Below are 461373 nucleotides of genomic sequence, written 5' to 3' on the forward strand. Positions count from 1 at the left end.
GATGATATCAAAGCTATCATGAGCGGCATGCTATCGCCTGTAATTCGTGAAATTTATATTGGTTCTGTTGAGATACGTGAAGTGTTTAATGTCTCTAAAGTAGGTAAAGTTGCTGGCAGTTATGTAACTAAAGGTATTATAAAAAGAGGTGCAGGTGTTAGGTTGCTTCGTAATGATATAGTTATCCACGAAGGCAAACTTAAAACCTTGAAGCGTTTTAAAGAAGATGTAAAAGAGGTGCAGGAAGGTTTTGAATGCGGTATCGCCTTTGAAAAATATGATGACATTAAGGTTGGTGATTTGGTAGAGGTATTTGAAATTGTTGAAGAGCAAAAGCAACTTTAAGCTTAAAGATCGGGAAAAATACCAGTCACAACGGCAGCTAAAAGTCTCTCAGTTAATTGGGGCTGCTGTGATTGACTGTCTTATGAAAGGGAAGAGGGTAGATATAAGGCTTATTCCTATGCCTTTGACTATTACCAAGGTTAATATCTCTGCCGATTTAAAAGTTGCTAATTGTTATTTTTTACCCTTTAATACAAACTTATCAAGAGATGAGATTCTAGAAGCGTTAGAGGAATCAAAATATATTATTAGGCAATACGTAACAAAAGGAATAAATTTAAAATATTCTCCTGAAATTAGATTCCACTATGATCAGGCTTTTGAAAATGCTGCTAAAATTGATCTGTTACTTAATAAGTTATAAATATTACATTCTAAAGAGCTTTAGGTAATGCCTCTGTTTTGCAGCTAAGCATATTAAAAGGCAAGTAGGTTTTTTGTGATCGGTTCATGTTAAATAGGAAATACTCTTTACACGTTAAATAATAGTCTTCCTTCATCCAATTTCAATTAAAAACTATTGCCAAGAAGATGAAGCTCTAAGCGCCTTATCTGATTTTGATCTGAAGTGGGAAAAAAAGTACCCCCACATAGCAAAATCCTAGCGGAATAATTGGGAAAATCTGGTAGTTTTTTTACAGTACCCTGAGGTTATTAGGCGGATAATTTATACAACTAATGCGATAGGTACGCCAGGAGAGGCCTGGTTTAACAAGAAGGTGGAATTCCTTTCCAGAGAAGGCCTAACTAACCGACCGGAACTGAGTTTTGCGCCGAAGGTAGCAATGCTTAGGTGAAGCGTAAACAAGGTGAATATAGGCCGAAACGAAAGTGAACTACAAGAGAGTCTCGAGAACTTCGATGATCCCAGAAGCTGACACTGTCTATGATGTGGAAAGCAACAGGATGCTATGCTATATAGTGAGTATAGTATCTTCTGGCGGGGTATGCGTAGTCGGCATGTATGAAATTGTTAAGCCGAGGAATCTAGGAAATCCCAGCCGCTCCTATAATTTATAATTTAGGTAGTTATATGCAAAGTACAGCAAGCAGTAACAAAGGTAGCTGGGAAGTCAGATGCGCTCATAGTACTGAGGAAGTGAGGTAATGCTCATGGAGGGAAGGGACGCGACAAGAGAAAGATGCTAATGGGCAGAAAGAGGGATCACCGAATCCCAAGGCTTTCCAAATGAAACTATCATCTTTAGAAAGCAGAGGGAAACAAATCAGCGATGCACCGCTCAAGACTTTGTACTTGACAATAGATACATTACGCTTTGCGTAAATATATTCCAATTTTTGCACTATACCAATGCTGCCAGCCGGTTTAGTATAATTAAAATCAGGAAAATTATTTTTTAATATGAGCTCTGGATCTAAAACCAGGAACTCCATTAAATTCCTCGATTCTACGTGGCCAGTATTTAATAGTTGTAGTCTTTCTGGAGGAATTTTTTTCATTGCGCTGCTTTACTTTCCCAGTCGAGCAATTTTTTCTTTATTTCCTGCCCCCAGCGATATTTATTAATTTCTCCTGATTTCCTAATTACTCTATGGCAAGGAATTAAATAGGAAATATTATTTCTAGCTACTGCTGAGGCAACAGCCCTGGTAGAATTCTTATTACCGATGCGCTTTGCGAGTTCCTCATAGCAAATGGCCGTGCCAAAATCTATTTCAGTTAGGGCGTGCCAGATTTTTTCTTGGAATTCTGTCCCCTTTATTAGTAAATGAATTTGAGTTTTATCTTTCTTATCAAAAATTTTGGAAATTAGCTTTACTGCTTCTTTATTACTTTCTTTAAAGCAAGTATCAGGTAGAAGTTTCTTTAAAGCAGAATTAGCCGTAATTAAATTGGTGGTATCTTCCGTAAATGCTAAAAAGCAGATTAATACCCTAGAATTATCGGAAATAGTCCAAGCAATAAAACATTTACCTACAGGGCTGTTGCAATTAGTGCCCACAAAAACTTCAGAAAAATTTTCACTCTTCCCTGAGATAAGCACTAAATTTGGTTCTCGCTCCTTCAATGATAAGTTTGCTAACATCACTAATATCTTTTTCAGTTAGTGTTTTATTATCGTCCTGTATTGTTACCGAAATTGCAATGGATTTTTTACCTTTCTCTATTTTTTCCCCGCTATAGATATCGAACAAATTAACGTTCCTGATTAAATTTTTATCCGTATTTTTAATAAAGCTCATGATTTCTCCGATCTTTTGCGATTCATCAATAATAAAAGCATAATCCCTAGTTACTGGTTGATAATCGGAAATCTTTAATTCGGGTCTTTTACCAAATTTTTCCTTAGTAATTGGCAATTGTGCCAATTCAAGTTCAAAGGCCATTACATCATATTCAATATCAAATATCTTTAATATGGATGGGTGAAGCTGCCCAAAATAAGCCAGAATGTTTTTACCAAGAGCGACAGTACCTGAACGCGTTGGATGGTAATAATCTGGTGCTTCGCTTTTAATCTGGCACTTATCTAGGTCAAGCCCAAAGTAAGCAAAAATAGCTTCCAGATCTGACTTTAGATCAAAAATATTGACGTTTTGAAGGGGGGTATGGCAGTTTTTTGGTAAATTAGAGCCGATCCTGATAGCAGCTACAGATTGAATAGGGTTAATATTCTCTGCCTCACGAAAAATTGGTCCTAATTCAAATAAACTTAAATCTTTATAAGATCGATTAATATTATTGCAGGCAATTTTTAGCAAATTAGGCAATATTGACGGTCTCATGTAATCAAGCTCTGCACTAATAGGGTTTTGTATTATTAATTCTTCTTTTATTCCAGAGAATAATTTAGCCTTTTTACTGTCCATGAAAGACCAACTTACTACTTCAGTATAACCACTACTTGCAAGCAACCTTTTTATATCCATTAACCTTTTTTGCTGGCGGTTAATGATTTTTTGCACATTACTACCTGGAAGGGGGGTAACAGGGATTTTATCATAACCGTATATCCTAGCAATTTCTTCTACTATATCTTCTTTAATCGAGACGTCATAACGCCAAGAGGGAATAGTAATTTGGATTGTTTCTTCTTCATTTTTACAGTTAAATCCAAGTTTTTCCAAAATAGATATAATTTCTTCTCTGCTTAAATGGAAGCCAGTTCTGGAAACAAAAAAATCAATAGGAAAATCAATGGTTCTAACTGGTACTTTATCACTACCTGCCATTTTAAGAGCAGAAATTTCGCCTCTGCAAATTGCTAATATTAAATGTGCAGCGTAATTTAAAGCTTTTAAAGTAAACTCTTTGTCTACATGTCTCTCGAAACGATAGCGCGAATCTGTATCAATCATCAATTTTCTACCGGTGCGAGCAATATATTTGCTATTAAAACAAGCAGCTTCAAGCAAAATTCTAGTAGTATTTTGATTACAAGCACTATTCTTACTGCCAATTATTCCAGCAAGGCAGTGTATTTCATGCTCATCTTTTATTACTATATCGTCATTACTTAGTTCGTATTCTTTATCATTCAAAGCAACAATTTTTTCGTGGGATTTCAAACTCTCGATTGTCAAATTTCCTTTTATTTTATCCGCATCATAAGCATGCATCGGTTGGCCGAAAGAATATGCTATATAATTTGTAACATCAACTATAGCGGAAATAGACCCCACCCCAATATTTTCAAGATGTTCTCTTAACCATTTTGGGCTTTCTATATTTTGAAGATTTTTAAGTTCGTAAATTGCAAATAGTGGGCAGGCTTCCTGATTTAAAATATGAACTCCAGCATTTGAGGAAAAACTTCCTTTGTTTTCTGGAATTTCCAACTTCTTTAAAACGCCTACCCCAGCAGCAGCCAAGTCTCGTGCGATACCGTAAACTCCAAGGCTATCAGCTCTATTTGGCGTTACATTAATATGGATTACTGGATCATCAAGGCCAAAATACTTTGCAATTTTGTCTCCTACCTGTGCATCTTCTGGGAGTTCTATTATCCCAGAGGAATCACCTTTTATGTTTAGTTCTTCTCTTGAACATAACATGCCAGAACTATCTACACCACGGATCTTTGATTGCTTTATCTTAAAATTACCGTTTGGAATAGTTGTGCCGATTTTTGCAAGGACTACTTTAATTTCGCTTCTAGCATTAGAAGCCCCGCATACTATGCTAAGAATATCTGAGGCAGTTTTAACTTTACACACCTTTAACTTATCTGCATCTGGATGGGGAGTAGTTTCTAAAATTTGTGCTACTTCAAACTTTTCAAGTTCTGACTTCCTATCAATAATTTCTTCTACTTCTAAACCAAGCATGGTTAAGCTCTTGGTTAGTTCTTCGATAGTTGCCTTAGTGTCAAGAAAGGTTTTAAGCCACGATAAGGTAAATTTCATTTGGTTAAACCTCCTGCAAGTGTTGGAATATCAAGTGCTGCAAAATTATAATGGTTTAACCACCTAATATCTCCTTCAAAAAACTGCCTTAAATCTTTTATACCGTATTTTAGCATTGCAAAACGGTCGAGTCCCAGACCAAAAGCAAAACCTTGATATTCTTTTGGGTTAATGCCAACATTTTCTAAAACTTTTGGATGTACCATTCCGCAACCGAGTACTTCAAGCCATTTATTATTCTTATCCATTCTGATATCAACCTCAGCGGAGGGTTCGGTAAAAGGAAAAAAACTTGGCCTAAATTGAACTTCAATATCGGCATTTTCAAAAAAACTTCTAATAAAATCGATAATTACATATTTTAAGTGACCCATGTGAATGTTTTTATCTATCACTAATCCTTCGATTTGATGAAACATTGGTGTGTGGGTCATATCCCAATCTGCCCGATAAACTCTGCCAGGAGCTATAAAACGAAAGGGAGGTTTGCCACTGTGCATCGTTCTTATCTGAATAGGAGAGGTTTGGGTTCTAAGAAGTTTTGTTTTATCAGATGTTTTTTTTAAATAAAAAGTATCGTGCATTTGCCTGGCGGGATGATCTTCATCGATGTTTAGAGCAGTAAAATTATACCAATCATCTTCTATGTCTGGACCGTCTTTGACCTCGAATCCATATTGAGAAAATACTTGAATCAATTCTTCAAGGCACTGGGTAATAGGGTGAATGCTTCCTTTTTTAATAGGTTTTGCTGGAATTGTAAGGTCTATTCTTTCTTTTTCGAACCTTATATTTAATTCTTTTTCCTCTAGAATCCTGCTTCTTTTATCTAGCAATTCTTGAATCTGCTCTTTGGTTTTATTAATTTTTTGTCCCAGCGCTTTTCTATCATCCGCAGCTAATTGTCCTAATTTTTTCATTTCTTCGGTTATAAAACCGGATTTACCAAGATATAGAACTTTGATTTGCTGTAAATTATCTGAATTTTCAGCACGTTCTATGGCTTTTTTTGCAGAAATTACTATTTCTTCCAGCATCTTAAAATACTCAAAATATTGAATTGCTAACAAGAATAAAGCATTTTAGCTAAAATTACAAGATACGGCTCTTTGATATTTAATAGCAGTTATCTGAACTTAAAGGTACGAATAAAATCTTCTTGAACAGAGTTATAAGGTAATGTATATTACAGCGGTGTTGGTAGAAATACTGGCCTCGGATAGCTGCCCATTAGTGGAATTATGCTATCTTAAACTTTTAAGAATTCACACGTATCATGAATGCTTTGTTAGTCCAAAATTATTTGGGGTCTATAGCTGATACGGAGGTTTAAACTAACAATATTGGAGATAAAATATAATGTCTAACTTACCTAAAGTAAGCGTTAGCGATTTGCTAGATGCTGGTATACATTTTGGTCATAAAGCTTCCCGCTGGAATCCTAAAATGGAGCCGTATATTTACGGAATAAAAGATAACGTGCATATAATTGATTTACAACAAACTGTACCTTTACTACAAATCGCTTTAAAGAAAATTTATGAAACAGTAAAAAATAATGGTAAGGTACTATTTGTAAGTAGTAAAGTGCAAGCTACGGAACTAATAGCTGAGTATGCCCAGAAATGTGATCAATATTATATTAATCACAGATGGCTTGGTGGAATTTTAACTAATTGGAGTACCATTTCAAGGTCAATAAAAAAACTAGATAGCATTGAAAAAACTCTTGGTAATACGGAAGAGCTGGTCAACTATCCAAAAAAGGAGCTTTTAGACTTAACACGTAAAAAAGAAAAGTTGGTTAGGTCATTTTTTGGTATCAGAAATATTGGCGGCCGTCCTGATCTGGTTGTAATTATTGATACAAATAAAGAGCATTTAGCTATAAAAGAAGCTGTAAAATTAAATATTCCGATAGTTGCAGTAGTAGATAGCAATTCCGACCCTGATAATATCGATTTCCCAATACCCGGTAATGATGATGCCATAAGGTCAATCAGGCTATATTGCAGTTTATTTGCTGATGCTGCATTAGCTGGAATACAGGATTCTCTCAAGAATTCTGGAGTAGATGTGGGAGCTTCTCTTGCAGCAAAATCAGAGAAAGGTTTGGAAGGAGTTAAAAAAATTGAAAAAACTGCCAAGGTTTCTAAAGCAAAAGCTGCATCTAAAGATATTGTTGTAGAGGTAAAGGCTACAGAAGAAAGCAACTCAAATGAGTTGGAAAAACCTACCACCTCTGCAAAAAAAAGCAGTAATAACTAAAACAGCAGTTGCAAAAACCACAAAAAGCAAAGCTACAGCGAGTGATTCGGTAGCACAATAATTTTAAATATTTTTCGAGAGGAATATAATGAGTGTATCAGCATCATTAGTAAAAGATTTGAGGGAAAAAACAGGTGCAGGAATGATGGACTGCAAAAAAGCCCTAGTCGAAACGTCAGGTGATTTCGAAGCAGCTGTTGATTGGCTTAGAACTAAGGGCTTAGCGGCTGCCGCAAAAAAAGCAGGCAGAGTAGCATCGGAAGGTTTAACCGCCCTAGAAGTAAATGGCAACATGGCCGCAGTCATAGAGGTTAATTCTGAAACAGACTTTGTTTCAAGAAATGAAACTTTTCAGAATTTAGTTAGAAAAATTGCTCAAAAAGCGATTAATTGTTCCACCATTGAACAATTAAAATCGACAATTATTGAAAACGGTAAAACTGTAGAAGACTTAATAATAGAGAATATCGCAACTATTGGTGAAAACCTTAGTTTGCGCCGCATGCAAACACTTAAAATAAAAGATGGTGTTATTGCTTCTTACGTACATAATGCTACAGCAGACGGTATGGGCAAAATTTCAGTGTTGGTAGCCTTAGAATCAACAGGCGATAAAGATAAGTTGATGGCTCTTGGCAAGCAAATAGCCATGCACGTAGCAGCGGCAAAGCCGGTATGTTTAAATAAAGAGTCTGTTGATCCAGCTTTAATTCAAAGAGAAAAGGATATATTTACCGAGCAATCCAGAGCCTCAGGAAAGCCGGATAACATAATTGAAAAAATGATCGAGGGGAGAATCCGTAAATTTTTAGAAGAAATAGTTTTGCTTGATCAGATTTTTGTTATTGATGGTAAGTCAAAAATTACTGAAGTAGTTGCAAACGCTTCGAAAGAACTTGGCGCACCTGTCGTGCTTGCAAGTTATGCAAGATTTGAACTGGGTGAAGGTATTGAAAAAGAAGTGATAAACTTTGCCGATGAAGTAGCAGCGGTAGCAAAAAGCTAAGCAATAACGCAATTTCAATATAAGCTGAACTAGACTTATATAAATCTAGTTCAGCATCTCGTCTTATAAGGCCATATAGCTTATAATGGATAATAAACAAAATAATATCTATCCTGTGGGCAATAAATTTAGATATAAAATTACTCTTGAATATTTAGGTGCCGGTTTTTGTGGCTGGCAAAGGCAAGCAGAGGCTTTATCCCTCCAACAGTTAATTGAAGAGGCAATTTTTAAATTTAGCAAGGAAAGTGTTTTAGTTACTGCTGCAGGAAGGACAGATGCCGGTGTAAATGCGTACGGACAGGTGGCCAGTTTCGATTTAACTGCTTTTTACGAGCCTCGCAGAGTAATGCATTCTATTAATCATTTTTGTAGGCCTCATAAAGTAGGGGTTACAGATTGTAGATTAGTAGAACTAGATTTTAATGCTCGTTTCTCTGCTAAACAAAGGTATTATGTCTATAAAATTATTAATCGCCCGTCGATTAATATTATTAACGCCGGTTTGCAATATTGGGTAAAAGACCCGCTGGACGTGGAATTGATGAGAGAGGCTGCATCATATTTGCTAGGTAAACATGATTTTAGTTCTTTTCGAGCAGCCCAGTGCCAGTCTAGCTCCCCTGTAAAAACCATTTCAAATATAGAAATTATTCGAGAGGGAGAGAATATAGAAATTTATGTTTCTGCTATTTCATTTCTTCACCATATGGTACGGAATATAGTCGGTAATCTGCTGCAGGTAGGAAAGGGTATTTGGCCACCGGAAAAAATAAAAGAAATACTGGAGCAGAAAGATAGATCAAAGGGAGCTCCTACTGCTCCTGCCGAAGGATTGTATTTTTTAAAAGTCGATTATTAAAACCATTTACTTGATGGTGTTACGATTGTTATTAAACTGATAAAAACTGTTTTTATTATGCAAACTATGCTTTTAGAGATCAACTTTAAAATTATAGAATATGGCAGTTCTGAATATAAAAAGGCAGTTGCTTTAAGGGAACGCATTTTGCGTAAACCTTTAGGTTTGAGTTTTTCTGAATCTGAATTATTCGCAGAAAAAGAGCATATTCAAATTATTGGCCTTAATGGTTTAGAATTAATTGCTACTGCTGTATTAGTACCGAAAGGTCAAAATTGTAAAATGCAGCGTGTTGTAGTCAAAGAAGATTTGACCAATAATGGAATTGGTTCAAGAATGATGATATTTTGTGAAGATGTGGCAAAGAAAAATGGTTTTAAAAAACTTTACTGCCATGCACGTGCTACAGCAATAGAGTTTTATTTAAAAAATGGCTATGAAGCTCAAGGAGATTATTTTGAGGAAGATTCTATACCCCATTTAAAGATGAATAAAATATTATAAATACAAAAATGATGGTTATAAAGTAATTATGTTAGTAAGAGAAGCTTTAGCCTGGGGAATCCTGGAACTTGAAGATTTCACGTCAAAACAATTAGAAGCAAGAATTTTACTAGCTAGTGTATTAAAAACAACTCAAGAAGACTTGTTGATCAGGTATAACGAACCAATCTCTCAAGAAGAAGAGTCAGCCTTTTATCAATATCTAAAACGCCGGAAAGCGCTAGAACCTATAGCTTATATAGTAGGAAAGAAAGAGTTTTATGGTAGAGATTTTATAGTAAATAAACAGGTTCTGATTCCAAGGCCGGAAACTGAACTGATTATTGATAGGGTGGTTTTAGAGTATCAAGAAAACTTTGCTGGTAAAGAAGTTACAATATTAGATCTGGGGACAGGTAGCGGAGCAATAGCTGTTACGCTTGCAACTCTTATTCCCCAAGCTAAAATCGTTGCTACTGATATATCGGATGAAGCACTTGCCCTAGCTGCTGAAAACGCTAAATTGCATGGTTCTATTGCCCAAATCCAGTTTATCAAAAGTGATTGGTATTCAAATTTACCTGGTAAGAAGTTTGATTTTATTATTAGCAATCCACCCTACATTTCTCCAGATAATAAAATATATATGGCACAGGAAACTATCTTATATGAACCGGAACATGCGCTTTTTGCTGTGGAGAATGGTTTAATTAATTATAGAAAAATAATTTTCGGGTTAAATAATTTTTTAAAAAATGAAAATAAAGTTTTTTTAGAAATAGGTTTTAACCAAGCTGAAGACGTAATTAATATCCTAAAAGAGTATCCATTTACTGAAATCGTAATTTCCAAAGATTTGTCAGGGCATGACCGAGTAATTGAGTTCAAGTTTATCTAAATTTATATCAAAAATGTGTATATAGAAAGCAAATAATACTTAAATGCCAAAGAGTTCTTGATATTTAAGATGTGGTATGTAAAACTTGGTTTAGTGAATTAACATCACAATTTAACGATATATAACAAAGGGTTTATATGAAAAAGAATATTCTTACAGTCAGTGCGATTTCTGTTATTATTTCTTCTGTTTTTAATGCTGAGGCAAGTGGGCAAAGTACTGCCAATGCTAATGTAGAGAATCCAGGCGTAACTGCGCCCTCATCTCCTTCTACACCAAACGAGGTTAAAGAAATTGCAATTACTGATGCGTGGGCAAGAAAATCCATGTCGCCAAATAACAATTCAGCAGCCTATATGAAAATTAGTAATCCTACTGATAAAGATATTGTGATAATTGGTGCTTCAGCTTCAACGATTGCCAATAATGTGGAACTGCACAAGAGTTTTGTAGATGAAAAAGGGGTTAGTAGGATGACATCTATCGACAAAATAGTAGTACCAGCTAAAACTTCTATAGAACTTATGCCGGGAGCTACTCATATCATGCTTTTTGATTTAAAGAAGTCTTTAAACGTAGGAGATAAGTTCGAGATTGAAGTGAAAATTGAAGGTCAAGCTCCTTTATTTGTTACAACGGAAGCAAGATAAGCCACCTATCGGTGGCAGCTTAAAAGAAGATACCCTTGACCGATAAATATTTATGGAGGATTATAATACTGGTATTTGATTTGTTTTAACTTGAGTTATAAAGACTGAATGTTAGACATACATAAGATAATATATAATTGAGTTATGAGTAACTTGCACTCTGAGCAGCATTTGGTCAATGAATTAGCGGTAAAAACTCTTAAGGCCATTTCTAAAGAGCAAGCAATTCCTTACAGCAGGATCAAAAAGATTTTTTCCGAAGGAGATAAGGAAATAGCCAAGGCTTTCTGGATAATGTTGCGAAAAATATCTCCCAATCATAAGTATAATTCTGTTTACTATTGCCCTGATTGTAAAGAATTTGATTTAGAACGCAAAGGAAGAAAGATTCCTTGGTAAGAAAACATTAACTATAAGTAATTTATGGAAATAGTCGGTAAAGGAATATCTATAAAACATATTTTCTAGACCGTGGTAATTGGTCTCGATTTCGCTAAAAAATACGGCAAGCTAAGATACGGCATTATTTTCAACGTCACTAAAGTTATATCGTGTGGAACGAAATATTTAGGATTTAAACGTTATAGCTGCCGTGATTGTAACCGCAATAAATCGGTAGCATTCAGCTGTAAAGGTAGGTTTTGTTCTCGTTGTGGTAAGAAACAAACGGATCAATGGGTGAGTAAGGCTAGCAATGTTCTACCAAAAACACGATGGCAGCACATTACATTTACAATGCCGGACTCTTTATGGCCGATATTTTGGCTCAATCGTGATCTGTTTGGATTGATTTCCGGTATTGCAGCAGGAATTATTAAGGAGATAGCTACAAAGAAAAATCTTGTGGTTGGTATATTTACTGCCTTACACACTTTCGGTAGAGATTTAAAACGCAATGTTCATATCCATTTATCGGTTACTTGCGGCGGTATAAATAGCAAAGGCAAGTGGCAAAAATTATTTTTTCCTGCCGAACCTATTAAAAAAATGTGGAGACATAGAGTCCTTGAGTTATTTCGCTTTCAATATATCTCAAGTAATTTGAAGTTGCCGTCCGCATATCAAAATGCTGAGAATTTTAATAACTGGATGAGTAGTTTATACGAAATCAGTTGGTATGTTTATTTACAAAAACCATCGGATGATCATAAACGCAACATAGAATATTTAGGGCGGTATATAAAACGCCCCCTATTTCCGAGACAAGAATAGAAAATTACGACGGAAAGCAGGTAACGTTTAAATTTCTTGATCACTATAATAATACAATTGATCGCATAACTATGCCCGTGATGCAGTTCATAGCTAGTCTGATTATGCATATACCAGATCGTTATTTTCGAATGATTAGGTATTACGGTTTTTTATCTATTAACCCACCAATTAAATACCCGACATAACTATTGCCAAGAAGGAAGGAATTTGTATAATGCAATAATGTCAAAAAGTGAAGATTTTAGGAAATTATCAATAAGCGCACAAGCGTCGATGAGAAAGATTGCTCTAAAACTAGTAAAAAGAGGAGAGAGTCAATCGTCGGTAGGTGAATTAATAGGAGTGAGTCGCCAGACAGTAAATGAATGGGTAAGGAGGGAAAAGAGAGGCGACAAGTACGCAATTAGTGGGAAGTTAAGAGGTAGAAAGATAGGAGAGAAAAGGCTTATAACCGAAGATCAAAGTAAAATAATACAAGGGTACGTAAATATCTCTAGACCAGAAGATCACAATATCAAATCAGCATTATGGTCAAGAAAATCAGTTAATGCACTCATCAAAAAACATTGTGGATTTTTTCTTCCCCTAAGTACAATAGGCGAATATTTAAGAAGATGGGGGTATACTGCACAAAAGCCAAAGAAGTTAGCATATGAGCAGCAACCCAAAAGGGTTCAATTTTGGTTAGATGAAGAATATCCGTCAATAGCCAAGCAAGCAGAATATGAAAAGGCAGAAATACATTGGTGCGACGAAGTAGGGATAAAACAAGAGTGTCAGGTATTACAAAGCTATTCTTTAAAAGGAAAAACCCCTGTTGTGATTCATAAATCGAAGAGATTTAGTATAAACATGATATCCACTGTTACAAATAACGGTAAGCTAAGGTTTATGCTGTACGAAGAGACACTAAAAACAAATGTATTTATAGAATTTTTACGGAGGTTGGTAAAATACTCCAAGAAAAAAATCTTCTTAATCCTAGATAATCTCAAGGTTCATCATAGCAAAAAAGTACAAATATGGACTCGGAAACATAAAAAGAAAATTTCTTTATTTTTTCTGCCTCCGTATACTCCGCAACATAATCCGGATGAATATTTAAACAACGATTTAAAAAGAAATGTAAATAGGAAACATATACCTCTTACAAAATCTGAACTCCAAGGGAATTTAAAATCTTACCTAAGGACTCTGCAAAATAACCCAGAACATATCAAAAGATTATTTCAGGCGAAAGAAGTAAAATATGCCGCCTAAGTCGGGTATTTAGTTGGTGGGTTAATACTAACAATTTTTAATCCCAATGTCCCAAATGCCCTCATTCTTAACACCGGTCCATATTAGCGGTAGAAATTATTACTTGCCTGCGCTAGTAGTATTTGTTCGTAATAACAACGGGGATATTACCGGTTACCAGCAAATATTATTAGATAAAAACACCGGAGCAAAAGCGGATATTCCTGCTCCTAAGCGATCATTCGGCAAAATATCGGGATCTTTTGTTTGCCTATCTAAAGAGGGTAGTTCAAATATTACGATCATAGCCGAAGGACTGGAGACGGCCTTGTCAATCAAAGAGGCGGGGATAGAGGCAAAACTACTCTGTTCGCTTGGGATTAATAATATTAACCCACCAATTAAATACCCGACATAACTATTGCCAAGAAGGAAGGAATTTGTATAATGCAATAATGTCAAAAAGTGAAGATTTTAGGAAATTATCAATAAGCGCACAAGCGTCGATGAGAAAGATTGCTCTAAAACTAGTAAAAAGAGGAGAGAGTCAATCGTCGGTAGGTGAATTAATAGGAGTGAGTCGCCAGACAGTAAATGAATGGGTAAGGAGGGAAAAGAGAGGCGACAAGTACGCAATTAGTGGGAAGTTAAGAGGTAGAAAGATAGGAGAGAAAAGGCTTATAACCGAAGATCAAAGAAATAATACAAGGGTACGTAAATATCTCTAGACCAGAAGATCACAATATCAAATCAGCATTATGGTCAAGAAAATCAGTTAATGCACTCATCAAAAAACATTGTGGATTTTTTTTCCCCTAAGTACAATAGGCGAATATTTAAGAAGATGGGGGTATACTGCACAAAAGCCAAAGAAGTTAGCATATGAGCAGCAACCCAAAAGGGTTCAATTTTGGTTAGATGAAGAATATCCGTCAATAGCCAAGCAAGCAGAATATGAAAAGGCAGAAATACATTGGTGCGACGAAGTAGGGATAAAACAAGAGTGTCAGGTATTACAAAGCTATTCTTTAAAAGGAAAAACCCCTGTTGTGATTCATAAATCGAAGAGATTTAGTATAAACATGATATCCACTGTTACAAATAACGGTAAGCTAAGGTTTATGCTGTACGAAGAGACACTAAAAACAAATGTATTTATAGAATTTTTACGGAGGTTGGTAAAATACTCCAAGAAAAAAATCTTCTTAATCCTAGATAATCTCAAGGTTCATCATAGCAAAAAAGTACAAATATGGACTCGGAAACATAAAAAGAAAATTTCTTTATTTTTTCTGCCTCCGTATACTCCGCAACATAATCCGGATGAATATTTAAACAACGATTTAAAAAGAAATGTAAATAGGAAACATATACCTCTTACAAAATCTGAACTCCAAGGGAATTTAAAATCTTACCTAAGGACTCTGCAAAATAACCCAGAACATATCAAAAGATTATTTCAGGCGAAAGAAGTAAAATATGCCGCCTAAGTCGGGTATTTAGTTGGTGGGTTAATAATAGAACTAGGGGCGTACAATTACCTATCGTATATAAGGCAATTAATCAAATCGTTCATAAGAAAACTAAGCTCATTAGTTGGAGATTAATGATTTGGTTGAATTTTAAAATAGATCCTCTGTTTTGCTATAATTGCAATAAATGTATGAATCTGCGGCAAGTTTATTACGGTTTATCTCCGCCATTGTTATTAATAAGAACCAATGAATTATTATCAACGCCTAGATAACATCATTATGGCGAACACTTCTTTCACGTCTTGGCCACATAATTTGTAAAACTGAACCTATTTTTAGATAGATTCTGGCAGAGATTTTTGTAAAAGTGTTGATAATTTCTAATATTGTGGCTGGTAACTACATATTTATTAAACGAATTTTTAAAAAGCTGATTGATGATTTTTCTGGTTGCAAATTTTGAATTTCCTATACTATAAAATAGTTTTTGGGCTCTGTCCCACTAAGTGTGTAAATTTCTAGATGATCCTGTAGTAGAAAAATGGACAGTTTAGGATTAGGCAGCACGGGCAACACTTTCATGTAACAAAGGTATGTTATAGTTAATAGCAGAATGAACTTTTTCTGTTATAGTATGCTTCTATATAATAAGCAATAGAAGAACTTGCTTCATTTTAGAAGGCTCTGTCTTTTTAAGTGTGTAAATTTCTAGAATAGGCACTTAAATTCTACCCTCAAATTTTATCAAAAAATGGGCCATAGCTTCTTCCCAATTTTGGATGGGCATCCATTTTGCCCTAATGTAATTTATTGTCCAGTAAAGGGTCTTAAAAACAGACTCATCACTTGGAAAAACCCGCTTATTCTTTGTTACTTTTCTCAGCTGATTATTCAGGGATTCTATGGCATTGGTAGTATAAATAATTCTACGAATTGCCTTAGGATATTGTGAAAATATCATTAAATTATCCCAATTATTGTACCAGGATTTGGCTATTTGGGGATAATTTTCACCCCATTTAGCTTCAAAACTTTCAAGTGCTTCTTCCTCAGTAGTAGCTTGGTATATGGGCTTTGAATCAGCTGCTAATTTTTTACGATCTTTATATGAGACAAATTTTAAGCTGTTTCTGATTTGGTGTACAATACAAAGTTAATGTTCACACTTTGGATATACCGCCGATATAGCTTCGCTCATACCTGTTAAATTATCCGTACAAGCAATGAGAATATCCATTAACCCTCTGTTTTTCATCTCAGTTAAATTATTTAACCAAAACTTAGCTCCTTCATTATCGCTGATCCATAACCCAAGAATATCCTTATGACCCGATAAATCTATATACACAGACTTATTGATAATACGCTTATCCTGCCTTACTTTAACCACTAAACAATCAAAAAATACTATAGGATATACAGTTTCTAAAGCTCTACTTTGCCAAGCTTTAACTTCATCTATTACATCGTCGGTTACTCTACTGATCAAGGATTCGCTAACTCCAGCTCCGTACAATTCCTCTAGTTGAATTTTGATATCCGATATACTCATGCCCTTGGTATACAAGGATATTATTTTTTCACCTAAGCTGTCTATTCTACTTTGTTTCTTTTTAACAATTACAGGCTCAAATTGTCCCTTGGAATATTCAGTTCTATTTGACCGTTATTCGTTATTAAATTCTTTTGATATTAACCCACCAATTAAATACCCGACTTAGGCGGCATATTTTACTTCTTTCGCCTGAAATAATCTTTTGATATGTTCTGGGTTATTTTGCAGAGTCCTTAGGTAAGATTTTAAATTCCCTTGGAGTTCAGATTTTGTAAGAGGTATATGTTTCCTATTTACATTTCTTTTTAAATCGTTGTTTAAATATTCATCCGGATTATGTTGCGGAGTATACGGAGGCAGAAAAAATAAAGAAATTTTCTTTTTATGTTTCCGAGTCCATATTTGTACTTTTTTGCTATGATGAACCTTGAGATTATCTAGGATTAAGAAGATTTTTTTCTTGGAGTATTTTACCAACCTCCGTAAAAATTCTATAAATACATTTGTTTTTAGTGTCTCTTCGTACAGCATAAACCTTAGCTTACCGTTATTTGTAACAGTGGATATCATGTTTATACTAAATCTCTTCGATTTATGAATCACAACAGGGGTTTTTCCTTTTAAAGAATAGCTTTGTAATACCTGACACTCTTGTTTTATCCCTACTTCGTCGCACCAATGTATTTCTGCCTTTTCATATTCTGCTTGCTTGGCTATTGACGGATATTCTTCATCTAACCAAAATTGAACCCTTTTGGGTTGCTGCTCATATGCTAACTTCTTTGGCTTTTGTGCAGTATACCCCCATCTTCTTAAATATTCGCCTATTGTACTTAGGGGAAGAAAAAATCCACAATGTTTTTTGATGAGTGCATTAACTGATTTTCTTGACCATAATGCTGATTTGATATTGTGATCTTCTGGTCTAGAGATATTTACGTACCCTTGTATTATTTTACTTTGATCTTCGGTTATAAGCCTTTTCTCTCCTATCTTTCTACCTCTTAACTTCCCACTAATTGCGTACTTGTCGCCTCTCTTTTCCCTCCTTACCCATTCATTTACTGTCTGGCGACTCACTCCTATTAATTCACCTACCGACGATTGACTCTCTCCTCTTTTTACTAGTTTTAGAGCAATCTTTCTCATCGACGCTTGTGCGCTTATTGATAATTTCCTAAAATCTTCACTTTTTGACATTATTGCATTATACAAATTCCTTCCTTCTTGGCAATAGTTATGTCGGGTATTTAATTGGTGGGTTAATAACTACCATTGCGAGCGTTTTCTATATCAGACCTGTTATAGCGTTCATAAAATGACCTTGCATTTCCGCTTCTAGAACACGTTCTAATATGCGTTTACTTAGTTGTTTGATTAAACCTTCTTTTCCTAGCACAGTTGATAAATCAGCATCACTTTCTATAAGCATATCTATCGCTGCATTCAGTTTTTCGGTTTTTATATTTTTAGTTATTTTATTCTCCTTAAATTTTAATTATAACTTATGAGAATTTACACAATCAATTGGACAGAGCCAAAAATCGTCCAATTCCATAACCTAAACTTACTATTTAACTATCCCAAAAAATAATTTATTCTTTAATTAATTGTCTAGAGCAAAATTAGTGTTGGTCGGAAAATTTTTTATATAATTCTTCTGATAATTCATAGTTACCGAATACTTTTTGGATGTCATCACTCTCTTCTAGCGCATCTATTAATTTAAATAGCTTCGTCGCTTTTTCTTCATCCTCTATTAGTATGGTATTTTGAGCTACCCATTCAAGGCCAGACTCAATGGGGGTATCAAATATTTTTGTTAAATGTTCGAGGCATTCGGAAAATGCCTCGATATCAGTGTAAATAATATACTCTGACTCATCAGATACTAAATCTTTTGCTCCTGCTTCAATTACTGCTTCCATCATTTGATCCATATTAGCAACTGAAACTGGATAAACAATTTTGCCAACATGATCAAACATGAAACTTACACTACCAGATTCACCTAAATTGCCGCCATATTTAGTAAAACAGCTTCTTATATCTGATACTGTGCGGTTTCTATTATCCGTTAAGGTTTCAACAATAATTGCAATTCCTCCTGGTAAGAAACCTTCATATCTTATTTCTGTATAACCATCACCCAAGGTTGGATCAGATGCTTGAGCAAGAGCTCTATCAATTCTCTCTTTAGGTAAGTTCTGACTTCTAGCTGCAGAGATGCTATTTCTAAGGCGTGGGTTAATTGCCGGATCTATGCCCCCAATTTTAGCAGCCGTAATAATTTCTCTAACAAGTTTAGTAAAAACCTTTGCTCTTTTTTTGTCCTGAGCACCTTTTCTATGTTGAATATTTTTAAATTTGGAATGTCCTGCCATAATTAACAAATATTATTTTATAAATTTTTAATCAGGTTATTCTAAATAGAGAAAAGCAATAAGGCAATTAATATTATTTTCTCTCTTCGCATTTAGATTTTTGATCCATTTCTCTTTTAATGACTGCAGTTAATGGGAACAAAATGGGGTATGAATATGAGGAGGATGATTTTTTATATATTTTTTCATCTTGTTTATCAACATATCACGTTTTATTTTAGATAAATAATCCAAAAATATTTTTCCATCCAGATAATCTATTTCGTGTTGGATAACTGTTGATAAAAAATTATCAGCTTCTAACATTTGTTCATTACCATTATAATCCAGATATTTTACTTTAATCTGTTTCGGCCTAGTAATTTTAGCTGATATTCCAGGAAAACTTAAGGATGCTTCTTCAAAAACCTGAGTTTCTTTTGAGAATTCTATAATTTCAGGATTAACCATGGAATAAGTAAGAAGCTTATCCCTCTCCCACATATGGATCACTACTATGCGTTCTAGAAGTCCTACCATATTAGCGCCAAGGCCTCTTCCATTTTCAATGTGCAGCACTTCGAACATCTGGTCAATGAGTGCCCGTACACGATCATTAACTACTTCAACAGGTAATGCCTTTTTTCTGAAAATAGCATTGGGAGCGTAAACTAATTGCAGTTTTTGCATATATTAATAATCCTAACTTTCAGCCCCGTGGCAATGTTTGTATTTTTTTCCAGAACCGCACGGGCATAGCTCATTTCTTGAAATTTTACCCCAAGTTTCTGGATTAGATGGATCTCTATCTTCTGGATTTACATAGGATTTAAAAGGCATAACTTTTGTTTCGGCGTTAATTCCTGGATTATATTTTTCCAAAGCTGGATCAACTCTACTTTTATTCATTTCCTGTAATTCTTTATTAGCAAGTAACATAGACTGGCGGTTCAAATGTTCGGTATCAATATGTAAGAAACATAGCCTTTGAATATACAGCTCTCTTAGATGATCAAGCATTTGCTCAAATAAATTAAAAGCTTCCCTCTTATATTCATTCAAAGGGTCTTTCTGCCCATATGCCCTTAGAGAAATACCTTGCCTTAAATAATCGAGATTATGTAAATGTTCTTTCCATACTTGATCAAGGGTAGTAAGCAAAATGTATCGTGAAGCATCTCTCATTATTTCAGTTGTATATTCTTGCTCCTTCTGTTTAAATAAATTAATAACAAGTTCTGTTATAACCTTCGTAATTTCTGCTTCACTGCCTTCAACTTCATTAATTTTTTCGGGAAGAAGTTCTATTGCAAATGTTCTGTGAATCTCAGCACTTAAATCATTTATTGGCCAATCTTCCCTGTAAGATCCAGGGGTTATATATCTTTGAACAACATCTGCAACTAATTGCTCTGTCATATTAAGTCTAAACTCAGTTATATCATCGGAGGAAATAATTTCATTTCTTTGCTCATAAATAATTTTGCGCTGATCGTTCATTACGTCGTCAAAGCGTAGTAAATTTTTTCTTATTTCATAATTGTGTGATTCAACTTTTTGCTGAGCCTTTTCCAGCGAACGGCTGATCATGGGATGTCCAATGGCTTCACCGTCTTTTAACCCTAAGGTCCTAAGAACGCTAGAAATACGATCAGAAGCAAAAATTCTCATTAAATCATCTTCTAGTGATAAAAAGAATCTAGTAGTTCCTGGGTCTCCCTGCCTTCCAGCTCTACCTCTAAGCTGATTATCAATTCTTCTGCTTTCATGTCTTTCTGTCCCTATTACATAAAGTCCTCCAGCCGCAATCACCAGTTCTTTTTCTCGTGCTACCTCTTCTTTTACCTTGGTTGCCTCTAGTTCTTGCTGTTCCGGATTTAGGCTTTTCTCGGCTAACTCCTTAATTATCATCTCCGGATTACCGCCAAGCATAATATCAGTACCACGACCTGCCATATTAGTTGCAATAGTTACAGCTCCAAATCGCCCCGCTTGGGCGATTATGTAGGCTTCTTGTTCATGCATTTTTGCATTTAATACTTTATGTTTTATATTATTCTTAGTTAATTCTTTGGAAATTTCTTCTGATTTCTCGATGCTTATAGTACCAACTAGAACAGGTTGTTGCCTTTTGTAGCAATCTTTTATAAGATTCATTATGGCATTATATTTTTCCTTTTTAGTGCCATAAATTTCATCCTCCAGATCCTTCCTTGTAACTTTATTATGAGTCGGTACGGATATTACTTCCAAGTTATATATATCCTTAAGCTCTCCGGCCTCTGTCATGGCTGTTCCGGTCATTCCAGATAATTTGGGATACATTCTAAAATAATTCTGAAATGTAACAGAAGCTAAAGTCTGGTTTTCATTTTGAATCGGTACTTGTTCTTTGGCCTCTATTGCTTGATGTAGACCGTCTGAGTATCTTCTACCGTCCATTGCTCGGCCGGTAAATTCATCTATTATCATGATTTTTCTGTCTTTGATAATATAGTCTACGTCACGAGAAAAAATGTAATGAGCACGTAAAGATTGATTAATGTAATGTACTAAACTTAAGTTATCAAAATCGTATAAGCTAGAGTGCTGATTAATAAGTTCTTTTTCTGCTAACATTAATTCAATTTTGTTGATACCTTCTTCTGTTAAATTAACAGTTTTCACTTTTTCATCTTTTTCATAATCAGAAGGAGTTAACAGTTTGATAAGCTTATCAATTTTACCATATAATTCAGAACGGTCATCAACTGGTCCCGAAATGATCAAGGGAGTTCTTGCTTCATCTATTAATATGGAGTCAACTTCATCTATGATCGCATAATTAAAGGGGCGTTGAACTTTTGATTTTTGAGTAAATTTCATATTATCGCGAAGATAATCAAAGCCAAGTTCGTTATTAGTAGCGTAGATGATATCACAATCATAAGCTGCTTTTCTTTCAGAATCGCTCATATCGCCTACAACTGCGCTAACAGTAAGGCCTAAAAATCTGAATATTTCTCCCATCCATTCGGCATCACGTTTTGCAAGGTAATCGTTTACCGTTACTATATGTACGCCCTTACCAGGGAGAGCATTTAAATAAGCCGGCAAAGTTGCAGCTAAAGTCTTACCTTCACCAGTGCGCATTTCAGCAATAGCTCCTTTATGAATTATTAGACCGCCCATTAGCTGAACGTCATAATGCCTTTGCCCGCTAACTCTTCGAGATGCTTCTCTAACTACCGCAAACGCTTCATAACATATGTCATCAAGTGTTTTTCCATCAGCAAGTTTTTGTTTAAATTCACTGGTTTTCGCTTTTAACTCCTCATCTGTTAAGTTTTTGATAGAATTTTCAAAAGCATTAATTTTGTGAATTTCTTTTTGAAGTCTTTTTATTATACGATCATTAGCCGTGCCAAAAATTTTGGTAAGTATGGAAAACATTTGCTTCTTAATCTATTTGGTTTGCGGATTGTTACTTTTATCTAAAATATTCAGTTTTATTAATTTATCAAACAAATTGTAAATAGCAATTGACTTTAATGCGTCAAGCTTTTAGAAACAAATATTAAGTTATTTAATTAAATTAAGCAGTATTTATTATGAAAAGATTAGCAATAATATTTCTATCAGCAACTTTGCTAAGTTCGCCGGCATTAGCAGAAGACAATAAAGTAATTGCCACTTACATCGACGGGGATGTAACAGAAGCTCAGGTAATGCAGCAGTTTAAGCCAGTACTTGAAATGCAACCGGAAAATAAAGGCAAGAGTTTTTCCCAGCTCGATAAAAATATTCAAGAACTTTTAGTTAAAGGCTATATTAATTCCAAATTACTTGAAAAAGAAGCTGATAAGCTAAAAATCCGTGATTCTCAGGAATTTAAGAATAAAATTAAAGGAATTGAAACGCAAATGATTCAACAAGAGGTACTAGAACGCTTAATTAAAGACAAAATTACCGATAAAATGGTTGATGACGAATATAAAGCTTTAGTAGCTAGTCTCAAAGGCCAAGAAGAGGTGAAAACAAGCCATATTTTAGTAGATACTGAGGAACAGGCGAAAGAAATAAAGAAAAAACTTAATAAGGGATCTAATTTTGCTGATCTAGTAAAAGAATTTTCCAAAGATGAAGGTTCAAAAGCTAATGGCGGGGAAATTGGTTATGTGCTTAAAGGTCAATTAGTACCTGAATATGAAGGAAAAGCTTTTACTCTGAAAAAAAATGAAGTTTCTGATCCTGTAAAAACTCAGTTCGGTTGGCATCTTATTAAGATGTTAGACAAAAGAGCTGTTCAAATACCTACTAAAGAACAGGCAGAACAATCGATTAGGAATAAATTGTCTAAGGAGATCGTTGAAAAATACTTCACTGACCTGGCAGAAAAGGCAAAAATTGAATTAAAACTCTAATTGTATTAATAAACTTTTGCTAAAATTAAGCCCATGTTTTAGGGCTTAATTTATCTGAGTCGGGCTTGTTGTTGGCTAAGAATGCAACTGAATCGGCTCTTTAAGACCAAGACTTTGATGTAATAATGCAACAGTATCTTAACAAGATTCAAAATATCTGTTTATTATTTTTAAATATACTTGATAGGTTTTATAAATTTAGTAAACTGCGAGAGGGAATTTACACTAAAGGTCTTGATAAAGCGTGTTTTTAACCAAGCATTTAGTGTTTTTGACAATTTAGTAACTATTAGGAGATTATTATGAAAAAAATTCTTTTAGCAGCAGCTACTGTTGCGACTCTTGCTTCTTCTTGTGCTTACGCAGCAGAAGATACATTCTACGTAAAAGGCCAAGTGGGTTGGGATAAATTAAATAAAGTTAAAGGTCTAAAATCAAAAAACAATGTATTTTTAGGTTTAGGTGTTGGTTATTACGTAATGGATAATGTACGTGCTGACCTAACATGGGATCACTACTTTGACCCAAAACATAAAGGTACTATAGACGGAGAGAAAGTAAAGCTTAAGTCAAAAGCTGATACTCTTATGGTAAATGGTTTTGTAGATTTATTTGATGTAAGCGTAGCCAAAGTATTCGCTGGTGCCGGTGTCGGTATGTCAATGATTAGTGGTAAGATTAGTGATGAGGATGACTCTTACAAAATAAAAAAGAAAAATAACTTTGCTTACGCTGTGCATTTAGGTGCTGCTACAGAATTTGCACCTGGCGTAAATGGCGAATTAACCTATAGCTTCAGAGATATGGGTAAATTCAAGAAAAACAAAGATAGTACCATTTCAGCTCCTTCACTTAAAGGTCACCACGTTGCAGCTGGTGTAAGATTTGATCTCTAATACTCTTTTTAGAGAAAAAACTTTATTTCTTATAAAGCTTAAGGCCTAGGGTAAAAAGCCCTAGGTCTTTTTTTATTTGAAAAAATAGAATTCAGGAAATATTCTTTGTACAAAGATCAACTTAACAATTGGGTTAACTTAATGATAAATTAGTTTTTATTGTTAATAAGTAGTCACTTGGCGGCTTTTCTTTTCTCTATAGTCCTTTTCTGTTCAGTTGAGTTTATTATAGTGGCTTTAATAATCAGTTTTTTTCCTTTTATTAAAAACTCATTAGGGTTTTTATAGAGAAATTTACTTCATGTAATTAAAATATCGTATATAGTTTAGCAAAAATTTTACAACAATTTATAAAGCCATGGCGAGTGATAAGCTTTTAAATATCCTCTTTTTGTGTATATTGCTAATATATATATGTTATATGTTTTTTACCAGACCACAGGTAGGTTATATAAAAAATATAATATTGTGGCTTGGCATTTTCTGTTTATTAATACTGGTTTATGCTTTTAGATTCGAACTTAGTTCAATAAAAGAAAGGGTAATTGCGGTACTCGTACCTTCTTATAGCTGGACAAATAATAGCGGTCAATTCGTGATTGCTAGATCAAGTAACGGGCATTTCTATTTAGATGCAGTAGGAAGCAAAAATCAAGTAATTCATTTTTTAGTAGATACCGGAGCAAGCGACGTAGCACTAACTAGACAAGATGCCATTAAGCTTGGATTCAAACTTGATGCGTTAAATTATACAAGAAAGTATAATACAGCAAATGGCGTTAGTTATGCTGCACCTGTGGTAATAAAAGAACTTATCATTCATAAAAAAACTTTCTATAACGTTGAAGCCCATGTGGCCTCAGAAGGTCTAGACATCTCACTACTTGGTATGTCATTAATTGAAGATTTTGCTAATTTTAAAATTACTAAAGATATGTTAATTTTAGAATATTGACCTTTTAAAGTTCTGCTACTTCTGTCCCAAAATTTCTTATGGAACGAATTACCACCTTATTTTAGGCATAATTATCGTTCTAAATATACAAATTAGCTTACAGGCAGACACCTTCATTCCTTACTAAGTCCTGCTATATACCTTTCGTAATTTATGGCATGTACTAATTACTTAAAAATGAAGGATGGTGCGCCCTAGTGGACCGTTTTCGACAAATTTATAATTTTCGTAATTTAATTATTGGACTACAATATAGATGAGTAACGAAAAACAAATGGTTTAGTAACTTCTGGATTAAGAAAGTTAGTGTTGTAAGAATAAATTGTACAGGAAATAAAATTTGATTTGTATGAACTTAAATTATTAGGTAATGCCTCCATTTTGCAGGATTGGTAGAAATATGCTAGAATGCTTAAAGACTAATAGCAAAAGAGGTTTTAAGTGTTATGGCAAAAATAGATGTTAAGTGCAGATATTGTGACAAAACAGAAGAAGTAGTAAAGGTAGGGTGTTTCATTTCAAAACCACAACGATACCAGTGTAATCAATGCAATCGATATTTTCAGCTGGACTATATCAATAATGCATCTAAGCCTGGAGTAAAGGAGCAGATAGTAGAAATGGCAATTAACGGTTCTGGCGTTAAGGATACAGTCAGAGTATTAAAAGCAGGTATCAATACGGTTATCCGTATTTTAAAAAAGTCTAGTATTAGAAACGGTAAATCATTCTATCAACACAACTGAAGTAATTATTGCTCCTGAAATAGATGAACTATGGTCTTATGTACAGAACAAAGCTAAACAATGGTGGCTCTGGTATGCTCTGGATAAGATTTCGTTAAAAGTAGTTACTTATACTTTTGGCACAAGGTGTGACAGCACATTAGAATCATTACTCAAGAAACTAGAAAATTTCAAGGTTACTTTTTACTTTACTGATGGATGTGGGAGCTATGCAAGGTTATTAGACTCCAAAAAGCACATTGTTAGTAAAAGATATACTCAGCGGATAGAACGGAGCAATTTAAACCTTAGGACGAGATGCAAAAGGCTTGCCGGTTCTTTACAAGTAAGTGTGTAAATTTCTAGGATAGGTTATATTAAGGGTAATATAACTTAATAGGAATCAACCACTTTCATCTGAGAGATGAAAGTTTGATCTTTGCGACTAGAAGTCGCTTATCAAGCTAAAGCTCATTCTAGCCTAATATTTGAAGTAAAGTCGGTCTCATGAGCGTCAGTGTGTTTGTTGATATATTCGTTAATCATATCATCTGTAACATTACCGCTAGTTGAACTGAAGTATCCTCTGCCCCATAAATGTCTACCCCAGTATTTCTTTTTTAGTATCGGAAATTCTTCCTGTATTCTTTTAGATGATCTTCCCTTAGCTTTCTGAACAAATTCACTAATTTTAATATGCGGAGGAATATTTGCAAATATATGGACATGGTCGCTTGATACAACGCCATTTTCTATCTTTATACTCATTTCCTCAGCTACCTGTAACACTAGTTCCCGAACACGTTTTTTTATGTCGTAAGTAAGTACCTTATAGCGATATTTCGTTATCCATACTATATGATAACGATGATAAAAAACTGAATGTGATCTTTTGTTATAGTAAGTCATAGACTTATGATGCTACCGCATCATGGCGCATTAGACAAGCTAAAGCTTTTCCATCTGGAAGATGGAGGTTTTCACCACCAAAGGGACTATAAAATAAGAGTAAGAGCGATCAAGAAAAAATAAAGCAAGCGGTAGACTTGTTAATAGATAAAGACACAGATTTAACAAGTTTTTTTGCTAAAGACGGGATGTTAAAAGAGTTGACAAAAAATCTATTTGAAAGGGCTTTAAAGGGAGAAATGGACGAGCATCTTGGCTATAGCAAGGATGGTAGAGGAGAAACTGAGAACAGCAGAAATGGAGTTGGCAAAAAGAGCATAATTACTGAAGGCGGAGTATTAGACCTAGAAGTACCCCGTGATAGAAATGCTGAATTTTCTCCGCTGCTAGTACCGAAGCGCCAGACTAGGATCGATGGGTTAGATCAGAAGATATTATCACTGTATGCAAAAGGAATGAGTGTCTCTGACATTAAGCTGCAAATACAGGAATTGTATGGAGCTGAAATAAGTGAGAGCTTAATTAGCCGAGTTACGGATAATATAATGGATGAGGTCAGAAGCTGGCAACATAGGCCTTTAGAAGCGATTTATGCTATTGTATATTTTGACGCCTTAGTAGTTAAAGTAAGACAAGATAAGAGGATTATTAACAAGGCGGTATATGTAGCTTTGGGCATAGATTTAACTGGTAGGAAAGATATTTTAGGGTTATGGATCAGTGAGAACGAAGGAGCTAAATTTTGGCTAAATAATTTTACTGAAATGAAAAACAGAGGATTGAAAGATATTCTGATAGCCTGTAGTGATAATTTGACCGGTATGAGCGAAGCTATAGCTGCCGTATATCCGGAAACTGAACATCAGTTGTGTATCGTCCATCAAATTAGGAGCAGCTTAGCATACGTAAGCTACAAAGATAGGAAGAAAGTTGATGCTGATTTAAAGTTAGTATATGGCTCGGTTACTGAAGATGAAGCCCTGGGCGCCTTATCTGATTTTGATCTGAAATGGGGAAAACAGTATCCCCACATAGCGAACTCATTGCTGGTTTCATAGTTTAAAAACGGGTGGGTTTTTATTCTCGTCGATAAGATTTTGGAACTGCAGCTTTTGTATTGGAATTTTTGATGATTTTATAATCAAATTGCTTAATTTTTGGCAATTTGGGCAGTATTCTCCCTTTAGCTTCATCCGCACCTTGTTTAATCCATGCTTAGCCGTTATCCACAAAAATGCCGCAGGTTAACCATGCTGTAGGCTATAGTTTTCAGAGCATAATGGTTTATGCTGTGGAATTCAAATCTCAGTAACAACCGTTTGAATTTATCTTCCCAGGCAAATATTCTCTCTATCGTTCTAAACCTTTCTTTAAAGATTTTCCGGCAAAAAGTTTGCTTTCTTCCTCGCTTAGATTTCTTGCGACTCCTTTTATTCTCTGGCATATTAGGAGTCATGCCAAGATTAAAAATTGCTTTACGATTTTTACGTGAATTATATACACCATCTAAGCTCATGGTACTTTCCTTGAGATCTATACCTATTAGTTTTACAATCTTTTTTAAGTTTGATATTGCAGGAGTAAGCAGGATTCCTTCATTCCTATTACCCGGAGCAGTAACAAAAGGCGCAATAACATTGCAGTTTCTATCACAAAACGGTACAACCTTGTCTCCTTTAGTGTGTTTATGACCATTATACCCTAAGTTGTCACCCCTTTTTTAGCAGAAGTACAAGTACCATCACCATGTAATATATCAGTATCAAGCATTCCAGCTTTAAATAACCTTGCCACCGAAGCTTCGAAAATCTTATCAAAGCATCCGTGCTTAACCCAGAACTTAAAAGCATTATAGATATTAGTATAGTGAATTTCTGGCATGCCGTCTTTATTTTTGTCTATTGGTATCTGTTCCCATTGGCAACCAGTATGCATGAGTTTAAGAATGTAATTAAATAATTTGAAAAATGATATCTTTTTACTTGGACCACGTGTGCCTTTTTTAAGATGCGGTAAGACAAATTCGTTAAATTCATCTTCTCTCAAAACAGTAGGAAGCTTGTTGTATCGTCTAATTCTGCTCATTCTATTTGGTTACTTAAATAAAATTAATGAATACTCAATATATCTACAAACCTTTTAAATACAAGGCTATAATGGTTTTATTTCGTAAAAATTCAAACCCGCAATGAGTTCTTAGTTAAATATTTTTCTATTTTTCCTTTTAACGACAGCATCTGGCTTTTTACAATTTTTTTCTTTTTGCGTTTCATAAAAAACTTACCTCTGATTAAATTAATTTAACTTAAGGTTGATTTAAATATACGAATTATAACCAAAAGTCAATAAATATTAATATAAATTTATAGGTGATAATTGCAGAAGTTTTTCTAGCCTTGAAAATAAATGGAGATTTTGCTAATATGGGGATGTCATAAAGCTTAGTAAATAAATCGATTAATATGTCTAGAAAAGAAATAAATATTACCGCATAGCGTGGGCGCATAAAGTCTTGATTTGTGCGCCGCATGGATAAAACTTTAAATTCATTCGGCACTTTTTAATGGTTTACTAAACCTTGATCTTTAATTTATGGTGACCGAATATGTTAATACTTACTAATCTATCTAAAAATTTTCACGGAAGGTTCGTACTAAAAAATATCAATTATAATTTCCCACAAAATGGTCTTATAGCTCTTGTTGGGGTTAATGGAGCAGGTAAAACTACTCTTTTGAATATATTATGTAACCTGGATGAACCTGATAGTGGTGTTGTGACGCAACCCAAGAACACGCTTATAGGTTATCTTCCCCAAGAACCTAACCCCGACCCCAAGGAGTCAATCCTTATTGAATGTATGTCAGGTAATGAAGAGTTATTCCAAATTATGCTTGATATGAATAAAGCTAATATGGAAATGGCTGAAAATTTTACTAATGAAAAATATGAAAAATTTGAATTTCTGGAAAATCTTTTTCGTAGAACTCATTGCTGGTTTCATAGTTTAAAAACGGGTGGGTTTTTATTCTCGTCGATAAGATTTTGGAACTGCAGCTTTTGTATTGGAATTTTTGATGATTTTATAATCAAATTGCTTAATTTTTGGCAATTTGGGCAGTATTCTCCCTTTAGCTTCATCCGCACCTTGTTTAATCCATGCTTAGCCGTTATCCACAAAAATGCCGCAGGTTAACCATGCTGTAGGCTATAGTTTTCAGAGCATAATGGTTTATGCTGTGGAATTCAAATCTCAGTAACAACCGTTTGAATTTATCTTCCCAGGCAAATATTCTCTCTATCGTTCTAAACCTTTCTTTAAAGATTTTCCGGCAAAAAGTTTGCTTTCTTCCTCGCTTAGATTTCTTGCGACTCCTTTTATTCTCTGGCATATTAGGAGTCATGCCAAGATTAAAAATTGCTTTACGATTTTTACGTGAATTATATACACCATCTAAGCTCATGGTACTTTCCTTGAGATCTATACCTATTAGTTTTACAATCTTTTTTAAGTTTGATATTGCAGGAGTAAGCAGGATTCCTTCATTCCTATTACCCGGAGCAGTAACAAAAGGCGCAATAACATTGCAGTTTCTATCACAAAACGGTACAACCTTGTCTCCTTTAGTGTGTTTATGACCATTATACCCTAAGTTGTCACCCCTTTTTTAGCAGAAGTACAAGTACCATCACCATGTAATATATCAGTATCAAGCATTCCAGCTTTAAATAACCTTGCCACCGAAGCTTCGAAAATCTTATCAAAGCATCCGTGCTTAACCCAGAACTTAAAAGCATTATAGATATTAGTATAGTGAATTTCTGGCATGCCGTCTTTATTTTTGTCTATTGGTATCTGTTCCCATTGGCAACCAGTATGCATGAGTTTAAGAATGTAATTAAATAATTTGAAAAATGATATCTTTTTACTTGGACCACGTGTGCCTTTTTTAAGATGCGGTAAGACAAATTCGTTAAATTCATCTTCTCTCAAAACAGTAGGAAGCTTGTTGTATCGTCTAATTCTGCTCATTCTATTTGGTTACTTAAATAAAATTAATGAATACTCAATATATCTACAAACCTTTTAAATACAAGGCTATAATGGTTTTATTTCGTAAAAATTCAAACCCGCAATGAGTTCGCAATCTATCTGTTAAATCTCTAAAACTATTGCAGTAATTTGCAGAAAGGGTAGAATATTAATCTTTCGTTAAACCCCTGAAGTAGAGATTTAAAACAGTTATGGGTCTATACCAAACTCAGCATATTTATATTGCTTCCTCTTATTTTTTCGTGTTAATTATTCTTGGCTTTATCTTGATAGAGGCCTTATACGAGTTAAGATCACTAAAAAATGAAAAAAAGGACTCACACTAGATTAGCTTCGATCGTTGGGCTTTTTATTATAGCTTCTATAGGTCTATATTTTATACTTTCAAATTTGGAAGATAATATAGTGTTTTTTTACCCCCCCTCTGATATTGAAAAGATAACAAATGCAAAAACAAAGATTCGAGTCGGGGGATTGGTAAAAGAAAATTCAGTTGTAATATTGTCCGCCAATAAAATCAGATTTACCATCACCGACTATAAAAACACTTTAATAATAGAGTATACCGGCATATTACCGGCATTATTTAGAGAAAAGCAAGGAATCGTAGCAGAAGGTACTTTTGTTAACGGTGTATTTGAAGCTAAAAATTTATTAGCAAAACACGATGAGAATTATATGCCGCCGGAAGTAGTAAAAACTTTAGTTAAATGATATAATCAAAAAAAGTATTCTTACAGGCTAAAAACACCCCTCCGAGCAACTTAACTATTCGAAGGGGTAGAGAAAATGATTTGACTATGAGCAATTAAAAGCTATATTTTGACTTTGACCAAAAAGCAATTTAAAAAACAGAACCCTTAAGGTTTTAAAGTAAAAACAATAATCCTAAGTAAATAATTATGAGTCTAAAATGCGGAATCGTTGGGTTACCAAATGTCGGTAAATCTACATTATTTAATGCTCTTACAGCCAGTATTGCAGCAGAAGCTGCCAATTACCCATTCTGCACAATTGAACCTAATACTGGCATTGTTTCGGTCCCAGATGAGCGTCTGCTCAAACTAGCCCAAAATGCCGGTTCTGCTAAAATTATTCCTGCCTTTATTGAATTTGTAGATATTGCCGGACTTGTCAAAGGAGCAAGTAAAGGAGAAGGACTTGGGAATAAATTCCTGTCCCATATCAGGGAAGTAGATGCGATTATCCATGTCCTAAGATGTTTTGAAGATCAGGATATTACTCACGTGCATGGTAAAATAGACCCGATTCATGATGCCGAAATAGTAGAAACAGAATTGATCATTGGTGACCTTGAATCAGTTGACAAAAGAATAGCCTCTAATGAGAAAAAACTAAAATCGGGGGATAAAAAAATTGCTGAAACAATTGAATTACTAAAAGCTTGCAAAGCTGTTTTGGAACAAGGTAAACCTGTTAGAACCCTTACAGATAAATATGCCAAAAAAGATCTCTTATCATTACAGTTAATTACTTCAAAACCTGTTTTATATGTGTGCAATGTACTTGAGTCTGAAGCTGTTAGCGGTAATAATTTTTCAGCACAGATAGAGCAAAAAGCCAGAAATGAAAAAGCTAATCTGGTAATTATTTCCTCTAAAATAGAAGCAGAAATTTCTACCTTGAATACAGAAGCCGAAAAACAGGAATTTCTTGAAAGTTTGGGACTCACAGAGACCGGCCTTAGTAAAATTATTCAATCAGCCTATTCTCTACTCGGCCTGAAGTCTTTCTTTACTATCGGCCCTAAAGAAGCACATGCATGGACTTTCGAAAGCGGAACATTTGCTCCACAAGCAGCTGGGATTATTCATACTGATTTCGAAAGAGGTTTTATAAGAGCCGAAGTAATTAATTATGCCGATTTACTTAGTATAGGTAGTGAGGTCAAGGCAAAAGAACTTGGAAAGCTACGCATAGAGGGAAAAGAATACGTTATGCAAGACGGCGATGTGGTTCATTTTAGATTTAATGTGTAAGCGGGTAAAACTATGAAAATAGTAGGACGCATACCGCCAATATTAATCTATTTTTTAGTTTCTCTTTCTACACTAACTGAAACTATATACTCGGCGGCATTACCGGACATTGCTAAAAGTTTACATACGAGCGGTGGGATAGCTCAGCTTTCTACAACTGCTTATTATTGCGGATTTGCAATCGGAATATTTACTTTAGGTAGAGTATCAGACGTTTTTGGAAGAAAACCAGTAGTACTTTTTGGTATATCTTTTTATTCTCTTGCAGCTTTGCTAATTAGCTATTCTCCCAATATTGAAACTTTCATTAGCTTGAGATTTTTGCAAGCTTACGGAGCTAGTGTAGGCTCTGTTGTAGGCCAAGCAATGACTAGAGATTCATATAGAGGGTGGGAATTATCTTACATGTATGCAAGCGTTGCTATGGTTATGACAGTAGTGCCTTCGGTGGGCTCAGCTATTGGCGGTTACATAATAGAATATTCAAACTGGCAAGCCGTTTTTAGGTTTCTAACTGTTTTAAGTACTGGATTGCTTTTAATTTATATCAAATTTTTACCAGAAACTAATGCTTATATTGGGGTTGCACGCAATAACAGATTTTTTAGCGTTTTAAAAGTAGCCGTAAAAGACAAAGTACTTCTTAGTTATTCATTTATGGTCGGCTCGTTCAACGGCATTTGTTTTGGCTTTTATATTCAAGCACCTTTTATCTTTATTGAAAATTTAAAAATGTCTCCTTCTGATTACGGCCGATTATTCCTTTTTCTTAGCGGTGCAAACTTATTAGGTAGCATAATTAGTAGAAGATTAATTAGAAGGCTAATAAACACTTTCAAGGTAAAAACTATTGGTCTTGTCTTAAGCGTAATCGGTTGCATATTACTTTTAGTTAGTGCCTTTGTAATCGATAATAGTTCTACAGTAAATACGGTATCCGTACTCATTTTTACTCCTATGGCTATTCACCTAATGGGGCATAGCCTATTAGTTCCGATGCTTCTTCGTCATGCGCTTGAAGATTATTATAAAGTAACAGGTAGTGCCGGCGCAATTTTTGGCTTTTTGTACTACATGATTACTGCGTTAGTTAGTTTCATGATTTCTTCGCTGCACAGCAATACTATTAATAATTTTGCCATATTATTTGCAAGTTTGCTTTTTATTTGCCTTATCTTATTTTATATGACGCTACAATGGCGCAAAACCATGAACAAACCAGAGTTTCACTAGTATTCTCACAGAAACATATTTTATACTAAATACTGGTTTCTTTTACAAAAAGATTCAACTCATCAATATTACCCTTTGAGAGATATGCCTCTCCTTTACTTGAAAAAACAAGAGTATGAGTTGCTACTGCATTAATAAAGCTTCTATTATGGCTGACAAACATAACAGTTCCTTCATATGCCGCTAGTGCTTCGCTTAAGATTTCGGTACTTAGTATATCCAAATGGTTAGTTGGCTCATCGAGAAGTAAAAAGTTAGCCTCTTGTACTAATAAACAAGCAAGACTTAGGCGGCTCTTTTCACCACCTGATAAAATATTTACCTGCTTATAAACATCATTACCTCTAAATAAAAAAGAACCAAGCAGTCCCCTCGCATTACCTTCTGAAAGTTCTGGGTTAGAAGCTTTTAAGTTTTCCAGAACCGTCTGCTTCATATCAAGATACTCAGCCTGATCTTGAGCATAATATGCCGTCTTTACATTATGCCCGAGTTTCATATTCCCTCCCAAAAAGGGAATTTGATTTACAATAGTTTTAATCAAGGTAGATTTACCTAGCCCATTTGCGCCAACAATAGCAATTTTTTGTCCCCGTGTGACTGTAAAAGATAGCTTTTTAACAAGAGGATTAGTATACCCTACGGCACACTCTTCAAATGTTATTACTTCCTTACCGCTCTTCTGTTTAAGGGGGATTTTTATATTAACTTCTGCATCATCCTTGTTGACTGTAATATTAGAAGCATCGCTTTCAAGCCGCGCTACCATTTTCATTTTACTGCGGGCTTGCGTAGCTTTTGAAGCTTTTGCACCAAATCGATCAATAAACCTTGATAGCGTTTCTATTTTACCTTCAATATTCTTTAATTCAGCAACCTTATTTGCTTCCCTTAACTCATATTGTAATAAAAAGGAGTCATAATTACCTTGATATTCAGTTAAATCGCCATCCTTCAAATGAAGAATAATATTAGGCAATCTACTTAATAACGATTCATCATGCGAAACAAAAAGTACCGTCCGTTTGAATTTTTTTAGATAGTCCTCAAGCCATACTATGGTTGGCAAATCAAGATGGTTAGTTGGCTCATCCAAAATTAAGAAATCTGGATTTTTTATCAAAATTTTAGCCAGTTCCAACCTCATTTTCCAGCCACCCGATAAAGCTTTAGGGTGTTTTTCTAAGTCTTCCTCTTTAAAACCTAGACCTTGAAGTATCTTTGCAGCATTATATTCAAATGAATAGCCATCTTTACTACGAAAAAGATTTTCCAGAAATTCAAATTTTTCATATTTTTCATTAGTAAAATTTTCAGCCATTTCCATATTAGCTTTATTCATATCAAGCATAATTTGGAATAACTCTTCATTACCTGACATACATTCAATAAGGATTGACTCCTTGGGGTCGGGGTTAGGTTCTTGGGGAAGATAACCTATAAGCGTGTTCTTGGGTTGCGTCACAACACCACTATCAGGTTCATCCAGGTTACATAATATATTCAAAAGAGTAGTTTTACCTGCTCCATTAACCCCAACAAGAGCTATAAGACCATTTTGTGGGAAATTATAATTGATATTTTTTAGTACGAACCTTCCGTGAAAATTTTTAGATAGATTAGTAAGTATTAACATATTCGGTCACCATAAATTAAAGATCAAGGTTTAGTAAACCATTAAAAAGTGCCGAATGAATTTAAAGTTTTATCCATGCGGCGCACAAATCAAGACTTTATGCGCCCACGCTATGCGGTAATATTTATTTCTTTTCTAGACATATTAATCGATTTATTTACTAAGCTTTATGACATCCCCATATTAGCAAAATCTCCATTTATTTTCAAGGCTAGAAAAACTTCTGCAATTATCACCTATAAATTTATATTAATATTTATTGACTTTTGGTTATAATTCGTATATTTAAATCAACCTTAAGTTAAATTAATTTAATCAGAGGTAAGTTTTTTATGAAACGCAAAAAGAAAAAAATTGTAAAAAGCCAGATGCTGTCGTTAAAAGGAAAAATAGAAAAATATTTAACTAAGAACTCATTGCGGGTTTGAATTTTTACGAAATAAAACCATTATAGCCTTGTATTTAAAAGGTTTGTAGATATATTGAGTATTCATTAATTTTATTTAAGTAACCAAATAGAATGAGCAGAATTAGACGATACAACAAGCTTCCTACTGTTTTGAGAGAAGATGAATTTAACGAATTTGTCTTACCGCATCTTAAAAAAGGCACACGTGGTCCAAGTAAAAAGATATCATTTTTCAAATTATTTAATTACATTCTTAAACTCATGCATACTGGTTGCCAATGGGAACAGATACCAATAGACAAAAATAAAGACGGCATGCCAGAAATTCACTATACTAATATCTATAATGCTTTTAAGTTCTGGGTTAAGCACGGATGCTTTGATAAGATTTTCGAAGCTTCGGTGGCAAGGTTATTTAAAGCTGGAATGCTTGATACTGATATATTACATGGTGATGGTACTTGTACTTCTGCTAAAAAAGGGGTGACAACTTAGGGTATAATGGTCATAAACACACTAAAGGAGACAAGGTTGTACCGTTTTGTGATAGAAACTGCAATGTTATTGCGCCTTTTGTTACTGCTCCGGGTAATAGGAATGAAGGAATCCTGCTTACTCCTGCAATATCAAACTTAAAAAAGATTGTAAAACTAATAGGTATAGATCTCAAGGAAAGTACCATGAGCTTAGATGGTGTATATAATTCACGTAAAAATCGTAAAGCAATTTTTAATCTTGGCATGACTCCTAATATGCCAGAGAATAAAAGGAGTCGCAAGAAATCTAAGCGAGGAAGAAAGCAAACTTTTTGCCGGAAAATCTTTAAAGAAAGGTTTAGAACGATAGAGAGAATATTTGCCTGGGAAGATAAATTCAAACGGTTGTTACTGAGATTTGAATTCCACAGCATAAACCATTATGCTCTGAAAACTATAGCCTACAGCATGGTTAACCTGCGGCATTTTTGTGGATAACGGCTAAGCATGGATTAAACAAGGTGCGGATGAAGCTAAAGGGAGAATACTGCCCAAATTGCCAAAAATTAAGCAATTTGATTATAAAATCATCAAAAATTCCAATACAAAAGCTGCAGTTCCAAAATCTTATCGACGAGAATAAAAACCCACCCGTTTTTAAACTATGAAACCAGCAATGAGTTCTTTGTATAGGGATATTGGTAACAATTTAGTGTGGGGTAATTCCCAAGGAAACACCTTGACAGGGATTGCTACTGGGGAGAGGCAAACTTTTACTCTTTATGCAAAGATTCCTGCGGGGCAAATATCAGCACCTGGAAAATATTTGGATAGTATAAATGTGGTAGTAAATTTGGGTAGCGGTACTAATAAACTATCATACCAATTATCAGTTACAATGAATGTTATCCTTAAAAATACAGAAACACCGGGCTATAACAATAGATAGTGTAGTTAACCCTGTTAATGCATTTCTACCACACAATTTCCGCATTAAAAGAATTTTTTAATTATTAATGTACAAATTTACTATTCCTATTAACAGTAGTAAATTACCATTAGGTAATCAATTTCGGTGCGATAGTTATTTGTACTAAATTGTTATTAAAACCTAGGAGGTAATCTATGATCTTTATGAAACGAGTGAGATATCTATCTAACTGCTTTATTAGCCTTGTTGTTACTATGGCTAGTGCCTTAATTCCGAACTCATTGCTGGTTTCATAGTTTAAAAACGGGTGGGTTTTTATTCTCGTCGATAAGATTTTGGAACTGCAGCTTTTGTATTGGAATTTTTGATGATTTTATAATCAAATTGCTTAATTTTTGGCAATTTGGGCAGTATTCTCCCTTTAGCTTCATCCGCACCTTGTTTAATCCATGCTTAGCCGTTATCCACAAAAATGCCGCAGGTTAACCATGCTGTAGGCTATAGTTTTCAGAGCATAATGGTTTATGCTGTGGAATTCAAATCTCAGTAACAACCGTTTGAATTTATCTTCCCAGGCAAATATTCTCTCTATCGTTCTAAACCTTTCTTTAAAGATTTTCCGGCAAAAAGTTTGCTTTCTTCCTCGCTTAGATTTCTTGCGACTCCTTTTATTCTCTGGCATATTAGGAGTCATGCCAAGATTAAAAATTGCTTTACGATTTTTACGTGAATTATATACACCATCTAAGCTCATGGTACTTTCCTTGAGATCTATACCTATTAGTTTTACAATCTTTTTTAAGTTTGATATTGCAGGAGTAAGCAGGATTCCTTCATTCCTATTACCCGGAGCAGTAACAAAAGGCGCAATAACATTGCAGTTTCTATCACAAAACGGTACAACCTTGTCTCCTTTAGTGTGTTTATGACCATTATACCCTAAGTTGTCACCCCTTTTTTAGCAGAAGTACAAGTACCATCACCATGTAATATATCAGTATCAAGCATTCCAGCTTTAAATAACCTTGCCACCGAAGCTTCGAAAATCTTATCAAAGCATCCGTGCTTAACCCAGAACTTAAAAGCATTATAGATATTAGTATAGTGAATTTCTGGCATGCCGTCTTTATTTTTGTCTATTGGTATCTGTTCCCATTGGCAACCAGTATGCATGAGTTTAAGAATGTAATTAAATAATTTGAAAAATGATATCTTTTTACTTGGACCACGTGTGCCTTTTTTAAGATGCGGTAAGACAAATTCGTTAAATTCATCTTCTCTCAAAACAGTAGGAAGCTTGTTGTATCGTCTAATTCTGCTCATTCTATTTGGTTACTTAAATAAAATTAATGAATACTCAATATATCTACAAACCTTTTAAATACAAGGCTATAATGGTTTTATTTCGTAAAAATTCAAACCCGCAATGAGTTCAAAGAGTAGTTTAAATAACTTGCTCTATTTTTCATTTTGCGGTTTATAATTGTTGTCCCAGGAGCACTCCCCTTATCTAATCCAATAGCAAAACTAGTACCTTTTGTACATAATAAGGAAAGTGTAGTTTTACCGATATAGGAATTTTTTTTGTTAAAATTAGTTATTTCAAAGAGAAGATCATTTGCAAAAATTGTACAAGAAGGCTGAACAGTAGCAGTAACATCAATAGTGGACTGATTGTTAACCGCTCTAACTGCCGCTTGGGCTATTCCTTGCACAACAACTAATATTATGCCATAAATACACAAACTGCCTAAAAAATTTTTCATTAGTGCTTAGTATCTGTGATAAAGCTGTTAAAACAATTTACCTGACATAACGATACCATATATAACTTTAACACATTAATTATTATGCAAGTTATCCTGAATATCTTAAAAAAAACTGCGCTATAAGAGCAACTAATTAAAAATAGCGAATCGTATGCTTGAAATTAGAATTCTAGGTTCATAGGGATTTAGAGATTTGAGTTATTGACTATAAGGTAATTTGTTGATATAAGTTTTGCATACTAAGGCATCATAAATTGGGACGTAGCTCAGTTGGTAGAGCAACGGTTTTTGGTATCGTAGGTCAGAGGTTCGAGCCCTCTCGTCCCAGCCATGGTGTGATAAGTACAAACTGATATTACAACAATCATTACTATGAATTTCAAGTCATGGATAGCTTTAATAGTATTGATATCTTATGACTTAGCAATAACTACAGCATCATCCATCATATACAATACCGCAAATAACTACGGCTCAAAGTGGGTATATGAAACGAATAACGAGCGATGCTTATCGTTTCTAAAACCCCCAACCAATATCCATCAAAGTTGTATAAAACTAGATAATCCAGATTTATTAGTTTTTGATTACTCTAAAATGATGCTCGCTACCTTATATTTTAAACCAAATCCACGAAAAATTCTCATTATAGGCCTTGGGGGCGGAAGTTTACCAAATGCGTTGATTAAATTGTTGCCTAGCACGCAAATCGATATTGTAGAAATTGATCCAGAGGTAGCCGCTATCGCCAAAAACTATTTCTTGTTCAAACCAACCGGTAATGTTAAGATCTTCATTGAAGATGGCTTTGAATTTGTTCAAAAAGCAACAGCTGAGAGCTATGATTTAATATTTATTGATGCTTTTACAGAGGATTATGTTCCCTCATCTTTCCTCACTTTAGATTTTGTCTCTAATGTCAAGAGGATTTTGACCAAAACAGGTACAGTAAGTGTTAATGGTTTTGGTAAAAAAAATAAACGTTATCGATTAGAGTCAACTCTATAAGAACACTTTTAACAGTATTACCAATTTAACTTCCAACAATAGAGTGATAATTGCTACTAATGATCAATTCCCACCTCATACTCAAATTATCCAGCAAGCAGAAAAGTGGGAAACTGCTTTTAAAGAAATTGGAATTAATGTAAATTGGCTACTAAAAAAACTTAAATTAGGTAGATAATAATTCTTGCTGTACTTTTTAATATAACATCACCCACAAAATAGCACAAAATATGTACGAAATAAAATATTATAACTCGGATTCCCGGAAACAAGACAATAATTTATTATCTTCGACGGCAAAGACAATAGTAAATAATATAGAATCTGGTAACTCCTACTATCAGATTTTCAAAAAGCATGAACCACAGGATTTACTTAAAAACCTTATTGCAGTAGCAAGTGAGATTAGAAATAGGTTTTCTGATCTAATTGTTATTAGTATGGGAGGGGCAACTCTTAATCCTCAGATGTTGGTAAGTTTTCTAGGACAAGATCAGAATTCCCCCAAAATACATTTTTTAAATAACACTGATCCGTTTTTCTTTGCCGATCTCATGGACATTATAGAGATAAAAAATACTGCCTTTATCGCAATTAGCAACTCCGGAGAAACTTTAGAAACTAATGCGTTGGTGGGGTGTTTACTGAGAGAATATCAGAAACATAACATTACAGATATTGGCTTGCGATCATTTTTTATTACTAACCTTAAAGCCGGCCTATTAAAAGATATAGCTATGGAAATAGGAGCTACTCTCATTCCTCATCAAGAAGGAATTAGTGGAAGGTATTCTGGGCTTTCTTCTGTTTCTCTATTAATTGGGCTGATCGCAGGCATTGATATGCTATCTTATATTTCCGGCGCAAACAAGGTTATCGATGCTTTCTGCTCTAATCTGGCAGAAAGCACACCCATATTAAGTGCAAGTTCTATATATTATTCCAATAAAAACACATTAGTAAATATTGGTTATCTCCAAAGGTTTTTGCCATTTTTAGAATGGTATTCCCAAATTATTGGGGAATCTTTAGGTAAGGATGGTAAAGGTTATACACCTCTAAAAGGTTTAGGACCAAACGATCAACATAGTATGCTGCAACTATATTTAGAAGGGCCACAAGATAAATTTTTTAGTTTCTTTTATCTAGAGAAGATTAACTCAGAGGTAGGAAAGTATAAGACAATCAATTTAAATAAATTCGGATATTTAGCTCATAAAGAACTCTCTGATATTAATAAAGCAAATTTTACTGCAACCATCAATGCTCTTAGCTTGAAAAAGCTACCTATAAGAAGCATTATTTTAAAAGAATTATCATCAGAAGCTTTTGGAGCAATGGTATGTCACTTAATGCTTGAAACAATTACAATTGGTCATTTAACAAGAGTTAACCCTTTTAACCAACCAGGAGTAGAGATGATCAAAATACGCTCAAAGGAATTAATAAGTAATTTATAATAATACTGCTATTTTTTTTCTTCCCATTTTTAGTTGTATTATTTATAAAAAACATTATATTCCTAATATTAATGCAAACAAAAAATATACTAAATTATAATTTATTTATCACTATGAAACTTAAGTCTTTCTCATTCTTATTTGTATTATTAGCATATATAACTTCTAGTTTAGCCGGAGATTATCCAAAATCAAGGGTTGAGACAGAGATGGACGAGATGGGTTCTCTACTTCAAGGAGAAGGACTTGTTTTTAGGCCAGGTAAAACCAAAAGTACTGCCACAAAATCAAAGGTTGGTAATGTAAACAAGTACCTTTACCAGGCAGCCCTAGACGTACTTGATTTTGCACCTTTAACTTCAGCAGATAGTATTGGTGGAGTAATAATTACTGAATGGTATAGCCCTAAAGGACAACCTAATACTCAATTTAAAATTAATGTTTTCATTAAGGATGAAGTGATAAGTTCTGAAGCAGTAGACGTGAAAGCCTATGAGCGTACCAAAATCGGGAATAAATGGTCAACAGAATATAAAGAGTCTGCTATTGGCAGTATTCTAGAAGATAAAATAATTAGAAAAGCAAGAGCTTTATACCAGGCAGATAAATAATCATATATTCCTATGAATATCAAAGAAATAGAGGAGAAATGGCAAAGAGCCTGGGATGAAGGCAACGCTTTTGTTTCAGACAATAACTCCCAAAAACCTAAATATTATGTTCTTGAAATGTGGCCTTATCCTTCAGGAAAATGCCACGTAGGGCATTTGCGTAACTATTCTATTGGAGACGTAATTGCACGTTTTTTTAGGGCTAAGGATTATAATGTTCTTCATCCTATGGGCTGGGACGCTTTTGGTCTGCCGGCTGAAAATGCAGCAATTACTAACAAATTACATCCTGAAACCTGGACTTACTCTAATATTGACGTAATGAGAAAGCAATTAAAAGCTATTGGGCTTTCATATGATTGGAAAAGAGAACTTACTACCTGTGATCCAAGTTATTACAAGCATGAACAAAAGTTTTTTATTGATTTATTAAACAAAGGATTAGCTTACCAGAAGGAATCTATTGTTAACTGGGATCCTGTTGATCAAACGGTACTAGCTAATGAACAGGTAGAGAATGGACGTGGCTGGAGATCGGGAGCATTAGTTGAAAAAAAATATCTGAAACAATGGTTTCTAAAAATTACAAACTACAATGAAGAATTATTAAAAGATATTGATAGTCTAGATGGTTGGCCTGATAAGGTCAAGACAATGCAGAAAAACTGGATTGATAAATCCCAAGGTGCTAATTTCTACTTTAATGTAGCAGATAGTGACCAAAAAATTGAAGTATACACAACCACACCGGAAGCAATTTTTGGGGCAACATTTGTAGCACTAGCTTATAACCATCCATTTATTGAGAACATTAAACAGACTGATGAAATAAAACAATTTATTGATAAATGTATCCATAATTCTACAGCTGAGTCTGATATAGAAAAAGCTAAAAAAGAAGCTGTATTTACCGGTTTATTTGCTGCTCATCCTTTTGATAAAAATATTAAATTACCGATTATAATTGCAAACTTTGTTTTAATGGATTACGGCAGTGGTGCAATTTATGGATGTCCTGCCCATGATCAAAGAGACTTTGAGCTAAGCCAGAACACAAAAAACTTACCTGTAAGACAAATTGCTACGTCTAAAGACGGCTATATTGATTTAACTTCTAAAGCATACCTTTACAAAGAAGACGATATAATAATTAATTCTTCATTTTTGACTGGTATGACAGTAAAAGACGCAAGAGAAAAAGTTATAAACAAATTTGAAGAACTTGGAATTGGCACTCGCAAAATTAACTACCGCCTAAGAGACTGGGGGATATCTAGACAAAGATATTGGGGTTGCCCTATTCCTATAATTTACTGCGAAAAATGTGGTACTCTGCCGATTCCAATTAACGAATTACCGGTAGAGCTACCTAAAGATGTTAACTTCGAAAAACCAGGAAATCCTCTTGAACATCATCCATCCTGGAAACATACAGATTGCCCTAAATGTAAAGGGAAAGCAACGCGGGAAACCGATACTTTTGACACCTTTTTTGAATCCTCTTGGTATTTTGCTCGTTTTTGTAATATTCACAGCAGTGAAATGGTTGACACAAAAAGCTGCGATTATTGGCTGCCTGTTGATCAGTATATAGGAGGGGTAGAACATGCCATACTACACTTACTTTATGCTAGGTTTTTTACTAAAGCCATGGCTGATATCAGATATTTAAAGACTCGTGAGCCATTTAAAAATCTTTTAACACAAGGTATGGTTTTACATATCACTTATAAGGATAAATCCAGAAAATGGTTATACCCAAGCGAAGTTGAAACAAAAAATGGTAAATTTTTTCATAAAATAACAGGAGAAGAAGTTTATGAGGGTAAGCTCGAGAAAATGAGCAAATCTAAAAATAATGTTATTGACCTTGATCTCATGCTTGAAACTCATGGAGCAGATGCTATTAGAATGTTTGTTCTTTCTGATAGCCCAGCTGAAAGAGATTTAGAATGGTCTAATGCTGGAATTGACGGATGTAAAAAATTTATTGCTAAACTAACTGCCCAAACTGACAGAATATTTAATTTATTAAAAAAAGGTGAGTCAAATAGTAAAAATAACAACGAGCTTAACAGCCAGGTTCATGCTACTATAAAAAACGTTACCGAAGATATTCTAGCCTATCGTTTAAATAAAGCAATTGCCAGAATCCGTGAATTATTTAATTATGTTTCAGATGAAGTTTCTAGGGAATCAGGCGACCTAGCTAATAGTTATTTCGGTATTAAAACTGTTATTCAATTACTGAACCCTTTTATTCCTCACATTACTGAGGAACTTTGGCAAAAAATCGGTAACGATGTTCCTTTATATAAAACTAGCTGGCCTAGCTTTGACGAATCAAAGTTGCAAGTTAGCACTTACACAATAGCTATACAGATTAACGGCAAACTTAGAGCAACTTATGATTTTTCTGTTAACGCAAGCCAAGAAGAAATTAAAAAGATTGTTATCAATCTACCAGCTATTCAAAAATATATCAATGATGCAGAAATCAAAAAATTTATTATTGTTCCACAAAAAATAGTTAACATTGTAGTGTAATTTATGAGCAAATTTATCTCCGGCCGAATAGCAAAATTTATTGCGGCGGCAGGAATTTGTTCAAGACGGCAGGCTGAAAAAATGGTTCTCCAAGGACGAATCAGAATAGATGGACAAACCATAAACACTCCAGTAATCACCGTTACTCCAGAAAATGTCGTAGAGATAGATGGAAAAATAATAAGCCTAATAGAGCAAACAAGGCTTTGGTTGTATTATAAACCAGTAGGCTTGATTACCACTCACCACGATCCCCAAAACAGACCCACAGTTTTCGAAGCTTTAAAGCCTTACTTACCTCGAGTAATTTCCGTAGGTAGATTGGATTTAAACAGCGAGGGCCTGTTATTGCTTACAAATAGTGGCACTTTAGCCCAAGAACTTGAATCACCGAAAAACAATTTTGCAAGGGTTTACAAAGTACGCGCACATGGTAAAGTTTCAAGTTTAATTACCTATATTATACATAATAAGTCTCGCCCACTGACAATTGATAATATAACTTATACACCCAAATCGATCAGATTAATTTCAGAAGGTGGAACAAATTCATGGTTTGAGGTAATATTAACTGAAGGAAAAAATCGGGAAATTAGAAAGATTTTTGAATATTTTTCTCTGAAAGTAAACCGCTTGATTAGGGTTAAATACGGTAAATACGACCTCGGAAACTTAAAATCTGGAGAGTTTAAAGAAGTTAGGGTATAAAATTTTGTTTATGTAGTTAACCTTATCCCACTTAACTACATAAAAATCTCACTAATTGACTCGATATTTAATGTACTAAAAACCATATAAGCTTAGAACATTCAAAGCATAGGTTGCTTATTAATTTTCTGAGGCATGCCCGCTTGTATTACTGGTTATGCTGTTAAAAAATCTACCTTAACACCTCGTAATTTGAGCAATTCTCATCCTTTTTTATCCTAAACTGGCGTTAAGTAAATTAAATACTTCCTACTTCCCATGCGGTTATATAATTTTTGTAACAAAATCCAATAAGCCAGGAAGGTTATGTTATTTCTTTTTGAGTCTCTTGTTTCCTGGGTTTACTTTTTGATTTTCTTCTTAATAAGTTATTTTTTAGAGCTGAAGAGAGTCTTAAAATTTTATCTTCTTTTTTACTTTTGTTTAAAGCAGCACCGTCTCTTGCTTTTTCCATTTTTATATAAAATTTTTGTTGAAACAAAATAAAGACTTCAAGTGTTTTTACGTCTCTTTACTACTCGCTAATTTTATTTTGCTTTTTGCTGCTTTCTTAGTTTTTAAAGTGTCGTTTTTTATGCCAAAATGCTTATCAAGTAAGCTCGCCATTTTTCTGTCCCGATGAATAGCCTTGCTACTCCCGGTGACAACTCCTACAAGGGTTTTACCATTTCTTGTAGCCACCGTAATTAAATTACACCCAGCAGGATTAGTAAAGCCGGTTTTAAGTCCCTCCGCACCAGGATAGTTAGCTGTAAGCCTATTATGTCCATTTATTTGTTTACCCTTAAACTTAAAACTTGTTCTTGCAAAAAAACCGTAATATTTAGGAAAATCCCTTTTTATAGCGATAGATAGCTTGGCTAAATCAATCGGAGTAGTTTTTTGATCTGGGTGATGCCATCCCGAAGCATTAGTAAAAAAGCTGTTTTTCATTCCTAATTGTTTAGCACGTATATTCATTAATTTAGCAAACTTTTGTTCTGAACCGGCAACATTTTCAGCCACAACTATAGCTGCATCATTTGCAGATTTAACAATTAATGCGAGAATCGCTTCTCTAACGCTGATTTGCTCCCCAGCTTTCAAATGTAACTTTGATGGATGAGCTTTCGTAGCGTTCTGGGATACATATAATTTATCATTCAAGGAAAATTTACCGGCTTCTAATGCTTCAAATAACATATATAAAGTCATAACTTTAGTAAGAGAAGCAGGATAAACCTTTACATTTTGATTATGGGAATGCAATATCATTCCCGTTTTACCATCGACTATTAGGCTTGTTTGAACTGGGCCACTAGCCCTTGTTTGTGATTTTTTCCTCGCTGCTTCTGATAGATTCAATTGCAGGCTAAAAATAACTAGAAAAACAGGTATAGCTATAAAATATTTAAATTTTAACAGCATAAAGATTGCAACTCTCCAAAATTTTTTCAGTTTAAGATCAACCTTTGCGAAGATTATCCTAACACATTGTTATTTACAGCAAAATAAATTATTTATTCTCATATTTATTTTTTAAGTATGTGAGAATTAAAATGCCAGGGATAGCCAAGATAATTGTCCCGAAGAAATATAAATCCCATCCTACTTGCTCAACTATGCTCCCCCCATAAATAACTATGGTATGGCTGAATAAGCCAGAAGCACTGCTAAATAAAGCATATTGCGTGGCAGAGAATTTTTTATTACATAGCACACTTAAGTATCCGACTAAAGCTCCCATTCCCATACCTCCGGCAACATTTTCAATAGCAATTGCAACCATAAAAGCATTAATATCATGACCCATATGGTTTAACCAAATGAAAGAAGCATTAGTAATACTTTGAGCAACGGCGGTTATTATCATTCCCTTAAAACTGCCTACACAGTACATTATGTAACCGCCAAGGTAAGTTCCGACAATAGTTGCAAACACCCCAAATGTCCCTGATACAAAACCAATTTCACTTTTTGTAAAACCTAATTCAAGGTAAAAGGGCATAGCTACTACCCCTAGCATTGCATCGCCCAGCTTAAAGAAAATGATAGCCAGTAATATTGCAATTGCCCCCTCCCTTTTAAAAAAATCAATAAATGGGTCAAGCGTCATCACTTTCCAAGAATGTAGGGAAAAAGCATTAAATTTATCACGGATTATGACAGGTTCATTCAGCGATAAAATGTAAAAGATTACAGCAAAATATGACAGGGCTATAATAGAAAATACTTTTGCCCATCCATATAACTCAGAGAAATAAAATGCACCGGAGGATATTATTATTAATCCTATTCTATAGCCAAATATAGTATTTGCAGCACCTATAGCTTGCATTTCCTTTTCTAAAATATCTATCCTAAAAGCGTCGAAAATAATATCAAAAGTAGCTGAGAGCACCCCCAGAGCGATAACTAAAACGTATAATTCGGCAAGGGAATTCTGTGGATCTACTTTACTCATAGAAAATAAAATAAAAGCTAGAGCACCTGCGCATAAAATCATCCAGCTTTTTCGATGACCAATTTTCCCTAATACTGGTATCTTTATCTGGTCAATAATAGGAGCCCACAAGAATTTTAATGAATAAAATATTTTAGATATTGAAAAGGTAGTTATTACTGCAAGAGCAATTTGCTCTTCCGTTAACCACGCTGAAATAACCCTATATAATATACCAAGAGGCATTGCGCTAAAAATTGCTAAAATAAAAATTTGCAAATGCCGATAATCTGTAAAAATTTTTAATACGCTCATACTTAACTAAATAGTCTTTTAAAAATTCTCAACAACACCTAATAAGCCATAACTGACTACTAAAGTACTATAAAGTACTAACCTGGTATATGCTAATACAGCATAACAGTCAATTTAAAAAATTATTTTTTTGGCTAAACAACTAGTTTGCAACTGTTTGTGCATTTCTAGAGAAATTTTTTTGGTATTGTTTTTTAAGTCTAGAGCTATTAGTAGGACTCTGTTATTCTTAAGATGCTAGGAATAACCTCAACCAACAATATACTATAGTTTGAACGTTAAATGATTCAGAATAAACATATAATTAGATTATCATTTATTGGGTTATTTTTAAACATAATAGCAAACATAGTGCTATATAGATACTTCATGATAGAAGAGGTTGTAATTAAGCAAATTTCCGACCAAAATGCTAGGATTGCTGAAATATATAAACACAAGATAAGCCACCTATCGGTGGCAGCTTAAAAGAAGATACTCTTGACCGATAAATATTTATGGAGGATTATAATACTGGTATTTGATTTGTTTTAACTTGAGTTATAAAGACTGAATGTTAGACATACATAAGATAATATATAATTGAGTTATGAGTAACTTGCACTCTGAGCAGCATTTGGTCAATGAATTAGCGGTAAAAACTCTTAAGGCCATTTCTAAAGAGCAAGCAATTCCTTACAGCAGGATCAAAAAGATTTTTTCCGAAGGAGATAAGGAAATAGCCAAGGCTTTCTGGATAATGTTGCGAAAAATATCTCCCAATCATAAGTATAATTCTGTTTACTATTGCCCTGATTGTAAAGAATTTGATTTAGAACGCAAAGGAAGAAAGATTCCTTGGTAAGAAAACATTAACTATAAGTAATTTATGGAAATAGTCGGTAAAGGAATATCTATAAAACATATTTTTCTAGACCGTGGTAATTGGTCTCGATTTCGCTAAAAAATACGGCAAGCTAAGATACGGCATTATTTTCAACGTCACTAAAGTTATATCGTGTGGAACGAAATATTTAGGATTTAAACGTTATAGCTGCCGTGATTGTAACCGCAATAAATCGGTAGCATTCAGCTGTAAAGGTAGGTTTTGTTCTCGTTGTGGTAAGAAACAAACGGATCAATGGGTGAGTAAGGCTAGCAATGTTCTACCAAAAACACGATGGCAGCACATTACATTTACAATGCCGGACTCTTTATGGCCGATATTTTGGCTCAATCGTGATCTGTTTGGATTGATTTCCGGTATTGCAGCAGGAATTATTAAGGAGATAGCTACAAAGAAAAATCTTGTGGTTGGTATATTTACTGCCTTACACACTTTCGGTAGAGATTTAAAACGCAATGTTCATATCCATTTATCGGTTACTTGCGGCGGTATAAATAGCAAAGGCAAGTGGCAAAAATTATTTTTTCCTGCCGAACCTATTAAAAAAATGTGGAGACATAGAGTCCTTGAGTTATTTCGCTTTCAATATATCTCAAGTAATTTGAAGTTGCCGTCCGCATATCAAAATGCTGAGAATTTTAATAACTGGATGAGTAGTTTATACGAAATCAGTTGGTATGTTTATTTACAAAAACCATCGGATGATCATAAACGCAACATAGAATATTTAGGGCGGTATATAAAACGCCCCCTATTTCCGAGACAAGAATAGAAAATTACGACGGAAAGCAGGTAACGTTTAAATTTCTTGATCACTATAATAATACAATTGATCGCATAACTATGCCCGTGATGCAGTTCATAGCTATTAACCCACCAATTAAATACCCGACATAACTATTGCCAAGAAGGAAGGAATTTGTATAATGCAATAATGTCAAAAAGTGAAGATTTTAGGAAATTATCAATAAGCGCACAAGCGTCGATGAGAAAGATTGCTCTAAAACTAGTAAAAAGAGGAGAGAGTCAATCGTCGGTAGGTGAATTAATAGGAGTGAGTCGCCAGACAGTAAATGAATGGGTAAGGAGGGAAAAGAGAGGCGACAAGTACGCAATTAGTGGGAAGTTAAGAGGTAGAAAGATAGGAGAGAAAAGGCTTATAACCGAAGATCAAAGTAAAATAATACAAGGGTACGTAAATATCTCTAGACCAGAAGATCACAATATCAAATCAGCATTATGGTCAAGAAAATCAGTTAATGCACTCATCAAAAAACATTGTGGATTTTTTCTTCCCCTAAGTACAATAGGCGAATATTTAAGAAGATGGGGGTATACTGCACAAAAGCCAAAGAAGTTAGCATATGAGCAGCAACCCAAAAGGGTTCAATTTTGGTTAGATGAAGAATATCCGTCAATAGCCAAGCAAGCAGAATATGAAAAGGCAGAAATACATTGGTGCGACGAAGTAGGGATAAAACAAGAGTGTCAGGTATTACAAAGCTATTCTTTAAAAGGAAAAACCCCTGTTGTGATTCATAAATCGAAGAGATTTAGTATAAACATGATATCCACTGTTACAAATAACGGTAAGCTAAGGTTTATGCTGTACGAAGAGACACTAAAAACAAATGTATTTATAGAATTTTTACGGAGGTTGGTAAAATACTCCAAGAAAAAAATCTTCTTAATCCTAGATAATCTCAAGGTTCATCATAGCAAAAAAGTACAAATATGGACTCGGAAACATAAAAAGAAAATTTCTTTATTTTTTCTGCCTCCGTATACTCCGCAACATAATCCGGATGAATATTTAAACAACGATTTAAAAAGAAATGTAAATAGGAAACATATACCTCTTACAAAATCTGAACTCCAAGGGAATTTAAAATCTTACCTAAGGACTCTGCAAAATAACCCAGAACATATCAAAAGATTATTTCAGGCGAAAGAAGTAAAATATGCCGCCTAAGTCGGGTATTTAATTGGTGGGTTAATAGTCTGATTATGCATATACCAGATCGTTATTTTCGAATGATTAGGTATTACGGTTTTTTATCTAATAGAACTAGGGGCGTACAATTACCTATCGTATATAAGGCAATTAATCAAATCGTTCATAAGAAAACTAAGCTCATTAGTTGGAGATTAATGATTTGGTTGAATTTTAAAATAGATCCTCTGTTTTGCTATAATTGCAATAAATGTATGAATCTGCGGCAAGTTTATTACGGTTTATCTCCGCCATTGTTATTAATAAGAATCAATGAATTATTATCAACGCCTAGATAACATCATTATGGCGAACACTTCTTTCACGTCTTAGCCACATAATTTGTAAAACTGAACCTATTTTTAGATAGATTCTGGCAGAGATTTTTATAAAAGTGTTGATAATTTCTAATATTGTGGCTTGTAACTACATTTTATTAAACGAATTTTCAAAGTTTTGATTAACAATTTTTCTGGTTACAAATTTTGAAATTCCTATACTATAAAATATGGGCTAATAATAAAAGCGCCGTACTTAAACTAAAAAACCGAAATTTTGAATCGTTAATGACCGATCAAGATTTTATCCAATTTGCTAAAAAATCTTCCCAATTTTTCAATGAATTAAAGACTAATATATCTTTATACGATAAGAATGGTAGAAAATTTATTGAAAGCCAGTCTAACGACTTTTTAAATGTTAAATTAAATGATAGCACTTATTTATATAGTAAATTTATTCTAATTTTAGACAAATACTTTTTAAATTCATATTTTGCTAAAAATCCATTAATGGAAGCTATGAGAGGTAAAACTAGAAATATACTAGTTTCGAGAGCTATGGTTACTGATCAAGATGGTTTAGAAAATGAAATATCTTATATAATTACTTATATTCCTATTATTGATTCTGAAAATGGAGAATTTAACGTAGATGGTATTGTTGAAATTACAACTGATATAACAGATCAGTGGAACAATATTGCTTATCTTGAGAAAAGAATATTTATAAGTTTTATTGTTATATTTTAGTATAGGAAATTCAAAATTTGCAACCAGAAAAATCATCAATCAGCTTTTTAAAAATTCGTTTAATAAATATGTAGTTACCAGCCACAATATTAGAAATTATCAACACTTTTACAAAAATCTCTGCCAGAATCTATCTAAAAATAGGTTCAGTTTTACAAATTATGTGGCCAAGACGTGAAAGAAGTGTTCGCCATAATGATGTTATCTAGGCGTTGATAATAATTCATTGGTTCTTATTAATAACAATGGCGGAGATAAACCGTAATAAACTTGCCGCAGATTCATACATTTATTGCAATTATAGCAAAACAGAGGATCTATTTTAAAATTCAACCAAATCATTAATCTCCAACTAATGAGCTTAGTTTTCTTATGAACGATTTGATTAATTGCCTTATATACGATAGGTAATTGTACGCCCCTAGTTCTATTAGATAAAAAACCGTAATACCTAATCATTCGAAAATAACGATCTGGTATATGCATAATCAGACTAGCTATGAACTGCATCACGGGCATAGTTATGCGATCAATTGTATTATTATAGTGATCAAGAAATTTAAACGTTACCTGCTTTCCGTCGTAATTTTCTATTCTTGTCTCGGAAATAGGGGGCGTTTTATATACCGCCCTAAATATTCTATGTTGCGTTTATGATCATCCGATGGTTTTTGTAAATAAACATACCAACTGATTTCGTATAAACTACTCATCCAGTTATTAAAATTCTCAGCATTTTGATATGCGGACGGCAACTTCAAATTACTTGAGATATATTGAAAGCGAAATAACTCAAGGACTCTATGTCTCCACATTTTTTTAATAGGTTCGGCAGGAAAAAATAATTTTTGCCACTTGCCTTTGCTATTTATACCGCCGCAAGTAACCGATAAATGGATATGAACATTGCGTTTTAAATCTCTACCGAAAGTGTGTAAGGCAGTAAATATACCAACCACAAGATTTTTCTTTGTAGCTATCTCCTTAATAATTCCTGCTGCAATACCGGAAATCAATCCAAACAGATCACGATTGAGCCAAAATATCGGCCATAAAGAGTCCGGCATTGTAAATGTAATGTGCTGCCATCGTGTTTTTGGTAGAACATTGCTAGCCTTACTCACCCATTGATCCGTTTGTTTCTTACCACAACGAGAACAAAACCTACCTTTACAGCTGAATGCTACCGATTTATTGCGGTTACAATCACGGCAGCTATAACGTTTAAATCCTAAATATTTCGTTCCACACGATATAACTTTAGTGACGTTGAAAATAATGCCGTATCTTAGCTTGCCGTATTTTTTAGCGAAATCGAGACCAATTACCACGGTCTAGAAAAATATGTTTTATAGATATTCCTTTACCGACTATTTCCATAAATTACTTATAGTTAATGTTTTCTTACCAAGGAATCTTTCTTCCTTTGCGTTCTAAATCAAATTCTTTACAATCAGGGCAATAGTAAACAGAATTATACTTATGATTGGGAGATATTTTTCGCAACATTATCCAGAAAGCCTTGGCTATTTCCTTATCTCCTTCGGAAAAAATCTTTTTGATCCTGCTGTAAGGAATTGCTTGCTCTTTAGAAATGGCCTTAAGAGTTTTTACCGCTAATTCATTGACCAAATGCTGCTCAGAGTGCAAGTTACTCATAACTCAATTATATATTATCTTATGTATGTCTAACATTCAGTCTTTATAACTCAAGTTAAAACAAATCAAATACCAGTATTATAATCCTCCATAAATATTTATCGGTCAAGGGTATCTTCTTTTAAGCTGCCACCGATAGGTGGCTTATCTTGTTAGTATTTTTTATTATTGTTATGTATAACACAAACTATGCTCAAAAAATTATTAATAAACAATTTGAAACTAACAGAGAATTAGAGGAAGCAAAAGTTAAAGCAGAGACTGAAAGCTCTGCTAAAACTCAATTCCTAGCAAATGTAAGCCATGAATTACGTACTCCACTCAACGCAATTATCGGGTTTTCAGAAATGATTTTATCTGAGACTTACGGAAAATTAGAAAACACCCAATATAAAGATTATATAAATGATATAAATAATTCTGGAAAGCATCTATTAAGTGTAATAAATGATATTTTAGATTTTTCAAAAGCTTCAGTAGATAAACTAAAAGTAGAGTTAATTGATCTTGATCTAAACAAATTGGCTTTATCAAGCCTGAGGTTTGTAAAACCAAGAGCTGATGAAGCCAATGTCAAATTAATTGAAGATTTACCTCAAGAACACATAGTAATGAAGGCCGATCCAAAAAGGCTAAAACAAGCTTTATTGAATCTTTTATCAAACTCAGTTAAATTTACCCCTTCAGAAGGTTCAGTAACTTTATCGGTAAAAAAAGATGTTTTAAAAAAATTAGTTTACATCTCTGTAACAGATACCGGTATCGGTATGAGCGATCAGGATATCCCAAAAGCTCTTTCCTCTTTTGGCCAACTAGATAATAAACTTAGCAGAAAATATGAAGGTACGGGCCTTGGCCTACCTTTAACTAAGAAACTAGTTGAATTAATGAACGGCACATTTGATATAAAAAGTATTGTCGGTAAAGGGACTACCATAACTCTTATATTTCAATATAGTGATATAATAACTTAATTGAACCGCTCATTTTTGCTCTGAATTTTGTATGTTTTAAATGCCTTCAAGATTTTTAGAAGTTTTATAAATATAAAATGAGATGCTATTTTGAAAACGTATTACCTAAATAGCCGGGCTTTTAGCATTCCTTTATCAGGCTGTAAATCATTATTTTGCAATCCTAACTCTTTACTCTTTGTACTGCCTCTACTACAGAATTGATTATAGGCAAATCTGATAATTTGATATTATATTTTAAAAGAAATGGTTTTATTAATTTTGTAGCCTCAAGCCCTTCAACCAAAGTTGAATAAGAAGAAATAAAATCTTTAGAATAATTATTTTGATGAAGTTCAAATCCAAATTTCGTATTTCGAGAAGTCTTAGAATAACTTGTTAAAATCAAATCACCTACTACCGCTGGCTCGAGGAGAGTTTCCTGTTTTCCCCCAATTATAGAAGAAATATGCAATACCTCCTGTAAAGCTCTAGTAATAAGCCAAGCCCTAGCATTTTCTCCAGCTCCACTTGCTTCCAGAATGCCGCTTTTTATTGCTACCATATTTTTAACTAGGGAAGATATCTGGACAGTTATAATATCTTCTGTAGTAGAAATTTCAAAACTCGGTGTAGATAATTTTTTAGCTAAGTTATTTGCAAGGCCTAGATCAGGAGAAGAAACTGTCGCACTGCTAAATTTTCCCAATGCTACTTCTTTAGCAAAGTTGGGACCGGAAAAAAAAGCAAAAGAATTATCAAAATGTCCTTTAAACCGGTCGGAAAGCAATTCTAGCGGATTTGAAGAAACCCCCTTGGTTGCTATCACAAAAACAGTAGTTAATGGAACATAATGCTTTTTCATTTCTTCTAACACATTTCCGAATGCGTGCGATGGCACTACAATAAATATTACCTCAGAATTCGTAATTTCTGCTATTTTATCCGTTGCTACTAAATTAGCTGGTAAAGTAACAGCTTCAAGATATCTGGTATTAGTTTTTTTGTTATTTATCTCATCTGCTATTTCTTTTGAATCTGAATATATAACTACTGACTCATGTATTCTTGCTAAATGGGCAGCAATTGCACTACCCCAACTACCACTACCGACAACGGCAAATTTCTTAAAATTGTACATTATGCTACCTTTGCTATCATATATTCTGCTTCAAAAGAGTATAATTTGGCTTTTATTATTTGACCCATATCATACTCACCCTCAAGCTTTACCGGGATAAAATTCTCAGTATGAGCCATGTTATTCTTTTCAACTAACACGTTTACGTCTTTACCAACATTTTGAGCAAAAAATTTATGTAATTCTTGAATGCCCTCAGCTCGCAGAATCGCAGCTCTTTCTTTCCTGATTTGTTTAGGTACTTGAGGCATCCTAGCAGCCGGAGTTCCTTCCCTCTCGGAGTAAGGAAAGACATGCAAATATTGAAGCCCTGCTTCCGAGATGAGTCTTCTTGTATTTTCAAACATTTCTTCAGTTTCCGTTGGAAACCCGGCAATAATATCAGCTCCGAAAGATACTTCTGGCCTAAGTGCTCTAAGCTTATTACAAAATTCTACAATTTGTTCTCTATTATGGCGACGTTTCATTCTTTTTAAAATCATATTATCTCCAGCTTGAAGGCTGATATGAAAATGAGGCATTATCTTCGGATTATGAGCAAAAAGGCTAAAAAGCTCGTCATCAATTTCTGCAACATCAATTGACGACAGGCGAAGCCTTTGTAAATTAGGTATTAGAGAAAATATCCTTCTTATCATTTGAGCAAAACTAGGTTTCCCAGGTAAATCAGCTCCATAAGCTGTAACATCTACTCCTGTAAAAACTATTTCCTGATAATTTTCAGCAAGGAGCAACCGTATCTGCTGAGCAATTACTCCTATTGGTACAGATCTACTGTTCCCTCGACCATACGGTATCATGCAAAAAGTACATCTGTGATCACACCCGTTTTGCACCTGGATAAAGGCCCTTACCTTTCCTTCAAAACTTGTTACCAAATGATTGGCTGTTTCTTTAACTGACATAATGTCATTAACAGCAATACGCTTTTCATCAATAAAGTAATTACTGCTAGAGAGCTTTTCCTCGTTCCCAAGTACTTTACTTACTTCACTCATTGATGCAAACATTTCCGGACTGTTCTGGGCGGCGCACCCAGTAACTATAATAGTTTTGGAAGGATCTTGTCTTTTAATTTTTCGAATAGCCTGTCTTGCTTGTTTTTCAGCTTCTTTCGTTACCGCACAAGTATTAATAACTACAGCATTTGTAAGGTGCGATTTTGTCAAATTATTCCTAATAATCTCACTTTCATAACTGTTTAATCTACAGCCAAAAGTTATTACCTCGTGGTTTTTACTCATGTATGGACCTCCCCGATAATGCAAGAAATAAATAATATTAATAGCAAAAAAATCAAAATGCAGTCATGTATCCGACTTATAGTTAAGTAAATAGTTCTATTAAATCATTTACTCTACAGCCCTGATGGAAATTCGCCACTTACAAACTTAACATAATCATAATATCGGCTTCGTGTTTGAGCCCATGAGTAAAACAGTTTTTTTGTAAGTATAAGATTTGTCTTATTTTGCCATCAATGTTTATCACCTCTCGCATATTCCTGAAATTATAGTAGCTACTTGAGTAAATAACACCATGTCACTTACCCCTAACTACACACTTTATTCTCTACATAATCGTTACCTGAGCTTAGCACTGCAAATACAATTCTGGCTAATTTATTAGCTACAGCCACAACTGTTTTGTTATGCCCACTCCTGTCATATAAATTAAACATCCATTGTGCAAATTTGCTATAATCTTTTTTAGCTTTCTGTGATTCAGTAGTAAATCTTAGTTTTGTATTAAGTACAGCTCTTGCTCCTTGAATTAATAATGTACGTAAGTATATATCACCTCTTTTACTGATTCCAAGCAGCTTCTCTTTACCACCACTAGAAGCTTGTCTTGGCACTAATCCAAGCCATGCGGATAATTGCCTACCATTCTCAAAACAACTACCATTCCCTATAGATGCTATCAAGGCAGTAGCTGTAATTAAACCTATACCAGGTATAGCAATTATTTGTTGATACTTATCTAATTCACTAGCCATTATTTTTAGTCTACTTTCTAAGCATTTTATTTTCTTATCATTCTCGATAAATTCCTCTTTTAAATCACTGAAAGTTTGCTGACTTATTGGACTTAATTTCCCGCTGTCTAGAACCTCTGTTAACTTTGATGTAATTTTATTTATACCCTGAGGAATAATGATTCCAAACTCATGTAATAGCCCTCGGATCTCGTTAGCAAGAGCAGTACGATTTTTTACTAATCTAGCCCTTACTCTATGAATTGATAAGATATCCTGTTGTTCTATACTTTTAATCGGAACAAATCTCATATTTGGTCTTGATACGGCTTCACATATTGCTTCTGCATCAGCTTGGTCGTTTTTATTAGTTTTTACATATGGCTTTACAAATTGTGGCGCCATTAATTTTACCTCGTGCCCTAGTTTGCTAATTTCTCTAGCCCAATAATTAGCACCTCCACAAGCTTCCATACCTACTAAACATTTAGGTAAATTAGCTATAAAAGTTAATACCTGATCCCTCATTAGTTTTTTCTTCAACACAGTCTTGCCATTTTTATCTACACCATGAAACTGAAAAATTCTTTTTGCTATATCAATACCTATTGTAGTAATATTTGTCATGTGGACCTCTCTATTGTTGTTTAGGATTCATTTCCTATTCTAGAACAATAACATTTGTTATAGATTCTGTATACTAGGGTAGGTCCATACCATTATAATAATACTCTCCTGCAAAAACGTATGAGGCAGAACCAGTCATCAAAACCTGATTATTCTTTTTATTCATTTTTAAAGTACCAAGCTCAAAAGCGACTTTTGCTTCATCATCCACAAACCCCAATTTATTAGCCGCTGCAAAACTAGCAGACGCACCACTTCCGCAAGCCATAGTAAAACCAGTGCCTCTTTCCCAGACTTTTAAAATTATAGTATCATCATCGATTTGAGCAAAATTTACATTTACTCCATTAATAAATAATTCATTTTTCTGCAAATTTTTACCAAAGATTTTTTTATCTTTATCACCTAACTTGCTAAAAATAACAAGATGGGGATTTCCTATATCAACGCACACCATTTCCTTTGGCTCTATTCTGTATTTTTCAGCTAATTCCCATAATTTTTCCTGCGAGGGCATCCAATCTGTAGCAAAATTTGCCGTCCCCATATTGACAGTTATGTTATCTGGATCGGAATACTCGGCTGTAATCTCTTTACCCTCTACTTTTATTGTTGTATTTTTAATACCATACCGGTCAAACATTAGACGAGATAAGCACCTCGAAGCATTACCGCAAGCTTTAGCTTTTGAACCATCCTGGTTAAAGATATTCATAAAAATAGAATCATTATCTTTTTTATAAGTTATAAATTGATCACAGCCAATACCAATATGCCTGCATGCAATTTTAATTACAAAACTTTTTATATCTTTAATATCAGCTAATAAGGAATCCTCAATAATGACAAAATCATTACCCAGGCCGTGCATTTTAATAAAAAATATTGTTTTCATAATTATTTTAAGTAACAATTTAATAACCCGCTGTGAGCCGTTATTGTAGCAAATTTTTAAAAAAATTATAGTTTTTTAAATAGGATATTTATAGATCAATACCGGTTAGAGATGAGCAATTGACTTTATTCCATAAAAAGAGTATTTTCTTAAATCAAATCAGCAGCAATATTTAACCGGAAAAGCACGGAATGAACCTATGACACAAAATAAAAAGCTTCCCTTAATGCCAAAAGCTACTGCCATATGGCTTATTGATAATACTACTTTAACTTTTAAACAAATAGCTGATTTTTGCGGTATGCACGAACTTGAAGTCAAAGGCATTGCTGATGGAGAAGTTGCAGTGGGAGTCATAGCGGATAATCCAATAACTTCTGGTCAATTGAATAAAGAAGAGATAGAAAGGTGTTGTAAAGATTCCAATGCAAAACTTCAGTTAAAACTGAGTAATGCTTACGAAACAGTTTCCAGGGCGAAGAAGAAAGGCGCTAAATATACCCCTATCGCAAGACGCCAGGATAAACCTGATGCTATCTATTGGATAATAAAAAACTTTCCTGAAATTAGAGATTCTACCATAATAAAACTAATCGGTACAACAAAATCTACAGTAGATGCGGTACGTAATCGCACTCATTGGAATATGGCTAATATACGTCAGCGTGATCCTGTATTTCTTGGAATATGCAGCCAGACAGATCTTGATAAAGTAGTTGAAATTGCACGTTTGGATGCAAGCAATAACGAAAGTAAAAAAACGTCTGGGAATACTTGAGATAAGTAAATAGAGGCGAATTACTAGGAAGGTGTCATTGAATACCGCTTCTACTTTTGTTATGAGTTTGATTTCTAGTAGGGGTAGAAGGCGGTGATATTTTTGGTTCATATAATTTTTTATGGGTAACCGGTTGAGACGGGTTGCTGGAATAACCAGAAGGGTTAATAGTGGCCGCAGCTTTTTTATTAACATAAGCATCATAACCGCTTTTTGCTACCACCCCAACAGCAACAGCTCCAGCAATAGCCGTACCTACTGGAAACGCCGTAGCAAGCAGTGCTGTTCCTACCGTTTTCCATGGATTCTTTTTAATTTTGTGCAGCAATTCAGCACCCATCCCTCTTGGGGTAGGTGAATCAGCTTTCCCTTGGCTTGCCTTCTTGTTAACATGAGCATCATAAACACTTTTTGCTACCACCCCCACAGCAACAGCACCGGCGATAGCCGTACCTACCGGAAATGCTGTAGCAAGCAACGCTGTCCCCAAAGTTTTCCATGGATTCTTTTTAATTTTATGTAACAGTTCAGCACCCATCCCTCTTGGGGTAGGTGAATCAGCTTTCCCTTGGCTTGCCTTCTTATTAGAATAGGAATCGTAACCGCTTTTTGCTACCACTCCAACAGCAATAGCCCCAGCAATGACAGTACCAGCTGGAAATGCCGTAGCAAGCAACGCTGTTCCCAAAGTTTTCCATGGATTCTTTTTAATTTTGTGCAACAATTCAGCTCCCATACCCCTTGGAGGAGGCATTTCTTCAAATTCTTTAGGCCGCGGTGACTGAACAACTTGGCTTCCTTTTACAGCTATTGGTACGGACATTTGGGTCTGTTTAGCGCCAGCAGGATTTGATTTACCGGCGTATTGCCCTTGTTCTATAGCAGTTGTTTGTTCACGAGTTTGTGATCTGGATAACGCTTTGGCCTGCTCTAATTTCCTTCTCTCTTCTTCATCCATTTGGGAAACAGGTTGTGTTTGTTGTGGTTTATTACCATAAGGAGAGCTGACTCTACTAGCACCGTCGGCTGTAAGAGAAGCTCCAGCTGCAAAAAGATCACCAACCCCTGGTCCCACTAAAGCAGTACCAAAACTAACTACGACAAGAGCTACGGTACCAGCCATTATCCCTACCCCCAATAGCGCCTCCCCCACACCTAATAGACCATTACCTACAGCTTTAGCATGATCTTTAGCTGTTCTTTCCTTCGCAGGAATAGTAGTTCTTTCAGAATTCCCCGTCTTAGTCATTAATTTATCTTATTTATTAATTGTACACTTAAAATTAGTGTAACAAAAAACTTATACTGCAATACAAGAAAATATGTTTATGTTAGTAATTATTAAGATTGGTGTTGCAAAGAAAAATTTACAATACTATTGAGGCTACAATTTCTTCCTGGAAACAATAATTATGTCTTTGGAATTATTAGAATCAAATGGTTCTCTAGAAAAACTTCCGTATACCTCTAATATTTCAAACCCTGCCTGATTTAAAAGATGTAATAAGGTGGGAAAATTTGTAAATTTAAGAGTAATTTTACTTAGAGTATGATGAGTTTGCCATACTCTTTTGGTGGTATATAAGACAGTATTATTGAAAGAATCATAATGTTGCGTTCCATAAACCTTTACTCTATTACCATTAGCATCTAGAAAATCATGCCAGTATTCAAATTCCCTTGAAGTTTTCATTTCATCAGCCACAGTATTACGTGTATTAAAAATAAAAAATCCGCATCTTTTCAGATGCCAGCTTACACAAGCCAAACAACTCCTTTGGTCGGATTCGTTCAATAACGCCTGAAAACTATTACCTGCCATGGCTATAAGGTTGAATTTTTGCTCTAGCTGAAACTTTCTTATATCTTCTTGCAAGTAGAAAATATCAAATCCTAAGGCTTTAGATTTTGCCTGCGCCATAGACAACATGGATACACTTTTATCTATTCCTACACATTCTAATCCTCTTTTGGCAAGCTCAATAGTAAGTCTTCCAGTACCACAAGCTAAATCTAATACTTGTCCAGAATTAATATAGCTACTAAAAATATCAAAATCCTCAGTGAAATTTCCATACTCACAATCGTAAAGCCCAGGATGTTGGTATTCCTGAGTAATGTTTATAGAAGTTTTCTTTTTCACCGGTCTACACCGTTTAAATTAACGCACATAAACACTAAGAAAAGCATGATTAGCTTTAATAAAAAAATAAAATTTTTATTGGCTAATGGTATAGCTATTTTTATGGAGAGAATCGCTAATTTTTATAATATTTTGATAAATACCATTATAACTCCTTCCTCAAGTATAGCTTGGCCATATATCCTTCGTTTTTATAGCCAAGGTTCTTATAAAATTCGTGGCTACCAGCTTTTGCACGTCTTAATCCCGACGTTAGATCAATAATAGCAGGGCTGCTTTCCTTTGCAATATCTTCGACAAATTTCATAAGCATCTTTCCAATACCTTGTCCTCTATAGCGACTAGCAACTACCAATCCCTCAATATGAAATCTAGTGCTATCTGAAACAAAAAGACTGCTCCTAGACCAAGCCACTAATCCTGCAATCTGTTTGTCCATTTCACATAACGCCACTCCATATCCTGGGTTTTGCAAAAACCTTTTAAACCTTATATTAAAATCTTCAAATGATACAGGATATCCAAGTTCATCAAGTAATGGTAATAAAGCGGGGGTATCTTTATCTGTGGCCTCTCTTATTTTCAATGCTTTTCCTAACGTTTTATTTTAACGTGCTTATTTCAGCTACGGAACTTGCTAAGCTTTTTATGGATACTGGAGAAGGTTTAACTAACAAAAAAATAGCCAGTGTAATGGCTAAACCTAAGAAAACAAAAACAAATTTGTGTGCATTAGTTTTTACCATTAAGACCTCTCATAATGCAAACGGAAAATATTTGGTGGGCGATGACAGACTCGAACTGCCGACCGTCTCGGTGTAAACGAGATGCTCTACCAACTGAGCTAATCGCCCCTAGGAAAGCAATATGAACTAATTTTGCCGATTAATCAACTATTTTTTATGGTTTAATCAATTAATATGCAGAGCTAGTCTTTAGTTTTTTCCAATACTTTGAGGATAGGCTGCCTACTATCATACCAATCGTAGCCATTAGAAGGCCAATTAATTGAGGCGGTATATAATCTTCCTCAAGAAAAGTCAGTATTGCCCACGTACCTACACCTAGAATAATAGATAATATTGCCCCGTGGTTATTTGCTTTACTCCAGTAAACGCCAAATGTTAAAGGTACAAATGCTCCACATAAAGTTACAAGATATGCTCCTTTAATTATCTCTAATATGGTAACTCCTGCGCTTACATTTAAGTAGGAATAGAAATATACTAAAAATCCAAAAACAAACACTCCAATTCTTGATGTTAAAACGATCCCTCTATCCGTAAGCTTCAGAGAATCTTTTAGTATGTTCTCCGCAAGCAAGGCTGAAGGAGCAAGCAGAGTACCGGAAGCAGTTGACATTATAGCCGAAAGTAAAGCTCCAAAAAACAGAACTTGTAAGAACACCGGAGTTTCTTTAAATATATAGTCTACTAAAATCCTTTGCTGATCACCTCCAGCTTCTAACGTCTGCTCAAAAATCCCTGGGGATAATAATGAAATACCGTATGTGATAAAAATCGGCACAAAACAAAATATTATATATATGACACCACCAATCGTGGAGCCAAGAACTGCTGTACGTTCATCTTTAGAAGCCATTACCCTCTGGAAAACATCTTGCTGAGGAACAGACCCTAGAGCTAGAGTCAAAAAAGTTGCAACAAATTCAAGTGTATCATGAAAATTTGTTTCTGGCCAAAAATCAAATTTATTATTTGCCGCAGCATGCGAAATAATTTCAGTTGCCCCTCCGTCAAAACGACCGGCAACTAACACTGCCACAGCAAGTAACCCCACTATAATCAATATCATTTGGATGAAATCCATCACTACCAACGATTTCATTCCACCCACTATCGTATAGAGCATGATTATGGCTAGTCCTATCAGCATTGCAAGCTCAAAGCAAATCGCATCGTTAAAAATAAGTTTTATTACTAAACCAAGTGCTACTATCTGTGCTGACATCCATCCAAGATAACTGGCGCATATAGTTAAAGACACTAGCATTTCTACTACTCGTCCAAATCGTTGCCTATAAAAATCACCGATGGTTACAAGTTTCATCCGATAAAGTCTGGCAGCATAAAAAACACCAACTATTATAAGGCAAAAACCAGTGCCGATAGGTTCAGCTATTATTCCCCTTAAACCGTCATTAATAAAAACAGGAGGAATTCCAACAACGGATTCTGAGCCAAACCACGTCGCAAATACCGTTGCAACCGTCATATAGAGTGGTATTGCTCTACCTGCTAAGATATAATCAGTGGAATTTCTTACTCCTAGACTAGAATATAATCCGATTATAATTGAGAAGACCATGTATAAAGCTATAAAAAGTATTAGCATATGAGGTGTGGTGCTGGTTATAAAAATGTTAAGGGATGACTATATATATTTTTCTATTTCTTTCAAGTATAAATATAAATAATCGGTTAATTTTTCTAGAATTTCAAGAGAGTTTTTATCTAAATAATCATTAGAACAGAAAAGTTTTATATTAGTATCAGTATTATACAACTTTAAGTTTGTATTAAATTATATAATATATACATAAAAATTCCTTTTACAAAAAGCAAACAATGTTTTATGTTAACTATTATTTAACTATAAGTTGCATGAGCAAAAAGAAGTATATAATAAACCCAGAAGCAGAAGTTAGCGATTCTTTCTATATAACCTCAGTTCGGGATAAGCGCGTAGTTTAGAGATAAATCAAAACTATAATTTATTGAAGGTTTATTTTTTTTAAAGCAATATGATATAAACGTGGATAGTATATGCACAAAGGCATTGATTGGTGATCTATGTCTCGTGTGTTCAAGGTTCATTTTATTTTTTAAATAATCAAATACAGTTTCAATTATATTTCGTTTGCGTAGTAAGATTTTTTCGTTTAAATCCATTAATTTATTTGGCATATTCTTTTTAATTCCATGCACCATTTTCAATCCTCTTTCATATAAATTAATGAATAGATTTTGCTTAATATAACCTTTGTCGGCGTATATAAAACCAGTTAAATCCGTTGTTAGATCAAGCACAGGAACTCTATCATCTACGTTTCCCTTAGTCATTTTTAGCGCGATAAATTCACCTTTTTCGTTGATCACTAAATGTAATTTAAACCCATAAAAAAAGCCCATAGATGATTTGCCTTGCTTGGCAAGCCCAGCAAATGTTTTATTCCTATAGCGTCTTTTATTGTGGCAGATTTTGATTGCGGTAGTATCCATAAAATATGTGCCAGTTTCTTCGCCAAATAACATATGCAAAAGTATATTAAACGGTAAAAATAATCTAGACATTAGTTCTACAAAACGGTTATAACTTAAGGCATTCGGAAAATCGTTTTTGTGGATATACTCTATACAAGTTTTGTAAAAATATTTAAAGTTCTTTGCATGAGACGTATGATACATTACCATGATCGTCATAATCTCGCTCAAGCTCATACTACATAAGCGATTTCGCTGTTTATTGCCAGGTAATAATTGCTTTTTTTCGTAACCAGAGTAAATTTGGCAAAAATCATCTATAAAGCTGTACAATTCCGTGATATCTTTTTTCATGCCTGTGGTTGCCATTTTTTGTTAAAAAAGAGCTTTATCACAGGCATCACCATCTTGCAACCCTTGTATCTACTATATATTTATGCAATCCTTATCCCGAACTGGGGTATATAAAGCCAGACCTCTTAAAAAAGGAGTACTTATTTTGCTGGGATTTTGATAACACTATAATAAAGGGTAATTCCCACGATTTTTTTGATACCCTGAATATTACGGGATCAGTACCTAAAGAATTAATAGACAAGTTTTTAGCAGATGAGGATAACTGTTTAAGAGATCCTGTTAATCTGTTACCTATCATACGCAAGACACTCAAACATGGCCACAAAATAGCTATTACCACCTTATCAGAATATCCAGAGGTAATAGAACCGGCTTTACAAAAGCTAGGCTTGACGGAAGATGAAATTAATAAAGTTAAAATCATCAACGGGCCTTCATCTACTCTTTATCCTGGTAAATTAAAGCATATAAAAAAAGCTATGGATCATTTTGAAATAACAACAGAGCAATCGGTATATTTAATTGATGATGATGAGAAAAATTGTTTTCTTGCTAAAAAAAACGGATATAGCGTGATTAAAGTGGATAACAAAGACTCAGTAGGGTGTTTAACAAAAATCAATAAACTTATTACAATTAAATCCACTACTGATGAATTTACCCCTGATAAAATAATTGATAAAGAACTAGGAGCTTTAGAAGACCCTAAAATATATACTCGTACACAAGAAGTTGGTAGTTCTAGTTTTTTTCCTACACCTGAACCTTCTTCTTTCAAGGCAAAACCATTAAAGAATAGTTCATTGCGTAAAAAATTATGTTTTGGACAAGATAAAGGTTTTATATCTTCCAAACCATTTTCAGAGGATATTTTTGCTAAATCCTTAACTGATTCATTACTTTCTCCGTTTTTACAGTTAGAAAAAAATCCAGTAGAAATATTAGGAGAAAAATTTAGTCCCTCTCTATCTGAATCTAGTGACTAGTTTTAAATAAAAATTTTTTAAAGTGCGTGATAAGTAAAAGTAGAAAATATATAAACCCTCCAGATAATATAATGGATGGAGCAAAAGGGATATCTAAATAGAAAGACAAGATCCCTCCTATAAAATTCATCATTAAGGAAGAAAGGATAGCAAAGCCGATCATTGACACCGGTGACTTAGCAACCATTCTGGCAACCATTGCCGGAATGACTATTATACTAGTAACAAGCAACGCTCCAACAATCTTAATAGTTGATAGCACTGCAAAAGAGAGGACGGCTAGAAAAGCTAGTTCAAGAAATTTAACTTTTACTCCTCTTGATTCCGCAATATCCTTACTTAAAATCATCAAAACAAGGTCTTTATACGAAGAGAGAAAAAATATCAAAACTACTATAAGAATAAAGAATAATAATTTGATATCTTGGGCACTCGCTGAAATAATATCCCCTACTAAATATTTAGTAATATTAATCTGACCAGGGTAAGAATAAGCTAGCACCAAGCTTAAGGATATCATTATGCTTGTGGTTAAACCGATTGCTGCGCTATTACCGGAATTACTGCGCAATTTAAAAATGATAAAGGCAAACAGACCGCTACTAAGCAGTCCAGCATAGAAAATAGGTAATCCTGACATTACGCTTACGATGCCTGCAAACATACTTGCATGAGCCAGACCATCGCCAAAATATACATATCTTTTCCATAAAACAAGGCAGCCAAGAGGCGCAAAAATAAGACCGATTAAAACTGAAACAGTAATTATTACAAACATCGATAACCAAATATGTATTCCATTAATGATTGTGCCTATGATCATGTGAATGAACATAGAACCCTATTTCGGATAGTGCATTTTTAAAGTCTAAATTCTGGCCGGCATCATTTGGCTTACCTATGCAACAGACGTGACCATTAATACAAATTACTTGATCAGAATTTTTCATGACCGTAAACAAGTCATGCGAGATCAAAAAAACGGTTAAACCTGTTGTTTCTTTTATTTGCTTAAGCAGCTTGTAGAATTCTTGTTGACTTGTAACGTCAAGGTACTGGGTGGGTTCGTCTAGAATAACTAAATCTGGTTTATCCATAAGTGTTCCGGCAAGTACAAGTTTTTGTAATTGACCACCAGATAATTCAGAAATATCAATCTTCCTTACATTATCGAAATCAGCAAAATTTATCAGTTCGGAAACTTCTTTATCAATTCCACCTGGAACTAGAATATTCATTAAAGCTTCGGCATTCAAAGGCATATTGAAGTTAAAATCCAGCTTCTGGGGAGCATAACCGATTTTTAAATTATCCTTTATCCTTATTTGTCCCTGAGTTGGCTTTTCAAGGCCTAATATCATCTTGGCTATAGTAGTCTTTCCTGCTCCGTTTTGCCCAATTAATGTGGTTATTTCCCTTTGTTGTAGTTTAAAACTTACATTATCTACCAAAAGTTTTGAGTCAAAATATTTGCTAACTGAAGAAAACTCTACAACTGGAGACATAATTTTCCTAAAATTAAGATATACAAGAATTTGAGTTTACTAGTACGACAAATAAATATAGCTAAAAGAGCAAAGTAAAAAGACTTGGACAGATACATGTTATATTTCAATCCAAGTCTATTTGTTAAATTTGGGTTTAAACTGATATATTATTGACTTTCTTAAAACCAATAAATCGCTATTTAACGATTTCCCAGTTACCGTCCGGTTTACGACAAGCCTTACCATAAGCTTTCTTCCTTTCCCCGCCTATTACTATTTCTTGGGTATATTCACGGCAATAACCTTGTTCTGTCTTTAATGTATTAGTAGGAGTAATATATCCATAATTTCCACTATCAGGATTACGCCATTCAACGCTACTACCAGACGGAGAATATTCAAGAGCCTGACGTGAACTTTTTTCAAGTAATGCACGATCGTATTCGTCCATGGATTTACCAATCTGCCCGCCTATGAGTGCACCAGCTAAAGCGCCAACTCCTGTAGCAATAAGTTTTCCCTCCCCTCCGCCAAATTGAGAACCAAGTAACCCTCCGGCAAGACCACCTATTAATGTGCCGCCACTTTGTTTATTCATCTGCCCGCTACAAGCGTTTAACATAAAAACGGAAGTAACAAGAATAAGAACGTTTGATATTATTTTTACATAACTTTTCATATATTAATAACTCACTTTTTTGGTTTTAAGATTAATTTTGACTTTAAATAATTAGGTATTAAGATAAGTTACAGATAACCAATATGATATATGCTACTAATTTTTATTGCAATTAAAAAATATAGATATGGCTATAGAGAGGAATAATAGGCTAGTTAAGATTGCATCTTACGCATCAGTAACAACAGCGGTAATTATTATGCTGGCTAAAAGCTATGCGTGGCTTGCTACCGAATCGCAGTCGATTTTAGCGTCGCTTATAGATTCGTTACTTGATATATCTTCTTCAGTAATAAATCTAATAGCTATTAGAGTTTCTTTACTACCAGCAGATGATAATCATAGATTTGGCCATGAAAAGTTTCAGGATCTAGCCATTTTTTCACAATCAATGTTTTTTTTTGCTTCATGCTTGTTTACTCTTTTTTCCTCTTCAAAATCGTTATTTTCAGGTTCTGAACTCGTAAATTTAGAACTTGGGGCTAATGTCATGTATTTTTGCGTGTTTTTAACATTTATCCTTGTATGTTTTCAATCTTATGTCATCAGTAAAACAAAATCAAAAATTATAAGTGCTGATAAACTCCATTATTTCTCAGATTTTATCACTAATATTGCCGTTATTATTTCTATTTATTTAAGTGCGACCTTTTGGTATATCGATGCTTTAGCAGGAATCGGTATTTCTTTATACGTCATGTACGCGTCCTACAGACTATTTCGTGAAGCAATCCGTAACTTAGCAGATGAAGAATTTCCTCAAAAAGAAAAAGATAAAATCCTGAGCATCGTCTCTAATTACAATCAGGTAAAAGGTATCCATGAATTGAAAACACGATATGCAGCAAGTAAACCTTTTATTCAATTTCATTTAGAACTTGACGGCAATATTACTTTGTATAGATCTCATGAAATGGCTGATAAACTAATGAAAGATTTATTGCAGGAATTTCCAGAAGCAGAAGTTACTATACATCAGGATCCAGCAGGACTTGAACAAGACGTAAACTATCGTGAAAAAATATAATTTTGAGAATAGGTTCATGCAACTGGCATTTCAGGAAGCCCGACAAGCTTTCGAGGAGAATGAAGTACCGGTCGGCTGTGTTATAATACACAATACGGGCAATAGTATTGTTGCCAGTACTAGAAACCTTGTTCAACAAACTAAAAACCCCAATTCTCACGCTGAAATTTTAGCCATCAACCGTGCGTGCTTAGAATTAGATAATAAGAATTTATCTGAATGCGATATATACATTACTTTAGAACCATGTACTATGTGTGCTGCGGCCATTGCTAACGCAAGACTCAGAAGAATATATTACGCTGCCGCTGACACAAAACAAGGAGCAGTAGAAAATGGAGTGAGATTTTTTAACTCCTCGTCCTGTTTCCATCGGCCAGAAATATATACTGGTATACTTGAAGAGGAATCAGTCAATCTAATGCAAAAATTTTTTAACAACATCAGAAACCGCAGCTAAAGCATAATTTATTATGCAAACTCAATATAGCTTCCGGGAATATAAAATTGCAATATTTCTCCGTAAGTGCCAACAAATAAATTAATTAAAATTGCTAGCGTAAGTTTTCTTGATTAATTTTGGTTTTTTCGGTTCTATTACTTCAAAATCGTAATTCTTCTTTTTAGCAAATTCTATTGCTTTTTCCAAAGTGGGAAATTTTATTTTAACTTCATTAGACATATCATTAGAAGAAGTGCGTCCCATTAGGGTTTCCTTGAATTTATTACCAGGTTTTTCTACAAATTCCAGCAACCAATTTCCAGAGCCGTGTCCAGATTGGGTAGATGATTTAGTAGGGATATAAATTCTAACTTGCATATAAGAAATAAATAATGTTTAATTGGCACAAAATAAATATTAATTGAGATTTATGACTAAATCTATCGAAAAAATGAGTTTTGAAGAAGCTTTGGCTGAACTTGAAGAGATAGTAAATAAAATCGATACCGGTCAAGAAAGTTTAGCTGATGCAGTTTCTAGCTTTGAAAGAGGAGTTGCCCTCAAAAATCATTGTGAAAAAATGCTAAAAGAAGCAAAGTTAAAAATAGAAAAAATCACTATCACCGCTGAAAATAAAATCGAATTTACTGAAGTCGAAGTTTAGTTGGGTAAATGAATAATTTAAGGCAACCAGTAATAGGGATTATTCTTGATCTAAACACCGATTCTAGTAAATATTCTTATGCGTCATTCCCGTGGTACGCTCTTAGGGCTTGTTATTCGCAAAATGTTGAGAAAGCAGGAGGAATACCAGTTATGCTTCCTTATAACCAGAATATTGACGCAACACTAGCATTGATTGATGGGTTGATTATACCTGGGTGTGATGAAGATATCCATCCTAGGTTTTATGGTTGCGAAATTTTATCGGATAAAGTTAAAACCAAAGATGTTAGGGCTGAATATGAATTAGAAATTACTCAAAAAGCTCTTAGTGAAAATATACCTGTATTTGGCATCTGCAATGGCTTACAATTAATTAATATCCTTTTTGGAGGAACTCTTATCCAACATATTCCGGATCATTTTAGCAGCGAGTTAAATCATGAACAACCTCCACCTAAAAATATTCCAACTCACCCTATTAGCATCAAAGAAGGAACAATTTTAAGATCTCTTAGCCCTAACTCCAGAGTTATGGTAAACTCCACTCACCATCAGGCAATTGAAAATCTAGGAAAAGGCCTGGTAGCTTCTGCGTATGCCCCTGACGGAATTATTGAAGCGGTTGAGTCAAAAGATTATAAGTTTCTAGTGGGGGTTCAGTGGCACTCTGAATATTTAAATTCCGAGTTAGATAAAAACTTGTTTAAAAGATTGATTGAAGCAAGTTCATAGATTGTATATAGTAAGTTTATTGCTAGTTTTAAGTTGTGGAAGCTATTACCATTTTCAATTAATTATTTGCAAAATTATGTTTCCTATTGTTAGATTAAGAAGAAATAGAAGAACTAGTTGGCTGCGTGACCTGATGGCAGAGTCAACACTTCGCCCTGAAGATCTTATACTGCCGATGTTTGTCGTTGAAGGAGAGAATGAACGCCACGAGATTAAGACGATGCCTGGAGTTTATAGGCAATCAATAGATCAAGTTGTAATTACAGCCAAAGAGGCGCAGGAAAGAGGCATAAAAGCAATTGCTTTATTTCCTTCAGTTGACGATAAGTTAAAATCTGAGGATGCTGACGAGGCATATAATCTTGATAATCTAGTATGCCGCACTATTAGAACTCTTAAAAATAAAGGTCTTGAAATAGGAATTTCCTGCGATGTAGCTCTTGATCCTTATACTATCCACGGCCACGATGGTATCCTAATTGACGGTGATGTTGACAATGATCAGACTATTAAAGCTTTATCAAATCAGGCTCTAGTCTTAGCAAAAGCAGGAGCTGATATTATTGCACCGTCTGATATGATGGACGGTAGGATAATGGCTATCAGAGAAGAACTTGATTCTAATGATTTTACTCACGTTAATATTCTTGCTTATGCAGCAAAATATGATTCGAGTTTTTATGGGCCTTTTAGACAAGCAGTTAGGAGTAACAAGAAAGAATACCTAAGTAAAGCCACATACCAAATGGATATTCGTAACATTAAGGAAGCCATGCGCGAGATTGAGCAGGACATTTCAGAAGGTGCTGATATGATTATGGTAAAACCAGGAATGCCATATTTAGATGTAATACGTGAAGCTTCTGAAAGGTTCGATGTTCATATTTTTGCCTATCAGGTCAGCGGTGAGTATTCGATGCTGAAAATTGCTTCCGAAGCAGGAGTCCTCCAGTGGGAAAAAGCAATAGTAGAATCATTAATAGGTTTTAAGAGAGCAGGGGCCGCAGGTATTTTTACTTATGCAGCTTTAGAAGTTGCCGATATGCTAAAATAAAATATATTGGGTATATATTATATGGAAGAAAATAAAAAGATTAAACTAACCACTAAAATTATCATTTTACTTAGCATAATTATAGCTCTTGTATCTTCATATATCTTGATTTTTGTAGAACTGCCCAGTAAACCATTATCAGGTCATGGCGGAGCTATACCTGAAGATGTACCGATTGGCGGCGAATTTGTCCTAACTGATCAGAACGGTAATAAATTTAGCAGCGAGCAAATAAAAGGTCATTTGAGCCTAATTTATTTTGGCTTTACATATTGCCCTGATATCTGTCCTACTACATTAAATAAATTATCCAATGTTATCACTACTTTAGAAAAGTATAATATTGATATCTTACCAATATTTATTACAATTGACCCTGACAGAGATACTCCCGCATTACTAAAAGAATATTTAAGCCATTTCCATCCAAAATTTATAGGTCTTACAGGCTCAGCTGCAGATTTGAAATATGTAGCAGACCTGTATAAGGTATTCTATACTAGATCCCAAACTTCTGAAAATCTCAATAATTACATGATAGACCACTCATCTTTCGTGTATCTCATGGATAAACAGGGTAAATATATGAAGCATTTTTATATGAATAGCTCAGAACAGGAAATAGTCGAATATATAAGGATAAATAAGAACTCATTGCGGGTTTGAATTTTTACGAAATAAAACCATTATAGCCTTGTATTTAAAAGGTTTGTAGATATATTGAGTATTCATTAATTTTATAGTCCCTTTGGTGGTGAAAACCTCCATCTTCCAGATGGAAAAGCTTTAGCTTGTCTAATGCGCCATGATGCGGTAGCATCATAAGTCTATGACTTACTATAACAAAAGATCACATTCAGTTTTTTATCATCGTTATCATATAGTATGGATAACGAAATATCGCTATAAGGTACTTACTTACGACATAAAAAAACGTGTTCGGGAACTAGTGTTACAGGTAGCTGAGGAAATGAGTATAAAGATAGAAAATGGCGTTGTATCAAGCGACCATGTCCATATATTTGCAAATATTCCTCCGCATATTAAAATTAGTGAATTTGTTCAGAAAGCTAAGGGAAGATCATCTAAAAGAATACAGGAAGAATTTCCGATACTAAAAAAGAAATACTGGGGTAGACATTTATGGGGCAGAGGATACTTCAGTTCAACTAGCGGTAATGTTACAGATGATATGATTAACGAATATATCAACAAACACACTGACGCTCATGAGACCGACTTTACTTCAAATATTAGGCTAGAATGAGCTTTAGCTTGATAAGCGACTTCTAGTCGCAAAGATCAAACTTTCATCTCTCAGATGAAAGTGGTTGATTTAAGTAACCAAATAGAATGAGCAGAATTAGACGATACAACAAGCTTCCTACTGTTTTGAGAGAAGATGAATTTAACGAATTTGTCTTACCGCATCTTAAAAAAGGCACACGTGGTCCAAGTAAAAAGATATCATTTTTCAAATTATTTAATTACATTCTTAAACTCATGCATACTGGTTGCCAATGGGAACAGATACCAATAGACAAAAATAAAGACGGCATGCCAGAAATTCACTATACTAATATCTATAATGCTTTTAAGTTCTGGGTTAAGCACGGATGCTTTGATAAGATTTTCGAAGCTTCGGTGGCAAGGTTATTTAAAGCTGGAATGCTTGATACTGATATATTACATGGTGATGGTACTTGTACTTCTGCTAAAAAAGGGGTGACAACTTAGGGTATAATGGTCATAAACACACTAAAGGAGACAAGGTTGTACCGTTTTGTGATAGAAACTGCAATGTTATTGCGCCTTTTGTTACTGCTCCGGGTAATAGGAATGAAGGAATCCTGCTTACTCCTGCAATATCAAACTTAAAAAAGATTGTAAAACTAATAGGTATAGATCTCAAGGAAAGTACCATGAGCTTAGATGGTGTATATAATTCACGTAAAAATCGTAAAGCAATTTTTAATCTTGGCATGACTCCTAATATGCCAGAGAATAAAAGGAGTCGCAAGAAATCTAAGCGAGGAAGAAAGCAAACTTTTTGCCGGAAAATCTTTAAAGAAAGGTTTAGAACGATAGAGAGAATATTTGCCTGGGAAGATAAATTCAAACGGTTGTTACTGAGATTTGAATTCCACAGCATAAACCATTATGCTCTGAAAACTATAGCCTACAGCATGGTTAACCTGCGGCATTTTTGTGGATAACGGCTAAGCATGGATTAAACAAGGTGCGGATGAAGCTAAAGGGAGAATACTGCCCAAATTGCCAAAAATTAAGCAATTTGATTATAAAATCATCAAAAATTCCAATACAAAAGCTGCAGTTCCAAAATCTTATCGACGAGAATAAAAACCCACCCGTTTTTAAACTATGAAACCAGCAATGAGTTCATAGCCTCAACAGAATTTGGTTTATCTTTTAACCAATAGATTGGGCTTCTGTATTTATGCTGCGGAAAAGTATTGAATAGAGCTTAATAGGTTTTGGATGTTAAAATAATGTGAGTGTAGAAGGATAAAATTTTACTATTGAAGTATTATTCTATACCACAAATAATTTTACTATTTAAGGAAGCGACCTTTAACCTGTAAAAATATATTTTTGGTTCTTAAAACCTTGCAAATTAGATAATTTTCTACTAATCTCATCGCCATAAAATATATAAATTTGTAGGGAAGGAATATAGTGAGTGCTTCAGAAGATCAGACAGTTATCTCAATAGGTATTGAAGACGAAATGAAACGTTCATACATGGACTATGCTATGAGCGTTATCGTAAGCCGTGCTATTCCAGACGTTAGAGACGGTCTAAAACCGGTTCATCGCCGGATTTTGTATTCAATGTACGAGTCCGGTTTTTATGCAAATAAACCTTATAAGAAATCGGCAAGAATAGTCGGTGATGTAATCGGTAAGTACCATCCTCATGGAGATACTGCAGTTTATGACTCATTGGTGCGTATGGCTCAGGATTTTTCTCTGCGAGTGCCATTGATTGATGGTCAAGGTAACTTTGGTTCGATGGACGGCGACTCAGCTGCTGCTATGCGATATACCGAATCCAGACTTGCTAAAATTTCTCATACATTGCTTGAAGATATTGATAAAGAAACAGTCGATTTTCAAGCTAACTACGATGGTTCGGAAAGTGAACCTAAAGTGATACCCGCAATGTTCCCGAATCTTCTCGTAAATGGTACTGGAGGTATTGCTGTTGGTATGGCAACTAATATTCCACCTCATAACCTTGGTGAAATAATTGATGCATGTGTTCTTTATATTGATAATAACAACATAGATATATCCGAGTTAATATCAGTAGTTAAAGGGCCAGATTTCCCAACAGGTGGTATTATTTTAGGATCAAGTGGTATTCAGTCTGCTTATCTAACTGGACGAGGTAGTGTTGTTTTTCGTGGTAAATGCGAAATTGAAGATAATAATAACAGACAGGCTATTATTATTTCCGAAATGCCATATATGGTAAATAAAGCGAAATTGGTTGAAAAAATTGCCGATCTTGTTCATGAAAAAAAGATCGAAGGAATTAGCGACCTGAGAGATGAATCTAATAAAGACGGGGTACGAGTAGTAATAGAAATAAAACGTGATGCAGTGGCAGAAGTTGTATTGAATCAGCTCTATTCATTTACCCAGCTCCAGACTAGTTTTGGTGTAATTATGCTCGCTCTTGATGAGGGAATGCCAAAAGTTATGAACTTAAAAGAGGTAATAAGTGCTTTTGTTAAGTTCCGTGAAGTTGTGATTACCAGAAGAACGATTTTCCTGCTAAATAAAGCCAGAGATAAGGCCCATATACTACTGGGCATTAGAATTGCTGTAAGTAATATAGATGAGATAATAAGAATTATCAAAAGTGCATCAAATCCAAATGATGCAAAAGATCAGCTTATGGAAAAATCTTGGAGTTGTTCTGATATAGCAAATTTAATCAAACTAGTAGATGATAAAGCAATCATCGGTGCAGATGGCAAAATTCACCTTACAGAAGCACAAGCTAAGGCAATTCTCGAGATGAGATTGCAACGCTTGACCGCAATGGAAAAAGATAAATTAGAAGCAGATTTGACAGAACTTTCTAAGGAAATAACTGAATATATCGATATATTAAGTTCTCGGGAAAAATTATTATCAATATTAAAATCTGAGCTTTTAAAGGTTAGGGAAGATTATGCAACTCCGAGGTTAACAGAGATTATTCAAAGTGATTTTGAATATGACATGGAAGACCTGATACAAAAAGAAGATATGGTAGTAACTGTAACTCTTAGCGGCTATATCAAGAGGGTTCCTCTTGCTACCTATCGAGCGCAAAAACGTGGAGGAAAAGGGAGATCTGGTCTTTCGATGCGAGATGAGGATATACTTACTCAGCTTTTTGTGGGTAATACCCATACTCCCATGTTATTTTTTTCAAATATAGGCCAAGTTTATAGTTTAAAATTATACAAATTACCGCTCGGTAATCCACAAAGCAAAGGGCGTCCTATTGTTAATCTTCTTCCTTTAAAAGAAGGAGAAGTTATTAATAATATAATGCCAATGCCTGAAAACCAGGAAGAGTGGGATAACATGCACATCATGTTTGCAACCAGCAAAGGTAATATTAGAAGAAATGACCTATCTGATTTCAAAAAAATTCAAGCAAATGGTAAGATTGCAATCAGACTAGATGAGGATGATAGCTTAGTTAATGTAATGGCATGTTCAGAAGATGACCATATATTACTTGCAAGTAGACAGGGTAAAGCTGTACGTTTTCCGGTAAATGCAGTTAGGGTATTTAGAAGTAGGACTTCGGACGGTGTTAGAGGAATGAAGCTAGCAGACGGTGATAAGGTAATCTCTATGACTATACTTCACGGAATAAAAGCCTCTATGGAAGAACGGGAAGCTTATTTAACTATTCCTGTTGAAAAAAGACTTGAAATAGCAAAAGGCGATCAAGAATTTACGGCAGAAGAATTAGGGGTTTCGTTATCCAAGGAACAAATTATAGAACTTGCAAAGGCTGAAGAGTTTATTTTAACAATATCTGAGAACGGATTTGGAAAAAGAACTTCTGCTTACCATTATCGGATTACAAATCGTGGTGGCTCAGGAATTGTTAATATGGTTTTATCGGCAAAAACCGGTGATGTGGTAGCCTCGATGCCGGCAAATATGAACGATGAAATAATGCTTATTACTAATAATGGTAAATTAATTAGATGTAAGCTGGATTCGGTCCGTATAACAGGGAGAAGTACTTCTGGTGTTATCCTGTTTAAAACTGACAAAGGTGAAAGAGTAGTTTCTGCTTCCCTAATTGCTGAAACTTCAGAAGAAGAGGCGCAAGTTGAGGAAGATATAGAAAGTGAATCTGGTAGTGAAGAATAACTAAAGGGCTGTAATTATTTTTTAGCAGATTATTGATACCGGAAAATAAAATTGACCAGATTAGTTACCAATTTAGCTATGAAAAACTTTAATATCCAATATCTTTTAGCTAAAGAAGAATATGGAGGGGGAATAGTAGAACATTCAAGGGGTAGATATTTGTTTTTGCCCAAGAACTCATTGCGGGTTTGAATTTTTACGAAATAAAACCATTATAGCCTTGTATTTAAAAGGTTTGTAGATATATTGAGTATTCATTAATTTTATTTAAGTAACCAAATAGAATGAGCAGAATTAGACGATACAACAAGCTTCCTACTGTTTTGAGAGAAGATGAATTTAACGAATTTGTCTTACCGCATCTTAAAAAAGGCACACGTGGTCCAAGTAAAAAGATATCATTTTTCAAATTATTTAATTACATTCTTAAACTCATGCATACTGGTTGCCAATGGGAACAGATACCAATAGACAAAAATAAAGACGGCATGCCAGAAATTCACTATACTAATATCTATAATGCTTTTAAGTTCTGGGTTAAGCACGGATGCTTTGATAAGATTTTCGAAGCTTCGGTGGCAAGGTTATTTAAAGCTGGAATGCTTGATACTGATATATTACATGGTGATGGTACTTGTACTTCTGCTAAAAAAGGGGTGACAACTTAGGGTATAATGGTCATAAACACACTAAAGGAGACAAGGTTGTACCGTTTTGTGATAGAAACTGCAATGTTATTGCGCCTTTTGTTACTGCTCCGGGTAATAGGAATGAAGGAATCCTGCTTACTCCTGCAATATCAAACTTAAAAAAGATTGTAAAACTAATAGGTATAGATCTCAAGGAAAGTACCATGAGCTTAGATGGTGTATATAATTCACGTAAAAATCGTAAAGCAATTTTTAATCTTGGCATGACTCCTAATATGCCAGAGAATAAAAGGAGTCGCAAGAAATCTAAGCGAGGAAGAAAGCAAACTTTTTGCCGGAAAATCTTTAAAGAAAGGTTTAGAACGATAGAGAGAATATTTGCCTGGGAAGATAAATTCAAACGGTTGTTACTGAGATTTGAATTCCACAGCATAAACCATTATGCTCTGAAAACTATAGCCTACAGCATGGTTAACCTGCGGCATTTTTGTGGATAACGGCTAAGCATGGATTAAACAAGGTGCGGATGAAGCTAAAGGGAGAATACTGCCCAAATTGCCAAAAATTAAGCAATTTGATTATAAAATCATCAAAAATTCCAATACAAAAGCTGCAGTTCCAAAATCTTATCGACGAGAATAAAAACCCACCCGTTTTTAAACTATGAAACCAGCAATGAGTTCGGTGCTTCTTCTAATGTTTTAGAGTCTATTATGTGTACCTTATAACCTTTAGAGTATAATCTGATTCCCAGATCTGCATCCTCAGTAACGTTATAAGCGTCCCAATAACCTATTTTCTTTAGAACTGATACTTTAAAATGATTACTTGTCCCGCCAAGAGTAATTGGTAAACCATATAAATCAAGCCCTTTTAGCAAATATTCAAACCAAAGTGTATATTCCATACTAAAAAATCTTGTTAATAGATTTTCTCCCGAATTATAAAAATTTAACCTGGCTTGCACACAGGCATATTCTTCAGGTAATTGTTTGAAAGCATGAAGAGCTTTCAGAAGCTGATCTGAATCCGGCTTGTCTTCTGCATCATAGATACAAAGGTAATCTCCTTTTATATAGGCTGTTGCATAATTCATTGCTTTAGGTTTTGTTCTAGGCAACGAAAATGGTACTTTAATTACATGTATATATCTCGGTAAATCTATAATCGACAATGCTTTAATTGTTTCCTTATCGTCGGCTTCAATAATGAATTTTACGTCTAGTTTTGATTTAGGGTAATCTAAATTATCAATAGCTCTTATTATAGATCTTAATTTCCTGACTTCCTTGTACAAAGGGACAAAAATAGTATAAATCGGGATTTTCCCTTCGTGTTTCTTGAAAGTAGGGAGCGGAGGGTTTAAATTTTTTGCAATAGAACGTTTGAATAACAGCATCTTAAAAAAATTTTGTGCCAAATAAATAGCGTTATTAGCAAAATGGAATAGATTGGAGAAAAATAGTAAGCTTATGGTAAATAACAATAAAAAACCGGTGATCATTTTTTTGTAATCAACAGTTTTTGTACTAACATCTTTAGAAACCAGCGATAAATAATGCTGGGATTTGTGCGTAATTAATTGGCTAAAACTTTGTTCTAAGATTGAGAATAAATCTTTTTCTGTAACAGAATAAAATTTTATTATATTGTTATACCTTCTTTTGATATATGAAATAGTTGAAGGCTTAACAAGGACACAACTTAATTCATTACTATCATTATAAAAAACAAAGTATCCCTTGCGGTAGTAATCGTTTATATTTTCAAAATTTATTGCAATAATTTTATCCTTCGATTGAGGTATTACTTCTATATTCTGATTATTGTAATCTAAAGAGTTATACATAGGGAAAGCAACGGTCCAGATACTTGAAATGTTTTGTTATGAAGGTTTTGTTTCCAGTAATATCCTATTTGGGTAGTAAACATATGGCGACCGGATTTGCTTACAAATTCCTTTGCAAGAGATATTTGTTCGTATATCAAATTTCTATATCCTCTGTTACCTCTATCAGAAAAACTGTATTCAACATAATTACTCAAAATTAGGTTTTTAATTAGTTCTCCTCCTTGAAGACAACTGATTTTTTTTATAATTGTATCTTTATAACTGCAATTAAAAGTTTTTCCAATAATGAACCCTATTTCCGAAAAATGTCTTTTACCGGTTTTTGATGTGGTAGCATAACCTACGTAAGAGCCAAGGCTAGAATGCAATTTTTTACCATGTATTTTATTCGTGCTATAAAGGCATTCAGGAGTTAGTAAAATTCTCCAGTTTTCGTTTTTATATAATAAATATTTGTAATAAAAACCTACCTCTTTAGTAATATTTCTTCTCGAATGGTATTCTTGCTTTTCTTCCTTTGCTCCATACTTATAGTACTTATCGTTTTCCGAGTGAAATTTTATTTTTAACCCGATACTTTGGTTGGAACTACAACCGTATTCAATTTCATTACTTAAAAAAGAATCATCATTAAATATATCGTAATTATTGTAAAAATCTTCAAGTGCAACTAGCCGTTCCTTCTCATAGTCCGTTAGTTGATCCTGTTCTAGTAGATAATTAATCTCATTAGTAATTTCGCTAAGCTCTTCATTCCTTTTATCTTGAGTATCTTCTGTTTCTTCATCAATAAACAAAAAACTAGAGATAAACTTGTATTCTCCTTCGTTTGGAAGCCAGGATATTGCTTGAGATATATGAGAAAGAAGAATCACAATAAAAAGGGTTAGTATTTTTAACGGATATAGCTTTATACATTTTCCTTGAACCATAAAAATATTTTTTTAGCCCATCCCAGCTCTTCTTGCTCGCCAGATTTAAAGGAATTTTTTTTATATTTCAAGGCTTTTGATTTAATCATGCCTATTGCAGTGGAATATATTGCGACATTATTAACATTTTCAGCAAAAGTAGGTACGTTCTCGAGTTTAACTATCCTTACCTGCTTGTGAAATATTTCGGCTACTAAATTTTTCATTCCTTGTAGCCCAGAACCGCCGCCGGTAAGAATAATACGCTTTGCGATTAGATGGTCCATCCCTATATTGTCATATTCTTTTTTTAGTAGGACTAGTATTTCTTCTACTCTAGGTCTAATAATCTCAGCCAATTTAGATACCGGAATTGTCAAATTGACGTTATAGCTATTCTCTGGTTCAAAATCACCTATTCTAATAGATTCGTCTTTATTAAAAAGCTCCGGCCTTACATCTCCGTACAAAATTTTTAGCTTTTCTGCAGTATGCATCGATATAGATAAACATTTAGCGATATCAGAGGTTATATGATGGCTACCAATTGGTACACTCCCTACATATAATACCTTTCCTTCAAAAAACACCCCAAAACTACTGATATGACTTCCCATATTAATTATAATGGACCCTGTTTCTTTTTCCTCATCAGAAAGGCTGGCGAGACCATCAGCGTAAATCGAAAGTACTATATCTCCAACTTCTATATGGCATCTAGCAAAGCAATTGGTTAAATTCTTGAGCATTAAAGAATTTGCTGTAATAACATGTATTTGGCAACTCAATTCCCTGGCATACATGCCGTTTGGATTATCTACAACTTTATCTTTATCTAGAGTAAATTCTATTGGAAAATAATGGATTACTTCTTGATCTTTTAGAGAGAAATCCGCTAACGCTTTCTGAATTAATTTTTTTATATCCTGCTTATTAATTGGCTGACTCCCAAGTTTGAGCGTGTGGTTAATGTAATAAGACTTAAAACCGCTAGATAACGAAATAGTAACTTCGTTTATACTTTTGTTGCATTCTTTCTCAAGCGAATAAATAGCGGCAATAATACTATTTTCTGCAGCTTCTAAATTTACGACCGTACTTGCCTTGAACCCCCCAGAATATTGCAAGACTTGGGCGATGATAGTACTTTCCCCTGTTTTATTTATGTTTGTAGCGATAGCTGCCACTTTATTGCTGCCTATATCAAAAACAACATAATTTGCTGATTTTCCTTTCATGCTTACTTTTTAACCAGTTTTGCCCATTGTATTACTTGCCATTCTGCTAATTAATATAAATTTATATTAATTAATCCAATTTACAGAATTGGCTGAAAGCCACACTATAGCAGATATATATATTTCAATCATACTATTTTTATTTAAGGGTATTAATAATTTTTATCTTGAAATAGTAGTAGTTTTCTGTTATCAACTTTAACTACTTTCAAGTATAAGGACAGGTGTCCGAGTGGTTTAAGGATCCGGTCTTGAAAACCGGCGTGCGGTTCTCCGTACCGTGAGTTCGAATCTCACCCTGTCCGCCACACTATTATCCGATTAAATCTACCTCAATCAAAAAGATTCTTGAAGAGGCTAGTTATTAGAGCTATATGTAATCATATAGTATCCAAGAAGATATTATTAAATTCATAAAAGTTAGAGACGTTGTTAGGAGTCCTATTGTTTTTATCAATTTTTCTCTATCTCGATTTACAAATACGACAGAACCGTTGATCCAATTTACTAGCTATTTTTGTAACAAGGCCAATATTTATTAAATCAATATGATGAGTAGTTGAAGAACTCATTGCGGGTTTGAATTTTTACGAAATAAAACCATTATAGCCTTGTATTTAAAAGGTTTGTAGATATATTGAGTATTCATTAATTTTATTTAAGTAACCAAATAGAATGAGCAGAATTAGACGATACAACAAGCTTCCTACTGTTTTGAGAGAAGATGAATTTAACGAATTTGTCTTACCGCATCTTAAAAAAGGCACACGTGGTCCAAGTAAAAAGATATCATTTTTCAAATTATTTAATTACATTCTTAAACTCATGCATACTGGTTGCCAATGGGAACAGATACCAATAGACAAAAATAAAGACGGCATGCCAGAAATTCACTATACTAATATCTATAATGCTTTTAAGTTCTGGGTTAAGCACGGATGCTTTGATAAGATTTTCGAAGCTTCGGTGGCAAGGTTATTTAAAGCTGGAATGCTTGATACTGATATATTACATGGTGATGGTACTTGTACTTCTGCTAAAAAAGGGGTGACAACTTAGGGTATAATGGTCATAAACACACTAAAGGAGACAAGGTTGTACCGTTTTGTGATAGAAACTGCAATGTTATTGCGCCTTTTGTTACTGCTCCGGGTAATAGGAATGAAGGAATCCTGCTTACTCCTGCAATATCAAACTTAAAAAAGATTGTAAAACTAATAGGTATAGATCTCAAGGAAAGTACCATGAGCTTAGATGGTGTATATAATTCACGTAAAAATCGTAAAGCAATTTTTAATCTTGGCATGACTCCTAATATGCCAGAGAATAAAAGGAGTCGCAAGAAATCTAAGCGAGGAAGAAAGCAAACTTTTTGCCGGAAAATCTTTAAAGAAAGGTTTAGAACGATAGAGAGAATATTTGCCTGGGAAGATAAATTCAAACGGTTGTTACTGAGATTTGAATTCCACAGCATAAACCATTATGCTCTGAAAACTATAGCCTACAGCATGGTTAACCTGCGGCATTTTTGTGGATAACGGCTAAGCATGGATTAAACAAGGTGCGGATGAAGCTAAAGGGAGAATACTGCCCAAATTGCCAAAAATTAAGCAATTTGATTATAAAATCATCAAAAATTCCAATACAAAAGCTGCAGTTCCAAAATCTTATCGACGAGAATAAAAACCCACCCGTTTTTAAACTATGAAACCAGCAATGAGTTCATAGATATATCAAGAGATTTAAGATCGATAATTGGTATTTTATTATTCCCGATGATTGAATCTATTACTTTTCTTGTTTCGCCAAATGTTCTGGAACTGCCGAGTATAATTATAGGGTTTGTCATGATTTTCGAGGATGAATATTCTGCTATTATGATAATTATTTAAATGAAATAGTATTTACTTAACAAGTGAAGGGAAAATTTTCCTATAAATCCTCGGCAATCCTATTTATGAATTTTTTAGCTATCCTAAGTAATTTTGCTTCCGGAGTCAAATTTTTTGCCGCCCATTTTTTTATCCACGGTTCGGCTAGTTGCCACATATTAATCTCCGGATCTAGGCTTTGTCCTATACCCTCTACGACCACAACCGTTTTCTGGAGGAGTAAAAGTTGAGGTTGTGTTTCCATGCCAAATTCTTCGGTGATTTTGAATAATTGAGCTAAAAGGTTTCCTATCGAAATATTTTTAATCTGTTTACCGATAATCGGTTCGGCTATTGCCCGACACCTTTGAGCAAAAAGCTCTAAATTCGTATTTTTAGGTATATAGCTTATCCTATGATGAACACTTGCGACAAGTTTATAATCTCGTTTCAAAAAAGCGTATAATATTTCGGCAATAGCTAGCCTATCATCTTCTGACAAGATACCTATAATACCGAAATCTATAAGTGCTATCGCACCGTTTTTCTTTACAAGAATATTTCCAGGGTGTAAATCAGCGTGGAAAAACCCATCTCTATAGGCCTGGTTGAAAAAGATAACTGCAATTTTAGCGGCAATATCATCAGGATTTAATTTGTTTTTAATTAGCTTTTCCCTGTTATAAATTGATATACCGTTGATCCATTCTAAAGTTATTATTTCCTCTGAAGTTAATTCCCAGTAAATTTTTGGTATACAAATGCTCTTGTCTAAAGCGAAATTATCAGCAAGCCTAGAAGCAGCTGCGGCTTCCATAAGGAGGTTTAACTCGCAATTCATTGATTCTCGGAAAACTGCTATTACCTCCCGTGGTTTGAGTCGTTGTGAGTTTCTAACAAATCTTGCGGTAAAATCGGCAATAAATTCTAAAAATATAATATCGTTATTATATGTTTTAGTAATATCCGGTCTTAAGATTTTAACTGCCACTTTTTCGCCTGTTACTAGTACTGCTTTGTGAACTTGAGCGATAGAAGCTGCAGCAACTGGAATATCATTAAAGCTAGAAAATATTTCAGATATTTTAGTGCCGAAAGTTTCTTCTATCTTGTTTTTTGCAATTTTGGAATCAAAGGGACGGAGCTTATCCTGAAGAGATTTTAAGTGATGGGCTACATCCCGCCCAATTAAGTCCGGCCTGGTTGAAAGAGTTTGGCCGAATTTAATATAAATTGGACCTAGATCCTTGAAGAAATTTGCTAACCTTATTCCAAAGGCTTGTTTTGGTCTTATGAAAAATCTTTTAGGATATATTATCAGGCATACTACTCCTGCTAGGAATCTTATTCTTCGAGGTATTTTTATTTTTTCCGGACAAGTAAGGATTTGATATTTGCTTATCTTATGTAAAAATAAAACGAGGTTAGCGATATTCTTAATGCAATTGATCATATCTTATAGCCATAATGGATAGCAGCAATTCCGAGCGTTAAATTTTTATAATTTACATCCATAAACCCGGCGTTTTGAATTTTTGTTTTGAAATCTTCCTGGTTAGGAAACATACTTATACTTTCGCTTAAATATTGATACGCTTCCTTGTTATTAACCACGTATTTTCCTATATGGGGAATAACATTAAAGGAATAAAAATCATATAGTGGTTTCATTAATTCATTCTGCACTTGTGAAAATTCCAAGCATAAGAATTTACCGGTGGGTTTTAATACTCTATATGCTTCTTTTAAAGTATCTTCAATTGATAACATGTTTCTGATGCCAAAAGCTATAGTATAATAATCGAAGCTATTATCGGCAAATGGTAATTTTTCTGCATTGCCTACTACTAAATCGATACCATGCAAAATATTTTTATTTATGGCCTTATCCTTGCAAACTTTTAGCATTTCTTGGTTAATATCACAAATAACAATATAAGGATTTTGATTCAGTTCTTTCCCTCTTGCTTTAATTCTAAATGCTATATCACCAGTACCACCTGCAACATCTATTATATTGCTATCTAGATTTGGGATCATTTTGCAAAAAACATCTTTCCAAAGACGATGGATACCAAAACTCATTAGATCATTCATTAAATCGTATTTACCGGCTACGTCAGAAAATACCTCATCTACTAGCAGGCGTTTCTGCTTGGCAGTAACTTTCTGGAAGCCAAAATTTACTGCGTCCTTATTATTAGGAGTTTTTTTGTTCTTGTTCATGATTATTGACCGAATATAAATTAATAGTATAAGTTATAGCTTATCAACTAATATCAGCATATTAAATAAATGCCGGAATTGCCAGAAGTAGAAACATTAAAGCGATCCTTAAAAAATCATATTATGGGTAATAAAATCACCTCTTTTATGCAATTTCGAAAATCATTGAGATATGAATTAGATCCTAATTTAGCAGCTAAAACTATAAATTCTTTTATTACGAATGTATATAGAATTGCTAAATATTTGGCCCTAGAACTTAACAATAATAATTCTATAATATTTCACCTCGGGATGACGGGCAGGTTAACATTAAGAAAAGGCGATTATAGTTTTCAGAAACATGATCATGTAGCTTTTTTTCTTGATGACGGTAACCTTCTTGTGTTTAATGATGCAAGGCGTTTTGGTATGGTATATGTTGCTGCTACCGATGAGTTAAACTCTGAGAAATATTTTAAAAATATCGGGTTAGAGCCGTTATCTGCAGAATTTAATGCAGAATATTTGGCAAGCTATTTTAAAAATAGAAAAGCGCCAATAAAATCAGTGATTATGGATAATAAAATTCTGGTAGGAGTAGGAAACATTTATGCCTCAGAGAGTTTATTTTTGAGTAGAATAAACCCGTTAAAACCGGCTCAAAATCTAACAAAAAGCGAAATTTTGGAATTAACCCAGTCAATTATTTTGGTTTTAAATCAGGCAATACAAGAAGGTGGCACAACACTGCGGGATTTTGTAAATGGTGATAATAAACCGGGATATTTTAAGCAAAAACTAAATGTTTATGATCGCAAAAATTTAGATTGCTATTCTTGCACGACGAAAATAGTTCGAATAGTACAAAGTGGAAGAGCAACCTATTTTTGCCCTACTTGCCAGAAGATATAAAACCTCTTTAATACGAAAAAGCATTATGAAACTTAAAATAGCAACCTGGAATATAAACTCAATTAATATACGAATAAATGATCTAATTGATTTTATAGGCCAGCATAATCCTGACGTTATATGCCTGCAGGAACTAAAATGTGAAACTAGTAAATTTCCTTATGAGTTACTATCTCACTTGCCTTATAATTTATATATTAATGGTCAGAAATCCTATAACGGGGTAGCTATTCTCTCAAAAATTCCGGCTGATGAAGTTAAAACCGATTTTTCGGGTAATTTACTCTCCGATCAGGCAAGATTTATTGAAATCTGCTTTAACAGTTTTATGGGTTTTACTAGGGTAATATCTTTATATGCCCCAAATGGCGGAGGAGAGGTCGGCAGCGATAAATTTCAAATGAAGTTAAAATTTTATGACCAATTCATTAATTATATAAATAGCTTAGTATCTTATGATGAAAAATTATTTATTGGAGCAGACTATAACATTGCGCCTTTTGATATTGATGTTTACGACCCAGATAATTTACAGGATACCACCTGCTTTACAATTGTAGAAAAAGCTAGGATGCGGAAGATGCTGAATTCTGGTTTTGTGGATAATTTTAGAATTATCCACCCGGAAAAAAAGGAATTTTCCTGGTGGGATTATAGGGCAGGAGCTTTTGAGCAAAATAAAGGGATGCGAATAGATTCAATTCTCTCCAGTTCCAATGCTTTACCTTTTCTAAAAGATTGTTTTATAGATTACCAGACAAGAACGCAAAGCAAACCATCGGATCATGCCCCTGTTATAGCTATTTATGAATAAAGAAATAGTGGCGTAAAGATAAAAGGTAGATTTTTGTTTAAAATTGGTATGTATAATATACAAACTATACCATCTTCGGAGTCATGAAAAATAATATTTTAACTCAAATTTATTCCTTGACTCCTAAGATTAGTATTAAAACCTCACTTTATGCTTTTCAGCTTATGGGAGGAAATGCAGGGAAGAAGCATCGGGGCAAATTTCAATCACCTCATCATAAGCACCAATTAAGTTTACTACATCGGTAGGTACTGTGTCTGATACTATTTCCTTTAATGCTTCATCGACTGTAAACGATTTCTCGTGTTCTAATTCAGCTATTTTCTGCGTGAATGCAGGTGTCTCGGAATGATCGATAGCAAGTTTATCTATACCTACTTCTCTTACCATAGCATCTACGAATTCTATACTTTCACCTTCTGAGATGCTAGTTGCAGTCATGTTTAGCTCTTTCACACCTGTATCTTTTAAAGCTTCTGCAAGTTCTGATACATAGCCTCTGATTAAATTACCACCTAAATCTAACTTTGTTATACCTTCATCTTTCAAATTAGCTGCTCTCACGAATTCAGCTGCATGCTCAGGAACTGCAAACATAATTTTTTTCATAATTTAACCTCTGTTAATTTTTAAAGTTAATAATAATTAATATACAGTTAATATATATTAATATATTTAAAAAGTCAAGAGATAAATTTGAGGTAAATAGGATATTATTTTTCATAGCCCTGAAGATGCTATAGCTCCTTATTGTGGGTACTAATTTAAAAGCCAGGCTGAGTTAAAACTATTTTACAAGTAACCACTTATCTTCCTCATAATCAAACTTTAATAAATAAATATTACCATCCCTGCATTTAGTTACGTAACTTTCGGTTTCGCTGGTGTATTTAGGCCCTTCCGTTATTCTATCACAAACTGCTCCTTTATTTTGGAGGAATTGTGCAAAACCTAGTTTTTCAAGCTGGTAAACGTAATCATTAGTGTAAAAATGGTGTTTTATCAGCTGTGGTTTTATATTTTTATTGTTGAGCTTAAGAGGCATTTGCTTTTTTCCTGGGAAGATAAAGCATAGCATTGCAGGTAATCAAGGCGGGTTTGTGTATCTGTAAATTCAGCATCAATAAGTGCTTGTTCTTTTTCTTCCTCCCATTTTTCGATTTCGCCTTTTCCGCAGGAAGATAGAATGCCAGAAGAAAGGATTACTGATAGGGCTGTGATCTGGATTTTTTTCATAATGATAACTCCTTTAAACTTAAAAAATGAAATTAAGTTCGACCACCAAAAGAAACTTGGTTATTGGTGATCGGGGGAGTTAAGAAAACTGCGCATATACAGCCATAATAACCTTTAGGCCTTGAGATTAAACTCAAGACCTTGGACATAGTTATTATCTCCCCGATCAAATCGAGGATTATATCATTTAGGTTGATAAAACCATATGCGGTGAGGTTTCTTAAGCCCCGGAAAGGTTTTACCCGTTCCGGCAGTGATTCTAACCGAATTTATAATAAGGGTCAATCCAAATACCTAAGGTTAATATTATAATTCCTGCTTACCTATTGTTTGGAATTATTTGAACACCAAAATTTAAAACCTTTTAGGTAAATCCCGTCTCTATTTTTTTCTTAAGAACGCTGGAATATCCTGAATATCAGAACTGTTCCTGGATATGCTGGGTAATGAGTGCTCTTTTTTATCGTCAGGACTTGTATGTGCCCTTGTTGATTTTGATTCATCATTTGATTCAGCACTTTTTAAGGAGTTCCACATACGTTTTAGCAGGGATGGCTTATGGGTGACAACAGTTTGCTCTTTATAAGGAGGTGAAACAGCAACTGTTTGTTGTTCTTTCGGAGCTTCCTGCTCGGATTCAAGGTCTATTTGAGCTGATAGTTTTGCTATTTTTTCCTGTAAATCGGCTTCTTGGCTATTAAACTCAATATGACTTTCGTTCTCATTTTTGCTTTCATATTCCGGTATTTCTTCTACCTCGGTAGAGAATTCTTGGTGATATAAACTGTTTTCTATTTCTTCAATATGTTTGGTTTCTGGAGTTAATTCTTGCCTTGCGTTGCGCATGGTATTAATTGATTCTGAATCTATACCTGTAGCAACTACTGATACCCTTATGATACCTTGTAAATCAGGGTTAAAAGTAGAACCGAAAATGATATTTGCATCGCTATCTCCGACCTCTTCTCTTATTCTGTTTGCAGCACTATCAACTTCATATAAGGTCATGTCTTTACCACCGGTAATATTTATCAGGACACCTTTAGCCCCGGACATTGAAGTGTGATCAAGTAACGGGTTGGCAATAGCAGCTTCGGCAGCCTTTATAGCTCTTTCTTCTCCGGAAGCTTCCCCAGTTCCCATCATCGCTTTGCCCATTTCGCTCATCACGGTTTTGATATCGGCAAAATCCAGATTAATAAGTCCTGGCATGATTATCAGATCTGTCACACTTCTAACCCCTGAATGCAGTACTTCATCAGCCATTTTGAAAGCATCGGCAAAAGTAGTGTCCTCATTAGCAATGCGGAATAAATTCTGATTTGGTATGACAATTAAAGTATCAACATACTGTTGTAGTTCTTTTAAGCCGTTTTCGGCAGCTTTCATTCTCCTTCCACCTTCAAATAGGAACGGTTTGGTCACCACGCCGACCGTTAGGATTCCAAGTTCTTTTGCCATCCTTGCTATTTCCGGTGAGGCTCCAGTACCTGTGCCGCCTCCCATACCTGCGGTAATAAAGACCATATTACTACCTTCTAAATAGGCTCTTATTTCATTTTCAGATTCAATAGCAGATTGTTTTCCTATATCAGGAGATGCTCCGGCTCCAAGGCCTTTGGTAGCAGAAGCTCCTAGCTGGATTTTATTAACACATTCGGAATGGCTTAATGCTTGTGCATCTGTGTTGGCGACTACAAAATTAGCTCCCTGCAGATTAGCTCTAATCATGTTATTAACGGCATTCCCGCCTGCGCCCCCTACGCCAAGGACTGTAATAATCGGTTTTAAAATAACATTTTCAGGTGCTTTGAATTCTAAAGCCATATATTGAACCTAACTTCTTAATTTATTAATATAAAAAACAATAACTCATCTATCTGCTGACCACCCCTCTTCCAAAGCAAATACCTATATAAGAGCCAGTTTAAGCCTTTGTAAACAGTTATTCCAGCAAAGTTTAAAATTGGGATTTGGCATTAACTAATTTAGTCTAACGTATAATATATGAGATTTCTGGGGGCATCAATGCTAAATAGCATTTTTATAAATAATTTTTATAGATAATTTTAAATTATTAATTATTTTAAACTAGCAATATTGTAAAGTTATTTTTTTTAAAAACTAGACAAATAAAGGCTTTCCCGATACCATCTAATCCATCTGTCTATATATTAAATCTGTATGAAAAGTTTTTTTATCTTTAATCAAAAATTCGAAACAGTACCTTTTTTGGTTGTGTTCTTATCTATATTAGCGTTAATCGGCCTTGGGAATTGGCAGTTAAAACGGCTTAAAGAAAAAGAAAATTTTATCGCAAAAATTGAGCTTAATATAAAAAATTCTCCCGTTGGAATGGTTGATCTTAAGACTGCGCCAGAACTTTATGCTAAAATAAAAGTACAAGGCCATTTCTTAGATGGTGAAAATATATTTTTATATGGTAGAAGGTCAGCCTATCCAGAAAAAGATGGTTATTATCTTTTATCGCCGTTTAAGGATAAGCTAGGGAATGTTTATTTAGTATCGAGAGCTTGGATACCCCAAAGTGTTAAAGGGAGTATTAGCTCTTTTAAATCAAAGAGTGAAGAAACCATTACTGCTTTCGTGATGCCTGGAGAAGAAAAGAGAATTTTTATACCGGATAATGATGAAAAAAATAATATATGGTTTACCCTAGATTTACAGGAGGCTAGCCAAAAATTGGGTATTACTAAAAAAGATTTCTATTTAATGCAGGTAAACAGCACGAACCTACCAGATGGAGCTTTTCCTTTAACTTCTACTTATTTAAATGTAATTAGAAATGATCACTTGGAGTATGCAATCACCTGGTATAGCTTAGCGGGATTCTTAAGTATAATTTACTTTCTGTATAATAAAAAGCAGAGTTAATCAATTTCGCCGATATTGACTATAATTATCGGCGATTTATTAATCTCATGCTTTAATATCCGCCTAATTGCTGACTTGGCGCATTCCTGTATTTCGTCGATTAATAATCTTCCCTTAGATTGCTTCCTTTGTTTATGCAATGTTTCTGCCACTTCCCGGGTAATAGAATTTAAAAAGTCCTCATCATCTTTTGGGTCAAGGAGGCCAGGCATTACTATTAAAGGTTTTGTTACAAGTTCTGCTTTCCCATTAACTATTATCGATGCGACCACAATACCGGAATCGCGAATTCTGCGTCGCATTTTAAAAATTGGGGAAGAATCAGGGAGTAAATAATCTCCATCAACTGCCAAATACCCATTTTCTACAATATCTATTATTTTAGGATCTTTCTCGTCGAGTAAGACAACGCTCCCATTCTCCACTTCAACTGTTTTCTTTATTCCGCTAGCTTTAGCTAATTTTACATGTTCGTGGATGTGAACAGGTTCACCGTGTACTGGAATGCAAATTTTAGGCCTAATCAGCTCGTACATTTTCTTTAATTCTTCAATAGCTGGATGCCCTGATACGTGAACAAAGTGGTCTCTTTCGGTAATTACTTCAACCCCCATCCTGACAAAAGTGTTAAACATTCTGAAAATCTTTTTGTCGTTGCCGGGAATAATTTTCGAAGAAAATATAACCGTATCCTTTGGAGCTAATTTTACCGAGGGATGGACTCTATTAGCCATTTTAGCGGTTGCTGCCATTGGCTCACCTTGACAACCGGTTGCTATAATTAACAGTTCTTCTCTTTTATAATTTCCTATAGACCTTTCATCTATCAAGGGAGCGATATCATTTAAATATCCGCTTTCTTGAGCCGCAGCAAGCATCCTGTGCAAGCTTCTTCCGGTAAGAGCAATTTTTCTTCCGGCTTTTTGACCTGCATGAATTAAAGTATCTAACCTTGCAAGGTTAGAAGCAAAAGTTGTAACGACCACCATCTTTGGGCAGCCAGCAATAATATCTATAAGGCTTTTTCTAACATCTCCTTCTGAGCCTGAGATACCTGAATTGAAAACGTTAGTTGAATCGCAGACTAAGGCTAAAACCCCTTCATCTCCACATTTTTTTAATATATCAAAATCTGACAGTTTACCTACTACAGGGTCGGGATCAAATTTCCAATCGCCAGTGTGCATAATGTTGCCGGCAGCAGTTCTGATCATTAAGGCTTGCATCTCAGGAGCTGAATGGGTTAAAGGCACCATTTCGACTGAAAAAGGGCCTAGGTCAAATTTATCTCCGGCTTTTACCTCATTTATTTTAATATCATTAGCAAAAGCATATTCTGATATTTTCGTTTTTAAAAAGTTTTTGGTAAACTTAGTCGTATATATAGGGCATTCTAGGCTATTCCATAAATACTGTATAGCTCCGAGGTGATCTTCGTGTGCGTGAGTAAGAACCAAACCAAGTAGGTCTTTTTTATGCTTTTCAATAAATTTTAAATCTGCTACTACCATATCTACACCCGGTAGATATTCGTCTGCAAAACCACTACCACAATCTACCATTATCCATTTTCCCTGGAAATGATATAAATTAACATTAATACCTATTTCATTTGCTCCGCCGAGTGGAACAAATAATAATTTATCTTTATAAGTTTTTGGGTTGAATGACATTTATTTTTCTATATTATTGTGTTTTCCTGTGTTAATTATATAAACTATTAATGATGTTTAGTCTATGGATAAATAATTACCTTGTTAATATAAGCCTAATAATTACTGCTTTTCTTACGCTTTTACTTATTGCATTTCCTGAATTAGATATTTCTTTTTCTCAGCTCTTTTTTTTTGAGGAAAATGGGTTTATATATAAGGAAAACTTTTTAGTTTATCAGATCCACGCACTATTGCCTTCGTTGACTAAATTATTTAGCTTAATTTGTCTGATATACCTTGTATACATTGCTATTAAACACAGGTCTTATAAAAGAGTTCTTAGATCTGGGGTGTTTTTTTTGGTTATTGCTGCTGCGATTTCTCCTGGTTTTGTGGTAAATGAAGTGTTTAAAGAAAATTTTGGTAGAGCAAGGCCACGTCATATAGAGGAATTTAATGGAAAAAGAGAATTTACTAAGGCATTTACAATAAGCGACCAATGTGAACGTAATTGCTCTTTTTCTTCAGGTCATGCTGCTATGGGATATTTTTTAACTGCAATTGCTTATACTACAAATTTACTGTACTTTAATAGAATTTATCTTACCGGAATTGTTTTTGGTAGTTTAGTGGGGCTCTCAAGGATCGTAATGGGAGGACATTTTTTAAGCGATGTATTGGCCTCGGCTTTTGTAGTACTGTTTCTTGATCATGTAATATTTATTTTATGGCAAATGCTCATCAGAAATTTAAAAAAATAGCAATTATTCATCAGCCTATACCAGAGTCAGTACAAATAGCTGAGCAATTGCGTAAATATTTTTCACCTGTAAACCCCGAAAATGCTGATTTGATAATAGTAATTGGTGGGGATGGAAGCCTTTTACATGCTCTGCATAATTATATGGGCTTAAATATACCATTTTACGGCATTAACTCCGGTAGCGTCGGGTTTTTAATGAATAATTTTCATATCGAGAATTTCCCAAGTAATATTCAGCAAGCAAAATCTACAAATTTATATCCTTTAAAAATGAAGGCAATTAATACCAAAGGCCAAGAATTTGAAGCTTTAGCGCTTAATGAAGTCTCAATTTTTAGGCAGACTAATCAGGCAGCAAAATTTCGGATCAAAGTTGATGATATTGAAAGAATTGAAGAATTAATAGCAGATGGAGCTTTGGTTTCTACGCCGGCGGGCAGTAGTGCCTATAACCTTTCTGCTGGAGGTACTATAGTTCCTTTAGGATCGAATGTTTTATGTCTAACGCCAATTTCTCCTTTTAGACCTCGGCGCTGGCACGGAGCGATATTACCAGCAGAGGTTGTTATAGAATTCGAGATTTTTGAGAGCGATAAGAGGCCGGTGAGTGCGGTGGCAGATTTTAATGAATTTACTCATGTTGAAAGGGTAATAATTAGATCATCCAAAGCTAAAGCCATCAAGCTTTTATTCGATCAGAATCATACTTTTGAAGATAGAGTAATAAAAGAACAATTCAGTTATTGATCTATCATGCAGCAACAAAATATAAAACTAGCTTTATCTATAGTGCTATTGCTAATGAGCATGCTGATCCTCTCTTTTGCTTCTGTTCCTATATATAGTTTATTTTGTAAAGCCACAGGATTTGGCGGTACTACTACCCGCCAGGAGTCATTTCTAAAGCCGCAAAAAGGTATAAGAAAAATTATAGTAGAATTTGATGCTAATGTTGATAAGGACCTTCCTTGGAGATTTGTTCCCAAACATCGACGGGCACAAGTAACTACGGGAGAAACTGCTTTGATTTTTTATGAATCGGAAAATTTGAGTAATAATGATATCATAGGTACTTCTGTATATAACGTAACGCCTGACAAAGCCGGTAAATATTTTGTTAAAGTCCATTGTTTCTGTTTTGAGGAACAGCTATTAAAAGCTGGACAGAAAATGCTTATGCCGGTTTCGTTTTATATTAGTGCGGACTTGGATAAAGATCCAGATATGGACGATGTTGACAGGATTACCTTATCTTATAGTTTCTTTAAGGTTAGGGATTTATAAAAGAAAAATTTTCTAGACATAATAAGATAGCGGGATAATATAATAGACAGGGTTATAGAATTTTGTAATTCGTCGACCCCTTTGATAATTTAGAAGTTTCGGGTAAAAAATGTCGGCAAAACAACAACATCCTTTTCATCTAGTAGAACTAAGCCCTTGGCCTATTTTGACTGCTTTTTCTCTTTTATTTGTTACGCTTGGAGTTGTATTTTTAATGCATGGCCACTCTATGGCTGAGTATTTTAGTATTTTTGGCGGTGGGGCAGTCATTTTTTGCTCTTATCATTGGTGGAAGGATGTTATAAAAGAAGGCAGGGTAGGGCATCACCATACAGAGAAAGTAAGAATGGGATTAAGAATAGGCATGGCCCTTTTCATACTTTCAGAAGCCATGTTTTTTTTCGGGTTTTTCTTTTCTTTTTTTCTAGCACGTTTTTTTCCAGCTGGAATATTAGAAGGCTTATGGGTAACCGGGGAAGGGCTATGGCCTCCAAAAGGAATACAAACTTTTGACCCTTGGGATATCCCGTTTATGAATACCCTTATTTTATTGCTTTCTGGTACTACCGTTACTTGGGCTCACTATGCTATTACTCAAAATGATCAGCGTAACTCAGTAATGGCCTTAGGTATTACTGTATTGCTTGGAATTGCTTTTACTGCTTTTCAAGCTTATGAATATCATCATGCTGCATTTAAGTTAACTGACGGTATATATGCTGCCAACTTTTATTTAGCTACTGGGTTTCATGGTTTGCATGTAATAATCGGCACGATATTCTTAACAGTATGTTATTTTAGGGCAAAAAACGGGCATTTTATAGGAGGAAACGGGCATTTAGGGTTTGAATTTGCTGCCTGGTACTGGCATTTTGTCGATGTAGTATGGTTATTTCTATTTGTATTTGTCTATGTACTTGGCAGATAATAAATTGTTTTCTGGCTTCTAACTTTACAAAACTACTGAGGTTTTCGAGATACCGCAGCTTTTTTATAAGTTTTCTGTTTATATTGTCCTTAATGCATAAAAAATAATTGATGCAGCATTAGATGCGTTGAGGCTTTCTACTTTACTTGAAATAGGTATTCTAATTAAAAAATCGCACGATTCGTTTGTTAAGCGTCTCATTCCTTTTGCTTCTGAGCCAATTATGATAGCTATCTTGTTAAATTCACTTAAAGAGTCTAAGTTGTTATCTTTACCTTCCAAATCAAGGCCTACTATCCAAAACCCTTGTTTTTTTAATGTTTCAATAGCGGTTTTGATATTTGCAACTTTTGCTACCTGTACTAATTCAAGGCAGCCGGAAGCTGCTTTTGCAATAGTGGCACTTTCTGCAGGGGAATTGTGGGAAGGAAGAATTAATTTGGTTATGCCAAATGCAGCAGCACTTCTAATTATTGCTCCGATATTCTGAGGATCTGTTATTTGATCAAGAATAACTATTCTATCAATATCTTTAGAAAAATTCATTTGACTTAGGTTACTAAGAAATATCGGATGAATATAAGCAATTATTCCCTGATGCGGCTGTCCATGGCCAATTTTTTTATTGATAAAATCTGCTGAAACTATTTCAACGCTAAAATGATGAATTTGGTTTTTAAGTTCAAGAAATGTTTTCTCTAGGCAATAAATTTTTTCAATATGTCTATTTTTGTTGCTGATGGCAGCAAGTACTGCATGTTTTCCATACATATAGTATAAACCACCGTTATTGTAGGTTGATTTCCTGCTGCTTCTCATGGTTAAAAGATGCTTTTATTTAAAAATGTTCTTGACACAAAATACTATTTATTATAGAAACTATCAACCAAAAGATTTAGATTTAGTGTGCCTAAAGAATGGCATCCAAATCATAAGTTATTAAGTAAAAGATAAATTAATTGCTTGCGTTTAGCTTAGAGATGATCTATTTTGCTGTAAGCGTTAGAACGGAGGGGTGGCCGAGCGGTCAAAGGCAGCAGACTGTAAATCTGCCCGCGTATGCGTTCGAAGGTTCGAATCCTTCTCCCTCCACCATATAATCTACATTTTTTTTGTGGGTTGGTTGGGGAAAGTGTGTATGCGGGTGTAGCTCAATGGTAGAGCTCCAGCCTTCCAAGCTGGCCACGTGGGTTCGATTCCCATCACCCGCTCCATTTACTCGGATGATGTAGTTAAAAAAGTGTAATTAATTATTTGATGTTGATTTGTAATAAACTTTCAGGAGATTAAGGTTATGGCTAAACAAAAATTTGAAAGGAATAAACCGCACTGTAATATTGGTACCATCGGACACGTTGACCATGGAAAAACCTCTTTAACAGCTGCAATTACCAAAGTTCTTGCCAAAAAAGGACAGGCACAAGAAAAAAAATATGATGATATTGACGGAGCTCCGGAAGAAAGAGAAAGGGGCATTACCATTTCTACTGCGCACGTTGAATATGAGACAGATAAAAGACACTATGCGCACGTGGATTGTCCTGGTCACGCTGACTATGTTAAGAACATGATTACAGGTGCTGCGCAAATGGACGGTGCGATTCTTGTTGTCTCCGCAGCTGATGGTCCTATGCCGCAAACTAGAGAGCATATCCTACTTGCTTATCAAGTTGGTGTTCCTTCTCTTGTTGTTTTCTTAAATAAGGTTGACATGGTTGACGATCCAGAATTGATTGAACTTGTCGAGATGGAAATAAGAGAGCTTCTTACAGCTTATAAGTATCCAGGAGATGAAATACCGATAATAAAAGGTTCTGCGCTTCAAGTTCTAGAAGGTGGGGATTCTAAGTGTATAGATGAGTTAATGGAGGCGGTTGATTCTTATATTCCGCAGCCTGCTCGTGATATTGATAGGCCTTTCTTAATGCCGATTGAAGATGTATTTTCAATTTCTGGTCGTGGTACTGTTGTAACTGGAAGAATTGAGAAAGGAGTTGTTAAAGTTGGTGATGAGATAGAGATAGTTGGAATTAAAGCTACTGAAAAAACCACTTGTACTGGTGTTGAAATGTTTAGAAAGCTTCTTGATTCTGGTCAAGCTGGAGATAACGTTGGAGTTCTTCTTCGTGGCACAAAAAGAGAGGATGTAGTAAGAGGGCAGGTGCTTGCTAAACCTGGTTCAATTACTCCGCATACTGAATTTGAAGCGGAAATATATGTTCTAGCAAAAGATGAAGGTGGTCGTCATACTCCATTCTTTAAAAATTATCGTCCTCAGTTCTATTTTAGAACTACTGACGTTACTGGTGAAATCGAGTTACCTGCTGGTAAGGAAATGGTTATGCCTGGTGATAACACAAAAATTATTGTTAAGTTGATAGCTCCAGTTGCCATGGATGAAGGTTTGCGGTTTGCTATCCGTGAAGGTGGAAGAACGGTTGGTGCAGGTGTTGTATCAAAAATAATTAAATAAATTTGTTTTGAACTCAGTTTAAACTTCGTTTAAGCTGAGTTTTTAAATTATTAGTTTAACTCTGTGAGTTTTTGCTGGCTGTTTAAAATATAGGTTAATAATGAATAATCAAAAGATAAAAATTAGGCTTAAATCATTTGATCATCGATCCCTGGAGCATGCAACTAGAGAAATCGTTAGTGCTGTAAAAAGAACAGGAGCAGATGTTAGTGGTCCGATTCCTCTCCCGCGATCGATTGCGAGGTTTACTGTTAATAGATCTCCGCATATAGATAAAAAATCTCGGGAACAATTTGAAATTAGGACTCAAAAAAGGCTTGTGATTATTAATTATCCTACGCCTCAAACTGTTGAAGCTTTAAGAAAAGTGGACCTGCCAGCTGGTATTGATGTTGAAATTAAATTGGTGGGTGTGTAAAAATGAGAACAGGTTTAATCGCAAAAAAACTCGGCATGAGTTCAAAATTTACCGTAGAGGGTAAAAGGCTAACACTGACTTTCTTGCATATTGATAATTGTCAAGTAGTGGGTCAGAAAACTATTGATAGAGACGGTTATAATGCAGTTGTAATTGGGGCCGTATTAAAGAAGCCTTACAAGGTTTCTAAATCAATGAAGAAAGTATTTGCTAATGCTAAGGTAGAACCAAAAACTAAGTTAAAAGAGTTTAGGGTTTCTGAGAACCACATGCTTGATGTTGGTCTGGAATTAAAACCTACCCATTTTGAAATAGGGCAGTTTGTAGATGTCTCTGGTACTTCAATCGGAAAAGGTTTTGCTGGAGTTATGAAAAGACATAATTTTCGTGGATTGGAAGCGTCTCACGGCGTTTCAATTTCCCATCGTTCTCATGGTTCTACAGGACAATGTCAAGATCCGGGGAAGGTTTTTAAGGGTAAAAAAATGGCGGGTCACTTAGGTGATGTTAGAGTTACTGTGCAGAATCTAAAGGTGGTAGATTTAGATATTGAAAAAGGTTTAATGATTGTAAGTGGTAATGTACCTGGTTCTAAGGGCAGTTATATATATGTGAAAGATGCGGTTAAAAAGTCAGCGTCGAATTAGAGGGTTAATTAGGTAAGATTTATATGAAAGCCAAGCTATTAAGTCTAGACAATAAGGAGTTGGGAGACATCGTGGTAGATGATGCCATATTTGGTCTAGAAGCAAGAATAGATATAATAAAAAGAGTTGTTGATTGGCAGAGAGCTAAAGTCATGAGCGGTACTCATAAAACAAAAACTGTTGGGGAAGTTTCTGGTTCTGGAAAAAAGCCTTTTAAACAAAAAGGTACTGGTAATGCAAGGCAAGGTAATGCAAGGGGTGTTCAGCGTCGCGGTGGCGGTATTGCTTTCGGTCCTGTGCCAAGATCTCATGAAATTAAACTGCAGAAAAAAGTTAGAAAGCTTGGAATGAGGCATGCTTTGTCTGTTAAGTTTTCTGAGGGTGCTGTTCATATTATAGATTCAACAAAAATGAAAGAACCGAAGACAGCGGACTTAGTGAAATCATTATCTAATTTTGGTCTCGGTAAATTTTTTATTATAGATGGAAAAGAAGTTGATCAAAATATAAAATTATCAGCAAAATCAGCAGCGAATACTTGTGTAGTGCCTGTTATTGGTGCAAATGTATATGATATAGTAAATAGCGATTATATCTTAATATCTAAGGATGCGTTGCCGCTTTTAGAAGAGAGGTTAAGATGATATCTGCTAATAAATATGATATAATAAGAAAACCGTTGATTACTGAGAAATCAACCGTTTTAGGCGAGCTTGGGAAGTACGTTTTCGAGGTGGAGAAAAGTGCTGAAAAAGGTTTGATAAAAAAAGCAATTGAAGAAATTTTTACAGTTAAAGTTAAATCTGTAAACATTTTAAATCAGAAAGGCAAAAAGAAAAGGTTTAAAGGCGTAATGGGACGTAGGTCTGATGTGAAAAAGGCTATGGTCACTTTGGAGAAAGATTACACTATTGATTTTACAGGGGGAGGTAAGTAATGGCTCTAAAGCAATATAATCCGACTACTCCTTCCCAGAGAGAGTTGGTTCAGGTTGATAAAAGCGATTTATGGAAAGGGAAGCCATATAAATCCTTGACTAAAGGTAAGATAAACACCGGAGGAAGAAATAATACTGGTAGGATCACCTCTTGGCACAGGGGCGGAGGGCATAAAAAGCTCTATAGATTTATTGATTTTAAAAGGTCAGTAGAAGGTGAAGCTGTGGTTGAGCGTTTAGAGTACGACCCAAATAGAACTGCTTTTATAGCCTTACTTGGTCATACTGATGGTTCTAAATCTTATATTTTAGCACCTAATAACTTAAAAGTTGGGGATAAAATAGCCTCAGGACCTGATGCCGATATTAAGGTTGGTAATTGCCTACCTCTTAAGAATATTCCTGTGGGAACTATTATTCACAACGTTGAGATGAAACCTGGTAAAGGAGGTCAACTTGCTAGATCTGCTGGTACATCTGTTAGTTTGGCTGGTAAAGATTCTGGTTATGCGCAAGTGAAATTAGCTTCCGGAGAATTAAGGTTAGTACCTCTTGAATGTAAAGCTACTATTGGTATAGTATCCAATCCAGATCAGAAAAATATTAATATTGGTAAGGCTGGTAGAAGTAGGTGGCTTGGCAAGAGGCCACACGTAAGAGGGGTAGCGATGAATCCAATTGATCACCCACACGGTGGTGGTGAAGGTAAAACTTCTGGCGGGCGTCATCCTGTTACTCCTTGGGGTAAACCGACTAAAGGTAAGAAGACTCGTAAGAATAAACTTACCTCTAAATTCATTTTGAAAAGAAAAACTAAGTAAGGTAATATAAAAGTAAGGTAATATAATATGGCGCGCTCAACATGGAAAGGTCCTTTTGTAGATGGCTATTTATTAAAAAAGATACAAAAAGCAATAGATTCAGGTAAGAAAGATGTTATAAAAACATGGTCTAGAAGATCAACTATCTTACCGTTATTTGTTGGTTTTACTTTTGCTGTACATAATGGCAACAAGTTTATTCCTGTTTCCGTGAGTGAGGAGATGGTAGGTCATAAATTTGGTGAGTTTGCTCCTACTCGTACCTACTATGGTCATGGTGCCGATAAAAAAGTTAAAAGAAAATAGTATAAGGTAAAAATGGGTGTATTAGTAAAAGCGTCATCAAGAAATCTGAGAACGAGTGCTCAAAAATTGAATTTAGTAGCTGCGATGATTAGAAAAATGAAAGTGTCCGATGCTTTAGTGCAGCTGGCTTTTTGTCCCAAAAGAATAGCTATTGATGTTAGAAAATGTTTACAATCAGCCGTTGCTAACGCTGAAAATAATATGGGTCTAGATATTGACAGTTTAGTTGTTAATTCGGCTACCGTTGGAAAGTCATTTGTGATGAAAAGGGTTAGAACAAGGGCTAGAGGTAGAAGTGCTAGGATTAATAAACCTTTTAGCAATTTGTATATAACAGTTTCTGAGAAAGAGGAGAATTAATATGGGACAGAAGGTAAATCCTCATGGTTTTAGAGTAGGGCCTACGCTTAATAAAGAATGGGAATCAGTTTTGTATGCAGAAAAAGACTATGCGGTCAAGCTGCTTGAAGATATAAAAATCAGAGCTTTGATTGTAAAACGCTATAAAATAGCTCAAGTAAGTAGGGTGATTATTCACAGATCAAGCAGTAACGTAGTTGTAAACATCTATGCTAAAAAACCTGGTATTATAATTGGTAAGAGCGGTTCTGATATTGAAAAACTAAAAAAAGACTTGCATATAATAGCAAATTGTGAAGTTTTTATAAATATTCATGAAGTGAAAAAGCCTGCTCTTGATTCTGCTATTACTGCTCAGACTATTACTCAGCAATTAGAGAATCGTGTTTCTTTTAGGAAAGCTATGAAGACCGCAATGCAAAATACTATGAAGCAAGGGGCAAAAGGAATTAAAGTTGCGTGTTCTGGTCGTCTAGGCGGTGCTGAAATAGCTAGAACTGAATGGTATAGAGAAGGTAGAGTTCCTCTGCATACACTTCGTGCTGATATAGATTATTCTACATCTGAAGCTCATACTACTTATGGAGTAATTGGTGTGAAGGTGTGGATTTATAGGGGCGATTACGCTCAGAATAAGAAATAATTTTGTTTAATTTAATTTAACGGAAGAGATATAATGCTAGCTCCAAAGAAGCAAAAATTTAGAAAAGCTCATAAAGGGAGGGTGGCTCCGAAAGCAAAAGCTGGAACAATGCTGAATTTTGGCATGTTTGGTCTAAAATCTGTTGAGCAATTAAGAGTTACAGCGCGTCAAATTGAAGCTGCAAGAAGGGCCGCTGTTAGAGAGATGAAAAGGCAAGGTAGATTCTTTATTAGAATTTTTCCTGATCTTCCTGTTTCTAAAAAACCAAATGAAGTACGTATGGGTAAAGGTAAAGGTTCACCAGAGTATTTTGCGGTTAGAGTCTCACCCGGTAGAATAATGTTCGAAATTAATGGGGTGGATGAAGCTGTTGCGCGAAAAGCCTTAGAGCTTGCTGCTTCTAAGTTGCCAGTAAAAACAAAAGTGGTAAAGAGATATGAGTAATTCAGATTATAAAGCAAAAGCTTTACTTGATCTTGATAATAAAAAATTAGAAGAATCTCTTTCTTTTTTTAAGAAAGAGCTTTTTAACCTTAGGTTTCAAAAGACTCTTGGCGAATTAACTAACACCAGTAGATTTGCAAAAGTTAGGAAGAATATAGCAAGAGTTGAAACGGAATTAACAAGAAGAAGAAAGGTTGGAGCGAAATAATGCCAAGAAGGATTTTACAAGGTACGGTTGAAAGTGCAAAATGTGATAAGACAATATCCGTTAGAGTAGAAAGAAGATTTAGAGATCCTCTTTATCAGAAGACTGTAAAAAGATCTACTAAATATGCAGCTCATGACCCTGAAGGTAAGTATAAAGAAGGCGATAAAGTAAGAATTATAGAGTGCAAACCAATATCCAAGACTAAAAGATGGATGGTGGTAAGCGAATAAATCTTTGACTTATTGTATTAATTTTTGTATCTTGTGCTGTGTTTAATATTATTTATGTTTTGGAAGTTTAAGTTATGATTCAGATGCAAAGCGTCCTTAAGGTCGCGGATAATTCTGGTGCAAAAAAAGTGATGTGTATAAAAGTACTTGGCGGTTCTGATCACATGACCACGGAGTGTTGTAATGTTATAGTTGTGTCTATAAAAACTGCTATTCCAGGGGGAAAGGTTAAGAAAGGAGATGTACACAGGGCTCTTATTGTTAGAACTAAAAAAGGTATTAGAAGATCTGATGGTAGTACTATTCAGTTTGATTCAAACTCTGTGGTATTGGTAAATAAACAGAATGAACCTATTGGAACAAGGGTTTTTGGACCAGTGCCAAGAGAACTCAGAGGTAAAGGATTTGGAAAAATTGTTTCTCTTGCGGAAGAGGTAATATAAATGATTAAACTTAAAATAAAAAAGGGTGATAAAGTTAAAGTCATCACGGGAAAAAGTAAAGGTAAAATAGGCGATGTTCTTAAGGTTTTTCCAAAAGAAAATCGAGCTTTAGTTTCTGGAGTTAATTTAGCAAAGGTTCATTTGAAGCCTAGTCGTAATAATGAAGGTGGTATTTCTCAGAAAGAATTACTAATTCATATTTCGAATTTAAGCCATATAGATCCAAAGACAGATGAAATCACTAAGGTTGGAATAAAGGTTTTGGAAAATGGTAAGAAAGTAAGATTTGCAAAAAAATCTGGTGAGATAATTTCTAAGGAAGGTAAGTGATGTTACTTAGGTTTAAAGAATTGTATGTAAAAGAAATAGTTAAATCTTTACAAGAAAAATTTAACTATAAAAATATACATCAGATGCCCAAGCTATCAAAGGTAGTAGTTAATATGGGAGTCAGTGATGCCGTATCTGATTCGAAGGTCATAAATAGCGCTATAGCTGATCTTACTGCAATTACCGGACAGAAACCTTATGTAACTTATGCCAAGAAATCAATAGCCAGTTTTAAGCTCCGCGAGGGAATGAAAATAGGCTGCAAAGTCACCTTGAGAAGTGATAGAATGTTTGAGTTCTTAGAAAGGCTGGTTATTGTTGCTTTACCAAGGGTAAAAGAGTTTAAAGGGTTTTCAGTAAAAAGTTTTGATGGTAAAGGTAATATAACTTTTGGAATAAAAGAACAGATAGTGTTTCCTGAAATCAATTATGATAAAATTGATAAAATCAGAGGCATGGATATAACCATTGTTACTACAGCGCAAACAGATGAAGAAGCGAAGGTTTTGTTGTCTGGATTTAGTTTACCATTTTACAATTAATTTAGAGATATAAGTTGCTATGGCAAAAATTGGTTCTATAGAGAGAAACAACAAAAGGAAGAGGCTTGCAAAGTCTTTAGCCTCTAAAAGGGAAAAGTTAAAATTAGAAATTTATTCTAAGGATCTTCCTATCGATGAAAGATTTAACCTAGTATTGAAATTAGCTAAACTTCCAAGAAATTCAGCTAAAAACAGGGTTAGAAATAGATGTGCATTAACCGGAAGGCCGAGAGGGTATTATCACAAGGTAGGCTTGTCTAGAAATATGATAAGAGAACTAGCAGGGAAAGGAATGTTGCCTGGTGTTGTTAAGGCAAGTTGGTAAAAATATAAATTTAGGAATATTGTTATGTCAATGACCGATAATATAGCGGATATGTTAACAAGAATTAGAAACGGACAGAAGAGTAAATTACTTAATGTGGTTCTGCCGGTTTCAAATCTTAAGTGCGCAGTTCTTGAAGTGCTGAAAGGTGAGGGATATATTGCTGGTTATACTGTTAATTCCGAAGCTAAAGAAATTAATGTCGAGCTTAAATATTCTCGTGCAGGCCGTCCTGCGATATGTGAAATTCATAAAGTGTCCAAGCCAGGGAAAAGGATATATTCACCGATTTCTAGTCTTAAAGGTTATTTTAATAATATGGGCATACATATTCTCTCTACGTCAAAAGGAGTGATGTCTGATAGAGAGGCTAAAAAGCAGAATGTTGGTGGTGAAGTAATTTGTAAAGTATTTTAGAGTATTAAAGATGTCAAGAGTAGGTAAAGTACCAGTATCACTAACTCATGGTGCTAAAGTAGAAATTTCTGGTTTGAATGTAAAAGTTCATGGCGCTAAGGGTTCTCTAGAAAAAGGTCTTGCAGGCGATATTACGATCGAGCAAAAGGGAGAAACTGTTGTGGTAAAACCTTTAAATGATACTAATGCAGCAAAAGCTATGTGGGGTACTGCAAGAAGTATTATTAATTCGATGGTGAAAGGTGTAACTGTTGGATTTTCTGAAGAGTTAGAAGTTAATGGCGTTGGGTATAGAGCGGCAATTAAAGGTAAATACTTGAATTTAACCCTAGGGAAAAGCCATAATACCAAAATTGAAATTCCAGAGGGAATTAAGGTAGAGACTCCAAAACAAAATATTATAACTCTGGAATCCATAAATAAGGAAAAACTTGGTGAGTTTATTGCAGTGGTAAAAAGACAAAGGCCACCAGAGCCTTATAAAGGTAAAGGAATTAAGCGTAAGGGCGAATACGTACAAAGGAAAGAAGGTAAAAAAGGTTAATTTTAGGTTTTATATGAGTGCAAAGAGTCATAGTTTTCAAAAAAGAAAAGAGCGGGTAAGGATTAAGCTAAAAAAAGTTAGTAATAGAAATAGGCTTTCTGTTTTTAAATCAGGTCAACATATATATGCGCAAATAATCGATGATTTAACAGCAAAAACTCTAGTTTCTGCTTCAACAGTTGATAAGGAAATAAGGAAAGCTGGCAAATCAAATTGTAATATTGAGAATGCAATTAAAGTTGGGAAGTTGATAGGAGAAAGAGCAGCTGAAAAAGCTATTAAGTTGGTAGCTTTTGATAAAGGTGGTCATAAATATCATGGTATTATTAAGGCTCTTGCAGAAGAAGCAAAAAAAAATTTAAACTTTTAATTAGAGAATATTGATGTCTAAAGATTCTACAAAAAATATGGAAGGTTTAAGCGAGGAACTAGTTCATATCAATAGGGTAACAAAAGTTGTAAAAGGCGGAAGGAATTTTTCTTTTGCAGCAATTGTAGTGGTTGGAGATGGAAATGGTAGAGTTGGATTTGGCAACGGTAAAGCAAAAGAAGTTACAGAAGCAAGGGCAAAAGCAACAAAAGACGCAAGAAATAATTTAGTTTCAGTACCTTTATATAAAGGTAGGACAATTCATCATGACGTGGTAGGGAAGAGTGGGGCTGCCAAAGTGTTACTTAGAAGGGCTACTCCCGGTACGGGAGTTATTGCCGGTGGCCCAATGAGGTCTATTTTTGGCTGCCTTGGGATTGCTGATATTGTAGCTAAATCGCTTGGGTCTTCTAATCCTAACGCTATGATTACAGCTACCTTTGATGCGCTGCGTAACCTTAATGCGCCAAAAGTTATTGCTTCACGGAGGGACAAAAATATTCATGAACTTTCCGTAAACTTGCTAAAAGAAGAAAAATAAGAAATAAACAGGTATTGTGTTATGGCTGAAAAAAAATCAAATGCAAAATTTTCCCAGATAAAAGTGGTGCAAGTTGTAAGCCCGATAGGGCGTAGGCCGGATCAAAAACAAACGCTTATAGGCCTTGGTTTGAATAAAATGCACAAGGAAAGAGTTCTTGAGGATACTAATTCCATAAGGGGAATGATCAATAAAGTAAGGCATCTTGTAAAATTTGAAAATGTGTAATTTAGAGTATAAAGGTTAAAATGAGAGTAAATTCATTATTTAACGTTCCTGGATCGAGAAAACCAAGAAAGAGAATTGGTAGGGGAAATGGTAGTGGAACTGGTAGAACTGGTGGGCGTGGAGAGAAAGGTCAAAAGTCTCGCTCTGGTGTTTCTATTAAAACTGAAGGTGGGCAAATGCCGCTTATAAAAAGGTTACCAAAAAGAGGCTTTAATAGTTCTAAGTCGATAAGATATACCCCAATTAGTATGGCTGATATCGAATTCTTAATTATCGAAAAAAGGATAGATACTTCAGTTGTCTTCAATAAAACATCACTTGTTAATATTGGTTACATTAAAAGTGAAAAAACCCCTGTTAAATTGCTTGCTGGAATTGATAAAATGAACTTTAAAATATCTGTGCAGTTAGATGCTTATTCGAAAACTGCTAAAGAGTTAATTGAAAAAGCTGGTGGTCAGGTACTATAACGAGATTGTGGGATAATGCAAAAATCAAAGGGCGAACTTAGCAGTAGGATATTGTTTACACTATCTATATTGCTTGTGTGTAGAGTAGGTTCTTTCATTCCTATTCCTGGTATTGATTCTGTTGCTCTGGCAAGTTTAGCAGAGCAAAGTCAGGCTGGTATTCTTGGTATGTTTAATATGCTCTCAGGAGGATCTCTTGGGAGAATGTCTATTTTTGCTTTAGCGATAATGCCTTACATTACTGCTTCTATAATTATTCAGTTAATGACAATTGCTTATAAACCTCTAGAGAATCTTAAAAAAGAGGGAGAAACTGGGAGAAGGAAGATAAACCAACTCTCACGGTATTTGACGGTTTTATTTGCAGCTTTCCAGGCTTATGGTGTAGCAATTGGTCTTGAGTCTACTGCGACTCCTTATGGTCCAGTTGTAATCATTCCTTCTTTTATTTTTAAAGTTTCAACTATTACAACTTTAGTTGTCGGAACTATGTTTCTTATGTGGCTTGGTGAGCAGATTTCATCTCGCGGCATAGGAAATGGTACATCTTTAATAATTTTTGTTGGAATTATTTCAGGGCTTCCGAGCGCCGTAATAGGAATGTTTGAATTGTCCAGAAAGGGAGTTATGTCACCATTGGCAGTTATTTCTATATGTGCAGGAGTTGTTGCCATGATAGCAATTATTGTTTATTTTGAAAGAGCTCAGCGTAAAGTATTAGTACAATATCCAAAAAGACAGGTTGGAAATAAGATTTATGGTGGTGAGGCGACGCATTTACCTTTAAAATTAAATACTGCGGGTGTAATACCGCCGATTTTTGCAAGTTCTATACTTTTATTTCCTGCTACTGTAGCTGGATTTTCTGGAGAAAAATCTGAATTTATGGCTAGTTTATCGCACTATCTGGGACATGGAAAAGCTTTATTTATACTGCTTTACGTGTTTTTAATAATGTTCTTTAGTTTTTTTTATACTGCCGTTGTGTTTAATTCTGAAGAAACAGCTAATAACTTAAGGAAGCATGGCGCTTATGTAGCAGGCAAAAGACCTGGCAAAAACACTTCGGAATACTTTGATTATTTGCTTACTCGATTGACAGTAATTGGTGGTTTATACTTATCTGTAGTTTGTGTTGTGCCTGAATTATTGATGAATAAATATTCTGTAGCCTTTGCTTTAGGCGGAACAAGTTTCTTAATAGTTGTAAATGTGGTTATTGATACTTTTACTCAAATTCAGACGCACTTGTTTAGTTCCAGATATGAAGGTTTAGTAAAGAAAATGAAATTGAAAGAGAGATGATAAAAAAGGTTATATTGTTGATTGGCCCTCCAGGTTCTGGAAAAGGTACACAAGGTAAAATCTTGGCAGAAAAATTAATGCTCCCTCATATTTCTACTGGTGATATTTTTAGAAAGATTGCAACAAATAACACTGATGAATCAAGGCTTTTATACGAGTATATGGATTCTGGTAAATTAGTGCCTTCTGAATTGGTCAACAAAATTGTAAAAACAGCTATACTTTCTGATGATTACAAAAATGGGTGTATTTTGGATGGTTACCCAAGAAATTTAGAGCAAGCTGAATATCTTAATAAAAACGTACATGCAGAAATAAGCTGTATATTTTTTAATGTGCCTGATGAAGTAGCTATAAAGAGGATTGCAGGTAGATATAACTGTGAGTCTTGTGGAAGCATATATAACAAGTATTACGATAATCCTAAAATTGAAGGCATATGCGATAATTGTGGATCTATTAAGCTACTATTTAGATCTGATGATGACGAAAAAACGGTTTTAGCTAGGATGGAAGAGTATAAAAAAGAAACTTTACCTTTAGTTGAATATTATAAGAAAAAATGGAGATTCTTTAATATAAATGCTACTGCTAATAAAGAAAAAATAATTGAAGAAATTGATTTGATTGCAAAAAGAATTTGACTTTATCGGATATTTTTATATTATTCTGATTCTAATTATTTATAAAAATTTGGAGAAATTTTGTGGCAAGGATTGCAGGTGTAAATATTCCAGTAAATAAAAGGTTAGTAATTAGCCTAACATATATTTATGGTATTGGGCTACCTTCTGCTCAAAAAATTTGTAAGGATGCTGGTATCTCAGAAAGTAAAAGGGTTAAGGACTTAGTAGATCAGGAATTAATTACTCTTCGTTCTCTTATAGAAAAAAGTTATCAGGTAGAAGGAGATTTAAGAAGAGAAGTTAGTCTTAATATTAAAAAGAAAAAAGATATGCGTTCCTACGAAGGTTTAAGGCATATTAGAAGGTTGCCAGTTCGTGGTCAGAATACTCATTCTAATGCTAGAACTAGAAAAGGAAAGCGTGTAGCCATTGCTGGGAAAAAACAATAATTTAGGATATAGATAAATGAGTCCGATTAGCAAAATTAAGAAAAAAAAGAAAAACATTTCGCTTGGAGTAGTTCATATTAAAGCTACTTTTAATAACACTATTGTAACTTTTACTGATATTCAGGGCAATGTAATAGCTATATCTACTGCTGGATCACAAGGTTTTAAAGGAGCAAAAAAAGCAACTCCTCATGCTGCGCAGCTAACTGTTGATAGAGCTTCCGAAAATGCTAAAGATAATGGTATGAAAACTGTTTCTATAAGGGTTAAAGGAGCGGGGTCACAACGTGAAGCGGCTATGAGGGCAGTATTTAGCCAGAATTTTGTTGTGACTTCAATAACTGATGTTTCTGGAGTTGCCCATAACGGTGTTAGACCGCCGAAGAGGAGAAGGGTATAAGTAAGCAACATTAGAGAAAAGGATAAGAATATGCTATCAATAAACAAAAACTGGAATTCGCTCATTAAACCATTGAAAATTATTTGTGCCGATTCCGGTATGGACGATAAAATTAATGTTGCTAATATAGTTGTCGAACCATTAGAACGGGGGTTTGGTTTAACTTTAGGAAATGCTTTGAGGAGGATTCTGCTTTCTTCTTTACAAGGCGCTGCTATTACTGCAATGAAAATTCCAGGAGTGGTACATGAGTTTTCCTCCAAGTCAGGTGTGAAAGAAGATGTTATTGACTTAATCTTGAATGTAAAAAATATAGCAATCAGGATGCATAGTTTAGAGAAAAGAATTATTAGACTTAATGCTAAAGGACCATGTGTTGTGACTGCTGGCATGATAGAGACTTCAAGTGATGTTGAGATATTAAACCCTGATCAAAAAATTTGTACCTTGTCTAAGGATGCTGAACTGGAGATAGAATTTTATTGCGAAACTGGTAGAGGCTACGTTCCTGCTAGTAGTGCCAAAGAAAAAGATTTGCCGATAGGTGTGGTAACTATTGATGCTTTATTTAGCCCGGTGAAAAAAGTATCCTATAAAGTAGAAGATACTCGTGTAGGACAGGTAACTGATTATGATAAATTAATAATGACTGTTGAGACTAATGGCTCTATTACACCAGAGATGGCGATAGCGTTGTCTGCAAGAATTCTCCAAGATCAATTAGATTTGTTTGTCACTTTTGAAGAAGAAGAAGAAGAAAAAGCAGAGGTTTCAAGGGAGCTGGAATTTAATCCTGTTTTACTTAAGAAAGTAAGTCACCTTGAACTTTCTGTTAGATCACAGAATTGTTTGCAAAATGATAATATAGTTTATATCGGAGATCTTGTAATAAAAACAGAAGCAGAGATGTTGAAAACCCAGAATTTTGGGAGAAAGTCTCTTAATGAAATAAAAGAAATTTTATCCAAGTTTAATTTAAAGTTTGGAATGGAAATTCCTGGTTGGCCACCTGAAAATGTTGAAGAGCTAGCCAAAAAATATGAGGACCCATATTAAATGGGGCTTTGTAGGGCAAGTATGGGTGTAATTTAAAGTAGTAATTGTTTAAAATTTTAGCCTTAATTGATAAAAGCTAAATTAAATATAATCTGAGACATTTAGGTATAAAAAATGCGTCATAAGTTAAAAGGAAGAAAACTAAATAGAACAAGTAGTCACCGAATGGCAATGTTTGCAAATATGGCAACATCTTTGATTATGAATGAGCAAATCAAGACTACTGTACCAAAAGCCAAGGAATTAAGGCCTTTTGTCGAAATTTTGGTTACCAAAGCAAAAAAAAGCAGTCTTGCTGTTAGAAGAGAGATTATCTCAAAAATTAAAGATAAGGCAGCCGCCGAGAAATTAATTTCGGTACTAGCTAATAGGTATAAAGAAAGAGCTGGTGGTTATACCAGAATAGTTAAAGCAGGTTTTAGGTATGGTGATGCGGCACCAGTTGCTTATATTGAGTTTGTTGATAGAGATATAAATGCAAAAGGTTGTATGACCCCTAAAATAGAAGAAACAGCAGTACAAGAAACCCAAGAGTAAAAAGAAGCATAAAATTATGGCAAATCACTCATCTACAGAAAAAGCTATAAGAAAAATAGCAAAAAAATCAGCTATTAATAGAAATAGAAGAACAAGAATCAGGACTTATATTAAGAAATCTCTTTTAGCTGTTGAATCTGGTTCAAAAGAAGAAGCTGGTAAAATTTTTATTTCCACCCAATCAGAAATAATGCGTGGAGTATCAAGAGGGTTAATCAAGAAAAATACAGCTTCAAGAAAAGTTAGTCGACTTGCAAAGAAACTAAAATCAATATCTGTTACGACTAAGTCAGAATAGTATAATCAGAGTTTATGGCTTTGTTGCATGAATCTGAATTTAGCTATACCACCCCTTTCCCCAAAATTCAGGTTTAGGCAATGCGCATAGGAATTGGTTTACCAATCTCAAACATTTTGTTTAAAAGTTGGCATTTAATTATCATTTCATTTTTCATATTATCGTCTTCTCTTGATAGAAAATTACTACCAAAAGCAGTTTTAAATCTGAAGAAGGTATTTTCTACCAACTCCCTACGTCCATATTTATTCTTGTTCCTCCATGCATGATATCCTTTATTTTGTTGATACGCAGCACTTTGCTGACGCTCAGTTTTTGCCTTCTCGGCAATAAGGTGATTCGGCGGTCTAATAGTAGGCTTTATGCCTTTTGTACGTATGATTTGATATATGTTTTTACCATCGTACCCCGAGAGTCGGCTAAAACATCTTTTGTCTTGATATTTTTTAGTAATTCTTCTACTTGAGATCTATCGTCTTTGTTGTGATGAGTTATCGTAGCGCCTGTAATAATCCCATTATTCCCAGCAGCTATATGGAGCTTCTTCCAAGTTCTTCGTATATATTGCTTATCGTGTTTGTTTTCTAGCCATTCATTACCGGTATAAGTCTGAATCCCAGTGCTGTCTAAGCATAGGTAATCAAAATCCGTGTCTAGACTACCTAATAAAAACTCAAGATTTAATTTCCTTCCTCGTTTACTCAATGTTGTATAATCGGGACAAGTAAGCGATAGTCCCGTAAGCATAAATATCCAGTTGATAAAACCTTGGCTCTGTCTTAGTTTTAAACTAAATAGATACCTAATTTGTAAACACATCAAAATAGCCTTATCGCTATACCTTCTCTGCCCACCGCGCTTTTTATTACTTCTGCTCTCCTCGTACCAACCGTTGCTTAAATCCGAGGCGATCATAAAATCTATGCGACCTCTATTACGCAAAATATTATTATATTCTGACCAATTAGTAATTTTAAATTTTGAGCCTTTGCGAGATAGGCTAAATGATTTTTTCTTCGGTGACCGCATTCGAATCTATTAACCCACCAATTAAATACCCGACTTAGGCGGCATATTTTACTTCTTTCGCCTGAAATAATCTTTTGATATGTTCTGGGTTATTTTGCAGAGTCCTTAGGTAAGATTTTAAATTCCCTTGGAGTTCAGATTTTGTAAGAGGTATATGTTTCCTATTTACATTTCTTTTTAAATCGTTGTTTAAATATTCATCCGGATTATGTTGCGGAGTATACGGAGGCAGAAAAAATAAAGAAATTTTCTTTTTATGTTTCCGAGTCCATATTTGTACTTTTTTGCTATGATGAACCTTGAGATTATCTAGGATTAAGAAGATTTTTTTCTTGGAGTATTTTACCAACCTCCGTAAAAATTCTATAAATACATTTGTTTTTAGTGTCTCTTCGTACAGCATAAACCTTAGCTTACCGTTATTTGTAACAGTGGATATCATGTTTATACTAAATCTCTTCGATTTATGAATCACAACAGGGGTTTTTCCTTTTAAAGAATAGCTTTGTAATACCTGACACTCTTGTTTTATCCCTACTTCGTCGCACCAATGTATTTCTGCCTTTTCATATTCTGCTTGCTTGGCTATTGACGGATATTCTTCATCTAACCAAAATTGAACCCTTTTGGGTTGCTGCTCATATGCTAACTTCTTTGGCTTTTGTGCAGTATACCCCCATCTTCTTAAATATTCGCCTATTGTACTTAGGGGAAGAAAAAATCCACAATGTTTTTTGATGAGTGCATTAACTGATTTTCTTGACCATAATGCTGATTTGATATTGTGATCTTCTGGTCTAGAGATATTTACGTACCCTTGTATTATTTTACTTTGATCTTCGGTTATAAGCCTTTTCTCTCCTATCTTTCTACCTCTTAACTTCCCACTAATTGCGTACTTGTCGCCTCTCTTTTCCCTCCTTACCCATTCATTTACTGTCTGGCGACTCACTCCTATTAATTCACCTACCGACGATTGACTCTCTCCTCTTTTTACTAGTTTTAGAGCAATCTTTCTCATCGACGCTTGTGCGCTTATTGATAATTTCCTAAAATCTTCACTTTTTGACATTATTGCATTATACAAATTCCTTCCTTCTTGGCAATAGTTATGTCGGGTATTTAATTGGTGGGTTAATATAAGCAATTTTATACGATCATAAGCATACCGGCTTATTAGATATTTCGATAGCTCAATGATTCATGCAACAAAGCCGATCTTGATAGTGAAAAAGCAAGAACCCGCTATGAGCTAGAGGAAAAAGAAGCTGATTTAATGCAGCTTGGCTTGGTAAAAATCAGTAGCAAACGAATAAACAACAGTTTTGCTAGCGATTACATAGGTATAAGAGAATCGGAAGAAGGGAAGTACCTAAAAGGGTATATCGAGGCAAACAAGCGAGTAGTAGAAATAATTCAAACGATTAGTATGTGGCAGCAAAAGGAATTACGGCAAAGCGGGGTGAAACCGGAATTTTGGGAACATGAATCGTGGGATGAATTCAACAACGAGCGAAAAGTGCGCAATCAGTATGCACGGGGCATTATCGGAGGTTACGAAAGATTTGCCGATTTGATAACGCAAACGGGAATGAATTATGCAACGATACTCAAACAAGCGAAAACCTGCGAGGATAATAAATATCAGATAAATAACATAAGTACACAGCTACATATCGAATCGACGAATTATGCGGATCTAGTTAACGGGATTCTAGAGGGCGGATTAGAATTAACTAAAAAATCCTACAACAACCTGAAGCTTGAGATTGCGGAGAATTACGGGAAGATTCAGGAAGCATATCAAAAAATAGAAGAATTAAAAGAAGACGATTTGGATTTAAGGTCTGCAATTGATATTGAAGCAAATTATCGCAAGGTTTTAATGCCTGCATATTTAGGTCGTATTTATAGGGAAGAGCCGTCCGAAGTGCTTTTAAAATATGCAGCGGCGGTAGAAAGGCACGGATTAGAGGAAGCCGTTAGGATGATAGAGGCTAAACCGACAATAATCGGCAAGCTTAAGGGATTCGGGATCGGTAGGTTTAGTTTTAGTAGCACCCGAGACGATGCGGAGGCGAATATAGAGAATATAGGTAAGCGATTAGTCGCATATAGTCGGAGTAGTGATATGGAGGAGAAATTAAGCTTGGAGCTAGCAGATAAGAAGTTTAGCGAGCAGATAGGGTTGCTGGAGGAGGAAATTGAACGATTAAAGAGTTTATTACCGTCGACTCTGGATGAAAAATTCCTCGATAAGGTGGGGAATTTCTTAGTAGATAATAAAAATAACGAAAAAAATGCGCCATTAAGCTTAAATGAAATAAGAGAATCTGAAGAGTTTGAGGCAGTATACATTAAAAATGTTCAAGCTGAGGTGGGAAATGAAACAATAGAAATAACAGATTTACCTGAAAACAAAGGGGAAATTGAACCGGCAGCACAATTTAAGGAAGAGAATCAAAAACCTGAGCAAGTACAAGTAGGGATAGAAGCAAATCAGGTAGTAAAGGGGAGGAAAGTACAAGCAGCAATTGATATTGAAGCAAATAATGATAAAGGGGCTAACGAAGAAAGTTGGGGCTACCTATGAATACAGAAACACGGGTGGAAAACTACTTGGTTATGTTGTTCGGGTTTTAGATAAAGAGGGTAAGAAACAGACATTGCCTGTCAGTTATTGCCATAATACCAAGGCGAACATTAACAGATGGTGGCTAAAAGGTTTTAGCGATAAGGGGTATAAACCGATATACGGAGCAGAAAAACTTGGTCAATCACCGCTGCAAAGGGTTTTAATTGTTGAGGGTGAGAAGGCCGCTATTGCTGCTACAAAAATCTTTCCGGAACATACTGTAATATCGTGGATGGGTGGCTCTGCGTCGGCAAGCAAGGCGAATTGGAAAGAGCTTGCAGGGAGAGAAGTAACAATTTGGCCGGATAATGACGCAGCAGGAGAAAAGGCAGCAAAAGCAATAATTACTGAAATCAACAAAGTAAACGGCTTCAGAGGAGCGGTAAATATTGTAGATACCCATGCCTTGAATTTGCCTGAGAAGTGGGATCTAGCCGATGAATTACCTGTGCATTTAACACGAAAAGATTTAGCTGTAGCCATCAGTAATGCCAAAGTTCCAGAGAATGAAAACAGGCTTGATAAGGAACTTTCAGATCAGGTAAGAGCGGTGCTTTGCGATAAAGAATTTGGCGATTATGTTAATTACGGCGTAAAAAGAGGAAAGCTTGACTCTGGGCATGATTATCTAGATTTAAAGGATACTCTCTATAGGGAAATGCTCACTGCTTCTACAGTTTCCTTTCTGCAGGAGAATCGTAATACCAAAGAAGCTTTAGAGATGAATGAGCTGCTTAAAGAACCGGTTAAAAACATTCCTGCACTTGCCGGTAATATTCTAGAGATTTACGAGAATAGTAGAAAGAGCCAATATATCAGTAATTTTGATGCTGGTAGACAGACTAACTCCAACAGCAAGGAGCTTGCCGAGCTAAATCCTGCTAAGGGCAAGCTTCATGATGAATTAATGCAGGATTTTGTATGGTTACATCAAAAACAGTCAGGAATGGAGTCGTTAAATAAAGTACATCAGGATAAGCTCGGTCAGGATTTAGCGGGAATCATCAAGAGTCATAGCTTGAGCTATAAAGGCTCTGAGAAAGCCATGAGTGATAGTGATCGCAAAATAGTAGCAGATAACGCTTACAAACTTATTAATAGCAAGGAATGGGGAGAAGAGCTTAAGAAAGCAGAGCTCGCCCATAAGGAAGAAGTTACTAGAAAAACCAGTGAAAAACTTATCGGTAATGTGATTAGCAAAAATCTTATCCAACTCGATAAGGCTAAAGAAGAAAATACGGAAGTATCTGACTTTAAGGGCAATATATACACTAACAGAGATACAACTGATTTAAAAGCTAGCCATGAAAAAATGGGCAAAGAACTTGAAACTCACCTTGCCAAAGAGCCGGTACGTGATCTGGTTACAAAAGAAAAAGACAAGTATTTGGAAGCTATCAGTATTGAATTAAAAGAGTTAGAGAAATTAGGCATCAAATATGAGAAAGCTAAATTAGAGGAAATACTCAAATCAATGTCATATAAGGAGCGAGAAGAATACGGTAATAAAATACTCGGGGAAGCAGCTAAGAAACATATTGAACCTATATTTAACAAGTATGCTAATGAGCGTGCAAATACCAATAATTTCTAGGAATTCTTAAATGTAGTTGCAAAAGAACAGGAAACCCATATTGATTTAAGGACTAATCATCGTTTTGCCGTTCGTGCATTGGATAAACTTAACGGTGATTTAAAGTTCTCTACCATCACCAGTGATGCCTGTAAAATTAACTCTAACTTTTTAACTAGTAAAGCAATTAGTCTTTTAGGCTATGCTGCAAAAAATCACATTGTAAGCCAAGAAAAAATAATGAAAGAAATAAATGAGCAAGGCGGTGGAATAAAGAGTATATATCATGAAGTTAAATTTAGGTGTGATGCTCACAAAGCTAGGGAGTTAAAAGCTACTCAGGAACAACAGAAAGAAACAGAGAAACAGAACGAAATCAAGATTGATAGAGACCGTGGGATTAGCTTATAGGGGCTAAGCTGGGAAACTCCGAATGCTATTGTGGCCTCCTTTAGGAATTAGGTAGTTCACGATTAAATAATAAGAGAAACACCTGCTAATTTAGCTGCTTGTTTAAGCTTTTCATCAAAAGTAGCTAATGATAGGCCAAGCCTCAAAGATAATTCTAAGTAGCAGGCATCATATAAACTTAAATTATATCTTTCTGCTAGCTCTATTGTCTCGTTCCAGACATGTTTAGAAATGGATTGATCAATAGTAATAGGTAATTCGTTTAAAGCGTATAAAGCACTTTGTCTTTGTTCTTTAGTAATACGTTTGCGCCGTTCACTTGTTAATAATACATTGGCTACTTCTAATTGCCATATTATCGGAACTATTACGCCTATTTCACTAATTTTATTTAAAATATCTAAAGATATTGAAGGCTTTTCATCATCCATAAACCATGAAATAGTAACAGAACAATCAAGTACAATGGAGGACATGGTTAACGCCTCCCCTCATCTTTGTAACTTTTCCATTCATTCCAATTAAACTTACCTAATTGCATTGATTTGGCTAAATTTCGTATACGCAATATTGTTGATTGTATTACTTCTTTATCAGATGTCTTTTCTATAGGAACAATTTTGGCTACATTTTTACCTCTTCTGGAAATAATAACCTCTTCTCCCGCCATAACTTTGCTTATAATTTTTGTAAAATGTGTTTTAGCTTCAAAAGTACCTACGGATTTCTTCATTTTTCTAACTAGCTAGTTAATATACTAGTTATATAATAAAAAATATTTTATATCAATAAGAAACATGGGATTCCAGCCCCATTCGTTTGACATACTCCCCATGTCTAAAGAGATGCTGATGATACCCCTACTAAAACTTTCTGGGATTCTTCTTGTCGTTTTTCCTCAATCCCTGTAATACCTTAACGTTATCGGTACCCCATAGCGATACATCACGGCTTATTAGATATTTCGATAGCTCAATGATTCATGCAACAAAGCCTATCTTTACAGAGCTTTGGAATCGCTGCCTTTTTATAGATTAGCTGTGGCGTATTTTTATGGTATAGATTATGTAATTAAAGTTTTCATTGTTTTTCCAATTTCCGCTGGAGATTTTGAAATTTTTATACCAGCCATTTTAAGGGCTTCAAATTTATCTTCTGCAGAACCCCTGCCTCCAGAGATTATGGCTCCAGCATGACCCATTCTTTTTCCAGGAGGAGCAGTTACCCCTGCAATAAAACCGACTATTGGTTTTTTTATTTTAGATGTTTTGACAAATTCAGCTGCTTCTTCTTCAGCCGAGCCACCAATTTCGCCTATCATAATAATTCCTTGGGTTTGCTCATCCTTAAGAAACATATCTAAGCAATCAATAAAACTAGTACCGTTTATTGGATCTCCGCCGATCCCAACACATGTGGATTGTCCTAGGCCTTCAGCTGTTGTTTGTGCTACTGCTTCATAAGTTAAAGTACCTGATCGTGAAACTATGCCGATTCTACCCTTTCTGTGTATATGACCGGGCATGATACCTATTTTGCATTCGCCTGGTGTTATTACTCCTGGACAATTAGGGCCTATTAACCTTGTTTTTGAACCCACTAATGCTCTTTTAACCTTAAGCATGTCAATAGTAGGTATACCTTCGGTGATACAGATTACTAACTCAATTTCTGACGCTATTGCCTCTAAAATCGAATCAGCTGCAAACGGTGGGGGAACATAAATAACACTTGCATTAGCTCCAGTTCTATCGATTGCTTCCTGTACGGTGTTGTATACAGGTAGATCAAGATGAGTTTGACCGCCTTTGCCAGGGGTAACTCCGCCTACCATCTTCGTGCCGTACTCAAGGGCTTGAGCTGAATGAAATGTACCTTGAGAGCCGGTGAAGCCCTGGCATATTACTTTTGTTTCTTTATTAATTAATATCGACATTGTATTTATCCTTATATAGCTTTTACTATTTTTTCAGCAGCATCAGCTAAATCATCCGCTGCAATTATTTTTAAACCCGAATTTGCTAATATCTTCTTTCCAAGTTCAAAATTTGTTCCCGCTAACCTAACTACAAGGGGTACATCTAACTGGACATCTTTTGCTGCGGCAATTATTCCTTCTGCAATAATATCGCAGCGCATAATGCCTCCGAATATATTAACTAATATTCCCTTTACCGCTTTATCTGAGATGATAATTTTAAAAGCTTCGGTAACTCTTTCTTTGTCAGCTCCACCTCCTACATCCAAGAAATTAGCAGGTGATGCTCCATATAATTTTATGATATCCATGGTAGCCATTGCAAGGCCTGCCCCATTTACCATACAGCCGATGTTGCCGTCCATTCTCACATAATTTAAATCAGCTCGGCTGGCTCTAGTTTCCAAAGGGTCTTCCTCGTCCTCATCTCTGAGCATAGCAATGTCCGGATGTCTAAACAAACCATTATCATCAAAATTGATTTTTGCATCAAGAGCAAGTAAATTTCCTTCTGTAGTAGCTACTAGAGGGTTTATTTCTATTTGCGAAGCATCAGTTCCTATAAATGCATTGTAAGTTGCTTCGGCAGTTTTCATCATTTGTTTTGCCTGATCCCCTGAAAAGCCCAGCCTAAAAGCTATGCTGCGGCAATGAAAAGGTTGAATTCCCATGACCGGATCTACTGATATTTTTATTAATTTTTCTGGATGATGTAATGCTACTTCCTCGATATCTACACCTCCTTCTGTAGAAGCCATAAAAGTGATTTTGCTGGTTGCTCTATCCAGAACTACGCTAAAATAATATTCTTTAGAAATGTTGCAACCTGATTCTACGTAAACCCTTTTTACTATCTGACCGGATGGCCCTGTTTGATGAGTGACTAATTTTATTCCCATCATATTATGAGCGATTTTTCTTGCCTCATCTTTATTTGTGACTACCTTAACACCTCCTGCTTTGCCACGTCCTCCTGCATGAATTTGGGCCTTAACAACATAAATATCAGCGTTAAAATTATCTAATAAATTGTCAATATCACCAGCTTTTAAGGCAACAATTCCATGAGAAGTTGGTACACCATATTTGTTCAACACTTGTTTTGCTTGGTATTCGTGAATATTCATTTTTAATAACTTTATTTATATTATCTACTCTAAAAACCAATTTTATATATAGGAACAATAAATTGCAAAATAAAAGAGGAAAGCTTTTTGCTTACCTAACTTTTTATCACGACGGTATGTGCTATTTTATCGTGCGTAGCTTGGCCGGTTTTGCTTATAAGCATATTAAAAATGCCGATAATTATAGTAATATAACCGCAGAACCTTTTACAAAGTCGATAAATAGAAGGCCTAGAATAATCGCTAGCATCAACAATTTTCATACGCATAATCATTTTCCCTGGTGTTGCTCCAAACTTGTGCCAAAAGAAAACGAAATATATACCCATAAATAAAGTATTTAATATGAATAATACTGCCATATAACCAAAAAACCGCATGGCAGAAATATAAGAAGCAAATTCCGGCATCTTTACTGCTTCTAGCATTGTCTGGGTATTATGAATATCAATGGAAAAATCTACAAAAAATTGGTAAAAGGCATAGATAAAAACGTAGCGGGAAATAATATTCATTACCGGAGTTAAAACAATTGACAAGATTACTAAATCTATAGTCATCGAAAAAAGCCGTGGTATAAATTTAGGATATGCTATTTGTTTTTTCATCGAATATATATTTATAACAGTCTAGTTCTTTTTTGTAGCAAAACCAATTAACTTAAGCAATCTAAAAGTAAAAAATACCGTAAGTAGGCTGCTAAGTAATAAACCAAGTGAGATATTTAGCAATCTCCCGTTATAAATATAACTCGTAAATGCTATAAATAATGCGCAAAGTAAGGATCGAGATGCCATTATGGTTGAAGATGCCGTGCCTCTGATCTCAGGAAAAATATCTAAGGATTTAGTAAAAATGATGGGATAAGTTATTGCCGCTCCAATTGAATATATAGTCATGAAGCTTGTTGTCAAAAAAGGTGATTTGGGAAATAACAATCCTACCAATAAGCCAAATACTCCCGCAAAGAAAAGTAAAATAGTTCCATAGACTACACAAGTCTTTTCTCCGAGGTAAGAAGTGATACGCCCGGAATACATGCTAAACATAGAAAATATAGCAATTATGATCCCTTGGTTAATAGCATAATACATGATTGGTAGGTTATAAGTTTCAATATATAAAAAGGGTGCGCAGGCAATAAAACTCATATATCCGCTATAAGTTAAGCTGGGAGTTAAGGAAGCATATAAGAACCTTTTGTCAGTAGCTAAAATATAAAAATTTTTAGCTATAGTTCTTATTTCTAAAGGTTTTTTGTCTTTCTTTGTTTCTGGTAACTGGAAATAAAGCATAACCCAAGAGATAAGAGAAACTAAGGCTATTACGAAGTAATTACCTCTAAAGCCTACTAAATTATTGATAAATCCTCCGGCTATAGGAGCAATAGACATAAAAACAGTAATCAAGGAATTCATAACTCCAATTAATTTAGCAGCCTTTTCTGTTTCATAAACATCCGCAATCATTGCAAACACAACCACGGCAGATGTGCTTGCCCCAAACCCTTGAATAAATCTTGCGATAAGTAATGATTCAATACTATCTGCAACTACACAAAATATTGCTCCTATTAACATGATTGCATTACCAATCAGCATTACATTTCTTCTTCCGTAAGAATCAGATAAAGGGCCGTAGACAACACTTGAGAGACAAAATCCAAAAAAATTGACAGCGATAGTCATTTGAGTTAGACCGTCTGAAATGTCAAAATAATCGGAAATATCAGGAAAACTTGGGACTGAGATATCAATTTCAATGCAACATGTAAGTAAGGAGATAACAAACAAAAACGGTAAATTTGGAGTCATGCTTTTAATATTAATACTGTGTTTATATAGTGGTTTATAATTAGTTAAAACTAATTTTAACTAGACGAAAGCAAAAAATAAGGAGTTTTAATTATTTGTTCTAGGGAACTTAAAAATCAGATAAGACTAGAAAACTGGACATAACGTTAATGCCTAAATTATTTTATTGAGCTCTATGAGTTATTGAATCACCTAATCACGGATGGGTTATTCTAAATTAAATTATAAAAATAGTCAAACTAGTTTCTAGTTTACTGTTTAAAATATACTTCGGGTAAGTGTCCGGTCGTTATGGATACCCCTTAAGTATTGTGCTATAAAAATTGTAATTGCCAACAATCAAAAAAACTCTAACTTCGACGAATTACAGTTCTTCCATTCATATAAGGTACTAAAACTTCAGGAATAGTTATAGACCCATCTTCATTTTGGTAATTTTCAAGTACGGCAACTAATGTTCTGCCTACAGCAAGACCTGATCCATTTAAAGTGTGAACGAATTGAGTTTCTTTAGCATTGATTTCTTTGTAGCGAGCTCTCATTCTTCGTGCCTGGAAATCACCGCAATTGGATATACTAGATATCTCCCTATATTTATTTTGGCCTGGAAGCCATACTTCTATATCATAAGTTTTCTTTGCATGAAATCCCATATCACCAGTGCAAAGCAGCATTACTCTATAAGGAATATCGAGCCTTTTTAAAATCTCTTCGGCAGCATTAAGCATATACTCATGTTCAAATTCTGATTCCTCAGGAGTAGTAATTGTTACAAGCTCTACTTTACCGAATTGATGGTTTCTAATCATTCCTCTAGTATCTTTTCCGGCACTTCCGGCTTCTGATCTATAACAGTTCGTATAAGCTACATATCTAATTGGCAATTCTTCCCGTTGTAAAATGCTATCTGCTACCATATTTGTTAGTGGCACCTCTCCGGTAGGGATAAGCCTGAATTTATTATCGCTAGTTATATATGATTCGTCAGCTAGCTTTGGTAATTGAGCCGTATTATACATAGCCTCAGGTCTAACTAATGTCGGCGGAGAAATTTCTTCAAATCCGAAATCTGTAGTATGAGTATCTAGCATAAAATTGAATAAAGCACGTTCTAAAGTTGCTAATTGTCCCTTGAGAGTAACGAACCTACTGCCTGAAATTTTAGCTGTCTGTTCGAAATCCATCATGCCTAGATCCAGTCCCAGATCAAAATGTTCCTTAGCCCACTTGTTTTCAATAGGTTTTTTAAAATCACGAATGAATTTGTTCATACTCTCATCTACCCCATAAGGAACATCAGGAGCTGGTAAGTTAGGAACTGTATCTAGTATCTCTTTTAATTTATCACCATTTGTTATTGATTTACCTAGCTCAGCTAGTTTATCATTAATATGCTCTACATCCCTTTTTATGTCTTCGAATTCTCTGGATGCTTTGCCCTTTAAACTAGCGAGTTTTTTTGATTTCTTATTTTTTGCTTGCTGGAATTCCTGGACAAGAGTAATTAGTTGTCTTTTTTCCTCATCTAATTTAATAATTTCTTCAGTATTAACTTCTACTCCTCTTTTTAAGAGTAAATCATTAAATTCTTCTTTATTTTCTCTAATCCACTTAATATCCAGCATTTTTTTTACTCCTATTTTCGATGAGGTTACATATTACAATTGAAATTTCATATAATAGAATCAATGGTATTGCAAGGGATATCTGACTTAGAACATCCGGTGGGGTCAGAATAGCTGCGATAATAAAAATTATTACAATAGCTAACCTTCTTTTATTTCGTAAGCCTTGAGCTGAAACCAATTCTAATACGCTTAATATCAACATTATTACAGGAAGCTCAAAGGCCAAACCAAAGGCTGTAATAAGCTGCATTACTACAGTTAAATATTCGCTAATGCGAGCTTCTAGAATAATCGGCATGCTTGAGTCTAGATTTTCAAAACTTAAAAAGAATTGCCAGGCATTGGGCATTACTAAATAGAAAACAAAAACCCCACCAAGGTAAAATAATAAGGGTGATATTACTAACGTAGGTAAGATAATAGTTTTTTCATTTTTTAATAACCCGGGAGATATAAACCTATATAGCTGATACGATATAACCGGAATTATTATCAAAAATGCAGCCCACAAACTAAGTTTTAAATATGTAAAAAAAGCTTCAGTCATTCCGGTGTAAATTACTTTTCTTTTATGATTACTTGTTACTTCTGCTAAAGGACTCAAAATAAAGTTATATATGTAATTACTGAAATAATAGCAAAATATAAAGGCGCAAATAAAGAAAGCGATAATTATAAAAAAACGCTTTTTGAGTTCTAAAAAATGCTCCTTAAGGGTGTATTTTTCCATTATTTAAGTAGTGATGTAAAACATTGTTTAAGTATCCATTTTTTGAGTGTCTTGCAGCTTTATCTAAATTTTTATTTACGGGAGTTAAACTTACTTATCTAGTAGTTAATGTCCTCTCCCTTTTTTCTTTTTATGTTGTCTATAATTTCCTGGCCTGTTTCCAGGTTTGCTTCTGGTTTTGGCAATTTAATCGATTGAAGGGTATTTTTAGGTAATAGAGCAAGTGATTCTTTTAATAATATTTCCAGATATTCGGTAGTTTTGGAATTATTAAGCCAATCCGGATATTTTTCAGCATTAAGATTAGATATTATCTCTTCACCATTTTCTGCTTTCAAATATGCTCCTGAAGAAAAAATAGCCGTTAATGCAAATATTACGGTAGAAATTATTAATCCTCTAAAAAAACCGGCAATAGTGCCTAAAGTGCGATCAAAAAATCCGCTACTGATTGTACTAAGTACATCACTAACTTTTGATGTGATAGAAGTTAAAATAAATAAAGAGCAAACATAAGATATAGAGCCGCTAAGAATTGATAACAGTAGTTCATTCTCAACGTGTTTTGCAAGGGCAATTTGTACATATGGAAACAGAAAAATTGCAGCAGCAATAGAGACTACAAAACCTGCGAGATTTATAGCCATACCAAGTAAGCCTTTATATAAACCCATAATTGTTGAAATAGCAATTACAGTGAAAACGGCAATATCAAAAATAGTAAACATCATATAAGTATTATAGCTTTAGAACGGTGTTCTCTGTAATGACATAGTCAAACTTTGTGTCATGTTTTTCAATTGGTAAAGATTCTAACAGATATTTATCAAAACATACACCTATTTTGGTTGTTGGAGTATTAATTATCAGTCTAGAGAAATACTTGTCGTAACATCCGGAGCCAAAACCAAGCCTATAACCTTTTTGGCAGTAAGCTAAACCCGGTACGATAACTATACTTGGAACTAAAATAGTATCCGAAGGGGGATGTTTAATGCCCTTTGACTCTTTTTCTAGGACCATACTTTTGTGATAATGGACAAATTCTATTTTGTCACCATTTATTTTAGGCAAGCAAAATACCCAATTATTATCTAAAAGGCTAGTTAAATCTGGTTCACCTTTAAGGGGTAAATATAAGCCTATAGGATTTGCAGCACTAAATATTTCGAAATTGTTAGTTTCAACCTCAGTAGAGTCCCTGTCCTTATTTGATAAATTTTTATATAAGGCACTGATCGCTAATTTAGTATTTTCTACAATTAATTTGTTTTCTGCCAAGAATTTATCTCGGTCAAATAAAGTTCTCTCTGCTAAAATTTTTTTTCTAAGAGAATGCTTTAAATACATAGGTTACCTTTATGTGTTTTGAGCTGTAAAAAAATATATAAATTTTTAAATGCCATATAAGGTTTTCTTTACAAGTTTAAGTATTATCAACAACTAATGGTTTTATAAATTCTGTAGAATTTTTATTAGCTACCAGAAGTTGGCCATTTTTAAAAATAATCAGTATATTTTTTAAATCAATAGCTATGGTTTTTTCAGCATCAGAATTAATATAAGAATCCTTAACGTTATGAGTAACTACTACACCTTGCCCTTTGACGGGAGTTGGTTGGTTAGTAGTTTTATCAAGATTCCACATGCTCTCCCAAGTACCAAGGTCATTCCATCTGAAATTAGCTTTAACAAGTGCAATTTTCTGTAATCTTTCGGAAATTGCGTTATCAAAAGAAACTGAAGGGAGGTTATTATATGCTTTTTTATCTAATTTAAGTATATTCTTTGTAGACAAATTTGAATTAAATATTATCGATAAGTTTCTATTTATTATGGGGATAAATTGCTTTGTTAACTTAACAAGATAAGCCACCTATCGGTGGCAGCTTAAAAGAAGATACTCTTGACCGATAAATATTTATGGAGGATTATAATACTGGTATTTGATTTGTTTTAACTTGAGTTATAAAGACTGAATGTTAGACATACATAAGATAATATATAATTGAGTTATGAGTAACTTGCACTCTGAGCAGCATTTGGTCAATGAATTAGCGGTAAAAACTCTTAAGGCCATTTCTAAAGAGCAAGCAATTCCTTACAGCAGGATCAAAAAGATTTTTTCCGAAGGAGATAAGGAAATAGCCAAGGCTTTCTGGATAATGTTGCGAAAAATATCTCCCAATCATAAGTATAATTCTGTTTACTATTGCCCTGATTGTAAAGAATTTGATTTAGAACGCAAAGGAAGAAAGATTCCTTGGTAAGAAAACATTAACTATAAGTAATTTATGGAAATAGTCGGTAAAGGAATATCTATAAAACATATTTTTCTAGACCGTGGTAATTGGTCTCGATTTCGCTAAAAAATACGGCAAGCTAAGATACGGCATTATTTTCAACGTCACTAAAGTTATATCGTGTGGAACGAAATATTTAGGATTTAAACGTTATAGCTGCCGTGATTGTAACCGCAATAAATCGGTAGCATTCAGCTGTAAAGGTAGGTTTTGTTCTCGTTGTGGTAAGAAACAAACGGATCAATGGGTGAGTAAGGCTAGCAATGTTCTACCAAAAACACGATGGCAGCACATTACATTTACAATGCCGGACTCTTTATGGCCGATATTTTGGCTCAATCGTGATCTGTTTGGATTGATTTCCGGTATTGCAGCAGGAATTATTAAGGAGATAGCTACAAAGAAAAATCTTGTGGTTGGTATATTTACTGCCTTACACACTTTCGGTAGAGATTTAAAACGCAATGTTCATATCCATTTATCGGTTACTTGCGGCGGTATAAATAGCAAAGGCAAGTGGCAAAAATTATTTTTTCCTGCCGAACCTATTAAAAAAATGTGGAGACATAGAGTCCTTGAGTTATTTCGCTTTCAATATATCTCAAGTAATTTGAAGTTGCCGTCCGCATATCAAAATGCTGAGAATTTTAATAACTGGATGAGTAGTTTATACGAAATCAGTTGGTATGTTTATTTACAAAAACCATCGGATGATCATAAACGCAACATAGAATATTTAGGGCGGTATATAAAACGCCCCCTATTTCCGAGACAAGAATAGAAAATTACGACGGAAAGCAGGTAACGTTTAAATTTCTTGATCACTATAATAATACAATTGATCGCATAACTATGCCCGTGATGCAGTTCATAGCTAGTCTGATTATGCATATACCAGATCGTTATTTTCGAATGATTAGGTATTACGGTTTTTTATCTAATAGAACTAGGGGCGTACAATTACCTATCGTATATAAGGCAATTAATCAAATCGTTCATAAGAAAACTAAGCTCATTAGTTGGAGATTAATGATTTGGTTGAATTTTAAAATAGATCCTCTGTTTTGCTATAATTGCAATAAATGTATGAATCTGCGGCAAGTTTATTACGGTTTATCTCCGCCATTGTTATTAATAAGAATCAATGAATTATTATCAACGCCTAGATAACATCATTATGGCGAACACTTCTTTCACGTCTTAGCCACATAATTTGTAAAACTGAACCTATTTTTAGATAGATTCTGGCAGAGATTTTTATAAAAGTGTTGATAATTTCTAATATTGTGGCTTGTAACTACATTTTATTAAACGAATTTTCAAAGTTTTGATTAACAATTTTTCTGGTTACAAATTTTGAAATTCCTATACTACAAGATAAGCCACCTATCGGTGGCAGCTTAAAAGAAGATACCCTTGACCGATAAATATTTATGGAGGATTATAATACTGGTATTTGATTTGTTTTAACTTGAGTTATAAAGACTGAATGTTAGACATACATAAGATAATATATAATTGAGTTATGAGTAACTTGCACTCTGAGCAGCATTTGGTCAATGAATTAGCGGTAAAAACTCTTAAGGCCATTTCTAAAGAGCAAGCAATTCCTTACAGCAGGATCAAAAGATTTTTTCCGAAGGAGATAAGGAAATAGCCAAGGCTTTCTGGATAATGTTGCGAAAAATATCTCCCAATCATAAGTATAATTCTGTTTACTATTGCCCTGATTGTAAAGAATTTGATTTAGAACGCAAAGGAAGAAAGATTCCTTGGTAAGAAAACATTAACTATAAGTAATTTATGGAAATAGTCGGTAAAGGAATATCTATAAAACATATTTTTCTAGACCGTGGTAATTGGTCTCGATTTCGCTAAAAAATACGGCAAGCTAAGATACGGCATTATTTTCAACGTCACTAAAGTTATATCGTGTGGAACGAAATATTTAGGATTTAAACGTTATAGCTGCCGTGATTGTAACCGCAATAAATCGGTAGCATTCAGCTGTAAAGGTAGGTTTTGTTCTCGTTGTGGTAAGAAACAAACGGATCAATGGGTGAGTAAGGCTAGCAATGTTCTACCAAAAACACGATGGCAGCACATTACATTTACAATGCCGGACTCTTTATGGCCGATATTTTGGCTCAATCGTGATCTGTTTGGATTGATTTCCGGTATTGCAGCAGGAATTATTAAGGAGATAGCTACAAAGAAAAATCTTGTGGTTGGTATATTTACTGCCTTACACACTTTCGGTAGAGATTTAAAACGCAATGTTCATATCCATTTATCGGTTACTTGCGGCGGTATAAATAGCAAAGGCAAGTGGCAAAAATTATTTTTTCCTGCCGAACCTATTAAAAAAATGTGGAGACATAGAGTCCTTGAGTTATTTCGCTTTCAATATATCTCAAGTAATTTGAAGTTGCCGTCCGCATATCAAAATGCTGAGAATTTTAATAACTGGATGAGTAGTTTATACGAAATCAGTTGGTATGTTTATTTACAAAAACCATCGGATGATCATAAACGCAACATAGAATATTTAGGGCGGTATATAAAACGCCCCCTATTTCCGAGACAAGAATAGAAAATTACGACGGAAAGCAGGTAACGTTTAAATTTCTTGATCACTATAATAATACAATTGATCGCATAACTATGCCCGTGATGCAGTTCATAGCTAGTCTGATTATGCATATACCAGATCGTTATTTTCGAATGATTAGGTATTACGGTTTTTTATCTAATAGAACTAGGGGCGTACAATTACCTATCGTATATAAGGCAATTAATCAAATCGTTCATAAGAAAACTAAGCTCATTAGTTGGAGATTAATGATTTGGTTGAATTTTAAAATAGATCCTCTGTTTTGCTATAATTGCAATAAATGTATGAATCTGCGGCAAGTTTATTACGGTTTATCTCCGCCATTGTTATTAATAAGAACCAATGAATTATTATCAACGCCTAGATAACATCATTATGGCGAACACTTCTTTCACGTCTTGGCCACATAATTTGTAAAACTGAACCTATTTTTAGATAGATTCTGGCAGAGATTTTTGTAAAAGTGTTGATAATTTCTAATATTGTGGCTGGTAACTACATATTTATTAAACGAATTTTTAAAAAGCTGATTGATGATTTTTCTGGTTGCAAATTTTGAATTTCCTATACTATAAAATAGATCCTCTGTTTTGCTATAATTGCAATAAATGTATGAATCTGCGGCAAGTTTATTACGGTTTATCTCCGCCATTGTTATTAATAAGAACCAATGAATTATTATCAACGCCTAGATAACATCATTATGGCGAACACTTCTTTCACGTCTTGGCCACATAATTTGTAAAACTGAACCTATTTTTAGATAGATTCTGGCAGAGATTTTTGTAAAAGTGTTGATAATTTCTAATATTGTGGCTGGTAACTACATATTTATTAAACGAATTTTTAAAAAGCTGATTGATGATTTTTCTGGTTGCAAATTTTGAATTTCCTATACTAAAATATAATCAATATTGAAAACATAAATCCCTGAATTCCAAAAATATTCTGGTAGGGCAGTTAATTTTTTAGCTAATTCTTTATCGGGTTTTTCTATAAATTTAGTTCCTAAATACACATCCTTATTTATTTGTTGTTTTGCTTTTATATAACCGAAATTTATGTTAGGGGAGGTTGGAGGCACACCTATTACACTAAATTTATACTTTTTAGTGGCTTTTAAGGCTATATTTAAACTGTCTCTATAATTTAACCAGTCCTCGATGCGATGATCTGATGGAATAAGAATTATAGTATCATAGCCTTGTTGTTTTGCGTAGTATGATGCCGCTAACGCACATATAGCTGTATTTTTTGAATCAGGTTCAAAAATTATTTTAGCCGGTACATTTATTTCTTTTAACTGCTTAACTACAATTTCTTGATTATTAATATTGGCAACTATTAAAGGCTTCCCCAAATAGCTATTACGGATTATCGTGTTTTGGAATAAACTTAAATTGGCAAAATTTTTTATAAATTGTTTCGGTCTTGTTTTTTGAGATAATGGCCATAGGCGAGATCCATTTCCTCCTGCTAATATAACTGATTGTACTTTCATTTATTTTTATTATAACTTTTAGTGTGTGGTATTTATAGTAACTAATAGTTGTTAATGTCAACTTATAGTTATAATAAAATATCAATATAAATGGGACTAAAAATTTACATGTGGCATATTTGCTAATTTTATATTTAAAAGTTAACTACTTCTCAATAGTTATAGAGATTAATAAAAATTATAAGGATCTATGTCTATTTTGACCTGGAAGGATGACGGGATTTTACAATTGGAAAACCATAGAGAGATATATTTCTGGATATTAAAATTCCTTTCAGAAATTATTAATATTCTATATCTATAACGGCCGGACAGCTTAAATATTAGGGCTTCAGCTGGTCCTAGTATTCTTGCTGAGCTAATAGGGGCTTTTTGAACTATATAATTTGCTATAGATAATGTTTTTTCCAGATATTTGCCTGCCACATTAATAACTGCCATTTTTGTAAACGGGGGCATTTTTGCCTCTTTTCGAGATAGCATCTCCATTTCAATAAATTCTTCTTCTTTACCTTGGGCGAGGGCGGTTAGGGCTTTGTTTTCAGGAAAATAGCTCTGTAATAGCATTTTCCCTTTAATCGTTTTAGTTCTGCCAGCCCGTCCTCCTACCTGATGAAGTAATTGAAATGTTTTTTCTACGGATTTTAGGTCTCCTCCCAGGAATCCAAGATCTGCATCAATTACACCTACTAAAGAAAGTTTTGGAAAGTGATAACCTTTTGTAACGATCTGCGTGCCGATTAATATATCAATATTACCGGTTTCCATTTCATTTAATAGAGTTTGGATTTGATTTATTTTTGTAGTTTGGTCTTTGCTTATTACTTTTATCCGTGAATCTGGAAATAACTTTTTTACCTCTTCCTCAATTCTTTCAACTCCTGGTCCACATAAGATTAACGAATTATCTTCGTGACATTCAGGACAAATGTCATAAATTTTACCCACACTACCGCAATGGTGGCATTCTATTAATTTTCTACTTTTATGGACCACCATTGATGCCGAGCATTTACTGCACTGAAATCTATAACCACAAGTTTTACATAAGATTAATGGCGCATATCCACGTCTGTTTAAAAAAAGTAAACACTGATTCCCTTGCCCTAGCGTTGTGTTAATGGCGGTAACTAATGGCTTTGAAAGCCAGCTATTTTGCTCTAACTCAATTCTCCGCATATCTATAATTTCTACTTGTGGTAAGCTGGCATCGCTGAAACGGCTTTTAAGCTCCACCATTGAATATTTTTCCTGCTGGACGTTATAAATAGTTTCAATCGAAGGGGTTGCTGAAACTAAAATTACTGAAGCACCTAATAAATTAGCTTTTAATACCGCCATGTCACGGGCATTATATAAAACTCCCTCGCCTTGTTTGTAAGAAGCGTCATGTTCTTCATCTACTACAATTAGTGTCAGGTTCTTATAGGGTAAAAACAAGCTACTTCTAGCTCCTATTACAACTTGGGTTGAACCGCTTAATATACCCTGCATAATCTTTTTTTTGCGAGCTTTACTAATGGTCGAATTCCACACAACTGGTTTAAAACCAAAACGTTCTGTAAAACGTTTTATTATTTGTGAGCTTAGCGAAATTTCTGGGAGCATTATTAACGATTGTTTTCCCTTTTTGATTGTTTCAGCTACTAAATGGAAATATACTTCCGTTTTCCCTGAACCGGTTACTCCTTTTAATAACACAGGTTTTGTGGTTACTTTTATAAAATCTAAGGTACTAGCTTGTTCTTCCGATAAATTGGGTAAGGAATGTTCCCCGGAAAATCCTTCACTTTTGGTTTGGAAAACTTCTAGATTTATATCAAAAGGGATAACAAGTTTAGCAATAGAACCAAGTGAAGCTAGGTAATAGCTACTTGCTTTTTTGATTAGTTCAATGTTAGCCAGACCAATATTTTTATAATTGTTATCAGCGGGATTTAAAGTTAGATCGATTATTTTAAGCTTCTTATCACTAGAGGAGCAATTTGTTTCCCAAACTACTCCGGTTATGTTTCTACTGCGAAAAGGAACGATAATTAAATCTCCTACTTCTATGTTAATATCTTTGGAGATCTTATAATCTAAAGGAAATAAGCCGGCTTTAGGGATCAGAACTTTTATTATCTGCACGATAAATTATTTCTATATAAAATTATTAATCTAACCTATCTTTAAAAGAGGAAATTGAAAAGTAAAATAAATAGTTTTAAGAGAAAGTCTAGAAAGTTTTATAAGCTGATTTTTCTGCATGCTCAACATATAAAATAGATATTTAAATAAAAAAACTCTAGACCCGGTAAAAAACTTTTGTTATAAGGAGTGGAGTTCAATTATTCTGTATTCCTAAAGTGGTCTTTGCGGAGTAATTTTTTCTTATTCCTCGGTAGCTCAGTGGTAGAGCAAACGGCTGTTAACCGTTCGGTCGCTGGTTCGAATCCGGCCCGAGGAGCCATTTTTTGTTCGATAAAACCTGACTAAATCCAAGAACCATTTTAGAACACTACGAGTTAGAGCAATATATTTTCTTATAATATAAATATTGCTAAAACTCCTTTAGAGTTAGCTTTATGTTAGAAAATAAGGGAAGATACCCATTTATATATACTACTTATGCACAGGACAGGTGTATATTATGGAGTATAGGGAATTACAAAAGTAAAACTAGAACCGTTTTTACCGTCACTTTCACACCAGATTTGGCCTTTATGAGCTTCAATAACTTTTTTGCATAAAGCAAGTCCTAGTCCTCGGCCACCGGAAGGTGTCTTTGTTCTGGAGCTAACCATAAAAGTGCCAAAGATATGATGGAGTTCTTGTGGGGGGATTCCTAATCCTTCATCAGTAATATTGAACTTAACCAAATTTTCTTCCTTTCTGAAGGAAACGGTAATAGTTCCCTCAGGGCTGTACGAAATAGCATTAGTAATTAAATTATCGAGCGTTGAAGTTATATAATGCTTATCACAATTAACCATTAGATTATCTTGTATGTCATAGATAAATTCGAGCTCTTTATCATTTAAATAGATTTTCCTACAAATCTCCGATCGTTGATAGATAAGCTCACTTAAATTTACTTTTGTACAGCTAAGCTCATAAGTGAGACTTTTAAGTTTTGATAAATCAACCATATTATTTACAAGGCTTACAAGGCGTTCAGAGCTTTCTGCTATTTCCTTGATTGCACTTCGCCTTTGTTGTTCAGTGAATTTATCATAATTATCCCATAGAACTTGACCTATACTAGTAATACCGGTGACAGGGGTACGAATTTCATGTTGAAGGTTTCGTAAGAATTCGTCCTTGAGTTCCTGCGACTTAATTAGCTCCAATTTTTGGTCATCTAATTTATTATCTAATTTGCTAACTTTAAGTTCAGTTATTTTATTCTCTTCTTGTTTTTGTTTAAAGAAGGAGAGTAATAAGACACTTATCAGCAGTAAAGAATAAGTGATTTGTAATTGCAAATTATCTGTATGATCATTTAAAGAGCTTATATTCATATACATTTCGCAATATTGTACAGCAATTGCTACTCCTATTATGGTAAATAATATAGCTGTTTGCCATCTTATCAAAATTGCTATAGCAGTTAAACTTGCCATTAATATAATAGCATGTAGTTGATTAAATTGACCTGCTATAGCTAATACGCTATTACAGAAAGCTAAATTACAAGATAAGCCACCTATCGGTGGCAGCTTAAAAGAAGATACCCTTGACCGATAAATATTTATGGAGGATTATAATACTGGTATTTGATTTGTTTTAACTTGAGTTATAAAGACTGAATGTTAGACATACATAAGATAATATATAATTGAGTTATGAGTAACTTGCACTCTGAGCAGCATTTGGTCAATGAATTAGCGGTAAAAACTCTTAAGGCCATTTCTAAAGAGCAAGCAATTCCTTACAGCAGGATCAAAAAGATTTTTTCCGAAGGAGATAAGGAAATAGCCAAGGCTTTCTGGATAATGTTGCGAAAAATATCTCCCAATCATAAGTATAATTCTGTTTACTATTGCCCTGATTGTAAAGAATTTGATTTAGAACGCAAAGGAAGAAAGATTCCTTGGTAAGAAAACATTAACTATAAGTAATTTATGGAAATAGTCGGTAAAGGAATATCTATAAAACATATTTTTCTAGACCGTGGTAATTGGTCTCGATTTCGCTAAAAAATACGGCAAGCTAAGATACGGCATTATTTTCAACGTCACTAAAGTTATATCGTGTGGAACGAAATATTTAGGATTTAAACGTTATAGCTGCCGTGATTGTAACCGCAATAAATCGGTAGCATTCAGCTGTAAAGGTAGGTTTTGTTCTCGTTGTGGTAAGAAACAAACGGATCAATGGGTGAGTAAGGCTAGCAATGTTCTACCAAAAACACGATGGCAGCACATTACATTTACAATGCCGGACTCTTTATGGCCGATATTTTGGCTCAATCGTGATCTGTTTGGATTGATTTCCGGTATTGCAGCAGGAATTATTAAGGAGATAGCTACAAAGAAAAATCTTGTGGTTGGTATATTTACTGCCTTACACACTTTCGGTAGAGATTTAAAACGCAATGTTCATATCCATTTATCGGTTACTTGCGGCGGTATAAATAGCAAAGGCAAGTGGCAAAAATTATTTTTTCCTGCCGAACCTATTAAAAAAATGTGGAGACATAGAGTCCTTGAGTTATTTCGCTTTCAATATATCTCAAGTAATTTGAAGTTGCCGTCCGCATATCAAAATGCTGAGAATTTTAATAACTGGATGAGTAGTTTATACGAAATCAGTTGGTATGTTTATTTACAAAAACCATCGGATGATCATAAACGCAACATAGAATATTTAGGGCGGTATATAAAACGCCCCCTATTTCCGAGACAAGAATAGAAAATTACGACGGAAAGCAGGTAACGTTTAAATTTCTTGATCACTATAATAATACAATTGATCGCATAACTATGCCCGTGATGCAGTTCATAGCTAGTCTGATTATGCATATACCAGATCGTTATTTTCGAATGATTAGGTATTACGGTTTTTTATCTAATAGAACTAGGGGCGTACAATTACCTATCGTATATAAGGCAATTAATCAAATCGTTCATAAGAAAACTAAGCTCATTAGTTGGAGATTAATGATTTGGTTGAATTTTAAAATAGATCCTCTGTTTTGCTATAATTGCAATAAATGTATGAATCTGCGGCAAGTTTATTACGGTTTATCTCCGCCATTGTTATTAATAAGAACCAATGAATTATTATCAACGCCTAGATAACATCATTATGGCGAACACTTCTTTCACGTCTTGGCCACATAATTTGTAAAACTGAACCTATTTTTAGATAGATTCTGGCAGAGATTTTTGTAAAAGTGTTGATAATTTCTAATATTGTGGCTGGTAACTACATATTTATTAAACGAATTTTTAAAAAGCTGATTGATGATTTTTCTGGTTGCAAATTTTGAATTTCCTATACTATAAAATACCGCTATATTCCATAAAAGAGAGGTAAAGGCTTTATTTGCAAACTTTTCTGACCATAATGGATAAGTAATAAACATAGTCGATAAAATAAGTGCTAAATAATATATTGGATTTAGTATCAAGCTATATTCATTCTGAACAGTTTTAGGTAATGAGTAAACGCTAGATGATATTATTAATACACAAAATAACCCAAAATAGACAAAAATTCTTTTTTCTCTCGGGGTGTTGTTCTGACAAAATGTAATTAAATTGAAGTTCTTTATTGATTGGATAAATTGGTATCTTTTTCTTGCTCTTTCTGCTCTCAAAGAATCTAATGAAGGGGTATCTTTTACCCCTCTCCATCCCCCTTGTTCGCGAAGTATATAGTGACTACCTATAAAAAATATTGCATTAGCAACCATTCCAGGCACTATGCTATCGATTTCAGAGAAAAACTTAAAATACATTACAGTAATAAAGCCTGCTGTCATACCTATTAAAACTGCTCTGCTTGAGCTCCGGAAACCAAAAATAGCTAATATTAAAGGTACCGATACTATTGGCATATAAAAGCTATATGTAGCTAGGACGAGCTCAAGTAAGTTATTTAAAAATAAGCTTAGTAGTAAAGCGAAAATGCCTATTAAGAAAGCAGCAATACGTACAAATAATAGGTGTTTTCTTTCTGTTAATTTTAAGTTCATGGTTTCTGAAATGTCATAAGCAAATAATACAGCAGAGGAATTAATATAACTATCTGCTGTAGACATTATCATTGCCATGATTCCCATGATAAAAAGTCCTTTAAAACCATTAGTAAGGTAATGGTTTACAATGTAAGGTATAACGTTACCTGAATCTAAAGGTGGAGCATTATCTGCTATTAACATAACACCGATAAAGGTATTGACAATAAGATCACAAATAATAACAAAAAAACCAGCAATAATGAAAGATTTAGAAACTTGGATAGTGTTCCTTGCCATTGAGATTCTTTGAAAAACCGCTGAATCAATGCCGGGTATCATAAAAAAGAGAAATAAAAACAAGATAAGCCACCTATCGGTGGCAGCTTAAAAGAAGATACTCTTGACCGATAAATATTTATGGAGGATTATAATACTGGTATTTGATTTGTTTTAACTTGAGTTATAAAGACTGAATGTTAGACATACATAAGATAATATATAATTGAGTTATGAGTAACTTGCACTCTGAGCAGCATTTGGTCAATGAATTAGCGGTAAAAACTCTTAAGGCCATTTCTAAAGAGCAAGCAATTCCTTACAGCAGGATCAAAAAGATTTTTTCCGAAGGAGATAAGGAAATAGCCAAGGCTTTCTGGATAATGTTGCGAAAAATATCTCCCAATCATAAGTATAATTCTGTTTACTATTGCCCTGATTGTAAAGAATTTGATTTAGAACGCAAAGGAAGAAAGATTCCTTGGTAAGAAAACATTAACTATAAGTAATTTATGGAAATAGTCGGTAAAGGAATATCTATAAAACATATTTTTCTAGACCGTGGTAATTGGTCTCGATTTCGCTAAAAAATACGGCAAGCTAAGATACGGCATTATTTTCAACGTCACTAAAGTTATATCGTGTGGAACGAAATATTTAGGATTTAAACGTTATAGCTGCCGTGATTGTAACCGCAATAAATCGGTAGCATTCAGCTGTAAAGGTAGGTTTTGTTCTCGTTGTGGTAAGAAACAAACGGATCAATGGGTGAGTAAGGCTAGCAATGTTCTACCAAAAACACGATGGCAGCACATTACATTTACAATGCCGGACTCTTTATGGCCGATATTTTGGCTCAATCGTGATCTGTTTGGATTGATTTCCGGTATTGCAGCAGGAATTATTAAGGAGATAGCTACAAAGAAAAATCTTGTGGTTGGTATATTTACTGCCTTACACACTTTCGGTAGAGATTTAAAACGCAATGTTCATATCCATTTATCGGTTACTTGCGGCGGTATAAATAGCAAAGGCAAGTGGCAAAAATTATTTTTTCCTGCCGAACCTATTAAAAAAATGTGGAGACATAGAGTCCTTGAGTTATTTCGCTTTCAATATATCTCAAGTAATTTGAAGTTGCCGTCCGCATATCAAAATGCTGAGAATTTTAATAACTGGATGAGTAGTTTATACGAAATCAGTTGGTATGTTTATTTACAAAAACCATCGGATGATCATAAACGCAACATAGAATATTTAGGGCGGTATATAAAACGCCCCCTATTTCCGAGACAAGAATAGAAAATTACGACGGAAAGCAGGTAACGTTTAAATTTCTTGATCACTATAATAATACAATTGATCGCATAACTATGCCCGTGATGCAGTTCATAGCTAGTCTGATTATGCATATACCAGATCGTTATTTTCGAATGATTAGGTATTACGGTTTTTTATCTAATAGAACTAGGGGCGTACAATTACCTATCGTATATAAGGCAATTAATCAAATCGTTCATAAGAAAACCAAGCTCATTAGTTGGAGATTAATGATTTGGTTGAATTTTAAAATAGATCCTCTGTTTTGCTATAATTGCAATAAATGTATGAATCTGCGGCAAGTTTATTACGGTTTATCTCCGCCATTGTTATTAATAAGAATCAATGAATTATTATCAACGCCTAGATAACATCATTATGGCGAACACTTCTTTCACGTCTTAGCCACATAATTTGTAAAACTGAACCTATTTTTAGATAGATTCTGGCAGAGATTTTTATAAAAGTGTTGATAATTTCTAATATTGTGGCTTGTAACTACATTTTATTAAACGAATTTTCAAAGTTTTGATTAACAATTTTTCTGGTTACAAATTTTGAAATTCCTATACTATAAAATATTCAAAAAATTAGGGTCGTGATAGTCAAATACTGCATGATAATTAAATGAAGGGTGTTGATTTATAGAATTAAATACTGTTTCGGCCTCAGGTAATGCAGACCAAATGACAAAAGCTATTATCGGCATTACTACACCGAAAGCAAAAAACTGAATCATATCTGTAAAAGTAACTGACTTAATTCCTCCAAAGGTAGAATAAGTAATAATTATCAAGCTACTTGCCGCTATTGCATATATTCCAGGAATACCAAGCCAACTATTTAATAATGCTGCTAAAATTGAAAATTGCATTGCGACATTTCCTACGGCGGGGAATATTCCTGATACTGCTGTTATACTTCTTATGTGTTTACCATAAATACTACCCATTGCGTCTGCTACTGATAACTTTCCTAAAAATTCGGCCATCCGTGGGGCATAAAGGTAGGAAATTATAAAAAAAGACATTGCATCACCTAGTCCTGGGATGATAAAATATAGTCCGTTGTTATAAGTTTCAGTTGTAGTAACAGTAAAACTTGCTCCACTGAGCCAAGTAGCAACTATAGTAGCAGCAATAGTTGCAGTGCTAAAATTTCTATTACCTATAGCATATTCTTTTATTGTCTTTATACTTTTTCCAGAGTACAAACCAACTATTAGGTTAATTACTAAAAAGGATATAACTATTATTATATCTATATTACCCACTAGGTTATTCATTGGTTTGTCACTGCTTAGGTTGATTATTTGTATGTTATATTGAGTATTATGTAGAATAAATAAAAATTTTCTAATTTTTTAGATAAAAGTATTCAGGGGATAAAATTAGTGAATTTACAAATATGCAAGCAAATACACTAAAAAACCGTTCTGTTATCGTAAATAAATCATAAAAAATCAACCACTTTCATCTGAGAGATGAAAGTTTGATCTTTGCGACTAGAAGTCGCTTATCAAGCTAAAGCTCATTCTAGCCTAATATTTGAAGTAAAGTCGGTCTCATGAGCGTCAGTGTGTTTGTTGATATATTCGTTAATCATATCATCTGTAACATTACCGCTAGTTGAACTGAAGTATCCTCTGCCCCATAAATGTCTACCCCAGTATTTCTTTTTTAGTATCGGAAATTCTTCCTGTATTCTTTTAGATGATCTTCCCTTAGCTTTCTGAACAAATTCACTAATTTTAATATGCGGAGGAATATTTGCAAATATATGGACATGGTCGCTTGATACAACGCCATTTTCTATCTTTATACTCATTTCCTCAGCTACCTGTAACACTAGTTCCCGAACACGTTTTTTTATGTCGTAAGTAAGTACCTTATAGCGATATTTCGTTATCCATACTATATGATAACGATGATAAAAAACTGAATGTGATCTTTTGTTATAGTAAGTCATAGACTTATGATGCTACCGCATCATGGCGCATTAGACAAGCTAAAGCTTTTCCATCTGGAAGATGGAGGTTTTCACCACCAAAGGGACTATAAAGTCCCTAGTTGTCCTTTGCCTGAAACTCAGTGTTAAACTTTTATCAGAATTTCTGGTATGAGTAGTAAGTGTTGCGCTTTGCAACGATGATGTCGGATAAAGTATTAGTACTTAATTAACAAATTAATATATTATTAATTTACGTTGTTTATAATTATAATTACGGCGTATTATATGTTTAATCTTAAGGTTTTAATTCAATAAACGTAAACCTAATTTAGGGGGATAATTAATATGTTTCAAATATTTATGATGCTAACCAACGGAGCTATGTGTGTTATGAGTACTTGGTCATTTGCCCAATCTTTTTATGATAATTACAATAAGAAAGCAGCAGAAATAAGTAAGAACCCAGCAGTTGCTGTTCCGGCAAAGCTTGTACATTTAGGTTCCGGGTTTATGTACCATGAACACCATAGTTATAGCGATAATTTATCTACAGTTAAGTTATCTGGTGTTATTAAAAGTGATGAACATGAGGAAGTTGAAATAGCATAATTACTCAGTATATCATTAGCTAATTTCCTGTGTGAATAGTTATAAAATATTATTACTTAGGCAAAATTTACTTTGCATCTTCTCACAAGAGATTAGCTAGATAACGACCCCAAGGGTTAGTGTTTATCCCCTCAATGATAAAAACAGAAGTATACTAAAACTTTTTATGAATCGAGAAGATCCTCATCAATATGAGTCTTTTCGTAATTCTCGTGACGTTCTTGCGCTTCTATACACAAAGTAGCTACAGGCCTTGCTTCGAGTCTTTTAATACCTATTGCTTCTCCTGTTTCTTCGCAGTAACCGTAGTTACCTGTATTGATCCGCTCAAGGGCAGATTCTATCTTATCAATTAATTTGCGATAGCGATCCCGGGTTCTAAGCTCAATAGTTGTTTCTGTTTCAACACTTGCACGATCATTTAAATCCGGTTCATTCCAGGTTTCTTCTTTTAAATGATTTAATGTTTCCCTAGATTCCGCAAGTAAACCATTGCGCCAATTTAAAAGTTTTTGTTTAAAATATTCCAACTGCATTGGATTCATATATTCTTCATTTTCTGAAGGTTTATAACCTTGTGGCAGAATAATTTTATCCATTTTAACCTCCTTTTTCAAAACAGGTTTAATATAGTATAAAAGACAATAAAAAGGCAAGGTAAAATAATTAAACAACTTATTTTGGATTAAGCGGTTTTTTATCTAAAGATAATTTTGCTTCAGGATGGGATTTGTTATAAACACTTTCTAAATGACTTAAATTAACTTTTGTATATTTTTGAGTGGTCGACAGGCTTTTATGGCCAAGCAACTCTTGAATGGATCTTAGGTCAGCACCATTTTCTAGCAAATGGGTCGCGAAGCTATGGCGAAATGAATGTGAACTTAAATGTTCTGGTAAACCGTAAATACGTCTTAATTTAACTAATTCAGAATTAAAGTTACATCTGTGTAATACTTTCCCTGTTTTGCTTCTAAATATAGGTTCATTTTCGCATATATTGTAAGGCAACTCTTTTAAGTACTCCAAAATAAGCTTTTTTACATTATCAATCCACGGTACTAACCTTTCTTTATTGCCTTTTCCAATAACTTTTATGTATTCGGTTTCCTTAATATGTTGTTTTGTTATTGATAATGTTTCCGAAATTCTCAGGCCACTAGCGTAAATTAAGGTAAGCAAGCTTCTATTGCGCAAATCAATCCACCGAGTTTCGCTTAAAGAGGCTACTTTATCTAGAGAAAATAATGTATCTTCTTTAGATAATGCTTTTGGTAAAGTTTTGGCTTTTTTAGGGCTAGATACTGTATATATTGAGTGGCATACAATATTCCGTGTTTTTTCCAAGTACTTATAAAAGCTTTTTACTGAAGATAAAGCTCTTGCACTTGAGCTAGCCTTGTAATCGGAAAATCTGCGATCAGATATCCAGCTCCTGATAAGCCTTATATCTACTAAGGAAATAGATTTCAAACTGACGGATTCTTCAGAATAATTACTGATAAAAGCAAAATAAGCTTTTACATCATTTAAATATGCTTCTCTAGTATTTTTAGAATAGTTTTTTTGCAGTTCGAGATAAGATTGCCACTCTTTAACTATACTTGTGATTTCTGAACTAACCATTAGTTTGGATCTAAAATTGGTTTCCTCTTTGAGCAAATTCGTTATTATATTTTATATTATCGTAACCTAATTCTTTTGCTGTTACTACTGCAGAATAGTCGTCATAAGCGTCAACAACTATACCTTTTATTTTTTCAGGAAACTCCCTTTGAAGTGTCTTAAAAATATAATCAATAACCCTCATGCCGTAATATCTGGTGCTTCCTTGAGGGTTACTCAGTATTACAGGCTCAGCAGTCCGAGATAAATATTTTCTTGCACTCTGTATATTCTGGATTTCGTAAATTTCTAATACCATATATTGTAACCCTCCTTATAAACTTCTAAGTATTTTTATTACTACTCCCCAAATATGAACTTCTGAATTTTCTAAAATCGGAATAGGATCAAAATCTGGATTTGCTGGAAGTAAGTAAGGTTTCATTTTAAGAAAACCAAGTCTTTTAACTGTTAACATCCCATCTATGGCAGCAATAATTATTTTACCTTCCCCAGGTTTAATACTACTGTCAACAAGCAAAATATCACCTTCATAAATTCCTGCATCTATCATTGACAGGCCAGAAACTTTCACGCAAAAAGTCGTACTAGGATTCCTAATTAAAAGAGAATTCATATCCACCATCTCCTCTATATGATCATCAGCTAAAGAGGGGTAACCAGCTTCTACTTTTGAGCTAAAAAGCGGGATTTTATAACCGCCATTAATGGAGTAATTTTTTACGTCCTCCAGCAAATATTCTGGCACCCTAATAGCTTTTGTGCTGGTGCCGTATTTACCCTGTCCTTTTGGTCTTCCAGCGCCGTTTCTTTTACCACCATGTTTCATTTGTACTACTTAACCAGTTGGATGAGAATTTATTAAAATACACAGAAACTCATCTTGAAATATGTACATTTATTTTATAACACATCTCTGTGGTAATAGAAAGAAGTTTTTTTAATTTTTTAAATAAGAAAGAAGAAGGCAAGTCCAAGAAAGCTAAAAAAGCCAAGTGCATCTGTAAGTGCCGTCAGAACCACACCAGAAGAAGTTGCTGGGTCAATATCAAAATGATCCAGAATGATTGGGATACTAGAGCCAAGTAATCCTGCAGCGGTAAAATTAATTATTATCGCAGCAGTGAAAACTAGGCTTAAATTTAAATCAGAAAAAGGTATATATATAATTAACGATCCTATAATTGCCAGAGCGAAGCCATTTAATAAACAGACAAATATTTCCTTTAAAATAACTTTCGTTATGTATATCTGTTTTATTTCCCTATTGGCTAACGCCCTTACAGTAACAGTCATTGCCTGGGTGCCAGCATTACCACCCATACTAGCAACAATAGGCATTATGGTAGCAAGGGCGATTAATTTCTCTATGGCATCGCTAAATTGGTTAATAACGAGGGAAGTAGCACAAGCTGTAATTAAATTAATAAACAACCAAGGAAATCTATGCTTTACAGTTGCATACAGATTATCAAATATATCGCTAGTATTGATACCGCCTAGATGTAAAAATTCGCTTTCGGTCTGTTCTTCAATAATGTAAATCATATTATCTATTGATACGCTTCCCACTAGCTTTCCTTTTTTATTTACAACCGGTACAATAGTTAAAGCGTATTGTTTGAATATAAAAGCTATTTCATCAAGTTTCGTACTAGTTTCGGCAATTTTAAACTCTGAATTCATTAAATTGATTAACGGTTCGCTAGGTAAGCTTTTAACCAAAGTGCATAATAATATATTACCCACCGGCTGGTATTTACTATTTACTACAATTCCAGCATGGAAATCATGAGTAATCTTGCTTTTGCGTATATGCTCTATTGCTTGTTCTACTGACCAATCTTCTTGAAAAGCAATAAAATGTTTTTCAACTATTCGACCTACTGTATTTTCCGGATATTTAAAACCTTCAATTATTTGTTTTCTTTTATCAGGGTTTAAGTTTTTTATTATCTGATCTTTTAAATCTTCGTCTAAGGTGTCTATTACCTCAATGCAGTCCTCGATATCTAACTGATTTATTAGCTTAACGGTTTTGTTAATACCAAAGGCTTCTATTGCAGCCTGTTTATTACTATCGCTCAACCAGACAAGAGTCTCTGGCTCTATATCGTCTGCAATTATCGGTAAAACTAGGTCGTATAATTTATGATTGGTATTGTCTAGAAAATCTGCTAAATCTGCATAATGTAAAGCAAGAAGGGCTATTTTTACATTATCTATTTTATCATTATCAATTAGATAATTTATATGCTCAAAAGTTTCAGCTAGTTTTTCCTGGTAATCAGATAAAATAGTGTTTTGAGAATTTTGCATACATATATACCTCTTAAAGAGAAGTTTTACAGATCTTTTTAATATGTAGTTCTTAAGCAGCCACTATTTATAAAAGAACCGTGAAATAGTAGCATAAAACTTTTATTGCTACAACTAGCAAATGGAATGGTTAATAATTAAATTATTAGATCAAATCAGGTAATTCTGTCTCATATAAACCGGATAATCCAAGATGAAATTCGTTCTCTGAACTCATTGCTGGTTTCATAGTTTAAAAACGGGTGGGTTTTTATTCTCGTCGATAAGATTTTGGAACTGCAGCTTTTGTATTGGAATTTTTGATGATTTTATAATCAAATTGCTTAATTTTTGGCAATTTGGGCAGTATTCTCCCTTTAGCTTCATCCGCACCTTGTTTAATCCATGCTTAGCCGTTATCCACAAAAATGCCGCAGGTTAACCATGCTGTAGGCTATAGTTTTCAGAGCATAATGGTTTATGCTGTGGAATTCAAATCTCAGTAACAACCGTTTGAATTTATCTTCCCAGGCAAATATTCTCTCTATCGTTCTAAACCTTTCTTTAAAGATTTTCCGGCAAAAAGTTTGCTTTCTTCCTCGCTTAGATTTCTTGCGACTCCTTTTATTCTCTGGCATATTAGGAGTCATGCCAAGATTAAAAATTGCTTTACGATTTTTACGTGAATTATATACACCATCTAAGCTCATGGTACTTTCCTTGAGATCTATACCTATTAGTTTTACAATCTTTTTTAAGTTTGATATTGCAGGAGTAAGCAGGATTCCTTCATTCCTATTACCCGGAGCAGTAACAAAAGGCGCAATAACATTGCAGTTTCTATCACAAAACGGTACAACCTTGTCTCCTTTAGTGTGTTTATGACCATTATACCCTAAGTTGTCACCCCTTTTTTAGCAGAAGTACAAGTACCATCACCATGTAATATATCAGTATCAAGCATTCCAGCTTTAAATAACCTTGCCACCGAAGCTTCGAAAATCTTATCAAAGCATCCGTGCTTAACCCAGAACTTAAAAGCATTATAGATATTAGTATAGTGAATTTCTGGCATGCCGTCTTTATTTTTGTCTATTGGTATCTGTTCCCATTGGCAACCAGTATGCATGAGTTTAAGAATGTAATTAAATAATTTGAAAAATGATATCTTTTTACTTGGACCACGTGTGCCTTTTTTAAGATGCGGTAAGACAAATTCGTTAAATTCATCTTCTCTCAAAACAGTAGGAAGCTTGTTGTATCGTCTAATTCTGCTCATTCTATTTGGTTACTTAAATAAAATTAATGAATACTCAATATATCTACAAACCTTTTAAATACAAGGCTATAATGGTTTTATTTCGTAAAAATTCAAACCCGCAATGAGTTCTATTATAGTTTTTGCCTAACAAATTCTATTTCCTCATTTAACTAAGATTTATTTAGAGTTCTCTAATAAAGATTGAATTTCATTTTCTATTTTATTCTGCATCTCCGTTAGTAAATTTTGAGCCAAATCGGCATCTTGGCTTTCAACCATTAACCTTATTATTGGTTCTGTCCCAGATTGGCGTATTACAACTCTTACGCTTTTGGCGTAACGCTCTTGGTAGAACTTGCTAATTTCCTCGATTTTTTCGCCTCGTAAGGTTGTAAATTTGTGGTAATATTTATGGTCGTAGCGAATATTACGAGTAAATTGTGGTACTGGTACAAATTTATTGAGTACCTTACTTATAGGATTTTGTGCTTGCCTATACATAGCAAGAACTCCAAGAGCAGCCTTAATTCCATCTCCTGTTGCTTGGTTTGATCCGATGATAATATGCCCGGATTGCTCTCCACCTAGATTGCAGCCTAATTCACCCATTTTTTCTACTACATATTTATCCCCCACACTTGTCCGTATAAGGTCTATTCCAATTGTTTTCAAATATAGCTCTAATCCCATATTAGACATGATGGTAGTAGTTACTAAGTTATTTCGTAATAAGTTGTTTTCTAGTAAATATTGTGCTAAAGAAGCAATTATTTGATCTCCATCTATTACTTGTCCATTTTCATCTACTACTACAACTCTATCGGCATCCCCATCTAATGCGATTCCGAGATCCGCTTTATGTTCTAATACTTTCTGGGTTAGCAATTGCGAATCCATAACCCCGCACTTATCATTAATGTTAAAACCTGTAGGGCTTATCTCGCATGCAATAACCTCTGCTCCCAACTCATGAAACACTTTAGGTGCAATATCGTAAGCTGCTCCATTAGCACAATCGACCACTAATTTTATTCCATCTAATTTTAGATTAGGCGGGAATGAGTATTTTACATGTTCAATATAACGTCCACGTGCATCTCCTAGTTTTAGAGCTTTTCCTAAGTCATGATATTCTGCTACATATCCTGATAAGTCAGTATGCATTAATTGTTCAATTTTTCTTTCTAACTCGGAAGAAATTTTATGGCCTGAAGATTGAAAAAATTTAACACCATTATCGTAATAAGGATTATGCGAAGCTGAAATCATCATACCAAGGTCTGCTCGCAAGCTTCTTACCAACATTGATATTGCAGGTGTGGGCATTGGCCCTATTAATACTACATTCACACCCATTGAAATAAACCCCGAAGTTAATGCGGATTCTAGCATATAACCGGATAATCTTGTATCTTTCCCTATCACTATAGTTGCTTTCTTTCCAAGAAAATCACAAGCTATAGAGGTTGCTCTTGCCAATTTTATCATAATTTCTGGAGTGATAACGCCGGTATTACTTCTCCCTCTTATTCCATCTGTACCAAAATACTTTTTTAGCATGATTATTTCCTTTGCTTTTCGTATAAATTTTGTGTAAACTGCAGCATTTTACACCATTTATAATAAAGAGTATATCTGTTTTCATGGATCATAAGGTTTTTTTCATAGATTCGGAATATAGTACCCATGTGGTAGCAGCTAAAATGATAAAGCAATTTGCTCGAGATACCATTAGCTGTGGTAAACTAAAAACGTCTTTACCTCATGATAGTGTGCTGCTTGTTAAAACTAATCTTATAGGCCTTACTGACCAAACTATTGAATCATTGGTTGAAAAGAAGAAAAACCATAAGGTGCTAATTGGCTTATTGGATTCTGAACCTTGCATAGCTCTGGTTAATGTTAATTTATTAAACGATTTTTCGCCCGATATTAACTTATTTTATGATAATATTAATCCAGAATGGTTGTGTTGTAATCTAGATTCATTTGAGCTTAAGCTATTAAATAGTAATTCCAAAGTGGTTGCTTTTGCTCAAGAAATACAAAATAGGTTGCGAAAAGATGCAATTGACAGGGGAGTATATTTACAAGATCCAGATACCACATATTTATCATATGATACTACTTTTGGAAAGGATGTATTAGTCGAACCTAACGTCTATTTTGGCCATAAGGTTAGAATAGATAGTAATGTTCATATTAGAGCTTTTTCTTATTTAGAAGGCGTGGAAATAGAGAAAGAATCTAAAATAGGGCCATTTGTGAGGATAAGAGGTGAGACCAGGATAGGAAGTAATGTAAAAATAGGAAATTTTGTTGAAATAAAAAATTCTACCTTCGGTATCGGTACAAAAGCATCTCATTTATCCTATATAGGAGATGCCACAATTGGCAGTAATGTAAACATAGGTGCTGGGGTGGTTACTTGTAATTATGACGGCTTAAAAAAGTACAAGACAGTAATTAAAGATAATAGTTTTATTGGCTCTAACAGTTCTTTAATCTCACCTCTTACAATTGGATGTAATTCACTTATAGGGGCTAGTTCCTTTATCAATAAAGATGTTCCGGACTACACTTTTGCTATTGGTCGGAGTCACCAACTTATGAAACCTAATAGGAGAAAATAAATATGTGTGGTATCATAGCTGGCGTTACTAATAATAATATATTACCTGCGTTAGTAAATGGCCTTGAGAAATTGGAATATAGGGGCTACGATAGTGCCGGGCTTGCTGTAATCCAAAATAATCAAATACATTTAGTTAAGACCGTAGGCAAAGTCGTAGAGCTAAAAAAACTTTTACCTCAGAAAAAATTAGACAGTAATATAGGAATTGGTCATACAAGGTGGGCAACACATGGTGTGCCAAGTGTAGTCAACGCTCATCCACATACAACTGATCGGATAGCATTAGTCCATAATGGAATTATTGAGAATTATAAAGAGCTAAAGCACGAGTTACAAGGTTTAGGATATGGATTTAAATCTGAAACTGATACGGAGGTTGTGGCTAATCTACTTGATTACTATTTTTCATTGAATAATAACCATATAGAAGCCTCTAAGCAGACTATTGCAAGATTGGAAGGGTCATTTTCTTTAGTATTTATGTTTCATGATGCTGAGCTGTTATTTGCAACTTGTAAAAAAACTCCTTTAATTCTAGGCTTAGCAAAAGATGCTACTTACATTGCTTCAGATATAGTAGCTTTTGGCAGTAATGTAGGTGAGGTAGTGTATTTTGAGGATGAGGATGCAGTTTTAATTAGTCTAAATTCATATCAGATTTTTGATAAAAATGGTAATCCAGTTAAGCGTACTGTTAAAAAATCTTCATTAGTAGAAGAAGTATCTAAAAAGGATTTTCCGCATTTCATGCTTAAAGAAATATACGAACAGCCAATAGCACTTGAGAGGGCTATCGATAAATATTTAAGAACAGATGAATTAAGTAAAATAAAGATAGATTGGCAAAATATTCAGCATATAAAAATTTTAGCTTGCGGTACTGCTTATTATTCAGGGTTAGTTGCTAAATACTGGTTAGAAGAATTAACTAACATTGCAGTGGATTTGGAAATTGCATCTGAGTTTAGATATCGTACTGTTGCTAGGAAAAAAAACGAAGTTACAATTGTAATTTCTCAATCAGGGGAAACTTTAGATACACTAGAGGCTTTAAAGCAAGCAAAAGCTAACGGTCAACCTATTATTTCAATTGTAAATACAGAAAATAGTTCAATTGGCCGAGCATCTGATTATGTATTACCAATAATGGTTGGTCCTGAAATAGGTGTTGCTTCTACTAAAGCATTTTTGGGACAATTAATGGTTATTGCTGCCTTAGGATTAAATATAGGTCTGAAGAACCAAAATATTTCTAATAATAAGGTTGAAGAGCTAAAAATTTTATTGTCAACAGTACCTAGTATGATTACAAAAATTTTGTTACAAAGTGACAAAATAAGAACTGCTGCTATGCAAATTAAAGATTTTCCGAGTGTGTTATTCATTGGAAGGGGCAATTTATATCCTATCGCCCTTGAAGGATCGCTGAAATTAAAAGAATTATCATATATACATGCTGAAGGTTATGCTGGGGGTGAACTAAAACATGGTCCTATTTCTTTAATTGACAGTAACATGCCAATAGTTGCGCTAATGCCAAATGGCAGTTTATTTGAAAAAATGTTTTCAAATTTACAGGAGTTAGGTGCTAGAGGAGGTAAATTGTTAACTATTGTCGGTTCAAGTAATGTAGGAAAGGTAATAGATTCATCATATTGGACTCTAGAAATACCTGATTGTGAAGAATTTATTGCTCCAATGATTTATTCTATACCTATGCAGCTACTTGCATATTATACTGCTGATTTAAAAGGAAATGACATAGATCAACCACGTAATTTGGCTAAAAGCGTTACTGTAGAATAGGTGGATTTTTAGTGATGGCAGCTTTAAGATTATAGGAAACAACTGTTGGTAAAAGTTCAAAAAACCTTTTTGACAAACCTCAACTTGGGTTCAGAGGAGTTATATCTTCTGGAATATAATCTAGAAATCCCTATTAATTGCTTTCTCTATGATTTGAGATTTATTATTACATCCTAATAGAAAGGCCAATTATATAGAGAATTTAGTAAGCCAAGTAAATTAATATGAAAAAAATGACATAAAAGAGATAGAAATTGGAGAAGTAAACAATAAAATAGATACAGTTTAAGGCATGACCAATAAATTCGAATTCTGTAAAAAATATAAGACATAACCCTCTCTTTGCAATCTGATAAAATAATAAATAATGTAAAATATTTTGGTATTGCGGGACTAAAATTGCCTCCAGGGGGCATAATCAATCGGAATCTCTTTCGGTGTTTTTAGATCATAAAGTAAAAATGCAACTGGAAGTATAACCAATAAATATTAATGTAAAATAAAATCCAATTTATTACCTATCATTATATCAATATTTGCATGAGGGGGAACATCTCCCAATTCCGTGTTAATAATAACATTTTGTGACGGAGAAAGTTTGATATTATTATGGTTCTCAATTCTAGAATTGATTAACCTGTTATTTTTATCAAATACTCTAATTCTAATTAAAGGGATTTTTATGCTTTTATTAGATAAATTGGTTACTTTATAATTAATTGTTGTTTTACCAAGCTCTTGTTGATTATAGATATCGCTAATAGTTAAATCTTTATTATTTAAAATAGACGGAATGACAAAACTACCCTGAAATAGAATTGCAACCATAAAAATAATCATACTTACTAATAATATTGGCAAACCGTATAATAAATGTGCTGGAACTTTTATCGGTAATAGCACTGGTAAATTTATTCCATTACCAAGAGGAGGAGTTTTTGTAGACAATGATTCTACCTTTGGTTCAATCCTTACTTGCCTAAAAGGTTTTTGATGCCAAATGTTGAAACATTTTGAACATTTTACTTTTCTACCATTTTTCCCTATTTCGTCAGCAGTTACGGCAAATCTGGTATAACATTCCGGACATGTAATATACATAGCTTTATTATTTTTCAAAAATTTATTTCCTTATTTCTAAAAACAATTTACCTAAACAAAAAATAAAGTTATTTGTTACTTGGTTTCACTTTTATTTAGGGTCAATGATGCAAGATTATATTAGAGCAACAGAAGAACTTTGGCAAATAAGAGATTCGTTAAATGCTAGAAATGATGAATACCTAAATGCAAAAAAAATTATTGACGAAATAATTTTTCTGCTGGGCGAGGGAAAGATCGTTGTCTGTGAAAAAAATAAAGATCAATGGTACGTTAACGAATGGGTAAAAAAAGCCATTTTACTAAATTTCAAAGTTTCTGAAATGAAACTTTATGATGGTAATTGTATGAAATGGTACGATAAAGTTGACCCGCAGTTTTTAAATTTTTCTCAAGATTCCTTTGAGAAAAAGGGATGCCGAATCGTCCCCGGCGCATTCATCCGCCAAGGGGCTTATATAGGTAAAAATGCTGTGGTGATGCCTTCTTTTATAAATATTGGTGCTCATGTTGGGAGTAGTACAATGGTAGATAGCTGGGCTACTATTGGTTCGTGTGCCTATATCGGCAATAATTGCCATATTTCTAGCGGATCTGGAATTGGGGGAGTATTAGAACCCCTACAAGCAAAACCGGTAATCATTGAAGATAATTGCTTTGTTGGAGCTGGTTCACAGATTGTAGAAGGAATAATTGTAGAAGAAGGGGCAGTGATTAGCACTGGGGTTTTTATTGGCGCGTCAACAAAAATTGTTGATCGTAATAACGGTGATATTATTTATGGTAGAATTCCTGCCTATTCAGTAGTAGTACCTGGGGTACTTCCATCTTCCAAAAAGGACTTGCCAGGAGTTTACTGCGCAGTTATTGTAAAACAGGTTGATAAAAAGACTAGGGAAAAAACAAGTCTTAACGAGTTACTTAGAGATTAATTATATGGCTATAGAACAGGTTTTAGAAACTCTTGCTAAATTAGTTAGCTTTAGATCGGTTACCCCTTATAGTAGTGGGTCACTAGAATATATTGCTAAATTATTAACTAATGCTGGCTTTTCTTGTGATATCGAAGTTTTTGGAGAAAAAGAAGAAGAAAAAACTACAAATCTATATGCAAGATATGGAAATGGTAGCCCTAATATATGTTTTGCCGGTCATATAGATGTTGTACCACCGCTAAATGAAGACCTATGGGATTATAACCCTTTCGAGTTAAAAGTTATAGGAGAAAAAGTATATGGCCGCGGCACGGTTGATATGAAAGGTGCAATTGCTTGTGGTATAGTGTCAGCTTTAAATTATTTAAAAATTTATCCAAGTCCAAGTGGTTCTATTAGTTTTTTGTTAACTAGCGATGAAGAAGGTTGTGCAAAATTCGGTACAAAACCGATGCTTGAATATCTTGCTAAAAAAGGAGAAAAAATTGATTTTTCGATCTTAGGAGAACCAACAGCTAGAGCACATTTCGGAGATACTATAGCTATAGGCCGTCGTGGCAGTGTTAATTTTGTACTAAAGATTATAGGCAAACAGGGGCATGTAGCATATCCGCATACTGCAATTAATCCAATTACTAGCGCAGTAAAAATTGCTACAAATTTAATGAATATAGATTTTGATAATGGGTCGGAGTTTTTTGAGAAAACAAATCTGGAAGTTACTTCATTTGATGTAGGGAATAATGTAGTTAATATTATTCCAGAGCAAGCTACCCTTAAATTCAATGTTCGGTTTAATGATTTCCACAGTGCTAAGTCCATATTTGGAATCGTATTGGAGGTAATATCAAAACACGAAGTAATATTTGATTTGCAATATGAATCATCAGCTGAGTCTTTTGTACAGAAATACTCCGAAAAAATGAAAAAATTTACTGCTATAGTGCAAAACCAATCTCAGATTCCACCAAAAATAGATACTAATGGAGGCACTTCTGATGCTCGTTTTATTCATAAATATTCAGAAATTGTGGAGTTTGGACTAAGCTTTGATCAAGCTCATAAAATTAACGAACACACCCAAATTAGTGATTTACAAAGTTTGTATAACGTGTATTATAATTCCTTAGTTGAATTCTTACAAAAATAGCTAGATTTTTACAGCTAACCCGAATTCATAATGCGGATGTGGCGGAACTGGTAGACGCGCTAGATTTAGGTTCTAGTACCGCAAGGTGTGGGGGTTCAAGTCCCTCCATCCGTACCAAGTTTATAATTTTTATATCAATTTTTCACTAAATCTTTAGGCTTAAGTATGAATATTACCGAAATAAAAAATGATAAAACTGATTTTCACGTTAAAGTAACTATTCCATCCAAAGAGATCAGTTCTGAAATTGAAAAAGAGCTAGCTAAATTGGCTAAAGATGCAAAAATTGATGGTTTCCGTGTAGGTAAAGTACCTACTTCTTTTCTTGAGAAAAAATATGGTGCTTCTCTTAGAGCAGAAGCTGTAAAAAACAAGATAGTTAAGGCAATAGGTGATATCACAAAAGATAAGAATTTACGTGTACTTATGGATCCAGAAGTTGAGGATATAATAGATGAGGAAAATAAAGATCTGGAATTTACTTTGAAATATCAGTTGTTTCCAGAAATTACTATGCCTGATTTTAAAAGTATTTCTATTGAAAAACCAATTTTAGAATTGAAAGATAAAGACATAGATGAACAAATTGAGAAACTAGTTAGTACTTCGAAAGAATATAACAAAGTAAGTACATCCAAAGCCAAAAAGGGAGATCAGGTAACTATCGATGCAGTTGGATATGTAGATGGTAAAGCCTTTGCTGGCGGGAAATTAGACTCGCATAAACTTGTCCTTGGTAGTGGAGTTTTTATTCCGGGTTTTGAAGACCAGTTAATTGGAGCTAAAACCGGTGATGATGTGTCTGTCAAAGTCGATTTTCCTAAGGATTACCATGAAAAAACCCTTGCTGGTAAACCTTCTGAATTTAAAGTTAAAATTTTAGAAATCCATAGTGAAAGCGAGGTCAAGCTTGACGATGAATTTGCTAAAAAGTTTAATTTCGAAAAACTCGAAAAATTAAAAGAACAAATTGCAAAAAATATGCAGGAAGTTTATGAAGAACCAATAAAAACCATGATGAAAATGGCTCTTTTCGATAAACTGGAAAATATGCTGGAATTTGACGTACCAAAAACTTTACTTGATAGAGAAATTAGTATTTTAGAAAAACAAGCTGCCGAAGCAGAAGATAAAGAATTAGAAGAAAAGTCCTCTAAAAATAAGGAAGCTTATTTTATAAAATTGGCTTTGCGGAGGGTTAAACTTGGGTTAATGCTTGCGGAATATGTCAAGATTCATAAGTTAGAAATTGATAAAAGGGACATTCAAAAAGCAATTATGGAGCAAGCAAAAAACTTTCCGGGTAGAGAAAATGAAATTATTGATTTTTACTTGAAGCATCCTAAGGCTTTAGAATCCTTAAAAGGGCCGGTTTTGGAGGATAAAGCGGTAAAAACTATTTTTGAAAAAGAAGTAAAATTACTTGAAAAATCTTATAGCAAGGACAAGCTGGAAAAACTCCTCGCAAAAAATGCTAATGATCATTTACCTGAATCTAGTCATGATGATCATCTACATAGGCCCTCACATGAACATATCCATGATGAAAATTGTAATCATGATTATGATCACGATGGTTATGTTAAAGCTCATAAACATGAGCATATTAACAACCCTGAAAATTTCCACGATCACAGTCGTGAGCGTAATGATAAAAGAGATCAGAAAAAAGCTAAGGCAAAAAAATAGCACTTTAACAAAGTTTATTGTAATTTAAATCTTAGAGTTCTTAAGCCTGTTTTTCCTTTTCCTGGAAATGAATTTTTGGGCTCTATCGTGTATTTAAGAATATCTTCCTTCCCTTGTGGAAAAACTATGAGTTGTAAAGGCTCTAAAAATCAAGTAATTATGTTGATAGTACGAGTTATTATTTTCTCTATATCAATATAAATATATGTCATTGTTTGAATTATTAGTTGTATTCGTAGTTGCTTTTCTTGTGCTTAAACCTGAAGACGTGCCTCATATAGCGAAAAAAATCAAAGAATTTTATAATTTTTTTACTACAACTAAAGCTGAAATAACTTCATATTTGGACTTAAGTCAGAAATCAAGCATTAAGGTTGATGAGGATATAGACCAAATAAACTTTTATTTAGAAAAAATAGCGAATCTTGGTGGAAAATATGAAGGAGAATATTCATTAACTAAAATCAGGGATTATTACCAAAAATGGCAGCGTCAAGTTAATGCAAACAAAGAAGACAAAGGTTAAATTCAAGAATTTAACAGCATACAATATTTCAATGTATTTCTCTAACTACATATTTAACCGCTGGAAAGCTTAATTAATCTATAAATAATCAGGGAATAAAAAGGCGCAGCATTAAAAACCACTATTTTGGTAATTTGTTTCCAAGAAATAGCCTTAAAGTAGAGCTATATTACCCAAGAAAACCATCATAAAAATCCTTGAAACCTATATCAAAACTCATTTTTCAATAGTTTTGATATTTAATAGCTAGATTCATCAACGGTTTTTAATTGCTTTCGGCAGGGTAAAGCTGATTGTAGTACCCGTTCTTTTACTCTCGGCCTTGATCTTCCCGCCATGTATTTCAATAACCTTTTTACACACCGCAAGGCCTACTCCTCTTCCGCCGGCAAAACTTTCTGTCCTTGAACTAACCGTAAACTCCTCAAATACCTCATCTAATTCATCAGGGGGGATGCCTATCCCCTCGTCACTAATGCTAAAGATTATCTTTTCATTATCATTATCCCGTTTGACGCTAATTGCAATAGTTCCGCTTTTGGCGTAATTGATACTATTGATAATTAAATTATCTATTGCCTGGCTTAGGTAGTATTTATCAATATTTAAGATGATCCCTTCTTCAATATCCAGCTGCCAGTTCCTCGTTCTGGTCTCTGGCCCTTCTTGCCAGTAAATAGTACTTTCTTCCTCATTCTCGTATAGCTTTGCGGCAAAGAGTAACCCTATCCTCTACTAGCTGGCTAAAGTCCGTCTCTGCTAGTTTTAAGTCATAACTTGGTTTATTCAGTTTTGAGAGGCTTGATATATTCGAATCAAATACCTCAAGACGAAGCGAGCTATCTAGTATCGTTTTAGCTGCTACTTTTCGCTGCTCATCATTTAATCCTGCACCAGTACCTGAGCCATGCTCGATATCCCCGTCATCGGAGCGTGATATTCATGCGTTATATTGCGAATAAAACGTCCTTTTAATGCTTCTGCTTCCCTGATCTGCTCCTTGTACATGTTTATCCGGCCACTTAGATGCTCGTTCTTTTCTTCAGTTAGCTCCTGATGCTCTTGTTTGGGTTTGAAAAACATTAATAATACCGCTCCGGCAAGTATTACCACATATATGGATACAAACTCAGGTGAACCGACTGTAAAATCAATCTCATTTATTCCAGCATAATATTTATATAGCTCTAAACCAAAGTAAAACCCTACTATGCTCATCCCTATCCCAAGCCGCCAACCGGTTAGAATCGTCGCTATTAATATATTCAGTACAAACAGGGCAAATTGTAACTGGCCAAATTTATTGACCATCACAAAGAAAACGGCAAATACAATCAACATATAGAAAATTACTATGTGCCACGCTACCTGCACTATAATCTCATGCTTTATCCTCGGCGGCCAAATCGGATACATCGCTATTACCACCCCTGTAACCATCATGATCTGATAAACAACTACAATCACCTTGCTTTGATCGCCTACAAGCTCTAACCTGGTCGAATACATGGTGCTAAAACCATATATTATAAAATATATCCCAAGCCACATGTAATTAAGCTCATCCTTCGGCGCTTTCTCCTTGCAAAACTCAATAAAGCTAAAATCCTGAATATTTCTTACCAAAGCACAAACCATCCGGCTTTTTTCCTTCTTGCTCTTTTCCAAATAGCTATAGTCCTTAATCCCTACCCAGCCACCAGCCTGCTTAAATATATAATGAAAGCCAAAAAGAACTAGCATATTGACGAGCATGGCAAATATTATACAGTTTAATTTAATACCTAAAACTTCCCATGAAACTACTGTTATAAAACCTGCAGCCATGGCAATTAAAACTGATTTTTCGGTGGTCCGAAAACCAAAAACAGCTAATAATAACGGAATACCAACAATTGGTAGGTAAAAACTTGCAGCGCTCATTACCATGGCTAGTAAGTCATTCGTTGATAGGGCGAGGTAAATTGCAAAAAGCCCTAGCACAAAACTAAATAACCTCGATAAAACTAAATGACCTACCTTTATATTCAATACCTCTTTGATGTCATACCCAAATAAGACAGCTGAGCCATTAATAAAAGAATCCGCACTAGACATCGCCATTGCTGATACCCCTATTATTAACAAGCCTTTTATTAAGGGTAAATTAGTATAATTATCAATTAGATAACTGGTAACTTGGTTAGGTTCTAAATCCGGTTTAATGGTTAACACTAAAAAAGGAATCCAAGCTATAATTAAATTAATGGTTATTAATAAAACAGACGCAATCAGCCAGGCTTTTCTAGCTTGGCTTATACTACTAGCCATAGAAATCCTTTGGAAGTTGATAGGACCTACTTTAGGAAATACAAAATAAAGTGCCAAAAGTATAAAATCTATTAGCTTATATCCTTGTAAGCTAGATAACCCTTCAAAATTGAAAAGGGGATTTTCTATTGCTTCCTCAACTGTAAAACCAAGCGATTTAAAATGATTCCAAATAATAACTGCTATTGTAGGAAGGACAAAACCGAAAGTAAAAAACTGTATTACATCAGTATAAGTTACAGCTCTGATACCACCGAAAGTGGAATATAATATTACTATCGTAGAAGCAAGAATAATTGCATAGGTACTAGGTATTCCTACAAAATAATTAAACAAAGTTCCAAATACTTTAAACTGAACCGCTATTCCTCCTACGTTCCAGATAATAGCAGAAATTGCCGTAATTAACCTTACATGCTTTCCATATAGAGTACCCATTACCTCTCCTACTGACAAAGCCCCCATGAATTCTCCCATTCTTGGGATTATAAAAATTCCGGTAATGAAAAACCCTAGTGATATACAAGAACTAGCTATCACATAAGGAAGACCGTCAGAATAAGTTTTGGAAAGAGTAACAAAAAACGCGCTACCGGTTACAAAGGTCGCAACTATGGTAGAAACTAGCGCTGCGGTGGAAAAATTTCTTCCGCCTAAGGAATAGTCACTAATCGTTTTTACTTCTCGGCCGTAAGCAAGCCCCACAACAAGGTTGGTAACCAAAAACGCTATAAAAATAATTATATCAATATCGAGACTCATATTTTAACTAAAAATCTAATATTCTAAATATACTAAAAGTTACACTACACTCTCACAATAGTCAACTTAGTATATACTCAGTTATTATAAAATATATCAATTTTTATTGATTGCTATTACGGATACTGTGATTAACCAATCGTTAAAATTTATATAATTGCTTGTTTAAGTTTATATTAATTAAGTTTTTTGAAAAGTGGAATTTAGGCTACTTTCATTATTAACTTAATAATGGTAGAAAGTAGCAGCACGCTACCAAAGCCGCCTAGCCACAAAGCAATAAACCAAAGCCATTGGCGTTTTTTATTAGTACATTCTTTCATGGCTAGTTTTGCCTCTAAATACATAGTAGCTATAAGCTGTGTAAATTAAAATAATCGGAAGAAATATAATTACTCCAACTAGTAACAAGGATTGAGAGGTAGACACCGCTGCAGCTTCCCAGATAGTAAATTTAAATGGAACAATCCAAGGATATAGGCTTATACCTATACCTAAATAACTCAGAAAGAATAGAACAATTGTTAGAAAAAACGGCCTTACTTCATTAGAGGATTTCAAGTCTTTCCAGAGCAATACAAACCCTAAGGCTGTAAATAGAGGAATAGGTAATAGATAGAAAAAATTAGGCAAACTAAACCATAGTTCTATAATACGTTTATCAATAAATGGCATAGAGATGCTAACTATAGCCATAGCTAGCCCCACATAGACAAGAACATAAGAAGCAATTCCTCTAGCCCAGCTTTGAGTAATATCTTCGGTTTTCATAATTAACCAGGTAGCGCCTAGTAGCGCGTAGCCGAATATCAGTGATAAGCCAGTTACAATGCTAAAACCATTAGCCCAATCCAGTGGACCTCCTGCAAAGCTTCTGCCATTTACTTCTACGCCTTGGACAAAATTCCCTAGTATTACTCCTTGCATAAAAGCTGCTAATAGCGAGCCTGCATGAAATGCTATATCCCAAATTTTACGATGTTCCTCTGAAGACTTGAAACGAAACTCAAATGCTACACCTCGAAAGATTAGGCCTAATAGCATAAATATCACCGGTAAATAAAGGGCGGGCATTAGTATAGCATAGGCTACCGGAAAGGCTGCAAACATTCCTCCTCCGCCTAGAATTAACCAAGTCTCATTCCCATCCCAAAACGGAGCAATAGAGTTCATAATTCTGTCTCGGCATTTATCAGAAGGGGCAAAAAGGAACAATATACCGCACCCCAAATCAAAACCATCTAGCAAGGCGTAAAGAAAAACTGCCGTTGCAATTAGAAATCCCCATATTAAGGGTAAATCAAGCCAAGAAGAAAAATCTAGCATTTACATTATCCTCTTTCTGTTTTTGGGGTTAATTCTTTGATAACTTGAACTGGAAGCATACTATGATCGTAAAATTCTTCCTTCTCGTCTCCTATTTTAGGACCTTTTTTAATAAGTTTTATAATATAATAGCAAGCTGTACCAAAAATAGAACTATATACTATAACAAAAGCTAGTAGGGTTATTGCTATTTGCGGGCCAATAACTGGAGATATACTCTCTGAGGTACGAAGCACTTCATAGACCGTATAGGGCTGCCTGCCAATTTCAGTCACGAACCAACCTGCAAGGAGGGCAATGAACCCAGAAGGGCTCATAACTATACACCAAAATTGAAACCAACGAGTATCAAACAACCTTTTCCGATAGTATAGGAAAAGCGCAAAAATACCGGTTATGATCATGGCAAAGCCTAAAGCTACCATCACCCTAAACGACCAAAAGACCGCTATTACAGGAGGCTGATCTTCAGGTTTCCATTCTTTGAGCCCTTTTATTTCACCGTCAAAACTATGTGTCAAAATAAGGCTTGCAAGTTTAGGTATTATAATTTCGTAATTATTGGTTTGGTTTTGTTGATCTGGAATAGCAAATAAACGCAGGCCAGCTCCTTTTTCGGTATTCCATGTTCCCTCTATAGCTGCAATTTTACGTGGTTGATACTCAAGAGTGTTAAGTCCGTGGGCATCTCCTATAAATAATTGTAAGGGAGAAACAAAGATGGCCATAAGCATAGCCATTCCAAACATAATACGGGCATGCTGTATATGCACATTTTTATAGAGATAGTATGCCGCAACCCCAGCTACTGCAAAAGCAGTTGTAAGATAAGCTGCGGTTATCATATGGGCAAATCTATAAGGAAATGAAGGGTTAAATATGATCTCAAGCCAGCTTGTTGGATAGAGAAGACCATCAGCCCTTATTTCGAAGCCCTGCGGGGTCTGCATCCAGCTATTTGCAGACAAAATCCAGAAAGCTGAGATTAATGTTCCAACAGCTACAATACAGGTAGAGAAGAAGTGCATATTACGGCTAACACGTCCCCACCCAAATAGCATTATTCCAAGGAAAGATGCTTCCAGGAAAAAAGCGGTAAGTACTTCATAACCAAGCAATGGTCCAATAACATTACCAACCTTGTCAGAAAACATGGACCAGTTGGTGCCGAATTGATAAGCCATTACTATTCCTGATACCACTCCCATGCCAAAACAAACTGCAAAAATTTTGATCCACATCCGGTAAATTTCTTGGTAAATAGGATTCTCTGTTCGCAGCCAGAGCCATTCTACAACTGCCAACCAGCTAGCAAGGCCTATGGTAAAGGCAGGAAAAATAATGTGGAAACTTATTGTAAAAGCATATTGGATACGTGCAATTAATATAGGATCAAGCTCTATCATGTAGTACACCTAAGCTGCATATTTCTGGGTATTTTATATTATAAAAATCTAAAAGTGTATGAAAAAATAGCTTTACCTTATCTTAAAACACCATAATTATATAACTTGTAACCATTTATTTATATTGGTTTCATTCTGTAGGTAGGCTCATGCTGCCACTTTTTTTCCTAGTAATGCAACTAATTTTAAAAGATAAAAATTTACATTACCGCTCCTGTAGGTTTTCTTTTAGATGAAGCTCTAACATACCATTGATTCATTACACCCTTTCGACTACCTAAATTTCCCTAGCTCTACTTACGTTTTGAGATTGTTGCTCTTTTATTTTTTCGCTCATTGATTTTGGATTTTCACGAGCAGTAGTAGCTTGTTTATTTTTTATAAATTCTTTGAAATCAGAATCTTTAAAATAAAAGAAATCCCCGCCGCAAGCAGCGGGGTATTTTAGAATTTTAGAAAAAAGCTAACTGATGGTCGTCATGCAGTTTCTTATATTCCTTGCCTTGATTTTTTACGTATTTTCCTATCATATTCTCATTTCCATGCTTACCTACCGTACTTGTGAAATATCCATCAGTCCAAAATTCTCCGCCCCATAATTGTTTCTTAACCTGTGGACATAATCTGAATATTTGACGAGCCGTAACACTTTTAATTATCGTTACTATTTTTGTTACGCTATAAGTCGGTACAGATTGTACTAAAAAATGTACATGGTCTTCATCAGTTCCTATTTCTAAAAATTTTATTTGATATCTCTTTTCTATCCCTAAACATACTTCCCTTAGCACTTGATCAACCGATACATCAAACACCGCTCGGCGATATTTTGCTGGAAATACCAGGTGATACAGTAAAACAGTAACATTGTGACTCTTGTGTATATATTTGCTCATCCCCACATCTTACGCCGCAAGCGGCGGGGAATATACCCAAAAGAGATTTAAACTCTGCCATGTTTTGGCTAAAAGTTTTACTTGGGTCAAATCTTTTGTCTTTCTGCATATCTATACCTAGAGTTCTAGCAAAATCCAATCTTACTGTTTCCGGTGTGAATGCATCGTTTAAAGCCCCAACTAAAGCTTTCACGGTTTTCGTATCAGCTGTAACCATTCCTGATGTTCGGGAAGTACCAGCCACGGTTATCGCATCTGTTAATACTTCTTCTTTAGTCTTGTTCTGCCAAGGACCATCTTTACAGAAATCCAATAGCACATTTAATTTTTCACTTTTGCCGCCGATAACCTTGTCTTTCCAGCTCTGGACAGTACCTTTGCTTTGCGAATCTTCGTATACCTTAAGCAGAAAATCCTTAAGCTCAAAATTAGGGTCTTTTATCGGCACAACATCATGATTATCTAGATACCTGGATGTTTGCATAAACCCTTTGATAATTAGGTAGACGCCGTGATAATTTCTCTTCCTCTAATTTCCTCTTAATTTGTTAATTAAACGATCATTACCACGACATCCCCCGCAGAACCGTGCTTGCAGTTTTCCCGCACACGGCTCTTCAATGGAACATTTGCTATAAAAGCTAGAATTAATACATTGGATAGCATATCCTCGGTGTCGGTAATGGATTCCATTGTAGATATTTTAGATATTGGTCTAAATTCATACTTTTCTTCTGACTTCTACGATTTATCCATTTAAATACAATCAAAAAGATCTTATTATAAAACTGCTGAAGACAGCGATAATTACCGCTAATTCCAAAGTAATTATAATGTCCCGTTAATTTAGATTTGAGTACTGGCCACCATTCTTTAAGACGCAATTTATTTCGTATTTGCTTTAACCACTCCTTAGTTTCTTTAAGTTTCCGACAGAGATTTTCTTTACTGGTCTTATGACCCATAATGAAATATCCTTGCCTACTCTTACCGCAATAATGCGTAAAACCAAGAAAGTTAAAAGTTTCTACTTTTTCTTTGCCTCTTCGAGCTTGTTTCCATACTTGTCGTCCAAATTTAAGCACTTTTGTCTTTTCTTCTGATACCTCTAGACCAAACTTTTCTAACCTTACGTGAAGTAATTTCAGAAAATTCTTTGCATCTTTTTCACTTTCACAACATACTACAAAGTCATCACAGTAGCGTATTAGCTCCATGTGTCCTTTTGCTTGTGATTTAATTTCTTTCTTAAACCATAAGTCTAGTACATAATGAAGATAGATATTTGCAAGCAATGGACTAATTACTCCTCCTTGAGGAGTTCCTACCTCAGTTGCTAACTGCTTTCCATCCTCAACTACTCCAGCTTTTAAGAATCTCCTTACTAACCATAATAAATTACGATCAATTATTTTCTCCTCTAAACATCGTTGTAGCCAATAATGATTAACATTATCAAAGAACCCTTTGATATCTACTTCTACAATATAGTTAATTGGTTTAGTCATAACCGCTTTGTCTAATGCTTTTACCGCATCATGACAGCTTAATTTATGTCTGAATCCATAAGATACATCCAAAAACTCTGCTTCATAAATCTGTTCTAAGATCTTCTTTAGCATAATTTGAACTAACTTATCTTCAACTGATGGTATACCAAGTCCACGCTTCTCATTCTTACCAGCTTTTGGGATATAAACCCTCTTCACTGGTTTAGGACAATACTGCTTTGACTTCATGGATGCCACTAATTGACCAAGCCTTTCTCTTAAATTCTTGCCATAAGCTTCCACTGTCTCACCATCAATTCCACAAGCTTTATTAGCCTTTAGTTCTTGATAGCATTCTGCAAGATTAGCCTCATTTACATGATGTATTAACGATGTAAATTTTAGTTGTTTATCTTGCCTCGCTCTCCTAGCTATCTGATTAAGTTTAACCTGCATCATTTATTATAACCTCAGTGTATTATTATGACTGGTACTTAACCAGGCTTCCCATTGCTGACCGCTTCCCCATGTACATAGCTTTCCTATGCTCCAAGTACTATCAGTCAGTCTGACTTCTTCTGTATCATTTGCCAGTTCTCGCCTGTTTTGACTTGTCCCGACATACTCTTCCGAGAACACAGAAGATCTCCCAAGTTTACGTAAACTCCATCTCATACCATGCCACGGACTTTGACCCCGATAGAGTGAATGATAACTTACCTTAACGCCACCATTCATACTGCCTTCCGCATAATGCAAAAACGTCGGCCTCTATGATCTTGAATATTTCGGAGCTCAATACCTTCACTTTCGTTGCGGCCTGATATGTCCTTACCATTGGCTTCATTGTGTTTGTCACCTCCCACAATGCAATGGTTAGTTCTATGCTGGTGGTTAGCCTTTGCATAGGTCGGATTCTCACCAACTGATTCTTACGCACTTCCCTTGGCGCACTGCAGATATTCTGCCTTTTCCTGGGCTTTATCAAAAGAGAGAGTCCCGACATCATCAGTATTTAGTACTACGGTATTTAAAGCATTTTCTCTCAATTTCTCATGGGTTTTATTTTCCTCTTCTGAATATTTAAAAATCCCCCCTACTCTTGCTAATACTTTAAAAACTACATCCATTAAAAACTTCACTAATTTACTAGGATCAACAATTTTTTCCTTTGCGCTGTAAATAGCTATATTAGCCGAATCATCCATACTAGAACCAAAAGCTAAGGCAAGAGTACGGCCAGTTTTTTTAGCAGCTTGAATTTCTGCAGGATTATCTGAAATATCCTGAGGGCCTGTTTCTTTATCCTGGTCGAAGTAGCTTAAAGGAATATTATCTCTGTACCCACCGTCAACATATTCCTTACCATTAATCTTAACTGGTTCAAATACTATCGGAATAGATGCAGAAGCTCTACATGCCATGGCAATTTCGACGTCAGGAGTATTTCTGCTATCAAAAATCTCAAGATCTCCCGTATCTCTTCGTGTTGCTGTAACTAGTAAGTCTTTGAATGTTTCCGGTGCGATAACCCGCAGTACAGCTAAATCTCCAAACAGAACTTTTCCTTCTGGATCTAGACTTTTTTGTCTTATTTCTTCAACCTCCTTCCCGCCGGAATCAATTATATTTTGTAAAACACTTTCTTGTCTTGTAAGTTCTTTTAAGGATTCTTCTTGTTCTGAAGGAGACAACGATCCTAGTGCAGATTTTTGTTGGTCTATTTCCTGTAAACGCTTGTTACATAGGCCAATTACATCATTTTGCTCCAAAAAGTCTGCAATATTACTACGAATAGTAGTTCTAAGTAATTCCAGTAGAGGCTTACCGTCCTTATTAATGAGAAATCCTTCCCCGAGTAACCCTTTGAGGTTCGTATCTTTAGTAATTTGTTTGTATTTCTCGCTACTAATACCTGTAGCTATCATAGCAGCAGTTAGAGAACCGGCTGATGAACCGGCAACAGCCTCAAGGCCTTTAAGTATACCTCCTTTAGATAAAGCTTCATGCGCTCCCGAGTAAATAGCTCCTTTAGCCCCTCCTCCGCTAAAACTGGCACATTTAAAAGGTTGGTTTTGGGCTGCCATTATTTCTTCAATTGAACTCTTTTTCATAACAAGATCACCACTCCAAATTACTTATACATTTTATGCGATTCTAGCATAAGTAGATTGCAATACTGAACTTTCAAATATTAATTGATGTGAGAATATTTAAATAAAGTGTTTTTAATGACAACAAGGCAAAAATTTGTTACAATCCCCAGTGTATTTTAACCAGAAAAGCCGCCAGAAAATAATATGCAATTTATAGACGAAGCCAAAATATATATCAAAGCGGGTGATGGTGGTAATGGATCAGTAAGTTTCAGGAGAGAAAAATTTATTGATCGAGGAGGGCCTGATGGTGGAGACGGCGGTAACGGCGGAAGTATTATTTTCCAAAGCAATTCCCATCTTAATACGCTGTTAGAATTTCGTTATAAAAGGCACTTTAAAGCTGAAAATGGTGTATCAGGCAAAGGGCGTAACATGACAGGTAAATCCGGTGCTCCGTTAATTCTAAAAGTACCAGTTGGGACGCAAATTTTTTCAGAAGATGGAAATTTGTTAATCCACGATTTTACACAAGATAACCAGCAATTTGAAATTATTCCAGGTGGAAAGGGTGGACTTGGAAATAGCCATTTTAAATCAAGTACAAATAAATCTCCTCGAAAACGAACAGAAGGAGAAATTGCCGGAGAAATGGACATTTATTTAAAGTTGAAACTTCTATCTGATGCCGGATTAATTGGCTTGCCGAATGTGGGGAAATCTACATTTCTGTCAAGAACTACGGCCGCAAAACCCAAAATTGCTAATTATCAATTTACCACCCTAAAACCTTCTCTCGGAGTTGTTTATGTCAGTGGAGAAGAATTCGTTTTGGCTGATATCCCAGGGCTTATTGAAGGAGCTCATACTGGAAAAGGTCTTGGGGATAAATTTCTTAAACATATAGAAAGATGCGGTGTACTTATTCATGTAATAGATGCAAACTCTCCTCATGTGGACAAAGATTATCTGACAATTAGAAATGAACTTGAATCATACTCTCCTCTGCTTAAGGACAAAACGGAAGTCGTGTGTATTAATAAAATTGATAGTCTAGGGGAGCGGGAACTGACAAAAAAAGTAAAATTGCTCGAAAAGGTAGCTAATAAAAAAATACATCTTATTTCCGGGTATTTAAATATCGGTCTTGAAGCAGTCCTTAAGCAAGCATTAATGGAAATTAAAGCTTGGCGGGATAAAACATAGTAAGTATAATCTAAAAAATCTAAAGTAAGCTCTGGATCGTTATATTTATTATTATAAATACACATCGATTCTGCGATATGATTTATGAAGCTAAAATTTATTAAATTCAGGTGCAGGTAGCAGAGGGATAATCAAATTCCTTGCAAAAAGCGGATTTTATAGAAATCTAAGGCGTACTCAAGTCGTTGGATTGTTGAGTGATGAGAAAATAAGAGATTAATTATGATGATAATACCACATTTAATTTTAAAGAAAGATGGTAAGATTTTATTAACAAGAAGAAGTCCAACTAATAAGATATGGCCTGGTCACTGGCATTGTATCACAGGCAGTATAGAGACTGGTGAATCCCCAAGAGAAGCTATTATTCGCGAAGCTGAAGAAGAGGTCGGAATCAAGATCAAGGGCATAAATTTAGAAACAATAATCTTTCTTGTAGAAAAAGATTATTTTGACCCTCTGAAAAAATTTTATGCCTTAGAATTATTTTTTGTAAGTCATTTGAGCGATGATCAAAAACCAACAAATTTAGAACCTTTAAAGCAGGATTCTCTGGACTGGTTCGATCCATATGAATTACCGAAGCCCATTATTCCAGGGGTTTCTTTTGGTATTAAAAGCTATTTTAGCAATCAACGTTATGCAGAATTTAGAAATGCCTAAAATTAATAAAAGCTCAATTCATCAACTAACTTATAATATTTTTACGTTCACGAAAAATGAAAAAAAGAATTTTAACAGGTGATAGACCAAGTGGTAGATTACATTTAGGGCATTATGTAGGTTCATTGCAAAGTAGGATCAAGCTACAATATGAATATGATCAGTACATTATGATTGCTGATGTCCAAGCTCTGACGGATAATTTTGAAAATCCGAAGAAGATTACAGAAAATGTTTTTGAAGTTGCCAAAGATTATTTAAGTGTTGGAATTGACCCTAGCCAAACCACAATTTTTGTTCAATCTCAGATTCCAGAAATTGGCGAATTAACAGTTTATTACCTAAATTTAGTAACTGTCGGAAGGCTAGAAAGAAACCCTACGGTTAAATCTGAAATTCAACAGAAAGGTTTTAATGATTCCATACCAGCCGGTTTTTTGTGCTACCCTGTTAGTCAAGCAGCCGACATAACTATTTTTCAGGCAGAATTAGTACCTGTCGGAGATGATCAAGTACCGATGATTGAGCAAACAAATGAAATCGTCAGGCGTTTTAACAGAATTTATGGCTCCGAGTGCCTAAAAGAGTGCAATGCTATTTTAAGCAATACTCCACGTTTAGTGGGAATTGACGGCAAGGCTAAAGCTAGTAAATCGCTAGGTAATGCTATTTCTCTTTCAGATACGCAGGAAGAAATAAAACAGAAAATATTCCAGATGTTTACTGATCCGGCTCATCTAAAAATTAGTGATCCAGGACAGGTAGAAGGAAATGTAGTGTTTACTTATTTAGATATTTTCCACCCTGATAAAGAAGAGGTTGAGTCTCTAAAAGCGCATTATAAGCGAGGCGGTCTTGGAGATATGACTATAAAAAATATTTTAAATAATAGCATTCAGGATTTACTCAAAGACATACGTGAAAAAAGGGAAGCTATAAAACAAAAAGATGTTCAGGAAATACTTTATCATGGCAGTGCTAAAGCATCTCAGCGAGCGAAACTCACCATGGAAGAGGTTAGAGAAGCCATAGGAGTTAAATATTTCTAAGATAGTTTTTATGAGCAGTATTGATAGCAAATTTAAAGAGGAATTAAAAATTGAGCATAGCCTAAGGCCAAGTATTAATGATATTGAGTTTTTAACCAGAAAGCTAAATGATGAAACTGCTGAATTAGGCTCAACTCACCCTTTTGCTTTCTTCATTCGCAATAATACTGACGAGATTATAGCTGGGTGTAATGGCTTTGTGGTATTTGGTGCGATATATACTGATCAGCTCTGGGTACATCAGGATTGGCGCAAAAAAAACTTCGGTCGGGAGTTAATGAAACATGTACACGATTACGGTCGCAAAGTAGGTTGCAGAATAGCTACGGTTGCTACAATGAGCTTCCAGAGTCAAGGATTCTATGAAAAATTAGGTTATAAAGTGGATTTTGAACGTAGCGGCTACGTTAATGGTTCTTCTTGTTTATTTTTACAATTAGCTTTAAGTGAAGATAGAACCAAAGCAATCAAACTTGTACCTTAGATAAGGATTGGCCTAAAATGTTTGAGACAGAAGCTATCAAAATCAGGGAGGCTCTTGGCCAAAATTGTGTGGCAGTACACCATATTGGTTCAACTTCCGTCCCTGCTCTTGCTGCAAAGCCTAAAATAGACATTACCACGGTCGTAAAACCATTTGCTCCTTTGGAGTGGTCGGTTAATGCTATGACAGATATTTTTGGAAGCTTAGGCTACACATATAAGGGAGAATGGAACATTCCATTTAAATATGGATTTACAAAAAGGGGAGATATTAATGTAAATCTTCATGTTTACGAAGAAGGGCATCCTGAAATAGAGGTATCGCTGCTATTTAGGGATTATTTAAGAAAAAATGACAAAGGGCGTGATGAATATGCTGCTTTAAAAGATGAGATTCTAAAAGACCCTTCATCTTCTACGAAAACTTATTCTATATTTCCCGCTTACACTTTAAGGAAAAATGATTTCATACTAAATATTTTAAAGCAAAATGGCTTCAAGCATACCAGGTTTGTAAAATGTGCTCATTATAATGAAGTTCAAGCTGCTAAATATTTTCGTCAAAAGTATTTTTTCGATAATGTGCCTATAAAAGATCCATATACTTGGACATTTAATCACCCTGATCACGTTCATTTTATTTTATATCAGGGAGCTTTAATTATAGGTTACGGGCATATTCGGCTCTGCTCAAATGCAAGTTCGGTTCTGCGAATTATTGTAATTGATCAAGAAAAGAGAAATCAGGGATTTGGAGGGTACTTTTTACAGTTAATCGAAAAATGGTTGAAAAATCAAAATTATCGAATAATTCACGCCCATTCTTCTCCAAAGGCTATAGAATTTTACAAGAAATATAACTACTATAAAATGCCGTTTAACGATCCTGACGGCTATGAAAGCGACCCTGTTGATATACCAGTTGGCAAAAATTTATGAGTATTAATTAGGACTCAAAATATAAATAAGTTAGTAATCTAAAAAATGAATAAGGTAATAGTAGTTTGCGGCCCAACAGCCAGCGGTAAAACCCAATTTGCGCATTTACTTGCTAAAAAAAATAACGGCGAAATAGTTAATGCCGATTCGATGCAATTATATAAATCATTACCTATTATTACTTCTTCTCCTTCTCTGGAATTGAAAAATGAACTGCTATATCATTTATATAATTTCCTTGATATTAACTCGGAATATTCCGTAGCAAAATATGCTCAGATAGCGGCAGAAAAAATCAAGGAAATATCTACCCGTAAGAAACTGCCTATATTAGTTGGTGGGTCCGGAATGTATATTAATTCTTTAATAAAAGGATTTAGCTATATACCGGATATAGAGCCAGAGGTCCGCGCGCAGGTGAGAAGTTTGCAGCAATCATTAGATTCCAATGAATTTTTTGAGTTATTAAAAAAAACCGATCCTGTAATCGTTAATGTTTTAAATGCTCAGGACTCACAAAGAGTAGCTAGAGCCTATGAGGTTTTCCTGCAAACTGGGAAGTCCATATTATATTACCAAAAAAGTAATACCAAATTATTGGAGGGTTTTAGCTTTAGGGCTATCCTACTTTTACCAGATAGGCAGTTTTTATATTCAATGTGTAATAACAGACTAGAACAAATGTTTAAAAAGGGCGTAGTTGAAGAGGTAAAAAGCTTACTTAATGAAAAATGCAACATAAACGCTTTAGCCATGAAGTCCCTTGGCGTAAAAGAAATAATATCTTATTTAGAAAATAGGATATCTAAAGATGAAGCCATGGAGATAGCTAAAACCAGAACCAGGCAGTATGCCAAACGTCAGGTTACTTGGTTTAAAAATCAACTTCAAGAAAAGGATATAATAGAATTTTCGAACTACGAGGAATATGAGAAAATTTTAACAATGGTGAGCCCGCCGGGATTCGAACCCGGGACAACCTGATTAAAAGTCAAGTGCTCTACCAGCTGAGCTACGGGCTCACAAAATACAATATTTATAAGTACCAAGCAGATTTTTTATCTGTTTATATGAAAATACTGTTACCGCTCACCAATGTTTAAATTGTAAATACATCTTCTAAGAAAAAATGCGAAAATTCAACGCTTTTCAATACATTAAACTCATAAAATGTGTTTTACTTTATCGTGGAAAAACCATAATATGTCAACAACTATTTTTGTAGAAAAGGTTTAGAACCAAAATGTATTCGGATGCTGTAGTTATAATCCCTGCCAGAATTGCTTCCACAAGACTTGAAAATAAGCCATTGCAAATGATTGGGAACAAAACCATGATCGAGCATGTCGTCTCTAAGGTAAGCAGAATAGCGGTTGCTAAAGTTTTTGTTGCAACCGATTCAGAAGAAATATTCTCTCTTGTAACAAGCAAAGGTTTTTCTGCAATAATGACAGACAAGAATTGCTTAACCGGGACTGATAGAGTATACGAGGCTTTTAAGAAGCTCCCTCATTCCACTGCCATAAAATACGTTATAAACGTGCAAGGGGATATGCCTTTTATTGATGAGGCAATAATTCCTAAAATCATCGAAGGCCTAAAAACTGGACGATTTGATATAATGACCTCTGTTGTAAAAGTTGGTAAGGATATTGCTGGTTCTCCCTCAAATGTAAAAGTAGTAATAGATAAAAACAATAAGGCTCTTTATTTTTCTAGGTCTCTTGTACCAAGTGGAGCTTCAGAATTTCTTTATCATGTAGGAATTTACGGTTTTAAAGCTCCTCTCCTTGAAAAATTTGTTTTGCTAGAGCAAAGTGAAAATGAAAAAAGTGAAAACCTAGAGCAATTAAGAGCTTTAGACAATGGAATGACAATAGGAGTTTGTTATTCTAACGAGATTCCAATTTCGGTAGATACTAAAGAGGATCTAGCAAAAGCAAGAGATTTTGTAGTTAAAAACCCTGGGTACTTAACTTAAAAAAGTAATATACGACTATAATTTATACATATTGCTTGGAGATATTCTTGCAAGCAGGTCATATGTGTGGGTTTTAAGCCACAAATTGCGTTTCTTTTTAACTTCTTCTATCTTGAGTTATCGTGCGCTAATTTCTTTATAAGCTCCGCTAATCTCAATTTCTGCCTCTAAATTATATCTTTCGGTTATATAACTTGTAACTTGTTATTTAAATTATATTAATGCTAATCTTTAAATAACGAATTAACTTTATATAAATCGCTATGAAAACAGCAGAAGCAGATATTTTAGAAGTTGAAGATCCAGCAAAAAAAGCACGATCTCAAAAAGCATTTGAGGCTTTAAATCATATCTTTTCTGGAAAAGAAAATGGTTTAATAGATAGTGTTTTAAAAGATTATACCCCAGTAACAAAAATAGTTAATGGGCAAGAAGTTACCCAAGCTCCAGGTTTAAGCTTAGGAACAATTTTTAAAGCAATAGGTTTTGCCATAAGAAACCCCGGATATATTGGAAGCTTATATAACCTGTATAAATCTCCAGAAATAATTCAAGCTCCAACTTTCCAAGAAAAATTGTTAAACAATGACAATACTTGGAAATTTATAGGATATGTGGGAGAAAAATTGCCCCAAATTGGTAAAGTTCTTGATTATTTTAAATTTCCAGAATTTGCCGAGGGTAATATATTAGATAGTAAAGGGTTAAAAGCTTTAAGTAACGTACTTACTAGCAAAGAAGAGCAAGGAAAATTAAAGGAAATAGCGCTCGAATCAAGAAAGACTACCCCTGATATGAATAAAACAATCAATAATATCCTGGATTTAATGCAGAGCCAGGGGTTCTCTGATTACATAAATACCAAGGGAGTTGCGCTACAGAATTATATTGTTAAATCGCTACAAGCACAGAAAGGTATAGAAGGCCAGTTAAGTGCATATGGTTTAAAACCTGAGAATTTACAACAAATTACCAGTATAGTGCCAATACTCCTTAATAATCCAAAGACTTTAAAGAGCGTTTATGGCCAATTCAGTGAGGGGCGTTATACCGATATGGTTAAGGAGCTATTAGTACTGTCAAAAGATAAACCTGAAATTATTCAGTATTTTAAAGATAATCAGGATTTATTTGTTGGAGTTATTGATAAAATTGTTAAAACCACGCCGGGGCTAGAAGGATATGAACTTAAAGGCGATTTATATAAAATTGTTCCTAACTTGCTTAAACATCCTGATAAATTAATAAGCCTTATCGATCTTTATGAAAAGGGCAAATATCCTGATATAGGAAAAGAGTTTTTAGGAATGATTCAAGAAGATAAGGATTTAAAACAATATTTTACTGAGAATAGCGAATTATTTAAACGTATTCTAGTAGATAAAGCTATGGGTATGAAAAGCTATGGGGTAAAAGACGAAGTAGCTGAGATATTTACCCATATTATGAGCGAAAAGAATATTCCCAGAGTCCAAGGCCTTTTAGATAAACACAAAAAAGGGGATTGGTTAGGATTAGCTACGGATACATGCCGGATGATTGAAGAAGATCCAAATTTTGCTCAGTATATGAGGGATAATCAGGAGAGCTTCAGCAAAATAGTAACCGCGATAGTAGATTCTTATCCGGCTATTAAGACCTACACCGGTAATCTTCCTATAGGGGAACTGGCTGCTAATTTATTGAAAGACCCGAAATCAATTAGAGAAGTTATAGAAGGTTATCAGAAAGGTGGAGTTGCTATGGTAGCCCAAGGAGCTAAATTCCTTGCTAACAAAGCTCTCGATAGCCAAGCAAAAGGAGCAGTTCTAGGGATAGTAGGCAGTTGGGTATTTGGAGATGGAATCGGTAAACAGGAAGTTATTAATCGTATCCCTGAAGCCATAATAGAAGTGAGCCCTCCTCCAGAAGGTGTCCGTGTTTCCTTGAGCGATGCTGCAAAAGCAGTTATTGTTGCTGGGGATGACATAAGCAAAAAACAAGAATTAACTGCCTTAATAGAGCGAAATATATTATTTGACGGGGTAACTATTGGTAGCCCTGAAAAACAAGTTAAACTAGAGAATATAGATATAAATAATAGTTTTGTTAATAGCAAATTCACTAATGTTTCATTTGAAGGTTCTAAATTCACTAATGCTAGTTTTACCGGAGCGACTTTTGAAAATGTAAATTTTAGCAATACGGAACTAGATGGAATAACGTTTCAAAGCCTCATACCGGCCCTCAAGAGCGGTACAATTTCATTAAAAGGTGCAAAAGTAGTAGGGCCGATGCCATATGCTCTTGACTTATCTGATATTTCACTTCAGGGAATAGATTTATCCGGTGTGACCTCAATGGCTGGCGTAAATTTGAAAAATACCGATTTTAGGGGAACTGTCTTACCACGTGACGAAATGGCTTTAAGAGAATCGTATAACTTAACTTCTGCCACTTTTGACTCTGATATGTCTGATTTGCAAAAGAAAAATCAAAAATATATGATGGATTTAATTACGGATTCTATTATTTCTAGAGCAGAATATTTAGGGGATCTAACGTCAGACCCTAAATTATTACGTAAAAATATAGAAGAGTTATACATAAGCGACTCTCCTATGGGCGCAGAATTAAGAAATCTTACTAGTCAAAATCCGGATATCGTAAAGTACAAGTCTTTCCCGGTAGCATCAAGTACTTATAATAATACCTCTGATCTATCGACAACGGGGGCTATCATGACTTTATTATATGAGAATAGGAATGATAGTAATAATATACAGGCCAAACTCGCTGCTAATGTTATTGCTGATCAAGTTACAGAAAAATTATTCGGCCAGGGTGCTAATCGGGGTAAAGACGGATATATGATAAGAGAAGCATGCCAAATGGCTATACAAGCTTTTTTAAAAGAAAATCCAGAAATTACTGCTCATGGTTTGGTAAATAGAGAAAACCTACCGGAACTGGTAAGTGAGCTTGCTGCAGATATTCATAAAAAAACGAAATATACTACTGCAGGACTAGTTTCGGGAGGTATATACTTACCTGACGGAGCAATTACAGAGGAACTAATCGGCAGAATAGCAAAACAAATGAATGACTCTTACCACTTCAGCAAAGCTGAGTTAGAAGAGATTCATGAAGTAGCACAAGGTATTGGATATAATTTATTTTCTGGAGGAGAGAAAGGAAAAAGAAAAGAAGATACTGCTTTGATATTTGAAAGTTTGAAAGAAGTCATATTAGAAATAAAAAAAGAGCATGGTGGAATTGAAGTGGCTGATATCTTAAAAGAAAAAAGGGCGGAATTAGTCGGAGGAGTGGATTCAGGTTATTTTTCTGTTACCAGAACCGGTCTTACTAAAGAATATTATCAAAATACAAGCTATACCACTGTCGGACTTGCTTCAGGGGGGATATATTTAGACCCATCTCGATCAAAAGATCCTAATTTCTTATCAGTAGTAAAAGAGTTTATTGCAGGATTGGTAGGTAGCGACATCGCTAAAAAAGAAAAGACCGTGCAGGGTGAAATAACAACTGAAAAGAGTCTAAAGGAACTAGTAGGAGCAGTCGTAACATCTTCTGTTGAAGGACATATCAGTAGTAAAGGATCATCACAGACTTTTTCTCCAAAATCTCGTTCTTCGAGTCAAAGTCAGGTTGCTAAATAATATAAATCACGCATAGCAAAACCCTAAAAAAAGAGGAAAAATAACATCGTAGGCCATATCTAATGAGGTGGTTTGAAAATATCAATGAATTTAAGGATTACGATTTAGCTCAATAGAATTTGTTGAATCTGTACTGGAGAGAAGACATGATAAAAATAATCACTATTAATAACTTTTATTATTTAAAGAAGCTAAGTAAATGAATTATGCAGAAATTTCAAAATTGGCAATGACAAATAAATATATATAAGACTTATGAAAACCTTAAAGAGTCAGGAATAGAAAAATCTTTAAGAGCTTGAGTAGAGTTTAGTGTATCGCAAATAAAATGGGTGTATTTTTATTGTTGTAATATTCACATTGCTGAGACTCATAAAAACTCTAAACTAATAAAAGCAAAACATGGCAGCAAAAATAAGGTGCTGTCCTTTTATATATTGGTAAAACGGTAGGTAAAAGCATACCGTAAATATTTTCTACTTTACAGAATTTTAAGAGGTATCACCTATTTATGTTTTTATGCCCTTTAGGTTCTTATTAGTTAAAGCTTTTACATCATAAAAAAGGTCATCGTATATTTTTATTGCATTTTTGTAATTTATCTCAAAATTTTTGCGTTGAGATTCGATAAAATCTGCTGCTGTCTTACACTTTAAAACTTCCTGCCCCAGTTCCATATTCTGTTCAAAACCTCGTCTTATATTATTAGATAATTTTGTTATCATATTATCTATTATACTTCTTCCATCATTGTTTCCAGCCTGTGGGCTACACATAGACCCGATGCTGGCTTTCATAAAACTTTCCATTTTTTCTTTAACATCATCAGTTACAAAGCTAAAGGGAGGATTTAAATTTTTATTTGTTAAGTTATCGTTCCCTTCTTCTGAACCTTGAGAACCTAATTTTGCTGAGTTTATAGATCTTGCTGAAGTTTCTTTTACATCAGATATTTTTGTTGGTTTTTTGCTTTTGGACATTTTGTAAAACTCTGTTGATATATCATAATTAACTTAAGTAAATTATATATTAACTTACACTGTACATTCTATATCATTACTGCCTTACATCACGAATTTTGATAACTTCTGTGTTTTTTAGGCTCACGTTAGTTCTGAAGGGGCTAATATCAACCCCTCCTCTTCTGGTATATTTTGCAAAAACAGTCAATTCTTCCGGTTTACAATTTTCTAATATATCAACAAATATATGTTCTATACATTCTTCGTGAAAGCCATTGTGATCTCTGTAAGAAATTAAATATTCTAACAGAGATCGATGATCTATTTTTTTACCCTTATAACTGATCTGGATAGAGGCCCAATCAGGTTGACCGGTAACTAAACAATTAGATTTTAATAAATTTGAATATAAAATCTCTTCTACAATCTGCTCTTGATTGCTTAAATCTATTTTTAGCAATTCAGAAGTAACGTGGTACTTAGAAATTTCTACAGGAAGCTCATCAAGTAAAATCCCTTCAAAAATATTAAGTGGTTGATTTTTATAATGACTTAGTTTGTTTATATACACTTTTACCGGCGAACCAGCTATCTGGCTTAGATCGGATTTTATCAGATTGTATACTTCTTCTTGAGTGGCAAATTTAGTATTATTAAAAGAGTTTAAGTATAATTTAACAGATTTTGATTCTATTAAAAATTCTGAATCTGCCGATACCACAAAATACATAATTCTTACTTCAGGTTTGCCTTTTGAATCGAGCCAGGAGAGCTCATAACAGCTCCATAAATCATAACCATTAAAAGGCAGATATGATTCCTTAATTATCTTGGCTCTACCTAGACTCCTTTTTATAGGAAATAATAATGAATTATCGTAATCGCTTTTATATGATACTTGTCTACCAAGTAATATTTCTGACATATATTTTTTAATTATCCAATTAAATGGTGCATCTGATTGGATTTGAACCAACGACCTCTGCCTTCGGAGGGCAACGCTCTATCCAGCTGAGCTACAGATGCTTAAATAATTAAGCCTAAATTAATGTATAAAATCTTAAATGTAAACATTTAATCAGTCTCTGCTATTGTTTGGACTATCTAAACTAATTTGCTACTTTTCTGATCCGAACAAAACAAAAGCAAATATTGATTTCTTTTTATTACATAAATAATTTATAGTGAGTTAAAAATTGCGATTTTAAAATGAATTATTTCGAATTATTTGATATAGAGCAAAATTACATTATTGACCAAACGCGCTTAAGAAAACAATATTTAGCTTTGCAGGAGAAATACCACCCCGACAAGGCAAAAGATGAACTACAGCGTCATAAAAATGCTGAATACTCGATGTTTTCTAACGCAGCTTTTAAAGTTTTAAAAGATGACTATTTAAGGGCTGAATATATTCTAAAAACCAAAGGTGAAATCCTTGATGATGACAAATTAAAGTCAGTTTTATCTACTGCCCAACTGGAAGAAATACTAGAAGAATATGAATCAATAGAAAGCCTCAGCTGTAATTTATCAAGTTTATATGTCATTAAAAAGGATAAAATCGCAATTTGTGAAAAACTGGTGCATGATATAGGTATTGCTTTTTCAGAAAATAATATTAAACAAGCTCTTGATCTTAGTGTGCGGCTAAAGTATCTTACTAATTTAGTCAACAATATAAAGTTAAAGATTAAGAATGCAGATAATTGAAATTGAAGAACCTGGAAAAAGAGATTTACAAGAAGAAATAGTAGTAGGAATCGATTTTGGCACTACTAACTCTTTAATTGCTTATTCCAAGCACAACAATCCGCAAATAATTAACTCCGTAGGAAAAAATGGCCTTTTACCATCAGTTATATTTTATGACGACCAACTAGAAAAATTTTTAATAGGCAAAAATAGAGGGGAGAAAAAGTCTATTTCTTCCATCAAAAGGCTTCTTTCTAAATCATACGAAGAAATTAAATCGACGGAAGTTTTGGATAAAATATTATCAGATTTTGTGTTAGTAGATCATACTTCATCTATGCCGAAAGTTACATTTGGCACTACGAAGTATAGTTTTCCTGAATTAGCAGCAAAGATATTTTTATTCTTAAAGGAACATGCAGAGCAGGAGCTTGGAACAGCTATAAGTAAAGCTGTTGTATCAGTTCCAGCTTATTTTGATGATGCATCTAGGGGGGCGGTTATGCTAGCTGCTAAAATTGCTGGCTTTGACGTATTACGACTTATTGCTGAGCCGACGGCAGCGGCTTATGCTTACGGATTTCATAAAAAATCCCAAGGTGCTTATATGATCTACGATCTTGGAGGGGGTACTTTTGATGTTTCCATATTAAACATGGAAGCAGGAGTTTTGCAGGTTATTGCCACAGGAGGGGATAATTTGCTCGGCGGTGACGATTTAGATCATATTTTAGCTGAGCATATTGCCAAAGAACTAAATATTAGTTTAGAACCGGCTTTATATCTGAAGGCAAAGGAGCTTAAAGAGCTCCTATCATTCCAAAATAGCGCTTTCCTAAATTTTGGTAGTAAAAAGTTTAAAATTACAAGGGAAGTTTTTGAAAATCTTATTTCGCTACTAATTAATAGAACAATTAAAATAGCTAAAGATACTTTATTTGACGCTGATGTTAAACTTGACGGTATAATACTAGTTGGGGGGTCAACAAGGATACCGTTTATTGCTCAAAATTTAATTAGATCATTTGGCGTTGAGGTGTTCTCTGATATTGATCCTGATAGAGCCGTTGTTATTGGAGCTGCTCTCCAAGCAGAAAATTTGTCTTTAGCTTCTATCCGGAACTCGCTACTGATAGATGTCTTACCTCTATCAGTAGGTATGGAGTTATATGGCGGTATTGCTGAAAAGATTATCATGCGTAATACTCCGATTCCTTTTTCTATTACTAAAACTTTTACCACTTATGCGGATCACCAAACCGGTATGCAATTTCATATAGTGCAAGGAGAAAGGGAAATGGTACAAGATTGTAGGTCTCTTGCTAGGTTTGAACTAAAAAATATTCCAACTATGAAAGCAGGTATGGCAAAAATAGAAGTAACTTTTGCTGTTGATGCCGATGGTATTTTATCTGTTACAGCCAAGGAAAATACTAGCGGAATAGCTCAAAATATTGAATTAAAACCTAGCTATGGATTAAGCCAGACAGAAATAAATAATATGCTGGAGAATGCTTTTAAAAATGCTGAAGAAGATTATAAAATTAGGCTTTTGACTGAAACTCGAATTGATGCGCAGAATGTAATTGCAGGAATCACAAAAGCTATGAATGAAACCCCTGATATTTTAAATATTAACGAAAAAGAATCCATTATGGCTTTAATAAATTCTTTGCAGAATATTATATATACTAATAATCGGGATGAGATTTTAACCAAAATCGGGGAATTAAATAAGTCGGCAGCAGATTTTATCGAAAAACACTTAAATAGTGGAGCTAAATCTTTACTTGAAGGCAAACATATAAGTGATATTTAAGCTTTTTAAAAAAAGTAGCCAATAGGTGGCATCCAAGATAAGGAATAACGAATATTAAATAAAACTATATTTCTTGCCAATTATCGCCATGAGATATATCTACTTTAATCGGTACATCCAAGGCAATTATATTTTCCATGGTAGATTTTATTAATTTAGTTACTGATTCAACTTCAGATAGAGGTGCTTCAAATACCAATTCATCATGAATCTGTAAAGTCATTGTTGTTTTTAGTAAGTTTGCTTGTAATTTCCTATCTATGGCAATCATTGCCATCTTTGCAATATCAGCAGTAAGGCTTTGCATCGGAGCATTTATAGCTGCTCTTTCTGCAAAAGAACGCAAACTATGATTTTTGTTATTAATCATCGGAATATAACATCTTCTGCCAAGCAGATTTTCTACATAAAGGTTTTGGCGGGCAAAATTAATAGTATCTGCCATATATTTTTCAATACCTGGATATTCCTGAAAATATTTTGCTATATAGTCTGCTGCAGCTTTTTTAGTAATATTGAGATTTTTCGCAAGGCCAAATGAACTAATACCGTAAATAATCCCAAAGTTAATTGCTTTCGCGCTTCTTCTTAACTCTGGTGTTACTTTAGCCATTTCTACGCCAAAAATCTGACTGGCAGTTTGTTTATGGATATCCTCTCCTTTTGTAAATGCTTCTTTAAGAGCCTGTATATTTGCTACATGACTTAAAATTCTGAGTTCTATTTGAGAATAATCTGCCGAAATTAATTTATACCCTGCAGGAGCAATAAAGGCAGCTCTGATGTTATTACCTTCTGGCGTGCGGATTGGGATATTCTGAACATTTGGGTTATTTGAGCTTAAACGTCCAGTTGTAGTAGATGTTTGTAGAAAAGTGGTATGTAACCTACTAGTTATGGGATCAACTTGTTTAGGCAAAGCATCAGTATAAGTATTTTTTAGTTTTGTTAAATGTCGGTATTTTAAAATTAAGTCAGCAATTTCGTATCCTTCATCACTTAACTTCTCGAGAATTTCTACACCGGTGCCATAGGTTTTCGATTTACCGGATATTTTTGAAAACGGCAACTGCAACTTATCAAATAAAATCCCACCAAGTTGCTTTGGCGATGCAATATTAAATTCTTGCCCGCAGTATGAGAAAATCTCTTTTTCAAGCATCTCTATTTCTTTTTGAAACTCAGTTGATAATTTTTGTAAACACGTGATATCGATTTTAATACCGTAAGCTTCCATGTTATGCAAAATTCTACATAAAGGTAAGTCAATCGTTTTATATAAATGCAGCGTTTTCTGCCTAAAAAGCTGTTTCTGCATTTCGCTATAACATTCAAGAAAATATTGGGATAAGCTTATATCAGGCAAAGATTTATCGATATTTTTCTCGGCATAATAATTTATTATTTCATGAATGGATTTTTCTTTGCTACCTGCAGAAAGGCAATAATCCATAAGGTTTAAATCTTCGAAGCTATTTAACGGGCCAGAAAAATTTTTATATAAATTTTTTAAATTAGCAGTGATTTTTTTTATAGAGTAATTTGCAAATAATTCGTCAATAAAATTGTTGTGGTCTAATACTGTAGAATCATTTTTTGCATAAGAAAACAAATCTACTGCATAAGTTGATTTGTGCGGATTATAATTAAGCAAGTAAATTTGATTTTCTAAAGAAATAGAAACAGTTATATGCGAATCATTTTCTTCTAAAGTTACTGCTACTAAACCAAACCTTTCTATTTTGTTTTTTAACTCAGATAAGGATTGAGCTGAATTAATGGCTATTTTCTTGGGTTGGAACTCTTGTAGTGTCAATTCCTTTGGTATTTCAATATTAACCTTATTCTCAATTTTAATATTAAACAAAGTTTCAATTCTTTTATTTAGAGATTTAAATCCATATTTTGCAATAAATTCAATAATTTTTGATTCTTGCTTACCAGTTAACGCAAATAAATTCAGATTATAAGGAACTTCAACATTTTGATCTAGCCCTACTAGTTGCCAGGATAGAAAAGCTTGAGCTTTGTAGTTGAGCAATAAATCCCTTTGCCTATTATTTTTAACCTGATCTATACAGTTATATATACCTGCTAAATCCCCGAAATTATTTATTAATTCAGAGGCGGTTTTAGGGCCTATGCCTTTTACTCCTGGAATATTATCGGACGCATCCCCGACAAGAGCTTGCACTTCTCTGACCTTATTTGGTAACACCCCAAATTTTGCTAAAACATCCTCTTGGTGGACAAATTTTGACTTTACCGGATCATAAATTTTAACCCCATCATCCATTAGCTGTAGCAGATCCTTATCAGATGAAACGATAACAGCTTTAACATTATCATCGGTACAATTTTTTGCCAGAGTTGCAATAATGTCGTCTGCTTCAAACCCTTCCTTAGAGAGGACACAAAAATTAAGGGCTTCGGCTGCGCTTTGAACTATCGGTAGCTGAGAAAGAAGTTCTTCTGGAGCAGGGGGACGATGTGCTTTATATTCTTTAAACAAATCATGGCGGAAATTTTTGCCTTTACTATCTAAAACCACTACGGCATATTCTGCTCTAAAATCATTAATTATTTTTAAAAGCATCGAAGTAAAACCATAAATAGCTCCTACTGGCTGCCCGTCCGGCGACATAAGAGGGGGCTGTACATGATACGCTCTAAAAACAAAACCATATCCGTCAATTATTAGCAATTGCTTGTTTTGAGATTCACTATTCATAATATTTTCATTCTCATAACTCAAATTTGTACTACGTTTACCAACCCACAAAGCTTGCCTAGTATAGCTAAGTGGCTAAACAGAATTCAAGCTAAATATAGCGCGTTGGTAAAGATTGATAATATTGTTATAATTTGGCCGCAAGGCAAGCTTTGCATATCAAGAAACTTGCCAATAAACTGATATAGTTTGCTTGACAAACACCTCAGATTCGTTATCATGATATATGAGTTTAAGTTTAGGTGTACGAGTTTCACCTTTCTTAGAGTAACATCCTAGCTTTTAAAAGTGTTGTATTAGTTAGCTATTTAGCCATTTAAAGTTAGTCTGCTGCCGGCCTAATAAAATTTCCAAATAAATATTACTTTTAAGCTGTATAAATGACTTATTTGTTAATCTAACCAATTTCCAAAATTAATTATTAATTCAATCAAATGACAATAGAAGAAAACGAATATCCAAAAGTTTCCGATAATAATTCCTTAAGTAGAACTTTAAAAATTAGAAAAACTATTAAATCACCGCTTAATCCTTCGGAAGAATCTTTAGGTGTAAACTATCCAAAGTCCTCTTCTTTAGAAGACAAAGCTTTAGTAAACAACCATGTAGCAGAAAATGTTCCTGAAAGAGAAAATGAGCCATCCGAGCTCGAAATGGTCACTGGAATAAAAGAAAGAAAGGCACGCAGAATTAATGAATTCCCTTCTTCTAAAAAATCCCAAGATGCTGAACAGACAAAACGACAGAATACGGAAGAGTCGAAAGAAAGCAACGGTGTGAGAGTAACGTTAAGGCAATTAAAGCAAAAGTCGCCAGAAGAACTCCAATCCCAAGCTGAGGCGCTGGGAATAGAAAATGCCAGTTCTTTATTAAAGCAAGAACTAGTTTTTGCAATTCTGAAAAAAATTGTTGATCAAGGTGGCCATATTTCCGGTGAAGGGGTTCTAGAAGTACTGCCTGATGGATTTGGTTTTTTAAGATCACCAGATGCTAATTACTTAGCGGGGCCTGATGATATTTATGTTTCGCCTAATCAAATACGGCGGTTTGGTTTAAAAAAGGGTGATACTGTAGAAGGTCAGATTAGAGCGCCTAAAGCTGGAGAAAGATACTTTGCCTTGCTTAAACTAAGTAAAGTTAATTTTGAAGATAATGAAAACGCTTACCATCGAGTTCATTTTGATAATCTAACACCTTTATATCCTGATGAAAAATTACTCCTTGAGATGGATAATGAAAATAAGGATTTTAGTACAAGAACAATAGAGCTTGTGGCCCCTATGGGTAAGGGACAAAGAGCCTTAATAGTCGCACCGCCGAGAACCGGAAAAACTGTTCTGCTACAAAACATTGCCCATGCAATTACTACTAATCACCCAGAAGTATATTTGATGGTTCTTCTTATAGATGAGCGACCAGAGGAAGTAACAGATATGCAACGCTCTGTTAAAGGTGAAGTAGTTAGTTCTACCTTCGATGAACCGGCAGCAAGACACGTGCAATTGGCTGAAATGGTCATTGAGAAAGCAAAACGATTAGTTGAACATAAGAAAGATGTTGTGATATTATTAGATTCAATAACTAGATTAGCAAGAGCCTATAATACTGTGGTGCCATCGTCAGGAAAGGTTCTAACTGGAGGGGTAGATGCAAACGCCCTACAAAGACCTAAAAGGTTTTTCGGTGCTGCACGTAATATAGAGAATGGCGGTTCGTTAACTATTATTGCCACCGCATTAATTGAAACTGGTTCGAGAATGGATGAGGTAATATTTGAAGAATTTAAAGGTACTGGTAATTCTGAAATCGTTCTTGACCGTAAAGTTGCAGATAAGAGAATCTATCCAGCCATTGATATCACCAAATCTGGTACTAGAAAGGAAGAATTACTTGTTAATAGAGCAATACTTTCGAAAATGTGGGTTTTACGCCGTATTATTAACCCCATGGGCACTGTTGATGCGATGGAGTTTTTGCTTAGTAAGTTTAAAGAAACGAAAACTAATAATGAGTTCTTTAATTCGATGAACTCTTAACAAAAATTATTCACATAGGAGGGTTTTATGCATAAACGACCAAAAATATCTTTAATAGGCGGTGGTAATATCGGTGGTACTTTAGCCCATATTTCTGCTTATAACGCACTAGGAGATGTAGTTCTATTTGATGTGGCAGATGGTAGAGCTAAAGGCAAAGCTCTTGATATTGCTCAAAGTAAGACTTTAGACGGCTCAGATATCAGTTTAAAAGGAACTGGGAGTTATGCAGATATACAAGGCTCAGATGTGGTAATTATTACAGCTGGTATACCTAGGAAGCCAGGCATGAGTCGGGATGATTTAGTTGCTACCAATGCAAATGTTATGAAAGAAGTAGCACAAGGTATAAAGCAGTATGCCCGTGATGCATTTGTAATTGTCATTACTAATCCACTTGATGCTATGGTATATGTTTTGCAGAAAGAAAGTGGATTGCCTGCAAATAAAGTTGTGGGGATGGCTGGTGTGCTTGATTCAGCTAGGTTTAATTATTTTCTGGCAGAAGAGTTCAAAGTATCTGTTGAGAACGTAACTAGTTTTGTGCTTGGCGGTCACGGAGATTCTATGGTTCCCCTAGTTAGATACTCAACCGTAGCTGGTATTCCAGTCCCTGATCTAATTAGAATGGGTTGGAGTACGAAAGAAAAAATTGATGCAATAGTAGAGCGGACTAAAAATGGTGGCGGTGAAATAGTAGCGTTACTTGAAACTGGTTCTGCTTATTATGCTCCTGCGGTATCAGCAATTGAAATGGCTAAGAGCTACTTGCATGACAAACGCAAAATTATGCCTTGTGCAGCATATTTAAACGGTGAGTATGGGGAAAAGGGTATTTACGTAGGAGTACCGGTAGTTATTGGGAAGAACGGGGTAGAAAAAGTTGTTGAAATTGAGTTAACTAAAGAAGAGAAAACAAATTTTACATCTTCAGTTAATGCTGTTAAAGAGCTGATAAAAAATATTAAGTAGGCATAGCTCTATATTTATTGGATTTAGTATATTCATAAAAAAGCTTTATTAAATCCAATTTTCGCCACTTATTATGTGGATATAACCCGCCCTCGTTCTACAAGCGGTATCTAAAACTCCACGTAACAGTGTTTCCTGTATGTGCGTTAGCTAAGCTTAATGTCCCACGAATTTATTTCTAATTGCTTATAGAGAGAGGCGATTCGAGTCAAGATTTTTCTTTTTTACATGAAGAGAAGTAGCCTTAAGCTACTTATTCGGCCAGGAATTTCTGGGCTAGAGTAAAATAAAATGGTATTCCTAAAGTAATATTAAATGGAAAAGTAACAGCTAGAGTCATTGGTATATAAATGGCGGCTCTAGCTTCTGGTAAAGAGGTACGCATTGCAGCAGTTACCACAATATAAGAAGCACTAGAAATTAACACTGTAAATAAAAATCCTGTTCCTAGGTCCAGTCCTATAAGAATACTTAAAGATATTCCTATTACTGAACCTATTAAAGGCATATATATGCCAAAAAGAGCTAGTTTTAAGGTAAACTCTTTTAGTTCGGCTAAGTGCTTTGTAATTAGCAATCCCATATCTAATAGGAAAAGTGACAAGATACCTTGAAAAGGGCTGATTACAAAGCCATCCATTTTCTGCATTCCTTGAGTTCCTGATACCCATCCTATAAAAAATGAACCTAATAACAATAATATTGATCCATTGGTAAATACTTCCTTTAGAAGGAAAGGCTTCAATTGATTCTGGTTACCTAGATTTTTTTGCTTTGATGTATAAGCTATTAGTATACCACTTAAAATTGCGGGAGCTTCCATTAAAGAGAGTACGGAAATGATATATCCGGAATAAATTATAGAATTTAATTCTAAAAAATTAATTGCTGTTACAAATGTTACTAGACTAACAGAGCCATAATGAGCAGCAAGCGCCGCTGCAGTTAATTTATCTATTCTAGTGGTATGTTTTAAGAAAAAATAACCAATAAATGGTTGTATAAAACCTGCTATTATGCCAGCAAGAATAGTTAAAATGGCCTTACTATCAACGTTAGTAGTTTCTGAAATAACAACGCCTCCTTTAAAACCTATTGCAATCATTAGGTATATAGCTAGATATTTACTAATTTGTTCTGGAATTTCCAGATTTGATTTCAAAACTCCCGAGATAATACCTAGTAAAAAAAATAATATAGGAGGGGATAATAAATTTTCTACGAAAAAAGAGAATAATTCTACCATGTTAGATATTTTTTATCTTAATTAATTTTATTATTTTAGATAATGTCCAAATATCCTTATATCTGATAAATTAAACCTTTTTATATACTAAAAAAATCAATTAGCCAGCATAAATTTATAAAAATAGATTTAATTTTGGGAAACTTGTGCTTTGTCTTAATGAACACTAACTGCGAATTTTATACCTTCAGTATTATTTGACACTGCTAAATTATTAGTTTAACTTACGAAAATTTAATCAACCACTTTCATCTGAGAGATGAAAGTTTGATCTTTGCGACTAGAAGTCGCTTATCAAGCTAAAGCTCATTCTAGCCTAATATTTGAAGTAAAGTCGGTCTCATGAGCGTCAGTGTGTTTGTTGATATATTCGTTAATCATATCATCTGTAACATTACCGCTAGTTGAACTGAAGTATCCTCTGCCCCATAAATGTCTACCCCAGTATTTCTTTTTTAGTATCGGAAATTCTTCCTGTATTCTTTTAGATGATCTTCCCTTAGCTTTCTGAACAAATTCACTAATTTTAATATGCGGAGGAATATTTGCAAATATATGGACATGGTCGCTTGATACAACGCCATTTTCTATCTTTATACTCATTTCCTCAGCTACCTGTAACACTAGTTCCCGAACACGTTTTTTTATGTCGTAAGTAAGTACCTTATAGCGATATTTCGTTATCCATACTATATGATAACGATGATAAAAAACTGAATGTGATCTTTTGTTATAGTAAGTCATAGACTTATGATGCTACCGCATCATGGCGCATTAGACAAGCTAAAGCTTTTCCATCTGGAAGATGGAGGTTTTCACCACCAAAGGGACTATAAATAGAGTTACTAATATTAATAAATCTTATAAATTATGTCCTTTCGAAGGTTTTACTAAAGAACTAGAGAATTTTGTATTTAGAGTTGATAAATGAAGCTTTCTGATTTTGATTTTAATCTTCCTTCTGAATTAATAGCTTACGAACCAGTAGAGCAGCGTGATCAATCCAATTTAATTTTGCCCTTTGATAACAATAAAATAGTGAAGTTTGCTAATATAATTGATTATTTAAATCCGGGTGATGTTATGGTTTTCAACGATAGTAGAGTAATTAACTCTAAGATAACTTTAGAAAAATCTGGTACGAAAATTAATATTAACTTAAATAAGCCATCATTAACCCAAAATTCGTGGCGAGCTTTTGCTAAACCTGCTCGAAAGCTCATTATAGGGGATGAGTTCTTTTTCGGTAATCATAAATTAGTTATTACTGATAAGTTTGAATTTGGTGAGATAGAAGTAAATTTTGTGCTAAGGGATATTGAGGTTTTTACTTTTCTGGATCAATACGGCCAAGTACCTCTGCCATTATATATAAAAAGGCCGCCAAAAAATGAACTAGATGTACAGAGATATCAAACTGTTTATAGCCGTGAAAAAGGTTCTGTAGCAGCCCCTACAGCCGGTTTGCATTTTACTCTGGAATTACTTGAGCAAATCAAGGCAAAAAACGTCACGATTCAATTTATAACTTTACATGTTGGTGCAGGCACATTTTTACCAGTAAAAACTGAAAACATTTACACTCATAAAATGCATTCTGAATATTCGTATATTAGCCCGCTAGTAGCAGAAACTATTAACAAAGCTAAATCCGAAAACAGAAGGATCATATCAGTTGGTACAACTGCGCTTAGGAGTCTGGAATCTTTCAGTCGAAATGGGAAATTATATCACGGAGCTAAAGAAACTGATATATTCATAACTCCGGGTTACAAATTTCAGATAGTAGACAGCTTAATTACCAATTTCCATTTACCAAAATCAACTTTATTGATGCTAGTTTGTGCGTTTTCTGGGATGGGGGAGGTGAAAAACCTTTATAAATATGCTATAGATAATAAAATGCGCTTTTTTAGTTATGGTGATGCGATGATGCTTCATAGAAAGTCTCACTAGCAGTATTATTAAATTACTTAATATTTATAAATTGTTACTTGCATCTTGCTTAGAAATAATATATCATTCGCAGATGCTTAGGACGATTATAATTGCTCAAACCTGAATTATTCTGGTGAAGCTTACAAAAAATATAATTTTTTTAGTCAGAATTAAGTTTTTCAAAATATTTGCCGCGGGGTGGAGCAGTCTGGTAGCTCGTCAGGCTCATAACCTGAAGGTCGTTGGTTCAAATCCAGCCCCCGCAACCAATTCTTCCAAAATCCTTAATTAATCAGCGTTCTTAATTGTAATAATAACGTAAGATGAAAATAATTTCTGGGAAACACAAGAACAGAATAATCCCAACGTCCAAGGCCTCAGAATATAGACCTACTACTGCCAAACTTCGAGAAGCGCTATTTAGCATAATAGTCTCTGGCGAATTTTTTAATTCTAAACCGCTAGATAATGCTCAAACATTGGATTTATTTGCTGGTACAGGAATATTATCCTTTGAAGCGTTGTCTCGAGGGGCCAAAAATGCGACCTTAATTGATAATAATCTTGAACATCTCAAGCTGATTAAAAAGTTTGCTGATAAAATAGGGGAGAAAAATAATATCTATTGTCAATTAGCTGATGCTTCTTCTCTGCCGAAATCTAATAGGCAATATAATATTGTTTTCATTGATCCTCCTTACTATAATAACTTATGCGTAAAAACCCTAACCTGCCTAATTAAGAATAATTGGTTAGAGAATAATGCAATTATTGCCATGGAAATGGAAAAAGCTGCTAAACTGGTTTTAGAAAAATTTCCAAACTTGCATCTGCTTAAGGAAAAAGTTTACGGTAACAGCAGGTTAATAATAGTAAGATATGAGCAAAATTAAAAAAGTTTTTTCCTGTAATAACTGCGGTAGCGTTTCTAATAAATGGCTAGGTCAATGTCCTGATTGTGGTCAGTGGGGATCAATTACCGAGGAGCTTGCTTCCAGTAGTAAAATTATTGTTCCCAAAACTGGCACGGCGCAGGAATTAGATTTTTTAAGCGATGCAGTAGTTGAAACCATGAGGGTTAAAACACCTATTGAAGAATTAAATAGAGTTCTTGGTGGTGGATTAGTTAGTGGATCTGCTATTCTGATTGGGGGTGATCCGGGAATTGGTAAATCAACTCTTTTATTGCAACTCTGTTCAAAGCTCGCTCAGAATGATGTTGGCTGCCTTTATATAACAGGTGAGGAATCAACTAATCAGATTAAACTGAGAGCTAAAAGAGTTGGAATTACTAACAACAAAACAGGTTTACTTGCTGCAACTAATGTAGAAGACATAATTTCCACTATCGATAAATACAAAGATAAACTGGATTTAGTAGTGATTGATTCTATACAAACTGTATCTACCACTGAATTATCGTCAGCTCCTGGAACAGTTTCTCAGATAAGAGCCTCAGCGCATGTGCTCATTAATTACGCTAAGCAAAATAATATTACAGTACTTCTTGCCTGTCATGTAAACAAAGATGGCCAACTTGCCGGACCAAAGGTCCTTGAACATATGGTAGATACTGTCCTGTATTTTGAAGGTGACCATAATAATCATTTCAGAATCCTTCGTTCAATAAAGAATCGCTTTGGCGGTGTTAATGAAATAGGGGTTTTTGAAATGACATCAGCTGGATTGCTTGAAATTACCAATCCTTCTGAATTATTTTTAATGGAGCGGGAAAATAATGTTAGTGGTACTGCTGTATTTGCTGGCACACAAGGCTCAAGGCCGTTGCTTATTGAAATTCAAGCGCTAACTTGTCCTACTACTATGCCAACACCTAGAAGATCTGTAGTAGGATGGGATGTAAATAGATTATCCATGATAATAGCCGTACTTGGAGTAAGATTCGGTTTGAATTTATCTTCTCATGAAGTATATTTAAGTGTTGCCGGTGGCTTAAAAATAACTGATCCGGCAGCGGATTTAGCAGTAGTTGCTGCTCTTATTTCTGCTGCTGCTAATAAATCCCTACCAGCAAAAAGTATTTTTTTTGGAGAAGTAGGGCTTTCCGGGGAGGTCAGGAAAGTTGCCCAAACTGAGGCTCGAATTAAGGAGGCCTCAAAACTTGGCTTTAAAAGAGTTTTTTGTGCGGCTAGCCATGACTTGAAAGATTCCGTTGAACCAATAATACATCTCAAACAACTAAAAGACTTAATTCTTTAGTTTATTTTTTCTAATTTTTTTGTAAAATTTTCTGCGTGTTACTGGGAGGCGTTCTTATAGTAATTATATCTAATAAGATTCTGCAGTTATAACATAATATAAATCATGTTAGCTTAGTAAGTTGATGGAACATATTAGGGATATCGAACTCATTGCTGGTTTCATAGTTTAAAAACGGGTGGGTTTTTATTCTCGTCGATAAGATTTTGGAACTGCAGCTTTTGTATTGGAATTTTTGATGATTTTATAATCAAATTGCTTAATTTTTGGCAATTTGGGCAGTATTCTCCCTTTAGCTTCATCCGCACCTTGTTTAATCCATGCTTAGCCGTTATCCACAAAAATGCCGCAGGTTAACCATGCTGTAGGCTATAGTTTTCAGAGCATAATGGTTTATGCTGTGGAATTCAAATCTCAGTAACAACCGTTTGAATTTATCTTCCCAGGCAAATATTCTCTCTATCGTTCTAAACCTTTCTTTAAAGATTTTCCGGCAAAAAGTTTGCTTTCTTCCTCGCTTAGATTTCTTGCGACTCCTTTTATTCTCTGGCATATTAGGAGTCATGCCAAGATTAAAAATTGCTTTACGATTTTTACGTGAATTATATACACCATCTAAGCTCATGGTACTTTCCTTGAGATCTATACCTATTAGTTTTACAATCTTTTTTAAGTTTGATATTGCAGGAGTAAGCAGGATTCCTTCATTCCTATTACCCGGAGCAGTAACAAAAGGCGCAATAACATTGCAGTTTCTATCACAAAACGGTACAACCTTGTCTCCTTTAGTGTGTTTATGACCATTATACCCTAAGTTGTCACCCCTTTTTTAGCAGAAGTACAAGTACCATCACCATGTAATATATCAGTATCAAGCATTCCAGCTTTAAATAACCTTGCCACCGAAGCTTCGAAAATCTTATCAAAGCATCCGTGCTTAACCCAGAACTTAAAAGCATTATAGATATTAGTATAGTGAATTTCTGGCATGCCGTCTTTATTTTTGTCTATTGGTATCTGTTCCCATTGGCAACCAGTATGCATGAGTTTAAGAATGTAATTAAATAATTTGAAAAATGATATCTTTTTACTTGGACCACGTGTGCCTTTTTTAAGATGCGGTAAGACAAATTCGTTAAATTCATCTTCTCTCAAAACAGTAGGAAGCTTGTTGTATCGTCTAATTCTGCTCATTCTATTTGGTTACTTAAATAAAATTAATGAATACTCAATATATCTACAAACCTTTTAAATACAAGGCTATAATGGTTTTATTTCGTAAAAATTCAAACCCGCAATGAGTTCGATAATAAAACAGTGTGGGAAGAAATATCGGAAGGGTTAGAAGTTTTAGAACTAGGAGGTATGTCAGTCAAAAGCAGAGCTTATTGTTCAGCTTTTAATTTTAAAGGCGGTGCTCAGCAGAAAAAGGTAGGCCAGTTATCCGGTGGAGAAAGAAATAGGGTTCACCTAGCTAAATTGTTAAAATCCGGTGCTAATGTTATTCTACTGGATGAACCATCCAATGACCTGGATGTGGATACGTTAAGAGCTCTAGAAGATGCTATCCTTGATTTTGCTGGTTGTGTTTTTGTAATAAGCCACGATCGGTGGTTTCTGGATCGAATAGCTACCCATATTATTGCTTATGATAAAGACGGAAGTGCCTCATGGTTTGAAGGAAACTATGAGGATTATCATAATTATGTTACTAACTATATAGGAGAAGACTCCAGAAATCCTAAATATAGGCACAAAAAATTGGTGTAATCTGTAAAAATAGATTTACTGAAATGTAAAAGAAGGAGTATAAAAGAAACGTATAAAAACCAAAAATAAGGTTTTTAGTATAATTATAGTCATGCAAGTTAAAGTAGGTGGCTTTGTTGCATGAATAGCCGGACTATCAAAATATTAGATCAGTAGATATAATGCTGACCATAGGAATTTAATAAAAAAATCACATGCGGTCTCCAAAGAAGAAAGCATTTAGTAAATCCCGCAAATGCCCAAAGTTTAAAGTTACTAATTGGTCGGAATATAATAATATTTTGCGTAATCGAGGTCGAATAGGTTTCATGATTGCCGAAAATCTCAGTGATGGGTGGTATGAAGATTATGCCGATAATAGGAAGTCTGGGGGCAGAAAAGATATAGCGATAAAGCTATATTTATGTGTTTACAAATCAGATATTTATTTGGATTGAAGTTAAGGCAGAATCAAGGTTTCATCAATTGGATATTCATGTAACAAAGCCCCAAATCGTCTTGTTGCCAGGAAGGCACAAACTGAACGTCAGTAAAGTGCTGCGTATCAACAAACCAAAGGAGATCATGCCAGGAGGAATAAGAACAAATATAGACTCCGGGGGGGGGGTAGAAAACGCCTTCTTCAGATTCAAGAATGCTTTTGGTAGTAAATTTTTATCGAGAGATGAAGATAATATGGAAAATGAAATGACAATCAATTGTCAACTTTTAAATAAAATGTTTGAGATTAGTAAACCAATTTCTGTGCGTCTGTATAAGACCAGATTATGGGAAAAGAGGTAATACATCAAAAATTCGATTCATGCAACAAAGCCAAAAAATGTTAGTGCGTGTCCCAACCCAATATAAATTTGACTTCTTGGTTTATACGACGTTTACTAATTTACGATCTTTTTTTGATATGAATTCAACTTTTCCTGAAGTCAAAGCAAAAAGAGTATGATCTTTGCCTATACCAACGTTTTTACCTGGAAAAATTTTTGTTCCTCGTTGTCTGTATATGATATTTCCAGGGACTACAGCCTGGCCGTCAGATTTTTTTGCTCCTAACCTTCGTCCAGCTGAGTCACGACCGTTTCTTGAACTACCACCAGCTTTTTTAGTTGCCATATATTTCCATCCTTATTTTTTTACAATATCAAGAATTTTTAATTCCGTCAGATCTTGCCTGTGACCGTTTTTGCGGCGGTAATGCTGACGTCTCTTCTTTTTAAAAACAATAATTTTATCATCCCTAAATTGATTAGTGATTTCTGCAGTTACTGTTGCCCCTTTTACAACTGGAGTACCGATAAAAGACGGCTTAGAGTATTCGCCCACTAATAAAACCTCGTTTAGCTCAATTTTACTACCGAGCTGGCCCTCTATCTTCTCAACTTTGATTATGCTATTTTTTGCAACTTTATATTGCTTTCCACCTGTTTTAACAACTGCGAACATACTAGCAAATTCTCTCTAATAATTACTTAAAATACAACTCCAAGAGTATAAACTGAAATCATCTGAAGTCAATAATAATTTTATTAACTTTAAAGAGCGTTAGGAAATAGTTGTTAGCCTGATGATGAAGTAGTATTATGATTTGAAAAACATTGAGGTAATGTGTTAATAGTATACTGATATAAATTAACTAATTCCAAACATTATAAAATTTTTTAAATTTAGGTAAATTATGAAAAAAGTCGGTTTATTTTTATGTTTTCTCATTTTGTGTATAAGTAATGTTTTTGCTGAACAATGTTTTATTGTAAAGGAAAAAGATAAAATTATTCATCAAGAAGGAGATTGTGATCAAAGATATGCGCCTTGTAGCACCTTTAAAATTGCTCTTAGCCTAATAGGTTATGACCTTGGAATTTTAGTTGATGAAATGAATCCGTCCTGGCCTTTTAAAAAAGGTTATCCGGCCTTTTTGGACGTGTGGAAACAAGATCAAATGCCAACAAGTTGGATGAAAAATAGTTGCGTTTGGTATTCCCAAGTTTTGACAGAGAAGATTGGAATGCAAAAGTTTCAATCATATACCACGAAACTCAATTACGGAAATATGGACCTTTCTGGTGATAAAGGTAAAAATAATGGCCTTACAAATGCGTGGTTATCTAGTTCTCTTGAAATCTCTAGTAAAGAGCAAATCGCGTTCTTAGGAAAATTGGTAAACAATACCCTGCCTGTAAGTAGACATGCCCATGAAATGACAAAAAATATTTTATTTGTAGAAGAATTGCCTGGTGGATGGAAACTTTATGGCAAAACGGGCAGTGGTGTCCTCTTAAGCCCAGATAGAACAAGAAAGCTTAAAATCCAACATGGCTGGTTTATTGGGTGGATTGAAAAAGATGGGAGAGTAATATCTTTTTCAAATCATATTTCTGATGATAAAAAACAAAACACTTTTGCAGGCCAGCGAGCAAAAGCCGACGCTAAAGAAAGATTGGTAAAAATTATTAATGATAGCGGCAGCTAATAAGACTAATAGCATTATTTCTAAGTTATTTTACATAGCTTCCAGGGGCAGGCTCAATCATAGGAAGAGAATTGTAGTTAATAGATTTAATTAATTTCCCGCTATTAGCTGATAACCATTTATTCCAACTATTCCACCATGATCCATTATGAATTTTTGCGCTTTCTAACCATTTATCCGGATCATCTAAAATATTACTACTCATCATGTGGGAGTATTTATTACTGGTAGCTGGGTTGATAACACCGGCTACATGCCCCGCTTCAGTAAGGCAGAAAGTCCGTTCTCCCCCAAATAGTTTTACCCCTTCATAAACTGATTTCCAGAGAGCGATGTGATCACTTTTTGCGGCAAGAGAAAAACTTGGCACATCAATGTGGGAAAGATTTATTTTTACTCCTAACATTTCAATGCATTCGGGGTTTTTAAGCAAGTTATCAATATACATATTTTTTAGGTAATATATATACATTTTCGCTGGCAGATTGGTTGAATCCGAATTCCAATACAATATATCAAACGCAACCGGAGATTTGCCCAGTAGATAATTATTTACGAAATATGACCATACTAAGTCGTTAGCTCGGATTAAGCTAAAACTATTTGATAAGTATTGCCCATCCAGATACCCTACTTCAGATACTTTATTTTCTATATAACCAATTGTGGATTTATTGATAAGAGCACCTATCTCACCAGGAGTAGAAAAATCCACTAAAGTAGTAAGGAAAGTAGCGCTATTTATGATATTACTATTGTGTGCCTTATAATAGGATAAAGCTATAGCAAGCAAAGTACCGCCTATACAATAACCGGCTGCATTAACTTTTTCAAAGCCTAATTTTTGTATATGTTCAAGAGGTTCTATTACTCCTTGGTGTAAATAATCCTCAAAATCTTTATCGGCTAGTTCTTTTGTTGGATTAACCCAAGAGACAAGAAAAACCTGAAAATTGTTTTCTACTATTAACCCACCAATTAAATACCCGACTTAGGCGGCATATTTTACTTCTTTCGCCTGAAATAATCTTTTGATATGTTCTGGGTTATTTTGCAGAGTCCTTAGGTAAGATTTTAAATTCCCTTGGAGTTCAGATTTTGTAAGAGGTATATGTTTCCTATTTACATTTCTTTTTAAATCGTTGTTTAAATATTCATCCGGATTATGTTGCGGAGTATACGGAGGCAGAAAAAATAAAGAAATTTTCTTTTTATGTTTCCGAGTCCATATTTGTACTTTTTTGCTATGATGAACCTTGAGATTATCTAGGATTAAGAAGATTTTTTTCTTGGAGTATTTTACCAACCTCCGTAAAAATTCTATAAATACATTTGTTTTTAGTGTCTCTTCGTACAGCATAAACCTTAGCTTACCGTTATTTGTAACAGTGGATATCATGTTTATACTAAATCTCTTCGATTTATGAATCACAACAGGGGTTTTTCCTTTTAAAGAATAGCTTTGTAATACCTGACACTCTTGTTTTATCCCTACTTCGTCGCACCAATGTATTTCTGCCTTTTCATATTCTGCTTGCTTGGCTATTGACGGATATTCTTCATCTAACCAAAATTGAACCCTTTTGGGTTGCTGCTCATATGCTAACTTCTTTGGCTTTTGTGCAGTATACCCCCATCTTCTTAAATATTCGCCTATTGTACTTAGGGGAAGAAAAAATCCACAATGTTTTTTGATGAGTGCATTAACTGATTTTCTTGACCATAATGCTGATTTGATATTGTGATCTTCTGGTCTAGAGATATTTACGTACCCTTGTATTATTTTACTTTGATCTTCGGTTATAAGCCTTTTCTCTCCTATCTTTCTACCTCTTAACTTCCCACTAATTGCGTACTTGTCGCCTCTCTTTTCCCTCCTTACCCATTCATTTACTGTCTGGCGACTCACTCCTATTAATTCACCTACCGACGATTGACTCTCTCCTCTTTTTACTAGTTTTAGAGCAATCTTTCTCATCGACGCTTGTGCGCTTATTGATAATTTCCTAAAATCTTCACTTTTTGACATTATTGCATTATACAAATTCCTTCCTTCTTGGCAATAGTTATGTCGGGTATTTAATTGGTGGGTTAATAACCATTTAATTAACGAATTTTCCTCAGATAAATCCAGTATGTAATATTTATTAATCCAGGGTGGCAATATAAATATAGGAATTGAATGCACATTTTTTTTGGAAGCATAACAAATCAATTGTATCAAATCATTCTGGAAAATTACCTTTCCTTTTGTAGTTGCCAGATTTTTACCAATTTTAAAGTAAGATTTATCTGTAGTAGAAATAGTTAGTAAAGAGCCTGATTTCTTAATATCTAAAAGGAAATTTTCCATTCCTTTAACAATGTTGCTCATCCCACTTTCTAGAGATTCTCTTATTACTTCTGGATTGCTAAAAGCAAAATTTGAAGGGGAAAGAGCATCGATAAACTGGCTGGTTATAAACTCTAGAAACCTTTTTCCGTCATTATCCAATTCATATTGTCCGACGGTTTTCTTTATCCAGTCCGCAGAAATCATGTAATATTTCTTAATGAATGCAAAATAAAGACTTTGTTGCCATGCAGGATCTCTGAACCTTTTATCAGTAAAAGAGAGATCTTGCTGATCATCTGATTTTTTTCCCGTAAATTTTGCTACTGAATCAGCGATTAGTTTTTGCAAATTATGGATATATTCCAGATTTATATCGGTAAACTTTTCAGGATGCTCAAAAATTTGCTCAAATAATTTACTAGCTATTTCCGTAGATTTATCGGCGTCGTACAAATCAGATGGCATTGGAGGCAAGGACTTATTTTGTGCAAGCTGCATAATTATTTCCTGATAATATATACCAGCCTTTTTAATATTTTCTATAACATCATCTCCAGATATTTTAGACATTTTTATATACTTACCATTTTTCTAACTGATTTCTCTGATAACGATACAGGTAATAAAGAAGTGTAGTACCTAGAATAAGACAAATAGGAATTAAAAAATTATATCTATCGTCATTAACGTCAGCATTTTCTGCGGCTATATAACTGCAGAAATATCCTACAGCTCCAGCTAGCGTGTATAATATTATTGCTAACTGTAAATAAAAATCGGTAAATTTTGCAGCTATTATTAAGAGATTAGAGCAAAAATATAAATATAAAAATATAGTTATCAGAAACCAGGAAATTGAGCTTAACAATATATCATTAGACCAAAAAGATATCGAGCTAAACATAAGTAATAAAGCAGTAATACATGCTATATTGATTTTATGTGGGTTGTAATTAAAAATAAATTTTGATAAAAAAACTGCAAGCAACAATATACCAGCAAAAATATAATACCTTATGTTCGATACCGATATCATCAATAGGTTATCAGTGAATTTATACGTTTCATACCCATAAAACACTGTCATTGTAATGTAAAAGATAGAAAAAGATGCTAATAATTCTAGATCTATATTTTTTAGCACTATCAAGCTATTTACTGGCTTGGTTTTTAACTGATGAAAACAAGAGCTTAGCAAAAAACTACACAAGAAAATTGTTATTGGTATGATATTTACTATGACCAGTATACGTATCAAAACTAAGTCAGGAGAGTCTGTTCCTAGAAATATATAATATAAGACTATTTGTGCTAAAAAATATGCTATAAAAATACTAAAAAGAAAAAAGGCTATAGAATATTTATGAGTTATTCTCTTATCGCTGAATATATAATAAAGCAAAGAAGTTATAATAACCGAATTGGTGAGAGAATAAATCATAGGATAAATTTTCTGGAATAACTCAGAAAATGTGGAGAAACCTACATTATATACGCTTAAAGCATAAATTAACAAATTAAAAATGATAATTTTCTGGAGGTGAAAATAATTACTAAAAAAAAGTAGCATTAAACTGCCTATGAGGTAGCCCAGTATATCATAATGGTATACTTGGTCTAAAAGACCGGCAGGAATTTCCTTAAAAACCAAAACTTGTTCTACTACCTGAATATTTACTATTGCAGCAAACATATATGTCGTTATGCAGATAAAATAAGGAATAGATGCCTTATAATTAATCTTTGTATTCATAAATATTTATTTGCTAAAATATCGATGGTGGTATATAAATTTCGTTTAGACTGTGGTCATTTAGCGAATTAGTTTAACTAAAAAGACGCATATCTAATAAACCTAAAGAGTATACTAATTATTGAAAAAGCTAAAGCCTTTAGCAATTAATTAAATGTATATTGAGGGCAATTGATGCAAGTTTGCTATCAATTCGAATCATTTTAGTATCCACAGGTAAAGAATTTAGAAAAAATTATTTTGATATGAAAAAAAGAATTTTAATAGATGCCAATTTCCCTACAGAAACAAGGATCGTTTTACTTGATAAAAATAATAATGTAGAGGACGTTGAATATAGTTCGGTCAACAAAAAACAGATCAAAGGAAATATATATTTAGCCAAAGTAACTAGAGTAGAACCTGCCTTGCAAGCTGCTTTTGTTGATTATGGCGACGAAAAAAGCGGGTTTCTTCCTTTTAATGAAATCCATCCTGATTATTATAATATTCTAGCCAGAGATAAAAAAGGTGATACCCCTTCATGGAATGAGCTCTTTCCACCAGAAATTACTTCTGAGGATTTGATGCAGACAAAGCAGCAAAATATCGGGAATGACGTTATAGATAATGACGAAATTGATATTAGTAAAATAGAGAAATTAGTTGATGAAAAAATCCAGTCAGATTTTGATATAGAAGTCGAAGATAACGAAGTAGAAAGTTTTTCTAAAGAAGATGTACATAGTGATACAAGAAAAGCTTATAAAATACAGGAGGTTATAAAAAAAGGACAGATTCTTTTGGTACAAGTTACAAAAGAAGAGCGGGGCAACAAAGGCGTTTCACTAACAACTTACATATCGCTAGCTGGAAAGTATTGTGTATTAATGCCTAATAAGCCACTGCAAAATGGTATTTCACGCAAGATTTCCAATCATGATGAGAGAAAAAGATTAAAGGATATTATTAATAGCTTACTTTCCGGAAAAAACAAGGAAACCTCTAGTGTTATAGCCAGAACCGCCGGGGCTGGTCACACTTCATTAGATATCAAAAAAGATTATGAATATCTAGTTAAACTGTGGAATCGGATTAGGGAAGCTACCCTTAAGGCAAATGCTCCTTCCTTTATTCATCAAGAAGACGGTCTCATATTGAAAACAATTAGGGACATGTTTGACCGCAACGTAAAAGAGGTAATAGTCCAAGGTACTACAGCTTTTAATATCTGTGTAAAATTTGTAAAAGATATTATGCCATATGCTTTAAATTCGATAAAAGAATATAAAAGTAATACGCCAATTTTTACTAAATTTAATGTTGAAGATCAACTGGCAAAATTATACCAACCGATTGTTCAGCTGCCATCTGGGGGGTATATAGTCATTAACCCTACTGAAGCATTAATTTCAATAGATGTAAATTCTGGTAGAGCTACCAGTGAGCGCAATATTGAAGAAATGGCTTTAAAAAATAATCTTGAAGCAGCAAGGGAAATAGCAAGGCAAGTAAAACTGAGAGATTTATCAGGGTTGCTTGTCTTAGACTTTATAGATATGGCCGAGGTTAGAAACCGTAAAATAGTGGAAAGAACTTTAAGAGAGTTTTTAAGCAAAGACAAGGCAAGGATACAGACCTCTCATATTAGTAGTTTCGGTTTGCTTGAGATGTCAAGACAGAGACTACGACCGTCTTTTTTAGAAGTAAATTCCAATATATGTCTGCACTGTAGCGGTAAAGGAATCGTACGAGCCGATGAGTCTAATTCAATGTTAATACTAAGAACTATAGAAAATGAGATTTACAATAATAATTACAATGTTGTAAATGTTTATGGGATTGCTTCATCAATGCTATATCTGCTCAATAACAAAAGAGAAGAAATAGCTTTTATTGAGAAAAAATATTCTATAAAACTTAACTTTCACATTGATAAAGAAGCAACAGCTGATAGCTATTCAATAGAAAAAATTAAATTATCAGAAAAAAACAAATCAGAAAGTACAGTTAAACAACCATTATTACAAGATATTAACGAAATATATACCGAAAATTCAGAAAGTAAAAAAACAAACCCTAAAAATAAAAAGGTTCAGAAACATAATCTAGTTCAGCAAAATCATTATAATGAAGAGGATTTAAAATCTGAGGTTGTTGAAAAAACTGAGGCTAGCGAAGGTGCTAAAGATATCGATACTAACAAAACTAATGATCAAGAAGAAGTAATTGCAGCAGAACCATTATCTACTGACCGTAATAAGCATGTTAGTAAATCTAGGAAAAGAATTAACAGAAGAAGAAGTAATTCACAGAGAAATAAAAATTTGAATAATGAAAATCAGGATAAAACTGTTGTTAATAATAGAGAGTAGTACCTTATTTTAATAACAACATGAAAATAAATCATCTCTTTTTCGCATCAAAAAATATCAAGATATTATTTTTTATGCTTGCCTTTTTTATGCAGGTTTCATGCGGTTTTAGACCTGCTTATAAAGCTGATGCGTATAACGAGAATTTTCTTACATTTGTTGAAATAACCCCTATGAGAACTATTGAAGGAACAAATTTTTATAATCATCTAAAAAGCATTTTTCCGTCAGCGAAGAAGAGCCTTTATGTGTTGAATACGAAATTGTCGTTTAGTAACTCTTATAATGTTATACAGAGTAATTCTGATATTCTTCGGGAAACACAAAATATCAACGTTACCTATCAATTGATTGACAAAAAAGACCTAAAAGTCTTAACTTACGGTACTTTCTCTAAAATGAGCTCCTACAGTACTAATTTTTCGTTATATTCCAATTCGGTTATAAGACAGGATTCTATGTCTGACTTAGCCGAGAATGCAGCTGAGGAAGTTCGCAATAGATTATTAATGTTTTTTAGTAAAAACCATTGATAGAAAAACAACTTTATTTTCTAATAATGTTTGGTTTTAATAGTGATAGCATGAAGCTTACTATGTAGTACTTCTGCTAAAGCTGTGTTAACTAATTTATGCTGTTTAACTAATGGAATATTTTTAAATGAAGGATCGTTTATTTCTAAAGAATAATGATCTTGGTCTCCGGCTAAATCCTTTAATTTTATTTTTGCATTAGGAAATTTTTGTTGTAGTATTAACAATAATTCTTCTTCGGAAATGGCCATATGTAAAAGTCTTGTTATTTAAGAAATTATATAATGGAAGCTACAAAAAAAATTTATAATTTGCAATCTTTAAATGTTCTAAAAAATACCGGTACTCTAAAAATTCTTTTAATTTGTTTTATTTGATAGGCAGCTAAGAAAATATTCTATATGTATTAGAAAATTCAAACCATTCCTTGCGAAATCCCAAACTAATAATATAATAATTCACAAAGGAGTGGTGGATATTAATTTCATCCTCTTAGATTAAATAATTATTAACAAATAAAGGCTAATGATTGATACTCCAAATGAGCTAAAGGACTTTATTGTCAAAATATTAGAAGATAAAAACGCTCAAAATATTACAGTACTTAAACTTGGCAATGAAATACCACTGGCAACATATATGATTTTTGCTAGTGGTAGATCTACAAAAAATATAACGGCAATCGCAGAACATATAGTGTATGAATTAAAACATACTGCGCAGTGGCCGGCTTCTGCTGAAGGTCTTAACAATTCAGATTGGATTTTACTGGATGCGGGAGACGTTATCCTTCATATTTTCCATCCTGAGGCAAGAGAAAAATTTAAACTCGAAGAATTATGGAGCAAGAAAAAATAAGGATATAATATATCCTAAAGATGTAAGATATAAATGTAAATAAACTTAAAATTAGAGAACTTAATGCAGAGTCAGGTTTTAGTCGTAATTATTATGCTAATCGCAGCTGCAGTATTTGTGGTTGCTATTTTCAAAAGATTGAATCTGAGCCCAGTACTTGGTTACCTAGTTGCTGGAGCCATGATAGGAGATCATGGTATGAAAATTATTGCTTACGAACAAACTACTTTGCTTGCTGAATTAGGAGTCGTATTTTTATTATTCGCTATTGGGCTTGAACTTTCTATAGAAAGGCTCAAAGTTATGAGACGATATGTTTTTGGTCTTGGATCTTTACAAGTATTTATTACCGTACTTCTTATTGCTGGTTCTATAGTTCTTGTAACAGGGGATAATGATTCTGCAATAATTATCGCAGGTGGTCTTGCATTGTCTTCAACTGCAATAGTAATGCAAGTAGTTAATGAAACAAAAAGCCAGTCTATGCAAATAGGAAGGGTTTCTCTTGCTATTTTACTGTTACAAGATTTTGTTGTTGTACCATTACTTGTTATTGTGCCTATACTTGGAGGTAATGGAGAAGAACCACTATTAATTGTGCTTGTTTATTCACTTTTAAAGGCCGTGGTTGCCCTGGGAGTTATTTTTATTGCCGGTAGATTATTACTCCGGCCTTTGTTTTCTTTCATATCTTCGGATTCAGGTAGCGAGAGTAGTGAATTACCGATTGCCGTAACTTTATTAGTAGTTCTTTCAGCTTCTTGGGGAACGGAGCATTTTGGACTATCTCTTGCTCTTGGAGCTTTCGTGGCCGGAGTTCTTGTGGCTGAAACCGAATTTAGAGTTAAAGCCCACGAAAGTATTTATCCCTTTAAAAGTTTGTTGCTAGGCCTTTTCTTCATGAGCGTAGGAATGAAGATTGATGTAATGGAAATATACTCACAAATATCAACAATAATTACTTTTTGCTTAGCTTTGATCCTTTTAAAAGCAATTATTATTTCTGGGTTATGTATATTATTTGGCTTTAATAAGGGCGTAGCCGTTCATGCCGGGTTATTACTTTCTCAAGGGGGAGAATTTTCGTTTATTTTATTTAATCTTGGTAAAGAATATGGAGTTCTTGAAGAAAACGTTGCAAATATTTTATTGCTTGTTGTCACTTGTTCAATGGCTTTAACTCCCTTACTTGCTATGATGGGACAGAAATTTGCCGAAAAAATAGAAAAGGGACTAGGAAGAACTCCAGAACAAGTTATTGAATATGGGGCACGAGACCTAGCTAATCATGTTATTATTGCAGGATTTGGTAAAGTAGGCAAAATGGTAGCAAAAGTCCTTGAAGCAGAAGGAGTAAATTATATAGCACTGGATGTTAACGGCGAGGTTGTTGCAGAAGAGATAGCTAACGGCTTACCGGTTTTTGTAGGTGATGCGTCGCAAATAAGCAATTTAAAGGCCGTTGGAGCTGATAGAGCCTTAACTATTGTATTAACAATGAACAATGCAATTACCATCAAAAAAACAGCTAAGGCTATTAAAAATAACTTTTCTTCTCTTGAAGTTATTGTTAGATTAAAAGACTTAAAGAATTGTACGGAATTTTATGATATTGGAGTAACGACGATTATCCCTCAAGATTATGAAACTGGTTTACAGCTTGGCGGTGCTGTTCTGAAATCTGTAGGTATCAGTGAACATGAGATTAATCGGATAAAAACTCAATTTAGAGCAGGAAGTTATGTTGTAGTTAAACAGGACAATACTTTACTTGAATCCGAAGAAGATGAATAGGATATTTGCTTGTTTAATTTTGTGGATAAATATTAGTTCTCTAGCTTTTGCTGATATTTCCAAAGAAAAGTTACCAATTCCAAGGTTTGTAACAATTAAATTTGACGAAGTAAATGTAAGAACCGGGCCCGTGATAGATTGCCCTATTGAGTGGGTATTTATTCGCAAAGGGGAACCGGTAGAGATAATAGCTGAATATGAGCAGTGGAGAAAAGTACGGGACATACATGGAGAAGGTGGCTGGGTACATGCAAGTGCTTTATCGGCTAAAAGATCGGTCATCGTAGTGTCAAAAAATATTACTCCTCTAATTGCTTTACCTGGTCGTTATGATGATGTAGTAGTTCAGCTAAAACCTAAGATTCGGTGTAATTTGATAAAGTGCAAAGAGGATTGGTGTCAAGTGGTGTGTAAAACCTACAAAGGATGGATTGTAAAAAAACTTCTCTGGGGTATCTACCCAGATGAGTGAATCAATGACATTGAAATGAAGTAAGGTTCATTTTTTTCTGACGGTAGGATTTAAGTGCCTATTTTGAATCTACACACTTAAAAAGACAGAGCCAAATCCAATCCAAAGAAATTTAACTTATTTGCAGTTCTCGTTAATTAGTCTTTCCGTCAAAATTCTAAATTTTTGATGTAGTTTTAATAATTTTAAAAGTCAATCATCGCATTTTTATTTTTTTGGGGTATTTTTTTACCAAAAATATAAAATTTAGGTGCTATGATGGCAAAAATTCACAATTTACTCATGATTCTCTCTTGAGCAATGCTAATTGCTTAAATTATTAAGATTTTCGGAAAATTATTATGCGGTGGATTCTTTGAGAATATTAGTGATTCTACGCAAATTCAAGCCAACGGCAGAGATAAGCGGATTAACGATATCTCCAATTATTCCCTTAAGGTAGTTTCTACCCATACGACCAAAATTCTTTAGATGACCTATTATCGGTTCAATTGCACTTCTCCGCTTTTGCATCTTTTTGTCATCGGTTGATAAAGCTTTCTTGGTCTTGGCGGTAAAAACCTTGCCTTTTTCTTTGAAGTTATGGCCGGTGTAACCAAGATCTACAAAAATTTTGCTAGTCTCCGGACTTAGCTTGCGCAGCTCCGATACCGTTTGATCTAAAGTATGTCCGTCGTAGGGGTTACCGTGAAAAGATTTAACCCCAAGAATAAAGTTGCCTCGGCCGCTTACTGCAATCCCGACTTTGTTACCAAATTCGTAAGGTTTATTCATTTTACCCTTGCCGATACACTCTACCTCCGGAGCATGAAAGCTATAGACTATCTTATGCTCTTTTTTATAAATATCCTTGTCCTTTTTCTTAAGCACAGACTGGGCATGAATATTTTTAACTCTCGTAAAAATGGCGCTATCCTCAGCAGATAGTTCTAATTTTGATTTTTCTATACCTCTCCAGCATATACGGATCAACCTACCTAAGCGGACTTTTAAGCTTATCATTATTTTTCTACGTTGCCTTGCTTTACTATCTTCCTTGTACTTCCAAAGCTTGATCGTCTTATATTTAAAACTCTTGGCGTATGTCTCGTTAAGCGAAATACCAAGTCGTTTACAGAGATCTACTACTTTTGCTCTTGCGGTCTCCATTAAATGTACGTCATGTGGATGTTTGATATTCTTAATCTGTACAGTCGTATCTATAATCGCCGATTCCAAGTCTTTTTTTTTGAGTGCTCCGACCTTCAGTCCTATACGCAAAAGCTCTTTTAGAATCTCTTTATATCCTTCCTCTCCCAGAGCATTGCGGAATCTACGTATAGTCGCCTCCGATACGTCAATATCTTGTTGCATATACTCATAGCCGCAAAAATATTGCCAATATATATTTTCCTTTAATTCTTCCTCCGTAAACGAATCAGAACCGTTATACATAGCTTGCAGCATTGATAGTCCTAGCATTACTCTATGATCCTTCTTATTTCTACCGAATTGCTTGATTTCAACCTTAGCTAATGCCAGCGCTTCAAGTTCAGACCAATTTACCAAATCTCTCAGTTTATATAATTTGTTTTTGCGATTTAGTTGTATAGATAATTTTTCACCAAATAATCTTTCTTGTTTTTGAGAAAAACTAATATTTTCTATAGGCATATACTTTAAAATCCATAAGCTTTATGCGCTAATTATAACATTTTCTTATGGATTTCGTAAGCCATTTATAACATGAAACCCCTTCTAATTCAGGGGTAGAGAGTTTTGACGGAGAGACTAATTACTCCATTTACGCTAATAAACTAGTACTACCTTACTATTACTGAACCAGTAGTAACCCAATCAAGTTTAAACCCTTATCAATAAAAAACCAAAATTGTTCTTCTAGTATACAACATTAATTTGTAAGTTCTTACCTTGTAAGTTCTGGTTCTGTGAGGTTAGTTGCTCTACATATAAAATCTCTTTCGCAGATGTTACGTTTTTTAAATCCGATATCAAATTATCTGGTAACATGATTCCTTCAATTTCTATATAACTTATTGGTGATTTAATTGACAAATTATCTTGAGCTTTAATCTTTCTAACTAATTCAAGAATCTCAAGTAAATCTTCTGATTTAGTTTCATCTATATCGGTAAATTTAGCTTCTCTAACATTAGGCCATGAACCTCTCATATGAATACTTTCTGAATTATCTTTAGCATAAAGTATATGAAATAATTCTTCAGTAATATGTGGAACAATAGGAGCAAATAATTGTAGTAAGGTTTTTAGAGTATGGTATAAGGTTAAATGTGTGCTTAACGCTCCTTCATCATCTTCCCCGTTTTCGTTATAAGCTCTAGTTTTTGTAATTTCTAAATAATTATCGCAAAACAGCGCCCAGAAAAATTTTTCAGTTTTATCTATTGCAGTTGCATATTCATAATTTGTTAATTCCTGGTCAGCATAATCTACTAAATCTACTACTTGATTCACTAAATATTTATCAAAATCTCTAGTAATTTTATGCTTTACCTCACAAAGAGAAAGCGCTTTATCACTATCAGATATTTTGTCAAAATGAGTGCTCGCAAATTTAGCTGCATTCCAAAGCTTGTTTACCAATCTCTTGCCGTTATTAATAACATCCTCAGAATAAGCAGTATCTGTTCCTAATTTTGAACTAGCACACCAATATCTTATAATATCAGAACCATGTGCTTCCAGCAATATTTCCGGAATTAAAACATTGCCTTTGGATTTTGACATTTTACTTTTGTCTTGCGCCAGACACCAACCACTAACCATTATATCCTTCCAAGGTAGAGTATTTTCATGTAAGTAAGCTTTAAGCATAGTATAAAATGCCCAAGTCCTTAATATTTCATGTGCTTGAGGACGTAAATCTGCAGGAAATAATTTTTTATGCCGATGCTCATCTACCATATGATTATTTGAGACACCATGGGAGTTTAATTGAGGTGAAACAGAACTTGTAGCCCAAGTATCCATAACATCATAGTCTGGTATTACTTCCTCTTTTTTATATCCTTCTGGTAAGTCAACAAGTGGATCAACAGGCAATTGATGAATTTTTGCAAATATTGGTTTTCCTTCTTCTCCGGCACGCTTGGAATACCAAACTGGAAAAGGTACGCCGAAATACCGCTGGCGTGAGATACACCAATCCATTCCTATTCCCTCTATCCATCTATCAAGCTTAATTTTCATAAATTTCGGATACCAATTTAACTCGTCAGACTTTTTTAACAGAGCTTCCTTGTGAATAATAGTTTTTATAAACCATTGAGGGGTAGTAAGAATTTCAAGAGGAGCACCAGACCTTTCAGCACATTTTACTGTTTGGAATTTTTGCACCTGGTTTACAAGTAGGCCTTCTTTCTTTAACAGTTCAATGATTTTACTGCGTGCTGCGGTAACTGTAAGACCAGTAAGTTGAGCAGCGAATTGCTCAGCCTTTATCTTGTTAGCACAGCTATTGTCAAATTGTATGTTTTCTATTCTTCCTTGTTTACTTATAATAATATTAGTTGGTAGTTTATGCTTTCTCCACCACGCAATATCTGTTTGATCACCAAATGTACAGCACATCACTAGACCAGTACCTTTTTCAGGGTCAACCATATCGTCAGCAAGTAAGGGAACTTTAACGTTAAATAAGGGGGTGAAAGCAAATTGACCTTCTAAGTAATTGTACCTTTTGTCTTCAGGGTGAAAAAAAACAGAGACACAAGCCGGTAGTAATTCCGGCCTGGTAGTAGCAATTGTTATTTTATCACCATTTTCCAAAGAAAATAAAATATCGTTCATGAAAGTGTCTTTCTCACGATCTTCGATTTCAGCCTGGGCAAGGGCTGTCTGATCAACAGAATCCCATAACATTGGCTGAGAATCACGATAAATCTGTCCTTTTTCTATTAGATCTAAAAAAGACATTTGGGAGATTTTACATGAAAGTGGGTTAATAGTTTGATATTCTAGATTCCAATCTACTGATAAAGCTATCCTATTAAACAAGGCTCTAAATTTTGTTTCTTCTTTGGCTATAACCTCATTACAAATATTAATAAACTCTTTTCTGCTTACAGAATTTGCCCGAATGTTTTTTTCTTTTTCAACCAACCTCTCTGTTGGCAAACCATTATCATCAAAACCCATTGGATAAAATACATTCTTCCCTTTCATTCTTCTGTGTCTTACAATAAAATCTGTATGTGTGTAGCTATATACGTGGCCAATATGAAGCTGGCCGGAAACTCCTGGAGGTGGAGTATCAACTATAAAACTGTTTTCTCTTGCTTCTGACTTGGACCAGTGGTATATAGCGTTTTCTTGCCAAAAAATTTGCCATTTCTTTTCACTTTCGTCGAACTTGTATTTTTTGGGGAATGACATAATAATCAATTTGTAAGTTAGTTTAATTTTAGAATAGAAATATATTATAAATAACCAAAAATGCCAAAGATTTTTTCTACGATAGTAGAGCTACTCCGCCTTAATAAGCCCGTAGGTTATTTACTGGTTTTTTTCCCTGCGTTATTTGGATTGTTCTTAGCTTATGAAGAACCTATTGATTTATACTATATGCCAGTACTTTTTATTGGAAGTGTTCTTGCAAGAAGCTCCGGTTGTGTGATAAATGATTTTTTTGATAGAGATTTTGACAGACAAGTATTACGCACAAAAAATAGACCATTAGCAAATAATACAATATCTACAGAACTAGCCCTAATCATTTTAGGTTTATTGCTTCTTTTAACTATGTGGACACTTTTATACTTTACGATTATCCCTATAATTATCGGGATAATTGCATTTTGTATGATTGTGATATACCCGCTAATGAAGCGTTTTACTTATTTTCCCCAGGTTTTTTTAGGGCTGACGTTTAATCTTGGTTGCTTAATCAGCTATGCAGAAATTAAAGACGATATTTCTTTAGGAGCGTTGTTAATGTATACTGCTTGTGGGTTCTGGACATTTGGTTACGATAGTATTTATGCGTTCATGGATATCAAAGATGATAAGGCTGTAGGAATCAAATCTTCAGCTATTTTTTTAGAGGGCAAATATTATAAGTTATTCATCTTTTGCGCTTATATTATATTTATTTTTCTTTATATAGTAGCAAATTTATCATCTAATAATTACTTAGGGGTAATAGGAGTAGTAGCTTTTCCTATACTGTTGTGGCAAGTAAAAAGCCTAGATATTACCGATCCCAATAATTGTTTAATAAGGTTTAAATCTAATATATATGTGGGATTTGTTATGGCTTTTTGGATGTTGCTCGGATGCTTACTCAATTAGAGCTATAGAGATTAAAATGGATATGAGCTTGAAAAAAGTATATATTAAACCTATATTATAACATTAGGTACTTAAAATTAGTAATTTAGAGGTAGACTATGATTGATTACACAAAATCCTTTGTTAAAGATAAAGGCAGCTTTGATGAAGGGCTAAGAAATTACATGCTCAAGATATATAACTTTATGGCAATAGGCCTTCTTGTTACTGGAGTGTTCGCTTTTTCAACCCTAAATTTCCCTCCGCTTGCCAGTTTGATGTTTAATATTGGCCCAAATGGTGAATTTATGGGAACGTCTGGTTTGGGAATGCTTATATCTTTTGCTCCTTTGGGAATTGCTATATATTTCTTTATGGGCCTTGGTAGAATGTCAGTAAATACTGCACAGACTTTGTTCTGGGTTTATGCAGCGGTTATGGGGATGTCATTATCCTATTTAGGCCTTGTATATACTGGACAGTCGCTGGCTCGGACATTTTTTATATGTGCATCTGTATTTGGTGCTATGAGCCTTTATGGTTACAGTACAAAAAGTGATTTAACGTCAATGGGTTCTTTTCTTATAATGGGATTGATCGGTTTAATAGTTGTTTCTCTTGTAAATATTTTCTTGCGGAGTCCTGCTATTGATTTTGCGACTTCTTTTATTGGTATAGCTATATTTATGGGACTGACGGCTTGGGATACTCAGAAATTGAAAACCATTTATTATAGCTCAGGTGGTGGAGAAATGGGGCAAAAAATGGCAGTCATGGGTGCTTTCACATTATATTTAGATTTTATTAACTTGTTTCTGTATATGTTAAGGTTTTTTGGTGATAGAAAATAGATATAAAAATATAACTTAATTTACCTTATATGAAAAACCCAAGTGCGGCCGTATTAATAATAGGTAATGAGATACTATCAGGCCGCACTTTAGACATCAATACTCAAACTATAGCAAGAACCCTTGAAAAAATTGGGGTAACTATAAAAGAAGCTAGAACTGTTCCAGACGAAAAACAAGCTATTATAGAATCTGTGTTGGCGTTGAGTCAAAAATATAATTATGTTTTTACTACTGGCGGGATCGGCCCAACTCATGACGATATTACCAGTCTTGCCATATCTGAAGCTTTTAGTGTACCTTACGTTCTTAGCGAAACTATTTATAACCTTTTAGAACAATTTTACCAAAGCCGGGGAGAGAAAATGAATAAGGTCAGAGAAAAAATGGCTTTTATTCCAGAAGGAAGTACTTTCATAAAAAATGAGGTAAGTAAAGTACCTGGTTTTGCTATTAACAATGTTTATTGTTTAGCAGGCGTACCCGATATTATGGAATCTATGCTAAATTCTATCATCCCCTTTCTGGAACATGGCAAGGTTGTACGTAGTACATCGCATACTGTGATGATTGGAGAAAGCAAAATAGCAGAACGCTTTGAGGCTTTGCAAAATAAATATCCTTCTGTTGATATGGGAAGCTACCCATTTACAAGGGAAGGTATACATGGAACTTCTTTAGTGCTTAGATCAAGCGATTACGTTAATCTAGAAGCGGCCTTTCTGGATTTAAAAAACCTGATTAAGGAATAATCCGATAGGATTAGCGACATCTTCCAAAAAAAGTAATTATAGTGGATATATCCCGTAATGTTACGGTGAATCGAGAGGATTTGTATTTACTTTTGGCTATGAGAACAGATATTAACACAAAATTTCTATTAAAATAGTGTGTAATTTGAAATTCGTGAAAGGCCACATTACCTCTACACCTATTAAATTTAGAAAGTTAGTTTCTACCACAGAATATACATCTACTGCAGAAAGAGCAAAGCAAAAAAGAATCTACCTCGAAGATCTGGAGATAACAACTAACCACATCTGAATTAAAATTACGTATCGAAAAAACAGAAAACCTAGCGGCTCTAAAGTCCCTTTGTAATTGGTATTGATTCAAGATAAAACAATACTAAATAAATCTAGGTTTCTCTGGCAAGAATAGCTTGAAGAAACTGGGCCTCTCTATTTTCTCTTATCGATTTTTGGTGATATTTTGTTATTATATAGCCTGCATGCGGGAGCAAAAAATCAGTGTTTTGGATAATTAATTCTTTATCTTCCAAGAATATTTTTTTTACATTTTCAAAATAATCTTCTATATCAGAAGCAAAGGCTATAAAACCGCCAGTTTTCAATTTCGACTTTAAAAATTCTACGCGCTCTTTATTCATTAGGCGTTTTTTCATATACCTTCTTTTATGCCAGGGATCTGGGAACAAAACATAAACTCCTTCTAAGGAACGGTTCGGAATATCTTTTAATATCATATCTACATCATTAGGCCAGATCAAGAAATTGTCGTTTTGACTTTTAGCAACCAGTTTCAAAAAACTAGCTATACCATTTAAGTAAACCTCAACTCCAATATATAAATTTTCAGGGTTTATAACAATTTGATTAAATAAGTGTTCTCCCATACCAAAACCAATTTCTAAATATTTTTTTTGGTGACTTTTAAAAGTCACCAATTCGTTGGAAAACAGGTATGTGGGTAAAACATTTGCAAGAAGTTCTTTATTTTGATTAGAAAGTCTTTTACCTATTCTTCTTGCGAAAGTCCTGTTTAGCTTATTAAATTCCGGCATTACTTTATTTTTTATCGCTTCTTAAGGTTTTTAATGTTCACTATATATTTACTATTTTGACAACTTCAATAACTCTATTGCAAATAAAGCATATTTATTTATAATGGGTTACTAAATGATGGGGTCATAGCTCAGTTGGTAGAGCGTTTGAATGGCATTCAAAAGGTGAGGGGTTCGATTCCCCTTGACTCCACCATGTTTGTTTAGGTTTGACAAAAATTATTATCTAGGTTAATTCTTTTGCTTTATGAACCTGTTAATAATTTCTTCGTCAGATACAGCGTTGTTTTTTGATTCCGCTAAATAGCTGCGAACTAAATTAATTACAGTTTCGGTGAATTCATCCCTTAATTGCTGGGTTATTTTTGATTTTTCATTTTCAATAAGTTTAACGGCCTCTTCGCTTTTTCGAGTCAAAGCTATTTCCATTTCTTTTGTTCTTTTTTCAATCAATTTCTCAGTACTAGCTTTTGCTTTATTAATTATTTGCTGTTTATATTCCTCAAAGTTTTCCATCTCTTTTTGCGTTTCTTCAAGGAGTAGCTTAGCTTCAGCTTTAATTTTTTCAGTTTGAGCTAGTTTATCTTTTATCTCATTAATTTTAGCATCTAAAGAATTGATAATTGCTTTTTTGATAGGTTTATAAGCAAAATATAAAAAAACAATAAAACTAACTGCTATCCAGAAATTCTCATCAAAAAAATGCATTATTTTTCCCTATAAATTTTTTCTAGCAACTTTAAGTCAGCAGGTTTGTCAGTAATTTTCTCAATTATAAATGCCGCTAAATCAATGCAACATTTATTCTCGTGTTGATGAAAAGAAGTAAGGTATTTTTGAGCATCTAAAAAAGATTCTTTAGTTTTTTTAGATAAAACTCTACTCAGCTCTACATTTCTATCTGCAAAATGGTCATCTAACGAATCGAGAGCCTCTTTTCGAAATTTTTCAATTTCAACGTTGAATTCCCGGAGTTTCATTTCCTTTTCTTTCCGCAAAGATTCAGCCTTACCGTAATCATTTTCAGAAGCAATTATGTTTTCTTCTAAATAACGATTACGATTTATCATTATACTTTCGGCTTTTGGAGCAATTATTCTGCTTATTGCAATGTAAAGAACTCCAAAAACCAATGTTAGCCAGAATAACTGCGTACCAAAACTCGATACATCAAATTGAGGCATATAAATTTCCTTCGTGTTATGTAAAAATTAACAACATTGCGATAACAAAGGAAAATAGCCCCATCGCTTCAGCAAGGCCAGCACCGATAAAAGCCATACGCTGTAATTGGTCAGATGCTGAAGGGTTACGAGCTATTGAGTTTAATAATGAGCCGAAAATGTTCCCTACTCCAATAGCAGCACCCAGCATTCCAAATGCCATAAGGCCAGCGCCGATAAATTTAAGAGCCATCATAGATTCCATATTTTTCCTCCTTGAAATTCTAAATTAACTAAAATCAAAGCTAAGTCCTATCATCCTTTTCCCCGATATAGACCAGCAAGACTGCTATACTTATATATCAGTGTAAATTAATTGCATCATTTAAATAAACACATGATAATATAGTAAATATGTAAGCCTGTAAAATTGCAACGAAAATTTCAAACCCTATCAATACAGAAATAAAAGGTATTGGGAAGATTTTCAAGTAAAATGCCATAGACACAATAAAACCAGCTATGACTTTAAGTAATACATGACCAGCAACCATATTTGCAGCTAAACGCAGTGACAAACTTACAGGTCTTGCAAGATAAGCAAATAATTCAATTAATACCATTAAAGGAGCTAACCACCATGGAGTTCCGGCCGGTAAAAATAGAGAGAAGAAATGAAATCCATGGAGTATAAATCCGAGTAAAGTAACTAGTAAAAACACCATCATGGCAAGTGCAAATGTAATGGAAATATGGCTGGTAACAGTAAATCCATAGGGTATCATACCAAACAGATTACATACCATAATAAACATAAATAATGTAAAAATTAAAGGAACAAACTTTTTGCCTTTAACCCCTACGTTTTGATTTACAGTATCAGTAATTAAATTGTAGAATAACTCCCCGCTAAGCTGCAACCTTGTTGGCACTAATTTCTTGTTCTTAAAAGCTAAAGTAAAGTAAAGAATGATAAAAAAGCTAGCTATAATCATAAATAAGGCTGAGTTCGTCACAATAACGTCGTGCCCAAATAATTGAATATTTGCTATTTCTTTTATTTTAAATTGGTCTAAAGGGCTGTGTTTCATATTAATTCAATGAATTTTTATGTATTTTCTCCAAATGGATCTGAAAGCCGCTATAGAAGCAAGTATAATGCAAAGTATAAGAAATAAAGGTTTAGAACTAAATAATTTATCGAGCAAAATCCCCACTACTACCCCAACTATAACACCAGCAACAAGTTCTGATGCGATATCAATAATTGGAGAACTGGCATGTTTTTTGGAGGATATACTGAGTTGTTCTTCTTTTATTTTTTCTATCCTTTTTTTTACTCCTTCTATATTATTATCTGTCATAACTCAAAAGCAATTAATTATCAATAGTTAATTCTTTATCAATAGCTTTTGATAATTCCTCAAAAGTGTATTTTTCATTAAATTGTTTTCCATTTATAAAAAAACTAGGAGTGCCGATAAAGGTAGGCAAATTAGTTACTAGTTTGGTATTCTCCATTAGTATTTTAATCTTATTTTGATCGTTTAAGCAGGTTGAAAAATTTTCTGGCGAAACCCCACCCAAACTACCTATATTAGTTAAAATCTCACGATAATTTTTGCTGAAGGCCCAGTTATTTTGCTGATTTAAAATGACTTCTAAAAATTTCAGATAAGTATCGGTATGGCCGCTGCACCTTGCAAGAATAGTGGCATCCAAATCTTGTTTATTGCCGATAAATTCTCTGATTACATAAGCAATTTTATTAGTATCAATATATTTTGCTTTTATTTCTGGAAATATTTTTTGATGGTAATGCACACAATGAGGACAAGTTGGAGCGAAATATTCTACTAATACAATTTTACTTTTTGGATCACCAATAACTATGTCGTCAGTAGATACTACCGATAGACTACGTACATAATCCTTATTTCCATCTTCTTCCTCGCAGATTTTTAATTTCTTGGTATACTCTTCTATTTGGGTTTTTGCCGGATCATCCACTACTTGCTCCTGGTCACAAGCAATTAAGGTAAAAGCAATTGCTAAAAATAATATTTTTTGTGTCATGAGAACTCCCCTCTAGAAACCAATAGGTATTTTTCTGTATATTCTACTTTTTTATTATAAGCAGTTTATCATAGTGTCCAAAGATTTATAACTTTAAAAATAACGATTAGCTATAATGATTAACTAGGTTGGTTTTTTACCCACAACAAACAAGCCTTCTTCTGGTAAATATTCTGAATTTTATATAGCTTTCATTAAACTTGGTGCTTCTATTATTAATTAAAGTCATATGTGCTACACAAATTTACTGATTCTTTCTAGGCTAATTGGAGTAGATGCTAGTTGTAAGAATTTTTCTTTTTCCAAGTCTAATAATTCGCCTTCAGTTACGGATTTTTTATCGATTATTTTTTGGAAAAAATTCATTATATCGATTTGTAATTTATCGAAACCGCTATGATCCATTTCATTAATTAAACTTATTTGAGGTAGGTCAACTTGGCTGCTATTAGAATAAGCATTTTGGAACTTTTCTTGAAAAGCTTGTTCTAGAATTAAATTTTTATTCATGTTGATTGCCGTTTTTACTGAATAATCTATAGCAAAATAGTCTACAGAACTGGATTTATTCTGAAAAAGTATATTTTTTAAGTTCGCCAGTAATTTGGTTTTATTGCCCTGGCTTCTAAGGAACATTTCTTTAGTCCCCCCCCAGCCTGGTATTAAACCCACACCAAGTTCTACGAGCCCACTATTTAAATTCTGATGAGCAACTACAAAATTTGAATGAAGGAGAATCTCACACCCCCCCCCGAGAGCTGATCCTCTAGCGCAAGATATAACAGGAATCTTGGAATACTTTAAGCGTAGCATTGCTTTCTGACCAAGCTGCAGGAGTCCTTCTATTAGTTTGAAATTTTTGCCCTCTATAGCTTCTTTAAAATATTTTAAGTTGGCACCAGCAGAAAAATTATCTCCTAAAGGAAATATATATAAAGCTTCGTTTTTATTTTCACAGTAATCTATTGCCTCTATCATTAAATTAAATACCTTACTGTCTAACGAATTCATTTTTGATTTAATAACAAAAACATGATGGTTGTCTATAAGTTCCAAGCGAGCTGAATCATTATTCAAGATTATTTTATAGTATAGGAATTTCAAAATTTGTAACCAGAAAAATTGTTAATCAAAACTTTGAAAATTCGTTTAATAAAATGTAGTTACAAGCCACAATATTAGAAATTATCAACACTTTTATAAAAATCTCTGCCAGAATCTATCTAAAAATAGGTTCAGTTTTACAAATTATGTGGCTAAGACGTGAAAGAAGTGTTCGCCATAATGATGTTATCTAGGCGTTGATAATAATTCATTGATTCTTATTAATAACAATGGCGGAGATAAACCGTAATAAACTTGCCGCAGATTCATACATTTATTGCAATTATAGCAAAACAGAGGATCTATTTTAAAATTCAACCAAATCATTAATCTCCAACTAATGAGCTTAGTTTTCTTATGAACGATTTGATTAATTGCCTTATATACGATAGGTAATTGTACGCCCCTAGTTCTATTAGATAAAAAACCGTAATACCTAATCATTCGAAAATAACGATCTGGTATATGCATAATCAGACTAGCTATGAACTGCATCACGGGCATAGTTATGCGATCAATTGTATTATTATAGTGATCAAGAAATTTAAACGTTACCTGCTTTCCGTCGTAATTTTCTATTCTTGTCTCGGAAATAGGGGGGCGTTTTATATACCGCCCTAAATATTCTATGTTGCGTTTATGATCATCCGATGGTTTTTGTAAATAAACATACCAACTGATTTCGTATAAACTACTCATCCAGTTATTAAAATTCTCAGCATTTTGATATGCGGACGGCAACTTCAAATTACTTGAGATATATTGAAAGCGAAATAACTCAAGGACTCTATGTCTCCACATTTTTTTAATAGGTTCGGCAGGAAAAAATAATTTTTGCCACTTGCCTTTGCTATTTATACCGCCGCAAGTAACCGATAAATGGATATGAACATTACGTTTTAAATCTCTACCGAAAGTGTGTAAGGCAGTAAATATACCAACCACAAGATTTTTCTTTGTAGCTATCTCCTTAATAATTCCTGCTGCAATACTGGAAATCAATCCAAACGATCACGATTGAGCCAAAATATCGGCCATAAAGAGTCCGGCATTGTAAATGTAATGTGCTGCCATCGTGTTTTTGGTAGAACATTGCTAGCCTTACTCACCCATTGATCCGTTTGTTTCTTACCACAACGAGAACAAAACCTACCTTTACAGCTGAATGCTACCGATTTATTGCGGTTACAATCACGGCAGCTATAACGTTTAAATCCTAAATATTTCGTTCCACACGATATAACTTTAGTGACGTTGAAAATAATGCCGTATCTTAGCTTGCCGTATTTTTTAGCGAAATCGAGACCAATTACCACGGTCTAGAAAAATATGTTTTATAGATATTCCTTTACCGACTATTTCCATAAATTACTTATAGTTAATGTTTTCTTACCAAGGAATCTTTCTTCCTTTGCGTTCTAAATCAAATTCTTTACAATCAGGGCAATAGTAAACAGAATTATGCTTATGATTGGGAGATATTTTTCGCAACATTATCCAGAAAGCCTTGGCTATTTCCTTATCTCCTTCGGAAAAAATCTTTTTGATACTGCTGTAAGGAATTGCTTGCTCTTTAGAAATGGCCTTAAGAGTTTTTACCGCTAATTCATTGACCAAATGCTGCTCAGAGTGCAAGTTACTCATAACTCAATTATATATTATCTTATGTATGTCTAACATTCAGTCTTTATAACTCAAGTTAAAACAAATCAAATACCAGTATTATAATCCTCCATAAATATTTATCGGTCAAGAGTATCTTCTTTTAAGCTGCCACCGATAGGTGGCTTATCTTGTAGCCTTGCTGTTCCTTGCCATAAGAGTGATTTTTAATATTGTCAGGAATTTTCTGGTTAAGCTCTTTTAATTTCAACCACCTCTCTCCTTTATCTGGCATTTTACTTAGTAACTCAAATGGCCCGTATTTTAAACTGTATCCTAGCTTCATTGCTTTATCTATATCAGTTTTGCTCTCGGTTACTGTTGGAATAAGAGAAATAACATATGAAAAGAAATCGGCAAGGATATCAGATACGAATTTACTGTATTTATCACCGCAATTTAAAACCTCTTGGATATCCTTATATTCAACGATAGAGGGAAGAGGATCATAATCTAAATTATCAAAATTAATTACCTGTTTCGCTCTTTTCCCTTCTAGATTTTTTATTAATCTATAAAAACCACTGCTTGATTTTCTTCCTAGAAAATTTCTGGTTTTCATCTCTTCAAGAAATGTAATAGGAAAACAAGCTTGATGATATTTGTCACTACTTGGTAAGGACTCTAATAATGACGCAGATATTAAGTTCATTACATCATGACCGATCAGGTCATATAATCCGAAAATGCCAGTACTTGGAAAACCTAGGAATTTTGAGAAAATATAATCTATTTGTGCAGGATTCAAATTTTCTTTGATCCCTTTGCGTACTGTTAATTCAAGTAAAAAACAGCCTATTCTATTAGCAATAAAACCAGGTGTATCGTTGCAATATACAATTGTTTTTCCCAGTGATTTTTGAAGGAAATTGGATAATTCGGATACCATTTCCCGAGAGGTTTGAGAGTCAGTAATAAGCTCGACTAACTCCATATATCTTGGCGGATTGAAAAAATGGGTAATCACAAAATTTTTACGGACATTATCAGGAAGTTTTTCCTTTAATTGCGCTAAAGGTAGGGTCGAGGTATTGGATGCTAATATTGCTGTTGGTTTTAGGTATTTACTAACAGATTCATACAATTGATGCTTTATTTCCAGTTTCTCAACGATTACTTCAATAATTAAATCTGCTTCCCTTATTAGAGAAATGTCATCTTCTAAGTTCCCGATTTTTATATATTTTGCATAATTAGGATGGGACAATGGGGCAGGTTTTTGTGTAAATAACCTATCGTAAGCATCATTTACAATTTTATAGTCCCTTTGGTGGTGAAAACCTCCATCTTCCAGATGGAAAAGCTTTAGCTTGTCTAATGCGCCATGATGCGGTAGCATCATAAGTCTATGACTTACTATAACAAAAGATCACATTCAGTTTTTTATCATCGTTATCATATAGTATGGATAACGAAATATCGCTATAAGGTACTTACTTACGACATAAAAAAACGTGTTCGGGAACTAGTGTTACAGGTAGCTGAGGAAATGAGTATAAAGATAGAAAATGGCGTTGTATCAAGCGACCATGTCCATATATTTGCAAATATTCCTCCGCATATTAAAATTAGTGAATTTGTTCAGAAAGCTAAGGGAAGATCATCTAAAAGAATACAGGAAGAATTTCCGATACTAAAAAAGAAATACTGGGGTAGACATTTATGGGGCAGAGGATACTTCAGTTCAACTAGCGGTAATGTTACAGATGATATGATTAACGAATATATCAACAAACACACTGACGCTCATGAGACCGACTTTACTTCAAATATTAGGCTAGAATGAGCTTTAGCTTGATAAGCGACTTCTAGTCGCAAAGATCAAACTTTCATCTCTCAGATGAAAGTGGTTGATTTTTATTACCTGAATCATTATCGGCAATATCGAGTAAAATAACATTAGTTTTAGAATTAGCAACTTGGGCAGCAATACCGCTCCCCATTACTCCTGCTCCAATAACGCAAACCGTTTCTATTTTCTGCATAACTCTTCCCCTATATGTACACTTTTTAAAGATTAATTTATACCCAAATCTTTACCGGCAGTCGCAAAAAATATTCGAAAAAAATGTTATGATCCTGCTGCAACTACCTCTTTTTTCTCAAGGTTTTTTACTCCCAAAGCTTCAAGAAAGGATCTCAATTCCTGCCTTGCTGCTACGTGAGAAATACTAAAAGTTTTATTGAAATTTGCTACTTTTAAATCAAGAAGAGTCAAACCTTGGGGAAACAATTCCCTAAAAATAACTCTTTCGCTAAAACCAGGAGCAATACGAAAAGAAATTCTTTTTGATAATTTCTCAAGTGTGTCATTGACGTTTCTTTTATTATGAGCATCGAGGTTTGCAAGTCGATTCCTAAGCACTACCCAATCAATTGAGCCTTTATCCCTTGCTGCCCTTTCCATTTTTTGTTCCCACATCATTTGGCTGTAAATGGATGGTTTTAATATATCAAAGGTTTCACCGTCTATTTTGGCCATTACATCTAAATCTAGAAAACTATCGTTTACGGGAGTAATTACCGTATCCGCATAAGAATGGGCAAATCTTGACAAATGGGTATAACTTCCAGGCGTATCAATTACTACGTAATCTGTAGAATCTTTAATCTGATCTAGGATCTGATTAAAACGATTTTTTTCTTCCTCTTCTTTTTCAGTAACGTTCTGCTTTGTGCTTTCCTGGATATGAAAATGCACTGGCATCAGCACTTTGTTATCAGGATTTTTATCGTTATACAATTTTCGATTATTTATATAACTGCTTAATGACCCCTGACGAGAGTCTACATCAATACTTGCGATGTTATACCCCCGCTCAAGCAAACCTATAATCAAATGCATTGAACATGTAGTTTTTCCAGCACCGCCTTTTTCGTTGCCAACAACAAAAATATGAGGTTTCTTATTTGGACTCATAATTGTCTTTTACAAATTGATTTAATAACCTTACGCCAAAACCTACAGCTCCTTTAGGGCAAATTGGATTTGTTCCTTTTTTATCATAGGCAACCCCTGCTATATCTAGATGTGCCCATTTTACTCCGGTGTTGATAAAGCGACCTATAAAATGTGCAGCAGTAGAACTACCTGCTAAACCTTTTTCAGAACCAATATTTGCCATATCAGCAACAGTTGATTTGAGCATATCGTTATAGTCCGGGTGCAAAGGCATACGCCATAATTTTTCATTAGTTTTAAGAGAGGCGGCAATCAGCTTGTGTGCTAGTTCATCATCATTTGCGTAACAGCCAGCATATGTATTACCTAAAGAAATTGAAATTGCTCCCGTTAAGGTTGCTATATCCACTATACAAGCTGGTTTAAAGTTTTGTTGGAGATAGGTTACGCAATCACACAGAACTAAACGTCCTTCAGCATCGGTGTTTAGAACTTCTACAGTTTGGCCAGACATAGTCCTAACGACATCACCAGGTCTTTGGGCATTTCCTCCAGGCATGTTTTCAACCAAACCTACTATACCAACTACATTAATTTTAGCATTTCTAAGTGCTAGAGCTTTGATGACCCCGACTACGGAAGCAGATCCGCCCATATCATATTTCATGTCTCCCATACCAGCAGCCGGTTTTAATGAAATACCACCAGTATCAAAGGTTACCCCTTTACCAACAAAACATATTGGATCACTATCATCGTCTAATCCGTTATACTTCATAACCACTAATTTGGATTCGTTAGAAGAACCTTGGCCCACTCCAAGTAGCGCTCCCATACCAAGGCTACGCATTTGGCTTTCTCCCAGAACATCTACATCAATACCAAGTGGTTCTAATTTTTCTAATATTCTTTCGGCATAACTTTCTGGATACAAGATATTTGGTACTTCATTGATGCAATCCCGAGCGAAGAATACTCCTAAAGCCAAAGATTTTTGCTCTTCAAAAAGTTTAAGAGCGTGTTCGTGATCATCAACTATGATGTCAAAATCTTCGGTGATGAATTTTTCCTCGTTACTTTTCATTGTTTGGTATTTATCAAATCTGTAAGAAGCAAGTAATGCTCCGCCGCCGAGCAAAGCTGCAATTTTTTCCTGTTTAAGATGCCCTACTTTATTTGGTATCCGGATTCCAACTGAAGATGCTTTACAAGAAGTAGCAAGCAAGTGGATTTTTCCCCCTATTTCCTCAATTCTTACTTCTGAGACATGATCTTCTGAACCTAATGCAATTAAAATGAGGTAACGTACCTCGCCGTCTTTATTTGTTGTGGTTAGAATTTTTGAATAACCGTATTCTGGTTTAAAAATTCTTTTATCCTTAATAGTTTTAGATATAAGTCCATGATGTTTTTGATCAATTAACAGAGTCTCAGAATCTATTTTTAGCTGGTCATTGATAATAATTGCTATAGCCTCATTATTATCCAGGTCTTTATTTTCGAAAGAAACTTTTAACATTGTGCTTATCCTTTATATAATCAAAAATATAAGTATATAACTACACTCTGGGGTTGACAATATAAATTCAAACCCCTGCAAGTTATTTATAAGGCCTCGGGTACAAAAGGATAAAAATTTTATTTTTGTCCTTCAATAAAACGTGTTTTTATCTCAATAATACAAGATTTTATTATTATATCTAAAATTGGAGGAAATGCAGGAAATTATTGACGTAAAAGCTATTTAGTAATATCATTCTTGGTTCGCTGATTGGTAGCTTGTTTCTCGTTAACTTATAGTTTACTTAGTTTATTTTATTCATGTATAGCGATTTAGTGGCATTTTGGCCTCATCTTTATTATATAATTGAAGGTACTGGGGTTACTTTACAATACAGCATTGCTTCGGTATGTTTCGGCCTGATAATCGGAACATCGCTTGCCATTTGCAAGACTGCCGACAGTAAATTACTCCGACTATTTGCCATTAGTTATACCTCAGTTTTTAGGGGTACGCCAATGCTTGTCCAGTTAACCATAATCCATTACGGCTTACCTAGTTTACTTGGAATTAAGATCAGTATATTTGTTTCCGGCGTGGTGGCATTTTCTTTAAATTCCGGAGCATATGTTTCGGAAATCATTAAGGCCGGAATTAAAGGAATTGACAAAGGGCAAATAGAAGCAGCGAAAGCTCTTGGCATCCCACCGGTGCTTAGAATGAAAGACATAATTTTACCTCAGGCTTTGCGTAATATTCTACCGGCATTAGTAAATGAGCTAATCACTTTAATCAAAGAATCAGCACTAATATCGGTTATAGGGGGTATGGATATAATGAAAAGAGCTCAAACTGTTTCTACAGAGACTTACAGTTACTTTACTCCGATGTTAACAGCAGCCGTTACTTATTACATAATGGTTATGATAGTCAGCTCCTTTGCTAAAATTTTAGAAAGAAGATTAGCTTTATGATAGCGCTCCAGAATGTGTCAAAAAGCTTTGCAGGTCAGCAAGTTATTTCTGATATTAATTTGGTTTTTGACAAGAGAGAAACGGTCGTTATAATCGGCCCTTCTGGAAGTGGGAAATCGACTTTAATACGTTGTATAAATAATTTAGAAAACCCCACAACCGGAGCTGTATTAATAGACGGGAAAAAACTAACAAGACGTAATAGAGGAAAGTTATGCTTTAAGATTGGTATGGTTTTTCAGCAGTTCCACCTTTTTCCGCACATGACTGTTTTAGAAAATTTAACCTATGGGCCAATTAACGTTATTAAAGCCCGCCTAAAAGAGTCAGAGGAAAAAGCTAAGGGCCTGTTAAAACAATTTGGTGTCTTAGAAAAAGCTTACTTTTATCCGATGGATTTGTCCGGCGGCCAAAAGCAAAGGGTTGCAATAGCACGTGCATTGATGATGAACCCTGAAATTATGCTATTTGATGAACCTACTTCTGCGTTAGATCCTGAAGTGGTGAAAGATATAATAGAGATCATTTTTCAGCTAAAAAATCAAATAACGATGATAGTTATTACCCACCATGTAAAATTTGCAAAAATTATTGCAGATAGAGTAATTTTTATGGATCAAGGAAAGGTTCTAGCAGACCAGCCGGCAAATGAGTTTTTTAAAAAGCCAAATTCACATCGAGCACGGTTATTTCTACAAAATGTGGTTGACTTGATATAGATTCAAGATTGTGATGGGAATTAACCAGCTAACTTTAACAAATAAAACCACAAAGTGTTTTAATAACAACAATAATAGCCATGATTTATAGCAAATCTTTGGTAAGATTTGCTATTATATATACTTAAGACCGATTTGATAGTGTATACCTACTAATCTTAATAGAAAAATTAAGATAAAACTTATAAATTTAAAACAAATTTTTATGCACCAGGCAAAATGAAATTAGGTATATTGTCAAGAAGTAAAAAGATTTATTCGACAGAAAGGTTAGTTGAAGCAGCGGAAAAAAGAGGACATGAAGTTAAGGTAATCGATGTTCTAAAATGCTATGTGAATATTACCGCAAATAAGCCTGATATTTATTATAAACACGACTTCGAAAAATCTAAATTGGAATTTGACGCAGTAATACCAAGGATTGGCTCCAAAGTTACTTCTTATGGCTCAGCTGTTCTAAGGCAGTTCGAAGTTTCCGGTGTTTATTCTTTAAATGGATCGGTTGCAATTACTCGGTCTAGAGATAAACTTAGAGCGCACCAGTTACTGGCAAGAAAAAATATCGCTATGCCTATAACTAGTTATGCCCACTCGGCAAATGCAACTGAAGATCTTATAGAGTTTGTCGGCGGTGCTCCTCTAATTGTTAAAGTTCTAAGTGGAACTCAAGGAAGGGGAGTATTGCTTGCAGAAACTAACAAAGCAGCTGAAAGTTTAATTAATGCTTTTTTAAATTTAGAAGCAGATTTTTTGGTCCAGGAATTCATTAAAGAAGCTGGAGGTTCCGACATTAGGTGTTTTGTAATTGGAGATAAAGTTTTTGCCGCTATGAAACGCCAAAGTGCCGATGGTGATTTCCGTTCCAATTTACATATTGGTGGCAGTGCCGAACCTGTGAAACTTAGGCCTGAAGAAAGAGCTGTAGCCGTAAAAGCAGTAAAATCTCTAGGTCTTGATGTAGCAGGAGTAGATATTGTAAGATCATCCCATGGGCCGTTAGTACTGGAAGTAAATTCATCTCCTGGTTTAGAAGGCATAGAAAAAGTAACTGGCAAAGACATTGCAACTGCAATTATAGAGCATATAGAAAAATTTGCTGTTAACCGATTAAAAAAAAGAAGTAACCAGAAAGTGTAAAATTTTAAACTATGGATACAGAAAAAGGTTTTGTTATTAACGGGGTAAAAATAGAAAAAGGGCAAAGGAAACAATTGGAGATTGTAATTGCCAAGTTATATGACCATACAGATATAACAATACCGGTAGAAGTGATTTGTGGAAAGGAAAGCGGCCCTGTAATGTTTGTTAGCGGAGCTATCCATGGTGACGAAATTAATGGAGTGGAATCAATAAAAAGACTGCTTTCTCGCAAAAAAATTCTTTCCTATATAAAAGGTACTCTGATTGCTGTGCCGATTGTAAATGTTTTTGGTTTCAATCGCAATGTTAGATATCTACCGGATAGAAGAGATTTGAATAGAACATTTCCTGGTTTCAAAAACGGTTCCCTTGCTGCGCGAATAGCCCATATTTTTATGAAAGAAATAGTCATGAAATGTCAATATGGTATTGACCTTCATACCGGTAGCGCTCATAGGTTTAACCTTCCACAAGTCCGAGGGTGCTTAGAGAATCCTGAGGTAGAGAAGCTAGCAAAAGCATTCGGAGTTCCAGTAATTTTGAATTCTAATATGAGGGATGGATCCCTGCGCCAGGCAGCGTTTGAAAAAGGGATAAATATTTTGCTATTTGAGGGTGGAGAAGCCTTAAGATATGACGAGAAAATAATTTCTTCAGCGGAAAACGGAATTATTGCCGTTATGTGTGAAATTGGTATGATTGAAAAAAAATCAGTTAGGTCAAGACTACCAAAATCCAGGGAAGTGTTTAGGGCTGAATCTAGCCATTGGATTCGAGCTCCAATTAGTGGAAGTCTGCAAGTGAAGAAAAAAATTGGTAATAAAGTAAATAAAGATCAAATACTCGGGATAATTTCAAATCCGTTTGGCACGGAAAAAACCTATGTTAAAGCAAAAAAAACCGGAATTATTATTGGTATTACGATGATGCCTCTTGTTAGCAACGGGGATGCGTTATTCCACGTAGCAACATTTGATAATATAAGAGCTGTTGCTGAAGAGGTGCTATATTTCGAGGAGGAATTAGAATAATGCTAACTAAAGAATCGTTGCTGGTAGGTTGGAGGGAATGGGCCTCTCTGCCAATGTTAAATACTCCTTTGATAAAAGTAAAAATTGATACAGGAGCAAAAACTTCGGCTCTTCACGCTTATGATTTAGAAATTTTAGAAATGAGCAACAAAAAATACGCTAAATTTGTAATTCATCCTTTGCAAAAGAACGAAAGTATTACAAGGTGTGCCATAGCTGAAGTTATCGATAGCCGGGTAGTTAGAAGCTCAAATGGCCATAAAGAAGAACGTGTAGTTATTAGATCACCGATAAAAATAGGTAATCATTATTGGGATATCGACATAACACTTACAAAACGCGATATAATGCGTTATAGAATGCTTCTGGGACGAGAAGCTATGAAATCTCTTCTTGTTAATCCAGGTAGATCTTATTGCCAAGGAAAAGTACCTTCTAAAAAAGCTAGGCTTGAATATGGAAATAATTATGCTTAGAAGGCCTATAACCAGTAACTTACCCGATAATAGCTATTTCTCAGTATCTTACATGCCCCGAAATTCATTTAAAAATGATTATCAATTTGGTATAGGATTGCTATTAACGTCTAATTTTAAATTAGAAATAATAACTTGTAAGAATTAGTGTTATAATATACATATATCTTGTTTATCATGTTTCTTAAAAAAATTAAATCTGACTAAAATGGTAAATCAGATTTACAATGTAATTTTATAAAAAATATGTATGGGAAGTGCTATTAGAGTTGCCGTTATTGGATGCGGTTATTGGGGAAAAAATTTAGTACGGAATTTCTTCGAACTGGGGGGGTTATATGCTGTTTGCGATGAAAAAAAAGTGGTCGCTAAAGAAATGGCTGAAACTTATAATGTTAAAGCGTTGACATTTAATGAAGTTATCGAAAGTAATGTAGATGCTGTAGTAATAGCTTCACCTGCGTCTAAGCATGCTGAGCATGTAAAACAATCACTACTCGCAGGTAAACATGTATTTGTGGAAAAACCGATTGCAATAAGTGTAAAAGATGCAGAAGAGCTTTGTTTAATAGCAAATAAAGTCAATAAAAAGCTAATGGTAGGTCATCTTTTGCAATACCACCCTGCTTATCAAAAATTAAAACAACTGGTTTCAGAAAATAAATTAGGGAAATTACAATACATATATTCTAATAGGCTTAGTCTAGGAAAAATAAGAACAGAAGAAAATGTTCTCTGGAGCTTCGCTCCACACGATATATCAATGGTGCTAGGTATTGTTGATAGTGAACCTGCCCAGGTTTGGTCTTCCGGTTCTTCTTTTTTTGATAAAGAAATAGAAGATATAGCAACGTTGCACTTATTATTCAAGAACGGTCTTAAGGCTCATATATTTGTTTCATGGTTTCATCCTTATAAAGAACAAAGATTTGTAGTTATCGGAGACAAGTCCATTGCAGTTTTTGATGATTGCCTGCCATGGGAAAAGAAACTGCAACTATATAATCATAAAGTTAAGTGGGAAAATAGCTTTCCCGTTATAGAAAAATCTAACCCTATTCCTGTTGAGTTAAATGAAGTCGAGCCTTTAAAAAATGAATGCCAACATTTTTTAAATTCCATTATAGAAAATAAAAATCCTCTAACTTCTGGTGAAGAAGGATTAAAAGTTTTAAGAGTTTTAGACGCAGCTGAAATTTCTTTAAAAAAAAAGGGTTCGGTTAATTTAGAATTAAAGGACAATAGTTATTTTGTCCACGAAACTGCAATTGTCGATAGTGGCTGCGTGGTAGGTGCAGGTACAAAAATATGGCATTTTTCCCATATACTTAAAGGTACGAAAATTGGAGAAAATTGCGTTATTGGGCAAAATGTCATGATAGGACCAGATGTTGTAGTGGGCGCCCGCTGTAAGATCCAAAATAATGTCAGTTTATATAACGGCGTGGTTTTAGAAGAGGGTGTATTTTGCGGGCCATCTTGCGTTTTTACCAATGTAAACAACCCTAGATCTGAAATAGAACGTAAGGATGAATTTAGAAAAACTTACGTTAGAAAAGGAGTTACCATAGGAGCAAATGCTACAATAGTTTGTGGTGTAGAATTGGGAAAATATAGTTTTGTTGGAGCGGGTGCTGTTGTGACAAAGAATGTTAAACCCCATGCTTTAGTTGTAGGTAATCCTGCGCGCCAAATCGGATGGATGAGCCACTCAGGAAATAGATTAGGAGAAGATCTCTTATGCCCTCTTGAGAACAGAAAATACAGGTTAAATTCCGACAATGAACTTGAAGAAGTAATATCTTAAATAAATACAATTCATTTTTATAAGCTAATAAAAAAACAATATGGAATCTAAAGAAACAAAAGTGGTTGAAAGTGCTAATCAGAAACATGAGTTAGCCCAAGCTATACTCAGTAAAGAATGTACCATAGGTATAATGGGCCTAGGCTATGTAGGCCTGCCATTAGCCCGTGCAGTAGTTAACCAAGGTTATAATTGTATTGGTTTTGACAAGAACATAAAGAGAATAGAAAAATTAAACGCCGGTCTGACATACATAAAAACGTTAAGTAATGAAGACATAGTATCGTTAAATAAGAGCTCAAAGTTCTTTCCGACTACTAATGAGCATGATATTGCTAAAATGGATATAATACTTATATGTGTTCCAACACCGCTTACGAAAAATAGAGAACCTGATATGAACTATGTTTCTTCGGCAACTAAAACAATAGCGTCACAACTCAGGAAAGGACAACTGATTATACTGGAATCAACTACTTATCCGGGTACTACACAAGAGTTATTATCTCCTATGCTTGAACAAAGTGGTCTAAAAATAGGAAAAGATATATATTTGGCTTATTCTCCTGAACGCGAAGATCCCGGTAATGTTGCATATAATACTTCAACAATACCTAAGGTGGTAGGAGCGGATGATGACGATTCTAGAGAACTATCTACTATTTTTTACAAGCAAATAATCACTGCAGTTGCTGAAGTTAGTACCTCTGCTACTGCGGAGGCTGTCAAACTAACAGAAAATATTTTTCGTTTTGTAAATATTGCGCTTGTAAATGAATTAAAGTGTATATTTTCTAAAATGGATATAGATATATGGGAAGTTATTGATGCAGCTAAGACTAAACCTTTTGGTTATATGCCTTTTTATCCTGGTCCTGGCCTTGGAGGGCATTGTATACCTATTGATCCTTTTTATCTAACATGGAGAGCCAGAGAATTTGGCATGCCTACACAACTTGTAGAGTTAAGTGGGAACATTAACAAACAAATGGGTGATTATGTCATAGAGAAACTTCGTAAAGAAATGGATCTTCGTTTCGGTAAAGGACTAAGGAATAGTAAAATTCTAGTTATAGGAGTTGCGTATAAAAAGAATGTAGATGATTTGAGAGAGAGTCCTTCGTTAAAAATTATACAAGATCTTTTAGATAACAAAGCAGAAGTAGATTATTACGATCCATTAATTAGTACTATAGATCATGATAGTGAATATCCTCGGTTAGTAGGAATGAAATCAATATCACTAACTATTGAAGCTCTAAAGTCTCATGATGCAATAGTTGTATGTACGGATCATGATTCGGTAGATTATAAAACGGTTATAGAGAATTCTAACCTTATAATTGATACAAGAAACATATTCAAAAATGAAAATCTTGAGGGAAGTAATGTGGTCAAAGCATAATTTATCTGAAAACGGCGTTGAAATACCTATAATCAATTTTATTGATCTACAAGAGCAACAGAAAAAAATTAGGCTTCAAATAGATGAAGCTATAAAAAAGGTTTTAGATCACGGCACATATATAATGGGTCCTGAAGTAGCAGAACTTGAGAAAGACCTTTCCTCTTTTTGTGGAGTTAAACATTCAATTACTTGTTCTGATGGAACTGATGCTTTAGCTCTCGGTTTAATGGCTTTTGGAGTAGGTCCAGGTGATGCAGTCTTTGTTCCTAGCTTTACTTTTGCTTCTACCGCTGAAGTAGTAGCTTTAGTCGGAGCTACTCCAATTTTTATTGATGTCCTCCCAGAAACTTATAATATAAATGTTGAAAGTTTGAATAAAGGGATAGAACTTTCGAAAAGTCTTGGGTTAAGACCGGTGTGTATTATTCCAGTAGACTTGTTCGGCCAGCCTGCTGATTATGATAGCATTGCAGTTATAGCTAAAGAGCATAACCTTTGGGTTATGGCAGATGGAGCCCAAGCTTTTGGGGCTTATTATAAAAACCGTAGAGTAGGAAATATCGGAGATATAACTACCACCAGTTTTTTTCCTGCTAAACCACTTGGGTGTTACGGCGATGGGGGAGCGGTATTTACTAACAACGATGAATTAGCAACCAAACTAAGAAGCTTAAAGATACATGGGAAAGGATCAGACAAATATGATAACGTGATGATAGGTATAAATGGTCGCTTGGATACTATCCAAGCTGCTATACTTATTGAAAAGCTTAAAATATTTGAAAACGAAATTGCTGCCCGACAAAAAATAGCTAAATATTACAATGATAATATTACTGATATACTAAAAAAACCTCAAGTTATTGAAGGTGCAACTTCTGTTTGGGCTCAATACACGATGGTCCTTCCCGAAAATATTGATAGGTCTGAGTTAATGCTAAAGTGTAAAGAAGTTGGTATACCAACTTCTGTTTATTACATCAAGCCTTTGCATTTACAAAAAGCGTACAATCGCTACCCTATAGCTGAAAAAGGTGGTCTAAAAGTATGCGAGCATTTAGCTGAAAATGTTTTAAGTATTCCTATGCATCCTTATCTTAGTGAAGCACATCAACAGTATATTGTAGATAGGTTAAATGAGATTATTTTAACTTTAAACAAATAACACTATGAAAATAAGTCCCTTTTGCAAATAAAGAGGTAAAGGGATAAAATAATTGCTCTTAATAAAAATGAGGTACTAGTTCTATAAAATAGTATTGGAAACCTAAATTAGGACTTAGTTGGAGAATTGATGAAACTTATATTAAGGTAGGGTAAATGGGCATATCTTTACCGAGTTTTGGATAAAGATGGTAACACCATTGATTTCTATTTATCAAGTACCCGCAGTATCAATACAGCTAGGAGTTTTTTAAGTAAAGCATTGGAATTCATGGAGAAATATGTTCATCCCAAAACCATCAATACGGACAGAAATCCAACTTATAGCAAAGCAATTATTAAGTTAAAGAGAAGGTTTACATCTTTTAGAGTTAGAACATAGACAGGTTCAGAATGTAAATTGTAACTAGCTTGTGCCCCCCTATTGTAATGAACTATTGCCCCCGTAAATACCCAAAAAAACAGACAAAACCTCAAACTATTTTAGTATAAATATTAACCATATTAATATTAAGAATTAGATAATATTTATATACGTCGTGCCTTACAATACTGATTTACTACTTTACATTATTAGCTCCTCTAAAACTTTTATTGCCAGTTTCAATTATTTTGCAATGATGAGTAAATCTATCGATGAACTCATTGCGGGTTTGAATTTTTACGAAATAAAACCATTATAGCCTTGTATTTAAAAGGTTTGTAGATATATTGAGTATTCATTAATTTTATTTAAGTAACCAAATAGAATGAGCAGAATTAGACGATACAACAAGCTTCCTACTGTTTTGAGAGAAGATGAATTTAACGAATTTGTCTTACCGCATCTTAAAAAAGGCACACGTGGTCCAAGTAAAAAGATATCATTTTTCAAATTATTTAATTACATTCTTAAACTCATGCATACTGGTTGCCAATGGGAACAGATACCAATAGACAAAAATAAAGACGGCATGCCAGAAATTCACTATACTAATATCTATAATGCTTTTAAGTTCTGGGTTAAGCACGGATGCTTTGATAAGATTTTCGAAGCTTCGGTGGCAAGGTTATTTAAAGCTGGAATGCTTGATACTGATATATTACATGGTGATGGTACTTGTACTTCTGCTAAAAAAGGGGTGACAACTTAGGGTATAATGGTCATAAACACACTAAAGGAGACAAGGTTGTACCGTTTTGTGATAGAAACTGCAATGTTATTGCGCCTTTTGTTACTGCTCCGGGTAATAGGAATGAAGGAATCCTGCTTACTCCTGCAATATCAAACTTAAAAAAGATTGTAAAACTAATAGGTATAGATCTCAAGGAAAGTACCATGAGCTTAGATGGTGTATATAATTCACGTAAAAATCGTAAAGCAATTTTTAATCTTGGCATGACTCCTAATATGCCAGAGAATAAAAGGAGTCGCAAGAAATCTAAGCGAGGAAGAAAGCAAACTTTTTGCCGGAAAATCTTTAAAGAAAGGTTTAGAACGATAGAGAGAATATTTGCCTGGGAAGATAAATTCAAACGGTTGTTACTGAGATTTGAATTCCACAGCATAAACCATTATGCTCTGAAAACTATAGCCTACAGCATGGTTAACCTGCGGCATTTTTGTGGATAACGGCTAAGCATGGATTAAACAAGGTGCGGATGAAGCTAAAGGGAGAATACTGCCCAAATTGCCAAAAATTAAGCAATTTGATTATAAAATCATCAAAAATTCCAATACAAAAGCTGCAGTTCCAAAATCTTATCGACGAGAATAAAAACCCACCCGTTTTTAAACTATGAAACCAGCAATGAGTTCATCGTCTAAGTGATCTCTTGACTGATCTACATAACCAAGTTTTACAGTATCCCCTATATTAGCTTTTCCACTATCAGCCTGTATTTTACCAGTTAAAATATTAAACAGCGTGGATTTACCAGCCCCGTTAGGCCCAATTATACCAACAATCGCTCCAGGGGGAACTCTAAAACTAAAATCGGAAAGTAGCACTTTATCGCCAAATTTTTTCGATAAATTGTCAACCTCAATAACTAAATCTCCCAGCCTTGGGCCATTTGGTATAATAATTTGAGCAGTTCCATTAACTTCATCTCTCTTTTTATTAAGCAACTCTTGATAAGCATTTATCCGTGCTTTACTTTTTGCTTGGCGTCCTTTTGGAGAAGCTTGAACCCATTCCAGTTCTTTTTTTAGTTGTTTGGATCTATCTCCTTCTTCCTTTTCCTCTTTGCTGATTTTTTCATGTTTTTGCTTTAACCAAGCTGAGTAATTGGAATGCCAAGGCACACAATTACCTCTATCAATCTCTAATATCCATTCTGCAACATTATCTAAAAAATAACGATCATGGGTAATTGCAACAACAGTTCCTTTATATTCTTTCAAATAAGTTTCAAGCCAAGATACTGATTCCGCGTCTAAATGGTTAGTCGGTTCATCAAGTAAAATCATATCAGGTTTTTCAAGAAGCAACTTACATAAAGCAACCCGACGTTTTTCGCCTCCTGATATCTGATTTATATTGGCATTTTTAGCAGGGCAGCGTAAAGCGTTCATAGCAATCTCTATTTCTCTTTCAATTCCCCAACCGTCGCATATATCTATTTTTTCTTGCAAATCTGCCTGACGCGCAAGTAAATCATTCATTTCATCATCAGACATTTCTTCAGCAAACTTATTACTAACCTCGTTAAATTCATTAAGCAAAGCAGTTTTCTCTTTTAACCCCTCCATAATATTTTCAAAAACATTTTTTTCAGGATCTAAATGAGGCTCTTGAGGTAAATAACCAATTTTTATACCTTCAGCAACAAAAGCTTCTCCTTCATACTCTTTATCAAGGCCGGCCATAATCCTAAGAAGAGTTGACTTACCAGCCCCGTTATGACCTATTATGCCAATCTTAGCTCCTGGTAAAAATGATAACCAGGTTTCTTTTAAAATTTCTTTACCATTGACGGCCTTGCTCAAGCCCTTCATAACATAAACGTATTGATAAGACATTATTTATTCTCTTGATAGTTAATTTAAATTTGTTTTCCAGACTTTGCCCAATCTTCGTTAAATTTTTTCAGGCCAACATCAGTTAAGTGATGACTAACCATTTCTGATAAGACCTTAGCCGGTACAGTAATCACATCAGTCCCACAAAGCGCTACTTGTTCGATATGCTTAAGAGTGCGAATTGATGCAGCAAGTATTTCTGTTTTAATTCCATAATTATTGTATGCGGACCTTATATCAGCAATCAACCCTACTCCATCTTTACCAATATCTTCCAGCCTACCAACAAATGGAGAAACATAAGCCGCCCCAGCTTTAGCTGCTAATAATGCCTGATTCAGAGAAAAACATAAAGTCATATTTACTTTAATATTTTGTTTTGCAAAATATTTACAAGCCTTTATCCCATCCCACGTCAAAGGCAGTTTAATTACTAGATTATCATTTATTTCTAGAATTTTATTTCCTTCTACAATCATACTAGCATAATCATTAGATACCACTTCTATGCTAATATCTCCTTTCACAACGGTAGTAAGTTTAGAGATAATTTCTGTAAAACCCGTTGATACAGAAGACATCAAAGTGGGATTAGTGGTAATACCATCAATGATTCCATACTCATTAAATCTTTTTATTTCAGTGAGATCTACACTATCTAAAAATATTTTCATATTCAGTTGATTTTTGCTAGAATTGAATCAAGTTCTTCAAGGTTCGAGTAATAAAAAGATATTTTACCGCCGTTCCATGAATTTTCAACCACAACCTTTACTCCATATTTTTCACTAAGCGATTGGCCTAGGATTACAAGGTCATTATCTACATCAAGGACTTGGATATTGTGAGGTTTTTGCTTTCTTATTCTGTGTGATACCTCATTTTTTCTAGTTAGCTCCTCGGTTTGGCGAACATTTAAATCATTTGCTATTATTTTACCGGCCAATTCTTCTGCATTCTCAAGACCAATCAAGCATCTTGCATGACCCATACTGAGTTGGCCGTTATCAACCATAAGCTTAATAGATACCGGTAAACTATTTAACCTTAATAAATTTGCTACATGGCTGCGACTTTTACCAACTGCATCTGCTAGCTCTGCTTGAGTATAGCCAAATTCTTTAATTAATCTCTCATATCCTTCGGCTTCTTCTATGGCTGTTAATTCTTCGCGTTGGATATTTTCAATTAGGGCAATTTCGAGAATCTCCTTATTGGATAAATTCTTAATTATTACAGGAATTTCTGCCAAACCAGCCATTTTACAAGCTCTATACCTTCTTTCTCCTGCTATAATTTGATATTTACCATTAACAGTTGGCCCAACTATTATCGGTTGTACTAATCCATTACTTATTATTGAATTAGCCAATTCTCGTAGTTTTTCTTCATTAAAATTTTTACGTGGCTGGTATTTCCCTACTTCAATTTGTTCAATATTTAAAAGGTTATTTTGAGTAGTCCCTGTATCTACTGGTAACACTTCTTCTTTCAGTAATGATGATAACCCTCTCCCTAAAACCCTATTATTCATGTTCTATTACCTCTTTTAAGCCGTCTTAAGCTCTTTATTTACTTCGTTATCGATAATTTCCTTAGCAAGATCTATATAAGCTCTTGAACCAGAGCATCTATAATCATATATAATTGCAGCTTTACCATGAGAAGGGGCTTCGGAAACCTTAACATTTCTTGGTATTGTAGTTTTATAAACTAGTTTACCAAGGCATGCTCTTACATCATTCTCTACCTGCTCGGTTAACTTGTTCCTTTTATCATACATTGTAAACAGAATACCACCTATTTTTATTCCCGGATTCATTTTTTTTTCTATAATTTCTACAGTTTTTAATAAATGGCTTAAGCCTTCAAGCGAATAAAAATCACAAAGCATTGGTATTAAAACCTCATCGCAGGCTACCAAAGCATTTAATGTAATCAAACCAAGAGAAGGAGGGCAATCAATAATTATATAATCGAAGTCATTTTTTATTTCCTCAAGTTTTTCTAGCAAAATATTTTCATAGTTTTTAAGATGTATTAAGTCAAGCTCAATAGCAGCCAGATTTGTATTTGCACTCACAATTGATAGATTAGGTACTTCTGTAGCAAGAATAGCATCACGGATAGAATTTAATCCGATAAACACGTTATAAGAGGTAATTTTTCTTTCAGTCTGTTTTATTCCAAGGCCGCTACTAGTATTACCTTGCGAATCGATATCAATAATTAAAACCTTTTTATCCATAACAGCAAAAATGGTAGCTAAATTCACAGCTGTCGTAGTTTTACCCACTCCTCCTTTTTGATTCACAACTGAGATAACCCTTGCCTTCATACTAATTTTTTTATGTTAGATATTTCAACGATTTTACCTTCCCGTGAGGTGATGCTGTCATGGAGGTTAATGTCGAATAGCCAATTTTTTTGAGCCTCTGTTATTTCTTTCTCATAATTCTTACCTTTTAGCAATAACATTTTTTTTTGTATTTTTATCCCTGTAGTTACTTCCAGTATATTATTTATACTACTAAACCCCCTTGAGGTTAGAATATCGCAATTCATGGTAAATTTTTCATCTACTCTTTTGTCAATTATAATAATTTTATTTAAGGATAATTTAGCAGCTCGGGCTAAAAAAACTGACTTTTTTTTGTCAGATTCCACAAGTGCTATATTTTTTACTCCCCCAATAGATAAAACAATACCAGGAAAGCCTCCTCCAGAACCAATATCTATAATATTGTCTAAAAAATCAATATATTTCAGCAATTGCAAAGAATCTAAAATATGTCTTGCCCAAATATCTTTCTCAGAATTCCTTGATATTAAATTGATTGCCTTATTCCATTTAAGTAATAAATTTTGATAATTTAACAGAGCTTCCTTTACTTCACGTGAAACATTTAAGTTATCAATTATCATTTGTTATATTTACTTTTTAAGTAAATTATTACGGTAGTAAGGGCAGAAGGAGTAACGCCAGATATTCTCCGTGCTGCACCTATAGATCTTGGTTTATGAAAATTGAGTTTTTCTCTAGTTTCTACAGATAAACTCTTAATAGAGTTATAGTCAATATCTTGAGGAATTTCTAAATTTTCTTCTTGTGTAAACAACTTTATATCAGCTAATTGCCTTTTTAAATAAGAAGAGTATTTTGATTCAGTTTCGTGGTACTTCAAATGATTAATATTTTCTTCTTTTAATTCCGGAAAGAATTGCAAAGTTTTTTCTAGTCCAAATTCTGGTAAACCGAGTAGAATAAAGGCTGTTTTATGAGAACCATCTTGTGCTATTATATGCCCCTTTTTTTGAAGTTCACTAGTAGTTAAACTAAGCTTATCAAGCCGGTGTTTTAATTTTTCTATTTTGGCTACCTTTTCTTCAAATTTATTCTTCCTAAAATCAGAAACAATACCAGCAGTTATAGCTAAAGGGGTAAGCCTAATATCTGCATTATCACTCCTTAAAGTGAGCCTATACTCGGAACGAGAGGTAAATATTCTATATGGTTCAACCGTACCGAAATTTATAAGGTCATCAATCATAACTCCTATATACGCATCCGCTCGTGTTAAAGTAAATTTTTCCCGATTTTGGGCAGAAAAAGCAGCATTAATACCAGCTATTATCCCTTGGGCAGCAGCCTCTTCATAACCGGTAGTACCATTTATTTGGCCTGCAAGGAATAACCCTTTTATTTTTTTCGTTTCTAATGTATCTAAAAGTTCCCGAGGATCTACAAAATCATATTCAATAGCATAGCCCGGTCTAATCATTTTTGCATTTTCTAAACCTGGTATCGATTTCAAAATTTCAATTTGAACATTTTCAGGTAAGGACGTAGAAATACCGTTAGGATAAACAATGTGGTCATTTAATCCTTCCGGTTCTAGAAAAATCTGATGACTGTCTTTAGAAGCAAATTTAACTATTTTATCTTCTATGGAAGGACAGTACCTAGGTCCTATGCCTTCAATTTGGCCAGAATACATTGCAGATAAATGTAAGCTATCTTTAATAATTTGATGAGTAGTATTAGTGGTTCTTGTAATGTAGCAATTGATTTGAGAAACTTCCACTTTATCAATAAGCTCCGAAAACGGTCGAGGTAATAAGTCTCCAGGTTGGACTTCAACCTTACTGTAGTCAATGGTTCTACCATCAATTCTTGGCGGAGTACCTGTTTTTAGCCTTCCTACTGTAAAATTATTATTACGAAGAGTTTTTGACAAACCGTAAGAAGGTTCTTCTCCTACTCTACCCGCAGGTATCTTTGTTTGACCAATATGAATTAAACCAGATAAAAAAGTTCCTGTTGTTAGGACAATTGAAGAACACTCAATATTGCCAGACTTTCTAGTTACTACACTTGTTACCTTACCTTCCTTAATTATTATGTCTTCAACAGAATCATATAGAATAGTTAAATTAATATAATCATTCAAGGTAGCAACCATTGCTTTTTTATACAATAACCTATCAGCTTGAGCTCTTGGTCCCCATACAGCCGGGCCTTTGCTTTCATTAAGCATTTTGTAATGAATACCGGCTTTGTCTATGACCCTTGCCATTATGCCATCAAGGGCGTCTATTTCCTTAACTAAGGTTCCCTTACCAACTCCACCTATAGCAGGATTACAAGACATCTCACCTAAATTTTCCGGTTTAAAAGTAATCAGTAAAGTAGCGCTTCCGGCTCGTGCAGCTGCTGCAGCAGCCTCACAACCGGCATGTCCACCACCTACAATAATTACATCAAATCTTTTCATTTCACGTGAAACATTATTTCAAAATTTCTTCTTTTTTAAAGAAAAAGGCTATTTCTCTCTTAGCACTATCAACACTATCAGAACCATGGATACTGTTAGCTTCTATATCTATAGCAAAATCTTTTCTTATAGTTCCTGCTGCTGCATCTGCAGGATTAGTAGCGCCCATTATTTCTCTATTTTTAGCTACCGCATTCTCTGCTTTTAGAACTTGTAAGACAACGGGAGCAGAAATCATATATTCTATTAAACCTGAAAAAAATGACCTCGCTTTATGCTCGACATAAAATTCTTCTGCCTGTTCTTTTGTTAATTTAACCATTTTTTGAGCTACAATTTCTAAACCCGCACTCTCAAGATAAGAATTTATTTTTCCTATTAGATTTCTTTTAGTTGCATCTGGTTTTATAATTGAAAAAGTATATTCTACTGCCATAATTTAACCTGTATTTATTGTTAGAATTAGAGCATTATTTATAGAATTTTTAAGAGGTTTTTCAAGTATTATTTTGACTTGCGCTGTAGATTTAACCTTTATTAACCTTTTTCCAAATAGTCGTACCATCGTGTTTGTCTTCTATAGCGATACCCAGTTCAAGTAAATTACTTCTTATTTGGTCAGCTAATTGCCAGTTCTTTAGTTTTTTAGCATTTGTCCTCTGCTGGATTAATTGAGCAATAGAATTATGGTCAAGATCACCCTTAAACCAATTGTTGCAGTCTAAACGAATCAAACCGAAAAATTGGGCACAATACATCATTTTCTTAGCTGCGGCTATTTTAACTTTATAATCATCGGTTTTATGGAATTCTTTGGCAAAATCATTAATTAATTTAATAGCTAGTGGAGTATTTAAATCATCTAACAAGCTATCAAAAAATATTTTAGGAATATCTATATCCGTGAAATCTAATTTAGTTGAACCCTCAGTATTAAGAGGTAGCTCCCCAATTATACGATACCAATAATTAAGCATTTTTTCTGCATCATTAAGTGCTTTTTTATTGTAATCTAAAGGTTTGCGGTAATGCGCAGTCATCAAGCAAAGCCGTACTATATCACCTTTTATTTGCTTATCCCGAAGATCTTTAACTGTTATAAAGTTACCAATAGACTTACTCATTTTCTCATTATCGACAGTTAAAAAACCATTATGCACCCAATATCTTGCATACTCAGAACCAGGAAAAGCAGAGCAACTCTGAGCAATTTCATTGGTATGGTGTGGAAAAATTAAATCTATTCCCCCTCCATGGATATCAAAGGTAGAACCAAGAAATGTATGGCTCATTGCAGAGCATTCTATATGCCATCCCGGCCTTCCCATTCCAAATGGACTCATAAATTTAACTGATTCGTCATCCTTCTCATTAGCTGGCTTCCACAGAACAAAATCTTCTGGGTTATTTTTGTTTATATCATTTTCAATCCTTCCGCTTTCTCTCATTTCCTCAGTAGTTCTACCGGAAAATGCTGTATAATTTTTTGCTCTAGAAACATTAAAATAAACATGCTTGTTAGATTCATATGCAAATCCCATATCCAATAATTTTTGAATTATATCAATCATTTGCGAAATACACTCTGTGGCTTTCGGCTCTTTAGTGGGTTTTAAACAGCCCAGATACTCCATATCATCATTATAATCAATAATAGTTTGCCTTGTTAATTCCGATATCGGAACATTAAGTTTAGAAGCCCTATCTATGATTTTATCATCAATATCGGTAATATTTCTTACATATAAAACATTACTTGAGCCATACAGTTTCATCAGAATTCTGTATAAAACATCATATACCACTGCCGATCGCGCATTACCGATATGGGGGTGATCATAAACTGTCGGACCACAAACATACATTTTTACCAAATTGGCATCTAATGGATTAAAAACTTCCCTTTTTCTTGTAAGTGTATTAAATAATGATAATTTCATATTCCAAGCAAACCAAATTAAATTTGGGTCATTTTACAGTATAAAGCCAGCAATTAAAAACAATTTATGAGTTTTAACCAGGATAACACTGAAAACCAGCATAATGATTATAATGTAAATATCCAAATAATTACGTTTATTGTTATCACTATGGTAATAATCTTAACTTTGGTAAATTTCATTCGAATATATTCAAATGAAAAGTCTCTATTATTAAAGGAAATGTCGAAAGAAGCTAATTCGTTAAAAACAATTTTTTCAAACCAATTAAGTTATTCTAAATATTTTATAAAACTAATAGGCAGAAATATAAAAACCAATCCTACAGATTTGTTATATATTAGAAAAACTCTCAAAACGTATTTTCTATCTAGACACTTCAATTCGCTATTTGGATGGCGTAAATACAGCTAGGTTAACAACGAATATCTAGAATTAGTAACAAGCATTGGCGGTATTGCAGCAAATCCAAAAAAACTATATTTTGTAGAAGATATAGTCCACAAAATTGGTGATAACAAAGAGATCAAAAGTTATGTAGATTTTCGTATTAATAAAACTTTCGACAATCATAGTTTAAAATTAGTTAATGCAATATTTGATAAGTTAGCAAAAAATTTTATTGGAGCAGTTGTTTTAAGCTATGATATTGATACTTTGGTTCAAAACCTAAATAACCGTAAAAAAGATTCAAGTGTCAATTTTATAATAGTCGACAAAAACTTTGATATTGTTGCTAAATCAAAACCGATAATAGATAAAATCGCAGATATTAATGATAAACTATCTCCTCAGTTGTTACAGCTTTTGAAGAAACAAGATCAGAATCGAGGAGCTCTTAATCAAGATTGTTCATACCTTGATATGGCAAATGGGTTGAATTATTTTATAAAACCACTAGAGGATTTTCCTTTTACGGTTATTATCAATATTGACAATGACTTTATAAAGAACAATATAGTTCAGAATATTATAAAAAAGTTTCTTGAAGTCGTGTTTCTAGCCGGCGTTTGTTTAATAATTATTATTGCAATTTATAAAAGAGAAACTTTACTTAGAACAAAAGCTGAGCAAGCAACAATTTTAGCAAATAATGCAACCAAAACCAAAACTGATTTCCTTGCTTTTACAGCCCACGAAATAAGATCCCCTTTAGGTTTTATTGTTACTGGCTCAGAAATCATGTCAAAAGGATTATTCGGAAAGATCCCAACAGAATATACCAAATATGTTGAAGGAATATACAGCAACGCCCAAATCATCCTTGATTTTATTACTGATATTTTAGATGAGAATCAAATAATTGAAGGTCAATTTAAAATAGTTAACTCTTTAAATAAGGTACGAGATATAATAACTCGAGTCGTAGAATTTTATGTAGGAAAAAATAATATCTCTATAATAACTAATTTTGAACCAAATTTACCTTTACTAATTTGTGATAAGAAAAGAATTGCCCAAGTAATAGATAATTTAATTAGTAACAGTATAAAATACTCTAGTAAAAATACTGCTATTAACATCGTAGTAAAAATGGACCAAAGTCAAATGGTAATAACAATTAGTGATCAAGGAATAGGAATGAAACAAGAAGAAATACCTATAGCCCTAAGCAAGTACGGCACAATTCATAGAGAAGATTACCAGAAAGGGGGATCTTATGGATTAGGATTACCTATAGTTAAAATGCTATTAGATGCTCATGAAGCAATTCTAACTATAGATAGTACATACGGAAAGGGAACAACTGTAAAAATTATTTTCCCAAAATCCAAAATTGTTTATACTCAAGAGAAAAAACAGTAAATGGGTTATTCTATAAAAGAAAAATTTGTAACTAAGCTACAAAAGATACCTTTTTCTATACCATTTTTAATAACAGTTATTTGTATTTACGGTTTTGTAATTCTTTACTCTGCTGCAGGTGGGCAAATAGAGCCATGGGCGTATAGGCAAATAATAATTTTTTCGATTTTTATGCCTTTAGCTTTCATAATTTCTATGGTAGATACTAGATTTATCTATAAATTCTCGTATTTTTTATATTTTTTCGTTTTGCTACTTTTAATTGCAGTAGCAATTATTGGGAAAACAGTAATGGGAGCAACACGATGGATAGACCTTGGGGTTTTTTACATCCAACCATCAGAACCAACTAAAATAGCTATAGTGCTAATGCTTGCCAGATATTTCCATAGCAGTAAGGAACAAAATATTTCCTCTATTTACAATTTAATTCTTCCTATAATTGGAGTGCTAATTCCAGCATTCCTAATTATTAAACAGCCAGATCTTGGAACTGGAATAATTACCATAATAGTTGCAACTATTATTTTTTTTGCGGCAGGGGTTAAGAAGTTATATTTTGTTATCGTAGGTATTGGCAGTTTAATTTTACTACCAATCGTTTGGACTTTATTACATAACTATCAAAAAAATCGTGTGTTAATTTTTTTGAACCCAGATAGAGAACCACTCGGAGCAGGATATAACATTATTCAATCAAAAATAGCTATAGGATCAGGAGGATTTTGGGGGAAAGGTTTATTAAATGGGACACAAAGCCATTTAAGTTTTTTACCGGAATATACCACCGATTTTATCTTTTCTTTCCTAACAGAAGAACTTGGGTTTGTTGGTGGTTTAGTTTTAGTGATACTATATTTTATGCTGATTCTCAGTTCACTAGCTATTGCAATTAACACTAAATCAATATTTACAAAGTTAATGGTGATAGGTCTAACATCAATATTTTTTAGCCACGTGTTTATTAATATAGGCATGGTAATGGGTATGATGCCAGTAGTCGGAGTGCCGTTACCATTTATTTCATATGGTGGTACAATGATGGTATCAATGCTTATTAGTTTTGGTTTAATTATGAATGCTAGCCTGCACCAACACAGTAACTTGCACACTAATTAATTATGTATAAATTATCGATCAAAGCGGTATTAACTCTTATTTTAGGATTTTATATCCTTTTGATTTGTTTAATACCATTAAAGCTATATAAACTAGGTTTAGTTAACATGTTTGGTGAAATTTTTCCTGCGGTGGATTTAATAGTTATTTATTATTTCTCAACTTATACTACTATTAGACCCTGGATATTATTTATTATTGGTATCATAATAGATCAGATATATCAAGTGCCAGTTGGCCTTAATTCTTTTGCTTTTATTACTATAAATCTCATACTAAATTATGCAAGCAGATGGTTTATTCTAAAGGATGAAATTACGAATATCTTAATTTTTTGTGCATATAGTTTGCTCCTTATTGGCTTTAGGTATATAATTTTCCTGGCAAAAAATAATTATGGCTTTGAAGGATTCTCAATTTATTTTTATTACCTAACGACAATCTTTTCATATCCAATATTACGATTTCTAATCCACAAACCTTTTACTGCATTAACCAGATATGCTGGATAAAAATACTATTAAAGGGCAGCTTATTTCTAGGCGTGCTTTTATAATCGGAGCTGGCAAATTTGCTTTTTTACTTTTGCTTGTAGGCAGAATGTTTTACATGCAATTCATCAAAAAAAACGAGTACAAAACACTTTCAGATCAAAACCGAATAAGAATGATAATCATGTTGCCAAATAGAGGACAAATTTATGACAGGCACATGAAATTAATGGCTAAAAACAATACTTGTTTTAGGTTATTATTAGATAAAAATATTAGCTCGTTTTTTGAAGAGGAATTAAAAGATGTTACAGAAATGCTTGAATTGGACGAGGAACAAATAAAAGAGGTTAGTAATAGGATAAAAAGAGCAGGTAGAAGAATCCCCGTATTAATAATGGATTATCTAGACTGGCATCAAGTTTCAATAATAGAAGAGCGCAAGGAAGTTTTAAAATCGCTATTTGTTGATACAGGAAACATCAGATTTTATAAGTATGGAGAAAATACAGCCCACTTACTTGGTTACATGGGGAGAATTGAAAAAACCGAAAAAAATGATTTTGCCTTTGTAGACGAAAATTTCAGGACTGGAAAAAACGGAATAGAGAAATTTTATGAAGAAACATTGCGGGGAAATTTCGGTCATAAACAGATTGAGGTTAACGCTCATGGCAAATATGTAAGGGAGCTATCCGAAAGTAAACCTTTACCAGGCATTGATCTATATTTGAATATAGATGCAGAGCTACAAAAAAATATTACTCCATATTTAAATTCAAAAGGTTGTAGTGCTGTTGTGATGGATTGCCAGGATGGTAGTATTTTGGTTTCTAGCTCGACACCCTCCTATAATCCTAATAATTTTAATTTTCTATCAAATAAATATTGGTCTGAGTTAATCCAAAACCCGCATAAACCACTGATAAATAAAACAATTCATAGTCTTTATCCTCCCGGCTCAATATTTAAAATAATTACAATTCTAGCTGCACTGGAGACAGGAATAAACCCTTCTCATACCATAAATTGTAATGGAGGGCCAGCTCTAGGAGGGAACGGTTTTAGATGTGGAAAAAAAACTGGTCATGGCTTCTTAAATATGCATGATGCAATAAAACACTCCTGTAATATTTATATGTTTGAAATTGCAAAAATCATAGGACCTCAAAAGATTATCAATTTAGCACAAAAATTTGGTTTTGGATCAAATACCGGCATTGATTTACCATCCGAGCTTACAGGATTTGTTCCAACGTTGGAATGGAAAAAGAAGCAATTTAATAGCAAATGGTCTCTAGGAGATACATTTAATTTGTCAATTGGACAAGGATTTTTATTATGTACTCCTATACAACTGGCAAGATTCATAACTGCTATAGCAACAGACGGAAAATTATACACCCCTAAGATAGCTAAATCTGCGGCAGAATATGTCCAGCTTAGGTTAGAAAAAGATCATATAGCTTTTATAAAAGAAGCATTGTATAGCACCGTTAATTCGGCAGGTGGAACTGGCTATGCAGGAAGACTAACTCATAGCACATTAAGTATGGCTGGTAAGACGGGCACTGCTCAGGTGGTAGCTAAAAAAAATACTGACGATGACCTTAGTAGATCTGACATAGCATGGAATCGAAGAAATCACGCTATTTTTGCTGGTTATGCGCCTTCCAATAACCCTAGATATACTGTAACAGTATATTATGATCACGGAGGAGGTGGAGGAAAAGCTGCCGTTCCTATAGCCAAGGCAATAATCGAACAAATTTTAGAAAAATACCCTCAAATATATTAGTTAGCTAAAACCTAAATAAGCAAGAAAGCGGTTGAATATGAAATTTTATCCTAATATATTCTAGCTGTGTCCTTAGTAAAATAACGAGAAACAACAATGCTCGAGAAATATGCGTGTATACCAGAAAAAACAAGAGGAAGAATATATCCCGAAAAACCTACTCCTTATAGAAATGAATTTGAAAGAGATCGAGATCGTATAATTCACTCCAACTCTTTTAAAAGGCTTCAATATAAAACGCAGGTATTTGTTAACCACGAAGGCGATCATTATAGAAATCGCCTTACACATTCTATAGAAGCATCATCGATTGCACGATCGTTATGTAAAGCTCTTAATTTATCCGATGATTTAGCAGAAGGAGTAGCTCTTGCTCATGATCTTGGCCATTCACCTTTCGGTCATGCTGGCGAAGAAGCTTTAAATGAATGTATGAAAGATTACGGAGGCTTCTCTCACAATGCCCACTCATTTAAGATTTTAACATATTTAGAGAATAAATACGCCGCATATAATGGTTTGAATTTAACCTGGGAAGTATTAGAAGGAATTATAAAACATAACGGCCCACTTGCTCCAAAAGATTTTTCCAGATATATTGTTGACTACGACGCTATACACAATCTTGATTTAACAAAATATTCTTCGGCAGAAGCTCAAATAGCCTCTCTTTCAGATGATATAGCTTACATTACTCACGATCTAGAGGATAGTATAGGAGCTGAAATCATAACTTATAAAGACCTTGAAGAAATAGAATTACTAGCTGAATATATTCATAGAATTAGAAACGATTATAAAGATATAGATAAAGCAAGATTAATTTATGAAGTAGCACGTAAGTTAACTCATCACTTGATAGACAGCCTCTTATCACAAACAAGAGATAATATTAAAAAATACCAAATTGGAACAGAATCAGATATACGTGATTTAGGACGTCCATTAGTAGAATTTACTGAAAATACTGTTAATGAAGTTAAACTGATAAAAGAGCTCTTATTTAAAAAAGTTTATAAGCATCATCGGGTGGTAGCCGTTACGTTGCAATGTCAGAATATTGTTAAAAGTCTTTTTAAATTATACGCCGAAAATATAAACTTATTACCTTTTAGCTGGCGTCAAATGATAAAAGATGATGTAAATAATTCAGAAATGTCTATAATAGCCGATTATATAGCTGGTATGACTGATAGATATGCAATAAAACAATATCAGTCATTTTACAATTTAAAATTTGCAAATGCTGATCTATGAATATATTTAAGGAATTAGGAAGTGATCTTAAAAATAGATGTTTACAAATATGCGCTGATACAGAAATTTGGAATCAAGCCACTCTAGAAACCCCCAAGGATCCGTTAAACGGTGATATCTCAACTAATATAGCAATGTTACTCGCTGCAAAAACTGGCGAAAACCCTAGAGAAATAGCTATTAAATTTAAGGAATTAATAACTGATATACCTTATGTTGCCCATATAGAAGTTGCAGGCCCTGGCTTCATTAACTTTACCATAAAAGCAGAAAAATGGCACGATTGTATTAAAAGTATACTCAATGGTGACAAAGATTTCTGGGAAGTTAATGTTGGGAAAGGAACAAAAGTAAACGTTGAATATGTTTCTGCTAACCCAACTGGCCCAATGCATATCGGGCATGCTAGGGGAGCAGTATATGGAGATGCATTGGCAAATATTCTAAAAAAATGCGGGTACGCAGTTACTAAGGAGTATTATGTAAATGATGCTGGCTCGCAAATTGATGTATTAATTGACAGTTTGTTAATTCGTTACAAGGAAGCCTTAAACGGCGAAAAAGCTATAATCCCTGAAGGTTTTTATCCTGGGGAGTATTTAGCTGTAGTAGGTAAAAAACTAGCAACAGATTATGGCCATAAACTGCTTGACATGGATGAGAATTCAATGCGTCAGAAGCTCAAAAAAATTGCAGTTTCTGAAATGTTAGAATTAATTAAACTCGATCTTGGAAAACTAGGTGTTAAACACGATGTCTTTACTTCAGAACAAAGCTTACATGATAATGGTAAAATAGAGGAAGCTGTTGCGATTCTGACTAAAATGGGGTTAATATATCACGGTATTTTACCGCCTCCAAAAGGAAAAATAGATGAAAATTGGCAAGAAAAAGAACAATTATTGCTCAGGTCCTCTAATTATGGCGACGACCAAGATCGACCTATCCAAAAAAGCGACGGCTCATGGTCTTATCTGGCTGCAGATTTTGCTTACGCCAAGGATAAGATAGATCGAGGTTTTGAGTGTTTAATTTATATACTAGGTGCAGATCATAGCGGTTACGTTAAACGAATAAAAGCTGTCATTGAAGCTCTCAGTCAAGGTAAAGTAAAAAGTGACATTCGCACTAGTCAGCTTGTTAATTTTGTAAAGGGAACTGAACCAATTAAAATGTCAAAAAGAAGTGGGAATTTCATGACTGTTAGCGATGTAATAAATGATGTGGGTAAAGATATCATCCGCTTTATTATGCTTACCCGTAGAAATGATGTCACATTAGATTTTGATTTTACAAAAGTTAAGGAACAATCAAAAGATAACCCGGTATTTTATGTACAATACGCCCATGTCCGAGCTAAATCCATTTTAGCAAAAGCAAAAGAAAATATTCCTTCAGCTTATGAAGTTTTTACAAATAGAGAGTTCAATCTTTCGCTTCTTAATTCAGAAGAAGAAATCCAGTTAATTAAACTTCTTGCTTCTTGGCCAAAAATCTTATCGTCATCCGCCATAACACGGGAACCACAAAGAATTGCCTATTATTTAATTGATATTGCTTCCAGATTTCATTCTATATGGAATCTTGGCAAAGAAAATAATGATTATCGATTTAATATAGAGGATAATCTAGAATTAACAGCTGCAAGATTAGCCTTGGTAGAAAGTATAAGAAAGGTAATAGCTAGTGGATTTGAGCTGATAGGAGTAACTCCTATGGATAAAATGTAAGGAATAATAAATTTTGGATAGTTGAGGTTTAACTCTTCATGAAATAAAGAGTTAAACCTCAACTATCCTCAATTATCTCATTGGGGAAATTTCTAAATTGACAAGCTTTATTAAACAGTGTGAAAAAGTTATCTGTAGTCTGTTTTGCACATTTTTCAAACGTTATCCCTTTTAAATCAGCAATCGCTTCTGTAACATATTTTACATAAGAAGGCTCATTTATTTTACCTCTTTTAGGAACTGGTGCAAGATATGGGGAATCAGTTTCGACTAGAAGCCTATCCAAAGGCGTAAATTTAATAATAGCTCTTAATTCATCAGCATTTTTAAAAGTGACAATTCCAGCAACTGAAATATAAAAACCAATATCTAGTATTTTTCGAGCAAATCTCTCTGAAGCTGTAAAACAATGGATAAGGCCAGGAAAATTGTAAGTTTTTTTGTATGAAGCTATTATATCATAAGTATCGTCTTCAGCTTCTCTGGTATGAACTATAATTGGTAATTTGTTTTCACAAGAGGCTTTAATATGTTCTTCAAAAGATTGTTTCTGAAGTTTGTGCTGCGTAATATCTTTATTATAATAGTAATCTAACCCTGTTTCCCCTAACCCTATCACTCGATTATTTTTAGCAAGGCTAATTAGTTCCGAAGCACTTATTACTTCCCTTACTTCACTTGGATGGATTCCAACTGAAGCAAAGACATTTTTATAATTTTCTGCAATAGCCAAAATTTTAGGAAAATCTTCAAGTTTTGTACAGATTGTCTGCATGTAATGTACATTCGATTCAAACGCACGTTTAATTATATTATCGTGTGAATCATGCCCTACGAGCATATCTAAATGGCAATGTGAATCTACCAGGACCATATTTTTGCTGCTAATTCCTTATTTCTAACCTTGGAAAAATCGGCAGCGGCTCGCTTATCCTAGTAGAAGGTTTAATGGCAAACTCTTGGGTTAAATGTCTAAAATCACGATTATCCTCTGGAACACTAAGTTGGTCTAAAATTTTTGCTGCTGAATCAGGTATAAACGGTTGTATTAAAATGCCAATATATCTAATCGTCTCAACAATTCTATACAAAACTTCATTCATTTTAGGAAGATCAGAATTCTTTAGAGCCCATGGTGCTTCCCGATCTATATAAATATTTGATTGTTCAGTTATGTATATAATATGGTCAAGAACAGCATTAATGTTATAACTTTCCATTTGGATGATAGTATCCTTAACAATATCCTCTAATTGAACAAAAAACGAATCCTGATACATGTTATCTATAAATCTTTTGGTAACATCTGGCATTTTTTGCCCGCAATTTTTAAAGATAAAAGAACAAGTACGCTGGATCAGATTACCAATTTTATTAGAAAGTTCAGTATTGTTTCTTTGAACTAAATTATCGTGTGCATAATTCCCGTCATTACCAAATATAACTTCCCTCATCAGGAAATATCTTACCTGATCTTGACCAAAATTCTCAATAAGCTTAAACGGGTCAATAACGTTACCAAGAGATTTTGATATTTTTTGCCCCTCATTAGTCCACCAACCATGGGCAATAATTGATTTTGGTAAAGGAAGACCGGCGGCCATCAAAAAAGCCGGCCAATAAACGGCATGAAATCTTAAAATATCCTTACCTACAACATGGGCATCAGCTGGCCAGAATTTGCTGTAATTGCCTGTCTTATCGGGATAACCAAGAGCTGAGATATAATTCGTTAAAGCATCAAGCCATACATAAATAATATGCTTTTCATTCCCCGGAACAGGAATACCCCATTTAAAACTAGTTCTTGAAATTGATAAATCCATGAGACCGTTTTTTACAAAGCTTATCACTTCATTTCTTCTGGTTTTAGGTATAATAAATTCAGGATTTGCGTCGTAAAATTCCAATAACTTATTCTGCCATTTCGATAAAGCAAAAAAATAACTAGGTTCTTCTAACCATTCAACTGGAGCTCCAGTTGGGGCGAAACCTTCAGGGGTTAATTCAGACTCATCATAAAATGCTTCATCCCGAACGGAATACCAACCAGAGTACTTGCCAAGATACACATCCCCGTTTTCGTATAATCTATTCCAAAAAGCCTTTACTCCTAACTTGTGCCTCTCTTCGGTAGTTCTAATAAAATCAGAATTTGCAATATTTAATGACTGGAGCAAATTTCTAAAATTTATAGACATTTTATCAGTAAATTCCTGAGGAGAAAGGTCATTATTTAGAGCTGATTTTTCAACTTTTTGCCCATGCTCATCAGTACCACTTAAATACCAAACTTCTTTACCTGCCAATTTCATGAATCTAGCAATTACATCACACGCAAGGCTCGTATAAGCATGACCTATATGAGGAACATCGTTAACATAATATATAGGAGTTGTAATATAAAATCTGTTATTTGACACTTCTTTATCGTTTATTTGGGTTAGAAACGCGTTAATGATAACTAAATTATGTTCTTTTTCAACAATTTTACCTATTAACCTAGTACTTTAGATATCATTTCAACTAAATCAGATTGTGTATAAGGTTTATAAATTATTTGAACTGATTCGTCTGCCAAGTGCTTTTTCAATTCTTTTTCTTGGCACGGAATACCACTTTGAAAAACAAAAGGAATATTAGCTAGTTTTTTATCTTTCCTAAAAATTTTATATATTCCATAACCGCTTATATCTGGTAACATAATATCAGATAAAACTAAGCAAATACTATTTGCGTATTTCTTGCCAAGGGAAACAGCTTCTTCAGCATTATGGGCATTTATAACCTTGTATTTTGTAAAATTGGGGATTACAAGGTTAACTAAAGTATGGCAAATTTTCTCATCATCTACAAATAATATAGCATTTTTTTCTAAAGCAATTTCCTTGTTCACAACTTTCTCTCTGTAGAAATTATAATATGTCCATGCCCTCTCTGACTTTCAGTCGGGCTTTATATTTAGCCTAGCTTGTGCTTCATCGTCGCTCAACCATATATACTCTTGGGATAAAACCTGAAACTGTTTATCTGCTATATCCTGATTTAATACCTCATTTTTATCTTGGAGTTCAGTATAATGAATACCGAGGTAATTAATTTCATGATCTTTAAGTATATTTTGTACTGAAGTTAGATTTTTCAATCGATCATCGACAAAAATGATATTTTTGTAATTTTTGTTTAATTGTTTTAAGAACCCTAAAAGCACCTTTCCTTTATCGGCTTTGTTCGTGAATATAACACGAGAGATGCATTCCGGAAACTCCCCTTTTAATAAATCACCATTATCTTTAAAATGATACCCAAGAGAGCTCAGGCGGGATAAATGAAGTTCTGCTTCATTCTGAACAATGCCATATTTTCCACTGCTGTTGGCCGTGAATCCGACAACAGCCATTTTTTTAGAATCAAGTTCATTAACAAAATTTGGCATGTCCAGAGATACCAACTCAACTTTACTAGAAGATAAAATCTGGCTAATTAAATACTCAGCCATTGGCACTTTATCCTTACCAAGAGGGATCTCTTTTCCTTGAAAATCTTTAAATATAGCTTTGAAGTGTTTTGAACGATAATTATTTTCTTCACCCGCATATCTCAATACTCTATCTCGCGGTACAAACAGCACATAATCCAAGTCAAATAAAACAAGAGTGTCTTTGCTCTCAAACTGAGAAGTGTATGTTTTAATATCATTAACTGAAGATGCTTGTACAATTTCAGCGCTTGCCTCAAAAGCAGAAAGGCCTATTAATACCATTAATCCAATCTTGATGCTCAATTTAATTTCGTTCAAATAATTTTTCATCCTTATACAATTTTCTTGAATATTGTAAGATTCACTTGTGTTAATTTATAAGGCTCAAGCTTTCTATTTTGATAAAGAAAAACTTACACTTGTACCACCTGTCTCATTATTCTTTGCCCAAATTTCCCCGCCATGTGCAACAACAATTTCCTTGCATATAGCAAGACCCAATCCAGAACCTTTAAGTGATTCATTAATGTTTGATCCTTGCTTAAATGCCTCAAATATACTTCCTAATTCTTTCGATGGTATTCCTACGCCATCATCAATGACTGAAATAACCATGTTTTTACTATCCACAGTTTTTTCTGAATTAATCTTAACTTTAATATTTTTTGCACGAGAATGCTTTATTGCATTACTTATTAAATTAGACACTAATTGCTTTATCCAAAATTGATCAATACTAATTTTTATTTCTTTATCTACGCACTCCAAAAATAGGTTTACTGCATTCTTATCAGTAATAAAAAGATTATTTCTTTCCACTGCATCTTGAATAACCTTTATTATATCGGCTTTTTCAAAATGAAAATTTATATTATTATCGCTAAAATTAGCTAGTTGAAATAATTTCTCTACAATATCTTCAAGAGAACAAGCAGATTCAAATATATCATCCATGCATGATTTTTTGGTTTTTTCATCCAGTTTTTCCCAGTTGTTACGAAGATACTCAGCAAGTCCTTTGATCCCATGGACCGGTGTTCTTAATTCATGGCTAACTTTAGAAAAGAGCGAGGTGCTATTAAAAATTTTCTTAAAATCTTGCATAAATTAAGATTAAATTTATTTTGGAAAATAACTAAAGGTAGTGAATCGTAACATACTTAATTTTTACTGTCTATTTTTTATTTTGCCTTAAATTGAATACAAATCAGTAATTTTGTTATTATATTTAACATAAAATTGAAAGCTTAACCATAACTGGTACTAGACTTAATTTTAATAAGCAATTATACTTGCTATCTGCATAATAAAATAAATGTTTTACTAAGTAAAATGTCCGTGAAAATTCATAAAGAAAACGATTTTATTAAAATGCGAGCAGCTGGAAAATTAGCTGCGCAAACTCTTGATTTTATTACAGATTATGTAAAACCTGGAGTGACCACAAATTATCTTGACAATTTATGCCATGAATTTATCACTTCGAATGGCGGCATACCAGCACCTCTTAACTACAAAGGCTTTCCTAAATCAATATGCACTTCAGTAAATCACGTAGTGTGCCACGGCATACCTTCGGATAAAAAATTGAAAATAGGTGATATACTTAATATCGATGTAACAGTAATATTAGACGACTGGCATGGAGATACCAGCAGAATGTTTTATGTGGGGGAGATAGCTATTAAACCAAAAAGACTTATTCAAATTACTTACGAAGCTATGATGATTGGTATAGAAATGATAAAACCGGGAGTAAAACTTGGAGATATCGGTCATGCCATTCAAAAACATGTTGAAAAACATAATTATTCAGTAGTAAGGGATTATACTGGCCACGGTATTGGTAAGATATTTCACGATGAACCAACAGTCCTTCATTACGGCAAACCTGATACAGGACTTACGTTGAAAGAAGGGATGTTTTTTACTGTTGAACCTATGGTAAATGCTGGCAGCTATGAAACTATTTTAAGCAAAATAGATGGCTGGACCGTAACTACACGGGATAAATCTTTATCTGCACAATTTGAGCATACCGTTGGAGTAACTGATAGCGGAGTGGAAATTTTCACACTTTCAGAGAAAAATTTACTATACCCCCCATATGCAAACACCAAATGAGAATTTGCCGCATTATGTTGGGCATAGGAAGCGTCAGAAGGATAAGTTTCTTAAAAATCCTCCGAATAGCTTTAGCGATTATGAACTGATCGAGTTAATGCTTTTTCAATCAATTCCTAGAAAAGATGTAAAGCCCCTGGCGAAAGAGCTATTAAATAAATTTGGTAATTTAAATAATTTAATTAACACAAGCAGACAAAAACTATCTGAAGTTAAAGGGGTAAACCAAAACTTTTTCATAAGCCTACAGATAATTAAAGAACTAATGAATAGAGTTCTTATAAACCAAGTTATGAATCGGAATATTATTGGCTCATGGGGTGCTTTACTTGAATATTTAAAATTTAATATGGGTAACTTACAGATCGAACAATTCCGTATTTTATTCCTAAATAAGAAAAATAGCTTGATAGCTGATGAAATAATGGCAACCGGTACTATTGATCAAACACCTGTTTACCCAAGAGAAATAATAAAAAGAATTTTGGTTCACGAGGCCGGAGCAATTATTCTGGTTCATAATCATCCAAGCGGCAGCGCAAAACCTTCTACCTCAGATATTGAATTGACAGTACAAATAGTTAATGCTTGTAAGACCGTAAATGTAAGTGTACATGATCATGTAATTATCGGCAGGGGTGAGTATTACAGTTTCAAAACAAATATGTTATTATGAATTACCTCTTTTGGCTTCCAATACTTATTTTATCATCCTTTTTATCATCAATAATTCTGGTAAAATGTTTGATAGCCATTATGTCCAAATTTAATATTGTTGATAAACCAAGCGATAGAAGGGTTCATTCCAAGACTACTCCAAGAGGAGGTGGGCTAGCATTAGTAATAATATTTTGTTTATTATTACCGACGTTTGAATATGTTTGTTTAGGAGAATTATATAATTCTGGCAAGATTATCTTAATATTTGCTCCGATTGCCCTGATTTCATTCTTAGATGATATAGTGGAAGTACCGGTATTATTCCGATTATTGATCCATACAATATGTTCTGTTTTAGCCGTTATGTGGCTTATTCACCCACATAAAATATTACACAGTGAGTTATCACTGCATGTAGATTTGATCATCGGATCTTTTGCGTTGTTAACTTTTCTCAATGTCTATAATTTCCTTGATGGAATTGATGGAATAACAGTTTCCGAGTCTATCCATCTTTCTCTAGTAATACTAATTCTTTGCTTTATCAAATATGACATTATTCCAAACGTATGGACAATTATTACTGTAGCTTCTATAATTCTCGGGTGGTCATGCGGTTTTATTTTATTTAACTGGCAACCGGCCAGTATTTTTATTGGCGATGTAGGAAGCATCAGTCTTGGTTTTATACTCGGTATTTGTTTATTAACTGTTGCTTCTGGGAGCGACAGGCTATTTGCTGCTTGCGTTATATCATCTTTGTATTATATCGCCGATGGAGGGTTAACCTTATTAATTAGATTAGTAAAAAGAGAAAAAATCTGGCAACCACACTTACAGCACTTTTTCCAAAAAGCTGTAAAAAAAGGTCTCAGCCATAAAGTAGTTGTCCTAAGAATAATAAAATGTAATTTTATTCTTATGCTACTTTCAATAGGATCCTTATTTTATCCTGTTATTTGCATTATCCTCGGTATATTAACCGTAGGGGTTACTCTAATTAGGTCCGTATAATATGAAACCCATAATTGAGAATGTTAATAAAATTATTTATAAAATTTACAAAAACAAAAACCCAGTACTAGCTGAGATAATTATTAATTGGCAAAAAATAGTTGGAGCAAAATATAGTCACAATACCTTACCACTAAAGATTAGCACTACAAAAGACAAAAAACAGAAAATTAATATCTTAATGGTAGAAGTTAATAATGCTGCTACCTCAGTAGAAATAGCTTTTCAACAAGAAATTATTATTGAAAGACTAGCTGTTTATATGGGGTATAAAGCAATAAACAAGATCAGAACTATTGTAAAAATATAATTACCATGATAAACGATAAAGACTTCGCAAAAGAAGTAACTAGAATAATTAACCTTATTGCAAAAACAATTGAGGATAATGATATAACAGGAAATATAGATGTTGATGTTAATGGAGATATATTGAATATTACTACGCAATCTGGTATATTTGTTCTCAATAAGCAAGCATCGGTAAAAGAAATCTGGCTTTCTTCACCGGTTAGCGGTCCTTACCACTTCTTACATGATGGTAAATCATGGAAATCCAAATCAGGAAAAGAGTTGTTTAGTGTTTTATCTAAAGATTTAGATATTCAGATTAAGGATTTATTATGAATAATAACGTCAAAATATTATTAGGATACTTAAAAAATCATAAATTCAATTTAATAATAGTATTTTGTTCATTATTTACAGTTGCCCTTTCATTACTCGGTGTAGGAACAGTTTTTAGGCATTTAGTAGATAATGGGTTAAGTAGCAACCAACTTAATTCAATTAACAATTCAATTTTTTTAACATCAGGGCTAATTGCTATATTCGCAATTGGTAGCTTTTTCCGTTCGTATTTCATTAATATTGTAGCAGAGAAAATTACTTCTCAAATCAGAGCAGATAGTTATGCAGATCTACTTCAGCTTGAAATAGCCGCATTTGAAGAATTAAAAATCGGGGACATTATTTCAAGGCTTGGTTCAGATCTTGAGTCAGTAGGAACTCTAATTACTAATTTCTTATCCTTTTTTATTCGCAATTCTATAATGCTATCTGGGGCAATTATTTTGATGTTTTTACAAAGTGCTAAATTATCAATGTTAGTTATTTTTACTGTGCCACTTCTGCTTATGCCTCTTTTACATTTAAGTAAACATATAAGAAGTATTTCTAGAAAGGTAATGGCAGAAAAAGCTGATTTATCATCTTTTATAGAAGAAAGTTTTTCAGCTATTAGAACTTTATACGCCTTTAATCAACAACCTCATAATTTAAAGAGATTTAATGAAAAAATTGCTACCTACGTTAAACATTCCAGTAAAAGGCTTAAGTTAAGGTCCTTATTTTTTGCCCTAGCTATAGCTGCTATAGCTGGATCTATAACTATGGTAATATGGATAGGCAGTCTTGACATAATCAATGGCAAAATGACTTCAGGCCAGATGATATCATTTATTTATTACGCCATGATGGTTGGGATGAGTGCTGGAGGTATAGCAGAATTATTTAGTGAGATACAAGGTCCTCTTGCCGCTCTTGATAGGGTTTTTAATCTAAGGTCAAATACTAAAGCTTTCTCTAATCAGCATGTAGTTACTAGACATCATGAAAAATTTGAAAATGTTTTCCAGAATTATGATATTTCTTTTGAAAATGTAAATTTTTCTTACCCCTCAAGGAAAGATATACTCACCCTTAATAATATTAGCTTTAGCGTAAAACAGAATCAATTTACTGCTATAGTCGGCAAATCAGGGTCAGGTAAAAGTACCATAATGCAATTATTGCTCAACTTTTACAAACATCAGTCTGGAAAAATCAAAATAGCCGGCCGTGATATAAATTCTTATGACCGAGATTATTTAAGAGAAATAATAGCCTATACCCCTCAAGAGCCTGATATTTTTTCTGGAACAATCAGATATAATATTATGTTTTCTAATCCTGATGCCAAAGAAGAGGATTTCCAGCAAGTAGTACATTTATGCGGTATCGATAAGTTTGCTAATAATTTACCAGCTGGCCTTGACACTGAAATCGGTGAAAAAGGAGTTAGAATATCGGGTGGACAAAAACAAAGAATCGCAATTGCAAGAGCACTTCTTTATCAACCTGAGATATTACTTCTTGATGAGGCAACAAGTGCTCTTGACAACGAAAGTGAGCAAGAAATATTAGATAACATCAAGAAGATTATGTATGGTAAAACTGTTATATCAATAGCTCACCGAATTACTTCTATTCAGGATTTCGATAATATTTTAGTTATAGATCAAGGAAAATTAGCGAGTAGTGGTACACATAAAGAACTGATAGAAAGTTGTGAAATTTATAATATTTTATACAAAAAATCTCTAGCAAATTAGTTTAGGGTGCTACCTTTGTTCTTAGGAATTTTAAAATTTTGCATTTGCCCTTAAACTTTTAGAGAAGGCTTTGTACTTGCGCCTAATGCCCTAGCACTTAAAAAGTATAATTATCTGATTTCAACGCTACCATTACTTTCTCCTTCTCCAATCAGATAGCTGTTATATTCGCTATTTTCATCTAATGGAACTTCTGCAAAAATTGACCCCGGTTCATTTTCAATCTCTTCCTCTAAACTCTTCATAACTTTTGAAGGTTTAGCTACTTCATTTTTGCTTTCATCTCTTTCTTTTCTAGCATAATTCTTACCCCTATCACTGCAGCATGAGCTCCCGAAAATCCAGTCCCAAAATGATCTTTCCTTTGCCATAGGTTATTCCTCGCTAAAAATTTGAACATAAAATAGGTAACCATAAACATACAAATAATTAATATGTAAAAGCGCATAATTAAAATGGTAAGCTTATTTAGTTAAATAATAATTAATATATTAATAAATAATTTACTTATATATAAATAGACGAATTATTGGATTTAATTTATTATCATCAAGATGATTAGTAAAATTCTTAAAGATATGAAAAAAAAGATTATAACGATTGAAGATTTTATCGATAAAGAGAAATCAGTATTAAAATCCAAAACCCAAAGGCTTACGTTTCCTTTATCAGAGGAGGATAAAAATATAATAATTCTGATGAAAGAAATATTATTTGCTCTTGATGGTGTAGGGCTTGCTGCTCCGCAGATAGATATAAATAAAAATATTGCCGTAATATATATACCAGAAACTGCTTCTCTGCTTCGCAACAATGCTAAAATTTATCCCATGCACACATTAATTAATGCAGAATATGAACCGGTTGAAGCTCAAGGAAAATATAGCGATTTTGAGGCGTGTTACTCAGTAAAAACCGTTTGTGGGCAAGTACCAAGATATAATGCCATTAAAGTTAAATACCAGAATGAAGAAGGAGCAGAAATTTCAACAATCGAAACTGGATTTTATGCGAGGGTACTCCAGCATGAGATAGATCATTTAAATGGGACACTAATTACAGATGTACTTACCCCGGACTGCCTTCAAGGTACATTTGAAGAAATGGCAAAACTCCGGAGGGAATCCTTATCTGAAGAAAAAAAGATATTATTTGATAAATTGATAAAACAAAAAAATCTTACGCAAAAAGAATAACCTTCAAGGCCACTTTACTTCAGGTGGTAACGACATTAAAATTGCTTCAACATTACCGCCGGTTGCAAGCCCAAATGACGTACCTCTATCATATAAAAGGTTAAATTCTACGTACCTTCCTCTTTTTATCAGCTGGTGTTTTCGTTGTTCCTGCGTCCATGATAGATCCATTTTATTCCGAGCAATAACAGGGTATATATCCCTCATTGCGATACCGACATCCTTTGTAAAAGCAAAATCATTATTAAAGCTACCGGTATTTAAATAATCATAAAATATCCCACCAATACCTCTTGGCTCATTTCTATGTTTTAAGAAAAAATATTCATCACATGCTTTTTTGAATTTAGGATAATAGTCTAGATCATGTTTATCACAAGCCTCTTTAAACGATTGATGAAATATCTTTGTTTCTTTATCATCCGCATACATAGGTGTAAGGTCAGCTCCCCCGCCGAACCAGCTTTTTGTCGTTTCTATGTACCGCGTATTAAAATGCACCGCAGGAACAAGGGGTGAGCACATATGGGCAACCAGAGAAATACCAGTGGCAAAAAATTCAGGATTCTCCGCAGCTCCTGGTATCTGTTTTCTAAATTCCTCGGAGAATATCCCGTGTACAGTAGAAATATTAACTCCAACTTTTTCAAAAACATTACCATGCATGATAGACATAGCGCCACCACCGCCTCCCTCTCTTTCCCAAGGTTTTTTTATAAATTTACCGGCTACTAAATTATGCTCCTTAGCATGATCAATTTCTATTTGCTCATAAGAGCCGCAAATTTGATCGCGCAGTTCCTCGAACCATTTTGCCGTGCTTTCTCGTTGAATCATAACTTTTTACCAAGCATTTTCTATTATTACAGGCAGTTTATACGGCCGAATAAAAACCAAATCAAATCTTACCTCACAACCATTATATTTGTCATTATGACTTAAGAATAATTCAGCTGAACGCCTTATTCTATTTTGTTGGTTCTTTGGTACTATATTTTCCATAATATTATTGTTTCTGGCTTTAACCTCAATAAATACCAATTGCTTCCCTCTACACGCAATAATATCAATTTCGCCAACAAAATTTTTCTTGCGATGACAAATTATACTATAGAACTTTAGCTTGTAGATCAATATGGCCAAATATTCAGCAAGAATACCTAATCTATAAGGTTTCATTTTGGTTTTAAATTAGTATCGATTAACCTAATTATAGTTTTTTTCATACTATAAGCCATAGCTAGAAATAATAACGAGGTGATCATAACATAAAATGCTGGAGCATGGTAGAGATGGGTTACTTCCACAAGCCACCTAGAAATTACTGCTGAAGTCCCCCCAAACAGGGCAACACCTAAATTATAGCTAAAGGCTACTCCAGTAAATCGCTCTTCTGCTGAAAATAATGAGATAATAAATATATAAGCTGTACCAGCAATAAATCCCCCTAACATAGCAATGGTTGTAAGCGCAACTATTTGTTTCCAAATTTCGAGAGATGCAAGCAGCATAAAGGCAGGGGTAGCAGCAATAACTATTGTTATTGAGGCAATGATAATCATTTTAAACCTACCAATATGATCTGAAATGTAACCAGACAATGGCATGGTAAGCATCATAATTACAGAAGAGTACGAAAGGTAAATTAAAGCTGTAGTTTTATCAAATCCCAATACTTCATAATAAAAAATATTTATATATGTTTTTATAATATACACCAAACTACTTGCAGATCCCCCAAGGCAACAGGTTATTAGCATTGCCGGCCATGAACTGCGAATAACATGCATAAAAGGCATCTTTAAAGTACGTTTTTTTTCAGCAAGCATTTCAAATATTGGCGTTTCCGATACTCTAAGCCTGAAATAAAAACCAATTATTCCCATAATCCCTCCTAAGATAAAGGCAAATCTCCAAGCAAATTCCAATTCAGGAAATAATTGTTCCAAAATAATACCCACAAAACTAGCAAGTAAAGTGCCGGCAATATTTGACGCATGAACTATCCCAGCAGTAAAACCGGGTCTTAGATTTTGATAATGTTCCAGAATGAATATAGCAGCCCCTGCACCTTCTCCGCTAATACATAACCCTTGAATTAACCGCATCATAACTAATAAAATAGGCGCACCATAACCTATGTCACTGTAACCGGGGATAAGACCGATAGTAAAAGTAGTCATAGTCATACCAAGCATTGAAATAATGAGAGAAACTCTTCTTCCATACTTATCAGCAATATAACCAAAAATAATACCACCTATTGGCCTCATTATAAAACCTACGGCAAATACTGAAAGACTAGATAATGTCTGAATTACTTGTGAACCGGAAGGAAAAAATGCTTGTCCTATTGCTAAAGAAAATACTGCATAAACCGTAAAATCATAATATTCTAGCACATTTCCAGAAATAGCCGATAAAAAAATAGACCTTCGTTTATTCATTGAGCTATAATAATATAAAATTACTTATACAAATTTTACTTGTATAATTAGCATTATTCGGCAGATTATAAACAAGTAAAACCATTTGTGAAATAAAAATTTATGAAATAGATAAACTAACTATACATCAAAGGACTTTACTATACTTTCTATTACTTTTTTTGCATCGCCAAATAGCATTAATGTATTATTTTGAAAAAATAGTTCATTTTGAATCCCTGCATAACCCGAAGCCATAGATCTTTTTATAAAAAATATAGTTTTAGCAGATGCCACATCCAAAATCGGCATACCGAAAATAGGGCTATTGGGGTCAGATTTGGCAGCTGGATTCGTAACATCATTTGCACCCACTACTAAAACTACATCAGTTGATGCAAAATCATTATTTATTTCATCAAGTTCAAAAACATCATCGTAATCTATATTTGCTTCTGCAAGCAGGACATTCATGTGGCCCGGCATTCTTCCTGCTACCGGATGAATAGCAAATCTTACCTTGATTCCTTTTTTCTTTAAATGATCAACCATTTCTTTTATAGCATGTTGAGACTGAGCAACCGCCATACCATAACCCGGTACAATTATTACAGAATCAGTATGCTCTAGTTGATAAGCCGCATCTTCTGGGCTACTAATATTAACTTGCCTTTCCTCCTGTTCTGCTTGGATTTGTGCTTTCCCAGACGGTTTAAAAGCTCCAAAAATCACATTCAGCAGGGAGCGATTCATTGCTTTGCACATTATATAACTCAAGATAGCTCCACTTGCTCCCACAAGTGCCCCTGTAATAATAAGCAAACTATTTCCAAGCGTAAATCCAATACCAGCTGCTGCCCATCCGGAATAGGAATTTAACATCGAAACCACTACCGGCATATCAGCCCCGCCTATAGGAACAATAAGTAAGACCCCTACTATTAATGCAATTATAACGATCAAGCTAAACAAAAAAATACTTTGGTTTTGAGCAAAATAAATCATTATTGTGATAAGGAAAATACTCGCCATTAAACAGACATACTGCTGCCCTGCAAATTTTAGAGGCTTTGAATCAATAAAACCTTGTAATTTGCCAAATGCTATAATTGAACCACTAAAGGTAAGCGCTCCAATAGCAGCTCCGAGCGACATCTCAACCCGAGCTAAAATTGTTATCCCCCCCTGATAATCTGCAATCCCAAAATTTGCTGGCAGTAATAAAGCAGCAAATGCTACAAATACTGCAGCTAACCCCACAAAAGAATGAAAACCAGCAACTAATTCGGGCATTGAGGTCATTGGGATTTTTCTAGCCACATACCCACCAGCAATCCCTCCTAAACCAACAGTAATTAATAATGGTATTTTGTGATAAAAATCAGGTAAGGAAAATGTTGCAAACAAAGCTATCAACATTCCCAATATTCCTATCAAGCTCCCTTTTCTTGCTGTTTTAGGTGAAGATAATCCTTTTAGGGAGAAAATAAAACAAACAGCAGATACCAAATATAGTATTTCGATTAAACGCACTGACATAACAAAAAATTATTTGTAGATTACTTCTTTTTAAACATCTCCAACATTCTTTCGGTTACTATGAAACCTCCAAAAATATTGATAGATGCCAAAAACGCAGCCAAAAAGCCTAAAACCATAGATAAACTGAAACCTTGCGAGCTTGAAGCAATTAGAGCTCCTATTATGATAATCCCAGATATAGCATTAGTAATAGACATAAGAGGAGTATGTAGCGCAGGAGTTACCTTCCAGACCACATAATAACCGACAAAACATGCTAAAGAGAATATGGTAATGGCGAATATAAAAGGATCCACTGTAGAGGTATGCTGAAATTGTACCTCTGTAACAAGAGAAGTGAGTTTCTTAGACAATACCGCAGCTTTCTCAGATAATTCTGCCGCCTGTTTATTAGCAATTGCTAGCTCTTGATTCATGAACTTCTCCTCTATACTTTAAATTTCTTATTCATCATTTTCCCATCCTTACCTATAAGCATTTCTTCAACAATGTCATCAGAAAAGTCTATTTTTCCATTTTTTATGGCATGTTCTAAAAAATTATATAAATTTTTTGCATATAATTTTGAGGCATCAGAGGCTACTCTTGTTGCTATAGCAGACCAACCAATAATCTTTACTCCTTTTTTACTTATGATTTTATCAATAACAGAATCCTCCACGTTACCCCCGGTAGCAGTTGCTATATCAACTATAACTGAACCCAATTTTATTTTAGAAACCATATTTTTTGTAAGAAGAATTGGTGCTTTTTTACCGGGAATTTGGGCAGTAGTAATAACTACGTCAAAATTAGCTATTATGCCAAGTAAAAACTCTTCTTGAATAGAAGCAAAATCCTTAGTCACTTCTCTTGCATATCCCGATTTATCTTCTCTATCAACTAGCCCAGCTGGTGGATAAACAAATTTTGCATTCAAACTTTCCACTTGTTCTTTTGTTGCTGCCCTTACATCATAAGCAGATACAACTGCGCCTAATCTTTTTGCAGTCGCGATAGCCTGCAACCCTGCTACTCCAACACCGATAATCAATACTTTTGCCGGATTTACAGTTCCAGCCGCCGTCATCATCATAGGAAAAGCTCTGTCATAATAATAACATGCCTCTATTACCGCTCTATAACCGGCCAAATTACTTTGTGAAGATAAAACATCCATACTTTGGGCTTTAGTAACCCTTGGAACTAACTCCATGGCTATAGTTGATAAATTTTTAGATATAGCTTTATCTATATATTCACTATGAGAATGGGGCGAAAGCAAGCCCACTATAGTAGCACCAGGTTTGGCTATATTTACTTCATTTAGAGTTTCCTCCATTGGAGAAGGCTGAACTTTTAAGATAATATCAGCATCAGAAATGATTTCGAGTGGTACTCCGGAGACCTTAGCTCCGGCTGCTGTATATTCCTCATCGGTAAAATTTGCCGCTCCCCCTATAGATTTCTCAACAAAAACACTATAACCCTTTTTTGCGTATAACCTAGCTACTTCTGGGGTAATTGCAGTCCTAGTTTCTCCTTTAGCCCTTTCTTTTAACGCAGCAATTTTAATGCTCATCTTTATTTATTAATAAAAAATATTATTACTGTTTGAACTTGTATTATGCATTCATTACTATATAAAAACTTAAATCAAATGTACAGGACACTTTTTATGAATTACCTACCCGCTAAGTCACATAAGTTTAGCAATCAGAGTATAATTAATTTTATAATAATACTATTAATGGTATGCAAGCTCAACTTTGCATTTGCTGCTTCAGAAAAAGAGATTGTAGACAATATAAAATCTTATATTCAAAATATTCAGTCGGTAGCTATTAATTTTGACCAATCAGACACTCAAGGAACAAAAGCTAGCGGTATTCTAGTTATAAATAAACCGTATAAATTTAGGGTCAATTACTTCAAACCCTTTCCGCTACTGATTGTGGGTAATAAAAACTACGTTTCTGTTTACGACTATGAAATGGAAAATTTAAGCAGAATCTCAGCAGAAGAAAATATTTTTAATTTTTTATTAATTGATCAAATAAATTTTGATAATCAATTCGAGGTTCTTTCTGCCAAGGAAGAGAACGGATATTATAAATTGGAGTTAAGTCATTTAGATTCCGGTAAAATTAGTGAAATTTTATTTAATAAACATACCAGAAATATCGAAATAATGACAATAGTTGAAGAAAATAACATAATTACATTGAATTTCAAAACAACAAAAAAAATTACTAATATAAACAATAAATTATTCATTATGCAGGATCCGGATATTTTTGGTAAACCCGAATATTTGGATAAACAGCATTTAGAAAAAAATTACCAGTAGGCATAATACCTACCTCATATTACTTACCTTCAATTTACAGATAGGGAGAATATTTGACGTTTATTGCCTTCATATGTTAGACTTCCATTTCGTGCAGTATATTTCCTAGATATCTAAAACAAGATAAGCCACCTATCGGTGGCAGCTTAAAAGAAGATACCCTTGACCGATAAATATTTATGGAGGATTATAATACTGGTATTTGATTTGTTTTAACTTGAGTTATAAAGACTGAATGTTAGACATACATAAGATAATATATAATTGAGTTATGAGTAACTTGCACTCTGAGCAGCATTTGGTCAATGAATTAGCGGTAAAAACTCTTAAGGCCATTTCTAAAGAGCAAGCAATTCCTTACAGCAGGATCAAAAAGATTTTTTCCGAAGGAGATAAGGAAATAGCCAAGGCTTTCTGGATAATGTTGCGAAAAATATCTCCCAATCATAAGTATAATTCTGTTTACTATTGCCCTGATTGTAAAGAATTTGATTTAGAACGCAAAGGAAGAAAGATTCCTTGGTAAGAAAACATTAACTATAAGTAATTTATGGAAATAGTCGGTAAAGGAATATCTATAAAACATATTTTTCTAGACCGTGGTAATTGGTCTCGATTTCGCTAAAAAATACGGCAAGCTAAGATACGGCATTATTTTCAACGTCACTAAAGTTATATCGTGTGGAACGAAATATTTAGGATTTAAACGTTATAGCTGCCGTGATTGTAACCGCAATAAATCGGTAGCATTCAGCTGTAAAGGTAGGTTTTGTTCTCGTTGTGGTAAGAAACAAACGGATCAATGGGTGAGTAAGGCTAGCAATGTTCTACCAAAAACACGATGGCAGCACATTACATTTACAATGCCGGACTCTTTATGGCCGATATTTTGGCTCAATCGTGATCTGTTTGGATTGATTTCCGGTATTGCAGCAGGAATTATTAAGGAGATAGCTACAAAGAAAAATCTTGTGGTTGGTATATTTACTGCCTTACACACTTTCGGTAGAGATTTAAAACGCAATGTTCATATCCATTTATCGGTTACTTGCGGCGGTATAAATAGCAAAGGCAAGTGGCAAAAATTATTTTTTCCTGCCGAACCTATTAAAAAAATGTGGAGACATAGAGTCCTTGAGTTATTTCGCTTTCAATATATCTCAAGTAATTTGAAGTTGCCGTCCGCATATCAAAATGCTGAGAATTTTAATAACTGGATGAGTAGTTTATACGAAATCAGTTGGTATGTTTATTTACAAAAACCATCGGATGATCATAAACGCAACATAGAATATTTAGGGCGGTATATAAAACGCCCCCTATTTCCGAGACAAGAATAGAAAATTACGACGGAAAGCAGGTAACGTTTAAATTTCTTGATCACTATAATAATACAATTGATCGCATAACTATGCCCGTGATGCAGTTCATAGCTAGTCTGATTATGCATATACCAGATCGTTATTTTCGAATGATTAGGTATTACGGTTTTTTATCTAATAGAACTAGGGGCGTACAATTACCTATCGTATATAAGGCAATTAATCAAATCGTTCATAAGAAAACTAAGCTCATTAGTTGGAGATTAATGATTTGGTTGAATTTTAAAATAGATCCTCTGTTTTGCTATAATTGCAATAAATGTATGAATCTGCGGCAAGTTTATTACGGTTTATCTCCGCCATTGTTATTAATAAGAACCAATGAATTATTATCAACGCCTAGATAACATCATTATGGCGAACACTTCTTTCACGTCTTGGCCACATAATTTGTAAAACTGAACCTATTTTTAGATAGATTCTGGCAGAGATTTTTGTAAAAGTGTTGATAATTTCTAATATTGTGGCTGGTAACTACATATTTATTAAACGAATTTTTAAAAAGCTGATTGATGATTTTTCTGGTTGCAAATTTTGAATTTCCTATACTAAAATATAAATAGTAAAAAGAATAATGAATTCCAAAACAAATACATACAAGCAAAATATTAAAGGCTGGATGGTTGTAGCTTGTGGCGGTATCTTTTACATGTATCAATTCATGATCCGTGTTTCACCAAATATCATGAATAATGAACTTCTTAGCAATTTTGCACTTGATGCAGCAGGACTTGGGGTATTACTTGGAGCTTATAACTGGTCGTACTCAGCCATGCAGCTCCCTCTTGGTATTACTATAGACCGCTTCGGGCCAAGGTTATTTCTATGTATAGCAGCAACCCTTTGCGGACTATCATGCTTTATTTTTGGAAATACAACTAGCCCATTAATCGGAGGATGTGCAAGATTCTTAATGGGAATGGGATCAGCATGCGGTTTAATCGGAACTATAAAACTCGGAACATTATGGCTTGAACCAAAACACGTAGCAAAAGTTACAGGGTTAGTAATCCTTATGGGAACTGCTGGTGCTGGTCTTGGCGGTGCTCCTCTTGAGATGATCCTAAATGAGGTAGGATTTAAAAATACCATGGAATTCTTGGGGTTTATTGGCCTTATAGTTTCCATAATTATTTATTTTTTTGTTAGTAATTATCCCCCTGTTGATCATCATGAAGAACTACCTGATATTTATGCTAATAATCATCCATTTACCGATATTTTACTTTTACTTAAGACACCTCAGGCTTGGATTTTAGCTATCTACGGGATGTTGATGTACCTTCCAATTACCGTAATCGGGGTAGCATGGGGGGTATCATTCATAAGAACTACCTATCAAGTATCTGATATTAGCGCTGCTACTATAGTATCAACAATGTTTTTTGGTGCTGCTATCGGAAGCCCTTTTTTCGCTTATTTTTCGGATATTGCTAAAAACAGACGTTTACCAATGTTTTGCGGCTCTTTTGTTACCGCCATTGTCTGGTTTATCGTTATTATTTTTCAAGTCCCTTATTACCTACTATACGTACTATTTTTTGTGGGAGGCTTTGCCTATACCGCAAAATGCTTAAGCTTTGCAAGTATTTGCGAAACCATGCCTTTAAAAATGAGCGGGGTGTCGATAGCTTTTGTCAATGCCATAGTAATGTCTACCGGTACTATATTTTTACCTATTATTGGAGCTCTGATTGATTATCATAGTAATGGGCAAACAGCCCGTGATATACCGTGTTATAACGGTGAAGATTACCGATTTGCTCTTGTTATTGTTCCAATCTCTCTCCTAATTTCTTTTATTATAGTTTTCTTTATGAAAGAAACTCATCCTGATCATAAAATACCGAAAGAATATGGATCTTTTGCCACTAATGATATTGTTTAATAGTATTTAGAGAAAAGAGCAATCTAGGTTGTTATACTTCAGGGTTTAATAAGCATTAATAAGTTATATATCGTTTATGGAAAATTTATTTACTATAAAAAGTCTTCACACATTTTATGCAGAATACCAACTATTAATAATGCTTTCTATAATGGTTACTTTTTTATACCCATTTTTAATTAGCATCAAAAAGGTAGTATTACCTGGTATTAGCAAACTAATAGGCTATAAAAACAAAAAATACGCTGAAATTCTTTACAAAAAAAACCTGCCTGGACATATTACAAAAGTATTTTTAGCATTATATCTGGAATTCTGGAGCGATATCCTTGATCAGTCTAACTTGATAAATAACGTAATAATTAAAATAAAAGACGTTGTTATAACTACATATGTAATATTTGCTATTACCTCTCTTATATTAGCTATTATAAATGCCACAACAGATTTATATAACGTTCGAGAATTAAACAAAAAAATAGCTATTGAGCTACACACACAAATTTTAAGAATTTTTGTAGTTGTAAGCGCAATATTAGCCATTTTTTCTTTAGTTATAGGCATTTCTATTTCCTCATTATTTACTAGTTTAGGGGCAGCTGCCGCATTATTAACTTTTGTTTTTAAAGATACGCTACTGGGGCTAATTGCAAGTTTACAGGTTACTTTTCAAAATATTATTCAAGTCGGTGATTGGGTAACTTTACCTCAATATAATGCAGATGGTGATATCCAAAAAATTACAATTACCGTAGTAATAATACGTAATTTCGATAATACCTACACAACTGTTCCAACTTCCGCCTTTTTAACAACCGGTGTTAAAAATTGGCGTCCAATGTTCGAAATGGGAGGAAGACGCATCAAAAGGGCAATCAGCCTAGATATGAGTACAGTAAAAATATGTACTCAAAAAGAATTAAATGCAATCAAGAAGCTACCTTACATGCTTGAATTTACAGCGGAAAATAAAACGTTATTTAACCAGGAAAATCAAACTACTAATCTTACTATGTTTAGGCATTACATAGGCCAATATCTAAAAAATAATAAAAATATTCACCAAGAGGGGTTTACTTTCCTAATACGTACGCTTGATCCAACACCTAACGGTATACCAATAGAAATTTATGTGTTTACTAAAGATACTAAATGGCTTAATTACGAAGAAGTTCAGGCAAGTATTTTTGAGCATTTGCTGGGCATCTTGCCTATTTTTAAACTAAAAGCCTTTCAAGCCATATCTTCGTCTCAATAACTTTTATACACCCAGCCATTTGCTAATAACATAGGTAGAGGATATTTCCTCTCAAAAGGAAATATAAAACCTAAAAAGGTATAGCAATTTTAATATTATTGCTCTCCTATATTTACCTAACAAGGCTTTCTTCCAAGCATCCGGGTTTCAATGATTTCGAACGACTCTCGATCTATTTCCAAAAAGCCATATCTAAACACATAACCCCATGAGGTTTTGTTTTTAATAAATGATAAGATAGGAATAAGTGGCTTAATATCAACATCACAAGCATTGAGGTACTTGATATTCCTTCTATATGGTTTAAAGTCGCTTCCCATATCTACCTGATAAGGAACATCATCTATTACCTCACCTATAGCAGTAAATTTTTGGTATAACTCATTACTTTCCATCGATACCTTGGAAGAGTAATAAATTACAAAATCCCCTTTCTGGAGGCGTTTAGCTGGGCCGATCTTGCCATGGCAAAATTGGCAAATTCCCAATTTAACACCATTTTCTACATGTTCTTTCGAAGCAACGCCAATCCAGAATTTAGTACTCATGAGATTCCAATTGTTATATTAGTACTCTTTGCAAAGCTTAATTATTTAACTTCAACATTTCCCAGTATTTTTCATATATCACTATTGCTTCACCGACATCCTCTTGGAATTCTCCTTGATCCTGTATATCTTTAGGTGGATATATTGTCGGGTTATTCAATATTTCCTTAGGAAGTAAAGCCTTTGCAGCTTTATTGGCTGTAGCAAACCCAACAGCCTGACTAATTTCTTTAGCAATTTCTGGACGTAAAAGGAAATTAACAAACTTATAAGCACCTTCAGCATTTTTTGCATTAGAAGGAATAGCAAAACTATCTACCCAAAGGATAACTCCTTCTTTAGGATAAGCGTATTTAATATCAGGATTTTCCACAGATGCTACATAAGCCTCACCATTATGATTCAGTCCTATTATAACTTCCTCGTTTATGTAGTTCAATTTAGGAGAAGCAGAGTTAAAAATTTTTACGTTAGGAACTAATGTTTTTAGTTTTTCATAAGCTTGTTTTATATGCTCTTCATTAGTATCATTACCGCTATATCCAAGCAACTTTAGAGCCACATGAAAAACCTCTCTTACATCATCAGTAAGAAGAATCTTATGAGCATATTTTGGTTCAAATAATATATTAAAGCTATCGACTTCCTCTTTTACATATTTAGCGTTATAACAAAGAGCCGTACTTCCCCAAAAGTATGGTATACTGTACTTATTCTCTGGATCAAAAGGTTTATTTATCAGGTTTTCATCAATATTCTTAAAGTTATCCATTTTGGATTTATCTAATTCCATTAACAAGCCTTCATCCCTCATTTTGCTAACAAAATAGGTAGAAGGCATGACTAAATCATACCCGGATTTAGAGTTATGTAATAATTTTACTTTCGCATATAGGCTCTCATTATTATCGTAAGTGGAAAGATTCACTTTTATGCCCGTCTCTTCGGTAAATTTTTCAATTATGCTATCTGGTATATATTCTGACCAAACATATACATTAATTTCACTAACTGAGGCTGGGGCGGTAAAGTGAATTCCAAAAACTAAAAAAAACAACGTAATGTATTTTTTCATATTTTCCTCCTAAATATAAAATGAGATGTAAAAATTAAAACCAAAGTCACTGCAAAAATTACAGTACAAAGAGCATTAATCTCCGATTTAATACCCAAATGTGCCATGGAAAATAACGTTAACGGTAGAACCTCAAAATTTGGTCCGGTAACAAAAAAACTAATTACCACATCATCCAAAGATAAAGTAAATGCAAGTAACCACCCAGATATGACCGAAGGTAAAATAAGAGGTAATATAATTCTAGTAAATATAGCCCACTCACCGGCTCCGAGATCCCTTGCTGCATTTATTAGATTCTTGTTAAAAGTTTTCAAACGAGCAATAACAATAATTATTACAAATGGTAAATTAAGAGTAATATGAGCGAGTAATAAACTATAAAACCCTAAATTTAGGTTTATAAGGTTAAATAGAATAAGCAAGCTTATCCCCATAATAATATCTGGAGAAATAGCTAGCACATACACTATAGAGGAAAAAACTTTTCTACCTTTAAATCTATAACTGTGTAAGCCTAAAGCGGATATAGTTCCTATCAAAGTAGAAATAGAAGCTGAAAGCGTAGCTACTAGGAAAGAATTTTTCGTTGAACCAATAAGCAGGCTATTCGAATATAATTTTCTATACCACTCTAGAGTGAAACCCTGCCAACTTGTGCCATATTTTGAAGAATTAAATGAGTATATTATCAATACAATTATGGGTAAGTACAAAAATATATAAATAAATACTGGGTATAGCCTTATTAATCGGTTCATGATTATACCACTAATTGATCAGTATTTTTAGTATTCCTGGCATAAACTACCATTAATATTACTACGATAACAGTTAATACTGTACCTATTGCTGTACCGAAAGGCCAGTCTCTGGCAATTAAGAATTGATTTTTTATTAAGTTTCCTATCAGGATTTCTTTACTGCCACCAAGCAATTCAGGGATAAAAAACATTCCAAGCGTTGATAGAAAAACTAGAATACAACCTGCAGCTATTCCGGATTTAGTTAAGGGTATAATAATTTTCAATAAGATATCCATCTTGCCAGCTCCCAAATCTTGTGCTGCATTAATATAATTGCGGTCCAGTTTTTCAAACGCTGTATAAAGCGGCAATATCATAAAGGGTAGTAAGGAATATACAAGGCCAATAGTAACAGCTACCCAGTTATATAACAGCTCTATCGGCTCATCTATTAATCCGATATACATTAACAAACTATTCAATAGCCCATTAGATCTTAGAACAATCATCATAGCATAAGTTCTGATTAAGGAGCTTGTCCAAAAAGGTATTACAACCAGAATCAGCAAGAAATCTTTAATAATTATGCTTTTAATAGTTTGAGAGATTGTATACACAAATGGATAACTAAGTAGCAAGCATAAAATGGTAACATAAAGAGCTATAGCTAAACTCTTCAAAAAAACCTTAATATACATTACAGATAACAGTTTCTTGTAATTATCCAAGGTAAAAGCAAAGTTTACAAAATGCACTTCTTCTCTTTCCAGAAAACTTGTTACTACTACTCCAATATTTGGTATCAAAACAAAAACAGTTAACCAAAACACAATTATTAAAATTGTAAAATGTTTAAATAGGTCTCTGTTAATCATGTAGTTAGCACCTCACAACCAATAGTCCACTCCACAAAAACTTCCATTCCTATTTTGTATTCACAAATCTCGCCTTCTTTGTTTTGCAAAAGCGTTGCTGTTATTTTTTTCTCATTATCAAGAGTTATGGCATAATCAAGCAGAGCTCCTCTGTACTTTGTTTGCGTAACTTTACCTTTTAACCTGGTTAGGGTTACAGAATCTTTTTCTAATGATAGTCTTAAGTTTTCCGGCCTGATTAATATTTTAATTTGCTCTCCAGCAGAAAAGTTATTTTTATTCTCTAACTGATATTTACATTTTTCTTCAACAATTACTGTTAATAAATTCTCTTTCACAGCTTCAACTTTAGCATCTAGTATATTCAATTCTCCTACAAAGCTTGCTACAAAGCTATTTACAGGGGTTTGATATATTTCCTGCGGAGAGCCAATTTGCTCTATTTTACCATTATTGAGTACAATTACGGTATCAGATATAGATAAAGCTTCTTCCTGATCATGAGTTACTAATATGAAAGTAATTCCTAAATCCCTTTGCATCGACTTAAGTTCTACTTGCATTTCCTTTCTAAGCTTTTCATCAAGTGCACTAAGGGGCTCATCAAGTAATAAAATTAGTGGCTTATTAACAATAGCCCTTGCAATAGCTACTCTTTGTTGCTGGCCACCTGATAACTCTCCAGGTTTTCTGTCGGCAAATTTTTCCATTTTGATCAGTTTTAAAGAGTTGCTGACAGCATTATCAATATAATCTTGGCTTTTCTTTTTCATCCGAAGACCAAAAGCTATATTATCGTAAACATTCATATGAGGAAACAGGCTATAATTCTGAAACACGGTATTAACTTCCCGCCTATTGGCCGGCAAATTATTTACCTTTATACCGTTAAGAAATATATCTCCATTATCTGATGACTCGAAACCGGCTATTAATTTTATAATAGTGGTTTTACCTGATCCAGAAGGGCCAAGTATTGTAACAAATTTATTATCGTAAAGAGTAAAATTGAAATTGCTTAAGATAGGTTCTGTATTAAAGCTTTTGCTTATATTTTTTAATTCAATAATGGGTTTGTTAAACTTATTCAATTCTTTAATTTCCTCGTTAAATTGTATAGATTTAGAAGATTTACTAAATATTTCATTTATGCTTTATCTAACTCCTAGAACTTAATCCCAAATACGATTCTGATAAATCAGAAGTAAGATTATAATTGATTAACTCTTCCTAGTCAATTAATAGAAATGTATAGAATTATAAATATCAGAAAAAAATTGCTTTAAAATGGTAAGGGATAAAGCAAAAAATGTTTTTATGATTTTTAGGTATTTAAAGGTAATTTCAAGCAGAAAATTTCTTTAATTTTGTTAACTTACGGATCGCTACGTTCTTTTTCAAGGGAGATAAATAGTCTAACAACAGCTTCCCTTCTAGGTGATCTGTTTCATGTTGAATAGCTCTTGCAAGCCAACCATCACTCTCTAATTCCTTAGATTCATTATTGTAATCTAGATATTTAATTTTAACAGAAACATGACGAGATACAACTATCTTTTGATCAGGAACAGAAAGACAAGCTTCTGTAGCTTCTATCATTTCTTTGGAACAATCAGTTATAGTAGGGTTCGCCATAAATAAAGGATAAAATCCTTCTGGCCTTTCAACCTCGTCTTCATCCTGCAAATCCATAACGATAATCCTTTTTGAAATACCAACCTGATTAGCAGCAAGACCTACACCTTTGTCATGGTACATGGTTTCAAGCATATTATCCATAATTTCCCTAATATTATCATCAACTAACTCAACAGATTGAGCTTTCTTTTTTAAAATAGGGTCAGGAGCAGTAATTATTTCCAAAACAGCCATAGAATAAGTAATTAAATTTCTAACTAAAAATTAACCTTATTATAATACAAATATATCCTTAGGTAAATATAGAAAATATTTTTCTAAGTTATTCAAATGGCTTTACTATCACCATAACAACAGCAATTAACATAAAAAATACGGGAACTTCATTAATAATCCTATAAAATTTTTCCGTGTGTTTATTTTCACCTTTTGCAAAATCTTTTACCCATTTTGCTTGCATTCCATGTAAAATAGTTAAAGCCAGGACTGCACCCATCTTTATATGAAACCAAATCCCAAGTGCTACAAAACCATATATATAAGCTACCAAAAAGCCAAATATGTAAGTAACTATCATTGCCGGAGTCATTATTATCCTAAGTAATCTTCTCTCCATCAACTTGAAAGTTTCATCCATCTCCGGTGTAATATTAGGTTTGCTGTGGTAAACAAATAACCTTGGCAAATAAAACATTGCTGCCATCCAAGAAATAACAGCTATAACATGAATAGCTTTATACCATAAAAAATATCTTTCCATTAGAAAACCTAAATTTTTTTGTTAGCTTGCTTTACAAGGACATTTGCTATAAATATCCGGACATATTCTGTTAAAATTACTAGATGATAAACAACCAGAATCATTACTAGAGAAATTCAGAATCATATTGGCTAATGATTTTATAAATAGCTCATTAGCACTTAAAGTTGGCACTCTAACATAATCAATCTTATGATCAACTGCTATCTGTTTATATTCTATATCTAATTCGACCAAAGTCTCAACATGTTCAGAAACAAATGCCACAGGAATTATTATTAACGATTTATTTTCCTTACCCGCTATTTTTACCTCATCTTCTGTATTAGGCTCAAGCCACTTTAATGGACCTACTCTACTTTGATATGTAACTTTATAATCTATATTCTTAAATTTTGGAATCAGTTGCAGTTTGCTGATGATTTTAAAAACAGTCTGTTCTATCTGCCACTGATATGGATCTCCTGATTTTACTATTTTTTCTGGTAAACCATGAGCTGAAAACAGCATTCTATAATTATTTAAATCGGTTTTATCATGAAGTTTATCCTCAATCAATTTTACATGAGAATCAATAAAGCCTTCATCTAATGGATAACAGCAAATTGTTTTTAACTTTATTTTATCTATAAATTCTTTACTTAAATTTTTAGTAAATTCATTTAAGGAAGAAGCGGTTGTAGTAGTAGAAAATTGTGGATAAAGAGGAAGCAAGATAATTTCGTTTGGTTCGTAATTTTTGATATTTTTTACAACTTCTACAGTCATCGGATGCCAATGGCGCATACAAATAAATAATTCAAAAGTTATATCAGATTTCTTGATAAGCTCTTCCTTTAACGCTTTTTTTTGAGATAAAGTTTCTTCTAAAATCGGTGATTTACCACCAGTATTAGCATAAATAGTTTTAGCAAATTTCTCCCTTCTAATAGAAATCAACTTTGCTACTACAAATCTTAGCACAGAAGGCAAGGTAATAATATATTTGTCGTTAAATAAATTAAAAAGAAAAGGTTTTATAGCATTTAAACTATCTGGTCCTCCTAGATTAAAAAGAACTACGGCGACCTTTTTTTTATTTCTGGTAATTTCTGACATAATTTACTAAAAATTGGACATTCTCTACTGGGGTATTTGGTAAAATGCCATGTCCTAAGTTAAAAATAAAATTTTTATTGCTAAGAGTTGTTAAAATATCGTGGGCTTTTTTCTCAATAACTTCTTTTCCCCCTAGTAACAGAACAGGATCAAAATTTCCTTGAACAATAATATTCTCTTGCCACTTTTTAATTATATCTACTGGCACAAATTGGTCTACTCCTATAGCATCAATATTAATTTGATCTATATATTCTTGATACAAATAACCTGACCCTCGTGGAAACCCTATAATAGGTAAACCCGGGTATTTATTTTTTATTGAGTTTACAATTTTTTTTGTAGGTTTTATAACAAAATCTTCATATTCTTCTCCAGATAAAACACCAGCCCAGGAATCAAATAATTGTATTATATCTGCCCCAGCATCTATTTGGCCTACGAGATATTCAATAGTTTTCTCTGTAATTATATCGATTAATTGTATCGCTAATTTTTTCTTGTTATAAAGAAAATTTTTACTAACAGAAAAATCTTGTTTGCCTTTTCCCTCGAGCATGTAGCTAGCTACAGTCCACGGACTACCTGCAAATCCAATTAATGATTTGCTTTTGTCTAGAGACATCCGCACTTTACTTACCGTATCATATATACAATTTACTTTTTTATCAAAATTATTATTTATATTAATCAGGTCTTTATCTGATTCGAATTTTTGTAGTATAGGTCCTTCTCCTTTTTTAAAAGCAACTTTCCATCCAAAAGCATGAGGCACTACCAAAATATCTGAAAAAATTATAGCTGCGTCAAAATCAAATCTATCTATAGGTTGAAGAGTAATTGCTTTTGCTTTTTCAGAATCATAACATAGTTCTAGAAAGTCTGTGACATTCTTTCTTATTTCCATGTATTCAGGTAAATATCTACCTGCTTGCCTCATAAACCAAATAGGAATATTATTATTTTTTCGTTGAAATGTATCTTGTAAAAGAGTCATAAATTTTTCTGCTGAATAAATTAGTAAAGATATATATTTATTATAAGTTGTTGTTGTCTAATTAATAATGTAAATTATTATTTATCCACATAATTATCAACTATTTATTCCAGAGCATAATCTTAATAGATTTATCATATTTATAAGGATATACAATTTATTCACATATGATATTATAAGATATTTTTTTGTGGATAAATTGTCTTTATGATGTTTATATACCAATAGATTTAAGGGGTATATAATTAATCCACGATTTTATACACTAATTTAGATTTATTGATATTTATGTGGGTATTCTTTAGCTTTTAATTAGGTATTTTTGTAAACCTAAGACCTATTAGCTATATAACTTATCCACAATTCAAATGTGTATTATATGAAAAAGCTTGTAGTCCACTTAGTTTCCGAGTCATCTGGTCAAACAGTAAAATATGCTGCAAAGACTGCCCTAGCTAAATTTAGTGATATAGAGGTAAAAAAATACCATTGGCCTATGACTAGAAATGAAGATTTGCTTAATGAAGCCTTAAAAAAAATATCACAAAAACCTGGTATCGTACTATATACTATTTCAAATGATACATTAAAAGACAAGTTAAAGAGATTTTGCTTAGATTCAAAAATGCCTTGTATTTCTGTGGTTAGCAAAATCGTTAATGAAATATCAGATTATTTAGGGGTTAGTACTGATGATAATATTGGTTTTAAAAATAAATTTGACGAAACTTATTTTGATAAAATAGAAGCTATAGAATACTCATTAAAGCACGACGATGGCCAAATTCTAGAGGACTTAGATGAAGCTGATATAATATTAATAGGGCCCTCTCGAACTTCTAAAACTCCAACTTCAGTTTATTTAGCATATAATGGTTTTAAAACTGCAAATATTCCTTTTGTTGGCGGTTCGGAATTTCCATCGGTTTTAAAAATGCTGAGAAAACCAATTATTTTTGGTTTTGTTATAAACCCTAGTATTCTTGTAGAGATAAGGGAAAACAGAATGCATTTATTGCAAATTAAGGAAAGTTCCGATTATACTGATATTAAAGTAATTCAAGAGGAATGCCGGGAAGTACGAAGGTTATGTTCAGTTAATAATTGGCAAGTTATAGAAGTTTCAAGACGTTCCATAGAAGAAACAGCTGCTATAATAATGAAATATTATTATGAGCATAAAAAAATGCGAGATTTAAATAAATGAAATCTATTGCTATTACAGGAAGTTTCGCTTCAGGAAAAACTTTTGTGCTAAAATATCTAGAGAAAGCAGGATATAAAACTTTTTCATGTGATGATTATGTGAGAGAACTTTATTTAGAGCCAAATATTCGAAAAGATATACTTTGTCTTTTTGATAAGAAATTATTTGAAAATGGTTTTGATAAGAAAAAGTTAAGCCAGATCATCTATAGTGACGACAATCAACGAAGAAAACTCGAACAATATATACATCCTAAAGTGAGAAAAGGAATTAATGATTTCCAAAATAAGCATCTTAATGAACTACTTATTTTTGTAGAAGTACCTCTATTATTTGAGACTGGATTTAACAGTTATTTTGATTATTCTATATGTGTTTACTGTAGTGAAGAAAGTAGAAAAGACAGAGCCACGGAAAGAGGTGATTTTTATTTGAAAATTTATAGCAAAATAAAAAATATACAATTACCTCAAGAGAAAAAGAAAAATTTGGCAAATTTCCAAATAAATACAGACTTAGATATTGAGATTCAAATTAAGGAAATTATCGCTAAGGTACAATTAGTATGAGAGAGATTATACTAGATACAGAGACTACTGGACTTGATCCCAAAGATGGTCATAAAGTTATCGAAATTGGTGGAGTGGAAATGATTAATAAGGTCATCACCGGTAACAAATTCCACTATTACATTAATCCGGAAAGAGATGTACCTCAAGACGCTTATCGAATTCATGGGATATCGAGTGAATTCCTTAAGGATAAACCTTTATTTAAGGATATTGCTAATGAATTTATTAATTTTATTCAAAATGCTAAACTGGTTATCCACAATGCTCCGTTTGATATAAAATTTCTTAATTATGAATTAACATTGTTGAACTTACCTTCTATTGAGCTTGCTGGAGTTATAGACACTTTAGCAATTGCCAGAAGAACTTTTCCGGGAGCAAGAGCCAATCTAGATGCTTTATGCAAAAGATTTAAAGTTGATAATACAAATAGGCAGTTTCACGGAGCTCTTAAAGATGCTTATTTGCTATCTGAAATATACGTTGAATTATCAGGTGGAAGACAAGTTAGGTTCTCCTTAAAAGAAACGAATGATAATATATTAAAACCCGAACAAAACATTCAATATACCGGAAAAGGTAATAAAATAGTAGTTATTCCAACTAACAGCGAGCTGAAAGAGCATAATGCTTTTCTTTCTAAGTTTATAGTCCCTTTGGTGGTGAAAACCTCCATCTTCCAGATGGAAAAGCTTTAGCTTGTCTAATGCGCCATGATGCGGTAGCATCATAAGTCTATGACTTACTATAACAAAAGATCACATTCAGTTTTTTATCATCGTTATCATATAGTATGGATAACGAAATATCGCTATAAGGTACTTACTTACGACATAAAAAAACGTGTTCGGGAACTAGTGTTACAGGTAGCTGAGGAAATGAGTATAAAGATAGAAAATGGCGTTGTATCAAGCGACCATGTCCATATATTTGCAAATATTCCTCCGCATATTAAAATTAGTGAATTTGTTCAGAAAGCTAAGGGAAGATCATCTAAAAGAATACAGGAAGAATTTCCGATACTAAAAAAGAAATACTGGGGTAGACATTTATGGGGCAGAGGATACTTCAGTTCAACTAGCGGTAATGTTACAGATGATATGATTAACGAATATATCAACAAACACACTGACGCTCATGAGACCGACTTTACTTCAAATATTAGGCTAGAATGAGCTTTAGCTTGATAAGCGACTTCTAGTCGCAAAGATCAAACTTTCATCTCTCAGATGAAAGTGGTTGATTAATTTAAAAACGATATAATATATTTAAATAGCTGAGTTTTATAGTCCCTTTGGTGGTGAAAACCTCCATCTTCCAGATGGAAAAGCTTTAGCTTGTCTAATGCGCCATGATGCGGTAGCATCATAAGTCTATGACTTACTATAACAAAAGATCACATTCAGTTTTTTATCATCGTTATCATATAGTATGGATAACGAAATATCGCTATAAGGTACTTACTTACGACATAAAAAAACGTGTTCGGGAACTAGTGTTACAGGTAGCTGAGGAAATGAGTATAAAGATAGAAAATGGCGTTGTATCAAGCGACCATGTCCATATATTTGCAAATATTCCTCCGCATATTAAAATTAGTGAATTTGTTCAGAAAGCTAAGGGAAGATCATCTAAAAGAATACAGGAAGAATTTCCGATACTAAAAAAGAAATACTGGGGTAGACATTTATGGGGCAGAGGATACTTCAGTTCAACTAGCGGTAATGTTACAGATGATATGATTAACGAATATATCAACAAACACACTGACGCTCATGAGACCGACTTTACTTCAAATATTAGGCTAGAATGAGCTTTAGCTTGATAAGCGACTTCTAGTCGCAAAGATCAAACTTTCATCTCTCAGATGAAAGTGGTTGATTCATGTAGCTTAACTATAGTAAAGAAATATATTAACGGCATATAAAATGTTAATTTTTAGGTGTAAATTCCTATTAGTACTTTTGTTTCAGCTGCTTATAAATTGCAGTTTGGCAGATGATAAGGTCACCCAAAAAGACAATGAGGTAAGTAACAAAAAACCTAATCACAATTGTAGTGACAATTTAGATAAGAAAGTTTTGCATGGGGGATGGTATTTATGGGAGCCTTATCAATTTAACAAACTAACAGCTGGGGGATATAACCTTGTTGGCATGGATATCGAACTCCTAAAGAATATTACTCACCTTGTCGGGGTTTCTATCGAGACTGAACCGGTTAATTGGCAACAACATCAACAAGACTTAAAAGATGGTATCCGTGATATTGCCTCGGGTGCTACGTATACCGATGCAAGAGCTGAATATGTTTATTTTTCAGTTCCATATCGCTATGAAGAAAACTCTCTCTTCATGATGAATAATAGTATTAAGGATCTAAGTTTTGAATCTATTTCCGAGTTTTTGGCTCAAGTTAGATTACAAAATTTCGTTTTAGGCATAACAAAAGGTTTTATTTATGCTGATCCTCAAATTAACCTGTTTATTAAAGATGAGGCTAATAATGATATAATAGTCACTTATGACAATGACGTTGCTGCGCTGCACGGTCTTATTCACGGAGAGATAGACGGTTTTATCTCAGATAGAATTGTAGGGGCAGCGGCAATATTGACTCAGAAAGTTGATGCACATATTAAAGAGGTTCAGTTAAATATAAAAACCCCAATACATTTTATGTTTAGCAAGAAATCTGTTCCTCTTGAACTCGTAGACAGATTCAATACTGAAATAAAAAAATTTTCGAGTAGCGATGAATACAAGAAAATAGTTAAAACCTATTTATATCCGGTAATGTTAATGCAAACAATCGATTCCGAGTGGTTCTATTTCATCGGTGTAATGGGGACTATCGCATTTGCTGTTTCTGGTATAGCAATTGCTGCAAAGGAAAATGGAACTTTATTTGCTACCTTTTTATTTGCTATGCTACCTTCTGTTGGTGGTGGGGTAATGAGAGACATTATTATTAATAGGGAAGAAGTGGGAATATTTCTGACACCTTCTTACATCTATTACATACTGATAATGGTATTGATAGGTTTCTCAACAATAAGACTTCTTGAATATTATAATAAAAGGGCGAGTGAAGATGAGCTGGTAGATAAATTCTGGGATAACATATTAGTCGTTGGTGACGCTCTGGGTCAAGCATCTTTTATTGTTACGGGAGTGTCTATAGCTATTATGGCAAAAATAGAACCAATAGAACTTTGGGGGCCATTTTTTGCATTTCTTACCGCTAATGGTGGAGGCATTTTGCGTGATCTGATTCGGAAGAAGCATGAAATAGTATGTTTAACAGGAACTCTTAACGCTGAGATAGGGGTGTTATGGGGACTGGCATTTAGTATTTATTTAAATGTTAATTCTTATGATCCTAATCCAACGGGTATTAGAAATGCAGTGATAATTGTGGTAACAGGATGTTTCCTTACAAGGCTTGTCGCTCACTACTTTAAAATAATAAATGTTAAATTTAGATCTGATAATGAATCAATTCCAGTTGAAACAAAGCAAGATATGGAGCAACCTAAAAATAGTAATTTAACGTAATTAATGTGCCGTTTAGTAAAAGAACTAACCTTTGATTCTCCAGCCTTTATCTATTAGCTTTTCTAGCACCAAATACATTACTATATTTGATGTGATTAAAAAAACTATTCCTAAAATTATATTTCCATCAGCTTTGTTAGTAAGGCAGTATCTAAACCCATCAATCATATAAAAAAATGGATTTAACAAATTTATTTGTTGTAAAATTTGAGGTAAATCCTTTACCGAATAAAATGTACCGGATAAAAAAGATAAAGGTGTAATTAAATAGCTTGTAATAGCTGAATGTTGATCAAAAGAATTTGCAATCATTCCAGATAATATACCAAGTTTACCCAGTAGCATACAAGATGCTAGTGTATAAAAAGCTAACAGTAATGGGTAATACAAAGTAAATTCTACAAAAGGTATTAAAGATATTGTTACTATTATTCCTACCATTAAACCTCTTAACACCGCACCGAGGGTAAAAGCAATTATTATTTCTTTACTGCCTAGTGGAGGTGTTAATATATCAGAAATATAACCTATTATTTTGCTCATTATTAAAGAGGAAGAGCTATTCCCGAAAGCGTTTTGTACTATACTCATTATGATTAAACCGTAGCCCATAAAATTGATAAATTTTATCCCGTTTATTTCATGTTTCCTAGCGCCTACTGCTAGTGCAAAGACAGCAAGGAATATAAGAGCTGAAACAGCGGGGGTTATAAGAGTTTGGTGGTATACCCTTAAAAAACGTTTTACCTCACGCAAAGTTAGGCTATAAGTGCCATACCAATTAATATCTTCCATTTTGTTGTAATAAAATTATTTTATATAAAATTTTTTAGAATTATGATATATTCCGCTTTAAAATTTATCAACTATATTCGAATCATCTTAAAGCAAACAACAATGGCTAAAAAGCTCTTTATAAAGACCTATGGGTGTCAAATGAATGTCTATGACTCTATAAAAATGAAGGAATTACTTGATCCATTTGGTTTTGAATCAACAGACGATATGAATGAAGCTGATATGGTGATTTTAAACACTTGTCATATTAGAGAAAAAGCTTCCGAAAAAATGTATTCGGAACTCGGGAGAGTAAAAAAGATAAAGGATAAAAGGTTATTGTCTAATGGAACAGATATGATAATAGCAGTAGCTGGTTGTGTTGCTCAGGCTGAGGGAGAAGAAATATTTGTTCGAGCCCCTTACGTTGATATAGTTGTTGGCCCTCAGTCTTACCATACGTTACCAGAGTTGGTAGCTAAGCTAGCAAGATCGGAAAAACATTTAATAGACCTTGATTTTATTGAAGAAGAAAAATTTGATAATTTACCTACACAGTACTCAGATCAGGGAGCAAGTGCTTTTGTCTCAATTCAAGAAGGTTGTGACAAATTCTGTACCTTTTGTGTTGTACCGTATACTAGAGGTGCAGAGTTTTCTAGAATGCCCGAAGAAGTATACCGAGAGTCAATGGTTTTAGTTGCAAAAGGCGCAAAAGAGATCCATTTACTTGGGCAAAATGTTAATGCTTACCATGGTAAGAGCTCAAATGGCGATAAAGTATTTTCTTTAGCAGATTTAATTCGCCATCTTTCAACCATTAAGAGACTGGAAAGAATTAGGTACACCACTTCGCATCCGAGGGATATGACCGACGATTTAATCAATATCCATGGTCAAGTCGATCAATTAATGCCGTTTTTGCATCTTCCTGTTCAATCTGGTTCGAATAAGATATTAAAAATGATGAATAGAAAACATAGTAGGGAAGAATATTTTGCAATTATCGATAAACTCCGAACCGCAAGGTCTGATATTGTTCTTTCATCTGATTTTATAGTCGGTTTTCCGGGGGAAACTGACGAAGATTTTGCTGATACTATGGATTTAGTAAAAAGGGTTAGATATGGTCAATGCTATTCCTTTAAATACAGCCCAAGGCCTGGAACACCGGCCGCAATCAAAGAACAGATACCAGAAGCGGTTAAAACCGAGCGCTTAATGATTTTGCAAAGTGAATTGGCAAAACAGCAATTAGAGTTTAATGAAAGTTGTGTCGGTAAAACTTTACCTGTATTGTTCCAGAAAGAAGGAAAGTATAATGACCAGATAGTGGGTAAAACTCCTTATATGCAATCTGCATATGTTGAGAATGCCGATAAATCCTTGCTTGGTAAAATTGTTAATGTAAAAATCATCAAAGCTCTTGCAACAAGTGTAGCCGGAGAATTGGTGTGAGGGTTATTGGAAGAGTAGTTTGAGTTTATAGATTAAAATTACCCCAATTAAGAAATTGATAAAAATAAAATCAATAAATTAGTGATGTTATGAAACCGGAAAAAATAAAGATAATTTTTATTGAGAATAATAAAGAAATAGAAGTTGAAGCCTCAGTTGGTTTGTCAGTTCTAGAAGTTGCCCATGAGAACAATATTGATTTGGAAGGAGCTTGTGAGGGGTCTCTTGCTTGTGCTACTTGCCACGTAATATTAGAAGAGAAAATTTACAACATTCTAGAACAACCGGCTGAAGCAGAGGAAGATATGCTTGACTTGGCTTTTGGTCTTACCCATACTTCAAGGCTAGGATGTCAGATAATTTTGACGAAAGAGCTAAATGGAATGAGAGTCAGAGTTCCTTCAGCTACTAGAAATATATCAATTTAGAAATTTTGTTGTGATACGTAAAATAGTCCTAGCTTTTGTGGCCTTATTTATAGTTACCTGGCTTGCTCTAGCGCATTTTGCAAAATCTAAGGTGATGTCATTTATTAGTAATTTCCAAACGGATAATGCCAGGATATCTTACAGTGATGCTAGTATAGCAGGTTTCCCTTTTAGTTGGAAAGTAAGATTTGCATCACCTAAAATTACTATAATAGATCAGGATATTTCACGGGAAATATCTAGCGATTATATGGATTGTACTTTCGACTATAAGCTTGGAAAGGCCGAATTGAATTTTGGTAAAGATCTATATTATAGTAGCTCTAGTGATGACTCATTAGCAGAATATAAAATTAGCAGTGAGCAAGATATAATTGGTTTCGTTGACTTTATCGATCTACTTTATAAAATTGATTTATCAAATTCTATAAGGAAAATCGTTAAGAATATTGAGTTTTCTAACCCATATATAGCTGTTTTTACTGTTAATGGCGAAGAATTATTTAACCTTTCCGGGGTTACTTTCAAACTCAGTAATAACCTTATAAATAATATAGAAAATTTTTTACTAAATTTAACAGGTAATTACAAATCATCATTTAGCGGTCGTAACGTAAGTAGCGCAGGCCTGGTTTTAGATGCTAATTATGGTGTAAATACAGCTAATCGTGGAGGTACAAGAGAGAATAATTTTGATCACAAAATTGAGATAACACATGCAAAAATCAACCTTGATAATGCTTCTTGTGATTTAACAGGTTCAGTGGCACTAGCTCGGAATGACGCTCCAAAAGGAAAAATATCGGTTAAACTGGTAGAGTATGAAAATTTGGTCAACATTTTAGTACCAGATGATTTTATCTTTTCAAAATCCTATGTAAAACGCTTTATTGCTAAAGCTGCAGCTATAGAATTCAGTAACGCAATAACAAATAAAGTAAATTTTGATATTGAATTTTCAGATAAAGGAATTGTTCTAGGAAATGCTAATTTACTGGAACAGAAAGGTAACTAAAATAGGGGAGGTGTTTCATGAGAACTATAGAGAGTGTATTTAGCGATAGAACATGTAGTAAATTTTTGGACAAAAAGGTTTCTAAGGAACTGCTAATACAAATTTATGATTTGGTGAAACTTGGTCCTACTTCTGCAAATGCTTGTCCTTTACGCATAGTTTTTGTGCAAAGTAATCTTGAAAAAGAGAAACTATGTAAAACAGCTATGGAAGCGAATATTGCTAAAATAAAATCAGCACCGGTTACTGCGTTATTTGCTTATGATATGAAGTTTTATGAAAAAATGGATAAATTGTATCCAACAGGCAAGTTTTTACAGGATTTATTTGCTAAATCTAGTGAAGATGTAATTGATAGGGAAAGTTTACGGAATTCTACTTTGCAAGCTGCATATTTTATAATGGTAGCAAGGAGTATGGGATTAGATTGTGGACCTATGTCTGGATTTGATCCGGTAGCCCTGAATGAAACTTTTTTCAAAAACACTAATTATAGGATAAATTTTATTTGCAATTTTGGTTATAAAGACGGTGATAATCCTTATCCTAAATTACCGAGACTAGATTTTGATGAGGTTTGTAAGTTTTTGTAAACCTTTTTCCCAAGGATATACTAAATGTTTGAAATACGCCAGCATCTTAAGACCATATTAATAAGCTTTTATAGTATTTTGAAAGTTATCTTTCGCAATTGGCATATTAGAAAGGTTTTAAACTTCTCAAATTTTCTAAAACTATGCTTTTTATATAGTGCGTTTTTGATTTGGATAATTCTTTTTGAGATTGATTACTCAAAACACTTCTGGACTAATTTGGTAAAAGGTGATTTTTCAGAAAGAAAGTTTTCCTTGTATAGTGTTCACGACCGAATTGGTGAAGGTATCCTATATGATCGTATAGTTATCATTGCCGATAAGCTTGGATATGATTATACCGGGATTAAGTTTTCTGAAAGTCTAAGTCATTTTTGGCTTACCTCTCATTTTTATAAGGTAAGTACTAGCATTATAAATTATATCTTTAGGCCACAATTTAACCTAGCGGTAACCCACCATGTTAATATTTTGCCTTTTGGCTATAACATCACTTATCTAAACATGCCTTTGGATTCACTATTTTCAAGTAGTGGAAAGTTTTTAAAAGTATGGGAGCATTTAAATGATTACGATGCTTATGTTGATCTCCATAGCCTTGTTCATGGGAATAATGAGTTATTAGAAAAAATAATCCAAAAAACGGACCAAAACAAACCAATAATACCTTTGTACTTTGCAGAAGGCAAAGAAGAATATGTCGATGTTTCCATAGATAAAGCCCTAATTACAGGAACATTATGGGGATGTAATAGAGAAAGTTTAAGGTTAGCCCAAAGTTTAAAAAAGCTAGCCAATGATGGATTATTAGTTGGTATCGGTATAGAGAGATACCTTGGGTTTTTAGGTAAAGCTTATTTAGGTAAGATGGAAGATTTTGGCAATCCTCTTGAAAACTTGCGCCTTCAGCAACAAAAATACGGTATTGCTTTAATAATCCACAATCAGGAACATATGCTAGAAGGGATACCGACCTCTAGAATTGCTGAAGCTGTAACTAGTGGAGCTTTGGTAATATCTGATCAGAATGGCTTTTTAAAGAAATTTTTTAGTGATAGTATCCTCTATTATGATGCTTTTGCCAGTACCCAGCAAATTTACGATACTATTAAATCGCATATTAACTGGGCAAAAGCTAATCCAGATGAGGCGCATTTAAAGGCTAAGCAAGCCTATCAAATTTTCATGGATAATTTTACTATCGAAAATCAGCTCGAGAAATTATTTGCTCTTACCAAAAGGTGAGATGTCAAGTACTTTAAACTTTATAGTTTAAAGTAAGTATTTAAAAATACGGAAGTTAATTACTTCGTAATATTTTTAGTAAGTTATATTGTGGGTCGTAAGCGTTTCCGTAAATCTTATCTATCTTAGTTATTTGCTGTGGGTGTTTAAGGCCCGAATAAATTGAGCTTAAAATAGCATATATTACCTCATAGGGATTTGCATCTGCTGAAGCTAATCGATGTTCAATTCGTTTGGGTAGGCTGTCCGGTATCCGGATCAAAGTAGTACGGTTATTACCTCCGTAGCAAATGTGGGTTGGAGCCATAAACCTGCTATCGAGTCTTTGATAATCCTCTTCTTTAGGTAGAAAAGCTGTAATTGTTAATGGTAAATAATGACACAAAATCCTAGCATATTTTTCTGCCTCATTATCTTCAAGAAAATTAAAGTGAATGTGCATACTATTGCCATAATCATTTGTAAATGGTTTGGACTTAAAATTAGCTTCAAGGTTTAATTTTCTAGCTTTCTCCTTAATTACCTTCTTCATGTTGCTTATGCTACCTGGATAAGAGGCAACGTTAGTTGAAGGTGGAATCTCAATTTCATATTGGTTATGGCCCTTTTCTTTTTTTATTTTTTGCTCTATATTCTCTTCTAATTTGGTCAATTGCCAAGCGCCTGTAAGGTTTGTAAGATAAAATTCTAGTTCTGCTCCAAGACATGGGGTCAAATTGAATTCTCTTTTAAAATTATTTTCAATTTTTTTTAAGATATTGTATTCTTCCTCTCTATCTGTTAATTTATTTTTAAACATATTTTAAGTGCTTATTAAAGATCATGACGGTAACAGAACTAATCAAAAATAAAGTATACTACAAAATTTTTGATAGAAGTTACCAAGGTTCAACTCATAGTTATAATATACATGCTTTTGATGATCAGATAAAAAAAGATCAAGTCCGAAGTAATATAGATAAAGTATTAAGTGATTTTGATGCCCAAAATATATTGTTATTAAACCAGGTTCATGGCAATAATATTGTTTGTACCGAGGAATTAGACCTCAAGTTAAGTAATTGGCCTCAAGGTGATGCTTCGGTTACTACTCAAGAAAACATTATTTTGGCAATTCGTACCGCTGATTGTGTTCCGCTATTACTTGTTAGTGAGGATGGCCATGTTATTGGGGCAGCCCACTGTGGGTGGCGCAGTGCTAAATTAGATATTATAAATAAATTAGCTTATAGAATGCGGCAAAAAGGCGCTGGTAATATAATAGCTGTAATAGGTCCTGCTATTGCTCAAGAATCTTATGAAGTATCGAAAGAGTTTTATGAGGATTTCGTTGCTGATTCAAGTAGTTATAAGGAGCTATTTTTACCTTCAACAAAACCCGGACATTATTTATTTGACCTACCATCATTTGTCAAAATTAAGCTTGCAGAGGAAAATATTAGCGTTATAAAACATATTAACGAGGATACATATGTAATGTCTGACAAATATCCTAGCTATCGTAGGTCTACTCATACAGGGGAAATATACAATCAAAACATATTATCTGCTATAATGATAAATAAATAAATCTTTATGTATCAATTATTTTCACCTAACTTATTTTTAAAAATTAGCAAATACCTAATACCTATTTCTGGATGCTTATTTTTAATCTCAATTCCAGTTGGATTATATTTTTCTTTATATGCCTCTCCTGAAGATTACCAGCAAAAAGAAATGGTAAGAATAATGTATGTGCATGTGCCTGCCGCATGGATGAGCCTCGGAATATATACTTTTATAGCTATTTGTAGTTTTTCTTGTTTAGTATGGAGAACAAGAATCTCATATGTTTTGGCAGTAGCTGCAGCACCAATTGGAGCAGGATTTGCTCTAATTACCCTAGTTACAGGTTCTATTTGGGGTAAACCTATTTGGGGTACGTGGTGGGTATGGGATGCCCGCCTTACATCAATGCTTGTTTTATTCTTCATTTATATTAGTTATATAGCAATCGTTAATAGCGGTAATAGTTTACTTAGAGCCGAAAAACCGGCTTCAGTTATGGCTATAATAGGGTTGATTAATATACCGATAGTCAAGTTTTCGGTGGATATTTGGTACAGTTTACATCAACCTGCAAGTATCCTTAAAATAGGTGGACCTTCCATTCACCCATCTATGCTTTTACCGCTTTTTATTATGTTTGGTTCTTTTATAATGTATTTTGTTTTTGTCCTTTTAATAAGGGCAAGAATTGTTATGTATAAAATTAAAAATAATAAATAGCTATGACTTATGTGGTAACAGATGAGTGCGTGAAATGTAAATATACGGATTGTGTAGAAGTATGCCCTGTTGATTGTTTTTATGAAGGAGAATTAATGCTAGTAATTAATCCGGATGAATGTATAGATTGTGGTGTTTGTGTTCCAGAATGTCCGATAGATGCAATTAAAGAAGAATCTCCTGATTTAATAAAATGGGTAGAAATTAATAAAGAATTGTCTGCAAAATGGCCGAATATTACAGTTAAAAAGCTTCCGTTACCTGATGCTGAAAATTATAAATATGAAAAAAATAAGTTTGAAAAATATATCCTCTAATTAGGATTCTTAAATAAAACCTAGATAACCTAGAATTTTGTAAAAAACATAAATAGGCATAACTCAATGTTAATTTCAGAAAAGCAGGCAAATTTAGGGCAGCAAACTACAATTTAACCCGTAGTGATTGTAAAATACCAGTAACTTACTGTTTATAATGGCTCTCTTAATAACTCCACATTTCCTCCAATTGCTGTAAGGTTAAAGCACGTTGTTCTCTCTAGCATAAATTTAAGCAAATAGTGAGGGCCGCCAGCTTTAAATCCAGTACCGGATTTATTCTCACCACCAAAAGGTTGAGATTCTACTTTTGCTCCAACAATTGACCTATTAGTATAAATATTACCGGCTCTAATCTTAGACCTTAAATATTCTATTTTTTCTTCAATTCTACTATGAATACCAAAGGTTAAGCCGAAACCATAATTGTTAATTTCATCTATTATTTTGTCGATTTCTTTACTTTTATATTTTATTATATGTAATATTGGCCCAAAATTCTCCCCGGGAATATCATTAATTGAGTTGATTTCTATAATATGAGGGTAAAAATAGTTTCCGCCTTTTAAATTACTGTTTTGTGGGTGAGAATATATTTTAGTATAGGAAATTCAAAATTTGCAACCAGAAAAATCATCAATCAGCTTTTTAAAAATTCGTTTAATAAATATGTAGTTACCAGCCACAATATTAGAAATTATCAACACTTTTACAAAAATCTCTGCCAGAATCTATCTAAAAATAGGTTCAGTTTTACAAATTATGTGGCCAAGACGTGAAAGAAGTGTTCGCCATAATGATGTTATCTAGGCGTTGATAATAATTCATTGGTTCTTATTAATAACAATGGCGGAGATAAACCGTAATAAACTTGCCGCAGATTCATACATTTATTGCAATTATAGCAAAACAGAGGATCTATTTTAAAATTCAACCAAATCATTAATCTCCAACTAATGAGCTTAGTTTTCTTATGAACGATTTGATTAATTGCCTTATATACGATAGGTAATTGTACGCCCCTAGTTCTATTAGATAAAAAACCGTAATACCTAATCATTCGAAAATAACGATCTGGTATATGCATAATCAGACTAGCTATGAACTGCATCACGGGCATAGTTATGCGATCAATTGTATTATTATAGTGATCAAGAAATTTAAACGTTACCTGCTTTCCGTCGTAATTTTCTATTCTTGTCTCGGAAATAGGGGGCGTTTTATATACCGCCCTAAATATTCTATGTTGCGTTTATGATCATCCGATGGTTTTTGTAAATAAACATACCAACTGATTTCGTATAAACTACTCATCCAGTTATTAAAATTCTCAGCATTTTGATATGCGGACGGCAACTTCAAATTACTTGAGATATATTGAAAGCGAAATAACTCAAGGACTCTATGTCTCCACATTTTTTTAATAGGTTCGGCAGGAAAAAATAATTTTTGCCACTTGCCTTTGCTATTTATACCGCCGCAAGTAACCGATAAATGGATATGAACATTGCGTTTTAAATCTCTACCGAAAGTGTGTAAGGCAGTAAATATACCAACCACAAGATTTTTCTTTGTAGCTATCTCCTTAATAATTCCTGCTGCAATACCGGAAATCAATCCAAACAGATCACGATTGAGCCAAAATATCGGCCATAAAGAGTCCGGCATTGTAAATGTAATGTGCTGCCATCGTGTTTTTGGTAGAACATTGCTAGCCTTACTCACCCATTGATCCGTTTGTTTCTTACCACAACGAGAACAAAACCTACCTTTACAGCTGAATGCTACCGATTTATTGCGGTTACAATCACGGCAGCTATAACGTTTAAATCCTAAATATTTCGTTCCACACGATATAACTTTAGTGACGTTGAAAATAATGCCGTATCTTAGCTTGCCGTATTTTTTAGCGAAATCGAGACCAATTACCACGGTCTAGAAAAATATGTTTTATAGATATTCCTTTACCGACTATTTCCATAAATTACTTATAGTTAATGTTTTCTTACCAAGGAATCTTTCTTCCTTTGCGTTCTAAATCAAATTCTTTACAATCAGGGCAATAGTAAACAGAATTATACTTATGATTGGGAGATATTTTTCGCAACATTATCCAGAAAGCCTTGGCTATTTCCTTATCTCCTTCGGAAAAAATCTTTTTGATCCTGCTGTAAGGAATTGCTTGCTCTTTAGAAATGGCCTTAAGAGTTTTTACCGCTAATTCATTGACCAAATGCTGCTCAGAGTGCAAGTTACTCATAACTCAATTATATATTATCTTATGTATGTCTAACATTCAGTCTTTATAACTCAAGTTAAAACAAATCAAATACCAGTATTATAATCCTCCATAAATATTTATCGGTCAAGAGTATCTTCTTTTAAGCTGCCACCGATAGGTGGCTTATCTTGTAAAACCTGCTTTTTCCATGTAAGAAATGTGACGAGCTAAATTGTCAAAAGACTTACGATCGATAACTGCCCCTATATCGTTACTGAAATCAGCAGTGTCACCGATTTTTAATATTTCAGTAGCTTCTCTAATTAGATTGCATAAATTATCATATATTTCTTCTTGAATATATAGTACTCGTAGAGCGGAGCATCTTTGGCCGGCAGAATAAAATGCAGTGCGCCAAGGGAAGTGCGTAAGAATCAGTTGGTGAGAATCCGACCTATGCAAAGGCTAACCACCAGCATAGAACTAACCATTGCATTGTGGGAGGTGACAAACACAATGAAGCCAATGGTAAGGACATATCAGGCCGCAACGAAAGTGAAGGTATTGAGCTCCGAAATATTCAAGATCATAGAGGCCGACGTTTTTGCATTATGCGGAAGGCAGTATGAATGGTGGCGTTAAGGTAAGTTATCATTCACTCTATCGGGGTCAAAGTCCGTGGCATGGTATGAGATGGAGTTTACGTAAACTTGGGAGATCTTCTGTGTTCTCGGAAGAGTATGTCGGGACAAGTCAAAGCAGGCGAGAACTGGCAAATGATACAGAAGAAGTCAGACTGACTGATAGTACTTGGAGCATAGGAAAGCTATGTACATGGGGAAGCGGTCAGCAATGGGAAGCCTGGTTAAGTACCAGTCATAATAATACACTGAGGTTATAATAAATGATGCAGGTTAAACTTAATCAGATAGCTAGGAGAGCGAGGCAAGATAAACAACTAAAATTTACATCGTTAATACATCATGTAAATGAGGCTAATCTTGCAGAATGCTATCAAGAACTAAAGGCTAATAAAGCTTGTGGAATTGATGGTGAGACAGTGGAAGCTTATGGCAAGAATTTAAGAGAAAGGCTTGGTCAATTAGTGGCATCCATGAAGTCAAAGCAGTATTGTCCTAAACCAGTGAAGAGGGTTTATATCCCAAAAGCTGGTAAGAATGAGAAGCGTGGACTTGGTATACCATCAGTTGAAGATAAGTTAGTTCAAATTATGCTAAAGAAGATCTTAGAACAGATTTATGAAGCAGAGTTTTTGGATGTATCTTATGGATTCAGACATAAATTAAGCTGTCATGATGCGGTAAAAGCATTAAAGACAAAGCGGTTATGACTAAACCAATTAACTATATTGTAGAAGTAGATATCAAAGGGTTCTTTGATAATGTTAATCATTATTGGCTACAACGATGTTTAGAGGAGAAAATAATTGATCGTAATTTATTATGGTTAGTAAGGAGATTCTTAAAAGCTGGAGTAGTTGAGGATGGAAAGCAGTTAGCAACTGAGGTAGGAACTCCTCAAGGAGGAGTAATTAGTCCATTGCTTGCAAATATCTATCTTCATTATGTACTAGACTTATGGTTTAAGAAAGAAATTAAATCACAAGCAAAAGGACACATGGAGCTAATACGCTACTGTGATGACTTTGTAGTATGTTGTGAAAGTGAAAAAGATGCAAAGAATTTTCTGAAATTACTTCACGTAAGGTTAGAAAAGTTTGGTCTAGAGGTATCAGAAGAAAAGACAAAAGTGCTTAAATTTGGACGACAAGTATGGAAACAAGCTCGAAGAGGCAAAGAAAAAGTAGAAACTTTTATCTTGGTTTTACGCATTATTGCGGTAAGAGTAGGCAAGGATATTTCATTATGGGTCATAAGACCAGTAAAGAAAATCTCTGTCGGAAACTTAAAGAAACTAAGGAGTGGTTAAAGCAAATACGAAATAAATTGCGTCTTAAAGAATGGTGGCCAGTACTCAAATCTAAATTAACGGGACATTATAATTACTTTGGAATTAGCGGTAATTATCGCTGTCTTCAGCAGTTTTATAATAAGATCTTTTTGATTGTATTTAAATGGATAAATCGTAGAAGTCAGAAGAAAAGTATGAATTTAGACCAATATCTAAAATATCTACAATGGAATCCATTACCGACACCGAGGATATGCTATCCAATGTATTAATTCTAGCTTTTATAGCAAATGTTCCATTGAAGAGCCGTGTGCGGGAAAACTGCAAGCACGGTTCTGCGGGGGATGTCGTGGTAATGATCGTTTAATTAACAAATTAAGAGGAAATTAGAGGAAGAGAAATTATCACGGCGTCTACCTAATTCTTTTTCTGGAAAATTAAGTTTTATATTTTATCAAATAAGAATAGGAATTAACCATGTCTCGTAAATGCGAATTAACAGGTGTTGGGGTACAGTTCGGTAATAACGTATCTCACTCTCAAAGAAAAACCAGAAGGCGTTTTGAGCCTAACATTAAAATTGTTAAGTGCCACAGTGAATTAACGGGTCAGGAATATAAGCTGAAAGTAGTTGCACGATGCTTACGTAGCATTGAAAAAGCAGGAGGCTTTGATTCCTATATGCTAAACGCAAAAGTCTTTAAGATGTCTGATAATGCCAAATCTATTAGAAAAGAAATTAAAAAAATAAAATATAAGGTAGCAGCATGAGAAAAGACATTCATCCAAAATATCAGTCCCTAAAAATCAAAATCGGTAAAGATGAGTTTTTGACTTCTTCTACTCTACCAAGCGGTGAAATCCTAATGGACGTAGATTTCGTAAACATCCGGCTTGGAATAAGTCAACTCTTAATGTGGTAAATCAGTCCAATAAAAATGTCAGCGACTTTAACAAAAAATTCGCAGGCCTATCTTTCGGCATAAAAAAGAACTAATTGGTATTATATCCTTTAATTTTGGCTTTGTAGGTCAAAGCTTGGGGTTTTTAAGCAAAATTTAAAGTTCCTAGGCATTTGGCTAGATAGAAGACAATAAAGGTTTTTTTTATGCCCTATATAATCTTTTAATGATTATCATAATAAACCTAGATGCAACAAATAATAGGTTTTATTTTTTAATGCTTTTGCTTCAAATTTAAGTTTAGTGCCAAAAATTAATTTACAATACTCCAAATCTCCTTTATCGCCTGATAAAAAAAGGTCTTTAGTGCTCATTGAGTTTAGAAAAATTTCGATATCATAAGCAGAGTTACTTTCTAGTTGCTTCGCAATGGTAATACCATTCCCTTTTTTAGATTTGGTCTCAGCAGAATGAATACAATTCCATAATAGTAATCTAAAAGTATAAGGTAATACCTCTTCTAGGCTGCCTTCATACTTTTTTACTAATATTTTGTTTTCTGGTGTAATCCAAGTTATTGAATTAACTGAGACTATAATAATTTCAAATGATTTATCAAAATTCTTAATTAAATTTATTGCTCGTTCTTGCGCCTTCTCTAAAGGCAACTCACATTTGAACAATTCATCATTTTTTACTATTTCTTCTATTAAACCATTACTTCTAGGAAAAAGGATATTTAGAGTATGATTATACTTGCGCAAAACATTGTTTATAGTTTGTTTAAATTGCTCTATTTTGTTTTCAAGATTTTTGGTTATTTGTGCTATTCCTGAATTTCCCTTACATAAACCTCTTTGGTCTTGGTACCCTTCAATTAATTCTTTCAAATTACAATTTTGGAGTTGCTTTATTACAGAACTGCAATGAATTGGAGTTGTTTTTAAACCAAAGCACTCTTCTTTTACTAAATCGTGCAGTTTAGGAATAATATAAAATCCTTTTTTTTCTAGAAATGATAATTTGTAATTTATCTCTTCATTACCGAAATTCATATATACACTAGTTGAATTAAGCTTATTTTCACTGGTCAAACCTAAAAATTCAAAAAGCGTTGTTTGTGTTATAGCAAGTTGATAATTATTCAAACCTGATGTTTGGCTTTCTATATCACTCTTATAGAAATCAATTAGTGTTGAACTATCTAAAATTAGATATTCAAATTCAGTTATGAACTCATACTTATCTTGGAAATTAAATAATTCCTTACAAAGGTCTAATATATTGTTACTCATTAAAATTTATAATTATTCATATAAATTGTTTTCCTTTAGCTTGCTTTTTAGTTCAGAAGTCTCCTCCTTAAGGATTATGTTTTCCTGCTGAACTTTTTCTAAGTATGCTATAGCTCTATATTTTTGTTTCTTGATTTTCCATAATTTTTCTGGATGTTTTTGTACTGATTTTTCTATATCAGTATTATCATAACTACGATTAGCGCCGGTTAACTCTTGGCGTTTGTTTTCATAAGGAATAATATCATCCTCCAAGAATACTAAAACCTTTGTATTAATTATTGCTATTACTAAGATTAGCCTTAGTTTTTATCTTGTTATTTCAATAGTTGGGTATTCCTCAAGGTAACTTTCACCATTTACTCCGTAATAAGTAACTTTTCTAGTAATAAAATCTACTTCATACTCGATAACACCTGCTTTCCAAGAAGCATGCAGAAATTCAGAAAAAGTACAAAGACCTTCTTGGTCAGATCGGATCGCGCTGATCAAAGCTTTACGATCAAACTTTGGGATTTCATGAGTACCCTCTATAATAGGAATTCCTTGTTGAACTACTGCTCCGTCTCTTGTTAAATAAATAGACTGGCACGATGGCAAAAACCATCTGTTCATCTTAACACCTGCTTGGCGTAACACTTCTGCAAGAATAGGAAAACCACCAGCTTTTGGACGAATTGAGATTGCGTACTGCTGTGCTTCAATAATTTTATCAACAATTTTGTTCATGTATCTTTTTTCTGTTTTACTTGATGAAAATAATATTAAAATTATAAAACAAAGTTTATTAATGCAACAAATATTAACAACGATAAATATTTAATATAATTCACTGTATTGCAGAATTATTCTGCACCGTCACAAAAAAACGACAGTTTGTTTATGTTATTACATAGTGCGCAGCATTATTTTTTATGCTATGAACAAGACCTACATATTCTAATTTAACTATTTTTTGCCTGATAGCTTTTTGCTACACCCGTGTATCTCAGAAATTCGTCTGTAATTTAAAAATATTCCCTGTGTTTTTAGCTTGCTAATATAATTGCCACCTTTTTTATAACCTATCTTCACAAGACCTAAAAGTATCATTAGCTGCTCTTTATTAATAAGAGTAGCTAATACGAGATTGTTAGTAGATGAATATTTTTGTTTGGTTGAAGCTTCTGGTTCTTGTTTTTATAAATTTAACATTATTTTTAAAAAATTTTAATTAATTTTATTTTTTAGAAAAAGTGCCATTGATCAAGGGAAAATACAGACTTATACTCCAAGTTACCATGTTGTGGAGGTAGGATGCTTTTCTTTGCGGTTGAGCACTCTTTCCTTTTGTGTTATTGTTTTTTAAAATCCTCTACATAACCTCCTAGCTTTTACTTACATAACAAATGAGGATATTAACTATTTTACTAAAATCAAGGTTTTCAATTGATTTTTTGATAAAAAATATTTTATATATTAATAATATAAATCTTTTTGTAAAGTATGACTAAAAGAACAATGCTTAGTGATGCTATTTTAAGCTCAGACATTTTGTCTACTGGGCAAAAAAAAGTATTAAACATAATATGCTCTTCAGATTATCCTATATCAGTAAAGGGTATTTTAGATATAATGGGCTCTTCTAAACAAGCTGTTCATATTAGTATAAAAAGTTTGTTAGAAAGAGGGTTTATTACAAAACATAAAGATAGAGTTTTTGTATACAAACCTAATAAGACAAGAATTGCAGAATTGGAAACAAGATACATTCAAAAACTTTCTTTAAAATGATTTTTGACTTTTTAATAAAAAAATATTGACTTTTATATTCTTTTCCTATATGCTTAATTTATAAGGCATAAAAAAAACGCCTTAAGTTTGCGGCTTAAGACGTTTTATAGTCCCTTTGGTGGTGAAAACCTCCATCTTCCAGATGGAAAAGCTTTAGCTTGTCTAATGCGCCATGATGCGGTAGCATCATAAGTCTATGACTTACTATAACAAAAGATCACATTCAGTTTTTTATCATCGTTATCATATAGTATGGATAACGAAATATCGCTATAAGGTACTTACTTACGACATAAAAAAACGTGTTCGGGAACTAGTGTTACAGGTAGCTGAGGAAATGAGTATAAAGATAGAAAATGGCGTTGTATCAAGCGACCATGTCCATATATTTGCAAATATTCCTCCGCATATTAAAATTAGTGAATTTGTTCAGAAAGCTAAGGGAAGATCATCTAAAAGAATACAGGAAGAATTTCCGATACTAAAAAAGAAATACTGGGGTAGACATTTATGGGGCAGAGGATACTTCAGTTCAACTAGCGGTAATGTTACAGATGATATGATTAACGAATATATCAACAAACACACTGACGCTCATGAGACCGACTTTACTTCAAATATTAGGCTAGAATGAGCTTTAGCTTGATAAGCGACTTCTAGTCGCAAAGATCAAACTTTCATCTCTCAGATGAAAGTGGTTGATTTTTCTTATTTAGTAGTGAAGATATTTTAACTTTGACTGGTTTCATATTTTCACTTTTTCATTCAACCTTAAAACAGGAGAATTTATGTATAATAGCAGCAATTTTACCTTAAGTAAAGATATAATCTTTGGGGCAAAAAAACACACCAATATCAATTTCATATTAAATAATATCAAATTATTCGAGAAAATAAGGATTATCAATCTTTTATATTTTTATTCCTCTGTAAGAGAAATGGAGGTATGAAAATGACTGTAATAAAAGACCGTTTTATTCGACGAGAAGAAGTATCAAAACTTCTTTGGGGTATGATTAATGATATTTCTACCCATAGTTTATCAATGTGGTTAAAATCAAAAACCGATAATGAATTTGTGGTAGTGCCGAGAGAATTCTGTGTTTTAGTAGTGTCATTTTTGGAACGACAAGTTCCACAGAAGGAACATTTACTGTTTAATTCTCAAAATGTACTGGATCAACTTGAAGAAATAAAACGCTATTTATAACTGTAAAATAGGAAATTGTTAGTTGTAATATCCTAAGAAAAATGATGAGATCAATAACAGTCAAAATATTATTAAGTTTTAAATACAAGCATAAAAACAACAAAGTCTTATTAAGAGAATAGAAAGAAGCAGTGGAGTTGTAATAAAGTATTGAATTATTTTTTTAATCTATACAATTTAGGCGTCTTGTCGATTAGGAAAATGAGTAATTGATTTACAAAGTCAATATTTATTACAACTCCACTGCTTTTTTCATTCGGTAATATAATAAGTTCCTTTACATTAAGTTAAAACCATTTTTCATGAAATAAATAAAGCTCATCCCCAAAATCTACATATTTCAGATCTTGGAATCAGGTTTTTTGATGCTCATAATATTTTACCCAAGTATTTTGTAATATCCGTACTGCAACAAAAAAAACGACTGTTTTTGAATACTTTAAATTTTTACCATTTAAAAATATCAAAACGTGTGAATTTGCCAATTAAAATATCGTAAAAAATTTTACTAATTAAATGTTGCAAATGATCATAGGTAAGAATAAATATAGGTGTATTGTGCCTTTAGTAAAAATGCATAAACTATTAACTTATAAGTAGTAAATTACTTTAAATATTAATTAATAGTTGCAAAATGATAAAAATTATTTAAGATAGAGGTGTTGGAAATAGAGAGATTAAGTATTTGAATAATAATATTGAATTCGATCATGATAAGCTTAAGTTCTTAATCAAGCCAAAATCAGGTTTTATGAAAACAGCTTATACAACCATCAAAGGTTCTGAAGTTATGAGAGTGTTTAAAAAAGGATGATTCGACTTCTGGAAATATGGTCAAGGTGTGTTTTTGTTGGTGTCATATCTTGGTACTAATCCATTTCTCCTCTTTATTTGCAACACTTCCAAACCTGAAGGCATGATAGATAGTATTAATGCTCAAAAAAACTAAAAACATCGTCTTGAGCATTTTTTTATTGACTTAGAACTATGCTCAAGATATTGTATACCTTATCTTAAGCATAATATAGGTTACCATGTCCAATTCCATATTTATTGGCCGCAAGCGAGAATTAGAGCAGTTAGAGGCTTTATATAAAAAGAAAACCCCAAACCTTATTGTTGTTAAGGGGCGAAGAAGAATTGGAAAAAGCAGACTTATAGAGGAATTTGCTAAAACATCCAGTACTAAAACATTTTGGAGTTTCGCAGGGCTTGCTCCAGAGGATGGCATCTCTGCTCAAGAGCAAAGAGATAATTTTGCACGTGGTTTAGCATTAATGCTAAGAATCCCACCTATAACTTTCCACGATTGGAGCGATGCTTTTGAACATTTGAGCCTTCATATTAAGCCTGGTGATATCGTTCTGCTTGATGAGATTTCATGGATGGGATCAAAAGACCTTAGTTTTATTCCTAAGCTCAAAGCTTGGTGGGATAAGCAAACTGTACATTTGTTGCTTGTATTTTGCGGGTCTGTATCTACCTGGATTGAGGAAAATATTTTAAAAAGCACAGCATTCTTTGGGCGCATCAATTTGACGATTAGTTTAGAGCCGTTATCCATTCCAGAAAGTGCTAAGTTTTTACGAGCACTCGGTATGCAACTCTCTGCTTATGATATGTACAAACTGCTTAGTATTGTTGGTGGTGTGCCATGGTATTTGGAGCAATTTAACCCTAACGTAACAGCTGATGATAACATCAAGCAACTTGCTTTTGAAAAAACCGGATTACTTGTAACTGAATTCGATCGTATTTTCCACGATCTCTTTAATGGTAAAGGCTCTACCTACAAGAGAATTTTGGATAGCCTAAAAGATGGTGCTAGAACTTTATCCGAAATCAGGCAAAGCATAGAATTTGCTCATAGCGGTACTTTAAGCCAAATGATGGATCATCTGGTTGTAGCTGGTTTTGTTATTAAGCAATCCTTATGGTCATTTAAAACTACCAAACCTTTAAAGCAAAGCCTGTATAGGATCTCAGATCCCTATATGAGGTTTTATCTCAAAGTAATTGAGCCAAACAGCGGTGCTATTGCAGAGGGAGGATTTGATCAAGTGTCACTCTCCACCATACCGGGATTTGAGACGCATATGGGATTGCAGCTTGAGGCACTACTACTACAAAACCGCCATCTATTGCTTCAAAAATTAGGCATTTCACCTGTCGATATTGTGCGTAGTGGCCCCTATAGGCAGACGAAAACGACGACTCAGCAAGGCTGTCAAATCGATTATCTTATACAGACCAAAACGAACACCTTGTTTATTTGTGAATTTAAATTTAAAAGGCGTGAAATTGGTGGCGATATCATTGCTGAAATACAGGAAAAGATATCAAGATTAAAGACACCAAAGGGATTTGCAAAAGTAGCAGTGTTGTTTCATTTAAGCGGTGTTGCACCTGCTGTTGCAACAAGCTCTTACTTTTATCGCATCGTCGATATTATAGATTTTTTGGAAGGCAATTAGGTACCTGTTTATGAAATTAATGTGACTTACCGATATTCATCTTAACTTGTTGGACAAAGACAGGAGGATGGATTTTTACTGCACAAGATACCGTCTTACCTGTCAATAATTTTTTTACTATTTTATAAAATTATATTGTTTTTATATCTCTATTAAAAGGAGTTTTGTTTTTAAGTACTCCATAAATAATATGAAGCAATTTACGCATAGCAGCTATAACTATAACCATTTTAGATTTTCCTGTGTTGCTTAAGCGTTCTGAGAAGTTTTTAATAATTGGATTAAATCTCATAGCAGTTAATGCCGGCATATAAAAAGCCTTACGTAAATTTGCATCTCCTGTTTTTGATATTCTATCAACTCCCCGTAGAGAAGAACCAGATTGCCTTGGCTTCGGATTAAGACCAACAAAGGCAGCTAATTGTTTTGCTGAATTAAAATTTTCTACATTTAAAAAAGCAAGTATTACTCCAATTGTTTTTTCTCCTATACCGGGAATTGAAGCCAGAAGTGTATTTCTATCATTTAAATCCTGATGTTTCTTAATATGACTAAATATAAGCTCCTCTATTTCCTCGATCTGCTTATCCAAGAAGTCAATATGAATACGGATATTAGCACTGATTATGTTGCATGCTCCTTCTAGCCTTCTAGTTTCCTGATGTTTATTAGTAATTAAACTATCTAAACGTCTTACCCATTGTTGTAACTCTTGTACATGCGAAGGTACTGGTTGCCAAAGGTCAGGTTGTATTGCTTGGCAAAAATAGGCAATTAGTTCACAATCAGCTTTATCAGTCTTAACTCTGGAAAGTCTACTCATAGAAAAACCCTTTACACAAGCAGGGTTTACTACACTAACTTTAAAATGATTGCCATAAAGGTACTCAGCAAGTGAAACTTCATAACCACCAGTTGCTTCCATACAAGCATGAGCATCATGTATTGATTTACTTACCAACCATTGTTTTAGAGTAGAAAATCCTTTGGAATCATTACTAAACTTTTTGGTGTTGACCTTATGATTATTTAATAAGGCTACATCAAAAGTTTTTTTAGAAATATCTATACCTAAAATTATGTTGTTCATAAGATACCATTTATGTTAATAATTAATAGAATACCCAAAGATCAACCTTGTGAATACAGGCTCATTGATAAAATTCAAGGCCTCAGATACCGTCCGATCTTTTTTGAGTATTTGAAGGCTAATTGCTTATCTCACCTGCAGGATTATGTATCCTAAGAAGTCCAGCGGCATATTTAGCCTTCTACCTAAGCGCCCTTAAGTATCCTTTATTTTTTTACTAAAGGCAATTTCCAAGATACAAGAAGAATCAGATCATTGCAGGTTGTAATGAAAGTGTGATTTTTGGCAGCATTTATACCGATCAATTATGGGTACATTAATAAGCGGGTTTTTCCTGACGATGATTCTATTTTTAAGACTTTGTACCTGACAATAGACTATATTATGCGAAAACGGAGGATGCTTATTTAAAATTGGGGAAAAACTATGGCTCATTTTTTAATTTAAGGGGAGAATTTAAGTGCCTGTTTTTGAATTTACACATAAAAAGACAGAGCCTTACCACGGCCAGCAAAAATAGATCTTTTACCTTTATAACCACCACTTTCTGTAGCATAAGGAGCAATACCAACTAAAACAGTTAATTAACCAAATTCAATATTACCAAGTTGAGGTATTTCGCAGATGGCAGTTGCAGAAGCAACTATCTACCACAATATAACCTGTCATATGGGACCTCATTTTATATAGTTAAGGTGGATATGCTACATGTTCATACACAAGGTAAAATCTTTTAACATCTGTTCTTATTCATTATCCAAAAGGATGGGTCTTTGCTGGGAGTACTAAGTCTAACGCTCCAACTGTGTTTGCAGTTTATCCATCTTTGCCAAAAATATAATTGATCAAATTATGATTATCCAGGTAATTTTTATTGTATGAACTGGCTAATATAAGTAATATACAAGGATTATATTAACCCACCAATTAAATACCCGACATAACTATTGCCAAGAAGGAAGGAATTTGTATAATGCAATAATGTCAAAAAGTGAAGATTTTAGGAAATTATCAATAAGCGCACAAGCGTCGATGAGAAAGATTGCTCTAAAACTAGTAAAAAGAGGAGAGAGTCAATCGTCGGTAGGTGAATTAATAGGAGTGAGTCGCCAGACAGTAAATGAATGGGTAAGGAGGGAAAAGAGAGGCGACAAGTACGCAATTAGTGGGAAGTTAAGAGGTAGAAAGATAGGAGAGAAAAGGCTTATAACCGAAGATCAAAGTAAAATAATACAAGGGTACGTAAATATCTCTAGACCAGAAGATCACAATATCAAATCAGCATTATGGTCAAGAAAATCAGTTAATGCACTCATCAAAAAACATTGTGGATTTTTTCTTCCCCTAAGTACAATAGGCGAATATTTAAGAAGATGGGGGTATACTGCACAAAAGCCAAAGAAGTTAGCATATGAGCAGCAACCCAAAAGGGTTCAATTTTGGTTAGATGAAGAATATCCGTCAATAGCCAAGCAAGCAGAATATGAAAAGGCAGAAATACATTGGTGCGACGAAGTAGGGATAAAACAAGAGTGTCAGGTATTACAAAGCTATTCTTTAAAAGGAAAAACCCCTGTTGTGATTCATAAATCGAAGAGATTTAGTATAAACATGATATCCACTGTTACAAATAACGGTAAGCTAAGGTTTATGCTGTACGAAGAGACACTAAAAACAAATGTATTTATAGAATTTTTACGGAGGTTGGTAAAATACTCCAAGAAAAAAATCTTCTTAATCCTAGATAATCTCAAGGTTCATCATAGCAAAAAAGTACAAATATGGACTCGGAAACATAAAAAGAAAATTTCTTTATTTTTTCTGCCTCCGTATACTCCGCAACATAATCCGGATGAATATTTAAACAACGATTTAAAAAGAAATGTAAATAGGAAACATATACCTCTTACAAAATCTGAACTCCAAGGGAATTTAAAATCTTACCTAAGGACTCTGCAAAATAACCCAGAACATATCAAAAGATTATTTCAGGCGAAAGAAGTAAAATATGCCGCCTAAGTCGGGTATTTAATTGGTGGGTTAATATATTGAATCATGATATAAATTTTTTAGATATGTAGACTTACCGGTTTTTCTGGCTCCCCATAAAAAAATTGACTGATGCGGTTCAATATTCAAGGTTAGGTATCTTTTATATTTATACATGCCGTAAAATCCCACAATAAAGTTAATATTCCGTAATTATATTATAATTTCGGAGTATAATCCAAGTTATTATTATATTTTTGCTATTTGACATTTAAATTCTCATACCCCTATCCATGCTAAAGTTATTTTCCTTGAATATTTCCTATAATACTCTGCAGTGCTTGAATGATAGAATCTTACCGCCTTATGCCAATCACCGTATTTTTTATAGAGTTTTAAAAGAAAACCGGCCGCATATTCTATATTCTTTTTCGGCTCCAGCATTTCTTCTATCGACCCAAAATTCTCCCGGTGCCATTTGACATTTAACTGCATTACTCCTACATCAATATTAGTAATTCCTTCGGCTAAGGCTTCATGGATTAGAGCTACTGCTTCCCTCTTATTACTTCCGATCAGCGACTTGCCTTGAATGTTTAAGGCATACGGCTTGCTACCCGATTCTACCGTAGCAATTGCAAGCAATAATCCTGAAGGTATCTTGTGTAGTTCTTCCTGCTCGGTAATTAACGCTTTAAGCTCATTTTTTAAGGGTATAAGCTCAGTCTCATCCGCATTAGCGTAATGAGCACACAACAGAACTAGAAAACCCATGCAGGTAAACTTAATCCCTTTGCAAAACATTAGAAATTTTGAGATAATACAATGATGCAATTCAAACCTAAAGTAACGGAAGGTACTTATGAGTGATTCTCCAAAAAGATCAATAATATCAATCGATAATTTCTGGAATATCCTGACTTGGGTTGCTATTCCTTTATCTGTGGAAATATCTTCTGAATACGGTAGTATTTTAGGCCTTATCGGCTCTTTTACTTTAGTTCCGTACATACTAGCTAAATTTAATAACATATATTTTGACCCTTCTAGCAAAGAAGATACTCCTTTAGCGGAAGTAAAAGTTTTTAATAAACGAGGAGAATCACTTTCCATGCACTTACCTTTCGAATTTGATTATGTTAAAAGTTGTTTTATTGTATCTATTATCATGATGGTAATTATAGGTAACGTATTTACTCCTAGTGAAATTGATACTTCCTTAATAATATTTGCTCTCCTTGGTTTACCAATGTCATACTTTATAAAAAATAACATTCCCGTCTCCGCTTTTTTTAATTCCAAAGCCTGGGATTATTATGAGGTTCTGTTTACTCCAAACGATAAAAAAATTTCTCATACAACAGCTTCCGGCCCATCTAAGAGTCCAAGTTCTTCTTTGGATAATTACTACTCCCCTAAAAAACATTACCTCTCTTCTAATATCTACAATCACAAACGCTGGTAATTCCCTTACTCTTTTGGCAATTTTCTACCCACATAATCTTTGAATCGCCTTGATTTGTCAGCTTCCTGCACTGCTTTAGCTTGTTGAGTTTGCTTGTCTTTGAGCTGAGTCAATTTCTTACCTGCCTGACTTTGTACCTCTTGTGTCATTTCTTTGTGCTTCATGTTTAATGCTCTTTCATTCGTATCAAGTTGATTTTGTACTCTGTTTCTATCAAGTCCTTCTGCTTGGGCCCTATTATTTAATGCGGTATGCTCTGCGGTTTTTCTTGCGGCAATTTCCCGTTCTCCTTTTTTCTTTAAAGCAGCAGATTCGTTGTCATATTTCGCTTCAAGAGTTTGTTCCTTTGCACTAATTGCCTCAGGTACTCTATTCGGTACTCCGTATAAGCTACCGAATAACTGATCCGCTACCTCTCTCTTGGCTTCATTTAATTGCCTACGTTGGTGCGGAGTTGCCGAGATCGGATTCTCTATTAAATCATGTGCCTCTCTACTCTTTAAGCCCATTGCTTTTAAGCGCTCTTCTACCTTGTGAGTACCGTCTATATTAAAGGTCTCACCAAATGACTCTACTTGCTGGATCTGATTTGATATGTTCTCTGCTCTTTCATGATGTACCCCGATCTCCGATGTTAGGTTTTTGACCTTCTCGGAAGCAGAAGTAATAGTGTCGGTTAACTCATGATTTATACCGATACTTTTATTAAAGTCGGTATTTTTGGCAACTTCCGTTATGGCCTCCTTATTGCTGCGCCAGTGATCGCCTTCGCTGGAAATATAATTTCTATTTATAGACTGAGTATTCTTACTATCAAATTCCACACTTCCAGTTACGGACGCACTAAGATCAAAAGGCAAGGTTTTAGACAGAAGTTTACCGGCATATTCACCCACTTTATCGGGAATCGGTAATTTCTTAACCATATTACCGATAGCCGTACCTGCATCTAATTTACCGGTAATATCCCCTCTTAACGCATTAGATTGAGCCTTATCATAGCTATATCCCTCACCATGAGTTAGTTCATAATTGACTGCTTTTTCAAGAACAAGACCGTCTTTACCGAGAGTACCGAAATTTATCTTCTCGCCGCTATCAACACGTTTTGCCAGCTGGGTAATATAACTCTCCATCGAGGTCTCCTGGATAGCCTGTATGTCATTTAACTGCATACCTTTACTGCTGATATACCGCTGCTCTTCATTTAATGCTCGTTGATCGGAACTTAGTTTCTCGCCGCGGAAGTCTATCTTGTTTGTATAACTACCGAGGTTAAGACCGGCTCCCGTTAAATGATGGATATGACCGTCCGGCGTAATACGTTCCTGCGAGCCGTCTAACTGACTGATTGCCGAACTACCCGCCGATAATTGCCTGTTAAAATCAGTTTTAAAGGCAGTTTGGGTAGCCCGTTGCATTGTATCAATAGCTACGGTATTAATACTTATACGACCTTTGACATGTTCCTCTGCCGCAGTTGAAGCAGCGCTTTGCCCCATTACCTGACCGCTTAAATGCATAAGACCGCCTGCAGACCCGGCAACTGCCTGATATGCAATATAGGGTATCATTATCTGCATGCTACCTGCTATTGCCGCTATCCTATCGGCACTATGACCTACCTGACTGTAAGTCGTATAATTTATTATCCCGTTATCAAGACCGAAAATACTGATACTGGTATACATCTCTACAAACATATTCAGTATTGCATAGAAAAACGGCCATAACTGCACCGAACATACCCCGAGCAAAAATGTCCGGTAATAACGAAGGCCCCCGGGTAGTAACATCATCGGTGCCAAAAGTACTACCGATGCATAAAGCATGCATTTTACCAGGGTAAACAGTATCGGTAGCGTATCCTGCGCCAGCTCCGCCGTAATTGCCCAGATCGTATCCTGACTTGCTCTTGCCGTTGCTACTCCGTATTTACTGACGCTGTTTTTGTTAGCCATGGCAGTGAGCATCATTTGCTGGATAATAATATCCCTGGCATTTCCGGTTTCGGCAAATCCTGAAAATACCGCTTCCAGATTCGAGGCAAAGGTCTTTTTGGCAAGTTCCTTATCATACGGTCTTTTGCTTGGCTCGCTACCGCTAGCCCTTGCAAATAATGAATTTGCATACCTACCGATTATTGATTCGCATTCCTCAGGAAAATATCTTTCTTCTATTAATTTTGCCGCTTCATGACACTTCATGCTCTGATATTTACCGCCGACAACAAAACCTACCCTTGACATACCGCCGGCATTTTCACTAACCAGTTTCCATACATCAGGAGCGTTATGTAAATCGTTTATCGTATATTTGTGACCAATCCCGGCAGTGTATTTCACGCATTTATCCAGGAAATTATGCATGTTTCGATTGAACTCCGGCGATCTGATGCGCCAGTTTTTTGACTCCCTCTGCATCTGAGCCCCAAATGCCAGTCCATAATTGCGATACTCAAAACTATCTGACTTCATTACCGGCCTTATTGCCTGCTCTAAAGCGCCCGCTAGCATATCCCCAACACCTTCAAGCCAACCGACCGGAATAAACAGAAACGGTAAATTATCTACTACCTCAATATTCTTTGAAACCCTGTCCTCCATCTTTATACTCATCTTTGGTGTAAGTAAACCGTTAATGACAAAATATAACGCCATGATTCTGATAATCACCGGTCGCTCACTGATTCCCATACTACGATTAGTCGACCATACGACTGCCGATATCATGATACTTACAACGGCAACACTCCTGATCATCACCATAAAGCCTTTTTTGTTCATGATCATTGCAATACCGTTTAGAATATAGTACATGGCATCTCCGTAGCCGTATGTAAAAATCGATAGATCAAGCGTCATATTTAAGCCCCCAGTTTTTCAAAAATCAGATCAAATTCAGCTTCCTGCTGGCGTAGTCTCTCTTTGGCCTGCATGATCACTACCAACCTGCTGTAAGCATGTTCTTTAGTATGACGCAGCATCGATAGTACTTCCTGTGCCGTATCGAGATACCTCTCTATTTTTCCGCTATCAACCTGGGCAAATTCCAGAGCTCTTACTTCCTTCAGTGTTTTATGCAGGATTCCTTCAAAAAATCCGCTCATCACCTCATAACAGATTACATCTATGAATTCCGCGTTTCTCAGGAAAATGTTTGTCTTATCACCGGCCCTAGCTAGTTCCTGCTGGATAAGAGGAATGATCGGAATTGAGGAATATTCAATTAAAGCCATTTCCTCGTCACTTAAAATGGGATCCTTGGCATCTTCCTCTACCTTGTCAACAAGGCTATCCAGTATAGTACCGATTTTACCGTATAACGTATCCTTCACCGTTAATGTTGTTACCACTACCTTAGGATCAAGGCATTTCTTCTTCTCATCACAAACATACATCTCTACCCTGCTTGATTCTCCTTTAGTACCGATATATTTTTCAAGAAAAGATGAATCAACAATCAGGGAAGGTAGAGGCTTAAGACTAAGTCCACCCTCTATTTTTGTTGCAATCAGACTTCCTGCAACACTCATCATCAACTCCTTGAATTCTACCGAATCGGAACTACCCTTGCTGAGCGCTTTCCAGACCAGATTGAAATTATCCCCTAGTAATGATGCAAGTTCTTCCGTATCGCCGGGATCGCCGTAAGGAGAAGCTCCGTTTGTGCAAAGCTTATGTGCTTCCGATAAATCCTTACCGTTTTTCTTCACCGCATTATGCATAAGACAGCTCTGGCCCTGCCCGGCCTCAAGCTGGCCGACCAATCCACCGGCTAGCTGTTTGGCAAGTCCGCATTGCTCCAGATTGAAATTGTTTATATCTCTTGCTATTGCTTCAAACTCGGCAATGATGTTCTCGCATTGCGGACAGAAACTCTTTGCCGCCATTTTAAACGCATAAGCACCGGTACTGGCCGTCAGTTTTTTCATAAAAGCCGAGAACTCGGCAGAATTGATGAAACTTAACCCTCCAAACCTGAAATCACCCGATCCTCTACAGGCGTCAAAGTTAAAACTGGGTAACTGAACATGTGCCGGTTGTAATGTTTTGGGTCTTGCGCCGCGGATCTGCAAAGAACCGCCGGTCATAAACCCTCCCTGCTGATCCCGGATAATAGCAGGGGCATTATAATTGGACATGCCGCCGCTTTGATCGATGAATTTAAGCAGCTTGTTCAGCCCGCTAGCATAGGTGTCCCTTGTAGCAAAAGTTAAAATTAATATGACGCCGGCAATTAATGTTTTCAGATCTCGTATCATCTACCCACTCCAACATTAATGCCTTTTTCTTCAATAATATGCCAGGCTTTGACAGTATTTTCCTCCAGCTCCGATAAAGTGACAAATCCCCGAATCAGCTCAAACGCTTTTCTTGCATCCTTTCTTATGGCTATTACCGTCGGTGTTGCCGATATACCGAGTTTATTAATCAGGTCCTGACTAACTGTGCTACTCCCCCTAAAATATTCTGATTCTGAGCCGTCTACACTAACGGCTTCTATTTTAATCCCGTGCGTATCTCCAAAGGATTTCAGTACAGGTTCAAATTCACTCGACCGTGGGCAAGATTTACGATAGAAAAATACCAGTTCATAATCTCTTGCAAATTGCTTGATTATTTCCTTCTCGGCCTCCGCCTTGATTTTTCTATTCAGTTTTACGGCAAATACATTTTCCGGGGAATTAACCAGATCACGATATTCCGGTTCGATAAAGTTCTGCTCGTCCCATAATTCCTGCATCCTTATGCCCCTATCCATGATTTCACCGAGTTTATCCCGATAGGCTTTTTGCGTCTTGTAATTTGGCCTGGCCAAATAGACATAACGCAAATCTTCCAGCTCTTTTATTATGCTTTCAACTTCGCCCTTTGCCTCTTCTACCGTAATTTCTTCATCAGGCACTTCATTACTCTTGCTACCGGAATAGGGTTTTGAATTAGATCCTTCTTCCTTTTCTTCAAACCATAACCAGCCACGGTAACGTTGCTCAAAAAACCCCGGCTCAGCTATGGCCCTAGAGGGCAATACCATTAAGCCAATCAGTAAAAACATCGGAATATTGCAGGTTCTTTTTCTCATCACGTCCCCCTTACTCCTCCAGCTCATCAGGTATATTGCTACTCCAGCCGGTCATATTACTCGGCGGATCTAATGGATCATCATTGCCTTTTCTAATGCTGGGCATTGAGCTATTCACTCTTCCTGCAATCTCATCAGGATTAGGTGACTGATATTTACCAAAAAACTTTCCTTTGAAATCCTCAATGAACTCCGTAAAATCCACCAGTTCCCAATCTATCCTCTGCATTTCCGTTAATGTCAGTCCACGACAGTTTGGCGATCCTCCGCTACCGAAGTTTAACCCAAGCTGTTTTCTTCCTTGTACCTGCACCACTTTATCGAGCATATTGCCAAAGCAGCAGAAATGATGTTTTACAACGGTGGTTACCCCTAGCGACTTTATTTTTTCCTTACCTACATAAACACATAAATTCTTTGACCTGCTATCTGCAAGCAGTTGTTCATCCTTATTACACCTTGCCCCGAATTCTTTTCCCCAGCCCTTCATGTTTATTCGGCAGCAATTCGTATATTCGGCCATTTTCTTAGAGCAGTGTAAGCCCGACCCCTGAAATAAACTGAAATTTCCATCCCTATCAGGCTTCATCTTGCTAAAAGCATAAAGCTTCGATATTGAATCCATCATTTCACCGTTTGTTAAATAACTTTTATCTATACAGTTCCCGTCCATACAGGGAATACCCTTACAGATCAGTCCTTCCTGACCGTCTTTGTGTGTTAAATCATACCTGACGGTTTTGTTTTCAATTACTCCGGGCTCCCAGGCTTTACAGGAAAATTCCCGCTCCTGATTAACGCAATTATCCTGACTATCAAAAAGCAGGCAGTTACCGTTTGCTACAAAATAGCACCCGCTATAACTCCGGCAGTTATTCTTACTTGGATAATTACAGGTTTTAGTATATGACCACTGCCAGCAATCACGGTATACGTCAAAGCCGTCTATGTTGCGCGTTCCGCCGCCGCTTACGCAAACCCTGCCCGTATCACTACAAGGATGACTTGAGATGAATCTTTTGCCTGCAATTGCAACTTCCATGTTGCCAAAGATCAGGATTAGCCAGCAGGTAGAGATTTCCAGAATAAAATTCAGTTTTTTTATTGGAGTATACATGTCTCGCTCCAATCTTCTGACCACTGCTCACATACAGGATAACCGTCCCTATATTGGTAATTTACCGTATAACTTCTCCATCCATAATCTTTATGACCGAGCCTCCTACCGCCGTAATACCAACCGTCTACCGAAAACAGACTGCCACTCCACCATGAACTCATCTCGGTACTGATATTATCAAGAGTGCTCCCGGGGTGTTTAGTAACTAGAAACTCTCTCATCAGTGCAACATGATAGGAATTAGGCGGGATAGTACGAGGAGCGCTGAAGAAACCGCCAATAGTTCGTGGCCCCACCGAGAGTTTGTATTCAAAACAGCTTCTTCCGGTATGATCTACCCAGAATACGGTTTTTCCTGAGCGAAATAACTCGCTACCTGAGATAACTATCTGACGGCTTTGCCACAATCCCCACCTAATCCCACGTTTACTACAGCACATCGATAGAATATCCCGGCAGTTATATTTGTTTCGCGGCTCTTCACACATCGTCTTGGTATAAACGGTGTCTTTTATCTGCTCCTTTTTAATCTCGATATGATACTCGGGTTCAATTACCTTGTTCCCCTGAGCAGCCCGGCAATCTATTCCGAATTCCTTAAATAGCACAAGTACTTTTCCAAGCAGCTCGCCTGAGCTATCAGCAATACTGACCGCATCTTTTTGATGTGCGGCATTTAACGGATTTGTATAATCAACATGCAACTCCTCCATTATGCCTGTTCTTAGTACCTCTTCCCTTCCCTTTGCCTGTAACTCAGTCGCCCTAATACTACTCAAATCACCGGCTGCGGCCTTGAGTTCATCGTCTGTTTTATCTGATATCAATTCAAGATTGCCGGAAGAAGTAATACCGTTAACTGCCTGCTCCTTTAAAGCGTCCATAGCTTTCTCGAAAGTACCGTAATCCTCTATCTCCTTTTCGAATAAATCCGTTTTGGGATTAATATTGGTTTTTGCAATCGGATCCCGGTAAGCTCCATAAGCAGACGCTTCCAATAACCGGATACAAAAAACTATTGTTAATTTAACTCTAACCTTATTCATTCCCTGCATTCTCCGGTTTTGTTCTTATCGTTTTCATCAGGTAAAATCCTGCCCATACCGTTACCGACAAATGCCTTAAGAAAAACCTGATTCTTAAAACCGTTATCCGGCTCATCTAAACCGCTTAAACTGTTATTTGAGAACATCCGAATCATCATTACCGATTTTAATATTTTCATGATTCCAACCCACATACCTCATCCCATTCATCAACCCACTCGGCGCAGATTTCAGAACCGCTCCGATATTGGTAATAGAAAGTTACCTTAGAGGCTTTTACAGAAAGACCGTTAAGTATAGAAAGACCGCTAGGTATACCTCCACCACGCAAGGTATTAGAAACAACGTTTTGTGAATATCCGGGGTATAATGCATCCCATATATGAGTAACCACTATATCCTGAGTTCCTACATTGATTTGGGACAAACTTACACCTATAGCACTTGCTATGTATATTGCTATTTCCTGATGATAGACGGGATTAATCGTAAAACGATTAAAGCTATTTGCTACTCTAGTGTCTGTAGGACGGAAATAACTTCTAATCCACCAGTGCCAAGGGATTGATTGATATGGTATAATAATTGTTTTATCCTGCCACGCCCCCCACTTCATTCCACGTTTAATACAACGCACAATCAGACTGTCATGACAGTTGTACCTATTTCTTGGTTCTTCACACATAGTCCTGGTATAAACGGTATCCTTTACCTGCTCCTTTTTAACATCAATATAATACTCAGGTTGGGTTACCTTGTTTCCTTTGACGGTCCGGCAATCTATGCCAAACTCCTTGAATAATTCAGTCAGTTTTTTAAGTAAATCTCCGGAAGCATCTGCAATACGGGATGCATCTTTTTTATGTCCGGCTATTAACGGATCCGTATAATCGACATGTAACCCCGTCATACCAGTTCTCAGTACCTCTTCCTGACCTTTTACCTGCAAATCGGTTGCCCTGATGGTACTTAAATCACTTGCCGCCGACTTAATCTCATCACCCGTTTTATCCGTTATCAATTCAATGTTGCCGGAAGAAGTAATACCGTCAATCGCCTGCTCCTTTAAAGAGCCCATATGATCCTGGAAAGTACCGTAATCCTCTATCCCCTTTTCAAATAAATCCGTTTTGGGATTAATATTGGTTTTTGCAATCGGATCCCGGTAAGCTCCATAAGCAGACGCTTCCAATAACAGGTCGCATAAAACCATTGTTAATTTAACTCTAATCTTAATCATTCCCGGCATTCTCCAGTTTTGCTTGTGCTTCGAGCCCTAATTCCCCTTTTTCGGCAAATAAACGTAATGCAGTTTCTATACCTATTAACCCACCAATTAAATACCCGACTTAGGCGGCATATTTTACTTCTTTCGCCTGAAATAATCTTTTGATATGTTCTGGGTTATTTTGCAGAGTCCTTAGGTAAGATTTTAAATTCCCTTGGAGTTCAGATTTTGTAAGAGGTATATGTTTCCTATTTACATTTCTTTTTAAATCGTTGTTTAAATATTCATCCGGATTATGTTGCGGAGTATACGGAGGCAGAAAAAATAAAGAAATTTTCTTTTTATGTTTCCGAGTCCATATTTGTACTTTTTTGCTATGATGAACCTTGAGATTATCTAGGATTAAGAAGATTTTTTTCTTGGAGTATTTTACCAACCTCCGTAAAAATTCTATAAATACATTTGTTTTTAGTGTCTCTTCGTACAGCATAAACCTTAGCTTACCGTTATTTGTAACAGTGGATATCATGTTTATACTAAATCTCTTCGATTTATGAATCACAACAGGGGTTTTTCCTTTTAAAGAATAGCTTTGTAATACCTGACACTCTTGTTTTATCCCTACTTCGTCGCACCAATGTATTTCTGCCTTTTCATATTCTGCTTGCTTGGCTATTGACGGATATTCTTCATCTAACCAAAATTGAACCCTTTTGGGTTGCTGCTCATATGCTAACTTCTTTGGCTTTTGTGCAGTATACCCCCATCTTCTTAAATATTCGCCTATTGTACTTAGGGGAAGAAAAAATCCACAATGTTTTTTGATGAGTGCATTAACTGATTTTCTTGACCATAATGCTGATTTGATATTGTGATCTTCTGGTCTAGAGATATTTACGTACCCTTGTATTATTTTACTTTGATCTTCGGTTATAAGCCTTTTCTCTCCTATCTTTCTACCTCTTAACTTCCCACTAATTGCGTACTTGTCGCCTCTCTTTTCCCTCCTTACCCATTCATTTACTGTCTGGCGACTCACTCCTATTAATTCACCTACCGACGATTGACTCTCTCCTCTTTTTACTAGTTTTAGAGCAATCTTTCTCATCGACGCTTGTGCGCTTATTGATAATTTCCTAAAATCTTCACTTTTTGACATTATTGCATTATACAAATTCCTTCCTTCTTGGCAATAGTTATGTCGGGTATTTAATTGGTGGGTTAATATATTTCCTGTTACCTTGTCGTAGATAATCTTATCTTCCACAAGTTCCTCAGATGTACCTGTTATCAGGTCGGCTTCTTTAATAAGTACAAAGGCAGGTACCGTTTTAATGTTGAATCTGTCAAATTCCTCAGGATCAATCTGTATCCCTACCCCTTCTTCATCACCTACTATTTCCGTTACCGTCTTATTCAGTTTTACCCAGGAATTATCCGGCAAGCCGTTAAATACCAGAACCCCTCCGTAGCGCCTTGCTTGCCTAACATAAGTTTTAAGTAGCTTAAGGTCCATACTGCTACTGATAAAAACTTTTAGCAAAACCGAGTCTCTGTAATCTCTACCTGGCCCACCTGAGCCCGTTAAATTCTTATTCTCTATTACTCCATCCCGCTGCTGCCGTAGCATAAGCAACTCCCTGTATTTTTCAGCGATAGCACTCATTACAATTTCCCGTGATTCCTCTATAAGACCTTTAAGCCGGTCTCTATCTGCTTCCGCTACGTGCTCTGCTAATAGCCCCTCCCCGGCTTCTACATTACTGTTTGCCATAAGAAACATGGGAATTAGTACCGCTAAAACCAGCAACAATTTTTTTTGCGCCATATCAAGTACCCCCAATCTTGCCCGTCATACGGATATTCGCAACCACTGCTATATAACATGTCGGATAATCCAATCGGCCAACAACCTATACCTGAAGAAGTTGTTACCGGATTTACCATCTGTAATTTGTATTGGCTCTTTTTAATCTTTGGAGCCCTGAATTTGCGACAGATCGCTCCATTTATTGAGCCGTCCGATGTTGAAGTTTCCTGCGCCAGACCTATTCGGTGCATCTTGGCCAGTATCCTGGCAGTAAGTAATGAGCTATTCCCGGCTCCGCCGATATGATCCGCATTTGCACCGCTAAACGGATACATGTTACCCCAGCACCCACTACACCAGAACATGCTATCATCAGGTAAGTTAAACGTGGCCGCTCCGCAGTCCAGGCCGCACGCTGCCTGAGCTAGCATATTGCCGAACAGAATACTTTCAGGATTAAGCAGACTCTGTAGTTTTTCATCATTCCAGGTAACGTCATATTCACTCATGTATGCCACGTCAAAAGTCGATTCCTCAAGACATCCAAAATCGGTGATCAGTTCAAGCCAGTAAATAAGCGGATAGATGTAATAATGAACATGATAAAAACTGTTATGCGCAGTTCTGTTCCCATAGCTTCTATTGTAACTGCTGACCTTGCGCATATCAGACCCAAGCATGACTCCGCCAAGATTTACCATGCAATACGGTGTTCTTGTAATATCTACAAGGCGTACCGGCTCCCAGAAGCCTATGGAAATACCGGGTATCGGTATCGGAGGAGTTCCTTTGCTACAGATACAGATAGGGCTTTTAGGGTTCTTAGTATCCCGTTTCTTCGGTGTCGATCCCTTGCCGATCTCTATACCGGTAGGGGGAGTGCCGATTGAAATAGGTAGTAAACAGCTCCAGCAAACGTCAGTTATCGGATTGACAAACCGGCCTTTGCATGTCAGACTGGCATTTCCTGAAACAGGTATGAAAATAGCTATTATTAAAATCGCTATCTGCCTTTTTTTTAGGTCCATAAGGTCTATAAACAGGAAGCATCCGCCAAGATTCCCCTGCTTATAGACCGGTACCTCCGGTCTATATCCCATTCCCTTTCTGCTCCGGTTTCATAAATTTATCATTTTTACCTGTTAGTAACGCCTTTCCCATTTTCCTCCACCTGGATATCAATTCCGGTTTCTCCTTCAAGGCTCTTTTGCAATCAAGGAGCATTCCGTAAAGCACGCTTGCATCATGTGGGTGCATATGATCAAAACCGGCCTTAACCAGCAAACCGCCTAACATGATCTTTTTCCTGGCATCGCTCTTCCTCTCAAAAATGGATTCATTCTTTATTAACATTGCAAAATACCTTATTTTTTTATCCGTTCCGGTTACCAGATTTCGCACCCGGTTTCTTCCGCCTACTGGGAAACGTTGCCTTTGAGCCAATCTCTTTCAGCTTTTCAAGAAAAGCATCGTTCCTGTTTTCTTCCATGGAAGCATAAATCGCCAGACCTGCAAGTAACCTATTGTCCAGGCAAATGCCGCCATTGGCATTTATTACCTCAAATATTTCATTCTTCCGCCACTGAACCAGTTCTTTCCTCTGCTTTTCCAATTCCTTGATCCGCTCCTGTAAAGTTTTAACTACGCTCATGATTTATACTCCCTCTTTTCATTTCATTATGATTTTTACCAGTTACCGATTCTATTTTTCCGGATCAACGGCTACTTCAACTATTTTCAGATTTTTTCCGGCCTGCTCGGCTACCGCAGGACTTCCCCTAATACCGAACCTGGTTGTAAGTTCCCCGCCCTGATCAAAATATACTTCGAATCCCAACTTATCCTGTACCTCCGGTGGACTTCCGCCCACTAAAATAATCCTGTCCTCTATTTTCTTCGCTCCGCTGCTACTACCCGGTAATAACTGACCTTTTAACCACTCTACCTGTTTCTCTTCCCTTCCGTCGATAAAGAACAACCTGCGATCCAGATCCATGTAATCCAAAGGATTTACTCTAGTGCCTGCTTTGTATAACACTCGTCCGCAAGGTAATACCGCATCCTCGGTAAGGATATAAGTCGGATCGTGCCAAAACTCCCTTGTCTCCTTTGCCGGTATAATTCCTGAAACAGGAATAGGGTTTCTAACCCTTTCTTCTGCTATGCTGCGCATTCTCTCTTCTTTTTTAAATCAAGTTCTGCAAACTTCTTCTGCAAACTAAGTAAAATACTTTCTTCCGCTACCGGATAATTTGCGCCCCGATTACCAAAATCCTTAGCAAAAACAATATTACTAAAGATAGAAATATATAATACAATCGCCATATACGCTGTTTTCATGTTATCCTTGCTTCTTCCTCCTTAAATCAGATATTTCTAATTCATTCTTCTCAAGCAAGACCTCATCAACATTATCCTGATAACGCTTTTCCGATATTTTTGACCGCTGTCCTATAGCCATAGCTATAAAGACTATCACAAGCCAAATAGCCAATTTGCTTTTCCAGTTAAACTCAAAGCCCGGTTGCTTTTTTCCTATTTTATTCTTCATGTCATCCCCATATTTTTTGTATTTATTTTGTTGTTGCATCAGGTGTTGCTTTATCTTCCTTATTACTTTTTGATTGTAGAGTTTGAATGATTTTTGCGTGCACCTCTCCTGAGATTGAGCGCACATCCGAACCGGTTATCCCGCCATAACTTGAGTAGATGATTTTTACTTGCCTGCTCTTATAAGCCATAACCGTCTCTTCAATAAGTTTCTGTAACTCGTTACCTATCATCCCGAAAAACAGATCTTTCTCCCCGCTTGCTCTTATACGCTCCTTCTCCAGATTCAATAACTCTTCCCGGGCAATATATACTACATGGCTACGGCCTGCATGATCGGCGTATTTTAAAGTAAGCATGCTACCTATTAACAAGCCGACGATAAAAAAAACGATAAAATGTAATATGTTTTTTCTTCTAAAATTCACCATTATTCCTCTTGATATCCGTCTCTAATTTCACTCAAATAACTATTCCCTTATTAACTTTGGCTCTTATACCGGACCAGCTCCTCCAAAGCTTTATCAAGCCCGATGCCTCTTGATTCCAATTCCCTTAAATACCTGAAATCATTATCATCGGTTGAGTAAAGTGCCTGAGCATACGGATCAAGCAATAACTTGCCGATTACCAGTACCCGGCTTGAATAAAGCATCATTTCAGAATGACTCCCTTTAACAAACTGTATCGTTTCAATAAGAGGTATCAGGGATTCATAAGCAGAACCCTCAAGCGCTTTTAAACCCTTGCTGTTTTGCTCCAGCATCACCGTCCACTCGCTGTTCTGTGCTATCGTACGCCTGTGGTCGCTTGTCGATAAATCACTTACGTTCTGCACGCAGGTAACTAGAGAACCGCCGTATTTTCTGATGGTCCTTGACATCTCGGCTAAAAACTTCTCACTATGATCAAGTGCTCGCCATGCCTCATCAACTACCAGCATGAATTTCTGGGACCTATCTCCGCATAAAACCTGCATGAATATCTGTATGGCTACTACCTGCATAAGTACCGATAATAACGTCTCGTCCTTTGCTACTTCTTCCAGTTCAAAAACAGTTATCCTTTCCTTAAAAGTAATATTGGCGGCATTTTCAAAATATTTGCCGTGCATACCGCGATCGGTAAAAGGTAACAATGTCTCACCGAGTTCCTTTTCTATTCCGTTACCGTTTTTAAGAACCTCGGCGATTTTACTGATAGTAAGATCAGAGCCGTTCCTCTCTATTGCACGATAAATAGCATCCTCTATTAATGCTTCCTTGTGCGGGTTATTACCGGCACCGCACATACTTGTTATGATGTTCTTCGCATACATAACTCCGTCGAGTGATACATAATACTCCTTATCTCCTGACCTGATAGTTTTTATCGGCACAGAACTTCCATCCTCAAGTATAGCCTCTTTTAGCTTACCGCTTTCGTCTACAAGACCGCTTAAAGGGTTTAATGAAATCCTACTTGCGCTACCGAACCGGATAAATTCGCCCCCAAGCAGTTTGCAGATATTCTCATAGCTTTTGCCGATATCCAGAATGAACATCCGCACATTATGCGAGAGCATCGTTGTTGCCATTTCCTGAATCAGTACCGACTTACCAACTCCTGAAGGCCCATAGATCTGTACGTTATAATTGCCGCCTGCAATCTTGTAGAAAGGATTCCAGTTAAACAACTGTCCTTGCGGGGCCTGCAACAAAACTCCGGATACCGGATTACCCTGCCATTCCGCATGCAGCGGCAACTTCGCTGTCAGCTTTTTGCTAAGAGAAATCATTCGCTGCTTTATGAACCGGAGCCCCTGCCAGTAATAACTTGCCTGCATCGGCATAAGTGCTAGCTGCAGAGGAAGGTGAAACTTATCCATTCGCATAAGTTCAAAGCCGTTCATGTTATAAAGCGATATCAAAGCTGCTTCTGCATCTTCCATAACAGCAGCAGGCGCCGTAATACTGACCGTAAAATTAAAACTTAAAACCCTTCTTCCTTCTTTTAAATCGTCAATTACCTCTGCCCACTCCGCTGCTTCCCGTTTTAGATTCCCGTCAAATCTTGCCAGAAACTGCTCTGCTGATTTCCTTACCTGCTCACCTCGTGCTATTAACCGCTCACTACTACCTTTTGGCATATCGCTTGCCACCGTAAAATTAATGATAAAACGTGCCGGTATTGTTGAGGGGGAACCTTTATCACCCTTATCACCCAGTAACCTGATCATATCAACCAGTGACCAATACTCAGGGTATTCCGCTACGCCGTAAGTTCTCGTTATGACTTTTCCGGCTCTGATTTCCTGCTCCCTAACCTCAAGATCTTTTCCGGGCTTTAAAATCTGCTCATTTAACGGCATTAACGGATTTAATTTATTACTCCTCTGGTTTATGTCATTTTCCTGCGTCATCATTTCATCGGCTAAATCCATTAACCCTTGCGCAGGCACTGTTAAGGGTTCAAGACTAAGCAATTCAAGTTTCTTGCATAATTGCCTTTTGAAATTGACAATCTGCTCTGCGCTTATTTGCATTGAATTGAAACTGATGATAATCCTGTAATTACGGACGGTTTTTAAACCGGAATTTGCATAATCTTCAGCAAGAGTTTTCATGTATTTTAATCTATCTTGCGTGATCCTGTTTAAAAACGGATCATCTACTATTCTCATCTTCTTCCACAGATTTAAAATATGACCGACCTTGTGACTAGCTATTAAAGTAAACTGCAGGAAGCTTTTCTCAGGCATTTCCTTATCAAAAAAATGCTGCAGATTCTTAATTACCTTCTCATCAATGCCCACTAGCGGCAGGGCTTCCAAAACAAAACCAAGACCGTCATCCTTGTTCCGGAAAATGCCACGCGTAGGATCAAAACTGCGATAACAGAACAGTGTACTCCAGTCGCCCGGGTTACCGAGGCGGTCTAATACAAGACGGCTCATGTCAGGCATGGAGATGCCAAGCTCCCTATTGGTTTCAAAACCTGCAAACCGCAGAAATTTCTCTTTTGCTCCGGACAATTGCTCTATCATGATGATTTCTTAACTATATAGTTAATATTGCCGGTCTCGCTTCCCGGTTTACTTTCGCTTCTTATGCCTTCATCAAACTCGTAAGGATTATCGCAGCTTTGGCCGGAGCAGTTTTCCCTAAGACGTTTTTTCTGCTTTGCTACTTTAACCTTACCGTTTACTTTCCAGACTCCGCGTTATTTACCATCTGCTCTATTTCCTCTACCGAACTGCAATTAGCTCCTTTCCCCGGGGGACAATCAAATTTATTCTCGTATACGGCGCAGGCACTTAATCCCAACGCTAAAGCAGTAAATATAAGAAAATTACCGCTTACCTTAATAGTTTTATTTACTAAAAATCCATAGCCGCTATTTCCTCTCATGCTTGATCTCCTCTTTTACTGAAACACTACCGAGATATACCCCTTTGGCAAAAAATACCGTTACCGGCACGGCTCCGGGAACTTCAATTACCGGTGCCGCCGCTTCTGCCATCTTCATATGATAGTCGGCCAGCTTTTCCGCCGCATTACTAGCCCCTCCGCTCATTGAATCGGTAATCTTCTCTTTTATACCGGTCTTATCCTTTGAAATTGCGCCAAGACCGGGATTAAACATAAAACCCTTATCGCTTTTACTGCTGCCCGCAAAACCGCTGATCACTCCGCCCAGTGCCGCATTCTTTAAATGCTTGCCCGCCATCGATACTACCGTCCCCTTTATTCCGTTCTTACTGTCCCCTCCGTGTACTACGCCCGCTATTTGCGTCTCGATCACTTTACCGGTTTTATTATCGGTGCAGGAAAGAGTCTCGGCTCTTGCTATTACCCGCTCATTTGCCATCTGGCCGTAACCGCTCGCAACAATACGGCACCTGGTTAAATCTATCTTGAAATTCTTCGGCAAATCTCCCTGCCCTGTTACCCTAATAAAAATAGGCGGCGGTTCCGCAGGCGTTCCAACTCCGGTGGAAGCAGAGATACCGCCCCGGAGTACCCCGATACAAAACTTCCCGCCGGTATATAATTATCTCCGTCCTTATATTGCTCCTTTAAAGCAGGAGCAGATTCTACGCTGCCGATTTTGTGCGCCGTTGTACCCCCGCGGTTATTAGTAGGCAATCCGGCTTCCTCTTTTTTGGCATTTACCTTCCGGTCGGTTTCCGCTAACTCCTTTTTTAACCAGCTGAGCTGCTCCTTTAATAATTCAATTTCACTGTTATTGTTTTGATTGATGATTTTTTCTCCAGGTTACTCAGCAGCTCCTTGTGCTCTTCTTCGTAAGTTTTTCTTGCCGTCTCTTCTTTTTTCAGTCTTTGATCAAGATTATTAAACCATATCTTACCGCCGTCTAACCTATCTGTAGGAAGCTCAACCGAAATTTTTTGCTGCTGCGCCGGTTTCGAGGAAGCCGGCGGCGGGTTTAATAGATCCACTACAAAATCATAACCGTAAGCAACTATTGCCAGCGCCATTATTCCATAAGCAACTCTGATGAATTGCCGGTTTCTGATCTTTTTGCTATCCCGCAAATCTTCTTCGCTACTTCCCATGATTATTCCTTCTCTCCGTTCTGACCGAATCTACCGTCCTCTCTGATAACATATGCAAAAGCACTTTCTCCTCCCCTAAGCTCAGCAGGAGCAATATGTACCGATTTTACATCCTCAAATAAATCATTCATGATTTCCCGGCTTAACCGGATCGACCCTAAGCCGTGATTTTTAATAACAACTCTAAGCCCTTTAAGATTGTTTTTTGCCCAGCCGTACCTGCGGTCGATAACAAACGAAAGACCTGAGGTATCTTCTCCGGTCAAGGTATTGGGCACACTCTTATTGAAGATTTCTACGTCATACCTGCTTTTTCTATCCTTGATCATCATTTTAAGTAGATGGACGGCAGCTATTTCCTGCTCATGATTACAGGCAACCTCTTTGCTGCTATTTTCAGTAACGGGTAATTCCTTTTCATTAATCAGTATTGACTGACTTCTCCCTTCCAGAACTTGCAAACTTAAATCAATTGCCCGCTCGTTATCACAGATAAAAGTCAGATCAATCATCTCCCCTTTCGCAGCAACAGGCGTAATAAAAACATGGTTACCAGATTCATCACTATTGATACTGTATAAAAATCCCTGACCTATTACTTCCCTGATTTTCCTCCCCTGTACTTGAAAACGGTTCTGCAAACCGTAACTAATGAACGCTCTGATTCTTGCAGATCTATCCGTTTCATATTGCTGTAACCCTAAAGCAGCTATGCCCTGACCTGCAAGCAAAGCCTCAATATCTTTAGTAGTAACATCACCGGAAAGAACGGCGGGAGAATCCTTTAAATCATTTGCAGGGCTACTAACCGCACCTTGGGAAGTAGCAAAGGCTACATTCTGTGATATCAAAATATATGCAAATATAGCGCTGCTGATTATTCTCTTCCGACCCGTTTTCATACCTGCTCCTCTTCATCCTGTTTTTTTACGGGACTCTTTAAATCCGGTTTGATAATTTCAGTAAACTTCTTAAGTTTGAGCTTTCCTCCCTGCATCTGAAATTCAAGTAAGTATTCCGCCTCCCTATCCTCAAAATACCTCTTCCCGTAACCGACCGTTAAAATCCCCGTTGCCTTTACCGATAAGGTTTCAGGATCGATTTCCAGCGGCTTCGTCTCCGTAAAATAGGTAATCAGATCAAATTCCTTATGCTGCTCCGATTTTTCAGCAAAATACTGACTGATATCCTGAATACTCCCGGCAACCGTATGACGCAGGATCATATACTTTTTATGCAGTACATTATTCGGTGTTATTAACCCACCAATTAAATACCCGACATAACTATTGCCAAGAAGGAAGGAATTTGTATAATGCAATAATGTCAAAAAGTGAAGATTTTAGGAAATTATCAATAAGCGCACAAGCGTCGATGAGAAAGATTGCTCTAAAACTAGTAAAAAGAGGAGAGAGTCAATCGTCGGTAGGTGAATTAATAGGAGTGAGTCGCCAGACAGTAAATGAATGGGTAAGGAGGGAAAAGAGAGGCGACAAGTACGCAATTAGTGGGAAGTTAAGAGGTAGAAAGATAGGAGAGAAAAGGCTTATAACCGAAGATCAAAGTAAAATAATACAAGGGTACGTAAATATCTCTAGACCAGAAGATCACAATATCAAATCAGCATTATGGTCAAGAAAATCAGTTAATGCACTCATCAAAAAACATTGTGGATTTTTTCTTCCCCTAAGTACAATAGGCGAATATTTAAGAAGATGGGGGTATACTGCACAAAAGCCAAAGAAGTTAGCATATGAGCAGCAACCCAAAAGGGTTCAATTTTGGTTAGATGAAGAATATCCGTCAATAGCCAAGCAAGCAGAATATGAAAAGGCAGAAATACATTGGTGCGACGAAGTAGGGATAAAACAAGAGTGTCAGGTATTACAAAGCTATTCTTTAAAAGGAAAAACCCCTGTTGTGATTCATAAATCGAAGAGATTTAGTATAAACATGATATCCACTGTTACAAATAACGGTAAGCTAAGGTTTATGCTGTACGAAGAGACACTAAAAACAAATGTATTTATAGAATTTTTACGGAGGTTGGTAAAATACTCCAAGAAAAAAATCTTCTTAATCCTAGATAATCTCAAGGTTCATCATAGCAAAAAAGTACAAATATGGACTCGGAAACATAAAAAGAAAATTTCTTTATTTTTTCTGCCTCCGTATACTCCGCAACATAATCCGGATGAATATTTAAACAACGATTTAAAAAGAAATGTAAATAGGAAACATATACCTCTTACAAAATCTGAACTCCAAGGGAATTTAAAATCTTACCTAAGGACTCTGCAAAATAACCCAGAACATATCAAAAGATTATTTCAGGCGAAAGAAGTAAAATATGCCGCCTAAGTCGGGTATTTAATTGGTGGGTTAATAGATCAAGTAACCCAACCAGTGTAGTCCTGCTCCACTCTTCCAGATAACTTAAGGATACGTCGGTGCCCTTTATCCTGTATTCCCGATCAATACCGGGAACAAGTATCACCTCACGATTCATGCTCATTATACTAAAGGAAAGAAACAGGTTGCTAAACAACAGGATTCCGGTAACAATCATGATTATGTTCCGTTGCTTCGTTACTTTTTCAAGAACCGTCATAAGCCTTGTATCTTCCATTTAGAAAAATCTCCTCATATGCGATTGTGGTAGGTTTTTACCTCCTATTATCCCGGCAAACGGTAAATGCCAGTAAATCCATCTCTGCCACCTCCCCTTATGCCAGATAATCCCAAATGCCCTCCCTAAAGCATAACCTCCGACAAACGAAATTATCCCTATCGGCATACTGAATAATATCCACATTAAAAGCATTGCTACTCCTCCCCCGATAACGCCAAAAAAGGAAGAGCCCATTATTCTTACGGGTCTGTTCAGGCATTTACTTAAATATATTCGTTCCATGATATGTAACTCCCCTGCTAATTTAGACAATACCGAATGCTTTTTCCGCCGCTTTAATCAGGAGTCCGCCAAGAGCCATACCACCGGCAGCACCGGCTATTTTTGTTTTTGGCTCTCCCGGAGTAAAAGCAAGGCCTGCAACTCCGCCTATGAATATTGCTACCGGTGTATACACCTTGCTAAAGGCAACTACCGGCTCAAAAAAAGCCTTTCCTCCTGCATCCAGATCAATCGCCCAAGCCTCCGGAATAAACACGGAAATTAACGCGCAAAAAGTTACGATTATTCTTCCAGAATGCAGCTTTTTTATTATTTTAAGAAACTTTCTGTCTCGTTTATTCTTATAAACCAATTGTTTGTAGCTCATTTTTATTCTTACTCTTTAGTTAAATTGTTTAGAAAAATAGATTTACCAAACCCCGTTGGGATTCTTGCTATTATCTCATGGAATTTTCCATGGTATCTTTCACCGGTAAGCTTTCGATCACGCTTCATACAAGCCATCTTGAACTCCCACAAATTTCTAAAATCTTGCAGGAGGATATATCCTAAAAATTCCTCCTTCTTCTCTTTGCTCATCTATTTTTACTCCCTTCAGTTAATTTGATTTATTTACGCATACCCTTTCTTTAACAGGGATTTAATAAGGGTATTGATTATGTCCTGATGATACCCCTATAGCAGTGCGTCTAAATTTTCTTGCTACCTTGCAGACTGTTATCACTTTTTTCAAACTCTTCGTAAAAATATGGTATCTCATGCTCCAGAGCTTTAGCTATTAGCATTAATCTCGAAGCAGAAACCCGATTCGTTCCGTTTTCATACTTTTGTAGTTGTTGATAGGTTACATCGATTACTTTTGATAACTCAGCACGACTCAATCCTTTTGCCAGACGAAGGAAATAGATTTTCCTACCGATGAATTTATCTATTTGCTCTAAATAACTGCTTTTTCGTCCCATGACTGTTCCTCCCTTTTATTGTCAGTTTTTATCAAATATTAATTCGCAGCTTTCCATAAAAGCTGTTTCCCAAATAACGCCTGTAACGTGCCTGCTCATAACCGGCACTTGCCTCAAACCTTGAGTATGCAATCCCTATACTTGCTCCAAGTCTGTATGAATCTTTCAGCACAGGTATCCTGTAATCGGAAAGAACCAGCCCGCCGCTATTCCTTATCTTTAGTCTGTTTGATTTAGGGGAAAATCCTGCTTCATACGCTGCTTTGATTTCAGGGATCAATTGGCATTCTCCAACTTGAAAAATCCCCGTTATAGCAATTCCTCCCTTAATTGCAGGTCTTCGAATAGCAAGCTTTTCAATCTTCAGATTTCCCTGATCCTTGCCCTTGAATCTTATGGTCTCATAAGAAATGCCAAGGTTTGGAACGACAAAGAGTTTAGCTATAGGGTAATAATAATCAGCTACTAGAGATCCCCCGAGTAATTCCCCTTTTAATTTGAATCTGTTATTGCCGTTAATCAGGGAGTAATAGTTGACTTTAGCATCAACCTGACCGAGCCTAACCTCACCGCCGAGTACCAGCCTTTCATTCATGTTGATACTTCCGTAAAGACTACCGATAAGTGATCCGATATCACCGCTAAACCTGCTACCGGTATTATTACTGATATTACTTACTACGGTTTCAGAAGTGGATTTTGGCGTAAGTTTTGTCCGGTTATGATTTAGAGCAATACCAATGATGGTATCGTCATCCAACTTGCCGTCAAAACCTATAGATCCTCCCGCAGATTTCTGCTTTACTTCCAGAGAATCCTGAGACTTGAATATGCCGCTTCCGTAGCTCCCCCGAACCCAGAGTCCGTAACCGGATTCCTCGTCTCCGCCGGATACACCCATATTGCCGGTATCAATCAGATACAGATGAGTAAGCCTGTCCGCTGTAGCTCCGGCAAAATTTGCCATATCGGAAAAGGCAACTCTGTTTACTGCTTCCACATACTTACCGGCTACGCTTCCTGCTATTATTTCAGCAGCTGTTATTATTTTTGCCTGCAGGCTACCAAGGTGTAGAATACGGATGGTTCGTGCGTCGTTAATATTAGCAAGTAAAGCTCTTGCTGCTTCAGGGGTTAGGTTTACTTGACTTAAACCCGCTAAAGCTATCAGATTCTCGGCAGTAAATGCTCCGCAACTCGATCCGTCGTTCTGCTGATGAACCCGCAAATCAACTATTTCGGCAGTCGGTAGTATCTTTTTTATAGCAGCGATGTACTGACCGCTCTCGCTATTTACTCCGCCGACGGGAGTGCCGAAAGAATCATTGTAAAATACGATAATATTACCATCAAGCTTCCTCCTGATTACAATCCCTGTCCAGTGATTATTGCTTAAGTTTACAGGTATCAGAGCAGGTTTTCCTGCTTGTGCCTCAAGCAAAGCAGCTGCTACTACATCCTTGATCAATTCAGTGTTGCTTGGTACTGCAGGGGCAATATATACACTATCACCAAGGCGATTCCTGATAACATTCCTGATATCTGAATCATCATACCAGTAACTAATATTGGCAATTTGGGAATTAGCCTCAGCCGTATATGAATTTAATACTGCAAAACCTGTCATAATTATTAATAACCTTTTAATTTTAATTTCTCCTTTCCTGATCATAAAAATCATATTCCTTAACTCCGTGCGTATTTTTTACAGTTTGCTGTAGTAAGGTTTCTCATTTCCATAACCAAGGCCTACGGCAAAACCCATCCCTCCTGCTAATCTCACAATATGATGCATATAGTTATCTGATACCCAGTCCTTGATAAAACTGCTCGGAGCTTTTAAGGTTAATTTTCTTGAACTTGCATCAATACTTGCTTCCAGCTTGCTTATCCAATGCTGATCCAGTAATTCGCCCTGAGGTACTAAATCAATAAACCTGCTTCGTACCGTTTCCCAGATATCACCGGATATTTGTAGTTCCTGTTCGGTGTTAACGGTTTGGTTATTTTTACTTGGAATACCAGGATTACTAAACTCATAGTCAGATAAGCTTTTTTCTTTTGCGTCCGGTGTAACGATTTGTAATTTGCTAATAAACCCGGAATCTGCTTCATCAAAACTAATCCGGTTATGAGTAGATTGAACCTGCTTCAGGATGATTTCCTCATCCGTTTTGCTAAGTTCCATATGTTTATCAAGATTTAAGATAATGACTCCTTCCCGGACATTAATCGATTTATAAGCCTTAAGCAGGTTATAGGCCTTGTCTTGAGACAGCACCGCTGCTATCAGCTTTTTAAAACGTTGTTGCGGTGATACTTCCGGGTTATTTTCTATTTCAGTAAGGTATTGTTCTTTTGCTTCAAAGCTGATTTCATCCTCTGTCATATTGTTCCTTATTCTAAAATTATCGTTATTAACTTTTTCCGGTTGCCTTTTCTCATAGGTAAAAACCTTTCCCATATAGTTTAAAAAAGCTTTCCTGCTTTTAAAAAACCTGTCAGTTAGACGTCTTGCCATGTCCTGCAGTATTTCATTCATTACCCGAAGAGAAAATTCACGTTTTGATAATGACTGCAATTGATGACAGTCTTTCTGGGTTAAGGGATAAAAGTCTTTCAAACTTTTTGCGCTCTTGTCGGATATTGCAGCAAAAGAATTTTTGCAAAAATTAGATGTAGATTCTCTAGATTGAGATTCGCTCTCTTGTGCGCTTACCTCTCCTCTTTCAGTAGTACCTGAACCCGTAGATCTAGATCTATCTTTATTATTCTCTTCTTTATTCTTATCTATTCCTTGCAAACGAGGAGAGGGTGATACTAAAAAGTGGGAAGCATCAACTTTTTTAGAACTAAAAAAAAGTGGTTTACAGGAGTTTGAGCTATCCTGATTCTTACTTTCAGATAGCTGTAACGAATCCTTATTCAAATCAATAAAAAGCCTGTTATTATATTCTTGTCCCCTTAAAGTTACATTGCGGAATATTCGGGTAATAATTCCCATCGTTTCAAGTTTGACAAGAACTTTACGAATTTTCTCCCGATTAAAACCAAACTTGCGTTCAAAATGAGCGTATGAAGTTTGCCATATATCTTCAGGAAATTTAGGTACGTAAGATATCTGACCGGTGATCGGGTCTCTGATTTCCTTAGGTCTATACCAGTAAACTATTTCAGATAGTATCGAGATCAAGGGCAGATCAGGTGATCCCCTACCGTTAGTAAACCTTACATACCATTCATCAGGGATGATATTTCCTCTGAAATTGTACTGATTATCAAGCGGTAACATTTCCATATCAACATACCTCCGCTTCCGATAAATCAGTTAAACCGGTAATATTTAACCTGATATCCAGTTCTTTATGAATTTGATATCCTACGGTAATTTCCCGAAAAGAGCGGGTTAGTATACCTGACCTGTGTAAATGGCATGATGCTTTGATATCCAGTTCTTTATGAATTTGATAGCCTACGGTAATTTCCCGAAAAGAGCGGGTTATTATACCTGTCCTGTGTAAATGGCATGATGCTTTTTGCATATCTATTTTGCTCATACCGAACTTTTTTCGGAAATGTGCAAAACAGTCTGTTAATACGAAATCCTCTCTATAATTACCGCTCTCATATCTTAAATATAAAAGCTCGGTTATAATTACTGCTTCCGGCAATCTAAATTGGCATGGTGCAAAGATCGAGCCGTAAGATTGAAAAAAAGGTAAATTATTTTTAGTCGGGTTAGCAGCTTTATTGCACCCGTTTGCTTTTTGTGTTATGGTCATATCCGCAATCTTGTTTGGTTAAAACTCAGGTTTGCTTATTTGCTCGCCATAGATATCTTTCAGGTTTTGTAGGACTCAAGTAAGATACCGGGCGGGCATTTATCTTGTTTATTTAACTAGGTCATAATTTTTACTTAATACTTGGTTTGGTTCTAATTTTTTATACAACTATAAGTCCATAAAAACCTATAAGTGATTTCTTAAGAATATCCGGATAACTAATACTTGAAAACCCCGATTTATAACAGGCAACCCTAAATTCTATTGACTTCCCTAAAACAAGCCAAAAATTATTTTAAATCGTTGTGCCGGACGCAACCTTTTATCTAAAAGAATCAGCATGTAATTCTTCTCTAGGAAGAATATTTTTTTCAAGTTCCACATCAAATATCTGATCAGTCAGTCTATAAAAATCATTTGCCGAAACTGCTCCTCTTGTTACAAGGTAAATCTTTGTCATAACAGGGGCTTTTGGTATAGAACCTTCATGTATGTATCTAAAAACTGCGCTCTTGTTTACACCTATTATTTCTGCAAATTCTGGAATTGATAATTTCTCTAGTTTAAGAAATTTTTCTAGACGCATAAAATGCTGAATCTTAAGTTAATTATCCCTATAGAAAACCACGTGGTGATGATAATTACAAAGAATTTTAAAATGGTTGCGAGCAGCGCAACCACCTCATTAAATAATTAACGGAAATAAAATTCGTAAATCCTTATAAATACTCACATTCAGGTTAATTAAACAGGGCAACTTACCGGTATTTTGGTTGCGTGCCGTAAATACCGATTGCAAAGACTATTAACCTATTGAACTATTGACTAAAGAAATTGTATATAAGTGATATAAACAATATGAAAAAAATCAGGTATACCGAATCTACTACAACAATTACTTTAACTCATAAACAAAGGGCATCTGTTGCCAAAACATTATCGGTAACAGAAGAGCATTTTCTTGATTCAATAAAAACTGGTAGGTCACAACATGAAATATTTAATGGGATAGCAGCTAGTATCCTGGCATCTTGTCCGGATCAAATAGACGAAAAAGAATCAAGAAAATTAGCACGTAACTTGATAGGTTTTTGCCAAAAAATTATTGATCTTCAAATAAAACAGGATTTGCTGGATTAAATAGACAAAATCAGTTATTTGTCCTTTATTAATACCGTTTATATTATAAATTAGTTAGTATCCATCAATTACTTTCCACTTTATAAACTCCTATAATAACCATCTCAATTTTTCTAACTAAAAACTTGACTCGTTATTACTTTTATTCATCATGTATCAGAATTGGGATTAATTCTTAGAACCTATTTTAAAAGTTCTGCAGGCATTAAGGTAAAATGCTTAAGCTTAATACGTGGAGACATGTACCCTACGAATATAAGGGATCAAGAATGGTTTTTAAAAACCTGTTGTTACCCAAGAAAAAAAGAGATTCATGATATATGGATACATAGATCAGAGAGAAAGTTGCTAAAAAGTCAACGCCGACTGTAAGAATTATCGAGATTCAATCTGTTAAGACTAGTCAAAAGGGGATCTATAGTATATGATGCCGGTAAAAAAGTTAAGGGTAGAAATCGTCATATAACTACAAATATTCTTGGTTTAGCATTATCATGCGAAATACAGGTATTTAACGTCCAGGATCGTGATGGTACCAAAAGAAGTGCTCGTAAAAACTAGGGCAAAATATCCTACTTAACTTTAAGTTTACTTGCAATTGCTCGTAAAATTATTGATCAAATATATTTTTAGGTAATTCTTAAACGTTGGATAGTTGAAAGTACTCTTGGTTGGTTTAATAATTTTAAGCAAATGAAGGGACTATGAACATTCGATATGATTGCTATTACGTTGAAAGCGCTAACTGATCCTTAAAAAACTTTCAAGAGAGGTTCTTAGGACCATTAATTAGTTTCTGATGTAAAAAACGTGGATAAAAACAACCTTAACATTTACAAATTAGCTTATAACTTATTATTAAAAATCAATTTAATAAAAACACTATGGCAGAGAAAGCAATAAAAGCAGTTATTTTATCCAGAGTTTCCTCTAAAGATCAACAGGAAGGCTATTCTCTTGAAGTACAAACTGAAAGATTGGAAAAATATTGTGATCGAAAAGGATTGCATATTTTAAAGAAGTTTAAAATAGTTGAATCTTCAACTAAGGGTGATCGAAAGGAATTTATGGAAATTATCAAATTTATAAAACAGCATCGTGAGCCTATAGCATTCGTTGCCGATAAGGTAGATCGCATTCAAAGAAGCCAGAAAGAAACTCCCTTACTTGATGAATTAGTTAGAAAAGGTAAACTGGAATTACATTTTAATAGTGAAAGTTACGTTATACATCAGGAATCTACTGCCCATGAATTAATGATGTGGGGGATGGGAGTTGTTATTGCCAAATGTCATACTGATCTCTTAAGTGAAAATGTCAAAAAAAGTTTTAAACAGAAAGTTGAGGTTCACGGGGAATGGTATGGTAGTGCACCACTTGGTTATTTGAATAAAAGAGATGAACGCGGTAGGGGACTAATTATAGTTGATCCCATCAAGGCCCCTTTAATCACAAAAATATTTGAAGAGTACGCAACAGGAGCATATACTTTATCTGAAATGGTATTAAAAGCGAAAAGATGGGGTTTACGTAGTAAAAATGGTCATTACATAAATAAGACAGTTTTACATAGGATGATCCAGAATCCCTTCTACTATGGTGAAATGCGAGTAAAAGGCGAATTATGGCCACATCGTCATGAGGTTATTACTACTAGAGAAGTATTTAAAGCTTGCGAGGCAGTACGTATGGGATGGAATAAAAAACCCTTTCAGTATAGGGGTAAGGAATTTTTGTTTAGGGGTATATTAAAATGTGCTATTACCGGCCGGTTGGTAACTTCTGATACCAAAACTAAGAAATATGCAAATGGTAAAGTAGCCGAGTGGACATACTTACGAACATCGGATCCTGATAATCCGGAAAAGAAGTTATGGGTTAGAGAGGATGAAATAACTAAACAGCTTGAAGATATTTTACAAAACCTTGGAATAAGGAATCCTGATATATTAAAGCAGGTAATTGAATATTTGATGAATGTTAATGAAGGAAAAAAACATAATTTTAATCGTGAAATTAGTGCATTAAAACAGGAACATACATCAATTCAAAATAAACTTGATAATTTAATAGATCTGGTAGCTGATGGAATTTTAACAAGGGAAGAATTTTTACATAAAAAAAATAAATTAAAAGAACGTCAATATGAATTAAGTGACTTACTCAAAAGCTACGACAGAGTAGATGATAAATTTTCAAAAAAGCTTATAGGTCTTATAAACATTAGCTCTCAAGCTTATGAAACTTTCAAGGGTTCGACAGTAAATGAAAAAAGGGAATTACTGAATTTTATATTTGCGAACCTGGAACTAAAAGGCCGTAAGCTATGTTATACATTAGCTTTCCCGTTCTCAGAATTTGAAAAAATCAATAATTGTACCACGTGGCGGAGAGAGAGGGATTCGAACCCTCGATAGAGATATGATCCCTATACTCCCTTAGCAGGGGAGCGCCTTCGGCCACTCGGCCATCTCTCCATGACATGCTAGGTATAACACTGAATTTTTTACTTTTCCAGCTTTATTTTATTAAATAGAGCAAAATATTATAAAACATATATTCAAGTAAAACTATACAATATTAAAATTTTCCAAAAGGCGGTAGTTCATGCAGACTACCTATCTTAGTAACAAGAGCAAAAGCAATAGCAACCGGATAGTCATCTGAGAGAGAAATATAAATAGAGTAATTATCTAGATAACTAGCTGTTTTATTAAAAATTTTTGCACTTGGGGCTCCCCTCAAATCATTAAATATTGCTATTTCTTTAAAGCTCATTTTAGCTCCAATACCTAACCCAAAAGCTTTTGATATAGCTTCTTTAGCAGCAAATCTCTTGGCCAAAAACAAGCAGTGTTTTTCCTTAGTTAACTTCCAAAAATCTTTTATTTCAAGTTCATGATAATTTCTAAGCAAAAACTGCTCTCCGAATTTTGCATACAACTTTTCTATTCTGGGTATCTGGACTATATCTGTACCAATACCTACAATAAGGCTAGGCAAATTTTGCATTTTAATTTTTGATTACTATTTTAGTATATCCTTAATTACCAAGACCAGATACAGATACTAATTCAGCATTTTTAATATTAACATTTGTAACAAAAGCTCTCCTAAAATCCAGATTATTTAATTTAGTTGAGCTTAAATTTGTTTCGTTTACAGTCGTTTTCTTTAAATTAGCATCAGTAATTTCTGATCCAGAAAAATCCGCCCCAGAAAAATCTGCATTGCTAAAATCCACACCCTTAAACACACAACTTATGAACTTAGAATCTACCAGTTTTGCCCCGTTCAGAAGAGAACCGTTAAAATTTATTTGCTTTACTTCAAGGCCTGAGAAATCTATGTAGGCCATGTTCAAATTTGATAAATCCCGGCTAGCCATTAATTCACCCATTGAATTATAAGAATTTAGGATCACCATATTAGCTAACCCTTTATTATTAAGTAAAATAGTACGTGACACGGGTGAATTAATTATAACCGATGCGATATTAGTTACCTCTCTAATCTGGGAATTGCTAATTGGAGAATTATTAAACACTACTTCCTCGAGATTGGAATTTATTATAGCTATTTTGTTAAGAACACTTGCTGTAAAATCCGTTCTTTTGATTTCTGATTTTAAGAAAATTGCCTTACTTAAATCTGAGTTTTTAAAGGAAGAATCTTCTACGCTATAATTTTCAAACAAAGAATCAGATAAATTAACTTTAATAAATTCTCCCTTGCTCAAGGTGTTATTTGAAGAATGAAGATTACTCAAATTAGAATTAGAAATTTTAAAATCTTTTAAAGAAGCCTTTTCCCAATCACCATTCGTGATGGATACATTATCCATATAAGAATTAAAAATATCAGCTCCAATAAATTTTGAATTATCTAGATATGTATCCTGGATTCTACTCGATTTCATAACTAATCCTGTAAATACCGTGTCTTTCATATTACAATTACTAATCAATATTTTATCAAATCGCACGCGCTTAAATGAAGCATAAGGAAATAAAGAAGAGGCAAACTTTGTGCTTCCAGTAAATTTAGAATCATCCAAGATAATTTGGCTAAAATCCGCTTCCGTAAAAATACCATCTATAGATTCAATTTCACTTAAATCTGAGGATTCAAAGCTACAATTTTGCGATGTTACACTTGTTAATTTTGCCTTCCTCATATCCACGCCAAAAAAAGCGGAATTTTTGATATTAACATTAACAAATATAGAAGATATTAAATTAGCTTTTTGAAAATTAGAATTCTCAATTATAGCATCTTGAATAGTGACTTTTGATAAATTAGCTTTATCAAACTTTGAATTTTGAATTTTAGTACCAGTAAATTCTGCCTCTTCGAAATTGCAATATGAAAAGTCTGAATCTATAAACTGTGATTTATTGAATACAGATGCCTGAAAATCAGCCTCCGCAGCTGTAAAATTACTGAATACCACTCCTGAAAAATCACTTTCTTGAATTGTTGCTCCTTGAAAATTAACGCCATTCAAATTGCATCCAGAAAAGTCAACTCTGGCTATTTCTGCTCCTGAAAAATCAATGCCGGATAAATCCGCCCCGGAGAGATTAACTCCTATTAATTTTATCCCTTTTAAGTTATTTCCAAACGTATTTTTTATATCAATAATTTGCTTTTTCTGAGATCGCAAATAAATATATTCTCTTATTTTATCGTTCTCAACTTGTGACAACTGTCCCTTATTTTGAGTATTCTCATCGCTGCACGCTAGCACCAGACATAACAAAGGAAGAAAAAATAATTTTTTCATAAAAGGCCAATATAATTTGTAAGTCAATAATTAAACTAGATCAAGTTCCTTTTCCTGATCTGTTATTTTACTTGCCGAATGTATACTTAACATTTTTAGCTTTCTATGCAATGCAGATCTTTCCATGCCTACAAACATGGAGGTTTTTGATATATTATTATTAAATCTATTCATTTGTGCGGACAAATATTGCCTCTCAAATACTTCCCTTGCTTCACGCAGCGGCATAGACATCATATCTAAATTATTATCAGGTTTAGGTATATTTACACTATTGCTTATAATATCTTGCGGCAGCATGTCGGATTTTATTCTTTCTATAACTCCAGATGCCAGAGGGTTCATTATCAAGGTCCATTCAATAACATTTCTAAGCTGCCTTACATTACCTGGCCAATAATAAGCTTGCAATGCCGCTATCGCTTCATCAGAAAATTCTCTTTCTTTCAACCCAGAAAATCTAGATAATTGTTTAACAAAATATTTCACTAATAGAGGTATATCTTCTTTCCTTTCTGATAAATTCGTTACATAAAGAGGAACAACATTCAATCTGAAATATAGGTCTTGCCTAAATTTACCTTGAGCAATTTCCTCCTGCATATCTTTAGTTGAAGAAGTAATAAATCTTATATCTAATTTTACGGCCTTATTGTTTTTTATTAAACTCTGATCCTGCAAAAACTTCAGCAATTTATTTTGTATAACCATTGGCAAATCGCCGACTTCATCTATATACAAGGTGCCGTTGTGAGCTGCCTCTAAAACGCTAATTCTTTTGTCAAAAACAGTTCCTTGTTCTTGTTTCTCTTCATCACCAAATAGTTCCTGTTGTATCTTAGTTATCGTAAGTGCAGTAGGGCTAAAAACTATAAAAGGGCCGCTTGCCTTTCTTGATTTTTTATGGATTAACCTTGCAGCCAGTTCCTTACCACTACCTCCACCTCCGTGAATCATAACTCTTCCAGAAGTTGGGGCTACTTTTTCAATCTCAGATTTGAGCTTGGTAATAACTGAAGAAGATCCTATAAGTTCTGTTTTATCAATAACTTTGGAACGCAACTCTATATTTTCCCTGCGTAATTTTGATGATTCACAGGCCCTTTTTAACAATATTATTAACTTATCATGGGTAAATGGCTTTTCCAAATAATCATAAGCTCCCATTTTTATAGCACTTACAGCTGTCTCAATAGTACCATGACCGCTAATTACTATGACCGGCATTAAAGGATATTGCTTTTTTATTATCTCCAAAATACCTAATCCATCAAGTTCGCTACCTTGTAGCCAAATATCCAGTATCACCGCATTTGGTACTTTTTCAGCAATTGCTTTAAATGCTTGGGTGCTATTTGCTGCAGTTCGGCTGGAAAATCCTTCGTCTCTTAAAATATCAGATATTATGTCCCTAATATCCATTTCATCGTCTATTACAAGCACATCTAATGCCATAAACCTTCCCCAAATACAAAAACAGTTTTGTTCGCTTAACTTTACTCTAGAAATATTAAACAATTAACTATAAACAATACCTTTAAGTTATCCTTATAAAAAATATAAATCAACATAAATAATAGCATTTATGCAACATATTGTTCTAAATTTTACAAAAAAGTTAAAACATTAACAGTCTAAAAGGTTTATTTTAACTTAACTCTTAACTCTTTAGCATTAAAAGTTAACTTCACACATCCTCCGCCTTCTTCTCTGTTAAAAATATTTAAAGTACCAAGATGATCTTGGACAATCTTATCAACAATAGCAAGGCCAAGCCCTGTACCTTTTGCTTTAGTCGTAAAATAGGCTTTCGTTGCATTTTCTAAAACATGAGGAGAAAAACCCAAACCGTTATCTAGGACAGAAATAGCAATAAAATCTCCATCTAACATAATATGAACAGTAATTCGCTTTTGATAGCTAATATTTTCAAGAGCATGCTCAGCATTTTGTAATAAATTAACCAAAACCCGATTTAATTGCGTACCATCACATACTAATTCAAATAATTTTACATTCGAAAAAACTTGATACAAAATTTTATCATTGATAAGACGTCTTTCGTCAACTAGCTGATTAATAATTGAGACTATTTCATGCTTGGAAAAATCAGGGGAAGGTAATCTTGCAAAATTAACAAACTCTGAAACTATCATGCGAATTTCGTTGGAGTTTTTTAAAATATTATTAATATATTTTTCAAAAGAGTCTGGATCTTGTACTTGGTTTTTAAATTTCTTAAGTAACCTTTCTGCCCCAAGATGAATCGGGGTTAATGGATTTTTGATTTCATGCGCTACCTTTCTTGCTACATCAGACCAGGCTAGAGCTCTCTGGGCAATAAGTAAATCGCGTTGCTGACGGTCTATTTGTTTAACCATTCGGTTGAATGCTAAAGACAATATTTTTATTTCATCTTTTTTTAACCCTTCTTCAGGGACTTGAGCAGTCAAATCACCGTTTTTTACTTTTTCTGCAGCAATTACCAATTCTCTAATTGGTTTTACGAGTTGTTCCGCAAAATGTCTTCCCCAAATAATTGCTGCTAAAAGCAAAATTATTGCTAGTAAAATAAAAATCATGGCAAATTTTACTTGCAGATCAAATATATGGCCCTTTAGCCTAAAATATTCCTGGGCTGTCCCATTTGCTCTATTAATGTGATCAATTATTTTCTCATCTATTAACCTCCCTATTAATAGATAAGTATCATTGTAATTCCTGAGTTTTATTAAAATTCTCAGCTTAGTCGGATCAGAGGAAATTTGTACCACTTCTCCTTTACTGGCTTTATCAAAAACATAAGACGGAATAGCCAAAAAAGATAAAGAAAAACTTAAAGCTGTTTGAGCTAAAATCGTATTGGTATCTTTCTTAAAAATTATTGCCTCATCAAGAGTTCTCATTTCAGCTTGTCCTGTAAGAATTTCTTGGAATAACTCAGGGTTATAAACCAGCTTATAATATAAATCGTCATAATCATCGGAAATTGAAATCGCCGTTTCTTTTAATTGCATTATATGCTCATTTATATAAGATTCTCCAACGATAATAGATTGTTCTAGCACCCTGGAAACTTTATCGTCAAACCATGATTGCACTCCAAAATTAAAAAAATACGTAGAAAAAACAGCAACGATAATGGTTGGTACTGCTGCACCAAAACTAAAAGCAATGATTATTCTCTTTCTTAACTTGTATGCCCTTTTTCTAGTTCTTTTAATAAAAGAAAACAAACTAGAAACCGGATTATTTAATAGCAAAATAACAAAAAGAAGAGAGCCTACCAGAATAATTAACATTAACCCAATAACACTTACCGGATCGACTTCACTATACTGAAATTCTAGATAAACAAAAAAACTGTTAATTAAGAGAAATATTACAGCTGCAGCAATAATAGTATATGGAACATTTTTACTGTAACGGTGTTTAACTATACTTTGCCAAAATTTTTTTAAAAACATATATCAAACACCTAAAATTAGCAAATATCTTATGTTATAGCCCCAGCTCCTTCATTTTTTTTCTCAAAGTATTTCTATTAATACCTAATATCTTAGAAGCTTTGATTTGAACACCATTTGTATGGCTAATAGTTTTTCTAATAAGAGCTCTTTCAACTTCTCTTACCACTCTTTCGTATAAACCGGTCTCAGGAGATTTGCCTTCGTGCATTTCAAAAAATTTATCGATTTTTACTTCAATCGCATCAATGATCGACTTATATTCCCTATCTCTCATAAAAATAACTTAGTGTTAAATAGAACTATAAAATTCTTGAATTTTTTCTTTTACCACATCGGCATTGACAGTCCGATTAATAAAAGCCCTAAACTCGCTAGAATTGGGGAGTCCACTACTATACCAACCCAAATGCTTTCTAGCCAGTTTTACTCCAGCATCCATACCATAGTAATTTATCATATCATCATAATGATTTAAGACAATTACTAGCTGCTCTTTTAGGGGCGGATCAGGTAATTTTTTGCCAGTTTTTAAAAAATGGGCAACCTGTGAAATAAGCCATGGTTTGCCGTAAGCACCTCGCCCGATCATTATACCGTCAGCGCCAGATTTATTTAGAGCTTCTTTAGCAGAATCGAAACACACTATATCACCATTCGCCACCACAGGAATTTTTATTGATTTTTTTACGTAAGATATAAATTCCCAATCTGCTTTTCCTGAGTAAAACTGACATCTGGTCCTACCGTGTACCGTGACCATTTTTATACCGGCATCCTCGGCTATTTTTGCAATAATGGGAGCATTTTTTGTATTATCATCCCATCCGGTTCTCATTTTCAGAGTAACCGGAATTTTTACCGCTTTCACTGTAGAATACAATATTTCAGCTGCTAATTTTTCATCTTTCATCAAAGCTGAACCGGAATATCCACCTACAACTTTCTTTGCAGGACAACCGAAATTTAAGTCAATGATTTTAGCACCCATGTCCTCATTCATTCTAGCAGAATCGGCTATAACCTTAGGCTCACAACCAGCCAACTGAACACAAGCACCAGTTGCATCATCATGCAATATAGCAGATTTCTTCATGGATTGGTGAGATTGGACAATCATAGCCCTACTTGCTATCATTTCCGAAACAACAAGACCAGCACCAAAGTGTTTAACTAATTTCCTATACGGCAAGTCAGTCACTCCGGACATTGGAGCAAGTATTACTGGACTTGATAACTCAATATTGTCAATATAAATTGTCACTTCTAATTTTATTTTCGGAAAAAACTCAATCTTATAGCATAGGTAAAGCATAAAATCATCAAATAATTCACCCCTTTGTTAAGAAATAAAATCAGATAGACCAATCGCTTGGCATTATTATAGGAAACACTGGAGTTTATCAAATTGATAAAAAATAAAACCATTATGAATAAACAAACAATATTAATTACTGGAGCTACCAGTGGCCTTGGCTATGAGATCGCTATGCAATATGCCACGCCACATGTTAGATTAATACTAGTCGGAAGAAACGTTTATCAGCTAAATAAAATAGCTAATTTATGCAACCTCAGAGGAGCTCAAACTCATCTACTTGCCCTAGATATAAGAGAGAAAAAAGCACTAACCGACCATTTAACAGATTTTTGTAACCAATACGGAATTGATATACCCCAGTTCGGGATAAGGATTGCATAAATATATAGTAGATACAAGGGTTGCAAGATGGTGATGCCTGTGATAAAGCTCTTTTTTAACAAAAAATGGCAACCACAGGCATGAAAAAAGATATCACGGAATTGTACAGCTTTATAGATGATTTTTGCCAAATTTACTCTGGTTACGAAAAAAAGCAATTATTACCTGGCAATAAACAGCGAAATCGCTTATGTAGTATGAGCTTGAGCGAGATTATGACGATCATGGTAATGTATCATACGTCTCATGCAAAGAACTTTAAATATTTTTACAAAACTTGTATAGAGTATATCCACAAAAACGATTTTCCGAATGCCTTAAGTTATAACCGTTTTGTAGAACTAATGTCTAGATTATTTTTACCGTTTAATATACTTTTGCATATGTTATTTGGCGAAGAAACTGGCACATATTTTATGGATACTACCGCAATCAAAATCTGCCACAATAAAAGACGCTATAGGAATAAAACATTTGCTGGGCTTGCCAAGCAAGGCAAATCATCTATGGGCTTTTTTTATGGGTTTAAATTACATTTAGTGATCAACGAAAAAGGTGAATTTATCGCGCTAAAAATGACTAAGGGAAACGTAGATGATAGAGTTCCTGTGCTTGATCTAACAACGGATTTAACTGGTTTTATATACGCCGACAAAGGTTATATTAAGCAAAATCTATTCATTAATTTATATGAAAGAGGATTGAAAATGGTGCATGGAATTAAAAAGAATATGCCAAATAAATTAATGGATTTAAACGAAAAAATCTTACTACGCAAACGAAATATAATTGAAACTGTATTTGATTATTTAAAAAAAAATATAATTGAAACTGTATTTTTGATTAAAAAACAAGATAAGCCACCTATCGGTGGCAGCTTAAAAGAAGATACTCTTGACCGATAAATATTTATGGAGGATTATAATACTGGTATTTGATTTGTTTTAACTTGAGTTATAAAGACTGAATGTTAGACATACATAAGATAATATATAATTGAGTTATGAGTAACTTGCACTCTGAGCAGCATTTGGTCAATGAATTAGCGGTAAAAACTCTTAAGGCCATTTCTAAAGAGCAAGCAATTCCTTACAGCAGGATCAAAAAGATTTTTTCCGAAGGAGATAAGGAAATAGCCAAGGCTTTCTGGATAATGTTGCGAAAAATATCTCCCAATCATAAGTATAATTCTGTTTACTATTGCCCTGATTGTAAAGAATTTGATTTAGAACGCAAAGGAAGAAAGATTCCTTGGTAAGAAAACATTAACTATAAGTAATTTATGGAAATAGTCGGTAAAGGAATATCTATAAAACATATTTTTCTAGACCGTGGTAATTGGTCTCGATTTCGCTAAAAAATACGGCAAGCTAAGATACGGCATTATTTTCAACGTCACTAAAGTTATATCGTGTGGAACGAAATATTTAGGATTTAAACGTTATAGCTGCCGTGATTGTAACCGCAATAAATCGGTAGCATTCAGCTGTAAAGGTAGGTTTTGTTCTCGTTGTGGTAAGAAACAAACGGATCAATGGGTGAGTAAGGCTAGCAATGTTCTACCAAAAACACGATGGCAGCACATTACATTTACAATGCCGGACTCTTTATGGCCGATATTTTGGCTCAATCGTGATCTGTTTGGATTGATTTCCGGTATTGCAGCAGGAATTATTAAGGAGATAGCTACAAAGAAAAATCTTGTGGTTGGTATATTTACTGCCTTACACACTTTCGGTAGAGATTTAAAACGCAATGTTCATATCCATTTATCGGTTACTTGCGGCGGTATAAATAGCAAAGGCAAGTGGCAAAAATTATTTTTTCCTGCCGAACCTATTAAAAAAATGTGGAGACATAGAGTCCTTGAGTTATTTCGCTTTCAATATATCTCAAGTAATTTGAAGTTGCCGTCCGCATATCAAAATGCTGAGAATTTTAATAACTGGATGAGTAGTTTATACGAAATCAGTTGGTATGTTTATAGTCCCTTTGGTGGTGAAAACCTCCATCTTCCAGATGGAAAAGCTTTAGCTTGTCTAATGCGCCATGATGCGGTAGCATCATAAGTCTATGACTTACTATAACAAAAGATCACATTCAGTTTTTTATCATCGTTATCATATAGTATGGATAACGAAATATCGCTATAAGGTACTTACTTACGACATAAAAAAACGTGTTCGGGAACTAGTGTTACAGGTAGCTGAGGAAATGAGTATAAAGATAGAAAATGGCGTTGTATCAAGCGACCATGTCCATATATTTGCAAATATTCCTCCGCATATTAAAATTAGTGAATTTGTTCAGAAAGCTAAGGGAAGATCATCTAAAAGAATACAGGAAGAATTTCCGATACTAAAAAAGAAATACTGGGGTAGACATTTATGGGGCAGAGGATACTTCAGTTCAACTAGCGGTAATGTTACAGATGATATGATTAACGAATATATCAACAAACACACTGACGCTCATGAGACCGACTTTACTTCAAATATTAGGCTAGAATGAGCTTTAGCTTGATAAGCGACTTCTAGTCGCAAAGATCAAACTTTCATCTCTCAGATGAAAGTGGTTGATTTACAAAAACCATCGGATGATCATAAACGCAACATAGAATATTTAGGGCGGTATATAAAACGCCCCCCTATTTCCGAGACAAGAATAGAAAATTACGACGGAAAGCAGGTAACGTTTAAATTTCTTGATCACTATAATAATACAATTGATCGCATAACTATGCCCGTGATGCAGTTCATAGCTAGTCTGATTATGCATATACCAGATCGTTATTTTCGAATGATTAGGTATTACGGTTTTTTATCTAATAGAACTAGGGGCGTACAATTACCTATCGTATATAAGGCAATTAATCAAATCGTTCATAAGAAAACTAAGCTCATTAGTTGGAGATTAATGATTTGGTTGAATTTTAAAATAGATCCTCTGTTTTGCTATAATTGCAATAAATGTATGAATCTGCGGCAAGTTTATTACGGTTTATCTCCGCCATTGTTATTAATAAGAATCAATGAATTATTATCAACGCCTAGATAACATCATTATGGCGAACACTTCTTTCACGTCTTAGCCACATAATTTGTAAAACTGAACCTATTTTTAGATAGATTCTGGCAGAGATTTTTATAAAAGTGTTGATAATTTCTAATATTGTGGCTTGTAACTACATTTTATTAAACGAATTTTCAAAGTTTTGATTAACAATTTTTCTGGTTACAAATTTTGAAATTCCTATACTATAAAATGAACCTTGAACACACGAGACATAGATCACCAATCAATGCCTTTGTGCATATACTATCCACGTTTATATCATATTGCTTTAAAAAAAATAAACCTTCAATAAATTATAGTTTTGATTTATCTCTAAACTACGCGCTTATCCCGAACTGAGGTGATATTGTAGTTGCTTGTGCAGGTGTTTCCGCTGGAACTTTACAAGGGCCAGAGAGCCCCTCTCAAGTTCAAACAATATTTGATACTAATATTAACGGCGTCCTGAACACAATAATGCCTATAATACCGCACATGATTAAAAGAAGAAAAGGAAATATAGTTATTATTAGCTCAATGGCAGGGTTAATTGGCCTTTCCAGTGCTCCTTCGTACTCCGCCAGTAAAGCATGTATAAGGGTTTTTGGAGAAGCGTTAAGAGGATACCTAAAACAATATAACGTTCATACAACCGTTGTTATCCCAGGTTATATCAAAACTCCAATGACTGAAGTTAATAATTTCCCTATGCCTTTTATAATTTCGGCAGAGAAAGCCGCTCAAAAAATAATTAAAGGGGTTAGCAATAATAAGGGAGTAATAGCTTTTCCAACCACTATTTATCTTCTTCTTAAATGTTTTAACGCCTTGCCCAATCAACTAATAGATTATATCAACTCCAAAATCCCGGGGAAACCGGCTTTTGAAAATAATGAACTTAAAGAAGACGATCAATAAACTCTAGAATCTACAGTTGCTATTTATTGAAAAAGTTATTCCTACTGCTTTTGAGTGTTTTTCTTCCATACATAATACAGAACGAGTACGCCGACTAAAACCAGGAAAATGATATTAGCTTGTTTTAAGTACTTCTTTATCAAGTGCTCATTTTCCCCGATAACATAACCTAATGATATTAAAACAGCACACCAGATAGTCCCCCCAAGTAAAGTGTATAGGCAAAAAGGTTTTAAATCCATTTTCGCAAGACCCGCAGGAAATGAGATAAAATGCTTGACTCCTGGTAAAAATCTACCAGTAAAAACTGATATTGCCCCGTGACTAGCAAAAAACTTTTCTATTTTTTCCAATTTAGATTGATTGATAAAAAAGTACTTACCTTTATTCGTAAATAATTTCCTTCCAAAAAAATATGCAATATAATAATTTGCCAGTGAACCGCCTAGAGTTCCAATACTACTTACCACCAAGACTAATAATCCATGCATTTCCCCCTTGTGTACAAGGTATCCGGCCGGAATTAAGGTAATCTCTGCTGGTATTGGTATAAAAGTGCTTTCAACAAATGTCATGATAAATATACCTAGATAACCTAGGCTTTCGACAAACCAAACAATCTCAAGAAAAATCTCATACATTACTATTTATACAACCCTTATTTAGATAAGTTAAGTTAACGTTTTTTAAAATTTGATTATAAGTTGGCAATTTAAAAATACTAGTGCAAAAAGCTTATAACTTAAAATTCTGCATCCATAACTCAAAGTAAACTACAAATCAAAAAGTAATCTTTCCGGATTTTCAATAGCGTTTTTTACTTTAACCAAGAAAGTTACCGCATCCTTACCGTCAATTATTCTGTGGTCATAAGATAGGGCAATATACATCATTGGACGAATTTCAATCTTCCCATCGATAACTACCGGCCTTTCTTGCGTATTATGCAAACCTATAATACCGCTTTGTGGAGGATTAATAATCGGAGTTGAAAGTAATGAACCATAAACCCCACCATTAGTAATAGAAAATGTCCCTCCTGTTAAATCAACCATTGCAAGTTTACCGTCCCGGGCCTTTGCTGCTAAATGTCCTATTTCTTTCTCAACCGTAGAAAAACTCATTTTATCAGCATTCCGCAGAACCGGTACTACCAAACCTTGATCAGTACCAACAGCTACGCCTATGTCGTAGTAACGCTTGTATATTATATCATCTCCGTCTATCTCAGCATTTACAGCAGGTATCTCTTTTAAAGCATTTACAACAGCTTTAACAAAAAATGACATAAACCCCAGCTTAACACCATGCTTTTTCTCGAATTCCTCCCGGTGTTTCTTACGTAAATTAATCACGTTTAACATATCAATTTCGTTGAAAGTAGTAAGAATAGCTGCTGTATTTTGTGAGTCTTTTAAACGCTGAGCTATAGTCTTTCTAAGACGGGACATACGCACTTTTTCTACCGGCTTATCTCCAGGTATTACCGTTTCTATTTCTGGGGCTCTTACGGTAGTTGTTGCTAAAACATTTAGCACATCTCCCTTATTTATTCTTCCGTCTTTGCCAGTTCCTGCAATAGTTGCTGGATTTAGATTATTTTCTTTTACTAATTTCTGTACAGACGGTGGCATAGCACTTACTGAATCCACTTTTTTTTCTTGAATTGTCGGTACTCTGGTTTCTATCCCAAGAACTGGAGTACTTGAGGCTTTTTGATTTACTTCTGTATTTTGGGTCGCTATTCCCGGTTTTATAGAACCTAAAACTTGACCGATACTAACAACGTCTCCTTCTTGCTTTAAAATCGTATCTAATATCCCTTCTGCCACCGCACTAACTTCTAAAGTAACTTTCTCAGTTTCAAGTTCAAGTAATAATTCATCAAGCTTTACAACATCCCCAGCTTTTTTATACCACTTAGCGACAGTTGCTTCAGAGACCGATTCTCCTAACGCTGGTACTATAATTTCAACATTCATAAAATTCTCCAATAATTTCTATAATATAAACGATCTTTTCCCGTTGGGGTTATTTAAAGTTCAAAAGCTTCTTCTAACAAAGTTTCCTGTTGTTTATTATGAATATACAAATAACCAACAGCTGGAGATGCGGACCTTTCTCTGCCAGTATAACTCACTTGTGCTTTAATTCCTGCTTTCTCCAAGCATGAATCTAACTGATGGCGTATAAACTTCCATGCTCCCATATTCCGAGGTTCTTCCTGACACCAAACAAATTTTGAAGCTGTCTGATATTTCTTCATAATTTTTACGACATCTTCTTCTATAAATGGAAATAATTGTTCAAAACGAATAATAACAATGTTATCTATTTTTCTTTCGCTCCTTGATTCAATTAAATCATAATAGACTTTACCAGAACAAAAAATTACTTTTTTTACTCTTTCAGCTTTAATTTCTCTATCAACTTCATCAATTACCGGGATAAATTTTGTTCCTTCATCCAGCTCTGCAAGACTAGAAACAGCTAACTTATGGCGGAGCAAAGATTTAGGCGACATAACAATCAGAGGTTTCCTAAAATTTCTTTTCATCTGACGGCGCAAAAGATGGAATATTGAAGCTGGAGTTGTTGGGTAAGCCACGCACATATTATCCTCTGCGCATAATTGTAAAAACCTTTCCAACCTTGCTGAACTATGTTCAGGTCCTTGGCCTTCCATTCCATGAGGTAAAAGCACAACAATACCACTCATCCTAAGCCATTTTGTTTCAGCAGAAGAAATGAACTGATCAAAAATAATCTGCGCACCATTGGCAAAATCGCCAAATTGAGCTTCCCATATCACTAAACGGTTAGGATCTACTATCGAATAACCATACTCAAACCCAAGCACGCCATATTCAGATAAATTACTGTCCGCAATTTCAAAAAATGCCTGATCTTCCGATATATTATTTAAAGGTTCGTAAATTGATTTATCAGTTTGGCTGTGGAGTACGGCATGGCGATGAGAAAAAGTCCCTCTCTCGACATCTTGGCCAGTAAACCTAATTGGTGTCTTTTCATTAAGTAATGTTGCAAACGCTAGTTGTTCCGCCGTGGCCCAATCAATTGGCTGGTCACTCATCAGGTCATTGCTTCTTACTTCGAATAATTTAGCTAATTTATGGTTTATAGAAAAATCACCAGGGATGCTACAAAGTTTGATACCAATTTCCTGTAGCAAGGACTTATGGACGCCTGTTAACAATTTATCCTCACTAAGACGATCAAAACCAGACCACTGCCCTTCTAGCCACTGAGCTCTTGGTTTATAATTTTTAACCTCATTAAATTCTGAGTCTAAAAAACTCTTAAACTTTTGTTTCAGTTCTGGATAATAATTTCTAGCGATCAACCCTGCGTTACTCAATTTCTCTGAATAGATAGCAGCTGGGGTTTGTTTATTTTTAATTACCTCATACATTACGCTCTGGGTATACATTGGCTCATCGCCTTCATTATGGCCATATTTACGGTAGCAAACTATATCAGCTACCACATCTTTCTGAAATTTTTGCCTATATTCGCAGGCAATTTTAGTAACTAATACTACTGCCTCTACATCATCTCCGTTAACATGAAATATTGGAGCACCAACCACTTTTGCCACTTCTGTACAATATCTACTAGCTCTTGAATCATAGCTATTAGCCGTAAAACCAATTTGGTTATTAATTACTATATGGAATATCCCTCCTACATCATATGGAGCAAGACCAGACATTACTAAACTTTCTGCCATTACTCCCTGGCCACAAAATGCAGCATCACCGTGAATCAAAATACCCACAACTTTTCTACGGTCGCGATTCATACAATCTTGTTTGGCTCTAACTTTACCGGCAACTACCGGATTTACAGCTTCTAAATGCGAGGGGTTTGCTGTTAAAGAAAGATGAACTTTTTTTCCGGATTTAGTAATTTTATCTGAAGAATAACCCATATGATATTTTACATCGCCTGTTACACCAAGATCACTTGGAAAGGCACTGCTTCCCATAAATTCAGAAAAAATAGCTCTATAAGGCTTATTCATAATTTTGGTTAGCGTCGATAACCTTCCTCTATGTGCAAGACCAATCACCGCTTCTTCTGCTCCGATAGATGCTGACTCTTCAATTATTCTATCAAGACTTATTATGGAAGCATCCCCACCTTCTATAGAAAATCTCTTAGCTCCAGGAAATTTTACATGTAAATACTGCTCAAAGCCTTCTACTTCCACTAGGTCTTGTAGCGTTTGTTTTTTTTCCTCTAACGATAGGTTAATATGCGTACTAATACTATCTAATTTATTATATAACCATTCTTGGGCTACTGAGTTCTCCACATGCGAAAATTCCACTGCTACTGAACCGGAATAAGTTCTGTTTAAAACATTGACAAGTTCGCCGAGGGTAATGATTTTTAGATCATCAAATTCTCCCGATACATCAACAAGCTCTGATAACTGATTCGCATTAAAGCCAAAATCTGCTAAGTTTAATTTCAGCTCTTCCTTAGTTTTTTTCACCTCGAGTCCTAACGGATCTAGGTTAGCTAGGTAATGGCCATGCACCCTATAGGCCTTAATCATGAATTTTGCTCTCAAAGAATTTTCCGCTAAAGAAGAACTAGTTGGCACGTCTTGATTAGAAGAAATAACCGGTTTATCCTGGATAATAATTTTGGCAGTGGTTTTCAAAGGGGTGATATCACTTTGTACTGCAAAAAATTTTGTCCAACTCTGGTCAATAGAATTCGGATCTTGTAAATATTTTTGATAAAGCTCCTCAATAAATACTGAGTTACTACCAAATAGAAAACTTGAATATTCAAAATCCTTTCCCACCACTTCCTCCTAAAACAAAATAAATCAACACTTATTAATTAGTATAAAACTACCAAGATTCATAAAATAAACTTTCCAATCCAATAGACAAAAATTTCTACTTCTAAATAAGCTTAGGTATTATTTCTGCATCACTATATAGTTTGGGCAAACAAAGGTGAAAAATAAGCGTTTTCTAAAGTAGGGCCTTATAACCATCAATCCCTGTTTACCAAATCCCCTTATATTTTATAGTATAGGAATTTCAAAATTTGTAACCAGAAAAATTGTTAATCAAAACTTTGAAAATTCGTTTAATAAAATGTAGTTACAAGCCACAATATTAGAAATTATCAACACTTTTATAAAAATCTCTGCCAGAATCTATCTAAAAATAGGTTCAGTTTTACAAATTATGTGGCTAAGACGTGAAAGAAGTGTTCGCCATAATGATGTTATCTAGGCGTTGATAATAATTCATTGATTCTTATTAATAACAATGGCGGAGATAAACCGTAATAAACTTGCCGCAGATTCATACATTTATTGCAATTATAGCAAAACAGAGGATCTATTTTAAAATTCAACCAAATCATTAATCTCCAACTAATGAGCTTAGTTTTCTTATGAACGATTTGATTAATTGCCTTATATACGATAGGTAATTGTACGCCCCTAGTTCTATTAGATAAAAAACCGTAATACCTAATCATTCGAAAATAACGATCTGGTATATGCATAATCAGACTAGCTATGAACTGCATCACGGGCATAGTTATGCGATCAATTGTATTATTATAGTGATCAAGAAATTTAAACGTTACCTGCTTTCCGTCGTAATTTTCTATTCTTGTCTCGGAAATAGGGGGCGTTTTATATACCGCCCTAAATATTCTATGTTGCGTTTATGATCATCCGATGGTTTTTGTAAATAAACATACCAACTGATTTCGTATAAACTACTCATCCAGTTATTAAAATTCTCAGCATTTTGATATGCGGACGGCAACTTCAAATTACTTGAGATATATTGAAAGCGAAATAACTCAAGGACTCTATGTCTCCACATTTTTTTAATAGGTTCGGCAGGAAAAAATAATTTTTGCCACTTGCCTTTGCTATTTATACCGCCGCAAGTAACCGATAAATGGATATGAACATTGCGTTTTAAATCTCTACCGAAAGTGTGTAAGGCAGTAAATATACCAACCACAAGATTTTTCTTTGTAGCTATCTCCTTAATAATTCCTGCTGCAATACCGGAAATCAATCCAAACAGATCACGATTGAGCCAAAATATCGGCCATAAAGAGTCCGGCATTGTAAATGTAATGTGCTGCCATCGTGTTTTTGGTAGAACATTGCTAGCCTTACTCACCCATTGATCCGTTTGTTTCTTACCACAACGAGAACAAAACCTACCTTTACAGCTGAATGCTACCGATTTATTGCGGTTACAATCACGGCAGCTATAACGTTTAAATCCTAAATATTTCGTTCCACACGATATAACTTTAGTGACGTTGAAAATAATGCCGTATCTTAGCTTGCCGTATTTTTTAGCGAAATCGAGACCAATTACCACGGTCTAGAAAAATATGTTTTATAGATATTCCTTTACCGACTATTTCCATAAATTACTTATAGTTAATGTTTTCTTACCAAGGAATCTTTCTTCCTTTGCGTTCTAAATCAAATTCTTTACAATCAGGGCAATAGTAAACAGAATTATACTTATGATTGGGAGATATTTTTCGCAACATTATCCAGAAAGCCTTGGCTATTTCCTTATCTCCTTCGGAAAAAATCTTTTTGATCCTGCTGTAAGGAATTGCTTGCTCTTTAGAAATGGCCTTAAGAGTTTTTACCGCTAATTCATTGACCAAATGCTGCTCAGAGTGCAAGTTACTCATAACTCAATTATATATTATCTTATGTATGTCTAACATTCAGTCTTTATAACTCAAGTTAAAACAAATCAAATACCAGTATTATAATCCTCCATAAATATTTATCGGTCAAGAGTATCTTCTTTTAAGCTGCCACCGATAGGTGGCTTATCTTGCCACTCTACTTAAAAGCTTTAAATAATATTAGTCATATGATTATATTTAAAGTTACCTATAGTAGCTACACAAACAACAAATTCCTATATCACGTATCCTGTTCTCTTAAATCTGCTTATGCTTACTAACATAACAAGATGACTCTTCTAATACCTTGATAAAAATACAAGGTTTTTAGTCTAACCTGTTAAATAAATAACCAGACTTCATTGTAAAGAGAATAAGTATCTCTTTAAGCTACAACGTTGCAAAATTTTGTAATATTAATTTTTGCAACGTAAATAAATTCAGAGAACTTTACAAGTTTGTAGAAAATTGAATATGAAAAGTTTGTTTTTCATCATATTTCTGTTTCTTCATTGGGAAACCCCAGTATACCTTGATAGGAGCAATTTTGGTTATCCATATAAAGCCAAAACCTACTGAAGCTCTTAGAGCTTTATCATTGTAGAATCCTTCTGGAGTAGAAGATTTTGAATCAGCATCCCATAAGGAACCAGCATCCGCAAAAACGGCTCCCGTCACATTAAACTCCTGCGGTAAGCCTAGTGGAAAATTCAATTCTGAAGATACAGTATAATATTTCTGACCGCCAAAACCTTCATCGGTTTTTTTATCCCTAGGTCCTATACCCCCTGGAGCAAAACCCCTCAGAGAAGCATCTCCCAAATTAAATCTATCCGAAATCCTTACTTTTTTACCGCTTACACCTTTAATATGACCAGCAGCAGCAGACAGCTTTAATGTGTATTTATTCTCAACAAAGGACTTGAAATATTTACCGTCAAGTTCATGTTTTAGATATTTTGTATTGCCGCCAACCCCAGCAAATTCCTGGCTTCCGACTATTAAATAGCCGTTTTTAGGCAATATCCTACTGTCAGTTCTATCGTAAGTCAAACTGTGGCCAATAGCCGAAGTCGTAAATTTACCCATTTGCTCTTTAATAAATACAGAAGCAGAATCTGATGGGCCACTTAGTTTGTCCTGTTTAAGTAAATACTCAACCTCATGAGATAGATCGTCGGTTATGTCATAACCAATCGATGTCTTACCCCCGGTAGAAGTTTTAGAGTAATTCTGTTCACCGTTACCAAAACCACTACCGCGACCATCCTGGGTTCTAAAAAAATTCACTCCTAAAGACAAATCTTTATCAAGAAAATGAGGATTTGTCACCCCTCCATAATAGCTAATGCTTTTTTTACCGACTTGTATACCAGCATTTAAATATTTACCAGTACCAAGTAAATTCCTTTCTAAAAAGGATATGCGCCCAAAAGGACCGCCAGCAGTATTATATCCAAGGTCTAGTCCAATAGAAGAAGTAGATTTTTCTTCAACATCTATATTAATATCGTAACGGTCTCTTCGATCAGTAGGAGCTATTTTTAGCATTAATTTATCGAAATAATCCAAATTACGAATATTTTGCTCACCTTTTTCAATCTTTGAGCGATTAAATATATCACCTTCTGCTATTCTAAGTTGACGTCTAATAACATGGTCCTCGGTTTTCAAGTTGCCTTCAATATTGATTTTATTTATAAAAATCTTATCAGCCTGATCAACTACGATTACCACATCTACTATTCTAGCTTCCCTATTTGGTTTTATATCAGGATAAACCTCTACTTGCGGATAACCACGACTTCCCAAATAACTGGTTATTTTCTCGGCAATCGATTCCATAGCGTCTAAATTAAAAGTTTCTCCCTTTTTCTGAGAAATAAACTTTTCTACTTCTTCAGTTGCGACATTTTTTAATTTATTATTAACTGTAATATTCCCAAATTGATATTTGTTACCTTCATCAACTGAATAAGTTAATATAAATCCCTCCTTTGTCGGAAGTAAATCCGCTGTAACTGAAATTACGTTAAAATCTGCAAATCCTACTGAGTTATAGAATTTGGTAAGCAGATGCTTATCATATTCTATCCTGTCAGGATCATAGGTATCGTTAGTCTCTAAAAACCTGAACCATTTAGATTCCTTGGTCATTATAACAGATCTTAATTCAGAATTTGAATAATTCGCATTACCGGCGAAGTAAATGGATTTCACTCCAGTTTTTGGACCTTCAGTAATTTGAAAAATAACTTTGACGGCATTGTTGCCCTGTTCCTCAATTTTAGAGTTAACGTTAACAGAAAATCTACCAGAACGTTTATACATTTCCTTAATTTTTTCTACGTCTGCTCTCAGTTTTGCTTTTCTTAACGATTCACCCGCAACAGTTGAGATTTCATTTGTAAGGATTGCAGATTTTATCTTGGAATTCCCGGTAAAAGTTACTTTGCTTACAAAAGGTGTTTCTTTTACATCAACTCTTAAAACCCCGTTTGCAAAATTTATGGAAACATCTTCAAATAATGAAGTTGCATATAAACTTTTAACGGCATCATTTTGAGATTCTAAAGAAAATTGCTGTCCTTCCCTTAAACCTATATACTCTTCGATGGTTGATGTCTGAATTCTTTGATTCCCATGTACAACAATCTTGGTAATTTTTTCATCGGCAACAGCATAGGAAAAAACAAACAAAGAGCTTGCCAAAAAAATTAGTCTTATTACTTTATTCACAAACACGCCTCTTATAAAAAACAAACTAAAACTTATAGAACAAAATTATGCCCAGAACTAATAGATTTTTATAGCAGTTAGAACAAAAATTACAACAAGAAAAGCTATTAGGAACGTTATGATTGATATAAATGCTATTAACTCAGGGATTTTAGAACTAAAAATAGATATTACTGATAAAGACTCCGAAGCAATTAGATCAATTTACCACTTCTATCAATTCTAAAGTTTAAGCAAATAGCTTACAGAAAAGCAACAGTGAATTTCAGATAACTATAGAGGATCTCTATGGAAGATCTAAATAATAAATATTTCTTAGTAGAAAGGAGGGAATTTTAAAGATTCTCCACATATGGCGGGGAATATGGAACACATTGCGAACCCTAAACCAGAATCATAGGCTTGAAATTATCAATATCTCACTAATGGAAACATGACAATAATTTGAGAGAAAACTATTACCATATCAATTCTACACCAACAATATCTTACTGCCAAATAATATAAATATGCATCCAGCTGATACTTCTAATACTCTATTAAAATTTCTAGTATAAAAAGTAATTTTTTCAGAAGAGATAACTAGTGAAACTGTAACAAACCATACAGAACTTAGAATTACAATCTCTAACCAACATATAAACTTAACTCTAAAAGATTCTATCTGATCTACAAAGACAGTGATTATACTTATAAAAAATGTAAAAGCTAAAGGATTTAGAAATTCAACAAATAAAGCTTCTAAAAGATAATTTTGGTTATTACTCAAACATGATTTTTTAGGTTTCTGTTCATCTAAACTTAATTTTTCTTGCTGTCTAGCAAATAACATCCTTATTCCTAAGTATATTAAATAAATAGAGCATAAAATTTTTAATATTTTAAAAAGGACTAAGTTATTTTCTATAAAAACTAAAATAGTCAGTACTAAACCAAATTGTAATGCTGTTCCTAATATTGTACCTAATGCAGCTTGTATACTTGACAAACGAGAATTTATAAGAGCATTTCTAATAATTAATGCAATAGATGGCCCAGGCATCATTGCTGCTAATAAGTACGCTATACCTAACTCTATAAAATTATATATACTCATAGTAAAACCTGTAGTTAATTTAAGATCTAGTTTTATATTCTTTTAAAGCTTGTTTTAAACGTTTTATTCCTATCTCAATCATGTTAATATCACACAATGCAAAGCTTAAACGTAAACAAGTTGCTAAAGAACTATTATGTTTAACTCCAAAAGCTGAGCCAGGCAAAAAAGATACTTTATTGTTTTCTAGGGCCTGAACAAAAAGCTTATTTGTATTAATATCGGGAAGTCTTCCCCATATAAAAAATCCACTGTTAGGTATAGAAAAATCCATCTCTGGAATATAATGTTTAATTGCTTCCACCATTATATCTCTTTTTTTCTTATAGTGGTTTTTAAGAAACTCAAGATGTTCATTTAGACAACCTTGGTTAAGATAATTATTAATTATGTATTGTGATAAGGTTGACGTATTGATGTCCATACCTTCTTTTAATATTTCCAGTTTTTGTATTAAATATTCCGGAGCAATAATCCAACCTAGCCTAGCAGCAGGCGAAAGTATTTTAGAGAAAGACCCTATATAAAATACTAATCCACTAGAGTAAGAGTAAAGTGGAGGATTTATCTTACCATAGTTAATAAACCCATAAGCATCATCTTCTACAATAGGAAGTTGCCAAGAACTAGCTATATTGACAATTTCCAAACGCTTTTCATTGCTTAAACTTATTCCTGAAGGATTATGTCCCTCAGGGATAGTATAAAGCAATTTAGGAGTTTTATTTTTCATTAAAAGTTTTTTTAATTGCTCTGTTATTATACCGTTCTTATAATCAACAGGAGTAGATATAAGATTAGCATGTGCAGATTTAGCAATTTGTATAAATCCTGGGTAACTGATTTCTTCAATTATAACACTATCACCTTTATCTATTAATAGTTTACATATTAATGTCATTGCTTGTTGAGCACCAGATGTAAGCAAAATTTGCTCAGGTTTACATTTTATCTGCCTTTCTTTCATAAGGTTGGCAATATGAATTTTTAAAGAAAATAAAGGAGAAGAATATTGTAGAATACTAGGAGAATTAATGCTCTGAAAGGCATTTTTATATTCGGTCAGGGGTAATATACCAGTATCAGGCATTCCTAAGGAAAATGATATAATATCAGTATCAACAGATTTTTCAAGTGCTTGTTGAATAGCTGATTTTTTTAATGTTTTTGCTAATGTTGATAAATACTGTTTACGCATTGTTAAATAGTTGTGATGATTTCTGAGACTTTTGAACAGCGGCATATAATGCTTTGATGTTCCTACTACCAAATCCTGTTGCTTTCTCTCGCTGTATTAATTCTATAAAAAATGTGGGAATACTTTGTATAGGTTTACTAAAAACCTGCATTAAATAGCCGTTTTGATCTTCATCTATCAATACCTTGTGTTCCATAAGGGATTGGATTAAGTCATTATTTAATTTATGTTTTATATTTTGCTTAAGTTCAATGTAATAATCTACTGGTACATCCAAAAAATTTAATCCTTGTTGCTTTAATAATCGGACTGAATTGATAATATCTTTACATAAGAAAGCTAAATGTTGTACACCTGCGCCTTTATTATAATTAAGAAAAGCCTCTATTTGAGAGGTTTCTCCATTTGAAACTGGTTCAATTAACACAAACTTTATATTCTCTTCTTTATTAGCTACTACTGTAGATAGCATACCGCTATTACCAAGATATATATTTTCAGAATAAAAAACATGAAAACCAAATACTTTTTCATAAAATTCCTGCCAAAGCTTTAGAGTTCCAGCTTCCAAGGCTATAGCAAGATGGTCAATCTTTTTTAACCCGAAGTTAAGAGGTTTTGATTTCTGAGGAATGGAGGTATAGAATGGCAAAATGCTAGCAGTTGCCTCCTGTTCAATAAAAGAATGTACAGTACTTCCAAAAGTAAGGACAGAAGCTTTAATAATTTTTTGTTTATTATCATTAATTTCTACAGGTTTAAGAACAGGAATAGCTCCAGATCTTGTACACATCTCAAAAGTCTCTCTAACGTTTTTACACAAAAATGCAATATCTTTTACACTATCATTATGTAAAAAGACATGCTCTGATAAAGTAGAATTAGTATTATTAGAAATTGCAGAACTAATAATAATCTTTATTTTTCCTTGAATTAGTATATAAGATATCTTATCCTGTAATCCAGTTTCAGGTCCACCATAGCCAATTATATCAAACCCTAATACATACCTATAAAAATTGGCAGCTTGAAAAGCATTAAACACGTAAAACTCTATATAGGCTATCTCGTTAAGTAACATTTCCAATTCTCATTATTTAAATATTAATAAAAGAAGTTATACATTTTTTTATTTTGGAGAATTTCCACAAACAGATAGCACACCTCCATCAACTATTATCTCAGAACCAGTTGTATATAATGATTCATCTGATGCTAAATATAAAACTGCATTAGCCACTTCTTGAACAGTTCCCATTCTTTTTAGAGGTAGGGAAGTAAGGAACGCATTAAAAATATTACTATCTTCCTTATAATGATTCCACATATCAGTATCTATTGCAGCAGGACTTACTGTATTACACCTTATAGGGTATCCTTTCTGAGCGCAATAAATAGCTACTGCCTTACTATAATTTCTAATAGCTGCTTTTGTTGAAGAATAAGCAGCTAGATTTGGTGTAGCAATTACTCCCGACCTTGAAGCTATGTTTACTATAGAAGATTGCTGTTGATTATTTTTCATAGTATTTATACCAAACTTGCATCCTAAAAATACACTTGTTAAATTTACTGAATGAATATAATTCCAGGTTTCAATATTCATGTTTTCTGGATCTTGAATCATATCAATTCCACTAATAGCTGCATTATTAACTAATATATCTATAGTGTAATATTTAGCTTTAATATGATTATGTATTTCCTTCCAGCTACTCTGCTTGCTTACATCTAGCTTTAAATAATCGCAATTATTATTATGATTTCTATCATTATATAGTCTATCAAGTACATCAACAACTATCACTTGTGCTCCATGTTTAATAAAAAGCTTTGTGATAGCTTTTCCAATACCTCGAGCTCCTCCTGTAACTAAAGCTATTTTCTTATCTAATCTATTGCCCATAAATATATTTAGTGATAAAAATTAGTACATATTAAGTAATCTTAGCTTGGATTATTATAAATATCATTTAGTAACACCATACAATTCTAGTACTTAAATAACACGTAAAGTAAAATTTTTATAAAGTCGCTAATTATTGAAGGCTGATAAATAATTAATTTTAAGACTGTGTCATATTATCTAATCCTAAATTCGCTCTATATTTTTTTACTATCGAAATAATAGTTTATAACTTTGTATTTTTCTAAACTCTTATTACACCTGCTTAGGTTTGTTAAATTATTACTATATTTTTACTAGTACTTTACAATTTTTTTTGAAATGGGAGAAAACCATCTAACTGAGTGTCCCATAATTTTTTATAAAGCCCTTCTACAGTTATTAGGTGTTTATGCGTTCCATCTTGTACTATTTTTCCTTTATCAAATACTAGAATACGATCCATTTCTAATAGTGTAGACAAACGGTGCGCAATAACTATTGTAGTTTTTTCTTTCATCAGGTCCAGTAAGCTTTTTTGAATCATAGATTCTGTAATAGAATCTAAATGGCTAGTAGCCTCATCTAAAATCAATATTGGAGGATTCTTGAGTAATATCCTAGCAATAGCAATACGTTGGCGTTCACCTCCAGAAAGTTTTACTCCTCTTTCTCCCAGTAAAGTGTTATAAGATTGTACAAGTTTACAGATAAAGTTATGGGCATGTGCTTGTTTAGCGATTTTTATTATTTCTTCATCTAAAGCATCTTCTTTTCCGTATCGAATATTTTCTGCTACAGTACGATGAAATAACAATGGATCTTGTGAGATAATTCCTATGGCTCTTCTTAGTGATACTTGTGAAATTTCTTTAATATCTTGATTGTCAATTATTATTCTACCTTCTTTGAGATCGAATACCCTTAAAATCAGGTTAACAAAAGTAGATTTACCACTTCCTGAATATCCAACTAATCCTACTTTTTGGCCAGAAGGGATTTTTAAACATATATTTTCAAAAAGAGGTTTATTCTTATAATAATAAAATTTTACATTCTCAAAAACAATTTCTCCTTGATTAACCTTAATATCTTTGGCTCCTGGTATATCTTTGATCTCTAAAGGGGTAGTAACAATACGTAACCCTTGAGTTAAGTTTCCTATTGAAGTACTAAATTCTCCAATTTCATGAGAAATATTATGTAAACAATTAATTATTGATATATTTAAAATCAGAATTAAAGCAAAATCACCAGAAGTATTGGTTTGATTACTTATACCTAACATTAACCACCAAAAACAAATTGATTGAAAAATAATAAAAGATCCTTCTTGAAATGTATGGATTTTTATTAAGAACCATCCTTTTGCTTGTTCAGCTTTGATGCTTTTTTCATACATAGAACACAAACGTTTGTGTTCATAGTCCATTTTTGCAAAAAAACATACATTAACAATATTGGTAAATATATCAATAATGTGACCAGCAATAGTAGAGCGTACCTCGGCGGCTTTATCTGATAAATGCTTAGCTTTATAAGCCATTGTTATTGAGAAAAATAAAAATACCACAATCCATATAGTCAGACCAATAGCAAATTTTATATTAACAGACCACACTGTATATATAGCTATTAGAAGAGCTAGTGTGGAGCTAAATAATCTATCAATAATAATATTAATTATACTAGGAACGGAATTAGTTATATCATTAATCTTATTTGCTACACTGCCTGAAAAATGATTATAATAAAAGCTAGGGGAGTGTTTTATCATATGTTGTACAAGAACAGTACTTATATGTTTTTTTACAACAGGTTGAAAACAAAAGATGATCCAATCGTAAAGTCTGAAACTTGCAACTATGATAATGGATGTAAAAATATATAAAATAATAATCGGTGTTAGTGAACTAAAAACTTGTAAAGATGGAATTAAAGTAATTTTATCAACAATTTTTTTAACTAGATATGGACGTAATGATATATCGATTGCCCAAAATATGGCTATTAAAAATTGAGCAATAAAAATCCACTTAAATTGCCTTAAAATGGCAACTATAGAAGATTTTAAAGAAAAACTAAAATCTTTCATACCTTACTCTTTATTATTAAATGACTTATGAGTGTCTTTTTTAGAAATACACACATTGTTATAAATAAAGATAGATCTTAAACTTTTTGTATTTGCTAACAATTTAACGGTAGGTTTCATGAAAATCTAATCATAAAATTAGGATTTACTAAAATTAAGTAGCTTTTTATATTTTTTAAATAAATCAGAAAACTTAGTAGATTATTATCTAATTTTATTGTCACTGTCAACTATTAATAGACCTAAACTAACTCCTACTATTGTAATATTTATTAGGACCTCCTGGTTGTTATTTTTAGATTTATTATTAAACTTTAGAAGATTAGCATTTGCTTCTCATCCTGTAAATCGTGGTGGTCCATTCCATTAGTTAGAGTTAGTTTAGGGTAAGAAATGATAAAAAGAGCTAGACAGGAGTTTTGCACTTGAGATACTCCTAAGAAAGGTGGCGGTAAGAGAACTCTTGGAATACCAAAAATAACTGATAGCATTGCCCAGACAGTAGTTAAAATCCATTTGGAAGCTTGAATTGGAAAGAATATTTGATAAAGATTCATATGAGTATAGACTTGGTAAAGAAGAAGTAAAAAATAATACAGAAGACTGGTACACCACAGGAAGGATTATGCAAAGTAAAGTTCTGAGAATCAGTAAATATAAGAGTTATTTATTCGTTTACTTTTTACATTCCTAGCCTCCTCTCTGCTTTTAAATTTACACTGATGAATCAGATCAGTTTAATAGTATGGAAGAAACTTTCTGCAACCGCATTATCCCAATAATCCCTCTTATGGCTCATACTCTGGATAATATGATACCGCTTTATAATTTCTACATGGCTATTGGAAGCATATTGGCTACCACAATCAGTAGCCATATCAACCACTTAAGATGCACGTGCTGCCAGATTGCCATTAGCAAGTCTTTATTAACTAGTGCGGCTTTCGTTCGCTCACTCATTGACCAACCAATAATTTTTCTGGAATATAAATCAATTGTTCTCTCCAGATATAACCAGCCTTCTTCAGTTGAAACATAGGTAATATCCAACAGTCAGGAGCATCAACCATAAACTGCCTGGCTAACAAATTAGAAGCTACAGGCATTTTATGGTTAGAATCGGTAGTAGTCTTGAATTTACGTTTTATTTTACATACTAAATTAGCCTATTTCATCAGCCTTGTGATAAGTCTGCAGCTAATGACTATGTCTTGCTAATCAAGTATTTTCTTAATACGCCTGACACCGTAAGTATTATGTCCTTCCTTGCAAATAGTTTTAATGATTGCTATTAACTTCTTATCCTGTTCTGCTCTGTTTCCTCTACTATTTATCATTAACCCATTCATAATAACCGCTTTGGTATACATTCAGTATTTTGCACATGGAAGCAATAGAAAATGCATTACTATATTTTTTATCTATGCGTACTTTATCGGAACTCTTTTGCAAAGTACGCCGTTACTTTTTTAATATATCGCGCTCCTATGTAAGTCTTGCTAGTTCATTTTTCAGTTTGATTATTTCATCATAAGTGCGGCTATCGCTATAAACCTTAGAGCCATTAACATTAGGGGTTTTTTGAATATTTACTAATCCAAGTACAAAAAGAGTTAAGATTGATACCTAACTCTCTTGCCGTATATGCTATTGCTTGTACTGATTCAATAGCTAGCTTTACTGATGATTCTTTAATTTCCATAAAATAGATTTTTTGTTTTTGTTCAGAAATTTTGTCAATCCTTTTTGTTTCATATTAACTAACCTGTCCGGTTTATTGTAGCCAGATCAATATTATTACTCAAAGGAACATTAATAACTGTCAGTGTTTTACAAAATCAAATTGCTAGGTAATTTCGAGCATTACATAAGTCGGTTACAAATGCTTTTACCCATATGGTTGTGCTCTTATCAGTAATCAACTATCATACAATAAATCATCTATTAAATCTCTATTACAATTGCAAGATTTTTAATTTGTAATGCGAAACGTTTAGGTACTAACAAATTCAATTTAATCCATATTCAGTACTTAACTCTTATAGTATTATGTTTTCTATATCGAAAAAGTTCTGTAGTAATTCCAAAACAAGAGTTGTGTTAATTATGTCAATTTAAAAATAATATTATATTTATATTAGTTATTTTATATTTGTATAACATATTTATATCGATATAAAGTATTAATCATAAAAAGAACAAAAATCATATATTTATATAGGTTAAAATGCAGAGGTTAAAATGCAACTTTTTTATCTAAAACCTACAATAATAGCAGAGCCACTAATATGGGGATGGTATGCTTGGTCTTATTTAATACCACCTACAACTGCTGGGTGTTACCTTTCAGATAGGTATCTAAAGATAATGCAGTCTTATGTACAGGCGCCCCAAATTCATGCTCAAGCAATAAACAATCCTGAACTTTTAGGTGGCCCATTTATTGACTTAAACGGTGAAAAAGTTGATGAGATTAAAAAGTTAATTGAAGATACTCAAGAAAAATGTAAGGTACTTCTAGAATTGTCAAAATCTATAAAAGACTTTAGTAGATTTCTTCAAAGTGAGGATGGTAATTCACTAGAAAATTATTATCAAAAATTACCAGAAAATCTTCAAGGTTTAGTTGAGTTAGTTTATGATTTAAATAATAACGCTTCAATAAAATTAATAGAACCTTTACTTTATAAAAAATATTACACCACAACTTACCAGTCCATAACTCTCTCAGAGTCATTAGGAGATTATAGACCTTTTATGTTAAGTACTCCTAACCTTAAGAAGAATAATCAAGTTACTCTGAATCTTCCATTCAACGATAAGAGATTAGATCTGCTGTTTTCTATGCTGAATGAGCCTAGATCTAGAAAAGAGATTGAAAATTTATTTGATATGGAAGATAACTATAAAAATTTATTTTCGTCATTTTTCAGTGAAAAAAAACCTAATATTAACTCAGATAGAAATTACAACTCTGACATGGTTCGTGTAAGATATTTGGGCCATGCCTGTGTTCTAATTCAAACAGATAAAGTATCTATTTTGATAGATCCTGTTGTGAGTTACAATGTTCCAAGTCAAGTTCCAAGATTTACTATAGAAGATTTACCTGATGTAATTGATTACGTAGTTCTAACTCATAATCATCAAGATCATGTGTTATTTGAAACTTTATTACGACTAAGATATAAAATAAAAAACGTTGTTTGCCCTTCGAATAATCAAGGTTTTCTAGCTGATCCATCATTAAAATTAATTTTAGAAAAACTAGGTTTTGAATCTGTTTGTCAACTAAATAATTTTGAAAGTATGCCTATTCCCGAAGGAGAAATTATAGGACTTCCTTTCTTGGGGGAACACTCAGATTTAAATATACATTCAAAAATTGCTCATTTTATCACTCTTAAAGGTAGAAAATTTGTTTTCGCTGCCGATTCAAATAACTTAGATCATAATTTATATATAAATATATTTAAGTATGTTGGCCCTATTGATACGTTATTTTTAGGTATGGAATGTGATGGAGCTCCTCTTACTTGGTTATATGGCCCCTTACTTACAAATCCTATCAAGAGATCTTATGATAACTCTAGAACTTTATCAGGTTCAGATTTTAAAAATGCTTGGGCGATTGTTAAGGAATCAAAGTGTAAAGAAGTATATGTTTACGCTATGGGGTTAGAACCATGGTTAAATTATGTTATGGCATTAAAGTATACTCCTGATTCAATCCAACTTATAGAATCCGACCTTTTAGTTAGAAAGTGCCACGAATCAAGTATTAAAGCCGAAAGACTATATGGTAAAAAAGAATGGGTTACATAGTTTTTTAACACAAAATAAATATTTATAGCTGATACAAACTAAGTTTTTAGTATTGGTTTCCCAAGTTACTCAATTGTCTTAAGTGAACCAGTTTTAGTATAATTCTATGATTATAGAAGTTTTAAGTTAAAACCACTTAAGAGGCGTAGATTTGGTTTGTTATCAGTTAAACTAGATAATATAGTGTATTAAATGTTGTTTAAAGATATCAATTAAAAATTGTTGAATCATAAGGCTCTCTATGTACTATTTAAAACCAACTATTAAAGCAGAACCACTAATTTGGCGTTGGTATGCATGGCCTCATCTTATATCACCAGCAACTGCAGCTTGTAATATTGTAGAAAGACACCTTAAAATAATGCAATCTTACGTACAAAATCCTAAGATCCATGCCCAAGCAGTAAAAGATCCTAAAATGCTAGGCGGCCCTTTTATTGATTTAGATGGCAAAAAGACTAATGAAATAAAAGCTCTGATTAATGATACAAAACAAAATTGTAAAGTATTAATTGCTTTATGTGCTGCTTTAAAAGAACTGGACAAGATAAGCCACCTATCGGTGGCAGCTTAAAAGAAGATACTCTTGACCGATAAATATTTATGGAGGATTATAATACTGGTATTTGATTTGTTTTAACTTGAGTTATAAAGACTGAATGTTAGACATACATAAGATAATATATAATTGAGTTATGAGTAACTTGCACTCTGAGCAGCATTTGGTCAATGAATTAGCGGTAAAAACTCTTAAGGCCATTTCTAAAGAGCAAGCAATTCCTTACAGCAGGATCAAAAAGATTTTTTCCGAAGGAGATAAGGAAATAGCCAAGGCTTTCTGGATAATGTTGCGAAAAATATCTCCCAATCATAAGTATAATTCTGTTTACTATTGCCCTGATTGTAAAGAATTTGATTTAGAACGCAAAGGAAGAAAGATTCCTTGGTAAGAAAACATTAACTATAAGTAATTTATGGAAATAGTCGGTAAAGGAATATCTATAAAACATATTTTTCTAGACCGTGGTAATTGGTCTCGATTTCGCTAAAAAATACGGCAAGCTAAGATACGGCATTATTTTCAACGTCACTAAAGTTATATCGTGTGGAACGAAATATTTAGGATTTAAACGTTATAGCTGCCGTGATTGTAACCGCAATAAATCGGTAGCATTCAGCTGTAAAGGTAGGTTTTGTTCTCGTTGTGGTAAGAAACAAACGGATCAATGGGTGAGTAAGGCTAGCAATGTTCTACCAAAAACACGATGGCAGCACATTACATTTACAATGCCGGACTCTTTATGGCCGATATTTTGGCTCAATCGTGATCTGTTTGGATTGATTTCCGGTATTGCAGCAGGAATTATTAAGGAGATAGCTACAAAGAAAAATCTTGTGGTTGGTATATTTACTGCCTTACACACTTTCGGTAGAGATTTAAAACGCAATGTTCATATCCATTTATCGGTTACTTGCGGCGGTATAAATAGCAAAGGCAAGTGGCAAAAATTATTTTTTCCTGCCGAACCTATTAAAAAAATGTGGAGACATAGAGTCCTTGAGTTATTTCGCTTTCAATATATCTCAAGTAATTTGAAGTTGCCGTCCGCATATCAAAATGCTGAGAATTTTAATAACTGGATGAGTAGTTTATACGAAATCAGTTGGTATGTTTATTTACAAAAACCATCGGATGATCATAAACGCAACATAGAATATTTAGGGCGGTATATAAAACGCCCCCTATTTCCGAGACAAGAATAGAAAATTACGACGGAAAGCAGGTAACGTTTAAATTTCTTGATCACTATAATAATACAATTGATCGCATAACTATGCCCGTGATGCAGTTCATAGCTAGTCTGATTATGCATATACCAGATCGTTATTTTCGAATGATTAGGTATTACGGTTTTTTATCTAATAGAACTAGGGGCGTACAATTACCTATCGTATATAAGGCAATTAATCAAATCGTTCATAAGAAAACTAAGCTCATTAGTTGGAGATTAATGATTTGGTTGAATTTTAAAATAGATCCTCTGTTTTGCTATAATTGCAATAAATGTATGAATCTGCGGCAAGTTTATTACGGTTTATCTCCGCCATTGTTATTAATAAGAATCAATGAATTATTATCAACGCCTAGATAACATCATTATGGCGAACACTTCTTTCACGTCTTAGCCACATAATTTGTAAAACTGAACCTATTTTTAGATAGATTCTGGCAGAGATTTTTATAAAAGTGTTGATAATTTCTAATATTGTGGCTTGTAACTACATTTTATTAAACGAATTTTCAAAGTTTTGATTAACAATTTTTCTGGTTACAAATTTTGAAATTCCTATACTATGAAATAACTAGACAAAACAAGAAAAATATTTTAATATAATATTAAATATCATCACTTATTGTTATCATATTACAGTAATAATACTATTATCATAAATAGTTAAAAAAAAGTTAAAAGATTGGATTTGACGGCTAGAGGTAGGGAAGGGGCAAAAAGACGCTGCGAAACAGAGCCCGGCATTGATTAGAACGGGAAGATGTAATGAAAGTAAGGGGGGCGTAAGAGCTTAGAGCATGCCGTAACAGGGCAGTAAACAGTGTCTTAGCTTCTTTCTCTGATAAAAACCGTGTAACCCATCAAATCAACCCAAAAAGGTTTAAAGTAGGGAAGGGAAGTTAAAACAGGCCGTAGCTCAAGGGTAAGGTGTGAGACAAAGGTTAAGTAAAAAAGCTCCAGATGGAGCATTTTTTCCATTTAACCAACTACTCACCTTTAGGGATAGTTAAAAGTAATTGACACTAAAAAAGAGGGGTGTTGTTTAACTGTGTGTTTTTATGACCGCTATTCTCGCGTGGTAAGAAAATAATACAAAAAAAGATATAAATATTCTTTTTATGGTTGAGGCAGATTCAAGATTGAAGTGCAACACCTAAAAGGTTATAAAGTTAATATATAAGATTAGGTAATGTGTAATGCAGTATACGCAGATAAAATACGAAGAAAGAATAGAATTAGCAAAGTTATATTCCGAGAGTTTATCAATGAATAAAATAGCTAAATTAATGAATCGTTCTAAATCAACAATTAGTAGAGAGCTCAAACGTAATAAAACCTATAACAATTACTGGCCTGATAGCGCACATTGCCACTCTCTTGCTAGGCGTAGAAGAGGTAATAAACTTACTAGAAACAATGATTTGAACATATTTGTCACACAAAAACTAATTTACAATAGATGGAGTCCAGAACAAATAGCAGGCTGGTTAAAGCTTAAAAAACATAATTTTGGAACAGTTAGTCATGAAACTATTTACAAATGGATTTACCTACCGTACGAAATACACTCAGGTAGCAAATTATGGAGATTTTTAGCTAGACACAAAAGAAAAAGAGGTTTACAATGGGCTGATCATGCTTCAGTTAATCTAATTCCAAATAGAATATCTATTCATTCTAGGCCTAAAATAGCAGATACAAAAGTAGAAACCGGTCATTGGGAAGGTGATTTAATGAGTTTTAATAGAAATACCCAACATATATTGGTATTACATGAGCGTAAGACTTTGTTTGTACAAGGTGCAATTTTAGAAAATAAAACAGCTGATTCTACTACTAAAGCTTTATAGTCCCTTTGGTGGTGAAAACCTCCATCTTCCAGATGGAAAAGCTTTAGCTTGTCTAATGCGCCATGATGCGGTAGCATCATAAGTCTATGACTTACTATAACAAAAGATCACATTCAGTTTTTTATCATCGTTATCATATAGTATGGATAACGAAATATCGCTATAAGGTACTTACTTACGACATAAAAAAACGTGTTCGGGAACTAGTGTTACAGGTAGCTGAGGAAATGAGTATAAAGATAGAAAATGGCGTTGTATCAAGCGACCATGTCCATATATTTGCAAATATTCCTCCGCATATTAAAATTAGTGAATTTGTTCAGAAAGCTAAGGGAAGATCATCTAAAAGAATACAGGAAGAATTTCCGATACTAAAAAAGAAATACTGGGGTAGACATTTATGGGGCAGAGGATACTTCAGTTCAACTAGCGGTAATGTTACAGATGATATGATTAACGAATATATCAACAAACACACTGACGCTCATGAGACCGACTTTACTTCAAATATTAGGCTAGAATGAGCTTTAGCTTGATAAGCGACTTCTAGTCGCAAAGATCAAACTTTCATCTCTCAGATGAAAGTGGTTGATTTGGTTTAATGACTTCTATCCCTAAAGCAGCTAGGAAAACTTTAACACTTGATAACGGAGGAGAGTTTGCAGATCATGAAAAATATCAAGAAGTAGGTTTAGAAGCATATTTTTGTGATCCTTACTGTTCATGGCAAAAAGGCGGTGTGGAAAATAGCAATGGAAGGCTCAGAATTATATTACCTAGGGATACAAATGTGAAAGAAATAGAATACGACAAGTTTAAGCAAATTATTTTAAACCATAATTCTACTCCACGAAAATCTTTGGGATGGTTGACACCGCTAGAAGTATTTAATAAAGATTTAGAGCAATTACAATATAAATCTTGATCTATTACTTTTATTTTAAATATTAATTAAATAATAATGTCTAAAAGAAAAACCAAAGCATATAAAGCCAAACGGCAAGAAGAATCGACATCGAAGGTTTTGCTTAAGTCTAGAATTGAAGCTTTACAAAAAGAAAATTATAAAAGGCTTAATGAAAACCCCGGTGTTAAACTAAAACTTATAAATGCTTTATTAATATCTGATTATCCTCAATTAATACAACAAATATTCGGGCAAAAAGGGTTAGTAGAGATATTAGATTCAAATAACATCGAATTATCTACTAACGAGGTAGTAAAAATAGCGTCGTTAGTTCTTCAAAACAACGCTGCACGTTCTATGCAATTTTTAATAAATTCATATGGAATGCTATTAGGTAGAAATGAAAAATTTATAGAATGTGCGGCTAAATTTCTTAAAGATAAAGAAACAATAAATATCCTTATCAAGGATATCAATTTTTTACGTAATGATGGTAAAAATTTGCTACATAGAGCAGTTGATATGGATAACCTTGAATTAATCCAGATTTTGTCTGAATTAGATAAATCAATGATCCTTCAAGTTGATGATAAAGGATTTACAGCACTACACTATGCCTTAGCTTATTTAAATAAGGATCTAGAAGCAGATCACCCTAAAAAAGAAAAGCTAAGTGCTCTTAAAGTATTTAAAAGTAAAAATGACAAAAGCCTTAAAGTTGTAGAAATATTAATAAAGAGCCAAAGCAACTCATTAAACAATAAACAACTTTATGAAAAAATACTTAAAGAATTTGCAGGTTTAGATCTTAATATAATCGATTTTCCTAATGATTTTGCTATTTCTTATGTCCTTACTGAAACTACAAAAAAATCAGCAGAAATATTAGCAATTTATTGGTGGGGACTTTATAATAACGGGTATTCTCAAAAAGATTGGGAAAAAATAAAAAATGAAATTGCCTCAATAATAACACATTCTAGTTTAGAACATAATATTGATTTATTGAATGTGGCATTTGAATTTTTCCTTGTTTCTATACAAGAACTTACCATTGATAACTTTATAAAATGCTATACAGGCAGCAATAATTCTAAAAGTATATTAAGTCAAGAAATCAAGTTATTTATTTTAAGCAAATTAGCATGGTATAATGATGCTAACGGGCAAAGCAATTTAGCATTATCTCAGTCGTTAGAAGCGATAGAGTTGGTAATACTACTTAATGACAATAATTTAAGAGCATTTGACTGGTATAATGATGCTATGTACAAAATCTACCTTACATATGCTCATGTCAACCAAAGGATTAATAAAGATTATGGAAGTATTGAAATACTTGAAGCTTTAGAGAAGGCAGAGCAGTATGAACCAATAAAAAATAGCTTTTACTACAATATTGATAAATTTGTTTGGTATATTAACGCGGGGGATTTTAACAATCCAAGACTGATAGATTTGGTAGATAACATTGATAATATACAAATAAGAAATTTCTTACAAGCGGTAAGAGTGGCATTAATATTACCCAAAAACTTGTTTGAAACTGAGATAGATGGATTAATTGGTGAAATAACCGATGCAGAAAAAAGAGAAGTGTGCCAAAATTTAATTACTCGTTTTAGAAAAGACCATACAGAAGATATGGGTGCACTAAATTATTATATAGAACGAAGAGATATAGTATCAATGGCACGGATATGTCATAAATCTAAAGATACTGACATAATAAAACTTGCTATAAAGTCCATTAATGATTCTAGTTACTCTTTTCAGGAAGCTGTTCGTCATGAGTTATTTCAAATTAGTAAAGCCTTAATTTATTTATCTTTAGAAAATTTTGGTTTGGCCGGACAAGCCCTTCTTGACATGGAAACAAAGGAACTTAGCAGCTTGCATAGTCATTGGAAAAACCTTTTTTGTGATCTGTTAGCTGATTTATCTCTCAATCATAATCAAAATCTAGAAGATTATATTATCAAGCTTGAGCAAGTAGATCCTGTTCATAAAATGCTTGAGGTAATGCGAATACAACCAGTAGAGGAAGAACCTAAGGAAGTTTTGAACTTGCCTCCCTTAGAATTAGAAACCCCAGCTATACAACCATTGACAAAAACGGAAGTACTTAAATTATCTGAGCAAGAATTTTTAAGGGAATGGCGTTCTGGAAAAATTAAATCCAGTTTACAAAAAGCATATTATAAACAACTCAAACAAGATCAGTTACAGCAAGAGGTTCTAAGCTCCATAAAACAATGCTTTTTTCAAAACCAGGAGAAATCGGAATCCTGGGTATTATCATCTAATACCGTTATTGAAAGTAATCAACCTCAAGTCTATTATGTAAATGGTAACACTTGGGCAACAATTGATCAAACCACCATTAGGCAACAATTGATCAAACCACCATTAGGCAACTAGACTTTGCATATCGTGTGGCATTTGAAAATGCAATTACTAAAGGTTTTGTTCGAACTAAGGGAAGTAACGGTATAAAAATCATAGGAAATCTTGCAGAGTTAAAAATTGATGCTGACCTTAGGTTATATACTAAAACAAGATAAGCCACCTATCGGTGGCAGCTTAAAAGAAGATACTCTTGACCGATAAATATTTATGGAGGATTATAATACTGGTATTTGATTTGTTTTAACTTGAGTTATAAAGACTGAATGTTAGACATACATAAGATAATATATAATTGAGTTATGAGTAACTTGCACTCTGAGCAGCATTTGGTCAATGAATTAGCGGTAAAAACTCTTAAGGCCATTTCTAAAGAGCAAGCAATTCCTTACAGCAGGATCAAAAAGATTTTTTCCGAAGGAGATAAGGAAATAGCCAAGGCTTTCTGGATAATGTTGCGAAAAATATCTCCCAATCATAAGTATAATTCTGTTTACTATTGCCCTGATTGTAAAGAATTTGATTTAGAACGCAAAGGAAGAAAGATTCCTTGGTAAGAAAACATTAACTATAAGTAATTTATGGAAATAGTCGGTAAAGGAATATCTATAAAACATATTTTTCTAGACCGTGGTAATTGGTCTCGATTTCGCTAAAAAATACGGCAAGCTAAGATACGGCATTATTTTCAACGTCACTAAAGTTATATCGTGTGGAACGAAATATTTAGGATTTAAACGTTATAGCTGCCGTGATTGTAACCGCAATAAATCGTTAGCATTCAGCTGTAAAGGTAGGTTTTGTTCTCGTTGTGGTAAGAAACAAACGGATCAATGGGTGAGTAAGGCTAGCAATGTTCTACCAAAAACACGATGGCAGCACATTACATTTACAATGCCGGACTCTTTATGGCCGATATTTTGGCTCAATCGTGATCTGTTTGGATTGATTTCCAGTATTGCAGCAGGAATTATTAAGGAGATAGCTACAAAGAAAAATCTTGTGGTTGGTATATTTACTGCCTTACACACTTTCGGTAGAGATTTAAAACGTAATGTTCATATCCATTTATCGGTTACTTGCGGCGGTATAAATAGCAAAGGCAAGTGGCAAAAATTATTTTTTCCTGCCGAACCTATTAAAAAAATGTGGAGACATAGAGTCCTTGAGTTATTTCGCTTTCAATATATCTCAAGTAATTTGAAGTTGCCGTCCGCATATCAAAATGCTGAGAATTTTAATAACTGGATGAGTAGTTTATACGAAATCAGTTGGTATGTTTATTTACAAAAACCATCGGATGATCATAAACGCAACATAGAATATTTAGGGCGGTATATAAAACGACCCCTATTTCCGAGACAAGAATAGAAAATTACGACGGAAAGCAGGTAACGTTTAAATTTCTTGATCACTATAATAATACAATTGATCGCATAACTATGCCCGTGATGCAGTTCATAGCTAGTCTGATTATGCATATACCAGATCGTTATTTTCGAATGATTAGGTATTACGGTTTTTTATCTAATAGAACTAGGGGTGTACAATTACCTATCGTATATAAGGCAATTAATCAAATCGTTCATAAGAAAACCAAGCTCATTAGTTGGAGATTAATGATTTGGTTGAATTTTAAAATAGATCCTCTGTTTTGCTATAATTGCAATAAATGTATGAATCTGCGGCAAGTTTATTACGGTTTATCTCCGCCATTGTTATTAATAAGAATCAATGAATTATTATCAACGCCTAGATAACATCATTATGGCGAACACTTCTTTCACGTCTTGGCCACATAATTTGTAAAACTGAACCTATTTTTAGATGGATTCTGGCAGAGATTTTTGTAAAAGTGTTGATAATTTCTAATATTGTGGCTTGTAACTACATATTTATTAAATGAATTTTCAAAGTTTTGATTAACAATTTTTCTGGTTACAAATTTTGAAATTCCTATACTATAAAATATGTAAATGACCATAGTGCGTCGATTATTATTTTTGACAAATGTGGAAATCATAAGAAAGTTAGAAAAGAACTGAATGAAAATATACAAGTGGCTGATTTCCCAGTTCCTTCTATTTCTCAAGATGCTGTATCTGCTTTAGATTTATTACTAAATCCAATTGAGTATAAAGATTACAGCCTGGAATCTTTAGGTCAGTGTAATGATCAAAAAGATGATGGATTGTTGTTTGAATAAATTAGAATAAAATGTAAGTGATATTTTATTAACACAGAATTAGTTGGTTATCATGTGTTGCACTTCAATCTTGAATCTGCCTGATATTTTAGAATATTCTATATATAATATAAGTATAAGGTAGTCTTTCCGTCAAAATTCTAAATTTTTGATGTAGTTTTAATAATTTTAAAAGTCAATCATCGCATTTTTATTTTTTTGGGGTATTTTTTTACCAAAAATATAAAATTTAGGTGCTATGATGGCAAAAATTCACAATTTACTCATGATTCTCTCTTGAGCAATGCTAATTGCTTAAATTATTAAGATTTTCGGAAAATTATTATGCGGTGGATTCTTTGAGAATATTAGTGATTCTACGCAAATTCAAGCCAACGGCAGAGATAAGCGGATTAACGATATCTCCAATTATTCCCTTAAGGTAGTTTCTACCCATACGACCAAAATTCTTTAGATGACCTATTATCGGTTCAATTGCACTTCTCCGCTTTTGCATCTTTTTGTCATCGGTTGATAAAGCTTTCTTGGTCTTGGCGGTAAAAACCTTGCCTTTTTCTTTGAAGTTATGGCCGGTGTAACCAAGATCTACAAAAATTTTGCTAGTCTCCGGACTTAGCTTGCGCAGCTCCGATACCGTTTGATCTAAAGTATGTCCGTCGTAGGGGTTACCGTGAAAAGATTTAACCCCAAGAATAAAGTTGCCTCGGCCGCTTACTGCAATCCCGACTTTGTTACCAAATTCGTAAGGTTTATTCATTTTACCCTTGCCGATACACTCTACCTCCGGAGCATGAAAGCTATAGACTATCTTATGCTCTTTTTTATAAATATCCTTGTCCTTTTTCTTAAGCACAGACTGGGCATGAATATTTTTAACTCTCGTAAAAATGGCGCTATCCTCAGCAGATAGTTCTAATTTTGATTTTTCTATACCTCTCCAGCATATACGGATCAACCTACCTAAGCGGACTTTTAAGCTTATCATTATTTTTCTACGTTGCCTTGCTTTACTATCTTCCTTGTACTTCCAAAGCTTGATCGTCTTATATTTAAAACTCTTGGCGTATGTCTCGTTAAGCGAAATACCAAGTCGTTTACAGAGATCTACTACTTTTGCTCTTGCGGTCTCCATTAAATGTACGTCATGTGGATGTTTGATATTCTTAATCTGTACAGTCGTATCTATAATCGCCGATTCCAAGTCTTTTTTTTGAGTGCTCCGACCTTCAGTCCTATACGCAAAAGCTCTTTTAGAATCTCTTTATATCCTTCCTCTCCCAGAGCATTGCGGAATCTACGTATAGTCGCCTCCGATACGTCAATATCTTGTTGCATATACTCATAGCCGCAAAAATATTGCCAATATATATTTTCCTTTAATTCTTCCTCCGTAAACGAATCAGAACCGTTATACATAGCTTGCAGCATTGATAGTCCTAGCATTACTCTATGATCCTTCTTATTTCTACCGAATTGCTTGATTTCAACCTTAGCTAATGCCAGCGCTTCAAGTTCAGACCAATTTACCAAATCTCTCAGTTTATATAATTTGTTTTTGCGATTTAGTTGTATAGATAATTTTTCACCAAATAATCTTTCTTGTTTTTGAGAAAAACTAATATTTTCTATAGGCATATACTTTAAAATCCATAAGCTTTATGCGCTAATTATAACATTTTCTTATGGATTTCGTAAGCCATTTATAACATGAAACCCCTTCTAATTCAGGGGTAGAGAGTTTTGACGGAGAGACAAGGTAAATAAAGGAGACAAAAAAATGAACACACAAATACAGCAGAAAATAATGAACCAGATTAATCAAATCAGCATCGCTACTACCGATAAGACTAACAGGGAATATCAAATTATGTCGCTGACACAATTTTTAACGAGAAGTGTAAAAGAAATTAAAAAGCTTATTGATAATAATTCAGCAGAATAAGGGGGTAAAAGATTATGAGTACAAGAGCAACTTATCAAATAAGATATGCAGATAATTATAGGAATACATCCATTTATATTTACTGCCATCATGATAACTACCCTACCGGAGCGGCTACCAGATTCAAGGATACGTTAGAGTTAAGGAAACGGCTTAAAAAGAAATATTTAAACAATGATTTCCTGGAATGTTTTATTGCCGCTAATACTAAGAATACTTTTTTAGAGATAACGACTAATCATGACGACCATTTCGACACGGCTTATTCGTACGATATAGTAATTACGGATGGCATATATTTAAAGGCTTATAACCATTACTTTGTTAACGGTCAAGATTTCTACACTAAAAAATTGTTCTACGAGGGATTACTTATAGACTTCATAAAGATGGAGCTATCGGAAGAAAATATAAAAAAAGCAGAAGAACAAGAGGAGCGTATAAGGCAATTAGAGATAATTACCAGTTTAGCAAAGCAGCTATAGGAAGGTATAATTATGCCGAAAATTTGCTAAAAATAGCGGAGAAGTATTATATACAAAAGTAAATAAAAAGTAACTAAACAATATGTAATTATAAACAAAATGGAGAAATAAAATGAGCAAAAAAGAAAAATGGGAAATTGAACCTGATTATCTACACTGTATAGATCAAGAAACGGGATACTTCTATTACATCTATAGAGATCCTGAATGCAAGCATTTATGCGGTTATGTGGAAATACCCAATACACACAAAGCATATTGGCTTTCTTATATGGATGAGTTGTTCTACGACATAGACGTTCACGGAGGCGTAGCTTATACCGGAACGTTGGAAAATCCTTACGCAAAGGATATCAGGCATAACTATGTAGTTGGTTTTGATTGTAATTATGCCGGCGATTATGCCCCTGGTAGAAAATATCCTGATTGTTACAAGGTATTGAAAAAAGACTATAAGGATATGAACTTTGTAATATCAGAATGTAAAAAACTAGCTAAACAGTTAAAGGATATGGAGGATTAAAGATAAAGCTATTAGTATAACCCCTTATATATATTAAATAGTCTCTCCGTCAAAACTCTCTACCCCTGAATTAGAAGGGGTTTCATGTTATAAATGGCTTACGAAATCCATAAGAAAATGTTATAATTAGCGCATAAAGCTTATGGATTTTAAAGTATATGCCTATAGAAAATATTAGTTTTTCTCAAAAACAAGAAAGATTATTTGGTGAAAAATTATCTATACAACTAAATCGCAAAAACAAATTATATAAACTGAGAGATTTGGTAAATTGGTCTGAACTTGAAGCGCTGGCATTAGCTAAGGTTGAAATCAAGCAATTCGGTAGAAATAAGAAGGATCATAGAGTAATGCTAGGACTATCAATGCTGCAAGCTATGTATAACGGTTCTGATTCGTTTACGGAGGAAGAATTAAAGGAAAATATATATTGGCAATATTTTTGCGGCTATGAGTATATGCAACAAGATATTGACGTATCGGAGGCGACTATACGTAGATTCCGCAATGCTCTGGGAGAGGAAGGATATAAAGAGATTCTAAAAGAGCTTTTGCGTATAGGACTGAAGGTCGGAGCACTCAAAAAAAAAGACTTGGAATCGGCGATTATAGATACGACTGTACAGATTAAGAATATCAAACATCCACATGACGTACATTTAATGGAGACCGCAAGAGCAAAAGTAGTAGATCTCTGTAAACGACTTGGTATTTCGCTTAACGAGACATACGCCAAGAGTTTTAAATATAAGACGATCAAGCTTTGGAAGTACAAGGAAGATAGTAAAGCAAGGCAACGTAGAAAAATAATGATAAGCTTAAAAGTCCGCTTAGGTAGGTTGATCCGTATATGCTGGAGAGGTATAGAAAAATCAAAATTAGAACTATCTGCTGAGGATAGCGCCATTTTTACGAGAGTTAAAAATATTCATGCCCAGTCTGTGCTTAAGAAAAAGGACAAGGATATTTATAAAAAAGAGCATAAGATAGTCTATAGCTTTCATGCTCCGGAGGTAGAGTGTATCGGCAAGGGTAAAATGAATAAACCTTACGAATTTGGTAACAAAGTCGGGATTGCAGTAAGCGGCCGAGGCAACTTTATTCTTGGGGTTAAATCTTTTCACGGTAACCCCTACGACGGACATACTTTAGATCAAACGGTATCGGAGCTGCGCAAGCTAAGTCCGGAGACTAGCAAAATTTTTGTAGATCTTGGTTACACCGGCCATAACTTCAAAGAAAAAGGCAAGGTTTTTACCGCCAAGACCAAGAAAGCTTTATCAACCGATGACAAAAAGATGCAAAAGCGGAGAAGTGCAATTGAACCGATAATAGGTCATCTAAAGAATTTTGGTCGTATGGGTAGAAACTACCTTAAGGGAATAATTGGAGATATCGTTAATCCGCTTATCTCTGCCGTTGGCTTGAATTTGCGTAGAATCACTAATATTCTCAAAGAATCCACCGCATAATAATTTTCCGAAAATCTTAATAATTTAAGCAATTAGCATTGCTCAAGAGAGAATCATGAGTAAATTGTGAATTTTTGCCATCATAGCACCTAAATTTTATATTTTTGGTAAAAAAATACCCCAAAAAAATAAAAATGCGATGATTGACTTTTAAAATTATTAAAACTACATCAAAAATTTAGAATTTTGACGGAAAGACTAAATAACCGGATAAAACAAAAAATATTCAAATATAATTTTAAAATTAGTTATTTATTATTATATTAATAGTTCTGTTACCTTAAGCGGTTAAAAAAAGTTAAAAGATTGGATTTAGCGGGGAGGGCAACAGGATGTGCGGCAAAGGAACTCCGCAAAACAGAGCCCGGGCTTGATTGGAGCGGGAAGATGTAATGGAAGTAAGGGGGGCGTAAGAGCTTAGAGCACGCTGTAACAATGCGGCAAACAGTGTCGTGGCCTCTTTCCGTGAAGTCATTATGCCCCCGCCCACCAAATTAACCCGCAAAGGGTTGGAGTAGGAAAGGGAAGTTGGAACAGATCGTAGCTCAAGGGCAAGTTGTGGTACGGCGGTTAAGTAAAAAAGCTCCATCTGGAGCTTTTTTACATTTAACCGGCTATTTACTCTTAAGAAGATAGTTAAGTAATAGACACTAAAAAAGAGGGGTGATGTTTAGCTGTGTGTTTTTATGGCAACTATTCTTGCGTGGTAAGAAAATAAGATAAAAAAAGATATAAATATTCTTTTTATTGTTGACGTTCTTAAATATTCTATATATAATATAAGTATAAGGTAATTAAATAAAGGAGATAAAAAAATGAACACACAAACACAACGGGAAATAATGAACTATATCAATCAAATCAGCATTGCTACTACTGATAAGGACAACAATGAATACCAAATTGAATTGCTGACACAACATTTAACAGAAATAGCTACAGGTGTTGATAACAGAACAGGATTTCTTCCACATAGTATACTAGGGGATGCCGGAGCGATAGCACTTGCAGAAATCCTGAAGCAAAACACTACATTGGAACAACTTGCTATTCAAAATCATAATATAGCAGATAAGGGAGCTATAGCCCTTGCAGAGGCTATTAAGCAAAACACCACAGTAAGGTTCATTAACCTTTCCCATAATAAGATTGGCGAAGAAGGAATTGTTGCCTTGGTCGAAGCTATTAAGCAGAATGCTACTATTGAATTAGTTGTCCTTGAGGGGATTGATATGACTGAAAAAGGTGCGGTGGCAATTAATCAAGTCTGGGAAAGGATTAGAGCGGTGATGGAAGAAGAAGATCCCCATCAAAATTGTGTTGGGTGTGGGTGTTGTGCAGATTGGTTATAAGGAAAAGTTAAAACAAAAAACAATAAAAACGGAGTAAAAAAATGATTAAATTAAGACGGGTATTCTCAGGCATACATATTGAACCCTTTTATAAAGACTATTATTTGCCGCAGTTTAATTTGCAAGAAAAACTATGGGACGGTTACCACGATATTATTATACCTGATTTTATAATTCAGGAAGAGGCAAAAGAAAATTACGACGTTGCAGACTTTGACAATGATGAAGAAGAGATGCTGGGGACAGTAAGAAACACGATTATTGATGATGCTTTAATGTATAATTGGGTTTACGCTCCTCGTGTTTACAACGAAGAAGTAGCACACTTATGTCATCTAATACCTTTTAGACTCATCACATCGGAAGAAGATTATGAGTTGTTATCTTTTGGCGGTTGCGGGATGGATATGACCTACAAACTTGAAGCTTATCAGTTACTAGCGGATGATTCATACGATGCAAATTCGAATTTTGCCAAACAGGGCGTTAAGTATTTTGAGTATTATTACGGTAAAGAAAGCAGAATATTAAAAGAAATAAAAAAGCGTTCCGATTTAAAAATAGCAGGTTAAAAGATCTTAAAAAGTTCATTTACATCGTTACTGCAGTTTTCAACCTTGTCACTGCAATTCTTCCAATTATAAAATTTCAAAAGCTTCCGGAAACAAGGATCAATTAAAATCTCTATTGGTCAAACTTCCCGAAGCTTTGCTTCTGATAATCAGCATCTTCAAATACATATTAGACACTTTGTAACCCTGTTTACCGGAATCATTACTTTCACTTTAAAAATTCTTTAGGAGTATTTTTAAATCACGAAAGTGATGAACGTTTTTACAAATATAAAAAACCAGCAGTCTTTTTTTAGGTGTAAGGGGGTGTATTAAAGGGGGCTTTTTGCCCCCTATAAATTACCCCTGCAGGAACATAAAAAGGTAAAAATGATTGACTGTTAGATCAGAGAGTAATAAAGTAAAAATTTGGAATTCATGATAATGCGCAATACGCCATTCAAATAAATTTGAACGGCTGCGCTCTAAAGATAGAGATCGGAAGTGGTTTTTATGGTAGACGAAACTGTTACAGAGGTTAGCTTATTATGGCGATAATGTACGCTCGTCCTTCATCAATATCAAGAGGTAACAATAGAAGTGCCGTATCTGCTGCAGCTTATCGCAGCGGAAGTAGAATGGAGCTATCATTTAGCAATATGAGCGCCAGAGTCAGAGAAAAACTAAGTACCTGTTATCATGAAAAGTATCATCTGTTAAATGAAAATACCCGTGAAGTAATAGGCCTTGTTTTCGATTACAGGCATAAATCAGGTAGCATTATTAGCGGAATAATGGCACCTGATGGTGCACCGGAATGGGTGTTTGATCGGCAACAACTATGGCAGTCAATCGAGAATGCGGGCAGCAGAGTAGATAGCCGTTTAGCCCGTGAATATACAATAGCGTTACCGATAGAATTAACGGCAGAGCAGAACAAGGAGCTGGTAGAGGATTTTATCAGAAGCTCATTAGTAGCAAGAGGAATGGTAGCAGATTATAACATTCATCTGGATAATCCCGAAAATCCACACGTTCACGTCATGACGGTCACACGGGATTTGGAGGTTGATAATGACGGCCGGTTCTGCTGGGGTAAAGTGAACTTAACATGGAAGACTCTATCAGTTTTAAAAGCCATTCGAGCGGAAGTTGCTACTATTATCAATCATCATCTGGAGATGCACGGTCATGAATCAAGAATATCCCACTTATCACATGCCGAGCGCGGACTTGATATTATTCCGGGTGTACATGAAGGTTTCGCCAGATGGAGAGGGAGTACCGAGTTAAGGAAACAGAATCAGGAAATAGCTCTTGAAAATGCCTCAAGGATAATAGCAGATCCGACTATTGTTATTGACCGGTTATCAATAGATAAGCCGGTATTTTCAGGTGATGATATAGAAAAAGCCTTGCATAAAGCTTTAATTGCAGGAATTAATCCGGACATTGTTAAAGAGAAGGAATCCATGGAGTTATGGTCTAAAGAGGAATTACTGTCAATGTATAATATAGTTGTTGCCTCTAATAAACTGAACCTGGTCAATCCGTGTGATCTAAAAGGTCGGATGTTATTTGCGAGGCTCGATCGGGTAGAACTGGAGAAGAGGTTTGAAGAAAATGTCAGGGAATTAGCTGCAAAAGAAACCCATGTCATAAGTATCAAGGAAAAAGATATTGCAAAAGTAGCTAGAGGAGTTGAGTTTTCCGGAGAGCAGAAGCAGGCAATTATTGATATTCTAGCAGGTAGCAATATCAGTGTTCTTGAAGGATGGCCGGGAAGCGGTAAGACAACAGTAATACGTGAGATAGTCCGTCATTACAGGAAAGCCGGTTATACTGTTATCGGCACTGCGCCGACTAACAAGGCTTCAGCAGAACTCTTGGCCAAGGCCGGGATAGCAGAGGTGGAAAATACGACAAAGCTCAGACAAATATGGCAGGAAGCCAAAGGCGGTAATAAAGCCGGATTAAATATTAGAACTGATTATTACAAAGAAGAACAGTACAGTAGCGGCCGGGTAATATTACCGCCAAAAACCATACTGATAATTGATGAAGCATCAATGGTGGATCTTCCTACTCTTGATTATTTTACCAATGAAATTAGAGAGTGCGGCGGGAAGGTAATAAAGATCGGTGATAATAATCAGAATCCTGCAATAGGTTATAAAGGCGGTTTGTCAAAAACCGGTGATATAGCCGGTAGAACGGTTTTAATGGAAAATAACCGTCATCAGAACCGGGATGAATATGTAAGAGAGATGCATAAGGAGGCAACAAAGGCCATGGGCCGCTACGAGATTGCCAAAGCCATCTCCATATATGAACGACTTGAGATGTTAAGGATTTTTGATAATGAAGAGCAAAAACAACGGGCCCTGGCAGATGATTACAGCTCTTTCGTAATTAATCTCTCTAAAGAGAAAGGAGATCTGATTGCCTTGAGTAATACGGCAATTGCAGCGTTTACCAACGCAGAAGTAGCCAATTTAAACGGTATGGTACGTAAGTCTCTTAAGAATGCAGGTATAATCAAGGGAGAAGGGCGTTTATATACTTGCGCAGCAACAAGTCTAGAGGATCAGGAAGAACCGGAGTTGCCAAAAAACATGGTTGAGTTATGCCTTGGTGACAAGATCATCTTTAAGAGCAATAAACCCGAGTTTGAAGGTTATGGCGGGGTTAGAAACAATGAACTCGGTATCATAACGGAACTTGGTGAAGTCGATGAGAATGGTGTTGGCCGGTTCAAAGCAAGAATCAGGCAAGGAAGGAATAGTTATAAAGTAGTTGAGATAAAAACCGGTGAAGACTTATTACCGGTAAGTTTCAGACATGGATATGCTTTAACCGGGCATGCCGTGCAAGGAGCGGACGTTGAGTATTTTTTCTATAGCGCTAGCAGGCATAGCGGCTATGAACCATTTAACGTCGGCGTATCAAGGCATAAGGAAGACTGCTTTATATATCTTGATAAAGAGACGCTGGAAAATGTCGTATACGGTACTCGGGATTTGGATATAAGCAAGGTAAAAGAAGAGTTTGCGGCTTATGCCTATAAGTATCAGAAAGTAGAGGATAAATGGGAACCGGTAGATGTTCCTCTTTGGAAGGTAGGCCTAAGGTTGTTAATCTCAAGAAGGACGGATTTAAACTTTGCAACAGATTACGCCTCCTATGAAAAAGATCATAGACAGAGAGAAGCTTACCGGGAAAATATTGCAGGTAATCAGGCTAAATTAAATAAGTTATATGATGATCTAAACCGCTGGAGAGAAGATAAGGAAACACCGATACTTGAAAATAATCAGCAAATTGCCACTGATAGCAAGGGTGCTGAAGAGCTGGCAAAGGAACTGAAAAGTTTGAGTTTACTTGAAATTGCCTTGCAGGAAGATTTTATCTTAAAGCCGGGCGAAGTAATAATTGATCCTTTAGCAATAGCGGGCGTAGTTGATGATTATAGATATTTTAGTGAGAGCACCGGTAAGAAGTTCAAGTCCTCAAAGGATTTAACAAATAAAATCAATAAGCACCTGACATCGTTAAAACTCAATTCAGGCAAAAATAATAAAGAAAAGATAAAATGGGATGCTTTGGATGAGATGGATAAAAATCTGATCATCCGCTCGCTCTTAAGTAAAAAGGATATATCATTTTTAGCTAAAGCAAGAAGCCAGATCAGGAAGTATGAAGAAAAAATTGTTAGCGTTGCTAATAAAATCGCAGTAATTGACGAAAGCCTCAGCAAGCAGGCTGCGGCGGATTGTAGGTTACTTACGGGTAACCTCGGAGGCATGCGCAGGTACCTTGATGCAAGACAAAGGGTAATAGCTGTTCAAAAGGTAATAGAAGAGCTTGATTCGTATTTAAAAAAACCGGCAATAGAAAAACAACTCTCTTATGAAGCATTTGCTAGTTTTGGCATTAAAGTAACAAAATTCAATCTGACAGGTTTTGGAATAATCAGAGCAGAAAAGGCATTTAAAGCAAAGCATTTACATGATAATAGAGACAGAATCAGTCAATTAAAAAACGAACAGGAGAAACCGGAATCGGCAAAGGAGCTAAAAAGGCTTTATAATATCAAGTTACAGAAAGAACGGTATTTTAAAGAGTATGCCGAGGGCAGTAATATTTTAAATGATGATGAGGACAAGCATTTACTTGCCGGCATTATCCTGCAAAAAAGTAAATCAGCAATACTCGGTGGAAAATACAGGGAAATTACTAAGGCCCTGAAAGAGTTAGAGGGAGCAAGGAAGGAAAGACAAAGCAAGGCGAGAGTAATTGTTGATTATTATCATGGATTTATCAGGGATGATCCGGAAGAGAAAATGACTGCCATAACGGGTGCTTTACTGAAAGAGGAGGAGCTAATTAAAGAAGAGTGGATGATATCGCAGAAAAAGCATATTAGCACGAGTCCCGGATCAGAATTCCCGGACGGTTTTAGCGCGGAGCATTATGATACAGCTGTACTTGGCTTATATATCAAGGATTTACCGGTTCTTAAAACACCATTATGCCCGCAAGTAACTAATATAGCTAAAAGCAGACTAGCTATTCTAGATGAAAAACGCCGGATGTTAGAACCGGACCTCGAAGAACTAAGAAAGCAGATTGAAGATAGTAGGCTTGGTAAGAGAGCAGATTACCGGCAGGAAGTTGTTATGGGTAAATTAATAACCCAGTTGCAAATAAATTATGAAACAGTTCGCAAACATGCAGGACTTGAGGAAGTCAAACATTATTTTGCCTCAATTGATAAGAACGGTACCATTATCAATAACCTGTACTTTAGCAGGATAATGGAGGTAGTAGAACTTACCTGTCAGGAGGAGAGTGCAATTGATTCTAATACAGTAGCAATAGTCATGGAAGCCCATGGAGAAATTTTACGTATTTGCGCCGGCCATCAAGAGGAATTGGATGAGAAGAAGTTATTACATGCCGAAATAAAAGCAAAGCATGCTGATGAACTGGAGCAGCTGCGGGTAATTGAAAAGTTCAGAAATGAGGAATTACCGCATTTTCTTGAAAAAATATACAAGAATAAAGGGAGAGACGTTTTAACAAGATTCCAGCAGTTGCTAAAAGAGACGGATAAGCCGTTGATGCTGGCAAAAGCAATCGGTGAATCTCCTGAGATGCTAGGTGATATCAAAAGCACGAGTTTATGGGCGGAGTTCATCAGAGGTGACGCAATAAAAGGCATTAAGGCAAATCTTGAAAAGCTTGGAGTGAATTTAACAAAATACATAAATGAGGATAGCATGAGAGCAGAATTACAGGCAAATTTAGGTAGCGGCGAACTAGCTGCTCAAATCAGGGCGCTGGATCTTGAAATTGCAAACCTTAAGGCTTTATTGCCAAATAAAGCCGAGAAAAAGCTGCTAGATGATATCGGACATTTAAAAGATAGCAACAAAGCTGATCAGAAGGAAATCACTGAAGAAATGAGAAACCTGTTCAAGGGAGATAATGCTTATGATCTATTACTTGATTTTATAGTCCCTTTGGTGGTGAAAACCTCCATCTTCCAGATGGAAAAGCTTTAGCTTGTCTAATGCGCCATGATGCGGTAGCATCATAAGTCTATGACTTACTATAACAAAAGATCACATTCAGTTTTTTATCATCGTTATCATATAGTATGGATAACGAAATATCGCTATAAGGTACTTACTTACGACATAAAAAAACGTGTTCGGGAACTAGTGTTACAGGTAGCTGAGGAAATGAGTATAAAGATAGAAAATGGCGTTGTATCAAGCGACCATGTCCATATATTTGCAAATATTCCTCCGCATATTAAAATTAGTGAATTTGTTCAGAAAGCTAAGGGAAGATCATCTAAAAGAATACAGGAAGAATTTCCGATACTAAAAAAGAAATACTGGGGTAGACATTTATGGGGCAGAGGATACTTCAGTTCAACTAGCGGTAATGTTACAGATGATATGATTAACGAATATATCAACAAACACACTGACGCTCATGAGACCGACTTTACTTCAAATATTAGGCTAGAATGAGCTTTAGCTTGATAAGCGACTTCTAGTCGCAAAGATCAAACTTTCATCTCTCAGATGAAAGTGGTTGATTGCCCTAAAAGGCGAGCAGATAATTAACCATAGAGAAAGTCAAACCACTCAGGAGGTACAACCGCCTAAGAAGAGCAATAAGGTAAGGGCAGGAAGTAGAGCGCAGAGAGAAGCCGGAGCTTCTACTCCAAAGATTGATTTTCAAAGTTTAAAATCCTCATTAACAAGAGGACATCTTGAGCAAATATTCAGGGATTACGCGCAAAAGATTAATCCGGACGGTAAAATCGTTAAACGAGGTAATAGTATCAGTTGTGGTTCATTGAATATGAATCTTGATAATGGATTATGGCATAGATTCAGCGACGGAAATAAGGGGGATGTATTTGAGTTCATTTGCCGGGTAACCGGTACTTCAAAAAGAGATTCCTTATTAACTGTTGCCGATATCATCGGTATTAATGCCGGGGTAAATAACAGCAATAAATTAGATAACAGGAATGATGCCGGTTATGATGATAAGGATAGCAAACAAACGTTAGTAGTGCGGGATAGTTTTGAAGTATATCCGGTAATACCGGCAACTGCTCCAAGGCTTAATATTGATAAGCATTTTAGCTGGCTAACAAAAACAAATCAAATTGATAACATCTGGACTTATCGCAACCGGAGAGGTGAGCTTATCGGCGGTACTATCAGGGTAGTTGATAAGGTAACAGGTAAAAAGCAGGTAATGCCCGTATGCTACTGCCGTAATGAGAAAACCGGCCTGGATGAATGGAAATTAAAAGGATTTACGGATAACGGTCATAAACCGATATACGGGATAGAGAAAACGGTAAATGAGAAAAAGCCTATATTAATAGTAGAAGGAGAAAAGACAGCTGATTATGCCGGAAGATTATTGCCTCAATATTGTGTAATTTCCTGGATGGGAGGAGCGCAAGGAACGGCTAAAGTTAACTGGCGACAACTAACAGGAAGGGAGGTAATAATCTGGCCTGATAACGACGCAGCTGGAAAGGAGGCCGCTAAATCAATATTGCAGGAGCTTAACAAGGCAAATGGTTTTAGCGGGTTTGCTGGTCTAGTCGATACAAAAAGCCTAAACTTACCCGAGAAGTGGGATTTAGCCGATAAGATGCCTGAGCATATTACGCTGGAAGCAATAAAAGAGGCAATAAATAACTCTCAAAGCAAAAATAGCACAATAGGAGCCTTTAGAGCAGAAGCCAAGCAATATGAAATAAAGGGAGAAGAAAAAATATTCTGGCAACAGTTATCGATCGGTATTAAGGATAGTAGCTTAAGAATAAAGCACAAATCCGGTTTATATCAGGAGCTTGAACGAGCCCTTGCAAGTAGCGAGGTACTAAGCTACATGGATTATGCTACTGCTAAGGGTACGGACGACCCTGTTCATCAGTTTTTAGGTTTTAAAGACGGTTTATATAGGGAAATGCTTGCAAGTTCTACTCTCAATTACCCGGAAGTTAATGCTAGTAGCGAGCAGGCAAGCAGAATTAAGCAGTTATTTGAAAGGGATAAGGATGGTAATTACCTGGCAAAGCCAAAGGAAATAGTTACAGAAATACAGAATATATATGCCAATAACACTAGCGGATATCAAATTAATAACGATCAATATATTGCTGACAATAAGAAGCTTGCAGCGACTAATGTAGAAAAAGCCAAACTGCATGAAATACTTATGAAGGATTTCTGTGTGTTGCATCAGAATCAGTTAGGAGTAAGGGATCTGGTTAATATCCATAAGGAGAGAATAAGTAAGGATTTATATGAAATCATTAGCAATTATGTTGTAAATCACAAAAATAGCCAGAGTGCCTTAAAGGATTCTGATCGCATAAAGATAGCAGCGTTTGCCCATGATAAAATTAATAGCGTTAAATGGTGGGAAGGACTTGCCTGTGCCCAGATAAAACTGGTTAAAACCGGCAAAATGGAAATTACAACCGAAACCGAAAAAAGGTCTGAAGTCATAGCAGAGCATGTAATAGCGGCAATGGAAAGATCAGGTGTGAAGAATGAATCTGTCTTTGCTAGAGTAGAAGCTCATTATCTTGAATATATTACGGCAAGTGCTAATAACATGAATAATAAGAAGTTATTAGGCAAGCTGGTAGCAAGAGCAGTTTATGAAGAGGAACATATTAAAAGATGCCGTGCTAATATGCGCCTGTTTTTAATTGAAGATGGAAGGTTAGATGAACCGGAAACGGCAGGTACTAAGTTATGGCAGGATATTACGGCTGAAAAACTGGTTGCAGCAGAGTGGCATATTCAGGAAAAACAACCGAAGCTCGAACATAATGAAGTCCGCTCCATTGCCAAAGAGCTGATATACGATAATTATGAACAGGAGATAGGTAGGGTTATAAAAGATAACCCGGTAGTATCGCAGTTAGCTAAGTGCAATCCGGTAGTAGCAAGGTATTTAGCTACAGGCTTAGTGGATTTTAGGAATAGTTATGGCAAGGATTTACTAACTGAGGTCAGGGCAAAAATTATGGAAGAGGTCTCAATAGTTCAGGCGGATTTACATGAAAAGATTGATAACAGGATGCAGGATTCTGATGATGGAATATTATCCGGGAAGCATAAATCCTTAAGCAGTAATATACTCGATACCGGTTTACTTGCTAGTGATAGAGAGATGACGGCAAAATCTGTTACTAGCCGGGCGGGAGAAGATTTAACCCATAGCCTGTTATTAAGGGGTGGTTCATACTATGAGCAATTGCACGATCATCATCAATACCATAATCATGGCATGAAAACAGATCATGATTATTATTACGGTTTAGAACATGAGTACCGGCATGAGATAGCCACTCAAGTAAAGCAAACCAGAGCCATGCAGTATGAGTATCATCAGGAGATGGAACAAAAGCATCAGAGGCAAGTCAATATCAACAACGATATTAATATTAATTATTAGACAAAATGATGGTTATTTCCACTCCTTTCTTTAGGTATGAAAATAATAAAAATATTAAGTACGGGGTTATTATAATGATAATTAGATTTTTTAAAAAAACTATTTTTTTATGTGTTGCGGCTTTTTTGTTTGTTCAGGCAGTTTTTGGGCATAAAGTTGAAGATTCTATTGCCACAGCTCAAAAGGGTGCACTAGAGCAAACTTGCCAGATTATAACATATGAGATGGCTTATGATTTGTTATATACCTGTCCTTTAGATTCAAATAAGCAAATTGAGGTTAAGAAGCACTTGCAATATAGTACCAAATATGGTACATTAGCTTAATGAGCCAGGATTCAAAAAAATTAACTGTTCATTTTTATAGAAATCTGAATGGGAAGGAATCAGTTAGAGAGTGGCTTTTATCACTTGATCGAGAAGATTGTAAAGTGATAGGAATAGACATTAAAACAGTAGAATTTGGATGGCCTGTTGGCATGCCTGTTTGTAAACCTCTAGGTAGGGGAATTTATGAGGTAAGATCAAATTTAAAAGATAATATAGCCAGAACCATCTTTTGTATTGAAGAAGACCAAATGATACTTCTTCATGGATTTATTAAAAAATCACAGAAAACTCAGGATAAAGAAATCGAACTAGCTTTAAGAAGAAGAAAAGAGGTATTGAAAAATGAATAAAATAAATCAGAATCATATAGGAACAAACTTTGACGATTTCCTAGAGAAAACCCAACTACTTGACGAAGTGATAGGGATTTCCCATAAACATGTATTGTCTATGCAAATTAAACTTGCTATGGAAAAAAAGCATATAACGAAAGCAGAAATGGCTAAAAAAATGCATACTAGCCGTTCAGCTGTGGATCGATTGTTAAATCCTAATAATCCGAACACTACTCTTGATACTATTGATCGGGCTTGTATAGCTTTAGGGATGAGACTTAATATTTCTTTGATATGAGTCATTTTTTCCATAAGATAAACTTCCGCTGCTATTTTATGATAACTACCTTATAGAAATAAATTGAACTTATTCCTAGTACTTGTGCATTTAGGCGGTATTCTTTTTTCTATGTGGTTATGCCGAAAATTAACTCGTATTTTTTAATAAGCTTATCTTCTAGCTCTTGATTTCTATTATTAAGTAGAAGTTATAAAATCCTGTCCACATCAATTAGCGCTGCCGTATCATTTACATTCTTAAATTATATGTTCTAGTATAGGAAATTCAAAATTTGCAACCAGAAAAATCATCAATCAGCTTTTTAAAAATTCGTTTAATAAATATGTAGTTACCAGCCACAATATTAGAAATTATCAACACTTTTACAAAAATCTCTGCCAGAATCTATCTAAAAATAGGTTCAGTTTTACAAATTATGTGGCCAAGACGTGAAAGAAGTGTTCGCCATAATGATGTTATCTAGGCGTTGATAATAATTCATTGGTTCTTATTAATAACAATGGCGGAGATAAACCGTAATAAACTTGCCGCAGATTCATACATTTATTGCAATTATAGCAAAACAGAGGATCTATTTTAAAATTCAACCAAATCATTAATCTCCAACTAATGAGCTTAGTTTTCTTATGAACGATTTGATTAATTGCCTTATATACGATAGGTAATTGTACGCCCCTAGTTCTATTAGATAAAAAACCGTAATACCTAATCATTCGAAAATAACGATCTGGTATATGCATAATCAGACTAGCTATGAACTGCATCACGGGCATAGTTATGCGATCAATTGTATTATTATAGTGATCAAGAAATTTAAACGTTACCTGCTTTCCGTCGTAATTTTCTATTCTTGTCTCGGAAATAGGGGGCGTTTTATATACCGCCCTAAATATTCTATGTTGCGTTTATGATCATCCGATGGTTTTTGTAAATAAACATACCAACTGATTTCGTATAAACTACTCATCCAGTTATTAAAATTCTCAGCATTTTGATATGCGGACGGCAACTTCAAATTACTTGAGATATATTGAAAGCGAAATAACTCAAGGACTCTATGTCTCCACATTTTTTTAATAGGTTCGGCAGGAAAAAATAATTTTTGCCACTTGCCTTTGCTATTTATACCGCCGCAAGTAACCGATAAATGGATATGAACATTGCGTTTTAAATCTCTACCGAAAGTGTGTAAGGCAGTAAATATACCAACCACAAGATTTTTCTTTGTAGCTATCTCCTTAATAATTCCTGCTGCAATACCGGAAATCAATCCAAACAGATCACGATTGAGCCAAAATATCGGCCATAAAGAGTCCGGCATTGTAAATGTAATGTGCTGCCATCGTGTTTTTGGTAGAACATTGCTAGCCTTACTCACCCATTGATCCGTTTGTTTCTTACCACAACGAGAACAAAACCTACCTTTACAGCTGAATGCTACCGATTTATTGCGGTTACAATCACGGCAGCTATAACGTTTAAATCCTAAATATTTCGTTCCACACGATATAACTTTAGTGACGTTGAAAATAATGCCGTATCTTAGCTTGCCGTATTTTTTAGCGAAATCGAGACCAATTACCACGGTCTAGAAAAATATGTTTTATAGATATTCCTTTACCGACTATTTCCATAAATTACTTATAGTTAATGTTTTCTTACCAAGGAATCTTTCTTCCTTTGCGTTCTAAATCAAATTCTTTACAATCAGGGCAATAGTAAACAGAATTATACTTATGATTGGGAGATATTTTTCGCAACATTATCCAGAAAGCCTTGGCTATTTCCTTATCTCCTTCGGAAAAAATCTTTTTGATCCTGCTGTAAGGAATTGCTTGCTCTTTAGAAATGGCCTTAAGAGTTTTTACCGCTAATTCATTGACCAAATGCTGCTCAGAGTGCAAGTTACTCATAACTCAATTATATATTATCTTATGTATGTCTAACATTCAGTCTTTATAACTCAAGTTAAAACAAATCAAATACCAGTATTATAATCCTCCATAAATATTTATCGGTCAAGAGTATCTTCTTTTAAGCTGCCACCGATAGGTGGCTTATCTTGCTCTTGTTACCAGGATTTTTTCCCTATTTTATAAATAATTTTTTATAGCTGTTAAGTCTTTTAACATGTTAAGGCAAAAATTGGATGATTCTTTAGTCATACCAGTTACCGCGTTATACATATAATGGTTCTTCATCTCATTTCTTTATCTCGAATTGACTCATGGTTGAAATCCAGCTAGAATTGTAACTGGAATAACTAACCCTGTTAGATATTCTGGGGTTTAGCAACCTCTTGTTACTGTGGTATGTATTAGCCATAAAATAATACGGTCCTCGATGCCATGATCGGGGTGATGGTAGTTGTATGTCCAGGATCTGAGTGTTTAAACTTGGGTCTAAAGCCTATCGTAAACTGTCAGTAACAGTTTTGCTAACCCCCGATCACCAATGTGAAATTAAGTAAGATTTAACTCTTTGGTGGTTTAAAAATAATGAGGTTCTCTAAATAAAGAAACCTTCTTGTTTAACTAAAAGGGGAGAAATATTAATGACAGGTAATCAAGATCCATTACAATTTGCGTTGTTTAAAGCAGCCAAAATTGGTAACATAAAACTAATGCGAGAATTTATTGAAGCAGGGGCTGATCCTTTTCTACTTGATACAGAAAACTGTAATGCTATTACATATGCCATGAAGAGCAATACACTGGACCAAAATTCTTTGCTTATGGAAATAACTGAAATCACTGATGGTTTTAAAAAGAATAGACAGTAATGAATGGTAAATAAAAAACTATTTAGTTTTTTAAAAAATAGTCCAAACCTTTTTGACTACTGATAATTTTTAGTTTAGTTTTAGAATTTACAATTCACTTATATAGTTAAAAAAATTTAGGTTATGATATTATTTAATAAAGTATAATTTAAAAACTAAGAAATACATAAATGAGCAAAAAGCATAATGTTTTAGAAGTTTCAGCTAAGAGTACCAAAGAACAAATTTTAGCTGCCTATAACGAAGTATTAACCAAGTTAACCGAAAAGCAGCTGTCTACTCCTCAGGAACAAAAAAAGCAGGAAGAGGAACAGAATATTATCAAGAAAACTGCCAGTCACTCACCAGATAACATATTGACTGACTTAAGTAATTTAAAGTCAAAAACCATTAAACAGATTGATGGTTTATCTGAGCAGCTATTAAGTGAATTTCAAAAGCTGGCAAATTTGCGCCAAGCGATTACTATAGAATAAAAACACTTGGAAGAGTTATATCAAATCAATGAGACTGCAAATACTTTATCAGCATTATTACAAACTCAAGCTGAACAAAAACAACAGTTTAAACTAGATATGGAACTGAGTAGACAAAATTTTGAACAGGAAATGGCTAACTCATTATTACAAACTCAAGCTGAACAAAAACAACAGTTTAAACTAGATATGGAACTGAGTAGACAAAATTTTGAACAGGAAATGGCTACTCAAAAATTGCAGTGGCAAGAACAAAAATCAAAACTTGAACAGGAATATAAAGAACGAAAAGAGCTGCTTGAGAAGATAAGAAAACGTGAGGAAGAAGAATATGGATATGCATTGGAATTAAAGCAACGTAAAGAAATGGATGAATATAATGATAAAAAATTTTCCATGGAAAAAGAATTATCCGACTTAAAAGACAACTTATCCAAACGGGAAGCTGATTTATTGGAAAAAGAGAAAGATTATGAATCTTTAAGATTGCAAGTTCAACAAATACCGGACAAGATAAAGGAAGCAGTAACAAATAACGAAAAAGCTTTGGAAACAAAGCTTCTAGAACAATATGAATTTGCTACTAAACTTAAGCAACAGGAATACGATGGAATATTAAAGCTAAAAGAGCAGAGTATCAATTATCTTGAAGAGAAAATAAGAAAACAGGATGATTTGATTAAAGAGCTTACTGAAAAAGCAGATATGGCAACTCAGCAAGTTCAATCAATTGCCTGCCGCGCATTGGATACATCAGCACAGCGTTTCTTAGCTACTACTAACAAAGTAGAAGAGAAAGCATGATTAATGGGTTTTTGTACCTGAATTTATAATAGGGATTTTTTAAGTAAAGAGAGAACAACTTTTTGCATCAGAGGTGCAAAAGTCGGTTATGATATAGAATTAACTATTCTATTACAAAAAGGGTTAAAAGATATTGATAACTTGAAAAATACTAGTCTGGTAAAAAAGTTTGTTCGTATATTGTATTCCTTGAATTATTTTTTTGTGTAAAATATCAGTAACAGCTAGAGTGGTAGTAATCACTCTTAAATATATAGCATAGATTCAGGTAGCAGTAGTAATGTTTTCCTTCATATAAATTAAGCTTAAATTGTATTGATACAATAAATGAATTAATTATTTTGATATTGATTACATCCCTGGATTTTATGATTCAATTACATTTTGTAATAAATAATTTTATAGGCTATAATGATTAGAATTACTGTAAATCTTATACAGCTAAAACAGATACTTATAGATAGGTATATACATGGAAAATGATGATACTCACTTATTAGACAAAACTTATATTCCATATCAGGAAAAGAGATCTACCTTAAGTTCTGATCTAGCTTTAAGGTTATTATCAGAATTAGGAAAAATTTGGATTATTAATGTTGATGGTCAATTATATAAAGAATATTATTTTGATAATTTTATTGATGCAATCAAATTTGCTAACGAAGTAGCTGAGATAGCGGAACTGCAGAACCATCACCCTGACCTAGAAATTTCTTGGGGGAAATGTAAAGTTAAAATATGGACCCATAGTATTAACGGTCTAACCGAAAATGACTTTATCCTGGCAGCAAAGATTAACAGCTTATTAGCATAAGTATGAAGTTAATAAACTTTGTAATATTGTAATAATGTCCTTTTTTTATGCTTTACAGGTAGGGTTTATACTTAAATAAATAAGTGTATAGCTTATCATAATTATTAAAATAATAGTTATGGTAATTTTTTTATGTGCTTTATCAAACTAACAATTGCATAAAATAATGGAGTACTACATATTGCAAAGAATAGTTTGTATAAATAGCTATTAATTATAAGTGTGCTCATTTTATCGATTGGTAGTGCACCAAAAAGGCTCATAAAGCTAATCACAATGGTTGTATCTACTAATAATGAGATGGCAGTACTACTGTTATTTCTTAACCATAAATACTTACCTTTGGTTATTTTGCGTATCCATAAATAAATATTAATATCAATTAGCTGAGCGGTATAACAGGCGATAATGGAGCCAACAAATGCTACACTATATAACCCAAATACTTTATGAAAAATTATATCGTCAATTTTGGACCATTCAGTTGCAGTGAGTGAATCCATAATTGCTATTAATATCGCTACCATTATATTCATTGTTAATGCAAGCTTGACACAAAAGTTAGCTTTATTTTTACCATAAAACTCGGCTATTAAATCTGTCAGTAAAAAAGTTAGAGGGTATGTTATGGCTCCCACTGACAGTTCAAAAGTATGAAAAGGTAATATTGGTAAAACAACAAATTTTTGATATATCATATTACCCATAACAATAAGTACCGCAAATAATACGCATATTGTTGTATAAATTTTACCATCCATGTTTAAGTTTTTTATCCTCTTTGAAATAGTATGTTTTTTGGGGCATGCATAGTAATGTGATTTTTTAATATAAGTCAATATTTCGATTTTTATAATATTGGGAAGCATTTTCAAAAGCTAAATAGAAAATATAGTTCAAAATAATACTAATAATATACACTTTTACAACATGGCTATCTATCCTATAAACATTTACAACACTAAACTAAAAAATATCTAATAATCATTAGCATATCTATTCCATATTAAATGTAATTAAATTTACTATCCCTGTTATATTAGATAATGAAAGATAAAAATTTTTAGTTATATTGAAAACATTTCCTTAGTAATATGGTAATAACCAAATATTAGTTGGTATAAATAATACTATGATTAACAATATAGATAAAATTACCAGGCTTAAGCTTACTAATAGTATATTTGAGTGCAGTATTTTCAATCAATTGGTATTTAACACAAGTGTAAATAAAGTATTTATCTTCATCGTAAATTTAACTAGTCATATAAATAATATATCCACGTACTGGGAATACCTTTCGAGTCAAGAGAAAACAAAAGCAAACAACTATCATACTGAATATTTAAGTAACAAATACATTATGTCACATGGTATTTTAAGGTATATTTTGAGTTTCTACACAAAACAACATCCTCAAAAAATCGAATTTAATTATAATGAATATGGAAAACCTTTCTTAAAAAATAGTAATATCCAATTTAATATGTCTCATTCCCATAACATGGTCAGTTATATGATAGCTTTAAACTGTAGGGTGGGTATCGATATAGAATTACATGATAAAAATCTAAAAGTTGAGGAGCTTGCTGGTTTTGTACTAACTCCAGAGGAGCACAAATATTTATCCAGTCTTAAACCTCGAGATAAACTGAGTTTTTTTTATACTTTCTGGACCAAAAAGGAAGCTTTAGTAAAGGCTATTGGTCAAGGATTATCTTATCCTATTAATACCATCGAAGTTATGAGATTATTACCTGGTAAAGGCATTCTGCTTAATGATATGAATAATGAACTAAGTCAACAATGGTATTGCTATGAAATAGAAGTCCCTGAAAATTACTCCGGAGCTATTGGAATAGAGAATAAAATAGATGAAATAGTTTATCTAGAAATGAACAATCAACAAAATAATTTTTGATAATATAGGATTATAATGACTAAATTAGAGTCTCAGCAGAGAATAATTGAATTCTTAAATGAAGAATTTGCTAAAATAAAACAGTGGCAGCAAACCAATCAAAAAGTTAAAGTGAAAGCAGTAGAAAAAAAAGCTAAAAAGTTGCTTAATGATATTGAATTAATGTTGAGAATCAATGCAGGTGATAATGAGGTAAATTTAAAGATTACTGAAATTAAAAAAGAAATAAAAAACTATTTTTCATATTTAAAACTATAATATTCAAGAAATTTTAGACTTTCACTAATTAGCTGCTACAATTATAAAACATATTATATATTTTATTGAAAGAAATTATGATAAGAGTTGCCGTGGTAATTTCAGGTTGTGGTCATCTTGATGGAGCTGAAATTTCTGAAACAGTATTTACATTACTTGAACTGGATAGAAATAATGTTGAGACTAGAATTTTTGCTCCGAATCAGAAACAGCATTATGTCATCAATCATTTGACTAAAAAAGAAGTAGTTGAGGAGCGTAACGTCCTTGTTGAATCTGCACGTATTGCTCGTGGAGCAATTCAGTCATTAAATGAATTGCAGGTAAAAGATTTTGATGCATTAATTTTACCTGGAGGGTTCGGAGCAGCTACAAATTTATCAGACTTAGCATTCAAAAATGAAAATGCCACAGTAATTGAAGATTTACGGAAGATAATCATAGAGTTTTATAAGTTATCAAAGCCTATTGGAGGAATATGTATTTCTCCTGCGGTTTTAGTTTTAGCTTTAAAAGATTTTGTACAAGTAAAAATTACCCTTGGTGATAAAAATGAACTTGTTGCTAAATTGGGGGCATTGGAAGAAGTTTGTGCGGCTGATGGTATAGTTATAGATTGGGAAAATAAACTGGTTACTACTCCTGCTTTTATGATAGATGCACCCTTAACTCAAATACATACGGGAATTAGTAAACTGGTAAATAAAATCATTGAAATGCACAATCACACCTTAGTTCGGGATAAGGGCATAGTTTAGAGAAAGATCAAAATCATAATTTATTGAAGGTTTATTTTTCTTGAGGCAGTAAGATATAAAGGTGGATAGTATATGTACAAAGGCGTTGATTGGTGATCTATGTCTGGTGTGCTCAAGGTTCATTTTATTTTTCAAATAATCAAATACAGTTTCAATTATATTTCGTTTGCGTAATAAGATTTTTTCCTTTAAATCCATTAATTTATTCGGCATATTCTTTTTAATTCCATGCACCATTTTCAATCCCCTTTCATATAAATTGACGAATAGATTTTGTTTAATATAACCTTTGTCGGCGTATATAAAACCAGTTAAATCTCTTGTTAAATCAGGCACAGGAACTCTATCATCTACATTTCCTTTAGTCATTTTTAGTGCAATAAATTCACCTTTTTCATTGATAACTAAATTTAATTTAAACCCATAAAAAAAGCCCATAGATGATTTACCTTGCTTGGCAAGCCCTGCAAATGTTTTATTTCTATAGCGTCTTTTATTGTGGCAGATTTTGATTGCAGTAGCATCCATAAAATATGTACCAGTTTCTTCGCCAAACAACATATGCAAAAGTATATTAAATGGTAAAAATAATCTAGACATTAGTTCTACAAAACGGTTATAACTCAAGGCATGCGGAAAGTCGTCTTTGTGGATATATTCTATACAAGTTTTGTAAAAATATTTAAAGTTTTTTGCATGAGACGTATGGTACATTACCATGATCGTCATGATTTCGCTCAAGCTCATACTACATAAGCGATTTCGTTGTTTATTGCTGGGTAATAATTGCTTTTTTTCGTAGCCAGAGTAAATTTGACAAAAATCATCTATAAAGCTGTACAATTCTGTGATATCTTTTTTCATGCCTGTGGTTGCCATTTTTTGTTAAAAAAACAGCTTTACCACAGGTGCAAGTACCTCGCAACCCTTATATCCACCCTGTATTCATCCAATCCTTATCCCGAACTGGGGTAATCACATAAAATCTCCGGGAGGAATAAATGAGCGCTAAAAATATAAGGTATTTTAATAGCAAGTATCCTGGATATGATGTATATAATAAATGCAAAATTTCTTAGGCTAAAAATTAGATTTCTCCAGATATTCTAATTTAAAGTGACAAACTGCGTAATTTCTTTATATAAAATCTTGTTTACTATATTAATCACTTTTTGGTAAGAGGATTTAATAAAAAAGTGATCACCAGGTAGTAATTCGTATTGAAATAAAGCAGTAGTCTGTTCCTGCCATTTTAGTAAATCTTGGGAGTCAAATGTATCATCATTCAGACCTCCTAACGCCATTATGGGGCAAGCTAGGGGTGGTTCGCTATAATAGCTGTAGGTTTCAGATATACAGAAATCAGCACGTATTATTGGTAGGAATATGTCCATCAGTTCCTTGTTCTCAATTATATCTCTTGGAATTCCATTATATTCACGAATTTTTTGGATAAGTTCTGGACTTGGTAAGCGATGAATAGGGGGTCTTTTTAGCGGTACTTGTGGCGCCTTGGTTCCTGATATAATTAAGCTTTTGGGTTGCTGCATTGCTTTTTTTCGCAATATGCGTGTAAATTCAAACGATATTAACGCTCCAATACTGTGACCAAACAGAATATAAGGTTTATCAAGGTAGTTATGAAAATTTAAGGATAATTCATTAACGATGTCTGATATATTATCCAGTAAAGGTTCACTGAATCTACTCTCACGTCCCGGTAGTTGAATGGCAATTAGATCTACATAATCAATTAGATCTTTAGCCCATTCTCTGTAAGCTGAAGCACTACCACCGCCATAGTGAAAACAAAATAGCCTAATATAGGAATTTTTATTATATTTAAACGGTACAAACCAACCTGACATATACTTAAAACTTAAATTATGTTTTTACCTTAGAAAATGTTGCTAAGAATATTATTTCTATTGTTAATCTAATGCAAGTATAAACACAGATATAAAAATAGATACTTGCTACACAATAGCCAATAATTATTAGTATTATTGTTATTTTATCAATTAAATGCTTAATAGTATGTATGCATTGCTTAATGATATTGACGATAATTATTGGTTTTATTATCCTGACCTCATGCTGAAGTTAAAAAAACTTATTATATTTAGAAAAGGATGATCTTGCTTTTTTAGCAGCTCATTTAATAGAATATAATAGCTTAATAATATTCAGGTTTTAAGCTTGGCAATTATGTGAATATATCTAAGATAGGGAAATATTTTTAGGAGTAATTATGGTTTACGAGAAAAAAACTTTCGGTGCTGAGGTTGATAAAATCCTGCACATAATGATCCACTCTCTTTATACTAATAAAGAGATCTTTATGCGTGAGTTAATTTCAAATGCATCAGATGCATGTGATAAGCTACGTTATTTATCACAAATTACTCCTGACCTATTAGGAAATGATACTACTTTTAAAATCACAGTGAGAATTGATAAGGATAACAGGAATATTATTATATGTGATAATGGGATTGGCATGAATAAAGAAGAGTTAATAGAAAATCTTGGTACTATAGCAAAATCTGGTACTCAGAATTTTCTTCAGTACCTTTCCGGTGATGCTAAAAAAGATAGTATGTTGATAGGTCAATTTGGGGTAGGATTTTATTCTGCATTTATGATAGCAGAATATATAACCGTTACCTCCAGAAAAGCAGGAGAAGAAAGAAGCTATACCTGGGATTCTGACGGTTTAGGAGAATATACAGTTGCAGATACAGATAGAGAATTCTCACGTGGTACTGAAGTATTAATTCATGTTAAAGAAAAAGAAGATGAATATCTAGATCATTTTAGGTTAAAAAATATAGTTAAAAGTTATTCTGATCATATAGCAATTCCTATATACTTTATTAATACTGATAATAATGAAATTCAGCTTAACTCTTCATCAGCACTCTGGACTAGGCCAAAATCTGAAATTACTCCTGAACAGTATAAGGAATTTTATAAAAGCTTATCTTATGCAATGGATGATCCGTGGTTAATTATGCATAATAAAAATGAAGGAGCCATAGAATTTACTAACTTGTTATTTATTCCATCGGCTAAACCTTTTGATTTATTTAATCAGGATCGTAAAAAAAGCGTTAAACTATATATAAAACGAGTTTTTATCTCTGATGAGAATATTGATTTGATTCCAAATTATTTAAGGTTTATTCGAGGAGTGGTAGATTCAGAAGATTTACCTCTTAATATTAGCCGGGAAACTTTACAACATAATCCAGTACTTGAAAAAATCAAATCATCAATCATACAAAAAGTAATAAATGAGTTAAAAAAGAAAAAAGAGGAATTAATAGAGGATTATCTGAAATTCTGGAATAACTTTGGTAGTGTTTTAAAAGAAGGTCTTTGTGAATCAGGTTTTGATCATGAAAAGCTGCTTGAAATATGTATATTTAGAAGTAGCATTCATAACAGACTAATCAGCCTGGATGAGTATATAAGTAACTTTAAGGAAGGACAGAAAACCATATATTACCTGAGTGGTGATAATGTTGATAAGTTACTGTCTAGTCCTCAAATTGAAGGTTTCTTAAATAAAGGAATAGATGTACTACTTTTTACTGATCCGGTAGACAATTTCTGGGTAAATAATTATATCAGATATAAAGATTACGATATTAAATCAGTTACTAGAAGTAATATAGATCTGGAACAGGATGTTGATAAAGATAAAGAAAAAGGAGCTAATAATGAATCCTCTAAAGATATCAAGCAAGATGAAGGTCAATACAGTGAGTTAATTGAATATTTTAAAAAAGTGTTGGGTAATTTAGTGAAGGATGTAAAGATATCCAGAAAACTTACTTCGAGTATTGCCTGTCTAACGGTAGGTGATAGTGGTATGGATATATATACAGAAAGGTTATTGATGGAGCAAAGAAGGTCTTCTTTGCCGGTACCTAAGGTATTGGAGGTTAACCCTAAACATCCTATAATACAGAGGATAAATAGTGATTTGCTTGCTGAAGATCAGCATTCTATTATAATGGTATGGACCTACCCTAGTATACAGAATCTATAACAAATGTTATTGTTCTAGAATAGGAAATGAATCCTAAACAACAATAGAGAGGTCCACATGACAAATATTACTACAATAGGTATTGATATAGCAAAAAGAATTTTTCAGTTTCATGGTGTAGATAAAAATGGCAAGACTGTGTTGAAGAAAAAACTAATGAGGGATCAGGTATTAACTTTTATAGCTAATTTACCTAAATGTTTAGTAGGTATGGAAGCTTGTGGAGGTGCTAATTATTGGGCTAGAGAAATTAGCAAACTAGGGCACGAGGTAAAATTAATGGCGCCACAATTTGTAAAGCCATATGTAAAAACTAATAAAAACGACCAAGCTGATGCAGAAGCAATATGTGAAGCCGTATCAAGACCAAATATGAGATTTGTTCCGATTAAAAGTATAGAACAACAGGATATCTTATCAATTCATAGAGTAAGGGCTAGATTAGTAAAAAATCGTACTGCTCTTGCTAACGAGATCCGAGGGCTATTACATGAGTTTGGAATCATTATTCCTCAGGGTATAAATAAAATTACATCAAAGTTAACAGAGGTTCTAGACAGCGGGAAATTAAGTCCAATAAGTCAGCAAACTTTCAGTGATTTAAAAGAGGAATTTATCGAGAATGATAAGAAAATAAAATGCTTAGAAAGTAGACTAAAAATAATGGCTAGTGAATTAGATAAGTATCAACAAATAATTGCTATACCTGGTATAGGTTTAATTACAGCTACTGCCTTGATAGCATCTATAGGGAATGGTAGTTGTTTTGAGAATGGTAGGCAATTATCCGCATGGCTTGGATTAGTGCCAAGACAAGCTTCTAGTGGTGGTAAAGAGAAGCTGCTTGGAATCAGTAAAAGAGGTGATATATACTTACGTACATTATTAATTCAAGGAGCAAGAGCTGTACTTAATACAAAACTAAGATTTACTACTGAATCACAGAAAGCTAAAAAAGATTATAGCAAATTTGCACAATGGATGTTTAATTTATATGACAGGAGTGGGCATAACAAAACAGTTGTGGCTGTAGCTAATAAATTAGCCAGAATTGTATTTGCAGTGCTAAGCTCAGGTAACGATTATGTAGAGAATAAAGTGTGTAGTTAGGGGTAAGTGACATGGTGTTATTTACTCAAGTAGCTACTATAATTTCAGGAATATGCGAGAGGTGATAAACATTGATGGCAAAATAAGACAAATCTTATACTTACAAAAAAACTGTTTTACTCATGGGCTCAAACACGAAGCCGATATTATGATTATGTTAAGTTTGTAAGTGGCGAATTTCCATCAGGGCTGTAGAGTAAATGATTTAATAGAACTATTTACTTAACTATAAGTCGGATACATGACTGCATTTTGATTTTTTTGCTATTAATATTATTTATTTCTTGCATTATCGGGGAGGTCCATACATGAATAATGAAGAGCTGGTCAAGCTTATATTTGATGAAGCATGTATTATTGAAGGTCAACTTCCATCTAATGTAGTGGAGTTTTCACAGAGAATTAATAATATTATAGAAAAAATTCTATCTGTTACAGGAACAGATAATCACATACCCATAGTAGAAACTATCGAATTCAATAAATCTAAAAGCACTTCTACTAAGAAGAAATCAACTAAGTCAAAAAATTCCTAAGTAATACTTACTTAATAAGATACAAGTGCCTATATATAAGTTAGCACTTAAGTGCGTTTAAGATAAGGAGTTATAAGTAACATAAATACTACATTATAACTCCTTATAGATATTAGTTATAGTGAGTGTTACTTGAAAAAGGTTTTACTTTTATCAATAATTAGCTTGAGATGAAAAAATTATGTTAAATTATAATATAATTAATTTTTATAAACGATTAATTATATAAAAAAGAGGAAATAAATAGATGCAGATAGATAAGATTACATCAGAAAAAATACCGGATGAATTTAATGTGATTATTGAAATCCCTATGAACGATAATCCTGTTAAATATGAGCTTGATAAAGAATCCGGTGCTATATTTGTTGATCGGTTTATGCAGGTATCAATGTTTTATCCATGTAATTATGGATTTATTCCTAATACTTTATCTGGTGATGGAGATCCAGTCGATGTGTTGGTTTTATCTAACTATCCGATTATACCGGGTGCGATAGTAAAATGCAGGCCTATTGGAGTATTAATGATGGAAGATGAGTCAGGTCTGGATGAAAAGATTATTGCTGTTCCTGTATCTAAGGTTGACATATCTTTTGATAATATACGAAATATTACTGATGTTGCCGGTATTGTGAAGAACAGAATAAAGCATTTCTTTGAACATTATAAAGATATGGATAAAGATAAGTGGGTAAAAGTTTTAGAATGGGGTGATATTGAAATAGCAAAGAACCTAATCGAAGAAGGGGTTAAAAGAAATTTATCTAATTGAAGAAAAATCAAACAAAAAGTAATTAGGAGGTCGCCGGTATGATAAATGAATTGGTACAAAGATTAAGTGAAGGCAAGCATGAGGTTGTAATAGGACATAGAGATGAACCTTATGAAGAAATAAAAGAGCGTATTGAAGACGGTTATATACATATCAAATTTACACAAACCAGGGGTGGTACTGAACTTGGGATTAACGTGGATTTAAATAGTACAAATGTAAAAGATTTAGATTTTACTAAAGGAGAGGGTTTGTTACATATTGAAGGTACAACTAATCTGAATTATAATGCTGTTAGACTTATAGCTGATATTGATTTGGCATCTAGAAAAGGAGAAGGATATTTGGAAGTAGTCTCTGAAGAACCAATAAATATTGATAGTACATTTAATTAATTATTTAATATAAAAAATAGGTAATAAAGTATGTCAGAAGAAGATAATGAAGAATATATATGCCTTATTAATGAAGAGGAGCAATATTCTATATGGTTTTCATGGAAAGAGATACCTATTGGTTGGAAGCAGGTTGGTCCGAAAGGAACTAAGCAAGAGGTTTTAAATTATGTAAAAGAAGTGTGGACCGACATGAGACCTAAGAGCCTTAGGGAAGAGATGGATAATAAAGCTCTAATGAATTAATTATAACATGAGTAAATTCAGTCCAGATTTTGATTACATGAAACTCATTGAGATTTACTATACACCTGTTGTGGAAAACGTATTTGATTTGATATATAGGTCACGATTTGAAGCTGTGAAATCTCAAGTAACCAAGGGTGTTGTTGAGATTAACTCTTGGAATGATAAAGGTCAAACACTGCTTCATTACGCATTACTTTATAATCAAATTAAGATAGCAGAATTTTTAATATCACAAGGGGCGGATTTAAAAGCTAAAGATAATAGCGGACAAAAAGTTGAGAATCTTATACAGGAAAAATGTCCATATATATTTGAAAATATGCATAACGATTCTTTATCTTCTTTAACTTTAGTAATCTCTGACCAGGAGTTAATAAAAGATGACCAGATACAGGAACTGGTAACGTTGAAAGTTGTTGCTGTGTAATATTTTAAAAATCGAGTTACCTGGGGTGTACTAGAAATTTTAGTACTTTATGATCGAAGGATAAAGCCAAAAGCTCAATAAATTGACAAGTGTAGGGTTTTTATTCTAAATAGTATGTCTTAGTGTTATATGTATAACAAAATAATAAAAATTGTATACTCTTTTAAAAGGAACATTCCTGTTCAAGTAATAATAGTTCTAGTACTAACGATAGCTTTTGGTGAGTGCATTCCAGAAGATATAAAGCGGGTTTTGTATTCTATAAGTTTTATTCTAAAGGAAGTGTTATTATTAACACTTCCTTTAGTAGTTTTTTGTTGTGCATACGTTAGTGTTTCTACAATCAAACATAAAAAATCTATAGGTATATTTCTTTTATTGTTGTTTGTAGCAATTTATATTTCAAACTATACAGCAACTATGGTGGCATATGGGGTAGTCTTGCTTGCAGAATCTAATATAAATGTTCAACAGGTAATTTTAGCAGATGGCAAAGAACTTAGTCCTATATGGAACATATCATTTAATATGATATCTCTGGATAGTAATTATGCTTTAATAGTAGGATTTATAGTTGGTATATATGAACTTTATATACCACTGCAGTATGGTAATTATAAGTTAAATGTTTTAGCCAAGAAATTTGTAGACTATTTTTTAAGCAGTGTCTTTGTTAGGTTATTTCCTTTTTTTATACTAGGTTTTTTTATCCAAATGCAGCATAGTGGGCTTCTTTCTAAGACTATTGAGAAGTTATTACCACTTATAGTACTTATAAGTGGCACTTACATATTTTATTTATCTTTTTTATTTGCAGTCATAGCAAATTTTAATCTGAGGTTATGGATTTCTTATATAAAAAACGTAATACCTGCAGCTCTTACAGGTTTTTATACAATGTCCAGCTTGGTTACCATGCCAATTACAATAATGTCTACAGAGAAAAATATAAAAAATCCAGACATGGTTCGTCTAGTAATACCGATAGCTACAAATATTCATATGATAGGACTTGCTATTAATATTCCAATGATGGCATTAATCATACTTTTAAGTTACGGCTATGAGTTACCTACTTTTACAGTTTATTTAATATTTGCTTTTAATTTTGCTTTAATGCAGTTTGCAGCAGCTGGAGCACCTGGATGTGGGGTGTTGCTGATGCTGCCATTATTAGAAAAATACCTAGGTTTTACAAATGAAATGTCTGCTTTAATAGTAGCTATATATATACTATTTGATGCTACAGAAACAAGCGCTAACGTAATTGGCAACAGTGCCCTTGCTGTTCTCTTGTCAAAACTTGCTAAAGTTTTGAAATTATCATGTTATAGTTCATCTAAATTAGAAGATAATAATGTTTGTTAATACTTATTCTCAGATAGGAATCGCAAGATTGTTTCATGAGTTTTCAGAGTTTATTGGAGTTAAAAGAGCTTTTATAAAATACGAAGGATTAAATGTAGCAGGTTCTATAAAACTTAAAACTGCAAAATATCTAATTAGTGGCCTTGAAAAAGAATTTGGAATTACTCCAGGTAAAAATACTATCATAGAATCCTCATCTGGTAATTTAGGTATAGCATTAAGTATTGTATGTAAATCTAAGGGGTATAAATTTATTTGTATAACTGATCCTAATACTCTTCCTTTTGCTGAGTCATATATGAAAATATATGGAACTGAGATAATTAAAGTTACAACAAGAGATGAATCTGGAGGATTTCTAGCAAGCAGAATAAAATTGATACATAAAATGATTAGTGAAAATCCAAAGCTGATTTGGACTAACCAGTATGCATCAGAGTATAATATTAAAGCTCACTATAAAACTACAGCTAAAGAAATAAATGAGTTTATACCTAAACTCGATTATCTTTTTATAGGTGCAGGAACTACAGGTACTTTAGTAGGGTGTGCTAAATTTTTTGCAAAATATTCACCACAGACAAAAATTATAGCAGTTGACAATCAGGGATCAGTAACATTTGGTTTTCCTCCTGGTCCTAGATATATCCCTGGTATTGGAACAAGTAGGAAACCTGAAATAGCATCTTTATACAATGTGCATGATGTGATAATGGTATCTGAAACAAAAACAGTAATAATGTGTAATTACTTACTTAAAAAATATGGGATGTTTCTTGGGGGATCATCAGGTACGGTAATACATGCAGCAAAGGATTACTTTAAATCTCTAAAAAATAAAAATGTATCAGTTGTGGTAATATCACCTGATTTTGGAGAAAAATATATAGACACATTATATAATCCGGCTTGGGTAGAAGATAAATTTGGAATTAATATAAGAAAAGAGGCATTTTATGACAGGTAAGTTCTCTATAATAACATCAGCGGCAATAAAAAAAATAATAAAGTCACAATCTCATAGCATATACGAAATGGTAAAATTAGCATATATAAAACAGGGAGAAGGAATAGCTAAAAATCCGTCAAGCTATTTTTTAACATTTCCAGATAAACCAAAATCTCGTATTATTGCATTACCTGGGTTAATTAGCCAAAATCCAAGAATTGCTGGAATTAAATGGATTTCAAGCAATCCTGATAACTTATTAAACGATCTGAAAAGAGCCTCAGCTGTAATTATTCTTAATGATTATGATACAGGCTATCCTATAGCATGTATTGAAGGAAGTATTATAAGTGCTCTTAGAACAGTTTACTCAGCAATTATAGTAGGAGAGTATTTGTCTGATGTTAAACACTCTAAAAAGGTTATTGGTATAATAGGAACAGGTAATATTTCTAAATATTTTGTAGAATCCATAATCAGTGAAAGATGGAAAATTGATCAAATAGTTTTATATGACAATAACGATAGAGCAGCTGTTAAATTAAAAGGAGAAATTCAAAATTTAAACAGCAACATAAAAATTGACATACAAGATGATCTAAATACATTAATCATAAATTCAGAAATTATATTCCTGTCCACAACAAGTCAGGAACCTTATATAAGAGATTTCTCATTATTTAAATCCAACACCATTGTTTTACATATTTCTTTGAGGGATTTAGCTCCTGAAATACTAACAGCTTCAAATAATATTGTAGATGATGTAGATCACGTACTGAATGCAAATACATCTCCTCATCTTGCATATCAAAAAACTGGGAATAAAAGCTTTATAAATTGTACCGTCTATGAATTAATTAATGGTTATAACAATTTTGATCCTAAAAAAACAATAATTTTTTCTCCTATGGGTATGGGGATACTGGATCTGATGGTTGCAAATTATTTATATGAAGAAGCCAAAAGACAAAACCTTAATATAGAAATCAATAATTTTTTCCAATAAAAATGTATAATATCTATCCATTTAGGGCAATTGTACCAGGTGCAAAATCCCCCTATGAATATGAAATTAAAAATAATTTCTTACACCTTAAACAGGATATTGTAAAAAACAATTTTAAACGTGATTGTGGAATAAAACATATCCTTAGTATGGTGCAGAAGAATTATTTGGTACAACAGAAAAGAAAAGGGTTTTATTGCTGCAATATTAATGCTCCAGGAATTTCTACTACAGGATTACTTGCCCTAATTAAATTAAATAATATAGGAAAAATAATTTTTGAGCATGAGAGGTGTGTTGATTATAAAAGAGATCAGTATATACAATATTTTAAAAAACATAAATTACAAACTAGTCCTATCATCCTGATTCATAAAGATATGGAACAAATAAATTTAGTTCTCAATAATATCATTTCAAAACAAGAAAGTTTTTTTTCAATAACAGATCAAGAATATAAATATGATTTATGGGAATTAGAAGATACTTTAGAATATCAAAAGTTGTATAATAAGATACTTAAGTTTTTGATTGCAGATGGACATCATAGGATAGCTTCTCTTAGTAAGATTGATATAAATGCATATGTTTTGGTATTTTTAGTATCTGAAGGTAATATAAGATCTGCAAATATATTAAGAGAATATGTTAATACAAGTGATGAAATAAAAAGTAGATTGTCTTTCCGTCAAAATTCTAAATTTTTGATGTAGTTTTAATAATTTTAAAAGTCAATCATCGCATTTTTATTTTTTTGGGGTATTTTTTTACCAAAAATACCCCAGTTCGGGATAAGGATTGCATAAATATATAGTAGATACAAGGGTTGCAAGATGGTGATGCCTGTGATAAAGCTCTTTTTTAACAAAAAATGGCAACCACAGGCATGAAAAAAGATATCACGGAATTGTACAGCTTTATAGATGATTTTTGCCAAATTTACTCTGGTTACGAAAAAAAGCAATTATTACCTGGCAATAAACAGCGAAATCGCTTATGTAGTATGAGCTTGAGCGAGATTATGACGATCATGGTAATGTATCATACGTCTCATGCAAAGAACTTTAAATATTTTTACAAAACTTGTATAGAGTATATCCACAAAAACGATTTTCCGAATGCCTTAAGTTATAACCGTTTTGTAGAACTAATGTCTAGATTATTTTTACCGTTTAATATACTTTTGCATATGTTATTTGGCGAAGAAACTGGCACATATTTTATGGATACTACCGCAATCAAAATCTGCCACAATAAAAGACGCTATAGGAATAAAACATTTGCTGGGCTTGCCAAGCAAGGCAAATCATCTATGGGCTTTTTTTATGGGTTTAAATTACATTTAGTGATCAACGAAAAAGGTGAATTTATCGCGCTAAAAATGACTAAGGGAAACGTAGATGATAGAGTTCCTGTGCTTGATCTAACAACGGATTTAACTGGTTTTATATACGCCGACAAAGGTTATATTAAGCAAAATCTATTCATTAATTTATATGAAAGAGGATTGAAAATGGTGCATGGAATTAAAAAGAATATGCCAAATAAATTAATGGATTTAAACGAAAAAATCTTACTACGCAAACGAAATATAATTGAAACTGTATTTGATTATTTAAAAAATAAAATGAACCTTGAACACACGAGACATAGATCACCAATCAATGCCTTTGTGCATATACTATCCACGTTTATATCATATTGCTTTAAAAAAAATAAACCTTCAATAAATTATAGTTTTGATTTATCTCTAAACTACGCGCTTATCCCGAACTGAGGTAAAAATATAAAATTTAGGTGCTATGATGGCAAAAATTCACAATTTACTCATGATTCTCTCTTGAGCAATGCTAATTGCTTAAATTATTAAGATTTTCGGAAAATTATTATGCGGTGGATTCTTTGAGAATATTAGTGATTCTACGCAAATTCAAGCCAACGGCAGAGATAAGCGGATTAACGATATCTCCAATTATTCCCTTAAGGTAGTTTCTACCCATACGACCAAAATTCTTTAGATGACCTATTATCGGTTCAATTGCACTTCTCCGCTTTTGCATCTTTTTGTCATCGGTTGATAAAGCTTTCTTGGTCTTGGCGGTAAAAACCTTGCCTTTTTCTTTGAAGTTATGGCCGGTGTAACCAAGATCTACAAAAATTTTGCTAGTCTCCGGACTTAGCTTGCGCAGCTCCGATACCGTTTGATCTAAAGTATGTCCGTCGTAGGGGTTACCGTGAAAAGATTTAACCCCAAGAATAAAGTTGCCTCGGCCGCTTACTGCAATCCCGACTTTGTTACCAAATTCGTAAGGTTTATTCATTTTACCCTTGCCGATACACTCTACCTCCGGAGCATGAAAGCTATAGACTATCTTATGCTCTTTTTTATAAATATCCTTGTCCTTTTTCTTAAGCACAGACTGGGCATGAATATTTTTAACTCTCGTAAAAATGGCGCTATCCTCAGCAGATAGTTCTAATTTTGATTTTTCTATACCTCTCCAGCATATACGGATCAACCTACCTAAGCGGACTTTTAAGCTTATCATTATTTTTCTACGTTGCCTTGCTTTACTATCTTCCTTGTACTTCCAAAGCTTGATCGTCTTATATTTAAAACTCTTGGCGTATGTCTCGTTAAGCGAAATACCAAGTCGTTTACAGAGATCTACTACTTTTGCTCTTGCGGTCTCCATTAAATGTACGTCATGTGGATGTTTGATATTCTTAATCTGTACAGTCGTATCTATAATCGCCGATTCCAAGTCTTTTTTTTTGAGTGCTCCGACCTTCAGTCCTATACGCAAAAGCTCTTTTAGAATCTCTTTATATCCTTCCTCTCCCAGAGCATTGCGGAATCTACGTATAGTCGCCTCCGATACGTCAATATCTTGTTGCATATACTCATAGCCGCAAAAATATTGCCAATATATATTTTCCTTTAATTCTTCCTCCGTAAACGAATCAGAACCGTTATACATAGCTTGCAGCATTGATAGTCCTAGCATTACTCTATGATCCTTCTTATTTCTACCGAATTGCTTGATTTCAACCTTAGCTAATGCCAGCGCTTCAAGTTCAGACCAATTTACCAAATCTCTCAGTTTATATAATTTGTTTTTGCGATTTAGTTGTATAGATAATTTTTCACCAAATAATCTTTCTTGTTTTTGAGAAAAACTAATATTTTCTATAGGCATATACTTTAAAATCCATAAGCTTTATGCGCTAATTATAACATTTTCTTATGGATTTCGTAAGCCATTTATAACATGAAACCCCTTCTAATTCAGGGGTAGAGAGTTTTGACGGAGAGACTAGATTACTTTCTAGTTTAAATAAAAATTTTAGTATAAAGAAGCTTAATTGTATGGAAACAATTAATATATCTGATAAGATCTATATAAAAATTGATGATACTATATATGTAGTAGAAGGATCGGAAATGTTTTTCCTAAGACTACAAGTTCTTGAGTTACTTAATAATGAGATAAATTATTTCAATAGAAAATTGAATTTCTATAACATGGATTATAAGTCAAGCAAGGATAAGTTAATAAATACCTCTAAAGAAGTGGCTGTTTTTATTCCTGCGTATGTACTAAAAGATGATATTAAGTATTTTATTTCTCCTCCTCATTCTACTCTGTTTTATCCTAAATTACCAGAAGGACTTGTTTCTTTTCTACATGGGTGATTAGTGAACGATTACTAATCGTCTGAGAAATCTAACAATTACCCACAAGTGCAACTGTCATATTTTCTTTCTCTTTTACCTTTCTTTAAAATCATGATATCGGCGTTCATAACGCCAGTTTAGGATAAAAAACGTAATGCCACGGTGGACCCAGCTTGCAAAAGGTTAGTTTTATAGGATAATAATGCCAGTTTAGGATAAAAGGGGATAAGAATTGCTTAAATCATCAAGTTTTAAGGAAGATTTTTTAATAGCATAACCAGCAAGACAAGCTAAGACATGCACAAGAAAATTAACAGGTGACCTGTGCCTTGAGTGTTCTAAGCTCATATGGTTTTTTAGTACATTAAATACAGATTCAATGTAATGCCACGGTGAACCCGGCTTGCAAAAGATTAGTTTTACAGGATAATATTCCAAGGAAGGAGGTCTGCAATTTTTTTATGGTTATAATCCTGGATGGTAGCTAGTACCTTTTGCAGGTATAGATGTGGGTTGATGTTGTTCATCTTGGCGGTTTCAATCAGCGAGTATATACCAGCTGCAGTATGACCTCCATTGTCAGAACCAGCAAACATCCAATTCTTCCTGCCTTATGTTGCCAAGCCAGTTATGTTGTGTTGGGTCAACATTCCTTATTCTTCTTACCCCTTTATTATCATCTAAACAACATAATTTTTGCATGATGTAGGTTATCCTAACACTGGTTGTTCATAATTTCAATAAACCAGAAAGGAGGAAGATCATGTTTAACCAACTATTCAGAAGCAGCTATTACGTTACAAAGCATATTAACACACCATTGCTGGAGGAGCGTTTAAATTATCTCCAGTATTGGCATGAAGCTGGTAAAGCTCACAGCACTCTCACAACTATCGCGCAATATCTTGTACGCATTGTTGAGTATCTACAGTTAGATACTACAGATATTGTGACTATAGAAGAAGTTGAAGTAGCTGCTGATCTCTGGGCTAGATATCAATCTAATAACCCACAAAAAAAGGCAGCCTTTTCAAAAACTGGGAAAAAACGTTTTATTTGGTATGCCACTCACTGGCTGGCAAAACTATGTCGTTTAAAACGCCCAGTAAAAACAGTTATCCCAGTGTTCCAGAAGATTTTTGTGCAATCTCATACAATAGCCCGCCATTCGACAGCTCCGTTAGTTGAGGAAAGGGTGATGTATCTACAGTATTGGAGTGATTGTGGAGCAGTAACTTCTACCATTCGTATAATAGCGCAGTATCTATTGATCATCATACAGTTTTTAGACTTTTATCAAGTAAGGATAGTAACATTGAGTGAAATTGAAGAAGCAGCAGTGAGGTGGCGCCGGACAAGAGATCCACAGAATATACATAAGAAAAGCAAATATTCAAAATTTGCAAAAAGACAATTTATTCGAAATGCTGCGAGGTGGTTTAAAATGCTAGGTTGTTTACAGGAAACCAAGCAGCCTATTTCATTTGAAGAATATCTCAACCAGTATATAAGTTACATGAGGCAGGAACAAGGACTGTCCGAATGTACAATTCTTTCCAGGTTTTATCAACTTAGAATTTTTCTTACCAGTATTGAGCAGAAGCAGCAAGAATTTACTAAGCTCACACCACTCATCGTAGATGAGATAATCATAGGCAAACATGATATTGATCATCACTCAAGACGCACTGTGCAACTTTACGCTTCAATACTGCGCTCCTTCTTGAGATATGCCGAGGATCAAGGCTGGTGTCCAAAACACTTGGCAAGTACTATTAAAGCACCACGTGTATATAGAGATGAGTCACTGCCTTCTGCACCATACTGGAGTGATGTCAAAAGGTTACTAGCAAATAGTGTCAGTGATAGTCTAGTAGACATCAGAGACTATGCCATATTAATGCTACTATCAGTATATGGCATGAGATGCAGTGAGGTTACTCATCTTCGTTTAGAGGATATCGATTGGGAAAATGAGTTGATTCATTTACAGCGTGCCAAGAGATGCAAACCTCAGACATTCCCTCTTTCTAAAACCGTTGGCGAAGCAATTTTACGATACTTAACTCTCGTCAGACCAAAATTGCGCACGTCGAGAGAAATATTCTTGTCTATGTACGTGCCTTATAAACTTTTATCATCGGCTGCAGTGTATCAAATTGTCAGTAAAAGGCTTAAGAAGCTGAATATTACAATAAAACATTATGGACCACATGCACTTCGTCATGCATGTGCCACTCATTTAATTAATGAAGGAATATCACTGAAAGAAATAAGTGATCATTTGGGGCATCGGACTCTAGATACCACAAGAATTTATGCAAAGGTTGATCTTACAACTTTGCGCAAAGTTGCTGAATTTGATATGGGAGGTCTATTATGATGCTAAACCAACTTGTAACTCAATATATCCACTATAGGCAATCTTTAGGTGAGAAATTTAAGACCAATGCGTACTACTTAAAAGCCTTTTGCAGGATAGTGGAATCAAATACAGATATCCAATCTATCTCTTTAGCGCAAATAAACAGCTTTCTTTACGGGGACGCGCAAACTGTAACATCTAGCTGGTTTGCCAAGCATTCTGCACTCTTCGGATTCTATCAGTATGCATTGACGCGCAATTACGTTACCAAAGTACCACTTCCATCTATTTTACCAAAAAGACCACAAGGATTTGTTCCATATATTTACTCACAAAGTGAGCTAAAACTACTTTTTGATACAGCCTTAACATATCAAAAAAATAAGAGCTGCATTCTGCCATACACAGTACAGACTGCACTTATTTTGACCTATGCTCTTGGTCTACGAATCCATGAAACACTGTCTCTAACTCTGCAGGACATAGATATAGAGAATGCAGTAATCACAATAGAGCAATCTAAATTTTATAAGTCCCGCTTAGTACCGTTTAGTATACAAATTAAGGATACCATTGCCAAATATTTAGAATGGAGGATAGATCAAAGGCAGCCACAATCACCAGAAAGCCCTTTGTTTATAGGGAAAAATGCTCAGGCATTTAATATAAATACAATGCAATATATTTTCCAAAGAATAAGAGCTAAGGCTAAGATTAAAAGAGACGATACTAGCAGATATCAACCAAGAATGCATGATCTTCGTCACAGCTTTGCTGTACATAGACTAACAAGTTGGTATCGGGAGAAGAAGGACGTGCAACAACTTCTTCCAATATTATCAACCTATCTTGGTCACAGACGCCTTGCTGATACGACGGTTTATTTGACAATGACGGATGATCTGTTGCAGGAGGCTAATATACGCTTTGAAAAATATACAATAGGAGAAAAACAATGAAAGATACAAATTATTTAAGCATATGGATAAAACGATTTTTGTTAGAATATTTAATCAGTACCAGAAACCTATCAAAAAACACACAGCAAAGTTACCGCGATACATTCAAGCTACTATTGCCATGCATGGCTAGTAGGTCTAAAAAGGCCATTGATAAATTGCTTATAGATGACATTAGCTCAGATCATATAAAAGCCTTTCTTCTTTCGCTCGAGAATGATCGCCATTGTTCATTATCAACGCGCAATCAACGCCTTGCGGCACTTCATGCTTTTGCAAAATTTGTAGGGCTAAATAGCCCAGAGCATGTAGAATGGTCTAGACAAGTACAGATAATCCCCTTTAAAAAAGCGGAGCACAGATTGATAACTTATCTTGATAAATCAGAGATGGATGCGCTATTAACCGCCCCAGATACTAACACTACTCAAGGCAGGAGAGATTATGCATTATTACTCTTCCTCTATAATACTGGAACTAGAGCTGATGAGGCGGCTCAGCTAACAATAGCTGATCTCAGTGTAGCTCATGTGCAAAAGAGAGATTTATCTACTGTTATCATCAGAGGCAAGGCTAATAAATTTAGAAGATGTCCATTATGGCAAAAAACTGTTACAGAACTTCAAGGTTTGATAGCTAATAGAGATAAACATGAGCATGTGTTCTTAAACCGCTGCAAGCAACCACTGACTCGCTTTGGAGTGCATAACATGGTCAGACGTTATACCAAAGAGATCGTCAAAACAATACCATCGATAAGCCAAAAAAGAGTAAGCCCACATACAATACGTCATACGACGGCTACTCATTTACTGCAATCTGGTGTAGATATCAATACAATCAGAGCTTGGCTCGGACATGTATCAATTAACACAACAAATATTTATGCAGAGGTAGATTTAGAAATGAAGGCAAAAGCACTAGCTTGTTGTGATATTACAAATGATAAGCCACCAACGCATTGGAGGGACAATAAAGACCTGATGAGTTTTTTGGCTACACTTTAATACAAATAAAATAATACGGAGCGTCGTCGGAGCGTTGAGTTAGGGTACTTAATTATGTTATCTTCGTTTCATAAAACGTACAGAGATATAGGGTGCAATAACTCAACACAACATAACTAGCTTGGCAACATAGTCTTTCCGTCAAAATTCTAAATTTTTGATGTAGTTTTAATAATTTTAAAAGTCAATCATCGCATTTTTATTTTTTTGGGGTATTTTTTTACCAAAAATATAAAATTTAGGTGCTATGATGGCAAAAATTCACAATTTACTCATGATTCTCTCTTGAGCAATGCTAATTGCTTAAATTATTAAGATTTTCGGAAAATTATTATGCGGTGGATTCTTTGAGAATATTAGTGATTCTACGCAAATTCAAGCCAACGGCAGAGATAAGCGGATTAACGATATCTCCAATTATTCCCTTAAGGTAGTTTCTACCCATACGACCAAAATTCTTTAGATGACCTATTATCGGTTCAATTGCACTTCTCCGCTTTTGCATCTTTTTGTCATCGGTTGATAAAGCTTTCTTGGTCTTGGCGGTAAAAACCTTGCCTTTTTCTTTGAAGTTATGGCCGGTGTAACCAAGATCTACAAAAATTTTGCTAGTCTCCGGACTTAGCTTGCGCAGCTCCGATACCGTTTGATCTAAAGTATGTCCGTCGTAGGGGTTACCGTGAAAAGATTTAACCCCAAGAATAAAGTTGCCTCGGCCGCTTACTGCAATCCCGACTTTGTTACCAAATTCGTAAGGTTTATTCATTTTACCCTTGCCGATACACTCTACCTCCGGAGCATGAAAGCTATAGACTATCTTATGCTCTTTTTTATAAATATCCTTGTCCTTTTTCTTAAGCACAGACTGGGCATGAATATTTTTAACTCTCGTAAAAATGGCGCTATCCTCAGCAGATAGTTCTAATTTTGATTTTTCTATACCTCTCCAGCATATACGGATCAACCTACCTAAGCGGACTTTTAAGCTTATCATTATTTTTCTACGTTGCCTTGCTTTACTATCTTCCTTGTACTTCCAAAGCTTGATCGTCTTATATTTAAAACTCTTGGCGTATGTCTCGTTAAGCGAAATACCAAGTCGTTTACAGAGATCTACTACTTTTGCTCTTGCGGTCTCCATTAAATGTACGTCATGTGGATGTTTGATATTCTTAATCTGTACAGTCGTATCTATAATCGCCGATTCCAAGTCTTTTTTTTTGAGTGCTCCGACCTTCAGTCCTATACGCAAAAGCTCTTTTAGAATCTCTTTATATCCTTCCTCTCCCAGAGCATTGCGGAATCTACGTATAGTCGCCTCCGATACGTCAATATCTTGTTGCATATACTCATAGCCGCAAAAATATTGCCAATATATATTTTCCTTTAATTCTTCCTCCGTAAACGAATCAGAACCGTTATACATAGCTTGCAGCATTGATAGTCCTAGCATTACTCTATGATCCTTCTTATTTCTACCGAATTGCTTGATTTCAACCTTAGCTAATGCCAGCGCTTCAAGTTCAGACCAATTTACCAAATCTCTCAGTTTATATAATTTGTTTTTGCGATTTAGTTGTATAGATAATTTTTCACCAAATAATCTTTCTTGTTTTTGAGAAAAACTAATATTTTCTATAGGCATATACTTTAAAATCCATAAGCTTTATGCGCTAATTATAACATTTTCTTATGGATTTCGTAAGCCATTTATAACATGAAACCCCTTCTAATTCAGGGGTAGAGAGTTTTGACGGAGAGACTAGTTAGATGGTTACCTGATGGTAATTTAGAATATATAGGTCGTAATGACTTTCAGGTTAAGATTAGAGGATATAGGATAGAGCTTGGAGAAATAGAGAGTGCTATTGAAAAGCATGGTGACGTTTTACAAGCTGTGGTTATAGCTAAAGGAGATAATGATTATAATAAGAAGTTAATAGCGTATATAGTACATGGAGAATTTACTCCATCTGTTACTGAATTAAAAGAGTTTTTATCGGAGATTTTACCTGAATATATGGTACCTAGTATATTGGTATATTTAGATAAGTTACCACTTACGATTAATGGTAAAATAGATAGGAAGTCATTACCGGATCCTGAGTTTGGAAGTGATGAGAATAGTTATGTAGCGCCACGTAATGAATTAGAAAGTAGGGTTTGTGGTATATGGTCAGAAGTTCTGGGTGTGCCTATAGATAAAATAGGGATTAGAGATGACTTCTTTAAATTGGGTGGCGATAGTATCTTAGCGTTGAAATTACTTAGTAAGCTAAATAATTTTTATAAATCTTATTTAAAAGTTGTTGATATATTCAATTGCAAAAACATTGAATTATTAGTAACCAAAATTATGCAGTATAAAGATAAATATCAAACTATTGTAAAGCTTAATACTACTGTTAATAAGCCAAATATATTTATGATCCATCCTGGAGATGCAGGATGTGAAGTTTATAGTGAGTTAGCTACTTCATTGAATGATGATTTTAGCTGTTATGGAGTAGATTCATATAATTTATATAATTCATATAAAATTGTTAATTTAAATGAATTAGCTCAATATTATTTATCATATATTGAGGAAATAATGCTTAGTACTAACCAAAATGTGTATATATTACTTGGTTGGTCATTGGGAGGGCAGATAGCATTGGAGATAGCATCTATTTTAGAAAAGAAAGGATATGATAAAATAAGAGTTTATTTATTGGATACAATTCTGAATGATGATTATTTGTTAAGCTTAAAAAGTAAAATTGATCTTGAAAAAATAAAGTGCGAATTTAGAAATTATTTAATAAAGCAAAATCTTGAAAAAATATATATAGATAGAGTTATTGTAAATATGGATATAGAGACTGATCTTAGTAAGCAAAAAATATCTTCTTCTTTAGCCAATACCCAGATCTTTTTATTTAAAGCTATGGCTGAAGATACAAGATTTAATACGATTGATTTTAGAACACTTTATAAGTATTTATTTACGCTAAAATATAATAATATAGATAAAATTGTGAGTAATTGTTCTAATATTAAATTAATTGAAATGGATAATGTAAGTCACGGTAATATATTAACCCAAATAAAATTTTTAGTATCGCAAATTAAGTTTTGAAGTATAGTGGTACCGTGTGTCTAGCATATGATCAGTCAAAGGTGGCTGGTTATATAGTAATTTAGTTTGAATTAGGGATGGGATGAGTTATAATAGAAATAAAAATGACGATGAGATCGTACAGTACAGATTTAAGAGAAAGAGTAATAGAACATATAAAGTTAGGAGGAAGCCAGGTATCGTCTTCGATGATATTTGGAGTTAGCACGAGTGGGGTAATAAGATGTATAGTAATGAAGATATCAATAGAGCGCTTGAGGAGCGGTATGTTATGGCGGAAGAAGATATAGCAATTTCAGAGAAGCTACTCATGGCGATATGTAGTAAAAATGCAGAAATAGTTCGTATGTTGCTAGATGCCAATGCTGATGTTAGTGCTACGAATAAAGATGGTAACACAGCTTTATTCGTAGCTTTAAATGGTATCAAACGAATCATTACAGATGAATTAACATACCCAGGTTTCATTCAAATAGCAAAATCACTACAAGCAAATATAGTCCCGGTATCTTTAGACAATACAAATACTATAGCTATTCAAAATTTAAACGAGATTTTAGAGAAAAATATAAATACAAAATTAATTTACACAATACCTGAGGGGCATAACCCATTGGGAACAAGTTTAACTAAATCAAAGCGTCTTCAGCTTATAAATATAGCACATTCCTATAAAATACCGATTGTAGAAGATGATGCTTATGGGTTTATTAATTACAAAAAGTTAGAGTCACCATTAAGATCTAACTGTAGTAAATCAGTAATTTATATAGGTTCCTTTTCTAAGATACTGTCTCCTGCAACTAGAGTGGGTTGGATTATTGTATCGGAAGAATTAATAGAAAAACTAGAGATATTAAAAGAAGGGATCGATATTAATACGGCTACTCTAGCACAACATATATTGTCTTCTTATTTGGCTTATCTGAGCATTTAAACTTAATTAGAAGCACTTATAAACAAAAGAGAGATATAATGGTTCGTGCACTGAAATGGCATATTCCTGAAATGCAGTTTACTATACCAAATAGTGGTTTTTTTATATGGGTAAGATTGCCAGGTATTGATATTAATGAACTTTTTTTGTTAGCATTAGAAAAGTATAAAGTATCATTTTTACCTGGAGATGCTTTTCATGTTCAATCTAACGATCATAAATCAGACTTTTTGCGTTTAAGTTTTGCTTTTTGCCCTTCTGATTTAATTGAAACTGGAATAATTCGTTTAAAAAAAGCTATTAAAGAATTAAAATAATAAAAATATATGAGGTTTATATGTTAAGTTCAAATGCAGCAGCTGCTATTCAACATGAAAAAATCAGGAGTTTCGCACTTGAGGAAAAAATGTTAGATTAGAAAAAAAAATATTTTCAGTAAGGAATGGCAAGATCGAAGTGCAGTAAGAATTTGTACAAATCATTTTTGCAAGCAAGTAGCGTGAGATATAGCGGCAAAGCGCTATCGGAAGTAAGTCCCGTCGCTCTGTCCCATGATAGTGCAAGTCGTTGGTTAAATAGTCAGAATTTCCGTCTTGGCGAGATTTATAAAGAGGTATCGAAATATATTGATCAGGATTCTCCTTGCCTGTTAGTAGGTGATGATACTTTGATATCAAAGCAATATAGCAAAAAGATCGAACTTGTGCATTATCAATATTCTGGAGCCGAACATGATGTTATTCCCGGTATAGGAATGGTAAACCTGCTGCATTATGATAGAAAGACTGACCAATCTATCCCTGTAGATTATAGGGTTTATGATAAAGAAACCGACGGAAAAACAAAGAATGATCATTTTTGTGATATGCTTAGTTTGGCTAAGGAAAGGGGTATCAATCCTGAGGCTGTAGTAATGGATGCTTGGTATAGCAGCTTAGAGAATTTGAAACATATACGTGATTTAGGTTGGATATGGGTTACCAACCTAAGGAAGAATAGGAAGGTTAATCGTAATGTTAGCTTGGAAAGTTTGGAGATTCCCGATGAGGGGCTAAGAATTCATCTACGTGGATACGGTTGGGTTACGGTATTTAAGTTCATGGCAAAAAATGGCCGCGTTGATTACATAACAACTAACATGTCAAATCCAACACGTGAGCAAATAGAGAAAATTGTTGAAGCACGTTGGTCTATAGAAGTTTATCATCGAGAATTAAAGCAAACTTGTGGTATTGAACGCTGTCAGGCACGCACGGGTCGGGCTCAACGAAACCATATTTGCCTTGCCGTATTTGCTTGGCTTGAAATGAACAAAAGGAGGATAAATGAAAAAATTACTTTATATCAACAAACTTGGGACGTTATAAAAACAGCTATCCAATGCAATATCAGATGGCTATTAGACGATATGCAATTTTGCTAAGTGCGAAACTCCTGAAAATATCTCTTACCGAGCAATTATTTGAAGCAGTTAAAGAAAATAATATTATGAAAGTAAGGGTGTTGTTAAGATTCAAAGCTAATGTTGACGCTATAAATGAAGATACTGAAACAACTTTACTAACTGCTTTGGTTGTTAATAAAAATTTATGTAGTAGTTATCCTCCTGATTTTTCGGAGCGAGCAGAACTTACAAAACTTGATGATGATTATTACTGGCGTGGTAACTCAAATTGTCTTAAAACGATGCACAAGCAGTTCATTCTAAAGCAAAATATCAAAACACCCCAGTTCGGGATAAGGATTGCATAAATATATAGTAGATACAAGGGTTGCAAGATGGTGATGCCTGTGATAAAGCTCTTTTTTAACAAAAAATGGCAAACCACAGGCATGAAAAAAGATATCACGGAATTGTACAGCTTTATAGATGATTTTTACCAAATTTACTCTGGTTACGAAAAAAAGCAATTATTACCTGGCAATAAACAGCGAAATCGCTTGTGTAGTATGAGCTTGAGCGAGATTATGACGATCATGGTAATGTATAATACGTCTCATGCAAAGAACTTTAAATATTTTTACAAAACTTGTATAGAATATATCCACAAAAACGATTTTCCGAATGCCTTAAGTTATAACCGTTTTGTAGAACTAATGTCTAGATGTTGTGCGCCAGGTATTTTAGGCCACTAAAAAAGGAACTGCGCCAAGCATACTAGTCCACCCCTGCGCCAGGTGAGAAGTCCACTTTCAACAGAAGAAAACAATGCTAATTTAATAACTTATTGTTAATTAAATTAGAGTTTAAATTAAATTGAATGAGGAAATATAGTATGTCAACAATTAGAGAAGTGCTGTACCAGCACATCAAAGGTAATAGCCAAAGACAGATAGCTAGATCATTTGATCTATCCAGGGATACAATAAGAAAATATATTGAGTTAGCAAAACAAGAAAATCTCAGTATTTTAGCTAGTGACTCTGAATTAAACAGGATAGCGATCAAGGTTGAAGAAAAATTATATAAGAACGAACCTATACATAGAGCATCTGCAATGATAATTCTTGCAGAATATAATGAGGCAATAGGGAACTGGCTAAAACAAAGAAGTATAACCCACACCCAAATTCGGCGTTTACTATTAGCAGAAGGCGTCAAAGTAAGTAATCGGAGTATTAACCGATATATTCAAAAAGCTTTTCCTAAGCTACCCAAGAATACTATTCATATAAAGACTGAACCAGGTCAAGAAGCTCAGGTAGATTTTGGTTATATTGGCAAGATGCAGGATGTTAATGGTAAAAATAGAAAACTTTATGCTTTTGTAATGACGCTGTCCCATAGTCGTTATCGTTACGTAGAGTTTGCTTTTTCACAGGACCAGGTTAGTTGGGCTCAGCTCCATGTAAATGCTTTCAACTTTTTTGGTGGTGTACCGAGTAGGGTAATATTGGATAATTTAAAAGCCGGGGTCATTAAACCTGATATTTATGACCCTACTTTAAATGAGACTTATTCAGAATTATCAAGGTTTTATGGTTTTACAATAGACCCGACTAAAGTTTTTAAGCCGGAGCATAAACGTCGTGTTTCATACTGCACCTCATTTCAAATGATTAACATAAAACTTTTCATTGCTCAATCACTTTTTTATTTGAACTCTTTTTGTTATAGGCGAACCTTGCTTTTTAACTAGTAATTCAGTATTGGATGGTTTTTCGAATAAGTATGTATCCTTATTATTAGCTAAATAACCTGTAATTAATCCATGCTTACACCACTTATAAATGGTAGCTGTACTAAGGTTTAAACTTATAGCTAATTCTCCAGCGGTAAGCAATCCTTTTTCTAGAAGTTTATCGTAGTAGCTTTTAATCTTATATTGGTGTCGAAGTCCTTTTACAATTCTTACATTAAATGTATCACTACATGAAGGCTTATAACCCTGCGTATTTAATATTTCTGCAATCTCTAAATCAGTATGTCGGTTTGTTAATTCAATAATTACCTTGATTATATCCGGACTAGTTTTTCTAATTTCAGATGCGTTTTTTGGCAACGGCAATAATAAGCTTTTAATCTGTCCTCCAGCGCAGAGAACATGAACTTCTATATTATATTTTGTTTTTTTTAATGTAATGTCTGCTATTAACAAGCGTAGCATTCTTTTACGCTCTTTCATTGGAGTATTACTGGAATACCAAATTAAAGCAAAATTTTTACTATTAACCCACCAATTAAATACCCGACATAACTATTGCCAAGAAGGAAGGAATTTGTATAATGCAATAATGTCAAAAAGTGAAGATTTTAGGAAATTATCAATAAGCGCACAAGCGTCGATGAGAAAGATTGCTCTAAAACTAGTAAAAAGAGGAGAGAGTCAATCGTCGGTAGGTGAATTAATAGGAGTGAGTCGCCAGACAGTAAATGAATGGGTAAGGAGGGAAAAGAGAGGCGACAAGTACGCAATTAGTGGGAAGTTAAGAGGTAGAAAGATAGGAGAGAAAAGGCTTATAACCGAAGATCAAAGTAAAATAATACAAGGGTACGTAAATATCTCTAGACCAGAAGATCACAATATCAAATCAGCATTATGGTCAAGAAAATCAGTTAATGCACTCATCAAAAAACATTGTGGATTTTTTCTTCCCCTAAGTACAATAGGCGAATATTTAAGAAGATGGGGGTATACTGCACAAAAGCCAAAGAAGTTAGCATATGAGCAGCAACCCAAAAGGGTTCAATTTTGGTTAGATGAAGAATATCCGTCAATAGCCAAGCAAGCAGAATATGAAAAGGCAGAAATACATTGGTGCGACGAAGTAGGGATAAAACAAGAGTGTCAGGTATTACAAAGCTATTCTTTAAAAGGAAAAACCCCTGTTGTGATTCATAAATCGAAGAGATTTAGTATAAACATGATATCCACTGTTACAAATAACGGTAAGCTAAGGTTTATGCTGTACGAAGAGACACTAAAAACAAATGTATTTATAGAATTTTTACGGAGGTTGGTAAAATACTCCAAGAAAAAAATCTTCTTAATCCTAGATAATCTCAAGGTTCATCATAGCAAAAAAGTACAAATATGGACTCGGAAACATAAAAAGAAAATTTCTTTATTTTTTCTGCCTCCGTATACTCCGCAACATAATCCGGATGAATATTTAAACAACGATTTAAAAAGAAATGTAAATAGGAAACATATACCTCTTACAAAATCTGAACTCCAAGGGAATTTAAAATCTTACCTAAGGACTCTGCAAAATAACCCAGAACATATCAAAAGATTATTTCAGGCGAAAGAAGTAAAATATGCCGCCTAAGTCGGGTATTTAGTTGGTGGGTTAATAAGTTCCAATAGTTTTTCTTTTTGCTCATTGGTAATAACATTGATTTTTTGTTTTGAGTAGCTATCGTACTCATCATAAAGGTTATTTAAATACCTTAATTTATCATTCCAATCTGCTTCTAGTCCGCTAGCAACTAAGCGATTATCCGGATCTACTTTCATGTAGCGCCGCCTAGCAAGTTCAGATTCATAACGAGCACGATCCAACTGCTGCTGCCAAAGCTGATCGGATTCTAACCAGCGTTGCTCTAATTCTTTTTGAACTGCCATGCACACTTCTAGAGTTACCGGGTTCATCATATTGATGATCATTTCTTCTATAGCTTTATCTATATGTTCTCCAATAATCGATTGGCATATAGTTTGGTTATGTTTTATACCTTCTCTTTGACATACATAATCCGGGGATGGCTGACAGTTTTTCATATGGTACCTAATTGTCATACGTTGCCCACAATACCCGCACAATAGCATGCCTTGTAATAAAGCATTACCCTCTCTAGGTGGGCCCTGATTTCTATCAGAAGAAAATGGCTGCATATTATCTTTTAACCTTTGTTGATTCTGCTCATATTGCTCAGCAGTGATGTACCCTATATGTGCACCTACCTTAAAAACATGCCACTCTTCTTTAGGCATAAGGCGTGGCTTCATTTCCCCACCGGCTAAATATTTCACCTGTCTACGACCAAAGGCATAAATTCCTCCATAGTGTGGATTATGTAAAATTTGTAACACTCGAGTATGAGTTATTTTACCCCATAATATATCTCCCTTATTTATACCTCGAACAAGCTTTTGAGGGAAAAGCCAGCCATTTTGTTCAAATGTTTTGACTACAGCACAGGCTGTACCTAATCTTTCAAAACAGCGAAATAGTTGTAAAATCAAAGTACGAATCTGCTCATCCGGATCTAGAATAATTTCTTGTTTTGAATTATAAACAAACCCGATAGGTAATGGTACCTTAAGTTCACCACGTTTTGCCTTGTTAAGCGTGCCACCACGTAAGCGCGCCTTTATAACATGCAGTTCTGCCTCACTCATAGTTCCCTTTAACCCTAATACTAACCGATCATTAAAATCACAAGGGTTATAAACGCCGTCTTCGTCAAGTATTAATGTGTTTGTTAATGCACATAATTCTAATAAACGATGCCAATCAGATGAATTACGTGCTAATCTGGATACTTCTAGCACCATAACAATACCGGCCTTTGCTAAACTAACTTGAGAGACCAGATATTGAAAACCTTCACGTAATACTGACTGTGCACCAGATTGTCCTTGATCTTGATCAATAACAGTAATTTGGTCAAGGGTCCACCCAAGACCAATAGCTCTTTCTTTTAAAGCATATTGCCGCTTAGTACTTTCTTGGTTTACTTGCATCTGCTTTAAACTGGATTGTCGAATGTACAGATAAGCTTCTCTATCTAAGTGCTTTGTTGTTATTTTACTGTGTAATTGGTGCATCATTTTTTCCTTCTATCATATTTGCAATAACCATAATTACTTCACTAGGTAGGTCTTTTTTAAATACTTCAGTATTACCCTTTTGTGTTGGTTTGATACCATAATATGAAGACCTTAAATGGATCCACGATGCCATACCAAGTTTATAAAAATCCTCAAAACTGCTATTAATGGAAAGAACATTACCACCAACAACATTATTTCGTAGAGCTTCATAGTCCTCAATTGACCTGTTGTTAAACCAGCAATATATTCCGGAGTCGGCATTACTATTTTTTTTCCCGTAGTACTCGTTGTGCTGTACTTACATGCATAGGAAAAAATTGTTTTTCTACTTCAGCTACAATTTCTTTCCAAGTTAATTCTTTTATAGAACGCCTATCCTGAATAAAGGTAATTACTTCCGGTATTAATTTATATGCTGCTTTAGGACCTGTTTTTAGCGGTAATAAACCGGTTAATCCTTGTTCTCTAAATAAGCTATTTATCTTATAGAAAGTTGGCCTGGAACACCCAAAAGCAGAAGTAGCTTTTGTAATTCCCCACCCATCAATATGTACATGCCGTAACATCTCGTACTTAACCTGTAATAGGTCATATGGGTCAAAAAATTGATATTGATTAAATAGCGGATCTTTAACATTTTGCGGCCGAATGTTTAGAACTCTCCATTGCCGTAATTGATTCATTTTCTCCATTGATATCATAAGCTTACCTTTATGTTTTATAATATTAATTATGCTATATTAATATAAATACATAGCTTTAGTATCATAATTTGATTTACATTTATGCTATAATTTATTTTACACTTATTTTATAATTTTGTGTTTTTATCTTGTAAATTTTCTATTATCCCTGTTAGTTTGAGTAAATCTTCTATACGAAATGGTACTCTCCTATTAGCAATAGCAATATAGGGATCTTCTGTGGTATTAAATCTGTCCAGCATAAAGGCAACGCCTTTAACACTGCATCTTCATCGTAGTAATAGGCTCTTTTTTCTCCCCAAATATATCTTATTGTAATGAGAGCAAATTTTTTTCCTTTTAAAGGATGAAATGGGTGGGTCACGTAAAAAGTTCTACCTTCACCATTTTCATCATCTATAGTTGTCGACTTGATATAATGGAAAAGTTGAACGTTCCCAACAAACTGATCTTAGGGAATTTTATGCTAATACAGATTTATCAAATTTTGAAATCTTAAAAAATCAACTAAAAGAATAGCAGTTTTCTTATAATTATCGCGCCTTCATGGGTCATTAAAGGGCAAAACTCCTGCCCAATATAGCGGAGAATTAGGGGATAAAACTCCTCTTTGGTAAGACGTTATCGCCGCATATGATTTGTCAAAACAAGATAAGCCACCTATCGGTGGCAGCTTAAAAGAAGATACTCTTGACCGATAAATATTTATGGAGGATTATAATACTGGTATTTGATTTGTTTTAACTTGAGTTATAAAGACTGAATGTTAGACATACATAAGATAATATATAATTGAGTTATGAGTAACTTGCACTCTGAGCAGCATTTGGTCAATGAATTAGCGGTAAAAACTCTTAAGGCCATTTCTAAAGAGCAAGCAATTCCTTACAGCAGGATCAAAAAGATTTTTTCCGAAGGAGATAAGGAAATAGCCAAGGCTTTCTGGATAATGTTGCGAAAAATATCTCCCAATCATAAGTATAATTCTGTTTACTATTGCCCTGATTGTAAAGAATTTGATTTAGAACGCAAAGGAAGAAAGATTCCTTGGTAAGAAAACATTAACTATAAGTAATTTATGGAAATAGTCGGTAAAGGAATATCTATAAAACATATTTTTCTAGACCGTGGTAATTGGTCTCGATTTCGCTAAAAAATACGGCAAGCTAAGATACGGCATTATTTTCAACGTCACTAAAGTTATATCGTGTGGAACGAAATATTTAGGATTTAAACGTTATAGCTGCCGTGATTGTAACCGCAATAAATCGGTAGCATTCAGCTGTAAAGGTAGGTTTTGTTCTCGTTGTGGTAAGAAACAAACGGATCAATGGGTGAGTAAGGCTAGCAATGTTCTACCAAAAACACGATGGCAGCACATTACATTTACAATGCCGGACTCTTTATGGCCGATATTTTGGCTCAATCGTGATCTGTTTGGATTGATTTCCGGTATTGCAGCAGGAATTATTAAGGAGATAGCTACAAAGAAAAATCTTGTGGTTGGTATATTTACTGCCTTACACACTTTCGGTAGAGATTTAAAACGCAATGTTCATATCCATTTATCGGTTACTTGCGGCGGTATAAATAGCAAAGGCAAGTGGCAAAAATTATTTTTTCCTGCCGAACCTATTAAAAAAATGTGGAGACATAGAGTCCTTGAGTTATTTCGCTTTCAATATATCTCAAGTAATTTGAAGTTGCCGTCCGCATATCAAAATGCTGAGAATTTTAATAACTGGATGAGTAGTTTATACGAAATCAGTTGGTATGTTTATTTACAAAAACCATCGGATGATCATAAACGCAACATAGAATATTTAGGGCGGTATATAAAACGCCCCCTATTTCCGAGACAAGAATAGAAAATTACGACGGAAAGCAGGTAACGTTTAAATTTCTTGATCACTATAATAATACAATTGATCGCATAACTATGCCCGTGATGCAGTTCATAGCTAGTCTGATTATGCATATACCAGATCGTTATTTTCGAATGATTAGGTATTACGGTTTTTTATCTAATAGAACTAGGGGCGTACAATTACCTATCGTATATAAGGCAATTAATCAAATCGTTCATAAGAAAACTAAGCTCATTAGTTGGAGATTAATGATTTGGTTGAATTTTAAAATAGATCCTCTGTTTTGCTATAATTGCAATAAATGTATGAATCTGCGGCAAGTTTATTACGGTTTATCTCCGCCATTGTTATTAATAAGAATCAATGAATTATTATCAACGCCTAGATAACATCATTATGGCGAACACTTCTTTCACGTCTTAGCCACATAATTTGTAAAACTGAACCTATTTTTAGATAGATTCTGGCAGAGATTTTTATAAAAGTGTTGATAATTTCTAATATTGTGGCTTGTAACTACATTTTATTAAACGAATTTTCAAAGTTTTGATTAACAATTTTTCTGGTTACAAATTTTGAAATTCCTATACTACAAGATAAGCCACCTATCGGTGGCAGCTTAAAAGAAGATACCCTTGACCGATAAATATTTATGGAGGATTATAATACTGGTATTTGATTTGTTTTAACTTGAGTTATAAAGACTGAATGTTAGACATACATAAGATAATATATAATTGAGTTATGAGTAACTTGCACTCTGAGCAGCATTTGGTCAATGAATTAGCGGTAAAAACTCTTAAGGCCATTTCTAAAGAGCAAGCAATTCCTTACAGCAGGATCAAAAAGATTTTTTCCGAAGGAGATAAGGAAATAGCCAAGGCTTTCTGGATAATGTTGCGAAAAATATCTCCCAATCATAAGTATAATTCTGTTTACTATTGCCCTGATTGTAAAGAATTTGATTTAGAACGCAAAGGAAGAAAGATTCCTTGGTAAGAAAACATTAACTATAAGTAATTTATGGAAATAGTCGGTAAAGGAATATCTATAAAACATATTTTTCTAGACCGTGGTAATTGGTCTCGATTTCGCTAAAAAATACGGCAAGCTAAGATACGGCATTATTTTCAACGTCACTAAAGTTATATCGTGTGGAACGAAATATTTAGGATTTAAACGTTATAGCTGCCGTGATTGTAACCGCAATAAATCGTTAGCATTCAGCTGTAAAGGTAGGTTTTGTTCTCGTTGTGGTAAGAAACAAACGGATCAATGGGTGAGTAAGGCTAGCAATGTTCTACCAAAAACACGATGGCAGCACATTACATTTACAATGCCGGACTCTTTATGGCCGATATTTTGGCTCAATCGTGATCTGTTTGGATTGATTTCCGGTATTGCAGCAGGAATTATTAAGGAGATAGCTATTAACCCACCAATTAAATACCCGACTTAGGCGGCATATTTTACTTCTTTCGCCTGAAATAATCTTTTGATATGTTCTGGGTTATTTTGCAGAGTCCTTAGGTAAGATTTTAAATTCCCTTGGAGTTCAGATTTTGTAAGAGGTATATGTTTCCTATTTACATTTCTTTTTAAATCGTTGTTTAAATATTCATCCGGATTATGTTGCGGAGTATACGGAGGCAGAAAAAATAAAGAAATTTTCTTTTTATGTTTCCGAGTCCATATTTGTACTTTTTTGCTATGATGAACCTTGAGATTATCTAGGATTAAGAAGATTTTTTTCTTGGAGTATTTTACCAACCTCCGTAAAAATTCTATAAATACATTTGTTTTTAGTGTCTCTTCGTACAGCATAAACCTTAGCTTACCGTTATTTGTAACAGTGGATATCATGTTTATACTAAATCTCTTCGATTTATGAATCACAACAGGGGTTTTTCCTTTTAAAGAATAGCTTTGTAATACCTGACACTCTTGTTTTATCCCTACTTCGTCGCACCAATGTATTTCTGCCTTTTCATATTCTGCTTGCTTGGCTATTGACGGATATTCTTCATCTAACCAAAATTGAACCCTTTTGGGTTGCTGCTCATATGCTAACTTCTTTGGCTTTTGTGCAGTATACCCCCATCTTCTTAAATATTCGCCTATTGTACTTAGGGGAAGAAAAAATCCACAATGTTTTTTGATGAGTGCATTAACTGATTTTCTTGACCATAATGCTGATTTGATATTGTGATCTTCTGGTCTAGAGATATTTACGTACCCTTGTATTATTTTACTTTGATCTTCGGTTATAAGCCTTTTCTCTCCTATCTTTCTACCTCTTAACTTCCCACTAATTGCGTACTTGTCGCCTCTCTTTTCCCTCCTTACCCATTCATTTACTGTCTGGCGACTCACTCCTATTAATTCACCTACCGACGATTGACTCTCTCCTCTTTTTACTAGTTTTAGAGCAATCTTTCTCATCGACGCTTGTGCGCTTATTGATAATTTCCTAAAATCTTCACTTTTTGACATTATTGCATTATACAAATTCCTTCCTTCTTGGCAATAGTTATGTCGGGTATTTAATTGGTGGGTTAATACAAAGAAAAATCTTGTGGTTGGTATATTTACTGCCTTACACACTTTCGGTAGAGATTTAAAACGCAATGTTCATATCCATTTATCGGTTACTTGCGGCGGTATAAATAGCAAAGGCAAGTGGCAAAAATTATTTTTTCCTGCCGAACCTATTAAAAAAATGTGGAGACATAGAGTCCTTGAGTTATTTCGCTTTCAATATATCTCAAGTAATTTGAAGTTGCCGTCCGCATATCAAAATGCTGAGAATTTTAATAACTGGATGAGTAGTTTATACGAAATCAGTTGGTATGTTTATTTACAAAAACCATCGGATGATCATAAACGCAACATAGAATATTTAGGGCGGTATATAAAACGCCCCCTATTTCCGAGACAAGAATAGAAAATTACGACGGAAAGCAGGTAACGTTTAAATTTCTTGATCACTATAATAATACAATTGATCGCATAACTATGCCCGTGATGCAGTTCATAGCTAGTCTGATTATGCATATACCAGATCGTTATTTTCGAATGATTAGGTATTACGGTTTTTTATCTAATAGAACTAGGGGCGTACAATTACCTATCGTATATAAGGCAATTAATCAAATCGTTCATAAGAAAACTAAGCTCATTAGTTGGAGATTAATGATTTGGTTGAATTTTAAAATAGATCCTCTGTTTTGCTATAATTGCAATAAATGTATGAATCTGCGGCAAGTTTATTACGGTTTATCTCCGCCATTGTTATTAATAAGAACCAATGAATTATTATCAACGCCTAGATAACATCATTATGGCGAACACTTCTTTCACGTCTTGGCCACATAATTTGTAAAACTGAACCTATTTTTAGATAGATTCTGGCAGAGATTTTTGTAAAAGTGTTGATAATTTCTAATATTGTGGCTGGTAACTACATATTTATTAAACGAATTTTTAAAAAGCTGATTGATGATTTTTCTGGTTGCAAATTTTGAATTTCCTATACTAAAAAATAATTTTTGCCACTTGCCTTTGCTATTTATACCGCCGCAAGTAACCGATAAATGGATATGAACATTACGTTTTAAATCTCTACCGAAAGTGTGTAAGGCAGTAAATATACCAACCACAAGATTTTTCTTTGTAGCTATCTCCTTAATAATTCCTGCTGCAATACTGGAAATCAATCCAAACAGATCACGATTGAGCCAAAATATCGGCCATAAAGAGTCCGGCATTGTAAATGTAATGTGCTGCCATCGTGTTTTTGGTAGAACATTGCTAGCCTTACTCACCCATTGATCCGTTTGTTTCTTACCACAACGAGAACAAAACCTACCTTTACAGCTGAATGCTAACGATTTATTGCGGTTACAATCACGGCAGCTATAACGTTTAAATCCTAAATATTTCGTTCCACACGATATAACTTTAGTGACGTTGAAAATAATGCCGTATCTTAGCTTGCCGTATTTTTTAGCGAAATCGAGACCAATTACCACGGTCTAGAAAAATATGTTTTATAGATATTCCTTTACCGACTATTTCCATAAATTACTTATAGTTAATGTTTTCTTACCAAGGAATCTTTCTTCCTTTGCGTTCTAAATCAAATTCTTTACAATCAGGGCAATAGTAAACAGAATTATACTTATGATTGGGAGATATTTTTTGCAACATTATCCAGAAAGCCTTGGCTATTTCCTTATCTCCTTCGGAAAAAATCTTTTTGATCCTGCTGTAAGGAATTGCTTGCTCTTTAGAAATGGCCTTAAGAGTTTTTACCGCTAATTCATTGACCAAATGCTGCTCAGAGTGCAAGTTACTCATAACTCAATTATATATTATCTTATGTATGTCTAACATTCAGTCTTTATAACTCAAGTTAAAACAAATCAAATACCAGTGTTATAATCCTCCATAAATATTTATCGGTCAAGAGTATCTTCTTTTAAGCTGCCACCGATAGGTGGCTTATCTTGTACCCAGTAACAATATCATACTATATTAGCCAGTCAATAGCTAAAATTAATCTTCATAAACAACATCACGTTTGGCTATTGCAACTATTAAAATAATAAGTTTATTCTCTTCCAGTTTACAAATTATCCTGAATTTATCTACTCGATAACGCCATAAGCCTTTTTTATTATTTCTTAAGGCTTTCCCGAAAAGCTTGGGATGTTCAAGGTTTAATATATCTTTGTTAAGATAACTCTGCACTTTTTTTTGAGACTGTTTATCCAGTTTTTCGAGCTGTTTTTGAGCCTTTGTGTCAAATTCAATCTTCCAATAAGCCACAGTTCCTCTGTACTTCTTCCCATGAAACCCTAGGATTATTTTGTGCTAATACTTCTACTGCAGTATTATAATCTTCTATATCTTCCTGTAATTCCAAGACATAGCTTTGAATTGCCTTAAGGATGATATGACTTTTAGACCTCTCAGTTTGTTTAGCAACTTCTGTTAGTGCTGCATTTAAATCATCAGGTATTCTAGCTGTAATTGTACTCATAATTAACCCCTTTACTTATGTATTAAGTATAAATACATTGTATTACACTTGTTATACTATTAACCCACCAATTAAATACCCGACATAACTATTGCCAAGAAGGAAGGAATTTGTATAATGCAATAATGTCAAAAAGTGAAGATTTTAGGAAATTATCAATAAGCGCACAAGCGTCGATGAGAAAGATTGCTCTAAAACTAGTAAAAAGAGGAGAGAGTCAATCGTCGGTAGGTGAATTAATAGGAGTGAGTCGCCAGACAGTAAATGAATGGGTAAGGAGGGAAAAGAGAGGCGACAAGTACGCAATTAGTGGGAAGTTAAGAGGTAGAAAGATAGGAGAGAAAAGGCTTATAACCGAAGATCAAAGTAAAATAATACAAGGGTACGTAAATATCTCTAGACCAGAAGATCACAATATCAAATCAGCATTATGGTCAAGAAAATCAGTTAATGCACTCATCAAAAAACATTGTGGATTTTTTCTTCCCCTAAGTACAATAGGCGAATATTTAAGAAGATGGGGGTATACTGCACAAAAGCCAAAGAAGTTAGCATATGAGCAGCAACCCAAAAGGGTTCAATTTTGGTTAGATGAAGAATATCCGTCAATAGCCAAGCAAGCAGAATATGAAAAGGCAGAAATACATTGGTGCGACGAAGTAGGGATAAAACAAGAGTGTCAGGTATTACAAAGCTATTCTTTAAAAGGAAAAACCCCTGTTGTGATTCATAAATCGAAGAGATTTAGTATAAACATGATATCCACTGTTACAAATAACGGTAAGCTAAGGTTTATGCTGTACGAAGAGACACTAAAAACAAATGTATTTATAGAATTTTTACGGAGGTTGGTAAAATACTCCAAGAAAAAAATCTTCTTAATCCTAGATAATCTCAAGGTTCATCATAGCAAAAAAGTACAAATATGGACTCGGAAACATAAAAAGAAAATTTCTTTATTTTTTCTGCCTCCGTATACTCCGCAACATAATCCGGATGAATATTTAAACAACGATTTAAAAAGAAATGTAAATAGGAAACATATACCTCTTACAAAATCTGAACTCCAAGGGAATTTAAAATCTTACCTAAGGACTCTGCAAAATAACCCAGAACATATCAAAAGATTATTTCAGGCGAAAGAAGTAAAATATGCCGCCTAAGTCGGGTATTTAATTGGTGGGTTAATATGTCAAAGCAAAAGTGTAATTTTGTCTTGATAAATTGTTTCAATTTCAGCAGCACAGGGCTATCTTTCTTATAAGAAGTTAATACTCTTATAAAATTAATATAAGCCCTGTACTTAACCAAAAGTATTTTACCGATAGTAAAAAATACAATTAATTGGGACAATTTCTTATTTTACAGTTACAAATAGCGTTTTATTTCTTCAAGTTGCCCAAGTACATTTTGCGAATTAAACAGTAAATGTTCCTTCTGTGGAACTTGTCGTTCCAAAAATGACACTACTAAAACACAAAATTCTCTTGGCACTACCACAAATTCATCATCGGTTTTTGATTTTAACCACATTGATAAACTATGGGTAGAAATATCATTAATCATACCCCAGAGAAGCTTGGATATTTCTTCTCGTGAAATAAAACGGTCTTTTATTGCAGTCATTTTTATACCTCCACTTCTCTTACAGAGAAACAAAGATATAACAAATTGGTAATATTTATTTTCTCGAATGATTTGATATTATTCAATATGGAATTGATATTGTCGTGATTTTTTGTCCCAAAGATTGTATCTTTACTTAAGGCAAAATTGTTGCTATTAATTAGGTAGACGCCGTGATAATTTCTCTTCCTCTAATTTCCTCTTAATTTGTTAATTAAACGATCATTACCACGACATCCCCCGCAGAACCGTGCTTGCAGTTTTCCCGCACACGGCTCTTCAATGGAACATTTGCTATAAAAGCTAGAATTAATACATTGGATAGCATATCCTCGGTGTCGGTAATGGATTCCATTGTAGATATTTTAGATATTGGTCTAAATTCATACTTTTCTTCTGACTTCTACGATTTATCCATTTAAATACAATCAAAAAGATCTTATTATAAAACTGCTGAAGACAGCGATAATTACCGCTAATTCCAAAGTAATTATAATGTCCCGTTAATTTAGATTTGAGTACTGGCCACCATTCTTTAAGACGCAATTTATTTCGTATTTGCTTTAACCACTCCTTAGTTTCTTTAAGTTTCCGACAGAGATTTTCTTTACTGGTCTTATGACCCATAATGAAATATCCTTGCCTACTCTTACCGCAATAATGCGTAAAACCAAGAAAGTTAAAAGTTTCTACTTTTTCTTTGCCTCTTCGAGCTTGTTTCCATACTTGTCGTCCAAATTTAAGCACTTTTGTCTTTTCTTCTGATACCTCTAGACCAAACTTTTCTAACCTTACGTGAAGTAATTTCAGAAAATTCTTTGCATCTTTTTCACTTTCACAACATACTACAAAGTCATCACAGTAGCGTATTAGCTCCATGTGTCCTTTTGCTTGTGATTTAATTTCTTTCTTAAACCATAAGTCTAGTACATAATGAAGATAGATATTTGCAAGCAATGGACTAATTACTCCTCCTTGAGGAGTTCCTACCTCAGTTGCTAACTGCTTTCCATCCTCAACTACTCCAGCTTTTAAGAATCTCCTTACTAACCATAATAAATTACGATCAATTATTTTCTCCTCTAAACATCGTTGTAGCCAATAATGATTAACATTATCAAAGAACCCTTTGATATCTACTTCTACAATATAGTTAATTGGTTTAGTCATAACCGCTTTGTCTAATGCTTTTACCGCATCATGACAGCTTAATTTATGTCTGAATCCATAAGATACATCCAAAAACTCTGCTTCATAAATCTGTTCTAAGATCTTCTTTAGCATAATTTGAACTAACTTATCTTCAACTGATGGTATACCAAGTCCACGCTTCTCATTCTTACCAGCTTTTGGGATATAAACCCTCTTCACTGGTTTAGGACAATACTGCTTTGACTTCATGGATGCCACTAATTGACCAAGCCTTTCTCTTAAATTCTTGCCATAAGCTTCCACTGTCTCACCATCAATTCCACAAGCTTTATTAGCCTTTAGTTCTTGATAGCATTCTGCAAGATTAGCCTCATTTACATGATGTATTAACGATGTAAATTTTAGTTGTTTATCTTGCCTCGCTCTCCTAGCTATCTGATTAAGTTTAACCTGCATCATTTATTATAACCTCAGTGTATTATTATGACTGGTACTTAACCAGGCTTCCCATTGCTGACCGCTTCCCCATGTACATAGCTTTCCTATGCTCCAAGTACTATCAGTCAGTCTGACTTCTTCTGTATCATTTGCCAGTTCTCGCCTGTTTTGACTTGTCCCGACATACTCTTCCGAGAACACAGAAGATCTCCCAAGTTTACGTAAACTCCATCTCATACCATGCCACGGACTTTGACCCCGATAGAGTGAATGATAACTTACCTTAACGCCACCATTCATACTGCCTTCCGCATAATGCAAAAACGTCGGCCTCTATGATCTTGAATATTTCGGAGCTCAATACCTTCACTTTCGTTGCGGCCTGATATGTCCTTACCATTGGCTTCATTGTGTTTGTCACCTCCCACAATGCAATGGTTAGTTCTATGCTGGTGGTTAGCCTTTGCATAGGTCGGATTCTCACCAACTGATTCTTACGCACTTCCCTTGGCGCACTACATATAATTCTCCTGTTAAAGGTGAGTTGTTGAATTAATGAGGATATTTAAGTCGTCGAAAATCTAAATATCCTCAGTCACAAGACATAAAAACGTTTGAAGTTCGTAGCTTCAGGAGTTTTTTTATGCCTTGCTTATAGATTAGTGTATAAGGAAGAAATAGAAGTGTCAATACTTTTTTAAGAAAAATACTGACACTATTAAATTATTCTTTTTTTGTTTTTTGATAAGATTTGACTATAAAATCTATTTTGTCTTGAGCTATTTTAAATAACCCCTTATTATTTTGATCTTTTTCTATAATTCCATCTATTTGTAATACATTAAGCGTAGCATAAATAGTAGACCTAATAACTCCTGTTTGTTTATGTAATTTTGCTACAGAAACATATACTAAATTATCAACAGCGTTATCTATTAAAGCACATAAAACTTTATTCTGATTATCTGTATATTTTCCATAATCAGCTATTGCTTGATACAGTATATGTTCATTCTTGTTATTCATAATGTTAATATTTATTATATTATTTTTTGTATAAAAATAATACTTACTTTAAAAATTTACAATAAAAATCTTGATTTTTACGAAAAATGATCAATACTGTAAGTCACAGAGAGCTTATTTTCGCTCTCTATAGTCTTTCCGTCAAAATTCTAAATTTTTGATGTAGTTTTAATAATTTTAAAAGTCAATCATCGCATTTTTATTTTTTTGGGGTATTTTTTTACCAAAAATATAAAATTTAGGTGCTATGATGGCAAAAATTCACAATTTACTCATGATTCTCTCTTGAGCAATGCTAATTGCTTAAATTATTAAGATTTTCGGAAAATTATTATGCGGTGGATTCTTTGAGAATATTAGTGATTCTACGCAAATTCAAGCCAACGGCAGAGATAAGCGGATTAACGATATCTCCAATTATTCCCTTAAGGTAGTTTCTACCCATACGACCAAAATTCTTTAGATGACCTATTATCGGTTCAATTGCACTTCTCCGCTTTTGCATCTTTTTGTCATCGGTTGATAAAGCTTTCTTGGTCTTGGCGGTAAAAACCTTGCCTTTTTCTTTGAAGTTATGGCCGGTGTAACCAAGATCTACAAAAATTTTGCTAGTCTCCGGACTTAGCTTGCGCAGCTCCGATACCGTTTGATCTAAAGTATGTCCGTCGTAGGGGTTACCGTGAAAAGATTTAACCCCAAGAATAAAGTTGCCTCGGCCGCTTACTGCAATCCCGACTTTGTTACCAAATTCGTAAGGTTTATTCATTTTACCCTTGCCGATACACTCTACCTCCGGAGCATGAAAGCTATAGACTATCTTATGCTCTTTTTTATAAATATCCTTGTCCTTTTTCTTAAGCACAGACTGGGCATGAATATTTTTAACTCTCGTAAAAATGGCGCTATCCTCAGCAGATAGTTCTAATTTTGATTTTTCTATACCTCTCCAGCATATACGGATCAACCTACCTAAGCGGACTTTTAAGCTTATCATTATTTTTCTACGTTGCCTTGCTTTACTATCTTCCTTGTACTTCCAAAGCTTGATCGTCTTATATTTAAAACTCTTGGCGTATGTCTCGTTAAGCGAAATACCAAGTCGTTTACAGAGATCTACTACTTTTGCTCTTGCGGTCTCCATTAAATGTACGTCATGTGGATGTTTGATATTCTTAATCTGTACAGTCGTATCTATAATCGCCGATTCCAAGTCTTTTTTTTGAGTGCTCCGACCTTCAGTCCTATACGCAAAAGCTCTTTTAGAATCTCTTTATATCCTTCCTCTCCCAGAGCATTGCGGAATCTACGTATAGTCGCCTCCGATACGTCAATATCTTGTTGCATATACTCATAGCCGCAAAAATATTGCCAATATATATTTTCCTTTAATTCTTCCTCCGTAAACGAATCAGAACCGTTATACATAGCTTGCAGCATTGATAGTCCTAGCATTACTCTATGATCCTTCTTATTTCTACCGAATTGCTTGATTTCAACCTTAGCTAATGCCAGCGCTTCAAGTTCAGACCAATTTACCAAATCTCTCAGTTTATATAATTTGTTTTTGCGATTTAGTTGTATAGATAATTTTTCACCAAATAATCTTTCTTGTTTTTGAGAAAAACTAATATTTTCTATAGGCATATACTTTAAAATCCATAAGCTTTATGCGCTAATTATAACATTTTCTTATGGATTTCGTAAGCCATTTATAACATGAAACCCCTTCTAATTCAGGGGTAGAGAGTTTTGACGGAGAGACTATATAACCTTTTATATTAACCCACCAATTAAATACCCGACTTAGGCGGCATATTTTACTTCTTTCGCCTGAAATAATCTTTTGATATGTTCTGGGTTATTTTGCAGAGTCCTTAGGTAAGATTTTAAATTCCCTTGGAGTTCAGATTTTGTAAGAGGTATATGTTTCCTATTTACATTTCTTTTTAAATCGTTGTTTAAATATTCATCCGGATTATGTTGCGGAGTATACGGAGGCAGAAAAAATAAAGAAATTTTCTTTTTATGTTTCCGAGTCCATATTTGTACTTTTTTGCTATGATGAACCTTGAGATTATCTAGGATTAAGAAGATTTTTTTCTTGGAGTATTTTACCAACCTCCGTAAAAATTCTATAAATACATTTGTTTTTAGTGTCTCTTCGTACAGCATAAACCTTAGCTTACCGTTATTTGTAACAGTGGATATCATGTTTATACTAAATCTCTTCGATTTATGAATCACAACAGGGGTTTTTCCTTTTAAAGAATAGCTTTGTAATACCTGACACTCTTGTTTTATCCCTACTTCGTCGCACCAATGTATTTCTGCCTTTTCATATTCTGCTTGCTTGGCTATTGACGGATATTCTTCATCTAACCAAAATTGAACCCTTTTGGGTTGCTGCTCATATGCTAACTTCTTTGGCTTTTGTGCAGTATACCCCCATCTTCTTAAATATTCGCCTATTGTACTTAGGGGAAAAAAAATCCACAATGTTTTTTGATGAGTGCATTAACTGATTTTCTTGACCATAATGCTGATTTGATATTGTGATCTTCTGGTCTAGAGATATTTACGTACCCTTGTATTATTTTACTTTGATCTTCGGTTATAAGCCTTTTCTCTCCTATCTTTCTACCTCTTAACTTCCCACTAATTGCGTACTTGTCGCCTCTCTTTTCCCTCCTTACCCATTCATTTACTGTCTGGCGACTCACTCCTATTAATTCACCTACCGACGATTGACTCTCTCCTCTTTTTACTAGTTTTAGAGCAATCTTTCTCATCGACGCTTGTGCGCTTATTGATAATTTCCTAAAATCTTCACTTTTTGACATTATTGCATTATACAAATTCCTTCCTTCTTGGCAATAGTTATGTCGGGTATTTAATTGGTGGGTTAATATCTGGGAGAAGATTGATATAAAGAACCAACTGTCGAGTGCCAACTATACTAACCCTGCTTTTAAACATAAATCTACTACTCGGTGAAAAAATTCTTCAAACACTTTAGAGCCGTGCCTAACTCTTATTTTACTCAAAGTTGAATGATCGGGAACAGGTTGTTCTAAATTTAGTTTGCAGTCCTAAACGATAGGCAAGATTATAAATGATCTCCTAGCATAGCTTTCGATCATATTGTATACCAAATATATAACCTACTACTATCATTCTAAAAAACAGTTCGGGATCTACCAATGGTCTGCCGATATTACAACAATAGTACGAAGCCGTAAGCTCTCTTACAAAAGATAAATCAAGCAATTTGTCTATTTTGCATAAAATATGGTTCTTAGGGATTAACACCTTAATATCTAAGTATTGAACGGGTTTAGGTTGATAAACATGAACTTCTTGCATTTCTTGTTGTTATTAAAAAATATCTTTTATTATAATTAGAAAAAATTTTTTCTTAAAAATAACTTTTTTGATTTTTTCAACAGGCTCCGTGTTTTTGGAGCGTTATATTTATCTCAAAATATAGCGGATTATTATATATAGCATTATTTATATAATTGACATAAAACTTTTATAAGTTATTATTAATATAATTACTGTATTAGGAATAACCCCATGAAAATAGAACACTCGCAAATGGATAAGCACGGTAGAATATTAATACCTTCTAATATTAGAAACTCTTTAAATTATAAACAAGGCGACACGTTTGTAATTAGAGCCATAAATGATGAGCTTCATATTGTCAGTATTAATAAAGAAATTAAAGCTGCGCAGAAATTATTTAAAAAGTATAATGCTAATGCTAATTCTGCTGTAGATGAATTTCTTGACTCCAGAAGGATCGATGCAAATAATGAAAACAAGGAATTTACCTTAGATGAATAATCCAGATCAATATGTAATCCTTGATGCTTCAGCATTAATAACGTTACTTTCCGAAGAGAAAGGATACGAAGTCGTAGCTTCTATTTTACCAAAATCAATTATGAGCAGTGTTAACGTTGCAGAAGTAGCTAAATTTCTTATAGAAAAACGAGGTCTTTCTAAAGAGGAAGTATCCAATATCATTCATAGCTTAATTGAAAAGATTATGCCTTTTGATACAAAACTAGCTCTAACAAGTGCTGATATTATTAGCCAAACAAAAAGTTTAGGGCTGTCACTTGGAGATCGGGCATGCCTTGCTCTTGCGATATCAACCGGCTATACAGTTTATAGCTCTGATAGAATATGGTCTCAACTGGAATTAGATTGTAAGATAGTGGTTATACGCTAGTAACTGAGTGTTATATAGGGATATACAAGCAACTGAAGGTGTATCTAAGCAAAGAAGAGGCTTCTAGTGTCTATTAGGCACTGATAATGTCTTAAGGAAAAACCTTTTTACAACACCGTCTTTATATTAAAGACAGAGCATAGAAATCTGTTTTTTTATTTCCGGTTAATTGGAAAACCTATATATTGTATTATAAATTATGGTAAAAACCGTATAAAGACATTTAAAGTAAGGTTTTAGAACAGCTGCATATAGCTTTTCACCGAATTTTGGATCTTATGACTTTTATTCCTTTTAAGCTGCTATTTAAGAACCAAGGAACTCTTTTATTGCTTTTACGGCACTATGTTCTTTGCCGTAATAATGCTCAAAGTACTTAATACCCTCTTTTGCAAAATTTGAATTAGTATCGTATGAACCATCAGCTAATAACTGGTAAGCTTCAAGCTTGTAAGTCATATCCATCCCACAACCGCCAAAAGATAAAAATTTATACTCTGCAGCGGGTGTAATGAGTTTAAAAGGTATTAGATCACATAGATACGCTACTTTTTCATTGTAAATACGAGGAGCGTAAACCCAATCATACATCAACGCATCCTCAATGACCGTGTCGGTTACTGTACATAACATCTTTTCTTCATCATTGTCAAAGTCTGCAACATCGTAATTTCCTTTAGCTTCTTCCTGAATTATAAAATCAGGTATGATAATCTCGCAACCGTCCCCTAATTTCTCTGTCAAATTAAATTGCGGTAAATGATAATTCTTGTAAAAAGGTTGAATATGTATGCCTGAAAATTCCTCTCTTAATCCAATCATTTTTTTACTCTGTTTTTATTGCTTTTTTATTTTGAATTCTTTTTTAAACTGCAGTTATCCTGAAAGTTCAAACACAATTGCAGGGACTATATCCCTTTATCTTCTCCCGTGTTGTGATTGTCAACTAAAAATATATTTTATAGTATAGGAATTTCAAAATTTGTAACCAGAAAAATTGTTAATCAAAACTTTGAAAATTCGTTTAATAAAATGTAGTTACAAGCCACAATATTAGAAATTATCAACACTTTTATAAAAATCTCTGCCAGAATCTATCTAAAAATAGGTTCAGTTTTACAAATTATGTGGCTAAGACGTGAAAGAAGTGTTCGCCATAATGATGTTATCTAGGCGTTGATAATAATTCATTGATTCTTATTAATAACAATGGCGGAGATAAACCGTAATAAACTTGCCGCAGATTCATACATTTATTGCAATTATAGCAAAACAGAGGATCTATTTTAAAATTCAACCAAATCATTAATCTCCAACTAATGAGCTTAGTTTTCTTATGAACGATTTGATTAATTGCCTTATATACGATAGGTAATTGTACGCCCCTAGTTCTATTAGATAAAAAACCGTAATACCTAATCATTCGAAAATAACGATCTGGTATATGCATAATCAGACTAGCTATGAACTGCATCACGGGCATAGTTATGCGATCAATTGTATTATTATAGTGATCAAGAAATTTAAACGTTACCTGCTTTCCGTCGTAATTTTCTATTCTTGTCTCGGAAATAGGGGGCGTTTTATATACCGCCCTAAATATTCTATGTTGCGTTTATGATCATCCGATGGTTTTTGTAAATAAACATACCAACTGATTTCGTATAAACTACTCATCCAGTTATTAAAATTCTCAGCATTTTGATATGCGGACGGCAACTTCAAATTACTTGAGATATATTGAAAGCGAAATAACTCAAGGACTCTATGTCTCCACATTTTTTTAATAGGTTCGGCAGGAAAAAATAATTTTTGCCACTTGCCTTTGCTATTTATACCGCCGCAAGTAACCGATAAATGGATATGAACATTGCGTTTTAAATCTCTACCGAAAGTGTGTAAGGCAGTAAATATACCAACCACAAGATTTTTCTTTGTAGCTATCTCCTTAATAATTCCTGCTGCAATACCGGAAATCAATCCAAACAGATCACGATTGAGCCAAAATATCGGCCATAAAGAGTCCGGCATTGTAAATGTAATGTGCTGCCATCGTGTTTTTGGTAGAACATTGCTAGCCTTACTCACCCATTGATCCGTTTGTTTCTTACCACAACGAGAACAAAACCTACCTTTACAGCTGAATGCTAACGATTTATTGCGGTTACAATCACGGCAGCTATAACGTTTAAATCCTAAATATTTCGTTCCACACGATATAACTTTAGTGACGTTGAAAATAATGCCGTATCTTAGCTTGCCGTATTTTTTAGCGAAATCGAGACCAATTACCACGGTCTAGAAAAATATGTTTTATAGATATTCCTTTACCGACTATTTCCATAAATTACTTATAGTTAATGTTTTCTTACCAAGGAATCTTTCTTCCTTTGCGTTCTAAATCAAATTCTTTACAATCAGGGCAATAGTAAACAGAATTATACTTATGATTGGGAGATATTTTTCGCAACATTATCCAGAAAGCCTTGGCTATTTCCTTATCTCCTTCGGAAAAAATCTTTTTGATCCTGCTGTAAGGAATTGCTTGCTCTTTAGAAATGGCCTTAAGAGTTTTTACCGCTAATTCATTGACCAAATGCTGCTCAGAGTGCAAGTTACTCATAACTCAATTATATATTATCTTATGTATGTCTAACATTCAGTCTTTATAACTCAAGTTAAAACAAATCAAATACCAGTATTATAATCCTCCATAAATATTTATCGGTCAAGAGTATCTTCTTTTAAGCTGCCACCGATAGGTGGCTTATCTTGTACCATAATAAAACGTTACCACGAACTACCTTATAAACATATGCCGCTTTCATAAAAGCGCCTGGAAAGCTCTTCGGTCTAGCGGTTAGTTTTCTAAAATCCATATATTACCAATCAATAATTGCTAAATTAAACTTATAGATTTAACTTTCTATCGTACAACGTGTTTCTCTATTGTACGACTTTATGATACTTACTTACCCGTTAATACCCTCCTACAATATTAACCCTACTCTACTTTTGGGAATTAATTAATAATCATAATTATATAATAGACCTTATATTAGTTGGAATATAAGAAAATTATGAATAATTCATTAAATTATTTCCTTTAATGGGACAATTTAAGTATTAACAGATTAAAAAACCGGAACGGCATTTAACTAGGACAATACTTACTTCCATAGATAAGATAGAGCATTGCATAAAAGATGAGTTTATAAGTTTTTACAGGATATCCGGAATGCATTATTGGAAACTTTTACTTTTTAAAGGTGATTTTTTCTATGACCGGCTCGATTAAATTGTGCTTTTTTATATATTTATTGATAGCAACGTTAGTGCAACGATATTCTCTAGCAATAGCATACCTATGAATGCCTCTATCTAAAAGGCGCTGTATTTCTTCTGGATCTATGTCTTCTATCGGACTATAGCTAAAATTTCTTTTACAACCCCTGCACCTGTAGTATTCGCCATTTCTTACTACATTAGTTTGTAAACAATATTTACACTTCATTAATAATAAGCATCTTCCAGTTCTTTTATGGTTCTTTTTCTTTTGTTTTCTTCAAACATTTCTTTAAACTTCTCTAAAGGCTCTTTAAATTTCTCTGCACTTTTATTTTTAGCTTGAGATTTTAAGGATTTCCATACTTTATATGGGGGAGGAGTATAAGAAAGATTATGTTCTTTTATATAAATATTAAATGCCCGTATATTTATTTTTAACTGACGGACTATCTCTGATTTAAACTTTCCGCTATTTAACAGTTTCTGTATATCTTCCGGAGTATATTTTTGCAAAACTAAGACACTTTTAGAAAAATATACTTTACTCATAATGCTTCTATCTCAAATATTTTTATTGTTCTTTCTTTGGATAAGTTTCCCCTTTATTTGTTTATATAGCCATTAAACTCAATTATTTATAATAGCTAATACAATAAATGATTGCAAATTACGTTATATACCTGTTTTAATTAGGTAAGTATTATAAAATCATTATTAAATTTTTATGAAAACAAAAATAACAGGCTTTCTTACAATATCGCTAATAAGTGTGACAGTTTTAGCTAATGATATTACTAATGAGAAAATACCGGTAGTTTCTGGTTTAAACATGAAAATAGGAGCATACGCATCTTTTGAAAGTGGTTTTAGCAAAGAAAATCACCTTAAAAAATCTGAAAAGAATATATCGGCAAATAAAGAGAAGTTTGCTTTTTTTAATGATAGTGCCATTTTTGCTACTATATCAAATAAGGCTGAGGAGATTACTTATGGTGCGAAGATCATACTAGTACCCACAACTAAAAGGAAAGTTAATAAAGATTATAATGGCTCCTATGTATTTTTAGAAAACAATTATGGTCGTATCGAAGCCGGTTCTCCAATACCGGTGGCAAAAAACATGATGATAAGTGACGGTTCCATACCTACAAGATAAGCCACCTATCGGTGGCAGCTTAAAAGAAGATACCCTTGACCGATAAATATTTATGGAGGATTATAATACTGGTATTTGATTTGTTTTAACTTGAGTTATAAAGACTGAATGTTAGACATACATAAGATAATATATAATTGAGTTATGAGTAACTTGCACTCTGAGCAGCATTTGGTTAATGAATTAGCGGTAAAAACTCTTAAGGCCATTTCTAAAGAGCAAGCAATTCCTTACAGCAGGATCAAAAAGATTTTTTCCGAAGGAGATAAGGAAATAGCCAAGGCTTTCTGGATAATGTTGCGAAAAATATCTCCCAATCATAAGTATAATTCTGTTTACTATTGCCCTGATTGTAAAGAATTTGATTTAGAACGCAAAGGAAGAAAGATTCCTTGGTAAGAAAACATTAACTATAAGTAATTTATGGAAATAGTCGGTAAAGGAATATCTATAAAACATATTTTTCTAGACCGTGGTAATTGGTCTCGATTTCGCTAAAAAATACGGCAAGCTAAGATACGGCATTATTTTCAACGTCACTAAAGTTATATCGTGTGGAACGAAATATTTAGGATTTAAACGTTATAGCTGCCGTGATTGTAACCGCAATAAATCGGTAGCATTCAGCTGTAAAGGTAGGTTTTGTTCTCGTTGTGGTAAGAAACAAACGGATCAATGGGTGAGTAAGGCTAGCAATGTTCTACCAAAAACACGATGGCAGCACATTACATTTACAATGCCGGACTCTTTATGGCCGATATTTTGGCTCAATCGTGATCTGTTTGGATTGATTTCCGGTATTGCAGCAGGAATTATTAAGGAGATAGCTACAAAGAAAAATCTTGTGGTTGGTATATTTACTGCCTTACACACTTTCGGTAGAGATTTAAAACGTAATGTTCATATCCATTTATCGGTTACTTGCGGCGGTATAAATAGCAAAGGCAAGTGGCAAAAATTATTTTTTCCTGCCGAACCTATTAAAAAAATGTGGAGACATAGAGTCCTTGAGTTATTTCGCTTTCAATATATCTCAAGTAATTTGAAGTTGCCGTCCGCATATCAAAATGCTGAGAATTTTAATAACTGGATGAGTAGTTTATACGAAATCAGTTGGTATGTTTATTTACAAAAACCATCGGATGATCATAAACGCAACATAGAATATTTAGGGCGGTATATAAAACGACCCCCTATTTCCGAGACAAGAATAGAAAATTACGACGGAAAGCAGGTAACGTTTAAATTTCTTGATCACTATAATAATACAATTGATCACATAACTATGCCCGTGATGCAGTTCATAGCTAGTCTGATTATGCATATACCAGATCGTTATTTTCGAATGATTAGGTATTACGGTTTTTTATCTAATAGAACTAGAGGCGTACAATTACCTATCGTATATAAGGCAATTAATCAAATCGTTCATAAGAAAACCAAGCTCATTAGTTGGAGATTAATGATTTGGTTGAATTTTAAAATAGATCCTCTGTTTTGCTATAATTGCAATAAATGTATGAATCTGCGGCAAGTTTATTACGGTTTATCTCCGCCATTGTTATTAATAAGAATCAATGAATTATTATCAACGCCTAGATAACATCATTATGGCGAACACTTCTTTCACGTCTTGGCCACATAATTTGTAAAACTGAACCTATTTTTAGATAATTCTGGCAGAGATTTTTGTAAAAGTGTTGATAATTTCTAATATTGTGGCTGGTAACTACATATTTATTAAACGAATTTTTAAAAAGCTGATTGATGATTTTTCTGGTTACAAATTTTGAATTTCCTATACTATAAAATATATAAAAACAAATACAGCATATCTAAAACAGGATACTAAAGCTAATCCGTCTTTTTTAACAGGTGAAGGGTGTTTTTTAGGTGATTCGGTAGTTGCCGGTTTAGATTTAGCTAGTTATAGCAGTGAACCGCCACGCACAATAAATTATTATACCCCTAAATTATCCATAAATGACTCCAGTAAAATACAACTCGGCGTATCTTATACACCTGATACGGCTAATACGGGTGTAGATAATCCATCAGTAAAATCAGACGGGATCAGAAAACACGGAATATATGCAAACGGTGTTGATAGATTTGAAATAGACAGGTCTATCAAGGATGCAGTTACTATAGGTTTATCATTAGAACAAAAATTAGCAGAAGACGTAGAATTGAAGTTAACTACCACCGGTGAGTACGGTAAGTCTGTGGGTAAAATCAAGAAATTTACCAATAAGGACGATAAAAACCCTCAAGAATATAAGTTCCATAACTTGGGAACTTTTAACATAGGAGCTGAACTAAAAGTAAACAATTTTAAATATAATGCATGTTATGGTTCTTTTGAAAAAAGTTTTTCCAATAAAGAATTACATAAAACGGGTTTAAAGACTCATTATTATAATGCAGGAGCAGCTTATAAATATAATGCTACAACAATTACATTATCTTATTTCGGTTCAGAACAATTCAAAAATAAAGTTGATAGTGTAAAACTGAATATCAGTCATTTATTAGCTCCTGGATTAAAACCTTATGTAGAGCTTCATAATTATAGATTAAAGGGAAAACCTGAATTTTATTCGGAGTTAAAAGCAAGAAAAGTAAAAGGAGTTGTTGCTCTTATAGGTATAAAGTTAACCATATAGTAACTGTTAAAAATATAGTTAACTTTATTGAAGCTGTTGAACAGTAAAATTTAGAAGAAAACAAAATTTTTATTGAATGAGGTAAAAATGTCAAAACTAAAAAATCAGAATTTAGTTTACTAAATCAAGTGCAATGTTAAAATGGCTGGATTCCAGGTTTTAAACTAATTAATGAGGATAATCATGCATAAGGAAGAATTTAGTAAACATATTGCCCTGCTACATAATATTACCCAAAAAGATGCTCACGATGTTATTGATATATTTACCTCATCGGTAATTGATGCAATGAAACAAGGTAAGGAAATATCACTGGTTGGTTTCGGTCATTTTACTATCGGTAAGATTCCGGCTCGGACAGGACGTAATCCAAGAACCGGTGCAACCTTAAATATTCCTGCTTATAATCAACCAAAGTTCAAGGTTGGGCAAAAATTAAAGGATGCCGTCAATCCTTCACGTTAGGGTTTCGATACCTGCTATAAGGTTAGAGACAACAAGGATTTTCTGATATACCCGATATCGTTTTCTGCTTATGGATAATTCCTTGCTAATCCAATCCTAACTGTTATTAGATCTTTATACTGGCAGGTTTACTATCTCTTAGCGGTAAGTCCTATCAAGTCAACCCTAAACCGGAAGTATCACCGTAAAAGTTGCTCCCTTTTTTCCATCACTTTCGGCCTTAATAGTACCGCCATGAACCTCTAGAATACGTTTACAAACAGCAAGGCCGACACCTCTTCCCCCTGCGGGAGTACGAGTTCTGGAGCTGACAGTAAAAGGCTCAAATATCTCATAAAGCTCTTCTTTAGGTATACCAATTCCTTCATCGGATAAACTTAAGCGTACGTGATTCCTGTCTTGATTCAAGGTAATGGTAATCCGACCTTCTTTACAATAACTAATAGTATTGATAACCAAATTATCCAGTAACTGAATCATATAATTCCTGTCAGCGTTGATCATTATATTTTCTTCAACATTTAAAATACATTCTCTATCTTCCTTATTCTCATCATACAGTTTACGACAGGTCTCTACCCTCTCATATACCAGATCGCTAAAATTAAACTTCTCTTTCTGAAGTTTATAACGAGGTTTACTTAAATCAGACAGAGTGGCAAGATTCTCATCAAATACTTTAAGGTTATGGGCACTTTTTACAATTACGTCAATAGCCTGCTTTTTCTGGTCATCAGTTAGCTTATCATAACCTGCTTGCAGAGTCTCGGCCATACTTATTACTCCGGTCATAGGTGCATGATATTCGTGGTTCATATTACGGATAAATTCAGTTTTAAGAGCCAATGCCTCTTCTACTTCTTTTTCCCTTGTTTCTATTCTACTGCTCAAGTGCCTGTTCTTTTCTTTTGTAAACTCCTGATATTGCTGGTTAGGTTTTAAGAAAAATATTAGTGAACTGCTAATCAATAAAAGCAAATAAATTATTTTAAATTGCGACGAGGTAAAACCAAATTCAACAATACCTAATGGGTGATAATGTTCATAACAGAAACTAACCAGAGTAACTCCAAATAAAATGTTAAATAATGATACTGTCCACTTACTCAGTGAAGATATGACGATAATGTTTATCATAAACGCCATTAGCTGAATTTCAGAAAACTCACTAACGAGTACAATTAAAAAAGAAAAGCACACTAATACTGCCAAACTGACAAAATTCCATAGTATACCGACCAACTTTTTTTCTTTCCATTTTTGAAGCCATAATGGATAGCTAATAAGAAGCGCTGCACTACAGAGAGTTACCGGGTACAATATATTGAATAGTTTAGCATAACGCAGTTGATACTCTTTTTCTAAAGTATGTGTACTACTAAAAATAGAAATCATTACAAAAAAGCCCAGTATTGAAATCAAACCCTCACCGTAAGGACAGTTATTTTTACAGATATCTACAATATTAAGGGATTTAATCTCCGACCAGAACTCTTTGAGTTTCCTCTTCCTTTCTTTGCGAACCCTCATTAGATCGCTATTATCCTTAATACCGACCCAACCTCCCGGTTGTTTGAGAACATAATGGCTACTCATTAAAACCGTTAGATTAGCGAGCATACCAATCACTATGCTGTTCACGGCTTTTATATCGAGCACTTTCCAGGCCAGAACAGTCAGTAACCCCGCTGCCATTCCCAATAACACGGATTTTTCCGAACTCCTGAATCCCAGCAGTGACATTAAAAATGGAACACTTACAATTGGCATATAAAATGAATTAGCTAGAATGAATAACTGTAAAAGACCGCTCTCACTTCCATATAAAGCTAAAACTATCCCGGCAAAACCTATTAGATATGATACAATACGAGCTGAGAATAATTCATTTTTAATAAACTTAATTCTTAAAGGTTTACAAAAATCATGAACAATAATAACGGCGGTAGCATTGATATAACTATCAACCGTAGACATAACCATTGCCATTACCCCGGCTAGAATTATTCCTTTTAATCCTACAGCAGCATAATCAGAAACCAGATATTTTATTACACCCTGTGATGGTAGATTAGGATTAATAGACAGTACTAATACTCCAATAAAACAAATAATTGCTCCAATTACAAAACAGACCACAGCTGCTACAAGAAAAGACCTTGTAACCTGTATTGTATTTTTTGCCATAGCAACCCTTTGGAAAGTTGCAACGCTAAATCCAGGAATCGCAAAAAAGAAAAATATAAAAAGATGATAAAGTGATTGAGGTTCTGAAAAATCAAAAACCTTTTTATAATCAAAAATAGGGTTGGTATTTATCGTATATGTAATAGCGTCAATATTCTCCAGGCTTTCCAGAAGAAAATAGGCAAGCGTAGGCATTACAACAGTAAAAGTCAGAAACTGTATTACATCTGTAAAAGTAACTGATTTTATTCCTCCTAAAGCGGAATATGAGGTTACTAT

Annotated in this window: 485 protein-coding genes, 12 tRNA genes and 27 pseudogenes (2 of these 524 only partly in view); 280 read left to right on the top strand and 244 right to left on the bottom strand. The window is 34.2% G+C overall.

The features are described from left to right. The 3 genes and pseudogenes from infB to N3Z16_RS11605 form a co-directional block, all read left to right on the top strand. A protein-coding gene (gene infB / locus N3Z16_RS02535) for a translation initiation factor IF-2 (protein ID WP_282486610.1) crosses the window boundary here: on the top strand, window positions 1-345 show its 3' portion. Its footprint begins 2088 nt before the window's first position; 345 of the gene's 2433 nt are visible here — the last part of the coding sequence; its start codon lies beyond the left edge, outside the window; it ends in the stop codon at window positions 343-345. Beyond that, complete coding sequence (rbfA, locus tag N3Z16_RS02540) at window positions 323-709, top strand: 30S ribosome-binding factor RbfA (RefSeq protein ID WP_282486940.1); 387 nt, start codon at window positions 323-325, stop codon at window positions 707-709. The genes infB and rbfA overlap by 23 nt, the downstream gene beginning before the upstream one ends. Before the next feature lie 163 nt (window positions 710-872). After that, a pseudogene (locus N3Z16_RS11605) lies at window positions 873-1031 on the top strand (transposase); the annotation flags it as partial. Window positions 1032-1428: 397 nt separating this feature from the next. Here N3Z16_RS11605 and N3Z16_RS02545 read toward each other — a convergent pair. The 4 genes from N3Z16_RS02545 to pheS are packed head-to-tail and all read right to left on the bottom strand — an operon-like array spanning window position 1429 to window position 5750. Beyond that, complete coding sequence (locus N3Z16_RS02545; RefSeq protein WP_282486611.1) at window positions 1429-1806, bottom strand: hypothetical protein; 378 nt, start codon at window positions 1804-1806, stop codon at window positions 1429-1431. Then, window positions 1803-2309, bottom strand: coding sequence for a methylated-DNA--[protein]-cysteine S-methyltransferase (locus N3Z16_RS02550; protein ID WP_282486612.1), 507 nt, complete (start codon window positions 2307-2309; stop codon window positions 1803-1805). Before N3Z16_RS02550 ends, N3Z16_RS02545 begins: the two co-directional genes overlap by 4 nt. A gap of 19 nt (window positions 2310-2328) precedes the next feature. Beyond that, window positions 2329-4713 (bottom strand): phenylalanine--tRNA ligase subunit beta, encoded by a 2385-nt coding sequence (pheT, locus tag N3Z16_RS02555; protein ID WP_282486613.1) that lies wholly within the window; start codon window positions 4711-4713, stop codon window positions 2329-2331. Further along, window positions 4710-5750, bottom strand: coding sequence for a phenylalanine--tRNA ligase subunit alpha (gene pheS, locus N3Z16_RS02560; protein ID WP_282486614.1), 1041 nt, complete (start codon window positions 5748-5750; stop codon window positions 4710-4712). Before pheS ends, pheT begins: the two co-directional genes overlap by 4 nt. A gap of 322 nt (window positions 5751-6072) precedes the next feature. Here pheS and rpsB point away from each other — a divergent pair, with 322 nt between their 5' ends. The 12 genes from rpsB to N3Z16_RS02620 all read left to right on the top strand — a co-directional run bounded on the left by rpsB (window position 6073) and on the right by N3Z16_RS02620 (window position 14824). After that, window positions 6073-6981, top strand: coding sequence for a 30S ribosomal protein S2 (rpsB, locus tag N3Z16_RS02565; protein ID WP_282486615.1), 909 nt, complete (start codon window positions 6073-6075; stop codon window positions 6979-6981). Window positions 6982-7069: 88 nt separating this feature from the next. Next, the gene (gene tsf, locus N3Z16_RS02570) at window positions 7070-7987 is read left to right on the top strand and encodes a translation elongation factor Ts (RefSeq protein WP_282486616.1); all 918 of its coding nucleotides are present in this window, start codon (window positions 7070-7072) and stop codon (window positions 7985-7987) included. A gap of 85 nt (window positions 7988-8072) precedes the next feature. Next, window positions 8073-8849 carry a tRNA pseudouridine(38-40) synthase TruA gene (truA, locus tag N3Z16_RS02575; protein WP_223939351.1) on the top strand — a complete coding sequence of 259 codons (777 nt, stop codon included), beginning with the start codon at window positions 8073-8075 and terminating at the stop codon, window positions 8847-8849. Window positions 8850-8915: 66 nt separating this feature from the next. Beyond that, window positions 8916-9353: a GNAT family N-acetyltransferase gene (locus N3Z16_RS02580; protein WP_282486617.1), complete on the top strand. Its 438-nt coding sequence runs from the start codon at window positions 8916-8918 to the stop codon at window positions 9351-9353. 28 nt (window positions 9354-9381) lie between these two features. Further along, window positions 9382-10230, top strand: coding sequence for a peptide chain release factor N(5)-glutamine methyltransferase (gene prmC / locus N3Z16_RS02585; RefSeq protein WP_282486618.1), 849 nt, complete (start codon window positions 9382-9384; stop codon window positions 10228-10230). A gap of 137 nt (window positions 10231-10367) precedes the next feature. Beyond that, window positions 10368-10880 carry a copper chaperone PCu(A)C gene (locus N3Z16_RS02590; RefSeq protein WP_282486619.1) on the top strand — a complete coding sequence of 171 codons (513 nt, stop codon included), beginning with the start codon at window positions 10368-10370 and terminating at the stop codon, window positions 10878-10880. Between the two features lie 144 nt (window positions 10881-11024). Continuing rightward, complete coding sequence (locus N3Z16_RS02595) at window positions 11025-11279, top strand: hypothetical protein (RefSeq protein ID WP_282485543.1); 255 nt, start codon at window positions 11025-11027, stop codon at window positions 11277-11279. A 72-nt stretch (window positions 11280-11351) separates the two neighbouring features. Next, window positions 11352-12092, top strand: coding sequence for an IS91 family transposase (locus N3Z16_RS02600; RefSeq protein ID WP_282485544.1), 741 nt, complete (start codon window positions 11352-11354; stop codon window positions 12090-12092). Between the two features lie 225 nt (window positions 12093-12317). Continuing rightward, a complete protein-coding gene (locus N3Z16_RS02605) occupies window positions 12318-13355 on the top strand; it encodes an IS630 family transposase (protein WP_282485609.1) in 1038 nt (345 codons plus the stop codon). A 55-nt stretch (window positions 13356-13410) separates the two neighbouring features. After that, on the top strand, window positions 13411-13752 hold the full coding sequence (locus N3Z16_RS02610; RefSeq protein ID WP_341850330.1) for a DUF7146 domain-containing protein: 342 nt from the start codon (window positions 13411-13413) through the stop codon (window positions 13750-13752). Further along, a complete protein-coding gene (locus N3Z16_RS10835) occupies window positions 13709-14062 on the top strand; it encodes a helix-turn-helix domain-containing protein (protein WP_341850329.1) in 354 nt (117 codons plus the stop codon). Before N3Z16_RS02610 ends, N3Z16_RS10835 begins: the two co-directional genes overlap by 44 nt. 69 nt (window positions 14063-14131) lie before the next feature. Continuing rightward, entirely contained in the window at window positions 14132-14824 is a 693-nt protein-coding gene (locus tag N3Z16_RS02620) for an IS630 family transposase (RefSeq protein ID WP_282485627.1), read from the top strand. Window positions 14825-15530: 706 nt separating this feature from the next. On the opposite strand, the pseudogene N3Z16_RS02625 reads toward N3Z16_RS02620, so the two are convergent. From N3Z16_RS02625 to secA, 6 genes and pseudogenes are all read right to left on the bottom strand, one after another. Further along, window positions 15531-16501 (bottom strand): annotated as a pseudogene (locus N3Z16_RS02625) (IS256 family transposase); the annotation flags it as partial. 25 nt (window positions 16502-16526) lie between these two features. Continuing rightward, a complete protein-coding gene (locus tag N3Z16_RS02630; RefSeq protein WP_282485609.1) occupies window positions 16527-17564 on the bottom strand; it encodes an IS630 family transposase in 1038 nt (345 codons plus the stop codon). Window positions 17565-17629: 65 nt separating this feature from the next. Beyond that, window positions 17630-17841: pseudogene (locus N3Z16_RS11610) on the bottom strand (transposase); the annotation flags it as partial. A gap of 148 nt (window positions 17842-17989) precedes the next feature. Continuing rightward, on the bottom strand, window positions 17990-18748 hold the full coding sequence (locus tag N3Z16_RS02635; protein WP_282486942.1) for a YebC/PmpR family DNA-binding transcriptional regulator: 759 nt from the start codon (window positions 18746-18748) through the stop codon (window positions 17990-17992). A 129-nt stretch (window positions 18749-18877) separates the two neighbouring features. Next, window positions 18878-19417: a peptide deformylase gene (def, locus tag N3Z16_RS02640; protein WP_282486621.1), complete on the bottom strand. Its 540-nt coding sequence runs from the start codon at window positions 19415-19417 to the stop codon at window positions 18878-18880. 12 nt (window positions 19418-19429) lie between these two features. Further along, window positions 19430-22159 carry a preprotein translocase subunit SecA gene (secA, locus tag N3Z16_RS02645; RefSeq protein ID WP_282486623.1) on the bottom strand — a complete coding sequence of 910 codons (2730 nt, stop codon included), beginning with the start codon at window positions 22157-22159 and terminating at the stop codon, window positions 19430-19432. Between the two features lie 158 nt (window positions 22160-22317). On the opposite strand from secA, the gene N3Z16_RS02650 reads away from it, so the two are divergent. From N3Z16_RS02650 to N3Z16_RS10900, 5 genes are all read left to right on the top strand, one after another. Next, the gene (locus tag N3Z16_RS02650) at window positions 22318-23130 is read left to right on the top strand and encodes a peptidylprolyl isomerase (protein WP_282486625.1); all 813 of its coding nucleotides are present in this window, start codon (window positions 22318-22320) and stop codon (window positions 23128-23130) included. A gap of 302 nt (window positions 23131-23432) precedes the next feature. After that, a complete protein-coding gene (locus N3Z16_RS02655; RefSeq protein ID WP_282486627.1) occupies window positions 23433-24026 on the top strand; it encodes an outer membrane protein in 594 nt (197 codons plus the stop codon). A 421-nt stretch (window positions 24027-24447) separates the two neighbouring features. Beyond that, window positions 24448-24981 (top strand): TIGR02281 family clan AA aspartic protease, encoded by a 534-nt coding sequence (locus tag N3Z16_RS02660; protein ID WP_223939370.1) that lies wholly within the window; start codon window positions 24448-24450, stop codon window positions 24979-24981. A gap of 446 nt (window positions 24982-25427) precedes the next feature. Further along, entirely contained in the window at window positions 25428-25727 is a 300-nt protein-coding gene (locus tag N3Z16_RS02665; protein WP_282486629.1) for an IS1-like element transposase, read from the top strand. Between the two features lie 7 nt (window positions 25728-25734). Further along, window positions 25735-26064, top strand: coding sequence for an IS1 family transposase (locus N3Z16_RS10900; RefSeq protein WP_410519631.1), 330 nt, complete (start codon window positions 25735-25737; stop codon window positions 26062-26064). A gap of 113 nt (window positions 26065-26177) precedes the next feature. Here the strand turns inward: N3Z16_RS10900 and tnpA (N3Z16_RS02670) are convergent, their stop codons facing one another. Further along, window positions 26178-26615, bottom strand: a complete 438-nt coding sequence (gene tnpA / locus N3Z16_RS02670; RefSeq protein WP_282485546.1) for an IS200/IS605 family transposase — start codon at window positions 26613-26615, stop codon at window positions 26178-26180. A gap of 137 nt (window positions 26616-26752) precedes the next feature. Here tnpA (N3Z16_RS02670) and N3Z16_RS02675 point away from each other — a divergent pair. Further along, a pseudogene (locus N3Z16_RS02675) lies at window positions 26753-27658 on the top strand (IS256 family transposase); the annotation flags it as partial. 243 nt (window positions 27659-27901) lie between these two features. Then, entirely contained in the window at window positions 27902-28306 is a 405-nt protein-coding gene (locus N3Z16_RS02680; RefSeq protein WP_282485820.1) for a hypothetical protein, read from the top strand. A gap of 10 nt (window positions 28307-28316) precedes the next feature. On the opposite strand, the gene N3Z16_RS02685 is transcribed toward N3Z16_RS02680, so the two are convergent. Continuing rightward, on the bottom strand, window positions 28317-28700 hold the full coding sequence (locus tag N3Z16_RS02685) for a hypothetical protein (RefSeq protein ID WP_282485819.1): 384 nt from the start codon (window positions 28698-28700) through the stop codon (window positions 28317-28319). A 520-nt stretch (window positions 28701-29220) separates the two neighbouring features. Between N3Z16_RS02685 and N3Z16_RS02690 the strand changes: the two genes are divergently transcribed. Beyond that, window positions 29221-29811 carry an ATP-binding cassette domain-containing protein gene (locus N3Z16_RS02690; protein WP_282486633.1) on the top strand — a complete coding sequence of 197 codons (591 nt, stop codon included), beginning with the start codon at window positions 29221-29223 and terminating at the stop codon, window positions 29809-29811. 38 nt (window positions 29812-29849) lie between these two features. Beyond that, a complete protein-coding gene (locus N3Z16_RS02695; protein WP_282485820.1) occupies window positions 29850-30254 on the top strand; it encodes a hypothetical protein in 405 nt (134 codons plus the stop codon). Between the two features lie 10 nt (window positions 30255-30264). Here the strand turns inward: N3Z16_RS02695 and N3Z16_RS02700 are convergent, their stop codons facing one another. Continuing rightward, on the bottom strand, window positions 30265-30648 hold the full coding sequence (locus N3Z16_RS02700; RefSeq protein ID WP_282485819.1) for a hypothetical protein: 384 nt from the start codon (window positions 30646-30648) through the stop codon (window positions 30265-30267). Between the two features lie 324 nt (window positions 30649-30972). On the opposite strand from N3Z16_RS02700, the gene ccmE reads away from it, so the two are divergent. The 3 genes from ccmE (at window position 30973) to N3Z16_RS02715 (ending at window position 33902) form a co-directional block, all read left to right on the top strand. Beyond that, window positions 30973-31383 carry a cytochrome c maturation protein CcmE gene (ccmE, locus tag N3Z16_RS02705; RefSeq protein ID WP_282486635.1) on the top strand — a complete coding sequence of 137 codons (411 nt, stop codon included), beginning with the start codon at window positions 30973-30975 and terminating at the stop codon, window positions 31381-31383. A gap of 188 nt (window positions 31384-31571) precedes the next feature. Then, window positions 31572-32669, top strand: a complete 1098-nt coding sequence (gene ychF, locus N3Z16_RS02710) for a redox-regulated ATPase YchF (protein ID WP_282486637.1) — start codon at window positions 31572-31574, stop codon at window positions 32667-32669. Window positions 32670-32681: 12 nt separating this feature from the next. Next, the gene (locus N3Z16_RS02715; protein WP_282486639.1) at window positions 32682-33902 is read left to right on the top strand and encodes a multidrug effflux MFS transporter; all 1221 of its coding nucleotides are present in this window, start codon (window positions 32682-32684) and stop codon (window positions 33900-33902) included. 25 nt (window positions 33903-33927) lie between these two features. Here N3Z16_RS02715 and N3Z16_RS02720 read toward each other — a convergent pair whose 3' ends face one another. After that, window positions 33928-35538, bottom strand: coding sequence for an ABC-F family ATP-binding cassette domain-containing protein (locus tag N3Z16_RS02720; RefSeq protein WP_282486641.1), 1611 nt, complete (start codon window positions 35536-35538; stop codon window positions 33928-33930). A gap of 520 nt (window positions 35539-36058) precedes the next feature. Between N3Z16_RS02720 and N3Z16_RS02725 the strand changes: the two genes are divergently transcribed. Beyond that, window positions 36059-36442: a hypothetical protein gene (locus N3Z16_RS02725; RefSeq protein WP_282485819.1), complete on the top strand. Its 384-nt coding sequence runs from the start codon at window positions 36059-36061 to the stop codon at window positions 36440-36442. A gap of 10 nt (window positions 36443-36452) precedes the next feature. Here N3Z16_RS02725 and N3Z16_RS02730 read toward each other — a convergent pair whose 3' ends face one another. After that, complete coding sequence (locus N3Z16_RS02730; protein WP_282485820.1) at window positions 36453-36857, bottom strand: hypothetical protein; 405 nt, start codon at window positions 36855-36857, stop codon at window positions 36453-36455. A gap of 242 nt (window positions 36858-37099) precedes the next feature. Here N3Z16_RS02730 and N3Z16_RS02735 point away from each other — a divergent pair, with 242 nt between their 5' ends. Further along, a complete protein-coding gene (locus tag N3Z16_RS02735; RefSeq protein WP_282486643.1) occupies window positions 37100-37372 on the top strand; it encodes a spore coat protein U domain-containing protein in 273 nt (90 codons plus the stop codon). Window positions 37373-37878: 506 nt separating this feature from the next. After that, the gene (locus tag N3Z16_RS02740; protein WP_282485820.1) at window positions 37879-38283 is read left to right on the top strand and encodes a hypothetical protein; all 405 of its coding nucleotides are present in this window, start codon (window positions 37879-37881) and stop codon (window positions 38281-38283) included. Between the two features lie 10 nt (window positions 38284-38293). Here N3Z16_RS02740 and N3Z16_RS02745 read toward each other — a convergent pair whose 3' ends face one another. Together N3Z16_RS02745 and N3Z16_RS02750 are read right to left on the bottom strand one after the other, a co-directional pair. Then, entirely contained in the window at window positions 38294-38677 is a 384-nt protein-coding gene (locus N3Z16_RS02745) for a hypothetical protein (RefSeq protein WP_282485819.1), read from the bottom strand. Between the two features lie 92 nt (window positions 38678-38769). Further along, complete coding sequence (locus tag N3Z16_RS02750; protein ID WP_282486645.1) at window positions 38770-39120, bottom strand: spore coat protein U domain-containing protein; 351 nt, start codon at window positions 39118-39120, stop codon at window positions 38770-38772. Window positions 39121-39378: 258 nt separating this feature from the next. On the opposite strand from N3Z16_RS02750, the gene N3Z16_RS02755 reads away from it, so the two are divergent. The 7 genes from N3Z16_RS02755 (at window position 39379) to N3Z16_RS02785 (ending at window position 45457) form a co-directional block, all read left to right on the top strand. Then, window positions 39379-39454, top strand: a tRNA-Gln gene (locus N3Z16_RS02755). A gap of 41 nt (window positions 39455-39495) precedes the next feature. Continuing rightward, the gene (locus N3Z16_RS02760) at window positions 39496-40131 is read left to right on the top strand and encodes a spermidine synthase (protein ID WP_282486647.1); all 636 of its coding nucleotides are present in this window, start codon (window positions 39496-39498) and stop codon (window positions 40129-40131) included. A gap of 43 nt (window positions 40132-40174) precedes the next feature. After that, a complete protein-coding gene (locus N3Z16_RS02765) occupies window positions 40175-40309 on the top strand; it encodes a hypothetical protein (RefSeq protein ID WP_282486649.1) in 135 nt (44 codons plus the stop codon). Between the two features lie 52 nt (window positions 40310-40361). Then, window positions 40362-41591 (top strand): hypothetical protein, encoded by a 1230-nt coding sequence (locus N3Z16_RS02770; protein ID WP_282486651.1) that lies wholly within the window; start codon window positions 40362-40364, stop codon window positions 41589-41591. A gap of 71 nt (window positions 41592-41662) precedes the next feature. Continuing rightward, a complete protein-coding gene (locus N3Z16_RS02775) occupies window positions 41663-42202 on the top strand; it encodes a DUF3576 domain-containing protein (protein ID WP_282486653.1) in 540 nt (179 codons plus the stop codon). An 18-nt stretch (window positions 42203-42220) separates the two neighbouring features. Continuing rightward, window positions 42221-44749, top strand: coding sequence for a leucine--tRNA ligase (gene leuS / locus N3Z16_RS02780; RefSeq protein WP_282486943.1), 2529 nt, complete (start codon window positions 42221-42223; stop codon window positions 44747-44749). Window positions 44750-44752: 3 nt separating this feature from the next. Further along, window positions 44753-45457 (top strand): pseudouridine synthase, encoded by a 705-nt coding sequence (locus N3Z16_RS02785; protein WP_282486655.1) that lies wholly within the window; start codon window positions 44753-44755, stop codon window positions 45455-45457. Between the two features lie 304 nt (window positions 45458-45761). On the opposite strand, the gene N3Z16_RS02790 is transcribed toward N3Z16_RS02785, so the two are convergent. The 3 genes from N3Z16_RS02790 to N3Z16_RS02800 form a co-directional block, all read right to left on the bottom strand. After that, window positions 45762-45911 carry a hypothetical protein gene (locus tag N3Z16_RS02790; protein WP_282486657.1) on the bottom strand — a complete coding sequence of 50 codons (150 nt, stop codon included), beginning with the start codon at window positions 45909-45911 and terminating at the stop codon, window positions 45762-45764. A 47-nt stretch (window positions 45912-45958) separates the two neighbouring features. Beyond that, window positions 45959-46864: a D-alanyl-D-alanine carboxypeptidase family protein gene (locus N3Z16_RS02795; protein ID WP_223938711.1), complete on the bottom strand. Its 906-nt coding sequence runs from the start codon at window positions 46862-46864 to the stop codon at window positions 45959-45961. 88 nt (window positions 46865-46952) lie between these two features. Further along, window positions 46953-48194, bottom strand: a complete 1242-nt coding sequence (locus N3Z16_RS02800) for an AmpG family muropeptide MFS transporter (protein ID WP_223938713.1) — start codon at window positions 48192-48194, stop codon at window positions 46953-46955. A 282-nt stretch (window positions 48195-48476) separates the two neighbouring features. On the opposite strand from N3Z16_RS02800, the gene N3Z16_RS02805 reads away from it, so the two are divergent. The 5 genes from N3Z16_RS02805 to N3Z16_RS02830 all read left to right on the top strand — a co-directional run bounded on the left by N3Z16_RS02805 (window position 48477) and on the right by N3Z16_RS02830 (window position 52104). Next, window positions 48477-48662: a hypothetical protein gene (locus N3Z16_RS02805; protein WP_282486661.1), complete on the top strand. Its 186-nt coding sequence runs from the start codon at window positions 48477-48479 to the stop codon at window positions 48660-48662. Window positions 48663-48783: 121 nt separating this feature from the next. Continuing rightward, entirely contained in the window at window positions 48784-49038 is a 255-nt protein-coding gene (locus tag N3Z16_RS02810) for a hypothetical protein (RefSeq protein ID WP_282485543.1), read from the top strand. A 73-nt stretch (window positions 49039-49111) separates the two neighbouring features. After that, complete coding sequence (locus N3Z16_RS02815) at window positions 49112-49852, top strand: IS91 family transposase (protein ID WP_282485544.1); 741 nt, start codon at window positions 49112-49114, stop codon at window positions 49850-49852. Window positions 49853-50014: 162 nt separating this feature from the next. Continuing rightward, window positions 50015-51052, top strand: coding sequence for an IS630 family transposase (locus N3Z16_RS02820; RefSeq protein WP_282485609.1), 1038 nt, complete (start codon window positions 50015-50017; stop codon window positions 51050-51052). Between the two features lie 587 nt (window positions 51053-51639). Next, on the top strand, window positions 51640-52104 hold the full coding sequence (locus N3Z16_RS02830) for a hypothetical protein (protein ID WP_282486663.1): 465 nt from the start codon (window positions 51640-51642) through the stop codon (window positions 52102-52104). 201 nt (window positions 52105-52305) lie between these two features. On the opposite strand, the pseudogene N3Z16_RS02835 reads toward N3Z16_RS02830, so the two are convergent. Together N3Z16_RS02835 and N3Z16_RS02840 are read right to left on the bottom strand one after the other, a co-directional pair. Beyond that, window positions 52306-53435, bottom strand: a pseudogene (locus N3Z16_RS02835) (IS91 family transposase). A 73-nt stretch (window positions 53436-53508) separates the two neighbouring features. Beyond that, window positions 53509-53763, bottom strand: a complete 255-nt coding sequence (locus N3Z16_RS02840) for a hypothetical protein (protein ID WP_282485543.1) — start codon at window positions 53761-53763, stop codon at window positions 53509-53511. A gap of 143 nt (window positions 53764-53906) precedes the next feature. On the opposite strand from N3Z16_RS02840, the pseudogene N3Z16_RS02845 reads away from it, so the two are divergent. Then, a pseudogene (locus N3Z16_RS02845) lies at window positions 53907-54737 on the top strand (sensor histidine kinase); the annotation flags it as partial. Window positions 54738-54900: 163 nt separating this feature from the next. Here the strand turns inward: N3Z16_RS02845 and N3Z16_RS02850 are convergent. The 4 genes from N3Z16_RS02850 to dapF all read right to left on the bottom strand — a co-directional run bounded on the left by N3Z16_RS02850 (window position 54901) and on the right by dapF (window position 59360). Then, window positions 54901-55857: an NAD(P)H-dependent glycerol-3-phosphate dehydrogenase gene (locus N3Z16_RS02850; protein ID WP_282486665.1), complete on the bottom strand. Its 957-nt coding sequence runs from the start codon at window positions 55855-55857 to the stop codon at window positions 54901-54903. Next, window positions 55857-57101, bottom strand: coding sequence for a tRNA (N(6)-L-threonylcarbamoyladenosine(37)-C(2))-methylthiotransferase MtaB (mtaB, locus tag N3Z16_RS02855; RefSeq protein ID WP_282486667.1), 1245 nt, complete (start codon window positions 57099-57101; stop codon window positions 55857-55859). Before mtaB ends, N3Z16_RS02850 begins: the two co-directional genes overlap by 1 nt. A 308-nt stretch (window positions 57102-57409) precedes the next feature. Continuing rightward, window positions 57410-58462, bottom strand: a complete 1053-nt coding sequence (locus N3Z16_RS02860) for an IS110 family RNA-guided transposase (RefSeq protein ID WP_282485577.1) — start codon at window positions 58460-58462, stop codon at window positions 57410-57412. Between the two features lie 73 nt (window positions 58463-58535). Continuing rightward, window positions 58536-59360 (bottom strand): diaminopimelate epimerase, encoded by an 825-nt coding sequence (gene dapF / locus N3Z16_RS02865; protein ID WP_282486944.1) that lies wholly within the window; start codon window positions 59358-59360, stop codon window positions 58536-58538. Window positions 59361-59556: 196 nt separating this feature from the next. On the opposite strand from dapF, the gene N3Z16_RS02870 reads away from it, so the two are divergent. Beyond that, window positions 59557-60135 carry a cell cycle transcriptional regulator TrcR gene (locus N3Z16_RS02870; RefSeq protein WP_282486669.1) on the top strand — a complete coding sequence of 193 codons (579 nt, stop codon included), beginning with the start codon at window positions 59557-59559 and terminating at the stop codon, window positions 60133-60135. A 34-nt stretch (window positions 60136-60169) separates the two neighbouring features. Here N3Z16_RS02870 and N3Z16_RS02875 read toward each other — a convergent pair whose 3' ends face one another. From N3Z16_RS02875 to N3Z16_RS02900, 6 genes are all read right to left on the bottom strand, one after another. After that, entirely contained in the window at window positions 60170-61384 is a 1215-nt protein-coding gene (locus N3Z16_RS02875) for a hypothetical protein (RefSeq protein ID WP_282486670.1), read from the bottom strand. A gap of 135 nt (window positions 61385-61519) precedes the next feature. Continuing rightward, a complete protein-coding gene (locus N3Z16_RS02880; RefSeq protein ID WP_223938723.1) occupies window positions 61520-62278 on the bottom strand; it encodes a class I SAM-dependent DNA methyltransferase in 759 nt (252 codons plus the stop codon). Window positions 62279-62423: 145 nt separating this feature from the next. Next, the gene (locus N3Z16_RS02885) at window positions 62424-62864 is read right to left on the bottom strand and encodes a GNAT family N-acetyltransferase (RefSeq protein ID WP_223938725.1); all 441 of its coding nucleotides are present in this window, start codon (window positions 62862-62864) and stop codon (window positions 62424-62426) included. Window positions 62865-63056: 192 nt separating this feature from the next. Then, window positions 63057-63132: transfer RNA gene (locus N3Z16_RS02890), tRNA-Val, on the bottom strand. Window positions 63133-63193: 61 nt separating this feature from the next. Continuing rightward, entirely contained in the window at window positions 63194-64633 is a 1440-nt protein-coding gene (locus N3Z16_RS02895; RefSeq protein WP_341850335.1) for a high affinity choline transporter 1, read from the bottom strand. A 332-nt stretch (window positions 64634-64965) separates the two neighbouring features. Then, complete coding sequence (locus N3Z16_RS02900; RefSeq protein ID WP_341850339.1) at window positions 64966-65856, bottom strand: IS982 family transposase; 891 nt, start codon at window positions 65854-65856, stop codon at window positions 64966-64968. An 8-nt stretch (window positions 65857-65864) separates the two neighbouring features. Here N3Z16_RS02900 and N3Z16_RS02905 point away from each other — a divergent pair, with 8 nt between their 5' ends. Beyond that, on the top strand, window positions 65865-66845 hold the full coding sequence (locus N3Z16_RS02905) for a hypothetical protein (protein ID WP_282486672.1): 981 nt from the start codon (window positions 65865-65867) through the stop codon (window positions 66843-66845). Here the strand turns inward: N3Z16_RS02905 and N3Z16_RS02910 are convergent. From N3Z16_RS02910 to N3Z16_RS02920, 3 genes are all read right to left on the bottom strand, one after another. Further along, window positions 66835-67623, bottom strand: a complete 789-nt coding sequence (locus tag N3Z16_RS02910; RefSeq protein ID WP_282486673.1) for a metal ABC transporter permease — start codon at window positions 67621-67623, stop codon at window positions 66835-66837. The genes N3Z16_RS02905 and N3Z16_RS02910 overlap by 11 nt on opposite strands. A gap of 22 nt (window positions 67624-67645) precedes the next feature. Beyond that, window positions 67646-68353, bottom strand: a complete 708-nt coding sequence (locus tag N3Z16_RS02915; protein WP_223938779.1) for a metal ABC transporter ATP-binding protein — start codon at window positions 68351-68353, stop codon at window positions 67646-67648. Between the two features lie 175 nt (window positions 68354-68528). Then, complete coding sequence (locus tag N3Z16_RS02920) at window positions 68529-69011, bottom strand: RT0821/Lpp0805 family surface protein (RefSeq protein WP_282486674.1); 483 nt, start codon at window positions 69009-69011, stop codon at window positions 68529-68531. A gap of 127 nt (window positions 69012-69138) precedes the next feature. On the opposite strand from N3Z16_RS02920, the gene N3Z16_RS02925 reads away from it, so the two are divergent. Continuing rightward, the gene (locus N3Z16_RS02925; protein WP_282486676.1) at window positions 69139-70038 is read left to right on the top strand and encodes a cation diffusion facilitator family transporter; all 900 of its coding nucleotides are present in this window, start codon (window positions 69139-69141) and stop codon (window positions 70036-70038) included. Between the two features lie 16 nt (window positions 70039-70054). Further along, a complete protein-coding gene (locus tag N3Z16_RS02930) occupies window positions 70055-70498 on the top strand; it encodes a nucleoside deaminase (RefSeq protein ID WP_282486677.1) in 444 nt (147 codons plus the stop codon). 81 nt (window positions 70499-70579) lie between these two features. Here N3Z16_RS02930 and N3Z16_RS02935 read toward each other — a convergent pair whose 3' ends face one another. Beyond that, window positions 70580-70858, bottom strand: coding sequence for an NADH dehydrogenase ubiquinone Fe-S protein 4 (locus N3Z16_RS02935; protein ID WP_223938734.1), 279 nt, complete (start codon window positions 70856-70858; stop codon window positions 70580-70582). 52 nt (window positions 70859-70910) lie between these two features. Here N3Z16_RS02935 and N3Z16_RS02940 point away from each other — a divergent pair, with 52 nt between their 5' ends. The 4 genes from N3Z16_RS02940 to N3Z16_RS02955 all read left to right on the top strand — a co-directional run bounded on the left by N3Z16_RS02940 (window position 70911) and on the right by N3Z16_RS02955 (window position 73598). Then, the gene (locus tag N3Z16_RS02940) at window positions 70911-71144 is read left to right on the top strand and encodes an exodeoxyribonuclease VII small subunit (protein WP_223938736.1); all 234 of its coding nucleotides are present in this window, start codon (window positions 70911-70913) and stop codon (window positions 71142-71144) included. A gap of 8 nt (window positions 71145-71152) precedes the next feature. Then, window positions 71153-71878, top strand: coding sequence for a gamma-glutamyl-gamma-aminobutyrate hydrolase family protein (locus N3Z16_RS02945; RefSeq protein WP_282486678.1), 726 nt, complete (start codon window positions 71153-71155; stop codon window positions 71876-71878). Between the two features lie 76 nt (window positions 71879-71954). Continuing rightward, the gene (gene hemB / locus N3Z16_RS02950; protein WP_282486679.1) at window positions 71955-72932 is read left to right on the top strand and encodes a porphobilinogen synthase; all 978 of its coding nucleotides are present in this window, start codon (window positions 71955-71957) and stop codon (window positions 72930-72932) included. Between the two features lie 21 nt (window positions 72933-72953). Further along, complete coding sequence (locus tag N3Z16_RS02955; RefSeq protein ID WP_282486680.1) at window positions 72954-73598, top strand: SCO family protein; 645 nt, start codon at window positions 72954-72956, stop codon at window positions 73596-73598. Window positions 73599-73632: 34 nt separating this feature from the next. Here the strand turns inward: N3Z16_RS02955 and N3Z16_RS02960 are convergent, their stop codons facing one another. After that, a complete protein-coding gene (locus N3Z16_RS02960) occupies window positions 73633-73755 on the bottom strand; it encodes a hypothetical protein (protein ID WP_282485841.1) in 123 nt (40 codons plus the stop codon). A gap of 6 nt (window positions 73756-73761) precedes the next feature. On the opposite strand from N3Z16_RS02960, the gene tnpA (N3Z16_RS02965) reads away from it, so the two are divergent. Both tnpA (N3Z16_RS02965) and N3Z16_RS02970 read left to right on the top strand, forming a co-directional pair. Then, window positions 73762-74199 carry an IS200/IS605 family transposase gene (tnpA, locus tag N3Z16_RS02965; RefSeq protein ID WP_282485546.1) on the top strand — a complete coding sequence of 146 codons (438 nt, stop codon included), beginning with the start codon at window positions 73762-73764 and terminating at the stop codon, window positions 74197-74199. A gap of 86 nt (window positions 74200-74285) precedes the next feature. After that, window positions 74286-74669 carry a hypothetical protein gene (locus tag N3Z16_RS02970; RefSeq protein WP_282485819.1) on the top strand — a complete coding sequence of 128 codons (384 nt, stop codon included), beginning with the start codon at window positions 74286-74288 and terminating at the stop codon, window positions 74667-74669. A 10-nt stretch (window positions 74670-74679) separates the two neighbouring features. Here the strand turns inward: N3Z16_RS02970 and N3Z16_RS02975 are convergent, their stop codons facing one another. Further along, entirely contained in the window at window positions 74680-75084 is a 405-nt protein-coding gene (locus N3Z16_RS02975; RefSeq protein WP_282485820.1) for a hypothetical protein, read from the bottom strand. A 545-nt stretch (window positions 75085-75629) separates the two neighbouring features. Between N3Z16_RS02975 and gyrA the strand changes: the two genes are divergently transcribed. After that, window positions 75630-78344: a DNA topoisomerase (ATP-hydrolyzing) subunit A gene (gene gyrA, locus N3Z16_RS02980; protein WP_282486681.1), complete on the top strand. Its 2715-nt coding sequence runs from the start codon at window positions 75630-75632 to the stop codon at window positions 78342-78344. Between the two features lie 284 nt (window positions 78345-78628). Continuing rightward, on the top strand, window positions 78629-79012 hold the full coding sequence (locus N3Z16_RS02985) for a hypothetical protein (RefSeq protein WP_282485819.1): 384 nt from the start codon (window positions 78629-78631) through the stop codon (window positions 79010-79012). A 10-nt stretch (window positions 79013-79022) separates the two neighbouring features. Here N3Z16_RS02985 and N3Z16_RS02990 read toward each other — a convergent pair whose 3' ends face one another. From N3Z16_RS02990 to ftsA, 4 genes are all read right to left on the bottom strand, one after another. Then, a complete protein-coding gene (locus tag N3Z16_RS02990; RefSeq protein ID WP_282485820.1) occupies window positions 79023-79427 on the bottom strand; it encodes a hypothetical protein in 405 nt (134 codons plus the stop codon). Window positions 79428-79655: 228 nt separating this feature from the next. Further along, a complete protein-coding gene (locus N3Z16_RS02995; protein ID WP_282486682.1) occupies window positions 79656-80843 on the bottom strand; it encodes a glycosyltransferase in 1188 nt (395 codons plus the stop codon). After that, the gene (locus N3Z16_RS03000; protein WP_282486683.1) at window positions 80828-81778 is read right to left on the bottom strand and encodes a hypothetical protein; all 951 of its coding nucleotides are present in this window, start codon (window positions 81776-81778) and stop codon (window positions 80828-80830) included. The genes N3Z16_RS02995 and N3Z16_RS03000 overlap by 16 nt, the downstream gene beginning before the upstream one ends. Further along, entirely contained in the window at window positions 81757-82995 is a 1239-nt protein-coding gene (ftsA, locus tag N3Z16_RS03005; RefSeq protein WP_282486684.1) for a cell division protein FtsA, read from the bottom strand. The genes N3Z16_RS03000 and ftsA overlap by 22 nt, the downstream gene beginning before the upstream one ends. 218 nt (window positions 82996-83213) lie before the next feature. On the opposite strand from ftsA, the gene N3Z16_RS03010 reads away from it, so the two are divergent. Then, window positions 83214-83303: transfer RNA gene (locus N3Z16_RS03010), tRNA-Ser, on the top strand. 367 nt (window positions 83304-83670) lie between these two features. Next, window positions 83671-84054 carry a hypothetical protein gene (locus N3Z16_RS03015; RefSeq protein ID WP_282485819.1) on the top strand — a complete coding sequence of 128 codons (384 nt, stop codon included), beginning with the start codon at window positions 83671-83673 and terminating at the stop codon, window positions 84052-84054. A gap of 10 nt (window positions 84055-84064) precedes the next feature. On the opposite strand, the gene N3Z16_RS03020 is transcribed toward N3Z16_RS03015, so the two are convergent. From N3Z16_RS03020 to ubiE, 3 genes are all read right to left on the bottom strand, one after another. Next, window positions 84065-84469 carry a hypothetical protein gene (locus N3Z16_RS03020; protein WP_282485820.1) on the bottom strand — a complete coding sequence of 135 codons (405 nt, stop codon included), beginning with the start codon at window positions 84467-84469 and terminating at the stop codon, window positions 84065-84067. A gap of 458 nt (window positions 84470-84927) precedes the next feature. Further along, a complete protein-coding gene (gene ubiB / locus N3Z16_RS03025) occupies window positions 84928-86319 on the bottom strand; it encodes a 2-polyprenylphenol 6-hydroxylase (RefSeq protein WP_282486685.1) in 1392 nt (463 codons plus the stop codon). Then, window positions 86316-87092, bottom strand: coding sequence for a bifunctional demethylmenaquinone methyltransferase/2-methoxy-6-polyprenyl-1,4-benzoquinol methylase UbiE (gene ubiE, locus N3Z16_RS03030; RefSeq protein ID WP_282486686.1), 777 nt, complete (start codon window positions 87090-87092; stop codon window positions 86316-86318). Before ubiE ends, ubiB begins: the two co-directional genes overlap by 4 nt. 69 nt (window positions 87093-87161) lie before the next feature. On the opposite strand from ubiE, the gene mutM reads away from it, so the two are divergent. Together mutM and xth are read left to right on the top strand one after the other, a co-directional pair. Beyond that, entirely contained in the window at window positions 87162-87986 is an 825-nt protein-coding gene (gene mutM / locus N3Z16_RS03035; RefSeq protein ID WP_282486687.1) for a bifunctional DNA-formamidopyrimidine glycosylase/DNA-(apurinic or apyrimidinic site) lyase, read from the top strand. A 25-nt stretch (window positions 87987-88011) separates the two neighbouring features. Continuing rightward, window positions 88012-88800: an exodeoxyribonuclease III gene (xth, locus tag N3Z16_RS03040; RefSeq protein WP_282486946.1), complete on the top strand. Its 789-nt coding sequence runs from the start codon at window positions 88012-88014 to the stop codon at window positions 88798-88800. 162 nt (window positions 88801-88962) lie between these two features. Here the strand turns inward: xth and N3Z16_RS03045 are convergent, their stop codons facing one another. The 4 genes from N3Z16_RS03045 to ftsZ all read right to left on the bottom strand — a co-directional run bounded on the left by N3Z16_RS03045 (window position 88963) and on the right by ftsZ (window position 91863). After that, window positions 88963-89409 carry a hypothetical protein gene (locus N3Z16_RS03045; protein WP_282486688.1) on the bottom strand — a complete coding sequence of 149 codons (447 nt, stop codon included), beginning with the start codon at window positions 89407-89409 and terminating at the stop codon, window positions 88963-88965. A gap of 178 nt (window positions 89410-89587) precedes the next feature. Beyond that, window positions 89588-89845, bottom strand: coding sequence for a hypothetical protein (locus N3Z16_RS03050; protein WP_282486689.1), 258 nt, complete (start codon window positions 89843-89845; stop codon window positions 89588-89590). Next, window positions 89815-90036, bottom strand: coding sequence for a hypothetical protein (locus N3Z16_RS03055; protein ID WP_282486690.1), 222 nt, complete (start codon window positions 90034-90036; stop codon window positions 89815-89817). Before N3Z16_RS03055 ends, N3Z16_RS03050 begins: the two co-directional genes overlap by 31 nt. A gap of 381 nt (window positions 90037-90417) precedes the next feature. After that, window positions 90418-91863 (bottom strand): cell division protein FtsZ, encoded by a 1446-nt coding sequence (gene ftsZ / locus N3Z16_RS03060; RefSeq protein WP_282486691.1) that lies wholly within the window; start codon window positions 91861-91863, stop codon window positions 90418-90420. A gap of 357 nt (window positions 91864-92220) precedes the next feature. Here ftsZ and N3Z16_RS03065 point away from each other — a divergent pair, with 357 nt between their 5' ends. Further along, complete coding sequence (locus N3Z16_RS03065) at window positions 92221-92931, top strand: SURF1 family protein (RefSeq protein WP_223939487.1); 711 nt, start codon at window positions 92221-92223, stop codon at window positions 92929-92931. Here N3Z16_RS03065 and N3Z16_RS03070 read toward each other — a convergent pair. Further along, the gene (locus tag N3Z16_RS03070) at window positions 92928-94604 is read right to left on the bottom strand and encodes a ribonuclease J (protein WP_282486692.1); all 1677 of its coding nucleotides are present in this window, start codon (window positions 94602-94604) and stop codon (window positions 92928-92930) included. The genes N3Z16_RS03065 and N3Z16_RS03070 overlap by 4 nt on opposite strands. A gap of 332 nt (window positions 94605-94936) precedes the next feature. On the opposite strand from N3Z16_RS03070, the gene N3Z16_RS10840 reads away from it, so the two are divergent. The 4 genes from N3Z16_RS10840 (at window position 94937) to N3Z16_RS03090 (ending at window position 97561) form a co-directional block, all read left to right on the top strand. Next, window positions 94937-95347 carry a phosphatase PAP2 family protein gene (locus N3Z16_RS10840; RefSeq protein WP_341850336.1) on the top strand — a complete coding sequence of 137 codons (411 nt, stop codon included), beginning with the start codon at window positions 94937-94939 and terminating at the stop codon, window positions 95345-95347. Next, a complete protein-coding gene (locus N3Z16_RS03080; RefSeq protein WP_282486694.1) occupies window positions 95314-96096 on the top strand; it encodes an NAD kinase in 783 nt (260 codons plus the stop codon). Before N3Z16_RS10840 ends, N3Z16_RS03080 begins: the two co-directional genes overlap by 34 nt. A 3-nt stretch (window positions 96097-96099) precedes the next feature. After that, a complete protein-coding gene (locus tag N3Z16_RS03085) occupies window positions 96100-96633 on the top strand; it encodes a cytochrome c oxidase assembly protein (RefSeq protein ID WP_282486948.1) in 534 nt (177 codons plus the stop codon). A 109-nt stretch (window positions 96634-96742) separates the two neighbouring features. Continuing rightward, entirely contained in the window at window positions 96743-97561 is an 819-nt protein-coding gene (locus N3Z16_RS03090; protein ID WP_282486696.1) for a cytochrome c oxidase subunit 3, read from the top strand. 78 nt (window positions 97562-97639) lie between these two features. On the opposite strand, the gene rlmB is transcribed toward N3Z16_RS03090, so the two are convergent. Then, a complete protein-coding gene (rlmB, locus tag N3Z16_RS03095; protein ID WP_223939482.1) occupies window positions 97640-98380 on the bottom strand; it encodes a 23S rRNA (guanosine(2251)-2'-O)-methyltransferase RlmB in 741 nt (246 codons plus the stop codon). A 190-nt stretch (window positions 98381-98570) separates the two neighbouring features. Here rlmB and N3Z16_RS03100 point away from each other — a divergent pair. From N3Z16_RS03100 to rpsT, 31 genes are all read left to right on the top strand, one after another. Beyond that, a tRNA-Tyr gene (locus tag N3Z16_RS03100) sits at window positions 98571-98656 on the top strand. Window positions 98657-98701: 45 nt separating this feature from the next. Continuing rightward, window positions 98702-98775 (top strand) — tRNA-Gly (locus N3Z16_RS03105). 80 nt (window positions 98776-98855) lie between these two features. After that, the gene (gene tuf / locus N3Z16_RS03110; RefSeq protein WP_282486697.1) at window positions 98856-100034 is read left to right on the top strand and encodes an elongation factor Tu; all 1179 of its coding nucleotides are present in this window, start codon (window positions 98856-98858) and stop codon (window positions 100032-100034) included. Window positions 100035-100134: 100 nt separating this feature from the next. Further along, window positions 100135-100452, top strand: coding sequence for a 30S ribosomal protein S10 (rpsJ, locus tag N3Z16_RS03115; RefSeq protein WP_223939480.1), 318 nt, complete (start codon window positions 100135-100137; stop codon window positions 100450-100452). Between the two features lie 2 nt (window positions 100453-100454). Next, window positions 100455-101099 (top strand): 50S ribosomal protein L3, encoded by a 645-nt coding sequence (gene rplC, locus N3Z16_RS03120; protein ID WP_282486698.1) that lies wholly within the window; start codon window positions 100455-100457, stop codon window positions 101097-101099. 23 nt (window positions 101100-101122) lie between these two features. Then, complete coding sequence (gene rplD / locus N3Z16_RS03125) at window positions 101123-101743, top strand: 50S ribosomal protein L4 (protein WP_282486699.1); 621 nt, start codon at window positions 101123-101125, stop codon at window positions 101741-101743. Then, window positions 101740-102036, top strand: a complete 297-nt coding sequence (locus N3Z16_RS03130) for a 50S ribosomal protein L23 (RefSeq protein ID WP_223939477.1) — start codon at window positions 101740-101742, stop codon at window positions 102034-102036. The genes rplD and N3Z16_RS03130 overlap by 4 nt, the downstream gene beginning before the upstream one ends. Then, complete coding sequence (rplB, locus tag N3Z16_RS03135) at window positions 102036-102857, top strand: 50S ribosomal protein L2 (protein ID WP_223939476.1); 822 nt, start codon at window positions 102036-102038, stop codon at window positions 102855-102857. Before N3Z16_RS03130 ends, rplB begins: the two co-directional genes overlap by 1 nt. A gap of 27 nt (window positions 102858-102884) precedes the next feature. Beyond that, a complete protein-coding gene (gene rpsS / locus N3Z16_RS03140; RefSeq protein ID WP_223939475.1) occupies window positions 102885-103163 on the top strand; it encodes a 30S ribosomal protein S19 in 279 nt (92 codons plus the stop codon). Window positions 103164-103175: 12 nt separating this feature from the next. After that, complete coding sequence (gene rplV / locus N3Z16_RS03145) at window positions 103176-103523, top strand: 50S ribosomal protein L22 (protein ID WP_223939474.1); 348 nt, start codon at window positions 103176-103178, stop codon at window positions 103521-103523. Window position 103524: 1 nt separating this feature from the next. Next, window positions 103525-104166 carry a 30S ribosomal protein S3 gene (rpsC, locus tag N3Z16_RS03150; RefSeq protein ID WP_223939473.1) on the top strand — a complete coding sequence of 214 codons (642 nt, stop codon included), beginning with the start codon at window positions 103525-103527 and terminating at the stop codon, window positions 104164-104166. Between the two features lie 33 nt (window positions 104167-104199). Next, window positions 104200-104610 (top strand): 50S ribosomal protein L16, encoded by a 411-nt coding sequence (rplP, locus tag N3Z16_RS03155; RefSeq protein WP_223939472.1) that lies wholly within the window; start codon window positions 104200-104202, stop codon window positions 104608-104610. After that, window positions 104603-104818, top strand: a complete 216-nt coding sequence (rpmC, locus tag N3Z16_RS03160) for a 50S ribosomal protein L29 (RefSeq protein WP_282486701.1) — start codon at window positions 104603-104605, stop codon at window positions 104816-104818. Before rplP ends, rpmC begins: the two co-directional genes overlap by 8 nt. Further along, the gene (gene rpsQ, locus N3Z16_RS03165) at window positions 104818-105048 is read left to right on the top strand and encodes a 30S ribosomal protein S17 (protein WP_223939470.1); all 231 of its coding nucleotides are present in this window, start codon (window positions 104818-104820) and stop codon (window positions 105046-105048) included. The genes rpmC and rpsQ overlap by 1 nt, the downstream gene beginning before the upstream one ends. A gap of 74 nt (window positions 105049-105122) precedes the next feature. Continuing rightward, a complete protein-coding gene (rplN, locus tag N3Z16_RS03170; protein ID WP_223939469.1) occupies window positions 105123-105491 on the top strand; it encodes a 50S ribosomal protein L14 in 369 nt (122 codons plus the stop codon). Beyond that, window positions 105492-105821: a 50S ribosomal protein L24 gene (gene rplX, locus N3Z16_RS03175; protein ID WP_223939468.1), complete on the top strand. Its 330-nt coding sequence runs from the start codon at window positions 105492-105494 to the stop codon at window positions 105819-105821. It abuts the gene before it with no gap. Next, the gene (gene rplE / locus N3Z16_RS03180; protein ID WP_223939467.1) at window positions 105821-106363 is read left to right on the top strand and encodes a 50S ribosomal protein L5; all 543 of its coding nucleotides are present in this window, start codon (window positions 105821-105823) and stop codon (window positions 106361-106363) included. The genes rplX and rplE overlap by 1 nt, the downstream gene beginning before the upstream one ends. Window positions 106364-106382: 19 nt before the next feature. Further along, the gene (gene rpsN / locus N3Z16_RS03185) at window positions 106383-106688 is read left to right on the top strand and encodes a 30S ribosomal protein S14 (protein ID WP_282486704.1); all 306 of its coding nucleotides are present in this window, start codon (window positions 106383-106385) and stop codon (window positions 106686-106688) included. A 24-nt stretch (window positions 106689-106712) separates the two neighbouring features. Continuing rightward, a complete protein-coding gene (gene rpsH / locus N3Z16_RS03190) occupies window positions 106713-107105 on the top strand; it encodes a 30S ribosomal protein S8 (RefSeq protein WP_223939465.1) in 393 nt (130 codons plus the stop codon). A 10-nt stretch (window positions 107106-107115) separates the two neighbouring features. Continuing rightward, entirely contained in the window at window positions 107116-107649 is a 534-nt protein-coding gene (gene rplF, locus N3Z16_RS03195) for a 50S ribosomal protein L6 (protein ID WP_282486705.1), read from the top strand. A gap of 13 nt (window positions 107650-107662) precedes the next feature. Next, window positions 107663-108019, top strand: coding sequence for a 50S ribosomal protein L18 (rplR, locus tag N3Z16_RS03200; RefSeq protein ID WP_282486706.1), 357 nt, complete (start codon window positions 107663-107665; stop codon window positions 108017-108019). Window positions 108020-108032: 13 nt separating this feature from the next. Further along, window positions 108033-108560 carry a 30S ribosomal protein S5 gene (gene rpsE, locus N3Z16_RS03205; protein WP_223939462.1) on the top strand — a complete coding sequence of 176 codons (528 nt, stop codon included), beginning with the start codon at window positions 108033-108035 and terminating at the stop codon, window positions 108558-108560. A 21-nt stretch (window positions 108561-108581) separates the two neighbouring features. Continuing rightward, entirely contained in the window at window positions 108582-108788 is a 207-nt protein-coding gene (rpmD, locus tag N3Z16_RS03210; RefSeq protein ID WP_223939461.1) for a 50S ribosomal protein L30, read from the top strand. Window positions 108789-108808: 20 nt separating this feature from the next. Next, window positions 108809-109258, top strand: coding sequence for a 50S ribosomal protein L15 (gene rplO / locus N3Z16_RS03215; protein ID WP_223939460.1), 450 nt, complete (start codon window positions 108809-108811; stop codon window positions 109256-109258). A 15-nt stretch (window positions 109259-109273) separates the two neighbouring features. Then, a complete protein-coding gene (gene secY, locus N3Z16_RS03220) occupies window positions 109274-110563 on the top strand; it encodes a preprotein translocase subunit SecY (protein ID WP_223939459.1) in 1290 nt (429 codons plus the stop codon). Then, window positions 110560-111207, top strand: a complete 648-nt coding sequence (locus N3Z16_RS03225; RefSeq protein ID WP_282486708.1) for an adenylate kinase — start codon at window positions 110560-110562, stop codon at window positions 111205-111207. The genes secY and N3Z16_RS03225 overlap by 4 nt, the downstream gene beginning before the upstream one ends. 62 nt (window positions 111208-111269) lie before the next feature. Then, window positions 111270-111638: a 30S ribosomal protein S13 gene (gene rpsM / locus N3Z16_RS03230; protein WP_282486709.1), complete on the top strand. Its 369-nt coding sequence runs from the start codon at window positions 111270-111272 to the stop codon at window positions 111636-111638. A gap of 16 nt (window positions 111639-111654) precedes the next feature. Beyond that, window positions 111655-112038 carry a 30S ribosomal protein S11 gene (gene rpsK, locus N3Z16_RS03235; RefSeq protein ID WP_223939456.1) on the top strand — a complete coding sequence of 128 codons (384 nt, stop codon included), beginning with the start codon at window positions 111655-111657 and terminating at the stop codon, window positions 112036-112038. 30 nt (window positions 112039-112068) lie between these two features. After that, window positions 112069-113094, top strand: a complete 1026-nt coding sequence (locus N3Z16_RS03240) for a DNA-directed RNA polymerase subunit alpha (protein ID WP_282486710.1) — start codon at window positions 112069-112071, stop codon at window positions 113092-113094. 114 nt (window positions 113095-113208) lie between these two features. Further along, window positions 113209-113631 (top strand): 50S ribosomal protein L17, encoded by a 423-nt coding sequence (gene rplQ / locus N3Z16_RS03245; RefSeq protein ID WP_282486712.1) that lies wholly within the window; start codon window positions 113209-113211, stop codon window positions 113629-113631. A 16-nt stretch (window positions 113632-113647) separates the two neighbouring features. Continuing rightward, window positions 113648-113929 (top strand): 30S ribosomal protein S20, encoded by a 282-nt coding sequence (gene rpsT, locus N3Z16_RS03250; protein ID WP_223939453.1) that lies wholly within the window; start codon window positions 113648-113650, stop codon window positions 113927-113929. 73 nt (window positions 113930-114002) lie between these two features. Here rpsT and N3Z16_RS10905 read toward each other — a convergent pair whose 3' ends face one another. Genes N3Z16_RS10905 through N3Z16_RS03260 form a run of 3 tightly spaced genes read right to left on the bottom strand, consistent with a single transcriptional unit; the run spans window position 114003 to window position 116030 of the window. Next, window positions 114003-114398, bottom strand: coding sequence for a transposase (locus N3Z16_RS10905; RefSeq protein WP_410519632.1), 396 nt, complete (start codon window positions 114396-114398; stop codon window positions 114003-114005). Further along, window positions 114290-114958, bottom strand: coding sequence for an IS5 family transposase (locus N3Z16_RS03255; protein ID WP_282486713.1), 669 nt, complete (start codon window positions 114956-114958; stop codon window positions 114290-114292). The genes N3Z16_RS10905 and N3Z16_RS03255 overlap by 109 nt, the downstream gene beginning before the upstream one ends. A 34-nt stretch (window positions 114959-114992) precedes the next feature. After that, window positions 114993-116030 (bottom strand): IS630 family transposase, encoded by a 1038-nt coding sequence (locus N3Z16_RS03260; protein WP_282485609.1) that lies wholly within the window; start codon window positions 116028-116030, stop codon window positions 114993-114995. A gap of 204 nt (window positions 116031-116234) precedes the next feature. On the opposite strand from N3Z16_RS03260, the gene N3Z16_RS03265 reads away from it, so the two are divergent. From N3Z16_RS03265 to N3Z16_RS03275, 3 genes are all read left to right on the top strand, one after another. Next, window positions 116235-117551 (top strand): hypothetical protein, encoded by a 1317-nt coding sequence (locus tag N3Z16_RS03265; protein WP_282486715.1) that lies wholly within the window; start codon window positions 116235-116237, stop codon window positions 117549-117551. Beyond that, window positions 117511-119187, top strand: a complete 1677-nt coding sequence (locus tag N3Z16_RS03270) for a DUF6371 domain-containing protein (RefSeq protein WP_282486717.1) — start codon at window positions 117511-117513, stop codon at window positions 119185-119187. Before N3Z16_RS03265 ends, N3Z16_RS03270 begins: the two co-directional genes overlap by 41 nt. Before the next feature lie 78 nt (window positions 119188-119265). Further along, entirely contained in the window at window positions 119266-119577 is a 312-nt protein-coding gene (locus N3Z16_RS03275; protein ID WP_282486718.1) for a hypothetical protein, read from the top strand. Between the two features lie 62 nt (window positions 119578-119639). Here the strand turns inward: N3Z16_RS03275 and N3Z16_RS03280 are convergent, their stop codons facing one another. From N3Z16_RS03280 to N3Z16_RS03330, 11 genes are all read right to left on the bottom strand, one after another. Continuing rightward, window positions 119640-120053: a type II toxin-antitoxin system VapC family toxin gene (locus N3Z16_RS03280; RefSeq protein ID WP_282486719.1), complete on the bottom strand. Its 414-nt coding sequence runs from the start codon at window positions 120051-120053 to the stop codon at window positions 119640-119642. A gap of 2 nt (window positions 120054-120055) precedes the next feature. Further along, window positions 120056-120310 (bottom strand): type II toxin-antitoxin system Phd/YefM family antitoxin, encoded by a 255-nt coding sequence (locus N3Z16_RS03285; protein WP_282486720.1) that lies wholly within the window; start codon window positions 120308-120310, stop codon window positions 120056-120058. A gap of 330 nt (window positions 120311-120640) precedes the next feature. After that, the gene (gene sucD, locus N3Z16_RS03290; protein ID WP_282486721.1) at window positions 120641-121513 is read right to left on the bottom strand and encodes a succinate--CoA ligase subunit alpha; all 873 of its coding nucleotides are present in this window, start codon (window positions 121511-121513) and stop codon (window positions 120641-120643) included. Between the two features lie 11 nt (window positions 121514-121524). After that, window positions 121525-122682 carry an ADP-forming succinate--CoA ligase subunit beta gene (sucC, locus tag N3Z16_RS03295; protein WP_282486722.1) on the bottom strand — a complete coding sequence of 386 codons (1158 nt, stop codon included), beginning with the start codon at window positions 122680-122682 and terminating at the stop codon, window positions 121525-121527. Window positions 122683-122777: 95 nt separating this feature from the next. After that, window positions 122778-123290 (bottom strand): RDD family protein, encoded by a 513-nt coding sequence (locus N3Z16_RS03300; RefSeq protein WP_223939097.1) that lies wholly within the window; start codon window positions 123288-123290, stop codon window positions 122778-122780. A gap of 21 nt (window positions 123291-123311) precedes the next feature. Next, window positions 123312-124496 (bottom strand): multidrug effflux MFS transporter, encoded by a 1185-nt coding sequence (locus N3Z16_RS03305; RefSeq protein ID WP_282486723.1) that lies wholly within the window; start codon window positions 124494-124496, stop codon window positions 123312-123314. A gap of 350 nt (window positions 124497-124846) precedes the next feature. Continuing rightward, window positions 124847-126121 (bottom strand): serine--tRNA ligase, encoded by a 1275-nt coding sequence (gene serS, locus N3Z16_RS03310; RefSeq protein ID WP_282486724.1) that lies wholly within the window; start codon window positions 126119-126121, stop codon window positions 124847-124849. Beyond that, a complete protein-coding gene (gene tatC, locus N3Z16_RS03315) occupies window positions 126108-126854 on the bottom strand; it encodes a twin-arginine translocase subunit TatC (protein ID WP_223939529.1) in 747 nt (248 codons plus the stop codon). Before tatC ends, serS begins: the two co-directional genes overlap by 14 nt. Window positions 126855-126952: 98 nt before the next feature. Beyond that, the gene (locus tag N3Z16_RS03320; RefSeq protein ID WP_282486725.1) at window positions 126953-127585 is read right to left on the bottom strand and encodes a CvpA family protein; all 633 of its coding nucleotides are present in this window, start codon (window positions 127583-127585) and stop codon (window positions 126953-126955) included. A 7-nt stretch (window positions 127586-127592) separates the two neighbouring features. Next, window positions 127593-128204 carry a 5-formyltetrahydrofolate cyclo-ligase gene (locus tag N3Z16_RS03325; RefSeq protein WP_282486727.1) on the bottom strand — a complete coding sequence of 204 codons (612 nt, stop codon included), beginning with the start codon at window positions 128202-128204 and terminating at the stop codon, window positions 127593-127595. 76 nt (window positions 128205-128280) lie between these two features. After that, on the bottom strand, window positions 128281-128652 hold the full coding sequence (locus N3Z16_RS03330) for a hypothetical protein (protein WP_282486728.1): 372 nt from the start codon (window positions 128650-128652) through the stop codon (window positions 128281-128283). Window positions 128653-128869: 217 nt separating this feature from the next. Between N3Z16_RS03330 and N3Z16_RS03335 the strand changes: the two genes are divergently transcribed. The 4 genes and pseudogenes from N3Z16_RS03335 to N3Z16_RS03350 all read left to right on the top strand — a co-directional run bounded on the left by N3Z16_RS03335 (window position 128870) and on the right by N3Z16_RS03350 (window position 132139). Next, the gene (locus N3Z16_RS03335; RefSeq protein WP_282485543.1) at window positions 128870-129124 is read left to right on the top strand and encodes a hypothetical protein; all 255 of its coding nucleotides are present in this window, start codon (window positions 128870-128872) and stop codon (window positions 129122-129124) included. Window positions 129125-129197: 73 nt separating this feature from the next. After that, window positions 129198-130327: pseudogene (locus N3Z16_RS03340) on the top strand (IS91 family transposase). Window positions 130328-130682: 355 nt separating this feature from the next. After that, window positions 130683-130814, top strand: a complete 132-nt coding sequence (locus N3Z16_RS03345) for a hypothetical protein (protein ID WP_282486222.1) — start codon at window positions 130683-130685, stop codon at window positions 130812-130814. A 195-nt stretch (window positions 130815-131009) separates the two neighbouring features. Continuing rightward, window positions 131010-132139 (top strand): annotated as a pseudogene (locus N3Z16_RS03350) (IS91 family transposase). 524 nt (window positions 132140-132663) lie between these two features. Here N3Z16_RS03350 and N3Z16_RS03355 read toward each other — a convergent pair. Beyond that, window positions 132664-133272 carry a sugar phosphate nucleotidyltransferase gene (locus N3Z16_RS03355; protein ID WP_282486730.1) on the bottom strand — a complete coding sequence of 203 codons (609 nt, stop codon included), beginning with the start codon at window positions 133270-133272 and terminating at the stop codon, window positions 132664-132666. 168 nt (window positions 133273-133440) lie between these two features. Further along, window positions 133441-135402 carry a replication restart helicase PriA gene (gene priA, locus N3Z16_RS03360; RefSeq protein ID WP_282486731.1) on the bottom strand — a complete coding sequence of 654 codons (1962 nt, stop codon included), beginning with the start codon at window positions 135400-135402 and terminating at the stop codon, window positions 133441-133443. Window positions 135403-135649: 247 nt separating this feature from the next. Here priA and N3Z16_RS03365 point away from each other — a divergent pair. Further along, window positions 135650-135724: transfer RNA gene (locus tag N3Z16_RS03365), tRNA-Asn, on the top strand. Between the two features lie 178 nt (window positions 135725-135902). Here N3Z16_RS03365 and N3Z16_RS03370 read toward each other — a convergent pair. Then, entirely contained in the window at window positions 135903-136877 is a 975-nt protein-coding gene (locus N3Z16_RS03370) for a sensor histidine kinase (RefSeq protein ID WP_282486732.1), read from the bottom strand. Between the two features lie 222 nt (window positions 136878-137099). On the opposite strand from N3Z16_RS03370, the gene N3Z16_RS03375 reads away from it, so the two are divergent. After that, window positions 137100-137354 (top strand): hypothetical protein, encoded by a 255-nt coding sequence (locus tag N3Z16_RS03375; protein WP_282485543.1) that lies wholly within the window; start codon window positions 137100-137102, stop codon window positions 137352-137354. 73 nt (window positions 137355-137427) lie between these two features. Continuing rightward, window positions 137428-138557: pseudogene (locus tag N3Z16_RS03380) on the top strand (IS91 family transposase). Window positions 138558-138580: 23 nt separating this feature from the next. Here N3Z16_RS03380 and N3Z16_RS03385 read toward each other — a convergent pair. Continuing rightward, entirely contained in the window at window positions 138581-139780 is a 1200-nt protein-coding gene (locus N3Z16_RS03385) for a sodium:solute symporter family transporter (protein ID WP_282486949.1), read from the bottom strand. Window positions 139781-139950: 170 nt separating this feature from the next. On the opposite strand from N3Z16_RS03385, the gene N3Z16_RS03390 reads away from it, so the two are divergent. After that, window positions 139951-140205 carry a hypothetical protein gene (locus tag N3Z16_RS03390; protein ID WP_282485543.1) on the top strand — a complete coding sequence of 85 codons (255 nt, stop codon included), beginning with the start codon at window positions 139951-139953 and terminating at the stop codon, window positions 140203-140205. A gap of 73 nt (window positions 140206-140278) precedes the next feature. Further along, a pseudogene (locus N3Z16_RS03395) lies at window positions 140279-141408 on the top strand (IS91 family transposase). 200 nt (window positions 141409-141608) lie between these two features. On the opposite strand, the gene N3Z16_RS03400 reads toward N3Z16_RS03395, so the two are convergent. Both N3Z16_RS03400 and tnpA (N3Z16_RS03405) read right to left on the bottom strand, forming a co-directional pair. Next, window positions 141609-142310: a sodium:solute symporter family protein gene (locus N3Z16_RS03400; protein WP_282486733.1), complete on the bottom strand. Its 702-nt coding sequence runs from the start codon at window positions 142308-142310 to the stop codon at window positions 141609-141611. A gap of 257 nt (window positions 142311-142567) precedes the next feature. Beyond that, window positions 142568-143005 (bottom strand): IS200/IS605 family transposase, encoded by a 438-nt coding sequence (gene tnpA / locus N3Z16_RS03405; RefSeq protein ID WP_282485546.1) that lies wholly within the window; start codon window positions 143003-143005, stop codon window positions 142568-142570. 6 nt (window positions 143006-143011) lie between these two features. Between tnpA (N3Z16_RS03405) and N3Z16_RS03410 the strand changes: the two genes are divergently transcribed. Next, window positions 143012-143134 carry a hypothetical protein gene (locus N3Z16_RS03410; RefSeq protein WP_282486734.1) on the top strand — a complete coding sequence of 41 codons (123 nt, stop codon included), beginning with the start codon at window positions 143012-143014 and terminating at the stop codon, window positions 143132-143134. A gap of 243 nt (window positions 143135-143377) precedes the next feature. Then, window positions 143378-143596: a hypothetical protein gene (locus tag N3Z16_RS03415; RefSeq protein WP_282486735.1), complete on the top strand. Its 219-nt coding sequence runs from the start codon at window positions 143378-143380 to the stop codon at window positions 143594-143596. Window positions 143597-143760: 164 nt separating this feature from the next. Here the strand turns inward: N3Z16_RS03415 and dksA are convergent, their stop codons facing one another. From dksA to mgtE, 5 genes are all read right to left on the bottom strand, one after another. Continuing rightward, window positions 143761-144195 carry an RNA polymerase-binding protein DksA gene (gene dksA / locus N3Z16_RS03420; protein WP_282486736.1) on the bottom strand — a complete coding sequence of 145 codons (435 nt, stop codon included), beginning with the start codon at window positions 144193-144195 and terminating at the stop codon, window positions 143761-143763. A 76-nt stretch (window positions 144196-144271) separates the two neighbouring features. Continuing rightward, complete coding sequence (locus tag N3Z16_RS03425; RefSeq protein WP_282486737.1) at window positions 144272-145222, bottom strand: tyrosine recombinase XerC; 951 nt, start codon at window positions 145220-145222, stop codon at window positions 144272-144274. A gap of 10 nt (window positions 145223-145232) precedes the next feature. Next, window positions 145233-145520 (bottom strand): hypothetical protein, encoded by a 288-nt coding sequence (locus tag N3Z16_RS03430; protein WP_223938848.1) that lies wholly within the window; start codon window positions 145518-145520, stop codon window positions 145233-145235. Between the two features lie 15 nt (window positions 145521-145535). Next, a complete protein-coding gene (locus N3Z16_RS03435) occupies window positions 145536-146051 on the bottom strand; it encodes a LexA family protein (protein WP_282486738.1) in 516 nt (171 codons plus the stop codon). 119 nt (window positions 146052-146170) lie between these two features. Further along, window positions 146171-147541: a magnesium transporter gene (gene mgtE / locus N3Z16_RS03440; protein ID WP_282486739.1), complete on the bottom strand. Its 1371-nt coding sequence runs from the start codon at window positions 147539-147541 to the stop codon at window positions 146171-146173. Window positions 147542-148000: 459 nt separating this feature from the next. Between mgtE and N3Z16_RS03445 the strand changes: the two genes are divergently transcribed. After that, on the top strand, window positions 148001-148405 hold the full coding sequence (locus N3Z16_RS03445; RefSeq protein ID WP_282485820.1) for a hypothetical protein: 405 nt from the start codon (window positions 148001-148003) through the stop codon (window positions 148403-148405). A gap of 10 nt (window positions 148406-148415) precedes the next feature. Here N3Z16_RS03445 and N3Z16_RS03450 read toward each other — a convergent pair whose 3' ends face one another. After that, on the bottom strand, window positions 148416-148799 hold the full coding sequence (locus N3Z16_RS03450; RefSeq protein WP_282485819.1) for a hypothetical protein: 384 nt from the start codon (window positions 148797-148799) through the stop codon (window positions 148416-148418). Window positions 148800-148958: 159 nt separating this feature from the next. Further along, window positions 148959-150341, bottom strand: a complete 1383-nt coding sequence (gene glmM / locus N3Z16_RS03455; protein ID WP_282486740.1) for a phosphoglucosamine mutase — start codon at window positions 150339-150341, stop codon at window positions 148959-148961. A gap of 83 nt (window positions 150342-150424) precedes the next feature. On the opposite strand from glmM, the gene N3Z16_RS03460 reads away from it, so the two are divergent. Together N3Z16_RS03460 and glmS are read left to right on the top strand one after the other, a co-directional pair. Beyond that, window positions 150425-151414, top strand: coding sequence for a DapH/DapD/GlmU-related protein (locus tag N3Z16_RS03460; protein ID WP_282486741.1), 990 nt, complete (start codon window positions 150425-150427; stop codon window positions 151412-151414). Between the two features lie 2 nt (window positions 151415-151416). Then, complete coding sequence (gene glmS, locus N3Z16_RS03465) at window positions 151417-153222, top strand: glutamine--fructose-6-phosphate transaminase (isomerizing) (protein ID WP_282486742.1); 1806 nt, start codon at window positions 151417-151419, stop codon at window positions 153220-153222. A gap of 489 nt (window positions 153223-153711) precedes the next feature. On the opposite strand, the gene N3Z16_RS03470 is transcribed toward glmS, so the two are convergent. Further along, a complete protein-coding gene (locus N3Z16_RS03470) occupies window positions 153712-154341 on the bottom strand; it encodes an MJ0042-type zinc finger domain-containing protein (RefSeq protein WP_223938828.1) in 630 nt (209 codons plus the stop codon). 89 nt (window positions 154342-154430) lie between these two features. On the opposite strand from N3Z16_RS03470, the gene dapD reads away from it, so the two are divergent. The 5 genes from dapD to N3Z16_RS03495 all read left to right on the top strand — a co-directional run bounded on the left by dapD (window position 154431) and on the right by N3Z16_RS03495 (window position 158623). Then, entirely contained in the window at window positions 154431-155255 is an 825-nt protein-coding gene (dapD, locus tag N3Z16_RS03475; protein WP_282486950.1) for a 2,3,4,5-tetrahydropyridine-2,6-dicarboxylate N-succinyltransferase, read from the top strand. Between the two features lie 4 nt (window positions 155256-155259). Then, window positions 155260-156408: a succinyl-diaminopimelate desuccinylase gene (gene dapE, locus N3Z16_RS03480; RefSeq protein ID WP_282486744.1), complete on the top strand. Its 1149-nt coding sequence runs from the start codon at window positions 155260-155262 to the stop codon at window positions 156406-156408. 32 nt (window positions 156409-156440) lie between these two features. Further along, window positions 156441-156525, top strand: a tRNA-Leu gene (locus tag N3Z16_RS03485). Window positions 156526-156573: 48 nt separating this feature from the next. Beyond that, window positions 156574-158097 (top strand): trigger factor, encoded by a 1524-nt coding sequence (gene tig, locus N3Z16_RS03490; RefSeq protein ID WP_282486746.1) that lies wholly within the window; start codon window positions 156574-156576, stop codon window positions 158095-158097. A 205-nt stretch (window positions 158098-158302) separates the two neighbouring features. After that, window positions 158303-158623, top strand: a complete 321-nt coding sequence (locus tag N3Z16_RS03495; RefSeq protein WP_223938832.1) for a DUF2672 domain-containing protein — start codon at window positions 158303-158305, stop codon at window positions 158621-158623. A 255-nt stretch (window positions 158624-158878) separates the two neighbouring features. On the opposite strand, the gene N3Z16_RS03500 is transcribed toward N3Z16_RS03495, so the two are convergent. The 9 genes from N3Z16_RS03500 to N3Z16_RS03540 form a co-directional block, all read right to left on the bottom strand. After that, on the bottom strand, window positions 158879-159352 hold the full coding sequence (locus tag N3Z16_RS03500) for a sensor histidine kinase (RefSeq protein WP_341850340.1): 474 nt from the start codon (window positions 159350-159352) through the stop codon (window positions 158879-158881). Window positions 159353-159505: 153 nt separating this feature from the next. Beyond that, window positions 159506-161695 (bottom strand): sodium:solute symporter family protein, encoded by a 2190-nt coding sequence (locus N3Z16_RS03505; RefSeq protein WP_282486747.1) that lies wholly within the window; start codon window positions 161693-161695, stop codon window positions 159506-159508. Window positions 161696-162001: 306 nt separating this feature from the next. Beyond that, the gene (gene cydB / locus N3Z16_RS03510; protein ID WP_282486748.1) at window positions 162002-163021 is read right to left on the bottom strand and encodes a cytochrome d ubiquinol oxidase subunit II; all 1020 of its coding nucleotides are present in this window, start codon (window positions 163019-163021) and stop codon (window positions 162002-162004) included. Between the two features lie 5 nt (window positions 163022-163026). Then, a complete protein-coding gene (locus N3Z16_RS03515) occupies window positions 163027-164424 on the bottom strand; it encodes a cytochrome ubiquinol oxidase subunit I (RefSeq protein ID WP_282486952.1) in 1398 nt (465 codons plus the stop codon). 455 nt (window positions 164425-164879) lie between these two features. Then, a complete protein-coding gene (gene tnpA / locus N3Z16_RS03520; RefSeq protein WP_282485655.1) occupies window positions 164880-165323 on the bottom strand; it encodes an IS200/IS605 family transposase in 444 nt (147 codons plus the stop codon). Continuing rightward, window positions 165235-165807 (bottom strand): hypothetical protein, encoded by a 573-nt coding sequence (locus tag N3Z16_RS03525; protein ID WP_282486749.1) that lies wholly within the window; start codon window positions 165805-165807, stop codon window positions 165235-165237. Before N3Z16_RS03525 ends, tnpA (N3Z16_RS03520) begins: the two co-directional genes overlap by 89 nt. A gap of 163 nt (window positions 165808-165970) precedes the next feature. Beyond that, entirely contained in the window at window positions 165971-167272 is a 1302-nt protein-coding gene (ltrA, locus tag N3Z16_RS03530) for a group II intron reverse transcriptase/maturase (RefSeq protein ID WP_282485624.1), read from the bottom strand. Between the two features lie 3 nt (window positions 167273-167275). Then, a complete protein-coding gene (locus N3Z16_RS03535) occupies window positions 167276-167488 on the bottom strand; it encodes a hypothetical protein (RefSeq protein ID WP_282485625.1) in 213 nt (70 codons plus the stop codon). A gap of 257 nt (window positions 167489-167745) precedes the next feature. Beyond that, on the bottom strand, window positions 167746-168927 hold the full coding sequence (locus N3Z16_RS03540) for a patatin-like phospholipase family protein (RefSeq protein ID WP_282486751.1): 1182 nt from the start codon (window positions 168925-168927) through the stop codon (window positions 167746-167748). 186 nt (window positions 168928-169113) lie between these two features. Here N3Z16_RS03540 and obgE point away from each other — a divergent pair, with 186 nt between their 5' ends. From obgE to miaA, 6 genes are all read left to right on the top strand, one after another. Beyond that, the gene (gene obgE, locus N3Z16_RS03545; RefSeq protein WP_282486752.1) at window positions 169114-170115 is read left to right on the top strand and encodes a GTPase ObgE; all 1002 of its coding nucleotides are present in this window, start codon (window positions 169114-169116) and stop codon (window positions 170113-170115) included. 222 nt (window positions 170116-170337) lie between these two features. Next, window positions 170338-170778 (top strand): NUDIX domain-containing protein, encoded by a 441-nt coding sequence (locus tag N3Z16_RS03550; RefSeq protein WP_282486753.1) that lies wholly within the window; start codon window positions 170338-170340, stop codon window positions 170776-170778. A 56-nt stretch (window positions 170779-170834) separates the two neighbouring features. Next, complete coding sequence (gene trpS, locus N3Z16_RS03555; RefSeq protein WP_282486754.1) at window positions 170835-171827, top strand: tryptophan--tRNA ligase; 993 nt, start codon at window positions 170835-170837, stop codon at window positions 171825-171827. A 10-nt stretch (window positions 171828-171837) separates the two neighbouring features. Continuing rightward, window positions 171838-172311, top strand: a complete 474-nt coding sequence (locus tag N3Z16_RS03560) for a GNAT family N-acetyltransferase (protein ID WP_282486755.1) — start codon at window positions 171838-171840, stop codon at window positions 172309-172311. A 17-nt stretch (window positions 172312-172328) separates the two neighbouring features. Further along, window positions 172329-173249, top strand: a complete 921-nt coding sequence (locus N3Z16_RS03565) for a bifunctional GrpB family protein/GNAT family N-acetyltransferase (RefSeq protein ID WP_282486756.1) — start codon at window positions 172329-172331, stop codon at window positions 173247-173249. A gap of 45 nt (window positions 173250-173294) precedes the next feature. Then, entirely contained in the window at window positions 173295-174233 is a 939-nt protein-coding gene (gene miaA / locus N3Z16_RS10910) for a tRNA (adenosine(37)-N6)-dimethylallyltransferase MiaA (protein WP_410519633.1), read from the top strand. Here miaA and N3Z16_RS03570 read toward each other — a convergent pair. After that, a tRNA-Lys gene (locus N3Z16_RS03570) sits at window positions 174196-174271 on the bottom strand. The genes miaA and N3Z16_RS03570 overlap by 38 nt on opposite strands. A 221-nt stretch (window positions 174272-174492) precedes the next feature. Between N3Z16_RS03570 and N3Z16_RS03575 the strand changes: the two genes are divergently transcribed. Both N3Z16_RS03575 and N3Z16_RS03580 read left to right on the top strand, forming a co-directional pair. After that, window positions 174493-175230, top strand: coding sequence for a 3-deoxy-manno-octulosonate cytidylyltransferase (locus N3Z16_RS03575; RefSeq protein ID WP_223939244.1), 738 nt, complete (start codon window positions 174493-174495; stop codon window positions 175228-175230). Window positions 175231-175493: 263 nt separating this feature from the next. Continuing rightward, the gene (locus tag N3Z16_RS03580; RefSeq protein ID WP_282486758.1) at window positions 175494-178889 is read left to right on the top strand and encodes a pentapeptide repeat-containing protein; all 3396 of its coding nucleotides are present in this window, start codon (window positions 175494-175496) and stop codon (window positions 178887-178889) included. Window positions 178890-179398: 509 nt separating this feature from the next. Here the strand turns inward: N3Z16_RS03580 and N3Z16_RS03585 are convergent. The 3 genes from N3Z16_RS03585 to N3Z16_RS03595 form a co-directional block, all read right to left on the bottom strand. Beyond that, window positions 179399-179869, bottom strand: a complete 471-nt coding sequence (locus N3Z16_RS03585) for a hypothetical protein (RefSeq protein ID WP_282486760.1) — start codon at window positions 179867-179869, stop codon at window positions 179399-179401. 76 nt (window positions 179870-179945) lie between these two features. Next, window positions 179946-180776: an NADPH-dependent 7-cyano-7-deazaguanine reductase QueF gene (gene queF, locus N3Z16_RS03590; protein ID WP_282486762.1), complete on the bottom strand. Its 831-nt coding sequence runs from the start codon at window positions 180774-180776 to the stop codon at window positions 179946-179948. A 24-nt stretch (window positions 180777-180800) separates the two neighbouring features. Next, window positions 180801-180877: transfer RNA gene (locus tag N3Z16_RS03595), tRNA-Arg, on the bottom strand. A 183-nt stretch (window positions 180878-181060) separates the two neighbouring features. Here N3Z16_RS03595 and hscB point away from each other — a divergent pair. Continuing rightward, a complete protein-coding gene (gene hscB, locus N3Z16_RS03600) occupies window positions 181061-181564 on the top strand; it encodes a Fe-S protein assembly co-chaperone HscB (protein ID WP_282486764.1) in 504 nt (167 codons plus the stop codon). Continuing rightward, complete coding sequence (gene hscA, locus N3Z16_RS03605; RefSeq protein ID WP_282486766.1) at window positions 181551-183365, top strand: Fe-S protein assembly chaperone HscA; 1815 nt, start codon at window positions 181551-181553, stop codon at window positions 183363-183365. The genes hscB and hscA overlap by 14 nt, the downstream gene beginning before the upstream one ends. Before the next feature lie 64 nt (window positions 183366-183429). Here hscA and polA read toward each other — a convergent pair whose 3' ends face one another. Further along, window positions 183430-186096, bottom strand: coding sequence for a DNA polymerase I (gene polA, locus N3Z16_RS03610; RefSeq protein ID WP_282486953.1), 2667 nt, complete (start codon window positions 186094-186096; stop codon window positions 183430-183432). A gap of 434 nt (window positions 186097-186530) precedes the next feature. On the opposite strand from polA, the gene rho reads away from it, so the two are divergent. Together rho and mdh are read left to right on the top strand one after the other, a co-directional pair. Continuing rightward, window positions 186531-188132, top strand: a complete 1602-nt coding sequence (gene rho / locus N3Z16_RS03615) for a transcription termination factor Rho (protein ID WP_282486767.1) — start codon at window positions 186531-186533, stop codon at window positions 188130-188132. Between the two features lie 27 nt (window positions 188133-188159). Then, window positions 188160-189104 (top strand): malate dehydrogenase, encoded by a 945-nt coding sequence (gene mdh, locus N3Z16_RS03620; protein WP_223938942.1) that lies wholly within the window; start codon window positions 188160-188162, stop codon window positions 189102-189104. Between the two features lie 253 nt (window positions 189105-189357). Here mdh and N3Z16_RS03625 read toward each other — a convergent pair whose 3' ends face one another. Together N3Z16_RS03625 and tnpA (N3Z16_RS03630) are read right to left on the bottom strand one after the other, a co-directional pair. Further along, window positions 189358-190350 (bottom strand): sodium-dependent bicarbonate transport family permease, encoded by a 993-nt coding sequence (locus N3Z16_RS03625; protein WP_223938943.1) that lies wholly within the window; start codon window positions 190348-190350, stop codon window positions 189358-189360. Between the two features lie 306 nt (window positions 190351-190656). Beyond that, window positions 190657-191094 carry an IS200/IS605 family transposase gene (gene tnpA, locus N3Z16_RS03630; RefSeq protein ID WP_282485546.1) on the bottom strand — a complete coding sequence of 146 codons (438 nt, stop codon included), beginning with the start codon at window positions 191092-191094 and terminating at the stop codon, window positions 190657-190659. 183 nt (window positions 191095-191277) lie between these two features. Between tnpA (N3Z16_RS03630) and queA the strand changes: the two genes are divergently transcribed. From queA to N3Z16_RS03655, 5 genes are all read left to right on the top strand, one after another. Then, window positions 191278-192306, top strand: coding sequence for a tRNA preQ1(34) S-adenosylmethionine ribosyltransferase-isomerase QueA (gene queA / locus N3Z16_RS03635; protein WP_223938944.1), 1029 nt, complete (start codon window positions 191278-191280; stop codon window positions 192304-192306). Between the two features lie 174 nt (window positions 192307-192480). Continuing rightward, window positions 192481-192557: transfer RNA gene (locus N3Z16_RS03640), tRNA-Met, on the top strand. A 54-nt stretch (window positions 192558-192611) separates the two neighbouring features. After that, window positions 192612-193181 carry a 16S rRNA (guanine(966)-N(2))-methyltransferase RsmD gene (gene rsmD, locus N3Z16_RS03645; RefSeq protein WP_223938945.1) on the top strand — a complete coding sequence of 190 codons (570 nt, stop codon included), beginning with the start codon at window positions 192612-192614 and terminating at the stop codon, window positions 193179-193181. Next, window positions 193168-194508, top strand: coding sequence for a DNA repair protein RadA (gene radA / locus N3Z16_RS03650; RefSeq protein WP_223938946.1), 1341 nt, complete (start codon window positions 193168-193170; stop codon window positions 194506-194508). Before rsmD ends, radA begins: the two co-directional genes overlap by 14 nt. 395 nt (window positions 194509-194903) lie before the next feature. Next, window positions 194904-195308, top strand: coding sequence for a hypothetical protein (locus N3Z16_RS03655; RefSeq protein ID WP_282485820.1), 405 nt, complete (start codon window positions 194904-194906; stop codon window positions 195306-195308). A gap of 10 nt (window positions 195309-195318) precedes the next feature. Here the strand turns inward: N3Z16_RS03655 and N3Z16_RS03660 are convergent, their stop codons facing one another. Continuing rightward, on the bottom strand, window positions 195319-195702 hold the full coding sequence (locus tag N3Z16_RS03660) for a hypothetical protein (RefSeq protein ID WP_282485819.1): 384 nt from the start codon (window positions 195700-195702) through the stop codon (window positions 195319-195321). A gap of 90 nt (window positions 195703-195792) precedes the next feature. Here N3Z16_RS03660 and N3Z16_RS03665 point away from each other — a divergent pair, with 90 nt between their 5' ends. From N3Z16_RS03665 to N3Z16_RS03675, 4 genes are all read left to right on the top strand, one after another. Beyond that, entirely contained in the window at window positions 195793-196278 is a 486-nt protein-coding gene (locus tag N3Z16_RS03665; RefSeq protein ID WP_410519634.1) for an ATP-binding cassette domain-containing protein, read from the top strand. A 308-nt stretch (window positions 196279-196586) separates the two neighbouring features. After that, window positions 196587-196715, top strand: coding sequence for a hypothetical protein (locus N3Z16_RS03670; protein WP_282486770.1), 129 nt, complete (start codon window positions 196587-196589; stop codon window positions 196713-196715). Continuing rightward, on the top strand, window positions 196682-196759 hold the full coding sequence (locus N3Z16_RS10915) for a hypothetical protein (RefSeq protein WP_410519635.1): 78 nt from the start codon (window positions 196682-196684) through the stop codon (window positions 196757-196759). Before N3Z16_RS03670 ends, N3Z16_RS10915 begins: the two co-directional genes overlap by 34 nt. A gap of 20 nt (window positions 196760-196779) precedes the next feature. Next, a complete protein-coding gene (locus N3Z16_RS03675; RefSeq protein WP_282486772.1) occupies window positions 196780-197061 on the top strand; it encodes a hypothetical protein in 282 nt (93 codons plus the stop codon). An 81-nt stretch (window positions 197062-197142) separates the two neighbouring features. Here N3Z16_RS03675 and rpmA read toward each other — a convergent pair whose 3' ends face one another. Both rpmA and rplU read right to left on the bottom strand, forming a co-directional pair. Beyond that, window positions 197143-197388 carry a 50S ribosomal protein L27 gene (gene rpmA, locus N3Z16_RS03680; protein ID WP_223939604.1) on the bottom strand — a complete coding sequence of 82 codons (246 nt, stop codon included), beginning with the start codon at window positions 197386-197388 and terminating at the stop codon, window positions 197143-197145. 12 nt (window positions 197389-197400) lie between these two features. Next, window positions 197401-197718 carry a 50S ribosomal protein L21 gene (gene rplU, locus N3Z16_RS03685; protein ID WP_282486774.1) on the bottom strand — a complete coding sequence of 106 codons (318 nt, stop codon included), beginning with the start codon at window positions 197716-197718 and terminating at the stop codon, window positions 197401-197403. A gap of 232 nt (window positions 197719-197950) precedes the next feature. Here rplU and blaOXA point away from each other — a divergent pair, with 232 nt between their 5' ends. Beyond that, entirely contained in the window at window positions 197951-198745 is a 795-nt protein-coding gene (gene blaOXA / locus N3Z16_RS03690; protein ID WP_282486776.1) for a class D beta-lactamase, read from the top strand. A gap of 25 nt (window positions 198746-198770) precedes the next feature. Here the strand turns inward: blaOXA and N3Z16_RS03695 are convergent, their stop codons facing one another. Both N3Z16_RS03695 and N3Z16_RS03700 read right to left on the bottom strand, forming a co-directional pair. Further along, window positions 198771-199724, bottom strand: coding sequence for a PHA/PHB synthase family protein (locus N3Z16_RS03695; protein WP_341850341.1), 954 nt, complete (start codon window positions 199722-199724; stop codon window positions 198771-198773). A 12-nt stretch (window positions 199725-199736) separates the two neighbouring features. Further along, entirely contained in the window at window positions 199737-201650 is a 1914-nt protein-coding gene (locus N3Z16_RS03700) for an IS630 family transposase (RefSeq protein WP_282486778.1), read from the bottom strand. Window positions 201651-203078: 1428 nt separating this feature from the next. On the opposite strand from N3Z16_RS03700, the gene N3Z16_RS03705 reads away from it, so the two are divergent. Both N3Z16_RS03705 and N3Z16_RS03710 read left to right on the top strand, forming a co-directional pair. Then, window positions 203079-205187 carry an Rne/Rng family ribonuclease gene (locus tag N3Z16_RS03705; RefSeq protein WP_282486780.1) on the top strand — a complete coding sequence of 703 codons (2109 nt, stop codon included), beginning with the start codon at window positions 203079-203081 and terminating at the stop codon, window positions 205185-205187. Between the two features lie 89 nt (window positions 205188-205276). Next, the gene (locus N3Z16_RS03710) at window positions 205277-205720 is read left to right on the top strand and encodes a hypothetical protein (protein WP_282486782.1); all 444 of its coding nucleotides are present in this window, start codon (window positions 205277-205279) and stop codon (window positions 205718-205720) included. Between the two features lie 20 nt (window positions 205721-205740). On the opposite strand, the gene N3Z16_RS03715 is transcribed toward N3Z16_RS03710, so the two are convergent. Further along, entirely contained in the window at window positions 205741-205971 is a 231-nt protein-coding gene (locus N3Z16_RS03715; RefSeq protein WP_223939610.1) for a BolA/IbaG family iron-sulfur metabolism protein, read from the bottom strand. 274 nt (window positions 205972-206245) lie between these two features. On the opposite strand from N3Z16_RS03715, the gene rsfS reads away from it, so the two are divergent. The 3 genes from rsfS to N3Z16_RS03730 all read left to right on the top strand — a co-directional run bounded on the left by rsfS (window position 206246) and on the right by N3Z16_RS03730 (window position 208844). After that, entirely contained in the window at window positions 206246-206578 is a 333-nt protein-coding gene (rsfS, locus tag N3Z16_RS03720; RefSeq protein WP_223939611.1) for a ribosome silencing factor, read from the top strand. Between the two features lie 63 nt (window positions 206579-206641). Beyond that, window positions 206642-208372, top strand: coding sequence for a cation:proton antiporter domain-containing protein (locus N3Z16_RS03725; RefSeq protein ID WP_282486784.1), 1731 nt, complete (start codon window positions 206642-206644; stop codon window positions 208370-208372). Further along, a complete protein-coding gene (locus N3Z16_RS03730) occupies window positions 208365-208844 on the top strand; it encodes an SH3 domain-containing protein (protein WP_282486785.1) in 480 nt (159 codons plus the stop codon). Before N3Z16_RS03725 ends, N3Z16_RS03730 begins: the two co-directional genes overlap by 8 nt. Before the next feature lie 339 nt (window positions 208845-209183). Here the strand turns inward: N3Z16_RS03730 and N3Z16_RS03735 are convergent, their stop codons facing one another. Together N3Z16_RS03735 and N3Z16_RS03740 are read right to left on the bottom strand one after the other, a co-directional pair. Next, window positions 209184-210497 carry an IS5 family transposase gene (locus tag N3Z16_RS03735; protein WP_282485558.1) on the bottom strand — a complete coding sequence of 438 codons (1314 nt, stop codon included), beginning with the start codon at window positions 210495-210497 and terminating at the stop codon, window positions 209184-209186. Between the two features lie 225 nt (window positions 210498-210722). Beyond that, window positions 210723-213242: a valine--tRNA ligase gene (locus tag N3Z16_RS03740; protein ID WP_282486955.1), complete on the bottom strand. Its 2520-nt coding sequence runs from the start codon at window positions 213240-213242 to the stop codon at window positions 210723-210725. 57 nt (window positions 213243-213299) lie between these two features. Here N3Z16_RS03740 and N3Z16_RS03745 point away from each other — a divergent pair, with 57 nt between their 5' ends. The 3 genes from N3Z16_RS03745 (at window position 213300) to N3Z16_RS03755 (ending at window position 215736) form a co-directional block, all read left to right on the top strand. Continuing rightward, a complete protein-coding gene (locus N3Z16_RS03745; RefSeq protein WP_282486786.1) occupies window positions 213300-214154 on the top strand; it encodes a UbiA family prenyltransferase in 855 nt (284 codons plus the stop codon). Window positions 214155-214252: 98 nt separating this feature from the next. Continuing rightward, window positions 214253-214984, top strand: a complete 732-nt coding sequence (locus N3Z16_RS03750; RefSeq protein WP_223938507.1) for a Bax inhibitor-1/YccA family protein — start codon at window positions 214253-214255, stop codon at window positions 214982-214984. Between the two features lie 29 nt (window positions 214985-215013). Beyond that, a complete protein-coding gene (locus N3Z16_RS03755) occupies window positions 215014-215736 on the top strand; it encodes a competence/damage-inducible protein A (protein ID WP_282486788.1) in 723 nt (240 codons plus the stop codon). A gap of 386 nt (window positions 215737-216122) precedes the next feature. On the opposite strand, the gene N3Z16_RS03760 is transcribed toward N3Z16_RS03755, so the two are convergent. Continuing rightward, a complete protein-coding gene (locus tag N3Z16_RS03760) occupies window positions 216123-216788 on the bottom strand; it encodes a hypothetical protein (RefSeq protein ID WP_282486789.1) in 666 nt (221 codons plus the stop codon). Window positions 216789-216908: 120 nt separating this feature from the next. Between N3Z16_RS03760 and N3Z16_RS03765 the strand changes: the two genes are divergently transcribed. Continuing rightward, window positions 216909-216984: transfer RNA gene (locus tag N3Z16_RS03765), tRNA-Ala, on the top strand. Window positions 216985-217019: 35 nt separating this feature from the next. Here the strand turns inward: N3Z16_RS03765 and N3Z16_RS03770 are convergent. From N3Z16_RS03770 to N3Z16_RS03820, 11 genes are all read right to left on the bottom strand, one after another. Continuing rightward, a complete protein-coding gene (locus N3Z16_RS03770) occupies window positions 217020-217496 on the bottom strand; it encodes a F0F1 ATP synthase subunit B family protein (RefSeq protein WP_282486790.1) in 477 nt (158 codons plus the stop codon). After that, complete coding sequence (locus N3Z16_RS03775) at window positions 217496-217972, bottom strand: ATP synthase subunit B family protein (protein WP_282486791.1); 477 nt, start codon at window positions 217970-217972, stop codon at window positions 217496-217498. The genes N3Z16_RS03770 and N3Z16_RS03775 overlap by 1 nt, the downstream gene beginning before the upstream one ends. Before the next feature lie 16 nt (window positions 217973-217988). Then, complete coding sequence (locus tag N3Z16_RS03780; protein ID WP_410519476.1) at window positions 217989-218207, bottom strand: F0F1 ATP synthase subunit C; 219 nt, start codon at window positions 218205-218207, stop codon at window positions 217989-217991. A gap of 106 nt (window positions 218208-218313) precedes the next feature. After that, window positions 218314-219042 (bottom strand): F0F1 ATP synthase subunit A, encoded by a 729-nt coding sequence (locus N3Z16_RS03785; RefSeq protein WP_223938499.1) that lies wholly within the window; start codon window positions 219040-219042, stop codon window positions 218314-218316. A 6-nt stretch (window positions 219043-219048) separates the two neighbouring features. Further along, window positions 219049-219315, bottom strand: coding sequence for an AtpZ/AtpI family protein (locus N3Z16_RS03790; RefSeq protein WP_282486792.1), 267 nt, complete (start codon window positions 219313-219315; stop codon window positions 219049-219051). 13 nt (window positions 219316-219328) lie between these two features. Next, on the bottom strand, window positions 219329-220027 hold the full coding sequence (locus N3Z16_RS03795; protein WP_282486793.1) for a DsbA family protein: 699 nt from the start codon (window positions 220025-220027) through the stop codon (window positions 219329-219331). Between the two features lie 234 nt (window positions 220028-220261). After that, window positions 220262-221104: an enoyl-CoA hydratase/isomerase family protein gene (locus N3Z16_RS03800; protein WP_282486794.1), complete on the bottom strand. Its 843-nt coding sequence runs from the start codon at window positions 221102-221104 to the stop codon at window positions 220262-220264. Between the two features lie 213 nt (window positions 221105-221317). Further along, on the bottom strand, window positions 221318-222133 hold the full coding sequence (locus N3Z16_RS03805; RefSeq protein ID WP_282486795.1) for an IS91 family transposase: 816 nt from the start codon (window positions 222131-222133) through the stop codon (window positions 221318-221320). After that, window positions 222130-222447, bottom strand: a complete 318-nt coding sequence (locus N3Z16_RS03810; RefSeq protein ID WP_282486796.1) for a transposase zinc-binding domain-containing protein — start codon at window positions 222445-222447, stop codon at window positions 222130-222132. The genes N3Z16_RS03805 and N3Z16_RS03810 overlap by 4 nt, the downstream gene beginning before the upstream one ends. Before the next feature lie 73 nt (window positions 222448-222520). Continuing rightward, window positions 222521-222775, bottom strand: a complete 255-nt coding sequence (locus tag N3Z16_RS03815; protein ID WP_282486798.1) for a hypothetical protein — start codon at window positions 222773-222775, stop codon at window positions 222521-222523. A gap of 121 nt (window positions 222776-222896) precedes the next feature. Further along, window positions 222897-224135, bottom strand: coding sequence for a 3-hydroxyacyl-CoA dehydrogenase (locus N3Z16_RS03820; RefSeq protein WP_282486799.1), 1239 nt, complete (start codon window positions 224133-224135; stop codon window positions 222897-222899). A 6-nt stretch (window positions 224136-224141) separates the two neighbouring features. Here N3Z16_RS03820 and tnpA (N3Z16_RS03825) point away from each other — a divergent pair, with 6 nt between their 5' ends. Continuing rightward, entirely contained in the window at window positions 224142-224579 is a 438-nt protein-coding gene (tnpA, locus tag N3Z16_RS03825; RefSeq protein ID WP_282485546.1) for an IS200/IS605 family transposase, read from the top strand. Window positions 224580-224622: 43 nt separating this feature from the next. Here the strand turns inward: tnpA (N3Z16_RS03825) and N3Z16_RS03830 are convergent, their stop codons facing one another. From N3Z16_RS03830 to N3Z16_RS03840, 3 genes are all read right to left on the bottom strand, one after another. Beyond that, on the bottom strand, window positions 224623-224778 hold the full coding sequence (locus tag N3Z16_RS03830; RefSeq protein ID WP_282486801.1) for a 3-hydroxyacyl-CoA dehydrogenase NAD-binding domain-containing protein: 156 nt from the start codon (window positions 224776-224778) through the stop codon (window positions 224623-224625). Window positions 224779-224864: 86 nt separating this feature from the next. Beyond that, window positions 224865-225713: a division plane positioning ATPase MipZ gene (locus N3Z16_RS03835; RefSeq protein ID WP_282486802.1), complete on the bottom strand. Its 849-nt coding sequence runs from the start codon at window positions 225711-225713 to the stop codon at window positions 224865-224867. Beyond that, the gene (locus N3Z16_RS03840) at window positions 225700-227214 is read right to left on the bottom strand and encodes a leucyl aminopeptidase (RefSeq protein ID WP_282486803.1); all 1515 of its coding nucleotides are present in this window, start codon (window positions 227212-227214) and stop codon (window positions 225700-225702) included. The genes N3Z16_RS03835 and N3Z16_RS03840 overlap by 14 nt, the downstream gene beginning before the upstream one ends. 302 nt (window positions 227215-227516) lie before the next feature. Here N3Z16_RS03840 and N3Z16_RS03845 point away from each other — a divergent pair, with 302 nt between their 5' ends. From N3Z16_RS03845 to N3Z16_RS03890, 10 genes and pseudogenes are all read left to right on the top strand, one after another. Continuing rightward, complete coding sequence (locus N3Z16_RS03845; protein ID WP_282486804.1) at window positions 227517-228170, top strand: amino acid ABC transporter permease; 654 nt, start codon at window positions 227517-227519, stop codon at window positions 228168-228170. Then, window positions 228167-228889: an amino acid ABC transporter ATP-binding protein gene (locus N3Z16_RS03850; RefSeq protein WP_282486806.1), complete on the top strand. Its 723-nt coding sequence runs from the start codon at window positions 228167-228169 to the stop codon at window positions 228887-228889. The genes N3Z16_RS03845 and N3Z16_RS03850 overlap by 4 nt, the downstream gene beginning before the upstream one ends. A gap of 219 nt (window positions 228890-229108) precedes the next feature. Next, the gene (gene rimK / locus N3Z16_RS03855) at window positions 229109-230026 is read left to right on the top strand and encodes a 30S ribosomal protein S6--L-glutamate ligase (protein WP_223938488.1); all 918 of its coding nucleotides are present in this window, start codon (window positions 229109-229111) and stop codon (window positions 230024-230026) included. An 11-nt stretch (window positions 230027-230037) separates the two neighbouring features. Then, complete coding sequence (locus tag N3Z16_RS03860; RefSeq protein WP_282486808.1) at window positions 230038-231060, top strand: succinylglutamate desuccinylase/aspartoacylase family protein; 1023 nt, start codon at window positions 230038-230040, stop codon at window positions 231058-231060. Then, window positions 231060-231536: an ATP-dependent zinc protease family protein gene (locus tag N3Z16_RS03865; protein WP_223938483.1), complete on the top strand. Its 477-nt coding sequence runs from the start codon at window positions 231060-231062 to the stop codon at window positions 231534-231536. Before N3Z16_RS03860 ends, N3Z16_RS03865 begins: the two co-directional genes overlap by 1 nt. 250 nt (window positions 231537-231786) lie before the next feature. Next, window positions 231787-233343, top strand: a complete 1557-nt coding sequence (locus N3Z16_RS03870; RefSeq protein WP_282486810.1) for a Gfo/Idh/MocA family oxidoreductase — start codon at window positions 231787-231789, stop codon at window positions 233341-233343. A gap of 40 nt (window positions 233344-233383) precedes the next feature. Further along, on the top strand, window positions 233384-234748 hold the full coding sequence (locus N3Z16_RS03875; protein WP_282486811.1) for a nucleotide sugar dehydrogenase: 1365 nt from the start codon (window positions 233384-233386) through the stop codon (window positions 234746-234748). Beyond that, window positions 234732-235916 carry a DegT/DnrJ/EryC1/StrS family aminotransferase gene (locus N3Z16_RS03880; RefSeq protein WP_282486812.1) on the top strand — a complete coding sequence of 395 codons (1185 nt, stop codon included), beginning with the start codon at window positions 234732-234734 and terminating at the stop codon, window positions 235914-235916. Before N3Z16_RS03875 ends, N3Z16_RS03880 begins: the two co-directional genes overlap by 17 nt. A gap of 162 nt (window positions 235917-236078) precedes the next feature. After that, window positions 236079-236297, top strand: a pseudogene (locus N3Z16_RS03885) (DDE-type integrase/transposase/recombinase); the annotation flags it as partial. A 367-nt stretch (window positions 236298-236664) separates the two neighbouring features. Continuing rightward, window positions 236665-237048 (top strand): hypothetical protein, encoded by a 384-nt coding sequence (locus N3Z16_RS03890; protein WP_282485819.1) that lies wholly within the window; start codon window positions 236665-236667, stop codon window positions 237046-237048. A gap of 10 nt (window positions 237049-237058) precedes the next feature. Here the strand turns inward: N3Z16_RS03890 and N3Z16_RS03895 are convergent, their stop codons facing one another. The 9 genes and pseudogenes from N3Z16_RS03895 to cysS all read right to left on the bottom strand — a co-directional run bounded on the left by N3Z16_RS03895 (window position 237059) and on the right by cysS (window position 245634). Then, window positions 237059-237463, bottom strand: a complete 405-nt coding sequence (locus N3Z16_RS03895) for a hypothetical protein (RefSeq protein WP_282485820.1) — start codon at window positions 237461-237463, stop codon at window positions 237059-237061. Window positions 237464-237713: 250 nt separating this feature from the next. Then, window positions 237714-238919, bottom strand: a pseudogene (gene ettA, locus N3Z16_RS03900) (energy-dependent translational throttle protein EttA); the annotation flags it as partial. A 23-nt stretch (window positions 238920-238942) separates the two neighbouring features. Next, on the bottom strand, window positions 238943-239593 hold the full coding sequence (locus tag N3Z16_RS03905) for a transaldolase family protein (RefSeq protein ID WP_282486813.1): 651 nt from the start codon (window positions 239591-239593) through the stop codon (window positions 238943-238945). 2 nt (window positions 239594-239595) lie between these two features. Continuing rightward, the gene (locus N3Z16_RS03910) at window positions 239596-240453 is read right to left on the bottom strand and encodes a ParB/RepB/Spo0J family partition protein (protein ID WP_282486815.1); all 858 of its coding nucleotides are present in this window, start codon (window positions 240451-240453) and stop codon (window positions 239596-239598) included. Between the two features lie 15 nt (window positions 240454-240468). Then, on the bottom strand, window positions 240469-241257 hold the full coding sequence (locus tag N3Z16_RS03915; RefSeq protein ID WP_282486816.1) for a ParA family protein: 789 nt from the start codon (window positions 241255-241257) through the stop codon (window positions 240469-240471). Then, window positions 241254-241844, bottom strand: coding sequence for a 16S rRNA (guanine(527)-N(7))-methyltransferase RsmG (gene rsmG, locus N3Z16_RS03920; RefSeq protein ID WP_282486817.1), 591 nt, complete (start codon window positions 241842-241844; stop codon window positions 241254-241256). Before rsmG ends, N3Z16_RS03915 begins: the two co-directional genes overlap by 4 nt. Beyond that, window positions 241841-243694 (bottom strand): tRNA uridine-5-carboxymethylaminomethyl(34) synthesis enzyme MnmG, encoded by a 1854-nt coding sequence (gene mnmG / locus N3Z16_RS03925; protein WP_282486819.1) that lies wholly within the window; start codon window positions 243692-243694, stop codon window positions 241841-241843. The genes rsmG and mnmG overlap by 4 nt, the downstream gene beginning before the upstream one ends. A gap of 13 nt (window positions 243695-243707) precedes the next feature. Then, a complete protein-coding gene (gene ndk / locus N3Z16_RS03930; protein ID WP_282486821.1) occupies window positions 243708-244130 on the bottom strand; it encodes a nucleoside-diphosphate kinase in 423 nt (140 codons plus the stop codon). Between the two features lie 91 nt (window positions 244131-244221). After that, window positions 244222-245634, bottom strand: coding sequence for a cysteine--tRNA ligase (gene cysS, locus N3Z16_RS03935; protein WP_282486823.1), 1413 nt, complete (start codon window positions 245632-245634; stop codon window positions 244222-244224). Between the two features lie 657 nt (window positions 245635-246291). Between cysS and N3Z16_RS03940 the strand changes: the two genes are divergently transcribed. From N3Z16_RS03940 to argS, 5 genes are all read left to right on the top strand, one after another. After that, window positions 246292-247440: a sensor histidine kinase gene (locus N3Z16_RS03940; protein WP_282486824.1), complete on the top strand. Its 1149-nt coding sequence runs from the start codon at window positions 246292-246294 to the stop codon at window positions 247438-247440. A 12-nt stretch (window positions 247441-247452) separates the two neighbouring features. Beyond that, the gene (rodA, locus tag N3Z16_RS03945; RefSeq protein WP_282486956.1) at window positions 247453-248559 is read left to right on the top strand and encodes a rod shape-determining protein RodA; all 1107 of its coding nucleotides are present in this window, start codon (window positions 247453-247455) and stop codon (window positions 248557-248559) included. A gap of 501 nt (window positions 248560-249060) precedes the next feature. After that, on the top strand, window positions 249061-250848 hold the full coding sequence (gene mrdA / locus N3Z16_RS03950; RefSeq protein WP_282486825.1) for a penicillin-binding protein 2: 1788 nt from the start codon (window positions 249061-249063) through the stop codon (window positions 250846-250848). Window positions 250849-250944: 96 nt separating this feature from the next. Then, the gene (locus N3Z16_RS03955; protein WP_282486826.1) at window positions 250945-252105 is read left to right on the top strand and encodes a deoxyguanosinetriphosphate triphosphohydrolase; all 1161 of its coding nucleotides are present in this window, start codon (window positions 250945-250947) and stop codon (window positions 252103-252105) included. Further along, window positions 252102-253835 carry an arginine--tRNA ligase gene (gene argS, locus N3Z16_RS03960; RefSeq protein ID WP_282486827.1) on the top strand — a complete coding sequence of 578 codons (1734 nt, stop codon included), beginning with the start codon at window positions 252102-252104 and terminating at the stop codon, window positions 253833-253835. Before N3Z16_RS03955 ends, argS begins: the two co-directional genes overlap by 4 nt. A 58-nt stretch (window positions 253836-253893) precedes the next feature. Here argS and N3Z16_RS03965 read toward each other — a convergent pair whose 3' ends face one another. The 5 genes from N3Z16_RS03965 to N3Z16_RS03985 all read right to left on the bottom strand — a co-directional run bounded on the left by N3Z16_RS03965 (window position 253894) and on the right by N3Z16_RS03985 (window position 258420). Further along, a complete protein-coding gene (locus N3Z16_RS03965; RefSeq protein ID WP_282486828.1) occupies window positions 253894-254709 on the bottom strand; it encodes a TatD family hydrolase in 816 nt (271 codons plus the stop codon). Window positions 254710-254719: 10 nt separating this feature from the next. Next, window positions 254720-256294: a methionine--tRNA ligase gene (gene metG, locus N3Z16_RS03970; RefSeq protein ID WP_282486957.1), complete on the bottom strand. Its 1575-nt coding sequence runs from the start codon at window positions 256292-256294 to the stop codon at window positions 254720-254722. Window positions 256295-256332: 38 nt separating this feature from the next. Further along, window positions 256333-256731 carry a response regulator gene (locus tag N3Z16_RS03975; RefSeq protein WP_282486829.1) on the bottom strand — a complete coding sequence of 133 codons (399 nt, stop codon included), beginning with the start codon at window positions 256729-256731 and terminating at the stop codon, window positions 256333-256335. A gap of 48 nt (window positions 256732-256779) precedes the next feature. After that, complete coding sequence (locus tag N3Z16_RS03980) at window positions 256780-257634, bottom strand: DUF2608 domain-containing protein (protein ID WP_282486830.1); 855 nt, start codon at window positions 257632-257634, stop codon at window positions 256780-256782. 75 nt (window positions 257635-257709) lie between these two features. Continuing rightward, the gene (locus N3Z16_RS03985; protein ID WP_223939581.1) at window positions 257710-258420 is read right to left on the bottom strand and encodes a sensor histidine kinase; all 711 of its coding nucleotides are present in this window, start codon (window positions 258418-258420) and stop codon (window positions 257710-257712) included. Window positions 258421-258648: 228 nt separating this feature from the next. Here N3Z16_RS03985 and map point away from each other — a divergent pair, with 228 nt between their 5' ends. The 6 genes from map to N3Z16_RS04015 all read left to right on the top strand — a co-directional run bounded on the left by map (window position 258649) and on the right by N3Z16_RS04015 (window position 263486). Then, window positions 258649-259440, top strand: a complete 792-nt coding sequence (gene map / locus N3Z16_RS03990; RefSeq protein WP_282486831.1) for a type I methionyl aminopeptidase — start codon at window positions 258649-258651, stop codon at window positions 259438-259440. Further along, entirely contained in the window at window positions 259424-260116 is a 693-nt protein-coding gene (gene radC, locus N3Z16_RS03995) for a RadC family protein (protein WP_223939583.1), read from the top strand. Before map ends, radC begins: the two co-directional genes overlap by 17 nt. 80 nt (window positions 260117-260196) lie before the next feature. Continuing rightward, a complete protein-coding gene (locus tag N3Z16_RS04000) occupies window positions 260197-261114 on the top strand; it encodes an MraY family glycosyltransferase (protein WP_282486832.1) in 918 nt (305 codons plus the stop codon). A 1-nt stretch (window position 261115) separates the two neighbouring features. Beyond that, window positions 261116-261424, top strand: a complete 309-nt coding sequence (locus N3Z16_RS04005) for a DUF721 domain-containing protein (RefSeq protein ID WP_282486833.1) — start codon at window positions 261116-261118, stop codon at window positions 261422-261424. A gap of 5 nt (window positions 261425-261429) precedes the next feature. Continuing rightward, window positions 261430-261741, top strand: coding sequence for an iron donor protein CyaY (gene cyaY, locus N3Z16_RS04010; RefSeq protein WP_223939586.1), 312 nt, complete (start codon window positions 261430-261432; stop codon window positions 261739-261741). After that, a complete protein-coding gene (locus tag N3Z16_RS04015) occupies window positions 261738-263486 on the top strand; it encodes an ABC transporter ATP-binding protein (protein ID WP_282486834.1) in 1749 nt (582 codons plus the stop codon). The genes cyaY and N3Z16_RS04015 overlap by 4 nt, the downstream gene beginning before the upstream one ends. A gap of 110 nt (window positions 263487-263596) precedes the next feature. On the opposite strand, the gene N3Z16_RS04020 is transcribed toward N3Z16_RS04015, so the two are convergent. Then, window positions 263597-263857, bottom strand: a complete 261-nt coding sequence (locus tag N3Z16_RS04020; protein ID WP_282486835.1) for a hypothetical protein — start codon at window positions 263855-263857, stop codon at window positions 263597-263599. 207 nt (window positions 263858-264064) lie between these two features. On the opposite strand from N3Z16_RS04020, the gene N3Z16_RS04025 reads away from it, so the two are divergent. Beyond that, complete coding sequence (locus tag N3Z16_RS04025) at window positions 264065-264682, top strand: peptide deformylase (RefSeq protein ID WP_282486836.1); 618 nt, start codon at window positions 264065-264067, stop codon at window positions 264680-264682. Between the two features lie 3 nt (window positions 264683-264685). Here the strand turns inward: N3Z16_RS04025 and hemF are convergent, their stop codons facing one another. From hemF to N3Z16_RS04055, 6 genes are all read right to left on the bottom strand, one after another. Continuing rightward, window positions 264686-265519, bottom strand: a complete 834-nt coding sequence (gene hemF, locus N3Z16_RS04030; protein ID WP_282486838.1) for an oxygen-dependent coproporphyrinogen oxidase — start codon at window positions 265517-265519, stop codon at window positions 264686-264688. 6 nt (window positions 265520-265525) lie between these two features. Next, complete coding sequence (locus tag N3Z16_RS04035; RefSeq protein ID WP_282486839.1) at window positions 265526-265861, bottom strand: YraN family protein; 336 nt, start codon at window positions 265859-265861, stop codon at window positions 265526-265528. After that, window positions 265858-267129 carry an MFS transporter gene (locus N3Z16_RS04040; protein ID WP_282486840.1) on the bottom strand — a complete coding sequence of 424 codons (1272 nt, stop codon included), beginning with the start codon at window positions 267127-267129 and terminating at the stop codon, window positions 265858-265860. The genes N3Z16_RS04035 and N3Z16_RS04040 overlap by 4 nt, the downstream gene beginning before the upstream one ends. Window positions 267130-267249: 120 nt before the next feature. Beyond that, window positions 267250-268647, bottom strand: a complete 1398-nt coding sequence (locus N3Z16_RS04045) for an NAD(P)(+) transhydrogenase (Re/Si-specific) subunit beta (RefSeq protein WP_282486841.1) — start codon at window positions 268645-268647, stop codon at window positions 267250-267252. 20 nt (window positions 268648-268667) lie between these two features. Further along, a complete protein-coding gene (locus N3Z16_RS04050) occupies window positions 268668-269066 on the bottom strand; it encodes an NAD(P) transhydrogenase subunit alpha part 2 (protein ID WP_223938837.1) in 399 nt (132 codons plus the stop codon). An 11-nt stretch (window positions 269067-269077) separates the two neighbouring features. Next, window positions 269078-270205, bottom strand: coding sequence for an NAD(P) transhydrogenase subunit alpha (locus tag N3Z16_RS04055; RefSeq protein ID WP_282486958.1), 1128 nt, complete (start codon window positions 270203-270205; stop codon window positions 269078-269080). Window positions 270206-270307: 102 nt separating this feature from the next. On the opposite strand from N3Z16_RS04055, the gene N3Z16_RS04060 reads away from it, so the two are divergent. The 5 genes and pseudogenes from N3Z16_RS04060 to N3Z16_RS04080 all read left to right on the top strand — a co-directional run bounded on the left by N3Z16_RS04060 (window position 270308) and on the right by N3Z16_RS04080 (window position 275507). Beyond that, window positions 270308-270979, top strand: coding sequence for a LolA family protein (locus tag N3Z16_RS04060; protein ID WP_282486843.1), 672 nt, complete (start codon window positions 270308-270310; stop codon window positions 270977-270979). 271 nt (window positions 270980-271250) lie between these two features. Further along, a complete protein-coding gene (locus N3Z16_RS04065; protein ID WP_282485543.1) occupies window positions 271251-271505 on the top strand; it encodes a hypothetical protein in 255 nt (84 codons plus the stop codon). 73 nt (window positions 271506-271578) lie between these two features. Beyond that, window positions 271579-272708 (top strand): annotated as a pseudogene (locus tag N3Z16_RS04070) (IS91 family transposase). Window positions 272709-272935: 227 nt separating this feature from the next. Next, window positions 272936-274249: an MFS transporter gene (locus N3Z16_RS04075; protein WP_223938835.1), complete on the top strand. Its 1314-nt coding sequence runs from the start codon at window positions 272936-272938 to the stop codon at window positions 274247-274249. A gap of 76 nt (window positions 274250-274325) precedes the next feature. After that, window positions 274326-275507, top strand: a complete 1182-nt coding sequence (locus N3Z16_RS04080; protein ID WP_282486844.1) for a mechanosensitive ion channel family protein — start codon at window positions 274326-274328, stop codon at window positions 275505-275507. A 116-nt stretch (window positions 275508-275623) separates the two neighbouring features. Here N3Z16_RS04080 and N3Z16_RS04085 read toward each other — a convergent pair whose 3' ends face one another. The 9 genes from N3Z16_RS04085 to hemE form a co-directional block, all read right to left on the bottom strand. Next, complete coding sequence (locus tag N3Z16_RS04085; RefSeq protein ID WP_282486845.1) at window positions 275624-276055, bottom strand: EVE domain-containing protein; 432 nt, start codon at window positions 276053-276055, stop codon at window positions 275624-275626. Between the two features lie 37 nt (window positions 276056-276092). Beyond that, entirely contained in the window at window positions 276093-277130 is a 1038-nt protein-coding gene (locus N3Z16_RS04090; RefSeq protein ID WP_282486846.1) for an ABC transporter substrate-binding protein, read from the bottom strand. Then, on the bottom strand, window positions 277127-277891 hold the full coding sequence (gene potC / locus N3Z16_RS04095; protein ID WP_282486847.1) for a spermidine/putrescine ABC transporter permease PotC: 765 nt from the start codon (window positions 277889-277891) through the stop codon (window positions 277127-277129). The genes N3Z16_RS04090 and potC overlap by 4 nt, the downstream gene beginning before the upstream one ends. A gap of 2 nt (window positions 277892-277893) precedes the next feature. Continuing rightward, entirely contained in the window at window positions 277894-278556 is a 663-nt protein-coding gene (locus tag N3Z16_RS04100) for an ABC transporter permease (protein ID WP_282486848.1), read from the bottom strand. A 191-nt stretch (window positions 278557-278747) separates the two neighbouring features. Beyond that, window positions 278748-279842: an ABC transporter ATP-binding protein gene (locus N3Z16_RS04105; RefSeq protein WP_282486849.1), complete on the bottom strand. Its 1095-nt coding sequence runs from the start codon at window positions 279840-279842 to the stop codon at window positions 278748-278750. A gap of 253 nt (window positions 279843-280095) precedes the next feature. Further along, the gene (def, locus tag N3Z16_RS04110; protein ID WP_282486850.1) at window positions 280096-280623 is read right to left on the bottom strand and encodes a peptide deformylase; all 528 of its coding nucleotides are present in this window, start codon (window positions 280621-280623) and stop codon (window positions 280096-280098) included. 88 nt (window positions 280624-280711) lie between these two features. Next, a complete protein-coding gene (gene hemJ / locus N3Z16_RS04115; RefSeq protein WP_282486851.1) occupies window positions 280712-281149 on the bottom strand; it encodes a protoporphyrinogen oxidase HemJ in 438 nt (145 codons plus the stop codon). A gap of 21 nt (window positions 281150-281170) precedes the next feature. Next, a complete protein-coding gene (hemH, locus tag N3Z16_RS04120) occupies window positions 281171-282238 on the bottom strand; it encodes a ferrochelatase (protein WP_282486959.1) in 1068 nt (355 codons plus the stop codon). Continuing rightward, window positions 282225-283244 carry a uroporphyrinogen decarboxylase gene (gene hemE / locus N3Z16_RS04125; RefSeq protein WP_282486852.1) on the bottom strand — a complete coding sequence of 340 codons (1020 nt, stop codon included), beginning with the start codon at window positions 283242-283244 and terminating at the stop codon, window positions 282225-282227. Before hemE ends, hemH begins: the two co-directional genes overlap by 14 nt. 379 nt (window positions 283245-283623) lie before the next feature. On the opposite strand from hemE, the gene N3Z16_RS04130 reads away from it, so the two are divergent. Genes N3Z16_RS04130 through tnpA (N3Z16_RS04145) form a run of 4 tightly spaced genes read left to right on the top strand, consistent with a single transcriptional unit; the run spans window position 283624 to window position 286198 of the window. Continuing rightward, window positions 283624-284451, top strand: coding sequence for a pyruvate, water dikinase regulatory protein (locus N3Z16_RS04130; protein WP_223939211.1), 828 nt, complete (start codon window positions 283624-283626; stop codon window positions 284449-284451). Next, entirely contained in the window at window positions 284448-285020 is a 573-nt protein-coding gene (gene coaE / locus N3Z16_RS04135) for a dephospho-CoA kinase (protein WP_282486853.1), read from the top strand. Before N3Z16_RS04130 ends, coaE begins: the two co-directional genes overlap by 4 nt. Continuing rightward, on the top strand, window positions 285017-285721 hold the full coding sequence (gene dnaQ, locus N3Z16_RS04140) for a DNA polymerase III subunit epsilon (RefSeq protein ID WP_282486854.1): 705 nt from the start codon (window positions 285017-285019) through the stop codon (window positions 285719-285721). The genes coaE and dnaQ overlap by 4 nt, the downstream gene beginning before the upstream one ends. 39 nt (window positions 285722-285760) lie before the next feature. Continuing rightward, a complete protein-coding gene (gene tnpA / locus N3Z16_RS04145; protein ID WP_282485546.1) occupies window positions 285761-286198 on the top strand; it encodes an IS200/IS605 family transposase in 438 nt (145 codons plus the stop codon). A 68-nt stretch (window positions 286199-286266) separates the two neighbouring features. On the opposite strand, the gene N3Z16_RS04150 is transcribed toward tnpA (N3Z16_RS04145), so the two are convergent. Beyond that, window positions 286267-286392: a hypothetical protein gene (locus N3Z16_RS04150; protein ID WP_282486855.1), complete on the bottom strand. Its 126-nt coding sequence runs from the start codon at window positions 286390-286392 to the stop codon at window positions 286267-286269. Window positions 286393-286398: 6 nt separating this feature from the next. Here N3Z16_RS04150 and tnpA (N3Z16_RS04155) point away from each other — a divergent pair, with 6 nt between their 5' ends. Further along, window positions 286399-286836, top strand: a complete 438-nt coding sequence (tnpA, locus tag N3Z16_RS04155; protein ID WP_282485546.1) for an IS200/IS605 family transposase — start codon at window positions 286399-286401, stop codon at window positions 286834-286836. Window positions 286837-287014: 178 nt separating this feature from the next. After that, on the top strand, window positions 287015-288580 hold the full coding sequence (locus tag N3Z16_RS04160; protein ID WP_282486856.1) for a TRIC cation channel family protein: 1566 nt from the start codon (window positions 287015-287017) through the stop codon (window positions 288578-288580). Window positions 288581-288604: 24 nt separating this feature from the next. Here the strand turns inward: N3Z16_RS04160 and N3Z16_RS04165 are convergent, their stop codons facing one another. Continuing rightward, on the bottom strand, window positions 288605-289375 hold the full coding sequence (locus tag N3Z16_RS04165) for an ABC transporter permease (protein ID WP_223939206.1): 771 nt from the start codon (window positions 289373-289375) through the stop codon (window positions 288605-288607). Window positions 289376-289477: 102 nt separating this feature from the next. Here N3Z16_RS04165 and miaB point away from each other — a divergent pair, with 102 nt between their 5' ends. The 5 genes from miaB to N3Z16_RS04190 all read left to right on the top strand — a co-directional run bounded on the left by miaB (window position 289478) and on the right by N3Z16_RS04190 (window position 294096). Further along, window positions 289478-290815, top strand: coding sequence for a tRNA (N6-isopentenyl adenosine(37)-C2)-methylthiotransferase MiaB (gene miaB, locus N3Z16_RS04170; RefSeq protein ID WP_282486857.1), 1338 nt, complete (start codon window positions 289478-289480; stop codon window positions 290813-290815). An 89-nt stretch (window positions 290816-290904) separates the two neighbouring features. Next, complete coding sequence (locus N3Z16_RS04175) at window positions 290905-291243, top strand: ferredoxin family 2Fe-2S iron-sulfur cluster binding protein (RefSeq protein ID WP_223939204.1); 339 nt, start codon at window positions 290905-290907, stop codon at window positions 291241-291243. Between the two features lie 10 nt (window positions 291244-291253). After that, window positions 291254-292258 carry a hypothetical protein gene (locus N3Z16_RS04180; RefSeq protein WP_282486858.1) on the top strand — a complete coding sequence of 335 codons (1005 nt, stop codon included), beginning with the start codon at window positions 291254-291256 and terminating at the stop codon, window positions 292256-292258. 17 nt (window positions 292259-292275) lie between these two features. After that, a complete protein-coding gene (locus N3Z16_RS04185; protein WP_282486859.1) occupies window positions 292276-292851 on the top strand; it encodes a malonic semialdehyde reductase in 576 nt (191 codons plus the stop codon). A gap of 165 nt (window positions 292852-293016) precedes the next feature. After that, a complete protein-coding gene (locus N3Z16_RS04190; protein ID WP_282486860.1) occupies window positions 293017-294096 on the top strand; it encodes a glycosyltransferase in 1080 nt (359 codons plus the stop codon). A 55-nt stretch (window positions 294097-294151) separates the two neighbouring features. Here N3Z16_RS04190 and N3Z16_RS04195 read toward each other — a convergent pair whose 3' ends face one another. Beyond that, a complete protein-coding gene (locus tag N3Z16_RS04195; protein WP_282486861.1) occupies window positions 294152-294895 on the bottom strand; it encodes a type I glutamate--ammonia ligase in 744 nt (247 codons plus the stop codon). 23 nt (window positions 294896-294918) lie between these two features. Between N3Z16_RS04195 and pgeF the strand changes: the two genes are divergently transcribed. From pgeF to fdxA, 3 genes are read left to right on the top strand one after another with little or no spacing between them, the layout of a single operon-like run. Further along, window positions 294919-295665, top strand: coding sequence for a peptidoglycan editing factor PgeF (gene pgeF, locus N3Z16_RS04200; RefSeq protein WP_282486862.1), 747 nt, complete (start codon window positions 294919-294921; stop codon window positions 295663-295665). Window positions 295666-295671: 6 nt separating this feature from the next. After that, the gene (locus N3Z16_RS04205; protein ID WP_282486863.1) at window positions 295672-296367 is read left to right on the top strand and encodes a heme ABC transporter permease; all 696 of its coding nucleotides are present in this window, start codon (window positions 295672-295674) and stop codon (window positions 296365-296367) included. Between the two features lie 2 nt (window positions 296368-296369). After that, complete coding sequence (gene fdxA, locus N3Z16_RS04210) at window positions 296370-296684, top strand: ferredoxin FdxA (RefSeq protein ID WP_282486864.1); 315 nt, start codon at window positions 296370-296372, stop codon at window positions 296682-296684. A 152-nt stretch (window positions 296685-296836) separates the two neighbouring features. Here fdxA and N3Z16_RS10920 read toward each other — a convergent pair whose 3' ends face one another. The 4 genes and pseudogenes from N3Z16_RS10920 to N3Z16_RS10925 form a co-directional block, all read right to left on the bottom strand. Continuing rightward, window positions 296837-297295: an aldehyde dehydrogenase family protein gene (locus N3Z16_RS10920; RefSeq protein WP_410519637.1), complete on the bottom strand. Its 459-nt coding sequence runs from the start codon at window positions 297293-297295 to the stop codon at window positions 296837-296839. Between the two features lie 191 nt (window positions 297296-297486). Further along, window positions 297487-298616, bottom strand: a pseudogene (locus N3Z16_RS04215) (IS91 family transposase). A 73-nt stretch (window positions 298617-298689) separates the two neighbouring features. Continuing rightward, window positions 298690-298944, bottom strand: coding sequence for a hypothetical protein (locus N3Z16_RS04220; protein WP_282485543.1), 255 nt, complete (start codon window positions 298942-298944; stop codon window positions 298690-298692). Window positions 298945-299088: 144 nt separating this feature from the next. Next, entirely contained in the window at window positions 299089-299367 is a 279-nt protein-coding gene (locus N3Z16_RS10925; protein WP_410519622.1) for an aldehyde dehydrogenase family protein, read from the bottom strand. A 226-nt stretch (window positions 299368-299593) separates the two neighbouring features. On the opposite strand from N3Z16_RS10925, the gene N3Z16_RS04225 reads away from it, so the two are divergent. The 5 genes and pseudogenes from N3Z16_RS04225 to rpmE all read left to right on the top strand — a co-directional run bounded on the left by N3Z16_RS04225 (window position 299594) and on the right by rpmE (window position 301834). After that, window positions 299594-299806 (top strand): hypothetical protein, encoded by a 213-nt coding sequence (locus tag N3Z16_RS04225; protein ID WP_282486865.1) that lies wholly within the window; start codon window positions 299594-299596, stop codon window positions 299804-299806. A gap of 3 nt (window positions 299807-299809) precedes the next feature. Beyond that, window positions 299810-300256 (top strand): reverse transcriptase domain-containing protein, encoded by a 447-nt coding sequence (locus N3Z16_RS04230; RefSeq protein ID WP_282486867.1) that lies wholly within the window; start codon window positions 299810-299812, stop codon window positions 300254-300256. Then, window positions 300253-300855, top strand: a complete 603-nt coding sequence (locus N3Z16_RS04235) for a reverse transcriptase domain-containing protein (protein WP_282486869.1) — start codon at window positions 300253-300255, stop codon at window positions 300853-300855. Before N3Z16_RS04230 ends, N3Z16_RS04235 begins: the two co-directional genes overlap by 4 nt. A 459-nt stretch (window positions 300856-301314) precedes the next feature. Next, on the top strand, window positions 301315-301608 hold the full coding sequence (rpmB, locus tag N3Z16_RS04240) for a 50S ribosomal protein L28 (protein WP_282485645.1): 294 nt from the start codon (window positions 301315-301317) through the stop codon (window positions 301606-301608). Beyond that, window positions 301605-301834 (top strand): annotated as a pseudogene (gene rpmE / locus N3Z16_RS04245) (50S ribosomal protein L31). The gene rpmB and the pseudogene rpmE overlap by 4 nt, the downstream one beginning before the upstream one ends. Before the next feature lie 138 nt (window positions 301835-301972). Here rpmE and N3Z16_RS04250 read toward each other — a convergent pair. Genes N3Z16_RS04250 through N3Z16_RS04260 form a run of 3 tightly spaced genes read right to left on the bottom strand, consistent with a single transcriptional unit; the run spans window position 301973 to window position 303763 of the window. After that, complete coding sequence (locus N3Z16_RS04250) at window positions 301973-303034, bottom strand: hypothetical protein (protein WP_282486870.1); 1062 nt, start codon at window positions 303032-303034, stop codon at window positions 301973-301975. A 12-nt stretch (window positions 303035-303046) separates the two neighbouring features. Then, window positions 303047-303289, bottom strand: coding sequence for a hypothetical protein (locus N3Z16_RS04255; protein ID WP_282486871.1), 243 nt, complete (start codon window positions 303287-303289; stop codon window positions 303047-303049). 54 nt (window positions 303290-303343) lie between these two features. Then, on the bottom strand, window positions 303344-303763 hold the full coding sequence (locus N3Z16_RS04260; protein WP_282486872.1) for a DUF1398 family protein: 420 nt from the start codon (window positions 303761-303763) through the stop codon (window positions 303344-303346). Between the two features lie 756 nt (window positions 303764-304519). Here N3Z16_RS04260 and N3Z16_RS04265 point away from each other — a divergent pair. The 5 genes from N3Z16_RS04265 (at window position 304520) to N3Z16_RS04285 (ending at window position 308491) form a co-directional block, all read left to right on the top strand. Continuing rightward, the gene (locus N3Z16_RS04265) at window positions 304520-304807 is read left to right on the top strand and encodes a MarR family transcriptional regulator (protein ID WP_282486873.1); all 288 of its coding nucleotides are present in this window, start codon (window positions 304520-304522) and stop codon (window positions 304805-304807) included. Between the two features lie 196 nt (window positions 304808-305003). Then, a complete protein-coding gene (gene tnpA, locus N3Z16_RS04270) occupies window positions 305004-305441 on the top strand; it encodes an IS200/IS605 family transposase (RefSeq protein WP_282485546.1) in 438 nt (145 codons plus the stop codon). 318 nt (window positions 305442-305759) lie between these two features. Beyond that, the gene (locus tag N3Z16_RS04275) at window positions 305760-306017 is read left to right on the top strand and encodes a hypothetical protein (protein ID WP_282486874.1); all 258 of its coding nucleotides are present in this window, start codon (window positions 305760-305762) and stop codon (window positions 306015-306017) included. A gap of 676 nt (window positions 306018-306693) precedes the next feature. Further along, the gene (locus N3Z16_RS04280; RefSeq protein WP_410519638.1) at window positions 306694-306831 is read left to right on the top strand and encodes a DDE-type integrase/transposase/recombinase; all 138 of its coding nucleotides are present in this window, start codon (window positions 306694-306696) and stop codon (window positions 306829-306831) included. A 220-nt stretch (window positions 306832-307051) separates the two neighbouring features. Continuing rightward, window positions 307052-308491 carry an AAA family ATPase gene (locus tag N3Z16_RS04285; protein WP_282486875.1) on the top strand — a complete coding sequence of 480 codons (1440 nt, stop codon included), beginning with the start codon at window positions 307052-307054 and terminating at the stop codon, window positions 308489-308491. 130 nt (window positions 308492-308621) lie between these two features. Here the strand turns inward: N3Z16_RS04285 and N3Z16_RS04290 are convergent, their stop codons facing one another. After that, entirely contained in the window at window positions 308622-309581 is a 960-nt protein-coding gene (locus N3Z16_RS04290) for a transposase (protein ID WP_282486876.1), read from the bottom strand. A 981-nt stretch (window positions 309582-310562) separates the two neighbouring features. On the opposite strand from N3Z16_RS04290, the gene N3Z16_RS04295 reads away from it, so the two are divergent. Continuing rightward, window positions 310563-311600, top strand: coding sequence for an IS630 family transposase (locus N3Z16_RS04295; RefSeq protein WP_282485609.1), 1038 nt, complete (start codon window positions 310563-310565; stop codon window positions 311598-311600). Window positions 311601-311849: 249 nt separating this feature from the next. Here the strand turns inward: N3Z16_RS04295 and N3Z16_RS04300 are convergent, their stop codons facing one another. Then, complete coding sequence (locus N3Z16_RS04300; RefSeq protein WP_282486877.1) at window positions 311850-312344, bottom strand: lytic transglycosylase domain-containing protein; 495 nt, start codon at window positions 312342-312344, stop codon at window positions 311850-311852. An 88-nt stretch (window positions 312345-312432) separates the two neighbouring features. Here N3Z16_RS04300 and N3Z16_RS04305 point away from each other — a divergent pair, with 88 nt between their 5' ends. Next, the gene (locus N3Z16_RS04305) at window positions 312433-313035 is read left to right on the top strand and encodes a hypothetical protein (protein ID WP_282486878.1); all 603 of its coding nucleotides are present in this window, start codon (window positions 312433-312435) and stop codon (window positions 313033-313035) included. A gap of 5 nt (window positions 313036-313040) precedes the next feature. Here the strand turns inward: N3Z16_RS04305 and N3Z16_RS04310 are convergent, their stop codons facing one another. The 21 genes from N3Z16_RS04310 to N3Z16_RS04410 all read right to left on the bottom strand — a co-directional run bounded on the left by N3Z16_RS04310 (window position 313041) and on the right by N3Z16_RS04410 (window position 331657). Continuing rightward, a complete protein-coding gene (locus tag N3Z16_RS04310; protein WP_282486879.1) occupies window positions 313041-315899 on the bottom strand; it encodes a conjugal transfer protein TraG N-terminal domain-containing protein in 2859 nt (952 codons plus the stop codon). 2 nt (window positions 315900-315901) lie between these two features. Beyond that, a complete protein-coding gene (locus N3Z16_RS04315; protein WP_282486880.1) occupies window positions 315902-317299 on the bottom strand; it encodes a conjugal transfer protein TraH in 1398 nt (465 codons plus the stop codon). Beyond that, window positions 317296-318120 (bottom strand): conjugal transfer protein TraF, encoded by an 825-nt coding sequence (traF, locus tag N3Z16_RS04320; protein ID WP_282486960.1) that lies wholly within the window; start codon window positions 318118-318120, stop codon window positions 317296-317298. Before traF ends, N3Z16_RS04315 begins: the two co-directional genes overlap by 4 nt. A gap of 10 nt (window positions 318121-318130) precedes the next feature. Further along, window positions 318131-319261 (bottom strand): conjugal transfer protein TraN, encoded by a 1131-nt coding sequence (gene traN / locus N3Z16_RS04325; protein WP_282486881.1) that lies wholly within the window; start codon window positions 319259-319261, stop codon window positions 318131-318133. Continuing rightward, entirely contained in the window at window positions 319222-320286 is a 1065-nt protein-coding gene (locus N3Z16_RS04330; protein WP_282486882.1) for a hypothetical protein, read from the bottom strand. The genes traN and N3Z16_RS04330 overlap by 40 nt, the downstream gene beginning before the upstream one ends. Beyond that, entirely contained in the window at window positions 320283-320465 is a 183-nt protein-coding gene (locus N3Z16_RS04335) for a hypothetical protein (RefSeq protein WP_282486884.1), read from the bottom strand. The genes N3Z16_RS04330 and N3Z16_RS04335 overlap by 4 nt, the downstream gene beginning before the upstream one ends. Further along, on the bottom strand, window positions 320462-321526 hold the full coding sequence (locus N3Z16_RS04340) for a hypothetical protein (protein ID WP_282486885.1): 1065 nt from the start codon (window positions 321524-321526) through the stop codon (window positions 320462-320464). Before N3Z16_RS04340 ends, N3Z16_RS04335 begins: the two co-directional genes overlap by 4 nt. A 109-nt stretch (window positions 321527-321635) precedes the next feature. Further along, on the bottom strand, window positions 321636-323342 hold the full coding sequence (locus N3Z16_RS04345) for an IS630 family transposase (protein WP_282486886.1): 1707 nt from the start codon (window positions 323340-323342) through the stop codon (window positions 321636-321638). Beyond that, on the bottom strand, window positions 323312-324424 hold the full coding sequence (gene traU, locus N3Z16_RS04350; RefSeq protein ID WP_282485706.1) for a conjugal transfer pilus assembly protein TraU: 1113 nt from the start codon (window positions 324422-324424) through the stop codon (window positions 323312-323314). The genes N3Z16_RS04345 and traU overlap by 31 nt, the downstream gene beginning before the upstream one ends. Beyond that, window positions 324414-324677, bottom strand: coding sequence for a conjugal transfer protein TraD (locus N3Z16_RS04355; protein ID WP_282485708.1), 264 nt, complete (start codon window positions 324675-324677; stop codon window positions 324414-324416). The genes traU and N3Z16_RS04355 overlap by 11 nt, the downstream gene beginning before the upstream one ends. Window positions 324678-324696: 19 nt before the next feature. Next, complete coding sequence (locus N3Z16_RS04360) at window positions 324697-324975, bottom strand: hypothetical protein (RefSeq protein ID WP_282485709.1); 279 nt, start codon at window positions 324973-324975, stop codon at window positions 324697-324699. 51 nt (window positions 324976-325026) lie between these two features. Beyond that, the gene (locus tag N3Z16_RS04365) at window positions 325027-325497 is read right to left on the bottom strand and encodes a conjugal transfer protein TraW (protein ID WP_282486887.1); all 471 of its coding nucleotides are present in this window, start codon (window positions 325495-325497) and stop codon (window positions 325027-325029) included. After that, on the bottom strand, window positions 325485-325664 hold the full coding sequence (locus N3Z16_RS04370; protein WP_282486888.1) for a hypothetical protein: 180 nt from the start codon (window positions 325662-325664) through the stop codon (window positions 325485-325487). The genes N3Z16_RS04365 and N3Z16_RS04370 overlap by 13 nt, the downstream gene beginning before the upstream one ends. A 1-nt stretch (window position 325665) precedes the next feature. Beyond that, the gene (locus tag N3Z16_RS04375) at window positions 325666-325875 is read right to left on the bottom strand and encodes a hypothetical protein (protein ID WP_282485711.1); all 210 of its coding nucleotides are present in this window, start codon (window positions 325873-325875) and stop codon (window positions 325666-325668) included. A gap of 22 nt (window positions 325876-325897) precedes the next feature. Continuing rightward, the gene (locus tag N3Z16_RS04380; protein ID WP_282485712.1) at window positions 325898-326305 is read right to left on the bottom strand and encodes a hypothetical protein; all 408 of its coding nucleotides are present in this window, start codon (window positions 326303-326305) and stop codon (window positions 325898-325900) included. A 50-nt stretch (window positions 326306-326355) separates the two neighbouring features. Then, entirely contained in the window at window positions 326356-328899 is a 2544-nt protein-coding gene (locus tag N3Z16_RS04385; protein WP_282485713.1) for a TraC family protein, read from the bottom strand. Window positions 328900-329056: 157 nt separating this feature from the next. Continuing rightward, window positions 329057-329263 carry a hypothetical protein gene (locus N3Z16_RS04390; protein ID WP_282486889.1) on the bottom strand — a complete coding sequence of 69 codons (207 nt, stop codon included), beginning with the start codon at window positions 329261-329263 and terminating at the stop codon, window positions 329057-329059. Beyond that, window positions 329250-329882, bottom strand: a complete 633-nt coding sequence (locus tag N3Z16_RS04395; RefSeq protein ID WP_282486962.1) for a TraB/VirB10 family protein — start codon at window positions 329880-329882, stop codon at window positions 329250-329252. The genes N3Z16_RS04390 and N3Z16_RS04395 overlap by 14 nt, the downstream gene beginning before the upstream one ends. Before the next feature lie 196 nt (window positions 329883-330078). Further along, window positions 330079-330432, bottom strand: coding sequence for a hypothetical protein (locus N3Z16_RS04400; RefSeq protein WP_282486890.1), 354 nt, complete (start codon window positions 330430-330432; stop codon window positions 330079-330081). A gap of 2 nt (window positions 330433-330434) precedes the next feature. Next, window positions 330435-331334, bottom strand: coding sequence for a TraK domain-containing protein (locus N3Z16_RS04405; protein ID WP_282485716.1), 900 nt, complete (start codon window positions 331332-331334; stop codon window positions 330435-330437). Further along, the gene (locus N3Z16_RS04410) at window positions 331331-331657 is read right to left on the bottom strand and encodes a TraE/TraK family type IV conjugative transfer system protein (protein ID WP_282486891.1); all 327 of its coding nucleotides are present in this window, start codon (window positions 331655-331657) and stop codon (window positions 331331-331333) included. Before N3Z16_RS04410 ends, N3Z16_RS04405 begins: the two co-directional genes overlap by 4 nt. Before the next feature lie 26 nt (window positions 331658-331683). Here N3Z16_RS04410 and N3Z16_RS04415 point away from each other — a divergent pair, with 26 nt between their 5' ends. Then, window positions 331684-332793, top strand: coding sequence for an IS630 family transposase (locus N3Z16_RS04415; RefSeq protein ID WP_282486892.1), 1110 nt, complete (start codon window positions 331684-331686; stop codon window positions 332791-332793). On the opposite strand, the gene N3Z16_RS04420 is transcribed toward N3Z16_RS04415, so the two are convergent. The 9 genes and pseudogenes from N3Z16_RS04420 to N3Z16_RS04460 form a co-directional block, all read right to left on the bottom strand. After that, window positions 332750-333061 carry a TraE/TraK family type IV conjugative transfer system protein gene (locus N3Z16_RS04420; RefSeq protein ID WP_282486893.1) on the bottom strand — a complete coding sequence of 104 codons (312 nt, stop codon included), beginning with the start codon at window positions 333059-333061 and terminating at the stop codon, window positions 332750-332752. The two genes, N3Z16_RS04415 and N3Z16_RS04420, sit on opposite strands and share 44 nt — an antisense overlap. Further along, window positions 333062-333346, bottom strand: a complete 285-nt coding sequence (locus N3Z16_RS04425) for a hypothetical protein (RefSeq protein WP_282486894.1) — start codon at window positions 333344-333346, stop codon at window positions 333062-333064. It abuts the gene before it with no gap. A 22-nt stretch (window positions 333347-333368) separates the two neighbouring features. Then, a complete protein-coding gene (locus N3Z16_RS04430; protein WP_282486895.1) occupies window positions 333369-333713 on the bottom strand; it encodes a hypothetical protein in 345 nt (114 codons plus the stop codon). Window positions 333714-333721: 8 nt separating this feature from the next. Then, window positions 333722-333925, bottom strand: coding sequence for a hypothetical protein (locus tag N3Z16_RS04435; protein WP_282486897.1), 204 nt, complete (start codon window positions 333923-333925; stop codon window positions 333722-333724). A 140-nt stretch (window positions 333926-334065) separates the two neighbouring features. After that, window positions 334066-334308 (bottom strand): annotated as a pseudogene (locus N3Z16_RS04440) (helix-turn-helix domain-containing protein); the annotation flags it as partial. Window positions 334309-334339: 31 nt separating this feature from the next. Continuing rightward, complete coding sequence (locus tag N3Z16_RS04445; protein ID WP_282486898.1) at window positions 334340-335980, bottom strand: autotransporter domain-containing protein; 1641 nt, start codon at window positions 335978-335980, stop codon at window positions 334340-334342. A 33-nt stretch (window positions 335981-336013) separates the two neighbouring features. Then, a complete protein-coding gene (locus N3Z16_RS04450) occupies window positions 336014-337606 on the bottom strand; it encodes a DnaA N-terminal domain-containing protein (RefSeq protein ID WP_282486899.1) in 1593 nt (530 codons plus the stop codon). Window position 337607: 1 nt separating this feature from the next. Beyond that, window positions 337608-338090: a hypothetical protein gene (locus N3Z16_RS04455; RefSeq protein WP_282486900.1), complete on the bottom strand. Its 483-nt coding sequence runs from the start codon at window positions 338088-338090 to the stop codon at window positions 337608-337610. Window positions 338091-338412: 322 nt separating this feature from the next. Then, window positions 338413-338676, bottom strand: a complete 264-nt coding sequence (locus N3Z16_RS04460) for a helix-turn-helix transcriptional regulator (protein ID WP_282486901.1) — start codon at window positions 338674-338676, stop codon at window positions 338413-338415. 272 nt (window positions 338677-338948) lie between these two features. Here N3Z16_RS04460 and N3Z16_RS04465 point away from each other — a divergent pair, with 272 nt between their 5' ends. Continuing rightward, window positions 338949-339230 (top strand): hypothetical protein, encoded by a 282-nt coding sequence (locus N3Z16_RS04465; RefSeq protein WP_282486902.1) that lies wholly within the window; start codon window positions 338949-338951, stop codon window positions 339228-339230. A gap of 884 nt (window positions 339231-340114) precedes the next feature. Then, the gene (locus N3Z16_RS04470) at window positions 340115-341647 is read left to right on the top strand and encodes a recombinase family protein (protein WP_282486903.1); all 1533 of its coding nucleotides are present in this window, start codon (window positions 340115-340117) and stop codon (window positions 341645-341647) included. On the opposite strand, the gene N3Z16_RS04475 is transcribed toward N3Z16_RS04470, so the two are convergent. The 7 genes from N3Z16_RS04475 to dusB form a co-directional block, all read right to left on the bottom strand. Continuing rightward, window positions 341615-341707: transfer RNA gene (locus N3Z16_RS04475), tRNA-Ser, on the bottom strand. The genes N3Z16_RS04470 and N3Z16_RS04475 overlap by 33 nt on opposite strands. Before the next feature lie 103 nt (window positions 341708-341810). Further along, on the bottom strand, window positions 341811-342242 hold the full coding sequence (gene acpS, locus N3Z16_RS04480) for a holo-ACP synthase (protein WP_282486905.1): 432 nt from the start codon (window positions 342240-342242) through the stop codon (window positions 341811-341813). A 31-nt stretch (window positions 342243-342273) separates the two neighbouring features. Next, window positions 342274-344016, bottom strand: a complete 1743-nt coding sequence (locus N3Z16_RS04485; RefSeq protein ID WP_282486906.1) for a pentapeptide repeat-containing protein — start codon at window positions 344014-344016, stop codon at window positions 342274-342276. 30 nt (window positions 344017-344046) lie between these two features. Then, a complete protein-coding gene (gene ntrX / locus N3Z16_RS04490) occupies window positions 344047-345471 on the bottom strand; it encodes a nitrogen assimilation response regulator NtrX (RefSeq protein WP_282486908.1) in 1425 nt (474 codons plus the stop codon). A 188-nt stretch (window positions 345472-345659) separates the two neighbouring features. Continuing rightward, window positions 345660-347483: a sensor histidine kinase NtrY-like gene (locus N3Z16_RS04495; RefSeq protein ID WP_282486910.1), complete on the bottom strand. Its 1824-nt coding sequence runs from the start codon at window positions 347481-347483 to the stop codon at window positions 345660-345662. A 34-nt stretch (window positions 347484-347517) separates the two neighbouring features. Continuing rightward, complete coding sequence (locus N3Z16_RS04500; protein WP_223938542.1) at window positions 347518-347760, bottom strand: helix-turn-helix domain-containing protein; 243 nt, start codon at window positions 347758-347760, stop codon at window positions 347518-347520. A gap of 15 nt (window positions 347761-347775) precedes the next feature. Next, window positions 347776-348741 (bottom strand): tRNA dihydrouridine synthase DusB, encoded by a 966-nt coding sequence (dusB, locus tag N3Z16_RS04505; RefSeq protein ID WP_410519639.1) that lies wholly within the window; start codon window positions 348739-348741, stop codon window positions 347776-347778. Between the two features lie 171 nt (window positions 348742-348912). On the opposite strand from dusB, the gene N3Z16_RS04510 reads away from it, so the two are divergent. The 8 genes and pseudogenes from N3Z16_RS04510 to N3Z16_RS04545 all read left to right on the top strand — a co-directional run bounded on the left by N3Z16_RS04510 (window position 348913) and on the right by N3Z16_RS04545 (window position 353157). Further along, window positions 348913-349185 (top strand): SDR family NAD(P)-dependent oxidoreductase, encoded by a 273-nt coding sequence (locus N3Z16_RS04510; protein ID WP_282486911.1) that lies wholly within the window; start codon window positions 348913-348915, stop codon window positions 349183-349185. Between the two features lie 80 nt (window positions 349186-349265). Next, the gene (locus tag N3Z16_RS04515) at window positions 349266-350090 is read left to right on the top strand and encodes an IS982 family transposase (RefSeq protein WP_458693297.1); all 825 of its coding nucleotides are present in this window, start codon (window positions 349266-349268) and stop codon (window positions 350088-350090) included. A 98-nt stretch (window positions 350091-350188) separates the two neighbouring features. Next, window positions 350189-350443 carry a hypothetical protein gene (locus N3Z16_RS04520; protein WP_282485543.1) on the top strand — a complete coding sequence of 85 codons (255 nt, stop codon included), beginning with the start codon at window positions 350189-350191 and terminating at the stop codon, window positions 350441-350443. Between the two features lie 73 nt (window positions 350444-350516). Then, on the top strand, window positions 350517-351254 hold the full coding sequence (locus N3Z16_RS04525; RefSeq protein ID WP_282486913.1) for an IS91 family transposase: 738 nt from the start codon (window positions 350517-350519) through the stop codon (window positions 351252-351254). A 4-nt stretch (window positions 351255-351258) separates the two neighbouring features. After that, window positions 351259-351696 carry an IS200/IS605 family transposase gene (gene tnpA / locus N3Z16_RS04530; RefSeq protein ID WP_282485546.1) on the top strand — a complete coding sequence of 146 codons (438 nt, stop codon included), beginning with the start codon at window positions 351259-351261 and terminating at the stop codon, window positions 351694-351696. Window positions 351697-351750: 54 nt separating this feature from the next. Continuing rightward, on the top strand, window positions 351751-352242 hold the full coding sequence (locus tag N3Z16_RS04535) for a transposase (RefSeq protein WP_282486914.1): 492 nt from the start codon (window positions 351751-351753) through the stop codon (window positions 352240-352242). A gap of 195 nt (window positions 352243-352437) precedes the next feature. Then, window positions 352438-352599, top strand: a pseudogene (locus N3Z16_RS04540) (IS982 family transposase); the annotation flags it as partial. 6 nt (window positions 352600-352605) lie between these two features. Beyond that, window positions 352606-353157, top strand: a complete 552-nt coding sequence (locus tag N3Z16_RS04545; RefSeq protein ID WP_282486964.1) for an SDR family NAD(P)-dependent oxidoreductase — start codon at window positions 352606-352608, stop codon at window positions 353155-353157. Between the two features lie 41 nt (window positions 353158-353198). Here N3Z16_RS04545 and N3Z16_RS04550 read toward each other — a convergent pair whose 3' ends face one another. The 15 genes and pseudogenes from N3Z16_RS04550 to N3Z16_RS10935 form a co-directional block, all read right to left on the bottom strand. After that, window positions 353199-353732, bottom strand: coding sequence for a DedA family protein (locus N3Z16_RS04550; protein WP_282486917.1), 534 nt, complete (start codon window positions 353730-353732; stop codon window positions 353199-353201). Window positions 353733-353930: 198 nt separating this feature from the next. Next, complete coding sequence (odhB, locus tag N3Z16_RS04555; protein ID WP_282486919.1) at window positions 353931-355139, bottom strand: 2-oxoglutarate dehydrogenase complex dihydrolipoyllysine-residue succinyltransferase; 1209 nt, start codon at window positions 355137-355139, stop codon at window positions 353931-353933. A 53-nt stretch (window positions 355140-355192) separates the two neighbouring features. Next, the gene (locus tag N3Z16_RS04560; RefSeq protein ID WP_282486920.1) at window positions 355193-357997 is read right to left on the bottom strand and encodes a 2-oxoglutarate dehydrogenase E1 component; all 2805 of its coding nucleotides are present in this window, start codon (window positions 357995-357997) and stop codon (window positions 355193-355195) included. Between the two features lie 434 nt (window positions 357998-358431). Beyond that, window positions 358432-359561: pseudogene (locus tag N3Z16_RS04565) on the bottom strand (IS91 family transposase). A gap of 73 nt (window positions 359562-359634) precedes the next feature. Continuing rightward, on the bottom strand, window positions 359635-359889 hold the full coding sequence (locus tag N3Z16_RS04570) for a hypothetical protein (protein ID WP_282485543.1): 255 nt from the start codon (window positions 359887-359889) through the stop codon (window positions 359635-359637). A 450-nt stretch (window positions 359890-360339) separates the two neighbouring features. Beyond that, window positions 360340-362634 carry an outer membrane protein assembly factor BamA gene (gene bamA / locus N3Z16_RS04575; RefSeq protein ID WP_282486921.1) on the bottom strand — a complete coding sequence of 765 codons (2295 nt, stop codon included), beginning with the start codon at window positions 362632-362634 and terminating at the stop codon, window positions 360340-360342. Window positions 362635-363100: 466 nt separating this feature from the next. Beyond that, complete coding sequence (locus tag N3Z16_RS04580; RefSeq protein ID WP_282486922.1) at window positions 363101-363724, bottom strand: LysE family translocator; 624 nt, start codon at window positions 363722-363724, stop codon at window positions 363101-363103. Between the two features lie 19 nt (window positions 363725-363743). Continuing rightward, the gene (locus N3Z16_RS04585; RefSeq protein WP_282486923.1) at window positions 363744-364967 is read right to left on the bottom strand and encodes an aminotransferase-like domain-containing protein; all 1224 of its coding nucleotides are present in this window, start codon (window positions 364965-364967) and stop codon (window positions 363744-363746) included. Beyond that, window positions 364915-366003 carry a 4-hydroxyphenylpyruvate dioxygenase gene (gene hppD / locus N3Z16_RS04590; RefSeq protein WP_282486924.1) on the bottom strand — a complete coding sequence of 363 codons (1089 nt, stop codon included), beginning with the start codon at window positions 366001-366003 and terminating at the stop codon, window positions 364915-364917. The genes N3Z16_RS04585 and hppD overlap by 53 nt, the downstream gene beginning before the upstream one ends. Window positions 366004-366051: 48 nt before the next feature. Then, the gene (locus N3Z16_RS04595; RefSeq protein ID WP_282486925.1) at window positions 366052-366828 is read right to left on the bottom strand and encodes an SDR family NAD(P)-dependent oxidoreductase; all 777 of its coding nucleotides are present in this window, start codon (window positions 366826-366828) and stop codon (window positions 366052-366054) included. Window positions 366829-367132: 304 nt separating this feature from the next. Beyond that, window positions 367133-368902: an ABC transporter ATP-binding protein gene (locus tag N3Z16_RS04600; protein ID WP_282486926.1), complete on the bottom strand. Its 1770-nt coding sequence runs from the start codon at window positions 368900-368902 to the stop codon at window positions 367133-367135. 314 nt (window positions 368903-369216) lie between these two features. Further along, complete coding sequence (locus tag N3Z16_RS04605; RefSeq protein WP_282486927.1) at window positions 369217-369393, bottom strand: hypothetical protein; 177 nt, start codon at window positions 369391-369393, stop codon at window positions 369217-369219. Window positions 369394-369733: 340 nt separating this feature from the next. Beyond that, complete coding sequence (locus tag N3Z16_RS10930) at window positions 369734-369952, bottom strand: DDE-type integrase/transposase/recombinase (RefSeq protein ID WP_410519623.1); 219 nt, start codon at window positions 369950-369952, stop codon at window positions 369734-369736. Window positions 369953-370116: 164 nt separating this feature from the next. Next, the gene (locus N3Z16_RS04615) at window positions 370117-370272 is read right to left on the bottom strand and encodes a hypothetical protein (protein WP_282486929.1); all 156 of its coding nucleotides are present in this window, start codon (window positions 370270-370272) and stop codon (window positions 370117-370119) included. A 200-nt stretch (window positions 370273-370472) separates the two neighbouring features. Further along, window positions 370473-370604, bottom strand: coding sequence for a transposase (locus N3Z16_RS10935; RefSeq protein ID WP_410519624.1), 132 nt, complete (start codon window positions 370602-370604; stop codon window positions 370473-370475). A 539-nt stretch (window positions 370605-371143) separates the two neighbouring features. Here N3Z16_RS10935 and N3Z16_RS04620 point away from each other — a divergent pair. The 12 genes and pseudogenes from N3Z16_RS04620 to N3Z16_RS04675 all read left to right on the top strand — a co-directional run bounded on the left by N3Z16_RS04620 (window position 371144) and on the right by N3Z16_RS04675 (window position 381889). Beyond that, window positions 371144-372727, top strand: a complete 1584-nt coding sequence (locus N3Z16_RS04620) for an MBL fold metallo-hydrolase (RefSeq protein WP_282486930.1) — start codon at window positions 371144-371146, stop codon at window positions 372725-372727. 241 nt (window positions 372728-372968) lie between these two features. Next, window positions 372969-373301, top strand: coding sequence for a hypothetical protein (locus N3Z16_RS04625; protein WP_282485542.1), 333 nt, complete (start codon window positions 372969-372971; stop codon window positions 373299-373301). Between the two features lie 121 nt (window positions 373302-373422). Further along, the gene (locus N3Z16_RS04630) at window positions 373423-373677 is read left to right on the top strand and encodes a hypothetical protein (protein ID WP_282485543.1); all 255 of its coding nucleotides are present in this window, start codon (window positions 373423-373425) and stop codon (window positions 373675-373677) included. A 73-nt stretch (window positions 373678-373750) separates the two neighbouring features. Beyond that, window positions 373751-374880: pseudogene (locus tag N3Z16_RS04635) on the top strand (IS91 family transposase). Between the two features lie 836 nt (window positions 374881-375716). Next, window positions 375717-376370, top strand: a complete 654-nt coding sequence (locus tag N3Z16_RS04640) for an IS30 family transposase (protein WP_282485545.1) — start codon at window positions 375717-375719, stop codon at window positions 376368-376370. An 86-nt stretch (window positions 376371-376456) separates the two neighbouring features. After that, window positions 376457-376894: an IS200/IS605 family transposase gene (tnpA, locus tag N3Z16_RS04645; RefSeq protein ID WP_282485546.1), complete on the top strand. Its 438-nt coding sequence runs from the start codon at window positions 376457-376459 to the stop codon at window positions 376892-376894. Between the two features lie 77 nt (window positions 376895-376971). Beyond that, on the top strand, window positions 376972-377295 hold the full coding sequence (locus tag N3Z16_RS04650; protein ID WP_282485547.1) for an IS30 family transposase: 324 nt from the start codon (window positions 376972-376974) through the stop codon (window positions 377293-377295). Window positions 377296-377331: 36 nt separating this feature from the next. Continuing rightward, window positions 377332-379698, top strand: coding sequence for an ankyrin repeat domain-containing protein (locus tag N3Z16_RS04655; protein ID WP_282485548.1), 2367 nt, complete (start codon window positions 377332-377334; stop codon window positions 379696-379698). 14 nt (window positions 379699-379712) lie between these two features. Next, window positions 379713-379841 carry a hypothetical protein gene (locus N3Z16_RS04660; RefSeq protein ID WP_282485549.1) on the top strand — a complete coding sequence of 43 codons (129 nt, stop codon included), beginning with the start codon at window positions 379713-379715 and terminating at the stop codon, window positions 379839-379841. A gap of 144 nt (window positions 379842-379985) precedes the next feature. Further along, on the top strand, window positions 379986-380240 hold the full coding sequence (locus N3Z16_RS04665) for a hypothetical protein (RefSeq protein WP_282485543.1): 255 nt from the start codon (window positions 379986-379988) through the stop codon (window positions 380238-380240). Between the two features lie 73 nt (window positions 380241-380313). Beyond that, window positions 380314-381443 (top strand): annotated as a pseudogene (locus N3Z16_RS04670) (IS91 family transposase). A gap of 299 nt (window positions 381444-381742) precedes the next feature. Next, the gene (locus N3Z16_RS04675; RefSeq protein ID WP_282485552.1) at window positions 381743-381889 is read left to right on the top strand and encodes a hypothetical protein; all 147 of its coding nucleotides are present in this window, start codon (window positions 381743-381745) and stop codon (window positions 381887-381889) included. Window positions 381890-382211: 322 nt separating this feature from the next. Here the strand turns inward: N3Z16_RS04675 and N3Z16_RS04680 are convergent, their stop codons facing one another. Both N3Z16_RS04680 and N3Z16_RS04685 read right to left on the bottom strand, forming a co-directional pair. Beyond that, the gene (locus tag N3Z16_RS04680; protein ID WP_282485553.1) at window positions 382212-383090 is read right to left on the bottom strand and encodes a transposase; all 879 of its coding nucleotides are present in this window, start codon (window positions 383088-383090) and stop codon (window positions 382212-382214) included. Then, complete coding sequence (locus tag N3Z16_RS04685; RefSeq protein WP_282485554.1) at window positions 383072-383524, bottom strand: transposase; 453 nt, start codon at window positions 383522-383524, stop codon at window positions 383072-383074. Before N3Z16_RS04685 ends, N3Z16_RS04680 begins: the two co-directional genes overlap by 19 nt. A gap of 142 nt (window positions 383525-383666) precedes the next feature. Here N3Z16_RS04685 and N3Z16_RS04690 point away from each other — a divergent pair, with 142 nt between their 5' ends. From N3Z16_RS04690 to N3Z16_RS04745, 12 genes are all read left to right on the top strand, one after another. Continuing rightward, window positions 383667-383831, top strand: coding sequence for a hypothetical protein (locus tag N3Z16_RS04690; protein WP_282485555.1), 165 nt, complete (start codon window positions 383667-383669; stop codon window positions 383829-383831). Between the two features lie 14 nt (window positions 383832-383845). Next, on the top strand, window positions 383846-384316 hold the full coding sequence (locus tag N3Z16_RS04695) for a hypothetical protein (RefSeq protein ID WP_282485556.1): 471 nt from the start codon (window positions 383846-383848) through the stop codon (window positions 384314-384316). 112 nt (window positions 384317-384428) lie between these two features. Further along, window positions 384429-384839 (top strand): hypothetical protein, encoded by a 411-nt coding sequence (locus tag N3Z16_RS04700; protein ID WP_282485557.1) that lies wholly within the window; start codon window positions 384429-384431, stop codon window positions 384837-384839. Window positions 384840-384997: 158 nt separating this feature from the next. Then, window positions 384998-386311: an IS5 family transposase gene (locus tag N3Z16_RS04705; protein ID WP_282485558.1), complete on the top strand. Its 1314-nt coding sequence runs from the start codon at window positions 384998-385000 to the stop codon at window positions 386309-386311. 815 nt (window positions 386312-387126) lie between these two features. Further along, entirely contained in the window at window positions 387127-387663 is a 537-nt protein-coding gene (locus N3Z16_RS04710; RefSeq protein ID WP_282485559.1) for a leucine-rich repeat domain-containing protein, read from the top strand. Between the two features lie 41 nt (window positions 387664-387704). Further along, a complete protein-coding gene (locus N3Z16_RS04715) occupies window positions 387705-388235 on the top strand; it encodes a hypothetical protein (RefSeq protein ID WP_282485561.1) in 531 nt (176 codons plus the stop codon). Window positions 388236-388771: 536 nt separating this feature from the next. Beyond that, window positions 388772-393781 (top strand): MobA/MobL family protein, encoded by a 5010-nt coding sequence (locus N3Z16_RS04720; protein ID WP_282485562.1) that lies wholly within the window; start codon window positions 388772-388774, stop codon window positions 393779-393781. Between the two features lie 39 nt (window positions 393782-393820). Then, window positions 393821-394258, top strand: a complete 438-nt coding sequence (gene tnpA / locus N3Z16_RS04725) for an IS200/IS605 family transposase (RefSeq protein ID WP_282485546.1) — start codon at window positions 393821-393823, stop codon at window positions 394256-394258. Between the two features lie 64 nt (window positions 394259-394322). Beyond that, on the top strand, window positions 394323-397229 hold the full coding sequence (locus N3Z16_RS04730; RefSeq protein ID WP_282485563.1) for a DUF6371 domain-containing protein: 2907 nt from the start codon (window positions 394323-394325) through the stop codon (window positions 397227-397229). A gap of 5 nt (window positions 397230-397234) precedes the next feature. Continuing rightward, on the top strand, window positions 397235-397555 hold the full coding sequence (locus N3Z16_RS04735) for a hypothetical protein (RefSeq protein ID WP_282485564.1): 321 nt from the start codon (window positions 397235-397237) through the stop codon (window positions 397553-397555). Further along, window positions 397555-397908 carry a type II toxin-antitoxin system RelE/ParE family toxin gene (locus N3Z16_RS04740; RefSeq protein ID WP_282485565.1) on the top strand — a complete coding sequence of 118 codons (354 nt, stop codon included), beginning with the start codon at window positions 397555-397557 and terminating at the stop codon, window positions 397906-397908. The genes N3Z16_RS04735 and N3Z16_RS04740 overlap by 1 nt, the downstream gene beginning before the upstream one ends. Continuing rightward, window positions 397901-398191, top strand: coding sequence for a helix-turn-helix domain-containing protein (locus N3Z16_RS04745; protein WP_282485566.1), 291 nt, complete (start codon window positions 397901-397903; stop codon window positions 398189-398191). Before N3Z16_RS04740 ends, N3Z16_RS04745 begins: the two co-directional genes overlap by 8 nt. Before the next feature lie 458 nt (window positions 398192-398649). Here the strand turns inward: N3Z16_RS04745 and N3Z16_RS04750 are convergent. Together N3Z16_RS04750 and N3Z16_RS04755 are read right to left on the bottom strand one after the other, a co-directional pair. Then, window positions 398650-399779, bottom strand: a pseudogene (locus N3Z16_RS04750) (IS91 family transposase). A gap of 73 nt (window positions 399780-399852) precedes the next feature. After that, window positions 399853-400107: a hypothetical protein gene (locus tag N3Z16_RS04755; RefSeq protein ID WP_282485543.1), complete on the bottom strand. Its 255-nt coding sequence runs from the start codon at window positions 400105-400107 to the stop codon at window positions 399853-399855. Between the two features lie 641 nt (window positions 400108-400748). On the opposite strand from N3Z16_RS04755, the gene N3Z16_RS04760 reads away from it, so the two are divergent. From N3Z16_RS04760 to N3Z16_RS04775, 4 genes are all read left to right on the top strand, one after another. Next, window positions 400749-400976 (top strand): ankyrin repeat domain-containing protein, encoded by a 228-nt coding sequence (locus tag N3Z16_RS04760; RefSeq protein WP_282485567.1) that lies wholly within the window; start codon window positions 400749-400751, stop codon window positions 400974-400976. 170 nt (window positions 400977-401146) lie between these two features. Beyond that, entirely contained in the window at window positions 401147-401452 is a 306-nt protein-coding gene (locus N3Z16_RS04765) for a hypothetical protein (protein WP_282485568.1), read from the top strand. Between the two features lie 6 nt (window positions 401453-401458). Then, on the top strand, window positions 401459-402256 hold the full coding sequence (locus tag N3Z16_RS04770) for a hypothetical protein (protein WP_282485569.1): 798 nt from the start codon (window positions 401459-401461) through the stop codon (window positions 402254-402256). 472 nt (window positions 402257-402728) lie between these two features. Beyond that, window positions 402729-403073, top strand: coding sequence for a 4a-hydroxytetrahydrobiopterin dehydratase (locus tag N3Z16_RS04775; RefSeq protein WP_341850327.1), 345 nt, complete (start codon window positions 402729-402731; stop codon window positions 403071-403073). A 116-nt stretch (window positions 403074-403189) separates the two neighbouring features. Here N3Z16_RS04775 and N3Z16_RS04780 read toward each other — a convergent pair whose 3' ends face one another. Then, the gene (locus tag N3Z16_RS04780) at window positions 403190-403834 is read right to left on the bottom strand and encodes a queuosine precursor transporter (protein ID WP_282485570.1); all 645 of its coding nucleotides are present in this window, start codon (window positions 403832-403834) and stop codon (window positions 403190-403192) included. Between the two features lie 602 nt (window positions 403835-404436). Here N3Z16_RS04780 and N3Z16_RS04785 point away from each other — a divergent pair. The 3 genes from N3Z16_RS04785 (at window position 404437) to elbB (ending at window position 406010) form a co-directional block, all read left to right on the top strand. Continuing rightward, the gene (locus tag N3Z16_RS04785; RefSeq protein ID WP_282485571.1) at window positions 404437-404994 is read left to right on the top strand and encodes a 4'-phosphopantetheinyl transferase family protein; all 558 of its coding nucleotides are present in this window, start codon (window positions 404437-404439) and stop codon (window positions 404992-404994) included. A gap of 15 nt (window positions 404995-405009) precedes the next feature. Further along, window positions 405010-405252, top strand: coding sequence for a hypothetical protein (locus tag N3Z16_RS04790; RefSeq protein ID WP_282485573.1), 243 nt, complete (start codon window positions 405010-405012; stop codon window positions 405250-405252). A 77-nt stretch (window positions 405253-405329) separates the two neighbouring features. Beyond that, complete coding sequence (elbB, locus tag N3Z16_RS04795; protein ID WP_282486966.1) at window positions 405330-406010, top strand: isoprenoid biosynthesis glyoxalase ElbB; 681 nt, start codon at window positions 405330-405332, stop codon at window positions 406008-406010. On the opposite strand, the gene N3Z16_RS04800 is transcribed toward elbB, so the two are convergent. Beyond that, window positions 405984-406874: an IS982 family transposase gene (locus tag N3Z16_RS04800; RefSeq protein WP_341850342.1), complete on the bottom strand. Its 891-nt coding sequence runs from the start codon at window positions 406872-406874 to the stop codon at window positions 405984-405986. The genes elbB and N3Z16_RS04800 overlap by 27 nt on opposite strands. A gap of 242 nt (window positions 406875-407116) precedes the next feature. After that, window positions 407117-407878, bottom strand: a complete 762-nt coding sequence (locus N3Z16_RS04805; protein WP_282485576.1) for a thioesterase II family protein — start codon at window positions 407876-407878, stop codon at window positions 407117-407119. A gap of 383 nt (window positions 407879-408261) precedes the next feature. Between N3Z16_RS04805 and htpG the strand changes: the two genes are divergently transcribed. From htpG to N3Z16_RS04865, 12 genes are all read left to right on the top strand, one after another. Then, window positions 408262-410067, top strand: coding sequence for a molecular chaperone HtpG (gene htpG, locus N3Z16_RS04810; RefSeq protein WP_410519608.1), 1806 nt, complete (start codon window positions 408262-408264; stop codon window positions 410065-410067). A gap of 57 nt (window positions 410068-410124) precedes the next feature. Further along, the gene (locus tag N3Z16_RS04815; protein ID WP_282485577.1) at window positions 410125-411177 is read left to right on the top strand and encodes an IS110 family RNA-guided transposase; all 1053 of its coding nucleotides are present in this window, start codon (window positions 410125-410127) and stop codon (window positions 411175-411177) included. Window positions 411178-411485: 308 nt separating this feature from the next. Continuing rightward, a complete protein-coding gene (locus N3Z16_RS04820) occupies window positions 411486-411713 on the top strand; it encodes a hypothetical protein (protein WP_282485578.1) in 228 nt (75 codons plus the stop codon). 247 nt (window positions 411714-411960) lie between these two features. Continuing rightward, window positions 411961-412488, top strand: a complete 528-nt coding sequence (ppa, locus tag N3Z16_RS04825; RefSeq protein WP_282485579.1) for an inorganic diphosphatase — start codon at window positions 411961-411963, stop codon at window positions 412486-412488. A 50-nt stretch (window positions 412489-412538) separates the two neighbouring features. After that, complete coding sequence (locus N3Z16_RS04830) at window positions 412539-412883, top strand: hypothetical protein (protein ID WP_282485581.1); 345 nt, start codon at window positions 412539-412541, stop codon at window positions 412881-412883. Window positions 412884-412913: 30 nt separating this feature from the next. Continuing rightward, window positions 412914-413129 carry an MbtH family protein gene (locus N3Z16_RS04835; protein ID WP_282485583.1) on the top strand — a complete coding sequence of 72 codons (216 nt, stop codon included), beginning with the start codon at window positions 412914-412916 and terminating at the stop codon, window positions 413127-413129. Between the two features lie 7 nt (window positions 413130-413136). Next, the gene (locus tag N3Z16_RS04840) at window positions 413137-413559 is read left to right on the top strand and encodes an ankyrin repeat domain-containing protein (protein WP_282485584.1); all 423 of its coding nucleotides are present in this window, start codon (window positions 413137-413139) and stop codon (window positions 413557-413559) included. Between the two features lie 129 nt (window positions 413560-413688). Continuing rightward, complete coding sequence (locus N3Z16_RS04845; protein WP_282485585.1) at window positions 413689-414927, top strand: cation:dicarboxylate symporter family transporter; 1239 nt, start codon at window positions 413689-413691, stop codon at window positions 414925-414927. Then, on the top strand, window positions 414917-415894 hold the full coding sequence (gene sbnA, locus N3Z16_RS04850; protein WP_282485586.1) for a 2,3-diaminopropionate biosynthesis protein SbnA: 978 nt from the start codon (window positions 414917-414919) through the stop codon (window positions 415892-415894). The genes N3Z16_RS04845 and sbnA overlap by 11 nt, the downstream gene beginning before the upstream one ends. Further along, complete coding sequence (sbnB, locus tag N3Z16_RS04855) at window positions 415884-416885, top strand: 2,3-diaminopropionate biosynthesis protein SbnB (RefSeq protein WP_282485588.1); 1002 nt, start codon at window positions 415884-415886, stop codon at window positions 416883-416885. Before sbnA ends, sbnB begins: the two co-directional genes overlap by 11 nt. Window positions 416886-416887: 2 nt before the next feature. Then, complete coding sequence (locus N3Z16_RS04860) at window positions 416888-417598, top strand: DUF1015 family protein (protein ID WP_282485590.1); 711 nt, start codon at window positions 416888-416890, stop codon at window positions 417596-417598. 173 nt (window positions 417599-417771) lie between these two features. After that, a complete protein-coding gene (locus tag N3Z16_RS04865; protein WP_341850339.1) occupies window positions 417772-418662 on the top strand; it encodes an IS982 family transposase in 891 nt (296 codons plus the stop codon). 109 nt (window positions 418663-418771) lie between these two features. Here N3Z16_RS04865 and N3Z16_RS04870 read toward each other — a convergent pair whose 3' ends face one another. Continuing rightward, window positions 418772-420085, bottom strand: a complete 1314-nt coding sequence (locus N3Z16_RS04870; RefSeq protein ID WP_282485558.1) for an IS5 family transposase — start codon at window positions 420083-420085, stop codon at window positions 418772-418774. Window positions 420086-420255: 170 nt separating this feature from the next. On the opposite strand from N3Z16_RS04870, the gene N3Z16_RS04875 reads away from it, so the two are divergent. Next, window positions 420256-420582 (top strand): hypothetical protein, encoded by a 327-nt coding sequence (locus N3Z16_RS04875; protein WP_282485593.1) that lies wholly within the window; start codon window positions 420256-420258, stop codon window positions 420580-420582. Window positions 420583-420774: 192 nt separating this feature from the next. On the opposite strand, the pseudogene N3Z16_RS11615 reads toward N3Z16_RS04875, so the two are convergent. Next, a pseudogene (locus N3Z16_RS11615) lies at window positions 420775-420945 on the bottom strand (IS982 family transposase); the annotation flags it as partial. 38 nt (window positions 420946-420983) lie between these two features. Then, window positions 420984-421160, bottom strand: coding sequence for a transposase domain-containing protein (locus N3Z16_RS04885; protein WP_282485594.1), 177 nt, complete (start codon window positions 421158-421160; stop codon window positions 420984-420986). 167 nt (window positions 421161-421327) lie between these two features. Here N3Z16_RS04885 and N3Z16_RS04890 point away from each other — a divergent pair, with 167 nt between their 5' ends. Genes N3Z16_RS04890 through N3Z16_RS04900 form a run of 3 tightly spaced genes read left to right on the top strand, consistent with a single transcriptional unit; the run spans window position 421328 to window position 424895 of the window. Then, window positions 421328-422947, top strand: a complete 1620-nt coding sequence (locus N3Z16_RS04890; protein ID WP_282485595.1) for a tyrosine-type recombinase/integrase — start codon at window positions 421328-421330, stop codon at window positions 422945-422947. Then, a complete protein-coding gene (locus N3Z16_RS04895) occupies window positions 422944-423888 on the top strand; it encodes a tyrosine-type recombinase/integrase (protein WP_282485596.1) in 945 nt (314 codons plus the stop codon). Before N3Z16_RS04890 ends, N3Z16_RS04895 begins: the two co-directional genes overlap by 4 nt. Then, window positions 423885-424895, top strand: coding sequence for a tyrosine-type recombinase/integrase (locus N3Z16_RS04900; RefSeq protein ID WP_282485597.1), 1011 nt, complete (start codon window positions 423885-423887; stop codon window positions 424893-424895). Before N3Z16_RS04895 ends, N3Z16_RS04900 begins: the two co-directional genes overlap by 4 nt. A gap of 331 nt (window positions 424896-425226) precedes the next feature. Here N3Z16_RS04900 and N3Z16_RS04905 read toward each other — a convergent pair whose 3' ends face one another. Next, window positions 425227-426540, bottom strand: coding sequence for an IS5 family transposase (locus N3Z16_RS04905; protein ID WP_282485558.1), 1314 nt, complete (start codon window positions 426538-426540; stop codon window positions 425227-425229). A 105-nt stretch (window positions 426541-426645) separates the two neighbouring features. On the opposite strand from N3Z16_RS04905, the gene N3Z16_RS04910 reads away from it, so the two are divergent. The 7 genes and pseudogenes from N3Z16_RS04910 (at window position 426646) to istA (ending at window position 432093) form a co-directional block, all read left to right on the top strand. Beyond that, a complete protein-coding gene (locus N3Z16_RS04910; protein WP_282485598.1) occupies window positions 426646-428016 on the top strand; it encodes a phosphopantetheine-binding protein in 1371 nt (456 codons plus the stop codon). 271 nt (window positions 428017-428287) lie between these two features. After that, on the top strand, window positions 428288-428953 hold the full coding sequence (locus N3Z16_RS04915; protein ID WP_282485600.1) for an aminotransferase class I/II-fold pyridoxal phosphate-dependent enzyme: 666 nt from the start codon (window positions 428288-428290) through the stop codon (window positions 428951-428953). 38 nt (window positions 428954-428991) lie between these two features. Then, entirely contained in the window at window positions 428992-429270 is a 279-nt protein-coding gene (locus tag N3Z16_RS04920; protein ID WP_282485602.1) for an aminotransferase class I/II-fold pyridoxal phosphate-dependent enzyme, read from the top strand. A gap of 125 nt (window positions 429271-429395) precedes the next feature. Then, window positions 429396-430376, top strand: a complete 981-nt coding sequence (locus N3Z16_RS04925) for an IS701 family transposase (protein WP_282485604.1) — start codon at window positions 429396-429398, stop codon at window positions 430374-430376. Further along, on the top strand, window positions 430346-430705 hold the full coding sequence (locus N3Z16_RS04930) for a hypothetical protein (RefSeq protein ID WP_282485605.1): 360 nt from the start codon (window positions 430346-430348) through the stop codon (window positions 430703-430705). Before N3Z16_RS04925 ends, N3Z16_RS04930 begins: the two co-directional genes overlap by 31 nt. Before the next feature lie 81 nt (window positions 430706-430786). Then, a pseudogene (locus N3Z16_RS04935) lies at window positions 430787-431071 on the top strand (IS982 family transposase); the annotation flags it as partial. A gap of 158 nt (window positions 431072-431229) precedes the next feature. After that, complete coding sequence (istA, locus tag N3Z16_RS04940) at window positions 431230-432093, top strand: IS21 family transposase (protein WP_282485607.1); 864 nt, start codon at window positions 431230-431232, stop codon at window positions 432091-432093. Here istA and N3Z16_RS04945 read toward each other — a convergent pair. After that, entirely contained in the window at window positions 432040-432579 is a 540-nt protein-coding gene (locus tag N3Z16_RS04945) for a hypothetical protein (protein WP_282485608.1), read from the bottom strand. The two genes, istA and N3Z16_RS04945, sit on opposite strands and share 54 nt — an antisense overlap. 109 nt (window positions 432580-432688) lie before the next feature. On the opposite strand from N3Z16_RS04945, the gene N3Z16_RS04950 reads away from it, so the two are divergent. Beyond that, entirely contained in the window at window positions 432689-433726 is a 1038-nt protein-coding gene (locus tag N3Z16_RS04950; RefSeq protein WP_282485609.1) for an IS630 family transposase, read from the top strand. Here the strand turns inward: N3Z16_RS04950 and N3Z16_RS04955 are convergent. The 3 genes from N3Z16_RS04955 to N3Z16_RS10940 all read right to left on the bottom strand — a co-directional run bounded on the left by N3Z16_RS04955 (window position 433723) and on the right by N3Z16_RS10940 (window position 436302). Then, a complete protein-coding gene (locus N3Z16_RS04955) occupies window positions 433723-435231 on the bottom strand; it encodes a recombinase family protein (protein ID WP_282485610.1) in 1509 nt (502 codons plus the stop codon). The genes N3Z16_RS04950 and N3Z16_RS04955 overlap by 4 nt on opposite strands. A gap of 266 nt (window positions 435232-435497) precedes the next feature. Continuing rightward, window positions 435498-435917 carry a helix-turn-helix domain-containing protein gene (locus tag N3Z16_RS04960; protein ID WP_282485611.1) on the bottom strand — a complete coding sequence of 140 codons (420 nt, stop codon included), beginning with the start codon at window positions 435915-435917 and terminating at the stop codon, window positions 435498-435500. Window positions 435918-436107: 190 nt separating this feature from the next. Continuing rightward, complete coding sequence (locus N3Z16_RS10940; protein ID WP_410519609.1) at window positions 436108-436302, bottom strand: DUF5372 family protein; 195 nt, start codon at window positions 436300-436302, stop codon at window positions 436108-436110. A 435-nt stretch (window positions 436303-436737) separates the two neighbouring features. Between N3Z16_RS10940 and N3Z16_RS04965 the strand changes: the two genes are divergently transcribed. The 4 genes and pseudogenes from N3Z16_RS04965 to N3Z16_RS04980 all read left to right on the top strand — a co-directional run bounded on the left by N3Z16_RS04965 (window position 436738) and on the right by N3Z16_RS04980 (window position 439265). Then, complete coding sequence (locus N3Z16_RS04965; protein WP_282485543.1) at window positions 436738-436992, top strand: hypothetical protein; 255 nt, start codon at window positions 436738-436740, stop codon at window positions 436990-436992. Window positions 436993-437065: 73 nt separating this feature from the next. Further along, window positions 437066-438195, top strand: a pseudogene (locus N3Z16_RS04970) (IS91 family transposase). A gap of 355 nt (window positions 438196-438550) precedes the next feature. Next, window positions 438551-438805: a hypothetical protein gene (locus N3Z16_RS04975; protein ID WP_282485543.1), complete on the top strand. Its 255-nt coding sequence runs from the start codon at window positions 438551-438553 to the stop codon at window positions 438803-438805. 73 nt (window positions 438806-438878) lie between these two features. Beyond that, a complete protein-coding gene (locus N3Z16_RS04980) occupies window positions 438879-439265 on the top strand; it encodes a transposase zinc-binding domain-containing protein (RefSeq protein WP_282485612.1) in 387 nt (128 codons plus the stop codon). On the opposite strand, the gene N3Z16_RS04985 is transcribed toward N3Z16_RS04980, so the two are convergent. Further along, complete coding sequence (locus tag N3Z16_RS04985) at window positions 439262-440410, bottom strand: IS630 family transposase (protein WP_282485613.1); 1149 nt, start codon at window positions 440408-440410, stop codon at window positions 439262-439264. The genes N3Z16_RS04980 and N3Z16_RS04985 overlap by 4 nt on opposite strands. Between N3Z16_RS04985 and N3Z16_RS10945 the strand changes: the two are divergent. Beyond that, window positions 440382-441139 (top strand): annotated as a pseudogene (locus tag N3Z16_RS10945) (IS91 family transposase). The gene N3Z16_RS04985 and the pseudogene N3Z16_RS10945 overlap by 29 nt on opposite strands. Before the next feature lie 23 nt (window positions 441140-441162). Here the strand turns inward: N3Z16_RS10945 and N3Z16_RS04995 are convergent. The 11 genes and pseudogenes from N3Z16_RS04995 to N3Z16_RS10975 form a co-directional block, all read right to left on the bottom strand. Beyond that, window positions 441163-441837: an IS91 family transposase gene (locus N3Z16_RS04995; RefSeq protein ID WP_282485615.1), complete on the bottom strand. Its 675-nt coding sequence runs from the start codon at window positions 441835-441837 to the stop codon at window positions 441163-441165. 73 nt (window positions 441838-441910) lie between these two features. Continuing rightward, window positions 441911-442165 (bottom strand): hypothetical protein, encoded by a 255-nt coding sequence (locus N3Z16_RS05000; protein WP_282485616.1) that lies wholly within the window; start codon window positions 442163-442165, stop codon window positions 441911-441913. A gap of 2620 nt (window positions 442166-444785) precedes the next feature. Then, window positions 444786-446087, bottom strand: coding sequence for a group II intron reverse transcriptase/maturase (gene ltrA, locus N3Z16_RS05025; protein ID WP_282485624.1), 1302 nt, complete (start codon window positions 446085-446087; stop codon window positions 444786-444788). Between the two features lie 3 nt (window positions 446088-446090). Beyond that, window positions 446091-446303 carry a hypothetical protein gene (locus N3Z16_RS05030; RefSeq protein WP_282485625.1) on the bottom strand — a complete coding sequence of 71 codons (213 nt, stop codon included), beginning with the start codon at window positions 446301-446303 and terminating at the stop codon, window positions 446091-446093. Window positions 446304-446789: 486 nt separating this feature from the next. Further along, window positions 446790-447092: a hypothetical protein gene (locus tag N3Z16_RS05035; RefSeq protein ID WP_282485626.1), complete on the bottom strand. Its 303-nt coding sequence runs from the start codon at window positions 447090-447092 to the stop codon at window positions 446790-446792. Between the two features lie 331 nt (window positions 447093-447423). Further along, a complete protein-coding gene (locus tag N3Z16_RS05040; protein WP_282485553.1) occupies window positions 447424-448302 on the bottom strand; it encodes a transposase in 879 nt (292 codons plus the stop codon). Continuing rightward, window positions 448284-448736, bottom strand: coding sequence for a transposase (locus N3Z16_RS05045; RefSeq protein ID WP_282485554.1), 453 nt, complete (start codon window positions 448734-448736; stop codon window positions 448284-448286). Before N3Z16_RS05045 ends, N3Z16_RS05040 begins: the two co-directional genes overlap by 19 nt. Before the next feature lie 159 nt (window positions 448737-448895). After that, window positions 448896-449588, bottom strand: coding sequence for an IS630 family transposase (locus tag N3Z16_RS05050; protein WP_282485627.1), 693 nt, complete (start codon window positions 449586-449588; stop codon window positions 448896-448898). Beyond that, entirely contained in the window at window positions 449567-450043 is a 477-nt protein-coding gene (locus tag N3Z16_RS05055) for a helix-turn-helix domain-containing protein (RefSeq protein WP_282485628.1), read from the bottom strand. The genes N3Z16_RS05050 and N3Z16_RS05055 overlap by 22 nt, the downstream gene beginning before the upstream one ends. Continuing rightward, window positions 450044-450166, bottom strand: a pseudogene (locus N3Z16_RS10970) (hypothetical protein); the annotation flags it as partial. Between the two features lie 46 nt (window positions 450167-450212). Further along, window positions 450213-450455 (bottom strand): transposase, encoded by a 243-nt coding sequence (locus tag N3Z16_RS10975; RefSeq protein ID WP_410519610.1) that lies wholly within the window; start codon window positions 450453-450455, stop codon window positions 450213-450215. A gap of 213 nt (window positions 450456-450668) precedes the next feature. Here N3Z16_RS10975 and N3Z16_RS05060 point away from each other — a divergent pair, with 213 nt between their 5' ends. Together N3Z16_RS05060 and N3Z16_RS05065 are read left to right on the top strand one after the other, a co-directional pair. Beyond that, window positions 450669-450941, top strand: coding sequence for an AbrB/MazE/SpoVT family DNA-binding domain-containing protein (locus N3Z16_RS05060; protein WP_282485630.1), 273 nt, complete (start codon window positions 450669-450671; stop codon window positions 450939-450941). Beyond that, entirely contained in the window at window positions 450934-451332 is a 399-nt protein-coding gene (locus tag N3Z16_RS05065) for a type II toxin-antitoxin system VapC family toxin (protein ID WP_282485631.1), read from the top strand. The genes N3Z16_RS05060 and N3Z16_RS05065 overlap by 8 nt, the downstream gene beginning before the upstream one ends. A 306-nt stretch (window positions 451333-451638) precedes the next feature. Here the strand turns inward: N3Z16_RS05065 and N3Z16_RS05070 are convergent, their stop codons facing one another. The 4 genes and pseudogenes from N3Z16_RS05070 to N3Z16_RS05085 all read right to left on the bottom strand — a co-directional run bounded on the left by N3Z16_RS05070 (window position 451639) and on the right by N3Z16_RS05085 (window position 455169). After that, the gene (locus N3Z16_RS05070) at window positions 451639-452154 is read right to left on the bottom strand and encodes a hypothetical protein (protein WP_282485632.1); all 516 of its coding nucleotides are present in this window, start codon (window positions 452152-452154) and stop codon (window positions 451639-451641) included. A 343-nt stretch (window positions 452155-452497) separates the two neighbouring features. Further along, window positions 452498-453627, bottom strand: a pseudogene (locus N3Z16_RS05075) (IS91 family transposase). Between the two features lie 73 nt (window positions 453628-453700). After that, entirely contained in the window at window positions 453701-453955 is a 255-nt protein-coding gene (locus N3Z16_RS05080; protein WP_282485543.1) for a hypothetical protein, read from the bottom strand. 890 nt (window positions 453956-454845) lie between these two features. After that, window positions 454846-455169 (bottom strand): hypothetical protein, encoded by a 324-nt coding sequence (locus tag N3Z16_RS05085; RefSeq protein ID WP_282485634.1) that lies wholly within the window; start codon window positions 455167-455169, stop codon window positions 454846-454848. Between the two features lie 175 nt (window positions 455170-455344). Here N3Z16_RS05085 and N3Z16_RS05090 point away from each other — a divergent pair, with 175 nt between their 5' ends. From N3Z16_RS05090 to N3Z16_RS05110, 5 genes are all read left to right on the top strand, one after another. Continuing rightward, window positions 455345-455776 carry a hypothetical protein gene (locus N3Z16_RS05090; RefSeq protein WP_282485636.1) on the top strand — a complete coding sequence of 144 codons (432 nt, stop codon included), beginning with the start codon at window positions 455345-455347 and terminating at the stop codon, window positions 455774-455776. A gap of 144 nt (window positions 455777-455920) precedes the next feature. After that, window positions 455921-456175: a hypothetical protein gene (locus N3Z16_RS05095; protein WP_282485543.1), complete on the top strand. Its 255-nt coding sequence runs from the start codon at window positions 455921-455923 to the stop codon at window positions 456173-456175. 73 nt (window positions 456176-456248) lie between these two features. Next, entirely contained in the window at window positions 456249-457379 is a 1131-nt protein-coding gene (locus N3Z16_RS05100) for an IS91 family transposase (RefSeq protein WP_282485637.1), read from the top strand. Window positions 457380-457590: 211 nt separating this feature from the next. After that, the gene (locus tag N3Z16_RS05105; protein WP_282486967.1) at window positions 457591-458442 is read left to right on the top strand and encodes a porin; all 852 of its coding nucleotides are present in this window, start codon (window positions 457591-457593) and stop codon (window positions 458440-458442) included. 183 nt (window positions 458443-458625) lie between these two features. Next, window positions 458626-458907 carry an HU family DNA-binding protein gene (locus tag N3Z16_RS05110; RefSeq protein WP_282485638.1) on the top strand — a complete coding sequence of 94 codons (282 nt, stop codon included), beginning with the start codon at window positions 458626-458628 and terminating at the stop codon, window positions 458905-458907. Between the two features lie 165 nt (window positions 458908-459072). On the opposite strand, the gene N3Z16_RS05115 is transcribed toward N3Z16_RS05110, so the two are convergent. Continuing rightward, window positions 459073-461373 carry the 3' portion of a sodium:solute symporter family transporter gene (locus N3Z16_RS05115; protein ID WP_282485639.1) on the bottom strand. The gene runs 486 nt beyond the window's last position, so the window shows 2301 of its 2787 coding nt (coding positions 487-2787); the start codon falls outside the window, past its right edge — the gene reads right to left on this strand; its stop codon occupies window positions 459073-459075.

Origin of the sequence: Candidatus Megaera polyxenophila (assembly GCF_029982035.1) — a bacterium.
GTDB classification, from domain to species: domain Bacteria; phylum Pseudomonadota; class Alphaproteobacteria; order Rickettsiales; family Rickettsiaceae; genus Megaera; species Megaera polyxenophila.

What these genes read in the sequence shown, in the direction of transcription:
- N3Z16_RS02545 (WP_282486611.1), bottom strand. Translation starts at nt 1,806, where the DNA reads ATGAAAAAAATTCCTCCAGAAAGACTACAACTATTAAATACTGGCCAC.
- pheT (WP_282486613.1), bottom strand. Translation starts at nt 4,713, where the DNA reads ATGAAATTTACCTTATCGTGGCTTAAAACCTTTCTTGACACTAAGGCA.
- pheS (WP_282486614.1), bottom strand. Translation starts at nt 5,750, where the DNA reads ATGCTGGAAGAAATAGTAATTTCTGCAAAAAAAGCCATAGAACGTGCT.
- rpsB (WP_282486615.1), top strand. Translation starts at nt 6,073, where the DNA reads ATGTCTAACTTACCTAAAGTAAGCGTTAGCGATTTGCTAGATGCTGGT.
- tsf (WP_282486616.1), top strand. Translation starts at nt 7,070, where the DNA reads ATGAGTGTATCAGCATCATTAGTAAAAGATTTGAGGGAAAAAACAGGT.
- truA (WP_223939351.1), top strand. Translation starts at nt 8,073, where the DNA reads ATGGATAATAAACAAAATAATATCTATCCTGTGGGCAATAAATTTAGA.
- N3Z16_RS02580 (WP_282486617.1), top strand. Translation starts at nt 8,916, where the DNA reads ATGCTTTTAGAGATCAACTTTAAAATTATAGAATATGGCAGTTCTGAA.
- prmC (WP_282486618.1), top strand. Translation starts at nt 9,382, where the DNA reads ATGTTAGTAAGAGAAGCTTTAGCCTGGGGAATCCTGGAACTTGAAGAT.
- N3Z16_RS02590 (WP_282486619.1), top strand. Translation starts at nt 10,368, where the DNA reads ATGAAAAAGAATATTCTTACAGTCAGTGCGATTTCTGTTATTATTTCT.
- N3Z16_RS02595 (WP_282485543.1), top strand. Translation starts at nt 11,025, where the DNA reads ATGAGTAACTTGCACTCTGAGCAGCATTTGGTCAATGAATTAGCGGTA.
- N3Z16_RS02605 (WP_282485609.1), top strand. Translation starts at nt 12,318, where the DNA reads ATGTCAAAAAGTGAAGATTTTAGGAAATTATCAATAAGCGCACAAGCG.
- N3Z16_RS02610 (WP_341850330.1), top strand. Translation starts at nt 13,411, where the DNA reads ATGCCCTCATTCTTAACACCGGTCCATATTAGCGGTAGAAATTATTAC.
- N3Z16_RS02630 (WP_282485609.1), bottom strand. Translation starts at nt 17,564, where the DNA reads ATGTCAAAAAGTGAAGATTTTAGGAAATTATCAATAAGCGCACAAGCG.
- N3Z16_RS02635 (WP_282486942.1), bottom strand. Translation starts at nt 18,748, where the DNA reads ATGGCAGGACATTCCAAATTTAAAAATATTCAACATAGAAAAGGTGCT.
- def (WP_282486621.1), bottom strand. Translation starts at nt 19,417, where the DNA reads ATGCAAAAACTGCAATTAGTTTACGCTCCCAATGCTATTTTCAGAAAA.
- secA (WP_282486623.1), bottom strand. Translation starts at nt 22,159, where the DNA reads ATGTTTTCCATACTTACCAAAATTTTTGGCACGGCTAATGATCGTATA.
- N3Z16_RS02650 (WP_282486625.1), top strand. Translation starts at nt 22,318, where the DNA reads ATGAAAAGATTAGCAATAATATTTCTATCAGCAACTTTGCTAAGTTCG.
- N3Z16_RS02655 (WP_282486627.1), top strand. Translation starts at nt 23,433, where the DNA reads ATGAAAAAAATTCTTTTAGCAGCAGCTACTGTTGCGACTCTTGCTTCT.
- N3Z16_RS02660 (WP_223939370.1), top strand. Translation starts at nt 24,448, where the DNA reads ATGTTTTTTACCAGACCACAGGTAGGTTATATAAAAAATATAATATTG.
- N3Z16_RS02665 (WP_282486629.1), top strand. Translation starts at nt 25,428, where the DNA reads ATGGCAAAAATAGATGTTAAGTGCAGATATTGTGACAAAACAGAAGAA.
- tnpA (WP_282485546.1), bottom strand. Translation starts at nt 26,615, where the DNA reads ATGACTTACTATAACAAAAGATCACATTCAGTTTTTTATCATCGTTAT.
- N3Z16_RS02680 (WP_282485820.1), top strand. Translation starts at nt 27,902, where the DNA reads ATGCTGTGGAATTCAAATCTCAGTAACAACCGTTTGAATTTATCTTCC.
- N3Z16_RS02685 (WP_282485819.1), bottom strand. Translation starts at nt 28,700, where the DNA reads ATGAGCAGAATTAGACGATACAACAAGCTTCCTACTGTTTTGAGAGAA.
- N3Z16_RS02690 (WP_282486633.1), top strand. Translation starts at nt 29,221, where the DNA reads ATGTTAATACTTACTAATCTATCTAAAAATTTTCACGGAAGGTTCGTA.
- N3Z16_RS02695 (WP_282485820.1), top strand. Translation starts at nt 29,850, where the DNA reads ATGCTGTGGAATTCAAATCTCAGTAACAACCGTTTGAATTTATCTTCC.
- N3Z16_RS02700 (WP_282485819.1), bottom strand. Translation starts at nt 30,648, where the DNA reads ATGAGCAGAATTAGACGATACAACAAGCTTCCTACTGTTTTGAGAGAA.
- ccmE (WP_282486635.1), top strand. Translation starts at nt 30,973, where the DNA reads ATGAAAAAAAGGACTCACACTAGATTAGCTTCGATCGTTGGGCTTTTT.
- ychF (WP_282486637.1), top strand. Translation starts at nt 31,572, where the DNA reads ATGAGTCTAAAATGCGGAATCGTTGGGTTACCAAATGTCGGTAAATCT.
- N3Z16_RS02715 (WP_282486639.1), top strand. Translation starts at nt 32,682, where the DNA reads ATGAAAATAGTAGGACGCATACCGCCAATATTAATCTATTTTTTAGTT.
- N3Z16_RS02720 (WP_282486641.1), bottom strand. Translation starts at nt 35,538, where the DNA reads ATGTTAATACTTACTAATCTATCTAAAAATTTTCACGGAAGGTTCGTA.
- N3Z16_RS02725 (WP_282485819.1), top strand. Translation starts at nt 36,059, where the DNA reads ATGAGCAGAATTAGACGATACAACAAGCTTCCTACTGTTTTGAGAGAA.
- N3Z16_RS02730 (WP_282485820.1), bottom strand. Translation starts at nt 36,857, where the DNA reads ATGCTGTGGAATTCAAATCTCAGTAACAACCGTTTGAATTTATCTTCC.
- N3Z16_RS02735 (WP_282486643.1), top strand. Translation starts at nt 37,100, where the DNA reads ATGAGTTCTTTGTATAGGGATATTGGTAACAATTTAGTGTGGGGTAAT.
- N3Z16_RS02740 (WP_282485820.1), top strand. Translation starts at nt 37,879, where the DNA reads ATGCTGTGGAATTCAAATCTCAGTAACAACCGTTTGAATTTATCTTCC.
- N3Z16_RS02745 (WP_282485819.1), bottom strand. Translation starts at nt 38,677, where the DNA reads ATGAGCAGAATTAGACGATACAACAAGCTTCCTACTGTTTTGAGAGAA.
- N3Z16_RS02750 (WP_282486645.1), bottom strand. Translation starts at nt 39,120, where the DNA reads ATGAAAAATTTTTTAGGCAGTTTGTGTATTTATGGCATAATATTAGTT.
- N3Z16_RS02760 (WP_282486647.1), top strand. Translation starts at nt 39,496, where the DNA reads ATGAATTTCAAGTCATGGATAGCTTTAATAGTATTGATATCTTATGAC.
- N3Z16_RS02770 (WP_282486651.1), top strand. Translation starts at nt 40,362, where the DNA reads ATGTACGAAATAAAATATTATAACTCGGATTCCCGGAAACAAGACAAT.
- N3Z16_RS02775 (WP_282486653.1), top strand. Translation starts at nt 41,663, where the DNA reads ATGCAAACAAAAAATATACTAAATTATAATTTATTTATCACTATGAAA.
- N3Z16_RS02785 (WP_282486655.1), top strand. Translation starts at nt 44,753, where the DNA reads ATGAGCAAATTTATCTCCGGCCGAATAGCAAAATTTATTGCGGCGGCA.
- N3Z16_RS02790 (WP_282486657.1), bottom strand. Translation starts at nt 45,911, where the DNA reads ATGGAAAAAGCAAGAGACGGTGCTGCTTTAAACAAAAGTAAAAAAGAA.
- N3Z16_RS02795 (WP_223938711.1), bottom strand. Translation starts at nt 46,864, where the DNA reads ATGCTGTTAAAATTTAAATATTTTATAGCTATACCTGTTTTTCTAGTT.
- N3Z16_RS02800 (WP_223938713.1), bottom strand. Translation starts at nt 48,194, where the DNA reads ATGAGCGTATTAAAAATTTTTACAGATTATCGGCATTTGCAAATTTTT.
- N3Z16_RS02805 (WP_282486661.1), top strand. Translation starts at nt 48,477, where the DNA reads ATGATTCAGAATAAACATATAATTAGATTATCATTTATTGGGTTATTT.
- N3Z16_RS02810 (WP_282485543.1), top strand. Translation starts at nt 48,784, where the DNA reads ATGAGTAACTTGCACTCTGAGCAGCATTTGGTCAATGAATTAGCGGTA.
- N3Z16_RS02820 (WP_282485609.1), top strand. Translation starts at nt 50,015, where the DNA reads ATGTCAAAAAGTGAAGATTTTAGGAAATTATCAATAAGCGCACAAGCG.
- N3Z16_RS02830 (WP_282486663.1), top strand. Translation starts at nt 51,640, where the DNA reads ATGACCGATCAAGATTTTATCCAATTTGCTAAAAAATCTTCCCAATTT.
- N3Z16_RS02840 (WP_282485543.1), bottom strand. Translation starts at nt 53,763, where the DNA reads ATGAGTAACTTGCACTCTGAGCAGCATTTGGTCAATGAATTAGCGGTA.
- N3Z16_RS02850 (WP_282486665.1), bottom strand. Translation starts at nt 55,857, where the DNA reads ATGTACAATTTTAAGAAATTTGCCGTTGTCGGTAGTGGTAGTTGGGGT.
- mtaB (WP_282486667.1), bottom strand. Translation starts at nt 57,101, where the DNA reads ATGAGTAAAAACCACGAGGTAATAACTTTTGGCTGTAGATTAAACAGT.
- N3Z16_RS02860 (WP_282485577.1), bottom strand. Translation starts at nt 58,462, where the DNA reads ATGACAAATATTACTACAATAGGTATTGATATAGCAAAAAGAATTTTT.
- N3Z16_RS02870 (WP_282486669.1), top strand. Translation starts at nt 59,557, where the DNA reads ATGACACAAAATAAAAAGCTTCCCTTAATGCCAAAAGCTACTGCCATA.
- N3Z16_RS02875 (WP_282486670.1), bottom strand. Translation starts at nt 61,384, where the DNA reads ATGACTAAGACGGGGAATTCTGAAAGAACTACTATTCCTGCGAAGGAA.
- N3Z16_RS02895 (WP_341850335.1), bottom strand. Translation starts at nt 64,633, where the DNA reads ATGCTAATACTTTTTATAGCTTTATACATGGTCTTCTCAATTATAATC.
- N3Z16_RS02900 (WP_341850339.1), bottom strand. Translation starts at nt 65,856, where the DNA reads ATGAAAAAAGATATCACGGAATTGTACAGCTTTATAGATGATTTTTGC.
- N3Z16_RS02910 (WP_282486673.1), bottom strand. Translation starts at nt 67,623, where the DNA reads ATGTTTGTAATAATTACTGTTTCAGTTTTAATCGGTCTTATTTTTGCG.
- N3Z16_RS02920 (WP_282486674.1), bottom strand. Translation starts at nt 69,011, where the DNA reads ATGAAAAGTTATGTAAAAATAATATCAAACGTTCTTATTCTTGTTACT.
- N3Z16_RS02925 (WP_282486676.1), top strand. Translation starts at nt 69,139, where the DNA reads ATGGCTATAGAGAGGAATAATAGGCTAGTTAAGATTGCATCTTACGCA.
- N3Z16_RS02930 (WP_282486677.1), top strand. Translation starts at nt 70,055, where the DNA reads ATGCAACTGGCATTTCAGGAAGCCCGACAAGCTTTCGAGGAGAATGAA.
- N3Z16_RS02935 (WP_223938734.1), bottom strand. Translation starts at nt 70,858, where the DNA reads ATGCAAGTTAGAATTTATATCCCTACTAAATCATCTACCCAATCTGGA.
- N3Z16_RS02940 (WP_223938736.1), top strand. Translation starts at nt 70,911, where the DNA reads ATGACTAAATCTATCGAAAAAATGAGTTTTGAAGAAGCTTTGGCTGAA.
- N3Z16_RS02945 (WP_282486678.1), top strand. Translation starts at nt 71,153, where the DNA reads ATGAATAATTTAAGGCAACCAGTAATAGGGATTATTCTTGATCTAAAC.
- hemB (WP_282486679.1), top strand. Translation starts at nt 71,955, where the DNA reads ATGTTTCCTATTGTTAGATTAAGAAGAAATAGAAGAACTAGTTGGCTG.
- N3Z16_RS02955 (WP_282486680.1), top strand. Translation starts at nt 72,954, where the DNA reads ATGGAAGAAAATAAAAAGATTAAACTAACCACTAAAATTATCATTTTA.
- N3Z16_RS02960 (WP_282485841.1), bottom strand. Translation starts at nt 73,755, where the DNA reads ATGATGCTACCGCATCATGGCGCATTAGACAAGCTAAAGCTTTTCCAT.
- tnpA (WP_282485546.1), top strand. Translation starts at nt 73,762, where the DNA reads ATGACTTACTATAACAAAAGATCACATTCAGTTTTTTATCATCGTTAT.
- N3Z16_RS02970 (WP_282485819.1), top strand. Translation starts at nt 74,286, where the DNA reads ATGAGCAGAATTAGACGATACAACAAGCTTCCTACTGTTTTGAGAGAA.
- N3Z16_RS02975 (WP_282485820.1), bottom strand. Translation starts at nt 75,084, where the DNA reads ATGCTGTGGAATTCAAATCTCAGTAACAACCGTTTGAATTTATCTTCC.
- N3Z16_RS02985 (WP_282485819.1), top strand. Translation starts at nt 78,629, where the DNA reads ATGAGCAGAATTAGACGATACAACAAGCTTCCTACTGTTTTGAGAGAA.
- N3Z16_RS02990 (WP_282485820.1), bottom strand. Translation starts at nt 79,427, where the DNA reads ATGCTGTGGAATTCAAATCTCAGTAACAACCGTTTGAATTTATCTTCC.
- N3Z16_RS02995 (WP_282486682.1), bottom strand. Translation starts at nt 80,843, where the DNA reads ATGTATAACTCTTTAGATTACAATAATCAGAATATAGAAGTAATACCT.
- N3Z16_RS03000 (WP_282486683.1), bottom strand. Translation starts at nt 81,778, where the DNA reads ATGGTTCAAGGAAAATGTATAAAGCTATATCCGTTAAAAATACTAACC.
- ftsA (WP_282486684.1), bottom strand. Translation starts at nt 82,995, where the DNA reads ATGAAAGGAAAATCAGCAAATTATGTTGTTTTTGATATAGGCAGCAAT.
- N3Z16_RS03015 (WP_282485819.1), top strand. Translation starts at nt 83,671, where the DNA reads ATGAGCAGAATTAGACGATACAACAAGCTTCCTACTGTTTTGAGAGAA.
- N3Z16_RS03020 (WP_282485820.1), bottom strand. Translation starts at nt 84,469, where the DNA reads ATGCTGTGGAATTCAAATCTCAGTAACAACCGTTTGAATTTATCTTCC.
- ubiB (WP_282486685.1), bottom strand. Translation starts at nt 86,319, where the DNA reads ATGATCAATTGCATTAAGAATATCGCTAACCTCGTTTTATTTTTACAT.
- ubiE (WP_282486686.1), bottom strand. Translation starts at nt 87,092, where the DNA reads ATGAACAAGAACAAAAAAACTCCTAATAATAAGGACGCAGTAAATTTT.
- mutM (WP_282486687.1), top strand. Translation starts at nt 87,162, where the DNA reads ATGCCGGAATTGCCAGAAGTAGAAACATTAAAGCGATCCTTAAAAAAT.
- xth (WP_282486946.1), top strand. Translation starts at nt 88,012, where the DNA reads ATGAAACTTAAAATAGCAACCTGGAATATAAACTCAATTAATATACGA.
- N3Z16_RS03045 (WP_282486688.1), bottom strand. Translation starts at nt 89,409, where the DNA reads ATGAAAAAAATTATGTTTGCAGTTCCTGAGCATGCAGCTGAATTCGTG.
- N3Z16_RS03050 (WP_282486689.1), bottom strand. Translation starts at nt 89,845, where the DNA reads ATGCCTCTTAAGCTCAACAATAAAAATATAAAACCACAGCTGATAAAA.
- N3Z16_RS03055 (WP_282486690.1), bottom strand. Translation starts at nt 90,036, where the DNA reads ATGAAAAAAATCCAGATCACAGCCCTATCAGTAATCCTTTCTTCTGGC.
- ftsZ (WP_282486691.1), bottom strand. Translation starts at nt 91,863, where the DNA reads ATGGCTTTAGAATTCAAAGCACCTGAAAATGTTATTTTAAAACCGATT.
- N3Z16_RS03065 (WP_223939487.1), top strand. Translation starts at nt 92,221, where the DNA reads ATGAAAAGTTTTTTTATCTTTAATCAAAAATTCGAAACAGTACCTTTT.
- N3Z16_RS03070 (WP_282486692.1), bottom strand. Translation starts at nt 94,604, where the DNA reads ATGTCATTCAACCCAAAAACTTATAAAGATAAATTATTATTTGTTCCA.
- N3Z16_RS03080 (WP_282486694.1), top strand. Translation starts at nt 95,314, where the DNA reads ATGGCAAATGCTCATCAGAAATTTAAAAAAATAGCAATTATTCATCAG.
- N3Z16_RS03090 (WP_282486696.1), top strand. Translation starts at nt 96,743, where the DNA reads ATGTCGGCAAAACAACAACATCCTTTTCATCTAGTAGAACTAAGCCCT.
- rlmB (WP_223939482.1), bottom strand. Translation starts at nt 98,380, where the DNA reads ATGAGAAGCAGCAGGAAATCAACCTACAATAACGGTGGTTTATACTAT.
- tuf (WP_282486697.1), top strand. Translation starts at nt 98,856, where the DNA reads ATGGCTAAACAAAAATTTGAAAGGAATAAACCGCACTGTAATATTGGT.
- rpsJ (WP_223939480.1), top strand. Translation starts at nt 100,135, where the DNA reads ATGAATAATCAAAAGATAAAAATTAGGCTTAAATCATTTGATCATCGA.
- rplC (WP_282486698.1), top strand. Translation starts at nt 100,455, where the DNA reads ATGAGAACAGGTTTAATCGCAAAAAAACTCGGCATGAGTTCAAAATTT.
- rplD (WP_282486699.1), top strand. Translation starts at nt 101,123, where the DNA reads ATGAAAGCCAAGCTATTAAGTCTAGACAATAAGGAGTTGGGAGACATC.
- N3Z16_RS03130 (WP_223939477.1), top strand. Translation starts at nt 101,740, where the DNA reads ATGATATCTGCTAATAAATATGATATAATAAGAAAACCGTTGATTACT.
- rplB (WP_223939476.1), top strand. Translation starts at nt 102,036, where the DNA reads ATGGCTCTAAAGCAATATAATCCGACTACTCCTTCCCAGAGAGAGTTG.
- rpsS (WP_223939475.1), top strand. Translation starts at nt 102,885, where the DNA reads ATGGCGCGCTCAACATGGAAAGGTCCTTTTGTAGATGGCTATTTATTA.
- rplV (WP_223939474.1), top strand. Translation starts at nt 103,176, where the DNA reads ATGGGTGTATTAGTAAAAGCGTCATCAAGAAATCTGAGAACGAGTGCT.
- rpsC (WP_223939473.1), top strand. Translation starts at nt 103,525, where the DNA reads ATGGGACAGAAGGTAAATCCTCATGGTTTTAGAGTAGGGCCTACGCTT.
- rplP (WP_223939472.1), top strand. Translation starts at nt 104,200, where the DNA reads ATGCTAGCTCCAAAGAAGCAAAAATTTAGAAAAGCTCATAAAGGGAGG.
- rpmC (WP_282486701.1), top strand. Translation starts at nt 104,603, where the DNA reads ATGAGTAATTCAGATTATAAAGCAAAAGCTTTACTTGATCTTGATAAT.
- rpsQ (WP_223939470.1), top strand. Translation starts at nt 104,818, where the DNA reads ATGCCAAGAAGGATTTTACAAGGTACGGTTGAAAGTGCAAAATGTGAT.
- rplN (WP_223939469.1), top strand. Translation starts at nt 105,123, where the DNA reads ATGATTCAGATGCAAAGCGTCCTTAAGGTCGCGGATAATTCTGGTGCA.
- rplX (WP_223939468.1), top strand. Translation starts at nt 105,492, where the DNA reads ATGATTAAACTTAAAATAAAAAAGGGTGATAAAGTTAAAGTCATCACG.
- rplE (WP_223939467.1), top strand. Translation starts at nt 105,821, where the DNA reads ATGTTACTTAGGTTTAAAGAATTGTATGTAAAAGAAATAGTTAAATCT.
- rpsN (WP_282486704.1), top strand. Translation starts at nt 106,383, where the DNA reads ATGGCAAAAATTGGTTCTATAGAGAGAAACAACAAAAGGAAGAGGCTT.
- rpsH (WP_223939465.1), top strand. Translation starts at nt 106,713, where the DNA reads ATGTCAATGACCGATAATATAGCGGATATGTTAACAAGAATTAGAAAC.
- rplF (WP_282486705.1), top strand. Translation starts at nt 107,116, where the DNA reads ATGTCAAGAGTAGGTAAAGTACCAGTATCACTAACTCATGGTGCTAAA.
- rplR (WP_282486706.1), top strand. Translation starts at nt 107,663, where the DNA reads ATGAGTGCAAAGAGTCATAGTTTTCAAAAAAGAAAAGAGCGGGTAAGG.
- rpsE (WP_223939462.1), top strand. Translation starts at nt 108,033, where the DNA reads ATGTCTAAAGATTCTACAAAAAATATGGAAGGTTTAAGCGAGGAACTA.
- rpmD (WP_223939461.1), top strand. Translation starts at nt 108,582, where the DNA reads ATGGCTGAAAAAAAATCAAATGCAAAATTTTCCCAGATAAAAGTGGTG.
- rplO (WP_223939460.1), top strand. Translation starts at nt 108,809, where the DNA reads ATGAGAGTAAATTCATTATTTAACGTTCCTGGATCGAGAAAACCAAGA.
- secY (WP_223939459.1), top strand. Translation starts at nt 109,274, where the DNA reads ATGCAAAAATCAAAGGGCGAACTTAGCAGTAGGATATTGTTTACACTA.
- N3Z16_RS03225 (WP_282486708.1), top strand. Translation starts at nt 110,560, where the DNA reads ATGATAAAAAAGGTTATATTGTTGATTGGCCCTCCAGGTTCTGGAAAA.
- rpsK (WP_223939456.1), top strand. Translation starts at nt 111,655, where the DNA reads ATGAGTCCGATTAGCAAAATTAAGAAAAAAAAGAAAAACATTTCGCTT.
- N3Z16_RS03240 (WP_282486710.1), top strand. Translation starts at nt 112,069, where the DNA reads ATGCTATCAATAAACAAAAACTGGAATTCGCTCATTAAACCATTGAAA.
- rplQ (WP_282486712.1), top strand. Translation starts at nt 113,209, where the DNA reads ATGCGTCATAAGTTAAAAGGAAGAAAACTAAATAGAACAAGTAGTCAC.
- rpsT (WP_223939453.1), top strand. Translation starts at nt 113,648, where the DNA reads ATGGCAAATCACTCATCTACAGAAAAAGCTATAAGAAAAATAGCAAAA.
- N3Z16_RS03255 (WP_282486713.1), bottom strand. Translation starts at nt 114,958, where the DNA reads ATGCGGTCACCGAAGAAAAAATCATTTAGCCTATCTCGCAAAGGCTCA.
- N3Z16_RS03260 (WP_282485609.1), bottom strand. Translation starts at nt 116,030, where the DNA reads ATGTCAAAAAGTGAAGATTTTAGGAAATTATCAATAAGCGCACAAGCG.
- N3Z16_RS03265 (WP_282486715.1), top strand. Translation starts at nt 116,235, where the DNA reads ATGCAGCTTGGCTTGGTAAAAATCAGTAGCAAACGAATAAACAACAGT.
- N3Z16_RS03270 (WP_282486717.1), top strand. Translation starts at nt 117,511, where the DNA reads ATGATAAAGGGGCTAACGAAGAAAGTTGGGGCTACCTATGAATACAGA.
- N3Z16_RS03280 (WP_282486719.1), bottom strand. Translation starts at nt 120,053, where the DNA reads ATGTCCTCCATTGTACTTGATTGTTCTGTTACTATTTCATGGTTTATG.
- N3Z16_RS03285 (WP_282486720.1), bottom strand. Translation starts at nt 120,310, where the DNA reads ATGAAGAAATCCGTAGGTACTTTTGAAGCTAAAACACATTTTACAAAA.
- sucD (WP_282486721.1), bottom strand. Translation starts at nt 121,513, where the DNA reads ATGTCGATATTAATTAATAAAGAAACAAAAGTAATATGCCAGGGCTTC.
- sucC (WP_282486722.1), bottom strand. Translation starts at nt 122,682, where the DNA reads ATGAATATTCACGAATACCAAGCAAAACAAGTGTTGAACAAATATGGT.
- N3Z16_RS03300 (WP_223939097.1), bottom strand. Translation starts at nt 123,290, where the DNA reads ATGAAAAAACAAATAGCATATCCTAAATTTATACCACGGCTTTTTTCG.
- N3Z16_RS03305 (WP_282486723.1), bottom strand. Translation starts at nt 124,496, where the DNA reads ATGACTCCAAATTTACCGTTTTTGTTTGTTATCTCCTTACTTACATGT.
- serS (WP_282486724.1), bottom strand. Translation starts at nt 126,121, where the DNA reads ATGCTGGATATTAAGTGGATTAGAGAAAATAAAGAAGAATTTAATGAT.
- tatC (WP_223939529.1), bottom strand. Translation starts at nt 126,854, where the DNA reads ATGGAAAAATACACCCTTAAGGAGCATTTTTTAGAACTCAAAAAGCGT.
- N3Z16_RS03320 (WP_282486725.1), bottom strand. Translation starts at nt 127,585, where the DNA reads ATGATGTTTACTATTTTTGATATTGCCGTTTTCACTGTAATTGCTATT.
- N3Z16_RS03325 (WP_282486727.1), bottom strand. Translation starts at nt 128,204, where the DNA reads ATGTATTTAAAGCATTCTCTTAGAAAAAAAATTTTAGCAGAGAGAACT.
- N3Z16_RS03335 (WP_282485543.1), top strand. Translation starts at nt 128,870, where the DNA reads ATGAGTAACTTGCACTCTGAGCAGCATTTGGTCAATGAATTAGCGGTA.
- N3Z16_RS03345 (WP_282486222.1), top strand. Translation starts at nt 130,683, where the DNA reads ATGAGTAACTTGCACTCTGAGCAGCATTTGGTCAATGAATTAGCGGTA.
- N3Z16_RS03355 (WP_282486730.1), bottom strand. Translation starts at nt 133,272, where the DNA reads ATGAAAGTACAATCAGTTATATTAGCAGGAGGAAATGGATCTCGCCTA.
- N3Z16_RS03370 (WP_282486732.1), bottom strand. Translation starts at nt 136,877, where the DNA reads ATGGCAAGTTTAACTGCTATAGCAATTTTGATAAGATGGCAAACAGCT.
- N3Z16_RS03375 (WP_282485543.1), top strand. Translation starts at nt 137,100, where the DNA reads ATGAGTAACTTGCACTCTGAGCAGCATTTGGTCAATGAATTAGCGGTA.
- N3Z16_RS03385 (WP_282486949.1), bottom strand. Translation starts at nt 139,780, where the DNA reads ATGATACCCGGCATTGATTCAGCGGTTTTTCAAAGAATCTCAATGGCA.
- N3Z16_RS03390 (WP_282485543.1), top strand. Translation starts at nt 139,951, where the DNA reads ATGAGTAACTTGCACTCTGAGCAGCATTTGGTCAATGAATTAGCGGTA.
- tnpA (WP_282485546.1), bottom strand. Translation starts at nt 143,005, where the DNA reads ATGACTTACTATAACAAAAGATCACATTCAGTTTTTTATCATCGTTAT.
- N3Z16_RS03410 (WP_282486734.1), top strand. Translation starts at nt 143,012, where the DNA reads ATGATGCTACCGCATCATGGCGCATTAGACAAGCTAAAGCTTTTCCAT.
- N3Z16_RS03415 (WP_282486735.1), top strand. Translation starts at nt 143,378, where the DNA reads ATGAGTACTTGGTCATTTGCCCAATCTTTTTATGATAATTACAATAAG.
- dksA (WP_282486736.1), bottom strand. Translation starts at nt 144,195, where the DNA reads ATGGATAAAATTATTCTGCCACAAGGTTATAAACCTTCAGAAAATGAA.
- N3Z16_RS03425 (WP_282486737.1), bottom strand. Translation starts at nt 145,222, where the DNA reads ATGGTTAGTTCAGAAATCACAAGTATAGTTAAAGAGTGGCAATCTTAT.
- N3Z16_RS03430 (WP_223938848.1), bottom strand. Translation starts at nt 145,520, where the DNA reads ATGGTATTAGAAATTTACGAAATCCAGAATATACAGAGTGCAAGAAAA.
- N3Z16_RS03435 (WP_282486738.1), bottom strand. Translation starts at nt 146,051, where the DNA reads ATGAAACATGGTGGTAAAAGAAACGGCGCTGGAAGACCAAAAGGACAG.
- mgtE (WP_282486739.1), bottom strand. Translation starts at nt 147,541, where the DNA reads ATGCAAAATTCTCAAAACACTATTTTATCTGATTACCAGGAAAAACTA.
- N3Z16_RS03445 (WP_282485820.1), top strand. Translation starts at nt 148,001, where the DNA reads ATGCTGTGGAATTCAAATCTCAGTAACAACCGTTTGAATTTATCTTCC.
- N3Z16_RS03450 (WP_282485819.1), bottom strand. Translation starts at nt 148,799, where the DNA reads ATGAGCAGAATTAGACGATACAACAAGCTTCCTACTGTTTTGAGAGAA.
- glmM (WP_282486740.1), bottom strand. Translation starts at nt 150,341, where the DNA reads ATGCTAAAAAAGTATTTTGGTACAGATGGAATAAGAGGGAGAAGTAAT.
- N3Z16_RS03460 (WP_282486741.1), top strand. Translation starts at nt 150,425, where the DNA reads ATGGATCATAAGGTTTTTTTCATAGATTCGGAATATAGTACCCATGTG.
- glmS (WP_282486742.1), top strand. Translation starts at nt 151,417, where the DNA reads ATGTGTGGTATCATAGCTGGCGTTACTAATAATAATATATTACCTGCG.
- dapD (WP_282486950.1), top strand. Translation starts at nt 154,431, where the DNA reads ATGCAAGATTATATTAGAGCAACAGAAGAACTTTGGCAAATAAGAGAT.
- dapE (WP_282486744.1), top strand. Translation starts at nt 155,260, where the DNA reads ATGGCTATAGAACAGGTTTTAGAAACTCTTGCTAAATTAGTTAGCTTT.
- tig (WP_282486746.1), top strand. Translation starts at nt 156,574, where the DNA reads ATGAATATTACCGAAATAAAAAATGATAAAACTGATTTTCACGTTAAA.
- N3Z16_RS03495 (WP_223938832.1), top strand. Translation starts at nt 158,303, where the DNA reads ATGTCATTGTTTGAATTATTAGTTGTATTCGTAGTTGCTTTTCTTGTG.
- N3Z16_RS03505 (WP_282486747.1), bottom strand. Translation starts at nt 161,695, where the DNA reads ATGAGTCTCGATATTGATATAATTATTTTTATAGCGTTTTTGGTTACC.
- cydB (WP_282486748.1), bottom strand. Translation starts at nt 163,021, where the DNA reads ATGCTAGATTTTTCTTCTTGGCTTGATTTACCCTTAATATGGGGATTT.
- tnpA (WP_282485655.1), bottom strand. Translation starts at nt 165,323, where the DNA reads ATGAGCAAATATATACACAAGAGTCACAATGTTACTGTTTTACTGTAT.
- N3Z16_RS03525 (WP_282486749.1), bottom strand. Translation starts at nt 165,807, where the DNA reads ATGCAAACATCCAGGTATCTAGATAATCATGATGTTGTGCCGATAAAA.
- ltrA (WP_282485624.1), bottom strand. Translation starts at nt 167,272, where the DNA reads ATGATGCAGGTTAAACTTAATCAGATAGCTAGGAGAGCGAGGCAAGAT.
- N3Z16_RS03535 (WP_282485625.1), bottom strand. Translation starts at nt 167,488, where the DNA reads ATGAGATGGAGTTTACGTAAACTTGGGAGATCTTCTGTGTTCTCGGAA.
- N3Z16_RS03540 (WP_282486751.1), bottom strand. Translation starts at nt 168,927, where the DNA reads ATGAAAAAGAGTTCAATTGAAGAAATAATGGCAGCCCAAAACCAACCT.
- obgE (WP_282486752.1), top strand. Translation starts at nt 169,114, where the DNA reads ATGCAATTTATAGACGAAGCCAAAATATATATCAAAGCGGGTGATGGT.
- N3Z16_RS03550 (WP_282486753.1), top strand. Translation starts at nt 170,338, where the DNA reads ATGATGATAATACCACATTTAATTTTAAAGAAAGATGGTAAGATTTTA.
- trpS (WP_282486754.1), top strand. Translation starts at nt 170,835, where the DNA reads ATGAAAAAAAGAATTTTAACAGGTGATAGACCAAGTGGTAGATTACAT.
- N3Z16_RS03560 (WP_282486755.1), top strand. Translation starts at nt 171,838, where the DNA reads ATGAGCAGTATTGATAGCAAATTTAAAGAGGAATTAAAAATTGAGCAT.
- N3Z16_RS03565 (WP_282486756.1), top strand. Translation starts at nt 172,329, where the DNA reads ATGTTTGAGACAGAAGCTATCAAAATCAGGGAGGCTCTTGGCCAAAAT.
- miaA (WP_410519633.1), top strand. Translation starts at nt 173,295, where the DNA reads ATGAATAAGGTAATAGTAGTTTGCGGCCCAACAGCCAGCGGTAAAACC.
- N3Z16_RS03575 (WP_223939244.1), top strand. Translation starts at nt 174,493, where the DNA reads ATGTATTCGGATGCTGTAGTTATAATCCCTGCCAGAATTGCTTCCACA.
- N3Z16_RS03580 (WP_282486758.1), top strand. Translation starts at nt 175,494, where the DNA reads ATGAAAACAGCAGAAGCAGATATTTTAGAAGTTGAAGATCCAGCAAAA.
- N3Z16_RS03585 (WP_282486760.1), bottom strand. Translation starts at nt 179,869, where the DNA reads ATGTCCAAAAGCAAAAAACCAACAAAAATATCTGATGTAAAAGAAACT.
- queF (WP_282486762.1), bottom strand. Translation starts at nt 180,776, where the DNA reads ATGTCAGAAATATTACTTGGTAGACAAGTATCATATAAAAGCGATTAC.
- hscB (WP_282486764.1), top strand. Translation starts at nt 181,061, where the DNA reads ATGAATTATTTCGAATTATTTGATATAGAGCAAAATTACATTATTGAC.
- hscA (WP_282486766.1), top strand. Translation starts at nt 181,551, where the DNA reads ATGCAGATAATTGAAATTGAAGAACCTGGAAAAAGAGATTTACAAGAA.
- polA (WP_282486953.1), bottom strand. Translation starts at nt 186,096, where the DNA reads ATGAATAGTGAATCTCAAAACAAGCAATTGCTAATAATTGACGGATAT.
- rho (WP_282486767.1), top strand. Translation starts at nt 186,531, where the DNA reads ATGACAATAGAAGAAAACGAATATCCAAAAGTTTCCGATAATAATTCC.
- mdh (WP_223938942.1), top strand. Translation starts at nt 188,160, where the DNA reads ATGCATAAACGACCAAAAATATCTTTAATAGGCGGTGGTAATATCGGT.
- N3Z16_RS03625 (WP_223938943.1), bottom strand. Translation starts at nt 190,350, where the DNA reads ATGGTAGAATTATTCTCTTTTTTCGTAGAAAATTTATTATCCCCTCCT.
- tnpA (WP_282485546.1), bottom strand. Translation starts at nt 191,094, where the DNA reads ATGACTTACTATAACAAAAGATCACATTCAGTTTTTTATCATCGTTAT.
- queA (WP_223938944.1), top strand. Translation starts at nt 191,278, where the DNA reads ATGAAGCTTTCTGATTTTGATTTTAATCTTCCTTCTGAATTAATAGCT.
- rsmD (WP_223938945.1), top strand. Translation starts at nt 192,612, where the DNA reads ATGAAAATAATTTCTGGGAAACACAAGAACAGAATAATCCCAACGTCC.
- radA (WP_223938946.1), top strand. Translation starts at nt 193,168, where the DNA reads ATGAGCAAAATTAAAAAAGTTTTTTCCTGTAATAACTGCGGTAGCGTT.
- N3Z16_RS03655 (WP_282485820.1), top strand. Translation starts at nt 194,904, where the DNA reads ATGCTGTGGAATTCAAATCTCAGTAACAACCGTTTGAATTTATCTTCC.
- N3Z16_RS03660 (WP_282485819.1), bottom strand. Translation starts at nt 195,702, where the DNA reads ATGAGCAGAATTAGACGATACAACAAGCTTCCTACTGTTTTGAGAGAA.
- N3Z16_RS03670 (WP_282486770.1), top strand. Translation starts at nt 196,587, where the DNA reads ATGATTGCCGAAAATCTCAGTGATGGGTGGTATGAAGATTATGCCGAT.
- N3Z16_RS10915 (WP_410519635.1), top strand. Translation starts at nt 196,682, where the DNA reads ATGTGTTTACAAATCAGATATTTATTTGGATTGAAGTTAAGGCAGAAT.
- rpmA (WP_223939604.1), bottom strand. Translation starts at nt 197,388, where the DNA reads ATGGCAACTAAAAAAGCTGGTGGTAGTTCAAGAAACGGTCGTGACTCA.
- rplU (WP_282486774.1), bottom strand. Translation starts at nt 197,718, where the DNA reads ATGTTCGCAGTTGTTAAAACAGGTGGAAAGCAATATAAAGTTGCAAAA.
- blaOXA (WP_282486776.1), top strand. Translation starts at nt 197,951, where the DNA reads ATGAAAAAAGTCGGTTTATTTTTATGTTTTCTCATTTTGTGTATAAGT.
- N3Z16_RS03700 (WP_282486778.1), bottom strand. Translation starts at nt 201,650, where the DNA reads ATGTCTAAAATATCTGGAGATGATGTTATAGAAAATATTAAAAAGGCT.
- N3Z16_RS03705 (WP_282486780.1), top strand. Translation starts at nt 203,079, where the DNA reads ATGAAAAAAAGAATTTTAATAGATGCCAATTTCCCTACAGAAACAAGG.
- N3Z16_RS03710 (WP_282486782.1), top strand. Translation starts at nt 205,277, where the DNA reads ATGCAGGTTTCATGCGGTTTTAGACCTGCTTATAAAGCTGATGCGTAT.
- N3Z16_RS03715 (WP_223939610.1), bottom strand. Translation starts at nt 205,971, where the DNA reads ATGGCCATTTCCGAAGAAGAATTATTGTTAATACTACAACAAAAATTT.
- rsfS (WP_223939611.1), top strand. Translation starts at nt 206,246, where the DNA reads ATGATTGATACTCCAAATGAGCTAAAGGACTTTATTGTCAAAATATTA.
- N3Z16_RS03725 (WP_282486784.1), top strand. Translation starts at nt 206,642, where the DNA reads ATGCAGAGTCAGGTTTTAGTCGTAATTATTATGCTAATCGCAGCTGCA.
- N3Z16_RS03730 (WP_282486785.1), top strand. Translation starts at nt 208,365, where the DNA reads ATGAATAGGATATTTGCTTGTTTAATTTTGTGGATAAATATTAGTTCT.
- N3Z16_RS03735 (WP_282485558.1), bottom strand. Translation starts at nt 210,497, where the DNA reads ATGCCTATAGAAAATATTAGTTTTTCTCAAAAACAAGAAAGATTATTT.
- N3Z16_RS03745 (WP_282486786.1), top strand. Translation starts at nt 213,300, where the DNA reads ATGCCAAAGATTTTTTCTACGATAGTAGAGCTACTCCGCCTTAATAAG.
- N3Z16_RS03750 (WP_223938507.1), top strand. Translation starts at nt 214,253, where the DNA reads ATGATTGATTACACAAAATCCTTTGTTAAAGATAAAGGCAGCTTTGAT.
- N3Z16_RS03755 (WP_282486788.1), top strand. Translation starts at nt 215,014, where the DNA reads ATGAAAAACCCAAGTGCGGCCGTATTAATAATAGGTAATGAGATACTA.
- N3Z16_RS03760 (WP_282486789.1), bottom strand. Translation starts at nt 216,788, where the DNA reads ATGCCGGAATTTAATAAGCTAAACAGGACTTTCGCAAGAAGAATAGGT.
- N3Z16_RS03770 (WP_282486790.1), bottom strand. Translation starts at nt 217,496, where the DNA reads ATGCATTTTTTTGATGAGAATTTCTGGATAGCAGTTAGTTTTATTGTT.
- N3Z16_RS03775 (WP_282486791.1), bottom strand. Translation starts at nt 217,972, where the DNA reads ATGCCTCAATTTGATGTATCGAGTTTTGGTACGCAGTTATTCTGGCTA.
- N3Z16_RS03780 (WP_410519476.1), bottom strand. Translation starts at nt 218,207, where the DNA reads ATGATGGCTCTTAAATTTATCGGCGCTGGCCTTATGGCATTTGGAATG.
- N3Z16_RS03785 (WP_223938499.1), bottom strand. Translation starts at nt 219,042, where the DNA reads ATGAAACACAGCCCTTTAGACCAATTTAAAATAAAAGAAATAGCAAAT.
- N3Z16_RS03790 (WP_282486792.1), bottom strand. Translation starts at nt 219,315, where the DNA reads ATGACAGATAATAATATAGAAGGAGTAAAAAAAAGGATAGAAAAAATA.
- N3Z16_RS03795 (WP_282486793.1), bottom strand. Translation starts at nt 220,027, where the DNA reads ATGACACAAAAAATATTATTTTTAGCAATTGCTTTTACCTTAATTGCT.
- N3Z16_RS03815 (WP_282486798.1), bottom strand. Translation starts at nt 222,775, where the DNA reads ATGAGTAACTTGCACTCTGAGCAGCATTTGGTCAATGAATTAGCGGTA.
- N3Z16_RS03820 (WP_282486799.1), bottom strand. Translation starts at nt 224,135, where the DNA reads ATGATGCTACCGCATCATGGCGCATTAGACAAGCTAAAGCTTTTCCAT.
- tnpA (WP_282485546.1), top strand. Translation starts at nt 224,142, where the DNA reads ATGACTTACTATAACAAAAGATCACATTCAGTTTTTTATCATCGTTAT.
- N3Z16_RS03830 (WP_282486801.1), bottom strand. Translation starts at nt 224,778, where the DNA reads ATGCAGAAAATAGAAACGGTTTGCGTTATTGGAGCAGGAGTAATGGGG.
- N3Z16_RS03835 (WP_282486802.1), bottom strand. Translation starts at nt 225,713, where the DNA reads ATGAGTCCAAATAAGAAACCTCATATTTTTGTTGTTGGCAACGAAAAA.
- N3Z16_RS03840 (WP_282486803.1), bottom strand. Translation starts at nt 227,214, where the DNA reads ATGTTAAAAGTTTCTTTCGAAAATAAAGACCTGGATAATAATGAGGCT.
- N3Z16_RS03845 (WP_282486804.1), top strand. Translation starts at nt 227,517, where the DNA reads ATGTATAGCGATTTAGTGGCATTTTGGCCTCATCTTTATTATATAATT.
- N3Z16_RS03850 (WP_282486806.1), top strand. Translation starts at nt 228,167, where the DNA reads ATGATAGCGCTCCAGAATGTGTCAAAAAGCTTTGCAGGTCAGCAAGTT.
- rimK (WP_223938488.1), top strand. Translation starts at nt 229,109, where the DNA reads ATGAAATTAGGTATATTGTCAAGAAGTAAAAAGATTTATTCGACAGAA.
- N3Z16_RS03860 (WP_282486808.1), top strand. Translation starts at nt 230,038, where the DNA reads ATGGATACAGAAAAAGGTTTTGTTATTAACGGGGTAAAAATAGAAAAA.
- N3Z16_RS03865 (WP_223938483.1), top strand. Translation starts at nt 231,060, where the DNA reads ATGCTAACTAAAGAATCGTTGCTGGTAGGTTGGAGGGAATGGGCCTCT.
- N3Z16_RS03870 (WP_282486810.1), top strand. Translation starts at nt 231,787, where the DNA reads ATGGGAAGTGCTATTAGAGTTGCCGTTATTGGATGCGGTTATTGGGGA.
- N3Z16_RS03875 (WP_282486811.1), top strand. Translation starts at nt 233,384, where the DNA reads ATGGAATCTAAAGAAACAAAAGTGGTTGAAAGTGCTAATCAGAAACAT.
- N3Z16_RS03880 (WP_282486812.1), top strand. Translation starts at nt 234,732, where the DNA reads ATGTGGTCAAAGCATAATTTATCTGAAAACGGCGTTGAAATACCTATA.
- N3Z16_RS03890 (WP_282485819.1), top strand. Translation starts at nt 236,665, where the DNA reads ATGAGCAGAATTAGACGATACAACAAGCTTCCTACTGTTTTGAGAGAA.
- N3Z16_RS03895 (WP_282485820.1), bottom strand. Translation starts at nt 237,463, where the DNA reads ATGCTGTGGAATTCAAATCTCAGTAACAACCGTTTGAATTTATCTTCC.
- N3Z16_RS03905 (WP_282486813.1), bottom strand. Translation starts at nt 239,593, where the DNA reads ATGAAAATATTTTTAGATAGTGTAGATCTCACTGAAATAAAAAGATTT.
- N3Z16_RS03910 (WP_282486815.1), bottom strand. Translation starts at nt 240,453, where the DNA reads ATGAATAATAGGGTTTTAGGGAGAGGGTTATCATCATTACTGAAAGAA.
- N3Z16_RS03915 (WP_282486816.1), bottom strand. Translation starts at nt 241,257, where the DNA reads ATGAAGGCAAGGGTTATCTCAGTTGTGAATCAAAAAGGAGGAGTGGGT.
- rsmG (WP_282486817.1), bottom strand. Translation starts at nt 241,844, where the DNA reads ATGATAATTGATAACTTAAATGTTTCACGTGAAGTAAAGGAAGCTCTG.
- mnmG (WP_282486819.1), bottom strand. Translation starts at nt 243,694, where the DNA reads ATGAAAAGATTTGATGTAATTATTGTAGGTGGTGGACATGCCGGTTGT.
- ndk (WP_282486821.1), bottom strand. Translation starts at nt 244,130, where the DNA reads ATGGCAGTAGAATATACTTTTTCAATTATAAAACCAGATGCAACTAAA.
- cysS (WP_282486823.1), bottom strand. Translation starts at nt 245,634, where the DNA reads ATGAAATTATCATTATTTAATACACTTACAAGAAAAAGGGAAGTTTTT.
- mrdA (WP_282486825.1), top strand. Translation starts at nt 249,061, where the DNA reads ATGCTGGATAAAAATACTATTAAAGGGCAGCTTATTTCTAGGCGTGCT.
- N3Z16_RS03955 (WP_282486826.1), top strand. Translation starts at nt 250,945, where the DNA reads ATGCTCGAGAAATATGCGTGTATACCAGAAAAAACAAGAGGAAGAATA.
- argS (WP_282486827.1), top strand. Translation starts at nt 252,102, where the DNA reads ATGAATATATTTAAGGAATTAGGAAGTGATCTTAAAAATAGATGTTTA.
- N3Z16_RS03965 (WP_282486828.1), bottom strand. Translation starts at nt 254,709, where the DNA reads ATGGTCCTGGTAGATTCACATTGCCATTTAGATATGCTCGTAGGGCAT.
- N3Z16_RS03985 (WP_223939581.1), bottom strand. Translation starts at nt 258,420, where the DNA reads ATGCAAGATTTTAAGAAAATTTTTAATAGCACCTCGCTCTTTTCTAAA.
- map (WP_282486831.1), top strand. Translation starts at nt 258,649, where the DNA reads ATGTCCGTGAAAATTCATAAAGAAAACGATTTTATTAAAATGCGAGCA.
- radC (WP_223939583.1), top strand. Translation starts at nt 259,424, where the DNA reads ATGCAAACACCAAATGAGAATTTGCCGCATTATGTTGGGCATAGGAAG.
- N3Z16_RS04000 (WP_282486832.1), top strand. Translation starts at nt 260,197, where the DNA reads ATGTCCAAATTTAATATTGTTGATAAACCAAGCGATAGAAGGGTTCAT.
- N3Z16_RS04005 (WP_282486833.1), top strand. Translation starts at nt 261,116, where the DNA reads ATGAAACCCATAATTGAGAATGTTAATAAAATTATTTATAAAATTTAC.
- cyaY (WP_223939586.1), top strand. Translation starts at nt 261,430, where the DNA reads ATGATAAACGATAAAGACTTCGCAAAAGAAGTAACTAGAATAATTAAC.
- N3Z16_RS04015 (WP_282486834.1), top strand. Translation starts at nt 261,738, where the DNA reads ATGAATAATAACGTCAAAATATTATTAGGATACTTAAAAAATCATAAA.
- N3Z16_RS04020 (WP_282486835.1), bottom strand. Translation starts at nt 263,857, where the DNA reads ATGGCAAAGGAAAGATCATTTTGGGACTGGATTTTCGGGAGCTCATGC.
- N3Z16_RS04025 (WP_282486836.1), top strand. Translation starts at nt 264,065, where the DNA reads ATGAAAAAAAAGATTATAACGATTGAAGATTTTATCGATAAAGAGAAA.
- hemF (WP_282486838.1), bottom strand. Translation starts at nt 265,519, where the DNA reads ATGATTCAACGAGAAAGCACGGCAAAATGGTTCGAGGAACTGCGCGAT.
- N3Z16_RS04035 (WP_282486839.1), bottom strand. Translation starts at nt 265,861, where the DNA reads ATGAAACCTTATAGATTAGGTATTCTTGCTGAATATTTGGCCATATTG.
- N3Z16_RS04040 (WP_282486840.1), bottom strand. Translation starts at nt 267,129, where the DNA reads ATGAATAAACGAAGGTCTATTTTTTTATCGGCTATTTCTGGAAATGTG.
- N3Z16_RS04045 (WP_282486841.1), bottom strand. Translation starts at nt 268,647, where the DNA reads ATGTCAGTGCGTTTAATCGAAATACTATATTTGGTATCTGCTGTTTGT.
- N3Z16_RS04050 (WP_223938837.1), bottom strand. Translation starts at nt 269,066, where the DNA reads ATGAATCAAGAGCTAGCAATTGCTAATAAACAGGCGGCAGAATTATCT.
- N3Z16_RS04060 (WP_282486843.1), top strand. Translation starts at nt 270,308, where the DNA reads ATGAATTACCTACCCGCTAAGTCACATAAGTTTAGCAATCAGAGTATA.
- N3Z16_RS04065 (WP_282485543.1), top strand. Translation starts at nt 271,251, where the DNA reads ATGAGTAACTTGCACTCTGAGCAGCATTTGGTCAATGAATTAGCGGTA.
- N3Z16_RS04075 (WP_223938835.1), top strand. Translation starts at nt 272,936, where the DNA reads ATGAATTCCAAAACAAATACATACAAGCAAAATATTAAAGGCTGGATG.
- N3Z16_RS04080 (WP_282486844.1), top strand. Translation starts at nt 274,326, where the DNA reads ATGGAAAATTTATTTACTATAAAAAGTCTTCACACATTTTATGCAGAA.
- N3Z16_RS04085 (WP_282486845.1), bottom strand. Translation starts at nt 276,055, where the DNA reads ATGAGTACTAAATTCTGGATTGGCGTTGCTTCGAAAGAACATGTAGAA.
- N3Z16_RS04090 (WP_282486846.1), bottom strand. Translation starts at nt 277,130, where the DNA reads ATGAAAAAATACATTACGTTGTTTTTTTTAGTTTTTGGAATTCACTTT.
- potC (WP_282486847.1), bottom strand. Translation starts at nt 277,891, where the DNA reads ATGAACCGATTAATAAGGCTATACCCAGTATTTATTTATATATTTTTG.
- def (WP_282486850.1), bottom strand. Translation starts at nt 280,623, where the DNA reads ATGGCTGTTTTGGAAATAATTACTGCTCCTGACCCTATTTTAAAAAAG.
- hemJ (WP_282486851.1), bottom strand. Translation starts at nt 281,149, where the DNA reads ATGGAAAGATATTTTTTATGGTATAAAGCTATTCATGTTATAGCTGTT.
- hemE (WP_282486852.1), bottom strand. Translation starts at nt 283,244, where the DNA reads ATGACTCTTTTACAAGATACATTTCAACGAAAAAATAATAATATTCCT.
- N3Z16_RS04130 (WP_223939211.1), top strand. Translation starts at nt 283,624, where the DNA reads ATGAAAAAGCTTGTAGTCCACTTAGTTTCCGAGTCATCTGGTCAAACA.
- coaE (WP_282486853.1), top strand. Translation starts at nt 284,448, where the DNA reads ATGAAATCTATTGCTATTACAGGAAGTTTCGCTTCAGGAAAAACTTTT.
- dnaQ (WP_282486854.1), top strand. Translation starts at nt 285,017, where the DNA reads ATGAGAGAGATTATACTAGATACAGAGACTACTGGACTTGATCCCAAA.
- tnpA (WP_282485546.1), top strand. Translation starts at nt 285,761, where the DNA reads ATGACTTACTATAACAAAAGATCACATTCAGTTTTTTATCATCGTTAT.
- N3Z16_RS04150 (WP_282486855.1), bottom strand. Translation starts at nt 286,392, where the DNA reads ATGATGCTACCGCATCATGGCGCATTAGACAAGCTAAAGCTTTTCCAT.
- tnpA (WP_282485546.1), top strand. Translation starts at nt 286,399, where the DNA reads ATGACTTACTATAACAAAAGATCACATTCAGTTTTTTATCATCGTTAT.
- N3Z16_RS04165 (WP_223939206.1), bottom strand. Translation starts at nt 289,375, where the DNA reads ATGGAAGATATTAATTGGTATGGCACTTATAGCCTAACTTTGCGTGAG.
- miaB (WP_282486857.1), top strand. Translation starts at nt 289,478, where the DNA reads ATGGCTAAAAAGCTCTTTATAAAGACCTATGGGTGTCAAATGAATGTC.
- N3Z16_RS04175 (WP_223939204.1), top strand. Translation starts at nt 290,905, where the DNA reads ATGAAACCGGAAAAAATAAAGATAATTTTTATTGAGAATAATAAAGAA.
- N3Z16_RS04185 (WP_282486859.1), top strand. Translation starts at nt 292,276, where the DNA reads ATGAGAACTATAGAGAGTGTATTTAGCGATAGAACATGTAGTAAATTT.
- N3Z16_RS04195 (WP_282486861.1), bottom strand. Translation starts at nt 294,895, where the DNA reads ATGTTTAAAAATAAATTAACAGATAGAGAGGAAGAATACAATATCTTA.
- pgeF (WP_282486862.1), top strand. Translation starts at nt 294,919, where the DNA reads ATGACGGTAACAGAACTAATCAAAAATAAAGTATACTACAAAATTTTT.
- N3Z16_RS04205 (WP_282486863.1), top strand. Translation starts at nt 295,672, where the DNA reads ATGTATCAATTATTTTCACCTAACTTATTTTTAAAAATTAGCAAATAC.
- fdxA (WP_282486864.1), top strand. Translation starts at nt 296,370, where the DNA reads ATGACTTATGTGGTAACAGATGAGTGCGTGAAATGTAAATATACGGAT.
- N3Z16_RS04220 (WP_282485543.1), bottom strand. Translation starts at nt 298,944, where the DNA reads ATGAGTAACTTGCACTCTGAGCAGCATTTGGTCAATGAATTAGCGGTA.
- N3Z16_RS04225 (WP_282486865.1), top strand. Translation starts at nt 299,594, where the DNA reads ATGAGATGGAGTTTACGTAAACTTGGGAGATCTTCTGTGTTCTCGGAA.
- N3Z16_RS04230 (WP_282486867.1), top strand. Translation starts at nt 299,810, where the DNA reads ATGATGCAGGTTAAACTTAATCAGATAGCTAGGAGAGCGAGGCAAGAT.
- N3Z16_RS04235 (WP_282486869.1), top strand. Translation starts at nt 300,253, where the DNA reads ATGACTAAACCAATTAACTATATTGTAGAAGTAGATATCAAAGGGTTC.
- rpmB (WP_282485645.1), top strand. Translation starts at nt 301,315, where the DNA reads ATGTCTCGTAAATGCGAATTAACAGGTGTTGGGGTACAGTTCGGTAAT.
- N3Z16_RS04250 (WP_282486870.1), bottom strand. Translation starts at nt 303,034, where the DNA reads ATGAGTAACAATATATTAGACCTTTGTAAGGAATTATTTAATTTCCAA.
- N3Z16_RS04260 (WP_282486872.1), bottom strand. Translation starts at nt 303,763, where the DNA reads ATGAACAAAATTGTTGATAAAATTATTGAAGCACAGCAGTACGCAATC.
- N3Z16_RS04265 (WP_282486873.1), top strand. Translation starts at nt 304,520, where the DNA reads ATGACTAAAAGAACAATGCTTAGTGATGCTATTTTAAGCTCAGACATT.
- tnpA (WP_282485546.1), top strand. Translation starts at nt 305,004, where the DNA reads ATGACTTACTATAACAAAAGATCACATTCAGTTTTTTATCATCGTTAT.
- N3Z16_RS04275 (WP_282486874.1), top strand. Translation starts at nt 305,760, where the DNA reads ATGACTGTAATAAAAGACCGTTTTATTCGACGAGAAGAAGTATCAAAA.
- N3Z16_RS04285 (WP_282486875.1), top strand. Translation starts at nt 307,052, where the DNA reads ATGTCCAATTCCATATTTATTGGCCGCAAGCGAGAATTAGAGCAGTTA.
- N3Z16_RS04290 (WP_282486876.1), bottom strand. Translation starts at nt 309,581, where the DNA reads ATGAACAACATAATTTTAGGTATAGATATTTCTAAAAAAACTTTTGAT.
- N3Z16_RS04295 (WP_282485609.1), top strand. Translation starts at nt 310,563, where the DNA reads ATGTCAAAAAGTGAAGATTTTAGGAAATTATCAATAAGCGCACAAGCG.
- N3Z16_RS04300 (WP_282486877.1), bottom strand. Translation starts at nt 312,344, where the DNA reads ATGGGTTTTCTAGTTCTGTTGTGTGCTCATTACGCTAATGCGGATGAG.
- N3Z16_RS04305 (WP_282486878.1), top strand. Translation starts at nt 312,433, where the DNA reads ATGAGTGATTCTCCAAAAAGATCAATAATATCAATCGATAATTTCTGG.
- N3Z16_RS04310 (WP_282486879.1), bottom strand. Translation starts at nt 315,899, where the DNA reads ATGACGCTTGATCTATCGATTTTTACATACGGCTACGGAGATGCCATG.
- N3Z16_RS04315 (WP_282486880.1), bottom strand. Translation starts at nt 317,299, where the DNA reads ATGATACGAGATCTGAAAACATTAATTGCCGGCGTCATATTAATTTTA.
- traF (WP_282486960.1), bottom strand. Translation starts at nt 318,120, where the DNA reads ATGAGAAAAAGAACCTGCAATATTCCGATGTTTTTACTGATTGGCTTA.
- N3Z16_RS04330 (WP_282486882.1), bottom strand. Translation starts at nt 320,286, where the DNA reads ATGAATAAGGTTAGAGTTAAATTAACAATAGTTTTTTGTATCCGGTTA.
- N3Z16_RS04335 (WP_282486884.1), bottom strand. Translation starts at nt 320,465, where the DNA reads ATGAAAATATTAAAATCGGTAATGATGATTCGGATGTTCTCAAATAAC.
- N3Z16_RS04340 (WP_282486885.1), bottom strand. Translation starts at nt 321,526, where the DNA reads ATGATTAAGATTAGAGTTAAATTAACAATGGTTTTATGCGACCTGTTA.
- N3Z16_RS04345 (WP_282486886.1), bottom strand. Translation starts at nt 323,342, where the DNA reads ATGGCGCAAAAAAAATTGTTGCTGGTTTTAGCGGTACTAATTCCCATG.
- traU (WP_282485706.1), bottom strand. Translation starts at nt 324,424, where the DNA reads ATGGGATATAGACCGGAGGTACCGGTCTATAAGCAGGGGAATCTTGGC.
- N3Z16_RS04355 (WP_282485708.1), bottom strand. Translation starts at nt 324,677, where the DNA reads ATGTTAATAAAGAATGAATCCATTTTTGAGAGGAAGAGCGATGCCAGG.
- N3Z16_RS04360 (WP_282485709.1), bottom strand. Translation starts at nt 324,975, where the DNA reads ATGAGCGTAGTTAAAACTTTACAGGAGCGGATCAAGGAATTGGAAAAG.
- N3Z16_RS04365 (WP_282486887.1), bottom strand. Translation starts at nt 325,497, where the DNA reads ATGCGCAGCATAGCAGAAGAAAGGGTTAGAAACCCTATTCCTGTTTCA.
- N3Z16_RS04370 (WP_282486888.1), bottom strand. Translation starts at nt 325,664, where the DNA reads ATGAAAACAGCGTATATGGCGATTGTATTATATATTTCTATCTTTAGT.
- N3Z16_RS04375 (WP_282485711.1), bottom strand. Translation starts at nt 325,875, where the DNA reads ATGAAGAATAAAATAGGAAAAAAGCAACCGGGCTTTGAGTTTAACTGG.
- N3Z16_RS04380 (WP_282485712.1), bottom strand. Translation starts at nt 326,305, where the DNA reads ATGGTGAATTTTAGAAGAAAAAACATATTACATTTTATCGTTTTTTTT.
- N3Z16_RS04385 (WP_282485713.1), bottom strand. Translation starts at nt 328,899, where the DNA reads ATGATAGAGCAATTGTCCGGAGCAAAAGAGAAATTTCTGCGGTTTGCA.
- N3Z16_RS04390 (WP_282486889.1), bottom strand. Translation starts at nt 329,263, where the DNA reads ATGAGAGGAAATAGCGGCTATGGATTTTTAGTAAATAAAACTATTAAG.
- N3Z16_RS04400 (WP_282486890.1), bottom strand. Translation starts at nt 330,432, where the DNA reads ATGGGAAGTAGCGAAGAAGATTTGCGGGATAGCAAAAAGATCAGAAAC.
- N3Z16_RS04405 (WP_282485716.1), bottom strand. Translation starts at nt 331,334, where the DNA reads ATGAAAACGGGTCGGAAGAGAATAATCAGCAGCGCTATATTTGCATAT.
- N3Z16_RS04410 (WP_282486891.1), bottom strand. Translation starts at nt 331,657, where the DNA reads ATGATCCTGCGTCATACGGTTGCCGGGAGTATTCAGGATATCAGTCAG.
- N3Z16_RS04420 (WP_282486893.1), bottom strand. Translation starts at nt 333,061, where the DNA reads ATGGAAGATACAAGGCTTATGACGGTTCTTGAAAAAGTAACGAAGCAA.
- N3Z16_RS04425 (WP_282486894.1), bottom strand. Translation starts at nt 333,346, where the DNA reads ATGGAACGAATATATTTAAGTAAATGCCTGAACAGACCCGTAAGAATA.
- N3Z16_RS04430 (WP_282486895.1), bottom strand. Translation starts at nt 333,713, where the DNA reads ATGAGCTACAAACAATTGGTTTATAAGAATAAACGAGACAGAAAGTTT.
- N3Z16_RS04435 (WP_282486897.1), bottom strand. Translation starts at nt 333,925, where the DNA reads ATGAGCAAAGAGAAGAAGGAGGAATTTTTAGGATATATCCTCCTGCAA.
- N3Z16_RS04445 (WP_282486898.1), bottom strand. Translation starts at nt 335,980, where the DNA reads ATGATCAGGAAAGGAGAAATTAAAATTAAAAGGTTATTAATAATTATG.
- N3Z16_RS04450 (WP_282486899.1), bottom strand. Translation starts at nt 337,606, where the DNA reads ATGGAAATGTTACCGCTTGATAATCAGTACAATTTCAGAGGAAATATC.
- N3Z16_RS04455 (WP_282486900.1), bottom strand. Translation starts at nt 338,090, where the DNA reads ATGACCATAACACAAAAAGCAAACGGGTGCAATAAAGCTGCTAACCCG.
- N3Z16_RS04460 (WP_282486901.1), bottom strand. Translation starts at nt 338,676, where the DNA reads ATGCGTCTAGAAAAATTTCTTAAACTAGAGAAATTATCAATTCCAGAA.
- N3Z16_RS04465 (WP_282486902.1), top strand. Translation starts at nt 338,949, where the DNA reads ATGAAAAAAATCAGGTATACCGAATCTACTACAACAATTACTTTAACT.
- N3Z16_RS04470 (WP_282486903.1), top strand. Translation starts at nt 340,115, where the DNA reads ATGGCAGAGAAAGCAATAAAAGCAGTTATTTTATCCAGAGTTTCCTCT.
- acpS (WP_282486905.1), bottom strand. Translation starts at nt 342,242, where the DNA reads ATGCAAAATTTGCCTAGCCTTATTGTAGGTATTGGTACAGATATAGTC.
- N3Z16_RS04485 (WP_282486906.1), bottom strand. Translation starts at nt 344,016, where the DNA reads ATGAAAAAATTATTTTTTCTTCCTTTGTTATGTCTGGTGCTAGCGTGC.
- ntrX (WP_282486908.1), bottom strand. Translation starts at nt 345,471, where the DNA reads ATGGCATTAGATGTGCTTGTAATAGACGATGAAATGGATATTAGGGAC.
- N3Z16_RS04495 (WP_282486910.1), bottom strand. Translation starts at nt 347,483, where the DNA reads ATGTTTTTAAAAAAATTTTGGCAAAGTATAGTTAAACACCGTTACAGT.
- N3Z16_RS04500 (WP_223938542.1), bottom strand. Translation starts at nt 347,760, where the DNA reads ATGAGAGATAGGGAATATAAGTCGATCATTGATGCGATTGAAGTAAAA.
- N3Z16_RS04510 (WP_282486911.1), top strand. Translation starts at nt 348,913, where the DNA reads ATGAATAAACAAACAATATTAATTACTGGAGCTACCAGTGGCCTTGGC.
- N3Z16_RS04515 (WP_458693297.1), top strand. Translation starts at nt 349,266, where the DNA reads ATGAAAAAAGATATCACGGAATTGTACAGCTTTATAGATGATTTTTGC.
- N3Z16_RS04520 (WP_282485543.1), top strand. Translation starts at nt 350,189, where the DNA reads ATGAGTAACTTGCACTCTGAGCAGCATTTGGTCAATGAATTAGCGGTA.
- tnpA (WP_282485546.1), top strand. Translation starts at nt 351,259, where the DNA reads ATGACTTACTATAACAAAAGATCACATTCAGTTTTTTATCATCGTTAT.
- N3Z16_RS04535 (WP_282486914.1), top strand. Translation starts at nt 351,751, where the DNA reads ATGAAAGTGGTTGATTTACAAAAACCATCGGATGATCATAAACGCAAC.
- N3Z16_RS04550 (WP_282486917.1), bottom strand. Translation starts at nt 353,732, where the DNA reads ATGACATTTGTTGAAAGCACTTTTATACCAATACCAGCAGAGATTACC.
- odhB (WP_282486919.1), bottom strand. Translation starts at nt 355,139, where the DNA reads ATGAATGTTGAAATTATAGTACCAGCGTTAGGAGAATCGGTCTCTGAA.
- N3Z16_RS04570 (WP_282485543.1), bottom strand. Translation starts at nt 359,889, where the DNA reads ATGAGTAACTTGCACTCTGAGCAGCATTTGGTCAATGAATTAGCGGTA.
- N3Z16_RS04580 (WP_282486922.1), bottom strand. Translation starts at nt 363,724, where the DNA reads ATGAGTATATATAATTTTATAGAGTTAGGTATAGCGTACTTATTAGCA.
- N3Z16_RS04585 (WP_282486923.1), bottom strand. Translation starts at nt 364,967, where the DNA reads ATGCCGCTGTTCAAAAGTCTCAGAAATCATCACAACTATTTAACAATG.
- hppD (WP_282486924.1), bottom strand. Translation starts at nt 366,003, where the DNA reads ATGTTACTTAACGAGATAGCCTATATAGAGTTTTACGTGTTTAATGCT.
- N3Z16_RS04595 (WP_282486925.1), bottom strand. Translation starts at nt 366,828, where the DNA reads ATGGGCAATAGATTAGATAAGAAAATAGCTTTAGTTACAGGAGGAGCT.
- N3Z16_RS04600 (WP_282486926.1), bottom strand. Translation starts at nt 368,902, where the DNA reads ATGAAAGATTTTAGTTTTTCTTTAAAATCTTCTATAGTTGCCATTTTA.
- N3Z16_RS04605 (WP_282486927.1), bottom strand. Translation starts at nt 369,393, where the DNA reads ATGCTATCAGTTATTTTTGGTATTCCAAGAGTTCTCTTACCGCCACCT.
- N3Z16_RS04615 (WP_282486929.1), bottom strand. Translation starts at nt 370,272, where the DNA reads ATGTATACCAAAGCGGTTATTATGAATGGGTTAATGATAAATAGTAGA.
- N3Z16_RS10935 (WP_410519624.1), bottom strand. Translation starts at nt 370,604, where the DNA reads ATGGAAATTAAAGAATCATCAGTAAAGCTAGCTATTGAATCAGTACAA.
- N3Z16_RS04620 (WP_282486930.1), top strand. Translation starts at nt 371,144, where the DNA reads ATGCAACTTTTTTATCTAAAACCTACAATAATAGCAGAGCCACTAATA.
- N3Z16_RS04625 (WP_282485542.1), top strand. Translation starts at nt 372,969, where the DNA reads ATGTACTATTTAAAACCAACTATTAAAGCAGAACCACTAATTTGGCGT.
- N3Z16_RS04630 (WP_282485543.1), top strand. Translation starts at nt 373,423, where the DNA reads ATGAGTAACTTGCACTCTGAGCAGCATTTGGTCAATGAATTAGCGGTA.
- N3Z16_RS04640 (WP_282485545.1), top strand. Translation starts at nt 375,717, where the DNA reads ATGCAGTATACGCAGATAAAATACGAAGAAAGAATAGAATTAGCAAAG.
- tnpA (WP_282485546.1), top strand. Translation starts at nt 376,457, where the DNA reads ATGACTTACTATAACAAAAGATCACATTCAGTTTTTTATCATCGTTAT.
- N3Z16_RS04650 (WP_282485547.1), top strand. Translation starts at nt 376,972, where the DNA reads ATGACTTCTATCCCTAAAGCAGCTAGGAAAACTTTAACACTTGATAAC.
- N3Z16_RS04655 (WP_282485548.1), top strand. Translation starts at nt 377,332, where the DNA reads ATGTCTAAAAGAAAAACCAAAGCATATAAAGCCAAACGGCAAGAAGAA.
- N3Z16_RS04665 (WP_282485543.1), top strand. Translation starts at nt 379,986, where the DNA reads ATGAGTAACTTGCACTCTGAGCAGCATTTGGTCAATGAATTAGCGGTA.
- N3Z16_RS04685 (WP_282485554.1), bottom strand. Translation starts at nt 383,524, where the DNA reads ATGCCTATAGAAAATATTAGTTTTTCTCAAAAACAAGAAAGATTATTT.
- N3Z16_RS04690 (WP_282485555.1), top strand. Translation starts at nt 383,667, where the DNA reads ATGAACACACAAATACAGCAGAAAATAATGAACCAGATTAATCAAATC.
- N3Z16_RS04695 (WP_282485556.1), top strand. Translation starts at nt 383,846, where the DNA reads ATGAGTACAAGAGCAACTTATCAAATAAGATATGCAGATAATTATAGG.
- N3Z16_RS04700 (WP_282485557.1), top strand. Translation starts at nt 384,429, where the DNA reads ATGAGCAAAAAAGAAAAATGGGAAATTGAACCTGATTATCTACACTGT.
- N3Z16_RS04705 (WP_282485558.1), top strand. Translation starts at nt 384,998, where the DNA reads ATGCCTATAGAAAATATTAGTTTTTCTCAAAAACAAGAAAGATTATTT.
- N3Z16_RS04710 (WP_282485559.1), top strand. Translation starts at nt 387,127, where the DNA reads ATGAACACACAAACACAACGGGAAATAATGAACTATATCAATCAAATC.
- N3Z16_RS04715 (WP_282485561.1), top strand. Translation starts at nt 387,705, where the DNA reads ATGATTAAATTAAGACGGGTATTCTCAGGCATACATATTGAACCCTTT.
- N3Z16_RS04720 (WP_282485562.1), top strand. Translation starts at nt 388,772, where the DNA reads ATGTACGCTCGTCCTTCATCAATATCAAGAGGTAACAATAGAAGTGCC.
- tnpA (WP_282485546.1), top strand. Translation starts at nt 393,821, where the DNA reads ATGACTTACTATAACAAAAGATCACATTCAGTTTTTTATCATCGTTAT.
- N3Z16_RS04735 (WP_282485564.1), top strand. Translation starts at nt 397,235, where the DNA reads ATGATGGTTATTTCCACTCCTTTCTTTAGGTATGAAAATAATAAAAAT.
- N3Z16_RS04740 (WP_282485565.1), top strand. Translation starts at nt 397,555, where the DNA reads ATGAGCCAGGATTCAAAAAAATTAACTGTTCATTTTTATAGAAATCTG.
- N3Z16_RS04745 (WP_282485566.1), top strand. Translation starts at nt 397,901, where the DNA reads ATGAATAAAATAAATCAGAATCATATAGGAACAAACTTTGACGATTTC.
- N3Z16_RS04755 (WP_282485543.1), bottom strand. Translation starts at nt 400,107, where the DNA reads ATGAGTAACTTGCACTCTGAGCAGCATTTGGTCAATGAATTAGCGGTA.
- N3Z16_RS04760 (WP_282485567.1), top strand. Translation starts at nt 400,749, where the DNA reads ATGACAGGTAATCAAGATCCATTACAATTTGCGTTGTTTAAAGCAGCC.
- N3Z16_RS04765 (WP_282485568.1), top strand. Translation starts at nt 401,147, where the DNA reads ATGAGCAAAAAGCATAATGTTTTAGAAGTTTCAGCTAAGAGTACCAAA.
- N3Z16_RS04775 (WP_341850327.1), top strand. Translation starts at nt 402,729, where the DNA reads ATGGAAAATGATGATACTCACTTATTAGACAAAACTTATATTCCATAT.
- N3Z16_RS04780 (WP_282485570.1), bottom strand. Translation starts at nt 403,834, where the DNA reads ATGGATGGTAAAATTTATACAACAATATGCGTATTATTTGCGGTACTT.
- N3Z16_RS04785 (WP_282485571.1), top strand. Translation starts at nt 404,437, where the DNA reads ATGTCACATGGTATTTTAAGGTATATTTTGAGTTTCTACACAAAACAA.
- N3Z16_RS04790 (WP_282485573.1), top strand. Translation starts at nt 405,010, where the DNA reads ATGACTAAATTAGAGTCTCAGCAGAGAATAATTGAATTCTTAAATGAA.
- elbB (WP_282486966.1), top strand. Translation starts at nt 405,330, where the DNA reads ATGATAAGAGTTGCCGTGGTAATTTCAGGTTGTGGTCATCTTGATGGA.
- N3Z16_RS04800 (WP_341850342.1), bottom strand. Translation starts at nt 406,874, where the DNA reads ATGAAAAAAGATATCACAGAATTGTACAGCTTTATAGATGATTTTTGT.
- N3Z16_RS04805 (WP_282485576.1), bottom strand. Translation starts at nt 407,878, where the DNA reads ATGTCAGGTTGGTTTGTACCGTTTAAATATAATAAAAATTCCTATATT.
- htpG (WP_410519608.1), top strand. Translation starts at nt 408,262, where the DNA reads ATGGTTTACGAGAAAAAAACTTTCGGTGCTGAGGTTGATAAAATCCTG.
- N3Z16_RS04815 (WP_282485577.1), top strand. Translation starts at nt 410,125, where the DNA reads ATGACAAATATTACTACAATAGGTATTGATATAGCAAAAAGAATTTTT.
- N3Z16_RS04820 (WP_282485578.1), top strand. Translation starts at nt 411,486, where the DNA reads ATGAATAATGAAGAGCTGGTCAAGCTTATATTTGATGAAGCATGTATT.
- ppa (WP_282485579.1), top strand. Translation starts at nt 411,961, where the DNA reads ATGCAGATAGATAAGATTACATCAGAAAAAATACCGGATGAATTTAAT.
- N3Z16_RS04835 (WP_282485583.1), top strand. Translation starts at nt 412,914, where the DNA reads ATGTCAGAAGAAGATAATGAAGAATATATATGCCTTATTAATGAAGAG.
- N3Z16_RS04840 (WP_282485584.1), top strand. Translation starts at nt 413,137, where the DNA reads ATGAGTAAATTCAGTCCAGATTTTGATTACATGAAACTCATTGAGATT.
- N3Z16_RS04845 (WP_282485585.1), top strand. Translation starts at nt 413,689, where the DNA reads ATGTATAACAAAATAATAAAAATTGTATACTCTTTTAAAAGGAACATT.
- sbnA (WP_282485586.1), top strand. Translation starts at nt 414,917, where the DNA reads ATGTTTGTTAATACTTATTCTCAGATAGGAATCGCAAGATTGTTTCAT.
- sbnB (WP_282485588.1), top strand. Translation starts at nt 415,884, where the DNA reads ATGACAGGTAAGTTCTCTATAATAACATCAGCGGCAATAAAAAAAATA.
- N3Z16_RS04860 (WP_282485590.1), top strand. Translation starts at nt 416,888, where the DNA reads ATGTATAATATCTATCCATTTAGGGCAATTGTACCAGGTGCAAAATCC.
- N3Z16_RS04865 (WP_341850339.1), top strand. Translation starts at nt 417,772, where the DNA reads ATGAAAAAAGATATCACGGAATTGTACAGCTTTATAGATGATTTTTGC.
- N3Z16_RS04870 (WP_282485558.1), bottom strand. Translation starts at nt 420,085, where the DNA reads ATGCCTATAGAAAATATTAGTTTTTCTCAAAAACAAGAAAGATTATTT.
- N3Z16_RS04875 (WP_282485593.1), top strand. Translation starts at nt 420,256, where the DNA reads ATGGAAACAATTAATATATCTGATAAGATCTATATAAAAATTGATGAT.
- N3Z16_RS04885 (WP_282485594.1), bottom strand. Translation starts at nt 421,160, where the DNA reads ATGTTTGCTGGTTCTGACAATGGAGGTCATACTGCAGCTGGTATATAC.
- N3Z16_RS04890 (WP_282485595.1), top strand. Translation starts at nt 421,328, where the DNA reads ATGTTTAACCAACTATTCAGAAGCAGCTATTACGTTACAAAGCATATT.
- N3Z16_RS04895 (WP_282485596.1), top strand. Translation starts at nt 422,944, where the DNA reads ATGATGCTAAACCAACTTGTAACTCAATATATCCACTATAGGCAATCT.
- N3Z16_RS04900 (WP_282485597.1), top strand. Translation starts at nt 423,885, where the DNA reads ATGAAAGATACAAATTATTTAAGCATATGGATAAAACGATTTTTGTTA.
- N3Z16_RS04905 (WP_282485558.1), bottom strand. Translation starts at nt 426,540, where the DNA reads ATGCCTATAGAAAATATTAGTTTTTCTCAAAAACAAGAAAGATTATTT.
- N3Z16_RS04915 (WP_282485600.1), top strand. Translation starts at nt 428,288, where the DNA reads ATGGCGGAAGAAGATATAGCAATTTCAGAGAAGCTACTCATGGCGATA.
- N3Z16_RS04920 (WP_282485602.1), top strand. Translation starts at nt 428,992, where the DNA reads ATGGTTCGTGCACTGAAATGGCATATTCCTGAAATGCAGTTTACTATA.
- N3Z16_RS04925 (WP_282485604.1), top strand. Translation starts at nt 429,396, where the DNA reads ATGGCAAGATCGAAGTGCAGTAAGAATTTGTACAAATCATTTTTGCAA.
- N3Z16_RS04930 (WP_282485605.1), top strand. Translation starts at nt 430,346, where the DNA reads ATGGCTATTAGACGATATGCAATTTTGCTAAGTGCGAAACTCCTGAAA.
- istA (WP_282485607.1), top strand. Translation starts at nt 431,230, where the DNA reads ATGTCAACAATTAGAGAAGTGCTGTACCAGCACATCAAAGGTAATAGC.
- N3Z16_RS04945 (WP_282485608.1), bottom strand. Translation starts at nt 432,579, where the DNA reads ATGAAAGAGCGTAAAAGAATGCTACGCTTGTTAATAGCAGACATTACA.
- N3Z16_RS04950 (WP_282485609.1), top strand. Translation starts at nt 432,689, where the DNA reads ATGTCAAAAAGTGAAGATTTTAGGAAATTATCAATAAGCGCACAAGCG.
- N3Z16_RS04955 (WP_282485610.1), bottom strand. Translation starts at nt 435,231, where the DNA reads ATGATGCACCAATTACACAGTAAAATAACAACAAAGCACTTAGATAGA.
- N3Z16_RS04960 (WP_282485611.1), bottom strand. Translation starts at nt 435,917, where the DNA reads ATGAATCAATTACGGCAATGGAGAGTTCTAAACATTCGGCCGCAAAAT.
- N3Z16_RS04965 (WP_282485543.1), top strand. Translation starts at nt 436,738, where the DNA reads ATGAGTAACTTGCACTCTGAGCAGCATTTGGTCAATGAATTAGCGGTA.
- N3Z16_RS04975 (WP_282485543.1), top strand. Translation starts at nt 438,551, where the DNA reads ATGAGTAACTTGCACTCTGAGCAGCATTTGGTCAATGAATTAGCGGTA.
- N3Z16_RS05000 (WP_282485616.1), bottom strand. Translation starts at nt 442,165, where the DNA reads ATGAGTAACTTGCACTCTGAGCAGCATTTGGTCAATGAATTAGCGGTA.
- ltrA (WP_282485624.1), bottom strand. Translation starts at nt 446,087, where the DNA reads ATGATGCAGGTTAAACTTAATCAGATAGCTAGGAGAGCGAGGCAAGAT.
- N3Z16_RS05030 (WP_282485625.1), bottom strand. Translation starts at nt 446,303, where the DNA reads ATGAGATGGAGTTTACGTAAACTTGGGAGATCTTCTGTGTTCTCGGAA.
- N3Z16_RS05035 (WP_282485626.1), bottom strand. Translation starts at nt 447,092, where the DNA reads ATGAATAACAAGAATGAACATATACTGTATCAAGCAATAGCTGATTAT.
- N3Z16_RS05045 (WP_282485554.1), bottom strand. Translation starts at nt 448,736, where the DNA reads ATGCCTATAGAAAATATTAGTTTTTCTCAAAAACAAGAAAGATTATTT.
- N3Z16_RS10975 (WP_410519610.1), bottom strand. Translation starts at nt 450,455, where the DNA reads ATGCAAGAAGTTCATGTTTATCAACCTAAACCCGTTCAATACTTAGAT.
- N3Z16_RS05060 (WP_282485630.1), top strand. Translation starts at nt 450,669, where the DNA reads ATGAAAATAGAACACTCGCAAATGGATAAGCACGGTAGAATATTAATA.
- N3Z16_RS05065 (WP_282485631.1), top strand. Translation starts at nt 450,934, where the DNA reads ATGAATAATCCAGATCAATATGTAATCCTTGATGCTTCAGCATTAATA.
- N3Z16_RS05070 (WP_282485632.1), bottom strand. Translation starts at nt 452,154, where the DNA reads ATGATTGGATTAAGAGAGGAATTTTCAGGCATACATATTCAACCTTTT.
- N3Z16_RS05080 (WP_282485543.1), bottom strand. Translation starts at nt 453,955, where the DNA reads ATGAGTAACTTGCACTCTGAGCAGCATTTGGTCAATGAATTAGCGGTA.
- N3Z16_RS05085 (WP_282485634.1), bottom strand. Translation starts at nt 455,169, where the DNA reads ATGAGTAAAGTATATTTTTCTAAAAGTGTCTTAGTTTTGCAAAAATAT.
- N3Z16_RS05090 (WP_282485636.1), top strand. Translation starts at nt 455,345, where the DNA reads ATGAAAACAAAAATAACAGGCTTTCTTACAATATCGCTAATAAGTGTG.
- N3Z16_RS05095 (WP_282485543.1), top strand. Translation starts at nt 455,921, where the DNA reads ATGAGTAACTTGCACTCTGAGCAGCATTTGGTTAATGAATTAGCGGTA.
- N3Z16_RS05110 (WP_282485638.1), top strand. Translation starts at nt 458,626, where the DNA reads ATGCATAAGGAAGAATTTAGTAAACATATTGCCCTGCTACATAATATT.